We start from the raw sequence: 447,134 nt of genomic DNA, 5'->3' as shown, positions 1-447,134 counted from the left end.
ACGTCACCGGGGAGTGGTGGCTGCCGGTGCTGCTGTGGGTGCTGTGGCTCGGGCACGGGCTGTGGTGGCTGGTCCGCAGGATGGCTCCCGGGGAGCCGCGCACTCTGCTCGACGTCCTCGCCAACCTCACGCACAACGCCGCCCTCGTCGTGATCATGGCCGAGGTCTGTCTGATCTACGCCACGGCCGGCTGGTACAAGATCCAGGGATCGCGCTGGCAGGACGGCACGGCCCTGTACTACCCGCTCCACCTGGACTACTTCTCGCCCTGGCCCGCGCTCTCCGAGCTGCTCGGCTCCAGCGGGATCATGGTGATGCTGCTGACCTACGGCACGGTCATCGTGCAGGTCGCCTTCCCGTTCACGCTCTTCCACCGCAAGGTGAAGAACGTCCTGCTGGTCGCGATGATGCTGGAGCACGCCGGGATCGCCCTGCTCCTCGGGCTGCCGGTCTTCTCCCTCGCGATGATCTCCGCCGACGCGGTGTTCCTGCCGACGGCCTTCCTGGTGGCCCTCGGCGCACGGGCGGCGCGGGGCAGGGACCGGCTCCTTGGCCGACGGTCCGCCGGAGGGCTGCCCGAGCAGCGCCGTACGGGTGAGGAGCACGGCCCCCGTACCCTCGTCGGGTGAGCACCACCGAAGAGAATCCCGGAGCCGAGGCGGCGGAAGCGGCGGCAGAGGCGGCCGAGCCGGTTCAGTACGACGAGGGGTTCGGCCCCGAGATCGGCGTCGGGCCGCACCCGGAGCCGTGGCCTGAGGGCGAGCGGTACGACCCCGAACTGCTCGGCGGTGGCGACCGGCGCAATGTCGTGGACCACTACCGGTACTGGACGCGGGAGGCGATCGTCGCCGACCTCGACACCCGGCGTCACGACTTCCACGTGGCCGTGGAGAACTGGGGTCACGACTTCAACATCGGCTCGGTCGTACGGACCGCCAACGCCTTCCTCGCGAAGGAGGTCCACATCGTGGGCCGACGGCGCTGGAACCGGCGGGGCGCCATGGTCACCGACCGGTACCAGCACGTCCGCCACCACCCGGACACCGAGTCGCTGACCGCGTGGGCGGCGGCCGAGGGCCTGCCGATCATCGGGATCGACAACCTCCCGGGCGCGGTGCCGCTGGAGCGGACCGTGCTGCCGCGCCGCTGTGTGCTGCTCTTCGGACAGGAGGGCCCGGGGCTCACGGACGAGGCACGCGCCCGCGTGGAGATGGTCTGCTCGATCGCCCAGTTCGGCTCGACCCGGTCGATCAACGCGGGGGCGGCCGCCGCGATCGCCATGCACGCGTGGGTGCAGCGGTACGCGGAGATCGACACCCCTGTCTGATCCGCTCGCCTGATCCGCTCGCCCGACCGGCCGCGGAGGCCCTGAAGGGCCCCCGCGGTACCGGCTCGGGGGGTCAGGCCTGGCGGCGGACCTCCACCACCCGGAAGCGGTTCGAGACGAAGGCGCCGTCGCACAGCGCCGCGTTCGCCGCGGGGTTGCCGCCGGAGCCGTGGAAGTCGGAGAACGCCGCCGTCTGGTTGACGTACACCCCGCCCGTGAGGTTCAGCGAGAGCTGCGCCGACTCCTCCAGGCAGACCTCCTCGACCGCGCGCTCGGTCTCGGCCGAGGTCGTGTAGGCGCCGACCGTCATCGCGCCCTTCTCGCGGACCGTGCGCCGCAGCAGCTCCAGGGCGTCGGCGGTGGAGTCCACCGAGACGGCGAAGGAGACCGGGCCGAAGCACTCGGAGAAGTACGCGGCCTGGGCGTCCGGCTTGGAGCCGTCCAGCTTCACGATGACCGGGGTACGGACCACGGCGTCCGGGAAGTCGGGGTTGACGACCTCACGGGAGGCGAGCGCCACCTCACCGAGGCCGGCGGCCGCTTCCAGACGCGCCTTCACGTCCGGGTTGACCAGCGCGCCGAGCAGGCCGTTCGCCCGGGCGTCGTCGCCGAGCAGGCCGCCGACCGCCGCAGCGAGGTCGGCGACGACCTCGTCGTACGACTTCGAGCCCTGGTCGGTGGTGATGCCGTCGCGAGGGATCAGCAGGTTCTGCGGGGTCGTGCACATCTGGCCGCTGTACAGCGACAGCGAGAACGCCAGGTTGGCCAGCATGCCCTTGTAGTCGTCGGTCGAGTCGACCACGACCGTGTTGACCCCGGCCTTCTCCGTGTAGACCTGCGCCTGGCGGGCGTTGGCCTCCAGCCACTCGCCGAAGGCGGTCGAGCCGGTGTAGTCGATGATCCGGACCTCGGGCCGCACGGCCAGGGTCTTGGCGATGCCCTCGCCCGGGCGCTCGACGGCGAGCGCGACCAGGTTCGGGTCGAAGCCGGACTCGGCGAGCACCTCGCGGGCGACGCTGACGGTGAGCGCGAGCGGCAGGACGGCGCGCGGGTGCGGCTTGACCAGGACAGGGTTGCCGGTGGCCAGCGAGGCGAACAGGCCCGGGTAGCCGTTCCACGTGGGGAAGGTGTTGCAGCCGATCACCAGGGCGATGCCGCGGCCGACCGGGGTGAACTCCTTGGACAGCTCCAGCGGGTCGCGCTTGCCCTGGGGCTTGGACCAGTCGGCCCGCCCGGCGGGGGTGCGGGTCTGCTCCTCGTACGCGTACGCCACGGCCTCCAGGCCGCGGTCCTGGGCGTGCGGGCCGCCGGCCTGGAACGCCATCATGAACGCCTGTCCGCTGGTGTGCATGACGGCGTGGGCGAACTCGTGGGTGCGGGCCGAGATCCGGGACAGGATCTCCAGGCAGACGAGGGCGCGGGTCTCCGCCCCGGCGTCGCGCCAGGCGGCCGTGCCCGCGCGCATCGCGGGCAGCAGGACGTCGATGTCGGCGTGCGGGTACTCGATGCCGAGCTCCGGGCCGTACGGCGAGACCTCGCCGCCGGTCCAGCCGTCCGTGCCGGGCTGGTCGAGCTCGAAGCGGGTGTTCAGCAGGGCCTTGTGGGCGGTGAGGCCGGCCGCGGCGTCGAGCGAGCCGTCCTCCCCGTAGGCCTTCGGGTGCTCGGGGTACGGCGACCAGTAGGCGCGGGTGCGGATCGTGGCGAGTGCCTGATCGAGCGTGGACCGGTGCTTCTCGGCCAGACGGTCGGTGGTCGGCAGAGCGGTGGCCATGGATGGACCAACTCCTCGTCGAGCTGGGCAGGGAGACGCGTACGGAGTTAGAGTAACCGAACGATCGGTCGGGACAAGGGGGTCCGCCGATCCTGTGGAAAACCCATCGGGGAGGATCACTCCTATGAGCGCCAACGTGACCGTCAGGGGGAGCGACGACGTGACCGCCAGTGAGCCGACCGCCCTCGCACAGGACCGCACCGTCGCCGTCGTCGGCACCGGCACCATGGGCCAGGGGATCGCCCAGGTCGCGCTGGTCGCCGGCCATCCCGTACGGCTCTACGACAGCGCCCCCGGCCGGGCCGGGGAGGCCGTGGCCGCCCTCGCCGCCCGCCTGGACCGGCTCGTGGAGAAGGGCCGCCTGGACGCCGCCGCGCGCGAGGCCGCCGTCGGCCGGCTGCACGCGGCGGAGGACCTCGACGAGCTCGCGGACGCGGCGCTCGTCGTCGAGGCGATCGTCGAGAACCTCGCCGTCAAGCAGCGGCTTTTCGCCGACCTGGAGAAGGTCGTCGGCGACGACACCGTCCTCGCCACCAACACCTCCTCCCTCTCCGTGACCGCGATCGGGGGAGGGCTGCGCCTGCCCGGCCGGTTCGTCGGCCTCCACTTCTTCAACCCGGCGCCGCTGCTCCCGCTCGTCGAGGTCGTCAGCGGCTTCGCCACCGACGCGGACGTCGCCACGCGCGCGTACGCGACGGTGAAGGGCTGGGGCAAGACGCCGGTGCGCTGCGCGGACACCCCCGGCTTCATCGTGAACCGGGTCGCGCGCCCCTTCTACGCGGAGGCCCTGCGGGTCTACGAGGAGGGCGCGGCCGACCCCGCCACCATCGACGCCGCCCTGCGCGAGTGCGGCGGCTTCCGCATGGGGCCCTTCGAGCTCACGGACCTCATCGGCCAGGACGTGAACGAGGCCGTCACCCGCTCGGTCTGGGAGTCCTTCCACCAGGACCCGAAGTTCACGCCCTCGCTCGCGCAGCGGCGGCTCGTGGAGTCGGGTCGGCTCGGCCGTAAGTCGGGGCAGGGCTGGTTCTCGTACGAGGAGGGCGCCGAGCGGCCCGAGCCGCACAACGCGCCGCCCGCCGAAGCACCCGCGAAGATCGTCGTCCGGGGCGACCTGGGCCCCGCCGAGGCTCTGGTGGGCCTCTGCGAGGACGCGGGGATCAAGGTGCGGCGCAAGGGCGGTGACGGGTTCATCGTGCTGCCGGGCGGCGCCCAGCTCGTCCTCGCGGACGGCGAGACCGCCTTCGAGTACTTCGGCGACGAGATCGTCTACTTCGATCTGGCGCTCGACTACGCGCGCGCGACCCGGATCGTGCTCTCCACCGCGGAGCGGACCTCGCCCGAGGTCCTCGCGGAGGCCGTGGGCCTCTTCCAGGCGCTCGGCAAGCAGGTGTCGGTGATCGGTGACGTGCCCGGCATGATCGTCGCCCGTACGGTCGCGATGCTGGCCGATCTGGCGGCCGACGCGGTCGACCGGGGCGTCGCCACCGCCGAGGACGTGGACACGGCGATGCGGCTCGGGGTCAATTACCCCGCCGGCCCGTTGGAGTGGGCCGAGCAGGTGGGGCACATGCGGGTGTGCGACCTGCTGTCGGAGATGAACAAGCGCTACCCGACGGGGCGGTACGCGCCGAGCCTGGCCTCCGCCCGCAAGGGAAGCGCCGATGCGGCCCGGATCGGGAAGGAAGGCCGATGACGACGGCGAAGCGCGACACGTACACCCCGGAGACGCTGCTCTCGGTCGCCGTGCGGGTCTTCAACGAGCGCGGCTACGACGGCACGTCCATGGAGCACCTGTCCAAGGCGGCGGGGATCTCCAAGTCGTCGATCTACCACCACGTGTCCGGCAAGGAGGAGCTGCTGCGGCGTGCGGTCAGCCGGGCGCTCGACGGGCTCTTCACGGTGCTCGACGAGCCGGGAGCGGTACGCGGCCGGGCCGTCGAGCGGGTCGAGTACGTCACGCGCAGGACCGTGGAGGTGCTGATAGCGGAGCTGCCGTACGTGACGCTGCTGCTGCGGGTGCGGGGCAACACCGCGACCGAGCGGTGGGCGATGGAGCGGCGGCGCGAGTTCGACCACCGGGTGGCCGAGCTGCTGAAGGCCGCGGCGGCGGAGGGCGATCTGCGGGCGGACGTGGACATCCGGCTCGCGACCCGGCTGCTCTTCGGCATGATCAACTCGCTGGTGGAGTGGTACCGGCCGCATCCGGACGCGGTGGCGGAGCGGGAGCAGCTCGCCGAGACCGTCGCGCACCTGGCGTTCGACGGGCTGCGGACCGCTCGCTGAGGACGGCCTTCGGGGGCGATGTCAGGACGGCCCCTTCGGGGGCGGTGTGGTGTCAGGACGGCCCCTTCGGGGGCCGTCCTGTTTTTCGTGCTGCTCGTCGTGCTGTCTTTCGTTCTGCCGGCGGTCAGAGGCGGTGGTCGGTGTTGAGGTCCGTCTCCTCGAAGACCAGCAGGGTGCGGGTCGACAGCACCTCGGGGATCGACTGGAGCCGGGTGAGCACCAGCTCGCGCAGCGTCCGGTTGTCCGGGGTGTGCACGAGCAGCAGTACATCGAAATCGCCGCTGACCAGCGCGATGTGCGTGGCGCCCGGCAGCGCCCTGAGCTGTTCGCGGACCGTCCGCCAGGAGTTCTGGACGATCTTGAGCGTGATGTAGGCGGAGGCGCCGTGCCCCGCCCGTTCGTGGTTGACCCGGGCGCTGAAGCCACGGATCACCCCGTCGTCGATGAGCCGATTGATCCGCGCGTAGGCGTTGGCCCGGGAGACGTGCACCCGCTCGGCCACGGAGCGTACCGAGGCGCGGCCGTCCGTTTGCAGCAACCTCAGGATGTCGCGGTCGATCGCGTCCAGTGGGCGTGGCGGCGGGGCGCCCGTCGGCATGCCGATCGGCGCGCTCAGGGCCTCTTCGGGCACCTCGCCCTCGGTCCCGCCGAGCGGCCTGCCGAGTGCCTCGCCCACTGCCCCGCCTCGTGCCTCGCCCGGTGTCCCGCCCGGGGCGTCGGTCGGAGCCCCGCTCCGATCGACGGCCATTTGTTCATCCGCCATGTCCCCCCGCCTCTCTCCGGTGGACGACCTGCTCCTATCCCAGGCTGTGGAGAACCGTTTGTCCACAGGCTGGAGGTGCCTGTAGCCAAAATGCCTCCACGACCGAACAATCGGTAGGTGAGGCGCGCCACACTCGCGCCACCCGCCTTCGGGTCTTATGCCCGCTCCCACGAGGAGGTGGACTCGTTGCAACAGCGCAGTTCGACAGTCCAAGAGCCGCCCGGTGCCGTTCCCGCCTACCGGCCCACCCCGCCGCCGGCGTGGCAGCCGCGTACCGACCCCGCCCCGCTGCTGCCCGACGCCGAGCCGCTGCGCGTGCTCGGCACGGACGCCGTGGCCGACGCCGACCCCGCGCTGCTGCTCCGGCTGTACGCGGAGCTGATCCGCGGCCGCCGGTACAACACGCAGGCCACCGCGCTCACCAAGCAGGGCCGGCTCGCCGTGTACCCGTCCACCACCGGCCAGGAGGCGTGCGAGGTCGCCGCCGCCCTGGCCCTGGAGGAGCGGGACTGGCTCTTCCCCTCGTACCGCGACACCCTCGCGGCGGTCGCCCGCGGCCTCGACCCCGTACAGGCCCTGACGCTGCTGCGCGGCGACTGGCACACCGGGTACGACCCGCGCGAGCACCGCATCGCGCCGCTCTGCACCCCGCTGGCCACCCAGCTCCCGCACGCGGTGGGCCTCGCCCACGCCGCCCGCCTCAAGGGCGACGACGTGGTCGCCCTCGCCATGGTCGGCGACGGCGGCACCAGCGAGGGCGACTTCCACGAGGCGCTGAACTTCGCGGCCGTCTGGAAGGCCCCCGTGGTCTTCTTCGTGCAGAACAACGGCTTCGCGATCTCCGTGCCGCTGGCCAAGCAGACCGCCGCCCCCTCCCTGGCCCACAAGGCCGTCGGATACGGGATGCCGGGCCGGCTCGTCGACGGCAACGACGCGGTGGCCGTCCACCAGGTGCTGACCGAGGCCGTGGCACGCGCGCGGCGCGGCGGCGGCCCCACCCTCGTCGAGGCCATCACCTACCGGATCGACGCCCACACCAACGCCGACGACGCCACCCGCTACCGCCCCGCCGGCGAGGTCGAGACCTGGCGGGCGCACGACCCGATCCTGCTTCTCGAACGGGAACTGACGGAGCGTGGCCTGCTCGACGAGGACGGCAGGCGTGCGGCGGCCGAGGCCGCCGAGACGATGGCGGCGGAGCTGCGCGAGCGGATGAACGCCGAACCGGTCCTCGACCCGATGGACCTGTTCTCCCATGTGTACGCGGAGCAGACCGCGCAGCTGCGCGAGCAGGCGGCGCAGCTGCGCGCCGAGCTCGACGCCGAGGGTGAGGCGTGATGACGACCGCGACGACCGGCCCCGCGGCGGCCAAGGGGGCCAAGACGGCCCAGGCGGCCAAGGCCGCCGGTGCCGCCGGGAAGCCCAAGCCCGCGACGATGGCCCAGGCGCTCCAGCGCGCCATGCGCGACGCGATGGCCGAGGACCCGACCGTCCACGTGATGGGCGAGGACGTCGGCACGCTCGGCGGTGTCTTCCGGGTCACCGACGGGCTCGCCAAGGAGTTCGGCGAGGACCGCTGCACCGACACCCCGCTGGCCGAGGCGGGCATCCTCGGCGCGGCCGTCGGCATGGCCATGTACGGCCTGCGGCCGGTCGTCGAGATGCAGTTCGACGCCTTCGCCTACCCGGCGTTCGAGCAGCTGATCTCCCACGTGGCGAAGATGCGGAACCGTACGCGCGGCGCGATGCCGATGCCGATCGTCATCCGTGTCCCGTACGGCGGCGGGATCGGCGGGGTCGAGCACCACAGCGACTCCTCCGAGGCCTACTACATGGCCACCCCCGGCCTGCACGTCGTCACCCCGGCGACCGTCGAGGACGCCTACGGGCTGCTGCGCGCGGCCATCGCCTCCGACGACCCGGTGGTCTTCCTGGAGCCCAAGCGGCTCTACTGGTCGAAGTCCGACTGGTCGCCCGAGGCGCCCGCGCCCGTCGAGCCGATCGGCAAGGCGGTCGTACGGCGGCGGGGCAACGGCGCCACCCTGATCACCTACGGCCCGTCGGTTCCGGTCTGCCTGGAGGCGGCGGAGGCCGCCCAGGCCGAGGGCTGGGACCTGGAGGTCGTCGATCTGCGCTCGCTCGTGCCGTTCGACGACGAGACCGTCTGCGCCTCGGTACGGCGCACGGGCCGGGCGGTCGTGGTCCACGAGTCGACCGGCTTCGCCGGCCCCGGCGCGGAGATCGCCGCGCGCGTCATGGAGCGCTGCTTCCACCACCTGGAGGCGCCGGTGCTGCGGGTCGCGGGCTTCGACATCCCGTACCCGCCGCCGATGCTGGAGCGGCACCATCTGCCCGGCGTGGACCGGGTCCTGGACGCGGTGGCGCGGCTGCAGTGGGAGGCGCAGAGCTGATGGCCCAGGTGCTCGAATTCAAGCTGCCCGACCTCGGCGAGGGGCTCACCGAGGCCGAGATCGTCCGTTGGCTCGTCGCCGTCGGCGACGTCGTCGCCATCGACCAGCCGGTCGTCGAGGTCGAGACGGCCAAGGCCATGGTCGAGGTGCCCTGCCCGTACGGCGGCGTCGTCACCGCCCGGTACGGCGAGGAGGGCACCGAACTGCCCGTCGGCGCGCCGCTCCTGACGGTCGCGGTGGGCGGTACGGGTGCGCCGGAGGAGCTCGCGGAGGCTGCTCCGGAAGCGGCCCCCACGGTGGGCGAGTCCGCCGTCTCCTCGGAGTACTCGGGCAACGTGCTCGTGGGGTACGGCACGGCGGGGCCCGCCGCCCGGCGCCGACGGGTGCGGCACGCGAGCCCGACGGCCGCCCCGGCTGCGGTCGCCCCGGCTCCGGCCGTCGTCTCCGCGGCCGCACCCGCGGCCGTGGCGGCAGTGGTTCCGGCGTCCACCGAGCCCGCGGGCCCGGTGCCGGTCATCTCGCCGCTCGTACGGAAGCTGGCCCGGGACCGGGGGCTCGACCTGCGGGAGGTACGCGGATCGGGGCCCGAGGGGCTGATCCTGCGGGCGGACGTGGAGCTGGCGCTCGCGGCCCTGGACCGGCCGGTCGACGCCCCGACGGCCGCCCCGGCACCCGCGCCCGCAGCCGTTCGTGCCTCCGTGTCCGCTCCGGCGGGTTCCGCGGCGGTCGGAGAGCGGATTCCGCTGCGCGGGCTCCGTGGCGTGGTGGCGGACAAGCTGTCGCGCAGCCGTACGGAGATCCCGGACGCGACCTGCTGGGTCGACGCCGACGCGACCGAGCTGATGGCGGCCCGGCTCGCGATGAACACGGCGGGCGGGCCGAAGATCTCGCTGCTCGCGCTCCTCGCCCGGATCTGCGCCCACGCCCTGGCTCGGTTCCCCGAGCTCAACTCCACGGTGGACACGGCCGCCCGCGAGATCGTCCGGCTGCCGGCCGTGCACCTCGGCTTCGCCGCCCAGACCCCGCGCGGTCTGGTCGTCCCGGTGGTCAGGGACGCGGGGGCGCGGACGGCGGAGTCGCTCACGGCGGAGTTCGCCCGGCTCACGGAGTCCGCCCGGCAGGGCACGCTCACACCGGCCGATCTGACGGGCGGCACGTTCACCCTGAACAACTACGGGGTGTTCGGGGTCGACGGCTCCACGCCGATCATCAACCACCCCGAGGCCGCGATGCTCGGTGTCGGCCGGATCATCCCCAAGCCCTGGGTCCACCAGGGCGAACTGGCCGTCCGTCAGGTGGTGCAGCTCTCGCTGACCTTCGACCACCGCGTCTGCGACGGCGGCACGGCGGGCGGCTTCCTGCGGTACGTGGCGGACTGCGTCGAACAGCCCGCGGTCCTGCTCCGTACGGTCTGACCCCCCGTCCGGCCGGCCCGGCCCGTCTCTTGTAATGGGACGGGCCGGATGCCCGCGGTGCCCGGCAGCCCATACTGCTGGGGTGACCACCGCATACGACGCCGTCGTGCTCGCCGGGGGAGCCGCCAGGCGCCTCGGCGGCTCCGACAAGCCCGGGGTACGGGTAGGGGGCCGGACGCTCCTCGACAGGGTGCTCGCGGCCTGCCCCGACGCCGGCCGGACCGTGGTCGTCGGGGACCCCCGCCCGACCGCCCGTCCCGTCCGCTGGACCAGGGAGGAGCCGCCCGGCGGGGGCCCGATGCCCGCCGTCGCCGCCGGCGTGCGCGAGACCGAGGCCGACGTCCTCCTCGTCTTCTCCGCCGACCTGCCCTTCCTCGGCCAGGACACTGCCCGGCGCCTCCTGGAGGGGCTCGCCGGGGCACCCGACGCGGAAGCCGCCGTCCTCACCGACGGCGAGGGCCGGGACCAGCCGCTCGTCGCCGCGTACCGGACAGGTCCGCTGGTCCGCGAACTGAATCGGCTCACGCACGACGCCCGCGGACTGGCCCACATGCCGGTGCGGTACCTCATGGACGGGCTTCGCCTCACCCGGGTCGCCGCCGGGCCGCTCGCCTCCTTCGACTGCGACACCTGGGAGGACATCGCCGCGGCCCGGGCCCGCGTCAGGGAGCATGGGACCGTGCTGGACGAATGGATCACCGCAGTCAAGGACGAACTGGGCATCGAGCTGGACGTCGACACCGGCGTGCTGCTCGACCTGGCCCGTGACGCCGCCCATGGAGTGGCCCGCCCCGCCGCGCCCCTGACCACCTTCCTGGTCGGTTACGCGGCGGCGAGCGCGGGCGCCGGGGGCGGCCCCGAGGCGGTCGCCGAGGCGGCCCGCAAGGCGGCGGAGCTCGCCAAGCGCTGGGCCGCCGAACAGGACGAGGCCGGATGACCCTCAAGGAGTCCGCCCTCGTGGCCCCCGACACCGCTCCTCGCCCGCAGGCGGCCGAGGAGCCGCACCGCGCCACCGCCTGGCCCGCGGCGCGGACAGCCGCCGCCGAAGCCGGCGCCGCGGCCCGCGCCGCGCGGACCGGTCACGCCGGTGCCGGTCAATCCCGTCAGGCCGGTCACGGCGTGCGGGAGCCGTTGGCTGTTCCGCTCGGCGCGGCGCTCGGCCGGGTCCTCGCGGGGCCCCTCCTGGCCCTCACCGACCTGCCCTCCTTCGACACCTCCGCCATGGACGGCTGGGCGGTCGCGGGGACGGGCCCCTGGACGGTCCGTGAAGAGGGTGCCGTCCTCGCGGGCCACGCCCCCGCGGCCGTACTGGCCGACGGCGAGGCCGTACGGATCGCCACCGGAGCCCGCGTCCCGGCCGGGACGACCGCGGTCATCCGTAGCGAGCACTCCCGCACCGAGCATCCCCGCACCGAGCTTTCCCGCACCGAGCAGGGCGGTGTGCTGCCCGGCCCGCTCCTGCACGCCCTGCGCGAGGTGCGGCCCCGGCAGGACATCCGTCCCAGGGGCCAGGAGTGCCGCGCCGGAGACCAGCTGCTCCCCACGGGCTCCGCCGTGACCCCCGCCGTCCTCGGTCTCGCCGCGGCCGCCGGCTACGACACGCTGTCCGTCCTCCCCCGCCCCCGGGTGGAGATCCTGGTCCTCGGCGACGAGCTGCTCACGGCGGGACTCCCCCACGACGGGCTCATCCGTGACGCCCTCGGCCCGATGCTCGGACCCTGGCTGGAGGCACTCGGCGCCGAGGTCCTCGCCACCCGCCGGATCGGCGACGACGTCGAGGAGCTGTACGCCGCCGTCACCGGTTCCACCGCCGACCTGCTGATCACCACCGGCGGGACCGCGGCCGGGCCCGTCGACCATCTGCACCGTGTGCTCGACGCGGCGGGCGCCACCCTCGTCGTCGACGGGGTGAAGGTACGGCCCGGCCACCCGATGCTCCTCGCCCGGCTCGCGGGCACGGACCCCCGCCATCTCGTCGGGCTGCCCGGCAACCCGCTCGCGGCGGTCTCCGGGCTCCTCACCCTCGCCGAGCCGCTGCTCGCCGCCCTCGCGGGGTACTCCCGGGCGCCGTACGGCGCACCCGGCGTGGCCGCCGTCCAGGACGAGGTCCAGGGGCATCCCCACGACACCCGGCTCGTCCCGGTCGTCCGCCGCGCCGACCGGGCCGTCCCGCTGCACTACAACGGACCGGCCATGCTCCGTGGCATCGCCGCGGCCGACGGCCTGGCGGTCGTCCCGCCCGGTGGTGCCCGACCTGGGCAGCAACTGGAGATCCTCGGCCTTCCCTGGCCGACACCGGCGGGGGACGCCCCGGCCGAAGGAGTGTGTTTCACGTGAAACTTCCCAGCCGTGACGTGATGGCCCGCCACGCGGACGAGCGGATCGCGGGTCCCCAGATCCGGCTGCCCCGACGGGTCGTCCAGAAGCCGCTGCGCCAGGTCGGCAAGCGGCTGCTCATGGCGCTCGGCGTGCTCGTCCTGACGGTGCTCATCGTCTACGTCGACCGCGACGGCTATCACGACAACGCCAACGAGACGCTCGACTTCCTCGACTGCGTCTACTACGCGACCGTGACGCTCTCCACCACCGGATACGGCGACATCGTCCCGTACAGCGACACGGCGCGGCTCGCCAACATCCTGCTGGTCACGCCGCTGCGCGTGCTGTTCCTGATCATCCTGGTCGGCACCACTCTCGAGGTCCTCACGGAGAGGACCCGGGAGGAGTTCCGACTGAACCGCTGGAGGTCCACCTTGCGCGACCACACCGTCATCGTCGGCTTCGGCACCAAGGGACGGTCCGCGATCCAGACCCTCTGCGCCACCGGCCTCCACAAGGACCAGATCGTCATCGTCGACCCCTCCAACAAGGTGATCGAGACGGCGAACGCGGACGGCTTCGTCGGTGTCGTCGGCGACGCGACGCGCAGCGACGTGCTGCTGCGGGCCGAGGTGCAGCGGGCCCGTCAGATCGTCATCGCCACCCAGCGCGACGACACGGCCGTCCTCGTCACCCTGACCGCCCGCCAGCTCAACCGGGGCGCGAAGATCGTCGCAGCGGTCCGCGAGGAGGAGAACGCGCCGCTGCTGCGCCAGTCCGGCGCGGACGCGGTCATCACCAGCGCCAGCGCCGCCGGCCGGCTGCTCGGCCTCTCCGTGCTGAGTCCCAGTGCCGGCACGGTGATGGAGGACCTCATCCAGCAGGGCTCCGGCCTGGACCTCGTCGAGCGCCCGGTGACCAAGGCCGAGGTGGGCAAGAGCGTGCGGGAGACCGGGGACCTGGTGGTGAGCGTGCTCCGTGGCCACCGCCTGCTCGGCTACGACGACAAGGCCGCCAGTCCCCTCCAGCCCACGGACCGGGTGATCACCATCGTGCGCGCCGCGCCGGTGACCCCGCTCACCACGCCGCCGCAGGACTGAGGGTGCGGGACCGGGCACCGACCGCCGGAGTAGCCTCGCCGCCATGTACGCGATCACGATTCCCGAACCCGGCGGTCCCGAGGCCCTCGTCTGGGCCGAGGTGCCCGATCCCGTGCCCGGCGAGGGCGAGGTCCTCGTCGAGGTGGTGGCGAGCGCCGTCAACCGCGCCGATCTGCTCCAGCGCCAGGGCTTCTACGACCCGCCGCCGGGCAGCTCCCCGTACCCCGGTCTGGAGTGTTCGGGGCGGATCGCCTCGATCGGGCCCGGGGTGTCCGGCTGGTCCGTCGGCGACGAGGTCTGCGCGCTGCTCGTCGGCGGCGGTTACGCCGAGAAGGTCGTCGTCCCGGTCGGCCAGCTCCTGCCGGTGCCGGAGGGCGTCGACCTGATCACGGCCGCGGCGCTCCCCGAGGTCGCCTGCACCGTCTGGTCCAACATCTTCATGATCGCCCACCTGCGTCCCGGCGAGACGGTGCTCGTGCACGGCGGGGCGAGCGGGATCGGCACGATGGCGATCCAGCTCGCGAAGGCGGTCGGCGCGCGGGTCGCGGTCACGGCCGGGAGCCCCGGGAAACTGGCCCGCTGCGCCGAACTGGGCGCGGACATCCTCATCGACTACCGCGAGCAGGACTTCGTCGAGGAGCTCCACAAGGCGACGGACGGGGCCGGTGCGGACGTCATCCTGGACATCGTCGGCGCCAAGTACCTGGAGCGGAACGTGAAGGCACTGGCCGTCAGCGGACGGCTGGTGATCATCGGGCTCCAGGGCGGTGTGAAGGGCGAGCTCAACCTGGGGGCGCTGCTCGCCAAGCGTGCGGCGGTCATGGCGACCACGCTGCGCTCCCGTCCGCCGCACGAGAAGGCGGCGATCGTCGCCGCCGTCCGCGAGCACGTCTGGCCGCTGATCGGCGCGGGCACGGTCCGGCCGGTCGTCGACCGTACGGTGCCGATGCCGGAGGCCGCCGAGGCGCACCGGGTGCTGGAGTCCGGCGGCCACGTCGGCAAGGTGCTGCTGCTGGCGCCGCAGGGCTGATCCGCGTGACACGGAGGAGGGGCCCGGCGCATCGCGTGCACCGGGCCCCTCCTCCGTACCGATCTCGCGGACCTACAGGTACGGCCCCGAGCGGACGGCGTGGCCGTGGCCGCGGTCGTCGTCGTCATCGTCGTGCGAAGCGCCCGGCGGCAGCGCCCGGCGCATCTGCTCCAACTGGGCGCGGGCCGCCATCTGCTGGGCGAACAGCGCCGTCTGGATGCCGTGGAAGAGGCCCTCGAGCCACCCCACCAACTGGGCCTGCGCGATCCGCAGTTCCGCCTCGGAGGGGACCGCCTCGTCCGTGAACGGCAGGGAGAGCCGCTCCAGTTCCTCGACCAGCTCGGGCGCGAGCCCGTCTTCCAGCTCCTTCACGGAGCTGGCGTGGATGTTCTTGAGCCTGACGCGGCTGGCCTCGTCGAGAGGAGCCGCACGTACTTCCTCCAGGAGCTGCTTGATCATGCTGCCGATCCGCATGACCTTCGCAGGTTGCTCGACCATTTCCGTCACCGGGACCTCGCGGGATTCGTCGTCACCCTGAGTGCCGCCGAGCGCCGTTCCGTCCTGTCCCACGATGAGGACCTGGGGGCTCTCCTGCGACCTGTCATTCCTCGGCATCTCCATGCCGCCCATTCTCTCGCACACATGCCTCACCACACGGTGTGCCCCTGTACGAGAGTGATCCACCCTCGTACAGGGGCACAGGAACGCAACGAACCAGCAGGGCCGGGTCTGTCAGGTCGCCTCGCGCCGGGCCACTGCGCCGCGCGAGCGGGTCACCAGGGCGGCGAGGAGCGCGGCGCCGAGCGGTACGGCGACGAGGAGGCCGGCCAGTGTCTCCCAGGGGATGACGATCGGCACGTACGGGGGGCCCGACATGCCGTTGTCCCAGCCCTGAGCGATGGCCTGCTCGTAGAAGCGGGTCGCCTCACGTGCCTCGGTGAGCCGGAGACCGATCGCGGGCAGTACGCCGGCTGCCGACCCGAGGACCACGCCCATCGCCGCGACGACTCCGCACTGGAAGCCGCTGAGCGTACGGCGGACCCGGGGCGGGGCGCCCACGGCGGCGAGCGTCTTCAGGTCCGCCTCGGCGTCGGCCTGCGCGAGGCCGGTGGCGATACCGGCGGCGCCGATGGTGACGAGGCCGGCGAAGACGGCCAGCGCGATCAGGAAGAGGCTGTCCTCGTTGACGAAGCCCTCCTCGACGTGCAGCTCGGCGTTGCTGCCGAGCTTGGCGAGCTCGCCGTCGAGCTTCTGGCGCGCCTCGGTGTCCGGCATCCGCTCGGTGCTGAAGTACACACCGGCCGGCAGGGTGGCGAGTCCGGCGGCCTTCGCGGTGGCCGGGGTCATCAGCAACTGGACGCCGTAGGACTTCTGGCCCTTGGGCACCAGGTAGGCGGGGACGGAGCTGACCTTCCCCGGCGAGGGCAGGCCCTTCTCGGAGGCCCTGTCGGCGGCGGCGATGTCGGTGACCTGCTTGATCCCGACGGTGCCGTTCTTGTCGATATCGGCCCGGGAGAAGCTGACGATCTTTCCTTCGGCGAGGGCCTTCACGGCGCCCGGGTCGTCGACGCCGAGAACCTGGAGGACCTTCGCGTCACCGACGAGCAGACCGCCGTCGACGGACATCCAGCCGCCGCGTGAGGACTGGTCGCACCGCCAGTCCTCGGTCATCATCTTCCGCCGCTGTTCGGGGGTGTACTTCTCGCTGGGGTCGACGCCGCCGGGCAGGGACGTCGCGTACAGCGGGCACTCGTTCGCCTGGGGAAGCACGACCTCGTAGCGACCGCAACCCTCGCCGCCGCCCCAGGGGGCACAGCCGGGCTTGCCGACCGACACCCGCTCGACGTCGGCGCGGACGTCGACGGGGAGGTAGCGCTGGACCGCCTCGCGGACCGCGGGGACGTCCCGGCCGCCCTCCTCCAGGACGAAGGCGGAGACCGCCCCGTACGGCAGCCGGGCCTCGTACGCGGCCCTCTGCTGCGCCTCGCTGCTGGCCATGAAGGTGGAGACGGCGACCGTGCCCGCGACGGCGGCGAGGACGGCGGCGACGGCGGGTGCCGTACGCCCCCGGTTCCGGACGGCGTCCCGCAGTGCGAGCCGCGGGGAGAGCGGCAGCCAGCGCCCGGTGCGGCCGAAGAGCCCCACCAGGGCCGGGGTCAAGGCGACGACGCCCAGCTCGGCGATGGCGGAGCCGCCGCCGACGATGACGACCGACTCGGTGGCGATCGACCCGAAGAGCGCGATGGCGCCGCCCAGCAGGATGGCCGCGAGGCCGATCAGGGGCAGGACACGGCTGCTGCGGCGGACACCGCGCCGGCCCGTGAGCGAGGCGAGGACGGTCTGCCGGGAGGCAGTGATCGCCGGGACGATGGCGGCGAGCAGACCGGTCAGGACGGCGAGCAGCGCGATGCCGAGCAGCTCCAGCGGCCGGACGTCGAAGGCGCCGAACCGCTGGTTCATCATGTCCTCGAGAACCGGCTGCAGCGCCAGCGTGAGGATCACGGCGAGGACCGTGCCGACGACCGCCGCGGCGACGCCGATGACGAGACCACCACTCAGCACGATGGCCCGGATGTGGCTGCGGGCACCGCCGTTGGCCCCGACCAGACCGAGCTGGCGGCGCGAGCGGCGCGCGCCGACCGCGAAGGCGGGTCCGGCCAGGAGACAGATCTCCAGCATCGCCAGGCCGACGACGGTGGCGACGGCGGCGAGAGCGGCGGCGTCGGCCGCCGGGCTGGAGTCGAAGCTGCCCCAGCCCTCCTTCTGGTAGAGCGGCACCTCGGACTCGGCGGGCGGGTCGAGCATGACGGCACGCGAACTGACGACCACGCCCTTGGCGTTGATCTGCTGGACCGTGTTCCACGTGAAACCACCGGACTTCTTCACCAGATACGAGGTGGAGGTGTCGGGGGTGGGCATGCCGGACTTCTCGACAGCCTTCGCGTACGGAGTGAGGAAGGCACCCGGCAGCGCGTTGACCTGGTCGACGGCGAGCGCGTCGGGAAGTTCGTAGGAGCCGACGATCCGATACGTACGGTCGAAGTTGCGGGCGGAAAGGGTCGAGCCGACCGACAGACCGCTGACCTCCAGGAAGTGCGAGGTCGCCATGACCTCGTCGTTCTTCTCCGGGAAACGCCCCGAGAGGAGGGTCGTGATGCCGCGGGTGATCGGGTCGGACATCTTCAGCTCACGCACCTCGGCGGAGAGCAGACCGTGGGACGTCGTCAGCTTGGCACTGCCGGAGCGGTCCGTGACGACCGTGGAACCCGCCGGGATCGCCTTGGCGACGTCGGTGGGGCCGTTCGGCCACGGCTGGTCCTTGTAGTCCTTGACCGGCGTGTGCATCTCGCCCGGCGGGTCCTGGAGGATCGGAACGCCCTCGGCCTGGGCGTCCCGGAATATCGCGTCCGCCGTGCCCATCGATCTGTCCGCCCGCTCCGTGGGGGACAGTTCGGAGCTGCGGTAGGTCAGATCGAGGGCACTGACACCCAGGATGGGCAGGGCGATCATCGCCAGGACGAGGGCGCTGCGGCCCTTGGAGCGCCAGGCGTCGCGGCGGGCGATGCGGATCGCTGCCCGCCAGGAGTGGAACCAGGTCTTCACGCCTCCGCCACCTGGCCCGAGAGGAGGGAGTCGGCCTCGCTGCGCACGGTCTGGTCGACGATCGCGCCGTCCCGCAGGAACACGACCCGGTCGGCCCAGGCGGCGAACCGCGGCTCGTGGGTGACGAGGACGCCGGCGGCGCCCGCGTCGCAGCGGGAGCGGAGCAGGGCGAGCACGGACTCGCCGGTCTCGGAGTCGAGGGCGCCGGTCGGCTCGTCGGCGAGGACGAGGCGGCGGTCGCCGACGAGGGCACGGGCGATGGCCACGCGCTGCTGCTGGCCGCCGGACATCTCGTCGGGGAAGCGGTCGGCGAGGTGGCCGAGCCCCATCTCCTCCAGGGCGGCCAGGGCCTCGACGCGGGCCTTGCGGGCGGAGGTGCCGTCGAGCTCGCGCGGCAGGGCGACGTTCTCGGCGGCGGTGAGCGCCGGGATGAGGTTGTAGTCCTGGAAGACGTAGCCGATGCTGCGGCGGCGCAGGGCGGCGAGCTCCTTGACGCTCGCGGTGGTGATGTCGGTGTCCTCGACGATCACATGACCGGAGGTCGGGGTGTCCAGGCCGCCGGCGATGGTGAGAAGCGTGGACTTGCCCGAGCCGGACGGGCCCATGACGGCGACGAGTTCGCCGGGGTACACGGCGAGGTCGATTCCGCGCAGGGCGTGCACTTCGGTGGCGCCCGAGCCGTGGACACGGGTCAGGTTCTGGAGCTGCAGCACGGGCTGCTGTGTGGACATGGAGGGGTCCCCCTTGGGCGTACGCGGCGTTCGGCCGGTACGGAGCGAGCGGTGGAAGGTGGTGCGACAGCGGTACGGGGTGGGCGCGACCGTGCGGTCAGCGCGCCCCGCCCGTTGCCGATGTCGGGGTGGTCGTGTGCGCGTCGGCCGAAGCCGAAGCCGAAGCCGAAGCCGAAGCCGAAGCCGAAGCCGATGCCGAAGTCGAGGCCGATGCCGAAGCCGGTGTCGGTGCCGTTGTCGGTGTCGATACCGGCGGGGATACGGCCGGCGGTGATACGGAAGCGGACGCCGCTGTCGACGACAGACGGATCAGCCGGGCCTCGCAGTGGTCGAGCCACCGCGCCTCGGCCTCGGTCTGGAAGATCAGCTGTTCCAGGACGAGCAGCCAGGCCACGTCGTCCCGTTCCCGCGCGCCCCCGCGCTCGACGGCGACGAGCGCCTGGGCCTTGAGCCGGGTGTAGTCCTGCATCGCCTTCACGGTGTGCCGGCGCTGGGACTGGATGACGTCGCGGATGTCGACACAGGGCGCGCCCACCGCCATGGCGAGCTTGATGGCCAGCTCGTCACGGGCGGGGCTGGTGCGGTCCACCGGCTTCTCGAACCAGGTCCTGAGCTCGGTGAGACCGGCGTCCGTGATCGTGTAGAGCGCGTGCCCGGCCTCGTCCTGGCCGCCCTGCGCGACCATGCCGTCGCGCTCCAGACGACTCAGCGTCGTGTAGACCTGGCCGACGTTGAGAGGCCAGGTGGAGCCGGTGCGGGACTCGAACTCCGTACGGAGCTGGGAGCCGTAGCGAGGGCCGCGTTCGAGGAGGGCGAGAAGCCCATGGCGGATCGACATACTCAGTATGTATACCGAGTATGCCGTGGCCGACAACCGTCCTGAGACGGAAGACGAGAGTCCGACTCAAGGGGGACCCTGGCGGGCCGAGCGGCTCAGCGGCGGCGCATACGGAGCCCCAGGAAGCCGATCCCGAGCCCCATCAGAGCCATCCCCACACCCAGGGTGAGAACGGGAATCCGCTGGTCGACGAGGGTGGGCGCGGCCTCGGCCGCCATCCGGGGCGCGGCGGCGGGCCGGGTCGCGGGCGCCACCTCGGTCAGCGCCTCGTCCTCCTCGCGTACCGCCTCGACGTCCTCCTCGGCGGCCTCGTAAGGGTCGGAGTCTGTTGCCGTCCTGGTACGAGAGGGGTCGGGTGACGGAGGGTCGGCGCTCGGTGGGGCGGCGGGCGGCGTCTCGGAACGGCCGGGTCGCGGGTGGCCCTCTCCGGCCGGTCGGCCCGCCAGCGAGGCGGAGCCGCTGGGGGCGGGAGCGTCGGTGGGCGTGGAGCTCGGCGCGGCGGGAGAGGACGGCGCGGTGGTGGAGGGCGAGGGCGAGGGCGCCGCGGTGCCCGTCGGCGCGGGCGCCGGCGGGACGGGTGTGCCGGGGCCGACGGTGCGCCCGGGGGATGCGGACCCGGACCCGGACCCGGGTCCCGTTCCGGTCCCAGTTCCGGTCCCAGTTCCCGTTCCGGGCCCCGTCCCCGTTCCCGTCCCGGGGACAGGGGAAGAGGGCAGCGGGAGGCCGGGGGACGTCGCGGAGGTGGGTGTCGCCCCCGTGGCGGTCGGCGCGGCCGGTCGGGGGGACCCGGTCGGCGGCGGCGCGGGGGGCGTGGTCGGCGCGAGCACCCGCGTACCGCCGGGGGCCTCCGCCCCGTACGCGAGGGGCGCGGCACACAGGGCGAACGCGCAGGCGAACGTGCAGGTGAGCGCGGGGCCGAGGGCCCGCGCCCGTGCCCTGCGGAGTGCTGGAGTCACCGGGTGACCCCCTCCCGTACCGAGCCGCCAAGGTGTCGACTCAGCGTCACATGCCGGGACACTTCCGGCATCCGGGACGGGGGCAGCGGAGGTCAGGGGAGGTCAGGGGAAGTAATGAGGACGGCCGTTCCCACCGTCCGTCCCTCCTACTGCGGCGGGTTACCCGTCGAGATCTTGAGGGTGAACTCGGCGTCCTCGGCGGTGATGTCCTCACCGGCCGGCGGGTACTGCTCCAGGACCGTGCCCTCGCCGTACGTCGCCTCGTCCACGGGGGTCTGCGTCATGATCTTCCACCCGGCCGCCCGGGCGCAGTCCTTCACCGACTGGATGTTCTTGTACGTGAAGTTGGGGACCTCGAACTTGGCGGGGTCGTCGCTCGACTCCGAAGGCTGGGTGCACTTCTTCACGTCGATGGTCTTGGTCAGGTCGGGACCCTTGTGGCCGGGGGCAGCCGTCTGGGTCTGCTCCGTGCCGCCGGTGCCGCCGCCCGTGCCGCCCGCTTCCGTGCCCGGGTCGTCCTTCTGGTTGAGCACCATGACCAGGCCGCCGATCGCGAGGAGGGCGACGACGACGGCGCCCACGAGCACCGGGGTGTTCCGGCGGGAGCCGCCGCCCGTCGCCACGGGAGCGGGGGCCGGTGCGTGCATCGGACCCGTGGCGTACGGCGAGGGGGTCGGCGCGGTCTGGTAGACCGGCGCGGGCGTCGGGGCCTGCTGCGGGTACCCGTACGACGGGCCGGGTGCGGGCGTCGCGGGGCCGTACGGTCCGGGCTGCGGCGTCGGCGGCAGGTACGGCTGATGTACGCCGTGCGGGCCGGGCTGCGGGATCGGCGGCGGGGTCTGGCCGACTGGCGGGAAGACCGCCGAGCCGACGCCCGCGCCGCTGCTGACCGGACCGCCCTGGACGATCATCGGGGCGCCGGTCTGACCGGCCGAGAGCACCCGCAGGCACTCGTCGCGCATGGCCGCGGCGCTCGGGAACCGCTCGTTCGGGTTCTTCCGCAGCGCCCGGGCGACGAGCGCGTCCATCGCCGGCGTCACCGCGCGGTTGACGGTGGACGGGGCGACCGGCTCCTCCTGCACGTGCGCGTACGCGATGGCGAGCGGTGAGTCGGCGTCGAAGGGGAGACGGCCCGTCAGCAGCTGGAAGAGCATGATGCCGACCGAATAGAGGTCGGAGCGGGCGTCCACCGCGCGGCCGAGGGCCTGCTCGGGGGAGAGGTACTGAGGAGTGCCGACGACCATGCCGGTCTGCGTCATCGACGTGACGCCGGACTGCATGGCCCGCGCGATGCCGAAGTCCATGACCTTGACCACACCGCGCTTGGTCGACATCACGTTGCCCGGCTTGATGTCCCGGTGGACAAGGCCCATCTCGTGGCTGACCTCCAGGGCGGCCAGCACGTCGGCCGTGACCTTGAGCGCCTTGTCGGCGGGCATCGCGCCGTACTGCCGGACGTCCGAGGCGAGGACGGAGCCGAGCGGCTGCCCCTCCACGTACTCCATGACGATGTACGGCATGACGGCGCCGTCGAGGGTGTCCTCGCCGGTGTCGAAGACCGAGACGATGTTCGTGTGCGACAGCTTCGCGACGGCCTGCGCCTCGCGCCGGAACCGCTCGCGGAACGACGCCTCGCGGCCGAGTTCCGTGTGCAGCGTCTTGATCGCGACCTGTCGGTCGAGGGCGCTGTCGTAGGCCAGGTACACCGACGCCATGCCGCCCTCACCGAGGAGGTCGCGCAGCTGGTACCGGCCGCCCGCGACCGAACCGCCCGCATAGCGGCCCTGTGCGCCGTCCTGGCTCATCTGTGCTTCCCCCATACGCGCGCGTGGCGGCGTCGAATTCCGGAATTTCCTGGCCAAGTCTGCCCCAGGGCACCGACACGTCAAGCCGCGTGCCCGTTCCGTGACCCTCCGCACAGGACGTGTCCTCGAAGCGTTCCGGAAGTGTCCGGGGAAACCCGTCGAATTTGCACAGGTGTACAGGGACGGGGTTGGATGGCCGGTCAATCGCGGACCGTGATGTCGTACGGAGCCTGTAGCGTGACGACTGGACACGGCACGACAGACGACGGCGAGGACTGATGGCACCCGATTCCGGAGCAGGTGGCGGTGTGCCGGACGCGGCAGCGGAATCGTGGGGCGTCGGTGGTGTCGTCGGTGACGGACGGTACCGGCTGACGCACCGTCTCGGCCGCGGCGGCATGGCCGAGGTGTTCGCCGCCGAGGACGTGCGCCTCGGGCGCACGGTGGCGGTGAAGCTCCTCCGCGCCGATCTCGCCGAGGACCCCGTCTCGAAGGCGCGCTTCACCCGTGAGGCGCAGTCGGTCGCGGGGCTCAACCACCACGCGATCGTCGCCGTGTACGACTCCGGCGAGGACCTCGTGGGCGGCCGGCCCGTGCCGTACATCGTGATGGAGCTGGTCGAGGGCCGCACCATCCGCGACCTGCTGATCAGCGCCGACGCGCCGGGGCCCGAGCAGGCGCTCATCATCGTCTCGGGTGTTCTCGAGGCGCTGGCCTACTCGCACCAGCACGGCATCGTGCACCGCGACATCAAGCCGGCGAACGTCATCATCACGCACAGCGGCGCCGTGAAGGTCATGGACTTCGGCATCGCCCGCGCCCTGCACGGCGCGCAGTCGACGATGACGCAGACCGGCATGGTCATGGGCACCCCGCAGTACCTCTCCCCCGAGCAGGCGCTCGGCAAGGCGGTCGACCACCGCTCCGACCTGTACGCGACGGGCTGCCTGCTCTACGAACTGCTCGCGCTGCGGCCCCCCTTCACGGGTGAGACGCCGCTCTCCGTCGTGTACCAGCACGTGCAGGACGCGCCCGTCCCGCCGTCCGAGGTGACTCCCGGCGTGCCGCCGGAGCTCGACGGCCTGGTGATGCGCTCCCTCGCGAAGGACCCGGACGACCGGTTCCAGAGCGCGGAGGAGATGCGCGGGCTCATCCAGTACGGCCTGCAGATGCTCCACCAGCAGGGCGGCCACACCGGCACGTGGAACACCGGTCCCGTCGACATGCACGACGGCGGGCACACGCCCATCGGCGGCATGGCCGCGACGACCGCGATGGGTCACCCGATGCACGGGGAGACCGCGCAGGGCCGGATCCTTCCGCAGATGAACCCGGACGACGGGGGCGTCGGCGGGTACGGCGGCTACGACGGCGGTACGGGCGGCACCGGCGGCTACGGCCAGGACGGGGCGTACGGCGCGAACGGCGGCGGCCGGGGCGGCCGGGGCAAGCTGATCCTCTTCGTGGCGCTCGCGCTGGTCGCGGTCGTCGCGGGTGTCGTGTACGCCATCGACGCGGCGGGCAAGAAGGGCGGCGAGAAGGTGACGCCGATTCCGACGACCGTCAGCAACTCGCCGTCGACACCCTCCGAGGAGCCCACACCCTCCGAGGAGACCTCCACCGAGGAGGAGCAGACGCGGGACCCGGACACGTCGACCGGGGGCGGCGCCACGCAGCCGCCGTGGACGCAGCAGCCGCCGGTCACGCAGCCTTCGACCACGGCTCCGCCGACGACGGAGCCGCAGACGACGGAGCCGCAGACGACCGAGCCGCAGACGACGGATCCGACGACGACGGATCCGACGACGGAGCCCCCGCCGACGGATCCGACGACGGATCCGCCGGTCGACCCGACCGGCGATCCCACCGACGACGGCGGCGATGGCGACACCCCGCCGACGGGCGGCTCCACCGCCACCGGCTGACCCGCCGGACGGCGCCTCCCGCCCGCTCAGCTCAGCCGGCGAAGGCGTCACGCACGGCGTCGTACTCACGGGTCCACCAGACCGCCAGGGCCGACACCGCGGGAAACTGCGGGTCGGCCCTTCGATCGTGCAGCTGGTAGCGCCAGCGCAGCGTCCAGAAGTCGTTGAGCCGCTCCCACCACACCCGGTGCGCCGCCGCGGCCAGCTCGGCACCGTCGGCGCCCGTCGCCCGCCGGTACGCCCGCGCGTACGCCCGCACCTTCTCCAAGGCCAGCTCGCCCCCGGGCCGTACGAAGAAGATGGCGGCCGCCCTGACCGCCTCCTCGGCCCGCGGGCGGACCCCGAGGCGGTCCCAGTCGACGATCGCGGCCGGCTCCGCGCCCCGGTAGAGCAGGTTCAGCGGGTGGAAGTCGCCGTGCACCCAGCCGGACGCGGCGGCCGGCGGCGGCCGGTGGTGGGCGTGCTGGGCGAGCAGCCGGCGGCGCTCCCGCAGCCGGTGCTCGGCGAGCGCGTCGAAACTGTCGTGGGGCCGGTGCGCGCGGGCGAGGCCGATCAGCTCCTCGATGGCGCGGAAGGTGTCCTCGGGGCGGGCGCTCTCGTGGTCGTCCCCCGGTGGCGGCGACTCCATGACCCGCTCCAGACAGGTGTGGACGTGCCCCAGGAGGGCGCCGAGACGCCGGGAGCCGTCGGTGGAGAGCTGGGTGCCGTCGCGGTGCCGGCCGTCGATCCACGGGTGCAGGGCGTAGCAGAGACCGTCGATGACCGCGACCGTACGGCCCCGGCTGTCGGCGAGCGGCGGGGCCACCGGCAGGCCCAGGGCGTGCAGGCGCTGGGTGGCGCGGTGCTGCCGGGTGATGGTGGCGCGGTCGGCGGTGGGGGCGTCCAGGTGCTGCTTGAGGAAGTAGGCGCCGCGCGTGGTGGAGAGGCGGTAGCCGCGGTTGAGCAGGCCCTGGGTGACGGGTTCGCAGGAGAGGGGCTCGCCCGCGGCCGCGTAGCGGCGAAGGAGGGCGCCGACGGGCGGAGCGAGGGTTGCAGATGAGCGCGGCACTCCGCAGATGTTAGATCACGCTACGTGGTGGAGGTGTCGCTCCACGGAATGGTCCATGGGCCGCTCCGTGGGGTGCTCCGTGCCGGAGCGCAGGTCGACGGGGCGGTCGGTCGCCCCGGCGGGGTGCCCGGTCGAGTAGTCGAGCTCGTGCACGGTCACGAACTGCGGTTCGATCCGCATGTAGACCGGCTCGAAGGGCTCGTCGTCCACGGTTCGCGGCTCGGGCCCGAACGCCGCGCGCTGTTCCTCGGTCGGCTCCACGATCTCCGCCGTGCCCGTGAACTGCACGGACCAGATCTTCTCGGCCCCGGAGTTGAAGTTGTCCGCGCCGTACGCGACGACGCTGCCATTGCAGGCCCGGTGGTAGCCGAGCCCCCTGTGCATCCGGATCAGCACACGTCCGTCGGTCACGATGTGCCGGGCGGGGGCGACGAACGGCATCGCCCGCATGCTCGTCGCCACCCGGCCGTACGACACACGGCCGAGCAATTCGATGGCGCGGATCTCCTCGGTGGACATGGCTTCCACTCTCCGCCACCGGCAGCGTGTCGGAAAAGGGGCCCCTGCCCCGCCTTCACGGGGACCTACGTCCCGAATCCGGGCCGTCGGCCCCGGGCTGCTCCGTACGGGTGACGTACGGGCGGGACCGGGGCCGCGCGGGCCTCAGTGGCGCTCGGCCTGGAGCCGTGCCACGTACGCCGCGGCCTGCGAACGCCGCTCCATGCCCAGCTTCGACAGCAGGCTGGAGACGTAGTTCTTGATGGTCTTCTCCGCAAGATGGAGCCGCTCACCGATGACCCGATTGGTCAGGCCCTCGCCGATCAGGTCCAGGATCTTGCGCTCCTGGTCGGTCAGGTTGGCGAGCTTGTCGTCGCCCTTCGGGTTGTTGCCGTCGCGCAGCCGCTCCAGGACGCGGGCGGTCGCCACCGGGTCGAGGAGCGACTTGCCGGCCGCCACGTCCCGCACGGCGTTCAGCAGCTCGTTACCCCGGATGGCCTTGAGGACGTATCCCGAGGCCCCGGCCATGATCGCGTCGAACAGCGCCTCGTCATCGGCGTACGAGGTCAGCATCAGGCATTTGATGCTCTCGTCCTGCGAGCGGATCTCACGGCACACCTCCACCCCGCTGCCGTCCGGCAGCCGGACATCGAGCACGGCGACGTCGGGGCGCGTCGCAGGGATCCTGACCAGCGCGTCTGCCGCCGTCCCGGCCTCGCCGACCACCTCGATGTCGCCTTCCACGGAGAGCAGCTCGTGGACGCCGCGCCGGACGACTTCGTGGTCGTCCAGCAGAAATACCCGGATTTTTCCTTCTTCGCGCACGCAGTCAGTCTCACATATTGGCTCTTCCCGCGCCCGGGGTGCGCGGGATACCGTGCCGCTTGTTCCGACGACGGCGTCGGGCCGTTGTCCATGCGCTGACCAGGGCGGAGTCCCCCTTTTCTCGATTTACTTGGAAATCCAAGCAAAATCGCAGGTCAAGTGGGGTTTCGCGGGAATGGCGCACTATGGGTAACGTGCCTATGGCGGCGCTCACCGGGACACCTGTCACGCCCGACCCCGGCCGCGTCGCACCCACCCCGTGCGAAGGGTACGGAGAAGGCGGAGCCTCCCCCTTGCCTAAGGCAGGGGGAACCCCAGGCCTTGCCCGGCGAACCCGGGGGCCGGACCGACGGAGGAGCACGCACGTGACCGTGGAGAGCACTGCAGCGCGCAAGACGACGCGACGCAGCAGCGGCACCAAGCGCACCGCAAGCGCGAGCACGAGCACCACCAAGAAGACGAGCACGCGCGCCGAGGCGGTAGCGACGGAGCCCGAGCTCGTCCAGCTGCTGACGCCCGAGGGAGAGCGCGTCCAGCACCCCGACTACGACATCGACTTGAGCGCCGAGGAGCTGCGCGGTCTCTACCGCGACATGGTCCTCACCCGTCGCTTCGATGCCGAGGCCACGTCCCTCCAGCGCCAGGGCGAACTGGGTCTGTGGGCCTCCCTGCTCGGCCAGGAGGCCGCGCAGATCGGCTCCGGCCGCGCGCTGCGGGACGACGACTACGTCTTCCCGACCTACCGCGAGCACGGCGTCGCCTGGGTCCGCGGGGTCGACCCCACGAACCTGCTGGGAATGTTCCGCGGTGTGAACCACGGTGGCTGGGATCCCAACACCAACAATTTCCACCTGTACACGATCGTCATCGGTTCGCAGACCCTGCACGCCACCGGTTATGCGATGGGCATCACCAAGGACGGCGCGGATTCCGCCGTGATCGCCTACTTCGGCGACGGCGCCTCCAGCCAGGGTGACGTGAACGAGGCGTTCACGTTCTCCGCGGTCTACAACGCCCCCGTGGTGTTCTTCTGCCAGAACAACCAGTGGGCCATTTCCGAGCCCACCGAGAAGCAGACGCGCGTCCCGCTTTACCAGCGCGCCCGCGGCTTCGGTTTCCCGGGCGTCCGGGTCGACGGCAACGACGTCCTGGCCTGCCTCGCGGTCACCCGCTCCGCCCTGGAGCGCGCCCGCCGCGGCGAGGGCCCGACCCTCGTCGAGGCGTTCACCTACCGCATGGGTGCCCACACCACCTCCGACGACCCGACGAAGTACCGCAGGGACGAGGAGCGCGAGGCCTGGGAGGCGAAGGACCCGATCCTGCGCCTCAAGGCCTACCTGGAGCGGGAGGGTCACGCCGACGCCGCCTTCTTCGAGGAGCTGGAGGCGGAGAGCGAGGCGCTCGGCAAGCGCGTCCGCGAGGGCGTGCGCAACATGCCCGACCCGGACGACATGGCGATCTTCGAGAATGTCTACGCGGACGGGCACGCGCTCGTCGACGAGGAGCGCGCGCAGTTCGCCGCCTACCAGGCGTCCTTCGCGGATGGCGAGGTCAAGTAACCATGGCTGTACAGAAGCTTCCGCTCGGCAAGGCGCTCAACGAGTCGCTCCGCAAGGCGCTGGAGGACGACCCGAAGGTCCTCATCATGGGAGAGGACGTCGGCAAGCTCGGCGGTGTCTTCCGGGTCACCGACGGTCTGCAGAAGGACTTCGGCGAGGACCGGGTCATCGACTCGCCGCTCGCCGAGTCGGGCATCGTCGGCACGGCGATCGGTCTGGCCCTGCGCGGCTACCGGCCGGTCGTGGAGATCCAGTTCGACGGTTTCGTCTTCCCCGCGTACGACCAGATCGTCACGCAGCTCGCGAAGATGCACGCCCGCTCGCTCGGCAAGGTCAAGATGCCGGTCGTCATCCGTATCCCGTACGGCGGCGGCATCGGCGCGGTCGAGCACCACTCCGAGTCCCCCGAGGCGCTCTTCGCGCACGTCGCGGGCCTCAAGGTCGTCTCGCCGTCCAACTCCTCGGACGCCTACTGGATGCTCCAGCAGGCCATCCAGAGCGACGACCCGGTCATCTTCTTCGAGCCCAAGCGCCGCTACTGGGACAAGGGCGAGGTCGACACCGAGGCCATCCCCGGCGAGCTCCACAAGGGACGGGTCGCCCATGCCGGCACCGACCTCACCCTCGCCGCCTACGGCCCGATGGTGAAGGTCTGCCTGGAGGCCGCCAAGGCCGCCGAGGAAGAGGGCAAGTCGATCGAGGTCCTCGACCTCCGCTCGATGTCCCCGATCGACTTCGACGTCATCCAGACCTCGGTCGAGAAGACCCGCCGTCTGGTCGTCGTCCACGAGGCCCCGGTCTTCTACGGTTCGGGCGCGGAGATCGCCGCCCGGATCACGGAGCGCTGCTTCTACCACCTGGAGGCCCCCGTCCTGCGGGTCGGCGGCTACCACGCGCCGTATCCGCCGGCGCGCCTGGAAGAGGAGTACCTGCCGGGTCTCGATCGCGTGCTCGACGCCGTCGACCGCTCGCTGGCGTACTGAGGAGAGCACCGTGACGATCCGCGAATTCAAGATGCCCGATGTGGGCGAGGGCCTCACCGAGGCCGAGATCCTCAAGTGGTACGTCCAGGTCGGCGACACCGTCACCGACGGACAGGTCGTGTGCGAGGTCGAGACGGCCAAGGCCGCCGTCGAGCTGCCGAGCCCCTTCGACGGGACGGTGCACGAGCTGCGCTTCCCCGAGGGGACGACGGTCGACGTCGGCCAGGTCATCATCTCGGTGAACGTGGGCGGCGGGGACGCGCCCGCCGCCGAGGCGCCGGTGGCCCAGGCCGCGCCGGTGGCCCAGGCCGCGCCGGCGGCCGTGGCCGCCGCACCCGCTGCTCCGGCCGAGGAGGAGGACGAGCCCCAGGGCCGTACCCCCGTCCTCGTCGGTTACGGCGTGGCCGCGAGCTCCACCAAGCGCCGCCCGCGCAAGGCGTCCTCGTCGGTGGCGGCTCCGGCCGCCCCCGTGGCCCCGGTCCTCGTCTCCGTACCGGAGCAGCTCAACGGGCACGCCCCCGCCGGGGCCCGCCCGCTGGCCAAGCCGCCGGTCCGCAAGCTCGCCAAGGACCTCGGCGTCGACCTGGCGACGGTCACCCCGACCGGCCCGGACGGCGTCATCACCCGCGAGGACGTCCACGCGGCGGCGGCTCCCGCTCCCGCGCCGGTCGTCGAGGCCCCGGCTCCCGCGGCCACCCCGGCTCCGGCTCAGGCCCCGGCCCAGTCTCCGGCTCCCGTCGCGGCGGCCGAGGTGTCGTCCGAGGCGCGGGAGATCCGTATCCCCATCAAGGGTGTGCGGAAGGCGACGGCGGCCGCGATGGTCGGTTCCGCGTTCACGGCGCCGCACGTCACGGAGTTCGTGACGTTCGACATCACGCGGACGATGAAGCTGGTCGAGGAGCTGAAGTCCGACAAGGACATGGCGGGCCTGCGGGTCAATCCGCTGCTCCTCATCGCGAAGGCCGTGCTGGTCGCGGTGAAGCGGAACCCGGACATCAACGCGGCCTGGGACGAGGCGGCGCAGGAGATCGTGCTCAAGCGGTACGTGAACCTGGGCATCGCCGCGGCCACCCCGCGCGGTCTGATCGTGCCGAACATCAAGGACGCGCACGCCCAGACGCTGCCCGAGCTGTCCACGTCCCTGAGCGAGCTGGTCTCCACGGCCCGTGAGGGCAAGACGACTCCGGCGGCGATGCAGGGCGGCACGTTCACGATTACCAACGTCGGCGTCTTCGGCGTCGACACCGGTACGCCGATCCTGAACCCGGGCGAGGCCGCGATCCTCGCGGTCGGTGCGATCAAGCTCCAGCCGTGGGTCCACAAGGGCAAGGTGAAGCCGCGTCAGGTCACGACGCTCGCGCTCTCCTTCGACCACCGCCTCGTCGACGGCGAGCTCGGCTCGAAGTTCCTCGCGGACATCGCCGCGATCCTGGAACAGCCGAAGCGGCTCATCACCTGGGCCTGACACACAGGTTCACCACCTGGGCCTGACGCACAGGTTCACCACTTGGGCCTGACGCACAGGCTCACCATCTGGGCCTGAGAAGCACCGGGTTCGCCCGTTTCACGTGAAACACCCGGCCGGGGGTCATACCCCCGGCCGGGTGTTTTCCTTTTCGCGTTCGCATCGTGGACGGGTCTCCTCTTGCACCCTTGTTGTATCTAAGCTGTACGCATGGCATCCGCACCCCCCGCAGCCGACCGTGTCTACATGCACGTCAAGCAGGCCGTCCTCGACCGGCGCTACGAGGGAGGCACGTTCCTCACCGAGGGCGAACTCGCCCAGGCCGTCGGGGTGTCCAGGACCCCCGTCCGCGAGGCCCTGCTCAAGCTGGAGATGGAAGGGCTGATCAAGCTCTACCCGAAGAAGGGCGCCCTCGTCCTGGCCGTCTCCGCGCAGGAGATCGCGGACGTCGTCGAGACCCGGCTGCTCGTCGAGGAGTTCGCGGTCCGCCGCGCCGTCCCCGCGTCCGCCGCGCTGATCGAGCGGCTCGAAGAGCTCCTGGAGGAGCAGAAGCAGCGCGCCGAGGCCGGGGACCTCGCCGAGGTCGCGATCACCGACCGCTGCTTCCACGCCGAGATCGTCCGGCACGCCGGCAACCAGATCCTCGCCCGCCTCTACGACCAGCTCCGCGACCGTCAGCTCCGCATGGGCGTCGCCGTGATGCAGTCCCAGCCCGACCGGATCGCCAAGAACATCGCCGAGCACGCCGAGATCCTCGACCGGATCCGCGCGGGCGACGTGGAGGGCGCGGCCCACTGCGTCCGCCAGCACCTCAGCTGGGTCAAGGTCCTCGTCCGGGGTGACGACCGATGAGCCGCCGGAAGGGGTACGGCTCCGCCGTCACCCTCCCCGGCGACCCCCCCGGCGGCCGCCGGGCCGCCCTCGTCTGGGGCGTCGGCGTCGCCGTCTACTTCGTCGCGATCATCTTCCGCACGTCCCTGGGCGTCGCCGGACTCGACGCCGCCGACCGCTTCGACGTCAACGCCTCCGCGCTCTCCACCTTCTCCATACTCCAGCTGCTCGTCTACGCGGGCATGCAGATACCCGTCGGCCTCATGGTCGACCGGCTCGGCACCAAGAAGGTCCTGGCCATCGGTGTCCTGCTCTTCACCCTCGGCCAGCTGGGCTTCGCGCTCTCGCCCACCTACGGCACGGCGCTCGCCTCCCGCGCGCTCCTCGGCTGCGGCGACGCCATGACCTTCATCAGCGTCCTGAGGCTCGGCGGCCGCTGGTTCCCCGCCCGGCGCGGCCCGCTCATCGGCCAGGTCGCCGCCCTCTTCGGCATGGCCGGCAACCTCGTCTCGACCATCTTCATCGCCCGCGCCCTGCACGGCCTCGGCTGGACGACCACCTTCGTCGGCAGCTCGCTCGCGGGCGTCCTCGTCCTCGTCCTGCTGCTGCTCTTCCTCAAGGACCACCCCGAGGGGTACGAGCCCGAGCCGGTCCGTCACGCGGGCGCCGCCTTCGTCCGCCGCCAGATCGCCGCGTCGTGGCGGGAGCCCGGCACCCGGCTCGGCATGTGGGTCCACTTCACGACCCAGTTCCCGGCCATGGTGTTCCTGTTGCTGTGGGGGCTGCCGTACCTCGTCGAGGCGCAGGGGCTGTCCCGTGGCACGGCGGGCGAGCTGCTGACCCTGGTCGTGCTCTCGAACATGGTCGTCGGCCTCGCGTACGGGCAGATCATCGCCCGCCACCACAAGGCCCGTGCCCCGCTCGCCCTCGGCACGGTCGCGGCCACCGCGCTGCTGTGGGCGGCGACCCTCGCGTACCCCGGCGACCACGCCCCGATGTGGCTGCTGATCACCCTCTGCCTGGTCCTCGGGTCCTGCGGACCGGCCTCGATGATCGGCTTCGACTTCGCGCGCCCGGCCAATCCGCCGGAGCGTCAGGGCACCGCCTCGGGCATCGTCAACATGGGTGGTTTCGTCGCCTCGATGACGACGCTGCTCGCCATCGGCGTGCTACTCGACGCGACCGGTGGCGATTACCGGATCGCGTTCTCGTCCGTCTTCGTCCTGGAGGCGTTCGGCGTCGTGCAGATCCTGCGCCTCAAGGCCCGCACCCACCGCAGGGAGCGGGAGCGGCTCGTCGCCAGCCGCGTGGAGGCCGTGCACGTACCGGCGTAGAAGACCGGGGGAACTAGCGGGGCGTCACCGCGAAGTTGTCGAGGATCGCCCGCGCCAGCTCCTCGTCGCCCTCCGTCTTGACCCGGTCGGCGACATCGGCCGGCCGGACACGGCCGCAGGCGAGCCGTACGAACGTCTCCCAGTCCGTCGCGAGCGTCACCGCCGGGCCCAGCGAGGGCGCCCCGTCGACCGTGCCCCGGCCCTCCGCGTCGACCCGCACCGTCCGCAGGAACTCCACCGGACCGGTCACGTCCAGCACCACCGCCGAGGAGGCGGGCGCCCCGGCGTCCTTGGCGACCACCTTCGGGAGCGCCTCCAGGAGCACGTCCCGGGTGACGTGCGCGCCGGCCGAGTCCAGGTTGCCCGGCACGCCGAGCGCGACCCGCAGGTCCTGCTCGTGCACCCACACGTCGAAGGCGCGCATCCGGTAGGCCAGTTCGAGGGACTGCTCGGCGCCGAGAGGGGCGCGGATCAGGTGCTCGGGGGAGCGGTTCTCGTTGCGGAGCTGGCGGGCCCGGCGGATGAGGATGTACTCCAGCTCGGAGGTCATCTCCGGTGCGGTGTGGTGCCGCCGCACATCGACCTGGACTTCCATGTAGCGGGCGAAGTCACTGCGTACGTGGTACAGATCGCGCGGCAGGGAGTGGATCGGGCGGGGGTCGCCGAGCATCTCCGTCTCCATGCCGATGACATGGGAGACGATGTCCCGCACCGACCAGCCGATGCACGGGGTAGGACGGTTCCACTCGCCCTCCACGAGCGGCTGCACCAGCTCGGCTATCGCCTCGATGGAGTGGGTCCAGGCGTCGGCGTAGTTCTGGAGGCTGGGATGGACGGTCACGGGACCCCTCGGCGGTTCTTCGGTGCGCGGGCTGAAAACACGACTGGGTGGGAGGCTCGGACGCTAAGTTACGCTGCCCGAAGGCACCCCGGCAGTGCTTTCGTGTGACGATCGTAGGCCGGTGTTGACGGCTCGAATGCCAGGACGGTGGTAGTGTGCGCGCCTCGCTGATCCAGATCGCGGTAGACCCGGACGAACCGGTCGACGCCCGACGGGCCCGCGTGGCCCGTCTCGTACGGGAGGAATCAGGCCGCGCCGACCTCGTCGTCCTGCCCGAGCTGTGGCCCATGGGGGCCTTCGCGTACGAGTCCTTCGCCGCCGAGGCCGAGCCGCTGAACGGCCCGACGCACCGGGCGATGGCGGAGGCCGCGCGGGACGCCGGGGTCTGGCTGCATGCCGGCTCGTTCGTCGAGGCGGAGGGCGGCGCCCTCTACAACACCTCGCTGGTCCTCTCCCCCGACGGCGAACTCGCCGCCTCCTACCGAAAGATCCACCGCTTCGGCTTCGACAAGGGCGAGGCGGTGATGATGGCCGCCGGAGAGGACCTGGTCACCGTCGACCTGCCGCACCTCACGCTCGGCGTCGGCACCTGCTACGACCTGCGCTTCCCCGAGCTCTTCCGCGGCCTCGTCGACGCGGGCGCCCAGGCGTTCGTCGTCCCCGCCGGCTGGCCGGCCCGCCGGCGCGCGCACTGGACGCTCCTCGCGCGGGCGCGGGCGGTCGAGAACCAGGCGTACGTCCTCGCCTGCGGTACCGCCGGCACCCACGCGGGCGTCGAACAGGCCGGGCACTCGATCGTCGTCGACCCGTGGGGCGAGGTCCTCGCGGAGGCGGGCCCGGACGAGGAGACCCTGCGGGTCGTCCTCGACCCGGCGAAGGTGACGGCGACGCGCGAGCAGTTCCCGGCCCTGAAGGACCGCGTCCTGGGCATCGCGGCGCCGCGCGTCCGCCGCGCCTGAGCGGCGGGGACGCCGGCGGCCGGGAGGGCGTCAGCTGTCGGGCGTGAGCGCGGCGAGGCCCTTGGCCAGGTCCTCCCCGTTCATGACCGGCGTGTAGGAGACCTTGGCGTCGAGCTGGAGGAAGAAGGGCTCCGAGATCTTCGGCATCTGGGACGGGTCGGCCAGGTCGAAGAAGATGAAGGCGGTCCGACAGCCGTCCTGGGTCGTGAAGTAGGCGGCCTCGGGGCGGAGCTCCGCCATGGCCTTCTCCATGATCTTCTGCAGGTTGCCCTGCTTGAAGGCCTCGTTGGAGGCCTGGGTGTCCATCTGAACCTTCAGCAGCATGCGCATGACGCGGCCTTTCCGACCGGGCAGGCGCTCCGTTCGGTACGCACCCTCGACACCCGGACGCGCTCACCTCCAGCCTCCCCCTTCCCGCCTGACGGGACCACTCGGCAGAGGCGCCCAGGCCCTAGGCCTGCGCCTCCGCCCACAGCCGGCCGACCCGGGAGAAGCCCGCGCGGACCGCCCCGCCCCGGGTGAGCGCCGCGCGGTCCACCCCCGCGAAGATCAGCGCCAGGGACAGGTCCGCCGCGCCCGCCCGGCCCGACACCGTGACGTCGAGCCGCCGCCGGCTCCCGCGCCCCGCCCCGCGGACCGACACGGTGACCCCCGGGTCCTCGGCGTCCGCGGCGCGCGCCAGCGTCCAGGAACGCCGGTCCCGCGCCCACAGGCGGTAGTGGTCGCCGCCGTACCGGAGCTGGAGCGCCCGCTGACGGGCCGTCGCGCCGATCCGGTTGCGGGTCATGGAGACGAGGGCGTCGCCGACGCGGAGGGTCGCGCGGTTCAGGGTCGGCAGCCGGATCGTCTCCGTGTGGATGCCCCGCGCCTCGTACGAGGCCGGCGGGAGCAGACCGCCCCGCAGCTCCGAGACCACCACCTCCTGCACGGTCTGCCGCAGCGGCGCCTCCACGGTGATCTCGCCGAACTCGGCGGAGGCGCCCCGCCAGCCGGCCCTCCGCTCGTACCCCTTGCCCTCGCGCCACGGGCGCAGCGTGAACGGCGTGACGGTGGTGTGCATGGCGCCCCCTGATGTGCCTCCGGTCGTCAGACGACGATCGCATGGAGGGAGGCGCGCTCCGGCTCCGGGTCCGGGGCGTATTCCGCCCAGGCCGCCGCAAGGCGCCGTACCGCCTCCGTGAGGACCTCGGGCGGTGCGAGGAAGTGGAGCCGGAGGTGGCGGAGGCTGCCGCCGAGGGCGTCCGTCGTGGCGCCCGGGAGGACGGCGACCCCGTGCCGGAGGGCGAGTTGGGCGAAGGAGACGCCGTCGCCGTGCGGGAGCCGCACCCACAGGGTCTGGCCGCCGGTCGCCGGCGCGCAGGACCAGGAGGGCAGCCGCCGGGCGAGCTCGGTCCTGAGGTGGTCGTGGCCCGCCCGTGCCGCCGCCGTGCGGGCGGCCAGGACCGGGGCGAAGTCGTCGAGGAGGCGGGTCGCGGCGAGCTGGGACGGGAGGTCGCTGCCCAGGTCGTGGAGGGCCTTGAGCCGGGCGAGGCGGGCGATCAGCGGCGCCGGACCCCGTACCCAGCCGATCCGCAGCCCGCCCCACACGACCTTGCTCAGCGAGCCGACCGCGATCACCTCGCCGTAGGAGGAGAGCGACGGCTGCCCTTCGTCAGGGGCGAAGGCGAGGTCGGCGAGGACCTCGTCGTCGACGAGCGGCACGCCCAGCGCGTTCGCCGCCTCGACGAGCCGGCGGCCGGCGAGCGGCGGCAGGACGGTCCCGGTGGGGTTCTGGAAGCGGGGCACGACATAGGCCAGGGCCGGACGGTGACGTTCCATCACCCGTACCGCCTCCGCCACGTCCACGCCGTCGGGGCCCACCGCCACCGGCAGCGGTACGGCCGCCGCCTCCCGGAAGAGGTCGAGCGCCCCCGGATACGTCGGCGCCTCCACCAGCACCCCGTCACCGGGCGCGAGCAGCAGCCGGGTGAGGAGCGAAAGGCCCTGCTGGGCGCCGGTGGTGACGAGGATCCGCTCCGGACCGGTCGGCACGCCCCGCGCCGCGTACCGCGCGGCGACCGCCGCCCGCAGCGCGCCGAGCCCGGCCGGGTGGTAGCCGAGGTCCGCGTCCGGCAGGACGAGCGAGCGGTACGCCTCCGCCAGCTCGGGCGGCGGCTGCGAGGGGGCGGCGCAGCTCAGCAGGATCACGTCGTCCGGCGCCTCCAGGAGGTGCAGGAAGAGCGGGTTCGACGTCTCGGTCACCCGGGGCCGTTCCGGCGCGAGCGCCGCCCGGGCGACCCGGGTGCCGCTGCCCTGCCGCCGTACGAGCCGCCCCTCCTGGCGGAGGGTGTCGTAGGCGGCGACGACCGTCGTACGGCCCACGGCGAGGGCCGTCGCGAGCCGCCGGTCCGGCGGCAGCCGTGTGCCGGGCGGCAGCGCCCCCTCGTCGATCAGCCGGCGCAGCCGGGCCGCGAGCAGGAGGTAGAGCGGGCCGCGTCCGGCGGACCAGCGGCCGAGCCGGGCGACCAGCGCGTCGATCGTGTCGGGGGAGAGACTGATTGGCTCCATTGCCGAACCAATCTGCCGGGATTGGACCTGGGAAGGCAAACGACGAGTCCACAGACTGGGCGCATGAGCCATGCCGACTCCGCAGCCGCCTTCCCCTCTTCCGAGACGATCCGACCGGAGGCGGGGGCCCGTCCCGAGGCGGGGATCCGTCCCGAGGCGGGTGTCCGCGCCGAGGCGGGTGTCCGCGCCGAGACCCTCGCCGTCCACCCGCCCCACGTCGAGATCACCGGCAGCAGGCCGCTCGGCGTGCCCCTCCACCAGGGCCACGTCTTCGCCTTCGACTCGGCCGACGCCCTCGCCGAGGCCTTCACCTCCCCCGACGCGTTCATGTACAGCCGCCACGGCAACCCCACCGTCCGCACCCTGGAGAACGCCGTGGCCCGCCTGGAAGGCGGGGCCGCCGCCCTCTCCTTCGCCTCCGGCATGGGCGCCGTCAACGGCGTCCTCCACGCCCTGCTCGGCAGCGGAGGCCATGTCGTCGCCCAGACCTGCCTGTACGGCGGTACGTACGCGGTGCTCACCGACCTCGCCACGCGCTGGGGCGTCGACGTCACCTACGTCTCCGGTACGGACCCGGAGGAGGTACGGGCGGCCCTGCGCCCCGAGACCCGCCTCCTCTACCTGGAGACCATCGCCAACCCGACGACCCGCGTCTCCGACCTGCCCGCGCTCGCCGCCGTCGCGGGCGAGGCCGGGGTGCCGGTCGTCGTCGACAACACCTTCGCCTCCCCGCTGCTCTGCCGGCCCCTCCACCACGGCGCCGACATCGTCGTCCACTCCGCCACCAAGTACCTCGCGGGCCACGCGGACGTCCTCGGCGGCGTCGCCGTCTTCAAGGACCCCGACCTCCACCGCGACGTCCGCCGCCACACGGTCGAACAGGGCGCGTCCACCGATCCGTTCGCCGCCTGGCTCACCCTGCGCGGCATGCAGACCCTGTCGCTGCGCATCGCGCGCCAGTGCGCGAACGCCGCCGAGCTCGGCGCCCGGCTGGAGGCGCACCCGGCGGTCACCGCCGTCCGTCACCCCGCCCTCGCGAGCCACCCGGACCGGGAGATCGCCGAGCGGCTGCTGCCGGACGGGGGCGGCGGCGTGATCTCGGTCGACCTCGCGGGCGGCCGGGAGGCGGGCCGGACCTTCGTCGAGGCGGTCCGGGTGGCGTCGCTGAGCGTCTCCCTGGGCGACGTGAAGACCCTGGTGATGCACCCGGCCTCCACCTCGCACCACCAGCTCGACGCCGAGGCCCTGGCGGCGGCGGGCATCGGGCCGGGCACGGTCCGGATCTCGGTCGGCATCGAGCACGTCGAGGACCTGTGGACGGACCTGGAGCAGGCGCTGGCCAAGGCCATGTGAGGCCAGGTGGGGAACCGGTCAGTCCTCGCGCTCCCGCTCGGCCATCCGGATCACGCACACGGCCACCGCGACGAGCAGCGCCGCGTCCGCGTCCTCACGGACCACGTTCACCGCGTACGTCTCGCGGACGCGGAACCACTGCCGGGAGATGTGGGCCAGGAGCTCGCCGTCGTACTCGACGGTGAACTCCCGGTCCAGGATCCGCCCGCTGACGTCCAGTTCGGTGCCCTCGACGAGGGTCACCCGGTAGTGGTTGCGCAGGAGCGAGAGCCGTTTGCGGCGGATGCTCGCGAGGGGGCGCTCGTCCCGCTCGATGGTCATCGCGTCCCGGAGGCTGAACATCTTCTGGCGCAGGGTGATCAGGACCTGCCCGTTGGGGGCCTTCAGCTCCAGGGTGTCGCGCAGCCGCATGGCCTTGCCGTCGACGAGGAAGGCGTGGCGGCCCTGCTCGTCCTCGATCCAGTAGTCGTCGCCGATCGCGAAGATCTTGTCCCGTACGAGATATTTCACGCGGATATGCCTGCCCCCGTCGGCCGGGTTTCACGCGAAGTAGCGGACGAAGGCGTCCGGGGTCGTGCCGAGCGTCTCGCCGAAGGGCGAGTCGAGCTGATGGATCAGCAGCACCGTGAACGCGATGAACCCGGAGAGACCCATCACCATCACCACATGGGTCGTACTCCTCTTGATCCCGAAGAGGAACATGAACGCCAGCGTCAGCGCGCCGCCGATGATCAGGCCCGCCCAGAGCACCGGCGAGAGCCGCTCCTGCGCCGCCGCCTCCCGGCCGCGCCGCGCGTCGTCGACGTAACCGAGCTGGGCGAGCACCTCCTGCGCGGCGATGTGCTCGGACACCTTGTCGGAGTCGGACACCTCGCTCGCGCGCCGCAGCTGTTCGAGCATCGTCCAGCCGGAGATGTCGAGGGGCTCGCGGGCGGCCATCGCCGGCCACTCGACGGCGACTACGTGGTTCGCGTACGAGCGGGCGGCGTCGCGCAGCGGCTCACGATGGCCGGCGGGGAGCGCGTCGGCGAGCAGATACGTCTGGTGCAGGGCGCTCGCCTCGGCCTGGACGTGGTCGGCGGCGGAGGAGCGGGTGTCCCAGACGGAGACCAGGCAGAGGCCGAGCACGACGGCGTAGAGGACCGACACCATCATGGCGATGTACTCGGCGACGTCCTCGCGCGGTTCCTCGTCCTCGCCGACCGGGAAGAGCTTGGTCTTGGCGACGACGGCGAGGGCGGCGACGAACGCGACGCCGAGGACGACGACGAGCGTCTCGAACAGGGCCACGGTCAGCCCCGCCGGCTGCCGAGGAGGGCCGCGGCGATCGCCGCGGGGATCAGAAGCAGCAGCAGGGTGATCACGATCCCGAGCTCGTGCGCCTCCTGGCCGCGACGCCGCAGCCGCCCGAGGAAGCCCTCGTCGTCGAGTGCGGCGGCGCGGCGGGCGGAGGGGGCACGGTCGGGCCGCTCACCGGCGGCGACGGCCGCGGCGGCAGCGGCGGCGGGGTCGAGGGCGTCCGGCCCGACGGCGGGCGGGACCGCCGGTGGGGGCGGAGGCGGAGCCGGTACGGGAACGGCCTCGGCGGCAGCCGCCGGGGCGGCTCCCGCAGCCCCCGGAGCCACGACCGCGCCGACGTCGCCGACCGCGCCAGCCGCGCCCGCCGCACCAGCCGTACCCGCCGTACCCGCCGCGCCCGCCGTACCCCCGGGAGCAGCAGGAGCCGCGGCTGCCCCGGCTGCCCCAGGAGCCCCAGCAGTTCCCGCACTCCCGGGAGCCCCCGGAACGGCACGGCCCCCCGGCGCCCCACCGCTCCCCGACGGATCCGGCCCCGGGCCCTGCCCCGGACCCGGATCCGACCTCGGATCCGGCTTCGGCACGGCGCCGCCCGCGCGGCGCGGGAGGGTGAAGACGGCCGAGGAGCGGGCGGTGAGCGTCGGCGCGAGGAGGCGCTCGCCGCCGGGCCCGTAGGTGGTGACCCGGTCGCTGCCGGAGGCGAGCCCGGTGCTCCGGTGGGTGCCGGGCGGCCGCCGCACGACGGCGGTACAGCGGGCCGAGGCCCCGGGCGCGAGCACGGTGACGGTCCCGCCGCCCGCCCCGCAGTCGAGGGACCCGGGCGCCAGCCCCAGACCGGGGTCCCCGATCCGTACGGCGTGGACGGGCCGGTTGCCGCGGTTGGTCACGGTGTACGCGACGCCGACCGCCCCCGACGCCACCCCCAGGCCCCGCCCCGCGCCCCCACCTGCTCCCGGGACCGTGACCCGCTCGGTGAGGCGGAGGCCGCCGGCGACCCCGGCGTACCCGGTACGGGCGGTCGCGGTGAGCCGCCGCCGCAGCGACGGGATGTCGCCCTCGGCGCGGGCGGTGGCCCGGTGCACCCCGCCCACCGCCCGGAACCTGGCGACGCACTCCAGCTCCCCGAGCGCGGCGAGCGGGCGCCCGGGGCAGCGCACGGCCCCGGCGGGCACCGTCGGATCGACGACCCGGACCCCGTACAGATGGGCCTCCCCGCTGTTCACGAGGCGGTACCGCTTCACGACCCGCGCCCCGACCCGTACGGCCGGCGGCCGCAGCCCGCTCTGCCCCCGCCCGTTCACGGTCACCGTCACACTCAGCGCCCCGTCCCCGACCCCGCCGGCCGCCGACGCCCGGGGCAGCCCGGGCAGGGCCAGACAGGGCAGGACGAGCAGCCCCACGAGAAGTCCGCCGCTCACCCGATGGCGGTAACAGTCCGATGATCTGCTCGCATGCTCGGCCATGCCCGCCATGCTGACCAGCCCCACCCCCGCCCCCACCCCCGGACACGCACCCCCGCCCCACCCGGCCCCCACTTTCCACCCGTACGGCACCCTTGGTCCATGAACGACTCTGCGCCCGCGCCCCGACGTGCCCGTGTCCGTGCCCCCGAGCTGATCGGCAAGGGTGGCTGGCTCAACACCGGAGGCAAGGAGCTCACCCTCGCCGACCTACGCGGTAAGTGCGTTGTTGTTGATTTTTGGACCTTTTGCTGTGTGAACTGCCTGCACGTGCTCGACGAGCTCCGTGACCTGGAGGAGAAGCACCGCGACACGCTCGTCATCGTGGGCGTGCACTCGCCGAAGTTCGTGCACGAGGCCGAGCATCAGGCCGTCGTCGACGCCGTCGAGCGGTACGAGGTGCATCACCCCGTCCTCGACGACCCGGAGCTCGCGACCTGGAAGCAGTACGCCGTCCGGGCCTGGCCGACGCTCGTCGTGATCGACCCCGAGGGGTACGTCGTCGCCCAGCACGCCGGCGAGGGGCACGCCAACGCGATCCGGACGCTCGTCGAGGAGCTGGAGGCCGAGCACGAGGCCAAGGGGACGCTGCGGCGCGGGGACGGGCCGTACGTGGCGCCGGAGCCCGTCGCCACCGATCTGCGCTTCCCCGGCAAGGCGGTCCTGCTGCCGTCCGGGAACCTCCTCGTCTCCGACACCACCCGGCACCAGCTCGTCGAGCTCGCGGCGGACGGGGAGACCGTCGTGCGGCGGATCGGGGAAGGGGTGTTCCGGGAGCCGCAGGGTCTCGCGCGGCTGCCCGACGGCAAGGTCGTCGTCGCCGACACCGTGAACCACGCCCTGCGCGTGTTCGACCCGGAGAGCGGGGCGATCGAGCTCGTCGCCGGCACCGGAAAGCAGTGGTGGCAGGGGTCGCCCACGTCCGGGCCCGCCCTGGAGGTCGACCTGTCCTCGCCGTGGGACGTCGCCTGGTGGCAGGGCAAGGTGTGGATCGCCATGGCCGGTGTCCACCAGATCTGGACGTACGACCCCGAGCGCGGGACCGTCGAGGTCGCCGCCGGGACGACGAACGAGGGTCTCGTCGACGGGCCCGCCGCCGAGGCCTGGTTCGCGCAGCCGTCCGGGCTCGCCGCCACCGAGGACCGGCTGTGGATCGCCGACTCCGAGACCAGCGCCGTGCGCTGGATCGAGCCGGAGGGCGACGGGTACGACGTGCACACGGCCGTCGGCACCGGGCTCTTCGACTTCGGGCACCGCGACGGCGCCGCCGACCAGGCGCTCCTCCAGCACCCGCTGGGCGTGACCGCCCTCCCCGACGGCTCGGTCGCGATCAGCGACACGTACAACCACGCCCTGCGCCGCTTCGACCCGGCGACGGGCGAGGTGACGACGCTCGCCACCGATCTGCGCGAGCCGAGCGACGCCGTGCTCGTCGACGGCGACATCGTGGTCGTCGAGTCCGCCCGGCACCGGCTGACGCGGCTCCGGCTGCCCGAGGAGGCCGTCCAGGTCGAGTCGGTCGCCCACCGCACCAAGCGCGAGGCCACCGAGGTCGCCCCCGGCCGCCTCCGCCTCGACGTCGTCTTCCAGGCCCCGACCGGGCAGAAGCTCGACCAGCGGTACGGCCCGTCGACCCGGCTCCTGGTCTCCTCGACCCCGCCGGAGCTGCTGCTCGGCGGTGAGGGCACGGGGACCGATCTCTTCCGGGAGCTCGATCTCAACCCGGAGCTGACCGAGGGCGTCCTGCACGTCTCCGCGATGGCGGCGTCCTGCGACGACGACCCCGCGAACGAGTACCCGGCCTGCCACGTCCACCAGCAGGACTGGGGCGTCCCGGTGAAGGTCACGGAGACGGGCACGGCGCGGCTGCCGTTGATCCTCGCCGGTATGGACGAATCGGTCTAGCGGAGTAGTCCCTGGTTCCTGGACGGGACCCCCGCCGCCCCGTCCAGGCACCCGGCCACCCACGCCGCCGGATCGTGGACGGCCCGTTCGCCGCCCATCCCCTGCCGCTCCATCAGCGCGCACTCCCCGGCGAGCAGCGCCTTCGTGCGCGAGCCGTCGACGTCGTACCCGCGGATGCGGGAGGCCAGGACGAAACCGCCCTCGTACGCGATGTCCGTGCCCCACGGCGGCCGGTCGTCGTACCGGTCGATGACGACGCCCGCCGCCGCCGCGGCGAGCGCGACGGCGGCGGCGAGTCCGGTGGCGAACTTCCCTCGGGACGGGCCCTCGTGACGGTGCATGAGGAGGACGCTGTCAGGCGGGGGCTTTCGCCGATGTTTCGCGGGTGAAGGCGCTCAGCCTTCCAGGAAGGCGACCAGCGCGTTCGCGAGGAGGTACGGGTCGTCGGCGCCGCAGAGTTCGCGGGCGCTGTGCATCGAGAGGATCGCGACGCCGATGTCGACGGTCTTGATGCCGTGGCGGGCGGCGGTGATCGGGCCGATCGTCGTGCCGCAGGGCATGTCGTTGTTGGAGACGAACGACTGCCAGGGCACGCCGGCCTTCTCGCAGGCGGCGGCGAAGACGGCCCGGCCGCTGCCGTCGGTGGCGTACCGCTGGTTGACGTTGACCTTGAGGATCGGGCCGCCGTTGACGCGCGGGTGGTGCGTCGGGTCGTGGCGCTCCGCGTAGTTGGGGTGGACGGCGTGGCCGGTGTCGGAGGAGAGGCAGACCGTGCCGGCGAAGGCGCGGGCGCGGTCCTCGTAGGCGCCTCCGCGGGCGTAGACCGAGCGCTCCAGGACGTTGCCGAGCAGCGGGCCCTGGGCGCCGGTGTCGGCCTCGGAGCCGTTCTCCTCGTGGTCGAAGGCGGCGAGGACCGGGATGTACGGGAGGTCGTCGCGGCCCGCGAGGGAGGCGAGCGCGGCGACGGCGGCGTGGACGGAGAGGAGGTTGTCCATGCGCGGTCCGGCGAGGAGTTCGCGGTCGCGGCCCAGGTAGGCGGGCGCCTCGACGGGGTGGACCATGAGGTCCCAGCCGGTGACGTCCTCGGCGTCGACGCCGGCCTCGGCGGCGACGAAGGAGATCAGGTCGCCCTCGTGGACCTTGCCGATGCCCCAGATGGGCTGCATGTGGCGCTGACGCTCCAGCTTGAGGCCGTCGTTGACGCCGCGGTCGAGGTGGATGGCGAGCTGCGGGACGCGCAGCAGCGGCCGGTCCACGTTGACGAGGTGGTGGCTGCCGTCGCGGAGGGTGAGGCGGCCGGCGAGGCCGAGGTCGCGGTCGAGCCAGGTGTTGAGGAGGGTCCCGCCGTAGATCTCGACGGCGACCTGACGCCAGCCCTGGGCGCCCATGTCGGGGCGGGGCTTGACGCGCAGGTTGGGGGAGTCGGTGTGGGCGCCGACGATCCGGTACGGGGTGTGGGCGGCGGCGCCCTCCGGCACGTACCAGGCGATGATCGCGCCGCCGCGGATCACGTACTTCCCGCCGCTCGTCCCGTCCCACTCGGCGGTCTCCTCGACGCGCCGGAAGCCGGCCTTCTCCAGGCGTGAGGCGGCGCTCGCCACCGCGTGGTACGCCGACGGGGAGGCCGTCAGGAAGGACATGAGGTCATCGGTGTGACCGCGGTCGAAGGGGCCGGCCGTGGGGCGGGAAGCTGCGCTGCTCATGGGCTCCACCTTACGCAGCACGGCTTCTGGGGGGCCGGTGGGTACCGGCGCCCCCGTGGGCCCGGCGAGTGAGCCGAAGGGGCGCGCCGGGGGAACGGTCCCGAGCGCGCGGAGGCCCCGCCGAAGGAGGGGGCGAGCACGGTCGGGGCCGTGGCCCGGCTGGAGCGCCCCGGAGGTGAACCGAGCCTTAAAAGAGAGCAGAACGGCCCGCCCCCCTCCCCGGGGACGGGCCGTTGCTCAGGACGTGGTGGCGTTCCTCAGAACGCGGCCTCGTCCAGGTCCATCACCGAGGAGTCGATGGCCTCGGCGAGCGCGCGCTCGGCGGAGACGCCCGGCAGGACGTTCGCGGCGAAGAACTTCGCGGCCGCGATCTTGCCCTGGTAGAAGGCGACGTCCTTGCCCGTCGCGCCGGCGGCCAGCTTCTCGGCCGCGACGGCCGCGCCCTTGAGGAGCAGGTAGCCGACGACGACGTCGCCGGAGGCGAGCAGCAGGCGGGTGGTGTTGAGGCCGACCTTGTAGATGTTCTTGACGTCCTCGCCGGTGGCGGTGAGGTCGGTGATCATCGTGCCGACGATGCCTTCGAGGTCGACGGCGGCCTTGGCGAGCGCGTCGCGGGCGCCGGCCAGCTCCTCGCCGCCGGTGCCGACCGCGAGGAACTTCTTGATCTCCTCGGAGAGCGTGTTCAGGGCGGCGCCCTGGTCACGGACGATCTTGCGGAAGAAGAAGTCCTGGCCCTGGATGGCCGTGGTGCCCTCGTAGAGGGTGTCGATCTTGGCGTCCCGGATGTACTGCTCGATCGGGTACTCCTGGAGGAAGCCGGAGCCGCCGAAGGTCTGGAGCGACTGCGCGAGCTGCTCGTAGCCCTTCTCGGAGCCGTAGCCCTTGACGATCGGGAGCAGCAGGTCGTTGAGACCGTGCAGCGCCTTGACGTCCTCGCCGGCCGCTTCCTTGATCGCGATCTCGTCCTGCACGGAGGCCGTGTAGAGGACGAGGCTGCGCATGCCCTCCGCGTACGCCTTCTGCGTCATCAGCGAGCGGCGGACGTCGGGGTGGTGCGTGATGGTGACCTTGGGCGCGGCCTTGTCCATGAAGTTGGCCAGGTCGGTGCCCTGGACGCGCTCCTTGGCGTACTCCAGGGCGTTGAGGTAGCCCGTGGAGAGGGTGGAGATCGCCTTCGTGCCGACCATCATGCGGGCGAACTCGATGATGAGGAACATCTGGCGGATGCCCTCGTGCTTGTCGCCGACGAGCCAGCCCTTGGCGGGGTGCTGGTCGCCGAAGGTCATCTCGCACGTGTTGGAGGCCTTGAGGCCCATCTTGTGCTCGACGTTGGTGGCGTAGACGCCGTTGCGGGCGCCGAGCTCGCCGGTCTCCCAGTCGAACTCGTACTTCGGGACGAGGAAGAGGGAGAGGCCCTTGGTGCCGGGTCCCGCACCCTCGGGGCGGGCGAGGACGTAGTGGAGGATGTTCTCCTCCATGTCGTGCTCGCCGGAGGTGATGAAGCGCTTCACGCCCTCGATGTGCCAGGAGCCGTCCTCCTGCTGGACGGCCTTGGTGCGGCCGGCGCCGACGTCGGAGCCGGCGTCGGGCTCGGTGAGGACCATGGTGGAGCCCCAGCGCTTCTCGACCGCGATCTGGGCGATCTTCTTCTGCGCCTCGTTGCCCTCGTTGTAGAGGACGCCGGCGAAGGCCGGGCCGGAGGAGTACATCCAGATGGCGGGGTTCGAGCCGAGGAGGAGCTCCGCGTAGGCCCAGACGAGGGAGCGCGGGGCGGTGGTGCCGCCGATGCCCTCGGGGATGCCGAGGCGCCAGTACTCCGAGTCCATGAAGGCCTTGTAGGACTTCTTGAAGGAGGCCGGGACCGGGGCGGTGTTGGTCTCCGGGTCGAAGACCGGCGGGTTGCGGTCGGCGTCGGCGAAGGACTCCGCGAGCTCGTTCTCGGCGAGGCGGCGGATCTCGTCGAGGATGCTCTTGGAGGTCTCGACGTCCATCTCCTCGAACGGACCGGTGCCGTACACCTTGTCGCGGCCGAGCACCTCGAAGAGGTTGAACTCGATGTCGCGGAGATTCGACTTGTAGTGCCCCATGGCGACGGCTCCGTAAAGGCTCGGGGAGGCAGGTTCCTCGTACACGTACCAGCGAGTAGCAACACGCTCTCTCCGATGATGCTACCCACCGGTAATAAGAAGCAACCCCTATCCGGTCATCTGTGACGTCAATCGCCATCGTCAAGGGTGCCCGGCGGGCCACTGGTGCCCGTGGGCCTCGAAACCGACCCGTGAGGTGACGCCCCGGTAGGGGGCCTGCCCGGGCGGCGCGCTCGATAGGCTGGGGGCCATGTACGGCTACGAGCAGAATCCGGGTGCCCAGCAGCAGTACGCGCCGCCGCCCCAGCAGCAGTACGACCCGCAGGGCGGGGTTCAGGGCGGGTACGCGCAGCAGCAGCCTCCGCTCTATCCGGAGCCCTCGCCTCCGTCTCTCGCCGACGCCGTACGCGCCTTCACGACCGGCACCCTCGCCCCCGAGGACTTCCAGCAGATCTTCGCGACCTCGAAGGTCTACTGCCCGCGCGGCGACAACCCCGGCTTCCTGGCCCTGCACAACACCCAGCAGCCGGTGATCCCGATGTTCACCACGCTCAAGGAGCTGCGGCGGTACGCGGGCAAGGAGTCGAAGTACTTCGTCATCACCGGCGCCGAGGTGATCGACCTGCTGCCGACCGGCTACGGCTTCGTCCTCGACATGGAGGGCGACCACCGCATGGTCTTCGACGCCAAGGCCGTGGAGCAGATGGTCGACTACGCGATGCGCCGGATGTACGGCTGACCGATTCTTGACCCCATGAGGCGCCCGGGAGGAATTCCTCCCGGGCGTTCCGCGTTCCAGGTGGCAGAAAGTTCAGTGTTCAACTAAAGTGGACGTACAAGGTCGCACCTAGGAGGTCCGGTCATGCCCGCTGTGACTATCGAGAACCCGCTCACCCTGCCGCGCGTCGCCGCCCCGGCCGACGCCGGCTCCCGCCCCGTGCTCGCCGTCACCACGGCCCCGTCCGGCTTCGAGGGCGAGGGCTTCCCGGTACGACGCGCGTTCGCCGGGATCAACTACCAGTACCTCGACCCGTTCATCATGATGGACCAGATGGGCGAGGTGGAGTACGCCCCCGGCGAGCCCAAGGGCACGCCCTGGCACCCCCACCGTGGCTTCGAGACCGTCACCTACATCATCGACGGGACCTTCGACCACCAGGACTCCAACGGCGGCGGCGGCACCATCACCGACGGCGATACCCAATGGATGACCGCAGGTCAAGGGCTGCTTCATATCGAGGCCCCGCCGGAGTCCCTCGTCGTCAGCGGCGGACTCTTCCACGGCCTCCAGCTCTGGGTGAACCTCCCCGCGGCCGACAAGATGATGGCTCCGCGCTACCAGGACATCCGCGGCCGCCAGGTCCAGCTGCTCACCTCCCCCGACGGCGGCGCGCTCCTCCGCGTCATCGCGGGCGAGCTCGACGGCCACGAGGGCCCCGGCATCACCCACACCCCGATCACGATGATCCACGCCACCCTGCGGCCGGGCGCCGAGATCAGCCTGCCGTGGCGCGAGGACTTCAACGGCCTCGCGTACGTCCTCGCCGGCCGCGGCACCGTCGGCGCCGAACGCCGGCCCGTCCACATGGGCCAGACCGCCGTCTTCGGCAAGGGCGGCGCGCTCACGGTCCGCGCGGACGAGAAGCAGGACGGCCACACGCCGGACCTGGAGGTCGTCCTCCTCGGCGGGCAGCCGATCCGCGAGCCCATGGCGCACTACGGCCCGTTCGTCATGAACACCCAGGCCGAACTCCGCCAGGCCTTCGAGGACTTCCAGGCGGGCCGGCTCGGCACGATCCCGGCGGTCCACGGGATCGGCGAGTAGCAGTAGGTAGATCAGTAGGTAGATCCAGTAGGTAGATCCAGTAGGTAGAGCAGTACGTAGAGCAGTACGTAGAGCAGTGCGTAGAGCAGTACGTACGTAACGCTGGTGACGTGCCGTCACCCGTACGGCCGTCAACGCGCGACGACACGCCGACGGGCGTGGTCCGGTGGACGGGTGCAGACGACCCGAGCGCTCCTCCCCGAACCCGCCCGTCGTTTCGCCGCCTGGTGCGTGGTCCTGCTGCTCGCCGCCGGGGTCGCCGCCGTCGGCATCTGGCTGTGCGTCGTCTTCCAGACGGCCGTCACCCCCGTGCTGCTCGCGATGCTCGGCACCGCCCTCCTCAGGCCGTTCTACAAGCGGCTCCTCCGCATGAAGGTGCGGAAGTCGCTCGCCGCCGCGCTCACCGTCGTCGCCGTCCTCACGGTCGTCGGCGGCGCCACGTACATCGTCGTCCTCGCGCTCATCGACACCGGCGACCAGATCCTCACCTCGTTGCGGCAGGCCGCCGCCGACATCGCGGAGCACCTCGGCGCCGCCGGGACCTCCCTCGACGACCTCGCCAAGAACGCCGAGGGCCTCCTCAAGCAGTTCGGCGGCACCGCCGCATCCGGGGTGATCAGCGGGCTCAGCGTCGTCGCCCAGATGATGGCGACCGCCGTCCTCGCCCTGCTCCTGATCTTCTTCTTCCTGAAGGACTCCGACCGGGCCGCCGGCGCCCTGCGCTCCCTCGGCCCGCGCGCCACCGGCGACACCGTCGAGGCCATGGCGCGCCGGGCCTTCGGGGCCGTCGAGGGGTACATGCGGGGGACGACCTTCGTCGCCCTCGTCGACGCCGTCATCATCGGCGTCGGACTTCTCGTCCTCGACGTGCCCGGCGCGGTGGGACTCGCCGCGCTCGTCTTCGTCACCGCCTACATTCCGTACCTCGGCGCCTTCCTCTCCGGCGCCGTCGCCGTCCTCGTCGCCCTCGCCGACCGGGGCTTCGTCATCGCGCTGTGGGTGCTCGGCATCGTCCTCGCCGTCCAGGTCCTGGAGGGGAACGTCCTCCAGCCCTTCGTCCAGAGCAAGACCGTGCAGATGCACCCGGCCGCGGTCATGCTGGCGATCACGGCGGGCGCGTCCGTCGCGGGCATCCTGGGCATGCTGCTCGCCGTACCGCTGACCGCGGCGGCGACGGGGGTCCTGGGCGAACTCCGCGCGCGGTACGGCGCGCCCCGCGAGCCCGAGACCGGGACGTCTCAAACCGGGACGTCTCAAGCGGCCTAAGCGGCCTGAGCGGCCTAAGCGGTCGCCATGCCGCCCGGCTCGAAGGAGGCCAGGAGCTGCTCAAGGGCCGCCTGGTCGGGCCCCACGAACGGGTCGGAGTCCGGGGCCAGCGCGAGCGTCTCCAGCATCCGGTCCGTCATCCGCACGGCCGGCGGCAGATGCGTGCACAGCACGATCTCCGGGTTCATCTCCCGCAGCGGCGCGATCGTCGCCCGGTACTTCTCCGGGTCCACGATGTGCACCCACGGGCTGTCGATCGACGCCCACAGCAGCTGCGCCTGCCGCAGGTCCTCCGGCTTCAGATCGCTCGCGTGCCCGCTCTCCGCGATCTCGGCGGTCGGCATCGGGCCGCCGAAGCAGTCGGAGCTGAAGCAGATCCGGGTCCTGTCGTCGTAGAAGCCGACGGTCGCGGGGTTGTCGAAGAGCGGCGGCCGGAAGGCGTGCAGGGTGCGGTCGCCGACGTCGAGGGACTGGCCCGGGTTGAGGAAGTACACCCGGTCCATGGGCAGCGCCCGCTCGGTCATCATGATGCCGAAGCCGATGAAGGTCGTGACCACGCGCGCCCGCGGGGCCGCGTCGAGCAGGTCGAAGATCCCGCCCGTGTGGTCGCGGTCGGGGTGCGTGAGCCAGATCCAGCGCACGTCGGCCGGGTCCATGACCTCGCCGAGCGCCGCGACGAAGTCACGGTCCTCGACGGAGAGGCCGGTGTCGACGACGACCGGTTCCGCGGCGGTCAGGACGAAGGCGTTGGCGGGGATGTGGCCGACCCCGGGGGCTTCGAGGCTGTCGGCCAGCACGGTGGTGTCGCTGCCGACCTTGTGGATGTCCATGGCACGCTCCGTGGTCCCCCCGGCGGCCGTACGACTCCAGTCTGCGCCGTACGAGGGGGCAGCGCGCGCCGGGCGGAAGCGGGCTCGGCGAGCCACGCCCCCTAGTCCCGGCAGCCCTTCCTCGACGATGGCTCGTTCAGCTCGAACCAGATCGACTTGCCCTCGCCCCGCGGGTCGAAGCCCCACGCGTCCGCCAGCATCTCCATCAGGAGCAGGCCCCGGCCGCTCGACGCCATCTCGCCCGGGTGCCGCTTGTGCGGCAGCTCGTCGCTCTGGTCGGAGACCTCGACGCGCAGCCGCCGCGACTCCTCGCCGCAGGCGACCTCGGCGACCAGGAGCGCGTCGCCGTCCGTGTGGACGAGGACGTTGGTGACCATCTCGGAGACCATCAGGACCGCCGAGTCGAGCTGGTCCTCGTCCGTCCAGTCGTGCAGCAGCTGGCGCAGCTGCTCCCGCGCCTCGGCGATCCGCTCCGGCTCCGCCTGGGCGATCGTCATCAGGGTGCGGCGCGGGGCCTCCGGCAGCGCGCCCCCGGGGCGGCGGGAGAGCAGCAGGACCGCGATGTCGTCCTCGCGGCGGTCGGCGAGCGGCCCCGTCGTGTGGTGCGAGCCGGGGCCGTGGACGGCCTCGACGAGGGTGTCGGCGAGCTGCTCCAGGTCCTCGCCGTCGTGGGACTCCAGGAGCTCCTTGACCCGCTCCCAGCCGCTGTCCAGGTCGTGCCCGCCGGTCTCCAGGAGGCCGTCGGTGCAGATCATCAGGGTCTCGCCGGGCTCCAGGGTGAGCCGGGTCGTGGGGTAGTCGGTGTCCGGGTCGATGCCCAGCGGCAGACCGCCGGCCGTGGGCCTGAGGAGAACCGTTCCGTCGTTCATCCGTACCGCCGGGTCCGGATGCCCGGCCCGCGCGATGTCGACCGTGCCCGTCTCCAGGTCGACCTCCAGATAGAGGCAGGTCGCGAAGCGCGGGCCGACGTTCTCCCCGTCGTCGCCGTCCGTGATCCCGTACAGGAAGCGCGAGGCGCGCGAGAGCACCGCGTCCGGCCGGTGGCCCTCGGAGGCGTACGCGCGGAGGGCGATCCGCAGCTGCCCCATCAGGCCCGCCGCCCGCACGTCGTGGCCCTGGACGTCGCCGATGACGAGCGCGATGCGCCCGGCGCGCTGCCCGCCGGCGCGGCCGGTGCCGCCGGGCAGCCGGATCATGTCGTACCAGTCGCCGCCGACCTGGAGCCCGCCGCCGGTCGGCACGTACCGGGCGGCGACCTGGATGCCGGGGATGCCGGGGCCGAGGACCGGCATCATCGTCCGCTGGAGCCCGAGCGACAGCTCGCGCTCCGACTCGGCCACACCGGCGCGCGCGAGGGCCTGCGCGAGCATCCGCGCGACCGTCGTGAGCACCGAGCGCTCGTCGGGGGTGAAGGCGACCGGGTGCTTGAAGGCGGCCATCCAGGCGCCCATCGTGCGCCCGGCGACGACGAGCGGAACGAACGCCCAGGAGCGGCGGCCGAAGCGCTGGGCGAGCGGCCAGGTCATGGGGTAGCGGCGCAGGTACTCGTCGGGTGTCGGCAGGTAGATCGCCCGCCCGGTCCGTACGACCTCCGCCGCCGGGTAGTCGGTGTCGAGGGACATCGACGAGAACGGGCCCTCGTCGCCCTGGCTGTGCCCGTGATGGCCGATGACGGTCAGCCGGTCGCCGGCCACGCCGAAGACGGCGAGCCCGTCCGGCGAGAATCCGGGCATCGACAGCGAGGCCGCCACCCGCAGCACCTCGGCCGTCGACCGGGCTTCGGCGAGGGCCCGTCCCGCGTCGAGGAGGAAGGCCTCGCGGGAGCGGCGCCAGTCGCCGGTGATCGGGGTGTGCGCGGCGGCGCCGGGCTGCTGTTCGGCGACCTCCTGGAGGGTGCCGACGAGCTGGTAGTCGTTGCCCTCGATGAGGGGCTTGGACCTGCTCCGTACGGTACGGATCACCCGGCCGTGCTCGTCCATGATCCGCAGCCGGGCCTCGGCGAGGGTGCCCTCGGCGACGGCCAGATTGACGACGCCGTCGATCTCGTTCCAGTCGACCGGGTGAAATCGCGAGCGTACGGCCGCCTCGGTGAGCCGCACCGATTCGGCGGGCAGCCCGAGCAGCCGGGCCGCCTCGGCGTCGAGCGAGACGATCCCGGACGCGTTGTCCCAGCGCCACAGGCCGGTCGCGATCGCGGCCAGGACGTCCTCGGTGCGCATTGCCCCACTTTATGAATATCGGACAGCAGGTCGCCACTGAGAGTATTCGAAAAGGGATCATGGGGCGGCCGGTACTCTGGGTGCGTCTGTCTGCGTGTCCTGTGACTTGCGTCCCGTGAGTGACGGAGTGCGGTGACGGCGACCCATCCCACGATCCCGAAGACTGGATGAACGACGATGCATCGGTACAGGTCCCACACCTGCGGCGAGCTCCGCGCCTCTGACGTCGGTGCCGACGTCCGGCTGAGCGGCTGGCTGCACAATCGGCGCGACCTGGGCGGCATCCTCTTCATCGATCTGCGCGACCACTACGGCATCACGCAGCTCGTCGCCCGCCCCGGCACCGCCGCGGCCGAGGTCCTCGACAAGCTGACGAAGGAGACCGTCGTCCGCGTCGACGGCAAGGTCGTCTCGCGTGGCGCGGAGAACGTCAACCCGGAGCTCGCCACCGGCGAGATCGAGATCGAGGCCGCGACGGTCGAGGTCCTGGGTGCGGCGAAGCAGATCCCGTTCACCGTCAACGCCGACGACGGCGTGAACGAGGAGCGGCGCCTGGAGTACCGCTTCCTCGACCTGCGCCGCGAGCGCATGCACCGCAACATCATGCTGCGCTCGGCCGTCATCGCCTCCATCCGCTCCAAGATGGTGGCCCTCGGCTTCAACGAGATGGCGACCCCGATCCTCGCCGCGACCTCCCCCGAGGGCGCCCGCGACTTCGTCGTCCCGTCCCGCCTGAACCCGGGCAAGTTCTACGCGCTGCCGCAGGCGCCCCAGCAGTTCAAGCAGCTGCTGATGATCTCCGGCTTCGACCGCTACTTCCAGATCGCGCCCTGCTTCCGCGACGAGGACGCCCGCGCGGACCGCTCGCCGGGCGAGTTCTACCAGCTCGACGTCGAGATGAGCTTCGTCGAGCAGGAGGACGTCTTCCAGCCGATCGAGAAGCTCATGACGGAGATCTTCGAGGAGTTCGGCGGGGGCCGTCACGTCACCTCCCCCTTCCCCCGCATCCCCTTCCGCGAGTCGATGCTCAAGTACGGCAACGACAAGCCCGACCTGCGCACCGCCCTCGAACTCGTCGACATCTCCGACGTCTTCGAGGCGTCGGAGTTCAAGGCCTTCGCCGGCAAGCACGTCCGCGCGCTCGCCGTCCCGAACACGGGCGACCAGCCGCGCAAGTTCTTCGACGCGCTCGGTGACTTCGCGGTCTCCCTCGGCGCGAAGGGCCTGGCCTGGGTCCGCGTCGGCGAGGGCAACGCCCTGACCGGCCCGATCGCCAAGTTCCTCACCGAGGAGAACGTCAAGGTCCTCACCGAGCGCCTCGGCCTGGAGCCGGGCCACGCGATCTTCTTCGGCGCGGGCGAGTTCGACGAGGTCTCCAAGATCATGGGCCCGGTCCGGGTCGAGGCCGCCAAGCGCGCCGGCCAGTTCGAGGAGAACGTCTTCCGCTTCGCGTGGATCGTCGACTTCCCGATGTACGAGCGGGACGAGGAGACCGGCAAGATCGACTTCTCGCACAACCCGTTCTCCATGCCGCAGGGCGGCATCGAGGCCCTGGAGACCCAGGACCCGCTGGACGTCCTCGGCTGGCAGTACGACATCGTCTGCAACGGTATCGAGCTGTCCTCCGGCGCGATCCGGAACCACGAGCCCGAGATCATGTTCAAGGCCTTCGAGATCGCGGGCTACTCGCGCGAGACGGTCGAGCACGAGTTCGCGGGCATGCTCCGCGCCTTCGAGTACGGCGCCCCGCCGCACGGTGGCATCGCCCCCGGCGTCGACCGCATCGTCATGCTCCTCGCCGACGAGCCCAACATCCGCGAGACGATCGCCTTCCCGCTCAACGGCAACGCCCAGGACCTCCTGATGGGCGCCCCGACCGAGCTGGACGAGTCCCGCCTGCGCGAGCTGAACATCCAGCTCCGCAAGCCGGTCGAGAAGCCGGCCGAGAAGCCCTCCGAAGACCGCCCGGTCACGGACGCGGTCCACCCGGACGCGGCGCGGTAGTCACTGACGTTCTGCCACTGGAGGGGCCCGGAACCGTGGATACGGTTCCGGGCCCCTTCGGCATACGCGACGGAGATCAGCCGAGCCGCTCCTGGAGCCCGCGAAGGCGACTCGCGAGGGCGGACACGGCCCCCTTGTCGCACGACAGGACAATCGAGAGCTTGCTGAGCGTTACGCCCTCGGGCCGCTTGACGTAGGACCACCGCTGGCCGGCACGCCAGAGGGAACGGAAGAACTCGTCGCGAGCGTCGTCATCCTCGGAAAGGGCAATCTCGGCGGAGTCGATGATCAGGACGTGGTGATCCGACGAAAGCCATTGGAGGTCACGTAGGCAATCATGGAATGCATTCCAGTTCCAGCCGAAGTAGTCGGGGAATTTCAACAGTTCCCAGAACTGCTGGAACGTGGACATCTCGTCAGGCATGCCTTCGCCGTTCAGGCGCGCCACGTAAACACTGCCCGACGTGGGAAGGATTTCGTCGATGGGTGCGCTGCCGCCTGTGGTGACGATATGCATCCATGGGGCGATATGAATCGCTGGTGTTTGTTCGTCCATCACCTCACCCGTGCGGGACCTGTGTTTACGGTTTCACCGAAAGGTGGGAGAGGTTCACTCTCAGTGGAACGTCGATACTCGATTGAATACCCCGTTTTCATGCAACGGGAGCATCTCAGGGCGCTACGGCGTTTCCTCGCTGATCGAAACCAGTACGGACCCTTCGTCCAGGCCGGCGACCGGGCGGCCAGAAAGGTGCACTCTGGCGTTGTGTGGGGGGTCGAAGAAGTCCACCTGTCGATTGTATCGATCAATTTGATCCAGGGTGAACCAGTGGCCGGAACATTCTGGTCCTTCCCCCTCTACGAGAAACTTCTGGCCGACTCGCGCGATGCCACCGATGCAGCGGACGATGCAGACGCCGCCATCGGTGTTTTCGTGCTCGGTCGAGTAGATCTGTAGCCTAGTTTTGTCCGGCATGTCTGTATGCCTCCTGGATGAATCTGGCCACCTGCTCGGTGGTCAGCTTTGGTATGTCGAACCTGAGCGCGTCAGTGACGTCACCGTAATTGTTGATCTTTGGGACGTGGATGTCCATTCCTGCGAGTATGTCTCTCGCGACACTTGAGGGGATCGTCGCTCCGGCGCGTCTGGCGAGTTCGCCTGCAGGGAGCCCTACGGCGACCTCTGCCTCTGGTGGAATGAATCCGCGTTCCGTGGGAATTCCGTCCAAGGCACTTCGCGGTATGAGGTGCACCACGGCGTCGCCGTACTGCTCCGAGTGTCGAGCGAATGCCGTTGCGACACCGGGGTCGGTCGACGTGGGGGTGAACCCTGATGCCGCCGTACCGTCGCTCGCGCCGAATCCTGAGGTCGTGCCGCGGAAGAGGTGCTCTTCGTCCGGGCACGGCCCCAGCCCGAGCGGGTCGCTCCACGTGTGGGGATTGTGGACATACGTCGCTGGGTTATCCGCCGGAGCCAGGCCCAGAGGGTCCTGGGAAAGGTAGCGGGCCGATTCCGGGTCGTAGTAGCGGAAGTGGTTGTAGTGGAGGCCCGATTCGGGGTCGAAGTACTGGCCCGGGAAGCGGAGGGGGGTGTACGCCGCAGCGTCGCGGGTCCAGGTCGTCGTGCCCCAGAGGGTGGCGCGTGTGCGCCACGCCAAGTCGCCTGATTCGTCGACGAGTTCTGTCGGGGTGCCGATCAGGTCGGTGACGATGGCGAAGAAGCGCTCGTCCGTGGAGTCTGCGTCCGTGCGGCGTTCCGTCTGGGTCAGGGGGCGTAGGCCCGCGTGGTCCCAGGTGAGGGTGATGTCCTCAGTCGTCTGCTCGCACAGAGTGGACCCGTCCCAGGTGAAGTGGACGGTTTCCCTTGGGGATTGCTTGGATATTCGGCGGCCCAGGGGGTCGTACGCGTATCGCCAGACCGTGCCGTCCGGGGTCGTCACCGCCGTGAGGCGGTCTTCCGCGTCCCACTCGTAGCGCCAGGTGTCCGGTTTGCGGGAGAGGCGGGTCTTCTGGCGCAGGACCGTCCGGCCCTGGGCGTCGTGTTCGTAGCGGATGGATCCCGCATGGGAGATGCGGGTGCCCTGGTAGGCGCGTGTGCCCGTCGCGGAGTGGGACGGGTGGGTGGTCGGCCAGGACGCTTCCGTCTGATTGCCGGTCTCGTCGTAGGCGTACCGCTCCGTCCAGTCGTTCGCGTGGACGGCCGTCACCCGGCCCGCCCCGTCCAGGTCGAAGCGGCGCGGCCCGGAAAGTGCGTCGGTCATACCGACGAGTCCGCCGTCCGCGCGGTAGGTGTACGAGCGGTGTTGGAGGCGATGGCCGGCGCCGGCGGTGACCTCTTGAGCTGCTAGGCGACCCATCGCGTCGAACGACGACGTGAGGACGGCGAAATCCGCTATGTGGCGGGTGGTTTCGCGGCCGAGGGCGTCGTGGGTGAAAGCCAGTCTCCGGCCCGAGCTCGTCAGTTCCGTTCGGCGGCCGGCCGCGTCGTACGACCAGCTGCTCACCGAGCCGCCCGGCGTCGTCCGCCCCACCCGGCGGCCCGCCTCATCGTGCGTGAACGAGAGCGTGCGGCCGTTCACGGTCTCGGAGACGAGACGGCCGTAGCGGTCACGGAGTCGCTCCAGCGTCGCGTCCGGGCCCGTCGCCGTCGCCAGTTGGTCGAAGACGTCGAACTCGTAGGCGGTGACCGCCCCTTCGGCGTCCTTGCGGGCGATTCGGCCGAGGCTGTCGCGGTCGAATCGGATCGTCTGGCCGAGTCCGTTCGTACGGGACGTCAGACGGGCCGCCGCGTCGTAGTCGTAGCTCAGCGTCCGGTCGTCGAAGTCCGTCTCCGTGACCAGTCGGCCCGCCGGGTCGTAGGCGTAGTCCCAGGTCAGACCCTGCGGAGCCGTCACCTGCGTCAGCCGCAGGTTCGTGTCGTGGGAGAACTCGTAGCGGACTCCGTCCGGGCCCGTGCGGGACGTCAGCAGGTCGAAGTCGGTGTACGTGTAGCGGGTCGTGGCGCCCATCGCGTCCGTATGGCTGAGGCAGTTGCCCTCGCCGTCGTACGTCCAGGACTCCACCGTGCCGTCGGGCGCGGTCCGCCGGGACGGGCGGCCCTCGACCGTCCACTCCATCCGGGTCACCGCGCCGAGAGGGTCGGTGATCCGGACCGTACGACCGAAGGCGTCGTACGCGTACCGCGTCGTGGCCCCCAGCGGATCCGTGACCTCGACGGGAAGGCCACGGTCGTCCATGACCAGCCGGGTGACTGCGCCGAGCGGGTCCGTCACCGACGTGAGTCGGCCGGCCTCGTCGTACGCGAACCGCGTCCGGACGCCCGTCGGGCCCGTCACCGACGTGCGGTTGCCGCGTTCGTCGAAGGTCTGGTGGGTGACGTTGCCGTCGGTGCCGACGATCCGGATCGGGAAACCGGCCTCGTCGTACTCGGCGCGCGCCTGCCGTCCGTCCGGGCGTTCCACGACGGTCAGATGGCCCTGGTCGTCGTAGGTGGAGCGCGTGACGTTGCCCAGCGGGTCCGTCCGCGACAGCAGCCGGTGGTGGCGGTCGTACGCGAAGCGCGTGACCGCGCCCAGTGCGTCGATCTCGGCGACGACCTGCGCACGGTCATTGATCACATGACGCTCGGTGTTCCCCAGGCCGTCGGTGAGGGTGGTGACGCGGAGCCCGGTCGCTGGGTCGACGTCGTCCCACGTGAAGGTGGTTTCGAGGTGGCCGTTCGTGCCCGACTGATAGGTGCAGCGGTCCTGGTCGTCGTAGACGTAGTCGAAGCGGCTGCCGTTGGTGTCGGTCCATGAGGTGATGCGGCCTTGTTCGTCGCAGCCGAAACGCAGAGGGCGGCCGGAGGAGTTGGTGACCTCGGTCAGGTGGCCGTTCGTGTAGCCGTAGCGCAGGATCTCCTGGTCGGAGCCGTCCGGTGCCGCACCCGCGAGGGCGAGGGCGGTCACCCGTCCTTCGCTCGTCGTCAGCTTCAGGTGGTAGCCGCCGTGGTGGACGATCGCCGTCGGGGCGCCCGACGCGTCGTGTTCGAAGGTGATCCAGCGGCCGTTGCGGTCGTCGATCTGGGCCAGGAGCGCGAGCCCGTCGCCGTGGTCGGTGAAGTGCCAGACCTTGCGGGTGTCGGGGTCGGTGATCGTGTAGCCGTCCTCGACGCGGTCCAGGGGCCACTGTCGACCGTGGTTCGGCATGACCGGGACCCCGGGCGCGGGATGGGGATACGCGAGGAGGCTGCCCTCGTCACAGCTGAAGACCACGCCTTCCGAGTCGATCTCCAGCCGCTGGTCCACCGTGCTCGACCACGTCGGGCCGAACCAGCGTCCCGAGCGGCGCGAGGAGTCGAAGCCGCGCCGGAAGACGAGAGGCAGTGAGCCGGGAAGGGCGATGTCGGTCTGCGGCAGCAGCATTCGGCCCGTGGCGATGTCGATGGGATCCCGCTCGCACCGCGTCTCCTTGCCCGTCTTGCAGGTGCTGGGCGGGTTCTTCTCCTGGTCCCCGCGGCTGCCACCGTCCGGCGCCTTCCCGTCGGGTACGTGCTTCGTGCCGTTCAGCCCGATGCGCACACCACTGCGCGCGAGCCCCGCGCCCTTCGTGCCGAGCAGCTCCGGGAGCAGCCGGCCGATGAACTCCGACGGGTCGCCCTTCGCCGCGTCCCAGGCGTTCTTCAGCGCCCTGTCCGGGTTCGCCGCCGTGGACACCAGGCCGACGAGCGTCATGTTGACGCCCTTGTAGTAGTCCATCGGGTGGGTCAGGTTGTACGGGTCCGTCGGGTTCACCGACCGGACGAAGTTGGCCAGTCCCGCCGCGCCCTTGACGACGCCACCGCCGACATGGGCCAGCTCGATGCTCTGCCCCAGGCTGTAGTCCGCCAGTTCGAGCATGGCTCTCTCGCGGCCCGTCGGCACCTTCGGCGCGTGTGCCAGCGCGGCGCTGACCGCTGCCTTCGCGGTCTCCCCGGCCTCGTTACGGGCCTGCCGCGCCTCGTTCAGGATCTGGCGGGCGCGCTGCCGCTTGGCCTTGCCGGGGTCGGAGAACGTCCCCGGGTCCGGGAGCGGACTGTCCCCGGTACGTGCCGCGTTGTAGGCGTCGACCTTCTTGTTGTACGTGTCGACGGCCGACCTGGAGTCCTGGTCGCCCTCCTTGTACAGCGCTATCGCCTCACGCGCCTTGCCCTGCGCGCTCACGACCGCATGGGAGTACGTCTCCAGCGCCTTGGCCGCGTTCTCCATCGCGTCCGCCGCGCGCAGCCAGTCCGTCGGTACGGTCCGGAACTTCTCCCGGAACGCGTCGGCCGCCTCGCCCTTCCACTGACCGGCGTCCAGCCTCTTCATCCCGCCGCCGACCAGATCGAACGCCTTCTGGAAGTCCCGCAGGTTCTCGACCGCCTCGGCGATCTTCTCCGGCTTGCCGTGGACGAGCTCGTTCGCCTCCTCGGTCTGCCCGAGCTGCTGCTCCCCGACCTCCGCGCCGAGCGAGGAGGCGGCCCCGTCGCCCCAGTCCTCGACCGCGTCCGCCCAGTCGTGCGCGCCTACCTTGTCCAGGCCCTGGCCGACCTTGTCGGTCGCGTGGTCGACGGCCTCGCCGACGATCTCCTTGCCCTTGTCGACGCCTTCGCCGATCTTGTCGATCCCCTTGTCGAGCAGCCCCCCGAAGTCCACCATCAGCGGCTCTCCCCCCACCGTGGCTGCTCGGCCTGTTCGACAGTCGCCCGATCAGGGTCGAGGTCCTCCCTGAGCCGCTCGTCCATGAGGTCGCGCGCCCCCGGCTCGATCACTCCGGAACGCTCCATCGAGTCCAGCCCCGAGTCCATGACGTCGTAGCCGGTGTTCTGCCAGAGTTGATCGACTTCGTGCTTGGTCTTGATGACCGACTCCGGACTCCAGTCCGCGTTGTCCCATGTGTGCTGGTCACGGATCGTGTCCCAGCGCATCTCCTTGACGTCGTCCTCGGAAAGGTGCGGATTTCCGTTGAGGGAGTTCACGCCGATCTTGATCGAGTCCTTGATGTACTGCTCCTGCTCCGCGAACGAGCCCGCCGACAGGCCGACCGCCTGCGCGAACCCGTTTCCGCGCAGGGTCAGCGCACGGATGCCCCACTCCCACCGTTCGCAGAACGACCCGAACTCCGACGTCAGCCCGCCGTGCCCCAACTCCAGTCCGGACAAGGCGAGATCGGAGAACCCCCGTCCCGTCGACGCCTCGCCGATCATGCCGAGCTCCTTCAGCTCGGCATGGGCCAGGTCGATGCCTTTCGCTATCGCCGCCAGCGCCGCCGCCGGCGCCGCGAGATCAGGATCGGTTCCGCTCATCGTGCCCCCGTTCCCCGTTCGCCGAGATCCACCGCCACCTCGTCCGGGACGATCCCCGCCACCGGCGGAAACAGCGCTCCTTCCGTACTGCCCGCGTCCAGCGCGATCCCGCCGGGCCCGGGCAGCATCGGCACCATCACGTCAAGCAGCCGCGCGCCCAGCACCGTCCGGTACGCCCACTCGCGCCCCGCTTCGCCCCGCGCGACGGCGAACCGTGCCAGCGCCCCCTCGTCCGAGAACGCACAGATCCACCGGACCCCGTTGAAGTCCGCGGTCCACATGCTGTCGGAGTCATCGAATGGCACCAGCACGGCAGTACGCCGGAATTCGCCGAGCAAGCGAGCAAACTCCCGCCGTGCCACGGCCACCTCGTCGCTGACCTCAGACTCGGCCCCGGGCTCCGGCACGGCCCGCGCGGCCGGGGTCACGAGAGCCAACTCCGGTTCCGGCGCGGTCACCGGGACCGGTCCGCCCGCCAAATCCGCCAGTCTCGAAACCCGTCGAGGCCCCGGTATCCCGTCCCCGTGCTCAGTCACTCACGCATGCTGCCACGCGCCCATTCACACGAGCAACGAACAAAGACCCGAGCCCGTCAAGTCGGGCGGTGACGCGCTCGCGGACGTCGTCGGGAACGTCGAGGCCGCGCTGCTCAAGGACCAGCAGATGGCGGCGGCGCCGGGCACAGCCGTCGGTGCCGCCTTCGGCCCTGAGTTCTTCGGAGAGCCACGACTTGTAGAAGGAGAGGTCCACAGCCACAGACTCCTTATCCGATCAGCCTTCAGGGGCATCCTTGTAGCGCGGTAGGCCATCGGTCGAGATCGTCCATTCGGCGATGGTGACGTCCTCGCCGTACACGAAGTCCTTGCGGGTGGCGTAGCGAGGGCCGTCGGGCGTGGGGTGGATGTCGGTGAGGACGGCCCCGGTGCCGGTGCGGGGGTCGAAGACCGCGTAGGAAGGGACGCCGATCAGGGGATAGTCGCGCACCTTGGTCACCCAGTCGTCGTCAGGGTTGGAGCGAGAGACGACCTCGATCGCGGCGAAGAGCGTGCGGGGGGGCGAAGGAGCCAGGGACGTCCATGTCCGCGAGGCCGCTCACCATCACATCGGGCCGACGCATGATGCCTTCGGACACACCCTCGACGTCGGGTTCGCCCGTGTGGGCCACGATCTCCTCCGGCATCACCTTCTCAAGGCGTCTGCGGAGGTGCACCGTGGTCAGTTCGTGCGGGCCGACGGGCGCCCTCATGTCGCGAACGATCCCTTCCTTGGTGACCTCGAATTTGCCGGGCACGGTGTCGTCCATGGACTGGACGAAGTCCCGCATGGCCCGGTACCGGAGAGCGGCGGCCTGCCCTGCGTCGTCCGGGGCGATGGTCATGGCGCTCGCTCCTCGTCGTCTGCGCCCAGGGCAAGGATCGTCACGTCCATGCTAGGCGGATCCCGCTTGATCGGATCGGCACGCGCCGCAGGTGCCCGGTTCGGGGGCGCGGTAGGCGCGGTCGCAGGTGTCGCAGTTCTGGAGGGGGTGCCGGGTGGCCGGGTTCTCGGGACTGCGGAACGGGGGCAGGGGTGGCAGTTGGGCGCTCAGGCGGTGGGCCAGGAGGGCGGCCGGGCGGTGGAGCGGTTCCGGTGGCAGGCCGGTGGTCAGGGCGCGGTGGACGGCCTCCGGGGTGAGGTCGCGTTCCAGCCAGGCGGCGACGCCCGGGACCAGGTGTTCGGCGTCCGTGGCCGAGATCAGGAGTCGGGGGTCGGTGCGGCGGAGGCCTGAGAGGACTCCCAGGGCGGTCTGCAGGAGGTCGGGGGCGGGGTACGCCGGCTGCGGTACGGCGGGCAGCGCGCGGCGTGGCGGCGGCTTGTCCTCCCTGCGGGTCGGGCGCGGCGGCTTCGGTTCCTGCGTGGCGCCGGTCCGGCCCGGCTGGTTGCAGGAGACCGTACGGGTGACCATGCGCCCGTCCTGCGTGCGCTCGCGCGTACGGCGCAGATAGCCGTGGGTCTCCAGCTCGCGCAAGGCGGCGGCGATCCGCGTCGTCCCCTCCGGGAAGCGGGCCGCGAGGCTCCTGATCCCGACGGATGCGCCACTGGGCAGCGACTGGATGTGCACGGCCAGCCCGATGGCCAGCAGCGACAGCTGCGCGTGCTGGGCGAGGTGGTTGCCGACCACCGTGAAGCGGGTGGTGTGGCGGGCGTTGTCGTGGGTGACGCCGCCGCCGCAGGGGGTGGCCGTCGTCCCGGTTCGCCGGGAGGGGTGGTTTTTCCCGTCGTTACGGGACTGGGCGGACGGGCGCACGTTAGTGTGCTGGGTATCCATCGGGAAGCTCTACTTCCTTGATGGTCAGGCCCTCGCCTTGGGATTGCCGTCCCGGCGGGGGCCGACGCATGTCGGCCTGGCGGTCATATGCCAGCTGGGCAGAGCGTAGATCAACCAACCCACCCCAAAGCCAGCTGTGTTGGTGTTTTTCACCCGAGTGAGTGAGTGCTGCCTCAGCGGGGGGAGGGGTGGGGCTTGGTGGGTTTCTTTCTCTCTCGTGGTTGTCCTTGGGAAGACCGTCCGCCTCGCCGAAGTCCACGTTCCCGGAATCCGGTGCCGGAGTCGTTTCCGCAGGTCAGGGGTGCGGGAGGTCGAGTTCGGCCCATACCGTCTTCCTGGGTACGGGGCCGAGCCCGACGCCCCATCGGTCGGTCAGTGCCTCCACCAGGAGCAGTCCTCGGCCGGAGTCGCCCTCGGGGCCGGTCAGTTGGACGCGAGGGAGGTTCTCGGCCCGGGTGTCCGTCACCTCGATACGGAGCACTCCGTCGAGACCGAGCAGCGCGAGCCGGAAACTCCGGCCGGCGACCCGGCCGTGCGTGGCGGCGTTCGTCGCCAGCTCGGCGACGACTTGGGTGGCCGCCTCCGTCACGCCGTACGGCACCTCGTGATCCCGCATCCACTCGGCGGCGAGCAGCCGGGCGAGCCGGGCCCCGCGTGGCGTGGGGGACAGGAGGACGCTGAAGTGACTTGTGGGGCCATGGACTTGGGCGATCTTCTGCTGATTCACGTCACCGAGCGTGGCCGCCCCGGGCTACCGTGAACAGTGACGGCGCCGATGCGTAGAGTCACTGTCCGGAGCTTGTCCACTGCTGTCCGGGCTGTCCGGACCTTCCTCACGGGTAGGGGCATCGCGCCACGAGGGGCGAGGGAAGGGTGCGGGTATGTCGGTGGACGGTGGGGCTCAGCGGCTCAAGACCGAGGCGGACGAGCCGGGGTGGGAGGTCGATCCCGACGATGACTGGGGTGTGGCCGTTGTCGCCACCGTGGGGCGGCAGTTGAGGCTGCGGAGGGAGGCGGTGGGCATGAGGGCCGCCGAGCTCGGGGCGGCCACCGGCTACGGCGAGGACCTCATCTACAAGATCGAGAGCGGCAAGCGGATCCCGCGACCCGAGTTCCTGGACAAGGCGGACGAGGTACTGGGGGCGGGCGGGTTGCTCTCGGCCATGAAAGAGGACGTCGCGAAGGTCCGCTACCCGAAAAAGGTGCGGGCCTTGGCGAAGATGGAGGAGCGGGCGGTCGAGATCGGGGTGTACGAGTGCAGCAACATCGCTGGACTGCTCCAGACGCCAGAGCACACGCGGGCTCTCCTGGAGTCGTGGCTGCCGGCTTACTCGCCCGAGGACTTGGAGCGCCGGGTGGCTGCCCGTGTGTCCCGGCAATCGGTCTTCGACAGGTCACCCGCTCCCGCCCTCGGCTTCGTGCTGGAGGAAGCGACGCTGTGCCGCAACGTTGGAGGCACAATGGTTCGGAGACGGCAGCTTGAACGCCTTCTGGAGGTGGGACGTTTGAACACCGTCACGCTCCAGGTCATGCCGACGACGAGCGAGGCTCACCCCGGTATGAGCGGCAGGATCGAGTTGCTCAAGTTCGAGGACGGAACGGCTGTGGGGCGTTCCGACGGCGCGTTCAACGGTCGTCCGGTGTCGGACCTGAAGCAGTTGCGCATCCTTGAGCTGCGGTATGGCACCATCCGGGCTCAGGCCCTCCCGCCAGGAGAATCCCTGACCCTCATTGAGCAACTGTTGGGAGAAACATGATCCACAACTCCTGCGCTGGGGACACCTCCGAACTGGCGTGGTTCAAGAGCAGCTACAGCAGTGGGCCCGACGGGGACACTTGCGTCGAGGTCGCCTGGCGAAAGAGCAGCTACAGCGGTGGCACCGACGGTGAGTCCTGCATCGAGGTCGCCGCCGCCCCCGGCACGGTCCACGTCCGGGACTCCAAGTGCGTCGACGGTCCACAGCTCGCCTTCATGCCCGGCGCCTGGGCGGGCTTCGTCTCGTACGCGACGACCGGCTGACCCCGCCGCTCACCTCCGTAACCAGGAGGAGTCTGAGCGTTCTGACTCAGGAGGGGTTCGAGGAGCTCGCCCGTCTTGGCGAACGGGTGGACGAATCCCTGCGCCTCGAATTCCTCAACGGGAAGATCGAGGAGAAGGCGCTGCCCGACGGGAACCACGGGCGGATCATCGAGTGGCTCACGCGCCTGTGCCTTCAGGTCGACGCCGGCCGGTGGCTCTATCCCGGCCAAGGGCTCCGTGTCGAGAAGTACCGCAAGGGCAACGCCCGTCCTGATGGTTGCCTCGTGCCGCTCGACGCCTTCGTGGGGCAGGGGGAGTGGGCCGACCCCGACGGGGTGCTGATGACGGTCGAGGTCACCTCCGGCGACTCGGACGCCGGGCGGCGGGATCGGGTCGAGAAGCCGCGCGCCTACGCCGAGACCGGGATTCCCGTCTACCTCCTGATCGACAGGACCGCCGGCGAGGTCAAGGTCCACTCCCAGCCTGACGGCGAGCGGTACGAGGTGGTCGTTACCGTGCCCTTCGGGAAGAGCGTCACCCTGCCGGAGCCCGTGGGGATGGAGCTCGACACCGAGCCCCTGAAGAACTGGGTCCACTGAAGTTTTTCGCGCGGGCTGTCACACATCCGCTCCGGGCTCCGTCAGTGCTGTGTCCGGCTCGGTCGAGGCGGACACGGGAAACGCTGAAGGAGCCGTCGCGATGTTCACCGAGATGTCCACCACCGCAGTCGTCGTCACCGCCGTCGCCGCCTTCATGGCAGGGTTCTCCGCCGGGGCGATCTTCTTCAAGGCCGCGTTCGTCGTCGAGCCCCTCGCCGCGTACGGCGTGCCGCAGGCGTGGTGGAACTGGCTCGGGGCCGCCAAGGCCGCCGGGGCCGCCGGGCTCGTCGTCGGGTTCTTCGTGCCGGTGATCGGGACCCTGGCCGCGATCGGGCTGATCCTGTACTTCGCCGGCGCCGTGATCACCATCCTCCGCGCCCGCTCGTACGCCCACGTGCCCTTCCCGCTGGTCTACATGGCCCCCGCCGTCGCCGCCCTGGCCCTGACCTGGTGACGGGTGGTGGGAGCAAGAAGGCCGCCGCCCCCTGTGAACAGGGGACGGCGGCCTTCTTCGTACGCGTACGCCGGGGCGTCAGTCCTTCTTCGGCTCCTCCAGGCGCGGGAACAGCACCGCGCCCTTCGTCACCGTCGCGCCCGCCGGGAGCTGCCCCCACGTGGCGGCGTCCTGGACCGGCTGGGCCGCCAGGGCACCCAGGGACTCCTCCGCGCCCAGCGACTCCCACAGGGCCTGCGAGGTCTCCGGCATGATCGAGTTGAGCAGGACCGCGACCGCGCGGAGCGACTCGGCCGCCGTGTAGAGGATCGTCGCCAGGCGGGCCTGGCCCTCCGGCGACTCGTCCTTGGCCACCTTCCACGGCTCCTGCTCCGTGATGTAGCCGTTGACCTGCTTCACGAAGTCGAAGATCGCCAGGATGCCGCCCTGGAAGTCCAGGTCCTCGCCGATCTTCTGGTCCGCCGTCGCGACGGCCTTGGCCAGGCCCTCGTGGATCGCCGTCTCCGCCGCGCCGTCGGCCGCCGAGGCCGGCAGCTTCCCGCCGAAGTACTTGCCGACCATCGCCGCCACGCGCGACGCCAGGTTGCCGTAGTCGTTCGCCAGCTCGCTCGTGTAGCGGGCGGAGAAGTCCTCCCACGAGAACGAACCGTCCTGGCCGAACGCGATCGCCCGCAGGAAGTACCAGCGGTACGCGTCCACGCCGAAGTGCGAGGTCAGGTCCTGCGGCTTGATGCCCGTCAGGTTCGACTTCGACATCTTCTCGCCGCCCACCATCAGCCAGCCGTTCGCGGCCACGCGGCCCGGGACCGGCAGGCCCTGCGCCATCAGCATCGCCGGCCAGATCACCGCGTGGAAGCGGAGGATGTCCTTGCCGATGAGGTGCACGTTCGCCGGGAACGTCTCGTCGAACTTCGCCGGGTTCTCGTTGTAGCCGACGGCCGTCGCGTAGTTCAGGAGCGCGTCGATCCACACGTAGATGACGTGCTTCTCGTCCCACGGCACCGGGACGCCCCAGTCGAACGTCGAGCGCGAGATGGAGAGGTCCTCCAGGCCCTGCTTGACGAAGTTCACGACCTCGTTGCGGGCCGACTCCGGCTGGATGAAGCCCGGGTTCGCCTCGTAGAACTCCAGGAGCTTCGGGCCGTACTCGCTCAGCTTGAAGAAGTAGTTCTCCTCCTTGAGGATCTCCACCGGCTTCTTGTGGACGGCGCACAGCTTCGTGCCGTCCTCGGCCTCGATGAGGTCGCCGGGGAGCTTGTACTCCTCACAGCCCACGCAGTAGGGACCTTCGTACCCGCCCTTGTAGATCTCGTCCTTGTCGTACAGGTCCTGTACGAACTCCTGGACGCGGTCCGTGTGACGCTTCTGCGTGGTGCGGATGAAGTCGTCGTTCGCGATGTTCAGGTGCTCCCAGAGGGGCTTCCACGCCTCCTCGACGAGCTTGTCGCACCAGGCCTGGGGCGTGACGTCGTTCGCCTCGGCCGTGCGCATGATCTTCTGACCGTGCTCGTCCGTGCCGGTGAGGTACCACACCTTCTCGCCGCGCTGACGGTGCCAGCGCGTGAGCACGTCGCCTGCGACGGTCGTGTAGGCGTGGCCCAGGTGAGGAGCGTCGTTGACGTAGTAAATGGGGGTCGTGACGTAGAACGCCTTCGCCCCCTGCTTCTCGGATCCAGTGGCCGCCATGGTCGAAATCCTAACGGTCGTACGAAGATCCACTCACATCGTTAAACCCCGGCCGCCGCCGACGCGGCGGGGGTGGGGAGGATGGGGGCATGCGTGTACTCGTAGCCGAGGACGAGCGGGACCTCGCCCGGCTCGTCGCCGTGGGCCTGCGGCGGGCCGGCTTCGCCGTCGACACCGTCCACGACGGCGACGGCGCCCTGGAGCGGCTCGGCCTGGACTCGTACGGCGTCAGTCCGTACGACGGCAGTTCGTGCGGCGTCAGTCCGTACGACGGCAGTTCGTGCGGCGTCAGTCCGTACGAGGTCAGTCCGTACGGCGTCAGTCCGTACGAGGTCAGTCCGTACGGCGTCAGTCCGTACGACGTCCTCGTCCTCGACCGCGATCTGCCCCGCGTCCACGGCGACGAGGTGGCCCGGCGGCTCGTCGCCGCCGGTTCCCCCACCCGGATCCTCATGCTGACCGCCGCCACGGCCGTCGAGGACCGCGTCGAAGGCCTCGACCTCGGCGCCGACGACTACCTGGGCAAGCCCTTCGAGTTCCCCGAGCTCGTCTCCCGCGTACGCGCCCTGCGACGGCGCTCCGCGCGCCCGCCGATCCCGCCGCTCCTGGAACGCGACGGGCTGCGCGTCGACACCGCCCGGCGGACCGCCACCCGCGATGGGCGGGACCTCGACCTCTCCCCGAAGGAGTTCTCCGTCCTCCAGATCCTCCTGGAGGCGGACGGGGCCACCGTCTCCGCCGAGGAGCTCCTCGAACGCGCCTGGGACGCCCACGCCGACCCCTTCACCGGGGCCGTACGGGTCTGCATGAGCAAGCTGCGGGCGAAGGTCGGGGAGCCGGCGCTCATCCGGACCGTTCAGGGCGTCGGGTACGTGGTGTGAGCGAGCCCCTTCTCGGTGCCGGGTCCACCATCCGGACCCGGATCGCGCTCGTCTACGGGGGCGTCTTCCTGGTCCTCGGCGCCGTGCTGCTCCTCGTGGTGAACCTGCTGGTCAGAGCCGGTACGGACGGGGAGACGGAGGCGATCGTCGCGCGGGCGGACGAGGTCGCCGTCGTCGAGGCGTACCGGCTCGGCGACGACATCAGCGAGGCCGCCGGCGACCAGATGCTCATGTGGTCCGTCCTCGCCCTGCTCGTCATGGCCTGCGGCGCCGTCGTCGTCGGGTGGTGGACCGCCGGGCGGGTCCTGCGGCCCGTGCACGAGATGACCGCCCGGGCGCGGCGGCTCTCCGAGCGGAACCTGCACGAGAGGATCGCGGCGAGCGGGCCCGACGACGAGCTGAAGGAGCTCGGCGACACGATCGACGCGCTCCTCGGACGTCTGGAGACGGCCTTCGACAGCCAGCGCCGGTTCATCGCCAACGCCTCCCACGAGCTGCGGACCCCGCTCGCCACGCAGCGCGCCGCGATCCAGGTGGGGCTCGACGACGACTGCGAGGTGCGGCAGGTGCTGCTCGACAGCAACCGCCGCAGCGAACGGCTCATCGACGGGCTGCTCCTCCTCGCCCGGAGCGAGCGCGGGCTCGCGGAGCGGGAGGACGTGTCGCTGGGGGAGGTCGTCGCGGAGGAGTACGAGGACGCGGACGTGGTCCTCGACGGGGGTGTCGTACGGGGGAGCCGGGTGCTGCTCTCGCAGCTCGTCCGGAACCTCGTCGCGAACGCGGTCGCCTACAACGTGCCGGGGGGAGTCGTCGACGTACGGGTCGAGGGCGGGGTCCTGACCGTGGTCAACACCGGGCCCGTCGTCCCGCCGGACCAGGTCGCCGGGCTCTTCGAACCCTTCAGGAGGGGCGAGGGGCGGGACCGCATGGGGCCGGGCGCGGGGCTCGGGCTCTCCATCGTGCGGTCGATCGCCGTCGCGCACGGAGGTGCCGTGACGGCCGTGGCGCGGGGTGCGGAGGAGGGTGGCGGGCTGGTGGTGGCGGTGACCCTGCCGGTCACCGCCACCCCCTCCCGTTCCTTTTCCTAGAACTCCAGGTCGGCGAGCAGACCGGCGTAGAACGCCGAGTGCGCCGTCTCGACCGGGGTCGCGCCGGGGAAGTACGCGGCGGTACGGGGCGTGCCGTCGAGCTTCCGGAGGTAGTCGAAGGCCTTGTTGTCCTCCTCGCCCCAGGCCACGAACCGCCAGTGCAGCGGGCGGTCCGCCGCCTCGGCCAGCGCCGCCGTGGCCGCCGTCTTCGACTCGGGCGCGCCGTCGGTCTGGAAGACGACCAGGGCGGGTCGCGCCGGGTCGGCCTTCTCGTGGTGGGCGAGGACCTCCTCCACCGCGCGGTGGTAGTTGGTGCGGCCCAGGCGGCCGAGCGTGCCGTTGATCTCCTCGACGCGGGTGGGCGTGAGGTCGGCGGGGGTGAGCTCGACGGTGCCGTCGATGTCCGTGGAGAAGAACACGGTCGTGACGGTGGCGTCCTCGTCCAGGTGCGCGGCGAGGGCGACGGTCTGCTCGGCGAGGCGCTGTACGGAGCCGTCCTTGAAGTACCCGCGCATCGAACCGGACCGGTCCACCACGAGGTACACGGCGGCCCGCGCCCCGGTGAGCCCCTGCTTCTTGAGCACGGCGCCGGCGGCCTTGTAGGCGTCGGCGAGGTGCGGGGCGACGGCCTTCACCTTGGTGAGGGGGAGGGCGGCGTCGGTGTCGGTGGCGGGGGTGGTGGCCTCCGTGCCGGTGTCCGTGCCGGTGTCCGTGTCGGCTTCGCCGACGTGCGCCTCGGCGGCGACGGCCTCGACCTCGACCTCGGCGGCGACCTCGGCCTCGGCCTCGGCCTCGGCCGGGCTCGCGTCGTCGGCCGCGACGACCGCGTCGGGCTCGGCCTCGGCCGCGACGACCGGCTCCGGCTCCGCCGGCGTGGCGGACGCGTCCGCCTGCGGCGTCGCCTCGGCGGTCGCGGGCTCCGCCGCGCCTTCCTGCTCCTTCGGAGCGTTGGCCGCAGCGGCGGCCGGGGCTGTGTCGTCGGCGCCCGTCTCCACCGGCTCCGGCTCGGTCTCAGCAGCAGCCTCGACGGCAGCCACCGGCTCCGGCTCCGCGAGGGTGTCGATCGCCTCGGCGGTCGCGGGCTCCGCCGCGCTCTCCTGCTCCTCCGGAGCGTCGACGGCGACGGCCGCCTCCGGCTCCTGCGGGGCGGTTTCGGACGCGGCAGCGTCCTCCGCGACAGTGGCCGCTTCCGGCTCCGCCGTGGCCGGCGCCGCTTCCGGCTCGGCGGTCTCGGTGGCGGGTGCCTCGGCGTTCACTGCCTCCGGCTCCACCTCGGCCTCGGGCGCGGCCGGTTCGGCGGTCTCGGCCGTCTCGGCGGTCTCGGTCTCGGCCGTCTCGGCCGTGGCGGCGGGCGCCTCGGCGGTCTCGGTCTCGGCCGTCTCGACCGTGGAGGCAGGCGCCTCGGCGGTCACTGCCTCCGGCTCCGTCTGCTCCTCGGCCTCGGCCGTCGCGGTGGACGCCTCCGCCTCCGGCGCCTCGGCCGTCGCCTCGACCGCGGTCGCCTCCGACGCCTCCGACGCCTCCGACGTCTCCGCCGTCGACTCGGCCGCCGCGGCCGACGTGCTCGCCGTCTCCGACGTCTCAGCCGTCGACTCGGCCGCCGTCTCCGACGTGCTCGCCGTCTCCCCGCTCCGTGCCTTCGGCACCTGCGGGTTGTCGAACGACGCGGCCACCAGGTCGTCCGCCGCGCGGCGGGCCGCGGCTTCCTCGGTGTCCGTGGTCGTGTCCGTGGACGTGTCCGTCGACGCCGACGTGTCCGTGTCCGTGTCCCTGGACGTGGCCGTAGATGCCGACGAGGCCTCACGCGTCTGGGGCGGGACGGAGGTCGCCGGGGTGTCCTCGTGGTCCCGGCCGAATACCTTGCGCAGCATGCTCCGAATACCCATGGGCGAACCCTTTCGCATGAGTGGGTGCAGTGTGAATGTCCGTACTGGGCGTTTCGGGACGTTCATCCCTGGCCAGGGCGGACACGTAAGGTTAGCGGCCACCCCCTCCCTCCTCCGTGACCCGGTCGCCTCCGGATGCCGTGCATTCATTCGGCGTTCACTCCGGCGCCGCCCCTGTGCAGATGTGCGCACATAGCGTCGCCGCCGAAGGATCCCCGACACCATGTCGGCGCAGTGTGCGCCGGAGGAGGACGAAGTGCGCAAACTGCTGCCGCTCCTGAGCACGAACCCCCACGGAGGCGGCCGTTCCGCTCTCACCTGCCGGTTCCGGTGTGGTGACGCCTGCTTCCACGAGGTGCCGAACACCAGCGACAACGAGTACGTCGGCGACGTCATAGCGGGTGTCCTCTCCCGCCGTTCCGCCCTGCGCGCCGCCGCCGTCGTGACCGTCGCCTCCGCCGCCGGCGGCGCCGTCGTCCTCGGTGGCGCCCCGGAGGCCGTCGCCCGTCCGCAGAAGCCGGGCAGCGGCACCTCGGGCAAGGTCGACGGCGCCCGCGGCCTCCGCTTCGCCGCCGTCGCGCCCAACACCGCCGACCAGGTCACCGTGCCCGCCGGCTACGCCCAGAACGTGGTCATTCGCTGGGGCGAGCCGATCCTCCGCGGCGCGCCCGCCTTCGACTCCGAGAAGCAGACGGCGAAGGCCCAGGCCGGCCAGTTCGGTTACAACAACGACTTCCTCTCCCTGCTGCCGCTCCGCGGGGAGCACCACCGCCAGGTCCTCGTCGCCAACCACGAGTACACCGACGAAGTCCTGATGTTCCGCGGATACGACTCCGAGAACCCGACCCGCGAGCAGGTCGAGATCGCCTGGGCCGCGCACGGCCTGTCGGTCGTCGTCGTCCAGGAGGAGCACCGCTCCGGCAAGCTGACGCCCGTGACCCGCCACCACCTCAACCGGCGGCTGCACACCACCAGCGAGTTCGAGCTGACCGGCCCCGCCGCCGGCGGCGCCCTGCTGCGGACGAGCGCCGACCCCGAAGGCCGTACCGTCCTCGGCACGCTCAACAACTGCGCCGGCGGCACCACCCCGTGGGGCACCACCCTCCACGGCGAGGAGAACTTCAACCAGTACTTCGCCTACGGAAGCTCCGCCACCGACAAGCGGTACGGGGTCGGGACCGGCGCCTCCGAGCGCAAGTGGGAGCGGTTCGACACGCGCTTCGACCTCCGCCAGGAGCCCAACGAGGTGCACCGCCAGGGCTGGGTCGTCGAGCTCGACCCGTACGACCCGGAGTCCACGCCCCGCAAGCGCACCGCGCTCGGCCGCTTCAAGCACGAGGCCGCGCAGCCCCGTCTCACCGAGGACGGCCGCCCGGTCGTCTACATGGGCGACGACGAGCGTTTCGACTACTTCTACAAGTTCGTCTCGTCGAAGCGGATGAAGAAGGGCAACTCGCGGAGCGCCCGCGAGCACAACCTCACGCTCCTCGACGAGGGCACGCTGTACGTCGCCAAGCTGACCGGCGACTCCCCGGCCGCCGAGATCGACGGCACGGGCAAGCTGCCCAACGACGGCGAGTTCGACGGCTCCGGCCAGTGGATCCCGCTCGCCACCGGCGACGTCTCGCACGTCCCCGGCATGACCGCCGAAGAGGTGTACGTCTTCACCCGCCTCGCCGGTGACAAGGTCGGGGCGACGAAGATGGACCGCCCCGAGGACGTCGAGCCGTCCCCGCGCAGCGGCCGCGTCTACGTCGCGCTCACCAACAACACCAACCGGGGCAAGGGCACCAACCCGGGCGCCGACGAGGCCAACCCGCGCAACCTCAACAAGCACGGGCAGATCCTGGAGCTCGCCGAGCACTGGGACGACCCGGCCGCCGACGGCTTCGCCTGGCGTCTCTTCCTCGTCGCGGGCGACCCGAACGACCCGGCGACCTACTTCGCCGGCTTCCCGAAGGAGAAGGTCTCCCCGATCTCCTGCCCGGACAACGTGGCCTTCGACCCGCACGGCAACCTGTGGATCTCCACGGACGGCAACCAGCTCGGCTCCCACGACGGCCTGTTCGGTGTCGCCACCCGCGGCGAGCGGCGCGGTGAGCTCAAGCAGTTCCTGACCGTTCCCAAGGGTGCCGAGACCTGCGGCCCGATCATCCAGGACCGCCGCGTCGTCGTCGCCGTGCAGCACCCGGGCGAGCTCGACGGCGCCTCCGTCGAGAACCCGAAGTCGGACTGGCCCGACGGACCCGGCAAGATCGTCCGCCCGTCGGTCGTCTCCGTCTGGCGTAAGGACGGCCGCGACATCGGCGTCTGATGCCCCTGGGCGGGCCTGGGGGTGTTCTACTCCACCCCCAGGCCCTCCCTGAATCTCGTGAACTGTTCCTCCGGGTCCCCCGTGTACGCCCACGGCACCCATGCCGCCCGCACCCCGAGCATCCCGAGCAGCTTCCGGGCGATCTCCACCTGGCCCGCGTAACACGCCGCGTGCGTCAGGAAGTTGAGGTCCCCCACCTCCTCCGGCGCCACCGGGCGCCCCGGGTCCCTGCCCTCGATCCAGCGCGCGTACGTGCGCCGCAGCTCCGTCACCGCGAGCTCGTGCTTCCAGTGCTGGTCGAAGCCCCGCACCGGGCCCCGGCCGAGCGCCCCGTCCGCGATGTAGCGGTACTCCTCGACCCGGGCGACCTGCACGAGCACCGGCAGCGGGGAGCCGGGCGGCGCCACCCCCGCCGCGTCGCGCGCGAAGTCGTACATGCTGCCGTGCGTGCCGTGCCACCGCGCGGACCAGTAGCGCAGCACCTGGATGTGACCCTCGGTGTTGTACGGGTCGCGGCGCCGCAACTCGTCGAACCAGTGCCGCAGTTCGCGGCGCGCCACCCCGCCTTCGTACAGGCGGGCGACCGAGAGCAGTGACACCCAGGGCATGGGGTCGGCCGGGGCCGCCTCCGCCGCGCCCCGGCAGGCGTCGACGGCGGCGTCGATCCGGCCCCGGTCGACGGTGGCGCCCCGGCCGGCCGCGATGGCCGCGTCGAAGACCCGGACGACCTCGGTCGCCGCCCGCAGCACGGCGGCGTCGGGGTTGCGGGGCTCGGCCGCCCGCCACGTCTCCACGGTGGAGCTGCCGGCGGCGGCGTGCGAGAGGAGCCGCACCCGGTGGGTGCGGCGAGCCCAGTCGTCACCGGTGGCGGCGAGCAGGTCGCGGACCCCCTGCCAGCGGCCGATGACGATGTCGTGCCGCGCCTCGGTGAGTGCGCGGTCGCCGAAGTCCGGGTCGAAGTCGGGCGCGAAGCGCTCCGCTCGCGCCGAGCGCGCGGAGCGGCGGCGTACGGCCATGGGGCCTCCTTCGGTTCGGCTTCCGGCAGATGGGTGGGTGTCGCCGCGTCTCGTACGGACTCGGAGACGGAGACTCAGAAGTCGGTGGCGTAGCTCTTGTCGTGGGCGCCCGTGCGGGCGTGCGGGGTGGCCGGGCCGGAGTCCTCGGTGGCGGCGAGCGCGCGGACGGCGTCCAGGCGGGCGGGGCGGTAGTAGTCGCTGCCCTTGCGCCAGTACACGAGGAGCGGGACGACGCCGACGAGGAGTCCGCCGAGGCCGATGGTGAGGGCGGTCGTGGAGAGTTCGCCGAGGGACTCGACGAAGCACCAGAGCATGAAGCCGGAGCCGAGCAGCGGCCACAGGCCGCCGAGGACGAAGTTCCGTACGGAGCGCAGGAGGAGCGACTTGTACGCGACGACGGCGGCGATGCCCGCGAGGCCGTAGTAGAAGGCGATCTGGAGGCCGATCGCGGCGACGGCGTCGCTGAGGATCCGCTGGACGGACTGGGCGGCCGCGGCGGCGCCGAACATGACGAGCGCGGCTCCGCCGACGGCGGCGATGGCGACCCAGGGGGTGTTCCAGCGGTGGTGCACGGTGCCGAGCGCGGCGGGCAGGGTCCGGTCGCGGCCCATCGCGAAGAGCGAGCGGGTGACCTGGAGGAGGGTCGTCTCCAGGGTGGCGACGGTCGACAGGACGACGGCCACGACGAGGAGTTTGCCGCCGACGCCCGGCCAGATCTCCTGGCCGAGGACGGCGAGGACGTTGGGCCCCGCGGTGCGGATCTCCTCGGCGGTCAGCAGGACGTTCACGGCGACGGTGAAGGCCTCGAAGAGGACGAAGACGAAGCCGACGCCGACGAGCGCGGCGAGTCCTGCCGTACGACGGCTGTTCCGGGTCTCCTCGCTGAGGTTGCTGGTGACGTCCCAGCCCCAGTAGTAGAAGGCGGCGATGAGGGCGCCGGCGGCGAAGCCCTGGGGGCCGTCGAACTGGCCGAGGCCGAACCAGGACCAGTCGAAGGCCGCGGCCCGTCCCCGGTGCAGGACGGCGGCGACGACGAAGCCGATGAGGATCAGCATCTCGACGCCCGACATGACGAGTTGGGCCCGCACGGTCAGCCGGGCGCCGCCCAGGACGACGAGCAGCATCATCAGGAACCAGCCGGCTCCGACGGCCGCGGCGAGCGGGGCGTCGTTCGCGAGGTCCGGGTCGATCAGGGAGAGCGTGAGGGAGCCGGCGGGCAGCGAGCCCGCCACCATGAAGACGGTGGCGGCGAAGACGAGCGCCCAGCCGGCGAGGAAGCCGAGGAAGGGGTGGAGGGTGCGGCCCACCCAGGAGTAGCCGGCGCCGGCGTTGACGTCGATCCGGCCGAGGCGGGCGTAGGCGAGGACGATGCCGAGCATCGGTATCGCGCAGTAGAGCAGGGCGGCGGGTCCGGCGAAGCCGACCGCGCCGAAGAGGACGGCGGTGGTCGCGGCGAGCGAGTAGGCGGGTGCGCTGCCCGCCACGGCCATCACGATCGTGTCGAACGTGCCGAGGACATTGGGCTGGAGCCCTCTGCTGTGGGTGGTGCGCATGGCGGAGTCCTCGGGGCGCGGGGGGTGAGGCGGGCGGTGGTGGTGCGGTGGTGGTGCGGTGGCAGAGCGAAGTGGCCCGCCCGCCGGGCCGGTTGCGCGACGGCGGCGGGCGCGGAGCAGGGTGAATCGCTGTGGATCTCGGGGAATCTCGGTGAATCGAGCGCATCGTAGTCGCCCGGATGGCGTTCGGTAACGGCGGTGGGGAGGGTTCCGTTCCGTGACCGCCGGTAAGTCCTCCCGTACGCCCCTCGGGAGGGGTTTACCGCAGGTCGGGACCGGCGATGGCGCGGGCCGCGCGGACCTCCTGGCGGAGGGGTGCGAGGACTCCGTTCTCGTCGCCGGGGAGCTCCGCGCGGACCTCCACGAGCGTGACGGTGGAGCGCAGTCCGTCGGAGAGCTCGCGCAACTCCCTCTCCACGGCGGCGACCTCGGCCGCGTCGGGTGCGGGGGCGCCGTGGGCGACGCGGATCCGGGCGGCGGTCGTCGCGTCGACGATCCGCTCGACGGCGACGACGAGCGGCCACCAGGCGGCGGCGCGGGTGCCGGTGGGCGGCGGTTCGGTCAGGGCGCGTTGGAACTCGGAGCGGACGGTCGACAGGTCCCGGTAGAGCTTGCGCCGGGCCCGGTGACGGGCGGTCCGGTCATCTGCCGTGAACGCGCCGCTGACGTAGGCGGCGGTGTCGGCGACGGCGTCCGCGAGCCGGTCCCCGACACGGGTGTGCCAGGACTCGGGCCAGAGGAGGTAGCCGGCGATCAGGGTGATCGCGCAGCCGATGAGCGAGTCGTAGAGGCGGGGCAGGACGAGGTCGAAGCCCTGGTGGTTGAGCATGTCGGAGAGCAGCAGGATGACCGGGGTGATGGCCGCGGTCTGGAAGGCGTACCCCTTCGCCGAGAAGGCCGGGATCAGGGCCGCGAGCGCCACCATCACGGGCACGTCCCACCAGCCTCTCGGGACCTCGGCGAGGACGAGGGCGGCGAGGACGAGGCCGGCGGCGGTGCCGAGGGCGCGGAGCACGGCCCGGGAGAAGACCGAGCCGAAGTCGGGCTTCATGACGAAGGTGACGGTGAGCGCGACCCAGTACGAGCGGGGGACGGCGATCAGCGAGACGAAGACCTGGGCGAGGCCGACGCAGAGCGCGAGCCGCAGCCCGTACCGCCAGGACGCCTCGGAGAACAGGACGGCGCGGGTGGCGCGGCGGGCCCGGACGCGGAGGGCGGCGGGGCGGCCGAGCCGGTCGTCGATGGGGGCGTCCCCCCTGGTCGAAGACCTTGGGAGAGGGGCGGGCTCGGCCTGGTGGACGACGGTCGCCGCGTAACGCAGGGCGTGGTCGACGGCCTTCTCGGCGGGCCGCTCGGGCGCGGGCAGGTCGAGGACGGGGGTGCCGGTGCGCCCTTCCTCGACGGCGTCGGCGAGCTCCCGGACGGCCGCGGGGATCGCGGCGGGCAGCGGGCCGAGGAACCGGACGCGGAGGCGGGCGGCGGGGGCGGCTTCGAGGAGCGGGACGAGGGCGTTGAGCTGGGAGAGGAGCCGGACCAGGTGGGGCGCGCGGCCGTGTTGGCGGGCGCGGCGGGCGAGGACCAGGTCGTAGGACTGGTTGAGGGAGGCGGTGACGGCGTGCCGCTGTTCGTCGTAGGCGGCGGCGGTGGTGCCGGTGGCGTCGTAGAGGTCGGCGACGGCCCGGTAGGTGGCGGCGACGGCGGCGCGTTCGGGGGCGGTGCGGCGCAGGGGCCAGCCGAGGAGGGTGAGGAGGAGGACGAAGAGCCCGCCGAGGGTGAGGAGCAGAGGCGCCTTCCACCACGGTCCCGGCATGGGGAGGCCGGCGCCGACCACGCAGTTCAGGAGCAGCAGGAGGCCCGATACGGAGGCGACGGCGCCGATCGACGAGATCATCCCGGAGACGAGCGCGACGAGGGTGAGGGCGGCGACGGCGAGCCAGCCCTGGCCGAAGACGAGGGTGCCGAGGGTGACGCCGAGGGCGCCGAAGAGCTGCGGCACGGCGATGTTGAAGATCCGCATCCGGTAGGCGTCGGCGGTGTCGCCGATGACGCCGGAGAGGGCGCCCATGGAGACGAGGGCGCCGTAGACGGGCTGCCCGACGGCGAGTCCGACGGCGATCGGCGCGGAGAGCGCGACGGACGCGCGGACGACGGCGGCCCAGGGGATGGGGGTGGGGGCGGGCCTGAGCCCGGCCGTGAGCCAGGTGGGCGGGGAGAGCCGTACGGGCCGAGCGGGGCGTGCCATGCCCCCCAACCTACGTCGGGGCCGGAGCGTCGACGGCGCACGCGTCGGGGCTCGGCGCGCTCAGGCGGCGCGGCAGAGTTCGGTGCGGTTGGGGTGGTTGACCGGGGTCGGGGTTGAGGTCGGGGTCGGGGTTGGGGTGCGGGCCACGGTCGTGTGCACGGGGCGGGCGGTGGCCGTGGCCCGCGAGCGCTTCCGGGCGAAGACGACGAGGCGCAGCACCGCGAACCGCGCGGCACCGGCGAGCGCGGAGGCGGTCAGGTAGACGACCTGTTCGAGCATCGCACCGGGCGCCGCCACCAGTTGCTGGAGGAGCAGCATCGCGCCGCAGGTCACCGCGTACGCGGCCGCGGCGGAGCCGGCCGACTGCGTGTGCTGGCGCCAGGTGGCGCGCCCGCCCGCGCCGAAGGTGAAGCGGGCGTGCAGCTCGGTGGAGAGGAGCGTGGAGACCACGGCTGTCAGGGCGTTGGCCAGGAACCAGGGGATCCAGGAGGCGAGGCCCGTCACGGCGAAGCTGGAGGCGATCCCGACTCCGCCGCCGCAGAGCACGAAGCGGGCGAAGGCGTGGAAGGCGCCGGGTGTCGTCCGTGGTCGGCTCTGCCCCGCTGTCTCCATGATCCGACCCCTCCGCTGGCTCGCTCCGCCGCCCGACGCGCACCTCTCGGCCTGTGAGGCCAGGGGCGTGCATCCCTCGTGGCGCCATCATGGCACATGGATGGTGCCATTACGAGCCATTCATGGCGCCAGTGGTGTCATCGATGGCGCCAAGGGGGGTGGTGGAGGTGCCTCATCCTGGGGTCGGCGGCTGGAGCGGCGCATGGGGCGTCCTCGACGGCGCCACGCGCGGGAGCGCATGCCAGGGGGTCAGTTGCGGTAGGACTCGACCTCCGCGGCCGGGCGGAGGGTGGCCGTGTCCGGATCCTCGCCGAATTCGCTCTTCGCACGGCGCTGGCGCAGCAGGTCCCAGCACTGGTCGAGCCTGACCTCAAGGTCGGCGAGACGGGCGCGTTCCTCCGGGGGGAGGCCTCCCGTGCCCGCGCGCTGCCGCAGCGCGCGTTCCTCCTCGACGAGGGCGCCGATGTCGCCCAGGATCTCCTCGTTGTCCATGCTTTCAGCGTGGCCGATCAGCGCTCTCCGCGCAGGTCGAGATCTCAGCCTCTCTCCCCGCGCAGGTCGAGATCGGTGAGCACTGCCCGGTGGTCGGAGCCCGCGAGGTCGAGGAAGCGGATGCTCCGGACGCTGAAGTCCTCGCTCACCAGGACGTGGTCGATCTGGACGAAGGGCGGCAGGGGGCCTTCCATGGGCCAGGTGGGGGTGCGGCTCGCGTCCCCGAGCCGGGCGGCGTCCTGGAGGCGGCCGGCGGCGAGGATCGCGCGGAAGGCCGCGTGGTCCTGGGAGGCGTTGAAGTCCCCGGCGAACAGCCGCGGCCCGGTGTCGCGCCGGGCGGCGGCGTCGTCCTCGATCCGGCCGAGCTCCCGCTCCCACCCGTCGACCTGGCGCGGCACCGGCGGCATCGGGTGGGCGAGTTGGAGGCGTACGGGCCGGCCGGCGATCTCGACGGTGGCGCCCGGCATGCCCATCACCCCCGGGATGACCCGCTCGTCGGTGAGCGGGTAGGCGCTCAGCAGGACGGAGCCGGAGGCGCCGCCGGCGTCGACCGCGGTGTGGTGGGGGAGTTCGGCGGCGAAGGCCGTGGTCAGGGCGTGTCCGCACGCGAGGTCGCACTCGGTGACGAACACGAGCTGGGGGCGCTCGCGCCGGATCGTGTCGATCAGCGCTCCGGTGGCCTGGCCGTATTCGACGTTGGAGGCGAGCACCTTGACCCGGGCGAGGGGCAGTCCGTACGAGAGGACGAGCTGCGGCATGTAGGGCAGGGAACTCCAGCCGACCGCGGCGAGGACGACGACGGCGAGGAGGGTGAGCGCGCGGCGCCGGGCGACGGCGGCCAGGAGCACCCCGAGCCCGGCGGGCACGGCGAGCCAGGGCAGCAGGGAGAGCAGCTGCGGTACGGGGGTGACCCCGTCCGTGTCGAGGAAGCGGCAGGCGCTGATCAGGGCGGGGACGGGCAGGAGCAGCCCGGCGGCCCAGGCGATGAGGCGGTGCCTGGGCCGGAGGGGCTGGGGTTCGGGTGCCGCCGGTGCGGCGCTCGTCACGGGTGCGGTCAAGGCGGCAGGGGCTCGGTCCACGCCTTTCAGTGTCGCAGGGCCTGTGCGATCTCCGCGGTCGTGGCCCCCGAGAGCGTCCGATTACTGCGGGCCGTACCCGACTTGGAGGCGCCGGGCTCGACGCCGTTGATGCTCAGGACGACCGTGTCGAGGAGGTTTCCGCCGTCGTCACGGAAGTTGACCATGATCGTGTAGTCGGCGTTCTTGTCCTGGGGGTTGGTCGCCGTGACCTCGGCGACCGTGCGGTCCCCGTCGCTGCTCGCCGCCCCGGCCTTCACGTCGCCGGTGGCGTTGGCCCCGTCCTTGACCTCGTTCATCTTCTCCTCGGCCGCCGAGGCGACGGCGGCCGTGGCGGAGGAGACGACCTCGCCCGCCTTCTCCGAGACGGCGTCGCAGCCGGTGAGGGTGACGGTGAGGAGTGCGGAGGCGGCGAGGACGACTCCCGTGGCGCGGCGGCGGGGTCGCGGTCGCGGGTGCGGGTGCGGCTTCGGCGGTGTCACCGGTGGTGTCATCGGCGGCGTCATGGGCGGCGGCCTCAGAACTTCTCGTCCGCGCCGTAGGCCTCGTCCGTGGCCAGCGCCCAGATCACGAAGATCGAGATGGCCATGGAGAAGAGTGCCCACCACGGCTGGTAGGGCAGGAAGAGGAACTGCAAGAGGACGTTGAGGGAGGCCAGCGCGATACCGGCGACCCGGCCCCACTCGGCGCCCTTGAGGATCCCGGAGCCGGCGACGACGAGGATGACGCCGAGGATCAGGTGGATCCAGCCCCAGGTGGTGAGGTCGAACTTGAAGACGTAGTCGCCGACCCGGGTGTAGACGTCGTCCTCGGCGATGCCTGCGATGCCCTGGAAGACGTCCATGAATCCGGTGACCAGCATGAGGACGCCGGCGAAGAGGGTGCCGCCGGTGGCCCAGGCGTCGGCTGTGCTCGGCTTGCGGGGTGCGGTGTTCTGGCTCATGACCCCATCGTCGGAGCGTTCGTACGATTCCGAACTTTCAACTGAGCCGAACGAGTGAGCGAAGGTAGGAGTCGAGTACGGAGTCGAACTCCTCGGGCCGTTCCAGGTTGGGCAGGTGCGCGGCCCGGTCGATCACGGCGAGCGTGGAGTGCGGCAGCAGCGCGTGCATCTCCTCCGCGTCCGCGACCGGTGTGTACGTGTCGTCCCGGCCGACCACGACGAGCGCGGGCACGGCGACGGTGGTGAGCGACTCGCGGTAGTCGGGCCGCTCGGCCCGGCCGCGCAGCGCGGCGGCGGCGCCGACCGGGGAGGTCGCGCACATCATGCGGTGGACGTGCGGCGCGGCATGCGTGTTGTACGGGGCGACCATCCGGTCCAGCACCTCGCCGGCGTACCCCCGCATGCCCTCGTCGAGGAGCCGGTCGGCCATGGCGTTCCGCGCGGCCTTGCCCTCCTCGGTCTCGGCGGCGGGGAAGGTGTCGGCGAGGACGAGGCCCCGGACGCGCTCCGGGTGGCGGCGGTGGAGCTCCATGGCGATCTGGCCGCCCATGGAGAGGCCGACGACGACGCACTCCTCGATCTCCAGGTGGTCGAGGAGGTCGACGAGGTCCTCCGCGAAGACACCGAGGTCGGTGGAGTGAGGGTCCGCGGCGAGCGGGGTGAGGCCGTAGCCGCGCAGGTCAGGGGCGATCACCCGGTGGGTGCGGGAGAAGCGGTCGAGCTGCGGCAGCCACATGGTGTGGTCGAAGGGGTGGCCGTGGACGAGGAGGAGCGCCGGGCCGGAGCCCCGGTCCTCGTAGGCGATCGGGATGTCGTTGACCTGTACGAAGTCCATGGTCAGAGGCTAGGTACGGCCAACTGCTCGGTGCAATGAGATCTTTGCTCTCGGTGCAATGAAAGGGAGGGGCGTCGTGGAGGAGTACCGGAGGATCGCGGACCGGGTCGAGGCGGCCGTACGGGACGGGCGGCTGCGTCCCGGCGACCGGCTGCCGCCGCAGCGGGTGTTCGCCCGCCGCCACCGGATCGCGAACTCGACGGCCATCCGCGTCTACGGGGAGCTGGCCCGTCGCGGCCTGGTCGTCGGCGAGGTCGGGCGCGGCACCTTCGTCCGGGCCGCGCCGCCGCTGCCGGGGTCCGCGCTCGCCGAGGCGACCGGGGCGGCGCCCGTCGACCTCCAGCTCAACTACCCGGTTGCAGAAGGGCAGTCGGAGCTGATGGCCCGCGCGCTCGCGGCGCTCGCCCGGCCCGACGTCCTGACCGAGGCCGTCTCGGGTCCGGCCGCCGCGACCGGCACCCCGCAGGCCCGGGAGGCGGCGGTGTCCGTCCTCGCCCGGCCCGGCTGGGCGCCGGACCCCGAGAACGTCCTCTTCGCGGGGAACGGCCGCCAGGCCATCGCCGCCGCGCTCTCCGCGCTCGTCCCGCCCGGCGGCCGGCTGGGCGTCGAGGCGCTCACGTATCCGCTGGTCAAGGCGGTGGCGGAACGGCTCGGCATCCGGCTGGTGCCGCTCGCCCTCGACGAGGACGGGATACGGCCGGAGGCGCTCGCGGCGGTCCACCGGGCGACCCCGCTGGCCGCGCTCTACCTCCAGCCGACCCTGCACAACCCGCTCTCCACGACCATGGGCGGGACGCGGCGGGCCGAACTGGCCGAGCTGCTGCGCCGCCTGGACCTGACGGCGGTCGAGGACACGACCTGGGCCTTCCTCGTACCGGGCGCCGCGTCGGGCGCCGCGCTCGCGTCCCCGGCCGCGCCCCCGCCGCTCGCCGCCTTCGCGCCGAACACCGCGCCGGACACCGCGCCGGGCGTGCCGGACACCGCGCCGGACACCGCGCCGGGCGTGCCGGACACCGCGCCGGGCGCCGCGCTCGCGCCCCCGGCCGCGCCCCCGCCGCTCGCCGCCTCCGCGCCGGACACCGCGCCGGACACCGCGCTCGCGCCCCCGCCGCTCGCCGCCTTCGCGCCCGAGCGCGTCCTCCTCGTGGACAGCCTCTCCAAGCGGCTCGCCCCCGGTCTGACCGTCGGCTACCTCGCCGTGCCCGGGCGGCTGCGGGCCGCGGTGGCGGAGGCGCTGCGGTCCGGTGCCTGGACGGCGGGCGGGCTCGCGCTCGCGGCGGCCACCCGCTGGGCCGGGGACGGCACGGTCGCCGAGGTCGTCGCCGCCAAGCGCGCGGACACGGAGGCCCGGCACGCCCTGGTCCGGCGCCACCTCGGCGGTCACGCCGTACGGACCTCCCCGCACGCCTACTACTGCTGGTGGGAGCTGCCCGCGCCCTGGCGGGCGGAGACCTTCGCGGCGGCGGCGGCCGAGCGCGCGGGTGTGGCGATCACCCCGGGGAGCGCCTTCGCGGTCGGCCCGGGCTCGGCCCCGGACGCGATCCGGGTGGGCCTCGCGTCGCCGCCCCGCGCGGTACTGGACGCGGCGCTCGCCCGCCTCGCGGCACTGGCCGCCGAAGGGCCCTGAGGCGCCGAAGCGCCCTGGCGGGCCGAAGCCGCCCTCGGCGCCCTCCGCGGCGGGCTGCTGACCGGCGCGTACGACCTCACCGCGGTGCTCCTGACGGGCGCCGCGCTCACCCCGGCCGCCGTCCCGGTGGCCGCCCTCTCCGGAAGGAACGATCCCTCATGAACGACGTCACGCCCGGCGACGACCAGCGCGTCATCACCAACCCCGGCACGCTCCACGACCCCACCCCCTTCGGCTACAGCCACGCCGTCTCCGCGCCCGGCGAACTCGTCTTCATCGGCGGCCAGTACGCCTCCGACGCCACCGGCGCCCCCGTCCCCGGGGACTTCGCCGCCCAGGTCGAGCTCTCCCTCACCCACCTGCGGCTCGCCCTGGAGGGCGTCGGCCTCGGTCTCGCCCACGTCGTCCGCCTCGGCTCGTACATCGTCGAGCACGACCTCGCCAAGCTGGAGGTCCTCGGCAAGGCCCTGCACGCGCACTTCGGCGAGCGGCTGCCCGCGCAGACCCTCAGCGGGGTCGCGGCGCTCGCCCTGCCGGGCATGCTCTTCGAGATCGACGCCGTCGCCGTACGGCCCACGGGGTCCCACGGGGCCTGATCCACTTGCGGGGCGCCGGGCGCGGGTGTGCCCTGGAGGGTGCGGGAGAACCAGGGGGGCGAGAGACGAAGGAGCTCCAGCCATGGCCGCACACGCAGCGCTACCGGCCCGACGCCGGGCGACCGGCACCCACGGCCGTACCCACGGCTGGGCCTTCCCGGCCACGCTCGGGGTGATCTACGGCTTCTACGCGGCGTTCATCCAGAAGTCCGGCGCCCCGGTCACCTGGGGACTGTTCTGGCTCGGACTGGTCTCGGCGATCGTGCTCGCCGGGGCCGTGTACGGGCTCCGCAGCGTCGGCCGCGCCCTGCCGCGCGAGCTCCACGCGGCCGCCTGGGGCGGCCTCGCGGGCATCGCGGTCGGCTTCCTCTACAGCCTGTCCGACGTGAGCATCCTGTCGGCGACCGTCCTCGGCCTGATCGTCGGCGGGGGCGTCACCGCCGGCGCCTACTACCTCTACTACACCCACGAGGACGCCGCGGGCCGCCCGGCGCCGTACTGACGCCCCGCGCCCCCGGTCCGGGTCCTGCGCCGGTAGTACGAGGCCGCCACGGCGGCGACGAGCACCGGCCAGGCCAGCAGGGGCGCGTAGCAGGCGATCAGCAGGGCGTTCTGCGCCGGGGAGGCGGGGATGCCGGGTCCGAGGTCCGCGTACGAGGCGTACACGCCCCACCCGGCGATCGCGCACAGCCCCGCCACCCCGGCGAAGGCCACGCCCGTCGCGGCGGCCGTGTTCACCCGGCGCCCGCCGAGGAAGGGCATCCACCGGGGGAAGACCTCGCCCCAGGAGCGGACGAGGCCCAGCGTGAGGAAGGCGAGCAGCTCGGAGACGACGCTGAGCGAGACGACGTACGCGGACGTCCAGAAGCCCATCGCGCCGAGCTCGGCGTCCTGCGTGACCGGGAGCCCCGCGACGAGCGCGAGGCGCCACAGCCCGGACGGGAGGGTGACGAGCGGTACGGCGTGGGCGGCGAGGACGGCCCAGCGGGGCACGTCGGGCAGGGCCTTGATCTTCATCATGCGTCCAGCGTCCCGCCGGACCCAGGGCCCGGTCGTCGCCCCGGGGACGGGTCCGCCTCCGCCGCGCGGGGGAGCGGCGCTCGTCCGCGCGGACTCTTCCGCCGTGGCGAGAAGCGGTGGGCCGACGGAGACTGGGAGAAGCGCTCTCTTTCCGATAGTCCCGGAGGAACGGCATGACCGACCTCGCCATCGAGACCGAGGGCCTGATCAAGGTCTTCGGCAAGAACCGCGCAGTCGACGGCATCGACCTGCGCGTCCCCGCCGGCACCGTCTACGGCGTCCTCGGACCCAACGGCGCCGGCAAGACCACCGCCGTCAAGATGCTCGCCACGCTCCTGCGCCCCGACGGCGGCCGGGCGCGCGTCTTCGGCAAGGACGTCGTCAAGGACGCCGACACGGTGCGCGGCCGGGTCAGCCTCACCGGCCAGTACGCCTCCGTCGACGAGGACCTGACCGGCACCGAGAACCTGGTCCTGCTCGGCAGACTCCTCGGTCACACGCGTCCCGACGCCCGCGAGCGCTCCGGGCAACTGCTCGCCGCGTTCGGGCTGGCGGAGGCGGCGGACAAGCAGATCAAGAACTACTCGGGCGGCATGCGGCGCCGTATCGACATCGCCGCGTCCATCCTCAACACCCCCGACCTGCTCTTCCTCGACGAACCGACGACCGGCCTCGACCCGCGCAGCCGCAATCAGGTCTGGGACATCATCCGCGCGGTCGTCGCCCAGGGCACCACGGTCATGCTGACCACCCAGTACCTGGACGAGGCCGACCAGCTGGCGTCCCGGATCGCCGTCATCGACCACGGCAAGGTGATCGCCGAGGGCACCAAGGGCGAGCTGAAGGCCTCCGTCGGCTCGGGATCGGTGCACGTACGGCTCCGGGACCCCGAGCAGCGCGCGGAGGCCGAGCAGGTCCTGCGGAGCGCCCTGAACGCCACCGTCCAGCTCGACCAGGACCCGGTCGCGCTCACCGCCACCGTCAACGGGCACGGGACGGACCTGGGCGCCGCCGAGCAGGCCGCCCGCGCCCTGGCCGAGCTGTCCAGGGCCGGGATCACGGTCGACAACTTCGCCCTCGGGCAGCCCAGCCTCGACGAGGTCTTCCTCGCCCTCACCGACCGGAAGGGAACGACGGCATGACCACCGTCACCACCGGCAAGGACACGCAGACGGCCGACACCCTCGACTTCGTCGCCCCGAAGGCGGACGAACTCGCGGCGCTGTTCACGGGACGGTCCCGGCCGCCGCGCCCCAGCGCCGTCTCCGCGTCGCTGACGTTCGGCTGGCGGGCCATGCTCAAGATCAAGCACGTGCCGGAGCAGCTGTTCGACGTGACGGCCTTCCCGATCATGATGGTGCTGATGTACACGTACCTCTTCGGGGGTGCGCTGGCCGGCTCGGTCGACGAGTACATCCAGTTCCTGCTGCCGGGCATCCTCGTCATGAGCGTCGTGATGATCACGATGTACACGGGCCTCTCGGTCAACACCGACATCGAGAAGGGCGTCTTCGACCGCTTCCGGACCCTGCCGATCTGGCGGCCCGCGCCGATGGTCGGCTACCTCCTCGGCGACGTCGTCCGCTATCTGATCGCCTCGGCGGTCATGCTCACGGTCGGCGTGATCATCGGCTACCGGCCGGACGGCGGCGTCGTCGGCGTCCTGCTCGGCGTCGCGCTGCTGCTGGTCTTCTCGTTCGCGTTCTCGTGGATCTGGACGATGTTCGGCCTGCTGCTGCGCAGCGAGAAGTCCGTCATGGGCGTCTCGATGATGGTGATCTTCCCGCTCACCTTCCTCTCGAACGTCTTCGTCGACCCGAAGACGATGCCGGGCTGGCTCCAGGCGTTCGTGAACAACAACCCGGTGACCCATCTCGCGACCGCGGTCCGCGAGCTGATGGCGGGCCGCTGGCCGGGCGCCGACATCGCCTGGACGCTGGGCTGGTCGGCGCTGTTCGTCCTGGTCTTCGGCTGGTTCACGATGAGGCTGTACAACCGGAAGTAGTGTCGGCCGGGGCCTGTCGGGCGGGGCGGCCCGGACGGCGTGTCGTGCGGGGTGGCGGACGTGGTGCCGTAGGAGCGCTATCCCGCCGTGCGCGGGGTCGTCTGCTGGACCGACCAGCGGTTGCCGTCGGGGTCGGCGAAGTAGACGAAGGAGCCCCAGGGCTGGTCGTCGATCCCGCTGACCTCGATCCCGCGCGCGGTGAGGTCGGCGTGGGCTTCCTCGATGTCGGTGACGACCACCTGCATGTTGTCGAGGGAGCCCGGCGCCATCTCCGTGATGCCCTTGCCGAAGGCGATCGAGCAGGCCGAGCCGGGCGGGGTCATCTGGACGAAGCGGATGCCGTCGCTGACCGGGATGTCGTGGTCGGGGTGGAAGCCGACCCGCTCGTAGAAGGCCTTGGCCCGGTCGATGTCGGTGACGGGGACGCCGATCAGTTCCAGCTTGATGTCCATGGTGGCATCATGCGCCGGACGTCGTCCGGGCGCACGCCGTGCGCCCGGAGGTGTCACCCGCGTCGCCTCTGCCCCCGCGAGGGCCTTCCCCGCGCGTCGCCTCTGCCCCGGCCCGAGGGCTTCCCCGCGCGTTGCCTCCGCCCGCCCGAGGGCTTTCCCGCGCGGCCACGGGATCAATCCAGGCGCAGGTCGGCCAGTTGGCGCTCGAAGGGGACGATCTCGTCCTCGTCGGCCCGCCGGGACGGCCGGGCGGCGACCGCGTCCGCCAGTTCGTGGCCCGCCCTGGTGATCCGGGACGGCAGCCCGTCCGTCCACTCGTCGCCGCCCGAGCCCCAGTCCTCCGAGGCCGCGTAGACGGCGGTGGGGACGACGAGGGCCCGCAGGTAGGCGAAGAGCGGCCGCAGGGCGTGGTCCAGGACGAGCGAGTGGCGGGCGGTGCCGCCGGTCGCCCCGATGAGGACGGGGGTGCCGGTCAGCGCGGCCGGGTCGATCAGGTCGAAGAACGACTTGAAGAGACCGCTGTACGAGGCGGTGAAGACCGGGGTCACCGCGATGACCCCGTCCGCGCCGGTCACCGCGTCGATCGCCTCCTGGAGCTTCTCCGAGGGGAAGCCGGTGACGAGGTTCTTCGCGATGTCGAGGGCCAGGTCGCGCACTTCGACGACCTGGACGTCGACGGCGTACTCCTGCTCGGCCAGCCGGTACCGGGTCGCCTGGAGCAGCCGGTCGGCGAGCAGCCGGGTGGAGGAGGGTGTGGCGAGTCCGGCGGAGACGGCGACGAGCTTCAGGGTCCGCATGGTCGTCAGGCTTCCTTCTTCGTCCGGACGGCGGGGTGCAGCGGGGCGGTCTCCGGTACGCCGGCCGGGCGCAGGTTCGCGAACTCCTTGCGCAGGACCGGGACGACCTCCTCGCCGAGGATGTCGAGCTGTTCCAGGACCGTCTTGAGGGGCAGTCCCGCGTGGTCGACGAGGAACAGCTGGCGCTGGTAGTCGCCCACGTAGTCGCGGAAGGACAGGGTGCGCTCGATGACCTCCTGCGGCGAGCCGACGGTCAGCGGGGTCTCCCGGGAGAACTCCTCCAGGGACGGGCCGTGGCCGTAGACGGGCGCGTTGTCGAAGTACGGGCGGAACTCCCGTACCGCGTCCTGGGAGTTCTTGCGCATGAAGATCTGGCCGCCGAGGCCGACGATGGCCTGCTCGGGGGTGCCGTGGCCGTAGTGCGCGTACCGCTGCCGGTAGAGCCGGACCATCTTCTCGGTGTGCTGCTTGGGCCAGAAGATGTGGTTCGCGAAGAAGCCGTCGCCGTAGTAGGCGGCCTGCTCGGCGATCTCGGGGGAGCGGATGGAGCCGTGCCAGACGAACGGCGGGACGCCGTCGAGGGGGCGCGGGGTGGACGTGAAGCCCTGGAGGGCCGTGCGGAACTTGCCCTCCCAGTCGACCACGTCCTCCCTCCACAGCCTGTGGAGGAGCGCGTAGTTCTCGATGGCGAGCGGGATGCCCTGGCGGATGTCCTGCCCGAACCACGGGTAGACCGGCCCGGTGTTGCCGCGGCCCATCATCAGGTCCACCCGGCCCTCGGCGAGGTGCTGGAGGGTCGCGTAGTCCTCGGCGATCTTCACCGGGTCGTTGGTGGTGATCAGCGTCGTGGACGTGGACAGGATCAGGTTCTCGGTGCGGGCGGCGATGTGCCCGAGGAGGGTGGTGGGGGAGGAGGGCACGAACGGCGGGTTGTGGTGCTCGCCGGTGGCGAAGACGTCGAGCCCGACCTCCTCGGCCTTGAGCGCGATGGCGACGGTGTCCTTGATCCGCTCGTGCTCGGTGGGGGTGCGGCCGGTGGTGGGGTCGGCCGTCACGTCGCCGACGGTGAAGATCCCGAACTGCATCGTGCTCACCTCTCGCTGTCTGGCTTGTTGGTTGAACCTTAAACCAACACGTCCAACGGCGCACCCCCGCGAGGTATTCCCGGCCCGTACCCTGGACGGCATGACCGAGAGCACGCACGACGACGAGCGCTGGAAAGAGCGCGGCGTCATGCTCCGCGTCTTCGTGTACGTCTTCGCGACGCACGCCTTCGCGGGCTTCGTCTGGCTCCTCTTCCACGTCGGGCAGAACGCCGGGAAGTGACCCAGCGGTAGCCGCCCCGGGGCCTCACGTAGAGTCCCCGACGTGAACGCTGCGATATCGGTCGTCGGAATCGGCGCGGACGGGTGGGACGGACTCCCCGAGAACTCCCGCCGCCCCCTGCGCGCCGCCGAGGTGCTGATCGGCGCCCCGCGCCAGCTCGACCTCCTCCCCGCCGGCGAGTGCCCCGGCGAGCGGATCGCCTGGCCCTCCCCGCTCCGGCCCGCCGTCCCCGGACTGCTCGCCGCCCACGAGGGACGCGCCGTCGCCGTCCTCGCCAGCGGTGACCCCTCCTACTACGGCATCGCCCGCACGCTCGCCGAGATCGTCGGCGCCGCCGCTCTCCAGGTCCACCCGCACCCGTCCTCCGTCTCGTACGCCTGCGCCCGCCTCGGCTGGCCCCTGGAGGACGTCGAGACCGTCTCCCTCGTCGCCCGGCCGCTCGCCGCGCTCTCCGCGGCCCTCCACCCCGGCCGCCGGCTCCTCGTCCTCGGCGAGGGCCCCGGCACTCCCGCCGAGGTCGCCGCGCTGCTGCGCCGCACCGGCTGGGGCGGCACCCGCGTCCGCGTCCTCGAACAGCTCGGCGGGCCCGCCGAGCGGCTCCTCGACGCCACTGCCGCCGACTGGCCGTACGAGCGGACCGACGCCCTCCACGTCCTCGCGCTCGACTGCGTACGCGACCCCGGCACGCGCCGGCTCGGCGCCGCGCCCGGCCTGCCGGACGAGGCGTACGAGCACGACGGGCAGCTCACCAAGCGGTACGTCCGCGCCGCCACGCTCGCCGCGCTCGCCCCCGCCCCCGGCGAACTCCTCTGGGACGTCGGCGGCGGCTCCGGCTCCATCGGCGTCGAATGGATGCGGACCCACCGCTCCTGCCGGGCGATCGCGGTCGAGAAGTCCCCGGAGCGCGCCGAGCGCATCACCCGCAACGCGGACACCCTCGGCGTCCCCGCCCTCCGCGTCGTCACGGGACCGGCCCCCGCGGCGCTGACCGGCCTCCCCGCCCCCGACGCCGTCTTCATCGGCGGCGGCCTCACCGTCCCCGGGCTCGTCGACGCCTGCTGGGACGCGCTCCCGCCCGGCGGCCGGCTCGTCGCCAACACCGTGACCCTCGAATCCGAGGCACTGCTCGCCGACCGCTACCGCCGCCACGGCGGCGAACTGGTCCGGCTCGCCGTCGCGGCGGCCGTGCCGGTGGGCGGATTCACGGGCTGGCGCCAGGCGATGCCCGTCACGCAGTGGTCCGTCACCAAGTCAGGAGAACGAGCATGACCGTCTACTTCATCGGCGCGGGCCCGGGCGCGGCCGACCTGATCACCGTGCGCGGCGCGCGGACCCTCGCGACGTGCGGGGTCTGCCTCTACGCCGGCTCCCTCGTCCCCACGGAGCTGCTCGCCGAGTGCCCGCCGGACGCGCGGCTCGTCGACACGGCCCAGCTCGACCTGGACCGGATCATCGCCGAGATCGTCCGCGCCCACGAGGACGGCCACGACGTGGCGCGGCTGCACTCCGGCGACCCGTCCGTCTTCAGCGCGGTCGCGGAGCAGATGCGCCGGCTGGACGCGCTGGACATCCCGTACGAGGTCGTGCCGGGCGTCCCGGCGTTCGCCGCGGCCGCGGCCGCGCTCAAGCGGGAGCTCACCGTGCCCACCGTCGGGCAGACCGTGATCCTCACCCGGATCGCCCAGCAGGCCACCCCGATGCCCGAGGGCGAGGACCTCGCGACGCTCGGCCGCAGCGGCGCCCTGCTCGTCCTCCACCTCGCCGCGCGGTACGTCGACCGGGTCGTCGGCGAACTCGTCCCGCACTACGGCGCGGACTGCCCGGCCGCGGTCGTGGCGATGGCGAGCCGCCCCGACGAGCTGGTCCTGCGGGGCACCCTCGACGACATCGCGGAGCAGACGAAGGCGGCCGGCATCACGAAGACGGCGGTCATCCTGGTGGGCCGCACCCTCGCGGCCTCGGAGTTCCGCGACAGCCACCTCTACGACCCGGCGCGGGACCGGCACGTCTGCTGAGAACCGGCGGACGGTGCCCGGGCCCCGCGCCCGGGGCGTTCACGTCAGGCGTTGGGACGCTTGCCGTGGTTCGCGTTCTTCTTCTTACGGGCGCGGCGCTTGTTGCCTCGCTTCGCCATGGGACTCCCTCTCGCTCGTGGGGGTATGTCCCGGTAAGCCTAGATTCGGGTCGAGGGGGTCGCACGTCGGCCGCCGGCGCCGTGCTGTCTCATGGACGGGTGACTGTCTACGACGTCGCCCGGGCGCTGCCGGGCATCGAGGAACTGCGCGACCACTCCCGGGGGCTCGCGATGCTGGACGCCGTCCTGAGCCCGGAGTGGGAGGGCAGGTACTACTCCTTCGACGCGCACTGGTCGGAGACCGAACAGCTGGCGTCCATGAAGGACGGTCAGGGCGGGGAGTACACGATCGTCCTCTCGCCCGCGGGGGCGTACGCGCGCGTCTTCGACCACGAGTCGCCGCTGAGCCCGTTCGGGCCCCTCGCTGACGGGCAGACCTGGCCCGGGGTGCTCGACGGCGTCCCGGAGGCGTTCGAGGAGTACCTGACGGAGCCCGCGTTCACCGACGAGGACGGCGTGCACGTCACCACCGCCTGCCTGTGGCGCGAGACCGCGGACACGGCCTGGCGGACGGGGCCGGTCACCTTCCCGGACCTGGGCGGCCACGAGGACCCGGACGGCTCCGGCCGCCTCCTCCACCTGCTCACGGACCGCTCGGCCGAGGCGTACGCGGAGTGGGCCTCGGACTACTACGCACGGCCCGTCGACCTCGGAGCCGTACGGCACGTCCTCGCCCTGCGCCCGCTGACCCCGGAGATCGTGGCGGCCCTCAACCCGGAGACGGACCTCGCCGGCCTCGCGGAGGACGTACGGGAGATCGGCTACCCGGCCGCCTGAACGCCGATACGGTGCGGAGGCGCCGCACCCGAGGCACGACCGCGACCGGCTCAGGGAGCCGGTCGACCGGCGGCCCGGGCCGCCGCCCACTCCGGCGCCAGCACCGACATCACCGTCGCGTCCACCCGCTCGCCCTCCCACAGCAGCGCCCCGCGCAGGACGCCCTCGGCCGTGAAGCCGGCCTTCTCGTAGGCGCGGCGGGCGCGGGGGTTGAAGGCGTAGACCTCCAGATGGATGCGGTACAGGCCGAGCGCCTCGAAGCCGTGGCCGACGATCAGGCGCGTCGCCTCCGTGCCGAGGCCCCGGCCGACCGCGTCCGGGACGAAGCCGATGCGGAAGGAGCAGCTCTCGTTGTCCTCGTCCCACTCGTTGAGCACGGCCTCGCCGACGACCCGGCCCGTCGCCCGCTCCACGACGGCGAGGTCGAGCCGGTCGTCCCGCGCGCCCCGGGACCCGTACCACTTCCGCAGCGCCGGCTCGTCGAAACGCGTGTGGCCGCCGGTCAGCCGCCTGATCTCCTCGTCCTCGAAGAGCGGCAGCAGCGCGGGCACGTCGTCCTCCGTGACGGGACGGAGGACCACCAGATCACCGGTGAGGGTGGGCTTGTACGAGAAGTCGGTCATCCCCGGATTCTCGACGGCCGCCCGGCGTGCTGTCGCGGCGATTTACGCGCCGGGGCCCCGTACCGACGAGCGGCCCACGACCGTGCCCGCGCGGTCGATGCAGATCACGTCCACCGCGACCGGCGCGCCCCGCAGGACCGCGAGGGACTCGTCGCGGGCGCGGGCGGCGACGAGGTCGCCGAGAGGCACGCCGGCGGCCTCGCAGAGGCGGAGCGCGGCGAGGCCCGTGTTGGCCTCGGCGATCTCGGATGCGAGGGCTTCGGAGGCGCCGCCGGTGCGGGCCAGGTCGGCGAGGAAGCCCTTGTCGACCTGGGAGCGGGCCGAGTGGAGGTCGAGATGGCCCGCGGCCAGCTTGGAGAGCTTGGCGAAGCCGCCGCAGACCGTGAGCCGGCCCACGGGGTGGCGGCGGATGTACTTGAGGACCGCGCCCGCGAAGTCGCCCATGTCGAGGAGGGCGATCTCCGGCAGCTCGTACATCCCGGCGACCGTGCGCTCGGAGGTCGAGCCGGTGCAGCCGGCGACGTGCGTGAGGCCGCCCGCGCGGGCCACGTCCACGCCCCGGCGGATGGAGTCGATCCACGCCGAGCAGGAGTAGGGGACGACGACACCGGTCGTGCCGAGGATCGACAGGCCGCCGAGGATGCCGATCCGCGGGTTCCAGGTGGAGCGGGCGATCTCGGCGCCGTCGTCGACGGAGACGGTGATCTCGACGTCCCCGGGCGCCCCGTGCCGCGCCGCGACCCCGGCGACGTGCTCGCGCATCAGCTGCCGGGGCACGGGGTTGATCGCGGGCTCGCCGACCTCCAGGGGGAGGCCGGGCAGGGTGACCGTGCCGACGCCCTCGCCCGCCCGGAAGACGACGCCAGAGCCGGGCGGCAGGAGCCGTACGGTCGAGCGGATCACCGCGCCGTGCGTGACGTCGGGGTCGTCGCCCGCGTCCTTCACGACGGCCGCCATGGCCGTACCGCCGGCCAGGGATTCGGCGGTGAGCGCGAACGCGGGCGTCTGCCCCTTCGGCAGCGTGATCGTCACCGGGTCGGGGAACTCGCCGGTCAGGAGCGCGGTGTACGCGGCGGTCGTCGCCGCCGTCGCACAGGCACCGGTCGTCCACCCCGGGCGCAGACCGGTGTGCTTGAGTTGGGCCTCGCGCCCGCCGCCCGACGTCATGAAGAGGCTCCTGTGCACATACTCATTCTCGGCGGGACCACCGAGGCCCGCGCGCTCGCGGGTCTGCTGGACGCCGAGACCGGCGTACGGGTCACCAGCTCCCTCGCGGGCCGGGTGGCGAACCCCCGGCTGCCGGCCGGGGAGGTCCGGATCGGCGGGTTCGGCGGCGCGGACGGTCTCGCGGCCTGGCTGCGCGAGCACGCCGTGGACGCGGTCATCGACGCCACCCATCCCTTCGCCGAGCGGATCAGCTTCAACGCGGCCCGGGCGGCCGCCACCGCCCATGTTCCCCTGCTGGCGCTGCGCCGTCCCGGCTGGGTCCCGGTGGCGGGCGACGACTGGCACTCCGCGGCCTCCCTGGAGGAGGCGGCCGGGGCCCTGGACGGTCTCGGCGACCGGGTCTTCCTGACCACGGGCCGCCTGGGCCTCGCGGCCTTCGCGGACCGCCCCGAGTGGTTCCTGGTCCGCTCGGTCGACGCCCCGGACGCCCCGATGCCGGCCCGCACCGAGATCCTCCTCGACCGGGGCCCCTTCACCCTGGACGGCGAGCGGGAGCTCCTCGCCCGCCACCGGGTCGACGTCCTGGTGACGAAGGACAGCGGCGGCGCGGCGACGGCCCCGAAACTGACCGCGGCCCGCGAGGCGGACATCCCGGTCGTCGTGGTCCGCCGCCCCCCGGTCCCGGAGGGCGTACGCACGGCGGCGACCCCCGAGGAGGCCGCCGCCTGGGCGCTGCGGGGCTGAGACCTACGGGGCCTCGGGCGTGCCGAGTTCGGTGACCTCGACCCATTTCATGGCCGGGTCCATCGGGTCGATCGAGTTGTTCCAGGTGTCGATCGCGATCACGCCGTAGAGCACGGTCTCGCCGTCGGCCGCGCTCTCGTGGAGGAACGACGTCGCGTCCTTCGTGAGGAGCGTGACGTTGTGCGCGAGCCAGCCCGTGGTGCCCTCGCCGTCGTCGTACCACTCGGCCTTGTAGACCGAGTAGAGCTTGATGTCGGGCTCGGGGTTCGGCGTCCACTCCACGAGCACGCCGTCCTCGCGCGGGGTCGCCTTGAGCCCGGTGACCGGCGCGGGGGCGACGAGGTCGCCGCTGCGGGTGAACGAGGCCGTGGCGGCGGCGGAGACGTTCCCGGTCCGGTCCACGGCCCGGACCGTGTACGTGTACCTCGTGCCGGGCGTCAACCACTCATCGCTGTACGCGGGTTCGGTGACCGTGTCGACGAGCGTGCCGTCGCTGTACACGCGGTACGCGGCCACGTCCGCGGCCGTGGGGGCGGTCCACCGCAGATCGACGCCCCGGCGGGCGTTCTCCACCGCCGTCAGGCGGGTCGGCGCGCCCGGAGCCGTACGGTCCACGGAGGTGATGGGGAGGTCGACGGTGCCGGTGGACTCGTTGCCCGCCCTGTCCACGGCACGGATCTCGTACGCGTACGCCTGGCCGGTGGGCGGGGGGCTGTTGGTGAAGGTGGTGGTGGTGAGCGGTGAGGTGGTGCCGCCGACGCGGGACCAGGCGGTGGTGCCGGTGAGACGCCGGTAGACGCGGTAACCGGCGAGGTCCATCTCCTTGTTCGCCGTCCAGCGCGTGGTGACCTTGTTGAGGGTCTTGTCGTAGGCGATCGTGAAGCCGGCCGGCGCGAGCGGGCGGACCTTGTCGGTCGTCGCCGAAGTGATCGGCGCGTAGCCGAACTTGACGTTCGCGGCGCCCGTCCAGGTCGCGTAGTGGACCGTGAGGGTGTGGCGGCCCGCCGGGATCGTGACGTTGACGGTCTTCTTCTGGGTCGTGGAGACGTTCTTCCAGAGGTCGATCTTGCGGACGCCGTCGAGGCTGACGCGGATGCCGTCCTGCGCCTCCGCCGTGAACGTGAAGGGGCCGCCGGAGCCGAAGTCGCGGGTGAGGGTCCAGCGGACGCCGAAGTTGTCCTTGGGCAGCGTGGTGACGGCCGGGTCGCCGAGGCCGTAGTTCTCGGCGATGACGCTGTCGCAGGTGACCAGCTTGGGCGTGCCCGTGAGCGTGGTGTTGGCGTAGTAGTCCGCCTTCCACAGCGGGGAGGCACAGGTGACGGCCGCTGCGGCCGGGGTGGCGGTCAGCAGACCGCCGGATGCGACGAGGGCGGCCGTGGTGGCCAGCGCGCTCAGCCGGGTACGAGTGATCACGAAGAGTGGGGCCCTTTCCGGACCTGCGGGGGAGACCTGCGGGGAACAGACGACGCGTGGGGGAAGGGGCGGTGCGGGTGGGGCCGGTGTTCCGCCGGAGGGGGACTTTACCGGCCCGTTCCTTCCGCGCGACAGGGGATTCGGCTCGGCGTTCAATGGAGGGGTGGGTACCGTCCGCTGGCTGGTCACGGCGGGGCTCGTGGCGCTGCTGGGCGCCGCGCCGAGCCCCTCGCCCACTCCCGATCCGCCGCCTCCGCAGCCGCCTCCCGTGCTCGACCGGGCGGACGTGGACCGGGCGGTCGGCCGGCTCGACGCCACGGTCACGGAGCTGATGAAGCGCACCGGGGTGCCCGGCGTCTCCGTCGCCGTCGTGTACGAGGACCGGGTCGTCGTCGTGAAGGGGTACGGGGTCCGCGAGGTCGGCAAGGACGCCCGGGTCGACGCCGACACGGTCTTCCAGCTGGCCTCGGTGTCGAAGCCGATCGCGTCGACGGTCGTCTCCGGTGCCGTCGGCGTCGAGGGCTGGCAGCGTCCCGTCGCGTCCGACCTGAAGGAGTTCCGGCTGAAGGACCCGTGGGTGAGTTCCCACGCGACGGTCGCCGACCTGTTCTCGCACCGCAGCGGCCTGCCCGACCACGCGGGCGACCTCCTGGAGGACCTCGGCTACGACCAGGAGTACATCCTGTCCCACCTGCGGTACGAGCCCCTCGCGCCCTTCCGCGCGAGCTACGCGTACACCAACTTCGGTCTGACGGCGGCCGCCGAGGCCGTGGCCGCGCGGGAGGGCGTGCCGTGGGAGAAGCTCGCCGAGGACACGCTCTACAAGCCCGCCGGGATGAACGACACCAGCTCCCGCTTCGAGGACTTCGCCGACAACGCCGACCGCGCCGTCGGCCACGTACAAGAGCCGGACGGCAGCTGGAAGGCGCGGTACGTCCGCGACCCGGACGCCCAGTCACCGGCGGGCGGCGTCAGCTCCTCGGCCAACGACATGGCGACCTGGCTCCGACTCCAGCTGGCGAACGGCGAGCTCGACGGGCGCCGGATCGTCGACGAGGACGCCCTGCTCGTCACCCACCACCCCCAGACCGTGTCCTCGCCGCCCCACGCACCGGCGGGCCGGACCGGTTTCTACGGCCTCGGCTGGAACGTGTCGTACGACGACGAGGGCCGGCTGCGCCTCTCGCACACCGGGGCGTTCGCGCTCGGCGCGCACACCAACGTCACGATGCTGCCGGGCGAGCAGCTCGGGATCGTCGTCCTCACCAACGGCGCTCCGGCCGGTGTCGCGGACACCGTCGCGCTCGACTTCTTCGACACCGCGCAGGACGGCGAGCCGAGCCGGGACTGGCTGCCGCTGGTCGACGGCATCTACCAGCAGCAGGAGGAGGCGGGCCGTTCGGAGACGGACTTCGCGAAGCCGCCCGCCGACGCCACCGCCGCGAAGGCCGCCGACGCCTACACCGGGACGTACGCCAACGACTACTACGGCAAACTGACGGTGGCCGAGGAGGACGGCGGCCTGGTGCTGAAGCTGGGGCCGGAACCCCAGTCGTACCGGCTCACGCACTACGACGGGAACACGTTCAGCTTCCCGACGCGCGGCGAGAACGCCGTCGGTCCGACCGGCGTCACGTTCTCCCCGGACGGGAAGACCGTCCGCGTCGAGTACCTGGACCAGGAGGGTCTGGGCACCTTCACCCGCGACTGACCGCGGATCGCCAAGAGGCGGCGGCTCGGGTGCAGTTGCGAACGGCGCCACCGCGCCGACCCATGCGGTGAGCGGGGAGATCACAGTTTCGGCTTTGCTCTTGATCACGACTGGGTGGGGTCGGCTAGTCTCGCCCGGGTATCGGAAGCATGGCGTGCGTATCGGGGGACACACGTGGGTTGGGATCTCAACGTCTCGGCGGGGGAACTGCGGGCTTCGGCCGGCGCCGCCGACGCTCTGGCGGCGGACTTGCAGGAGCCGCTGCGCAAGGCGGGCGCCGATCTGGCGTCGGCCGCCGCGGCCTTCGGGCCGTGGACCGTGGGCCCGCGGATGTCGCAGACCGGCGAGGGCTGGGGCTCGGGCCTGGAGACCCTACGGGGCCGGCTCACCGAGCACGCGAACGGGCTCCGCCATCTCGCCGACGGGCGCGACGTCATGGAGCAGGACGTCATCTCCTGCTTCCAGGGCTGGTGACGGCGCCGTGACGGAGCACTTCGCCCAGTTGATGAAGCAGGACTTCGCGGACCTGGACAGTGCCGTGGGCTCCTGGAAGAAGCTCGCCGACGCCCTGTCGCAGACGCAGACGGGCAGCGGCAGGCGGGTGACCGGACCGCTGCACAAGGCGGGCTGGACCGGCGTCAGTGCCACGTACGGCCTCGAAGCGATGGAGGCCACGGAGAGCAAGCTCGGGACGGGCCGCACCAACGCCCAGCTGATCGCCACCACCCTGGACACCCTCAACACGAAGATGCAGGCGGCCCAGCGCAAGCTGCGCGCCGCCGTCGCCGACGCGGAGGCCGCGGGCCACACCGTCCGCGACGACGGCTGGGTCGAGCCCAAGCAGGCCGTGGACCCGAAGTACCACAACGACCCGGACTACGCGGACGTCCAGCGCGACGCCAACTCCGGGCTCGGCGGCTTCCGCGCCCGGATCGACGCGGCCGTGGCGGAGGCGGAGGCGGCGAGCAACGAGGGCGCCGAAGTCCTGCGCCAGATCGACCCCTTCGACCTCGACAAGCGCTACGGCGGCGCCCATGCCCAGGAGGACGCGGCCCGGGTCGCCGCCTTCGCGGGCATCGACAAGAAGGACATCCCCGACGGCACGGACCCGCAGCGCTCGGCGGACTGGTGGAAGGGTCTGGACGAGGAGGAGAAGCGCCTGTACCTGGCGGCGTACCCGGAGCAGGTCGGCGGCCTCGACGGCCTGCCCGCGACCACCCGCGACCAGGCCAACCGGACCGTGCTCGACATGCGCCTCAACGACTACGCGCTGCGCGAGGGCGATCTCGGCTACCACGACCGCTCCAGTTACCAGGGCCTGCAGAAGCTGAAGGACCGGATGGACAAGTCGGACACGGCCCCGGAACACAAGCAGCTCCACCTGTTGGGCTTCAGCACGGAGGGGGACGGCAGGGCGATCGTCTCGGTCGGCAACCCGGACAAGGCGGCGCACACGGCGGTGTCGGTGCCGGGGACGGACAACCAGCTCGACAACTTCACCGACTCGATCGACCGGGCCGAGAAGCTGCAGGACGCGGCCGGTGAGCGCACCCCGGGCCAGGGCAAGGATGTCGCCGTCATCGCCTGGCTCGACTACGACGCCCCCGAGCTGGACCTCGGCGTCACCACGCCGGGCCGGGCCGAGGACGACGCCGAGACCCTCCGCGACTTCACTCACGGACTGCGCGCCTCGCACGAGGGTGAGCGGACCCACATGACCGTCGTCGGGCACAGCTACGGCTCCACCATGGTGGGCACGGCCGATTCCGGCGGCCGGGGACTGGACACCGATGACATGATCGTCGTCGGCAGCCCGGGCCTCAACGTGGACCGGGCCGACCAGCTCCACGTCTCGCCCTCCCGGCTCTGGGTCGGCGCGGCGCCGGACGACGGCGTCGTGAACTGGACCGCGGACAAGACCCTCGGGGAGAACCCGGCCGACCCCGCCTTCGGCGGCCGGCAGATGTACGTCGACACCAGCGGCCACAGTGGCTACTGGAACGACGACAGCCAGAGCCTGGCGAACCAGGGGCGCATCATCGCCGGGAAGCAGCCGGAGAGCGGTCCCGCCTCATGACGCCCGCGACCCGGAGGAGTCCCGTGACCCGACCCGTGATCCGGAGGGCCTCGCTCGCCCTCGTACCCGTACTCGTACTGCTCCTGGGGGGCTGTGTGTCCGACGAAGCGAAGAACGATCCGCTGCCCCGCATGAGCAAGGAGAAGGCGGAGGAGTGGGCCGAGCACTGGACGAGTTCCATGGCGCGCACGGCCGAGGCGGAGATCGTCGCGTCGACCCGGCAGGCGAACTTCTCCAACTGCCTCGGCAAGGGCGGGGAGTCGGCGAGCGACGGCCGCTTCACCCTGCGGTACAACCTCCGCGCGAAGCTGCCCAGGGACCGGCAGGCGGCGGGCATCCGCGCGATCAAGGACGAGCTGGAGAAGCAGGGCTTCGAGATCCAGGGCTACCGGTCAGACCCGGCCAAGGATCCCGTGAACCTGGTCGACGCCAGGCAGCCGGACCAGCGCTTCGCCGTCTCCGCGGAGGACCTGGACGACCAGCTGATCGTGCTCGTCGTGAGCACCCCCTGCCTCCTGCCGCCCGACGCCGAGCAGCAGGAGTTCTGACCTCCGTCGGTCGTCGGGGCCGTCAGCCGTAGCGGCGCGGGGTCCAGGCGATCGTGCGGCCGTCGGCCCGCTCGACCGCCCGCGTCTGCGAGGAGCCGACGAGGAGCAGGGTGCGCATGTCGACTTCGGACGGCTCCAGGGTCTTCAGGGTCACCACCCGGACCGACTGCTCGGGGCCGCCGACGTCGCGGGCGACGACCACCGGCGTCTCCGGGGAGCGGAGCTCCAGGAGGAGCTCGCGGGCCGCGGCCACCTGGTGCGTACGGGACTTGGAGCCCGGGTTGTAGAGGGCGATGACCAGGTCGGCGCCGGCGGCGGCGCGCAGCCGGGCCTCGATGACGTCCCACGGCTTGAGCCGGTCGGAGAGCGAGATGGTGGCGTAGTCGTGGCCGAGCGGGGCGCCCGCCGCCGCGGCGGCCGCGTTGGCGGCGGTCACGCCCGGCAGGACCCGTACGGGAACGTCCGCGTACGCGGGCTCGCAGGCGACCTCCAGGACGGCGGTGGCCATCGCGAAGACGCCCGGGTCGCCGCCGGAGACGACCGCGACCCTGTGGCCGCGCTTGGCCAGGTCGAGCGCGAACTCGGCCCGCTCCGACTCGACCTTGTTGTCGGAGCCGTGCCGGATCTGCCCGGGGCGCAGCACGGGCACCCGGTCCAGGTAGGTGGTGTAGCCGACGAGGACGTCGGCGTTGACGAGCGCGCCGCGCGACTCGGGCGTCAGCCAGGGCGCGCCGGCCGGGCCGGTGCCGACGACGACGACCTCGCCCCGCTCCCGTACCGGAAGCTCCTGGTCGACGCGGGAGGGGAGGACCGCGACGGAGAAGTACGGGACGGAGTCCGGGTCCACCTCCGCCAGCTTCTCCGTCCGCTCGCCCGCCATGAACGCCCGCTCCACGTACCGCGCGTCCTCAAGCCGGCCCGCCCGCTCCAGGGCGCGCTTCACGGTGGGGAAGGTGCGGCCGAGCTTCATCACGACCGCCGAGTCGGTGCCCGCGAGGCGGGCCGTCAGCTCGTCCTCCGGCAGGGTGCCGGGGATGATCGTGAGGACCTCCTCCGCCTCGCACAGCGGCTCGCCGAGCCGGGCGGCGGCGGCGCTCACCGAGGTGACGCCGGGGATGACGGTCGTGTCGTAGCGGTCCGCGAGCCGCTTGTGCATGTGCTGGTACGAGCCGTAGAAGAGCGGGTCGCCCTCGGCGAGGACGGCGACCGTGCGGCCGGCGTCGAGGTGGGCGGCGAGGCGGGCCGCGGCCTCCTCGTAGAAGTCGTTCAGGGCGCCCCGGTAGCCGCCGGGGTGGTCCGTGGTCTCCACGGTGAGCGGGTACATGAGCCGCTCCTCGACGTGGTCCTCGCGGATGTGCTCGGCGGCGATGGAGCGGGCTATCGAGCGGCCGTGGCGGGCCGAGTGGTACGCGACGACGTCGGCGGCGGCGATGGCCTTCACCGCGGCGACGGTCATCAGGTTCGGGTCGCCGGGGCCGAGCCCGACCCCGTACAGCTTCCCGGTGTTCGTAGCCGTGCTCATGCCTGGATCTCCGCTTCGTGGGCGAGGGCGTTGATCGCGGCGGCGGTCATCGCGCTGCCGCCGCGCCGGCCCCGTACGACGAGGTAGTCGAGGTCCAGGGCGTTGGCGGCGAGCGCGTCCTTGGACTCGGCGGCGCCGATGAAGCCGACCGGTATGCCGAGGACGGCGGCGGGCCTTCCGGCGCCCTTCGCGATCATCTCCAGGAGGTGGAAGAGGGCGGTGGGGGCGTTGCCGATGGCGACGACGGAGCCTTCGAGGCGGTCCCGCCACAGTTCGAGCGCGGCGGCGGAGCGGGTGGTGCCGAGGTCGGCGGCGAGGCCCGGCACGGCCGGGTCGGAGAGCGTGCAGACCACCTCGTTGTCGGCGGGCAGCCGTTTGCGGGTGACGCCGCTGGCGACCATCTGCGCGTCGCAGAGGATCGGGGCGCCGGCGCGCAGGGCCTCGCGGGCGGTCGCGACGACCTGGGGGGAGTACGCGATGTCCTGGACGAGGTCGGTCATGCCGCAGGCGTGGATCATCCGGACCGCCACCTGGGCGACGTCGGCGGGCAGGCCCGCGAGCTCCGCCTCGGCGCGGATCGTGGCAAAGGACCGGCGGTAGATCTCCGCCCCGTCCTTCTCGTAGTCGAACATCCTGGTGCTCTCGCTCATCTCGTCGTCGTGCCGGTGGTGGTCCGGGCCGTGGTCACTGCTTCGGGCAGGGCGGTACGGGGGGTGGGGGCGCCGTCCACCAGGTAGGCGCCGTCGGCGGTGGCGACGACGTCGACCCAGGTGCCGTGCGGATGCCCGCAGCGGCGCTCGCACCCGGAGAAGTGGACGGGGAGGCCGAGGGCGGACCCCGGGGCCGCGTCCTCGCGGACGTCCGCGAGGGACTTGGCGCACCCGGGCCGCCCGGTGCAGGCGCTGACGCCCGCCCAGGGGGAGTCGGGCCGGGTGATCAGCCCGGAGGCGGCGAGGGCGGCGAGCCGGTCGGTCCCGGGTCCCGTCGACCCGGGTTCCGCCGCCCCGACGACGACCGCGCCGCGCCACGGCGTCAGCCGTACCTCCTCGGCGGGCAGCAGCGCGCGCAGTTGGGCGGCGGTGAGGCGGCCGAGGGGCGCCAGGACGTACAGGGCGGTGGCGCCGAGGCGCCCGGGCGCGAGGGGCGCGCCCTCAAGGAGGTGGGGCGTGGGTACGGGCTCCGCCGCGATCCCCGCGCGGTCGAGCGCGCCCGCCACGTCAGGGGCGCACCCCTCGGGCAGCTCCCGCACCCGCCAGGCCCCGTTCCCGGCCGCGCGGGCGGCGTCCAGGAAGGCTCGGGCGGCGGCGAGCGCGGCCCGGGGAGCGTCGGCTCCGGCGACCCGGAAGGCCCGCCCGCCGACGCACAGCCGCACCGCGTCCGGCTCCACTGCGACCAAGGTCACATCGCCGCCGAGTCCCGCCACGTCACCGCGCCCGTCGTCGAGGACGAACAGGAAACGGCCGGAAAGCGCCGCCGCCCAGGGCTCGGCGCACAGCAGGGTGTCCAGCTCACGGGCCCACAACTGGACCTCGGGGCCGCCGAGTCCGTCGAGGCCGGCGGCCGGCGAGGCCACGATGTTGCGGACGCGTTCGTGGGTGGGGGAGGGCAGCAGGCCCGCTTCCGCGAGCAGCGCGGCGAGTTCCGCCCCGCAGTCGTCCGCGAGGCGGCGCAGCTCCGCGTTCCCCCGGGAGGTGACGCTGATCCGCCCGTCGCCGAGGGACTCCGCCGCAGCGGCGAGCGCCTCGACCTGACGTGCCGTCAAGCGTCCTGCGGGCAGCCGCAGTCGGGCCAGCCGGCCGTCGTCGGCGGCGTGCAGGCGCAGCGCCCCGGGGCAGGCGTCGCCACGGTCCCGTATGCGAGCTTCGTCCCGTTCGGGCGTCGGGGGTGGGGTGGGCGGCATGGCGGCGAGCATACCCACGGGGAACCGGGCCACCACCGAGTGTGATCCGGCCGACTCCACGGCCCGCCCCGCCGCGCCGACGTCACGATCTAGGATGCAGATCGGCATGGGGTCCCTGGACCCCGGGGAGGAAGCCCGGTGAGAATCCGGCGCGGTCCCGCCACTGTGAGCCTGCCCGGGCTGTGCGTCAGCACGATCCAGGGGCCGGTGAGTCAGGAACTCCCGCCGTCCACACGACCACCCGGGGCGCGGACAACCCCGAGGAAGGGCCTGCGCACGCCATGCTTCTGCTGCTGTCGCACTCCGACACCGACCTGCTCAGTGCCCGCGCGGCGAACGCCGCCTCGGCCGAGGGAGCCGGCGGCCCGGTGGAGTACCGCTTCGCCAACCCCTCCCGGCTGCCCCTCGCCGAACTCCCCGGCCTCCTCGACGGCGTCGAGCTCGTCGTCGTCCGCCTCCTGGGCGGCATCCGCTCCTGGGAGGAGGGGATCGACGCGATCCGCGCCACCGGAAAGCCGGTCGTCGTGCTCAGCGGCGAACAGGCCCCCGACGCCCAGCTGATGGAGACCTCGACCGTCCCCGTCGGCGTCGCCACCGAGGCGCACGCCTACCTCGCGCACGGCGGCCCCGGGAACCTGGAACAGCTGGCCCGCTTCCTCTCCGACACCGTCCTCCTCACCGGCCACGGCTTCGAGGCCCCGGCGGCGGCCCCCACCTGGGGCCCGCTGGAGCGCGAAGCCCGTCACACGGACGGCCCGACGATCGCGGTGCTCTACTACCGCGCCCACCACATGAGCGGGAACACCGCCTTCGTGGACACCCTCTGCGCGGCGATCGAGGACACCGGCGCGCAGGCGCTCCCGCTGTACGTGGCGTCCCTGCGCGCCCCCGAGGCGGAGCTGCTCGACCGGCTCCGCACGGCCGACGCGATCGTCACCACCGTCCTCGCGGCGGGCGGCACCAAGCCGGCCGAGGCGCAGGCCGGCGGCGACGAGGAGGCCTGGGACGCGGGCGCGCTCGCCGCGCTCGACGTACCGATCCTCCAGGCGCTGTGCCTGACCGGTTCGCGCGAGAACTGGGAGGAGAACGACGAGGGCCTGTCGCCGCTGGACGCGGCCAGCCAGGTCGCCGTGCCCGAGTTCGACGGCCGCCTCATCACCGTCCCGTTCTCCTTCAAGGAGATCGACGCGGACGGCCTGCCCGCGTACGTCGCGGACGCCGAGCGCGCCGCCCGGGTCGCCGGGATCGCGGTCCGCCACGCCCGGCTCCGCCACATCCCGAACGCCGAGAAGAAGCTGGCGCTCGTCCTCTCCGCGTACCCGACGAAGCACTCCCGCATCGGCAACGCGGTCGGTCTGGACACCCCGGCCTCCGCCGTCTCCCTCCTGCGGCGGCTGATCGCGGAGGGATACGACTTCGGCCCCGCCGAGGAGCTCCCCGGCCTGGTCTCCGGCGACGGCGACGAGCTGATCTACGCGCTCATCGACGCCGGCGGCCACGACCAGGACTGGCTGACGGAGGAGCAGCTCGCGCGCAACCCCGTCCGCATCCCGGCGGCCGACTACAAGCGCTGGTACGCGACTTTGCCCGAGGAGCTCCGCACGCACGTCGAGGAGCACTGGGGCCCGGCGCCCGGCGAGATGTTCCTCGACCGTTCCCGCAACCCGGAGGGCGACATCGTGCTCGCCGCCCTGCGCCGCGGGAACCTGCTGATCCTCATCCAGCCGCCGCGCGGCTTCGGCGAGAACCCGATCGCGATCTACCACGACCCCGATCTCCCGCCGTCCCACCACTACCTGGCCGCCTACCGCTGGATCGCCGCCCGCGCCGAGGACGGCGGCTTCGGCGCCGACGCCATGGTCCACCTGGGCAAGCACGGCAATCTGGAGTGGCTGCCCGGCAAGAACGCCGGCCTGTCCGCCGCCTGCGGCCCCGACGCGGCACTCGGCGACATCCCCCTGATCTACCCCTTCCTCGTCAACGACCCGGGCGAGGGCACGCAGGCCAAGCGGCGCGTGCACGCGACCCTCGTCGACCACCTGGTGCCGCCGATGGCGCGCGCCGAGTCGTACGGCGACATCGCGCGCCTGGAGCAGCTGCTCGACGAGTACGCGCAGATCTCCTCGATGGACCCGTCGAAGCTGCCCGCGATCCGCGCCCAGATCTGGACGCTGATCCAGGCGGCCAAGCTCGACCACGACCTGGGGCTCCAGGACCGCCCGGAGGACGACGGCTTCGACGACTTCCTGCTGCACGTCGACGGCTGGCTGTGCGAGGTCAAGGACGCCCAGATCCGCGACGGTCTGCACGTCCTGGGCGGCGCGCCGGAGGGCGAGGCCCGCGTCAACCTGGTCCTCTCGATCCTCCGCGCCCGCCAGATCTGGGGCGGCACGCAGGCGCTGCCGGGCCTGCGCGAGGCGCTGGGCCTGGACGAGTCGGCCATGGACCGGGCCCGGACCGACGACATCGAGGAGCGCGCCCGCCGGGTGGTCGAGGTGATGGAGGCCGCCGACTGGTCCGTGGACGCGATCACGGACGCCGCCATACAGGGCCTGGGCGCCCCGCCGATGGGCGGCACCGCGTACGGCATGCAGCTGGACTCCGTGAAGACGGTCCTCCGCTTCGCCTGCGAGCAGGTCGTGCCGCGCCTCGCCGGCACCACCGACGAGCTCACCCACGCGGTCCACGCCCTGAACGGCGGCTTCGTCCCGGCCGGCCCGTCCGGCTCCCCGCTCCGTGGCCTGGTCAACGTCCTGCCGACGGGCCGCAACTTCTACTCGGTGGACCCGAAGGCCGTCCCCTCCCGCCTGGCGTGGGAGACGGGCCAGGCACTCGCCGACTCGCTCCTGGAGCGCTACCGCACGGACAATGGCGAGTGGCCGACCTCCGTCGGTCTCTCCCTCTGGGGTACGAGCGCGATGCGGACCGCCGGCGACGACGTGGCCGAGGCGCTCGCCCTGCTCGGCGTCCGCCCGCTCTGGGACGACGCCTCGCGCCGGGTGAACGGCCTGGAGGCCATCCCCCTCGCTGAACTGAACCGCCCCCGGGTGGACGTGACGCTCCGCATCTCGGGCTTCTTCCGGGACGCGTTCCCCCACGTCATCGCCCTCCTGGACGACGCGGTACGCCTCGTCGCGGCCCTCGACGAACCGGCCGCGGACAACTACGTCCGGGCGCACGCACAGGCCGACCTGGCCGAGCACGGCGACGAGCGGCGCGCGACGACCCGCATCTTCGGCTCCCGGCCGGGGACGTACGGCGCGGGCATCCTCCAGCTGATCGACAGCCGCGACTGGCGCACGGACGCCGACCTCGCGGAGGTCTACACGGTGTGGGGCGGCTACGCCTACGGCCGAGGCCTCGAAGGCCGTCCGGCGCGCGCCGAGATGGAGACGGCGTACAAGCGGATCGCGGTCGCGGCCAAGAACACGGACACCCGTGAGCACGACATCGCCGACTCGGACGACTACTTCCAGTACCACGGCGGCATGGTGGCGACCGTCCGCGCGCTGAAGGGCACGGCCCCCGAGGCGTACATCGGCGACTCCACCCGCCCGGAGACGGTCCGCACGCGCACGCTGGTCGAGGAGACCTCCCGGGTCTTCCGCGCCCGCGTGGTGAACCCGCGCTGGATCGAGGCGATGCGCCGCCACGGCTACAAGGGCGCGTTCGAGCTGGCGGCGACGGTCGACTACCTCTTCGGCTACGACGCCACGACGGGCGTGGTCGCCGACTGGATGTACGACAAGCTCACCCAGGAGTACGTCCTCGACGCGGACAACCAGGCCTTCCTGAAGGAGGCCAACCCCTGGGCCCTGCACGGCATCGCGGAGCGCCTCCTCGAAGCCGAGTCCCGCGGCATGTGGGAGAAGCCGGACCCGGAGACCCTGGCCGCCCTGCGCCAGGTCTTCCTGGAGACGGAGGGCGACCTCGAAGGCGCCGGAGGTACCGACGAGGAGGAGTAACCCTCCTTCTCGTCCGCAAGGTCTCCGAAGGCCTCGCTCACCGCACGGGGGTCGGTGGACGGGGCCTTCGGCATGCCTGCTCCGAGGGCCGTGTGATGTGGCTGAAGCCGAGGGAGGCCAGCCCTTCGGCCTGGCACAGCCTGTCGGACGCGCCGCCGACCTCGGTCTGGAGGAGCTGGTAAACGGCGCCGTGAGACTGCCCCCAGTGCATCGCGGCCCGCCACAGGACCCGTCCCAGTCCCTGCCCTCGGACCTCGGGCAGGACGGCGAAGTACTGGGGGAGGAGCTGGCGGCACCCGATCGCGTCGGGGCGTACTTCCATGGGCCCGATCGCACCCACGACGCGACCCTCGACGACGGCGGCGAGAACTGGTCCGCACCGGCCGGCCTGCATCCGGGCGTGGAGGAAGGCCAGCCCATCGCCCGCCATGGCCTGGGCGAACGGGGTGAAGGTCTCGCGCACTGCGGCCGGCCAGTCGGTGACGGGACGCACAGGGCCATCAGGATCGGGACAGGTCCGGGTGGTGAAGTCCTGGAGCTGGATGCGGTTGCCGCGCGGGGAGCCGGTCTCGGGACCGAGCGGCCGAACGACCCGGGCGCTTATCGCGTCGTGCGCGGCAGCGAGCGTGGCGCCCAGTTCGGCGGCCTCGTCCACGATGCTGCTGCGGTTCCCGTAGGCGAAGACCTTCACGGTGCCGCGTCCGCGTCCGGTCAGGGTGGGGATGAGCGTGTAGTCGGGCTGGTGCACGATGCCGTCGCGGAGAACCGTCTCGTCCTTCTCGCCACCCCAGCGCAGGTCCTTGTCGTAGGGCAGGAAGTCCCCGGTGCCGGCCGCCAGCAGGACGTCCTCGAAGATGCCGACGGACAGGGCATCGGGATGGACAGGACCGAGAGTCGGCACGATCGGCGCGGTCAGTACGGGCCGGAGCCAGTCCCAGCGGAACAACATGAGCGGCACCCTAACGGCCAGACGGTCAGGGCTCAGGCCCCGACGCGAACGCGTCAGGGCCTGAACGGAACCGACTGGATCTGCGGCGGCAGCGGCGCCGACTCCCCGCAGCTCTCGTCGCGAGGAGGGCGAAGACGAGGGCGAGGCGGTCGAGCGTCGTGCGGGCTCGCGATCAACTGGCGCACGAGGCCTCCTCCATCGTGTCTTCCCAGGTGTGCTGCTCGGCGTGGCCGGCGAACAGACAGCAGCCCTCACCGTCGGGCCCCGGCGCGACCACCGGGCAGTCCGGCAGCACGACCAGGTCCACCTCGGTCCGCTCCTGCCAGCGGAGCCACAGCGCGGTCCCGTACTCGCCGAAGTCGGCGAGGAGACCGTGGTGCTCATCGTCGTCGTGCGTGGACAACTGGCACTGCACGGCCCTGTCCACGCACTCCGCGGCCGACTTCTCCCGAGCTACCCGCGCCAGGTCCAACGGCACCCAGCGCCAGTGCGTGCACCGCATCACGACACCAGCCCAGGGGAAGCTGCGGAGTGCGGAGAGCGGCCCGTGCAGCGCGGGCACATGCATGGCGGAAAGCCCATGGGGTTGTTGAGGATCACCGGATTCTCAACCTCCCGTACCTCCGTCGACTGGCTCCAAGTCCGGCCTGAGTCACGGGAAACCCTGAGCGTCATGAGGACTCGCTGTTCAGAGTCCAGCCCCTGCGTCCGCGACTCGCCATCTGGCTCGGGCGCCAGAGCCTCGACTCTCGTGCTCATGACCGAACTCCTCTGTGAATCCCGCTGCCCGTCCGGGGCAACATCCAGGAAAGCGCGAGGAGTCGGCGGTCTCCACGGCATCAATGCGGCAGTCTTGACGCTGGTCCGTGCACGGGCACCAAAGCGGCTGAGGCTGCGGAAAGGGGGGCGCCATGGGACCGGCGGAACGGCGCAGGGCCCTGGGTTACAGTCAGGAGAAATTGGCCGAGTTACTCGGTGTGGACCGCACAACGGTCGGACGCTGGGAAAGCGGCAGGGTCGCTCCTCAGCCGCCCCAGCGACGGGCCCTGGCCGCCGCGCTCGAAGTCAGCCTCCAAGAGCTGGACATCCTCCTGAGGCCGACACGAGCCGCCGGCCAGACGACTGCCTGGCATCAGTCCATTGCCACCCCGGACACGGGAGACCCAGACGAAATGATCCGCCGTGAGTTCCTCCGCATGCTGACTGTCAGCGGGGCCTTGACCGCCCTGCCGGTCGAGGAGGCCGAAGCTCTCACCGAGGGGATCCGTCGGGGAGGGACTGCCGACTTCGCGCGCATGAACAGACACCTCTGGCAGGTTTACCAACTCGTCCGTTCCAAAGGCTCCGTCTATCCCGTCGTCCGGGACCAACTGACCATGCTGAACGAGGCGCTGGCGAGCAACCGGGGGCGCGCGCAGCCCTTGCTGAGCGCGGCGGCCGACCTCTTTCAGTTGGCCGGCGAGGTGGCGTTCGACGCCAACCGGTACTCCGACGCAGCTGCTTCCTACTCGCTCGCGGCGTCGGCCAGCAAGGACGCCGAGGCGTACGACCTGTGGGCATGTGCGCTCGTCCGCCACGCCTATCTGGACATCTCCGAACAACGCTACCGCCAGGCGGCGCAGATGCTCGGCGCGGCCGAGCGACTGGCCGGCCGTGGGGACAACAACCTCTCGACTCGGCATTGGGTGGCTTCCGTCCAAGCCGAGGCATATGCCGGCCTCGGCGACCTGGATGCCTGCGAGCGCGCGATGGATCAGGCGGAGACCGTCCGCGACCTCACCCCGAACGGCGCCAACGGTGGGTGGCTTCGATTCGACGGCGCGCGTCTGGCCGAGGAACGGGGATCGCGCTATGTACAGCTCGGCCGTCTCGACCTGGCGGAGAACGCCTTGCGGGAGGCTCTGGAGCGGACAACCCTGGCGTTCGGGCAGTCGTACCGGCGACGCGGAGCAGTCCTCACAGACCTGGCCGTTATCGGCGCGAAGCGGCGGGACGCCGAACAGGTCGTGGAGTTTGGCAGGGAAGCCGTCGAACTGGCGCGATCCTCCGGGTCCGGGTACGTCGCCCGTAGACTCCAAGCCCTGTGCGACGAGTTCGGTCCCTTGAGCCGCGACCACCGCGTGGCGGAGCTGGGTGAAGAGATCGCCGCTCTGAGCACGCCGTGACGAGAGGGGAAGCCATGTCGCAGACTGAGGGTGCACGACTGTTCCGGGAAGCCTGGATTACGGGAGTGCACCAGCACTTCCCCGGCGAGCCCAAGGCCGGTTACGTGACTCCATGGGCGGACACGCCGGAGTGGGAGCGCGAAGCTGCGGGCTCCGTGTTCGAGCAGGTCCGCCAGTTCGTCGAGATCAGCGGCGGCGCCACGGCCCGGCTGACCCGCGAGCAGAAGAGCCGATTCGTCTCGACCTGCTGGACTGCCCAGATGTTCAAGCACTTCGAGGACCCCAAGCCCGGCTACGTGGCGGACTGGCCGGAACTGCCGCTGTGGCAGCAAGCGACCGACGCTGACATCTTTGAGGCCATCGAAAAGTTCCTGATCGACCGGCCCTGACGGGCACTCCGGCCGGTGCTTGACCTCAAGCTTGGTTGACGTACGAGAGTCGTGTCATCGAACGGCGAGACGAGGAGACTCCGATGACACAGCCCAGGATCCTGGTGACCGGCGCGACGGGAAATGTCGGCGGCGCGGTGGTGACCCAGCTGCACGCGGCGGGCGTGCCCGTGCGGGCGTTGGTGCGAGGGGAGGCCGACTTCCCGGAGGGTGTGCAGGCGGTACGCGGCGATCTCGGTGATCCCGCGTCGTTGGGCCCTGCTCTGGAGGGCGTCGATTCGGTCTTCCTGGTGTGGCCCTTCCTGAGCGCCGAGGGCGCGTCGGACGTGATCGACGCGATCGGGAAGAGTGCTCGACGGGTGGTGTACCTGTCATCCGCCGGGGTCGGGAGCGAGGAGGAGGAGCCCGGCGAGGCCATCACCATGTTCCACACGGAACTGGAGCGGCTGGTCGAGGCCTCGGGCCTGGAGTGGACGGCGCTGCGGCCCACCGGGTTCGCGAGCAACACGCTGGGCTGGGCGGAGGAGGTCCGCACCACCGGAGCGGTACGGGCGCCGCTGGCAAGGCTGGCCCGCCCGCTGATCCACGAGGCGGACATGGCCGCGGTCGCCGTTCAGGCGCTGACGACCGACACCCTGCTCGGCGCCCGCCCCCTGATCACCGGCCCCGAACTGGTCACCCAGGAACGGCAGGTGGCGCTGATCGGCGAGGCGATCGGGCGACCGGTGAGGTTCGAGGAGATCGCGCTGGACGAGGCCGTCGAGCAGATGAAGGCCGCAGGCTACCCGGCAGAGCTGGTGGAGGCCGTGGTGCCGGCCCAGGCGGCGATGCTCGAACATCCGGAACCGGTCAACGGCGAAGTGGAGCGCATCACCGGCACGCCGGCCCGATCCTTCCAGGAGTGGGCGATGGACCACGCGGCGGACTTCCGCTGAGAGTCGTGCCGTCCGGCCGGGTGGTGGTGGCCGCGGACGAAGACGGCGACCTGGAGGTCAGGCGGAGGCTATGCGCAGGACCAGGGCGGCCGTCGCGATCAGGGTGAGGACCACCGCCGGGGCCATCTCGTAGTCCTTCGCGCGTACGTGGGTGACGATGGCGCCCGCGAAGTAGAGGGTCACGCCGGTGGCCGCCGCCACGCCGAGCGGGGCCACGGCGAGGCCCGCGAGGAGGCCGATCGCGCCTGCCGCCTTCGCCGTCGCCAGCCAGGGCAGCCAGGAATCCGGGACGCCCAGCTTGGTCATGTTGCCGGTGATCTGCGGGTTTCGGGTGAAGGTGAGGACGGCGGAGGCGGAGAGCGCGAAGGCGAGCAGCGCGGCGACTACGGCGTAGCCGAAGAACATGGGAGAGCTCCGATGGTGTGAGCGACTTAATCGTTGAACTGTATCAACGATTTATCTCGCTCCACAATAGGGTCGCTGTTACCGTGGACGGCATGGCAGCTCTCCCGACCGATCGCCTCGGCTTCCTCCTCTCCTTCCGGGGAGAGCTCACCGGTGCGCGCCTCCGTGCCGCTCTGGGCGTCGTGGGATTGCACCCGCGGAACGCGATGACGTTGATGCAGCTCGCCCCGGGGGCCATGAGTCAGCGGGAGCTGGCCGCCGTGATGGAGATCGATCCCAGCCAACTCGTGGCGATTCTCAATGAGTTGGAGGCGGAAGGGCTGGCCGAGCGGCGGCGCGATCCGGCCGACCGGCGGCGTCATATCGTAGAGATCACGCCGGCGGGAGCCGCGGCTCTCGAGCGGGTCGACTCGGCCGTGAGCGCGGCGGAGCGTGAGCTGTTCGGGGATCTGACCGAGGCCGAACAGGTTCTGCTGCGAGGGTTGTTGGACCGGGTCGTCGTCGATCCGGCCGACCATGAGTGTGGTTAAGGGCTGTCCCGTAACTGATCTTTGGCACGAGAGTGCCGTCCTCCCGGCAACGTGTGGATCCACCCGCCCGGGGAGATGAGCAGGACCCCTGTTATCGTGCGCCGATGTCAACGATCAAGCAGTTCCAAGTGACCTTCGACTGCGCGGAACCTGCGCGCCTCGCCGCCTTCTGGTGCGAGGTGCTGGGGTACGTCGTACCGACAGTCCCGGAGGGCTTTGCCACGTGGGAGGAGTACCACCACTCGCTGCCGCCTGAGGACGAGGTCTACTTCGCGTGCGCTGATCCCTCGGGTGTGGGCCCGCGCGTGCTCTTCCAGCGAGTTCCCGAAGGCAAGGTCGTCAAGAACCGGGTGCATCTCGATGTGCGGGTCGGCACAGGGCTCGTGGGTGACGAGCGCCTGGCCACACTCGAGGCCGAATGCGCACGGCTGATGGCGCTCGGCGCGAAACACGTGCTGACGCAGCGCGCCGATGGCGTCAACGAGTCGTGCATCACGATGCAGGACATCGAGGGCAACGAGTTCTGCCTCGGCTGATTCTCCTCCGAGACTGCGAGGGGGGAGCCGTCTCCCGGGGAGCTCCCTGAGGGCGCTTCTTTCGGGAGTCCCCTCAGTAAGTACCGCGCCAGATCGTCAGCTTGAGCCGGACGTAGTCAGCGTCGCGGCCGCCGGCCGTCAGCTCGGCCACGGCGATGAGTCCCGTCGGTGCGATGACGCAGAAGCGGGTGCCCACGTCCATCCAGACGCTGACCGCGTTCGTGAATCGGGTGACCGTGCTGCACGTCTCGTAGCTGCCCGATTCCTTTCGGTCGAGGAGGACGAACTGTGCCGACTCGGTTTCGAGGTGGCTCGAGTACCAGAAGATCTCCCGCTGATCGTCGCGGCTGACGGGGCGCAGCTTGTCGAGGGCGAAGCCGTAGTCCTCGGTGAGGTCCACGGTGTGGATCCCGTGGACATCGGACGGCTTTCCCGTCGGCGGCGCCGGGGTGGTGCTGGGTGACGGAGGGGGAGTCGTCGTCGGTGTGGGCGACTCACTCGCTGTCGTCGTCTCCACGGCGGACGGGGGCGCGGTCACCGTCGGGGCCGTCCTGGGGGTGGCCGTGGGCGAGTGCACGAACACCGGCAGGCCGAGGAAGCCCAGCAGCAGCCCGGTCACGCCCGTCGCGGCCGAGATCCACGCGGGTGCGTCGGAGAAGCGCCTGCGCCGGGGCGGATCGTCGGCGGGCACCGGTCGCGGCGCCGGAGGCTGCGTAGGTGGTTCGGGCGTGGTCGTCATGGCTCTCCCCCCAGAGTCCCGTGTGAACGTGCCGCATTCTGCGCCGGTCGAATCCTCCCCGCGGCGCGAAAGTGCGAGGTTGGCCGAAACTCAGGGGGTGGGCTGGGCGCTGCCCAGGACGCGTACCGCCTCGACGATCAGGTCCCAGAAGGCGGCCGCGTCGACTTCCATGCCGACGTCCGCGTTGGGGGGCAGGCCCGTCACGCCGTCCAGGTCGACGACCGTCGCGCCGCGCGTCCACGTGCCCGCCAGCTCCACCCGTACCGCCGCCCGGACCAGGCTGACCAGGGACGGGTCGATGAGGTGGGCCACGGTCAGCGGGTCGTGCAGCGGGGGTGTGTCGAAGCCGTACACCTCGCGGTAGGTCTGTGCGAAGTAGGTGAGCAGCTCGACGCAGAGCCGGCTCAGCGGGGTGCCGAGCGCCGCGAGCCGTGCGACGACCTCGGGGGTGGCCCGTACCTGGTGGGTGGCGTTGAGGCCGAACATCGTCACCGGTACTCCGCAGCCGAAGACGATGTCCGCCGCCTCCGGGTCGCAGAGGATGTTGAACTCGGCGGCGGGCGTGCTGTTCCCGCGCTCCACCGAGCCGCCCATGAGGACGATCCGTTCGATGCTGGCCGTCAGCCGCGGGTACGCGAGGAGCAGCGTCGCGATGTTCGTCAGCGGGCCCGTCGGGACGAGCGTGACGGGGGCCGGGTGGGCGGTGAGGGTGTCCCGGAGGAGCGTGAGCGCGTCGCGCGGGTCCTGTGGCACGGTCGGTTCGCCGTGGCCGAAGGTGGGTTCCCAGCTCGGGCCGTCGAGCCCGGAGCCGCCGTGGATGTTCTCGGCGATGAGCGGCCCGCCCTGTGGCGGGGCGTGCAGGGGGCCCGCCGCGCCCGCCGCGATCGGCACGTCCCGGATCGCGGCGGCCTCGCACACCCGGCGCGCGTTGAGGGTGGTCTTCTCCAGCGACTGGTTGCCCGCGACGGTGGTGATCGCGAGCAGGTCGACGGAGGGGTGCGCGGCGGCCAGCAGGATGTTGAAGGCGTCGTCATGACCGGGATCGCAGTCGAGGATCACGGGTACGGGCATGTCTCCACCGTCCCACAGGGAGTGGGCCGCCGTCACGAACCCCGGCGCCGCGTCCGGGTGCCTAGTCGTTCTTGGCGGCCTGCACCGCCGCCGCCGCGTCGACGTTCCCGAGGCCCAGTTTGGCGAGCTTCTGCGGGTTGGCCGCCGTGTCGCGGATGGTCTGCATGATCGCGGCCGGTTCCAGGCCCTGGTGGTGCAGGAGCGCGGCCACGGCGGAGACGTACGGCGAGGCCATCGACGTACCGGAGAGCTTCCCGTACCCCGAGAGGTTCTTCAGGGTCTCCTTCGTCGTGTACGTCGGGAGCGTGGAGAGGATGTCGACACCGGGGGCCGTCACGGCGTTCTGCGCGCCGAAGTTGGTGAAGGAGGCGGGGAGTCCGGTCCGGTCGGCGGCGTTGACGACGAGGACCGGGGTGTCGAGCTTGTACGGCTGGAGCGCGGTGGAGTCGTTGCCCGCTGCGGCGACGACGACCGCGCCCTTGGCGTTGGCGTGGGTGATGGCCTGGTTGAGGACGCCGCCCTTGAGGAGGCGGGCCGCCAGGCCGGACTCGCCCAGGGAGAGGTTGATGACGTCGGCGCCGTGGTCGGCCGCCCAGACGATGCCCTTGGTGATGTCGGCGTCGGTGCCGCTGCCGTCGACGCCGAGCACCCGCACCGGCATGATCTTGGCGCCGGGCGCGCCGCCCGCTACCCCGATGCCGTCGTCGGTGCGGGCGGCGGCGATACCGGAGACATGGGTGCCGTGGCCGTTGAGGTCCTTGGGCTCCGCGTCGTCGTCGACGAAGTCGTAGCCGTCGACGAGCCGCCCCTTGAGGTCCGGGTGGTCGAGGTCGACGCCGGTGTCGACGACCGCGATGACCGTGTCGTCGCCCCTCGACGTGGTCCAGGCGTCCGGCATCCTCAGCGCGTCCAGCCCCCACTGCTGGTCCCGCAGCGGGTCGGGCTTGTCGTCGTCGCTGCCGCAGCCGGTGGCGAACGCGGCGGTGAGCGCGGCGAGGGCGGTGAGGGCGGCGAGGGTGGCGGTGGCGGGCCGGCGGCGCATGCGGTTCTCCCCATTTGTCAGCGTTCGGCCTAGTCAACAACCGGTCCGGAGCGCTCGCATCTCGAAGATCCCTCGAAGGTCGTTCGGGGGATCTTAGGGGGGGCTTCGACGACAATCCTCATTGTTCTAGTAGAGTACGAACAATGGAGGTCTTCATGAACCGTGCCACACCTCGTCTCCGCGCGCTCGCCGCGCTCCCCTTCGCCCTCGCCCTCGCCGTCCACCTGCTGCTCTTCGCCCGCTGGCGCGACGAACTGCCCGCCGAACTCGCCACCCACTTCTCCGTCGGGGGAGAGGTCGACGGGTGGACCGGCGCGACCGCCTACGTCCTCGTCAGTACGGGCCTGCTCCTCGGCCTCGCCGCCTGCTGGACCGCCCTCGTCCGGCGCCGCCACCTGTGGGCGGCCTGGGCCACCGCGGGCTTCACCGGCGGACTGTTCGGCCGGCTCCTCCGCGCCAACCGCGTCGACGACGTCGAAGCGGTGGCCTTCTCCCCCGGCCTGGACCTCGGGGTGGCCCTCGCGGTGGCCGCCGTGGCCGGCGCCGCCGGGTGGGCGCTCACCTCGCTCGTGCCCGCGGAGCCCGGGGAGCTCGTGGATCCCCGGAACCCCGGGAAGCTCGTGGCGTCCGAGAATGCCGAGAACCCCGGGACCCCCGGGACCCCCGGTAGGGAGCCGGCCCCCGGCCCCCGGCTCCCGCTCGCCCCGGGCGAGGCCGCCGGCTGGTCCAAGGACACCGGCTCCCGGGCGCTCACCGTCCTCTCGGTGCTCGCCCTCGCCGCCGCCCCCGTCACGCTGCTCGTCGCCACCTGGCCCGACGCCCTGCTCGGTCTGCTCGGCCTCGTCGTCGGCGTACCGGGGCTCGCCCTCGCCCGGGTCAGGGTCACCGTCGACCGGCACGGCCTCACCGTCCGCTCCGCCCTCCTGCCCCGCCCCCGCGTCCGGGTCCCGCTCGACGCGGTCGAGGGCGCGAGCGTCCGCGAGATCGACGCCGCCGCCGACTTCGGCGGCTGGGGCTACCGCGTCCGCGCCCACCGGACGGGCGTCGTGCTGCGCTCCGGCGAGGCCCTCGTCGTACAGAAGGAGAACGGCCGCGAGTTCGCGGTGACCGTGCCCGACGCGCGGACCGCCGCCGCCCTCCTGAACACGCTGGCCGAGCGGCATGGGAAGGTCTGACCGTGCTCTTCCGCGTCGACCCGGCCTCCCCCGTCCCCCTCGGCGACCAGATCGCCGCCTGTGTCCGCGGGGCGCTCGCCGACGGCTCCGCCGAGCCCGGCGAACGCCTCCCGGCCGCCCGGGAGCTCGCCGACTCCCTGGGGGTCAACGTCCACACCGTCCTCCGCGGCTACCAGCGGCTCCGCGAGGAGGGCCTCATCGAACTCCGCCGGGGCCGCGGCGCCGTCATCGTCCCCGGCGCCGCCGCCCCCGACCGCGCCCGCCTCGTCTCCCACCTCCGCGAGGCGGCGGCGGAGGCCCGCGAACTGGGCCTGACGGAAGCGGAGTTCCTGGAGCTGGCCCGTACCAGTCTCAGCTGAGTACGGAGCCGGTCCCGACGTTCCAGCGGCCCCCGCGGCCGGTGAGTTCGACGGACGGCAAGGGGCGTACGTCCAGCCGCCAGAAGGCCGCCCCCGGCGCGCCGAGGGCGTGCGCGACGGCCGGGCCGGATCCCGTCCGGCCCGGCGACGGCCCGGCGACGGCCCGGAGGGCGCCCGGCTCCAGGGCGTCCATCCAGGTGGTGACCCGCACCCACAGGGACCGGAGGGACGCGCCGCCGCACGGGACGGCGTCGGCGTCGGCTTCGGGGTCGGAGAGCCAGGCCGCCACCGACTCCGCTTCCCCGGCGGCGAGTTCGTCCCGGCGGCCCCCCGCCACCGGCCCAGGGCGCGGCCCGTGAGGGCCGTCAGCTCAGCTCGCGCAACGGGGCGCCCGCCAGGAACGCCTCGATGTCCTCGACCGCCTGCCCGAAGTAGCGGGCGTAGTTGCCCTCCGTCACGTAGCCCAGGTGGGGGAGGGCCAGCACGTTCGGCAGGGTCCGCAGCGGGTCGCCGGCCGGCAGCGGCTCCGTGTCGAAGACGTCGAGGCCGGCCCCCGCGATCCACCCCTCGCGGAGCGCCCGCAGCAGCGCCCCGCCGTCGACGAGCCCCGCCCGTGAGGTGTTGACGAGGTACGCGGACGGGCGCATCGCCCGCAGCTCCCGCTCCCCGATCAGGCCCCGGGTGCGGTCGGACAGCACCAGGTGCAGGGAGACGAAGTCACTGCTCCCGAGCAGCTCCCGCTTGTCCTTCGCGCGCCGTACGCCGTGCTCGGCGGCCCGCTCCTCCGTCAGGTTCGGGCTCCAGGCGAGGACGTCCATGCCGAAGGCGAGGCCGATCCGGGCGACCCGGCCGCCGATCTTGCCGAGACCGGCGAGGCCGAGGGTCCGGCCGGCCAGGTCGGCGCCGACGGTGGACTGCCAGGGCCCGCCCTCGCGCAGCGCCTGCGCCTCCGTCCGTACGTGCCGGGCGAGGCCGAGGAGCAGGGCCCAGGTCAGCTCGGTGGGCGGCTCGGAGCTGCTGGCGGTGCCGCAGACGGTGATCCCGCGGGCGCGGGCGGCGGCGACGTCGACCGAGGCGTTCCGCAGCCCGGACGTGACAAGGAGCCGGAGCCGGGGGAGCCGGGCGAGGAGCGCGGCGTCGACCGGGGTCCGCTCCCGCATGACGACGAGGATCTCGCAGTCCTCGACGGCGGCGACGAGCGCGTCGCGGTCGGTGAGGTGCTCGCGCAGCACCCGGACGTCGACCCGGCCCGCGAGCGGGCTCCAGTCGGCGGAGGAGAGGGCGACACCCTGGTAGTCGTCGAGTACGGCGCAGCGCGGCAGCTTCATGACCGCATGATCGCCCTCCGCGCGACAAAGCCGCTCCCCCCACGGAGAATTGCCCTGACTTGTCTCTCTATGAGCCATCGCTGTGAGGAGTGGGTGCCGTGGACGCCAGGGACGCAGGTACCGACGATGACGATCCGGCGGCGCTCCGGGCCCGGATCGCCGCCCTGGAGGCGCGTACGGCGGGTGGGGGGACGGCCCGGCCGCCCCGCCACCGCCTCCGCTCGTTCTGCGCCGCCCTGCTCATCGTCATCGGCTGCGTCCTGACACCCCTGGGCATCATCGCCTCCTGGACGGCGGACATCGTCGGAGACACCGACCGGTACGTGCAGACGGTCGAGCCGCTCGCCTCCGACCCGGCCGTCCAGGCCGCCGTCGCGACCAGGGTGACCAATGTCGTCATGGAGCACATCGACCTGAACTCGCTCCTGGAGGGAGTGGCGCCGGAGCAACGGCCGCTCCTGGAGAAGGCCCTGGGCAAGCTGGGGGACTCCCTGGAGAGCGCGGTCGGCAGCTTCGTCCATGACCGGGCCCAGGACGTGGTGGCGTCCTCGGCCTTCGCGACGATCTGGACCGACGCCAACCGGGCGATCCACACCTCCCTCGACCGGGCCCTGACCGGCAGCGACGAAGGCGCGGTGAAGATCGACACGGACAAGGTCACGATCGACCTGGCGCCCGTCATCGACCGGGTGAAGGAGCGGCTCGTCGACTCGGGCCTGACGGTCGCGGGCAAGATCCCCGAGATCCACACCGACTTCACGGTGCTCCAGGCCGACGACATCGGCAAGGTGAAGACGGGCTTCTCCCTGCTCCAGGCGATGGGCGTGTGGCTGCCGGTGATCTCGGTGCTGCTGGTCGCCGGCGGGATCCTGCTCGCCGCGCGCAGGCGCCGCGCCCTGGTGGCGGGGGCCCTGGGCATCGCGGTGGCGGCCCTGGTCCTCGGCATCGCCCTCACCGTCTTCCGTACGGTCTATCTGAACGCCCTGCCGTCCGGGGTCTCCCCGGCCGCCGCCGGAGCCGTCTACGACACCCTGGTCCGCTATCTCCGCACGTCGGTACGGGTGTTCGCGACGTTGGGCGTGCTGGTCGCGGTCGCCGCCTGGATCTCGGGACCGAGCCGCCCGGCGACCCTCGCCCGGGGCCTGTGGGACTCGGGCATCTCCGCGACCCGCGCGACCGCCGACCACGCGGGCCTGCGGACGGGCCCGGTGGGGCCCTTCGTCCGCCGGTACCGCACCTGGATCACCTGGATCCTCGTCGCGGCGGCGGCCGCGGCGTGCGTCTTCTGGCCCCACCCCACGGGATGGGTCGTGCTGGGTCTCGCGCTGGGTCTGCTCTTCGCGCTGGCGGTGGTGGCGTTCCTGGCGGAGGAGTCCGGCAGCCGCTCGAACGTGCCGGTGTCGGGCGGCGCGGAGTAGCCGGCCTCCAGCAGTTCGTCCTTGACCTCAGACGGTGGGCGTACGGGTGAAGGACCGGCGGTACGAGCGGGGCGGGACGCCCCGGCGGCGGACGAACTGGGCGCGGAGCACGGCCGCGCTGCCGAAGCCGACTGCGTGGGCGATCTCCTCGACCGGCAGGTCCGTGGTCTCCAGGAGCTCCTCGGCACGGCTGAGGCGCAGCCCGAGCAGCCAGGCGTGTGGCGTGGTGCCCGTGGAGGCGGCGAAACGGCGGGCGAAGGAGCGGCGGCTCATCAGGGCCCGGCGGGCCAGCTCGGCGACGGGGAGCGGTTCGTGGAGATGCTCGCGGGCCCAGGCGAGGACGCCGGAGAGCCGCTCGTCCTGACTGTCCTCGGGTACGGGGGTGGTCAGGTACTGGGCCTGGCCGCCGTCCCGGTGGGAGGGGAGCACCAGGTCCCGGGCGATGGCGTTGGCCGTGGTGGCACCGTACTCGCGCCGCAGGAGGTGCAGGCACAGGTCGAAGCCGGCGGCGGCGCCCGCGCCCGTGGCGACGCTGCCCTCGTCCACGTACAGGGCGTCGGGGTCGACGGTGACGTCCGGGTGTCGTTCGGCGAGGAGGCCGGCGAACCGCCAGTGGGTGGTGGCCCGCCGCCCGTCGAGGAGCCCGGCGGCGGCGAGCGCGAAGGCGCCGACGCAGTGGGCCGCGACGAGCGCGCCGCGCCCGTGGGCGGCGGTCAGCGCGTCGAGTACGGCGGGGGCCGGGGGCGTACGGAAGTCGGCCCAGGGCAGGGCGATGACGAGGTCGGCCGAGGCGAGCCGGTCCAGACCGTGCTCGACGACGAGCGGCAGTCCGACATCGGTGCGGACCCGGCCGGGCCGGTCGGTGCACAGGGCGAAGTCGAAGCGCGGCAGGCCCTGTCCGCGGAAGTCGAACACCTCGGACACGATCCCGGCGCCGAGCATGCCTACGCCCGGCGGGGCGTAGGCGGCGACGGTCACGAAGGGCGGCACCCCAGGAGTGTGGCACGGCCCGCTCGGACCGACTGGCACGATTCACGCGATCAGTGGCAGTACGGCCACTCGTGAAGGACCCGCCGAACGCGAAGACTTGAGCCCATGAACACCAACGACGAAGCACTGCGCGGCCGCACCGCCCGCTACACGGTCCTGACCACCGGCTACACCCTCTCCACCGGCCCCGGGGTCGCCGCCACCGTCTCCTACGTGCACGACGGCGACCGGCACGTGATCGTCGACCCCGGCATGGTGGCCGGCCGCGACCGGATCCTCGGCCCGCTCGCCGAACTCGGCCTCGGCCCCGACGACATCACCGACGTCGTGCTCAGCCACCACCACCCGGACAACACCATGAACGTCGGCCTCTTCGGCCAGGCGCGCGTCCACGACCACAAGGCGATCTACGAGAACGACCAGTGGACCGACCGGGACGCCGAGGGCTACGAACTCACCCCGTCGCTCCGGCTGATCCGCACCCCCGGCCACAGCCGCGAGGACATCACGCTCCTCGCCGGCACCGACACCGAGGTCGTCGCTTTCGTGGGCGACCTCTGGTGGCGGCCGAACGGCCCGGTGGAAGACCCGGTCGCCCCGGACCACACGGTCCTGCGCGACTCCCGGCTCCGGGTGCTCGCCGCCGCGGACGTCATCGTCCCCGGCCACGGCCCGGCCTTCCCGGCGGACGACACGGCGCCGCGCTAGAACAGAAGGCGGACACGGAACCACCGAGGCCCCGGGGGAATACCCCCGGGGCCTCGTCGGTCGTTCGGGCGGAGGGCCGCTCCTGAGAGGGCTACTGCCCCTGGGCCGGTGGCTGCGGCGGCTGCTGCTGCCTACCCAGCTGTTCGTTGGCCTTCTGCTGGGCCGTATCGACGTGGCTCTGGTACTTGTTGCCCGTCTTGGCGTCGATGGTGTCGCCCGCCTTCTCGACACCCTGACGTGCGGTGTCCTCATGGCCCTTGAGCATGCCCTTGAGCTTGTCGAGCATGGACATTGCTTGTCCTCCTCACGAAAAGCCGACGCACCCAGCATCCCGACGATCCGGAACTTCCGCATCCGGAAGCTCCGTGGTGAGGCCCTGGCCGAGGAGGCGGAGGGCCTCCGCCTCCTGGGGGAGAGGCCGCGTCCGTCCTTGCCGATCTTCGTGGCGTACATCGATCGGAGTAGTCGTGTACTCCGCTGACGCAGGCGCGGATGACGCGGTGGGGACGATGTCTCCGGGCGGGGCCGGGCCTACTGTCCGGCCCATGACCAAGACATTCCCTCTGGCCGGCTTCGCCGTCGCCGTCGCCGTCCTCGCCTTCGCCCTGTCGGACGCGGTCAACAAGGGGTACGACCCGGTGGCCGAGACGGTCAGCAGGTACGTCAATCTGCCGCACGGCTGGCTGGTGACCGTCGGTCTGCTCGCGGTCGCGGCCGGGTCGGCGGCCGTGGCCTTCCGGGTCGGCGGCAGGGGCTGGGGTGGGTGGCTGCTGCGGGTCTGGGCCGGATGCGTACTGGTCGCCGCTGTCTTCCCGGCCGACCCGCCGGGCAACGGCCATGACCGACCTGAAGGCGTTCGTGGGCGAGCTCCGCGACGTGCCGCGACACGGCCTGGAGTCCGTCGCCGGCCTGGTGTCGCAGGCCGAGGCGGCCGGGCTGGACGTGCGCTACGACGCGGAGGGCGACCCCGACGCCGTACCGGCAGCCCAGGCGCTCACCGCCTACCGCGTCGTCCAGGAAGCCGTGGTCAACACCCTGCGCCACTCCGACGCCGGGCGCCTCGCCATCCGGGTGCGGGCACGACCGCGGGCACTGGAGGTGACGGTCTCCGACGACGGCCGCCCCGCCGGGGGCTTCACGGAGGGGCACGGCCTGACCGGGATGCGCGAGCGCGTCACGGCCCTCGGGGGAACGCTGCGCGTCGACGCCGGCAAGGGATTCGCCGTCCAGGCCGTGCTGCCCCTGACGGACGACGTGACAGGCTGGACGCCGTGACCATCAGCGTGCTGCTCGCCGACGACCAGGCGCTCGTACGGGCGGGGTTCCGCAGTCTGCTCGCCCGCGCCATATTCCTGGCCGTCGTCGGCGAGGCCGCCTCGGGCGAGGAGGCGGTGCGTGTCAGGCCACCCTGCTGCGGCCGGACGTCGTCCTGATGGACATCAGGATGCCGGGCATGGACGGCATCGAGGCCACGCGCCGCATCCTGACCGGGCTGCCGGCGACCAGGGTGATCATCCTGACCACGTTCGACACCGACGAGCACGTCTTCGAGGCGCTCCAGGCAGGAGCGAGCGGCTTCCTCACCAAGGAGGTCGAACCGGCCGAACTGCGCCGTGCGGTCGAGGTGGTGGCGGCCGGCGACTCCCTGCTGTCCCCGGGTGTCACGCGCCGCGTCATCGAACGCTTCGCGCACCGCCCCCGTCCCGCCGCCACGCTGCACGCACTGACGGCACGGGAGAACGAGGTGGTCAGGCTGGTGGCGGAAGGCCTGTCCAATGACGAGATCGCCACCGCATTGGTGATCAGCCCGCTGACCGCGAAGACCCACATCTCCCGGGCCATCACCAAGCTGGGCCTGCGCGACCGCGTGCAACTGGTCATCACCGCCTACGAGCACGGTCTCGTCGGCACCACACACGCCGACGGCCGGTCTCCTCGTACGTGGCGGTGACCGATCGAACCCGCACCCCTGGTCTCCCGGGTGGCGGAGCGCCTGCCGGAACCGCCCACCCGACTCAGGCCGCGGTCGGCGGGTCCGTCGATTCGGCGGCGCGGCGGTATTCGGCGTTGATGCGCTGGGCTTCTTCGAGCTGGTCTTCGAGGATGATGATGCGGCAGGCGGCCTCGATGGGGGTGCCCTGGTCGACGAGTTCCCGGGCGCGGGCGGCGATGCGCAGTTGGTAGCGGGAGTAGCGGCGGTGGCCGCCGCCGGAGCGGAGCGGGGTGATGAGGCGGGCTTCGCCCAGGGCGCGCAGGAAGCCCTGGGTGGTGCCGATCATCTCGGCGGCCCGGCCCATGGTGTAGGCGGGGTAGTCGTCGTCGTCGAGACGGCCGAAGGAGTCGTCTGCTGTCACTGGCACCTCTCTGGTGAACGCGTTGAGGGGCCCTGGTGCCGTACTGGCACCAGGGCCCCGAAGGAACTACTACACCATCTGCCGGTCCTGATACTGCACCGGCCTTCTGTTTCCGCCGACCCGACCGAGAAGCTGTCGGGCACGCGGGGATCGCGGTTGCTTGACCGGAGACCACCTCACTATCGATGTCCTGCGGTACCCGGGCTCAAGGCTTCCGCCCGGGCGATCCTGATGGCGCCTGGCTCCTCCGTTCTTCCCTCGGTGATCAACTTCTTACTGCTGGTACTGCGTACTGCTGGTACTGCGTACTGCTGGTACTGCGTACTGCACCTACGGGTACCGCGACTGCCATGACAGCGGTCCCGTTCGCGGCGGCCCCTGATCACTGCGGGCCACCCGGTCCGGTCGTCAGTCCCGTCGCCGTCCTGCGAAAACCCTGGCTTCGAAACTCCACCACCGCACCGTCCTGCCAACTGCACCTGCGGGTACTGCTGCCCGGCAGTTCATCTCTGCCGAGCCCTCTTGTCTTGCTGGGTTACGAGAGAAACCATAACCACGTCACCATCCAATGTCTACTCTGGCCAAGAGAGATTTTCGTGCGCCCGGAGGAGAGCTAGTCCTTCACGGCCGGTCCAGGACGTGCAGAGCCGCATGCACCGCAGGGTCCGGACCACGGGCGACTTCAGGTACTCCGGCCACTGACACAGCGCCGCCGGTACGCGAGAGGGCCCGACCAGCGTGCGCTGGTCGGGCCCTCCTGGCTGTTCCGGTGGCGGCTCGCGCCCGTCCCGTCGGTCAGACGGCGACCGCGGTGCCGAGCAGCGCGGACGCCCGCTGGACCGGGGTGACGTCGTGTGCGGGGGCGCCGGTGCCGGGAAGCCCGCGGCAGGTGAAGCCGAGCCGGGTCATGGCCCGCACGACTTCACCGGCGCTGAAGTCGCGGCGGTCCTGGCGGGTGATGATCTGGCCGACCTGCTTGACGGGGTAGGTCCGGCGGCCGACGATCACGGATTCGCCGGTGACAGGCTCGGGCTTGACGCCCTTCATGGATTCCAGGACGCCGTTCCTGGTCAGGTCGAACGGGAACCGGGCGATGACACAACGCATGGTGCCTCACAGGGAGAAGGGAAGAAGGGACCGGCCGCGGTGAATCGGTTCAGGCGAGGGTGAGGACGTCCGGAGCGCTGCCGTGTCCGGCCGCGACGGGCAGGGCGCTGAGCCGGCGGCGGCTCAGCGGGTGTCCGGCCGGGTCCATGGGAGTGCGGGGTGAGGTGAACGGCCCGTGGTCGCCGGGGACGTCGCGCAGCCGGACGCGGTCCGTGTACGCGTTGCTGTCACGGACGGCGACGAGCTGGGCCCGGGTGACCAGGCGGGTACACAGGCCGTCGTCGTCACAGATGAGCAGATGCCCCGCGCGGGCACTGATCACGACGGAGAGGGCCACTTCCACGGTCATGTCGTCACCGACCCGGGGTGCGGCCGTGTCCATGGCGTCGGCCACCGTCCTGTTCACGGGGGTGGCGTTCGCCGAGCGGGGCTGCGTCTGGACCAGCGTCAAAAGTGCCTCCTACGGAGATGGGTCGGTTCCCTGTTCACGTGACGTGCGGGCCGCCGGGCCGACGGCGGACCGGCACGCGCTCATGCGCCGGACCGCCGCGCGCTCATGCGCCGGGCTGACGCGCGCTCGCGCGCCGGGCCGCCGAAGCGGGGCTGCGTCGGCCACGGGACACCGGGCCGCGCTTACGCTGCTCGGTCGCCGGCGCGGTGATGGTGACCGGGACACCGGAGGGGGTCCGGGCGCCGGTGATCCGGTGGAGTGCTTCCTCGCCGGAGCGGACCTGGGTGCTCTGCGGGACGATGCCGGCGGTGGCCATGAGGCGGGTCAGGCCGCGGCGCTGGCTGGAGGTGACCAGGGTGACGACGCTGCCGGACTCGCCCGCGCGGGCGGTGCGGCCGCCGCGGTGGAGGTAGTCCTTGTGGTCGGTCGGCGGGTCCACGTTGACGACGAGGTCGAGGTTGTCGACGTGGATGCCGCGCGCCGCCACGTTCGTGGCGACCAGGACGGTGACGTGTCCGGTCTTGAACCGGGCGAGGGTACGGGTGCGCTGGGGCTGGGTCTTGCCGCCGTGGAGCGCCGCCGCGCGGACTCCGCTGTCGAGGAGGTCCTGGGTGAGCCGGTCCACGGCGTGCTTGGTGTCCAGGAACATGATCACCCGGCCCTCGCGCGCCGCGATCTCCGTCGTCACCCGCTGCTTGTCGGCGCCGTGCACGTGCAGGAGGTGGTGCTCCATCGTGGTGACCGCGCCCTGGGAGGGGTCGACGGAGTGGACCACGGGGTCGGTGAGGTAGCGGCGGACCAGCAGGTCGACATTGCGGTCGAGGGTGGCGGAGAACAGCATCCGCTGGCCTTCGGGGCGGACCTGGTCCAGGAGGGCGGTGACCTGGGGCATGAACCCCATGTCGGCCATCTGGTCGGCCTCGTCCAGGACGGAGATCGCGACCTGGTTCAGCCCGCAGTCACCTCGGTCGATGAGGTCCTTGAGGCGGCCAGGGGTGGCGACGACGACTTCGGCACCCGCGCGCAGGGCGCTCGCCTGGCGTCCGATGGGCATGCCGCCGACCACGGTCGCGAGGCGCAGCCTGACGGCGCGTGCGTAGGGCGTGAGGGCGTCGGTCACCTGCTGCGCCAGCTCGCGGGTGGGGACGAGGACGAGGGCGAGCGGCCGGCGGGGCTCGGCGCGCTGTCCGGCGGTGCGGGCCAGGAGGGCCAGGCCGAAGGCGAGCGTCTTGCCGGAGCCGGTCCGGCCGCGGCCCAGCACGTCACGGCCCACGAGGGAGTTCGGCAGGGTCGCGCCCTGGATCGGGAACGCCACGGACATGCCCTGCGCGGTGAGCGCGGCCAGGAGCTCCTTGGGCATGTCGAGTTCGCCGAACGTCTCGACGGCGGGCAGTGAGGGCGTGATCGTCTTCGGGAGGGCGAACTCTCCCTGGACCGCGGCGGGTCGGCGGCCGTGGCCGCCCGAGCGGCTCGGGCCGCCTCCCGTACGGCTGGGGGCGGAGGAGCCGAAGCGACCGGCCCGAACCGGAGCGGCGGTGGAGCCGAAACCGGAGCCGCCGGCGCGGCGGCGGTTGCCGGAGGAGCGGTTGTTCGTACGTGTGGGGTTCATTCGGAACCTTCCTTGATGCGGCACGTCATCAAGGAATTCCCGCAACGGTGGAGCTGCGCGGGGAACCACAAGAACGGGCCTGAGGGAATGCGAAAGCGAATCTCGCCCGCTGGAATTCGTGTCGACGCAGGCGCTGAAATCTGAAATGAAGTGACGTAAAACGAACGTCGAAATCCAGGACAACGGCGGACACAGGTTCGAAGCGGCAGGCGTCCCTGGAGGGTCCGTGGGCGGCAGTCATCGACGGTCATCGGCGGTCGTCCTGCACGATGAAACCGCTGCCGGAAAATGCGTGTAGCCGGGGCCCGCACCCCGAGGGATGCGGGCCCCAGCTACGAACTACGCGTCAGCTTCAGGCGGGAACGATGTTCTCGGCCGTCGGGCCCTTCTGGCCCTGCGCGATGTCGAAGGTGACCTTCTGGCCTTCCTGCAGCTCGCGGAAGCCCTGGGCGGCGATGTTCGAGTAGTGGGCGAACACGTCAGGGCCGCCACCGTCCTGCTCGATGAAGCCGAAACCCTTTTCCGCGTTGAACCACTTCACGGTGCCAGCAGCCATGTCATATCTCCTTTGGGGCAGTACACCGGAATCCGCACTTTACGGACGCCGTGTCGCCGCGATGATGCCCTGACCGGAAATGACCGGAAATAAAAAGCGCTCCCGTGTGGCGGAAAGCCACCTGGAGGCGCTGAAGTCTTTGGGTACCAAAACTGCAACTGATATCGACAGTAGCATGCTGCGATGGCTTCTGCGTGGAGATCGATCCCTCTCCGTGCGTTGCGGTAAAAACTCTCCCTGCGGGGCCCGGTAAAGTCTGAGCCCGCGGTCGTAGATATTTATTCGCCCCGAGTGCAGCGTTTTTGGAAGCTGCCGGCACGTCGTGGCACGGCCGCGCGTGGCGGGTGCGCCCCCTCACCGGTTCCGTGCGTGCCGGCGGCCCGAGCAGCACCAGCGGCGCTCGGCTTTCGGGCGGTTCCTAGCATGTGCACATGGTTGCCAGAGAAACTCAGCACTCCGGTTCGGGACGGGAAGCAGCGTCCCGGGACGGCGCCGAAGCCACCTGTCCTGCTTCCGAGGCGACGGGAGAAGGACGAGAGTCCACCAGCCCTTCTTCCGGATCGCACCGTGACAAGCCCGCCGAGGAATCCCGCCCGGTCGCCGACCTGGTCGAGCGGGCGGCCGATCTGGTGGAACCGATCAAGCCGAAACTACGGGGCTGGCTCCACGCGGGCATGGTCCCCGCGTCGCTCGCCGCGGGAATCGTCCTCATCTGCCTGGCGGGGAAGCCGCAGGCCGTGCTGGCCTGCACCGTGTACTCCGTCACGGCCTGGCTGCTGTTCGGGACCAGCGCCGTCTACCACCTCGGCACCTGGGGACCACTCGGCGAGGCCGTTCTGCGCCGCCTCGACCACGCCAACATCTTCCTGATCATCGCCGGCACGTGCACCCCGCTCGCCGTGCTCCTGCTCGCCCCGGACCAGTGGTCCGTCCTGCTGTGGATCGTGTGGACGGGCGCCCTGGTCGGCATCGCCTTCCGTGTCCTGTGGGTCGGAGCGCCCCGCTGGCTGTACACCCCCTGCTACCTGGCCCTGGGCTGGGCACCCGTGCGGTACCTGCCCGACTTCCTCCACAACGGCGGGGTCGCGGTGGTCTCCCTGATCGTGACGGGCGGGCTTCTCTACAGCGCGGGCGCGATCGTCTACGCCCTCCAGCGCCCCAACCCCTCGCCCCGCTGGTTCGGCTTCCACGAGGTCTTCCACGCCCTGACCGTGGCAGCCTTCACCGCGCACTACATCGCCATCTTCCTCGCCGCCTCCTGACCACGATGCTCTTCTCCCGCCCGCCCGCCCCGCCGTACGCCCTGAAACCAGGGCGCTACGCGGGCGAGCGGGCGCATGTCCGGCCGGAGCAGTACTCAGGACCTGGGGGATCGGCCCCGGGCTTCGCGGGCAAGGACGAGCGGGGCGTCATGGTGGAGCGGGCGTCATGGTCGAGTGATCCGAGGTCCTCGCGGCATGAACACCACCGTCTGTCGGCGGCCGGAAAATCGGTGGCAGGTCCGGTCCGCCCCCGGTGACGATCGGGGCATGCCCCACTTCCTGGAGACCGACCGGCTCGTCCTGCGCGCGTTCACGGCGGCCGACGTCGACCATCTGCTCGCCCTGGACAACGACCCCGAGGTCATGCGCTTCATCAACGGCGGCCGCCCCACGAGCCGAGAGGTGATCGAGACGAGGACCCTCCCGCGGCTCCTGCACGACTACCCGTGCTGGAGGACCCGCGGTTACTGGGCCGCACAGGAGAAGCCCACCGGCACCTTCCTGGGCTGGTTCGAGTTCCGGCCGCTGGAGGAGGACAGCCCTGCCGTGGTCGAACTCGGCTACCGGTTGAACCAGGCGGCATGGGGACGCGGTTACGCCACCGAGGGGTGCCAGGCCCTGGTCCACAAGGGGTTCACGGACCTGGAGGTCGAGCGGGTCACCGCCAACACCATGGCCGTCAACACCCGCTCCCGTCGCGTCATGGAAAAGGCGGGCCTGTCCTTCATCCGCCACTTCACCGGGGACTGGCCGGAGCAGATCGAGGGCTCTGAGCACGGTGAAGTCGAGTACGAACTCTCCCGGACCGAGTGGGAGCGGTCTCGATAGACGTCAGCGGCGGGCACGACTCCGGACGTGAACCAGGGCTCCGCGAGATGTCGGTGCGCGGGCCTCATGGCGGCGGTCGTCACAACGGCCCCAGCGCATTCACTCCGCCGAGGCCGCCCTTCCGGATCGTCACACGTGAGCGTGCTCGATCCACCTTCGATTTTACGACCGTGCGCCAGGGCGGGCGAGCGGGCAGGCGGAGTGGTCTAGGGCCAGGTGCCCGTGCGCCGGCGGCGGGAGGCTTGCGCTGTCGGCGTGTGGGGGCTGTGGCCGGGCGGCCGCATGATGGCCGGGTAGGGGTCGCTGAAATGGTGGGCCGCGATGCGTGCGTCGTGCTGGGCGTTGAGCCGGTGGATCAGGCGCACGCCGAGGGCGATCAGCAGGGCGACCGCGGCGAGCGCGATCAGGGGCTCCATGACGTCACCTCCGCGGGGTTCGCGGTAGCGCGATCATCCGAGCTCCGACGATCGCGTGCCGGAGCGGCGGCAGGGCGGGCCCGCCGTCGGTCTCCCAGGCGTCCTCGCTGCCGCGGGCGTCCCGCGTACGGCGGCCGGTCGCGGTTTCGTCGGACATCAGGACGCCGGCGGGCAGGACGCTGCCGGGGGTGGCCGCGGCGGTCATGAGCCGGGCGGCTGCGGCGGGTTCGGTCTCTGGCGGGATCACCAGCAGGTCGCAGCGGCCGACGGCGTAGGAGAGCAGGATCATCTTGTCGGGGTCCTGTTCGGTGAACCAGCCGACGTGCACGGTGTGCCCGGTGGCGGGAACCTTGTGCGGGACGACGGGCCAGCGGGTGGGGTTCACCGTGACGCGGGTGATGCGTCCGTACCGCTCCTCCAGCGTGTCGACCAACGGCGGGAGCTCGGTGGCGAGGTCACGCGAACGAGGCCACCAGGCGCCGTCCAAGAGGCCGGTGAGGGTGGTCTTCGGTGTCAGTGACAGGCGTGCCGATAGCGGGGGCGCGAGCGCGGCGGTCATGATCGCGGACCTGTCTCCGGGCCGCCCTGCAGGGCGGCCCAGTGTCTTGATCGCCGGAAACGACGTCCGCGTGGGAGCGGGTGCTCGACTTACTCCCGGTACCTTCAGCGTACTCCGTCCCGTGGCCGGACGAGTGGTCTCTGACCAGGCGATTTCGGTCCGGGAACACTGCCCGGGGGCATGGCGGAACACGGATCCGCTGCGGTCAACGGGTGCGGCGGGAGCGGGTCAGAGCGCGCCCGCCCAGGGCAGTTCCGGTCAGTCCGAGCAGCAGGGCCACGTAGGCGCCGCCCAGCCCGTTGCCGGTGCCGAGTCCACCGGCGGCGGTGGCCGCGACCAGCCCCCCGAGAGTCATGGCGATCAGCCCCGCGCCCACGGCCGCCATGGCGCCGAGCGACCCGTTGGCGATGCCGAGACGACCGGCGGGTCGGGTCAGCGCCAGCACGGCGACGACCACGGCGGCCAGCCCCAACAGCCCGCCGGTGGTGGCTCCGAGCCTCCCGAGGCTGAAGTCGGTGACGGCGGCGGCGACAGGCGGGACCGAGGCGTGCGCCGCCGCCGGTGTGGCAAGACCGAGCCCGCCGAGCAGGGCGGTCGCGGAGGCGGTGAACAGGCGACGAGCGGACATCAGGGTGCTCCTTCTCTTCCCGGGACTGGATGGGGTTCGAGCATGTCGGCCGGGCCCCTGGCAGGTCGTCCAGCAGGCGCAGGCACTTCGCGCTACCACGGACGCGGCAGCTGCCGCCGGGCTACCGCGGGCGTGGTAGTCGGCCGCTCGTCCGCGAGTGGGATCCGCCCGCGGCGGCCTCGGGCTACGGTGCGCGCATGAGCAGAGGACGGTTCCGCGTCAGGGCCGATGTCAGGGACTGGCTGATCGCCGTGGGAGTGGCGGCGGCGCTGCTGGTCACCGGTCTGTCGGGGCAGCACTCCGCCACGGGCCTCGGCCTGCTCGGCTACGTGCTGTTGGCGGTCGGCGGCCTGGCGCTGGCCGCGGGCCGCCGGGCTCCGGTCGCGGTCCTCGCCGTCACCGGGCTGTGCGCGGTGGGGTACCAGGCGGCAGGGTTCGACGTGGCCGCCGTCGCGTTCCTCTTCGCGGTGTACGCGGCCATGCGGGCGGGACACCGCGTCGTCACGGTGGCGGTGAGCGTGGCTGTGCTGGCCTCCCTCCCCGTCGCTGCCCTCGCCTCGGGCCTGCACGACACGGGCGAGGCGTTCGCGCAGGCCCGGGGGGCCCTCGAAATCGCCTGGCTCATCGCCGCCGGCGCCGCCGGTGAAGCTCTCCGGCAGGCCGAGCAGCGGGCCGACGAAGCCGAACGCACCCGGGAGGAGACCGCGCGGCGCCGCGCCGACGAGGAGCGGCTGCACATCGCGCGGGAGCTGCACGATTCGCTCACCCATCAGATCTCGGTGATCAAGGTGCAGTCCGAAGCGGCCGTCCATGTGGCCCGCAAGCGTGGCGAACCGGTCCCGGAGGCCCTGCTGGCCATCCGAGAGGCCGGCCGGGAGGCGTCCCGGGAGCTCCGCGCCACCCTGGAGGCCCTGCGCGACGACGACACCACCCCACCGCACGGCCTCGACCACATCCCCGAACTGGTGGAACGGGCCGGCAAGACCGGTGTGCGGGCGACACTGTCGATCCAGGGCCGGCAGCACGACGTACCGGCCGCGGTGGGCCGCACGCTCTACCGGATCGTCCAGGAGTCCCTCACCAACATCGCCCGTCACGCGGACGCCACCACGGCATCGGTCCGCATCGACTACCGCCCGGACGCCGTCGCCCTGCAGGTCGACGACGACGGCAAGGCCACGCCGGACACCGCCCCCGCGCCAGGCATCGGACTGCTCGGGATGCGCGAACGCGTCACCGCCCTCGGAGGCCGACTCCGAGCAGCACCGCGCGACGAGGGCGGCTTCACCGTCCAGGCCGAACTGCCCGTGGAGCGTGCCTCGTGATCCGTGTCCTGCTGGTCGACGACCAGCCGCTCATCCGCAGCGGATTCCGCGCGTTCCTCGACCTCGAAGACGACATAGAGGTCGTGGCCGAAGCCGCCAACGGGCAGGAGGGCCTGGAGCTCGCCAGAGAGCATCTACCCGACATCGCACTCATCGACATCCAGATGCCGGTCCTCGACGGCATCGAGACGACCCGGCGCATCGCGGCCGACCCGGCGCTGACCGGGGTCCACGTCGTCATCCTCACCAACTACGGCCTGGACGAGTACGTCTTCGACGCCCTGTCCGCGGGGGCCGCCGGATTCCTCGTCAAGGACATCGTCCCGGAGGACTTCCTCCACGCCGTACGCGTGGCCGCGCGCGGCGACGCCCTCCTCGCGCCCTCGATCACCCGCAAGCTGATCAACCGGTACGTCGCCGAGCCGCTCCCCACCGACACGGGCGCGGTGCTGGATGGCTTGACCAGCCGAGAACGGGAGGCCGTCGCCCTGGTTGCGCACGGCCTGTCCAACGACGAGATCGCGGCGCGCATGGTGATCAGCCCGCTGACCGCGAAGACCCACGTCAACCGGGCCATGACCAAGCTCCATGCCCGCGACCGCGCCCAGCTCGTGATCCTCGCCTACGAATCCGGCCTGGTAACCCCGCGCAGCTCGCCACCCCACGTCCGGTAGACGCGCCGCAAGGCTCGTACCGCGCCGCAAGGCTCGTACCGCGCCGCAAGGCTCGTATCGTGCCGCGGTCCACGAGGTCAGGGCCTGGGATGGATCGCGGATCTCGTCCCTGTGACCTGGTGCGATCGTCCACTGGGTACGGCCTTTCGGGTCCGTCAGACTGCCCACATGACTGACACCGAACCTGCGGTTGCCGCCCTGGCGCGCGGAGGGCGGGCATGGGCGATGTGACGTCGGACAGGAGCCTCGTGGCATCCGCACGGCTGCGATCGGCACCGCTGGTCTTCGGCGCCGGCGCTCTGGTGGGTGTGCTGGGCGGGATGATCGGACTGGGCGGCGCGGAGTTCCGGCTCCCGCTCCTGATCGGCATGTTCGGCTTCGCGGCGCTGTCGGCCGTCATCCTGAACAAGGCGATGAGCCTGGTCGTCGTGGTCACCGCTCTGCCCGCCCGCCTGGCAGCGGTCTCCTTCGGTGAGCTGGGCGCCCACTGGTCGATCGCGGTCAACCTGCTGGCAGGGAGCCTGCTCGGCGCATGGGCGGGAGCCTCGTGGGCCGTGCGGATGCGGTCTGCCACCCTCTACAAGGTCCTGGCGATCCTCATGGTCGGCATGGCTGCCGCGCTGGTCGTCACGCACACCACCGCCGTGGGATCGCTCGCCCTGCCGACCGTCGTGCAGGTGGTGGCCGGAGTGGCCGCCGGCTTCGGCATCGGTGTGGTCGCCGCGCTCATGGGCGTCGCGGGCGGAGAGCTGCTGATCCCCACGATCGTGCTGCTGTACGGGGCAGACATCAAGGTGGCGGGAAGCCTGTCCCTGCTGGTGTCCCTCCCCACGATGCTCGTCGCGTTCGCTCGCTACAGCCGCGACGGCGGCTTCGCCGTCCTCGGCGCCCAAGTGCGCTTCGCCGGACTCATGGCCACGGGTTCGATCGTCGGGGCGCTCCTTGGCGGGCTCCTGCTCGGGGTGGTCCCCGACGTGGTCGTCATGCCCGCACTCGCGGTCATCCTGCTGATCTCAGCCGTCAAGGTCGCCCGCCACGACTGACCGGGAGGAGCGGGTGCCATTCGTTTCATGAGCCGCCCGGCGGGGCCGCAGGCCGTTGTGCCTGCGGCCCCGCTCGGGCGTCGGGGTCAGGACGGGTCGCCGTACTGGAGGCCGCGTCCGTTGGTGCCGACATAGACACGGCCGTAGGTGTCGGGGTCGCCGGCGATGACGCCGACACCGCCGATGCTGCCCCACTGGTGGGCGTCGTCGTTGACACGGAGCCAGGTGGCGCCCTTGTCGGTGGAGCGGAAGACGCCGGTGACGTCCTTGACGGTACCGATCAGGTACAGCGCCTGGTAGGAGGCGCCCGGCGCGGCCTTGCCGAAGCCGAGGGCGGAGGCGGACCGCACGGTGGTGAGCGTGGTGAAGGTGCGGCCGCCGTCGGTGGAGTGCAGCACCCCCTTGGCGCCGCCGGCGATCCACAGGTCCCCGGCGATGCCGGGGACGGCCGTGAGCCGGCCGGCGGGCAGGCCGGTGGCGCGGGCGGTGAAGGTCGCGCCGCCGTCGGTGCTGGCGTGGAGCGTGCCGCCGGCCAGTGAGTAGAAGGTCCTGCCCGAGGAGCGGTCGGCGATGACCACGGCGCCGGTGCCGAGGCCGCTGACCTTCGACCAGCTCGCCCCCTTGTCGGTCGAGCGGTACGGGACCTGACCGGCCTCGGTCCAGACGATGGCGGAGCCGTCCGCCGAGAGCGCCACATGGCCGCTGTCGGAGCTGCCCACCGGCTCCGACGCGAAGCCCTTCCAGCTGCGGCCGCCGTCGGTGGAGTAGGCGCCGTCCTTCGCGCCGCCACGGCCGACGCGGACCATCGCCGAGGGGTCGGACTGGGCGAAATCGATGTCGGTGCTGGTGATCATCATCGGGTCGTCCAGCCGGCCGGCGGGCACCCTGGTCAGCGAGTCGTGGCGGAAACCCCCCAGGTCACCCATGGCGGTGATGGCGGTGGCGCCGCCGGGCGGGGCGATCACGTCCATCAGCGCGGTCTCCTCCAGGCCTCGGGCCCCCACGGTCCAGTGGCTGGTGCCGCCGCTGTCGGTGGCGTCGGCGTCCTTGCTGCGCCAGATGCCGCTGCCGGTGCCGTACAGCACGTGCCCGGAATGGAAGGGATCGATGGCCAGGGCGGTCATCCAGTGCCCGGTGCCGGTACCGACGTAAGGAGCGGCGGAGGCGTCCCGCACCGACTTGTCGGCCAGCGCCTTCCAGGTCGTGCCGCCGTCGGTGGTCCGGTAGATCTCGTCCTCGGGCCACCAGCGGTCGAGGGTGGTCACCATCACCGTGGACGGCTTCTGCGGGTCGACGGCCAGACCGGAGAACCCGTAACCGCCCTTGGAGGGCGAGACGTTCTTCCACGCCCCGCCCGCCGGCGTGTACTTCCACACCGAGCCCGCGGTCACGCCGTTGGGCCCGACGACGTCGGTGTACGTCAGGTACAGCGAGCCGTCACCGGAGAGCACGCCGCGCTGCGGCATCTGGCCGGTGGGCTGCCCGGAGACGGCCTGCCAGGTGCTGCCGCCGTCGGTGGAGCGATACAGGGAGGTGGACTTGTCGGCGACGCCGACATAGACCGTCCTGCTTCCGGCCGGGCCGTACGTCACGAAGGAGACGCCCGCGCCGCTGCTCGCCCCGTCCTTGACGGGGAACGAGGAGACCTGACTCCACGTCACGCCGTGGTCGGTGCTGCGCCACAGGCCGTTCTTACGGGTGCCGAGGAGCAGCGTGCCGTTGTTCGCGGGGTCGATCACCAGCCGCTCGCCGGCCCCGCGGCCGTCCTCGTTGGCACCCAGCTTGAAGGGCAGATCGGTGCGCTTGAAGGTGCGGCCGCGGTCGGTGGAGCGCAGGATCGCGCCGTTGCCCGCCCAGCTGTTGGTGTAGGTACCCGCCGCGAGGTAGAGCCGGTCGGGGTCGACGGGGTCGGTGGCCAGCGCGTCGATGCCCAGCAGGTTCCAGTCCTTCTCGCCGACCCAGTCGGTCAGCGGGATCCACTGCTCGGCCGCGGCGTCCCAGCGGTAGGCGCCGCCCATGTCGGTGCGCGCGTACAGCAGGCCTTTCGCGCGCGGGTTGAACACCAGCCCGGTGACGTAACCGCCGCCCACCACCTGGGCGTTGTTCCACACATAAGGTCCGGTTCCGGCCGCCTGCGACTCGGCCGCCTTCACCAGCTTCCACTGCTGGTTGGTGCTGCCCTTGCCGGGATACTGGATGACCGCCGCGCCGTCGGCCGTGGAGGCTCCGGAGACGTCCAGGACCTGGCCGCTCCTGCGGGAGGTGAACGTGACCGCGTCGGAACCGCTCACCTCGCCGATCCGCCACTCCTGGGACGTGGAGGAGCTGTCGGTCTGCTGCTCGGCGGCGGCCGCCTGGGCGGACGAACCGCCCGCTATGCCGAGCACTTTGCCGCTGTTGCGGTTCACCAGCTCGTAGTAGCCGTTCCCGGTGGGTCGCAGCTTCCACTGCTGGTTTGCGGTGTTCTGGTCGGTCCACTGCTGGACGCGGGTGCCGTCGGCGGTGGAGAAGGCGTTGACGTCCAGGGCCTTGCCACTGCGTACGGAGACCAACCGGTAGTAGGCATTGCCGTCGACCGTCGCGGCCTGCGAGTCGTCCTGCACGAACAGGAGGTACGGCACGACGAGAGCGGGCGCTCCGAGCAGCAGTCCTGTCGCGGTCCAGCGACGGCGGTGACGCCCGCGGCGTCCACCGTTCGTGGGGTTCTTCATGGGGGGTTGTTTCTCCTTGCGTGTCACCGTGGATCGGGCAGTCAGCGCTGCAGGGTGAGGAGACCCGGCCGGTACGGCAGTCGGTCGTAGGGGCCGCCCGCGGTGGGGGACTTGCCCTGGTAGAGGAACTGCAGGTCGCAGGGGTCGATCGTCATGGTCTGGTCGGGATCGGTGCGGACCAGGTCACCGTGGCTGATGTCGTTGGTCCAGGCGGCACCGCTGTTCGCCTTGCCCGCAAAGGGGTTGCTCTCGGTGGCTGCCTGCGGGGTCCACGAACCGCTCAGGCTGGAGGCCGTGAAAGAGCGGAAGTAGCGCCCGTTCGCGCCCTTCGCCTCGACGATCATGAGGTACTGCTGCCGGCCCTGGACCTTGTAGACCTGGGGGGCCTCGAACAGGTTGGCCTCCGTATCGCTCATGACCGTCGTGTACGACGAGCCGAAGCTGCCCGGGAAGTTCCCGATCGGCATGCTCGACCGGTAGATCTTGCCGTTGTCACCGGCGAAGAACAGGTGCATGTTCTGGTCGTCGGCGATCAGGGTCTGGTCGATCGGGCCGGTGGGGGAGTCGGTGCGGGGGATGCTGCCGGTGAACAGCGGCTGCGGCGCGGACCAGCCGTTGGGGTCGGTGGGGTCGCTCGACGTGCGGTAGATGAAGGGCCACTGACCCCACTGGTACGCGAGGACCCAGATCTTCTTGGGCGCGAAGTAGAACAGCGTGGGCGCGACCGCGGGCTGGTTCATCGCCTTCTGTCCGGCGGACGCCATGTCCGACCAGTGGGTGAAGGGGCTGAACGTCATCGAGCCGTACTTCGATCCGTTGAAGTTCGACCCGTAGACCACGTGCTTGCCGTTGTGCACCACGCTGGTGAAGTCCTTCAGCGAGGCCCACCCGTTCGCCGGCTGCGCCAGGGCACCCGTCGAACTCCACGTGTACGTCGACGGAAGCGCGCACGTGCCGCCGCCCGACCCGGACGGGGCGGTCCACTTCTGATTGCTGCCGGACCAGCAGGAGTGCAACTGGATCTTGGTGCCGTCGGCGGTGGCCGCGCCGACGGCGTCGAGACACAGCCCTGACTGGACACCGACGATCGTGCCGTTCGTGTTGATGTTCCACTGCTGGTTGGTGCCGCCGTTGCAGTCCCAGATGACCACCGCGGTGCCGTTGGCGGTGCCCTTGCTCTTGGCGTCCAGGCACTTGTTGCCGTGGATCTTCAGCTGCTTGCCGTCGGTGTAGGTCCAACGCTGGTTGCCCTGTCCGCCACAGGTCCACAGCTGCGCCTGGGTGCCGTTGGCGGTGGTGGAGGCGGGGATGTCGATACAGCGGCCGGAGGCCGCGCCCTTGATCTCCCCCGTCCCCGTACCCGTACCGGTACCGGCACCGTCGGACGGCTTGCTCGGGGTGGGCCCCGAGCCGGCGTTGAGGGCGTTCATGACGGCGGTGTACGCGGGCTTGGGCTTGCCGTTGTTGTCGAACAGCAGCGGGTTTTCGCCGCTGCGCCAGGAGTCGCTGTCACGGACGCCCCACACCGTGATGCCGGTGCACCGGGCTACGGACAGGCAGGCTTTGACCGCGTCGGCGTAGTGGGTGGGTGATGCCTGGGCGATGTCCAGCTCGGTGATCTGGACGTCGACGCCCAGGGCGGCGAAGTTGGCCAGGGTGGTCTTGAAGCTCGCCGGCGGGCCGTCCGCCCCGAAGTGGCTCTGGAGTCCGACGCAGTCGATGGGCACGCCGCGGGACGTGAAGTCCTTGACCATCCGGTAGACGCCCTGGGTCTTGGCGTCCGACCAGTTCTCGATGTTGTAGTCGTTGTAACAGAGCTTGGCCGAGGAGTCGGCCGCACGGGCGGTGCGGAACGCTTCCTCGATGAAGCCGTTGCCCAGGACCTTCTGGAACACCGAGCTGCGGAGCCGGCCGCTGGGGCCGTCAGCGAACGCCTCGTTGACCACGTCCCAGGCGTAGATCCTGCCCTTGAAGTGGGTCATCGTGGTGGTGATGTGGCCGTTCATCACGCTGCGCAGCGTGTTCGCGTCGCCGATCGAGCCGACCCATGCGGGGAGCTGCGAGTGCCAGACCGTGGTGTGGCCGCGCACGCGCTGGCCGTTCGCCTTCGCACGGTCGACGATGCGGTCGGCGGGGCCGAACTTGAAGGTGCCGCGGGACGGCTGGACGGCGTCCCACTTCATCTCGTTCTCCGGGGTGATCATGTTGAACTCCCGGTCGGCGATCGCGGTGTACGCCGAGTCGCCGAGCCTGCCGGCGGCCACAGCGGTGCCGAAGTACCTGCCCGAGGGGGCCGCCTGCGTACCCAGGTTCGCGGCTCCGGCGGAGCTGGGGAGGAGCGTCACGACACCGGCCACCACCGCCGCGGCCGACAGTCCTACCGTCACTGTTCGGCGACGCCGGCTGAGCCGGTGCAGGCCCTTCATGATTCTCCTCGGGGGTCGCGGGTCACCCTGGGTGCCGTGATCATGCGAACGTGTCGCGTCATGTGGAGGGGCTTTCTTCCGGAGATGCGTCAACGGGGAAGTCGGGGAACCTGCCACGCCGGCACGCCATGGTGAGCGGCGGGAAGGGCACCCCATGCAAGGGAGGCCTCCGCACTCGGGGCCTCGTAACAAAAAAGTCGCCCCGTCCGGACGATTGCTCAGTGAGGCATCTCGCGGGCGGAAAGCGTTATGCCGAGCCCCGCGGTCTGGTCGTCCCGCTGGAAAGGGGGACCGTGCACGCACGAGGTGCGGTGCTCAGGCCCAGGCCCTGCGCATGATGAAGGAAGCCTGGCCGGCGAAGGCCCGAGTGCCGTCGGAGCCGTCGAGCCAGACGCCACCGTCGCGGTGGCGGAGGACCGATCCGGGATAGTTGTGCGCGTGCAGGGTCACCGACCCGGCGACCGCCCCGGGACGCGGACAGAAGGTGGCGTCTTCACGGAACAGTTCGCTGCCGTCGTTGCTGCTCAGCCGTAGCCGCAGGTCACGATGGCGCAGATAGCGACCGTCGGCGGCGCGGAAGGTGACGCACCGTGTGTCGGCCAGCCCCCCGATGACCGTGAAGGTGACCCGCTGCCGGGTCCGCGTGCTGCTGGACGCGGAGACCCGGCCGAGCGTCGCGAAGTCGCCGGCATACGTGAGGTACAGGGCGGGGCGGTCCACGGACTCCAGCGACTGTGCGCCCAGCGGAACAGTGCCTGCGACGGCGGACGGACTCACCGGGGACGGTTCGGCCGGCGTGGTGGTGCGCGACGGGATCGGCGTGGTGGTGCGCGACGGGATCGGCGTGGGAGCGCCGACCGTGGGCGCGGCGATGACACCGGGCTCCCGATGCGCCGGTTCGGGCCAGGTCGCGTAGGTGGCGGTCCCGGCGATGAGCACCGCGCCGGTGGCGAGGCTCACCAGCGGATGAGCGGTCACCACCTGGAGTTTGCCGATCAGCGCGCTGTGCAGACCGCCTCCCCACGTCGCCGTGCCGACGGCGACGTGTGCCGTGGCCAGCCCGGCGGTGCTCGCGGCCGTACTCGACAGCAGGCCCTTGGCGGCCAGCGCGGCGATGAGGCCGGCCGGGACGGCCAGCGTCGCGAGGCTGAGGAGCAGGCGTTCGGCCGGAACCCGACCTGTCGTCGTCGCCATGCAGACCGGGCAGTCACGGGTGTGCCGCGCGATCCGCTTGCGCCACACCGATGTACGGAGCCCGTCCCAGCCGACGACGGTCTCGTCCAACTGCGGACAGCGCGGATCGGTTTCCAGCGCGGCGACGATCGTCCGGCTCAGTTCCAGCTGCTCGCGCATGCGTTGCAGGCGTACTCCGACGTGGGCGACAGAGAGCCCCATCGACGCGGCGACGTCGTCACGGCTCAGCGAGCCGGCGCATTCCTGCAACCACAGCGACAGCAGCACCCGATGGTCCGGGTCGAGCCACCGGCCGGCCTCGACGATCTGACGGCGCTCGTCCGACACATGCATGCGCAGGATCGTCACGCCCTCGGGCTCGGCGCCGACGGCCGGGATCTGGCGTGCCTCGTCGATGACCGTGGTCCGGCCGGCGAAGGCGCGTTGCCGGTGCCAGTAGGTATTGATCTGGCGGAGCGTGATCGACACCAGCCAGGACCGGAAGCTCTCGGGGGCACGCAGGGCAGGCAGGTCGCGCACCACGCGCAGCAGGGTCTCCTGGACGACGTCGTCGACGTCGGCATGTCCGCTCAGCGACCGCCCGACGATGTTGTAGACCAACGGCAGGTAGGCGGCGACCAGCTCCTCGCGCGCCCGATCGTCACCGGCCTGCGCCGCGACGACCAACCCCGCGTGGTCCGCGTCCATGAGCCCCCTTCCCACCTCCCTCAGGGAGCGATCCGCCGAGTACGGCGCCTCACCCTAGCGTCGGCGCGGTACGCGGCCAAAGCCTGCGCCCTGGATCAACGGACCGGCCCGTGCCGACGTGGAGGGCCCGGTACCGCGGGTGCGTTCGGGTGGCCGGCGGCCCACTCGTGGACGGCACAGCGGCCCCGTCGGGGCTGCCGTTTGCGGACCCGTTCCGACCGCTGTTCACCGCCCGTCGGGGCACGGCGAGGGCACGCCCGACCGCCCCCGCATCGCGTGCGCGCCATGCCGGTGGCCGGGCGGCGTACCCGAGTAGGGCCGATGCCTGCTGTTCGGGTGAACCCGTCAGGCAGCGCCGCCTGCACGGGCGGCAACAGCTCCCTGGCGTGCGGGTCCTCGGGCAGGGTTGAGGACGGTCGCCCCAGCGGGGTTCGCGGACTGGCCTGCCGTGGGCACAGGCTGCGACCGCACGGGGGGACGCCTTCTACGAGGCGGTGGGGGCCGACCGAAAGGCCTCGGGCGATCGGAAAGAGCGTCAGGGAGCAGTTCTCGTGGAGGGGCCGGTCCCGCGGTGTCGGAGGAGGAGAGGAGCGGTCATGCCCCCAACCGGGGAGCGAGATCCAGGCGCCCATCAGGGGCGCGCCGACGGTGAGCGGTTGGTGGCAATGGACCTCGCGGGCACGCTCGCGGCAGCGGAATCCGCCTCTCCCGTCGAGTCACTGGACGTCGTCGCACGGATGCTCAGGGACCGCCTGAACGCTGCTGCGGTCTCGTTCCTGATCGTCGACTTCACCGGGTCGTCAGTGGTGCGGCTCGGGGCAGCCGACAACGTCGAGTCCGACGAGCCCCCTGAGCGCGTCGCGCTGCCCGGCACCCTCTACGCGGACGTGTTGCGCACACAGCGGCCGGCCCTCCAGCGAGAGGGCAACGGTTTGGTCAGGGTCGTGGCGCCCGTCACCAACCGCGGCGACGCCATCGGCCTGCTCGAACTCTCTCTGCCGGATGGCCCCGACGAAGGCGCGATGAGGCAGATCGGTGAGACCGCGCATGCCTTGGCCTACATCGTCATCGCGAACCGGTCCTTCACCGATGTCTACCAGTGGGGCCGTCGTACGCGGCCCCTGAACCTGGCGGCCGAGATCCAGCACCGGCTCCTCCCCGCCTCACTGGCCTGTGAGGCGGCCCAGTTCACGGTCGCCGGAGCACTGGAACCGGCGACGCACGTCGGCGGCGACACCTTCGACTACGTCGTCGACCGCGACACCATGCAGCTCTCCGTCACCGATGCCATGGGCCACGACGTGGAAGCCGCGCTGCTCGCCACCCTCGCAGTGGGCGCCCTTCGCAGGGCAAGGCGTGCCGGCGCCGAGCTCGAAGTACAGGCCACGGAGGCCAACCGGGCCGTCATCGACCACGGCAGGCGGGCCTTCGTCACCGGGCAGCTGCTGCGCGTCAGCCTGCTCGACGGGACCACCCAGTTCGTCAACGCGGGGCATCCGTGGCCGCTGCTCCTGAGACAGGAGAGGGTTGAGGAGGTGGTTCCCGAGGTGGATCTCCCCTTCGGCGTCCAGCTGCGCAGCGCCTACCGGGTGCAGCGGCTGGACTTGCGAGCGGGCGACCGCCTCGTGATGCTCACCGACGGCATGCTCGAGCGCCGCGCCGTGGAGGTCGACCTGCCCTCCCTGATCGTGCGCACGGGCGATCTCCACCCCCGCGAGGCCTCCCGCGCTCTGGTCGCGGAGATCCTCCACGCCCACGGCGGCCGTCTCCAGGACGACGCGACGGTCATGTGCCTGGACTGGCACGGTACCCACCAGGTCACACGCAGCGCTGACGCCGGGGCGGACCTGGCGGAGGCGTCCGCGCCCGAATAGCACTCATTCGACGACCGAGACCCGCCGATCCCGACGGGCGCACTCGGTTCAGGCCGCGGTCGGCGGGTCCGTCGATTCGGCGGCGCGGCGGTATTCGGCGTTGATGCGCTGGGCTTCTTCGAGCTGGTCTTCGAGGATGATGATGCGGCAGGCGGCCTCGATGGGGGTGCCCTGGTCGACGAGTTCCCGGGCGCGGGCGGCGATGCGCAGCTGGTAGCGGGAGTAGCGGCGGTGGCCGCCCTCGGAGCGGAGCGGGGTGATCAGGCGGGCCTCTCCGAGGGCGCGGAGGAAGCCCTGGGTGGCGCCGAGCATGTCTGCCGCCCGGCCCATGGTGTAGGCGGGGTAGTCGTCGTCGTCGAGACGGCCGAAGGAGTCGTCTGCTGTCACTGGCACCTCTCTGGTGAACGCGTTGAGGGGCCCTGGTGCCGTACTGGCACCAGGGCCCCGAAGGAACTACTACACCATCTGTCGGCCCTGATACCGCGCCGACCCTGTGATTCCGCCGACCCGACCGACAAGCTGGGAAGTCGACCACGACCACACCCCGGCCGGCTGGCCCATGGCCGAACGCTTCGCCCCGCGCGCAGCCGGCTCCGGTCAGGCGGCGGCGCGCTGAGGCCGGCGCAGTTGTGCCTGTCCGAAGAGGAGCGCGTAGTCGTCGGGGAGTCGCTGGAGGACGCGGGCGAGGAGGTCGGGTCCGGCGAGCGCGGTGACGGTGGCGAGTACGGAGCCGGTGTCCCAGCGGGCGATGGCCGGGCTCACGCCGGTTCGTGCGGCCAGGTCCTTGACGAAGCCCCAGCCGGTGAGCTGCTCGGTATCGGGGATCTGGGCGGTCAGGGTGAGGGCGGCTTCGACGGGCAGGCACTGGGCGAGGTCGACGCGCTCGTCACCGGTGACCTGCCGGCCGAGCGCGGCGAGAACGGCGCGGACGGCTTCTTCCGCGCGTTCGCGGGTGGGGTAGGCGCCCTCGTAGCGGACGCGTTCCAGCATCTGGTCGAACGTCATCGCGGGGGTGGGCCGGTCCGGTCGAGGCTGGTCGTACATGGTGCTGCGGTTGCCTTTCTCTTCGAAGGTTCGAGTTCCGGCCGTCGGCGCCGGTCAGGTGGGCTGGTGGTGGCCGAAGAGGAGGTCGTAGCCGGGCGGGAGCTGGAGCAGGACCTCGCGCATGAGGACGTCACCCGCCGCGGCGGCCACGGTGGAGAGGACCGCGCCGATGTCCCACAGGGCTGTCTTCTCGGTGGCGCCTTCGATCCAGGCCGCGGTCGCGCGGACGAAGCGTTCGGGTGAGAGCGGTTCGGCGGCCTGCAGGGGATTGAGGAGGATCAGGGCGTACGTCTCGGGGAGCCGGGCGGCGAGCTCGGCCCGCACGGTGCCGACCAGGTGCGCGCCCAGTAGGGCGAGGACGACGTGGGCCGCCCGTTCCGCTTCGGGCAGGGTCGTGTACTCGCCGCGTTCCTGGACGTGGGCCAGGAACGCCTCCCTGCGTATCGACATCACGTCACCTCCGGGGAGGGGTGAAGGGGCGAGGGGCGCGGAGGACGGGGTGCCCGGAGGGGGATCGGTTTCCCGTCCTCCGCCGCTGTGGGACCGGTCAGCCGGAGATCTGCTTGCGGCCGGATTCGCCGCCGATGCTGATCTTCCGCGGCTTGGCGCGCTCGGCGATCGGGATCCGCAGGGTCAGGACGCCCGCGTCGTAGTCGGCTTCGATGTGCTCGGTGTCGAGGGTGTCGGCGAGCATGATCTGGCGGGAGAAGGCGCCCAGGGGTCGCTCGGAGAGTTCCATCTGCACGCCGTCGGACTTCCCCGCGGGCCTGCGCTCGGCCTTCACCGTCAGCATGTTCCGCTCGACGTCGATGTCGATCGCCTCGGTGCTCACGCCGGGGAGGTCGAAGGCGATCACGTACACGTCGCCCTGCCGGTAGGCGTCCATCGGCATCACGGCCGGCTTCGACCACGTGCCCGACGCACCCGACAGCTGCTGGACGATCCGGTCCATCTCGCGGAACGGGTCAGTGCGCATCAACATCGCGAAACACCTCCAGTTGGTTCAGGCAGGAACTGCCAATGCGCTTCAACGTGCTTCCGTTGTAACATGTCATCGAAACGACGACAAGCAAGGAGTCATCTGGAGGATGACAAGCAGCGAGAGGGTCATGAACGAAGCCGGCCAGCCGGCCGCGCCGGTCCCCTTCCCCGCCGCGGCGACGGCCTTGCGGGCCATCGACCAGGCCGTGAGGCACGCGCAGCGTTCCTCTGCCGGGACGCCCCCGACCGAGCCGACAGACGCGGGCCCGCACCCGGCGCTGGCCGCGCTGCTGATGCTGCGCGAGGTCCGTGAACAGCTCGCCGGCTGGGAGAGCGGCCTGATCGAAACAGCCCGGGGCCAGGGCGCGAGCTGGGCCGACCTCGCCGGACCCCTAGGGGTCGCGAGCCGCCAGGCCGCCGAACGCCGCTACCTGCGCTTGCGCCCCGGCACGGCCGGAAGCACCGGCGAAGAACGCGTCCAGGCCACCCGCGACACACGTGCCGCAGACCGCGCCGTCACCGCTTGGGCCCGTGACAATGCGGCCGACCTGCGCCGGCTCGCCGGCCAGATCACCGCCCTCACCGACCTTCCCGACGCCGCCGCGGCAGCCGTCGGCGAACTGAACCGGGCCCTGGCCGACAACGACGCAGCGCGCCTCCTCCGGCCCCTGACCGACACCCGGCCGCACCTGCGCTCCGAAGACTCGGCCCTCGTCGATCACCTCGACGCCGTGACCCGACACACCGACCACCTCCGCCAGGACAGCCACGACCGGCGCGGCACCTGACCCGGAAGACGAACCGCACCGTGCCGACGCCGCGCAGCCGTTCGAGCGTGCGGGGCACCTGGTCGGGCCCCGGCCTGGACACGGATCAGGGCCGCGCAGCAACAGCTGCGCGGCCCTGATCCGGTACGCGTCGGATCCCGCCGACATCGCGGGCGTCCGCTGCTTCGGGTCGAGCGGTACGGGCCGCAGGGGCGGCCTTACGTGCCGGTCTCGGTGCCCGCGGGTGGTGAAGGTCAGGCCGGGGTGATGTTCTCGGCCTGGGGGCCCTTCTGGCCCTGGGTGACGTCGAACGTCACGGTCTGGCCCTCCTGGAGCTCACGGAAGCCCGAGGAGTTGATCGCGGAGTAGTGGGCGAAGACGTCCGGGCCGCCGCCGTCCTGGGCGATGAAGCCGAAGCCCTTCTCCGCGTTGAACCACTTCACAGTTCCCGTAGCCATGTCTCATGCCTTCCAGTCGATGAACGCCTCCCGCTCCATGCGGAAGGCGGAGCTGATCGCCCTGGTTCCTGCGGCACAGCACAGCAAAAAGCCCACGCCGAACGCGTGGGCACAGGGGAACTTCCGAACCACGACAGCTGACGCAGACGCTACACGCCGACAACGGGCTGTCACCAGAGGGAAACGAGCACGCGTGACGACCCCCGACAGGCACGGGTGGGGTGTGCCCGCCGAGACCGGCGGGCACACCCCACCTCAGGCCGCTGTCCGTGGATGTATCTCGGCCGCTGCGCGACGGTATTCGGCGTTGACGCGCTGCGCTTCTTCGAGCCGGACTTCGAGCATGACGATGCGGCAGGCCGCCTCCACGGGAGTGCCGTGGTCGACGAGTTCCCGGGCGCGGGCGGCGATGCGCAGTTGGTAGCGGGAGTAGCGGCGGTGTCCGCCGGCGGAGCGGAGCGGGGTGATGAGGCGGGCTTCGCCGATGGCGCGGAGGAAGCCCTGGGTGGTGCCGAGTATCTCGGCGGCCCGGCCCATCGTGTAGGCGGGGTAGCCGTCGTCGTCGAGACGGCCGAACGAATCGTCTGCTGTCATCGCACCTCACTGCGAAACAGGTAGGGAAAGGGGTCGGAACGCGGGGAGGGGCCCTGGCGCGTACGACACCAGGGCCCCGAAGGAACTGCTACACCATCTGTCGGCCCTGAGACTGCGCCGACCCTGTGTTTCCGCCGACCCGGCCGAGATGCTGCCGGGAGTGCGGGGATCGCGGTTGCTTGACCGGAGACCACCTCACTATCGATGTCCTGCGGTACCCGGGCTCAAGGCTTCCGCCCGGGCGATCCTGATGGCGCCTCAACTCCTCCGTTCTTCCCTCGGTGATCAACTGCTTACCAAACGGGAGACACCGCGAACTGCGGGTTACTGCTGTACCGCTGATACCGCGAACTGCTGGTGGCCTGACCCAGCGCCACTCTCCGGCAGCCAGCCCCGTTGCCCGTCCTGCGTCTGCTCTGGCTTAGAACCCCACTGCCGAACTTCCCGGTGCGCGCGCCCGCAGCCGACGCCTTCACCGAGGTGCTGCTCACTACTTCACTGCTGGGTACTGCGACTGCTGGGTACTGCGAACTGCACTTACGGGTACTGCCACTGCGTTGACTGCGTACTGCTGACGGCGGCCCCTGATCACTGCGGGCCACCCGGTCCGGTCGTCAGCCCCGTCGCCGTCCTGCAACAACCCTGGCTTCGAAACTCCACCACCGCACCGTCCTGCGCACTGCAACTGCGGGTACTGCTGCCCGGCAGTTCGTCTCTGCCGGGCCCTGCGGTCTCTCTGGGCTACGAGAGAAACCATAACCACGCCATCGCGCAATGTCTACTCCGGCCGTCATAGATTTTCGTGCCCGCCGAGGAGAGCTAGACCTTCACGGTCGACCCAGGATGCGCAGAGCAGCCTGCACAGCAGGTCAGGGCTCAGGAGACGCATTGCCCGCGCGACCGCTGTCACCCGTCGGGCCTCCGACGGGAAGACGGTGAGTGCTCTTCTCGACCGGTAGCCCTCCCGATGGAGAGAACGGGCCGACCGGTGCATAAAATCGGCTCCCATGTCGAAGCCTGACGAGCTGCTCGTTGACGTTGCCACCCTGGTGGAGTCCGGGCAGAGCAATCAGATGTCCCTGACCGTTGTCACCGGTGGCGCTGTCATCACCGGTCGGCTGGCACCCGAAGCCGTGTGGAGGCAGCGGGTGTCGGAGGTCCTGACGGACTCCGCCCGCCTGGGCGAGTTCGCCGCCATCTTCACCACCACGACACCCCAAGAGGGGCCGCCCACCCATCTGCACTTCCATGTGGCCCGCATCCTTCAGGGCACGGTGGGGATCCCGGAGACGGGTGGGATGTATCGCGTCTCGATCGCGGATGTCAGCGCCTGGACCATGGGCGACTTCAGCTACTCCGACCACTGACCCGACCTTCGCGTAAGAACCCCCGGTATGCGGGAGGGCCCGACCGGCACGTGCCGGTCGGGCCCTCCTCGCTGTTCGGGTGTCGGCTCGCGCCGGTCCTGTCCGTCAGACGGCCACCGGGACGCCGAGCATCGCGGAAGCCCGCTGGAGCGGGCTGAGGCCGTGCGTGGGCACGGCGGCCCGGGGAAGGTCGCGGCAGGTGAACCCGAGCTGGTTCATGGCCCGGATGACTTCACCGGTGCTGAAGTCACGGCGGTCCTGCCGAGTGATGACCTGGCCGACCTGCTTAGCGGGGTAGGTACGGCGCCCGATGATCACTGACTCGCCGACGACCTGCTCGGGCTTGATGCCCTTCATCGACTCCAGGACACCGCTCTTGGTCAGGTCGAACGGGAAACGGGCGATGACACAGCGCATGTTGCCTCACAGGAAGAAGAAAGGGGGACGGTCGTGCCGTGGTGAGGCGGTTCAGCGGGCAAGGGCGAGGCTGCCCAGAGCACTGCCCTGATCACGTGCTTCTCAGGCCGCCGCGTCGAAGGCCGACTGCCGCACGCTCACGCGCCGGACGGTCGAAGCGGGCCGACGCCTCCCCCGGGAGGCCGCGCCGCGCTTGGCGCGTTCGACGACCGGTGCGGTGATGACGACGGGGATGCCGGAGGGGGCCTGGGCGCCGGTGATCCGGTTCAGGGCCTCTTCGCCCGAGCGGACCTGGGTGGTCTGCGGGGTGATGCCGGCGGCCTGCATGAGGCGGGTCATGTCGCGGCGCTGGTTCGGGGTGACGAGGGTGACGACGCTGCCGGACTCGCCGGCGCGGGCGGTGCGGCCGCCGCGGTGGAGGTAGTCCTTGGGGTCGGTGGGCGGGTCGACGTTGACGACGAGGTCGAGGTTGTCGACGTGGATGCCGCGCGCCGCCACGTTCGTCGCGACCAGCACGGTCACGTGTCCGGTCTTGAACTGGGCGAGGGTGCGGGTGCGCTGCGGCTGCGACTTCCCGCCGTGCAGGGCGGCGGCCCGGACACCGCTGTTCAGCAGGTCCTGGGTCAGCCGGTCCACGGCGTGCTTGGTGTCCAGGAACATCATCACCCGGCCCTCGCGCGCCGCGATCTCCGTCGTCGTCCGCTGCTTGTCGGCGCCGTGGACATGCAGCACGTGGTGCTCCATCGTCGTCACCGCACCGGCCGAGGGGTCCACCGAGTGCACGACGGGGTCGGTCAGGTAGCGGCGTACCAGCAGGTCGACATTGCGGTCCAGGGTGGCCGAGAACAGCATCCGCTGCCCCTCGGGACGCACCTGGTCCAGGAGGGCGGTGACCTGCGGCATGAAGCCCATGTCGGCCATCTGGTCGGCCTCGTCGAGGACGGTGATCGCGACCTGGTTCAGCCCGCAGTCGCCCCGGTCGATGAGGTCCTTCAACCGGCCGGGCGTGGCCACGACGACTTCCGCGCCGCCGCGCAGTGCTCCGGCCTGCTTGCCGATCGACATGCCGCCGACGACCGTGGTCAGGCGCAGCTTCACGGCGCGGGCGTACGGGGTGAGGGCGTCGGTCACCTGCTGGGCCAGCTCGCGGGTGGGGACGAGGACCAGCGCCAGCGGCCGGCGCGGCTCGGCGCGCAGTCCGGCGGTACGGGCCAGCAGCGCGAGGCCGAAGGCCAGGGTCTTGCCGGAGCCGGTGCGCCCGCGGCCGAGGACGTCACGGCCCGCGAGGGTGTTGGGCAGGGTGGCGCCCTGGATGGGGAAGGGCACGGTCACGCCCTGCGCGCGGAGGGCCGCCAACAGCTCGACCGGCATGGCGAGATCGGCGAAGGCCTCGACGGCGGGCAGAGCGGGAGTGATCGTCTTCGGCAGGGCGAACTCGCCTTGGATCGAGGCGGGCCGGCGGCCGTAGCCGCCCGAGCGGCTCGGACCTCCGGAACGCCTCGGGGCCGACGAGCCGAAGCGGCTGCCCCGCTCCGAACCGGCGGCAGCGCCGAAAGCGGGACCGCCGGTGCGGCCACGGGTGTGAGAGGAACGGTTGTTCGTACGTGTGCGGTTCATTCAGAACCTTCCTTGATACGGCGCGTATCAAGGAATTCCCGCAGCGGAAACGCGGCGCGGGGAATCACGAGAACGGTGCCGAATGGAATGCGAAAGCGACTCTGGCCTACAGGGATTCTGTACGGTCGCAGGCGCTGAGATGGGGTGGCGTCATGTGGACGCGAAACCAAGAAAAGTCGAGCGGGGGTAGAGCGCCGAGCAGGCTGTAACCCTGAATACTTCGTCCCGCAGGTGACACCACTACGGGAAATACGTGCAGCTGGGGCCCGCACCCCGAGGGATGCGGGCCCCAGCTACGAAATGCGCGTCAGCGTCAGGCGAGAACGATGTTCTCGGCCGTCGGGCCCTTCTGGCCCTGAGCGATGTCGAAGGTGACCTTCTGGCCTTCCAGCAGCTCGCGGAAACCCTGGGCGGCGATGTTCGAGAAGTGGGCGAAGACGTCGTCGCCGCCACCGTCCTGCTCGATGAAGCCGAAACCCTTTGCCGCGTTGAACCACTTCACGGTGCCAGATGCCATGTCATATCTCCTTTGGGGCAGTACACCGGCATCCGCACTGTACGGACACCGTGTCGCCGCGATGATGCCCCGCCGGAAAATGACCCGGAAATATGAAGCGCTCGAATGTGGCGCGGAGGCCGTGGAGCGCTTGAAGTTTTTGGGTACCAAAACTGCAACCGAGATCGACAGTAGCACGCTGCAGCGGTTTGCGTGCGTTAAATAACTCCCTCGTGTGCGGTGCGGAAAAACTCTCCCTGCGGGGTCCATTAAACTCTCCGACCGCGGGGATAGATATTGATTCCCCCCGACTGCAGCGTTTCGGGAGCAAGCTCGCAGGTGCTCCATGGAGGACCAGGCGGTCCCGTCGAGGGCCGAGAAGTCTGGACAACGACGAAGCCCCAGGTCGCTGACCTGGGGCTTCGTAGAAGAGCGGATGACGGGAATCGAACCCGCGCTATAAGCTTGGGAAGCTCATGTTCTACCATTAAACTACATCCGCACAGCGGACGGGTGATCCGTGCCGCATCGTTGCACACTGTACCCCATGCGCCACTTGAGGCGAAGCTCACGCCTGGGCGTGTGCGGAGCGCCGCCTGGAGGGTGTCCTGTTGATCCCCTAATGTGGCTGTCTCGTCCACCGCATGTGTAGGGGAAGGGACTTGATGGGTTCCATGGAGCGCACCGTCGTCCGTTGTGCCGAGGGGCACGTGTTCAGTACCGCCTCGTTCCCGCTGCAGCAGCTCGGGGCCGGGCGGATCGGGCCCGGGCGGCTCATTCGGTGTCCGCGGTGTGCGCGGCTGCGGCACGCGGTGCCCGTGGTGCTCGGGCAGCGCTGAGCCGAGGGGTCGGGCGCGGGGCCCTGCCGATTGGGGCAGGTCCGCGCCCTCTGCGTATCGTGGGGGCGTGCTTCTCTCAGACAAGGACATCCGGGCCGAGATCGACGCCGGACGGGTGCGCATCGACCCGTACGACGAATCCATGGTGCAGCCCTCGAGCATCGACGTGAGGCTTGACCGCTTCTTCCGGGTGTTCGAGAACCACCGCCACCCCCACATCGACCCCGCCGTCGAGCAGCTCGACCTGACGCGTGAGGTCGAGCCGGAGGGCGACGAGGCGTTCATCCTCCACCCGGGCGAGTTCGTGCTCGCCTCGACCTACGAGGTCATCTCCCTGCCGGACGACATCGCGTCGCGGCTGGAGGGGAAGAGCTCTCTCGGGCGGCTCGGGCTGGTCACGCACTCGACCGCCGGGTTCATCGACCCCGGTTTCTCCGGGCACGTGACCCTGGAGCTGTCGAACCTCGCCACCCTGCCGATCAAGCTGTGGCCGGGCATGAAGATCGGCCAGCTGTGCATGTTCCGGCTGAGCTCGCCCGCCGAGTTCCCGTACGGGAGCGAGCGGTACGGCTCGCGGTACCAGGGACAGCGGGGGCCGACGGCCTCCCGCTCGTTCATGAACTTCCATCGGACCCAGGTGTGAGGCGGTAGCCGGCATGAGTGCAGTACGCGAGAACCTGACGTACGAGGGCTTCGGCACCGCCGTCCGCGAGCTGGCGCAGACCATCGCCGACGACGGTTACGAGCCCGACATCGTGCTCTCGATCGCCCGCGGCGGCGTCTTCGTCGCCGGCGGTCTGGCCTACGCGCTCGACTGCAAGAACATCCACCTCGTGAACGTGGAGTTCTACACCGGCGTCGGGACCACCCTGGAGATGCCGGTCATGCTGGCGCCCGTGCCCGACGCGATCGACTTCTCCGACAAGAAGGTCCTGATCACGGACGACGTCGCCGACACCGGCAAGACGCTCAAGCTCGTCCACGACTTCTGCGTCGACCACGTCGCCGAGGTCCGCTCGGCCGTCATCTACGAGAAGTCGCACTCGCTCGTGAAGTGCGAGTACGTGTGGAAGAAGACCGACGAGTGGATCAACTTCCCCTGGTCGGTCGAGCCGCCCGTCGTGCGGCGCGAAGGCCAGGTTCTCGACGCCTGAGGCGACGGGGCCTGCCGCTGTCGTCCGTGTCGAGGATCTGAACTCCACGCTCCCGCACCTGGTCACCTGGTCACCTGAGTCGGCTTAGGTGACCAGGTTGCTCAGTGACCCGCCGCCGCCGCTGAGCGGGCGTACGGAGAAGCCCCCCACCGCCGTGCGATGGGGGGCTTCTCCGTGTCCGTACGTACGCGGTACGCGGCTACAGCATGCCCAGCTTGGTCAGGCTCAGCAGCGCCACCAGCTGGATCGCCGACGCGCCCAGGGCCTTCGGCCACGGCAGGTCGTGCGAGCGGCTCACCATCACGGTGAGCAGGGCGCCGAGCGCCAGCCAGGTCAGCCAGCCGACGACCTGGACGAAGCCGTTCTCGCCGCCGAGGAAGAGCGCGAAGACGAGCCGGGGCGTGTCCGTGATCGACATGATCAGCATCGACAGGCCCACGGTCGGCTGCCAGGAGCCGTCGCCGCCGAGCTGGCGCGCGAGCGTGTGCGTGACCGCGCCGAGGATTAGGCCGCCGACGACGAAGCCGAGGGCGGTCATCAGGACGTACGGGATCGCCGTCGACAGGGTCGCGTTGATCGCCTCGTCGCGCGCCTTGTCGAAGCCGAAGATCGCGAGCAGGCCGTAGAGGAAGGTGACGATCAGCGCCGGGCCCCAGACGGCGTGGTCCCGCATCCGGAGGAACGTGTCCGCCGGGCGCAGCACGATGCCGCTCAGGAGCGCCTTCCAGGGGAGGCGGGGGCCGGTGGGGACGGGCGCGGCCTGGTAGCCGCCGCCGTCGCCGTACGGGTCGTCGACGCTGAACATCTGCGTGTGGCCCGGGTTGTTCGCCGTACCGGCGTACGCCTGCTGCGCGGGCTGCTGCTGCCCGTACGGGTCCCCGAAGTACTCCGGCTCTCCGTAAGGCTGCTGCGGCTGCCCCTGGGGACCGCCGTACTGGCCGCCGCCCCGCGGGCCCTGCTGACCGCCGTACTGGCCGCTCTGCGGGGGCCACTGCTGCTGCGGGTACGGCGGCGGGGCCGCGTTGTACCCGTAGGGCGCCTGCTGCGGTTGCTGCTGCTGCGGGGGGCGGTTGTCCCGGCCGCGTCCGTTCCTGAATCCAGCCACGCCCTTGAACGTACCCGCTCGGGCTGTGGGGACGCTCGTCCGGCCGGTCCTTGCCACTGAGCTGTGACATCCCCTAAGGGATGCCCAGGGGGCGGCGGGGCCGTGACGTGGCCGATGGCCAGGCGCGCGGCCGCTGTGACAAATCCGACGTATCACCTCAATGTCGGCCTCGTAGCTTCGGAGATGTCAGCGACCCGAGGACCCGAGCAAGGAGCCCTTCCGATGCGTGTCACCCGCCGTTCCGCCCGTACCGCCGCAGTCGCCACCGGGGCCGTCGCCGCCCTCCTCCTGCCGGCCGCGGGGGCCTTCGCCGCCGACGTGCCGGACCAGGACGCGGCCCGGACCGCGAGCGACCGGACCGCGAGCGACCAGAGCGCGAGTGACCAGACCGCGAGCGACCAGTCGGTCCTGTGGCGGAACGTCGACCTCGCCGACGGCTCGCTCGCCAAGGTCTACCAGGACGGCCCGGGCCGCTTCTCCGCCGAGATCTACGCGGGCGGGTCCCTGATCGACACCCTCACCACCACCGGGCAGCCGGCCTACGGGCAGAACAACGGCCTCCACGTCACGCTCCAGCCGGACGGCACGGTCACCTCCTGGCTGGAGACCGCCCCGAAGCCGACGCCCAAGCCGACGCCCAAGCCGACGCCGACCCCCAAGCCGACCCCCAAGCCCACCCCGCACCAGAAGACCGTCCAGCAGGCGTACGCCAAGATCACGCTCCCCGACGGCAACACCGCCAAGTTCTTCAAGAGCAAGGGCCAGAACACCTGGCCCCGCGTCGAGATCGACCGGACCGACGGGCACGCCGTCGGCACCCTCGACCTGAAGCACCCCACGGCCGCCCACCACGGCTGGACGTACAAGCTCGTCGACGCAGGTCAGCACCGCTACAAGCTCGCCGCGATCGACACCCCGAAGCAGGGCGCCGGCAGCTGGGTCTACGACTTCCAGGGCAAGCTGATCGAGAAGTACACCGCGCAGAAGGCCGCCTGACGCGAGCGTTCAGGCATGCGAAGAGGGCCGCCCCGCGATCTCGCGGGACGGCCCTCTCTCACGTACGGGTCCTTACGCGGCCGGCTCCGGCTCCGGCGCGGACTCCGGCTCCGGCTCCGCCGGGGTCTTCACCGAGTCGAGGAGCAGCTGTGCCACGTCCACGACCTGGAGGTTCTCCTTCGCCTTGCCCTCGTTCTTCTTGCCGTTGACGGAGTCCGTCAGCATGACGAGGCAGAACGGGCAGGCGGTGGAGACGATGTCCGGGTTCAGCGACAGGGCCTCGTCGACGCGCTCGGTGTTGATGCGCTTGCCGATCCGCTCCTCCATCCACATCCGGGCACCACCGGCGCCGCAGCAGAAGCCGCGCTCCTTGTGGCGGTGCATCTCCTGCTGGCGCAGGCCGGGGACGGCGGACATGATCTCGCGCGGCGGCGTGTAGACCTTGTTGTGACGGCCCAGGTAGCAGGGGTCGTGGTACGTGATGAGGCCCTCGACCGGGGTCACCGGGACCAGCTTGCCCTCGTCGATGAGGTGCTGGAGCAGCTGGGTGTGGTGGATGACCTCGTACTCGCCGCCGAGCTGCGGGTACTCGTTGGCGATGGTGTTGAAGCAGTGCGGGCAGGTCGAGACGATCCGCTTCGCCGACTTCGGCTTCTTGGTCGACTCGTCCTCGTCGTCCTCGCCGAACGCCATGTTCAGCATCGCGACGTTCTCCTGGGCGAGCTGCTGGAACAGCGGCTCGTTGCCCAGACGGCGGGGGGAGTCACCGGTGCACTTCTCGTCGCCGCCCATGATCGCGAACTTGACGCCCGCGATGTTCAGCAGCTCGGCGAAGGCCTTGGTGGTCTTCTTGGCCCGGTCCTCCAGGGCGCCCGCGCAGCCGACCCAGTACAGGTAGTCGTACTCCGAGAGGTCCTCGACGTCCTTCCCGACGATCGGGACCTCGAAGTCGACCTCCTTGGTCCACTCGACGCGCGCCTTCTTGGCGAGACCCCAGGGGTTGCCCTTCTTCTCCAGGTTCTTGAGCATCGTGCCCGCCTCGGACGGGAACGCGGACTCGATCATCACCTGGTAGCGACGCATGTCGACGATGTGGTCGATGTGCTCGATGTCGACCGGGCACTGCTCGACGCAGGCGCCGCAGGTGGTGCAGGACCACAGGACGTCCGGGTCGATGACGCCGTTCTCCTCGGCGGTGCCGATGAGGGGGCGCTCGGCCTCGGCGATCGCGGAGGCGGGGACGTCCTTGAGCTGCTCCGGCGTCGCCTTCTCGTTGCCCTCCATGTCCTTGCCGCCGCCGGCGAGCAGGTACGGGGCCTTGGCGTGCGCGTGGTCGCGCAGCGACATGATGAGGAGCTTCGGGGAGAGCGGCTTGCCGGTGTTCCAGGCGGGGCACTGCGACTGGCAGCGGCCGCACTCGGTGCAGGTGGAGAAGTCGAGGATGCCCTTCCAAGAGAACTGCTCGACCTGGGAGACACCGAAGACGGCGTCCTCGGCCGGGTCCTCCCAGTCGATCTCCTTGCCGGCGGTCGTCATCGGCTGGAGCGCGCCGAGGGCCGTGGAGCCGTCGGAGTTCCGCTTGAACCAGATGTTCGGGAAGCCGAGGAAGCGGTGCCAGGCGACACCCATGTTCGTGTTGAGCGAGACCGTGATCATCCAGGTGAAGGACGTGACGATCTTGAGCGCCGCGAAGAAGTAGGTGAGGTACTGGATCGTGCTCAGGCTCAGGCCGTCGAGCAGCGCGATCAGCGGGTACGAGGCGAAGAAGCCGGGCTCCCAGCTCGTCACGTGGTGCTGGACGCCTTCGAGGGCGCGCAGCGTCATGATGCAGACGCCGACGATCAGGATGACGGCCTCGACGAAGTAGGCCTGGCCCGTCTTGGAGCCGGTGAAGCGGGACTTGCGGCCCGCCCTGGTCGGCTTGCTGAGCTGGCGGATCACGATGAGGGTCACGATGCCGAGGACCGTCATCAGGCCGAGGAACTCGGTGAAGACCTCGTACGGCAGCCAGTCACCGATGATCGGGATCAGCCAGTCGGCCTGGAACAGCTGGCCGAAGGCGTTGACGATCGTCAGGAGCAGCGAGAAGAAGCCCACCGCGACGAACCAGTGCGCCACGCCGACGATGCCCCAGCGGTTCATCCGGGTGTGGCCGAGGAATTCCTTGACCAGCGTGATGGTGCGCTGTGTGGGGTCGCCGGTGCGCGTGCCCGCGGGGACCGGCTGGCCGAGGCGTACGAAGCGGTAGATCTGCACGGTGGCGCGGCCGAACAGCGCGACGGCCACCACCGTGATGACGATCGACACGACGATCGCGGCGAGTTGCATGAGGGGCTCCTCGGGCGGGCCTCGCGTGCCTACTACTCGCGGGCCTACTAAGCGGTAACTTATTGAGTCCGTGCTGAGATTACCGGGTCACGGCCCCGCGCTGTAGCGGCACTCACGGTGATCTGTGTCGCTCAGGCAAACCTTGCCGCGCGACGCCTGCGGACTGCTGGAAGCGTACGCGCCAGGATCGTCAGGTCCATCCCCAGCCAATGGTGGTCCACATAGTGGAGGTCGAGCAGCTCGCGCTCCTCCCACGGCAGCTCCGAGCGCCCGCTGATCTGCCACGGCCCGGTGAGTCCGGGGCGTACGGAGAGCCGGCGCCGGCCCTCGCCCGCGCACTCGCGGTGGGACGGGGTCAGCGGACACGGCCCGACCAGCGACATCTGGCCCGCGACGACGTGCAGGAGCAGGGGCAGCGCGGCCAGCGGGCTCTTCGTGCGGAAGGTCAGCATCGTGAAGGCGCGGCCGTCCAGACCGGCCACCGTCCGGCGGCGCAGGATCCCACCGCGCACCGTCCCGCCGCGCACCGTCCCGCCGCGCGCTGTCCCGCCGGGCGCCGTCCCGCCGAGCGCGACCGAGAGGGCGACGGCGGCGAGGACCGGGGAGAGCACGACCAGGAGGGCGAGCCCGCCCAGGATGTCGAAGGCACGCTTGGCCGTCATTCCCCACACCCTTCCGAGGGACCGAGTGAGAATCATGGGATATTCGTGGGATATGCCTGCTTTGCCCGGCAAGGGGCAACCCGGACTCTCTCACGCGCCACCCCGTCCGGTCCGGGATCGACGCGCGCCATGGCCCGTATGAGCGAGATAAAGGGTGAAGAATTGAGCCCCCTCCACTCAGGTCTGTTGACGCACCGCGGGGTCTCGTGCATCCTTGAGTCAGATCCACTCAAGTCAGTCAGCTGGAGGAATTGAAATGGCACGTGCGGTCGGCATCGACCTGGGCACGACTAACTCCGTCGTCAGCGTTCTGGAAGGCGGCGAGCCCACCGTCATCACCAACGCCGAGGGCGCCAGGACCACGCCGTCCGTCGTCGCCTTCGCGAAGAACGGCGAGGTGCTCGTCGGCGAGGTGGCCAAGCGTCAGGCCGTCACCAACGTCGACAGGACCATCCGGTCGGTCAAGCGCCACATGGGCACCGACTGGAAGATCGAGATCGACGGCAAGAACTTCAACCCGCAGCAGATGAGCGCCTTCATCCTGCAGAAGCTCAAGCGTGACGCCGAGGCGTACCTGGGCGAGAAGGTCGTCGACGCGGTCATCACCGTCCCGGCGTACTTCAACGACTCCGAGCGCCAGGCCACCAAGGAGGCCGGTGAGATCGCGGGCCTCAACGTCCTGCGCATCGTCAACGAGCCGACCGCGGCCGCCCTGGCCTACGGCCTCGACAAGGACGACCAGACGATCCTCGTCTTCGACCTCGGTGGCGGCACCTTCGACGTGTCCCTCCTGGAGATCGGCGACGGCGTCGTCGAGGTGAAGGCCACCAACGGTGACAACCACCTCGGTGGTGACGACTGGGACCAGCGCGTCGTCGACTACCTGGTGACGCAGTTCCAGAACGGCCACGGCGTGGACCTCGCCAAGGACAAGATGGCGCTCCAGCGTCTGCGCGAGGCCGCCGAGAAGGCGAAGATCGAGCTCTCGTCCTCGACGGAGACCTCGATCAACCTGCCCTACATCACGGCTTCCGCCGAGGGCCCGCTGCACCTGGACGAGAAGCTCACGCGCGCCCAGTTCCAGCAGCTCACCTCGGACCTGCTCGACCGCTGCAAGGTGCCGTTCCACAACGTCATCAAGGACGCGGGCATCGAGCTCCGCGAGATCGACCACGTCGTTCTCGTCGGTGGCTCCACCCGCATGCCGGCCGTCGCCGAGCTCGTCAAGGAGCTGACCGGCGGTCAGGACGCCAACAAGGGCGTCAACCCGGACGAGGTCGTCGCCATCGGCGCCGCGCTCCAGGCCGGTGTCCTCAAGGGTGAGGTCAAGGACGTCCTGCTCCTCGACGTGACCCCGCTGTCCCTCGGTATCGAGACCAAGGGCGGCATCATGACCAAGCTCATCGAGCGCAACACCACGATCCCGACCAAGCGGTCCGAGATCTTCACGACGGCCGAGGACAACCAGCCGTCCGTGCAGATCCAGGTCTACCAGGGCGAGCGCGAGATCGCGGCGTACAACAAGAAGCTCGGCATGTTCGAGCTGACCGGTCTGCCGCCGGCGCCGCGTGGCGTCCCGCAGATCGAGGTCGCCTTCGACATCGACGCCAACGGCATCATGCACGTGACCGCGAAGGACCTGGGCACGGGCAAGGAGCAGAAGATGACCGTCACCGGCGGCTCCTCGCTGCCGAAGGACGAGGTCGACCGGATGCGCCAGGAGGCCGAGCAGTACGCGGACGAGGACCACCGTCGCCGCGAGGCCGCCGAGTCCCGCAACCAGGGCGAGCAGCTCGTCTACCAGACGGAGAAGTTCCTCAAGGACAACGAGGACAAGGTCCCCGGTGACGTCAAGGCCGAGGTCGAGGCCGCGCTCGTCGAGCTGAAGGAGAAGCTCAAGGGCGAGGACACCGCCGAGATCCGCACCGCCACCGAGAAGGTCGCGGCCGTCTCCCAGAAGCTCGGCCAGGCCCTCTACGCCGACGCGCAGGGCGCGCAGGCCGCGGGCGGCGACGCCGGTGCCGGTCAGGCGCAGGCGGACGACGACGTCGTCGACGCCGAGATCATCGACGACGAGCCCAAGAAGGGTGGTCAGGCGTGACCGAGGAGACCCCGGGCTTCGAGGAGAAGCCCGACGTCCCCTCCGGCGCCACCCCTGACGACGCCGCCGAGGCCGCCGACTCCTCCAAGGAGGAGAAGGCGGCCCCGGCCGGGGACGCAAGCGACCAGAAGTCGGCCGGTACCGCGGGCCTCACGGCCCAGCTGGACCAGGTGCGCTCCGCGCTCGACGAGCGCACCGCGGACCTCCAGCGGCTCCAGGCCGAATACCAGAACTACCGCCGCCGCGTGGAGCGGGACCGGGTCACGGTCAAGGAGATCGCCGTCGCGACGCTCCTGTCCGAGCTCCTGCCCGTCCTCGACGACGTCGGCCGGGCCCGGGACCACGGCGAGCTCACGGGCGGGTTCAAGTCGGTGGCCGAATCGCTGGAGACCGTCGTCGCCAAGATGGGTTTGCAGCAGTTCGGCAAGGAGGGCGAGCCCTTCGACCCGACGATCCACGAGGCCCTGATGCACTCGTACGCGCCGGACGTCACCGAGACGACCTGCGTGGCGATCCTGCAGCCGGGGTACCGGATCGGCGAGCGGACCATCAGGCCCGCCCGGGTCGCGGTGGCCGAGCCCCAGCCGGGCGCCACGCCCGGCACCAAGGAAGAGAAGGCCGACGAGGAGAGCGGTGCCCCCGACGAGGGGTGACGCAACGATCGTCCGGAAGGAGGGACGTCGATGAGCACGAAGGACTTCGTCGAGAAGGACTACTACAAGGTTCTCGGCGTCCCCAAGGACGCCACCGAGGCCGAGATCAAGAAGGCGTACCGGAAGCTCGCCCGCGAGAACCACCCGGACGCCAACAAGGGCGACACCAAGGCCGAGGAGCGCTTCAAGGAGATCTCCGAGGCCAACGACATCCTCGGTGACGCCAAGAAGCGCAAGGAGTACGACGAGGCGCGCGCCCTCTTCGGGAACGGCGGCTTCCGGGCCGGCGGCCCGGGCGGCGGCTCGTTCAACTTCGACCTGGGCGACCTCTTCGGAGGCGCCCAGGGCGGCCCCGGCGGAGCCGGCGGCTTCGGCGGCGGTGGCGGCATCGGGGACGTCTTCGGCGGCCTGTTCAACCGCGGGGCGGGGGCGGGTACGCGTACCCAGCCGCGCCGCGGCCAGGACATCGAGTCCGAGGTGACGCTCAGCTTCATCGAGGCCGTCGAGGGCGCGACCGTACCGCTGCGGATGTCCAGCCAGCAGCCGTGCACGGCGTGTTCGGGCACCGGCGACAAGAACGGCACGCCCCGGGTGTGCCCGACCTGCGTCGGCACCGGGCAGGTCTCGCGCGGCAGCGGCGGCGGTTTCTCGCTCACCGACCCGTGCGTGGACTGCAAGGGCCGCGGCCTCATCGCCGAGAACCCCTGCGAGGTCTGCAAGGGCAGCGGGCGGGCCAAGTCCTCCCGCACCATGCAGGTCCGCATCCCGGCGGGTGTCTCCGACGGGCAGCGGATCCGGCTGCGCGGCAAGGGTGCCCCGGGCGAGCGCGGTGGGCAGCACGGCGACCTGTACGTGGTCGTGCACGTCGACGACCACGCGGTCTTCGGCCGCAAGGACGACAACCTCACCGTCACGGTGCCGGTCTCCTTCACGGAGGCGGCGCTCGGCGGCGAGATCAAGGTGCCGACGCTCGGCGGCCCCGCGGTCACGCTCAAGCTGCCCGCGGGCACTCCGAACGGCAGGACCATGCGCGCCCGTGGCAAGGGCGCGGTCCGCAAGGACGGCACCCGCGGCGACCTGCTCGTCACGGTGGAGGTCGCGGTGCCGAAGGAGCTGGACGACAAGGCACGTGAGGCCCTGGAGACCTTCCGCGAGGCCACGGCCTCCGAGGACCCCCGGGCGGAGCTGTTCCAGGCCGCGAAGGGAGCGTGACCCCGTGGACGGGCGCCGACGCAATCCGTACGAACTGACCGACGAGTCGCCGGTGTACGTCATCTCGGTGGCGGCCCAGCTCTCCGGTCTCCACCCGCAGACCCTGCGGCAGTACGACCGTCTCGGCCTGGTCTCCCCGGACCGCACGGCGGGCCGCGGGCGGCGCTACTCGGCCCGGGACATCGAGCTGCTCCGTCAGGTGCAGCAGCTGTCGCAGGACGAGGGCATCAACCTCGCCGGCATCAAGCGCATCATCGAACTGGAGAACCAGGTCGCGGCGCTGCAGAGCCGGATCGCCGAGCTGTCGGCCGCGGTCGACGGCGCGGCGGCGGCGATGCGGCAGCGCGAGGCCCAGGTGCACGCCTCGTACCGGCGCGACCTGGTGCCGTACCAGGACGTGCAGCAGGCGAGCGCGCTGGTGGTCTGGCGCCCCAAGCGCGGCGAATAGCTCCGCACAGCACGTACGACGAGGCCCCCTCCACCGCGGTGGAGGGGGCCTCGTCGCGTGTCCGGCGGATTCCTACGGGATCAGCTCGCCCACGATGTCGCCGAGGGTCTCCCACCAGGGCGAGGCGCCGGTGCCGAACGCGGCGGCGAGGGCGATGCCCAGGGCGAGGTCGTGAGGGGTGGGGTCGCCGTCCCACTCGTCGATGACCTTGCCGTCGCCCGAGGAGGTGAGGATGCCGATCCGGCGCCCGTCGCGGGTGAACCGGCTGTCCACGTACCCGCAGGGCACGAGCCGGTAGCGGACGCCGCCGGTCCGGACGTCCACGCGGTAGGAGCGCCGCAGGAGCCGCCCGCGCGCGGGCCGGACGACGGCCGGTTCCCCGTCGACGGTCAGCGCGAGCAGGGCGCGTTTGCGGGTCCCGATGGGGGTGTGGGCGTCGGGGTCGGCGCCGGGGGCCCGTACGAGCTCCACGGTGGGCAGCCCGTGGCCGGAGACCCGGAGTGTCCCCGCGGGTCCGTCGAGGTCGATCTGTACGTACACGCTGGTCAGTTGTCCCGTTCGAGGATGCCGGACTGGGCGATGAGGTAGCCGAGCTGCGCCCGGCTACCGCTGCCGAGGGCGGTGGCGAGTTTGGCGATGTGGGCGCGGCAGGTGCGGACGTTCATGCCGAGGCGCCGGGCGATGGCCTCGTCGACGTGCCCCTCGACGAGGAGCTTCGCGATGGACCGCTGGACGCCGCCGATGCCGTCGGTCTTGATGTCGTACGGGATCTCCTCCCGGATCGGCACCGCGAGATGCCAGAACTGGTCGAAGACGCCGCCGAGATAGGCGACCAGGCCGGGGTGGCGCAGCTCCAGGGCGACCTGGCGGTCGCTGCGGGCCGGGACGAAGGCGACCTCGCGGTCGACGATGATCAGCCGGTCGATGATCTCTTCCAGCGTGCGCACCTGGACCTCGGGGCCGACGTGCTCCAGGTAGGTCAGGGTGAGCTCGGTGTGGCGGGCCGTGTGCTGGTAGAGCGTGCGCATGCTGATGCCGCGCCCGAGCAGGGGCGAGACGCGGTCGAGGGCTTCGCTGAGGGCCTGCGCGGGACGGCCGCCGCCGGGCTGGACGGTGAGCAGTTCGTGGCGGCAGTTGGCGACGACGCGGTCGAGGGTCGAGTTGATGCGGTCGATGCCCTCGAGCACGGTGATGGCGTGCGTGGTGGGGGAGTCGTGGGCGCTGATGGCCATGAACGGCTCGAAAGCGTCCGAAAGGGCGACGGTGCGCCGGCGGCGGTCGAGTATTTCCCGCTCGATCGGCTGGAGCAGCTGGGCGAGAGCGGCCGACGGGGGAACCGGACGGAGCCAGCGGGCGTCGTCCGGGTCGGGGTGGAGCAGGGAGAGATCGAGGAGGCAGGGGGCCTCAAGGGTCTCTGACCGGGGTATTCGCCCGGTCCGCAGGGCGGCCGCGTACAGCTCGGAGCCGGCTTTGCAGAGCTCGGCATACGAATGCGGGTGACCGGTTTCGTCCGCTTGTTTCCGCATATGTACACCCCCAGGCTCCTGCATCTCAGGAACATGATGCCTGGGTTTGGTGGTGCAGGTGCAGAGAGTAAGCCATCGTCTTACTCGCGGGGGTTGGAAAAGAGACGTTGCCTTCAAGTGAGGTTGCTCGGTGATGATGAAGAAGCTCATACGCACGGTGGCCGGAGTCGCCTTCATCGCGGGGGTCGCATTGGGCGCCGTGGGAGTGACCCACGACCCCGGCTGGCACACGGCGCCGGCCGAGGTGCGGGCCGCACCGCTCGACCCGGGCTGGCACGCGGCCTCCGCGCTCCTCGGTGACCCGGGCTGGAGCGTGGCCCCCGCACAGGATCCCGGCTGGAGCTAGACGGGCGCATGAACGTTCCCGATGACCCCAGGTTCCGCCGGGAGATGGCCTCGGCCTATCGCTCCGGCTGGCACTTCGTCGACCTCGCCACGGCCATCCCCCACCGTGGCGACGCGCTGAAGGTCACCCTCTTCGGAGAACCGATCGTCGTGGCACGCGAGCAGGACGAGGACGTCCGTGCTTACCGCTGTCTCCGCCGCCCGCGGGGTGCCCCGCAGCCCATCCGCTGTGCCATCCGGTACGGCATGATCTTCGTCAACCTCGACCAGCGGGACCACCAGCTGATCGAACCAGAGACCATCACCGCCACCCCCCGCAGTGCCTGAGCGATTCCCCCGTCGTTGTAGATCGCTCCGGCACTTCCCCCACACAGCGGCGCCATCGCGGACCTGAAACGCGATGGCGCCGCTGTGCTGTGCCCGTGTCTCCTCCGGGCTCGCTTCCGCGTCCTTCTCGCTTCTCAGGCGCGGCCCATCGCCCGCGTGAGGGCGATCTCGATGACGACCCGGTCCGGGTTCGGGGCCGGCGTGCGGCCGTACCGCTCGGCGTACCGGTCGACGGCGTCCGCGACGACCTCGGGCTCCGTGCGGATGCGCCCGACGCCCTCCAGGGTGGCCCAGCGCCCCTTGTCGACCTGGCAGACCGCCACGCGCGCGCCGTCCGCGCCCGCCGCCAGGACGTTGGCGACCTTCCGGCTGTGCTTGTTGGTGATCACCCGGGCGTATCCGCCCTCGGGGTCGTACGTGACGCCGACCGCCACGACGTGCGGGGTGCCGTCCGCGCGCGGGGTCGTCAGGGTGCACATGTGGTACTCGCGCCAGAAGCTGAGGTACGAGTCGGAAGGGTTCCTCGGGTCTGTGGCCATGCCCCGGAAACTACCCGGGGGAGAACTCCCTCCGAAAGCTTGAGTGGAATGCACTCAACTTTGTGTACGCTGGAAGGGTCATAGAAGAGGTGTAGCCGTATACCTGTAGCCGTATACCGAGGAGGAACACCGCACGTGGACGTCGAACTGACCAACCGGAGCCGGGACGCGATCAACGCGGCCACGAGCCGCGCCGTGTCCGAGGGGAACCCGGATCTCACCCCCGCGCACCTGCTGCTGGCCCTCTTGGCGGGTCAGGGACGACAGGAATCCGCGAACATCACCGACCTGCTCGCCGCCGTCGAGGCCGACCAGGCGGTCGTGCGCGCCGGTGCGGAGCGGCTGATCGCCGCCCAGCCGAGCATCACCGGGTCCACGGTCGCGCCCCCGCAGCCCAACCGCGAGTTCCTCGCGGTCATCGCCGACGCCGACCGGCAGGCCAAGGAGCTCGGCGACGACTTCCTCTCCACCGAGCACCTGCTCATCGGGATCGCCGCCAGGGGCGGCCGGGCCGGTGAGATCCTCGACCGGCAGGGCGCGAGCGCATCGAAGCTGCTCGACGCCTTCGAGAAGAGCAGGGGAGGACGCCGGGTGACCACACCCGACCCGGAAGGGCAGTACAAGGCGCTGGAGAAGTTCGGCACGGACTTCACGGCCGCCGCGCGCGAGGGCAAGCTGGACCCGGTCATCGGCCGGGACCACGAGATCCGGCGCGTGGTGCAGGTGCTGTCCCGCCGCACCAAGAACAACCCGGTCCTCATCGGTGAGCCCGGCGTCGGCAAGACCGCCGTCGTCGAGGGCCTCGCCCAGCGGATCGTGAAGGGCGACGTACCCGAGTCGCTGAAGAACAAGCGGCTCGTCTCGCTCGACCTCGGCGCGATGGTCGCCGGGGCCAAGTACCGCGGCGAGTTCGAGGAGCGACTGAAGACCGTCCTCTCCGAGATCAAGGCGAGCGACGGCCAGATCATCACCTTCATCGACGAGCTGCACACGGTCGTCGGCGCGGGCGCCGGCGGCGACTCCGCCATGGACGCGGGCAACATGCTCAAGCCCATGCTGGCCCGCGGCGAGCTGCGGATGGTCGGCGCGACCACCCTCGACGAGTACCGCGAGCGCATCGAGAAGGACCCCGCCCTGGAGCGGCGCTTCCAGCAGGTCCTGGTCGCCGAGCCGACGGTCGAGGACACCATCGCGATCCTCCGCGGCCTCAAGGGCCGGTACGAGGCGCACCACAAGGTGCAGATCAACGACTCCGCGCTGGTCGCCGCCGCGACCCTCTCCGACCGGTACATCACCTCGCGCTTCCTCCCCGACAAGGCCATCGACCTCGTCGACGAGGCCGCCTCCCGGCTCCGCATGGAGATCGACTCCTCGCCCGTCGAGATCGACGAGCTCCAGCGGTCCGTGGACCGGCTCCGCATGGAGGAGCTGGCCCTCAAGAACGAGACGGACGCGGCGAGCAGGCAGCGCCTGGAGAAGCTGCGGCGCGACCTCGCCGACCGCGAGGAGGAGCTGCGCGGCCTCACCGCCCGCTGGGAGAAGGAGAAGCAGTCCCTCAACCGGGTCGGCGAGCTCAAGGAGCGCCTCGACGAGGCCCGTGGACGGGCCGAGCGCGCCCAGCGCGACGGAGACTTCGACGCCGCCTCCAAGCTGCTGTACGGGGAGATCCCGGCCCTGGAGCGGGAGCTGGCGGAGGCGAGCGAGGCCGAGGCCCAGCAGGAGTCCTCGAAGGACACGATGGTCAAGGAGGAGGTCGGCCCCGACGACATCGCGGACGTCGTCGGCGCCTGGACCGGCATCCCCGCCGGCCGCCTCCTGGAGGGCGAGACGCAGAAGCTGCTCCGGATGGAGGACGAGCTCGGCCGGCGCCTGATCGGCCAGTCCGAGGCCGTGCAGGCCGTCTCCGACGCCGTGCGCCGCACGCGCGCCGGGATCGCCGACCCCGACCGGCCCACTGGTTCCTTCCTCTTCCTCGGCCCGACCGGCGTCGGCAAGACCGAGCTGGCGAAGGCGCTCGCCGACTTCCTCTTCGACGACGAGCGGGCCATGATCCGCATCGACATGTCGGAGTACGGCGAGAAGCACTCCGTCGCCCGGCTGGTCGGCGCGCCTCCCGGCTACGTCGGCTACGAGGAGGGCGGCCAGCTCACGGAGGCGGTCCGCCGCCGCCCGTACAGCGTGGTCCTGCTCGACGAGGTGGAGAAGGCGCACCCGGAGGTCTTCGACGTCCTGCTCCAGGTCCTCGACGACGGTCGCCTCACCGACGGCCAGGGCCGGACGGTCGACTTCCGCAACACCATCCTGATCCTCACCTCGAACCTGGGCAGCCAGTACCTGGTCGACCCGCTGACCTCGGAGGACGTGAAGAAGCAGCAGGTCATGGACGTGGTCCGGGCGAGCTTCAAGCCGGAGTTCCTCAACCGCCTCGACGACCTCGTCGTCTTCTCCGCGCTCGACCGGGCCGAGCTGAGCCGGATCGCGCGGCTCCAGATCGACCGGCTCGCGAAGCGGCTCGCCGACCGGCGGCTCACCCTGGAGGTCACCCCGGAGGCCCTGGAGTGGCTCGCCGAGGAGGGCAACGACCCGGCGTACGGCGCGAGGCCGCTGCGCCGCCTGATCCAGACGGCGATCGGCGACCGGCTCGCGAAGGAGATCCTCGCGGGCGAGGTCGTGGACGGCGACACGGTCAGGGTGGACTGCTTCGAGGGCGGTCTGATCGTCGGCCCGGCACGGTAAGGGGCGAGGTTCTTTGTCAGCCCGCAGCGGATCGCGGCTGGTGGGGCTCCCCTGAACCGGCCGACATGGGGGAGGATGGCGAGCATCCGTACGAAGGGAAATTCACGGTGAGCATCGACCCGTCCTCGATTCCGAATTTCGGGGGCCAGCCCCAGCCTCAGGCCGCAGGACCGGCGGGCCCCGTCGTCCCCGACCAGGACCTCGTCAAGCAGCTCCTCGAGCAGATGGAGCTGAAGTACGTCGTCGACGACGAGGGTGACCTCGCGGCGCCGTGGGAGGAATTCCGCACGTACTTCATGTTCCGCGGCGAGGACGAGCAGCAGGTCTTCTCGGTGCGGACGTTCTACGACCGCCCGCACTCGGCCGACGACCGCGCCAGGGTCCTCGACGCGATCGACGACTGGAACCGCCGCACCCTGTGGCCCAAGGTCTACACCCACCTGCACGAGGAGGAGGACGGCTCCGCCACCCTCCGCCTCATCGGTGAGGCCCAGATGCTGATCGGCACCGGCGTCGCCCTGGAGCACTTCGTGTCCTCCACGGTCAGCTGGGTCCGCGCCTCCATCGAGTTCGACAAGTGGGTCGTGGAGCAGTTCGGTCTGGAGACCCCCGAGCAGAAGGCGGGCGACGAGGAGGCCTGAGCCTCCCGCCCCTCGCCACCCGCCGAAGCCCGGCCGGCGCCGTGCCCCTCGTGGCCACGGCCCCGCGCCGGGCTTTCGCACGCCCGGAGTCGCGGGCCGGCAGTCACGCGCCCGGAGTCGCCCGCCCGGGGTCGCGGGCCGGCAGTCGCGCGCCCGGAGTCGCACGCCCGGAGTCGCGGGCCGGCAGTCGGGGGCCCGGAGTCGCGGGCGGCGGAACGCTCGCCGCCTCGTGTGATCGTTCACCCGTTTGCCGCACGTCCCGCTCGGGGGCCGCGACGGCGTGACGAGGGATGACGGGACGAGAAGGAGGCCAGCCCCTGGAGCGCGGCCTGGCCCGCAGAGGCCGGCACGTCACGGTGATCAGTACGGACCCGCTCTCGGCCCGCCTGATCGTCGCGGATCCGGCCCTCGGGAGGAGGGCTTCGCGTGCGTCTCGTGGCCGAGGTCCTTCAGCCGCCAGGAGGCGCTGGCCTCAGGCGAGGCGCTTGAGGCGGGTGACGGCCTCTTCCAGGACCTCTGTCTTCTTGCAGAAGGCGAAGCGGACGAAGGGGGCGCCGGCCTCGCGGTGGTCGTAGAAGACGGCGTTCGGGATGGCGACGACGCCCGCGCGCTCGGGGAGGGAGCGGCAGAAGGCGAAGCCGTCGTCGGCGCCGAGCGGGCGGATGTCGGTGGTGACGAAGTAGGTGCCCGCCGGGCGGTAGACCTCGAAGCCCGCCTGCGCCAGGCCCTCGCTCAGCAGGTCCCGCTTGGCCCGGAGGTCGGCGCGGAGACCGTCGAAGTACGTGGCGGGGAGGCGGAGCGCCTCGGCGATCGCGTACTGGAACGGGCCGGCGGAGACGTACGTGAGGAACTGCTTGGCCGAGCGGACGGCCGACGTCAGCTCGGGGCTCGCGGTGATCCAGCCGACCTTCCAGCCGGTGAAGGAGAACGTCTTCCCGCTCGAACCGATGGTGACCGTGCGGTCCCGCATGCCGGGGAGGCTCGCGAGCGGGATGTGCTCGGCGTCGTCGAAGACCAGGTGCTCGTACACCTCGTCGGTGACGACGAGCAGGTCCCGCTCGATCGCCAGCTCGGCGACGGCGGTCAGCTCGTCGCGGGTGAGGACGGTGCCGGTGGGGTTGTGCGGGGTGTTCAGGAGGATGAGCCGGGTGCGGTCGGTGACGGCGGCGCGGAGTTCGTCCAGGTCGAGGACGTAGGCGCCCTCGTGCGGGCGGAGCGTGACGGGGACGCGGGTGCCGCCGGCCATCGCGACACAGGCCGCGTACGAGTCGTAGTACGGCTCCAGGGCGATCACCTCGTCGCCCGGTTCCACGAGGGCGAGCAGGGTGGCCGCGATCGCCTCGGTGGCGCCGGCGGTGACCAGTACCTCCGTGTCGGGGTCGTACGCGAGGCCGTACCACTCGCGCTGGTGGTCGGCGACGGCCTGCCGCAGCTCGGGGACGCCGGGGCCGGGCGGGTACTGGTTGCCGCGGCCGTCCCGCAGCGCGCGGACGGCGGCCTCGCGGATCTCCTCCGGGCCGTCGGTGTCGGGGAAGCCCTGACCGAGGTTGATCGCCCCGGTCCTGGCCGCCAGCGCGGACATCTCGGCGAAGATCGTCGTCCCGAATTCGGCGAGCCGGCGGTTGAGCAGCGGTCGTGTCATGACCGCCATCCTGGGGGGAAGCTCTGGACTTCCTCAAGTGCGCTTTGGCGAGGGAGCGCCGGGGGGATCGCCCTGGCATGAACATCGCATTCTTCATCCTCGGGATCGCGCTCGTGATCGCGATCGTGGTGTGGGTCGTCGCGCTGTCGATGCGCGGCACGGTGCGTTCCGGTGGCGGTTCCGGTGGCGGTTCCGGTGGCACCGCGAGTGGTGCCGACAGCTGGTGGGCCGGATCGTCGACTTCGTCGTCCTCGTCCTCGTCCTCGTTCTCGTGTTCGTCGTCATCGTCGTCGTCCTCTTCTTCCTGTTCCAGCTCCAGCTCGTCGTGTTCCTCGTCCTCCTGCTCCAGCTCCTCGTCCTCGTGCAGCTGAAGCTCTGGAATCGCTCAAGTCGTCTTTGAGGGGGCGCCACAGAGGGCATCTCCCTCGCACAGAAGAACGGGGGTAGTACTGATGGAACTCTTCATCGTCTGCATGGGGGCGGTCATCCTCATCGGCCTGATCTCCACCGTCCGCCGCGTCACCGGCGCGGCCGGGCGGCGCGGCGGCCGGAAGAACGGGCGCAGCTGGGCCGACGGCGGCGGCGGCGGCACGGCGGGCTGCGGAGGGGGCGGAAGCTCCTGCAGCTCCGGCTCCAGCTGTGGAGGGGGCGGCTGCGGCGGCAGCTGAGGCGCGCGGGCCGCGGCGCAACGGACCCGGAGGCACGTGACGTTGGCATTTCGGCGGATCTTGTCGATCGATTCTGATTGAACAATTGAACTGTGGGGTCCCCGAAGGGGTTGGAAAACACGGCAAGTTGGGTAAAAACGCTGCGAGTCGCCCGGCGTCCGTGGTTCTCTCGCTCCTGACAAAGACAGCCCTCGGATCGTGTGTGGAACCGAGCCGGCGATCCCCCACTCCCGTTGGACCCTCTCCGGGGCGCCCCCGGCCCACCCGTCAAACCGTGTTTGCGGAGCCGACCCATGCTCACCACCCTGAAAACGTCCTACACCGATACCCGCGCGGCCGATCTGGCCTGGGCCCTCGGGCGTGAGCCGCTGCCCGCCCTGGCCGTGCTCGACCTCGAACTCTCCGGCGCCAGACTCCAGTTGAGACTGCTCGGCGCCTCCCACCAGGTACTCCTGGAGGAGGAGGGGCGCAGCTGCTCGGAGACCGTCGCGTGTATGCCCGGCAGCAGCACTCCCCTCCCGCTCGGCGTCTCCAAGCGCGTCGGCGAATGGGAGTACGAATTCGCGGCGCGCGTCGAGACGCTCTCGCGCGGCTCCTTCGCGGGCCGTGCGCAGGAGTTGCTCGCACTCGTCGCCGACCACCCCAACGGCCTCGCGGGGACCTTCCCCGGCTCCCCGCACGCCTTCACGGCGATGCTGGCGCAGCGCCACGAGGGCCAGGTGCGCTGGCGCACCTGGCACGCCTACCCGCAGGAAGGGCAGCTGGTGGTGACCAGGACCCGGATCGGCGCACGTATGCCTGCAACACTCTGATACGCCCCTCCAGAGCTCCAGATGCACTCGTGTGGGTGACAAGGGGTGTGTAATTCGTGACGTAGCGTTACGTTCATGATCGAGCCGACCGTGACCATGCCACCCACCAGGGTGCGACAACCGCCCGTGCGGCGGCGCGAGCGGCCGCCCAGACCGCCCAGGTCGCCCAGGCCTCCCAGGTCACGACGGCCGCCGCGGTCGGCCGAGGCGGTGCGGTTCCCGGTCCTCGCCGTGGTCTTCGTCTGCGCCGCCTGCGGCCTGGTCTACGAACTCGAACTGGTCGCGCTCGCCTCCTACTTGATCGGCGACTCGGTCACCCAGGCCTCCGTCGTGCTCTCCGTGATGGTCTTCGCGATGGGAGTGGGCTCGCTCCTCGCCAAGCGGCTGCGCTGCCGCGCCGCCGTCGGCTTCGGCCTGGTCGAGGCCGGGCTCGCCCTCATCGGCGGCTGCTCGGCCCTCGCGCTGTACGCGGCCTTCGCCTGGCTCGGCGAGTCGCGGTACGTCGTCGTGGCGTTCTCGCTCGCCATCGGCGTGCTCATCGGCGCGGAGATCCCCCTCCTCATGTCCCTCATACAGCGGGCCGCCGGGACCGGCCCGCGACGGCAGGCCCCGGCCGGCGAGCAGGACGACGCCGCGGGGACGGTCGCCGACCTCTTCGCCGCCGACTACGTCGGCGCGCTCGTCGGCGGCCTCGCCTTCCCCTTCCTCCTGCTGCCCTGGCTCGGCCAGCTCACCGGCGCGCTCGTCACCGGCGCGGTCAACGCGATCGCGGGCGGCGGGCTCGTGCTGTGGGTCTTCCGCCGCGACCTGACCGCCCGCTCCCGCGCCCTGCTGATCGGGGTGAACGTGTCGGTCCTGGCCGTCCTGGCGACGGCGACCGTGCTCGTCGACGACTTCGAGGAGGCCGCGCGCCGGGCCGTGTACGGGGACGAGGTGCGGGTCGCCGTCCACACGGACCTCCAGGAGGTGGTGGTGACGGGAGGCCGCGAGGGGCCGCCCGGCCTGTTCCTCGACGGCCGGCTGCGGGTGGCGGGACAGGACGAGTACCGCTACCACGAGGCGCTCGTCCACCCCGCGATGAAGGGCCCGCACGCGCGCGTACTGATCGTCGGCGGCGGGGACGGCCTCGCCGCCCGCGAGGCGCTGCGCTACCCCGGCGTCACCTCCGTCACCGTCGTCGAGCTCGACCCCGGGGTCGTCCGCCTCGCCCGCACCGATCCGGCGCTCGCCACGCTCAACGCCCAGGCGTTCCGGGACCCGCGCGTCCGGGTGGTCTACGCGGACGCCTTCCACTGGCTCCGGGGCGCCGCCGATCGTGTGCAGGAACGGTACGACGTGGTGATCTCCGACCTCCCGGACCCGGGCATCACCCCCAGCACCAAGCTCTACTCGGAGGAGTTCTACGGTCTCGTGGCCCGCGTCCTCACCGGTTCGGGGCGGTTCGCCGTCCACGCCGGATCGGTCACCGACCGGCCGCACACCTACTGGACCGTGGACGCCACCCTGCGTGCCGCCGGGTTCGCGACCCGCCCGTACAGCGCGAGCGGCCGCACCCCCGGCTTCGCGGCGGGCCCCGACCGTGCCGACCGCACCGGCGGTACGGAGCAGGGGCCGGGGGACTGGGGCTTCCTCCTCGCGGTCCCGGGCGACCGGCCGCCCGCCCTCGGCCTCGCACCCGACGCGCCCCGGCTGCGCTCCCTCGGCGCGGGCACCCTGGAGGCCGCGGCCCGCCGCGCCGAGCGGGCCAGGGGCGCCGAGCTGCCGCCCTCGACCCTGGTGCACCCGAGGTACGGCAGCTGACAGCGGGGCCAGGGCGCTGCCCGGGCCGGGGCGAGGGCGGCAGGAGGTCCGTGGCAGGGGCGCGCGGGCCCCGGCGCAAAGAGGCGACGCCGCGCCCCGGCCTGAGTAGGCTCGGCTTCCATGGAGCATGAGGTGTTCGTTCCGGTACCGGCCGAGGCCCTGCGCGCGACGCTCACGGACCCGGCCCGGGTGGTGCGCTGCGTGCCCGGCCTCCAGCGGGACGCCGACGCGGAGGCGGGCCCCCTCGCGGGCCGGCTCAAGGTCCGGGTCGGCGGCCACACCATCACCTACCGCGGCGCCCTGCGGGTCGTCGAGCGGGACGGCGCCATCACGTACGAGGGCCAGGGCACCGAGGCCCGGGGCAAGGGCTCGGCCGAGCTCACCCTGACCGTCGTCCTCACCCCCGTGGACGAGGGCACGAGCATCGGCTTCAGCGGCGCCCTGACGGTGGCCGGCCGACTCGCCGAGGCGACGGACGAGGCACGGGCCACGGCCGGCGCCAAGCTGCTCGACAAGTTCGCGGAGGCGCTGACGGCGCTCGCGGAGGAGCCGGGGGAGCCGGGGGAGACGGGGGAGAGGGAGGGACTGGGGGAGGGACCTGAGGACAGCGATTCCGACTCCGATTCCGACTCCGACTCCGATCACGACGGTGTGGACGACGGGGTCGAGGAGCCCGCGCGCTCCCCCGTCTTCGACGCGCCCGTCCCGCCCCCCTCCCTCGACCCCCTCCTCGACGAGGACTTCGGCACCACTCCGATCGATTTCCCCGCCCCGCAGCCCGCCGTCGAGGCCGCCCACGCGCGGCGGACCATGATCGGGCGCAGCGCCGAGGAGGTCGACCACGCCCCGCCTCGCGGCCGGTACGCCCCCGTCCCCGCCCCCGAGGCCTCCGGCGCGACCGCCACCCTGCGCTGGATCGCCCCCGCCGCCGCGCTCGCCATCGCCTCCGCCGTCGTCGTCGGCCGGGCTCTGCGCCGACGCCGCTGAATCGGCCCGGCAGGATTAGGGTCGGGGCGTGAGCATGCAGACGCGACTGACGGCGGGCGACGCCGAGTTGACCATCAGCCCCGAACACGGCTGCCGGATCGGGGGCCTGCGCATCGGCGGCACCGAGGTGCTGCGCCAGGGCGAGCGGTTCGGGAGCTTCCCGATGGTGCCCTGGTGCGGGCGGACCGAGAACGGCCGCTTCCTCGACGGGGCGACCACGCACCAGCTGCCGGTCAACGCGCCCCCGCACGCCATCCACGGCACCGTCCGCGACCTCGCCTGGAAGACCGCCCGGGTCTCCGAGACGGAGGCGGTCTTCACCTGCGAGCTCGGGGACCCGTGGCCGTACAAGGGCAGGGTGACCCAGGTCTTCGAGCTGGCCGAGGACTCCCTCACCCTCCGCTTCGGGGTCGAGACCTACGACGACTCCTTCCCGGCGCAGGCCGGCTGGCACCCCTGGTTCCTTCGCAACCTCGGCAACGGCGGCCAGGACGTGCGGCTCGACTTCGCCCCCGGCTGGCAGGAGGAGCGCGGCGAGAACCACCTCCCCACCGGCCGCCGGATCGACCCCCTCCCCGGCCCCTGGGACGACTGCTTCGGGATGCCCGACGGAGTCGACGTCACCCTCACCTGGCCGGAGGAACTGGAGCTGAAGGTCAGCAGCCGCGCCGAGTGGGTCGTGATCTACGACGAGCCGGCGGAGGCGGTCTGCGTCGAGCCGCAGTCCGGCCCGCCGAACGGTCTCAACACCCACCCGCGTCTCGTCACCCCGATCGACCCCCTGGAGGTCGAGAGCGTCTGGAGCTGGCGGCGGCTGTAGTCGACGAGGGGCGACCGTGCGGGGACGCCCCTTAAGCTGCTGACCATGACTGACGTACGTGCTGAGCTGCTCCAGCAGATCAAGGACAAGGCCGTGGTGCACGGCAAGGTGACCCTCTCCTCGGGTCTGGAAGCCGACTACTACATCGACCTGCGCCGCATCACGCTGGACGGCGAGGCCGCGCCGATGGTCGGTCAGGTCATGCTCGACCTCACCGCCGACCTGGACTTCGACTGCGTCGGTGGCCTGACCCTGGGCGCCGACCCGGTCGCCACCTCGATGCTGCACGCCTCCGCCGCGCGCGGACAGCGCCTCGACGCCTTCGTCGTACGGAAGGCCCAGAAGGCGCACGGCATGCAGCGCCGTATCGAGGGCACGGACGTGAAGGGCCGCCGCTGCCTGGTGGTCGAGGACACCTCGACCACCGGCGGCTCCCCGCTGACGGCCGTCGAGGCCGTCCGCGAGGCGGGCGGCGAGGTCGTCGCCGTGGCCACGATCGTGGACCGGGGCGCGGCCGGCGCGATCGCCGACGCGGGCCTGCCGTACCTCACCGGCTACCAGCTGGGCGACCTTGAGCTGGCGTAACCGCCGCGAAGTCGTGACTTAGGTCCCGGGCCCCGGCGAAGGCGGTCCTGACCTGCATTTTCACCAAGGGGCGGGGTGTTTCACGTGAAACACCCCGCCCCTTGTCGTGCCGCGCCCGTGGGAGCCCGGACAAGAGTCTGGAAGGATGGGGGCGACGATGACGTCGCCCCCAGGTCAGGGACAGCAACGCACACACCCCGCACATCACAAGGAGCGGACGAATGCCCATCGCAACCCCCGAGGTCTACAACGAGATGCTCGACCGGGCGAAGGCAGGCAAGTTCGCCTACCCGGCCATCAATGTGACCTCGACCCAGACTCTGCACGCTGCGCTGCGCGGCTTCGCTGAGGCCGAGAGCGACGGCATCATCCAGATCTCGACCGGCGGAGCCGAGTTCCTGGGCGGCCAGTACAACAAGGACATGGTCACGGGCGCCGTTGCCCTGGCCGAGTTCGCGCACATCGTCGCCGCGAAGTACGACATCACGGTCGCTCTGCACACCGACCACTGCCCGAAGGACAAGCTGGACGGCTACGTCCGTCCGCTGCTCGACATCTCCGCCGAGCGCGTCAAGGCCGGTCAGAACCCGCTGTTCCAGTCGCACATGTGGGACGGCTCCGCCGAGACCCTCGCCGACAACCTGGCCATCGGCCAGGAGCTGCTCGCGAAGGCCGCCGCCGCCAAGATCATCCTTGAGGTCGAGATCACCCCGACCGGTGGCGAGGAGGACGGCGTCACCCACGAGATCAACGACGAGCTGTACACCACCGTCGACGACGCCATCCGCACCGCCGAGGCCCTCGGCCTGGGCGAGAAGGGCCGCTACCTGCTGGCCGCGTCCTTCGGCAACGTGCACGGCGTCTACAAGCCGGGCAACGTCGTGCTCCGCCCCGAGCTCCTCAAGGACCTCCAGGCGGGCGTCGCCGAGAAGTTCGGCAAGGTCAACCCGTTCGACTTCGTCTTCCACGGCGGCTCGGGCTCGACGGCCGAGGAGATCGCCACCGCGCTGGAGAACGGCGTCGTGAAGATGAACCTCGACACCGACACCCAGTACGCCTTCACCCGTCCGGTCGTGGACCACATGTTCCGCAACTACGACGGTGTCCTGAAGGTCGACGGCGAGGTCGGCAAGAAGTCCACCTACGACCCGCGCACCTGGGGCAAGCTGGCCGAGGCCGGCATGGCCGTCCGCGTGACCGAGGCGTGTGCCGCGCTGCGCTCGACCGGCACGAAGCTGAAGTAAGTCCACGAAGCTGACGCAAGTCATCGTGTGAACGACGGGCCCGGTACCTCGCGAGGTGCCGGGCCCTCGTGCGTCGACGAGAGGGGCAGGGCCTGATGTACGACTTCGACCGTGAGACGGACCGGCACGGGACCTGGTCGGTCCAGTGGGACGGGATAGCGGACCGCTTCGGCGTCGCCGACCTGCTCCCCTTCACCATCTCCGACATGGACTTCGCCTCGCCGCCGGAGGTCCTCGCCGCCCTGCGCGACCGCGTCGACCACGGGGTCTTCGGCTACACGGACTGGCGGCTCGGCGACTTCCGGGACGCGATCCGGCACTGGTACGCGAGCCGGTACGCGACCGAGATCGACCCGGGGGCGCTGGTGTACGCGCCGTCCGTGCTCAACCAGCTCTCGCAGCTCCTGCGGATGTGGACGGAGCCCGGCGACGGCGTCGTCGTGCACACCCCCACCTACGACGGCTTCCGCAAGGCCGTCACCGGGCTCGGGCGCGAGCTGCGGGGCGTGCCGCTCGGGGACCTCGACGCCCTGGAGCGGGAGCTGGCCCGCCCCGACAGCCGGATGCTGCTGCTCTGCTCCCCGCACAACCCGACCGGCCGGGTGTGGACGGAGGAGGAGCTCGCCGTCTTCGCCGAGCTGGCGGAGCGCCACGGCGCGGCCGTCGTCAGCGACGAGATCCACGCCGACCTCACCACCGACGGCCACCGCCACGTCCCGTGGACGCGGGTGGCGGAGCCGGGCCGGGGGCGCCGCTGGGCGCTCGTCACCTCCGGCACGAAGGCCTTCAACTTCCCCGCGCTCTCCGGTTCGTACGGGATCGTCGGCGACCCCGACGCCCGCGAGGCCTTCGTCCGGCGCATGGAGACCGGCGAGGGCCTCGCCTCGCCCGCCGTCCTCTCGCTGACCGCCCACATCGCCGCCTACCGCCAGGGCGCGCCCTGGCTGGACGAGCTGCGCGGCTATGTCGCGGGCACGATGGAGCTGCTCCGGGAGCGACTGGCCACGGGCCTGCCCGGCGTCGTCTGGGAGCCCCCGCAGGCCGGCTACCTGGCCTGGATCGACCTGCGGCCGCTCGGGATCGAGGAGGCCCGGCTCCAGGAGGAGCTGGTGTCCGTGGAGAAGGTCGCGATCATGCCGGGCGGGGTGTACGGGACGCCCGGCTTCGTCCGGCTGAACGTGGGCTGCCCGAGGAAGAAGGCCGAGCGGGGCGTGGACGCGCTCGTTCGCGCGGCGAACCGGTTGCGCACGGCCTGACACGGGGAGCCGGTCTCGTGTGCGCCAGAGGCATGGGGCGGACGTGCCGTCGGGGCGCCCCGGTGTACTCGCCCGTCCTGTGCCCGTCGGGGCGCCGCCCCGGTGTGCCCACCCGGCCTGACCGGGGCCGGGGGCCCCTCCGGACGAGGTCGGGGACAGGGACGGATGCCACATCGGGGTGCACATGGCCGCCCCCGCGAGGACCATGGCAGGCATGGGTGAGCGGGACGTGCGGATGGCCTCGAGGACCGGCCGGTGGATCGTGTTCACTACCGTCCTCGGCTCCGGGATGGTGCTGCTGGACTCCACCGTCGTCAACGTCGCCCTGCCGCACATCGGCGAGGACCTGGACGCCGACCTCGGCGCGCTCCAGTGGACCGTCAACGCCTACATGCTGGCCCTCGCCGGGCTGATCCTGCTCGGCGGGGCGCTCGGCGACCGGTACGGCCGGCGCCGGGTCTTCGTGATCGGGGTGGTGTGGTTCGCGCTGGCCTCGCTGCTGTGCGGGCTCGCGCCGAACGCCGAGATCCTGATCGCGGCCCGCGCGCTCCAGGGCGTGGGCGGGGCGCTGCTCACGCCCGGCTCGCTCGCGCTGATCCAGGCCAGTTTCCACGAGGACGACCGGGCCAAGGCGGTCGGTCTGTGGTCCGGCTTCGGCGGGGTGGGCGCGGCGGTCGGGCCGTTCGTCGGCGGCTGGCTGGTGGACGGTCCTGGCTGGCGGTGGGTGTTCCTGCTGAACGTGCCGCTCGCCGCACTCTGTGTGCCCGTCGCCCTGCGCCATGTGCCGGAGTCACGGGACGAGACCGCGCACGGCCGCTTCGACGTGCTCGGCGCGGTCCTGGGCGCGGCGGCGCTCGGGCTCGTGACGTACGCGCTGATCGGCGAGGCCTGGTGGGCGGGGGCGGCCGGGGTGGTGCTCGGGGCGGGGTTCGTGGTGGTGGAGCGGCGGCGCGGCGAGCGCGCGATGGCGCCCTCGTCGATCTTCGCGTCCCGGCTGTTCACGGCGGTCAACCTGGTCACCCTGTGCGTGTACGCGGCGTTCGGCGGGTTCTTCTTCCTGGCCGCGCTCCAGCTCCAGGTGGTCTCGGGCTACTCGGCGCTCGGCGCCGGTACGGCGTTGCTGCCGACGACCGTGCTCATGCTGCTGCTCTCGGCGAAGTCCGGGGAGCTGGGGGAGCGGATCGGGCCCCGGATCCCGCTCACCGTGGGGCCGCTGCTGTGCGCGGCGGGGATGCTGCTGATGCTGCGGGTCGGGGAGGACGCCTCGTACGTCCAGGACGTGCTGCCGGCCGTGACGGTGCTCGGTCTCGGCATGACGGCCCTGGTGGCGCCGCTGACCGCGACCGTCCTGGCCTCCGTGGACGTGGCCAGGGCGGGCCTGGCGAGCGGGATCAACAACGCGGCGGCGCGGGCGGCCGGGCTGCTCGCGGTGGCCGCGCTGCCGCTGCTCGCCGGGATGGGCCCGGAGGCGTACCTCTCGGCGGAGGAGTTCGACGAGACCTTCCGGCGAGCGATGCCGATGTGCGCGGGGATCCTGGTGGTGGGGGCGGTGCTCGCCTGGACCACGATGCGCACCCCGCCCGCGGGAGCCACGTGCCACCCGGAGTGCCGGGTCCACTGCGGGGTGACGTCACCGCCGCTCGACCCGGGCCGGCGGGACGCCCAGGCCTGATCGACAGGACACCCCCTAGGGTGTCCCCATGGCCATCCACGAGAACCTTCTGGGGGGACCGGCCCCCACCCACCTGCCCGACGACCCGGGGCCGCGCGAACTGCTCGCGAACGGTACGGCGCCGGCGGAGGTCGCCGCGCAGTACCCGACCTCCTCGCTCGCCTGGGCGCAGCTCGCCGACGACGCCTTCGAGGGCGGCCGGGTCGTCGAGTCGTACGCCTACGCCCGTACGGGCTACCACCGCGGCCTGGACTCGCTGCGCCGCAGCGGCTGGAAGGGCCACGGCCCGGTGCCGTGGGAGCACGAGCCGAACCGCGGCTTCCTGCGCGCGCTGCACGCCCTCGCCCGGGCGGCCGGCGCGATCGGCGAGAAGGAGGAGTTCGAGCGCTGCACGACCTTCCTGCGGGACTCCTCGGAGACCGCGGCGGAGACGCTCGGCTGACCTTCCGGCCGACCTTCTGGCTCACCTGTCGGCTGACCTTCCGGGCGCTCCGGACGACCTTCCGGACAACCTCCGGATGATCTTCCTGACGACCTTCCGGAGGCCCTCCGGATGACCTTCCGGGCAGCCCTTCGAACGACCTGATCCGTCCCGATTTTCCCCCGTCCCGCCAGGTGGGGGGAAATCGGGACAGACCTCTCCGCGCGTCCGAGCGCGTTCGAGGATGTTCGAAGAGGGCCGGTACGATCCCGGGGACCGCAGCACCGAGAACGCCGGTTTCCGAGGCCCCACTTCCTCCTCCCCCACACCGGCCGACGCAGGGGAGAAGACTGTCGTGGGCAAGCGTGCCGCACCCGCAGGACGGCGAGGGACACAGAGCCGCCGGCGGGGCAGAGGCAGACGCGGCCCCGTGCGCCGGCTCGCGCTGCCGGTCCTGGTTCTGATGACCGTCGCGCTCGGCGGCGGCGCGGCCCTCGCGCACTTCAACGGCCAGGCGGTCGACGACTCGGCCGCCCCCGCGCCGCGGGCGACGACCGCGACCGCCACCGCGGATCCGACGACGGACGCGCCCACCCCCCGGCCGACCACGGCCAAGCCGAAGCCGAAGGCCACGACGGCGAAGCCGAAACCCAAGCCGACGCCCACGCCGAAGAAGACGACCGTGCCGCAGTCCGGCGCCGGGACCTTCACCACCGCACAGGCCTCCGGCGACGCGGTCGGCACCGGCGGCTCGCTGCGCCGCTACCGCGTCCAGGTCGAGGACGGCATCGAGCTCTCGGCGCACTCGGCGGCCGCCGAGATCCAGCGGATCCTGGCCCATCCGCGCAGCTGGGCCGCGCACGGCCGGGGCCGCTTCCAGCTGGTCTCGCAGAACGCCGACTTCGTCATCCGGATCGCCACCCCGGACACGGCGGACTCCCTCTGCGCACGGCAGGGCCTGAACACCCGCGGCGAGCTGAACTGCGAGACCACCGACGGCGTCGTGGTGAACCTCAAGCGGTGGATGCTCGGCTCGCCGACCTTCGCGGGGGAGGCGGCCGAGTACCGGCACCTGATCATCAACCACGAGGTGGGGCACGAGATCGGCATCCGGCAGCACATGGGCTGCCCGGGTCCGGGCAAGCTCGCGCCCGCGATGATGCAGCAGATCAAGGGCTTGAACGGCTGCCGTTCGAACGCGTTTCCGTATGACGAAGACGGGAGCTACATCACGGGCCCGATCGTGTCATGATGCGGTTGGGACGGCGCGCGACGAAGCCCGCCTCCCGAGGGGACCGGGGCTCCCGTGCCGCAGGGAAGAACGCGCGCGCGGTGGAGCAGACCGCTACCCGGTAGTTCGTATCGAGGAGACAGAAATGTCACCCATCCCGGGTTCCCCCGATTCCGGAGCCGATTCGGTCGCCGTCGACCCGAACCTCGACTTCGCGGGTACCACGCCGTACGAGGACTACGTCCAGGCGGACGTCCTCACCCACCTCCAGCACCTCCGCTCGGACGACCCGGGCGAGATGGTCTTCCTGGTCACCACCCAGGTCATGGAGCTGTGGTTCACGGTCATCGTCCACGAGTGGGAGACCGCGAGCCGCGCCCTGCGCGAGGACCGCGTCCCCGTCGCCATGGACGCGCTCAAGCGCTCGGTGCGCGAGCTGGAGGCGCTCAACCACTCGTGGCGGCCGCTCGCCCAGCTCACCCCCGGCCAGTTCAACGCCTACCGGGCCGCGCTCGGCGAGGGCTCCGGCTTCCAGTCGGCGATGTACCGCCGCATGGAGTTCCTGCTCGGCGAGAAGTCCGCGTCGATGCTCGTCCCGCACCGGGGCGCGCCCCGCGTCCACGCCGAGCTGGAGAAGGCGCTCCACGAGCCGAGCCTGTACGACGAGGTCCTCGGCCTGCTGGCCCGGCGCGGTCTGCCCGTGCCGCAGTCGGTCCTCGGCCGTGACCTCGCGCAGCGGTACGAGCCCTCCCCGGCGGTCGAGGCCGTCTGGGCCGGTATCTACGCGGACACCGACCAGAACACCGAGCTGGTCCGGCTCGGCGAGGCCCTGAGCGACGTCGCCGAGCTGGTGTGGCGATGGCGCAACGACCACCTGGTGGCGACCCGGCGCGCGATGGGCGCGAAGACCGGCACCGGCGGTTCTGCGGGCGTGGCCTGGCTGGAGAAGCGGGCCCAGAAGAACGTGTTCCCGGAGCTCTGGACGGCGCGCAGCCATGTCTGATCCGCGACAGAAGGCCCTGGAACTCGACGCCGCCGACGGCCTCGCCCAGCACCGCGAGAAGTTCGCCCTCGACGCCGGGACCGTCTACCTCGACGGCAACTCGCTCGGCGCGCTGCCCGCGCACGTCCCGGCCCGCATGGCCGACGTGATCACCCGTGAGTGGGGCGAGCTGCGCATCCGCTCCTGGGACGAGTCGGGCTGGTGGACCGCGCCCGAGCGGATCGGCGACCGGATCGCCCCGATCGTCGGCGCCGCCCCCGGGCAGATCGTGGTCGGCGACTCCACGAGCGTGAACGTCTTCAAGGCGGTCGTCGCCGCGGCCCGGATCAACGGCGACGAGCGGGACGAGATCCTCGTCGACGCGACGACCTTTCCCACGGACGGGTACATCGCGGAGTCCGCAGCGCGCATGACGGGTCACGAGATCGTGGCGTGCGACCCGGCCGACATGGCGGACGCGGTGAGCGAGCGCACGGCCCTCGCGCTCGTCAACCACGTCGACTACCGCACGGGCCGGCTCCAGGACCTGCCGGGCCTCACCGCCGCGCTCCACGCGGCGGGCGCGCTCGCCGTCTGGGACCTGTGCCACAGCGCGGGCGCCCTGCCCGTCGGCCTGGACGCCCACGGGGTCGACCTGGCCGTCGGCTGCACCTACAAGTACCTGAACGGCGGCCCCGGTTCGCCCGCGTACCTGTACGTCGCCGAGCGCCACCAGGCGGCCTTCGACTCCCCGCTGCCCGGCTGGAACTCGCACACGGACCCGTTCGCGATGACGCCCGGGTACGAGGCTGCCGCGGGCGCCCTGCGCGGCCGCGTCGGGACGCCCGACATCCTCTCCATGCTGGCGTTGGAATCGGCGCTCGACGTGTGGGCCGGGGTCGCGATCGAGGACGTGCGCGCCAAGTCCCTCGCGTTGACGGACTTCTTCCTGGAGTGTGTCGCCGCCTACGCGCCCGAGGGCCGGGTCGTCCCGGTGACGCCCGGAGCGCGCGCCGAGCGCGGCAGCCAGGTCGCGCTGAGCTGCGAGAACGCGCCCGCCGTGATGGCGGAGCTGATCAAGCGCGGAGTCGTCGGCGACCTGCGCCGCCCGGACGTGCTGCGGTTCGGCTTCACGCCGCTGTACGTGGGCTTCGCGGACGCGGAGCGGGCGGCCCGCGTCCTCGGGGAGGTCCTGGCCGACCTCCCCGCCTGAGGGGCGACGGTCCGATGATCGCCTGATCTGCGGGGGCTCCGGTGCTGGTACCGTCCCCGCAGGTCAGGCCAATTCGGCCGCGTCACCGAGAGGTTGGAACAGCATGCCGGACCCCGCCGCGCGCGATGCTGCCGAAGAAGCGTCGGCCTTCTCGCACCCGGCCGTCGCCCCGGACGCCTCCGCCGCGTACGGCGACCACCCGGACCAGGTGGTCGACTTCTACGCCCCGCGCGACGGCCGCACCCGGGCCCCGCTCGTCGTCGCCCTGCACGGCGGCGCGTGGCGGGCGCCGTACGACCGGCAGCACCTGACCCCGTTCGTGGACTTCCTGGCCCGCCGCGGCTTCGCCGTCGCCAGCGTCGAGTACCGGCGCGGCAGCGACATCCCCCGCCAGGGCGGTACGGCCCCGGTCGCCGGGCGCTGGCCGGAGACCTTCGACGACGTGGCCGCCGCGCTCGACGCCGTACCGGCGCTCGCCGCCGTCCACCTGCCGCAGGCCGACACCGCCCGGATCGTCCTCACCGGCCACTCCGCCGGCGGGCACCTCGCCCTCTGGGCTGCGGCCCGCCACGTCCTCCCCGCCGGTTCCCCGTGGCGGCTGCCCGCCCCGCCCGCGCTGCGAGGGGTCGTCGCCCTCGCCCCGATCGCCCACTTCGGGCGGGCGGTGGAGCTCGGCGTGTGCGGCGGCGCGGTCACCGAACTCCTCGGCGGCGAGGCGGAGTACGCGCACCGGGCGGCCTTCGCGGACCCGGCCGTCCTCCTCCCGACGGGCATCGCGACCACGATCGTCCAGGGCCGTGAGGACGTCGTCGTCCCGCACACGGTCGCCGAGGCGTACGCGGAGGCGGCGGCGAAGGCCGGCGAGGAAGCCGGCTTCACCCTGCTCGAAGGCGTCGGCCACTTCCCCCTGATCGACCCGGCGGCGGACGCCTGCGCGGTGGTCTCGGAGGAGATCGCCCAGCTCGCCTGGTGAGGCCTTGACGGACCTGCGGGGCCGCACGTAGTCCTCAGGGGGGACGCCGGAGGATCCGTAACGAGCGGGACGACCGGGGTCACCCGCCCCCGTACCGTGGTTCGCGTGACCCAGACACAGACCTCCGAGACGAGCCGCAGCCCCGAGTTCCGCCTGGTGCAGGTGGCCCTCGGCGGACTGCGGCAGGAACTCTTCCACGACGCCTTCGCCTACCGCCCGCTGTCGCGCATGGACGTGAACAGCGGGCCCGCACGCCGCCTGCCGAAGCGGATACGCCCCTACATGGGCCTGCTGCCTCACGCGACCGTCGCCTTCCTCGCCCTGATCGTCTTCCTGATCGGGTACGACCGGATCAACGACGGCTTCGGACTGGCGGGGCTCGTGTTCGCCTGGGTGTCGCCCGCCATCGTGCTGGTCACGCTGATCAGGCCGGTCTTCGCCTTCTGGGCCTCGCTCGCCTCGACGCCCTTCCTGGCGTTCCTCGGCGGCTACTGGGGCGGGTGGCCCTGGACGGAGAACGCGTTCGCCGCCCATCTGGTGGTCCTCACCGTGGTCGCCGCCCGCACCGGGCCCCGAGCCGCGTGGTGGATGTGGCTCGGGACGGCGGGCTACGCCTTCTTCGCCGAGATGTTCCTCGGGGTGGGGCACGGCTCCGACTCGATGCCGATGCTCTTCGTCGCCGCCCTCGCCCTGCTCACCGTCTCCATGATCCAGACCCGCAGCCGGGCCAACCGCGAGGTCACCGCCCAGCAGACCGTCACCGCCCAGGAGATCTCCAAGCGGACCGTCCTCGAAGAGCGCACCACCATCGCCCGTGAGCTCCACGACGTCGTCGCCCACCACATGTCGGTGGTCGCCATCCAGGCGGAGGCCGCGCCCTACCGGGTCGAGAACCCGCCGCCGGAGCTGGAGCAGGCCTTCCTCACCATCCGCGAGAACGCCGTCGCCGCGCTGACCGAGCTGCGCCGCATCCTCGGGGTCGTCCGCGCCGAGGACTACGAGGCCCCCGACGCCCCGCAGCCGACGCTCGGCGACCTGGACTCCCTCGTCCGCAACGTCACCGAGGCCGGGCTCGTCGTCGAGAAGACGGTGACCGGCGCGGTGCGCGAGCTGCCCCAGGGCGTGGAGCTCTCCGCGTACCGGATCGTCCAGGAGGCCCTGTCGAACGTGCTGCGGCACGCGCCCGGCGCGGCGGCCAAGGTCGAGGTGTCGTACGTCCTCGGCGGCCTCGGCCTGCGCGTCGCCAACGGTCCGGCACGCGGTCTCGTGAAGCCGTCGCCGGGGGCCGGGCACGGCATCACCGGCATGCGGGAGCGTGTGACGATGCTGGGCGGGGAGATGACCGCCGAGGTGACGGCGGACGGCGGCTACGAGGTGGCCGCCTTCATCCCCGTGAGCCGTGAAGAGGCCCGTGAAGAGACCCGTGAGGAGACCGACCAGTGATCCGTGTGCTGATCGTCGACGACCAGATGATGGTCCGCGAGGGCTTCTCCGTCCTGCTCGGCGCGATGCCCGACATCGAGGTCGTCGGCGAGGCCGTCAACGGCCGGGAGGCGATCTCCCAGGTCGCCGCCCTCCGCCCGGACGTCGTCCTCATGGACATCCGCATGCCCGAGCTGAACGGCATCGACGCCACCCGGGAGATCGTCGCCGCCGACGAGGACGCGAAGGTCCTCGTCCTGACCACCTTCGACCTCGACGAGTACGTGTACCAGGCGCTGCGCGCCGGGGCGTCCGGCTTCCTGCTCAAGGACGCCTCGGCCCGGCAGCTCGCGGAGGGCGTGCGGGTGGTCGCGGCCGGCGAGGCGCTGCTCGCGCCGACCGTCACGAAGCGGCTGATCACCGAGTTCGCCAAGGCACCCGGCAGCTCGCCGCGCCCGCCGGCGATGGCGCAGATCGGGGAGCTGACGGAGCGGGAGACGGAGGTGCTCGTGCTCATCGCGCAGGGCCTGTCGAACGTCGAGATCGCCGAGCACCTCGTCGTCGCCGAGTCCACGATCAAGACGCACGTGAGCCGGGTCCTGGTGAAGCTGGGGCTGCGCGACCGGACGCAGGCGGCGGTCTTCGCGTACGAGGCGGGCCTGGTGCGGGTCGGCGGTTAGCGGTGTCCTGGGGGTAGCGTCCGGTCATGGACGCCATGGACGCTGTCGATGTCGACGCCGTGTACGACCCCTGGTCCCCCGGGTTCGTCGCCGATCCGTACCCCGCCTACGCCCGGCTGCGCGCCGCCGGCCGCGCGCACTGGCACGGCCCCACCCGGCAGTGGTTGATCCCGCACTACGAGGACGTGTCGGCGCTCCTCCGGGACCGGCGGCTGGGCCGGACGTACACGCACCGGTTCACCCACGAGGAGTTCGGGCGGGGGGCGCCGGCCGCCGCGTACGAGCCCTTCCACACGCTCAACGACCACGGGCTGCTCGATCTGGAGGCGGCCGACCACAGCCGGATCCGGCGGCTCGTGTCGAAGGCGTTCACGCCGAGGACGGTGGAGAACCTGGCGCCGACGGTACGGCGGCTCGCCGCCGGGCTCGTCGGCGACCTGGTCGCGCGGGGCGGCGGCGACCTGCTCGCCTCGGTCGCCGAACCCCTCCCCGTCGCGGTGATCGCCGAGATGCTGGGCATCCCGGAGGACGACGAGGAGCGGGGGCGGCTGCGGCCCTGGTCGGCGGCGATCTGCGGGATGTTCGAGCTGAGCCCCTCGGAGGAGACGGCCCGGCGGGCGGTGACGGCCTCGATCGAGTTCTCGGACTACCTGCGGGAGCTGATCGCGCGGCGCCGGAAGAGCCCGGGGGACGACCTGATCTCGGGCCTCGTCGCGGTGGAGGGGCTGACGGAGCAGGAGATGATCTCCACCTGCGTACTGCTCCTGAACGCGGGCCACGAGGCCACCGTGAACACCACGGTCAACGGCTGGTGGACGCTCTTCCGGAAGGGCGTCCGTCCGGATCCCGAAAAGTTGTCCACAGCTGTGGAAGAACTTCTGCGGTACGACACCCCGCTCCAGATGTTCGAGCGCTGGGTCCTCGACGACATCGAGGTCGGCGGCCAGGTCATCCCGCGCGGCTCCGAGGTCGCCCTCCTCTTCGGCTCCGCCAACCGCGACCCGGCCCGCTTCGGCCCGACGGCCGACGAGCTCGACCTCACCCGCGCCGACAACCCGCACATCACCTTCGGCGCGGGCATCCACTACTGCCTCGGCGCCCCGCTCGCCCGCCTCGAACTGGAGGCGGTCTTCGGCGAGTTGCTGCGCCAGGCACCGGGGCTGCGGCTCGCGGCGGAGCCCGTGTGGAAGCCGGGGTACGTGATCCGGGGCTTCGAGGAGCTGCTCGTGGAGGTGTGAGCCGATCCCCTCGTACGGGCTCGTCGTCAGCGCCAGGAGCAGCACCCATCAGCACCCACCCGCGCCCGCCGGCGAAGGCGCGGACGTTCCCATGCTGACGGCGGCGACCAGGACGCCCCACCGCCGGACGCCCCACCGCCGGACGCCCCACCGCCGCTGGCGGCGTTCCGCCCCCGGGAGGCTAGAGCCCCGCGATGTCCCGGGGAAGCGTCAGCCCCCACGCTCCCGCGCGGGCCGTCCACGTGCGGCGGCGGACCGGGCCCGTGATGCGGCCGTCCGCGCGGTAGCGGAAGTCCGGGCCCGAGACCGTGAGGGTGCGGGCCAGGGAAGGGTGGCCCGGCGAGTGGTCGTCCGGCGACGCGTGGGCCGGGTGGACCGTGACCTCCGCCGTGCCCGCGACCGAGCGGACCGAGACGCCCTCCACCGGCGTGTCCACGTCCGCGAGGAGCACCCCGTCCGCCTCCACCCGCAGCCGGTGGGTGCGGACCGCGAAGGCCGTCGGGGCCGGGCGGACCAGCGTGCGGACCAGGGAGCGGCAGGTGCCCCAGACGGACGAGGTCGGCACGGCCAGGGTGCGGACGGTCGATACGCCGGGGATGCAGAGGTCGCCGAGGACGACCCCGTCGCTGTCGTCGACCAGCAGGTCGAGGCGGCGCACCGCCCCGTCGAGGACCGCCCGCGCCGCCGCCGGGGTGGAGCGCGGCACGCCGAGCGCGTGCGCGAGTTCCAAAGCGTCCGGCGGGCCGATCGGGACGAGGGAGAGCGCCCCCTCGGCGAGCCCCCGCTCCCGGTGCAGCAGCGTCACCGTCCGGAGCAGCGCGCGGTCGTCGCCGAGCACCACGGGGTGCCGGGAGCCGCGCCGGGCCAGGGCTCGGGTGAATTCCTCCGGGCTGTCCGGCAGGCAGATCTTCGCTTCCGCGCGCGCTGACAGGACATCCTTCGCGATCCGTACGGACTCGCCGTCACTTCGGCGGGCGACCGGGTCGACGATGACCAGCAGCTGGTCGTGATCCGACACCTCGGTCCTTCCTCGGGTAGCATCTTTGTGCAAGAGCCCCTTGCGCTATTGCGCCAGGGGCTTCGTCTATTCCGGGGCACACCGGTGAGGCGGCCTCGGCCCCTGACCTTGGACATGCCCCACCCGGAAGGGGTGTACGCCTGTGCCCGCACTTGTGCTGCTCGGTGCTCAGTGGGGTGACGAGGGCAAGGGAAAGGCCACCGATCTCCTCGGTGGATCCGTTGACTATGTAGTGCGTTACCAGGGCGGCAACAACGCCGGCCACACCGTCGTCGTCGGCGACCAGAAGTACGCGCTGCATCTTCTCCCTTCCGGAATCCTCTCGCCGGGGTGTACCCCGGTGATCGGAAACGGTGTCGTCGTCGACCCGGCGGTCCTGCTCTCCGAGCTGAGCGGACTGAACGAGCGCGGCGTCGACACGTCGAAGCTCCTGATCAGCGGTAACGCTCACCTGATCACTCCGTACAACGTCACCCTCGACAAGGTGACGGAACGGTTCCTCGGCAAGCGCAAGATCGGTACCACCGGTCGCGGCATCGGTCCGACCTACGCCGACAAGATCAACCGCGTCGGCATCCGGGTCCAGGACCTGTACGACGAGTCGATCCTGGTCCAGAAGGTCGAGGCGGCGCTGGAGGGCAAGAACCAGCTCCTCGCCAAGCTGTACAACCGTCGCGCGATCGACGCCGCCCAGATCGTCGAGGAGATGCTCCAGTACGCGGAGCAGATCAAGCCGTTCGTCGCGGACACCACGCTGATCCTCAACAAGGCGCTCGACGACGACAAGGTCGTGCTCTTCGAGGGCGGCCAGGGCACCCTGCTCGACGTCGACCACGGCACGTACCCCTTCGTCACCTCCTCGAACCCGACCGCGGGCGGCGCCTGCACCGGTGCCGGCGTGGGCCCGACGAAGATCAGCCGGGTCATCGGCATCCTCAAGGCGTACACGACCCGTGTCGGCGCCGGTCCGTTCCCGACGGAGCTCTTCGACGCGGACGGCGAGGCGCTGCGCCGCATCGGTGGCGAGCGCGGTGTCACCACCGGCCGTGACCGTCGCTGCGGCTGGTTCGACGCGGTCATCGCCCGGTACGCGACCCGCGTCAACGGCCTGACCGACTTCTTCCTCACCAAGCTCGACGTGCTGACGGGCTGGGAGCAGATCCCGGTCTGCGTCGCGTACGAGATCGACGGCAAGCGCGTCGAGGAGCTGCCCTACTCGCAGACCGACTTCCACCACGCGAAGCCGATCTACGAAATGCTCCCGGGCTGGTCCGAGGACATCACCAAGGCCAAGACCTTCGCCGATCTGCCGAAGAACGCGCAGGCGTACGTGAAGGCCCTGGAGGAGATGTCGGGCGCCCCGATCTCCGCGATCGGCGTCGGCCCCGGCCGCACCGAGACCATCGAGATCAACTCCTTCCTGTAGGAGTACGCACGAGGAAGGGCCCGCACTCCGGCGACGAACCGGTGTGCGGGCCCTTCCTCGTGTCGGTCAGGCGTCCAGCTTCGTGTCCCGGCCGACCTTCTCCCAGGCCGTGAGGTCGCCCCGCACCTGCTCCAGGTGGCCCAGGATCGCGTCGATGGAGTCGTCGCCGAGGGCGAGCCGCAACGGGGTCTCGTCGGCGTCCAGGGCCTTGAGCACCGCCGCCGCGGCCTTCGCCGGGTCGCCCGCCTGCGTACCGCCCCCGGTCTCCACGAACGCCCGCGTCGCGCCCACCGTGTCCGCGTAGTCGGCGATGCCGTCACCGCTCAGGCTGTGGTTGCCGAACAGGCTCGTACGGAAGGCGCCCGGCTCCACGATCAGCACCCGGATGCCGAGCGGGCCGACCTCGGCGGCGAGCGCCTCCGACAGGCCCTCCAGGGCGAACTTGGTCGCGCTGTACGCGCCGAAGCCCGCCATGGACGCCTGCCCGCCGACGCTGCTGAGCTGCACGATCGCGCCCGAGCGGCGGGCCCGCATGTGCGGCAGGACGGCCCGCGTGAGGGCGGCCGGACCGAAGACGTGCAGGTCGAAGAGGGAGCGCAGCTCGGCGTCGGCGGTCTCCTCGACCGAACCGACGTGCGTGCGGCCCGCGTTGTTGACGAGGACGTCGATGCGCCCGTGCCGCTCGGCGGCGTCCGCGACGACCCGGTCGACCGCCGCCGTGTCGGTGACGTCCAGGGCGACCGCGTCCACCTGGTCGGGGTGGGCGGCGACCAGCTCGTCCAGGGTCCCGGGGCGGCGGGCGGCGGCGACCACGACGTCGCCGGCGGCGATCGCCGCCTCGGCGAAGGCCCGCCCGAATCCGCTGTTGGCGCCCGTGATCAACCAGACCTTGCTCATGTCCGTACTCCCTCGCGGCTGTTCCGTACTGGCACGACAAGGCTGCGCCGCCCGGCCCCTGGCCGTCCAAGACCTGCCGTGATAACCCATGGGCATGACGACCAGTGACGTCCACGGCCGCGACCTGAGGTACTTCCTCGCGGTCGCCGAGGAGCTCCACTTCACCCGCGCCGCCGAGAAGCTGTACGTGTCCCAGCCCGCGCTCAGCAAGCAGATACGGGCCCTGGAGCGGCAGCTCGGCGCCCCCCTCTTCGACCGCGACCGGCGGGGCGTCTCCCTCACCCCCGTCGGTACGGCCCTGCTGCCGCACGCCCGTGCCGCGCTCGCCGCCTGGGAGGAGGGCCGGCAGGCGGTGCGGCGGGCGCGGGAGGCCGCGGACGGCACCCTCGTCGTCGGCATGAGCACCAGCCCCGGGCGGGGCGGCCTGCTGCCCGCGATCCGCTCCCGCTTCACCGAGGCCCATCCCGGGGCCCGGCTGAAGCTGCGCCAGGTGGCCTGGGACGACCCGACGGCCGGGCTTGCCGACAGCGGCACCGACGTCGCCTTCGTCTGGCTGCCGCTGGCGGGCGCGGACCGGTTCCGCTGGGTCGTCGTGGCCGCCGAGCCCCGGCTCGTCGCGCTCCCCGCGGCCCACCCGCTGGCCGCGCGAGAGAGCCTGGACTTCGCCGACCTCCTCGACGAGCCCTTCCTCGCGCTGCCGGACAGCGGGCCCGAACTGCGCGACTACTGGCTGGCGTTGGATGCGCGAGGCGGGCGGCCGCCGGTGATCGGTGCCGAGATCGGCGGGGTGGACGAGACGTACGAGGCGCTCGCCGGCGGCCTCGGCGTCTGCCTGGTCGCCGCCGGGAACGTGCCGCTGCTCGCCCGCGAAGGTGTCGTGATCCGGCCTGTCCGCGGCGTCACCCCGAGCCGTCTCGTCCTCGCCTGGCGGGCCGACGACACCCGCCCCCTGGTGCACGGCTACGCCCGCGCGGCGGCCGAACTCTGCCCCCGTGAGTCCTGAACTGCCCTTGTCAGCTACAGGTGTTGGGCGCTTAATAGGGCTCCACTCACGTGCGGTTCCGTCTCAGGGGGAAGCATGGACACGCCCACACCTCCCGCCTCACCTCCGCCACCGCCCGGTCCTCCCGCCCCACCCACGCCGGCCACCCCGCCCACGCCACCCACCCCTCCCGTCCCTCCCAAAAGCGTCGGCACCGTCGACGTGAGCGTCAGCAAGCGCCTGTTATGGGTGGACAGGGCGTGCTATCCGCTGGAGAACATCGCCCGCGTCCACACCTTCGTCGTCGCGCCCGACCGTGGCGCGGCGCTGATGACGTTCCTGAAGAGACTCGCCCCGACGCTGCTGGTGCTGGCCTTCGTCGGCGCCTACGAGCAGGAAAACGGCGAGGACCTGGGCGTCATCCGGTTCCTCTGCCTCGCGTTCCTCGTCTACTCCCTCGTGGACCTGCTGATCATCCTCTTCGGGGCGCCGCACACGGTCCTCGCCATCGAGACCACGGGGACGGCGTTCGCCCTGCTCACCAACCGTGACCCGGGCGTGCTGACGGAACTCGTCCGCCGGATCGCGCGCGCGATCGAGAACCCGGACACGGAGTTCCACGTACAGGTCCAGAAGGTGACGGTCAACATGAAGAACTACACCGGGGACACCGTCAACATCTTCGGCGGCCACGGACACAAGGGGATCCTGAAGTGACGGGCGACGGAAACCGCGGCGGCGACAGCCACGGCGGCGGCGGTCGTGACACGGTCAACATCTTCGGCGGCGAAGGCCACACGGGCATCGTCCACAACCACCACGCCCCGTCCCAGCAGCCCACCCTGGAGGAGGCGCTGCGGACCGTCGTCACGCTCATGCGGGAGCTGCGCGCGGAGGTGGCGCCCGAGGACCGGCGGTCCTTCGACGAGGCGCTGCCCGTCCTCGCCGCCGACGCGACCGGCGCGGCCGTCGAGACGCCCGTACGGCGCCGGGCCCTGGTGACGGTCGCGGGCATCGCCGCGCTGCTCGGGACGCTCGGCGCGCCGCTCCTCGACTCGGCCCGCGCCGCCCTGGAACTACTCGGCGTAGGCGGCTAGGGCCCCTCCAGGGGTGGTGCTCACAGAGCGTGTTCGGGTGCCGTGGCCCCGAGTTGCCGACTCGGGGCCACGGGAGAAGAGTGGTTCCTGTGATTCCTGTGCACCGTTGAGTCGTGGAACTCCGGTCACCTTGGGCCGCCTTCGCGGGTCGGCCCCCGCGGACGAAGCAGCACACCGACAGCCACCTGGATGCACCATGACCACATCCGCCCAGCGACGAGTCGTCCGGGCTGCGAGCGCGTCCCTCCTGGCGGCCGGCTTGGCCTTGTCGTCAGGCATGGGCGCCATGGCGGTCCCGGCAGCCCCGGCGCAGGTTCAGGCCGTTGAAACCGGAAGGGCTCAGCCGACGCCGCCACCACCACCTGCGGAGGAGGAGGTGCCGCCGCCTGTCGAGGAGGAGGTGCCACCGCCCGCCGAGGAGGAAGTGCCACCGCCTGCCGAGGAGGAAGTGCCGCCGCCCGCCGAGGAGGAGGTGCCGCCGCCCGCCGAGGAGGAAGTGCCACCGCCCGCCGAGGAGGAAGTGCCTCCCGGCGAGGAGGAAGAACCGAACCCGGCGGAAGAGGAAGCGGACCCGGCCGCGCAGCCCGGAGAGCTGCCTGCTGAGGGCGACGAAGCGCCTCCTGCCCAGAACATCGCGATCCAGACCCTGACCGCCGGCGAGCTCAAGCAGGCGCAGGCCGACCTCGCGGCTTCCAACCTCTCCGCCGCGGAGAAGGCGAAGGTCAAGAAGCAGCTGGACGACCTCCAAGCCATCGTCAACGGGAACGGGACGCAGCAGGAGAAGGACGACGCCAAGGCCCTCGCCAAGGGGCTGGCCGAAGCGCTGAGGCTCAGCAAGGACGCGGACACCCCGAAGGAGGACCGGGAGAGGTACGCCAAGCTCGTCCTCGGCGTGACCACAGCGCTGGAGAAGTTCAACGGGAAGGGTTCCGTCGCCGAGCGGCTCGTCTACTTCAAGGTCCTCCAGGACCTGAACACCGTCCTCACGAAACTCACGGACCCGAACCTGACCGTGCAGGAAAAGGTGCTCTACTCCAAGTACGCGGACGTGCTCCTCGGCGGTGTGCTGGCTGCCCAGCAGCCCGGCACCGCGCCGACGGAGCCGGAGGACAAGAAGAAGGTCCAGGAGAAGCTGCAGCAGAACGCCGCGGCGCTCAAGGTCTACCAGAGCGCGGACTCCTCCGAGTCGGAGCGGTCCGCCGCCAAGGCGACGCTCGACGAGCAGGCCCGGGCGGTGACCGACGCCAAGTACCTGGACCTCGTGGAGGAGCTCAAGCGTCTGAAGGCACCGCAGGCCTGCCTCGACGCCGTGCAGACCCGGACGCAGCAGGCCGGCTGGCCGGACGGGTCCCTCTGGGGTCTGACCGACAAGTCCTGCGAGGACACCGTGAAGGCGGGCGCCGCGGACACCAGCAGCGACTGGGCCGAGCTCTTCGACTGCGTCGCGAACGAGCCGTTCAGCACCTGCGCGGCCCGTATCCCCGAATAGCCCTACAACCGCAGGAACTCACCCGGCTCCGCGTCGATCATCGGATAGACGAGGAGCCGGTCCTTGCCCTCCCACTTGTCCACGACCAGATAGCTGGAGCCGGCCTCGGGGCATTCGGCGTCCGTACTGCCCGCGTCCTTGGCCTGCGGGCCGACGACGAGGAGGTCGCCGACGCCCGCGAGGACGGCGGTGGAGGAGCAGCTGACGACGTCGGTGGTGATCTCGCCGGCGTCGTTCATGCGCGGGAAGACGTCGGTGAAGCGGACGAGCTGGGTGCCGATCGGGCCCTGGGTGACCGTGACTTCCGTGGTGAAGCGGTCGTCGTTGTCGCCGTAGATCTCCGGCATGGGCTTGCTGCGCCAGCGGCCGAGGAAGCGGGCGGGGACGACGGCGGTGCCGGTGGGTGCCTTGCGGAAGGTGGCCTTCGCGGCGCCCGAGGTCCACTCCAGGACGTCGGGGGAGCGCAGGGTGAGGGTCTGGTGGGCGGCGGGGGTGCAGCGCTGCGCGGGCACGCTGCTCGTGACGTCGGACTCGCCGTAGACGACCTTGTCCTCGTCGGCCGAGACGAGCCGGGAGCGGCCCATGCAGAGCCGCCCCTCGGCAACCTGGACGTAGACGGCGTTCTTGGCGCCGGCCGCGCCCTGGGTGATCTCGATGCGGGCGGTCTCCCGGGGGTGGTCGGCGGTCCCCTGGATGACGCCTTCCCAGGCGCCGAGGAAGCCGCCCGGGACGATCCCGGCGGGCCGGGCGGAGACGCCGTCGGTCTCGCCCCTGCCGCGGTTCTTCTGCTCGTCGCCGCCGGTGTTCGGGTCGGGCCAGAAGGTGTACGTGGCGGTGGCCGCGGCCGCCACGACGAGCGTCGCCAGGGCGGCGATCAGGGCCGTACGACGGCGGGGACGGGGTGTGGTGCGGACGGTGGGCGGCAGGGGCGTGGCGGGCGTCGGGTCACCGGCGGCGGCAGCCACCGAGGCTCCTCCGGCCACCGGACCGGCCACCGGAGCGACCACCGGACCGACCACCGGACCGACCACCGCACCGACCCCCGTCCCCGCCTCCGCCTCCAGGAGCCGGGCCGCGTGGCGGCCGAGCCGGGCGAGGACGTCCGCCGGGAGCCAGGGATCGGCGACCGGCAGGGTCTCGACGATCTCGGTCGCCGAGGGGCGTGCCTCCGGGTCCTTGGCGAGGCAGGCCCGGATGAGGCCGGAGAGCTCGGGCGCGAGGTCCGTCAGGTCGGGCTCGTCGTGGGCGATGCGGAACATCGTGGCGTGGACGCCGCTGTCGGCCGTCCCGAAGGGGGAGCGGCCGGTCGCCGCGTAGGCGAGGACGGAGCCGAGGCAGAAGACGTCCGACGCGGGCGTGACGCGGTCGCCGCGGACCTGCTCGGGCGACATGAAGCCGGGGGAGCCGACGACCGCGCCGGTGGTGGTCAGTCCGCCGCCGTCGGCGACCGTGTCGACGGCGCGGGCGATGCCGAAGTCGATGAGCCGGGGCCCGTCGACGGTCAGCAGCACGTTGGACGGCTTGAGGTCGCGGTGGACGAGCCCGGCGTCGTGGATGTGGACGAGGGCGCGGGCGAGCCCGGAGGCCAGCGTCCGTACGGTCGCGGGCGGCAGCGGACCGTACTCGTCGCCGACCACGGTCCGCAGCGAAGGGCCCGGTACGTACCCGATGGCCACCCACGGGGGGTCGGCGGACGTGTCGGAGCCGAGCACGGGCGCGGTGCCCGTCCCGCCGACCCGCTCCAGGGCGGCGACCTCGCGGGCGAACCGCCGCCGGAACTCCTCCTGGGCGGCCAGCTCGGCGTGCACCACCTTCACCGCGACCGTCCGGCCGCCGGCCGAGCGCGCGAGGAACACCCGGCCCATCCCCCCGACCCCGAGACGGCCGATCAGACGGAACGGACCGATGGTGACCGGGTCTTCCGCGTTCAATGGCTCCACGGCGACGAGCATGCCAGACCGCGCGTCAGCCGTCCCCACGGACGTCGGCCGTCCCCGCGATCCGACGTCAGCCGCCTCCGCAGATCCGCAGCCCCTTCGGGGTGGAGCAGGGCAGATGGCCGTGGGTGAGGACGACGTCCTGGCCGCTGCCCCGGATCAGGTAGTTGAGGAAGCTGGACGTCAGGGAGTCGGCAGGCGGCCGGCCCCAGGTGTAGGCGTACTCGATCTCCCGGTACGGGTAGCTGGACTCGCCGATCTCCTCGACGACGGGTCTGCGCCCGTCGATGGCCACCCGGTGCAGCCCCTTCAGGCCGCTGCCGCTGCGGAGTTCGGTGTAGCCGATGGCGCCGGGGAGCTTGGCGACGGTCGAGAGGACCTGTTCGGTGGAGTCGAGTTCGCAGCGGACCACCTTCGACGCGGGGTCGTCGATGCTCTCGCAGTTCAGGGAGGAGTTGGCGAGCTCGTTGCGGCCGAGGACCCGGCGCTGGAACACCTCCCTGGTACCGGAGCTTGCGTCCCTGCTGATCAGCCGGACCGGCTGGTCGAGGCTGGGGACGAGCTCCTTCCAGTTGGTGATCTCGCCCCGGTAGAGGCGGCGGATCTCGTCCAGGGTGAGGCTCTCCACCGGTATCCCGTCGTTGAGGACGAGGGTGAAGAGGGAGACCGCGACCATGCTCTCCCGCAGCTGCGGATAGCCGCCCGGCTTGCGCCCGTCGGAGAGGGCGACGACGGCGGGGGAGCCCTTGGCGGACTTCGCCCCGGACGCTTCCAGCTCCCGTATCCCGGCGGTCGAGCCGTGCGCGGTCACGTTCACCGTCGAGCCCGCGCAGTCCTTCTCGTACTTCTTCGCCAGCTCCCGTACGACCGGCGCGAAGGCCGTCGAGCCGGTGATGGTGAGGGTTCCCCTGGCGCAGCCGATCGGCGGCGGGGTCTGCTCGCGGACGATGATCGCGGCGAGCGCGACGACGCAGACGGTGAGGACGACGGTGACCGTGCGGGCGGCCCGGCTGAAGACGGGCGGCTTGTCGTCGGGGGTCGTGCTGTGGTTGACGTGGACGTGCCCCTCGGCGACGTTGCCGTCGACCGAGACCGGGTCGCCGATCGGGCCGCCGGTGAGCAGGACGAGCAGCTTGTAGTGGGCGCCGCGGTTGAGCGGGACCTTGGGCAGCTGGATGGTGGCGTCGCCCTCCGCCGGGCCCACCCAGCTGTCGGAGAAGTGGCTGAGCAGCCGGGGGTGGTCGGGAGCGGTCACGACGACCGCCTGCACCCGGCGGCGCTCGAACTCGACCGTGAGTCCGTGGTCGTCACCGTCCGTGTAGTGGTCGGCGCCGATCGACAGGGCCCCGTCGTTCTCGATCCGGAGCAGGACGAGGGTGGCGTCCCTGAGGGCCGGGGTCGCGTTGAAGAACCCGCGCCGCACGGCCGCGCCGGGGCCGGTCACCGCCCCGTTCGCGGCGGCGTTCCCGATGGTCGTGTCGAGCTGGACGCGGTAGCCGATCCGCCGCTGGTGCGGCACCCGCCGCTCGTACCAGACGGCGCCGGTGGAGACGAGGACACCGAGGAGGGCGGTGACCAGGGCGATGAGGTTCTCAGCGGTGAGCCAGTCCACCCGCGCGACGGTACGCACGTGTGTGCGGTTCCGTGCGAGGCGTAGTCCCCCGTCACCCGGAGTTCTCCCTTCCTTCAGCGGGTCCTTCGGACGGCTCCTTCGGCCGGGGGCTCGCGGGCGGGTCAACAGGGGTTGCTGGGGGGTGTCGGGCGTGGGTGTAATGGCCACGAGGGGGCCTTCCGTCTGAGGAGTACCCCATGCGTGTCGTCGAAGTGACCGCCTACGGCGGACCCGAGGTCCTCAGAATGGCCCGCCGGCCCGAGCCGGAGGCCGGGGACGTCCCGGGAAGGGTGCGCGTGCGGCTCAAGGCCGCCGGTGTGAACCAGGCGGACCTGCGGATCCGGGCAGGCAGGTACGCGGACGCGGTCGGCGCGCTCAAGCCCCCGTTCGTCCTGGGGACGGACTTCGCGGGGAAGCTGCTCGATCCCGTGCCCGGCATGGCCCCCGGGACCCGTGTGGCCGGTTTCGTGCCCTGGTACGAGGAGCTGACCGGCGAGGGCACGTACGCGGAGGTCGTACGGGTCGCCCCGGAGTGGCTGGCCCCGATCCCGGACGACGTGGACTTCACCGTGGCCGCGTCCGTCCCGCTGGCCTCGGCCACGGCCCAGCAGGGCCTGGACCGGCTCGGGCTCCAGCCGGGCGCGGCGCTGCTCGTGACGGGTGCGAGCGCGGTGGTGGGCCGGCTGGCGGTGCAGTACGCCTCGGCGGCCGGCCTGCGGGTGGTGGCGGTGGCCTACGAGGGCGACGAGAGCGAACTGAGGGTCCTCGGCGCGGACCACGTCGTCACGCGCGGTGCGGCGGAGGACGTGGTCGCCCGGGTCATCGAGGGCGACCCGTACCGGGTGGACGCGGTCTTCGACGGGGCGCTCGTCGGCGAGGGCCTGCTCCCGGTCCTGAAGGACGGCGGCGTCTTCCTCGCGCTCGCCCCCGACCGTGTCCCGACCCCGGAGCGGAACATCCGCGTCGAGACCGTCCGGGCCAGGCCGGACGCCGCCCGCCTGAAGGAGACGCTGGAGAAGGTGGCGGCCCGCGAGGTGATCACCCGGGTGGCCGACGTCCTCCCCCTGGAGGAGGCCGCCGAGGCCCACCGCCGCGCGGAGTCGGGCCACCGCCCGGGCCGCATCGTCCTGATGATCTGACCGGTTCCGGCCGGTTCCCATCGGTCAACCTCGTCCGCCCCGGGTGCCCCCGCCCGGGGTGGATGTCGGATGCACCGGTACCTGGCGCGCGGGGAATCGTTAGCCGGGACATGAACTCTTCCCAGCGTGTCCTCACCGCCCTCGCCCTCGCCGCCTCCGCCATCGGTCTCGGGGCGGGCGCCGCCGCCGCGGTCGACCCCCTGGCGGGCGCGACCGGCCTGCTCGGTCCGGTCACCGGCGCCAGCCAGTCCGACTCCCCCCTGGGCGCCGTCACGGACGCCGCGAACCCCGCCGCGCTCGGCAACGTCACCTCGGCCCTGCCCCTCTAGGGCGCCCGCTTCTCTCTCCCCCCGACGGCTCCGGGGCGGCAAGCCGCCGCCCCGGGGCTGTTTTATGTGGCGCAAAGCTATCGAACAGCTGTGGCAGGATTCGAAAATCAGCGGCGTGTGAAGTGCGCCGCCGAAGAGTCCCAGGGGGGATTTTCGATGAACATCATTCGTCGTCGTGCGCTCAAGGGCGCGCTCGTCGCCACCGCCGTCGCGGTCGCCACGGCGACCGTGGCCGGTACGGCCTCCGCGGCGGAGCTGCCGGTGCAGCCCACGTTCGAGATGTACGGCGTCCACAAGACGACCCAGGAACTCCACGTGTGGTACCCCGTGGGGAACGGCGGCTTCGAGAAGGTCGGTCCTCTGGCCGAGGGCGGCGACATCGCCGACATCGTCGTCGCCGACAACGACAACGACGGACACGGCGAGAGCGAGTGGACCGTCTACAAGAACGGGCGCCTGGACTTCTGGGGCCCCAACTCGGGCCCCGAGGACACGAGCGTCGTCGGCAAGGGCTGGAACATCTACAAGACGGTCCTCTCGCCCGGCAACATCGGCGGTGCCAAGGAGGCCGACCTCATCGGCGTCGACGCCAACGGCGTGCTGTGGAGCTACCTCACGTACCCGAACGGCACCACCACCACCCGCGTGCGGGTCGGCGGCGGCTGGAACGCGTACAACCAGATCGCCGGCCAGGGCGACCTGACCGGTGACGGCAAGCCCGACGTCGTCGCCAAGGAGAAGTCCACCGGCTACCTGTACCTCTACAAGGGCACGGGCAACTGGAAGGCCCCCTTCAGCGGCCGTACGAAGATCGGCCAGGGCTGGAACGCGTACGACCGCCTGGTGTCGACCGGTGACATCAACCTCGACGGCAAGGCGGACCTGCTCGCCCGCAAGCCCGGCGGTCAGCTGATGCGCTACTACGGCACGGGCATCGCCGCGACCCCGTTCAAGGCGCCCACCCAGATCGGCACCGGCTACCAGTCGTACAACCTGCTGTAGCAGTACGGGCGTTACGCGCCTCACGTCGGCCCCGGGCCTCGGATCTCCGAGCCCCGGGGCCGCTTTGTATGCAACCGGAACCCCAACTGTCACAAGTTCTGGTCTAGACCTTGACAGGTCCAGACCAATCGCGCTTCGCTGGGCCTTCCCCACCCGGACCCCACCCGGAAGGACAGCTCATGCTGCGAAGGCTGATCACTCTGATCGCCGCTCTCTGTACGGCCGTCGGACTCGCCGTACTCCTCCCCTCCGCGACCGCCGGCGCGGCCCCCGCCTGCGTCGGTGCCTGGAACTCGGGCAGCGTCTACACCGGCGGCATGACCGCCTCGTACAACGGCCACAACTGGTACGCGAAGTGGTGGACGCAGAACGAGCGTCCCGGCTCCTCCGACGTCTGGCGCGACGAGGGCACCTGCGGCACCGGCGGCGGCACGGACCCGGACCCCTCCGGATTCGTCGTCTCCGAGGCCCAGTTCAACCAGATGTTCCCGAACAGGAACCCCTTCTACACGTACGCGGGTCTCACCGCCGCCCTCAAGTCGTACCCCGGCTTCGCCAAGACCGGCAGCGACACGGTGAAGAAGCAGGAGGCCGCGGCCTTCCTCGCGAACGTCTCCCACGAGACGGCGGGCCTCTTCTACATCGTCGAGCAGAACACCGCGAACTACCCGCACTACTGCGACGCGGGCAAGCCCTACGGCTGCCCGGCCGGCCAGGCCGCGTACTACGGCCGCGGCCCGATCCAGCTCTCCTGGAACTTCAACTACAAGGCGGCCGGTGACGCCCTCGGCATCGACCTGCTCAACAACCCCTGGCGGGTCGAGCAGGATCCGGCCGTCGCCATGCAGACGGGCCTCTGGTACTGGAACACCCAGAACGGCCCCGGCACGATGACCGCCCACAACGCCATGGTCAACGGCGCCGGATTCGGCCAGACCATCTGGGCGATCAACGGCAGCCTGGAGTGCAACGGCGGCAACCCGGCCCAGGTGCAGAGCCGGGTCACCAAGTACCAGCAGTTCACCCAGATCCTGGGCGTCCCCACCGGCGCGAACCTGTACTGCTAGTCAGTCCTGCCAGGCGAGAAACTCGGTCCAGGCGGCGGGCTCCACGACGAACGTGGGCCCGTCGCTGACCTTCGAGTCCCGGAGGTGGACGGCGTGGGCGCAGGTGGCTACCTCTACGCAGTTGCCGCCGCCGCCGTCGCTGTAGGAGGACTTGTGCCAGTCGAAGGCGACCTCGACGCACTCGCCGCCACCGCCGTCGCTGTAGCTGGACTTGAACCAGTGCAGGGTGTTGTCGTTCATCTCCGTACTCCCGCCAACTCCTCGATGAGCCCCAGCGACGTGCGCGGATCCAGGGCCTGTGCCCGGATCTTCGCATACCGCTGCAGGTGCGTACTCAGCTTCGCCCGGTCGGTGATCAGCAGGCTCTCCCCCTGGATCTCCAGGTAGGTCACGCGGTCGTGGGCCGGGGTTTCGATGACGGTCAGGTTGCCTCGGTCGCCCGAGTACTCACCTCCCAACCCCGCGTCCAGCGGCAGCACCTGAAGGTTCACGTTCCTCCTCCGCGCGCACTCCGCCAGGTACACCAGCTGCTCCCGCATCACCTCCTTGCCCCCGATCGGCCGCCGCAGCACCGACTCATCGAGGACCAGCTCGATCTGGCACACCGGATTCCGGTCGAACAGCGCCTTCCGTGCCATCCGGCCGACGACCAGTTCCTCAGCCCGCTCCGGTGTGGGCTCCGGGTAGCTGCCCATGATCAGCGCCCGCGCGTACGCCTCCGTCTGGAACAGACCGTGCACGACGTGGTTCGCGTACAGCCACAGCGCCAGCGCCTTCTGCTCGATCGGCGCGTACCCACGGAACTGTTCCGGGAGTTTCTCCAGTCGTACGAGCTCCCGCATCTCCTCGAAGATGCCCGTCCCGCCGCCCAGGGAGCCTTCGAGATGTGCCAGCATCTCGTCGCTCACCGCGTGCAGGAGCCGTTCCATCGCGCTGATCGCCGCTCCGCTGTAGCCCATCTGCGCGCCCAACTGCTCCTGCGTCAGGCCCTTCTTCACCCGCATTCTCTTCGCCACCGCCGCCGCCATCCTCGCCGCGGGTCCCACCGTTTCCTTGTTCTCTTCTCGCGCCATCGCGATCCCCATCCGAACTCAACCGGTCTCAACCGGTCTCAACTGCTCCCCGCCGAATTCGACTGCCCACAAGGTGCGTTGGTGCAGGTCAAGGGGTTACCGACGCGCCCACCGCAGTCGTGGAAAACGCTAGCGTCGGCGCGGGAACATGTCCCTGTGAATGAAGAGAATCGGGAAGTAAACGTGGATTGGATTCCTGTTTCCGGATTCCAACTCCGCAAGGCCGGAGTGCAATTCGACGCGGTCCGCGTCGACGGCGACGAGGGGCGGCGGCTCGCGGACTGGATAGAGGTGCTCACCGGGGGCGACCCCGGGCCCGTCGTCATCGAGGCGAACGGCCGGCGCGGGGTGTACTTCCTCGTGCCGCCGGGGTCGACGGCGCACCGGTCGTGGCCGCGCGGAGTGACCCGGTTCAACGCCGGACCCGCCCAGGTGAGTTACGTCCCGGTGCCCGCGTTGGCGGGGCGGACCTGGCCACTGTCGTGGCGGTTCCCGCCGACCGCGCCGGGCCGGTTCGTGCACACGCTGCTCCTGCGGAGCGCCGTGACGGAGCTCTTCGCCGACCCGTACGCGTACGCGGACACGAGCGCTCCGGACGGGTGAGCGGCCTGTTCGGTCCTCGCGACCTGGATCGAGCGCGGGGTGATCGACAGGCCCCGGAAGCTCGCGCTCGGTGACGAGATGGCCGCCCGTTCACGGGCGAGACGGGCCCGTAGCGGTTCGGGCGATTGCGTGCATGCAGATGTGCATGCAACCATGGTGTGCATGGTTGCACTGCAGATTCGTGACGTGCCCGAGGACATGCGTGACCGGCTGGCGGCCATAGCGGGTGAGCGAGGCCAGTCGTTGCAGGCGTACCTCTTCGACGTGCTGAGCGACGAAGTGCGGCGCCGGGACAATCTGGCCGTCCTTGAGGGGTTCTCCGCCGGGCGGTACGGGGCGCGGCTCGACACCGCCGATGTGCTGGACGCCCTGCGGGGCGGGCGTACGGAGCGCGACATCGTCCTCGGTGTGCCGGAGGGCGACGAGTGATCGTCGTCGATGCTTCGGTTTTCGCGTTCTCGCTGCTCGACGAAGGCGCCATCGGCGGCCGCTGCAGGGCGGTCCTCGCCGCCGACAGCAGGTGGATCGCGCCGGAGCACTGGACGATCGAGGTGCTGTCGGTCATCCGGGGCAATCTGCTCGGCGGGAAGATCTCGAAGGAGCACGCGGAGGACGCCGTCGCCGCCCTCGCGAAGCTGGAGCCCGTCGTTCCGCTGTCGCGCGTCCTCCTGCCCCGCATGTGGGAGCTACGAGGGAACCTCACCGCCTACGACGCCGCCTATGTCGCCGCCGCGGAAGCGTACGGCTGTGCGCTGGTCACCGCGGACGGACGCCTGGCCCGCGCCTCCGGCATCCGCTGCCCGGTGGACGTGATCGGCCGCTGAACGGCCGCCCCGTGGTTCGGGTCGGCCGTCCGTCAGCGCGGTCGCGACGATCGCCAGCCCCGCCCTGTCCTGCCGCCGGAGCAGGGCTTCCGCGGTCACCCGGGTGACGAACGTGTCGTCCGGGTCGAGTACGAGCTCCACCCGCGGCCCGACGGCCTCCCGCGTCCCGGCGAAGGCTGCCAGACCGTGACCGGCGTCCGCCCGGTCGCGGTAGTCGTGGCTCCGCCCGAGCGCTCCGAGCGCCGCGACGGCCGCCTGCCGCAGGTCACTGTCCATGTGCTGCTCGCCCATCCCTAGTCGGCTGCCTCAGGAGCCGAGTACGTTGCGCTGACCGCGTCCAGCGCCGCTGACAGCCGTTCCAGCACCCGTACCGTCTCGTCGAAGGCCTCCTGGCCGCCCAGTTCCCGCGCGAGCAGGGCCGCCAGCTCCGCGTGGCCCGGCTCGATGCGGTCGATCGCCGCCCGGCCCGCCTCCGTGGGCGCGAGGAGCTTGGCGCGCCGGTGGGCGGGGTTCGTCTCGTACGCCGCCAGGCCCTCCCGTACGAGCAGGTCCGCGATCCGCTGGACGCTCTGCCGCGTGATGCCCATGACGCGGGCGATCCCGGCGACCGGCAGCGGTTCGGGGAGGACGGCGCCGAGGACCTGCCACCAGGCGGCGGTCAGGCCGGCCGGTTCGGCCAGCTTCTCCGAGACGGCGAGGAACTGGCCGTTCAGGCGGAAGACGCCCAGGGCCGTACGGGACAGGGCGTCCTGCTCCAGGCGGCTCACGAGTTCAGCTCGACGAAGGCCGCCGGGTCACTGTCGTGGAAGAGGCGGTACCAGGCGTCCCGCTTGCCCTCGTACGCGCCGAGCCGGGCGAAGATCTCGCGGGCGAACGCGACCGGCTCCGTCGGGCCCGCCGTGATCAGGTCCCCGTCGGTGACCGCGTCCGCGTCGACGTAGTGGTCACCGCCCTTGTAGCCGGTGGCGGCCAGGTAGAACGAGACGGCGCTCGTGTGCGGGCGGTCGTCGAGGAGGCCCTCCTTCGCCAGGCCCGCCGTGGCGCCGCAGATCGCGGCGACCGGCACACCGGCGTCGAGGAAGGCGCGGGCCTTGGCCGTGAAGGGGGCGAGCTCGTCGCCCTCGTCGTACTTCTCGGCGCCCGGAAGGATCAGCAGGGCGCTGTCCTCGGGGTCGAGGTCGGCGAGCGCGAGGTCGGGGACGACCCGGATCCCGGCGATCGTCGTGACGGGCTCTCCGGCGACCGGGCCGACGGTCCGGATCGTGTAGCCCGCGCGGGCGAGCCAGGCCGTGGCGTGGCCCGTCTCCCAGTCGGCGAGGGTGTCGTAGACGGCGAGATGAACGGTCTTGGTGTCAGTCTCGGTTCCCATGACAGAAGACTGTCATGATGACAGCTTGCTGTCAATGGGGATGTGGGTTCCTCCGAGGCTCCGGCCCGGCGCGAAACGTTACGGAGCAAGGTGTCGCGTCCGGCCCGGTCTCGGTGGACAAGATGGCCATGGCCCACCTCATCAGCGATTACTTACCCTCGACCGCATGACCCCTCATGTCGCCGCACCCGATCCCCAGGCCGGCGCGGCCGTCAAGGCCGCCGACCGCGCGCACGTCTTCCACTCCTGGTCCGCCCAGGGTCTGATCGACCCGCTCGCCGTCGCCGGCGCCGAGGGTTCGTACTTCTGGGACTACGACGGAAACCGCTACCTCGACTTCACCAGCGGTCTCGTCTACACGAACATCGGCTACCAGCACCCCAAGGTCGTCGCCGCGATCCAGGAGCAGGCCGGGAAGCTCTCCACCTTCGCGCCCGCCTTCGCCATCGACGTCCGCTCCGAGGCCGCACGCCTCATCGCCGAGCGCACCCCGGGCGACCTGGACAAGATCTTCTTCACCAACGGCGGTGCCGAGGCCGTCGAGAACGCCGTCCGCATGGCCCGGCTGCACACCGGCCGCACGAAGGTGCTCTCCGCCTACCGCTCGTACCACGGCGCCACCTCCACCGCGATCAACCTGACCGGTGACCCGCGCCGCTGGGCCTCCGACAACGGCTCGGCCGGTGTCGTGCGCTTCTGGGCGCCGTTCCTCTACCGCTCGCCCTTCTACGCCACCACCGAGGCGGAGGAGTGCGCGCGGGCCCTCCAGCACCTGGAGGACACGATCGCCTTCGAGGGTCCGGCGACGATCGCCGCGATCATCCTGGAGACCGTGCCCGGCACCGCCGGCATCATGACCCCGCCGCCCGGCTACCTCGCCGGCGTCCGCGAGATCTGCGACAAGTACGGCATCGTCTTCATCCTCGACGAGGTCATGGCCGGCTTCGGCCGCACGGGCAAGTGGTTCGCCGCCGACCACTACGACGTCGTGCCCGACCTGATGACCTTCGCCAAGGGAGTGAACTCCGGCTACGTGCCGCTCGGCGGCGTCGCCATCAGCGCCGAGATCGCCGCGACCTTCGACAAGCGGCCCTTCCCGGGCGGTCTGACCTACTCCGGTCACCCGCTGGCCTGCGCAGCCGCCGTCGCCACCATCCACGTGATGGAGGACGAGAAGGTCGTCGAGAACGCCGCCCACATCGGCGAGAACGTCCTCGGCCCCGGCCTGCGCGAGCTCGCCGAGCGCCACCCGTCGGTCGGCGAGGTGCGCGGCATGGGCGTCTTCTGGGCGCTGGAGCTGGTCAGGAACCGCGAGACGCGCGAGCCGCTCGTCCCGTACAACGCGGCCGGCGAGGCCGCCGCGCCGATGGCCGCCCTGGGCGCCGCGGCGAAGAAGAACGGCCTGTGGCCCTTCGTCAACATGAACCGCACGCACGCCGTCCCCGCCTGCAACGTCTCCGAGGCGGAGGTCAAGGAGGGCCTGGCGGCCCTGGACGCGGCGCTCTCGGTGGCCGACGAGTACACCGCGTAAGCGCCGTACGGCGAGTAACCGAGTATCCGAGTAACCGGATAACCGTGTAATCGAGTAACCGGATCGTCACGTCAAGGCGATACGGGGAGGTTCCCTCCGTTTGGACTAGGGTGTCCGAAGCCGGACGGAGGGGACCGACCACATGCCCGCGAGCGGAGCTGTCACCCGCAACACCTTGCGACAGCAGATCGCGGACGCGCTGCGTGACGAGGTGCTCGCGGGGCGTCTCCAGCCGGGCGAGGAATTCACGGTCAAGCAGATCGCCGAGCAGTACGGGGTGTCCGCGACGCCCGTACGGGAAGCCCTCGTCGACCTCTGCGCGCAAGGGCTCCTCGACTCCGACCAGCACCGCGGCTTCCGCGTCCACCAGTACTCGGTCGACGACTACCGGCGGATGGTCGAGGCCCGGATGCTCGTCGTCGACGGCATCTTCCGCCGCGACGCCGCCATGGTGCCGCCCCGCACGGCGGCCACCGAACCCGACCTCGGGATCGGCGTCGCACTCGTCTCCGTGCGGCGCAGGGGCGAGGCCGCGGCCCGCGCCGCCCGCGCCGGGGACCTGGACGTCCTCATCGGGTACGACATCCGCTACTGGCGCGAACTGGCCCGCCTCGTCGCCTCGAACGACTACATCGCCGACTTCCTGCACCGGCTCCGCGTCCAGGCCTGGGTGTTCTCCGTGCCCTACCTGCGCTCCGAGCGGGAGATGCACGGCTGGCTGTGGAGCGGACACGTCGACCTGGTGGACGCGGTCACGCGCGGCGACGCGGAAGCGGCCGTCGCGGTCGTACGGGACTACAACACGCACTCGCTGGACTGGGCGGGGTATCTGGAGGCTCGGGCCCGCTGAGGCCGGGGTGGGCTGGGGTGTGCCAGCGGCGGGGTGTCTGGAGGCTCGGGCCCGCTGAGGCCGGGGTGGGCTGGCGTGTACCAGCGGCGGGGCGCGTTGGGCCGGGGTCGGAGTTCGGGTTGAGGCGGGGCGTCCGGGGGCAGTTCCTGAGCGGGTGGGCGTCGTCGGCCGTGCCGACTACCCTGGCCGTCCCTGCACCTGACGGAGAGCGAGCCTCCCTTGGCCTGTGACCTGTGGCTGGTCCCCCTTGTCGACCTGCTGTGCCACAGCCCCGACAACCCCTTCGCCGAAGAGATAGCGGCCTACGACGCCGTGCTGAGCGCGTCCGGCCTGCCGACCGTGCCCGTCTACGCGTACATGCCGGGGCTCTCCGGCGACGTCGCCCCGATCGCGGGCTTCGACTACGAGGCCCTGCACTTCCTGCGCCGCGCGTACCTCCTCCGGGTGTGCGGGCTGCCGGTCGAGCCGGTCGGCGCGCTCGGCGGGGACTACGAACAGCTCCTGGAGATGTTCGAGTCGACCGCCCAGCAGTCGCACCTGGTCTGGCACTACGACCACGCGGGTTCGTACGTGCCCGTCGACTTCCCCGCGCCGCTCTCCAGCGACGAGCTCCTGGAGCGGGGCGGCCCGCTCGGCTCCTCGTACGGGCTGCTGCGCGAGCTCGAGTTCGTGGCGCCCTCGATCGGCATCGACCCGATGAACCCGCCGGCGACCCCGGTACCGCCGGAGCGGCCGACCTCCCTGGAGGAGCCGGCCGGACCGATTCCGTACGACGACAGTCCCTTCGCGCGGGAGCGTCACGTGTGGCTGGGACTGCACGCGGCGGCGACCAGGAGCCTCGCCCAGGGCTCGATGATCATCCTGAGCTAGGACCGGACAGGTCCTGGCCCCCGCGCCGCCCCGGGCGGCCCCTCCGGAGGCTCAGCGAGCCTCCGGGGGCCGCTGGCGCGGCATGTTCGGCCGGGTGCCGGGCGGCAGCGGGAAGCGGCCCGACGGGTGGGAGCTCTCCGCGCGCGCGGGCACCACGCCCACCGACTGGAGCATGAGCGGCGCCGGGCCCGAGCGGAACTCGACCATCCAGTCCGCGGTCTCCGCCCGTACGAGCTCGGTCACGTCCTCCGAGAAGCGGCGCAGCACGCCGAGACATCGCTCGGCCGCCTCGCTCGCCGTGCCCTCCGTGGGCCCCAGGACCTCCCGGACGCTCTCCGAGGCCCAGTCGAACTGCAGGGCCTGGAGACGGCGCTGCACGGCCTGTGCCGTCGCCACGTCCCGTATCCAGCCGGACGTCAGCCCGAAGTACCGGTCGCAGGCCAGGCAGGCCGCGCCGATCAGCAGCGACAGATAGCCCCAGCCGACCGCGCCCTCGGCCGCCCCGGTCAGGTCGAGCAGCGGCAGCGCGGCGCCCGCGATCACGCCGGCGGCGGTGCCCACCCGCAGGATCCGGGCGCAGCGGCGCTTCCAGACGCGGTCGGAGAGGTACCACTCCGCCGTGCGCAGGGCATTCGACTCGACCCAGCGGTACAGCTCGTCGAGCCGCTCGGCGGGCTCGCCCCAGTCGCCCAGGGGGAACGGCGTACCGGTGAGGTCGCGGTCCGGCCGCTCGGTGTCTTCCCCGTTCTCCCCGGCGTGACCCGGCTTCTCCCCGGACTGACCCGGCGGCTGCATGTCCGGCTGCTGGCTCACCGGGGGACTCCTCTGTTCAGCTCAGCGCGCGTGTCCTTCTGTGACGTGCGGTGCACGTGGTGCCTGCCCTTCCTACCGCCGAATGGTGGGCGGCGGGCCCGGAATCCCGGGATTTCCGCCCGCAAGAGGGTGTTGATCAGGTAGAGAAGCCCGAAGTTTCTCACTCGAAAGAGTGATGGAGGCAGGGCGGGCGGCGACCACGTAGGCTCGGGCGTACCCGACATACGGACGTACCGAACCTCAGGAGTGACCGTGATTCCCGGTGGTGGCCAGCCCGACATGCAGCAGCTTCTCCTCCAGGCCCAGAAGATGCAGCAGGACCTCGCCCGCGCCCAGGACGAACTGGCCAAGACCGAGGTCGAGGGCCAGGCGGGCGGCGGCCTGGTCAAGGCCACCATCACCGGCTCCGGCGAGCTGCGCGGCCTGGTGATCGACCCCAAGGCGGTCGACCCGGAGGACACGGAGACGCTGGCCGACCTGATCGTGGCCGCCGTGCACGCGGCCAACGAGAACGCGCAGCAGCTCCAGCAGGCGAAGCTGGGCCCGCTGGCACAGGGCCTGGGCGGCATGCCGGGCCTCGGCTTCTGACCCCCGCCCATCAGGGCCGGGCCCTTTGTGGCCTTCTGCGGGCTTCTAAGGCTCGCTTTCAGCCACTACCGTAAGAATCAAGCACCCCCGAGAAGGGCGTTCCGTTGTACGAAGGCGTGGTTCAGGACCTCATCGACGAACTGGGCAGGCTGCCCGGCGTCGGTCCCAAGAGCGCGCAGCGGATCGCCTTCCACATCCTCCAGGCCGAGCCCACCGACGTACGGCGGCTCGCGCACGCGCTCCTGGAGGTCAAGGAGAAGGTCAGGTTCTGCGCGGTCTGCGGCAACGTGGCACAGCAGGAGCAGTGCAACATCTGCCGGGATCCGCGGCGCGACCTGACCGTCATCTGCGTGGTCGAGGAGCCGAAGGACGTCGTGGCGATCGAGCGGACGCGCGAGTTCCGGGGTCGGTACCACGTCCTCGGCGGCGCGATCAGCCCGATCGAGGGCGTCGGCCCGGACGACCTGCGCATCCGGGAGCTCCTCGCGCGCCTCGCGGACGGCACGGTCACCGAGCTGATCCTCGCGACCGACCCGAACCTGGAGGGCGAGGCCACCGCGACGTACCTGGCGCGGATGCTCAAGCCCATGGGCCTGAGGGTGACCCGGCTCGCGAGCGGGCTCCCGGTCGGCGGCGACCTGGAGTACGCCGACGAGGTGACCCTCGGCCGCGCCTTCGAGGGGCGGCGACTGCTAGATGTATGACGAGGACCGAGCCCACGCTGGTGCGCCCCGAGGAAGGCTGCTCGATGTCTGACGCCACGCTTCACTCCGTCACGCAGGACCCCGACGACTTCGCGGTCCAGATCGCCGACTCGATCGAGAGCTTCATCGTCGCGACCACCGAGGTCGCCAAGGGCGACGAGCCCGACAGCGCGGTGCCGTTCATGCTCCTGGAGATCTCGCAGCTGCTGCTCGCGGGCGGGCGGCTCGGCGCGCACGAGGACATCGTCCCGGACGAGCGGTACGAGCCGGACACCGGTCCGGAGCCGGACGTCGACGACCTGCGCGAGCGGTTCGCCGTGATGCTGGACCCGGTCGACGTCTTCTCCGAGGTCTTCGACCCGTACGAGCCGCGCAAGGCCCCGGTCCCGGCGCGGATCTCCGACAACCTCGCCGACATCGTCACCGACCTCCGGCACGGCCTCGCGCACTACCGCGCGGGCCGCGTCAGCGAGGCGCTGTGGTGGTGGCAGTTCTCGTACTTCTCCAACTGGGGCCCCACCGCCTCGGCCACCCTCCGCGCCCTCCAGTCCCTCGTCGCCCACGTCCGCCTCGACCAGCCCCTGGCCGAGCTGGACGGCCTCGACACGGACGAGGACCTGGCGGAGGAGCAGCTCGCGGAGGAGGCGGGGCGCGTGATGCTGGAGGAGATCGCGGCGCCGCTGGGCCTGCGGTCGGTCAGGAAGTAGCGGACCTCTCGTGCCACTCCCTGCCATCATGGGCTGATGGCAGGGACGGTGGACGCGTCGGGTGACCGGTCGGTCGCGGCGGGCCGGGACATCAAGTCGGTGCACACCGGCGACCGCGTGACCGTGCTGCCGTCGGAAGCGCTCACCGTCTCCGCGTCCGGGCTGGTCCATCTCCCCGAGCGCACACGGCTGTTCGTGGGCCGCGCCCGTGAACTGGCCCTGCTGGACGAGGGTTCGGACCTCCAGGTCATCTGCGGACTCGGCGGCATCGGGAAGTCGACGCTCGCGGCGCGCTGGGCGGCGGACCGGGTGGCCGACCACACCGTCGTCTGGTGGATCACGGCCGAGACGCCCGCCGAACTCGACGCGGGACTCGCCGACCTGGCCCGGGCCATGCAGCCGGGCGTCGTGGGTGCCCTGCCCGAAGACGCCCTGCGCGAGCGGGCGTTGCAGTGGCTGGCCACGCACGACGACTGGCTCCTCGTCCTCGACAACGTCTCCGCCCCGGCCGACCTGCGCCCCCTCCTCGCACGGGTGGGGCGCGGCCGGATCGTGGTCACCTCGCGGCGGTCGAGCGGCTGGCAGGACGTCGCGCGGACGGTGGTCCTGGACGTCCTGGGGCCGGAGGAGGCGGCGGAGCTCTTCACCGGGGTGTGCGAGGCGGCCGACGACGGACTGGGGCCGCTCTGCGCGGAGTTGGGGTACCTGCCCCTCGCGCTCAAGCAGGCCGCCGCCTACTGTGCGGAGGCCGGCATCACGCCACGCACGTACCTGGGACTGCTCGCCGAGTACCCGGGCGAGATGTTCGCGGCGACGGCGGAGGGCGGCGAGGCGGCGCGGACGCTGGCCCGTGTCTGGCAGGTGACGCTGGACCGGCTCAAGGACACGCCACGGGCCGTCACCGTGCTCCACGTCATCTCCTGGTGGGCGCCTGAGGGGATTCCGCGCTGGCTCCTGGACCCGCTGGGGACGCCGCTGGAGGTCACGGAAGCCGTACGGCGGCTGGCCGCCCACAGCATGATCACGCTCCGGGGCGGGGAACTGTCCGTTCACCGGCTGGTGCAGGCGGTGGTCAGGGCGGACCCGAGGAAGGTGACGGGGATCGTGCGCGAGCTCGCCGCGAACCTGCTTCAGGCGGGCATCGTCAGCTCGGAGGTCGGCGCCGACCGGCGCGTCATGATCCACGTGGAGGCGCTGGCCGGGCACGCGGATCCGAAGCAGGACATCGCGGTGGAGGCCAAGCTGTTCCAGGTGGCCGGCACGTTCTTCGGCATGGACACGGCCGTCAGCCGAGCCCTGCCTCTCTGCGCGCGTGCGGTGGAATCCCTCCGCCGGATCCACGGCCCGGACCACCCGGAAACCCTGGACGCGGTGCAGAGCCTCGCCCTGACCCTGAACATCGAGGAGCTCGGGGGCCGGGCGGCCACGGAAATGCTGACGGAGGGCTTGGCCAACTGGCTGAGTGTCCTCGGACCCGACGATCCGCGCACGCTGTCGGCCCGTGGGCACCTGGCCCGCGTGCTGCGGATGGGCGAACCGAAGCGGGCGGATGCACTGCTCCGGGAGAACGCCGGGGAGTGCCACCGTGTCCTGGGCCCGAGGCATCCGCAGACCATCCAGGCCCGCTACGAACTGCTCCTGGCCGAGTCCGGTGAGGACGTCGAGGTGACGGCGCTGGAGGAGCTCGTCGCCGACGCCGAGCGCGCGGATCCCCGGCAACCCACCCTGTGCGACGTCATCAAGCGTGCCCTGATGGCCCGCCTCTCCATCGCCGGGGACATGGAGCGCGCACTCGTCCTCGCGGCGGAGGCCATCGAGGACTCCCGCCGTCGCTACGGCGCCGAGGACTCGCGTAGTTTCCTGCCGCGTCTGGCCGAGGTCGACGTCCTCGTCGAGGGCGGGCAGGTGGAGCGTGCCCGCCTGCTGAGGGACGCGCTGCTGGAGGACTGCCTTCGGACCATCGGGGAGTGCGAACTGACGCGGTTGGTGCGGGAGACGATCCCCTAAGCCCCCACGGCGCATCCTCTGTGCTGCCATCATGAACGCATGGCAGCGCAGATGCGGGGACGGTCAAAGGCAGTGCTGTGGACGGGCGTTGGCGTCGGCGTCGTCGGGATCGGCGCGCTGGTCGCCGTCGCGGTCGTCGACCTGGGGAAGGCGGACCAGCTCGCGAGCGTCCTCGGCGCCGTCCTGGCGGCCGTCGGTCTCGGGCTCTCCCTCTGGGGGCAGTTCGGGGGCGGTGGTGCGACCGCACCGGCTCCGGCCGCCGCCCCGGTCGTGACCGCCTCGGGCGCGGGCGCCGTCGCCGCCGGCGGCGGCATCGGGTCCGCGGCGACGGGCAGCGGTACGAGCCCGGCACCCGTCCCCGCGACGCCCGCCCCGACTCCCACGGCCCCCGCCGTTCCTCCCGCCCCCGCCCCCGCCCCCGGCTCTGTCACCGCATCCGGTGACCGGTCCGTCGCGGCGGGCGGTGACATCGGGAGCGTGTCCACCGGCGACGCGTGAGCGGGGGCGTCTCCGCCTCCGGGGACCGGGCCGTCGCGGCCGGTGGGGACATCGGGTGGGTGCACACCGGCGACCGGGTGACCACGCTGCCTCCGGAGGCCCTCGGGCCGGTGGTCTGCCCGCCCGGGCTCGTCAGCGTGCCCCGCAAGGCCGCCCACTTCGTGGGACGCGGCGAGGAGGGCGACCTGCTCGACCGGGAGGCGGAGACCGTCGTGATCTGCGGCCTCGGCGGCGTCGGCAAGTCGTCGCTCGCCGCCCGCTGGGCCCTCCGGCAGGCGGCGCACCGTAACCCCGTCTGGTGGATCACCGCCGAGAGCCGGGCCGACGTGGACGCCGGACTCGCGGACCTCGCCGGCGCGATGCAGCCCGCGCTGATCGGCGTACTCCCGCAGGAGGCCCTGCGCGAGCGGGCGTTGCAGTGGCTGTCGGCCCACGACGGCTGGCTGCTCGTCCTCGACAACGTCACCGACCCCGGGGACGTCGCGGGCCTGCTGGCCCGGACCGGCCGGGGGAGGATCGTCGTCACGAGCCGGACGACGGACGCCTGGTACGGGATCGGGCAGGTCCTCACGCTGCCCGTCCTGCCGGCCGCCGAAGCCGTCGAGCTGTTCACCCGCGTCGCCACCCACGCCGGCCCCCGCGACACCACCGGCGCCGAGCGGCTCTGCGAGACCCTCGGGCAGCTGCCGCTGGCCGTCGAGATCGCCGCCGCGTACTGCGGGCGCACGGCCACGCCCCCGCTCGACTACCTGGCGGAGCTGGGCCGGAGCGGCGGACTCGGCAACGCGGAGGAGGCCGTCGCCCGGACCCTGCGCGTCACGTTGAACCGGCTCTCCGCCACGGTCCCGTACGCGGCGGGGATCCTCCGCCTGCTCGGCTGGTTCGCCCCCGACCGCATTCCCGCGCTGCTCCTGCCGCCGTTCCCCGGCGTCCGAGAGGCGCTCGGGGAGCTGGCCGGGCACAGCATGATCACCCTGCACGAGGACGGCTCGGTGTCCGTCCACCGGCTCGTGCAGGCCGTCGCCCGCCGTCCGCCCCCCGGGGACGAGCATGAGCAGCGGGAGGCGATCGAGCGGGCCCGCAGGCTCGCGGAGACGGCATTCGGGGTCGCCGCACCGCTGGACGACGTGGACCCGGCCCACTGGGAGACGTGGCGGGTGCTGTTCCCGCACGTCGAGGCGTACCTGAGGTGCACCGACCCCGCGGGGGACGGCGAGACCCTGCTTCCCGTGCTGGCCGCCACGAGCGGGTACCTGAGTCTGAACGGGCTGTACGAGGAGGCGGTCGCCGTGGCCGAGCGCACACTGGTCGGCTGTGAGCGGCTGTTCGGCCCGGACGATCCGACCGTTCTCGGGCTGCGCGGCGCGCTGGCCGAGACCCTCGCCTCGGCGGGACGCGCGGACGAGGCGATCGAGGCGGCGGCCGCGGTGGTGCGGCGCACGACCGCGGTGCTGGGAGCCGACGACACGAACACGTTCAAGGCGCGGTGCTCCCTCGCGAAGGCCCATGTGCAGGCCGGGCTGCTCCACAGGGCGGTCGCCCTTCAGGAGAGCGTGCTCCAGGACATGGTCCGTGTCCTGGGCGCGAAGGACCGGGAGACGCTGATGGCCTGCGCCGAGCTCGCCGGGATCTACCGGGCCTTGAACCGGACCCGCGACGCCGTCTCGCTGGGCGCGTACACGGCGGCCGAGATGAGGGTGGTCCTCGGCGAGGAGGACGTGGACACCCTGGTCACCCGGATCAACCTGGCCGGCCTGTACGCCGGTGCCGGCGTGACCGACCGGGCCCGCGCCGACTACGCGGAGCTGCTGACCGTCTGCGTACGCCTCCTCGGCGACGACCACCCGTACACCGTCCACGTACGCGAGGCCCTCGACGCGCCATGGCTGGACGACGCGCGGGGGCCGAGTCACGCGGAGGGGCCAAGCGGCGCGGAGGGGCCAAGCGGCGCGCAGGGGCCAAGCGGCGCGCAGGGCCCCGAATGATCACCCAGTGAGCGCATCGTCTCACCATCCGATATCACGTAGGCGTTCTCGGGCCGCTCGTTAGACTGAGCCGATCGCAGCGCCGGCTGCGGCACACACTGAGCGAGGAGCGCACGTGGGCCTTGTCGTGCAGAAGTACGGAGGCTCCTCCGTTGCCGATGCCGAAGGCATCAAGCGCGTCGCCAAGCGGATCGTGGATGCCAAGAAGAACGGCCACCAGGTGGTCGTCGTGGTTTCCGCGATGGGCGACACGACGGACGAGCTGATCGATCTCGCCGAGCAGGTATCCCCGATCCCTGCCGGGCGCGAGTTCGACATGCTGCTGACCGCCGGAGAGCGGATCTCCATGGCCCTGCTGGCCATGGCGATCAAAAACCTGGGCCACGAGGCCCAGTCGTTCACGGGCAGCCAGGCAGGTGTCATCACCGACTCGGTCCACAACAAAGCGCGCATCATCGATGTCACGCCGGGCCGGATCCGCACCGCCCTCGACGAGGGAAACATCGCCATCGTCGCCGGCTTCCAGGGTGTGTCCCAGGACAAGAAGGACATCACCACGCTGGGCCGTGGCGGTTCCGACACGACGGCCGTGGCGCTCGCCGCCGCGCTCGACGCCGAGGTCTGCGAGATCTACACCGACGTCGACGGTGTGTTCACGGCCGACCCGCGCGTCGTGAAGAAGGCGAAGAAGATCGACTGGATCTCCTTCGAGGACATGCTGGAGCTCGCCGCCAGCGGCTCCAAGGTGCTGCTGCACCGGTGCGTCGAGTACGCGCGTCGCTACAACATCCCGATCCACGTCCGCTCGTCCTTCTCGGGGCTGCAGGGCACGTGGGTCAGCAACGAGCCGCAAGGGGACCGCAAGGTGGAGCAGGCCATCATCTCGGGCGTCGCCCACGACACCTCCGAGGCGAAGATCACCGTCGTCGGCGTGCCGGACAAGCCGGGCGAGGCCGCGGCCATCTTCCGCGCCGTCGCGGACGCCGAGATCAACATCGACATGATCGTGCAGAACGTGTCCGCCGCCTCCACCGGCCTGACGGACATCTCCTTCACCCTCCCCAAGGCCGAGGGCCGCAAGGCCATCGACGCCCTGGAGAAGGCGAAGGGCGCGATCGGCTTCGACTCGCTCCGCTACGACGACCAGATCGGCAAGATCTCCCTGGTCGGCGCCGGTATGAAGACCAACCCGGGCGTCACCGCGGACTTCTTCAAGGCGCTCTCCGACGCGGGCGTGAACATCGAGCTCATCTCGACCTCCGAGATCCGCATCTCGGTCGTCACCCGCGCCGACGACGTCAACGAGGCCGTGCGCGCCGTCCACTCCGCCTTCGGACTGGACAGCGACTCGGACGAGGCCGTCGTCTATGGAGGCTCCGGCCGATGACGCCGAAGCCGACGCTCGCGGTCGTCGGTGCGACCGGAGCCGTCGGCTCGGTGATGCTCCAGATGCTCACGCACCACGCGGACGTCTGGGGCGAGATACGCCTGCTCGACATCCCGGGCCCGGGGACGGCGGTCGGCTCCAAGGCCGCCGTCCGCGGGGTCGAGTGCGAGATCCTCGCGCTCGACGAGGAGTCCGAGGAGTCCTTGGACGGCGTCGATCTGGCGCTCTTCCTCGTGCCCGAGGCGGTGGCGGCGCGGTGGGCGCCCGTCGCCGTCGCCAAGGGCGCCGTCGTCGTGGACACCTCCGCGGCGTTCCGGGGCGACCCGGACGTGCCGCTCGTCGTCCCCGAGGTCAACGCGCACGCCGCGCGCGTACGCCCCCGGGGCATCGTCGCGAGCCCCGGCTGCACCACCCTCGCGCTGATCGCCGCCGTGGGCGCCCTGCACGCCGAGTTCGGGGTCGCCGAACTCGTCGTCACCGCCCAGCAGGCGGCGAGCGGTGCCGGCGCCGGGCAGGCGGGCGTCGACGCGCTCCGCACACAGCTCGGCCTGGTGGTAGGCGGCGGCGAGCTCGGCACCCAGCCCGGCGACGTACGCCGGGCCGTCGGCGAGCACAACGGGCCGTTCCCCGGGCCCCTCGCGCTCAACGTCCTGCCCTGGTCGGGCACGGCCGGCGAGGACGGCGGCTCCTCCGAGGAGGAGCGCGTCCGGGACGAGACCCGCAGGGTCCTCGGGCTGCCCGCGCTGCGGATCGCCGCGACCTGTCTGCGCGTGCCCGTCGTGAGCGGCCACTCCGTCTCCGTCCACGCGCGTTTCGAACACCCCGTCACCGTCGGGCGCGCGCACGAGGTCCTGGCGACCTCGCCGGGCGTCGTGCTGTACGACGATCCCGCGGCGGGCGACTTCCCCACCCCGGCCGACGTCGTCGGCACCGATCCCGCGTGGGTCGGACGGGTGCGGCGCTCGATGGACGACGAGCGCGCGCTGGACTTCTTCGTCTGCGCCGACAACCTCCGCAAGGGCGCGGCGCTCAACGCGCTGCAGATCGCGGAATCGGTTGTCACAGATTTGTAGGATCTGTGAAGGCGCTGTGAGCAAAAAGGCGTCAGATACCTCTTGAACTGCGGTGATTCCGTGTTCGACGATGCTCTTCCCCCGTGTTGCAACCACGAGTTGGCTGGGGCGCGTCTCTGCGTTCACTCACCATCGTGTGGCGCGGAACACGCTGCGAAAGCGGGGTATCGGGGGAGAACGGGTACGCATGAGGACATACGGGTCACCGTCGATTTCGGTGGCGTACGCGTACAACCCTGGCGGGGGGAGGCGTGTCCAACAGGCGTGGCAGAGGTACTCGACATCGCGACCATCGCTCCGCTGCGCGGCGTGGGCACAGCGGTGCTCCCCGTGCGGAGCGCCGCCGTCATCCCCGTACGCGGCTCCGCGGTCCGTCCGTTCGGACGTCCGCGCGGACTCGGCGGGATGCCGGTGATCGCCCCCGTGCCCGCCGGATCCCGCACGATAGCGGTGGAAGGCATCCCGTCTCCCCGTACGAGCGCTGAAGGGGCCATGGCCGCCGGCACCACCGTCGACCACCTGACCGAGACCTACCGCGCCCACTACCGGTCGCTGCTGGGCCTCGCGGCCCTCCTCCTGGACGACACGGCCTCCTGCGAGGACGTGGTCCAGGAGGCGTTCATCCGCGTCCACTCCGCCCGCAAGCGCGTCCGCGAGCCCGAGAAGACGCTCGCCTACCTGCGCCAGACCGTCGTGAACCTCTCCCGGTCCGCGCTGCGCCGGCGCATCCTCGGCCTCAAGCTGCTGTCCAAGCCGATGCCGGACATGGCCAGCGCGGAGGAGGGGGCGTACGACCAGCTGGAGCGGGACGACCTCATCAAGGCGATGAAGGGGCTTCAGCGGCGGCAGCGCGAGGTGCTCGTGCTGCGGTACTTCGCGGACATGACGGAGGCCCAGGTCGCCGAGACGCTCGGGATATCGCTGGGTTCGGTGAAGGCGTACGGTTCGCGGGGCATCGCGGCGCTGCGCGTCGCGATGGAGGCGAACGCATGAGCCACGAGAAGGACGAGCCCCGTGCCGAGGGCGACGCCGGTGATGAACGTGACGACCTGAGTGGACGACGGATGCCGAACATCGAGCCCGATTCCGAGCCCGATTCCGAGCCGGACTCAGCGCCGGCTTCCGAGCCGGACGCGGAGCACGACTCCGGGGCCGAGTCGCGCGCGGATGCCGTGGGTGCCGTGAGCGGTCCGGGTTCCGTGCGCGACCTGGGCGATGTGAGCCATGTGAGCGACCTCGGTGACGAGCTCGCGCTGCGGCGGTTGCTCCACGGCGCCGTCGCGGGCCTGGAGCCCACCACCGGCTCGCTGGACCACCTGCGCCGTGCCGTGCCCGCGCGGCGCGCCCGCAAGCGGCAGGCCGTCGTCGGCGCCGCCGCTGCCGCCGTCCTCATCGGGACGGCCGTGCCCGCCTTCGTGCACGTCGCGAACTCGGGCGGGATCACCGCCGCCAACCCCGTGAACGCGGGCCACGGCGAGGACGCCCAGGGCGGCACCGGAGCCGAGACGGGCGTCGAGGGAGGCCAGTCCTCCCAGTCCCCGGCGACCCACGTCTCCCCCAGCCAGGGCACGGCCGACGGGGCCACGGGCAAGCCGGAGCGGACGGAGAGCGGCACGAGCACCACCGGACCGCGCGCCTCCGAGATCCCGGTGATCGGCGACTCGCCGCGGTGCGAGCCCGACCAGCTCGGCGTCAGCGCGACCCAGACGAGCGGCCCCGACGGCTCGGGGAGCGTGTACGGCACGTTCCGCGTCGCCAACGTCTCCGGGCAGAACTGCGTCGTGGACGGCAGCGGCATCGTCAGCTTCGAGGCCAGGGGCGCCGCCGACCCGGGCCGCATCTCGGTCGTCCGGCACACCGCGGGGGACGGCAGCGGGCTGCCCGATCCCGCGCAGGAGGCGTCCGTGCTCCTCCTGAAGCCCAACGGCTCCTACGAGGTCCGGTTCGCCTGGTTGCCGAGCTCGACCTGTCCGACGGCCGGGGGGACCCCGACGACCGAGCCGACTCCGACGGAGCCGACGACCGTGCCGCCGACCACGACGCCCCCGACGGAGCCGACGCCGACGGAGCCGCCCACCACGACGCCCGCGACGACGGAACCGGCCACCCAGGACCCCGGTACGGGGACGGGCACCGGCGGGGACACCGGAACCGGCACGGACGCGGAGGCCGGGGTGGAGCCGCAGCTGCTCCGGGAGGACGGCGGGCCGGCGGACGGTAGCGTCTCGGTCAGCCACACCGCGGAGCCGGGCGGCCCCGTCGCCGTGGCGACCGTCCCGAACGCCTGCGCGGGCACGATCTACCGGACCGGCATCCTCGCGGGCCCCTGAGGCGGCGCGCCGGTCCTACAGGCCCAGCGCCTCGTCCCGGGAAGCCTCCGCCTCGCGGCGCACGAGGCGGAACCACATGAAGAGGACGAAGCCGGCGAAGACGAACCACTCCGCCGTGTAGCCGAGGTTCTGGAAGGCCTTCACGTCCAGACTCGTCCCCGCGGCGGCCGCCGCCGGGACCGGCGTGAGCCCGGCGGGGGAGTCCGTGAGGGTGATCCAGGCGTCGTAGACGTCGTCGGTGACCACGTTCACCAGAGCCGCCGCGCTGATCATGCCGAGCTGGTCCTCGGGCAGGCCGCCCGCGGTGTGGACGCCCTTCGTGCCCGGGTTCTCCGAGGCCTGGAGCGCGCCCACCACCGTGACCTCGCCGGCCGGCGGGGCCGGGGCCTTCGCGCCCGTGGGGAGCCAGCCCCGCACCACCGGCAGGGACAGACCGCCGTCCGTCTTCAGCAGCGTCAGGACGTACGAACCGGTCCGGCCGTCCAGGTCGCGCTCCGGGACGAGGAACTGCTCCCCGAACCGGCCGCGCGCCTCGGCGGGCCGCCCCGACGTCTTCTGGTCCACCGGCAGGAGCGTGTCCAGCGGCGCCGCCTCCAGCGAGCTCGCGGCGGGCCGCTGCTCGGCCTCCTGATGGGAGTCGACGCGATCCTCGAACTTGCCCAGCTGCCAGGTCCCCATGAACACGCAGAACGGGATCGCCAGCAGGACGAAGACGTTGATCCCCCACCAGCGGGGCGTTGCCAGGAACCGGTACACACCCCCACGGTACGCAAGCGCGCCCCGCTCCCCGACGGCCGGGTCCCCGGGGGGCCCTAAGGCCTGTCGTTTGGATCATGCCGGGCTCGCGGCGCCTGGCACCGCGCCTCGCCGCGTTGTCGTCACTCGCCGACGTCCCCCGTAGCCCTTCGGGCACGGGAGGTACCCCCACCACGTCGACTCCCTCCTCCGCCTTGCGATGCACGCCACCAGACGCCGCTCCCTGATCCGGCCTGATCCAAACGACAGACCCTAGACGGTCCCCAGGTGCTTCGCGGCGAAGGCCAGGTCCAGGGCGACCTGCTTGATCCGCTCCTCCACCACGAGCGAGCCGTGGCCCGCGTCGTACCGGTACACCTCGTGGACGGCGCCCCGGGCGGCGAGCCGGTCCACGTAGTTGTCGATCTGCCGGATCGGGCAGCGCGGGTCGTTGACGCCGGCCGAGATGTGCACCGGGGCCTTCACCGCGTCCACGTACGTCAGCGGCGACGAGGCCGCGTACCGCTCGGGCACCTCCTCGGGCGAGCCGCCGAGCAGCGTCCGGTCCAGCGCCTTGAGGGCCTCCATCTCGTCCTCGTACGCCGTGACGTAGTCCGCGACCGGGACCGCGGCGAGACCGACCGCCCAGGCGTCCGGCCGCGTGCCGAGACCGAGGAGCGTGAGGTAGCCGCCCCACGAGCCGCCGGAGAGGACCAGCCGCGCCGGGTCGGCGAGCCCGCTCGCCACCGCCCACTCGCGGACCGCGTCGACGTCCTCCAGCTCGATCAGGCCGACCCGGTGCTTGAGCGCGTCCGTCCACTCCCGGCCGTAGCCCGTCGAACCCCGGTAGTTGACCCGCACCACCGCGTACCCGTGGTCCACCCAGGCCGCCGGGCCCGAGGCGAAGGCGTCGCTGTCGTGCCAGGCCGGGCCGCCGTGCACCTCGAAGACCGTGGGGAACGGCCCCTCGCCCTCGACGGGGCGCTGTACGAGGGCGTGGACCCGGCCGCCGGGCCCGTCCACCCACACGTCCTCCACGGGCACCGACGGCGGCGCCTTGGGGCCGGGAGGGTCGAGGACGATCCCGCCGTCCGTGGAGCGCACGACCGGCGGCTCGGCCGCCGAGGACCACAGGTACTCGACGCTGCCGTCGGGCCGGGCCGTCGCGCTCGACACCGAACCGGCCGGGGTGTCCACCCGGACCAGGGCGCGCGTGGCGATCTCGTACCGGAAGAGCTCGCTGCGGGCCTCGAAGCTGTGCACGATCAGCAGGCCGGAGCCGTCCGGATACCACTCGGCCGACACGTCGCCCGGCAGGTCGAGCCGCAGGTCGGTCTCGGTGCCCGCCGCCACGTCCCAGAGCATCGGCTCCCAGCGCCCGCGCCGCTGGTGCGCGACGAGCAGCCGGGAGTCGCCCGCCAGCGGAGCGAAGCCGAGGACGGCGAGCCCGAGCTCCTCCGTGCCGCCCTTGGTGTCGTCGAGGTCGGCCAGCACGCTCGCGTCGGCGGCGCGCAGGACGCGCAGCGCCGAGTGCATCGCGTCCCCGTGCTCCGTGTGCTCGATCGCGATCAGCGACCCGTCGTGCGAGAGGTCGCCGACCCCGGCCGACTCGCGGTGCCGGTAGATCTCGACCGGGGCGCCGGCCCCCGGGCGTACGAGATGGACCGTCGAGCCGTCCTCGTCCGTGGAACGGCCGATCACCAGCGTCCCCTCCCGGCCGATGGCGAGACCGCCCGGATAGGAGGCGTCCAGGCCGGGTACGGCGGGCTCGTCCGCGCCGCCCCCGAACGGCTGGCGCATCCACACCCCGAACTCGTCCCCGTCGGTGTCCGCGAACCACCAGATCCACGCGCCGTCCGGGGAGAGCGTGCCGTCCGTCGTGCCGTTCGGCCGGTCCGTGACCTGCCGCTGCTCACCGCTCGCCCGGTCCCAGGCGTACAGCTCGTACGTCCCCGTGGCGTTGGAGACGAACAGCGAACGGTCCGGGGCCTCCTCGGCCCACTCGGGCAGGGAGACGCGCGGTGCGCGGAACCGCTGCTCCCACACAGGGGTCTGCTCCCACGCCGGGGTCCGGGTGAAGTCGTTGCTCTCAGTCATGACACCCATCATGCTCCGCCCGGCCGACAATCCGGTCGCGTCGTCCGCAACCTGTGGATAACCTCGCGGACATGTACTCCCCGACCCCTGAGGACTGGCGCGAGGCCAATCGCGCACGCTGGGACGAGCGCGTCCCGATCCACGCCTCCGGCTCCTTCTACGACCTCGACTCCTTCCGGGCGGGCAAGGACGCCCTGCGGGATTTCGAGCTCGCGGAGGTCGGTGACGTCACCGGACGCTCCCTGCTCCACCTCCAGTGCCACATCGGCCTGGACACGCTCTCCTGGGCCCGGCACGGCGCCGCGCACGTCGTCGGCCTGGACTTCTCCGAGCCGGCCGTCGAGACCGCCCGTTCGCTCGCCGCCGACCTGGGGTTCTCGCAGGACCGCGCGGCCTTCGTCGCCGCCGACGTGTACGACGCCGCAGAGGCCGTCCCGGACAGCTCGTACGACATCGTCTACACGGGCACCGGGGCGCTCAACTGGCTGCCCGACATCGAGCGCTGGGCGGAGACCGCCGCCTCCCTCGTCGCCCCGGGCGGCTTCCTCTACGTGGCCGAGTTCCATCCGCTCACCGACTCGCTCGACGACGAGACCGGCAGCCGGATCGTGAACGACTACTTCGTCCGCGAGCCGTGGGTGGACACCACCCCGGGCACGTACGCGGACCTCGACGCCGACACCGTCCACAACCGCAGCGTGGAGTGGGTGCACCCGGTCGGCGAGGTCGTCACGGCGCTCGCTCGGGCGGGCCTGCGCATCGAGTCGCTGCGCGAGCACGACGCCTCGCTGTACCCGCGCTACGGCGCGCTCCAGCGGCACGAGGACGGCTACTACCGCTTCCCGGCCGACCGTCCCCGGATCCCCCTGATGTACTCGATCAAGGCGACCCGCCCCGCCTAGAGCGCGACCCCTACGACCCGCCTCGCCTAGAGCGCGACCCCTACGACCCGCCTCGCCTAGAGCGCGACCCCTACGACCGGCCGAGCCTGATGACGGCGCGCCCGCCCGTCAGATCCACCGTCGAGTGGTGCGGCGGGGCGCCGTCCTGCTCGTCGTCGCGCATCACGAGGGAGCTCTGCCGCTCCTTGAGCTCGTTCTGCTTGCCCTGCGAGAACGTCGCGTGCAGCTGCTCGAAGCCCGTGGAGGAGACCTGGCCCGTGCGCTTGCCGCGCCCGGTCGCCCGCAGCAGCTGGTCGGCGAAGGCCACCACGGTCAGCAGGATGACGAGGCCGGGCAGCGTCACGAACACGGCGAATCCCATGGCCCCATGAGACCACGCGGGGCGGTACGGAGGAACGGGCGGACCGACCGGCCTCAGATCGTCACGTCGGGCCGTATGTGGTGCGTGCGCCGTCCGTCCGGGCCGAGGACCTGCGCCCCGATCTTGTGGGTGCGCAGGGACACCTGGGTGCCCGTGATCCGCAGCGTGGGGGCGGCCCGTACGAGCGTCGCCGTCACCTCGTGCAGTTCCTCGACCGTACGGAGCCACATCGCGAGCGCCAGGTTGTGCGGTCCCGTCACCGAGGTGATCACACGGGTGTGGCGCAGCCGAATCAGCGCCGCCACCGTCGCCGCCACCTCAAGGGGCGGGACGTCGGCCGTGACCAGCGCCCACACCGGGCGCCCGGAGAACCTCGGGGCGGGCAGGCAGTGGTGGTGCATCGCGCCGGCCGCCATGAGGGCGTCGAGCCTGCGCCGTACCGTCGACTCGCTCGTGTCGCACTGCCGGGCCAGCTCGGCGGCGCTGCGGCGGGCGTCCCCGGCCAGTTCCGCGACCAGCTTGCGGTCGAGGTCCGTGAGGGGAGTCTGCGAGCGGGCGGGCGAACGCACCCGCCGGTCCCCGCCCGTGGCCTCCGCGAGGTGCTGGACCTGTCCCGGGGCGAGCTGCTCGATCCGTGACCGGTACGGGCGGTTGTGCAGCCGCGTCACGACCTGCGTACGGGAGCGCAGCACGCCGGGCAGCGGGCGCACCCGGCCCGCGAGGTAGGCGTCGAGAGCGTAGAGATCCGGGCAGACCACGAGCAGCACGAGGTCGGCGTCGCCGGTCACCTGGTGGACGCCGAGGGTGTACGGATCGTCCGTGAGCTCGATCGCGGTGGCCTCGGCGGCGCCCGCGGCGCATTCCAGCTCGACCCAGGCGTGCAACGTGGTGTCCGCGCCGCGGGCGGCGATCAGTGAACTCCAGGCCCAGCCGCCCGTGGTGAGGTGGTCCCAGCGCCGGGCGAGCGTGTCGGGGCTCGACCCCAGGACGGCCGACAGCTGGGTCCAGCTGGCGCGCGGCGCGATCTGCAATGCGTGGATCAATGACAGATCCGCCTCTCCCAGGACGGATTCCCGGGTACGCATATGCCTCCTTGGCCGATCCCTGGGAAACCGTGGGTGTGGGCGACAGGGCGCCCCAGGATGTGGACTGGGGCATATGCATTCAAGCCGTAGTGGCGATTGTTCGCCATTAAGGTCGGCATAAGTCCCGGAAACGGACAGGAAAAGACAGGACAGAACGGGACAGGGTGGTACGGGGGATGGAATCCATGGGGCACATGGGGAATCCGAAGAGCCCGCGGAGTACGAGGAGTGCGAGAAGTACCAGGAGTACCAGAGGGAGCGGAGGCACGGGTAGTACGAGGCTCCCCGCGAGCACACGCATGGCGGGGAGCACGAGGATCACCGCGTGCGCGGCGGCGGAGGAGTCGCCGGATGCGGAGCTGCTGTGGGGCGAACCGGTCAGCCCCGACCAACTGACCGCCGCCGAGCAGGGCTACGAGCGCTGTGGCGCCGCCGAACGCCTCCTGTGGGAACGGCTCTCCGTCTTCGAGGGCGCCTTCGGCCGCGAGGCCGTCCGCGAGGTCTGCGCCTCCGGCCTGCTGCCCGCGGCGGAGATCCAGGCGGTCCTCGACCGGCTCGCCCCCCTCGCGCTCCTCCCCGTCGACGACCTGTTCGACGGCGAGGACGGCGCGCCCCGCTACTGGATGCCGCACCCGATGCGGGCCGTCGGCGCCCGCCGCCTCACCGAACGAGGCGACCGCTGGGCCGTCGTCACGCCGCACCGGAGGTGGTGCGTGAAGCTGGCCCGGCAGGCCGCCGACTGGTGGCAGAGCGGTCGCCAGATCGACGCCAGGAACCTCGCCCTGCGGGAACTCCCGGACCTGGCCGCCGCGATGGACCCGACGACCGCCCCGCTCTCGCCGAGTGCCGAGGCCGACACGTCCATCGAGATCGCCGTCTCCCTGTGGTTCCTGTGGGTGGCCTGCGGGCGGGTCGCCGAGGGCCGGACCCGGCTGCGGCACGCCCTCTCCCTGCACTCCGGACCGCCGCCCGCCCGCGCGCTGTGGCTCGCCGCCTACCTGGAGCTGGAGTCGGGCCGCCCCGAGGACGCCGACCCGCTCCTCGTCCAGGCCTGGGCGGCGGCCGTACGGGACGGGGACGACCGGTGCCTCGGGATGCTGGCCCATCTGCGCGGCGCGACCGCCCTCTTCCAGGGGCGTACGCGCGCGGCGGCGACGGAGTTCCGGGAGGCCCTCACGCTCATGGAGGAGCACCCGGAGTTCGGGCCGAGCCGGGAGCTGTGCTGGGTCGCCCTCGCCCTCACCCTCAGCCGGACCGATCCGGAGGCCGCGCAGGAGGCCCTGGACCAGGCCGTCCTCGACACGGCGGCCCGGCGGGCCTGGACGGGCCGCGATCTGTGGGCCGACGCCTGGGCGCACCACGCCCGGGCCGAACTCCTCGCCTGGGACGGGGAGCGCGAGCGGGCCGCCGAGCACGCCCGGCGCGCGCTCCGCGCCCATCTGTCCCTCGGCACGGCGGTGGGGGCGGCCTGCGCGGCCGAACTCCTCGCCCAGATGAGGGTCATGGTCGGCCGGATGACCTCGGCCGCCCATCTCCTGGGCGCGGCGGACCTGTTGCGGTCCTCGGTCTTCGAGGAGTCGTACCGCCCGGCGGAGTACTGCGCGACCTCCCGCGACCGCAGTGAAACGCTTCTGCGGCGGCTGCTCGACGACCGGGAGCTGCGCCGCGCCTACGAAGAGGGCGCGCGGCTGGGCCTGTTCGCCCTGGCGGGCGAGGAGTAGACGAAGAGCAGGCGAGGTCCGTCCGTACCGGCTCCGTCGACAGTCGGATTGTCAGTCGCGCTGTCTACGATGGCGGAATGTTCGCCTTCGTCGTCGCCGCCGTCTTCCTGCTGCTCTTCGGGGCCGGTGTGCTGCGCGACCGGCGCCGCTTCGGCAATGCCGTGTACCTGGGCCTGGCCGTCACGTTCCTCGGGCTCGGTCTCCTCGCGGCGATCGACGCCGCCCCGCCCGGCGTCTCCGAGACCGTGATGATCCTGGTGCTGCTCGTGCTCGGCCTCGGCCCGGTCGTGCTCGCCGGCCTGCTCTGCGCGAACGGCGTGAAGATGGTCCGCAAGGAGGGCAGACGCCCGGCGAACCTGCTCTCGCTCCTCGCGGGCCTCGGCATGTTCGGGGTGATGGGCCTGATGGCGGCGGCGGTCGTCACGCACTCGTGGGCCCTGGGCCTGATCGCCGTCACCACCCTCCTCGTGCTCGGGTACGTCTCGTTCCTGTTCCTCTGCTTCGTCGGGTACGCGTTCCTGTACGGACGGATGCGGCTCCGCCGCGACGCCGACTACGTCGTGGTCCTCGGCTCCGGACTGATCGGCGGCCGCCGGGTGCCGCCGCTCCTCGCGAGCCGTCTGGACCGGGGTCGGCAGGTGTACGAGACGCTGGCCGCGCGCGGCGGGGACGCGCCCGTCCTGATCACCTCGGGCGGCCAGGGCCCCGACGAGGAAGTCCCCGAGTCCCACGCGATGGCCGACTACCTCGTCGAGCGCGGCTTTCCGGCGGGGGCGGTCGTGCGCGAGGACCGCTCGCGCACGACCGAGGAGAACATGCTCTTCAGCAAGGAACTGATGGAGCGGGACAGACCCGGCTCCTCCTGCGTGATCGTCACCAACAACTTCCACGCCTTCCGGGCCGCGCTGATGGCCCGGCGGGCGGGGGTGGACGGCCAGGTCGTCGGCTCGCCCACCGCCGCCTACTTCTGGCCGTCGGCGATCATGCGCGAGTTCGTCGCGGTCTTCCTCCAGTACAAGGTGGTGAACCTCGGGATCTGCGCGGCGCTGATCCTGCTCGGCGTCGTGGCGTGGTTCGCCCGCTGACCCACACCACTGACGTGGCTCGTGTGGCTCACAGGGCCCATGCGGCTCACGGGGTGACGATCGGGAACTGCGGGTCGGGCGTCGTCACGTACGAGAAGAGCCGCCCGAGCAGTGCCGGGTCGCCCTCCACGCCGATTCCGAGCTCCTGGACGCTCTGGCCCGCCAGCAGGCCGAGGAGCTGGGCCTTGGCCAGGGTGAGCGTGAGCCCGGCGGGGGTCAGGGGGTCGGAGATCTCCCGGTGGGTGAGAGCGCCGTTGTGCAGGGTGAGCCGGCGGCGGGTGCCCGCGCCCGTGGGGCCGTCCGTCAGGACCAGGTCGACGGTCAGCTCCTCGTGCCAGGCGCGCGGCCCGTCGATCCGTACGGCGATCGAGTCGATGAGCATGGGGACGGTGAGGGCCATCGCCATCTCGGGGTTGCTCGTGTCGAGATCCGTCTTGACGATGCCCTCGCGGAGCTCCAGCGCCGAGGTGAGGTAGAAGTTGCGCCAGGTGCCGTTCTCGGAGCCGTACCCCAGCCGGTCGTAGACCGAGGCCAGGGCCTCCCTCGCCTCGACGTTCCCGGGTTCGGCGAAGACCAGGTGGTTGAGCAGGGTCGCCGCGAACCGCAGGTCGTCCGCGTCGACGTACTCGCGGGCCTTGACGAGCATCTCGGCGGGGCCGCCGGCCAGCGCCACGTACCGCTTCGCGGTCTCGACCGGCGGGTGCTCCCAGAGGTGGGCGACGTTGCCGTCGAACCAGCCCAGGTAGCGCTGGTAGATCGCCTTGGTGTTGTGGCTCAGCGAGCCGTAGTAGCCGCGCGCGTGCCAGGACGTGGCGAGGGCGGGCGGCAGCTCGATCCGCTCGGCGATCTCCGGGCCGGTGAGGCCCTCGTTGAGCAGCCGCAGCGTCTGGTCGTGCATGTACGCGTAGAGGTCCCGCTGCTCGGTCAGGAACCGCACCACGTTGTCGTGGCCCCAGGTCGGCCAGTGGTGGGAGGCGAAGCCGACGTCGTACATCCCGTGGAAGTACTCGATCGCCTCGTCGAGGTACGCGGACCAGATGCGGGAGTCGCGGACGACCGCCCCGCGCAGGGTCAGGATGTTGTGCATGTTGTGCGTGGCGTTCTCGGCCAGGCACAGGGCACGGAGGTCGGGGAAGAGGAAGTTCATCTCGGCCGGGGCCTCGGTGCCCGGCGTCAGCTGGAAGACGATCCGTACGCCGTCGACCGTCACCTCCTGGCCGGTGTCCGTGATGTCCACGGTCGGCGGGATGAGGCTGATGGTGCCGAGCGAGGTGGTCTGGCCGAGGCCGGCGCTGATCTGGGCGTCCGGGGCCTTGGGGAGGTTCGCCCCGTACATGTAGGCCGCGCGGCGGGTCATCGCGTTGCCCGCGTACACGTTCTCGCTGACCGCGTGCTCCAGGAAACCGACCGGGGCGATGATCGGCACCCCGCCCTCGGTGCCGTGCGGCAGGATGCCGCGCGCGCCGCCGAAGTGGTCGCCGTGCGAGTGGGTGTAGATCATGCCGGTGACGGGCCGCTCCCCGCGGTGCTCCTTGTAGAGCGCGAGCGCGGCGGCGGCGGTCTCCGTGGAGATGAGCGGGTCGATGACGATGATCCCTCGGTCGCCCTCGACGATCGTCATGCTCGACAGGTCCAGGCCCCGCACCTGGTAAATGCCCTCGGTGACCTCGTACAGACCCTGCCGGGAGCAGAGCTGGGCCTGACGCCACAGGCTCGGATGCGCGGTGTCGGGGCAGTCCGCCTTCAGGAAGTCGTACGCGTCGCCGTCCCAGACGGTCCTGCCGTCCGAGGCCGTGACCGTGCCGGGTACCAGGGCGCCGATGAAGCCCCGGTCCGCGTTCTCGAAGTCGGTGGTGTCCTCGAAGGAGGGCAGGGTGTCGCTCATGTACGGGGTGCTCCGTTCCGCGAGGGCGGTGATCGGCTTTCCGATCCATCTGAACACCGGCGCACTACGACCGCACTTCGGAGAAGATCCGCACGACCCGCGGGAGCGGCGGGAGCGGCGCCCCGTACCTACTCTGGAGGTACGGAGGTGACCCATGAGGCGACGCCACCACTTCCACATCGACTACCTCGGGCACTCGGTCTCCGCGACCGTCCAGACCGGGCACACTGCCGTCGTCGAGGTGCTCGTCGACGGCAAGGAGACGGGGCACGCCACGGCGAAGGACGACCGGCCGGTGACCGTCCCGATCGAGCTGCCGACCGACCCGCCGACGGCCGTGTCCGTACGGGCGACCCTGGGGCCCGGCGTACCGCGCTGCCTGCTGCTCGCGACGGCGGACGGGGAGCCGCACGTGATGGCGCCGAGGCTGTACTGACGCTCAGGAGAGCCAGGCCATGCCGATGATCAGGAAGACGACGAAGGCGATGGCACCGGCGACGGCGGCGGTCTTGCGGGGGCGGCGCCGGGACAGCTCGGCGAGGCCGCCGGTGCTGGTGCCGACGCCCGCCGCGGGGCGCTCCCGCCGCCGCGAGGAGGTCGCGGCGGGGGGCACGTGATGACGGGGGGTGGGCTGGTGCGCGGGCGCGTGCAGCTGAGGGGCGTGCGGTGCAGTCACGTGCTGCTGAGGGTGAGGGTGATGCGGCTGAGGCGGCTGATTCGACTGCTGAGGCTGATGCGACGTATGCGGCTGCTGAGGCTGAGGCAGCTGATACGACTGCTGAGGGTGATGCGACGAATGCGGTTGTTGTGACTGATGGGACTGCTGGGACTGGTGCGGCTGATGGGTGGCCGGCTGGGCATAGCCGCGCCAGGCGCCGGAGGAGAACCAGTCCGCGATCGCCTGCGCCGAGGGCCGCTGCTCGGGCTGCTTGGCGAGGAGGCTCAGCAGGTACGTCTCGAAGGCGGGCGGCAGCGCCACTCCCAGCCGGCCGGGCGGCATCGGCGCGGTGTCGATGTGCTGGTACAGCAGGGCCGTGGCGGTGTCCGCGCGGAACGGCGGCCGTCCGGTGAGGAGTTGGTAGAGCACGCAGCCCAGCGAGTACACGTCGGAGGCGGACGACGCGGACTGTCCGAGGGCCCGCTCGGGCGCCAGGTAGAGCCCGGTGCCGACGATCTGGCCCGTCGTGGTGAGCGCCCCGGAAGGGTCGTCGACGAACCGTGCGATGCCGAAGTCGGCCAGCTTCACGGTGCCCTCGGCGTCGACCAGCAGGTTCCCCGGCTTGATGTCGCGGTGCACGACCCCCTGCCGGTGGGCGGCCGCGAGCCCGGCGGCGGCGTGGGCGGCGACCACGGCGACCCGCTCGGCCGGCAGGACCAGCGGATCGGACGGGCTGCCCGCGAGGCTGTCGCCCTCGACCAACTCCATGACGAGGTACAGCTTTCCGTCCCACGTACCGAAGTCGAAGACGCCCACGACGTGCGGGTGGCTCAGCCGGGCGGCGGTCTGCGCCTCCAGCCGGAAGCGGTCGCTCGCGGACGGGTCGGAGCCGTGGCCCAGCATCAGCTTCACGGCCACGGACCGGCCGAGGACCTCGTCGGTGGCCTGCCACACCTCGCCCATGCCGCCCCGGCCGATACACACATGAAGCCGATATCGGTCCGCGACCAGCACCTGGAGACCACCCTTTCGACGATCGATCAACTTGACGGAAGGGAACCAGCGTAGAGCCGCGCGGAGGCACCCTTCGCCGCGCGTCCCCTCCGGACCGCCTCCCACCCCTCTCCCTCCCCGCGCGAGATGATGAAGGGATGCTGATCGAACACGACGGCCACGCGCCGACCGTCCACCCGACCGCGTATGTCGCGCCGACGGCGACCCTCTCCGGCGACGTGCGCGTCGGCCCGGGCTGCCGGATCCTCTTCGGAGCCGTACTGACCGCCGAGGGCGGCCCGGTGGAGCTCGGCGAGGGCTGCATCGTCATGGAGAACGCGGTCCTGCGCGGCACCCGCCGCGACCCCCTGACCCTGGGCCGGCACGTACTGATCGGACCGACCTCCTCCCTCGCGGGCTGCACGGTGGAGGACGAGGTCTTCCTCGCCACGGGCAGCCGGGTGTTCAACGGAGCACGGATCGGCACGCGTTCGGAGGTCCGTATCAACGGGATCGTGCACCTGCGGACGGTGCTCCCCGCCGACTCGACCGTCCCGATCGGCTGGGTCGCGGTCGGCGACCCGGCACGGATCCTCCCGCCGAACGACCACGGCGAGATCTGGGAGACGCAGAAGGACCTGGACTTCCCCGGCTACGTCTTCGGCCTGGACCGTCCGGCGGAGGGGGAGAGCCTCATGCCGGCCGTCTCCGAACGCTACGGCCGCGCACTGGGCCACCACCGCAACGACCGCCTGCTCTGACGACTGCTCCGCCCGGTGTATGGCGCCCATGACGCGGGTGAACGGAAGGTGTCCTTCGACCGTTAGCATCACGGCGTTGTCTCTGAGCGTGGGACGGAGTGGGTCGTGACACGACCGCGTATGGGTGTGGCGGTACTGACGATGGGCACGCGCCCCGACGAGCTGCGGGCCCTGCTCGACGCCGTGGCACGGCAGGACGAACCGGCCGCCCGGATCGTCGTGGTCGGCAACGGCACCGGCTCGCTCCCGGAGCTCCCCGAGGGCGTCACCGGAGTCGAACTCCCCGAGAACAGGGGAGTGTCGGGCGGCCGGAACGTCGCCATCGACACGCTGCGCGCGTGCGGCGACGTCGACGTGGTGGTGGACCTCGACGACGACGGCCTGCTCGTCGACACGGACGTCCTGCGCCGCCTCGCCGACCTGTACGAGGCCGACCCGGCCCTCGGGATCGTCTCGTTCCGCATCGCCGACGAGACCGGCGAGACGCAGCGCCGCCACGTCCCGCGCCTCGGGGCGAAGGACCCGCTGCTCGGCGGCGAGGTGACGACGTTCCTCGGCGGCGGCCACGGACTGTCGATGCCGATGCTCGACCGGATCGGCGACTGGCCGGAGGACTTCTTCTTCACCCACGAGGAGACCGACCTCGCGTGGCGGGCCCTCGACGCGGACTGGAAGGTCCTGTACGCGCCGGAGCTCCTGCTCCAGCACCCCAAGACCAGCCCCGCCCGGCACGCCGTCTACCACCGGATGACCGCCCGTAACCGCGTCTGGCTGGCCAAGCGCAACCTGCCCCTCCCGCTGGTCCCCGTCTACCTCGGCGTCTGGACCCTCCTGACCCTGGCCCGCACCCGCTCCCTCCCGGGCCTCGCGGCCTGGTTCGCCGGCTTCGCGGAAGGCATCCGCCGCCCCTGCGGCCCCCGCCGCCCCATGCGCTGGTCCACGGTAGTCCGCATGACCCGCCTGGGCCGCCCCCCGATCATCTAGCGCCGCCACCGGCGACGTACCCCGGGCTCCGTTCCGCGAACATGCGAAGCGTTCCGGCCAATGCTGGAATGGACGGAGGGCTCTGTCCGACCACGCCTTGCGCGGGCCACAGCAGCGGGATGAGGCCGGATTCGGCCGGCTCCTCCGAGCGGCGTGTGTGGAAGGGAGTGGTCATGAGCGACCTCATCGAAGACATGGGACCGGTCGACTTCCTGGTCGTCGAGTTCCCGGGCAACCGCATGACGGGGGAAGGCTTCCCCCTGCTTCTCGACCTGGTGGACCGTGGCGTCATCCGCATCCTCGACCTCCTGTTCGTACGGAAGGACGACGACGGGAGTGTCGTCGGTCTCGAGCTGGCGGATCTGGACGGTGACGGCGGGCTCGACCTGTCCGTGTTCGAGGGCGTGTCGTCCGGACTCCTGGGCCAGGACGACATCGAAGAGGCCGGGATGGCGCTCGAACCGGGCAACGCGGCCGGAATCCTGGTCTACGAGAACCTCTGGGCCGCTCCCCTCGCGCGAGCCCTGCGGCGCGGCGGTGCGCAGCTCGTGGCGGGCGGACGGATCCCCGTGCAAGCCCTCCTGGCCTCGCTCGACGCCGCGGACGCGACAGAGGGCGACAGGCCCGCTGCCTGACGGATTCAGCCGACGGAAGCGAGGAGGAGCGACATGCCAGGACTGCTTCGAGGGGTGGCACGCACCGCCGTGGTGGCCGGGACGGCGACCGCGGTCTCCAACCGGGTCTCACGGCGCCAGGCGGGCCGCTGGGCCGGTCAGGAAGCGGCGGCAGCCGAAGAGCGTGCCCCGGCGCCTCCCCCGGCACCGGCGCCCGCCGCACCGGCCGACGACATGAGCAGCAAGATCGCTCAGCTCAAGGAACTCGGACAGCTGAAGGAACAAGGCGTACTGACCGAGGAGGAATTCGCGGCCCAGAAGAGCCGGATCCTCGCCTCATGACCGCCGCGCCTCCGCGGAGCTGACCGGAAAACCGCTCAGGGGCCCGATTCGATTTCTCGAATCGGGCCCCTGAACCGGTCTTACGGCTGTCGGGGTGGCGGGATGTGAACCCACGACCTACCGCGACGCCGCCGAGCCGACTACCAGTAATGCCGGCGTCCGCCGACCGCGTGACCGACCGCGCCGAGGATCCACAGGATGACCCCGATCACGACCAGGACGATCCCGATCGTCCACAAGATGGAAATGCTGGCCACGAACCCGATGACAAGCAGGATGATCCCGAGAATGATCATGGTGACCTCCGGCCTCGCAGGTACCTCGATTCCAGAGTAGGCGCATCCCGCTGAGGTGGCCTGTCAGGCTGTCACTCTCCTGCCCTTCCAGTGGGCAGGAACAGAAGCCGCCTGATCGGCAAGCCGATCAGGCGCGAGGTGACGGCCGCGGCGACCGCGAGCCGGCGGGTGAGGTTCCGTCCCTGGACGCGGCGGAGGATTCTCAGTCGACCCGATGGGCGCGGTGGCGGACTTCCCGGAGGCTGACCTCCGCCGGGAGACGGTCCAGGCCTGCCGAGTCCCGTGCATGTGTGAGCGTGTCCCGGTTGAGCCGGTCCAGGATCCGTTCCGGCGCCGCGTGAGGCTCCAGCCACAGCCGCACTCGCGCGACCGGGGCGGTACGTCGGCCCCTCAGGCGCACCCGTGCCCGCGCGACTCCGTCCAAGGATTGCGCGTCTTCCTCGATCACGTCCTCCAGGGCGCGGCCGTCGAGGCGGGCCGTCGTACCGTCCTGGCTGTCGACAAGGACCTGGTGCAGCCGGTCTTTGCGCAGCAGTGTCCAGAGCCACCACAGCAGCAGCGCCAGCAACGCGGCGAGCACCGTGATGACGGTCGGCCACCACCAGTCCTCTGCCCGCCACCGAAGGCGTCCCTCGTTGCCCAGGACGACATCGGCCGGGTGGCGAAAGGGCCACCAGCCCGGCACGTCGAAACCCCATCGGCGCTGCAGATCCAGCCCGCCCAGTAGCACGCCGCCGCCCAGAGCGAACAGCCCGAGGCCGAGCAGCCCCAACAGCACCCGGTTCACTGTCTTGATCATCGGGATCAGCGTCAGCCTTTCTTCGGGCGTCGGACGTGGACGGCCAGCGTGGGCGGCCGGTCGAGACCCAGGCTCGCCACGGCTTCGCCCAGCGCGGCATCGAGGTCGGCGCGGACCTCGTCGAGATCGCGGAAATGCACCTGCGCCCGGGCTTTGATCTTCCGACGACCGACATCGACCCGAGCCGACGCGACACCGGACACCCGTACGGCCCGGTCACGCAGGATCAGGGCGATCGCCCGACGGTCGAGACCGGCCCTGACCTCGCCTGTTCCTCCAGCGCTGGTGGGCTGCCGCATGGGAAGCAGGCTGCGCAGTCCCGGTGTCACCGCCAGCACGACGAGACACAGGCCGAGGGCCATCGCCACCGCCGCCCCGACGATCATCCAGACGTCGTCCAGCGGCCGTGTGGCCAGTTCACCCGCGAGCCGGCGTCGCCAGCCCATCCCGGGCCCGCCTGCCCGCACGGAGACCACGTCGTACAGGAGCAGCCCGACGGCTGCGAGGGACAGCAGAGCCACGATGACCGCAGGGACCCGCCGCGCGGACCAGAAACGACGCGGCGATGCACGGGCTGTCGATATCGCGCCGGTGTCCGGGTGCCCTGCGGAGGAATCCGTCTTCGCCGGCTCCGAGGGAAGGTCGCTGTCACCGGGCAGTCGCCGCCCCGTGTGCGCGCTCATCTCACCCTCTCCCGTCCTGTCCGCCGCGAGTGGGCCGAGTGCAGCCTCTCGACGGCCACCACGAGGTCGGACACCTCCACGCCGGCCCATGCCGTGACGCGTTCGGTGACCTCTCGGCGCACCGCCGCGCACTGCGCCCCGATGTCCGACGGATAGCCCAGTTCCACGGCGATGCGCATCCGCACCTGCCCGAGCACCGGTCGGCTCTCGGCAGGACCGCCTGCCCTCTCCGAACCGTTCCTCTCGGGCGCCCCCCGCACCTCCGCCGTCACGTGCGGTGTGCGGTGGCCAGGGGGCACATGACGGGTCGGCTCGCTGAAACGACTCAGCGCCTCGCGCGCCACCTGGGCGGCGATCTTCGCAACGACCCGGTCGGCGACCGAGGTCGCACCCCGCTCCCGGCGGGGCACGGCCGGGCGCCTACCGGCTTCCCTGTTCACTGCCGCCAGTCTCTCCGGGCCCGGCGCTGGTCGTCACGAATACGTTGCTGATCGTCCCGGCGGCGGACGAAGTCGCCGGGTTCGAGATCGCCTTCCATCAAACGCCCGACTAGGAGTCCGACGACACCCAGCCCCAGCACCAGCAAGAAGGCCCAGAAGTCACCGAAGTACGCGGCGAAACCCAGCGCCATTCCGGCGGCCAAACCCACCACGGATCTGCTCATGACACGCTCCTTCACCAGGTAGCCGAATCCGTCCGGCTACCGGAGCCGCTGCCGCTCCGTCCCGTCGTCGTCCTCCTCCTCGTCCTCCTCGTCGGGCAGCTTCACATCACCGACCATGATGTTGACTTCCACGACTTCCCGACCCGCCATCCGCTCCACCGCGGAGATCACGTTCTCCCGCACTGCCCCGGCCACGTCCGTGATCGAGACGCCGTAGTCGACGACGAGCTCCAGATCGATGGCCGTCTGCACCTCTCCGACCTCGACACTGACCCCGCGGGTGACGGACTTGCCACTACCGGCGCCAGGCATCCGCTCCCGCATGGATCCCATCGAGCGCGCGAACCCGCTGCCCAGGGCATGGACGCCGCGCACGTCCCGTGCCGCCATCCCGGCGATCTTCTCCACCACCACATCGGCGATGGACGTCCGGCCACGAGAACCGGGCGCGCCGCCATACTTTGCGCCGGTGTGCTCAGTCATCAGGCACTCCTCCCTCGAGAAGTCAGCCGTGCACCTTTATTCGAATTATATTCGCTATAGGCCGTTTTATACGGCTCTCATGAGTCGAGGGAGAGGGCGGAGAGGTGAAGACCGAGGCGTTGATGCAGTCAGTACGTGGTCGGCTCGGCCTGGGGCGACTGCTGCCTCTCGGAGGGCCGGACGACGGCACGTGGATCACCGAACAGGCGGCCGTCCGGGCTCTCTGGCGCAAGGCCGCCGGGGTTCCCGGCGTTCGACCGGAGAGCATGCGCATCGGGCCGGTCCCGCACGAACCCGTGCTCGAATCGGCCGTTCGCCCGCCTGCCGGCGCGCTCCCGCCCGGCCCGCTCAGGATCGAGGCGGCCTTCACCGGGTCCGTGACACTGCCCGTACCTCAAGCCGCCGAACAGTTGAGGACGACTCTGCTCAAGGCGGCCGACGAAGAACTCGGCCTGAGCGCTGTGACGGTCGATCTGCGCGTCACGGATCTCCACGAGGGCACGGAGGCAGGCGGAGGATCGCAGACCGCCGAGGACGTCATGGCGCCCCCGGCCCGAAAGGCGACCACGCGAAGCTCGGCCCCCGTGACCGAAACAGAACCCCTGAAGGGGCCGATCGGAGAGCTGGCCGACGTCGTGTCGGCCGTGCCGGGCGTTGCCCGCCTCACCGCCCCACTGGGCGGCCACCCCGTCAGGGTGACGCACCAGGACGATCCGCCCGCCCGACACATTCAGGTCCAGCTCGCGGTCGTACCCGGCTGCCATCCCCTGGAAGTCGCCCGGGCCGTCCGGAACGCCGTGACCGTAGCGGCCACGAGTGACGTCCGGGTCCCGACGACCGCTGCCATCCTCATCACCGAAACCACGGCGTAGCGGCGTCGACAGTGGAGGTCGGCTCCTCCAGGTGGGAGCGGGCCCGCCGAGGTACGGCGGGGCGCGCACCGTCTCAGGCCGCGGCCGGCGGGTCCGTCGATTCGGCGGCGCGGCGGTATTCGGCGTTGATGCGCTGGGCTTCTTCGAGTTGGTCTTCGAGGATGATGATGCGGCAGGCGGCCTCGATGGGGGTGCCCTGGTCGACGAGTTCCCGGGCGCGGGCGGCGATGCGCAGCTGGTAGCGGGAGTAGCGGCGGTGGCCGCCCTCGGAGCGCAGGGGTGTGATGAGGCGGGCTTCTCCGATGGCGCGGAGGAAGCTCTGCGTGGTACCGAGCATTTCGGCGGCCCGGCCCATGGTGTAGGCGGGGTAGTCGTCGTCGTCGAGACGGCCGTACGAGTCGTCTGCTGTCACTGGCACCTCTCTGGTGAACGCGTGGAGGGGCCCTGGTGCCGTACGGCACCAGGGCCCCGAAGGAACTTCTACACCACGTGCCGACCCTGATACCGCGCCGGCCTTCTGTGTCCGCCTACCCGACCCAGTCGCTGTCGGGAGTGCGGGGATCGCGGTTGCTTGACCGGAGACCACCTCACTATCGATGTCCTGCGGTACCCGGACTCGAGACTTCTGTCCGGGCGATCCCTATGGTGCTTCGTTCCTCCGTTCTTCCCTCGGTGATCAACTTCCTACCTTCGGGGTACTGCCTACTGCTGGTACTGCGAACTGCCGGTACTGCGTACTACTGGTACTGCGCACTGCTGAGCGACCTGTGACAGCGTCACTCTTCGGCAGCCAGCCCCGTTGCCCGTCCTGCGTCTGCTCTGGCTTAGAACCCCACTGCCGAACTTCCCGGTGCGCGCGTCCGCAGCCGACGCCTTCACCAGGGGTACCGCTCACTGACTGCACTGCGGGGTACTGCGAACTGCACTCGCGGGTACCGCATCTGTCATGACCGCGGTCCCGCTCACGGCGGCCCCTGATCACTGCGGGCCACCCGGTCCGGCCGTCAGTCCCGTCGCCGTCCTGCAACAACCCTGGCTTCGAAACTCCACCGCCGCACCGCCCTGCGTACTGCAACTACCTGTACTGCTGGTACCGCTTGCCGGCAGTTCGTCTCTGCCAGGCCCTGCTGTCTTTCTGGGCTACGAGAGAAACCATAACCACGCCACTGTCCAATGTCTACCCCGGCCGACATAGATTTTTGCGTGTCCGGCAGTGAGGTAATCGACCTCGAACAGTGACGCCCTTGGGGGCACAGCGCGGTCGCGCCGGGTCAACCGCCGCTTGTCGGGGCAGATGCCGGCCTGCGCCACGGGGGCGGCACCGGAGGCTGCGCCCTCCTCCCTCGGCACCAAGGCGCCGGCCCCGACCGGGTGTACCGGCCCGGCCGTCCCCGGAGCGCTCTCGCCATCACCGTTGTCGACGCGGCCGAACTCGCTTGTCGTTGTGGCCAGGAGCTGTGCTCGCCGCCCGGTGCATAGAGCAGCGTCAGTACGGCGCAGCGGGTGGGCGGTGAAGGTGTGGGGGGCCTGACACCGGCCCCCCACACCTTCACCCTGCCTACGCCGCGGCCCCCGGAAGCGGGAGCGCCAGGCGGCAGTGGATCAACGTCCTGCGAGGTGCCGGCCGGGGAGGGCATGCCGGACGGCTGTGGGGCGGCTCGCTGGGCTCCCACTGGACAAGGAGAACCGCCGCGAGTATCGGAACGCACGTCAGGAGCATGAACGTCATGACGTGGCCGCTGCCGTCGGCGAGCCGGCCTGGGCCGTCCGCTGACCCGCGGCGGCGGCCGCGTCCAGGAGGCGCTGAACGGCCCGGGAGCGGTTCGCGAGTCTGAGGCGGCGCCCGTGCCTGGGCCACCAGTCGAGGACAGCGAGGAAGCCGGAGTCGCAGAAGGCGACCCGGGCGGTGTCCAACACGACGTCGGTGCAGCCGCCGTCGGCGGCCGAAGCCAGCAGTGCCCGTAGCGGGGCGGCGCTGTAGCGGTCGATCTCCCCGGCGAGGTCGATGACCAGGGCGCTGCCGAGGGTGGTGCAGGACTCGACGACTATGACGCCGGGCGCGGCGTCCGCGCCCGAGTCGTGCACGGAAGTGGGGGCAGGGGCGGCGTGGGGAGCGGGCAGTATCGGGGCGGTGCTTGAGGTACTCACATCCCCATCAACGCCTCCCACCTGGGGACGGGAAACGAGCCACGCGGCGCTTTCACCCCATGTGGCCAGCATCGATCCCCGTTAAGAGGGAAAGATTCCACCCGGTTGAGGCAGACAGGCGCCTGCGGTGCGGCGACCAGGAACGTGTTCTCCACGGCGATGTCCGGTCCGACGGCCCGGCGTACGGCGTTGATGAGAGCTGGGGAGCGGGCGGTGGCCCGAGTAGCCCCTACGAACGCGCTACCGGCATGCGGATGCCAACAGGCCATCGCGGACCTCGGCTTCGTACGCGGCGGCACGGTCTCCGAACACGCGGCCCACTGGCGCCGAAACGGCTTTGCTACCTCGCTGTTCACCCCGGCGGTCTCCGGCTGGTACCCGAAGAGGGCACCCCAGGAGGCACGGCCCGTGCCAGTCCATGCTGAGCAGAGGGTCTCCGTCACTCGGGAGAGGGCTCCCCAATGGCTCTCAAACTGACCCCGGAAACCACTCAGGGGCCCGACCCGCTTTCGCGGATCAGGCCCCTGACCTGGTGTTTCAGCTGTCGGGGTGGCGGGATTTGAACCCACGACCTCTTCGTCCCGAACGAAGCGCGCTGCCAAGCTGCGCTACACCCCGATGTCGCTGCTCTGTTCTTCACGTCGCGGCGACATCGCTTACTTTAGCCCACGCGCGCGCTCAGGCGAAATCCGGTTTTCGGAGAGCCGCACCGCAGGTCGGACGCGGTCGAGGCCGACGATCGCGAGGCCCAGGACGTAGAAGACCGCGCCCAGCACCACCGCGTTGGTGAGGACGCCGGCGTAGCCGTGGACGGTGACGTCGAGGAACGGATACGTGTAGCGGGTGGGGGCGTCCGGGGAGATCAGTTCGCCGCGGATCAGGGCGAAGGCGAAGTAGACGGCCGGGGCCGCGAGCCACTGGGCGGCGTGGCGCGGGCGGAGGGCGCCGGGGAGGGTGAGGAGGAGGAAGTCGAGCACCGCGCCGATCGGGGTGACGGTGTGGAGCAGCTGGTTGGCGACGGCCTTCGCGCCCGTGAGGCGGGCGATCTCGGCGGCCTGGTTGAACTCGCTCGCCTCGTTGTCGAGGACCAGGTGGAAGACGAGGCCGACCACCGAGATGCAGAGCAGGACGCCGCCGGTCCAGAGGGCGGGGAGCGGCGGGCGGCGGTTCCAGGCGCGGAGGGCGCCCCAGCCGAAGACCACGGCGACCAGGATGTTCGACCAGATCGTGAAGAAGCTCAGGACGACGAGTACGTTTCCGTGGACGCACTCGATGACGAGTCCCGTCGCCGCGCACAGGGCGATCAGGCCCCGGAACGCCGCCACGAAGGGGCGGCGCTGGGCGGGGGGCATGACGGCGGAGGCCGGTATGGCCGACGAGCCGGCGGAGCGTGCGGAGCGGGGCGTGAGCATTCCCCCACCGTAGGTGGTTACGCGCGCGCCGTGAGAGTGAGCAGGGTGACCTCGGGCGGGCAGGCGAAGCGGACCGGGGTGAAGCGGTTGGTGCCGCAGCCCGCCGAGACGTGCAGGTAGGAGGTGCGGTCGGCGACCGTGTGGGTGGAGAGCCCCTTCACGCGGTCCGTGTCCAGGTCGCAGTTGGTGACGAGCGCCCCGTAGAAGGGGATGCACAGCTGGCCGCCGTGGGTGTGCCCGGCGAGGATCAGCTCGTACCCGTCCGCCGTGAACGCGTCGAGCGAGCGCAGGTACGGGGCGTGGACGACGCCCACGGTGAAGTCGGCCGAGGCGTCGGGGCCGCCGGCCACCCGCTCGTACCGGTCGCGCTTGATGTGCGGGTCGTCGAGGCCGGTGAAGGCCAGTTCGGCCGCGGGCAGCTTGAGCGTGCCGCGGGTGTTGGTGAGGTTCACCCAGCCCGCCGCGTCGAACGCGTCCCGCATGCCCTCCCACGGGTTGTGGACGGCGCCGACCACGGGCTTGTTGCCGTTGAGGCCGTGGCGGCCCTGGGCCTTCTCCATCAGGTAGCGGGCGGGGTTGCGCAGTTTCGGGCCGTAGTAGTCGTTGGAGCCGAAGACGTACACGCCCGGGAACTCCATCAGCGGGCCGAGCGCGTCCAGGACCTCGGGCACGGCGTCGGGGTCGGAGAGGTTGTCGCCGGTGTTGACGACGAAGTCCGGGCGGAGCCCCGCGAGCGACTGGAGCCAGGCGCGCTTCTTGCGCTGGCCGCTGACCATGTGGATGTCGGAGACCTGAAGGACCCGCAGGTCGCGCATGCCGCGCGGGAGTACGGGCACGGTCACGCGGCGGAGCCGGAACGAGCGGGCCTCGAAGCCGGCCGCGTAGACGATTCCGGCCGCGGCCGTAGCCGTGAGACCTGCCGTGACCTTCAGGGGGATCCCGTACCGTGCGCGCATCGCACCATCGTCGCAGACCCGGCGGGCGGAAATGTGCGGGCGGGTGGGGTGGGGCACCTGCCACACTTGACCCCATGACCACGCTCAAGGAGAAGCTCAAGGCCGACCTCAACGTCGCGATCAGGGAGCGCGACGAACTGCGCTCCTCGACCCTGCGGCTGACCATCACCGCGATCACCAAGGAGGAGGTCGCGGGCAAGACCAAGCGCGAACTCTCCGACGACGAGGTGCAGAAGGTGATCGCCAAGGAGGCGAAGAAGCGCCGCGAGGCCGCGGAGGCCTTCGCCCAGGGCGGCCGTGCCGAGTCCGCCGAACGGGAGCGCGCGGAGGGCGTCCTCCTCGACGCGTACCTGCCGAAGCAGCTCAGCGACGAGGAGCTCGACGGGATCGTCGCGGCGGCCGTCGAGGAGGCGAAGGCGGCGGGCGCCGAGGGGCCGCGTGCCATGGGCGCCGTCATGAAGATCGTGAACCCGAAGGTGGCCGGCCAGGCCGACGGCGGCCGTGTCGCCGCCTCCGTGAAGAAGCTGCTCGCGGGCTGATCCGCCGCCGCGGAGCACGTACGAGGAAGGGCGCCCCACCGAAAGTGGGGCGCCCTTCCTCGTGTCTACGGCTGGGTCAGCGGTTTCCGCCGCGGCGGTTGCCGTTGCCGTTGCCGTCACCGAACATGTCCGGCGGGATCGTGATCCCCGGGAACGGGTTCGTCGGCGGCTTCGTGTCGCCCGGCTTGCTGTCGCCCGGCTTCTTCGGCTTGTTCGGGGCTTCGTCGCCCTCCTTCTCCTTGTCCTTGGGCTTCTCGGCCCGCGGTACGGAGATGGGGTTGAAGCGCGGCTTCTCGTCGTCCAGGGCGCCCGTCATCGCGATCCGCCAGATGGGGCCGGGGAGGCAGCCACCGCAGACCTTGTCGTAGTAGACGCCGCCGATGGTGAGGTCGAACATCTCGTCGCGCTTGCCGACGTCGTCGCCGACCCAGACGGCGGTGGACAGGTTCGGCGTGTAGCCCACGAACCAGGCGTCCTTGCGGCCCTCGGTGGTACCGGTCTTGCCCGCGTTGTCCCGGTCGCTCAGACCGGCCCGCGTACCGGTGCCGTCCTCGACCACGCCCTTCAGCATCTGGTTGATGGTGTCGGCGGTGCGGTCGGACATCGCGCGCGTGCACTTGGTCTGCGGCACGTTCAGCTTGCCGCCGTCGGCGCCCCTGATGGACTCGATGGCGACCGGAAGGCAGTAGATGCCGCGGTTGGCGAAGGTGGCGTAGACGGAGGCCATGTCGAGCGGGGTGCTCTCCAGGCTGCCGAGCGTGGCCGACGGGCTCTGCATGATGGGCTTGCCCAGCTCGCGCTCGTAGCCGACCTTCTTCGCCATCGTCAGCGTCTCGCACAGGCCGGCCATCTGCTCCAGCTTGGCGAAGTAGGTGTTGATGGACTTGCCGAGGGCGCTCGTCATGTCGTACGCCCCCTTCTCCGACTTGAGCTCGTTCTGGACGGGCCAGTCGGCGTAGCCCGCCGGCTTGCCGTCGCAGCGCGTGAAGTCGCGCTCCTTCATGGTGATCTTCCACGGCGTGTCGAAGCTCTGCGCCGGGCTCAGACCCTTCTCCAGCGCGGCGGCGGCCGTGATCGGCTTGAAGGTCGAGCCGACCGGGAAGCCGAACGTGGTGCCGCCCATCTTGCTGCCGACGGCGAGATTGAGCGTCGTCTGGTGCTGCTTCTGGTCCAGGCCGTACGGGCGGGACTGGCCCATCGACAGGATCTTGCCGGTACCGGGCTGGACCTGGACGACGGCGGTCGCGACCCCGTCGTCCTTGTTGACCTTGGCCACCGCGGCCTCGTTGGCCGCTGCCTGAGCCTTCGGGGAGAGCGTGGTCCTGACGGTGAGACCGCCGAGGTTCCACAGCTTCTGCCGCTCCTCGGCCGTCTTCCCGAAGACCGGGTCGCTCAGGATCGTCTTGCGGACGTAGTCGCAGAAGAAGCCGGCGCCGTCGACGGCGGTGATGCAGCCGTTCTTCGGCGTCTTGACCTTCAGCTTCAGCGGAGCGGCCTTCGCCTTGTCCGCCTCCGCCTGGCTGATGTCCTTCACGTCGGCCATCCGCTGGAGGACCACGTTGCGGCGCTTGGTGGCTTCCTGGATGTCGTTGATCGGGTCGTAGCGGCTCGGCGACTGGACGAGACCGGCCATCATCGCCGCCTCGCCCAGGGACAGATCGGCCGCAGCCTTGGAGAAGTACCGCTGGGAGGCGGCCTCGATGCCGTACGCCTGCTGCCCGAAGAACGTGATGTTGAGGTAGTTCTCCAGGATCTTGTTCTTGCCCAGCTCCTCCTCGACCTGGATCGCGAACTTCAGCTCGCGGACCTTGCGGCCGATGGTCTGCTGGGTGGCCTGCGCGACCTTCTCGGGGTCGTCGCCCGCCTCCTCGACGAAGACGTTCTTCACGTACTGCTGGGTCAGCGTGGACGCGCCCTGCGCGACCCCGCCCGACTGCGCGTTGCGGTTGATCGCGCGCAGCACGCCCTTGAGGTCGATCGCCCCGTGCTCGTAGAAGCGGCCGTCCTCGATCGCGACGATCGCCTTCTGCATGTACGGGGAGATCTTGTCCAGCGGGACGACCTTCCGGTCCCGCGAGTACACCGTGGCGAGGAGTCCGCCCTCGGCGTCGAGAATGGTGGTGCGCTGACTCAGCGGCGGGGTCTTCAGGTTGGAGGGGATCTCGTCGAATCCCTCGACCGTGCCCTTCGCGGCCAAGCCGAGTGCTCCGGCCGCGGGCAGGGCGATGCCCGCCAGCACGGCTCCGGAGAGCACACTGACACCGAGGAACTTGGCGGCCTGCTGGGTCCCGGTCAGACCACCGCCCGAGCGCTTCTTTGCCATGGGGGCAGCCTACGTTCTCATTCGCCGGACACGCGTATATGCCTTGGCCTAAGCTGCTCACAACTGTCACAGCAGTGCGGTCTCGCATCAAGACCCGTGCGTGACATCGGCATGAATTCCCGTGACCCGAAACACGGGAAGCTCGTGTCCGTTTCCGGATCATGCGTCACCCGGTGCCCGAAGTGGCGCCGGTGAGGAAGGGCGTATCCATGGGGATATGTCCGCTATCACACGCATGTCCTTCGGTCACTCCCCTGGGTGATCTGACGCGTACGCATAGTCCGTTCGGGCCATTCAAGATTGGGCCCGAAGGGGGTGTTGCGCTGTGCCCACCTTCCGTAACGTCCCAACTGGCAGCGGTGAATATGCCGCTGCCGCCGTGGGGGAGCCTCGATTCGGGAGAGGACGGCGCCGGTATGGGCTGGGTAGCTGACTGGAGTGCGCAGGCGGCCTGCCGCACTACCGATCCGGATGAACTTTTCGTTCAGGGAGCGGCACAGAACAGGGCAAAGGCGGTGTGCACCGGATGTCCGGTGCGGACCGAGTGCCTCGCCGACGCTCTCGACAACCGCGTGGAGTTCGGTGTGTGGGGGGGCATGACGGAGCGCGAGCGCCGTGCCCTGTTGCGTCGACGACCGACCGTCACCTCGTGGCGCCGGCTCCTGGAGACCGCGCGGACGGAGTACGAGCGTGGCGCGGGCCTGCTGCCCGTGGCGATCGAGGACGACGCGACATACGAGGCGTACGCCGCGGTCGGCTAGTCCCCGACCGGCAGGTACGGGGACGGTGGCTCAGCTCAGGCCGAGGGCATCCGCCCGGTCGAGAGCCGGTCACCGATGGCCCGCAGCCCGGCGAGGTCGTGCACATCGCCGGGCAGGGCGGCCACTTCGGCCACCGCCACCTCCGGGTGGAGCGCGGTGAAGCGGTCTCGCGTGCGCTGCTCACGCGCGAGCACCCGCATGCGCTCGGCATGCAGGCGCAGAAGTCCCGCGGTGAGATGTCGTACGTCTACGTCGTCGTGCACGTCTACGGCGTCATGGACGTCTGAGTCTGTGTCTACGTCGTCTGTGTCTACGTCTGGGTGCTGTGCGGCCGGTTCGGCTGTGGGGGCAGCCTCGGGTACGGAAGATACGGCGGCGGCGGTGGCGAGGTCAGACAGCTCGGGCGACGTGGCCGGGGAGCCACTCCGTCCAGTCTTCCCGTCCCCCCGATCCGTCATGCGCCCCTCGTCAAGATTTTCCGCGGCGGCCCGCGCCCGCTCGGCCGAGAGGCCGGCCGCGCCGCTGCCGTGGACACGGTTGAGGACGAGACCCGCCAGCGGCATCTCCTCGGCCGCCAGCCGCTCCACGAAGTACGCGGCCTCGCGCAGCGCGTCCCGCTCCGGCGTGGCGACGACGAGGAAGGCCGTGCCCGGGGCCTGGAGCAGTCGGTACGTGGCGTCGGCGCGGGTCCGGAAGCCGCCGAACATCGTGTCCATCGCCGCGACGAACGTCTGCACGTCCTTGAGGAACTGACCCCCGAGCAGCTTTCCGAGCGTCCCCGTCATCATCGACATGCCGACGTTGAGGAACTTCATGCCGGCCCGGCCGCCCACCTTCGCCGGGGCCATGAGCAGCTTGATGAACTTCCCGTCGAGGAAGGACCCGAGCCGCTTCGGCGCGTCCAGGAAGTCCAGGGCGGAACGGGACGGCGGAGTGTCGACCACGATGAGGTCCCACTCGTCGCGCGCCCGGAGCTGGCCCAGCTTCTCCATCGCCATGTACTCCTGCGTACCGGCGAAACCGGCCGACAGGGACTGGTAGAAGGGGTTCTCCAGGATCGCCCGGGCCCGCTCGGGGTCCGCGTGCGCCTCGACGATCTCGTCGAAGGTCCGCTTCATGTCGAGCATCATGGCGTGCAGTTCGCCGCCGTCGGACCCCTTGATCCCGTCCACCTTGCGGGGCGTGTTGTCGAGGGAGTCGATGCCCATGGACTGGGCGAGGCGGCGCGCCGGGTCGATGGTGAGCACGACCACGCGTCGGCCGCGCTCCGCCGCCCGTACGCCGAGGGCCGCCGCCGTGGTCGTCTTGCCGACCCCGCCCGCGCCGCAGCAGACGATGATGCGGGTGCCCCGGTCGTCGATGAGCGGATCGAGCTCCAGGACGGGGACCGCGTCGAGCCCGGCCGTGTCGAGCCCGTCCGCCCCGGTCCCGTCCGCCCCGGTCCCGTCCGCCCCGAGCCCAGCCGTGTCGAGCGCGTCCGCCCCGGTCCCGTCCGCCCCGAGCCCAGCCGTGTCGAGCCCGTCCGCCCCGGTTCCGGCCGCCCCGAGCCCGGCCGCCCCGGTCCCGTCCGCGTCGAGCCCTGCCGTGTCCGTGTTCGGCCCGGCCGTGTCGCGGGCGGGTGTTTTCGGACCGGTCGCCTTCTCCGTCACGCGCCCACCCCTTGCTTCCGCAGTTCCTTCGCCAGCCGGTAGAGCCCTGCGATGTCCCCGCCGTCCCCGAGGAAGGGGAGCTCGTACGAGGGCACGTCGATGCCGTCCAGGACCGCGCGCTGTTCCCGCTCCAGCTCCACCCGCCGGGCGTGCTCGGCCGCCTGGTCGAGGAGCGGTTCGACGAGCCGCGTGCCGCCCGCGACGCCGGCGGAGGCCAGGCTCCGCGCGATCGCGTCCCGGTGGTCGCCGGAGGCGGCCCGTACCGCCGCCTCGTCGAGGACGTGCGGGCGGACCATGTTCACCACGACCCGCCCCACCGGCAGTTCGGCATCGCGGAGCTCCGCGATGCCGTCCGCCGTCTCCTGGACCGGCATCTCCTCCAGGAGCGTCACCAGATGCACCGCCGTCTCGGGCGACTTGAGGACCCGCATGACGGCCTGCGCCTGGTTGTATATCGGGCCGATCCTGGCCAGGCCCGCCACCTCGTCGTTGACGTTGAGGAAGCGGGTGATGCGGCCGGTGGGCGGCGCGTCCATGACCACGTGGTCGTAGGTGTGGCCGCCGTGCTTCTCGCGCCGCCTGACCGCCTCGCACGCCTTGCCGGTCAGCAGGACGTCCCGTACCCCCGGGGCTATCGTCGTCGCGAAGTCGATCGCGCCGAGCTTCTTCAGGGCCCGCCCCGCGCTGCCCAGTTTGTAGAACATCTGGAGGTAGTCGAGGAGCGCGCGCTCGGCGTCGATCGCCAGCGCGTACACCTCGCCGCCGCCCGGCGCGACGGCGATCTTGCGCTCCTCGTACGGAAGCGCTTCCGTCTCGAAGAGCTGCGCGATGCCCTGTCTGCCTTCGACCTCGACGAGGAGGGTGCGTTTGCCCTCCGTCGCGAGGGCGAGCGCGAGGGCGGCGGCGACCGTCGTCTTACCGGTACCGCCCTTTCCGCTGACGACCTGGAGCCTGCTCACGCTGTCGAGCCTAACCACTGGCGGCGGCGCCCAATCAGGAGGCCGCCCCACTGCAGCGGATACAGTCGCCTCCATGACCAAGTGGGAGTACGTCACCGTGCCGCTTCTGGTGCACGCGACGAAGCAGATTCTGGACACCTGGGGCGAGGACGGCTGGGAGCTCGTCCAGGTCGTGCCCGGGCCGAACAACCCCGAGCAGCTCGTGGCCTACCTGAAGCGGGCCAAATCGTGAGCGGGGCCGTGGAGGCGAAGCTCGCCGAGCTCGGCCTGACACTGCCGGAGGTCGTGCCCCCGTTGGCCGCGTACCAGCCGGCCGTGCAGTCGGGCGTGTACGTCTACACCTCGGGCCAGCTCCCGATGGTCGGGGGCAAGCTCTCGGTGACCGGCAAGGTCGGCGACGAGGTCACCGCCGAGGAGGCCAAGCAGCTCGCGGCCACCTGCGCGCTGAACGCCCTCGCGGCCGTGAAGTCGGTCGCCGGTGACCTGGACCGGATCAAGCGGGTCGTGAAGGTCGTGGGCTTCGTCGCCTCCGCCTCCGACTTCACCGGGCAGCCGGCCGTCATCAACGGCGCCAGCGAGCTGCTCGGCGCGGTCCTCGGCGACAAGGGCGTGCACGCGCGCAGCGCCGTCGGCGTGGCCGTCCTGCCGCTCGACGCGCCGGTCGAGGTCGAGGTCCAGGTGGAGCTCGTCGAGGCCTGACCTCCCGTCGCTCCGTACGGTTCGTGAAGAGCCGGTTCCTTCGTGCGAGGGAACCGGCTCTCGTGCGTTCCCGCCGCTCCCCACCGGCCGGGGAGCGGCCCTTCCGGCCCTCGTGCATTTCGGTGCTTGCGCATAGCATCCGCCCATGCCGCCCATGTCGAATGCTCAGCCGAACGGTCAGTGGTACCCGCCGGAATGGCCCGACCGCATCCGCGCCCTCGCCGCGGGCGAGCTCACCCCGGTGAGTCCCCGGCGCGCCGCCACCGTGCTCCTCCTGCGGGACGGAGCCGGGGGGCCCGATGTGCACATGCTGCGCCGTCGCGCCTCGATGGCCTTCGCGGGCGGCGCGTACGCCTACCCCGGCGGCGGGGTCGACCCGCGCGACGAGCATCCGGTGCGCTGGGCGGGGCCCTCGCTCGCCGAGTGGGCGGGGCGCCTCGGCCTCGACGACCCCGCGCAGGCCCAGGCCGTGGTCTGCGCCGCCGTACGCGAGACGTACGAGGAGGCGGGCGTCCTGCTCGCCGGGGAGACCGCGGACCGCGTGGTCGGCGACACCACCGGCGAGGACTGGGAGCGGGACCGGGAGGCGCTCGTCGCCCGGGAGCTGTCCTTCGCCGACTTCCTCGACCGGCGCGGGCTCGTCCTGCGCTCGGACCTGCTCGGCGCGTGGGCCCGCTGGATCACCCCGGAGTTCGAGCAGCGGCGGTACGACACGTGGTTCTTCGTGGCCGCGCTGCCGGCCGGGCAGCGCACCCGGAACGCCTCCACGGAGGCGGACCGCACGGTCTGGATCCGCCCGGCGGAGGCAGCCGCCGGCTATGACAGCGGCGAGCTGACGATGATGCCGCCGACGATCTCGACCCTGCGCACCCTGGAGCCGTACGGCACGGCCGCCGAGGCGCTGGGGGCGGCCCGGGTCCAGGACATGACCCCCGTGCTCGCACAGGCGCGCCTGGAGGGCGACGAGCTGGTCCTGAGCTGGCCGGGGCACGAGGAGTTCACCAAGATCATCCCGGCCGGGGGTACGCGATGAGCGACGCCGCCGCCCTGCCCGGGCAGCCGCGCGGGCTCGTCGTCTCCGGGCCCGCGACCGCCCGCGCCGTGAACGTCCTCGCGCCGAACCCGTCCGCGATGACCCTGGACGGCACGAACACCTGGCTCCTCTCCGAGCCCGGCTCCGACCTCGCCGTCGTCGTCGATCCGGGGCCGCTCGACGAGGGCCATCTGCGCCATGTCGTCGAGACCGCCGAGAAGCTCGGCAAGCGGGTCGCGCTCACCCTGCTCACCCACGGCCACCCGGACCACGCGGAGGGCGCGGGCCGCTTCGCCGAGCTGACCGGGGCCGCCGTACGGGCTCTCGACCCGGCGCTGCGGCTCGGCGACGAGGGGCTCGGCGAGGGGGACGTGGTGACGGTCGGCGGCCTGGAGCTGCGGGTCGTCCCGACGCCCGGTCACACCTCGGACTCGCTCTCCTTCCATCTGCCCGCCGACCGGGCGGTTCTGACGGGGGACACGATCCTGGGGCGCGGCACGACGATGGTCGCGCATCCGGACGGGCGGCTCGGCGACTACCTGGACTCGCTGCGGCGGCTGCGTTCGCTCACCGTCGACGACGGCGTGCACACGGTCCTGCCGGGACACGGTCCGGTCCTGGAGGACGCGCAGGGCGCCGTGGAGTTCTATCTGGCCCACCGGGCGAACCGGCTCGCCCAGGTCGAGACGGCGGTCGAGAGCGGCCACCGGACGGCGGCCGAGGTCGTCGCGCACGTGTACGCGGACGTGGACCGCTCGCTGTGGCCGGCGGCGGAGCTGTCCGTGCGGGCGCAGTTGGAGTACCTGCGGGCGCGCGGCCTGGTGTAGGCGCTCCGTCTGTAGGCGCCCGTCTGCCGTCGCTCGCCCGCCGTCGCTCGCCCGCAGTCGCTCGCCCGCAGGCGATCGCCTGGAGGCGCTCGTCTGCGGGCGCTCGTCACGATCCTGTCCCGAGGCGGACCCCGACCCTTCGGTGCTCTTGACCCGTGCTTTACGCTCCGCTTACTTCTGGCCGTAGCTTTCGGGGGGAACGCCCGTGTTCGTCATCGCCATTCTGCTGCTCATCGCCGCAGTGGTGCTCTTCTTCGTCGCCCGCTCGCAGGACTCGAAGGGGCTGAAGCTCGGCGCCGTCGGCGCGGTCGTCGCCGGCCTCTTCTCGCTCGTCGTCAGCATGACGTACGTGATCAGCGCGTACGAAGTCGGTGTGCCGGTCGCCTTCGGCAAGGTGGGCTCGCCCATGACCTCGGGCATGCACGTGAAGTCGCCGTTCACCGACGTCACGACCTTCTCCACCCGCCCCGTCGACCTCAACCTCTCCGACAAGGACGTGGTCGAGGTCCGCTCCTCGCAGGGCGGCGTGATGTACGCCGAGGTGACGGTGAAGTGGGCGGTCGTCCCGTCCAAGTCCGTCGAGCTGTACAAGCTCGCGGGCAGCGAGGACGCCATCCAGCAGCGGCTCGTCTACCCGGACAGCCGGGAGATCGTCCGTAACGTCTTCGCCCGCTACACCAGCGAGCAGGGGTACGCCTCCGACCGCGAGAAGATCAATGCCGAGATCGGCTCCCTGATCAAGGAGCGCCTTGTCCCGCGAGGCATCGACGTGACCACGGTCAACCTGCGCAACGTGAAGCCCTCGGACTCGCTCCAGGGCCAGATCGACCGCAAGATCCAGCAGCAGCAGGCGACCGAGCGCGCCCTGGAGGCCGCCCGTACCGCGCAGGCGGAGTCCGACCGGCGCCGGATCGAGGCGGAGGGCATCGCCCGAGCCAACAAGATCCTCAACGACTCGCTGACGGACCGGGTCCTCATGAACCAGTGCATCGACGCCTTCAAGGAGGCGGCGGCGAAGAACCCGATCTACACCGTGCCCTGCGCGAACGGCGGCTCCGCCCCGGTGATCGTGGACGGCTCGAAGCGCTGACCCACCACCGCGTACGCGAAAGGCCGCCCCGGTCGTCGGACCGGGGCGGCCTTTGCGTACGTACGGGATGCGTACGGGATGCGTACGGGATGCGTACGGAGGTGCCTACCGCGAGCGCTTCGCGAGGCGCTCCACGTCCAGCAGGATCACGGCGCGGGCCTCCAGGCGCAGCCAGCCGCGCTGGGCGAAGTCGGCGAGCGCCTTGTTGACCGTCTCGCGGGAGGCGCCGACCAGCTGGGCCAGCTCCTCCTGGGTGAGGTCGTGGACGACGTGGATGCCCTCCTCCGACTGCACGCCGAAGCGGCGCGACAGGTCGAGGAGCGCGCGGGCGACCCGGCCCGGCACGTCGGAGAAGACCAGGTCGGACATCTGGTCGTTGGTCTTGCGCAGCCGGCGGGCGACCGCGCGGAGCAGCGCGGTGGCCACCTCGGGGCGGGCGTTCAGCCAGGGCTGGAGGTCGCCGTGGCCGAGGCCGAGCAGCTTGACCTCGGTCAGCGCCGTCGCGGTCGCGGTGCGCGGGCCCGGGTCGAAGAGGGACAGCTCACCGATGAGCTCGCCGGGGCCGAGGACCGCCAGCATGTTCTCGCGGCCGTCGGGGGAGGTGCGGTGCAGCTTCACCTTGCCCTCGGTGACCACGTACAGGCGGTCACCGGGGTCGCCTTCGTGGAACAGCGCGTCGCCACGGGCGAGCGTCGCCTCACTCATCGAGGCGCGCAGCTCGGCGGCCTGCTCGTCATCGAGCGCCGCGAAGAGCGGGGCGCGCCGCAGAACGTCGTCCACGAGTTCTCTCCATACTGTCGACCTGCTCAAAGGACCTGGGTCCCATGATGCCGGACGCACAAAACAGTGCGATCAATCACAACAAGTCTGACGCACTTGGCTACCCGTGCGTACGGCAGGGGCCCGATTGGGGTGCGATCGGCCGTGCCCGGGGCGGATGTCGGTGGTGGCCCCTAGGCTGGCCGGGTGTCCAACTCGCCGGTGAGAGCGCAGGCCAAGGGGGCTGAAAGAGTGTCGGCCGAAGGTAATTCCGCCGTGGGCGAACACGGCGTGTCGAAACAGGTGAAAGCCTCGAATCGGAAGATTACGGGCGCCCCGAAGAGGGTGTCCGCCAAGCCCGAGTCACGGCTCGCGATGGTCCGGCGGGCGCGGAAGATCAACCGCGAGCTGGCCGAGGTCTTCCCGTACGCCCATCCGGAGCTCGACTTCCGGAACCCCTTCGAGCTCCTCGTCGCCACGGTCCTCTCCGCGCAGACCACCGACCTGCGGGTCAACCAGACCACCCCCGCCCTCTTCGCGAAGTACCCCACGCCCGAGGACCTCGCCGCCGCCGTGCCGGAGGAGGTCGAGGAGCTGATCCGCCCGACCGGCTTCTTCCGGGCCAAGACCAAGTCGATCATGGGCCTGGCCGCCGCCCTCAGGGACGACTTCGGCGGAGAGGTCCCCGGCCGCCTCAAGGACCTCGTCAAGCTCCCCGGCGTCGGCCGCAAGACCGCCTTCGTCGTCCTTGGCAACGCTTTCGGGGTTCCTGGGATCACTGTCGACACCCACTTCATGCGCCTCGTGCGGCGCTGGAAGTGGACCGAGCAGGAGGACCCGGTCAAGATCGAGGCGGAGATCGCCGAGATCTTCCCGAAGAGCGAGTGGACCATGCTCTCGCACCGGGTGATCTTCCACGGCCGCCGGATCTGCCACGCCCGCAAGCCCGCGTGCGGGGCCTGCCCGATCGCCCCCCTCTGCCCCTCGTACGGCGAGGGCGAGACGGACCCGGAGAAGGCCAGGAAGCTGCTCAAGTACGAGATGGGCGGCTTCCCGGGCCAGCGGCTCGACCCGCCGCCCGGCTACCCGGGCCGCCCCGCGCCGCCGCTGGGCGCGGGCGGCTGAGACCACACCCGCCCAGCGGGGGAACGAACCCGTCCATCGATCGCGTTGTGAAACACGGGGTGCCTATGACGCGCACTGACGAAGACATCCACGGCGAGCACGTCCACGACGAGCACGTCCATGGCGAGCACGTCCATGGCGAGCACGTCCACGGCGAACGGGGCCACGGCCCCGGCACCGGGGGCCTGCTCGACAGGGACGGCCTGCCGGGCTGGCTCGGCCCCGTCGACCGGGCCGCCCGCACGGTCGCGCCCGAGCAGCTGAGCCGCTTCCTGCCGCCCGCGAGCGGCGCCGGCCGCCAGTCCGCCGTCCTCGTCCTCTTCGGCGAGGGCGAGCGCGGCCCCGAGCTGCTCCTCATGGAGCGCGCCGGCAGCCTCCGCTCGCACGCCGGCCAGCCCTCCTTCCCCGGCGGCGCCCTCGACCCCGATGACGGCGACCCGGCGGACGGCGGGCTGCTGCGCGCAGCCCTGCGGGAGGCCCAGGAAGAGACCGGGCTCGACCCGGCGGGCGTCCAGATCTTCGGCGTGCTGCCGCAGCTCTACATCCCGGTCAGCGGCTTCGTCGTCACCCCCGTCCTCGGCTGGTGGCGCGTCCCCAGCCCGGTCGGGGTCGTCGACCCCGGCGAGACCGCCCGCGTCTTCACCGTGCCCGTGGCGGATCTCACGGATCCCGCGAACCGTGCGACGGCCGTCCACCCGAGCGGCCACCAGGGCCCGGCGTTCCTGGTCGAGTCCGCTCTGGTCTGGGGTTTTACGGCCGGAGTGATCGACCGGCTACTGCACTACGCAGGCTGGGAGCGCCCCTGGGACCGGGCCAAGCAGGTCCCGCTCGACTGGCGCTCATGACAGGCTGACCCCGGCGACCGAAACGAATTTGCGAGGCTAACGACGGTGAACGTGCTGGACATCTTGTTGCTGCTCGCCGCCGTGTGGTTCGCCGTCATCGGATATCGCCAGGGATTCGTGGTCGGCATCCTGTCGGTGGTCGGGTTCCTCGGCGGCGGTCTCGTCGCGGTTCTGCTGCTCCCGATCCTCTGGGACCAGCTGACGGACAACAGCGAGGTCTCGACCACGGCGACGATCGTCTTCGTGATGGTGGTCATCGTCTGCGCATCGGTCGGCCAGGCGTTCACCACCCACCTCGGCAACAAGCTGCGCCGGTACATCACCTGGTCACCGGTACGCGCCCTGGACGCCACCGGAGGCGCGCTGGTCAACGTCGTCGCGATGCTGCTCGTGGCCTGGCTGATCGGCTCGGCCCTGGCCCGGACCTCGCTGCCCACCGTGGGCAAGGAGGTGCGCAACTCCAAGGTCCTGCTCGGCGTGGAACAGGTGATGCCCGATCAGGCTTCCGGCTGGTTCGACGACTTCAGCAGAACCCTGGCCCGCAGTGGCCTCCCCCCGGTCTTCAGCCCCTTCGCCAACGAGCCGATCACCCAGGTCACACCGCCCGACCCGGCCCTCGCCGACAGTCCGGTCGCCGCCCGCGCCCAGCGCTCCATCGTGAAGGTCGTCGGCACGGCGCAGAGCTGCGGCAAGGTCTTCGAGGGCACCGGATTCGTCTTCTCCGACCGCCGCGTCATGACCAATGCCCATGTCGTCGGCGGCGTCGACGAGCCCACCGTCCAGATAGGCGGCGAGGGCAAGCTCTACGACGCCAAGGTCGTCCTCTACGACTGGCAGCGCGACATCGCCGTCCTGGACGTGCCGGACCTCAAGGCGGAGCCGCTGAACTTCACCGAGGAGGACGCCCGCAGCGGCGACGGCGCGATCGTCGCCGGCTTCCCGGAGAACGGCTCGTACGACGTGCGATCGGCGCGCGTGCGGGGCCGTATCAGCGCCCAGGGCCCCGACATCTACCAGCGGGACGAGGTGCGCAGGGACGTGTACTCGCTGTACGCGACGGTGCGCCAGGGCAACTCCGGCGGCCCGCTCCTCACCGAGGACGGTGAGGTGTACGGCGTGATCTTCGCCCGCTCCCTCGACGACGTGAACACGGGCTACGCCCTGACGGTCGACGAGATCCGCGAGGACATCGAGCGCGGCCTGACCGCCGGCCAGCAGGTCGACACCCAGGGCTGCGCCCTCTAGTCCCCTCGGATCTCCTCGGATCTCCTTGGACCCCCCGGCCCCCCGGACCCCTAGGGGGTGTCGCGTGGATGCCGGAGCCGCGCCGAGACCCAGCGGGCCCGGCGGCGCAGAATGCGCGAGATCCCTACCTCTTGCACGGCGTGCGCGTGGCCCTGGTCCTGCGGGCCACCCCTCTCTCGGGAGCCCGGCCCAGCGGCCGAGCGGCGGTTGCGTGCTGTGTCACCGTAGTCGTGCGTCCAGCCCATACCCCGACGTCTGCCCGTGCCCCAAGGTCGGTAACCGCCCGGGGGCCCGCCAATCGGAGTATGCGCCGGGCACATGGCCGTTCGACGGATGTCCGTGCGTCAGAAGGGGGGCCGGGCACCGGTGCAGACGGAGCGTCAGCGATCGGGCTCGGGGTCCTTCAGCCAGTTGACGAGCTCCGTCGAGAAGGCCACCGGGTCCTCCTCGTGGGGGAAGTGACCGAGGCCGTCGAAGAGCCGCCAGCGGTACGGCGCCTCCACGTACTCGCCCGAGCCGGCCGCGCTGCGGGTCCGCATCACCGGGTCCATCGAGCCGTGCAGGTGCAGCGTCGGCACCCGTACGGGCCGCTTCATGCGCCGGTTGAACTGGATGCCGTCGGGGCGGGCCAGGGACCGCACCATCCAGCGGTACGGCTCGATCGAGCAGTGCGCCGTCGACGGAACCAGCATCGCCCGCCGGTAGACCTCCACGGCCTCCTCGTCGGCGGGGCGCGGCCCCGACCAGTCCCGGATGAGTTCCCCGACGAGCGCCGCGTCGTCCGCGACGAGCCGGCGCTCCGGCAGCCACGGCCGCTGGAAGCCCCAGATGTGCGAACCGGCCCGCGACTGCGCGAAGTCGGCGAGCATCGCCGAGCGCCAGCGGCGCGGGTGCGGCATCGAGGAGACGGCCAGGCGGCGCACCAGCTTGGGCCGCATCACGGCCGCCGTCCAGGCGAGGTAGCCGCCCAGGTCGTGCCCGACGAGCGCCGCGTCCGGCTCCCCGAGGGAGCGGATCACGCCGGTGATGTCGAGAGCCAGGTTGGCGGGGTCGTAACCCCGGGGTGTGCGGTCGCTGCCGCCCACCCCGCGCAGGTCCATCGCGACGGCCCGGAACCCCGCGTCGGCGAGGGCCGGCAGCTGGTGGCGCCAGGTCCACCAGAACTGCGGGAAGCCGTGCAGGAGCAGCACCAGCGGGCCGTCACCCATCTCGGCGATGTGGAAGCGGGCGCCGTTGGCGGCCACGTCGCGATGGGTCCACGGCCCGTCGAGCCGGACGGGCCCGCCGTTGCCGTTGCTGCTCTCGGGGAGGGTCATACGGACGAGCGTGCCACAGCGGGGGCCTTGTCCAGCGCCGGGCGCTGCTCCGGACGGGGGTGCGGCTTCGCGTTCTGCATGATCGCGGCCGTCTGCTTGGCGGAGGCGATGGACTTCTCCGGCGGCTTGACCTTCTTGAACTTGGCGTACGCCAGGAGGCCGAGGAGCCCCGCGATCAGCACGTTCGCCGCGAAGGAGAGCAGGAAGCACCAGACGAGGTTCCACCCCCCGCTACCGTTGTGCCCGCCGGTCCAGGTGTTGATGGCGTACGCGAGCGCGAAGCTCAGCATCGGCAGCGAGAACAGCAGCACGACGCCGGCGGCGATGCCCGCGACGCTGCCGATCACGCCGCGCTTGACGTCCTGCTTGACTTCGGCCTTGGCCAGGGCGATCTCGTCGTGCACCAGCGCGGACATCTCGGCGGTCGCCGAGGCGACCAGCTGGCCGAGGCTGCGCTCGGTTCCGTCGAACGGGTCGCTCATCGCTGCTCCCTCTTCTCTTCTGCGGTCAGAGGTTCTCTTCTACGGTGCGAGTCCTCTTCTACTTCTACGGTCCGAGTCAGATCATGCCGGACGGTCGGCCTCGTCGCGCGATGCCCCCGCCGCTTGGGCGCGCTCGCGATGCTCGGCGGCCTTCCGCTCGTAGATCTCCGCCATGCGCGCGTGGTACGCCGGGTCGTCCTGCTCGTAGATGTCGGGGATGCCGTCGTGGTCGTCGTCGCGCTCCTCGTCGGCGATGAGTGCCTGGTACCTGCGGACCCGGAGCTTCAGCAGGACGGAGGCGAGGACGGCCGCGATGAGGGAGCCGATGAGGACGGCGGCCTTCACCTCGTCGGTGAGGGCGGCGTCTTCGGCGAAGGCGAGTTCGCCGATGAGCAGCGAGACGGTGAAGCCGATGCCGGCGAGGGAGGCGACGGCGAAGACGTCCGGCCAGGTCAGGTCGGGGTTGAGTTCGGCCTTGGTGAAGCGGGCGGCGAGCCAGGTGCCGCCGAAGATGCCGAGGGCTTTGCCGACGACGAGACCGAGGACGACGCCGAGGGTGACCGGCTGGGTGAAGACGTCGCCGATCGCCCCGCCGGAGACGCTGACACCGGCGGAGAAGAGCGCGAACAGCGGTACGGCGAGGCCGGCGGAGAGCGGTCGTACGAGGTGCTCGATGTGCTCGCCGGGGGACTGCTTCTCACCCTCGCGGGTGGTGCAGCGCAGCATCAGGCCCATGGCGACGCCGGCGATGGTGGCGTGGACGCCGCTGTTGTACATCAGGGCCCAGATGACGAGGGCCAGCGGGACGTACACGTACCAGCCGCGGACGTTCTTGCGGAGCAGGACCCAGAAGAGGACGAGTCCGGCGAGGGCGCCGCCGAGCGCGGCGAAGTTCAGGTCGCTGGTGAAGAAGACCGCGATGATCAGGATCGCGAAGAGGTCGTCGACGACGGCGAGGGTGAGCAGGAAGGCGCGGAGCGCGGACGGCAGCGAGGTGCCGATGACGGCGAGGACGGCGAGCGCGAAGGCGATGTCGGTCGCGGTGGGCACGGCCCAGCCGTCCATCGAGCCGTTGCCCAGGGCGTTGACCAGGGCGTAGACGAGGGCGGGCGCGGCCATGCCGCAGATCGCGGCGATGACGGGGAGCGCGGCGGCCTTGGGGTCGCGCAGCTCGCCCGCGACGAGCTCGCGCTTGAGCTCGATGCCGGCGACGAAGAAGAAGATCGCGAGGAGGCCGTCGGCCGCCCAGTGCTGGATCGACAGGTCGAGGCCGAGGGCGGCGGGGCCTATGTGGAAGTCCTGTACGGACTTGTAGCTCTCGGCCGCGGGGGTGTTGGCCCAGATGAGGGCGGCGACGGCGGCGAGGAGGAGCAGCACGCCGCCCACGGTCTCGGTGCGCAGGGCGTCGGTGAGGTACCGCCGCTCGGGCAGGGAGAGCCGGCCGAGGAACTTGCGGTCGGTGGGTGTGGGCGTGGGTGCGGACACGTGGGAAACCTCCGTCGGGCGGGCAGGGCGAAGCACATGCCGACCAGACTTCCCGGCGCACCTGGGTATTTCTCTCGCGTTCCTGACGCGATCCTTACTTTACCTAACGAGCGCGGGTGGTGTCCGGCGGGATTCATTTTATGGATATCCGCGCCTTTCGTCCCCTCGGGGCCCGACACGCGAAGCCGCCCGCCCCGAACGGATCGGGGCGGGCGGTCTCGCGTCGTACGGCTGCTGCTGCGGCTCAGTCCTCGCTGGACGTCGTCGGCAGCTGGGTCTGGATGAGCGACATGACCGAGGAGTCGGTGAGCGTCGTGACGTCGCCCAGCTCCCGGTTCTCCGCCACGTCGCGCAGCAGACGGCGCATGATCTTGCCCGAGCGGGTCTTCGGCAGCTCCGCGACCGGCAGGACCCGCTTCGGCTTCGCGATCGGGCCGAGGGTCGCGCCGACGTGGTTGCGCAGGTCGGCGACGAGGTTTTCCACCGCGTCAGCGGATGAAGTCAGCGTCTCGCTGGCCGAGCCGCGCAGGATGACGAAGGCGACGATGGCCTGGCCGGTCGTCTCGTCGGCGGCGCCGACGACGGCCGCCTCGGCCACCGACGGGTGGGAGACGAGCGCCGACTCGACCTCGGTGGTCGAGATGTTGTGGCCCGAGACGAGCATGACGTCGTCGACCCGGCCGAGCAGCCAGATGTCGCCGTCCTCGTCCTTCTTGGCGCCGTCACCGGCGAAGTACTTGCCCTCGAAGCGGGACCAGTACGTGTCGATGTAGCGCTGGTCGTCGCCCCAGATCGTGCGGAGCATCGACGGCCACGGCTCGGTGAGGACCAGGTAGCCGCCGCCGCCGTTCGGCACCTCGTTCGCCTCGTCGTCGACGACGGTCGCGGCGATGCCGGGCAGCGGGCGCTGGGCGGAGCCCGGCTTGGTCTCGGTGACTCCGGGCAGCGGCGAGATCATCATCGCGCCGGTCTCGGTCTGCCACCAGGTGTCCACGATCGGGCACTTGTTGGCGCCGATGTGCTCGCGGTACCAGACCCAGGCCTCGGGGTTGATCGGCTCGCCGACCGAGCCCAGCACGCGGAGGCTGGACAGGTCGAACTTCGCGGGGATGTCGTCGCCCCACTTCATGAACGTGCGGATCAGCGTCGGCGCCGTGTAGAGGATCGTGACGCCGTACTTCTGCACGATCTCGAAGACCCGGCCCTGGTGCGGGGTGTCCGGGGTGCCCTCGTACATGACCTGCGTCGCGCCGTTGGCCAGCGGGCCGTAGACGATGTACGAGTGCCCGGTGACCCAGCCGATGTCGGCGGTGCACCAGTAGACGTCCGTCTCCGGCTTCAGGTCGAAGACGGCGTGGTGCGTGTACGCGGCCTGGGTGAGGTAGCCGCCGGAGGTGTGCAGGATGCCCTTCGGCTTCCCCGTGGTGCCGGAGGTGTAGAGGATGAAGAGCGGGTGCTCCGCCTCGAAGGCCTCCGGGGTGTGCTCGGCGGACTGGCGGGCGACGATGTCGTCCCACCACACGTCGCGGCCCTCGGTGAAGGCGGTCTCCTGGCCCGTACGGCGGACCACGAGGACGTGCTCGACCTGCGGGCACTTGGCGACGGCCTCGTCGATGGCCGGCTTGAGGGCGCTCGGCTTGCCGCGGCGGTAGCCGCCGTCGGCCGTGACGACCAGCTTGGCGTCGGCGTCCTGGATGCGGGAGGCCACGGCGTCGGCCGAGAAGCCGCCGAAGACCACCGAGTGGGCGGCGCCGACGCGGGCGCAGGCCAGCATCGTGATGGCCGCCTCGGGGATCATCGGCAGGTAGACGGCGACCCGGTCGCCCTTGCGGACGCCCAGCTCGGTCAGGGCGTTGGCGGCCCGCGAGACCTCGTCCTTGAGCTCGGCGTAGGTGATGGCGCGGCTGTCGCCCGGCTCGCCTTCGAAGTGGATGGCGACCCGGTCGCCGTGACCGGCCTCGACATGGCGGTCGACGCAGTTGTACGCCACGTTCAGCTCGCCGTCCGCGAACCACTTGGCGAACGGCGCGTTCGACCAGTCGAGCGTCTCGGTCGGCTCGGTGGCCCAGGTCAGGCGCTTGGCCTGCTCGGCCCAGAAGCCCAGCCTGTCCGCCTTGGCCTGCTCGTACGCCTCCGCCGTCACATTGGCGTCCGCGGCCAGCTCGGCAGGCGGCGCGAACCGCCGCTCTTCCTTGAGCAGGTTGGCCAAGGATTCGTTGCTCACGACATCTCCCTTTCCCAGGGCGTCCTCTGTGCGTATGTGTCCCGCGTCATACCTCACCAGTCAGATGCCCGGGTGACAAGAGCATCCAGGTAATTGGTTTAGACCTGTGAGCTGTACGACGTGCGGTGGCCCCTCCTTCCCGGGCGGTGGGAGAAGGGGCCACACAGTCTCACGGACGGCCGGAGCCGATGGTTCAGAACGCGCGGGGACGGGATCGCGCCGAAGGTTTCAGGACGCGCGGGCGGTCTCCAGGGGGACCGCCTCCGCCTGCCCGGCGTCCCCGTGGGCCGTCTCCCCGTGGGCCGTCTCCGTGTGGTCGGTCTCCGCGTGGGCCGTCTCCGTGCGGTCGGTCTCCGCGAGGGCCGTCGGCATGACCCGGGTGAAGACGTCGTCGTAGCTGTGCACCTCGTCCGCGCCTGCGAGCAGGTACGCCTGCGCCTCGCCCACGTGGAAGTACATGCCGTGCAGCGTGAGACTGCCGTCGGCCAGTCGGCGCGCCACCGACTCGTACGCCCTGAGGTGCTCCAGCTGCTGCACCACGTTGGTCAGGCAGAGCTGCTCGACCGCGTCGGCCGGCAGCCGTCCGGAGATACGGGCCCAGGCGTGCCGCCGGCTCGCCATCCGCTCCAGGCTCGGCCGGCCGTGTCGCAGCCAGCGCCGCAGCGGGGTCGTCGGTGTCGCCGGATCGTCCGGGCCCTTGCCCAGCAGGGCCTGCATCGCGCCGCAGCCGGAGTGGCCGCACACGGTGATCGACTGGACCCGGAGCACGTCCACCGCGTACTCGATCGCCGCGGCCACCGAGTCGTCCCCGCTCTCCTCGCCGGGGAGGGGGACGAGGTTGCCGACGTTGCGCACGGTGAAGAGGTCACCCGGGCCGCTGGAGGTGATCATGCTCGTGACCAGGCGGGAGTCCGCGCAGGTCAGGAAGAGCTGTGAGGGGCGCTGGCCCTCGCGGGCGAGCCGGGCCAGTTCGTCCCGTACGAGCGGGGCGGTGTTCCGCTGGAACTTGCCGATGCCACTGGCCAAGTGCAGCCCGGAGGTCCTCCGGGCCCCGGCGGGCTCAGCGGCCGCGTCCGGCCCGTCGGTCTCGGCGTGCCCGTCGGCCGGCCGTTCTCCGCACTGGTGGTTGTGCCACGCGGTCCAGGGGCGGGAGCAGGCGGGCGCGGCGGGGTCGGAGGCCGTATCGGGGGCGGGTTCGGCGATCCGGGCGCCGGACGGACCGGTCGTCTCGACCGTGCCGCCGCGGGCGAGGTGCCCGGACCTCCACTCGCTCAGCGTCTCGTAGGCCGCGTGGTCCATGAAGGATCCGTCCAGCTCGACCACGACATGGGACCCCTGGGGCAGTTGGTGCAGGGCGCGGCTCAGCCGGGGGACGGCGAGGAAGGTCAGCTGGCCCCGTACGTGCAGCAGCTGGCTTCCGTCCCGCTCCTCGCGGCTGATCCGGGTGTGGGCCAGCCGGTGCAGGGCGACGGCGATGGCGACGGCGATGCCGAGGGCGACGCCTTCCAGGATGCCGACGAGGACGACACCGGCCAGCGTCACGGCGTAGACGACGACTTCGCGGTGCCGGGTGACCGTACGGATGTGGGTGATGCTGACCATCTGGATGCCGACCACCATGACGAGCGCCGCGAGCGCGGCCAGCGGGATCAGGTCGAGCGCGGGGACGAGCAGCAGGGCCGCCAGCACGATCCACAGGCCGTGGAGCATGGTGGAGGCGCGGCTCACCGCGCCCGCCGAGACGTTGGCGACGCTGCGGACCGCGACCCCGGCGACCGGCAGTCCGCCGAGCGCGCCGGAGACCATGTTGGCCGCGCCCTGTCCGGCGAGCTCACGGTCGAGGTGGGAGCGGGGGACGCTCCGGCCGCGGTCCGGGCGGGCGGCGACCAGCTTGTCCACCGCGACGGCGGAGAGCAGCGACTGCACGCTCGTCACCAGCGTGATCGTGAGCACCCCGGCGGCGATGCCGAGGACCGGCCCCTCGGGCAGGCCGGGCAGCGCGTGGCTGCTCCAGGAGGGCAGGTCGACGCGCGGCACGGAGAGCCCGGCGACGACGGCCACCGCCGTCGCCCCGGCCACCGCGACGAGTGCGGCGGGCACCCTCTGTACGAGCCGGCCGGCCCGCCCCGGAAGCTTCGGCCAGGACAGCAGCACGGTCACGGTGAGAGCGCTGATGGCGAGCGCGGACGGGTGGATGTCCGTCAACTGGGCGGGCAGGCCGAGGACGTTGTCCACGGCGGAGCTCTGCGGGGTGCCGCCGAGCACGATGTGGAGCTGGGCGAGGGCGATGGTGACGCCGATGCCGGCCAGCATGCCGTGCACGATCGCGGGCGAGACGGCGAGGGCGGAGCGGGCCACGCGCAGAACGGACAGGCCGAGTTGGGCGAGTCCGGCGAGGACGGTGATGGCGCAGGTGGTGCGCCAGCCGTACCGCTGGATGAGCTCGGCGGTCACCACGGTGAGGCCGGCGGCGGGCCCGCTCACCTGGAGGGGGGAGCCGCCGAACCGGCCGGCGACGATGCCGCCGACGGCTGCGGCGACCAGGCCGGACTGGAGCGGCGCTCCGGTGGCGAGCGCGATGCCGAGCGAGAGCGGCAGGGCGATCAGGAAGACGGCGACCGAGGCGGACAGGTCCGCGCCGGCGACGCGGAAGCGGTGCGGGCCGTCCGGCGGGCTGTGGGGCCGCTGGACGTGGGGCCGGCTGGTTTTCCGGCGGTTGGTCTTGCGTGTGGTCTTGCGGGCAGGGGTGCAGAGGGTCATGTTCCCGTCTCCTCCGGGGCAGCGCGGTCGCGGCTCGTGCGGGACGAACGTGGGGGTCGCGGCCGTGGGTCACGGCGTGCAGCGGCGGGATTCCGGCGGGATCCCCGGGATGGGGAGGATCAACGCTCGGTAAATGGATCGTAATGGAGAGTAAAGTCTCCGGCATTATTTTCGGGGCAAACAGGGCAATGATTCACCGGTTCCGGTGATAAGTGAGCGGAATGCCGCTTGTCGTTTCATCTCCCCGGCGGGTGTGGTGCGACGTTGACGCCGCCCGTACGGGACGCCGCTCGTACGGAACGTGCTCTGAGGAGAGGTGGGCGGATGCCAGCCGCCGGGAGAAGGACCGCAATCCACAAGGCAGTCCACAAGAAGGCGCTCGCCGCCGGTGCCCTCGCCGTCGCCCTGATCACCGGCCTCGCCGGCTGCTCGGGCTCCGACGGCGCTGCCACGAAGGGCACGCCGGGTGGCTCGGGTGCCAAGAAGGGCCCGGCCGCGGCTCCGCCGAACGCGGTCCGCCTGATCGGTGACGGCTCCACGGCCTTCACCGGCGCCCAGCCCCACCAGCCGGTCTGGCAGCGGCTCAAGCCGGGGGAGACGCCGCCGCAGTTCGTGGTCTTCTCGTGGGACGGCGCGGGCGAGGACAGCCAGAAGCTGTTCTCCCACTTCCGCTCGGTCGGCAGGAAGTACGGCGCGTCCATGACGTACTTCCTGAGCGGCGTGTACCTGCTGCCCGAGGAGAAGCGGAAGCTCTACGACCCGCCGCGGCACAATGCGGGCCGCTCCGACATCGGCTTCAACGACGTCGAAGGGATCCGTGCCACCGTCCGCGAACTGCGGGCGGCGTGGCAGGAGGGCAACGAGATCGGCACCCACTTCAACGGGCACTTCTGCGGGACGGACACCAGCGTCGGCAAGTGGTCGCCCGAGGAGTGGAAGAGCGAGATCAACCAGGCCAAGTCGTTCGTCAAGAACTGGAAGACGAACGCCGGCCTACGCGCGGAGCAGCCGCTGCCCTTCGACTACGACAAGGAACTCGTCGGGGCTCGCACCCCCTGCCTGGAGGGACGGAAGAACTTCGTCCAGGCGGCGAGCGAGATGGGCTTCCGTTACGACACGAGCGGCGTCAACGACCAGATCTGGCCCAAGAAGGACCTGGGCCTGTGGGACCTGTCGATGCAGCTGGTACCGGTCCCCGGCCGCGCCTTCCAGACGCTCTCCATGGACTACAACTTCCTGGTCAACCAGTCCCCTGGCACGACCCAGGGTGACCCGTCCCAGCACGGGTACTGGGGCGACCAGATGCGGGACGGCCTGGTCCAGGCCTTCGAACGCTCCTACAAGGGCAACCGCGCGCCGCTGATCATCGGCAACCACTTCGAGTCCTGGAACGGCGGCACGTACATGCGCGCCATCGAGGAGACCATCGCGACGGTCTGCGTGCAGAAGGACGTCAAGTGCGTGTCCTTCCGTCAGCTCGCCGACTGGCTCGACGCCCAGGACCCCGAGGTCATCGCCAAGATGCGCACCCTGAAGGTCGGCGAGGCCCCGCAGGGCGGCTGGCAGACCTTCCTGGCCGCCCAGCCGCCCGCCCCGGCGGGCGCCCCGGCGACCGGCGTCAAGCAGGCTGAACGGCACTGAGCCCTTCGCACCACACGAACCCGGGGTCGACCTGCGCTGCCAGGTCGGCCGCGGGCCGCTTGTCTTTGCGCCGCTCGCGCCGGGGGCGCTGGGGGCGCCTCGCGGGCTTCGGGGCGCCGCGCCGGACTCCGTCCGGCGGCGTCCGGTCCGAGGCGTCGTCGGCCGGGCTACGGGACGGCCAGCGGTTCGCCGAGGACGAACCCGGGATCGACCTGCGCCGCCAGGTCGGCCCCCGTCTTGGCGTTGCCCCAGCTCTCCGCGTTGCGCAGGTGGAAATGGACCATCTGGCGCGTGTAGCGGTCCCAGTCGCGGTGGGCGTACGAGTCGTCGGCCGCGTCCTGGAGGGCCTGGAGCGACATGCGGTTCTTCGCCTCCAGGAGCTCGAAGCGGGGCGGGCGGCCCTTCTCCATCGCGCGGACCCAGTCCGAGTGGCCCACCGTCACCAGCAGGTCGTCGCCGACCTCCGCGCGCAGGAAGTCGAGGTCGTCCTGACCCTGCACCTTGTTCCCGACGACCTTGAGCGCGACGCCGAAGTCCCGCGCGTACTCCTTGTACTGGCGGTAGACCGAGACGCCCTTGCGGGTCGGCTCGGCCACCAGGAAGGTCATGTCGAAGCGGGTGAAGAGGCCCGACGCGAAGGAGTCCGAGCCCGCCGTCATGTCGACGACCACGTACTCGTCGGCCCCGTCCACCAGGTGGTTGAGGCAGAGCTCCACCGCGCCGACCTTCGAGTGGTAGCAGGACACCCCGAGGTCCGACTCCGTGAAGGGTCCGGTCGCCATCAGCCGGATGTCGCCGTCGTCGAGCCCGACCGTGCGCGCGCAGGCCTCGTACACCGGGTTGTCCTCGCGGACCCGCAACAGCCGCGAACCCTCCCCGGGCGGCGTCGTCTTGATCATCGTGTCGGCCGAGACGATCCGCGGGTTCGAGCCCCGCAGGTACTCCTTGATGAGCGGCAGGTGCGCGCCCATCGCGGGCATCGCGGCGGCCTCGGACTCGGGCAGGCCGAGCGCGGCGCCCAGGTGCTGGTTGATGTCGGCGTCGACGGCGACGACCGGGGACTCGGTGGCGGCGAGGTGGCGGATGAAGAGCGAGGACAGCGTGGTCTTGCCGCTGCCGCCCTTCCCCACGAAAGCGATCTTCATGTTCACCTAGCGTAGTGGCATGCGTGCGCGGTGTGGTCGAGGTGCGTGAAGAAGACCACTCCATCGTGGGGCGGGCCGCCGGGGCGCGTAGCCTCCCTACTTATGAGTACGCACGCCTCTGACCCCTTGGCCGCCCTCGGCTCCCTGCCGGGCGTCGCCGACGCGGTGGACTCCGTACGCAAGGCCGTCGACCGGGTCTACGGCCACCGTGTGATGCGGCGCCGCAGCAACGAGATCTCCTCCGAGGCGGCGCTGCGCGGGGCGCGCGGCTCGGCCGCCCTCTCCGGTGCCGACTGGGCCCTGGAAGAGGTTCGCCGGCGCACCGACTTCAGTGCCGACGCCGAGGCTCGCACGGTCGGCGCCGCCCTGCGCCTGGGCGCGGAGGCCGGGCAGCTCCTCTCCATCTGGCGCCAGTCGCCGATGCGGGTACTGGCCCGGCTCCACCTGGTCGCCGCGGGCGACGCGGGGGTCTCGGGCAGCGCGGGTGGTGCGGGTGGTGCCGGAGTCGTGGGCGACTCGGTCGGGCGGCCCCGGCTGGACGGCGAGACCGTCGACGAGCCGCTGATCGAGGCCCCGCTGCCGATGCCCTCCGAGGTGGCCGGCCGCCTCGACGGGCTCGCGGAGCTGATCGTCGCGGGTGGAGACGCCCCGGCGCTCGTGACGGCCGCGGTCGTGCACGGCGAACTTCTCGCGCTGCGCCCCTTCACCTCGTACAACGGCCTCGTCGCGCGGGCGGCGGAGCGGATCGTGCTGGTGGGCAGCGGCCTCGACCCCAAGGCGGTCTGCCCGGCGGAAGTCGGCCACGCCGAGCAGGGGCGGGCGGCGTACCTCGCCGCGTTCGAGGGGTACCTGTCGGGCACCCCGGAGGGTGTGGGTGCCTGGATCGCGCACTGCGGGCGCTCGGTCGAGCTGGGGGTCCGGGAGTCGACGGCCGTCTGCGAGGCGCTCCAGCGCGGCGCGGCCTGAGGCGGATCCGTCCTCGGTTGCCGGGCCGTTTCCGGCACCGGCTTCGGTTGCGATCCGGAGCCGGGCCGGAAACGGGTTGCGGCGGCACCAGGTCTGGTACCGCCGCTGGCACGTCTACCCAGTTACCATGCGTCCTCGATAAGTGCCCATCAGGCCGGGAACTTTGCCCTTGGCCTGGTGCGGCTGGCCCGTAATCGACGGGTCGACGTCGCGTGGGTGCTCGGTTTCTGTGCTAGGTCCGTGGGGCCTTCATGCTCAACAGGTGATCCTCTCGGATGTCCTCGGTCTCGCGGGCCTGATTCCTTTCTACTCCTGTCGGCGGGGAAGCGAAAGTGCTGACTCCGCTTCTTTGCTCATTGCTCAAATTCGGGCAAAGTCACCGGCAAGGCGATGGGTGAGCGCCTGGCGGCGCCGGGAGGCGTACCAGACGAGCCCGGCCGCAGCCGCCGCGCCGACGGCCGCGGCGGCGACGAGTGCGGGGCGGGGCGGCATTCGGAATGCCGGCAGTCGCTGCTTGAGGCGTACCGGCTTGTCGAAGGAGAGCACCGGCCATTCGCGGGCGACGGCCTCGCGGCGCAGTGTCCGGTCGGGGTTGACGGCGAACGGGTGGCCGACGGCCTCCAGCATGGGGATGTCGGTCGCCGAATCGCTGTAGGCGTAGCAGCGGGAAAGGTCGTAGCCCTCCGACTCCGCGAGTTCCCGGACGGCCTCGGCCTTGGTCGGCCCGTAGGCGTAGTACTCCACCTCACCGGTGAAGCAGCCGTCCTCGCCGACCACCATCCGGGTGGCGACGACGCGGTCGGCTCCGAGCATCTCGCCGATCGGCTCGACGACCTCGGCGCCGGACGTGGAGACGATCACGACGTCGCGGCCGGCGGCGTGGTGTTCCTCGATGAGGGAGGCGGCCTCGTCGTAGATGATCGGGTCGATCAGGTCGTGCAGGGTCTCGGCGACGAGCTCCTTGACCTGGGCGACGTTCCAGCCTTTGCAGAGCGCGGAAAGATATTCACGCATCCGCTCCATCTGGTCGTGATCGGCTCCGCCCACCAGGAACACGAACTGGATGTAGGCCGTCCGCAGGGCGGCGCGGCGGCTGATCAGTCCGCCCCGGTAGAAGGACTTGCTGAAGGTCAGCGTCGAGGACTTCGCAATGACCGTCTTGTCCAGGTCAAAGAAGGCGGCTGTGCGCGGCAAGGAGTGGTTTTCCACAAGCCTGAGCATAGGTGCCCGCCATTCGGCGTACGCTGGGGCGCGTGGGTTTGCCTGAGAAGGCTCTCGGGTACACCATGGAAGTCACGGATCGTTCGCGACCGTGCTAACCCGGTCCGGCTCCTCCCCCCCCGAGTCGGCCGGAAAGACGACCCCCGCTCTCCCCCCCGGCGGGGGTCGTCGCATGTCCGGAGCCGTTTTGGCCCTCCGTGTCATCGTCAGCCCCTCTCTCCCCGTGTCTCGGCCGCGATCCGGCCGGTCTGTCGTCGAGCACTCGATTCGTCACTCAGAGTAACCGACAGACTGCGTTCCGGGGAGTCCCCGGAGGGGTGGCGCGGATATTCACAGGGCGGCGGTTATCCACAGTTTTTCGGTGAGATCTCCGAGATTCCCGTTGCGGCCCCACGGTGATTCCTGACGCGAAGTTCGCGGACGACAGGAATCACGAGAGGGGTGCGCGCGGTGGAGGGAACAAGGACTTCCGGGGCCAGGAGCGCGGCGAGGACTGCGGCGAGGGCTGCGGGGAGGACCGGGGAGAGGACGCCCGCGAGCGCCGAGGCCCCGGGTGGGGCGGCCGACGAGCCGCGCCGCGCGGGGCCGCTGATCGTCACCGAGGACCTCGCGCTCCTCGACGACCTCCTTCGGCTGTGCGCGGCGGCCGGAGTCGAGCCCGAGGTGCATCACCGGGTGCCGGAGCGGCGGGCGAGTTGGACCGACCCGCCGCTCGTCCTGGTCGGTGACGACGCGGCGGTCCGCTGCCGAGGGGCGGTTCGTCGTCCGGGGGTCGTCCTCGTCGGCCGCGCGCAGGACGATCCGGGGGTCTGGCGGCTGGCCGTCGAGGTCGGCGCGGAGTGCGTGTTGCGGCTGCCGGAAGCCGAGAGCGTCCTCGTCGACCGCATCGCCGACGCGGCCGAGGGCGTGGGGCGGCAGGCGTTGACCGTCGGGGTCGTCGGCGGCCGGGGCGGCGCGGGCGCCTCCACCCTGGCCTGCGGTCTCGCGCTGGCCGCCGCACGGATCGGCCGGCGCACCCTGCTCGTCGACGGCGACCCGCTGGGCGGGGGGCTCGACGTCTTGCTCGGCGGCGAGCGCGAGGACGGCAGGCGCTGGCCCGACTTCGCCGCCTCGAAGGGACGGCTGGCCGGCGGCGCCCTGGAGGAGTCGCTGCCCGCCGTACGCGGCGTGCGGGTGCTCAGCTGGGGCAGGGAGCCCGCGGCGCCGGTGCCGCCCGAGGCCGTGCGGTCCGTGCTCGCCGCCGCGCGCCGTCGCGGCGGGGTCGTCGTGGTCGACCTGCCGCGCGGGACCGACGAGGCGGCCGCCGAGGCCCTGGCCCAGCTCGACCTCGGACTGCTCGTCGTCCCGGGAGAGCTGAGGGCCGTCGCGGCGGCCCACCGGGTGGCCTCGGTCCTCGGCATGGTCGTGCGCGACCTCCGGGCCGTGGTCCGCGGGCCGTACGCGGCGGGGCTCGACGAGCGCTGGATCGCCGACGCGCTGCGGCTGCCGCTCGCCGGTGAACTGCCCTACGACCCGGGAATCGTCGCCGACCAGGACGCCGGCGTGCCGCCGGGCGCGGAGCCCCGTGGGGCGCTCGGCCGGTTCTGCGCCGCCTTCTGGGAGCGCGCCCTCGTCCCCGGCGGTGCGGCATGACCGGGACCGTCGTCGCGGGCGGCGACGGAATCGGACCCGGCGGCGGGCTCGGGGGCGGCGGTGCGGGGCTGCTCGACGCCGTGCGGCAGCGGCTCGCGGCGAGCGGCGCCGAGCCCACTCCGGCGCGGGTGGCGGCGGCGTTGCGGGCCCAGGGGCGACTCCTCGGCGACGTGGAGGTGCTCGGCGCGGCCGAGGAGCTCAGGTCCGAGCTGATCGGGACCGGGCCGCTGGAGCCGCTGCTCGCCGATCCGGCGGTCACCGACGTCCTGGTCTCGGCGCCCGACCGGGTGTGGGTGGACCGCGGCGCCGGTCTCGAACGGGCCCCGGTGTCCTTCCCCGACGCCACCGCCGTCCGCAGGCTCGCGCAGCGGCTCGCGGCCGTGGCGGGACGCCGGCTCGACGACGCCAGGCCCTGGGTGGACGCGCGGCTGCCCGACGGCACCCGCATGCACGCGGTGCTGCCCCCGGTGGCGGTCGGCTCGACCTGCCTGTCGCTGCGGGTCGTGCGCCCGCGTGCCTACTCCCTGGACGAGCTGGCCGACGCGGGCACCGTGCCGCCGGGCGGGGCCCGCGTCCTGCGGGCGCTGATCGACGCCCGTGTGTCGTACCTCGTCAGCGGCGGCACGGGGACGGGGAAGACCACTCTGCTCGCCTCCTTGCTGGGGCTCGTGGGGAAGCGGGAGCGGATCGTGCTCGCCGAGGACTCGGCGGAGCTGCGACCTGACCACCCGCACGTGGTGCGGCTCGAAGCGCGGCCCGCCAACCAGGAGGGCGCCGGTCTCGTGACCCTGCGGGACCTGGTCCGCCAGGCGCTGCGGATGCGCCCCGACCGGCTGGTGGTCGGCGAGGTCAGAGGCGGCGAGGCGGTGGACCTGCTCGCCGCCCTCAATACCGGCCACGAAGGCGGCTGCGGCACTGTTCACGCCAATACGGCGGCGGACGTACCGGCCCGTCTTGAGGCGCTCGGGACCGCCGCCGGGCTCGACAGGGCCGCCCTGCACAGCCAGTTGGGCGCCGGGCTGTCCGTGGTGCTCCACCTCGTACGGGACCGGGACGGGCGGCGGCGGATCGCCGAGATCCACGTCCTGGAGCGGGATCGGGACGGACTCGTACGGACGGTTCCGGCACTGCGGTGGGGCGCGGCCGGGTTCGAGCGGGAGCGGGGCTGGGAGCGGCTGCGGTCGCTGATCGGAGGCGGGACGTGGTGATCGCGGAGCTGGTGTCGGTGCGGGCGGTGGCGGAGGGGGCGGCGCTGTTCTGCGCGGGGCTCGGCCTGTGGCGGCTGGTCGAGTGGCGGCGCGGGACGGCCCGGGCCCGGGCGGTGCTCGCGGGTGTCGTGCCGGACGGGTCCGGAGAGCGGGTCGAACGCCGTGTGTGGCGGGCGGCGGCCGTGCGGTGGTGGGCCGTGGCGCGCGGGCGGCGGGCATGGCTGTGCCTGCCGGTGGCGGGGGTGGTCGCGCTGCTGGGCGGGTCGCCGCTGCCGCTGGGGGCCGGGGTGGTCGCGGTGCCGCTGGTGGCACGGCGGCTGCGGGCGGCTGAGCGGCGGAAGGCGCGGGAGGCGCGCGCCGAGCGTGTGGCGGCCCTGTGCGGTGCCGCCTCCGGGGAGTTGAGGGCCGGTTGGCAGCCCGCGCAGGCGCTGTCCTTCGCGGCCCGGGAGACGGGCGGGCTGGGCGACGAGGAGGCGGTGGTGCTCGCGGCGGCCCGGTTCGGCGGGGACGTGCCGGAGACGCTGCGGCGGGCGGCCCGGCAGGACGGCGCCGACGGGCTCGCCGGCCTGGCGGCCTGCTGGCAGGTGGCCGTGGACGGTGGTGCGGGCCTGGCGGCCGGGCTCGACCGGCTGGAGGCGGCCCTGCGGGACCACCACGAGCAGCGGGAGCGGCTGCGGGCCGAACTGGCCGGGGCCTGGGCGACGGTGACGGTCCTCGCGGTGCTGCCGGCGGCCGGACTCGCCCTCGGCGCGGCGCTGGGCGCCGATCCGCTGCGGGTGCTGCTGCACACGCCGGCGGGTCTGGGGTGCCTGGTGGTGGGCGGTGCGCTGGAGGCGGCCGGCCTGTGGTGGGCCGCGCGGATCGTCCGGGGAGGGGAGCGGGCATGAGGGGGGTCGTTCAGATCGCGGCGCTGCTGACACCGGCGATGGTGCTGTGTGGGCAGGCCGTCCGCGCGGTGGTGCGTGAGCGGCGGGCGCGGAGGATGCGGAGGCGGGTGGGGAGCCTGCTGGCGACGCCCGTGCGAGGGCCCGGGACGCAGGTGGCCCGGAGAGCCGGGGGCGGGTGGTCGACCGGAGCGAAGTGGTGGGCGGTGCCGCTCGCGGTGGCGCTTGTCGGCTGGGTGCTGCTCGGTGCGTTCGGAGGCCTGTGTGCGGGGGTTCTTGCGGCCTGCGGGGCGCGGTGGCGGCGGGCCCGGAAGCCGCCGGCCGCGTCGTCCGACGGTGACGAGGTGGCGGCACGTCACCTTCCGCTCGCGGCCGATCTGTTGGCGTCCTGTGCCTCCGCGGGGGCTGGGCCGGGAGAGGCGGCGGAGGCCGTGGGCCGCTCGCTCGGCGGTCCGCTGGGCGAGCGCCTGATCCGCACGGCGGCCGAACTGCGGCTCGGCGGTGAACCGGCCGAGGTGTGGCGGAGGTTCGGCGCGATACCGGGCGCCGAAGGGCTGGCCCGCTGCATGGAACGGGCCGGTTCCTCGGGCGCGCCCGCGGCGGACGCCGTCGCCCGGCACGCGGCCGGCCTGCGGGCCGCCCGGGCCCGGACGGCCGCGGCGAGGGCACGCCGGGCGCAGGTGCTGATCAGCGCGCCCGTGGGGCTCTGCTTCCTGCCCGCGTTCCTGGCGGTGGGGGTGGCGCCCGTGGTGATCGGGCTGGCGACGGGACTGATGGACCGATGAACGCAACGGCAAAGCGAGACAGGGAGATCGATATGGCGAGCACGGCGAGCATGGAGAGCAAGGCAAGCATGGACAGCAAGGCGGGTAAGGCGGGCAAGGCGGCGTCTGTGCGGGGGTGGTGGCGTGCTCGGCGGCGTGCCTCGCGGTCCGACGCGGGGATGACGACGTCCGAGTACGCGGTGGGCACGATCGCCGCGGCGGCCTTCGCCGCGGTGCTCTACAAGATCGTGACGAGCGGGACCGTCTCGGGAGCGCTCGAGTCGATGATCGGCCGGGCCCTCGATGCGCCGTTCTGACCGGGGGTTCGTGACCGTGGAGGCGGCGATGGTCCTGCCCGTCCTCGCACTGTTCACGGTGACCCTGCTCTGGGCGCTGGCCGCGGCCGCCGCGCAGATCCGGTGCGTGGACGCGGCGCGGGCGGGGGCCAGGGCGGCGGCCCGCTCCGAACCGGTCGCCGCCGCCGAGGGGGCCGCCCGGGCCGCCGCGCCCGAGGGCGCCCGGGTGTCGGTGACGCGCTCGGGGGAGCTGTGGCGGGTGACGGTGGAGGTGGCGGCCCCGGGCCCCCGCGGCATGGGACTGACCTTGCGCGCGGGCGCGGCGGCCCTCGCGGAGGACACGGTGGGCGAGGGTCTGTCGTCCGGGAGCCCGCCATGACGGCGGGGCGCCGGGTCGGTCAGGTCGAGCGGGTCGGTCAGGTCGAGCGGGCCGGTCAGGTCGAGCGGGCCGGTCGGGTCGGGCGGGCCGAGTGGGTCGGGCGGGTCGTCTGGGACTGGCAGGCCTCGCTGGCCTGGCGAGCTCGGAAGGGCGGGCGGGGCGGCTGGGGTGGTCGGTTTGGTCGGGGTGATCGGGGTGATCGGGGGGCGGCGACTGTGTGGGCGGCGTTCGCGGCCTGTGCGTTGTGTGTGGTGTTCGGGGTGGTGCTCGCGCTCGGGCAGGCGGTGGCGGCCCGGCACCGGGCCGGCGGCGCCGCCGATCTGGCCGCGCTCGCGGCGGCCGACCGGGCCCTGTGGGGCGAGGCCGAGGCGTGTGCCGCCGCTTCCCGGGTGGCCGCCGCGCAGGGCACCGAGCTGCTGCGGTGCGCCGTCCGCGGCGAACTCGCCGAGGTGACCGCCACGGTGGTGCGTGGGCCGTACCGGCCGGAGGTCAGCTCTCGGGCGGGGCCTCCGGGGCCTCCCGCAGCAGTTCCGTGAGGAGTCGGACCGCGCCGCGCTTGTGCAGCGGGTCGTTGCCGTTGCCGCACTTCGGGGACTGGACGCAGGAGGGGCAGCCCGCCTCGCACTCGCAGGAGGCGATGGCCTCGCGGGTGGCGGTCAGCCAGGCCCTGGCCGTGTGGAAGGCGCGCTCGGCGAAGCCCGCGCCGCCCGGGTGGCCGTCGTACACGAAGACGGTCGGCAGCAGCGTGTCGGGATGGAGGGGGACGGAGACGCCGCCGATGTCCCAGCGGTCGCAGGTGGCGAAGAGCGGCAGCATGCCGATGGAGGCGTGTTCGGCGGCGTGCAGGGCGCCCCCGAGGATCTCAGGGTTGATCCGGGCGGCGTCGAGCTGGTCCTCGGTGACCGTCCACCACACGGCCCGGGTGCGCAGGGTGCGGGGCGGCAGGTCGAGCTTGGTCTCGCCGAGCACCTCGCCGGTGATCAGGCGGCGGCGCAGGAAGGAGACGACCTGGTTGGTGACCTCGACGGAGCCGTAGCAGAGGCGGCCGGCTCCCCAGGGGATCTCGGTGTCGGTTTCGAGGACGGAGACGGAGGTGGTGTCGCGGGCGGTGGTGGAGTACGGGGGGACGGCCTCCTCAACGAGGGCCACGGAGTCCTTCAGGTCGAGCTCCCGCACCAGATAGGTGCGGCCCTGGTGGAGGTGGACTGCGCCCTCGTGGACGGCGGTGTGCGAGGCGGCCTCGTCGACCGTGCCGAGCAGGCGGCCGGTGCCGGCCTCCACGATCCGGACGGGGCTGCCGCCGCCGCCCCGGATGTCGGTGAGGTCGGCCGCCCGCTCGCGGCGGGTCCAGTACCAGCCGGTGGAGCGGCGGCGCAGCAGTCCGGCACCCTCCAGCTGGGGCATCAGGCCGGGCGCGGCCGGGCCGAAGAGCGTCAGGTCCGGGTCGGTCAGCGGGAGCTCCGCGGCGGCGGCGCACAGATGGGGGGCGAGGACGTAGGGGTTGTCGGGGTCGAGGACGGTCGACTCGACCGGCTGTTCGAAGATCGCCTCCGGGTGGTGGACCAGGAAGGTGTCCAGCGGGTCGTCCCGGGCGACGAGGATCGCGAGGGCGCCCTCGCCCGAGCGGCCGGCGCGGCCCGCCTGCTGCCACAGGGAGGCCCGGGTGCCCGGATAGCCGGCGATCACGACGGCGTCCAGGCCGGAGACGTCCACGCCCAGCTCCAGGGCGGTCGTGGCGGCCAGGCCGAGGAGCTCGCCCGAGTGCAGGGCCCGTTCCAGGGCGCGGCGCTCCTCGGGCAGGTAGCCGCCCCGGTAGGCGGCGACCCGGCGGGCCAGGGCGCGGTCGGTCTCGGCGAGCCGTTCCTGGGCGATCACCGCGATCAGTTCGGCGCCGCGCCGGGAGCGGACGAAGGCGACCGACCGCACGCCCTGGCGGGTCAGGTCGGTCAGCAGGTCGGCGGTCTCGGCGGTGGCGGTGCGGCGCACGGGCGCGCCGCGCTCGCCGTGGAGCTCGGTGAGCGGCGGCTCCCACAGGGCGAAGACCAGTTCGCCACGCGGGGAGGCGTCGTCGGAGATCTCGGTGACCGGCAGTCCGGTGAGGCGGCCGGCGGCCAGGGCCGGTTCGGCGGAGGTGGCCGAGGCGAGGAGGAAGACGGGATCGGAGCCGTACCGGGCGCAGATCCGGCGCAGGCGGCGCACCACCTGGGCGACGTGGGAGCCGAAGACGCCCCGGTAGGTGTGGCACTCGTCGATCACGACGTAGCGCAGGGCGCGCAGGAAGGAGGACCACCTGGGGTGGGAGGGGAGTATGCCCCGGTGCAGCATGTCGGGGTTGGTCAGCACGTAGTTCGCGTACTGGCGGACCCACTCGCGCTCCTCGACCGGCGTGTCGCCGTCGTAGACGGCGGGGCGGATCCGGGTGCCGAGCGGGCCGGCCAGTTCCCGTACGGCGCGGCGCTGGTCGGCGGCGAGGGCCTTGGTGGGCGAGAGGTAGAGGGCGGTGGCCCCGCGTCCGTTGGGGGCCTCCGCGCCGTCCAGGAGGGTCGTCAGGACCGGGGCGAGGTAGGCGAGCGACTTGCCCGAGGCGGTTCCTGTGGCGATCACCACTGAATCGCCGTTCAGGGCGCGCTCGGCGGCCTCCGCCTGGTGCGCCCACGGGTGCTCGATCCCGGCCGCTTGGATGGCGCTGATCACCTCGGGACGGATGAGGTGCGGCCAGACGGCATGACGGCCCTCCCGGGCGGGCATGTGCTCCGTATGAGTGATGCGCGCGGCCCGACTCTCGCCTGCGGAGAGCCGGTCGAGGACCATGCCGGGGGAGGGGCGACTGCCCGTGTCCCCGGCTGGACGACGGGGGCGTTGATTCTTGGCCATCGGCACCGAGTGTGTCACTGCCAGGACGGACAATGCTTCCAAGGCGTCGTGCATGGCTGCCGGTAAGTGATTGAATGCCATTGCGGCTGGCGATCAGTTCCCTGGCTCCGCCTGGGAGGCCCGAGGGGGCGATCGCCCGATAGCAAGGTGCTGGAGGATCCGTGGACCTGTCCCTGTCGACTCGCAATGTGTCCGGCGCTGGTGGCGACCGTACGGTCGTCGAGGTCGGTGGCGAGATTGATGTGTATACCGCGCCCAAGCTGCGCGAGCAGTTGGTCGAGTTGGTGAACGACGGCAGCTACCACCTGGTTGTCGACATGGAGGGCGTGGACTTCCTCGACTCCACCGGCCTGGGTGTGCTCGTCGGTGGGCTCAAGCGCGTCCGCGCGCATGAGGGCTCGCTGCGTCTGGTCTGCAACCAGGAGCGCATTCTGAAGATCTTCCGGATCACGGGGCTCACCAAGGTGTTCCCGATCCACACGTCGGTCGACGAGGCCGTCAACGCGGTCGACTGACCGAGGGGGATCGCATGGCCACCGTTGAACTCCGATTCAGCGCTCAGCCCGAGCACGTCCGTACGGCTCGCCTGGTGGCGGCCGCGGTCGCCCGCAGGGCCGGAGTGGACGAGGCGGTCCTCGACGAGGTGCGTCTCGCCGTCGGTGAGGCCTGTTCCCGTGCGGTCGGGCTGCATCGCAGCAACGGCGTCACGACCCCCATCAGGGTCGTGCTGACCGAAGAGGAAAAGGCGTTCTCCATCGAGGTCGGCGACGAGGTGCCGGGCGCGGGCGTGGCGGCGGCGGATGCCGCCGGAGTGCCCGGTGCGCGGTCCTCGGCTCCGGCCGATGACTTCGATGACGCCGACGGCGAGGACGAGATGGGTCTCGCGGTGATCCGCGGGCTCGTCGACGACGTCGAGGTGAGCGCCGGCGAGGACGGCGGCACCATCCGCATGAGCTGGCCGACCAGCCCGGCGGACGTCCTGTCCTGACATCGCCCGACCGGTACAAGCGCGACGAGAAGAGGCCCTGCCCTGAGCAGGGCCTCTTCTCGTTTCCCTCGCCGCCTCGGCGGCCGCCTGGATTGGTGCATCCGCGCGGTGGCTCCGCAGGGTCCCCGTTTGCACGGGTTCGTCTCCTTATGATCCGTCTCCATGGACCCCACTTCTTCGCTCGCCGCGGCGGTGCTCACGAGCGGGAACCGGACGATCGTGGTCGTCGTCGCGGCCGTCGCCCTCGGCGCGCTGGTCGTCGCCCAGATCCTCGTCCGCCAGGTGCTCGCGGCCGGCGAGGGCACCGAGAAGATGAAGGAGATCGCCGCCGCCGTGCAGGAGGGCGCCAACGCCTATCTCGCGCGGCAGCTGCGCACCCTCGCCGTCTTCGCGGTCGCCGTGTTCTTCCTGCTGATGCTGCTGCCCGCCGACGACTGGTCGCAGCGCGCGGGACGGTCCCTGTTCTTCCTGGTCGGGGCGCTCTTCTCGGCGTCCACCGGATACGTCGGCATGCGCCTCGCCGTCCGGGCGAACGTGCGGGTCGCCGCGGCGGCCAGGGAGGCCACCCCGGCGCCGGGCGAACCCGAGAAGAACCTCACCGAGGTCGCGCACCGGGCCATGCGGATCGCCTTCCGTACGGGCGGGGTCGTCGGCATGTTCACCGTCGGCCTCGGACTGCTCGGAGCCTCCTGCGTCGTCCTCGTCTACGCCGCCGACGCGCCGAAGGTCCTGGAGGGTTTCGGACTCGGTGCCGCGCTCATCGCGATGTTCATGAGGGTGGGCGGCGGCATCTTCACCAAGGCCGCCGACGTCGGCGCCGACCTGGTCGGCAAGGTCGAGCAGGGCATTCCCGAGGACGACGCGCGCAACGCCGCCACCATCGCCGACAACGTGGGCGACAACGTCGGCGACTGCGCCGGCATGGCCGCCGACCTCTTCGAGTCGTACGCGGTGACGCTGGTCGCGGCGCTCATCCTCGGCATGGCCGCCTTCGGCGACCACGGCCTCGCGTTCCCGCTGATCGTGCCGGCGATCGGCGTGGTCACGGCGGTGATCGGCATCTTCGCGGTCGCTCCGCGGCGCGCCGACCGCAGCGGGATGAACGCCATCAACCGGGGCTTCTTCCTCTCGGCGACGATCTCGCTCCTGCTGGTCGCCGTCGCCGCCTTCACGTACCTGCCGTCCTCGTACGCCGAGCTGGAAGGCGTCACCGAGCCCGGCATCAACGACCACGCCGGCGACCCGCGGGTCCTCGCCCTCGTCGCGGTCGCCATCGGCATCGTGCTCGCCGCGCTCATCCAGCAGCTCACCGGCTACTTCACCGAGACCGGCCGGCGGCCCGTCCGGGACATCGGCAAGTCCTCGCTCACCGGACCCGCCACCGTCGTCCTCGCGGGCGTCGCCCTCGGCCTGGAGTCCGCCGTCTACACGGCCCTGCTGATCGGGCTGGCGGTGTACGGGGCGTTCCTGCTCGGCGGCGCCTCGATCATGCTGGCGCTGTTCGCGGTCGCCCTCGCCGGGACGGGTCTGCTCACCACCGTCGGCGTGATCGTCGCCATGGACACCTTCGGCCCGGTCTCCGACAACGCGCAGGGCATCGCGGAGATGTCCGGGGACGTCCGGGGCGCGGGCGCGCAGGTCCTCACCGACCTCGACGCCGTGGGCAACACGACCAAGGCCATCACCAAGGGCATCGCCATCGCCACTGCCGTCCTGGCGGCCGCGGCGCTCTTCGGCTCGTACCGGGACGCCATCGAGACAGCGGTCGCCGAGGCCGGCGGGGTCCGCGCGATCGGCGGGGCGGCGGACGTCCTGACGCTCTCGATGGACATCTCGCAGCCCAACAACCTCTTCGGGCTGATCCTCGGCGCGTCGGTCGTCTTCCTCTTCTCGGGGCTCGCGATCAACGCGGTGTCCCGGTCGGCCGGTTCGGTGGTCCACGAGGTGCGGCGGCAGTTCCGCGAGCACCCCGGGATCATGACGTACACCGAGAAGCCGGAGTACGGGCGGGTCGTCGACATCTGCACCAGGGACGCGCTGCGCGAACTCGCCACGCCCGGGCTGCTCGCCGTGACGGCCCCGATCGCGGTCGGCTTCGCGCTCGGTGTCGGACCGCTCGGCTCGTACCTCGCCGGAGCGATCGGCACGGGCGCCCTGATGGCGGTCTTCCTCGCCAACTCCGGTGGTGCGTGGGACAACGCGAAGAAGCTGGTCGAGGACGGAAACCACGGCGGCAAGGGCAGCGAGGCGCACGCGGCGACCGTCATCGGGGACACGGTCGGCGACCCCTTCAAGGACACGGCGGGACCGGCGATCAACCCGCTCCTGAAGGTGATGAACCTGGTCGCGCTGCTGATCGCCCCCGCGGTCGTGAAGTTCGGTTACGGGGACGACGCCAGCGACTGGGTGAGGGCGGCGGTCGCGGGGCTCGCGGTCCTCGTCGTGGTCGTCGCGGTCCGGGTCTCCAAGCGGCGTTCGGTGACCGTCTCCTGACGTGTCGTCCGTCTCATTTCCCGGGCACAGGAGATGTCCGAGGGACCCTCTCCCTTGGTTCAAACGACTGCAATGTGGGATGAATCCCTCCCACGAAAGGTGGAAGTAGCCCGTTCGGCGTGTATGTTCCGGGGCCGAGAGCCTTGGAAGGGACCGATCCGGTGAACAAGAAGCTTGCGGCCGCGCTGTCCGGCGGCGCGGTACTGGTGCTCGCGCTGTCCGGTTGCAGCGATGACGAGGGCGACAAGGTGGGGGACTGGGCGAAGACGTTCTGCGACCAGGCGAAGCCCCAGATCCAGAAGCGGGCCAACGCCCACCAGATCATCATCTCGACGGCTGCCGACAGTAAGCCGGCCGAGATCCAGGCCGCCGACTCGAAGGCGTTCCAGGACATCGCCGACGCCGACCGCGCGCTCGCCAAGGCCGTCGAGGCCGCCGGGGTCCCGCCCGTCGAGAACGGCCAGAAGGTCCAGCAGGACGCGATCAAGGAGCTCAACGCCACCGCGGTGGCCTACGAGGGGCTCAAGAAGGAAGTCGACGCGCTGGACCCGAGCAACCAGCAGAAGTTCGCGGACGGCCTTCAGGACGTCGCCGACGGACTGACCAAGATCGAGAAGATGGACCAGGCGGCGCTGGCCAAGCTGGAGGAGGGCGAGCTCGGCCAGGCGATGGCCAAGCAGCCCGGCTGCCAGAAGCCCACGGCCTCGGTCCCGCCGAAGACCTCCGGTTCGGCCACGGCCTCGCCGAAGCCCGGCTCGACCTCGTCGGACAAGGGCTCGGACGCGGCCGCGGGCTCGGACAAGGGCTCGGGCTCGGACGCGGGCTCGGACGCCGATGCGGGCTCCTCGACGCCGAGCAAGAAGGCCTCCGCCAAGCCCACCAAGAAGTCCACGGAGTAGGTCCACGGTTCTCCGGCGGCAGCGACCGTTCGTCTGCCGCCGGGTCGGCCGCCCGGATGTCGGTGGCGGCCGTCACAATGGGATCCGTGAGTACGACCAGCCTGCCTCCCCGCCTCCCGGTGCCCGCGCACGCCGCCCGTCTGCGCGAGGCACTGCTCGCCGCCGACTACACCGCCGACGGTCTGCTCGACCTGCTCGGCGCCCCCGCCTACGCGGCGCTCGCCCGCAGCGAGACCGTGCCCGCCCTGCGCGCCACCCGCGGCGACTCGCCGCTGGAGACCCTCGTCCGGCTCTTCCTGCTCCAGCGGGCCGTCGACCACGACCGGGCCGCCGCGGCGCTCCCGCTGGACGAGGCCCTCGCCGACGGCTGGGTGGTCCGCGAGGACGACGCCGTGCTCGCCACGGTCGACGTCCGGCCCTACGGCGGCGAGGACGGTGGGAACTGGTTCATCGTCTCCGACCTCGGCTGCGCCGTCGGCGGAGCCGGGGGCATCGGGAAGAAGGCCGAGGGCGTCGTCCTCGGCGTCGGCGGCGCCTCCACCACGCTCGCCGGGATCACCGTCCGTACGCCGGTGTCCTCCGCGCTCGACCTCGGCACCGGTTCCGGCATCCAGGCGCTGCACGCCGCCCAGCACGCCACGCTGGTCACCGCCACCGACCTCAACCCGCGCGCCCTGGACTTCACCCGGCTCACGCTCGCCCTCTCCGGGGCCCGGGAGGCCGAGCTGCTCGAAGGCTCGCTCTTCGAGCCCGTCGACGGCGACACGTACGACCTGATCGTCTCCAACCCGCCGTTCGTGATCTCCCCCGGCGCCACGCTCACCTACCGGGACGGCGGGATGGGCGGCGACGACCTGTGCCGCACGCTCGTGCAGCAGGCGGGCGAGCGGCTCAACGACGGCGGATACGCCCAGTTCCTCGCCAACTGGCAGCACGTGGACGGCGAGGAGTGGCAGGACCGGCTGCGGTCCTGGGTGCCGCGCGGCTGCGACGCCTGGATCGTGCAGCGCGAGGTCCAGGACGTCACCCAGTACACGGAGCTCTGGCTGCGGGACAGCGGGGACCACCGCGGCGACCCGGACGCGTACCGGCTGGCGTACGGGCGCTGGCTCGACGAGTTCGAGGCCCGCAAGACCAGGGCGATCGGCTTCGGCTGGATCACGATCCGGCGGAACGCGGCGGTGGAGTCGGGCGAGGCCGAGCCCTCGATCCTGATCGAGGAGTGGCCGCACCCGGTCGAGCAGCCCCTCGGCGACACCATCCGCGCCCACTTCGCGCGCCAGGACTACCTGCGGAGCCACGACGACGCCGCGCTGCTCGCCGACCGCTTCACGCTCGCGCCCGAGGTGATGCAGGAGCAGGTCGGGCTGCCGGGCGCCGAGGACCCCGAGCACGTCGTGCTCCGGCAGAACCGCGGGATGCGCCGCGCCACCAAGGTCGACCACGTCGGCGCCGGGTTCGCCGGCGTGTGCGACGGCACCCTCAGCGCCGGCCGCATCCTCGACGCGATCGGGCAGCTGATGGGGGAGGACCCGGTCATACTGCGGGACCGCACCCCGCAGGCGATCCGGCTGCTCGTCGAGGAGGGCTTCCTGCTGCCCGCCGGCGAGGAGGGGGACGCCTCCTTCGGCGAGGAGAGCCGCGCTTGATACGGATCGAGCTGGACGAGGCCTCGCTCGGGGCGACCCGGATCGCGATCAGCCCGCTCCGGGACGCGTTCTGCTCGATGCACCTCGCGCTGCCGCACCGCCACCCGTCCTGGCCGTACCAGGAGTGGGTCGGGCAGGCGCGCGAGGTGTGGCGGGAGGACGACCGGCTCCGCCCGCTGTGGGACCTGTTCGCCGAGGGGCGGGGCGAGGTCTCCGACTTCCTGCTGCCCCGGCCGTTCGGCACGGTCAGCGTCCACGAGGAGCTGGCCGCGCTGCGGGCCACCGACCCGGAGTTCGTCCGCGCCCAGGTGGACGTCTGCTATCCCGGCATGGCCGACGAGCCCTTCGCGAAGCCCTACCTGAAGGACCCGGAGGCGGCCTGCGCGGCGCTCGCCGACGCGTACGCGGCCTACTGGGAGGGCGCGATCGAGCCGTACTGGCCGACGATGCGGCGGCTCGTCGAGGACGAAGTGCTCGTCCGGGCCAGGACGTTCGCGACGGAGGGCGTCGACGCGCTGTTCGCGGGCCTGGAGACGCGGGGGCGGTGGCAGCCCCCCGTACTCGAACTGACCAAGCACATCGACGCGGAGTACGCGCCCGGGGAGCGGCGTCTCGTGCTCGTGCCGCTGGTCTTCGCCGAGGGCTGCCGGCAGTACTCGACGGACGACCCCGAGGTGTTCGCGCTCAGCTTCCAGGCCCGGGGCGCCGCCGCCCTGCGCGAACCGCCCGAGCCCGTCGCCGAGGACCGGCTCGGCCTGATGCTCGGCCGGGGCCGCGCGGCGGTCCTGCGCGAGCTGGGCGGGCCGCTCACCACGGCGGGGCTCGCCGACCGGCTCGGCCTCGCGCCGAGCACCGTCTCCGAGCACCTGTCGGTGCTCTCGGAGGCCGGGATCGTCACGCGGCACCGCGTCGGACGCTCGGTGTACTACCAGCTCACGGACACCGGCCGTTCGCTGCTCGCGCTGCTCGCCGGGGAGGGCGTGCTGCACGCGGTCGCCTGAGGGACGGACGCGAGGCCGGAACGACGATTCGGGGGCTCCCGAATCGATGGCCCGGCCCCGCCGCGGGCTTCTACCGTCCGCCGCATGCTCGCAATCGAGGCGGACGCGCTGCGCCGCACCTACACCAGCAGGACCGGGTGGCTGAAGCCCCGGCGGACCGAGACCGAGGCCGTGCGCGGGGTCACCTTCGAGGTGGCGCCGGGGGAGCTGTTCGGCCTGCTCGGCCCCAACGGCGCCGGGAAGACCACCACCATCAAGATGCTCAACACCCTGCTCCTGCCCACCTCCGGCACGGCCCGGGTGTTCGGCCACGACGTGGCCCGCGACCCCGTCGCCGTACGCCGCAGGATCGGGTACGTCTTCGGCGGCGACCGCGGCCTGTACGACCGGCTCTCCGCGCTCGACAACCTCCGCTACTTCGCCGAGCTGTACGGCGTCGAGGCCCGCGACCAGAAGCGGCGCATCGCCGAACTCCTCGACCTGGTCGGCCTCGTGGGCCGGGAGAAGGAGCGCGTCGAGGGGTACTCGCGCGGCATGCGGCAGCGCCTCCACATCGCCCGGGGCCTCCTCCACCGCCCCGACGTGCTCTTCCTCGACGAGCCGTCCATCGGCGTCGACCCCGTCGCCGCCCGCGACCTGCGCCGCACGGTCGCCGACCTGTCCGCGGCCGGCACCACCGTCCTGCTCACCACCCACTACATGGCCGAGGCCGACGAGCTCTGTGGCCGGATCGCCGTGATCGCGGGTGGCCGGATCTGCGCTCTCGGCACGCCCGAGAGCCTCAAGTCCCGCGTGCGGGGCAGGGACGTGCTGGAGATCGAGGCGTACGGGGTGGACGAGGAGCGGCTCGACCGGGTGCGCCGCCTCGCCGGGGTGCGGGGCACGTCGGTCGAGGACCGGGGCGCACGGCAGATCGTCACCGTGCAGACCGGCCGGTCCTCCGCCGAGCTGCACGGGCCCGTGCTGAACGCCCTCGACGGCGTACGGATCGGCCGGGTCACGAGCCGCGAACCGTCCCTGGAGGACGCCTACATCGCGATCGTGGAGGAGGCGTCCTCGAAGGACGGTTCGGGCGCCGCTGAGGCTGCCCACGGCGTGCCCGAGGAGCTGACCGTATGAGGCGCGTCCCGCGGCTGATCCTCGTCGGCGTCCGCACCCATGTCTCGTACATGTCGCGCTCCCCGATCGAGATCACCTTCGCCGTCCTCGTCCCGCTCGTCTACGCGACCCTCGCCGTCTACCTGTTCCGGGCCGCGGGCGACCCCGACCGGCTGCTCACCGCCTCCGTCGGCGCCGGACTGATGGGCATCTGGGGCTCGGTGCTCTTCGGTTCGGGCGGCGCCGTGCAGAACCAGCGCTGGCTCGGCACGCTGGAGACCCTGGTCGTGGCGCCCGCGCCGCTCGCGCTCGTCCTGCTCCCGATCACCCTCGCGACCGCCGTCATCGGCACGTACGCGATGGGTGCGACGGTCCTGTGGGGCGTGGTCCTCTTCGGCGTCCCGCTCGACTTCGCGCACCCGCTGCTCTTCCTGCTCGCCGTGCCCGTGTGCGTCCTCGCGCTCGGCATGATGGGGCTCCTCCTCGCCGCCACCTTCGTCCTGCTGCGCAACGCCAACGCCCTGGCCAACCCGCTGGACACGCCCGTCTGGCTGCTGTCCGGGCTCCTCGTGCCGGTCACCGTGCTGCCCGCCTGGACGCACCCGCTGTCCTGGGCGCTGCCCACCACGTGGGGCGCGCGGGCCGTGCACGCGGCGACCTCCGGCGGGGACGTGGTCACGCCGCTGCTCGCCGCCGTCGCGCTCGGGGCCGGTTACGCCCTGGCCGCCGTCCTCGTCCTCGGGCGGGTGGAGCGCCGGGCGCGCGCCGCCGCCACCCTCGCCCTCACCTGAAAGGCCAGACAGAGATGTTCCGTTTCCCCGGCACCGCCCGGCTCGTCGTCGTCGGCGGGGCGATCTCCTACCGGGCGCTCTTCAACTGGACGACCCCGCCGATGTTCATCGGAACCCTGCTGGTGGGGCCGCTTCTCCAGGTTTTCTTCTTCGTCTTCCTCGGCCGGGAACTGGGCGTCGCCGACGACCGTTTCCATCTCGTAGGCAACGCCGTTCTCGCAGCTTCCGCCTCCTGCGTGTACGGCGGCACGATGGCCGTCGCCAACGAGCGCCGGTACGGCACGCTCGGCGCCGTCCTGCTCTCGCCCCGGCACCGGGTCCCGCTCTGGATCGGGCGCGCCCTCCCGTACGTCCTCAACGGGCTGTTCGTCAGCGGTTTCGTGCTGACCGCCGCCGCGCTCGTCCTCGGGCTGCCCGTGCCCGCCGGGGCGCTGCCCGGGCTCGCTCTGGTGCTGCTCGCCGCGGCCGGTGCCTGCTCGGCCTTCGGGCTCGCGCTGGGCGCGCTCGGGCTCCGCTTCCGCGACGTCTTCCTGGTGTCCAACGTGGCGAGTTCGGGGCTGCTCCTCCTGACGGGCGCCGCCGTGCCCCGGGAGTCGCTGCCGGAGTGGATGCGGTTCGCCGGTGAGCTGCTGCCGCTGACGCACGCGGCGGACGCGGCGCGGCGGCTGACCGCGGGTGGCGGCCTGGACGGGGCCCTGCTCGGGACCGAGCTCGCGGTGGGCGCCGGCTGGGGGTTGCTCGCCGTCGTCCTGCTCGCCGTCTTCGAGCGCGGCAGCCGACGCCGGGCCACGCTCGACACGATGTGACGGAAGAGAGGGAGTGAGGAGTGGGTCACTACCGGCCATCTTCGTGAAACCGTACGGGACGGTCCGCGTCGTTCACCCGGAATTCGCGCCCACGATGCCCGGAGGTGTCAGCCTCGGCTGCGGGAGACGATCACCGCACGTGGACGGAACGGGGTACGGGCATGGAGAGCGGGCCGGCGATCTTCGCGGGAGCGGCGTTCACGCTGTTCGGGGCCGCGCTGCTGCTGTGGACGACGGTGCGGACGCTGCACCGTGAGCCGGTGGCGTACGGGGTCGCCCCGCGGACGGCCCTGGCGTTCACGAGCCTCTTCGGCACCGCCTTCCTCCTCCTCGGCGTCTGGTGCTTCGGCAGGCTCTGAATCTCGCTCCGCATCCCGCTCCGCATCTCGCTCCGGGTCCCTCTCCCGTCCCTCTCGGGTCCCGCTCCGGGGTCCCGAGCCGGGTCTCTTCGGGGTCTCTCTCGGTCCCGCTCCGACGCTCCGGCGCGTCCATCCGCCCCGCCCGACCGGGAGTCCGGGCGGCAGGAAGGCCAGGACTCGGGTTACCGTTCGAGTGGCCGTTGCGGGCTTTCGCCGTTTGACACGGGGGCGGGTTGTACCGTCACACTCCGCAGCGACGGGAGCGTCACCGTCCGTGCCGCTGCCGTGCGTGCCGCTGCCGTACGTGCCAGAGAGTGTCGATCCGGAGAGAAGAGCGAAGTTGTCCCCGACCAGCGAGACCGCACACGGCGGCCGCCGACTCGTCATCGTCGAGTCGCCCGCCAAGGCGAAGACGATCAAGGGCTACCTCGGCCCTGGCTACGTCGTCGAGGCGAGCGTCGGGCACATCCGCGACCTGCCCAGCGGCGCGGCCGAGGTGCCGGAGAAGTACACCGGCGAGGTGCGCCGCCTCGGAGTCGACGTCGAGCATGACTTCCAGCCCATCTATGTCGTCAACGCCGACAAGAAGGCGCAGGTCAGGAAGCTCAAGGAGCTGCTCGCCGAGTCCGACGAGCTCTTCCTCGCCACCGATGAGGACCGCGAGGGCGAAGCCATCGCGTGGCACCTCCAGGAAGTCCTGAAGCCCAAGGTCCCCGTCCACCGGATGGTCTTCCACGAGATCACCAAGGACGCCATCCGCGAGGCCGTCGCCAACCCGCGTGAGCTCAACCAGCGCATGGTCGACGCCCAGGAGACCCGCCGCATCCTCGACCGGCTGTACGGCTACGAGGTCTCGCCGGTCCTGTGGAAGAAGGTCATGCCGAAGCTGTCGGCAGGCCGCGTGCAGTCCGTCGCCACCCGGCTCGTCGTCGAGCGGGAGCGCGAGCGCATCGCCTTCCGCTCCGCCGAGTACTGGGACCTCACCGGCACCTTCGGCACCGGCCGCTCCGGCGACGCGTCCGACCCGTCCTCGCTGGTCGCCCGGCTGAACACGGTCGACGGCAAGCGCGTCGCCCAGGGCCGTGACTTCGGCGCCGACGGGCGGATGAAGTCCGACAGCGTGCTCCACCTGGACGAGGCGAACGCGCGCGCCCTGGCCGCCGCTCTCGCCGACACCGCGTTCTCCGTGCGGTCGGTCGAGTCGAAGCCGTACCGCCGCTCCCCGTACGCCCCCTTCCGCACCACGACCCTCCAGCAGGAGGCGAGCCGCAAGCTGGGCTTCGGTGCGAAGGCGACCATGCAGGTGGCGCAGAAGCTGTACGAGAACGGCTTCATCACCTATATGCGTACGGACTCCACGACCCTGTCCGACACCGCCGTCGTGGCGGCCCGGGCGCAGGTCACGCAGTTGTACGGCGCCGACTACCTGCCGGAGAAGCCCCGCGTCTACGCGGGCAAGGTCAAGAACGCGCAGGAGGCGCACGAGGCGATTCGCCCTTCGGGTGATCGTTTCCGCACCCCCGCGGAGACCGGCCTGACCGGCGACCAGTTCCGGCTCTACGAGCTGATCTGGAAGCGGACCGTCGCCTCCCAGATGAAGGACGCCACCGGTAACTCGGTCACCGTCAAGATCGGCGGCCGGGCCTCCGACGGCCGGGACGCCGAGTTCAGCGCCTCCGGCAAGACGATCACCTTCCACGGCTTCATGAAGGCGTACGTCGAAGGCGCCGACGACCCGAACGCGGAGCTCGACGACCGCGAGCGGCGCCTGCCGCAGGTCGCCCAGGGCGACGCGCTGACCGCCGAGGAGATCACGGCGGACGGTCACGCGACGAAGCCGCCGGCCCGCTACACCGAGGCCTCGCTGGTCAAGGAGCTCGAAGAGCGCGAGATCGGCCGCCCGTCGACGTACGCGTCGATCATCGGCACCATCCTCGACCGCGGCTACGTCTTCAAGAAGGGCACGGCGCTCGTGCCGTCCTTCCTGAGCTTCGCCGTCGTCAACCTTCTGGAGACGCACTTCGGGCGGCTCGTCGACTACGACTTCACCGCGCGGATGGAGGACGACCTCGACCGCATCGCGCGGGGCGAGGCCAAGTCCGTGCCGTGGCTGAAGCGCTTCTACTTCGGTCAGGGCGGAGGCACGGGCGAGGGTGGCGCGGCGGACGCCGGGAACGGCGACGGCGACCACCTCGGCGGCCTCAAGGAGCTCGTCACCGACCTCGGCGCGATCGACGCCCGGGAGATCTCCTCCTTCCCCGTCGGCAACGACATCGTGCTGCGCGTCGGCCGCTACGGCCCGTACGTCGAGCGCGGCGAGAAGGACGCGGAGGGCCACCAGCGCGCCGACGTCCCCGAGGACCTCGCGCCCGACGAGCTCACCGTCGAGCACGCCGAGGAGCTGCTCGCCAAGCCGAGCGGCGACTTCGAGCTGGGCGCCGACCCGGTCAGCGGCAACCAGATCGTGGCGAAGGACGGCCGCTACGGCCCGTACGTCACGGAGATCCTGCCCGAGGGCACCCCGAAGACCGGCAAGAACGCGGTGAAGCCGCGCACGGCCTCCCTCTTCAAGTCGATGGCGCTCGACACCGTCACCCTGGAGGACGCGCTCCGGCTGATGTCCCTGCCGCGGGTCGTCGGCGCGGACGCCGAGGGCGTCGAGATCACCGCGCAGAACGGCCGCTACGGCCCGTACCTGAAGAAGGGCACGGACTCGCGGTCGCTCACCGACGAGGAGCAGCTCTTCTCGATCACGCTCGAAGAGGCGCTCGCGATCTACGCGCAGCCGAAGCAGCGCGGCCGGGCGGCGGCCAAGCCGCCGCTGAAGGAGCTGGGCACCGACCCGGTCAGCGAGAAGCCCGTGGTCGTCAAGGACGGGCGCTTCGGCCCGTACGTGACGGACGGCGAGACCAACGCCACCCTGCGGACCGACGACAGCGTGGAGACGATCACGCCGGAGCGCGGTTACGAGCTCCTCGCGGAGAAGCGGGCCAAGGGACCGGCGAAGAAGGTCGCCAAGAAGGCGCCGGCGAAGAAGGCCACGACGGCGAAGAAGACGGCCACGAAGACGGCCACGAAGACGGCGGCGAAGAAGACCACCGCCGCCAAGACGACGGCCGCGAAGAAGACCGCCGCGAAGAAGACCACGGCGGCGAAGAAGACGACCGCGGCCAAGAAGACGGCGGCCGCGCAGCCGGAGTAGGCGCGGCCGGCGCGGTCTGTGACGAAGGCGGGGCGGGGGCCGGTGGCCCCCGCCCCGCCTTCGTCACAGGCTCGTCCGGATGTTCGGTCGGAGGCCGCGGGGAGCGAGGGCGTCCGGATAGGGTGGACGGATGACGCGAGCAGAGCAGCCAGACCGCCTCGGCGATTCCGACGCCGCACTCGTCGCGGATTCCCAGGAGCGTGCCGTACGGGCCCTCCTGCGCCATCAGCCCTTGCGCCGGCTGTGGGGCGCCCAGGTGGCCGGCGGCGTCGGTGACGCCCTCGCCCTCCTCGTCCTCGTCCTCCTGGGCCTCCAGGCGGCCGTCGCCGAGGGCGCGCTCGGGGGCGGATACCGCGGCGCCGCGTTCGCCGTGGCCGCCGTCGTCGGTACGCGCCTGCTCGCCTCGGTCCTCTTCGGGGCCGTCCTCCTCGGCCCGCTCACCGCGCTGACGGGCCCCGGCGGCGCGCTCGACCGCCGCTGGACCATGATCGGCGCCGACGGACTGCGGATCGCGCTCCTCGTCATCGCGCCCCTGTGGATCGACTGGACCCCCGACAGCGCGCTCTGGTTCCTGCTCGGCACCGTCTTCGTCACCGGTGCGGCCGAGCGGCTCTGGACCATCTGCCGCGAGGGTGCCGCGCCCGCGCTGCTGCCCGCCCCGCCGCTGGAGGGCGACGCCGTACGGCCGCTCCCCGACCACCTTGGCGCGCTCCGCCGGCTGTCCCAGCGCACCGGCTTCCTCGCCGTGCCGGCCGCGGCCGCGGTGCTGCTCGTCGCCACGCTCGTCGGCGAGCTGCTCGGCGCCGGACTCGACTGGTTCTCGCTGCACCAGGCCGCCCTCGGTTCGTACGTGGCGGCCGGCCTGTTCGCCGCCTCCGTCACCGGCCTGTACGCGATGGCGCTGCCCGGCGGGCAGACGCCGAGGCCCCGCTCGCCCCTGGAGGGGCTGCGCCGCCCCGCGGCCGGGAAGGGCGGCGCCGACGGCGCGGAGGGCAAGGGCCGCACCGGCGTCCTGCCCCTGCTGGTCCTGACCTGCGCCACCGTCGCCGGGGCGATCGCCGCGGCCGCGTCCCTCACCGTCCTCCACGCGTACGACCTGGGCGGCGGCCCCGTCACGTACGCGCTCCTGATCCTCGCGCTCAGCGGCGCCACCGCCGTCGGCATCCGCACCGCGCGCAAGGTCCTGCCCGTCCTGTCCCGGCGCCGGCTGCTCGCCCTCGCGACCGCCGTCACCGGTGTCGCGCTGATCGCCATGGGCCTGGTCCCGGACACCGCGACCGTGCTGTTCCTCGCCGTCCTCGCCGGGTACGCCGCCGGTGTCGCCGCCCACACCGGCCACACCCTCGTCGACCAGGAGACCGAGGAGCCGCGCCGGGCCCGGACCACCGAGCACCTCCAGGCCAACGCCCGCGTCGGCATGGCCGTCGGCGCGCTCGCCGCCCCGCTGCTCGCCGCCGCCATCGGGCCGTACCGGCTGGCCTCGGAGAGCGCCGACTTCGCGCACGCCGGCGCGGCCCTGACGCTCGCCCTGGTGGGCGCCCTGCTGCTGCCGGTCGCCGCGCTCGTCCTCGCCAAGACCGACGACCGTGCCGGTGTCCCGCTCCGCCGCGACCTGCGCGACGCGCTGCGCGGCTCCGACCCGGCCCAGGCGCCCTCCCCGACCGGCTTCTTCATCGCCCTGGAGGGCGGCGACGGCGCCGGGAAGTCCACCCAGGTCCAGGCGCTCGCCGAGTGGATCCGGGCGAAGGGCCACGAGGTCGTCGTCACCCGCGAGCCCGGTGCCACCCCGATCGGCAAGCGGCTCCGCTCGATCCTCCTCGACGTGTCGTCGGCGGGGCTTTCGAACCGGGCCGAGGCCCTGCTGTACGCGGCCGACCGCGCCGAGCACGTCGACTCCCTGGTCCGGCCCGCCCTGGAGCGGGGCGCGATCGTCCTCTCCGACCGGTACATCGACTCGTCCGTGGCCTACCAGGGCGCGGGCCGCGACCTGTCCCCGACCGAGATCTCCCGCATCTCGCGCTGGGCGACGGACGGGCTCGTCCCGCACCTCACCGTCGTCCTCGACGTCTCCCCGGAGACGGCCCGGGAGCGCTTCACCGAGGCGCCCGACCGGCTGGAGTCCGAGCCGCCGGAGTTCCACGCGCGCGTGCGGGCCGGTTTCCTCGCCCTCGCGGCCGCCGACCCGAGCCGCTACCTCGTCGTCGACGCCGGGCAGGAGCCCGAGGCCGTCACCACCGTCGTACGCCACCGGCTCGACCGGATGCTGCCGCTCTCCGAGGCCGAGGTGAAGGCCGCCGAGGAGGCCCGCCGGAAGGCCGAGGAAGAAGCGCGGCGCCTCGCGGAGGAAGAGGCCGCCCGCAAGGCCGAGGAAGAGCGCCTGGAGCGCGAGCGGCAGGAGCAGCTCGCCAAGCTCCGCGCCGAGGAGGAGGAGCGCAAGCGGCGCGAGGAGGAAGAGGCGCGCCGCCTGGAGGCCGAGCGGCAGGCTGAGGAGGCCCGCCGGAAGGCCGAGGAGGCCCGGGTCGCAGCCGAGCTCGCCGCCGAGGAGGAGCGGAAGCGGCTCGCCGACGAGGAGAAGGCCCGCCTGGAGGAGCAGGAGCGGATCCGCAGGGAGGCCGAGGAGGAGGCGCGGCTCCGGGCCGAGGCGGAGGAACGCCGCCTGGAGAAGCAGCGCAAGGCCGAGGAGGCCCTGCTCCGGGCCGAGGAGGCCCGCCGGATGGCCGAGGCCGCGGCCGCCGCGAAGGCGGCGGAGGAGGCCGCGGTGAAGGCCGCGGCGGAGAAGGTCGCCGCCGAGGCGGCAGCGAAGGCCGCAGCCGAGAAGGCCGCGACGGAGCGCGCGGCGGCGGAGAAGGCGGCGGCACAGCGTGCGGCGGCCGTGGCCGCCGCCGAGGCCGAGAGGAAGGCGGCGGCCGAGCGCGCCGCCGCGGAGAAGGCGGCCGCGGAGAAGGCCGCTGCTGAGCGTGCGGCCGCGGAGAAGACTGCGGCTGAGCGCGCGGCGGCCGAGAAGGCGGCGGCTGAACGGGCGGCGGCCGAGCGGGCCGCTCGGGCCACCGAGGTGTCGGCGAACGAGGTCACCGTGGAGACGCCGGTCGTGAAGCCGGACGCCGGTCCGGCCGCCGACTCCGAGGCACCCACCGTTTCGCCCGACGAGGTCACCGTGGCCACGCCGATCGTGCGGCCGGAGGCCGAGACGGCCGTCATGCCGAAGATCCGGGACCCGCGGGCCGTCGACGAGACCGCCGTCCTGCCTCCCGTACGGGATCCCCGGGCGTCCGACCCCGCCGACCGGGTGCCGCAGGGCATCTTCCGCGACGAGCGGAGGCAGCGGCGGACGCAGGCGCAGTCGCAGGAACAGGCGCAGGACCACGGTGCGAACGACCGGACCCGTGAGCTGCCCCAGCTCGACGAGAACGGGCAGCCGCGCCGCCGCTCGGACTGGGCCGAGGAGACCCCGCTCGACGATCTGCCGACGCTCGCGGACGAGCTGTTCGGCCCGCACGACGACGAGAACGACGGCCGCCGGCGCCGCTGAGTCTGCCTCTGTTTCCGGGTGGAGGGTGTAGCCAGCCCAGCCCCACCCTCCACCCGGAAGCCGGCTCCATACCGCTGTGACCTCGGCAGCACGGTGGTGCAGGCTCCACCATCGGTCCGGGGGTGGGCACCGCTGTGCGGGGACGGGGACGCGACGAAGATCGAATCAGCACTTCCCGCGACCCCCACACCCCTGGAGATTCCCATGCGGTTCCTGCTCTGGCTGCTGTTCACGGCGGGCGTCCTCGCCAACGCCTGCGTCAACACGTTCGCCGGCTGGACCGGCGCCGCGCACGCCACGGCGAGCGTCGGCTCGGGCGCGCTCGTGCTCGGCTCCGCGGTCGGCCTGTGGCTGACCCGCGCCCGAGCCCGAGCCCACGTCCGCGCTCGGGCCCGCGGCGTGGCCTGACGCCCGGTCGGCGGGGGTTGTCAGAGCGCTGCCCCACAATGGAGGGCGTACCTGAGGAGGGGCAGACATGGCCGTATGGGACGACCTGGTCGGACAGACGCGGGTCGAGGAGCAGCTCAGCGCCGCCGCGCGCGACGCCGACGCGCTCGTGACCGCCCATACCGCCGGAGAGCCCGCCCCCGAGGCGTCGAAGATGACCCACGCCTGGCTGTTCACCGGCCCGCCGGGGTCCGGGCGGGCGACCGCGGCGCGGGCGTTCGCCGCCGCGCTCCAGTGCGTGAGCCCCGACCGGGCGATGGGCGGGGTCCCGGGCTGCGGATTCTGCGACGGCTGCCACACGACGCTCGTCGGCACCCACGCGGACGTGGAGATCGTCCGTACGGACCTGCTGTCCATCGGTGTGAAGGAGACCCGCGAGCTCGTCCGGCGCGCCCAGCTGTCGCCCGCCGGCGGGCGGTGGCAGGTCATCGTCCTGGAGGACGCCGACCGGCTCACCGAGGGCGCGGGGAACGTCCTGCTGAAGGCCATCGAGGAGCCCGCGCCGCGCACGGTCTGGCTGCTCTGCGCGCCCTCCGTCGAGGACGTGCTGCCGACGATCCGTTCCCGCTGCCGTCACCTGACCCTGCGGACGCCGCCGGTGGAGGCGGTGGCCGATGTGCTCGTGCGGCGCGACGGCATCGAGCCGGCGGCGGCGCACGCCGCGGCCCGCGCGACCCAGGGGCACATCGACCGGGCCCGGCGGCTCGCCACGGACGAGCGGGCCCGGGCGCGCAGGGCCGTCGTCCTCAAGCTGCCGCTGCGGGTCGGGGACGTCGGCGGCTGCCTCAAGGCCGCCCAGGAGCTGGTCGACGCGGCGGCGGAGGACGCGAAGCAGGTCGCGGAGGAAGTCGACGTCAAGGAGACCGAGGAGATGAAGGCGGCGCTCGGCGCCGCGCAGGGCGGGCGGATGCCCCGCGGCACGGCCGGTGTGATGAAGGACCTGGAGGAGCGGCAGAAGCGGCGCAAAACGCGCACCCAGCGCGACAGCCTGGACCTCGCGCTCACCGACCTGACCGGCTTCTACCGCGACGTGCTGGCGCTCCAGCTCCGCTCGCGCTCGGACATCGCCAACGTGGACGTGCGGGACGCCCTGGAGCGGATCGCCGCGGACACCACCCCGGAGCGGACCCTGCGCCGCATCGAGGCGATCCTGGCCTGCCGGGACGCCCTCGACCGGAACGTGGCTCCGCTGCTCGCGGTGGAGGCGATGACGATGTCGCTCCGCGACTGAGGGCACCCGCACGATTGGACACGGTCCGTACTCGTCCGGATACGCTCCGGGAATGGACTCCAGGGGTTTGCTCCGTACGTCCGCCACGGCCCTCGCGGCCGCCGGACTGATCCTCTCCGGCTGCACGGGCGGAAGCGACGCCGCCGCGTCCCGTACGACGACGACATCGGCCGCCCGCGCCTCCGCCTCGGCCTCGGCCGAGAGCGAAGCGCTAAAGAGGTACTACGGGCAGAAACCGACGTGGCGCGACTGTGGTGTCACGGGCTTCCAGTGCGCGACGCTGCTGGCCCCGCTCGACTACGCGAAGCCGGACGGCGGTGACGTCGAGCTGGCGGTCTCGCGGATCCGGGCCACGGGCCCGGGGAAGCGGCTCGGTTCGCTCCTGGTCAACCCGGGCGGGCCCGGCGGATCGGCCGTCGGCTACCTCCAGGGGTACGCGGGCATCGGCTACCCCGCCCCCGTCCGCGCCCGCTACGACATGGTGGCCGTCGACCCGCGCGGGGTCGCCCGCAGCGAGCCGGTCGAGTGCCTGACGGGCCCGCGGATGGACGCGTACACGCAGGTGGACCAGACCCCCGACGACGCGGCGGAGACCAACAGGCTGAGCGCGGCCTTCAAGGAGTTCGCGGCGGCCTGCCAGAAGCACTCCGGGGAGGTCCTGCCGCACGTCTCCACCGTCGAGACGGCCCGTGACATGGACATCCTGCGGGCGGTGCTCGGCGACGAGAAGCTCAGCTACGTGGGGGCCTCGTACGGCACGTTCCTCGGCGCCACGTACGCCGAGCTGTTCCCCGGCCGGGTCGGCCGGCTGGTCCTCGACGGGGCGATGGACCCGTCCCTGTCCGCGCTCGACCTCAACCGCGACCAGACCGCCGGCTTCGAGACCGCCTTCCGCGCCTTCGCCGCCGACTGCGTCCGCAAGCCGGACTGCCCGCTCGGCACCGAGTCGGCCGCGGCGGCCGGCGAGGCGCTGCGGGCCTTCTTCCGCGACGTGGACGCGAAGCCGGTGCCGACGGGCGAGAGCCGCGAGCTCGGCGAGTCGCTCGCGACGACGGGCGTGATCGCGGCGATGTACGACGAGGGCGCCTGGCCCCAGCTGCGCGAGGCCCTCACCCGGGCGATCGGCGGCGAGGGCTCGGGCCTGCTCGCCCTGGCCGACAGCTACTACGAGCGGGAGGCGGACGGCACGTACGCCAACCTGATGTACGCCAACGCCGCCGTGAACTGCCTCGACCTGCCGGCCGCCTACGCCGGCCCCGCCGACGCCGAGAAGGCGGTCCCGTCCTTCGAGAAGGCCTCCCCGGTCTTCGGTGAGGGCCTCGCCTGGGCGGCCCTCAACTGCACCTACTGGCCCATGCGCCCCACCGGCAGCCCCCACCGCATCACCGCCGACGGCGCCGCCCCGATCCTCGTCGTCGGCACCACCCGCGACCCGGCCACCCCGTACAAGTGGGCCCGCTCCCTGGCCGCCCAGCTCTCCTCGGGCATCCTCCTGACCTACGACGGCGACGGCCACACCGCGTACGGCCGGGGCAGCGACTGTGTCGACTCGGCCATCAACGCCTACCTCCTGGAAGGCACGCCTCCGCAGGACGGAAAGCGCTGCTCATCGGCATGATCCGGGGGTGGTCGGAGCACCCCCGGAAACTGTGTAGACTTGGCGGCGCTGCTGCACCCAACATGGGTCTGCACGGCAAGCCGCCTTAGCTCAGCTGGCCAGAGCAACGCACTCGTAATGCGTAGGTCTCGGGTTCGAATCCCGAAGGCGGCTCGGAATTACCCCAGGACTCACTCGCCGTGACCTGGGGTTTTTTCATGCCCAGGGCATGCCGAGCCGCACGACGGGGATGCCGTGGGAGTGCTTGCGTGAGCGATGCGTGAGCGGAGCGGCTATCAGCCCTTGCGTGCGGTCTTCTTGGCCTTGCCCTTCTTCTTCCCCTTGGCTTTCGCCTTCTCGGCCTTCTTCGCCTCTTTGGCGGCCTTCCGGGCCTGTTCCTCCTGGTCGGCCTTGCGTTGGAGGGGGACCAGCTTGGCGGTGGCCTCGGCGGCGCTCTTGCCGACGTGGGGGAGCACGCTCTGGTAGATGTCGCGCGTGATCCGGGTGTCGCTGTGCCCGAGCGTGTCCGACACGATCTTGATGTCGATGTCGGCCGCCAGCATGAGCGTGGCCGCGCCGTGCCGGAGATCGTGCAGCCGGATCGGCGGGAGGCCGGAGGCGGCGACGAGGCGCTCGAAGAGGTCGGTGACCTTGCCTGGGTGGAGCCAGGAGCCGTCCTCCTGGGTGAAGACGAGTCCGGTGTTCACCCAGGCCGCGCCCCACTCGGCACGGTCGGCCTCCTGCTGCTCGCGGTGCCGCTTCAGGACGTGGGCGGTGTCGTCGTCCAGGGCCACGACGCGGAAGCCGCTGTCCGTCTTCGGTTCGGACGCCTCGACCTCCCAGCCGTCCTGGACGAGCTGGCCGGTGACCGTGAGGGAGTGCCGGTCGAGGTTGGTCTCTGACCACGGCTGCCCGCACGCCTCACCTCGCCGCAGGCCGCGGAAGGCGATCAGGTGCCACATCGCGTACAGCCGGTCCTCGGCGACGAAGTCGAGGAAGGCGCCGGTCTGCTCCGGCGTCCAGACCATCACGGGCGAGGGCTTCTCGCCTGTCTGCTCCCACTTGGAGACCCGCTCGTCCGTCCACACGAGCGCCTTCGGCTTGCGCACCGGGTCGATCTCGACGTGGGCCGCCGGGTTGAACGTGATGATCTGCTGCCCGATCGCGTCGTTCATGGCCGCGCGGAGCGTCGCCTTGATGTGCTGGCGTGTGGCGGGGCCGGTGACGCGGCGGAAGGGCGGCATCGCGTCGATCGCGGCCTTCATGGCCTTGCGGCGGGCGCGGTTCGCCGCACCCTTCCACGGGACGGTCGCCAACTCCTCGACCGCCGCACGCCGCTGGGCGTTCTGCTCCAGGATCTCGGCGTTGGCGTCGGTGATGGCGGTGAACATGTCGCTCAGGTGGCTGACGCGCAGCCGGTCGAGACGCCGGTGGCCGATGTGCGGCTTGAGGTGCACGCGGCCGTCGGTTTCGTACCGGCTGATGCCCGACTTCCGGATGCGCTTGCCGGCGAGCCACCGGTCCAGCCACTCGGCCACGGTCAGGCTGCCGATGAGATCCTGGCCGGCCCTGAGCCGGCGCCGGGTCTCCTCCACGTCCGGCAGGGGCAGCTTCTCGCCGCTGACCTCGGCCAGCATCGCGGCGACCAGCTGTATGCCCTCGGGGTCGTCGACCTCGGCGAGCCCCAGGAGAGCCCGCACGTGGTCGAGATCGGCCTGGGCGGCCTTGAGACTGTCGTACCCGCCCCGCGCGAAGGACCGCCGGCCGCCGTCCTCGCGGGGCGGCAGCTCCTGGCGTATGGAGTAGGTGCAGTGATTCCTGCTGTTGCGCTTCGGGCAGGCGGAGCCGAGTTCCTTGCCGGACTTCGGGTCACGGCAGGAGCAGCGGCGGTAGGTGGAGCCCTTCAAAGGCTTTCCTCCATGGTGGTGTTGGGGTCGGTTTCGGGCGGATCGACATCGCCCAGTGCGGGTGGCAGGTCGGGTGGGGTGGCTCCCTCGTCGCGGATGTCCCGGCGGAGGTGGCGGAGGTTGTACTTGGCGGAGATGGCCTGGTCGGCGTATTCGGTCCGCCTGCGTTCGGCTTCTTCCTGCTGGGCGCGGCTGGTGGCCGTTTTGGCGGCGAACCGTGCCCGTTCTTCCTCTTCGAGCGCGGCGAGCGCGGTGCGCGTGAGTCTGGCGTGAAGCTCGAAGTCGGGGACCATGCCCGCGTCGCGTTCGGGCACCTCCTGTTCGCCGGTGAAGCGCCGTAGGGCGTCCCAGGTGGGGACGAGGCTCTGGAACGGGAGTTCCTGGGTCTGATCGACGTACCCGACCGGGAAGATCAGGCAGACCGGGTACGTCTCCAGGGCGGCGGCCAGCACGATGACGTCCACCAGCGGCAGGGTGGCCCGGCGTCCGGACTCCATGTTGGCGATCACATTGCGCGGGATCGGGTGCCCGAGCCGCTCGCACTGGTCGGCCAGGTCCTGTGCGCTCCATCCCATCTCCTTTCTCCGTCGCCAGACCTCGCCGGCCACGTTGGCCTTGATCCGGTCCACCCACTCCGGGAAGTCGTCGTCCTCTTCATCATCGAAACCGTGTTGTGTCATGCAGACACAGTAGCTCGCTCATGATGGTTCCTAGCCGCCTGGAGCCGGACGTGTTGGGCATGTTCGCCGAGGGCTGTGACGAAAGGAGCGCTACGTGCGCGATGAGGCGATGGCCGAGCAGGCGAAGAGCATGAGCCGTGAGGAACTGCTGGCCCTTCCAGTTGCCGTTGACCTGGACACGGGCAACCGTGCGCTGGGTCTCGGTCGGAGCAAGGGCTATGAGCTGGCCAAGCGGGGCGAGTACCCGTGCAAGGTTCTGCGCCTGGGCAAGGCGTACCGCGTGGTGACCGCGGACCTGTTGAATCTGCTGGGGCTGGCCGCTTGAGGGTGAAGCAACATAGGAGGCAGTTCTGCGCTGAGCTGACACAGAAGCGCTGGACTGTGGCCAGGTGTGGACGTACTGTCCGTGTTCCCTCGCGGTGGCCTGCTGCCCGCGAGAAGGGGATGGGCCCCCGGCGGTGCGACGCCGGAGGCCCGAGCAACCCCGAACGGCCCTGGAAGAACCAACCCGGCGGCAAGGGCGTGCGAGCCCGCCACCGCCAGACGAGGAGCTGCCCTGTGGAACACCCCGAACCCCAGCCCTATTCCAACCCCGACAAGCCCGTGTGGCCGCCGGTGGTCGCTCCCGGCAAGCCCGGCGAGTACATCGGCCAGGCTTCTACCGCTGACGGCGTCGAGGGCGCCGTGGCGGACGAGTCTGCCGAGGAGACGGAACCGGACCCCGAGCCGACCGCAGGATCGGTCCTGCTGGACGAACTGCGTCGGCGGATAGCGAAGTTCGTGATCCTGCCCTCCGAGCAGGCTCTCGACGCCGTCACGTTGTGGGTGGCGGCGACGCATCTCCAGCCCTCGTGGCAGCACGCCCCGCGCCTGGCGGTGGTGGGGCCGGCGAAGCGGTGCGGCAAGTCGCGGCTGCTTGACGTGCTGACCGAGACGGTCCACGAGCCGATGCTCACGATCAACACCACGCCGGCGGCGGTCTTCCGCTCCATCACCGAGGAGCCGCCCACGCTCCTGGTGGACGAGGCGGACACGATCTTCGGCACTCCGAAGCAGGCGGAGAAGAACGAGGAGATGCGTGGCCTGCTGAACGCCGGCCACCAGCGCAACCGCTACGTGACCCGGGTGGTCGGCAACGACCACACGCCCCACCGGTTCGCCACCTTCGCCATGGCGGCCATCGCCGGGATCGGCGACCTGCCCGACACGATCATGGACCGGTCGGTGGTCATCCGCATGCGCCGACGGGCGGAAGGCGAGAGCGTCCGGCCCTTCCGGTCGCGGCGGGACATCCCGTCCCTCCATGACCTGCGCGACCGCATCGCCGCCTGGGCGGCGCCCCTGGTGGACGAGGCCGCAGATCTGGAACCGATGATGCCGGTCGAGGACCGGGCCGCCGACACCTGGGAGCCCCTGGTCATCGTCGCCGACCTCGCGGCCGGCACCTGGCCGCGCCGTGCCCGTACCGCGTGCGAGCGAATGGTCGCCGCCGAGGCGGCGGCCGAGGAGGACCACCCCAGCGGGGCCCGCATCCTGGCCGACATCCGGCGCGTCTTCGTCGCCCAGCGCGAGGTCGACAGCCTCTCCACGGAGGAGCTGATCCACCACCTGCGCCAGGACCCGGAGAACCCGTGGGCCGAGTGGGGGCGCAGCGGGCTCAGCCCCCGCGACCTCGGCTCGATGCTCCGGCAGTTCGGCATCAAGCCCGGCAACGTCCGCATCGCCGACGGAACCCAGCGCAAGGGCTACATGCGCAACAAGTTCCTCGACCCCTGGCGCCGCTACTGCCCGACCGTCCACCCGGTCGACGCCACACCCACCCTCCCCCAGGGCTGACCCCGCCCCGCCCCCGCTCGTTGCCGTCCTCGCCGTCCCTGCCGTGATCGCGCAGGTCACAGGGCATACGCGCAAGACGGCAACCGGGCCCAAGACGGCAAAACGATCACCGTCGCCCGTGTAGACCGCCGGGACGTCGCCCGCATCCGTCTCGTGCCGTCCCACGCGTACGTGCCGTATCGCCGCAGGTCACCGGCTACGAGGCCAAGACGGAGGTCAGACCCGTGCCGTCCCCGCCGGGACATGGCCAGGACGGACGCCGACCGGGCCTGCCGTACCGGCCCTGACCTGCGCTTGCAACGGCCAAGACGCCCAAGACGCATCACGCCACCACCACAGGAGCACCCCGCTTGACCACCCCTGCCATACCCGCCCACCACCGCACAGCCCACCAGGCGACCGGCTGGGACCGCGCCGCGATCCTCGCCCTCGGCGCCGCCGCGTGTGCCCTCTCGTACGACGCACTGCAGCAGATGGCCGTCGCCATCCACGTCCGTGGCTTCCTCACCTACCTCTTCCCGCTCGTGATCGACGGGTTCATCGCCTACGGGGTACGAGCCCTCCTCGTCCTGCGCACCGCCCCGTTCCGAGCCCGCCTCTACATATGGACCCTGTTCGGAAGCGACCACGGCGAGCATCTGGGCGAACGCCCTGCACGCCCTCCGCCTCAACCAACAGGTCACATCCGACGGCCTGTACCTGGGCGACGCCACAGTGGGCGTCCTCTCGACCATCGCGCCGCTCGCCCTGGCCGGAGCGGTCCACCTCCACATCCTGATCACCCGCGAGACCACGATCGCGGCTCCGGAACAGCCGGCCGGGGATACGGAGGCCAAGCGGCGAGGCGGACGTCCACCGGACGCCTCGCTGGAGGACCTGGTCGAAATAGGCCGAGCCGCTGCCGCCGAGCAGGGCGAGCTGTCCCGAGCGGTTGTACGCACGGCCGTGCAAGCCCAGGGGCTCGGCATGGCCGGCAAGCGACTGACCGAGGTCATGAACATCCTCCGGGCCGAGGCGAAGGCCGCTTCCGAAACCTCCTGACCTTCCGAACCCCGAGCCCGGGTGGGGTGGTCGGAACCCTTCCGACCACCCCGACCGCGGTCGTGTCCACACCCTGGGGGCCGCTCCTGTGGATACGCACACATGCCCTCCCCGTGCCCCTGCGCCCGCCTCCCGTCCCGCGTATTGGAGAACGCCTGTGCTCCGTGACTCCCACGACGACGCCACTATCAGTACCGACACGGCGTCCCTCCAGCCGAAGTCGTTTACGTTCATGGACCGTTTGCGGCAGGCGTTCGGACGGACAGCCCCTGGCGGAGCCAGTAGTACCCCGAGTCCGACTCAAGGCCGGTCTTCGGGGAGCTCCGCCCCAGGGGTGGCGGAGACGGCCCAGCGCCAGGGGGCGCCGGGCCGGGAGGTCGGGACCGAGGGCGGCCCCGACCCGGACGAGCTCCACGCCGTCCAGCAGCAGATCCTCCGCCCCGCACCCGCCACCGAACCGACAGCCGGCGAGCGAGCGGTGCAGAGCGTGCAGCCGGCGATCCGCCGTTTCACCGGCACCAAGCGGACCGTCCGCGTCGGCCCGCTGCGGTTCACCGGCGACGAGCACGCCGGCCTCCAGGAGGCTGCCGCCGAGCACGGCTACAAGGGGGAATCCGGCTTCGCCGCCGACATCGTCCTCGCGTTCGTATCCGGCCGGTTCACCGCGAACTTGCCGCTGTCCGAGGACCGCCGCCGTATCCACATGTTCCGCGCCCAGGTTCTGCGCGAGCTCAACCGGATCGGCGTCAACGTCAACCAGATCGCCCGCGCGCTGAACAGCGACCTCACCCCACCCGACGTCCGCCACCGTCTCGACGAGCTCCACCGCCTGCTGGAGCTGATCGCCGAGGCCCTGCGCGAACCCGCCGAATTCAGGAAGGACCTGGCCGCGTGATCGCCGCCATCAAACCGGCCGGGTCCAACACCCGCGGCCTGCTCGCTTACCTCTACGGCCCCGGCCGCCACGACGAGCACGCCGACCCGCACATCGTCGCCGGCTTCGCCATGCTCGGCATGCCCGACCCCGGCCGCGACCCCGAGGCCACCCTCACCCAGCTCGCCCGCCACCTCGACGAGCCCGTCCATCTTCGGAACAGCGAGTTCGGCAAGAAGGTCACCGACCAGGTCTGGCACTGCCCCGTCCGCACCGCCCCCGAAGACCGCCGCCTCTCCGACACGGATTGGGCCGACATCGCCCAGCGGATCGTCGAAGCCGCCGGCATCGCCCCGGCCGGGGACGATCTTGGCTGCCGGTGGATCGCCGTACGCCACGCGGACGACCACATCCACATCCTCGCCACCACAGTCCGCGAAGACGGCCGCCGCCCCAGGCTCCACGACAGCGGCATCCGCGTCGGCGACGCCTGCCGCCAGATCGAGACCGACTACGGCCTGCGCCAGCTGACGAAGGGTGACCGCACCGCCGGGCGCCGGCCCACCCAGGCCGAGATGCACAAGGCCGAACGCCTCGGCTGGGAGCAGACCAGCCGCGACTGGCTCCAGGACCGCATCCGCGCCGCCATCCCCCACGCCAGCAACACCGAGGAACTCCTCGCCTACCTCGAAGCCATGGACATCGCGGTCAAACCCCGCCGCGGACCTTCCGGCGACCTCCTCGGCTACGCCGTCGGCCGCCCCGGCGACCTCAACAAGGACGGCGCACAGATCTTCCACCCCGGAGGAAAGATCGCCCCCGATCTCACCCTCCCCAAGCTCAAGGCCCGCCTGGAGACGGCCGCGCCAGAGGAGCACCCCACCGCCCGCCGCGACCATCCCGCCACCCCCTGGCACCAAGCCACCGACGCCCTCGACACCCTCCATCAGGGGATGGCCGACGACACCCACGCCCAGGCCCACATCACCGCGCTCGGCGACCTCATCGAAGCCACCGCCCAGAAAGCCCCCAAGTACCTCCACGCCGAACTACGAGCAGCCTCACGGGCATTCGCACGCGCTCAGCGCTCCCACATCCGAGCCGAGAACCAGGCCGCCCACACCCTGCGCAAGGCCGTCCGCGACCTCGCCCACACCGCCACCGGCCCCGACGACAGCGCCCTGACGACCCTGCTGGCCACCCTCGTCTGGGCAACGATCCTCGCCGCCCGCTGGCACGAGGCGAAGAACCACGCCCACCAGACCGAAGCCGCCCGCCAGACCCTCCACCACCTCCAGAACGCCGCCGACCGCGCCCTTACACCCGTCGTCGACAGCCTCGCCACCCGCCGACCGAGCGATCAGGCCCGCCAGACCCTCGCCCACGACGTCCGGGCCGCTGTCCCCGACCACGCCGACCGCATCCTCACCGACCCCACCTGGCCGGCCCTCGCCACCGTCCTCGCCGACGCCGAAGCCGGCGGCCACAAACCCCACCAGCTCCTCAAGGAAGCCGCCGCCCAACGCGAACTCACCACCGCCCGCCAACCCGCCCGCGTCCTGATCACCCGCATCCAGCACACCAGCCGCAACCCCGCCCCCAACCCCCGCGCCGAAGCCGCCCGCCGCCGCTCCACCATGGCGCCCGCGCCCAGCGGGCATCTGGTCCGAACTCCCCTCCATGCCACGGCAGCCACAGCCTCCGCCGATCAACACCGTCGGCACCGTTGACAGTCCCGGAAGGTGCCCAGGCCGCCGCCCAACAACCAAGTCCCCGCCTGTAGCACGCACTACGGCAGCCGACCTGCGGGGTACCGGTCCCGCAAGTCGGGAGCGAGGAATCCCCCTGACGGATCTCCCACCCAATCGTGTGACTGGGCCGCGCGGTGCGCGGTTTGTCGCTAGAGTCCTAGCTGCTGGGCGGCAGCCCGGTGGCAGTGGGCACCCGGAAGGGTGCTAGAGGTGGGGCCCACAGTTGGGCCCACTCTGGGTTGTCCGGTGGCGACCCAGGAGTTTTGCCGCGCCTCTCCTGCGGAGAGCAACCGCAGGTCTGTCCCGACCCGAAGCGAAGGAAGACCCGGTCCGCAACCGGGAGCAGTACCTGAGTCGCTACACCGGCGCGATCTCAGTTCGTCACCTATTGGTGGCCGGACTGAGCGTGCGCGTGTTTGGTCCGGCCTTGTTAGAAGGGCTGGACATTGGACCAGGTCACCCTCGGAGCTTTCACGGTATTTGGGCTGCTCAGCTTGACCCTCGGCCTCGGAGCGAAGCTCGGCCGCGAGGTAGACGAGTTCTTCGATGCGTGGCGCAGGCCGGCCGCTCGTCTTCGTCGCTGGTGGCGTGATCGACGGAGCCCATCCTGAGGTGACTTCCGCGTATAAGGCGTATTGGGAGAAGAACTTGGCATGCACTTTGCCCGCCTCGGACACAGGGCGTTGGCGTGGGGGAGCGGCGTAACTCTTCTGTGTCCGGGGCGGGGGTCTAACGGCGGCGCAGGAGCCGGCCTCGGCCACGGTGTTTGCCTGTTCGCCGCGGGGTGGGTGGTTCGGCGGCTGAGGGCTCGTCCTGCGACGGGGCGCCAGCCGGCGCGTCGCCGAGGAGGAGGGACTCCCAGACCAGCTCGTGGAGCGTGCTGATGCACGGACCGCAGGCGTACATCGGTGCCTGGGCGCCGGCGACGGTTGCCGGGCCGATCCAGAGAACGCGCGTCCACCTCCGCCCGCAGTAGAGCCAGCAGAAACCGTCGACCCACGTGTTGGCATCGTCCGTGGTCGCCGGGGCCGGACGACCGCCGCGGGCGAAGTTGGCGATGCCGGGGATCACCCGGTGTCCTAAGGCGAGTTCCGTGAGCACGTCGGGCTGCCTACTTGGTCGCGATGACGTAGACACTCGCCCACTGCCGCTTCGGGTTGGCCACGCTCGGATCGAAGGTCCAGGGCTCGACAGCGGCGAAGCCAGCCTCGGTGAACAGCTGGCTGAGCTTCTCGAAGTCGTACGCCCAGTAGTGAGGGTTGTACGTGGGGTCGTCGTCCTGGTCGCGGAAGACGTAGTTGATCAGGTCGAGGTAGGTGTTGATGTCTTTGCGGCAGTCCCGCTTGGCGTACCAGCGGGCGATCATCTCCTCGGCCTGCTCCGGGCCGGCCGGGTACTGGCCGAGCACGAAGGCCGCGTCCGGCACCCCGGTGATGAGGCGGCCGCCGGGCGTGAGCACGCGGAACGCCTCGCGGGCGTAGGTCTTGGCGGAGCGGGGGTAGTCGACGTGCTCCAGGAAGTGCTCCGAGAAGATCTCCTGGGCACTCTCGTCGGCGAGCGGCAGGCTCTCACGTACGTCCCACAGAAGGTCGGCCGGCGGGACGATGTCGATGTTGAAGAAGCCGTCGATGCGGTGCCCGCCGCCACCGATCTGGACCTTGGCGGGGCTGGGCTGGAGGACACCGTCAGGCAGGCCGGCGAGGCTGGCTCGGTGGTGGCGGTGCAGTTCGGCCTCCTTGGCGGCCGCCCTGAGCGTGCGGGCGAGGCCGTGCGTGGTCGCCGGGGAGGCGAGGGCGCGGTCGAGCTGGTCGAGGAGGGACGCTATCTGGGCGTCGTGCGTGGCCATCGTGTCTCGCTTCTTGGGTCGCCGTTGGTGGGTGTGATTCACGTGGTTCGGGTGCCGAGCTGCTCGATCCGCCATAGCCCCAGACCGTTGCCCGGGTGGTGTCGCCCGTTGTCGGTGAAGTCGGTGTCGAAGTGCTCGATGGGCGACGGGAGATGGAATGGGGCCGCCTGGAGGTTGAGCGGGCGCCAGTGGCCGTCCGTGGTGTCGCGGTTCTCCGCCAGGTCGGCGTACGTGGTGGCGAGGAGGTAGGTGGAGCCGCTGGCGGCGATTCGGGCGAGGAATGCCAGGACCTCGTGGTGGGTGAGGTGGACCATGCAGTCGCGGGTGAGGACGAGATCCGCGGCCGGGACCTCGTCGCGGCTGAGGTCGGCCTGTTGGAAGGACATCCGCTCGCTGCCGTACCGCTTCTGGTTCAGCTTGACGAGTTCAGGAACGACGTCCAGGCCGACGTACGCGTCCAGCCGGTCGAAGCCGTCGACGTGGCGGATCCAATTGACGTCTCCGCAGCCGGCGTCCGTGACCGTACGGATCGGATACCGCGCCAGGACGGATGCGAGGGCGCCGCGGACCGCTTCGGTCTGTCGGAGCTCGGATCCGGGCCCGGAGACCGACTCCGGAGATCCCCAGTGGTTGGAGCGAAAGACCTCGGTGAAGATCGTCTCGGCGTTCTGGGCAGGCGCGGGCCAGGTGCGGGTGGGACGTGCGTGCTCGTGGGTCGACATGCGTCTCCACTTCGGCGGGTTGAGGGGACAGGGGGGGCGACGATCTGTCGTGTGGGCCGGCCCTGATCAGCGGCTGTTGTTGCGCATGAGCGTGTACTTGATGTCCACCAGACGCGGGGCGATGGTCAGCGCGAGTTCCTCGGCGGGGTGGAGCTGGCCGTGGTCGTCCCGCTCGGCCCGCCAGACGCGGTAGTCGAGATCGGGGTACGCGGGGTTGATGCCGATCTCCCCCTTGGGGATCGTGCCGTTGAAGGGCGCGATGATGTCCATGTGGTTCCAGTAGTTCCACGCCTGGAGCGCCTTGTGCTGGTCGTAGTAGAAGTAGAAGTCCGGGTACCGGCCGAAGGTACGGAGCTCGCGGTGGATGAGGTGGCCGAGGAGCGGTCCGAGCTGGGTGGAGAGGCCGTCGAACTCCCAGCGGGTGCGGTGCCAGGCTTCGGGGATCTGGCCGGGTGTGAAGAGGCGGGCCGCGACGAGGTGGCTGATCCGCTCGGTCAGGTAGGAGCGGGCGTGGCGCGTGTCGAGGCTCGGGTCGATGCGGGCCAGGAGCGTGGCCAGGCCGGTGGGCGAGGGCCGGAACTTCGCGAGGTCGAACTTGCCGGCCATGTCGGGGAAGGACGCGAAGAGCATGTCCTTGTAGAGCCAGTTGTTGAACTCGCCGTACTCGGCCCGCTCGCGGGTGTCGTCCGTGGTGGAGTGCAGCATCAGGTACTCGGCCAGGGCCTCGAAGTAGACGTAGCCGAGGATCGGTAAGCGGGGGATGGTCTCGTCCAGGAGCCGGAGGAAGTTCTCCGGCGAGACCGTGGCGCCCTGGTGGGCGACGGCAGCCGCCAGAGCGAGGAAGGACGCGGAGTTCTTGATCCGGCTGACGACGGTCTCTCGCAACTGGTGGCGTTCGGTCTTGGAGAGCAGGTACTCCAGGCGGCTGTAGATCTGCAGGTGGATCGAGCCGAGACGGAGGTAGTCCACGCCAGCCAGGCCCCGGTACACCTGCGGCGGGAGCGAGACCTCGAAGATCAGCGGGGTCGGTTCCCGCTTGGGGACTCCGGCCTTCGCCACGAAGGCCGGAGCCTCCTTGGTCAGGATGTACTCGCCGAGGTTGTGCATGCGGAAGCCGCGCTCGGAGGCCGTGAGCGGCGCGCAGTAGACGCTGCCGACCAAGCAGCCCCCGGAGGGGTACAGCGCGCCGTGCTCGCTGATCTGCTCCAGGGCGTGCGTGACGTGGAGCAGGTGGAGCTTGTTGCCCGTCCCCAAGGCCCGGAACATCGCGTTGTCCCGCAGGAGCCGGCCGTTGGGCGTGTCGGCCAAGCGCTGATCCCAGGCCGCGGTCTGCGCGGCGAGCGGGTCCTGGCTGTCGGTGGGGCTGGGGATGAGGGTGGTGTCGAAGAAGGAGTGGGCGTCGGCCCACTGCTCGTAGGCGTCGAGGAAGTCCATCAGCTGATCAGCTCCATGCTTGCCAGGCTGCTGAGGACGGCTTCCGCGCTGTCGGCTCCGGCCAGCCACTCGGACTCGGATCGGACGACGAGTTCGAAGGCGGTGGTGCGCAGGCCGGCGAACGCCTCGGAGCGGACGCGGGCGGGGTCGGGCCACCAGGTGAGCTTGGGCAGGCGGTAGCGGTCCAGGGCGTCGGCGGCCTTGAGGAGGTCGGTGATCGTCCTCGCACGGGCGTGGTCGGCGTGGTCGTCCGGCGAGAAGTTCTCGTACGGCAGGTCGTGGAGGCGGACCGCCGTGCCGGCTGCGGTGACGCGGCTGAGCGTCGGGGTGAGGCCGAAGTGGTCCCAGACGACGCCGGCGTTGTCCGTGAGCCAAATGGCGGCGCGGGCGCCGTGGCCGGTGTCGTCCTTGTCGTGGAGCCGACGGCAGTCATGGACCGCGGCGGCCAGGACGAGGGTGGCGGTGTCCTCCTCGCCGAGGCCACCGGCCTCGGCGAGGAGGGCGGCCATGGCGGCGGTCCGTACGGCGTGCCGGATGCCGTGGAGGGAGTCGTGGCACCTGGCCTCGGCCAGCCAGCTGGCGGGCAGGGCCGCGCGGGTCACGAGCTGTCGCGAGCTCGGTCGCAGGGTGGGAGGAGGCGGGCCGTCGGGGAGGTCCGGCCGGTTGGCGGCGATCCAGCGGACGGTGGCGAGATCGGTGTACTGGTGGTGCGGGAGCTGCTTGCGCGCAGCCAGCTCGACCAGACTGTCGGCCGGCAGGGTCGTGCTCATCGGGCCCACCTCCTCATGGTGGTCTGCGACAGCGGATGCCTAGCTGGCGGTGGCGGCGGTCGCCGCCTCCTTCTCCTTGCGCTCCTGCTCGGCGGCCTCGAAGGCGGCCGTGAAGTCGGCGAGCTCCTGCTCGGTCATCAGGTGGATGCCGAGCTCGTCGGTGACGCCGCGGATGCGGGCGGTGGCCTCCTCCTGGGCGGTGGCACCGGCACCTTCGTCGAGGAGGACCTCGAACTCGGCGTGGTGCCCCCACGCCTCGCTCCACTTCACGGCGATCTCGACCCCGCGGAAGCGGAAGTTGTGCCGCTGGTTGAACGCCTGGTGCATGGCGCCCTCGAAGCCGAGGGCGTTGAAGATCCGCACGGCGGCGGGCACGTCGTCCCGGCCGATGGCGAACTCCGTCTCGGGGAACGCGGCTCCCTGGCCGATCTTGCTGGCCTTGAGCGTGATCTTCGCCGAGCCGGCGGCCGTGTTGTCGGTGACCTTCAGCAGCTGGTCGGGCAGCACGTAGAAGTAGATGTTCTTGTCGTCGCAGCCGAGGTCCTCGGCCTCCGCCGCGAGGCGGACGAGGAGCTTCTCGTACGTCTCCTCGTCGAACCGGGCGCGCATCTCGATCTCGATGGCCACAGGGGCTCCCTTCCGGAATCAGGCATGGGTGGTCCGCCCGAGCCATCCCGCGCATGGGGGCTGGCTCGGCTGGACGTGATGTGTGGTTGGTCAGCGGCCGGCGGGGTGCGGTCCGTCGCCGGGTGCCGCACCCCGCCGCCGGGGTCGTACGTCAGTCGAAGTCGCCGAAGCGGTCGCGCAGGACGCCCTCGTGCAGGTAGTTCGGCAGGAGGACGCCGCCGACGGCCACCCTCTTGGTGGCGACGTCGCCCTCGGTGTCGCTGGGGAAGCCGACGAGCAGGCTCAGGCACTGCCTCGCCCACTCGCGGGACTTGTCCCAGTCGCCGGCGTCGCGGCTCTGGATGGCGAGGGCGAAGGCGGTCTCCGCCGCGGCCCAGCGATCGGTGGCCAGCTCCTGCTGGAAGATGCTCTCCAGCTCGGCTGTGGAGGCGACGCGGGTCGGGTTGGTCATGGGTCTTCTCTCCTTCGTTGGTGCTAGGTGGTGTTCAACGCGTCGACTTCCGAGAGGTGACCTCGGTGCGGGGTCAGTACGTGAAGATCTCCGCGAGGGTGCGGTAGTCGTGCAGCTCGTCCTTGTCGAACCAGAGCGCCACCTCTTGGTCGGCCTCCTCCTTGTTGCCGGAGGCGTGCACGAGGTTCGCCACCGCCTTCCCGGAGGCGGCGCTGGCGCCACGGCTGTAGTGCGAGAAGTCGCCCCGGATGGTGCCGGCGGGGGCCTCGTTCGGGTACGTGCTGCCGACGATCTTCCGCACGGTCGCGACCGCGTCGAAGCCCTCCAGGACGAGCGCGATGACGGGGCCCTGCTGCATGAAGGTCGCGGTGAGGTTGTAGACCTCCGGGCCGAGCCGCTCCTCCAGGTCGAAGTAGTGGCGCCGCGTGAACTCGGCGTCCATCTGCTTCATCTTCACGCCGACGATCTTCAGTGCCGCGTCCTCGAATCGGGAGATGATCCTCCCGCCGAAACCACGGACCAGAGCGTCGGGCTTGAGAAGGACGAGCGTGCGCTCCGCGGTGTTTTCCAGATCCTGGGCCATCGATTCCCTTTCAGCTTTCAGGCAGGCCAAATAGCAGGCGCTCAGCGCCTCGCCCGCCCGAGGTTACCGGCGCCGTAACCCCGTTCTGCGCAAGGCAGTTGAGCGATAGAAGGCTTATCGGCCAAGTGGCTGAGGCCATCGCGGCGGTCGGCCGGCGGCGAGCCCGGCTGCTGCCCCTCGTACCAGGTCACGTCGCACGGGCATGGGCGGTATCGGCGAAGAGAAGGGTGGGCTCGGCAAGCACGTTGCGCTTGGTCGCGCTCAGGTAGATCTGCTCGACGCTCTCGACCTGGGCATTGCCGAAGTCGAACCCGATCAATGCCGAAGCCTGCCGGACGGACGCCTCGTCGGGGCCGGCGACCGCGACGAGCACGGGGAGGTCGGGCCACGCCTCGATCGAGAACGCGGCTTCGCCCAGCCGCCACTCCTCGCGGAAGTGCTCCTGATAGCGGGTCTCGCGCAGGCCCAGCTTGCGAAGGATCTCCACCGCGGCCGCGCGGTCGGACACCAAGGTCTCGACGGCCGCGCTGCCCCGGAGCACCGAGGAGGCACAGGACGACCCCAGCGCGAGGCTGACGCGGGCGCCCTGACCACAGAGGCGGAGGCAGAGACCCGGATCCAGCACCTCCCCCTCGAAGATCCAGCACGTACGCAGCGCCCAGGGGATCCTCTGGACGGCCCTCACCCGGTCGAGCCTGGTGCGGATGTCGGCGGCGTCGACATCCAGGAACCGGACTTCGTATTCGCGCTTCATGGCCCCCTTCTCCCATCGTGAGGCGAGCGACCGCCCGTTCGAGCGATCGCAGGTTTGCGATCCGTGCTGAGACCGATGATGGGGAAGGAGAGGGGGACACCGTCACCGCGTCTGCGGACGCCAGGCAGGACGTCCTGGGACGTTTCACCGTTGGCCGGCGCGCTCCAGCAGATCCAGCACCCGAGAGGTCTCCGACAGGTCCCTCAGGACCACGGAGGCCCCCGCCGCCCGCAGTTCCGCTTCGCCGTGGATGCCGGACGCGACCGCGATGACCTGCGAGCCGGTCGTGAGCGCGGCTTCGACGTCCCGAGGCGTGTCGCCGACGAGCACCACAGGAACGTCCTCGCTAACCCCTCGCAGTCGGCGGGCGCGCTCACGAGCCACTTCCACGAGGTCCGGTCGCAGATCCGCGTCGGCGCCGTACGCGCCCACGGACAGGTCGAGGAGCGTGTCGAGCCCGAAGGCGGAGAGCTTCACAACGGCGTTGGCCGCGATGTTCCCCGTCAGAACGGACGAGATCCAGCCATGTCGGCCAGCCGCTGCCGCGAGTGCCTCGCGCACCCCAGGCAGGGCGCTCCCGCGACGCCGCAGATCCTCCTCGCGCCCTTCCCCGGCCTTGGTGAGAGCCGCTTCCACGACGGTCCAGTCCGGTACGGGGACGCCATGCCGAACGAGCAGCTCCCGCATGATTAGGCGATCTGTGCGGCCCTCCGTCCGCGCCGGCCCGTCCGGATCTCTTCCCGCGAGGAGGGAGAACGCGGTCGCGTAGATCTCCTTGCTCACCCCAGCGTTCTCGATGAGCGTGTGGTCGATGTCCCACAGAACAATGAGCTGCATGGCGCCAGCGTAGGGAGATGGCTGGGAGCGGTCCGGTGAAGACGTCCCAATACGTCCTTGTCCACCCTCACCAGCCCGCGCTTGCATGACCGGTGTGAACGAGCGACTGCATTCTGTACTCGCCCAGAGGGGCGTCTCGATCGAGTCGCTCGCCGAGATCTGCGAAGTGGACCCCAAGACCATCGGCCGCTGGCTCGGCGGGCGCGTCCCCCACCGGCGCCACCGATTTGCCGCTGCCCAGCACCTGCGGGTTGAGGAGTCCTTCCTCTGGCCCCCACAGCGGTCCCGCACGACGCAGGCAGCGCCGGCCTCCGACGGCGAACTCGTCGGCACCTACCCGAACCGGGCCAGCGTGCCCCGAGAGACGTGGATCTCGCTGCTTCGAGGAGCACAGAAGGAGATCGGCGTCCTCGTTTTCTCGGGCACCTTCTTCGCCCAATCCAACCCCGACGTGGCCAGGATGCTCGCTGAGCGCGCGTCCGCCGGCGTCCGAGTCCGCCTGTGCTTCGGCGACCCCACCGGCGGGTCGGTGGCTGTCCGAGGCCGGGAGGAAGGCATCGGCGACACTCTCGCGGCCAAGATCCGCGCCTCACTCACGTACTACCGCTCGCTCCTGGGCAAGCCGGGATGCGAAGTACGACTGCACGACACGACCCTCTATACGTCGCTGTTCCTCTACGACGAGAACCTGTTGGTCAACCCTCACGTGTGGGGGCGTCCAGCCAGCGCCAACCCGCTGTTCCACCTCAGGCAGGGAACCGAAGGCGGCTGGTTCGACAACTACGCTCAGAGCTTCGACGCCGTCTGGGCCGGCGCACGGCCGTGGACACCCGACCAGGAGGGGACCGCCGCACATGGGCAGGACTGAGTACTACAACGACCCCGACGCCCCCAAGGCCAACACCCTCATCCCCGCCAGCAACCTGCTGGTCGTCGACGACAGCGGCGCCATTCTGCTCCAGCGCCGCCGCGACACCGGCCAGTGGGCACTGCCGGGCGGGGCCCAGGACATCGGCGAGACGGCGGCCGAGTGCGCGGTACGCGAATGCCTGGAGGAGACGGGGATCGTCGCCGAGATCACCGGCTTCCTCGGCGTCTACACCAACCCGAACCACATCGTGGCGTACACCGACGGCGAGATCCGCCAGCAGTACGAGAACACCTACATCGGCCGCCCCGTCGGTGGCGAGCCCACGATCAACGATGAGGCCGACGGCGTCCGCTTCGTCCAGCTGGGCGACCTCGACCAGTACGACATCCACGCCAGCATGCGCCAGCAGATCGGCGATTACCTCGCCGGCACTTACCCCTACCTCGGCTGAGCCGCCAGCGCAGCCTCCACCCGCCCCACGGCGGCGAAGATCTCAGACGCCGCCCGACGGATGAACCGCCCGACCACGCTGTCGTCCCCATAGCGACCAAGGATCTCCGCGACACGCTCCTCGGCGGTCGTCCGGCCACCGTCGGGCGTGGTCGTCATGTCGCAGTACACGAGCGCATCCACCAGCAGCGGCTCCTCCAGCAAGGGGAACTCGCTGGTGAGCTCCTCCCGCAGCCCCCGTTCCTCGGCTTCCAGGAGCGCAAACGAGTGGTTCGCGACCAGCCGTACCAGCCGCTCGTCGGCGCCGTGCTCGTCGCGAAGGAACCGGGCCCCGTCCAGCGGATGGAACCCCGTCACGGCCAACCGGGGCGCGTACCCGACGTCGTGCAGTGTGGCGGCGGCGACGAGTAGGGCGGCGTCCTTACCCATAGCGGACTCAACTTCGACCGCACGACTAGCCACACCTCGTGTATGCGCCCACCGCCGGGGAAGTGGGCTCCGGAGCTCTGCCTCCGCCACCTGTGCTGCCCACTCAGCGATCGAATCGTTCATGCCATGCCTCATGCCTCAATGGTGGCGGCAAGCACGTAGCCGCGAACGCCCTTCCCGGACACTGGCGTTAACCGGTCGCGTCCCTTGACGCCTGTCGCACTATGCCCTCGATCCGAGCGCAGGCATCCACAGGATCTTCGTGCTCCCAGACGCGGACGACGGTCCACCCCGCTTCACCCAGCAGGCGGTCGGTCTCAGCATCGCGAGCGCGATTGCCCTCGATCTTGCTGCGCCAGAACTCGGCGTTCTTCTGTGATTCCCGAAGATGCTCGGGGCATCCATGCCAGTAGCAGCCGTCGACGAAGACCGCGACCTTGGGCTTGGGGAACAACACATCAGCGGTTCGTCGCAGTTCGGGCAGTGGTCGTGCTCCGACGCGGTAGCGAAGCCCCTGCTTGTGCAGCAAGGACCGGAGTCGCAGTTCAGGACGGGTGTCCTTGTTCTTGTTGCCCCTCATCACCGCACGCACTGACGGCGAGGAAGCCCAGGAGCCCTCGGCCGGCGGTTCCTCGGTGAGAAGGCCCATTTCCCAGGCCATCTTCCAGCCCTCGGTGAGATTCGCGGCCCGGGTCTCGTGCTCGACCTGCCCGAGGTAGCGGGCCGGGGACTTGCCGCCGTCGGACCAGCGCAGGTACGCGCGAATGCGTCGTGTGTCGGGAAGCACCTTCAGCTCCACAGAGGCCCGGGCGAAGCGCCCCTCGCCGAGGTCCACAGATCGTCTGTGACGACCGCCGGCCGCCCGGTCCTGCTCAGCGGCGATGGCGGAGCGTGCCCTGCCGGGCCGCCCCTTCCACGCCCGGTCCGGCGGCGGGTCGTGCTTCCAGCCGCTCTGTGCTCTGCTGGTGGGCGCCGTCACTTCTGGCGATCTTCCGCCTCGTCCAGGACGGCGGCGACCGCCTTGGCGAAGACCTCGCCAAGGGCAACGGGTACGGCGTTGCCGAGCTGGCGCATCTTCTCCCCCCGCGGGCCCTTGAGCTCCCACGTGTCGGGGAAGGTCATGACGCGAGCGGTTTCGCGAACCGTCATGTACCGGTACTTGTACCGGACGCCGCCCTGAGCGGCCTTGTCGGCCACCAGCTCGTCCAGGAGCATGACCGACTCGCCGCCGGGCACGCCGTGCACGCCGGCCTTGACGGTCTTCGCCGGGCGGTCGAGTTCGTTGGGGGTGTGCCCGTCGTAGATGCGGGCACCGGGCCAGCCGATGTGTTCCGTGAACCCGCCGAGGAAGTGCTCGGTGCGGTCCAGCCACTCGTCCGGTACCTCTGGCAGTGGCTTATTGTCGCCGATGCCGACGATCGCGTCACGCAGGGTGTGCCAGGGGAGCAGGCCGTCGTCCATGGGCATGGTCTTCGGGAGGCGGGCCATGACCCATTCGCGCACGTGGTCGGGCACATTCGCGTGCCGCTCCCAGTAGCTCCCGTCCTCCATCGATCGGAAGAGGGCAGTCTCGGAGTGTGTCGGCCTCACGAGGTCCTTGAAGAGCTCAAGGTCGACGTTCAGGTCGCGACGAAACGCGACGATGATCACGCGATTGCGAATCTGCGGGACCCCGTAGTCGGCTGCGTTCACCGGCATCATGACGGTGTCGTACCGCTTCCTGGGGTCGTCCAGCTCCTTCTCGCGGCGCTCCAGCAGGTACTCGTAGTGCTGCTCCCAGTCGGTGCCGTCGACTCGCTCCTCGAAAGGCAGCTCCAGCTCGCGCTGGATGTAGTCGAAGTAGCGACGGAATGAGGGCCTGAGCAGACCGCGGACGTTCTCGCAGATCACGGCCTTCGGCTGGATCTGCCGGACGGCCTTGAACATCTGCGGGAACATGTTCCGCTTGTCCTCGTCGCCCTTGGCGACGCCACCGAGGCTGAACGGCTGGCAGGGAGGGCCGCCGGCGAGGACGTCCACTTCGCCGGCCAGGTAGTCCATCTCGAGTTCCTGGACATCGCCCGCGACGAGGGGCACCTTCTCGCCGGGTTCGGGAGCCCGGGTCGGCTTCTGGCCGTCGGGTAGCCGCTGGGCCCCGTTGGCCTCCAGGGTCTCGCACGCCCGCTTGGCGAACTCATTGAAGAGCAGGGGTCGGAATCCGGCACGGTGGACGGCCATGGCCAGACCGCCGGCGCCAGCGAAGAGCTCGACACCCGTGCGGTCCTTCTTTGATCCTTCTTGCAGTTCAGCCATTTCAAAAGCATACCGCGGAGTTGTAGATCTTCAAGCCGATTCGAGCTGAAGGTTCGTCAGTGTGTACAGGTCGCCGATAGGCTGCCCGCGATCATGCCGACAAGGGAGTGGGACCGATGACGCCGGTGGTGGGCTCCGACGACGGGACGCAGTACCACAAGGACTTCACCCTCAGCATCACCAGGGCACTGGGTGACCAGCTGGCCAAGGCCCTGAAGGGGCTGGCGCGGGCACCTCTCACCGAGGAGAACCTCGCGCGACTCAAAGAGAAGCCCGGGGTCTACCAGCTCTACTTGAACGGCAAGTTCGTCTACGTCGGCAAGGCCGACAAGTCGCTGCCGACTCGCCTCCGCAACCACCTGCGCAAGATCTCGGGGCGACGCAACATCTCCTTGGACGAGATGGCCTTCTCGTGCCTGTACGTGGCGGAGGACTTCTCCGCCCTCGCCCCGGAACAGTTGCTGATCACCCACTACAAGGACAACGGCGAAATCCCCTGGAACAACAACGGCTTCGGCAACAAGGACCCCGGCCGCCAGCGGGACAGCACGGTCCTCAAGCAGAACCACTTTGACGTCCTCTTTCCCATCGACCTGGACCGGCCGATCGAGGGCCTGCGGTCTGGCGGGATGACGCTGCAGGAACTGCTGGACGCGACCAAGGCCGGGCTCCCGTACAACTTCCGATACGGGAAGTCGGCGGAATTCAAGACGCGGCGTGTCGACGTTCCAGCGGCTGGGCTGACAGCCGACGAGGTCTTTCAGCTTGTCTCGGCGGAGATACCAGCCAAGTGGCAGGTCACCGCCCTCATGGGCTACGTGATCATGTACGACGACAGCCCCGGCGAGTACAAGAGCGCCTGGCGGTACTACCGTGCCGGTGAGTCGCTCAACGCGGTGCCGGAGGCCGAGCCGGCGGGAGATATCGAAGTGGATCAGCCGGTATTCGGCGACTGACCGGGCGCGACGCCTCGCACTGCATTCAGACGGACGCTGGCTACCAGCGTGGCGCGAGGTGACACACTAGCGACGTGATCAGGGAACCCGCTGAGGCCGTTGTGACGGACGTTGGCACCGTCGAGATCCCCCTGGGGCTGCTCGCGGAGGCTGGCTTGTCTCCAGGCGCCGCTGTCCTCATCTACAGCGACGGGGACGGGCGAATCATCGTTCGCCGCAAGGCTGACGCGATTCGAGACCTTGTGGAGAACGGCACGCTGTGAGATCCCCGGGTGTCACCTGAGGATGCGTCCTTCTCTCAAGGGTGACGACCGTAAGGTGGAACCTCTGCTGGCCGGTGGCCGTGCGGCAAGGGGACAGATGGGGGCTGTGTGGACGTGAACGTAGAACTCAGGCTGCAGTCGTCGAAGACCGTCGACGACCTCATCGGGCTGTCTGAATGGCTTCGGGGTGAGCGTCGCCTGCAGGGCCGAGTGCAGCAGGTGCGGAGCAGCCCCGAACCTGGACAGCTGGGCGGTGCGTTCGAAGTGGTTTCCGTGGCGCTGGGGTCTGGTGGGATCGCCACCGTGCTTGCTAGCACTGTGGCGACTTGGCTGCAGAGTCGTCGCAGCGATCCGAAGCTGCGGATCACGATTACGCGAGCCGACCGAACACTGGAGATTGAATCCAGTAGTGCGGATGAGGCAGAGGACCTGATTAAGCGCTTCATGGATGGCCCCAGTGGAGACTGAGGGTATCAGTCATGGTGAATCGCATGCGGTACTCATAGGCGTCTCGACTTATCAAGACACCTCATTTCCTGCGGTGCCGGCCGCGCTCAATAGCGTGCGCGGCATGCTTGACGCGCTGACCGACCCTGAACTTTGCGGGTGGCCAGAGGATCGCGTAACCATCATCGAGAACCCTGAAAATGCCGCCGCGCTTGCGCAGCAGCTCCGGCGGATCGCAGAGCAGACCAGCGATACGCTATTGGTTTACTTTGTGGGGCACGGCGTAATCTCGGACTTGGGTGACGTGTGCCTTGCGGTCCACGGTACGGATTTGCGCGATCCAGATCTGACGGGACTGGAATACCCCAAGGTTCGGCGCATTGTGATGGGGAGTCCGGCGCAGGTAAAAATTGTCATCCTGGACTGTTGCTATTCTGGGCGTGCCATCCAGGGGCTGTCGGCAGGCGGTGACGGACACTTCGCGGATGCCACCGCCGTGAGTGGCGCTTATACGTTGACTGCTGCAGACGGTACGGCACACGTCGCGCCGCTGGCTGAGCAGATGACCGTACCTACCTCCTTCACCCGCGCGTTTCTGGATATTGTGCGCCAAGGTATTCAAGACGGCCCTTCGGCGCTTACGCTAGGGGACATCTACCGTGAACTTCGCCCATTGGTTATGGCTCGGGGTCTTCCAGCGCCTAACCGGCGTGGTACAGACACCGCCGACCTCTACACCTTCGCTCGAAATGTAGCGTTCCGCCCACCCGGTCGAAGGGTCGAGCGTGCTGGCGATCTCACGGTCAGGCTGATCACCCCGGAGGCCGAGGAGCTGTTTATTCAGCTCATGGAAAAGCAAGATCCAGTCGCTCTCACGCATGAGAATCTGGCCACGCTCGACGATTCACCGGGGGTCTACCAACTGTATCGCAGTCTGGGAGGTCCTGGTAGTGCGATTGTCTATGTAGGGCAATCCGACAGGTCGCTGCAGCAGCGGCTTCAAGGGCAGATGGTGAAAATTAGCGGACGCCTTAACATAGATGTAAGCGAGATGTCCTTCACGCGGTTGTACGTAGAAGACGACCTGTCTGTAGTTTATCCCGCGCGCTTGCTCATTAATCGCTTGCTCGATCAAGGGGAAGATGCCCCTTGGCATATGAATGGCTTCGGAAACTCGGATCCCGGACGGAATCGCGACCGTACGGTACTGAAGTCTCGACACTTCGACGCACTGTATCCCATCAATCTCGCCTGGGCGATTCGAAATGATGGACAGCGCGGGCGGGTGACGGCGCTTGAGTTCGCTACCCTGCTCAAGGGGAAGCTCCCCTATCTTTTCAGATTCGCCTATCAGGGGAGCGAAATTGAAACCGTCTCGGTGGAAATTCCCGAGGGTGCAATTTCCGCAGATGAGGCATTCCGTCTCCTGGCGGCAGCGCTGGGAACGGAATGGCAGATCAGCGCTTTGTCGGGATACGTTGTGATGTATCGGGAGCGGGATGTTGAATACCCGAGCGCAACCCGGTACTACTGCGGCACGAGAGTGTGGGACAGCACCCCCGAGCTCTACGGCGCGTAGTTTTCGGGCTGGCTCGCTGTCCGAGTGGACGAGTGCTCGTGCTGGTCTTGCCCAAGGCGCGAGGCCAGAACGAGCATGGCTGGGGCGGCCTTGCTCTTGGGCCGCTGACCTTTCCTCAGCGGGCTCCCCATCCACGGTGCGCTTCGGGGCCGTGTGGGCTCCAGCCATTCAGGTAAGGCGCCAGCTCCTCGGGCTTCGGTTCGCGAGCGGTGGGCTTGGCGGGTAGACGGGTCAGTGGGTCGAGGCTCTGAACGTAACGGCGTGCCCAGGCCAACCACCCGTGCGCCGATGTCACCGCCGCCTCATCTTCCCCGGCCGCCTCTTCCAGCCGATGCTCCAGGGCGTTGCAGTAGGCGCTCAGGCTCGCTGCTTCCTGCCACTGGCCGGCTTGCGCACGGAGTACCTCGGCGTACTGTTCCTGCGCGGCCAGCTCCTTCGCCTTCTCCATGGCCGCCCGCCATTGGACCTCGCGATCGGCCTTGGTCCGCTCCTCGTCCGCCTTCCGCTGCGCGTCCTCTACGGCGCGGGTCTCTACCTCCCGGAGTACGGCTCCCAGGATGTCCTCCAGCACCCAGCGCTTGCGATCGGCCCAGCGGGACTGCCGGCTGGCTTGGCTGTAGCCGAGTTCGATCACGAGGCTCTTCGAGCGCTCTGGGTCGGTGGACTGGGGAGACTCCTGCTGGATCGTGACGGTGTAGGTGAAGCCGTTCACGACCAAGTCCACTTCGCCCTCGCGGAGGGAGTAGCTGGAGGGGTAGTGGCGCCCGTTGTACGTGTAGGCATGGCTGAGCCGCCGGGAGGGGATTTCATGATCCTTCACGTTGTGCCCTCGACGTACTGCCTCGGCGGCGAGGCCCTGGAGAAGCAGCAATGATCGGCGGCGCAGTGGCGCGGGCATGACGAGTCGGCCCTCGTCGTCTCTCAGTGCGGCCACGACCGGATGCGGAGAGCGCAACTGAGTGGGTACGTGGACGGGCGGCGCCTCGTCCGGTCGCTGTCGCAGCGAGTTGGGGTGTGGCCCCTCGACTAGAGAGATCTGCAGGTCGCGATTCCACATGCGGAGACTCTCGACGCGCTTGCCCTCAGGGATGAGGCTGTGGCGCTTCGCGTAGTCGAGCACGCGTCGCCACTCCGTCACCGTGGCGTCGTCGGGCTTGGTGAAGGTGACTCGCCTGTCTGTAACGAGTCGTTCGATGAGCTCCTTCGCCTTGGTCCGACGGGCGAGTGCCACTGGCCTGTCGGCGTAGGACGCGGAGCGGGGGCCACCTGCTGCCTTCCCCCTGGCGGCCTTCTTCTCCTCGGCATGCGCGGGGTCGTCCGGGTGGTGGCCGTGCTGGATGTAGAAGGTGCCGGCCTCGGTGACCTTGGCATCCACCTCATTCCCGCTGCGCTTGATCGTCACCAGCCCTCGGTCGCGCAGCGCGTAGGCCGTGCGGAACTCACCAGGGTCCCAGGGCTCCTCGGACTCCTTGCCGCTTGCGAGCCGGCCGAGCAGGGCGAGCTGTCGTTCGTTCAGGGGAGACCAGCGATGCATGGAAACAGCTCACCCCGGAGCCGGGCCTGGGGCAATGACTCGTACGGGTGGTCGCTTCCGGCAGCACCGGAGACCTACGGGTTTGCGCTCGCTGGACGGCCTGCTTGCGTGAGCGCTGCGTGAGCGGACTGGGTGGCACTAGGGAGGACCAGCCGTCACGCCGATCAAGGTCGCAAGCCTCTGATCAGCGAAAACAGGACTCGGCGGTACCGTCCGGCACCACCCGGGATGATCTTGTGGGGCCTCGTAATGCGTAGGTCTCGGGTTCGAATCCCGAAGGCGGCTCGGAATTACCCCAGGACTCACTCGCCGTGACCTGGGGTTTTTTCATGCCCGGGTGCGGCTGCGGCCCCCGGAGCGGGTTCGGGACCCCTTGCTTGGCTCATTGGTCTAGTCCAAACTGATCGATTGACGAAGCCTCCGCGGAGTCGGCCACGCACAGCCCGCAATGCCACCGCCGGTCATGATCCACAGGTCGCGGTCATCGGATGAGGGGGATGCCATGTCAGAGAGGACGGCGGCCACGGGGCTTCCCCGGGGAGGTCCGGCAGGCGAGGCCGGCTCGTTCGGGCCACGGCTCCAGGCGTTCCGCAGGCGGGCCGGGCTGAGCCAGGAGGTGGCGGCTTCGCGCGCCGGGATCAGTACCAGGGCGCTGCGCGACATCGAGCGCGGCCGGGTGCGGCGGCCCCAGTCCCGCACCCTCCAGCGCCTGGCCGAGGCGCTGGGGCTGACCGGCGGTGAGCTGGCGGACCTGCTGACCGCCGCCCGCACCGGGCCGCCGCGCGACACCGTACGGCCGCGCCTGCTGATCCTCGGCCCGCTCTCCCTCCAGCGCGGCCGGACCCCCGTCCCCGTCACCAGCCCCATGCTGCGCCGCCTGCTCGGACTCCTCGCGCTCAAGCACCCCGAGCCCGCCACGCAGCAGGAGATCACCGACACCCTCTGGCCGTCCGGGCCGCCCAGCTCCTACCAGAGCCTGATCCACACCTACGTCAGTCAGGTCCGCCGGCTGCTCGAGCAGGGCGGCCTGCGGACCGTTCCGCCGCCCACCGTCGTCCGGACGCCCACCGGCTACCTGCTGGAGGCCGCCCGGAACCAGATCGACCTCGGCCACTTCGACGAGCTGGTGGCCCAGGCGGAAAGCCTCCATCGCGCGCAGGACCCGCGCGCCGTGTACGAGTCGCTGACGCAGGCCCTCCAGTGGTGGCGGGGCCCCGTGCTCGCCGACGCGGACCCGGTGCTGCGTCAGCATCCGGCCGCCGTGGTGGCCAACGAGCGGCGGGTCAAGGCCGTACTGCTGCACGCCGACACGGCGCTGCTCCTCGGCCGGCCCGAGGAGACCGTCCCGGTGCTGTGGGACATGGTGAACACCGAGCCGCTGCACGAGGGCCTGCACGCCCGGCTGATCCTCGCCCTCGCCAGCTGCGGGGAACAGGCCGCCGCCCTCAACGTGTTCAACCGCCTGCGCGACCGGCTCGACGACGAGCTGGGCATCGCCCCCAGCGCGGAGGTACGCGACGCACAACTGCGGGTGCTGCGCCAGCAACTGCCCCTCGCGCAGCGCCGCCCCGACCGCCCCGCGCCGCCCCCCGACCGCACGGTGCCCGCCGGTCGCACGGTGCCCGCCGGCCCGCTCCCGGCCCAGCTGCCCGCCATGGCCGGCTCGTACGTCGGACGGCGACGGCAGATGCGGGAGCTGGACGCCCTCGTCTCGCCCGACCCGGCGCGCCGCTCGCACATGGTGGCGGTGGTCGGCGCGCCCGGCGTCGGCAAGACCGCCCTCGCCAAGCACTGGGCGCACGCGCGGCGCGAACACTTCGAGGACGGGCAGCTGTTCATCGACCTGCGCGGCCACTCCCCGCTGCCGACGCTGAGACCCGGCGACGTCCTGGCACAGTTCCTCCGCGCTCTCGGCGCTCCGCCCGACCAGCTGCCCGCGGACGAGGACGAGGCCGCGGCGCTGTACCGCACGCTGCTCGCCGACAAGCAGATGCTGATCGTCCTGGACAACGCGCGCGACGCCGAACAGGTCAGGCCGCTCATCCCGGGCGCCCAGGGCTGCGCCGTGGTGATCACCAGTCGCAGCCGGCTCGCGGGTCTCGTCGCGAGCGACGGCGCCCGCCAGCTCGTCCTGGACGTGCTCGATCCGGAGGAGGCCCGCCAGCTCCTCGGCAGCACCATCGGCGAGAGCAGGGTCGCCGCCGAGGAAGAGGCGGCCCGCAGGCTCGTGCAGGTGTGCGGCGGTCTGCCGCTGGCCATCCGGATCGCCGGTGCCAACCTGCTCGCCCGTGATGCCGGCATCGCCGACTACTGCGCCGAATTAGCGGGTGACGACATGCTCAGCCGGCTGCGCATCGAAGGGGACCGGCGCTCGACGGTACGAGCCGCCTTCGACCTCTCCTACCGCGCGCTCCCGGCCGCGGCCCAGCGGATGTTCCGGCTCCTCAGCCTGATACCCGGCCCGGACGTCACCGTCGCCGGCGCGGCGGCGCTCGCGGACTCGGCTCCGGCCGAAGCGGCCGGCCTCCTCGTGAGCCTGACGAACGCCCATCTCGTACGGGAACGGGCGGCCGGCCGCTTCGGGAAGCACGACCTGCTGCGCTCGTACGGGCGCGAACTGGTCAGCAGGGAGGAGGCGCACGCCGCCCGGCAGCGGCTCTTCGACTGGTACCTCCACCACACCGACGCGGCGGCCCGGCTGCTCTATCCGGCGGAGGAGGTCGTGGATCCAGCCGCGTCGCCGGTCTTCTCCGACCCGGGCGAGGCCTCGGAGTGGCTCGACAGCGAGCGGGAGAACCTCGCCGGCGCCGTCCTCCAGGCCTCCGGCGCGGGCTTCACCGCCCTCGCCTGGCGGCTGGCCGAGAGCCTGCACGACTACCTCTCGGTGGGGATGTACACCGGCGACTGCCTCAAGGTCGCGACCGCCAGCCTGTTCGCCGCCGTCGCCGACGGCGAGCTGCGGGCCCAGGCCGCCGCCCAGTTGAGGCGCGCCGAATGCCACTGGGTGCTGGCGAACAACGCGCAGGCCCTGGAACTGTTCGGCCGCGCTCTGGAGCTCGCGCGGCTGGCCGGCTGGAACGAGGGGCAGGACCTGGCGCTGCGCCGCATCCGCGCCGCGCGCCAGGAGGACGGCGCCATGCGGCCGGCCTGCGACCACCTCCCCCAGGCGCGTGGACTCACCCCCCGCGGCCGCGGGGCGGAGACCGCCGACGACGTCGCCGGCGTCGGGCTGACCTGCTGAGGGCCCGTACCTCCGGCGGCAGGTCAACCACTCCGGCAGGCGTCCCGGTTCTGCCGGTTCCCGCAGGCCGCTCGGCGGCGCCCGGCAGAACGGTAGGTCAGCGCCGGTGCGGTCGGACTTCCGGGGGCTTCCGGGCCTCTGGTCCGGCTGTAGGAGCCCGCCCAGGCCGGAATCGTACGGTGGCCGCACCGGAAGGCCGTTCCCCGTGCCGATTCATGAGGTGACACGTTGCCACAGCTCACGTTGGCCTATGCCACCGCCCCGTGCCGAGCGCGTTCCCGGACCCTTCCCTTCGGCCATGCCCACAGGCCGCACCACACCCGCGCGATCAGAAAGGCGACGATGGAATCCCCGGCACAGACCCCACGTCAGGAAGCCCGGCGCGCAGCCGAGGTGAACGAGTTCGTGGTCGCGTTCTACGAACGCGCCATCGGACGTGGCGACTTCAGCCCGTCCGGGATCGCCGAGGAGCTGGGCGTCCCGCAGCAGCGTGCCGAGCAGGCGGTCGGCGTGCTGCGTGAGTTGCGTCTGGTCAAGCCGGCGGAGGGCGGCGCGGACCGGCTGGTCGCGGTCAGCCCGGACGCCGCCCAGATGGAGCTGCTGGTCCCCCTGGAGCGGGAGATCCTCGACAGCCGCCACCGACTCGAAGGATTCAAAGGGCAGTTGAGCTCCTTCGTGGCCGCGTTCGAGAAGCAGGCCAGCACCCGCGCCGAACCGGTGGTGATCACCGACGACCGGGAGGAGATCGAGCTGCGCCTCCTGGAGGCCGCACAGGGCTGCACCACCGAGGTCCTCGTGATGCAGCCCTGCGTGGCCCGCGAGACCCCCGAGCTGCGGCTGGCCCGTCCGCTCGTCCTGGAGGCGGTGCGGCGCGGTGCGCAGGGCCGGATCCTCTACCCCCACACCGCCCGCGGCGACTCCGACACCCGTGCGCACCTCGGTGAACTCCTGCCCGCGGGTGGGCAGGTGCGCACCACCAACGAGGTACGCGACCGCTTCCTGGTCTTCGACCGGAAGACGGCCTTCATCCCGGCCGGCGAGGGCGACGCGATCGCCGTCGTCTACGACGGCGCGGTCGCGGCCTTCCTGGCCGGACTGCACGCCCGGGTCTGGGAGTCCGCGTTCGACTTCGACTCCGGCGCGGCCGGCTACGCGGGGACGATGGGCGACCTGAAGGCGACCCTGCTCGACCTGCTGGCCTCCGGTGCCAAGGACGAGGTGATCGCGCGCAGGGTCGGCATGTCCGAGCGGACCCTCCGCCGCCACGTGGCCACGATCATGCAGGAACTGGCGGCGTCCAGCCGCTTCCAGGCCGGTGTGCTGGCCGCGCGGACCGGCCTGGTCGACCTGGCCCTGAGGGGTGCCGCATGAGCCGGTACGACCGACTCGCGTACACCTCGTCGGTGCGCCGGGTCCAGGAGGAGATGGGCAGCGCCACGGCGACCGACCGGCGGCTGCGGGAGCCGGCCGAGGAGGCCGAGCCGCTCACCGGCGCCGAGACCGGCTTCATCCGGAGCCTCGACGGCTTCCTGTTCGCCAGCGTGGGCGAGACCGGCTGGCCGTACATCCAGTTCCGGGGCGGCCCGCCGGGCTTCGTCCACGTCCTGGACGCGCACACCCTCGGCTATCTGGACGTCCGCGGCAACCGGCAGTACATCACCACCGGCAACGTGCGCGGCAATGACCGGGTCGCGCTGTTCTTCATCGACCACGCCCGGCAGACCCGCCTCAAGCTGTTCGGTCACGCCACCGCCGTGCCGGTCGGCGAGGCCCCCGAGCTCGTCGAGCGCCTGGACTCGCCGCGTACTGACGGAACGGTCGAGCAGCTGGTCACCATCCGGGTCGAGGCGTACGCCTGGAACTGCCCCAACCACATCACCCCGCGCTTCAGCCAGGACGAGGTCTCCGAGGCCCTGGCGCCGGTCCGCGACCGCATCGCCCGCCTTGAGCAGGAGAACGCCGCACTGCGCGCGGAACTGGCGGACCGGCCGGACCGCTGAACGCCCGCTGGCCCTGCCTTCCCGCCGCACGCCCGCTGACCGAATTCGGCAGCCGGTTTCGGTCCTTGAGGGAACCTCCACCGGAATCCCATTCTGGATTCAGCAAAGAGCCCTCGAAGCGAACGGAGACATCGCGCGATGGTCAGCGACGTGATCGACCGAAACGACCGGTTCCGGGGAATCCTGGACCGGCTCGCCACGAAGTCGATCGACGACTACTACAACCCGTACCGGCTGTTCGAGTGGCCGGACCGACTGCCCGAGGACATGTGGTGGATGAGCCCCGAGCTCACCACCACGTACGGGACGGAATGGGCCGAGAAGCTCACTCCGCAGCAGCTCCACACGCTTTCCAAGCACGAGAGCATCAACTTTTACAGCCTCAACGTGCACGGCATCCGGGAACTGCTCATCGAAGTGGTCGCCCGGATTCACACCGCCGGTTTCGAAACGCCTTCGGAGTTCTTCCACCATTTCATCGGTGAGGAGAACGAGCACATGTGGTTCTTTGCCGAATTCTGCCTCCGCTACGGCGGGAAGATCTACAAGCAGCCGGCGGGCGGGGCCGAGGTGGCCGGCTCCTCGGCCAAGATCCAGAGCCTGCTGGTGTTCACCCGCATCCTGATCTTCGAAGAGCTGGTCGACCACTTCAACTCGGCGATGGCCGAGGACCAGCGGCTGCACGAGACGATCCGCGGCATCAACCGGATCCACCACCAGGACGAGTCCCGGCACATCGCCTTCGGCCGCGAGCTGGTCAGCCTGCTCCACCAGGACCTGAAGGAGACCGCCACCGAGCAGGAACTCGACGACGTCTCCACCTACTTGCGCCGCTACCTGAAGCACAGCTTCGACTCGCTCTACCACCCGCAGGTCTACCGCGACGCCGGCCTGGAGAACCCGCACGAGCTGCGCCGGTCCCTCATGGAGTCGCCGGCCCGCGCCGAGGCCGAGCTGCGCACCTTCCGCAAGACCGCCAAGTACCTCGAGAAGACGGGACTCATCCGATGAACCGCCTGACCGGGAGCGACGGCGCACCCGCGGTCGCCATCCTCGGGCCGCAGGCCACCCGGCTCCTCAAGGAGCTGGACGGGGTCTTCGCCGGCTGGGGCACCGCGGCCGGCGCCGAGGAGATCAGCGCTCCGCCGCTCTTCCCGGTGACCGACCTGGAGAAGTTCGACGTCTACACCAACTTCCCCCAGCTCGCCTGGGTGGCCGGCTCCCTCGACCTGGCGGACGATCAGCACAAGCCGGTGGACGGGAAGTTCGGACCCGGCGCGGTGACCGAGGCGCGGTACGGGCTGCCGCACGCCACCTGCTACGGCGCGTACCTCTTCCACGAGGGCGACCAGGTCGCCGACGACACCCTGGTGACCCTGGTCAACCGCTGCTTCCGCAACGAGGACCACTACGGCGGGCTGCGCCGCCTCGCCACCTTCCAGATGCGCGAGATCGTCGCACTCGGCAGCTTCGAGCACACCCAGCAGGTGCTGGCCGGCTTCACCGAGCGGATCCAGGCCTTCGCCGGCGCACTCGGGGTCGACCTGGGCAAGGTGCCGGCCGGCGACCCGTTCTTCCGCAACGACGACGGCCGCGCCCTGATGCAGAAGCTCAGCCCGGTCAAGTACGAGTTCCAGTACGGCGACCTGGCGATCGCCTCGGTCAACACCCACCGCAACTTCTTCGGCGAGCGGTGCGGCATCCGGCTGGAGTCCGGCGAGCACGCCTACACCTCCTGCGTGGCCTTCGGTCTCGAGCGCTGGATCGCGGTCCTGACCGAGCACTTCGAGGAAGACCTCGACGCCGCGCTGGCCGCCGTACGCGCCGCCGCGGCGACCGACGCCCCGTCGTGACCCAGCCCCTGATCGGCGTCGACCTCGTCCCGCTCTCCCGGGTCGGCGAGCTCCTCGACCCCGATGCCGGGCCGCCGGTTCTCGGCATCGGGCCGCTGCTCGGGAAGTACCTGTCCGCCGAGGAACTCACCGTCTCCCGGACCCCGGACGGCGCACCCGACCAGGCCAGGATCGCCGGACGGCTGGCCGCCAAGGAGGCCGTCTTCAAGCTCCTCGGCGCCGTCGGACGGCCGGTGCCCTGGCAGGGCATCGAGGTCCTGCGCGGTCCCGGCGGCCGGCCGGGGATCCGGCTCTCCGGCAGGGCGGCCGAGCTGGCCCGGGCCGCCGGGCTCGGCCCGATCGACGTCAGCATCAGCCACGACGCCGGCTTCGCGATCGCCGTCGCGGCCTCCTCCACCTCTCTCGCTCACCATCCCGCCCGCTCACCCCATCTCGCAGCATCAGCGACTCCGAAGGGAATGCCATGAGTTCCGCAGGTATCGACAAGGTCCGGGACTGGATCCTCGGCCGTCACCCCGAGCGCACCGAGCTCGCCGCCGACGTCGACCTCATCGAGAGCCGTCTCGTCGACTCGCTCGCCTTCGTCGAGCTCGTCTACACGATCGAGGACGCCGCGGGCGTCGAGATCGACTTCGACAACATCGACATCGAGGACTTCCAGACCCTCGCGACCATCGAGAAGGCGTTCTTCGCCTGATCCCGAGGAGGGATCTTCACCATGGATGCAGTCTCGTACACCGCACAGTGGATGGCCGCGGCCCGCGCACAGGAGTCCGAGCGGGAGGACGCGCTGTTCGTCGACCCGCTGGCCAAGGACCTTGCCGCGCCCAGGGGCTTCGAGCTGATCGAGCGCTACGCCGGCGGCGGCCTCCTGCCGTTCATCTCCATCCGGACCCGGTTCCTGGACGACGCCATCCGGGACATCCTCGCCGAGGGCGGGATCCAGCAGGTCGTCCTGATCGCGGCGGGCATGGACACTCGCGCCTTCCGGCTCGACTGGCCGGAAGGCGCCCAGGTCTACGAAGTCGACCACGCGCTGCTCATCGCCGAGAAGCGCCGCCGGCTCGACGCCCTCGGGGCCGAGCCGCGCACCGACCGGCGCGAGGTCTCCGCCGACCTCACCCAGGAGTGGCTGCCCGCCCTGGAGGCCGCCAGCTTCGACCGCACCCGCCCGACCCTGTGGGTCGCCGAGGCGCTGACCTTCTTCCTCACCGAGGAGCAGGCGGCCGGGCTGCTCCAGCTGCTCGCCTCCGCCTCCGCCCCCGGCAGCCACCTGGCCTTCGACATCCTCGGACGCGCGCTGCTGCGCAGCCCGTTCTCGAAGCGCTGGCTGGACACCCTCGCCGCCGACGGCACACCGTGGATCTTCGGCACCGACGAGCCCGAGGAGTTCCTCACCGCGAACGGCTGGAAGACCACCGACCTGCGGCAGCCGGGCGAGCCCGGCGCGGGCGAGGGCCGCTGGCCGTACGACGTCCAGCCGAGGGACCGCCGGGGCGCCAACCGGCTGTGGCTGATCCGCGCCGAGATAGCGACGGCCTGATGGGTCAGCCGACCACGGACCTCCCGGTCTCGGACCTGCCGGTCTCGGACCTGCCGGTCTCGGACCGTCGGATCACCCTGGAGCGGATCGAGTCGTACCTGCCCGAGCGCAGCGTACGGATCGAGGAGCTGGGTGAGCGGCTGGGGCTGCGCCGGGCCGAGCTCGGGGTGTTCCGCAAGTTCTACGGCCTGGACACGCTCCGCTTCGACCCCGAGCTGCCGCTGCTCGACCTGCTGCGGCCGGCCGCGCGCGGCGCCCTGGCCGCCCTGCCGGAGGGCGGCCGGGTGGAGTACCTGGCCTACGCCCACGTCACCCAGGCGGTGGCCCCGGCCGACGTGGACATCGCCCAGGCGGTCGGCGAGGACCTCGGTCTCGACGGCACGGAGGCCTTCGGTCTCAGCCACCAGGCCTGCGTCAGCAGCCTGGGCGCCATCGAGGTGCTCGGCGAACTGCTGCGCGCGGAGGGCGCCGAGGGCGCGTACGCCCTGATGGTCACCGGTGAGCAGGCGTACTCGCCGATGGTCCAGCTCGTCCCCAACACCTCGATCATGGCCGACGCCGCCGCCTCCTGCCTGATCACCCTGGACGGCGAGGGCGATGTCGTCCGCTCCTTCGCCACCCGGACCCTGGGCGAGTACGCGCAGTGGCTGGAGCTGACCGCCGAGCAGAACACCGAGTTCGGGGAGCAGTACGGCAAGCGGATCTCCGAGGTCATCCACCAGGCCCTGACGGAGGCGGGACTGACGCTCGACGACGTCGACCTGGTGATCCCGCACAACGTCAACAAGCTGGCCTGGCGGCAGACCATCAAGGAGCTGAAGGTGGCGCCGGAGAAGGTCTTCCTGGACAACGTCCCGCGCTACAGCCACACCTTCGCCTCGGACGTCTTCGTCAACTACACCACCCTGCGGGACGAGGGCCGCCTCGTGGACGGCGCGCACTACCTGCTGGTCTCCGTCGGCCTGGGCGCGACCTTCGGCGCGATGGTGATCACCCACCGTGCGGGGGGCGCGACGTGATGGAGCGTCAGGAGATCCTGCTCGTCATCGAGAAGGCGCTCAGCGAGGTCCTGGAGCGGCCGGTCAGCGGGCTCACCGAGGAGACCGCGCTCTTCGACGAGCTCCAGCTCGAATCCATCGCCGTCCTGGGGCTCCTCATGACCGTCGAGGAGTCGACCGGGATCGCGGTCGACCCGGACGAGCTCGACATCGACCACCTGCGGACCATGCGGTCCTTCGCCGACTACGTCGAGGCCGCACTCCGCGAAGCAGAGGGGACGTCATGAGCGGACTCGCCGTCCGGGCCGCCGCGGCGGTGCGCTCGCCGCGGGGCCGGGCACCGGAGGACCGTCCGGCCGCGCTCGACTACTACCGCGACCTGCTCACCCCCTTCGGGGAGAAGCCGGACGAGGAGCTGCTGGGTCGCGGCGCGCACGTCCATCACCGGGACCTCGCGGACCTGCTCGTCGCCGACGAGGGCGTCGGCCGGAGCCGGCCGGAGCTGCTGATCGTCACCCACGCCCTGCCGGACGTGGTGCCGTTCACCGCCGTCGCGCCGCACCTGACGGGTCGCCTCGGCGGCCGGGCGGCCAATTTCGCGATCGTCCAGCAGGGCCTGGCCGCGCCCTTCACCGCGCTGCGGATCGCCTCGGCGTACCACCGCGCGGGGCGGGCCGCGGAGGTGGTGCTCGCGGTGCTCGAACAGACCACCCTGCCGACGCCCTTCCCGCTGGTCCAGGACACCCCGCTGATCGACTCGGCCGCGGCGGTCGTCCTCGGGACCTCCCCCGAAGGCGAGGGCGGCCTGGCGTTCGTCCGGGCGTACTCGGCCGCTTCGGCGGCGGCCGCCCTCGACCGCCCGGATCTCGGGGAGGACGGCACGCTCCTCGTGCTCGGGCCCTGGGTCACCGAGGACGTCCCGGAGCGCACCGCGGTGCACCGGGTGGCCCCGGGCAGCTACTGCACCAGCCTCTGGCTGGAGCTGGCCGATCACTGGCAGGAGTGGCGGGAGACGTACCGGCGGGTCGTCCTGTGCGACACCGACCCGCGCTCCGGCCGCAGCCACGTGGCGCTCTTCGCCCGCGGCGAGGGGTAACTCCCGCGCGGTCCGGGGTCAGCCCGTCCACCACGCCCCCGCCGTGGTGGACGGGCTCGCCCCCGGTTGGCCGTACGGGGCGGAACACCGGACCAGACGCTTCGCCGGGCCCGGCCCGGACTCGACAGACATCGGACAAGGCAACCGAAGGGAAGGTCGGAACACGATGACCACGGCTGAGACGCGGACCATCAGGCTGGACTCGGCGAGAGCCGGCACCGGCCCGGCGACCTGGGGGCAGCGGGCGATCTGGGGCGTCGTCACCCGGCTCGGCGACGACGCCCCCCGCTACAACGTGCCGGTTGACCTCCCCGTCAGCCCGCCCCGCCCCGTGTCCCGCGTCCTCGCGGACGTGACGGAGCTCCTCCTGCTCCACGACAGCCTGCACACCAGGTTCCTGTCCGACGGCGAGGACGGCCTGGAGCAGGTCGTGGACGGCAGCGGCGAGCTTCCGGTGGAGATCCGTACGTGCCCGGCGGCACGGGCCGCGGACGTCGGTGCCGCCCTGCTCAAGGAGCTCGCAGGGCGCTCCTTCGACCACACCCGGGAGTGGCCCCTGCGCGTCGGCCTCGTGGAGTCCGAGGGCCTGGTCCACCGGCTGGTGCTGGTCGGGGCGCACACCGGGATGGACTACTGGGGTCTCGGCATCCTGCTCCGCGACCTGGAGTCGGTCGTATCGGGGGAGACCGCCGCGTCGCTGCGCCTGGCGCGCCCCTCCCTCCAGCCCCTGGACGCCGCGGAGGTCCAGGCGTCGCCGCTCGGCCGTCGCCGGGACGAGGCGGCCCGCCGCTACTGGTGCGAGCAGTTGACCGCCGGGCCACGGCGGATCTTCCAGGACCCGGCGGCGCCGGAACTCGCGGACGACCCGGGCCGGATGTTCCCCAACGCGCTGCTGCGCTCGCCCGCCCTGGCGGTCGCCGTCGGGCGGGTGGCGGCCGAGCTGGAGGTGAGCGACGCCGCGGTGCTGCTCGGCGCGGCCTCCCACCAGCTGGCCAGGATGTCCGGGAGCAGCGACGTGCTGTTCCAGGTGGTCGTGGGCAACCGCTTCCAGCCCGCCGCCGCCGCGGCGGTCAGCACGGTGGCGCAGGAGGCACTGTTCCGGCTCACGGACGCGGACCGGGACTTCGAGGACGCGGTGCGGCGGACGCGGTCCGTCGCGTTCAGCGCGTTCCGCCACGCCTCGTACGACAAGTGGGCGCTGGACCGGGAGGTGGCGCTGCTCGTCGAGAAGGGCGAGGCGGCCGACCACTCGTACTGGTGGAACGACACCCGCGACCCGGCCGTCGGGCCGTTCGAGACCGTCGAGAGGCCGCGGGCCGCGCTGAGCGAGCTGATCGGCCGGACCGAGCTGAGCTGGCCGACGGAGTTCCTGCCCCGCAAGAACGTCTCGATGGCCGTGGACGTGCTGACCGCGCCGGGCGCCCTGGACCTCGCCATGACCGCCGACCCGGCCGTCCTCGGCCGCGACGGGATGGAGCGGTTCCTTCGCGGGGTCGAGCGGCTGATCGTCGCCGAGGCGATCGCGCTGGGGGACTGATGAGCGCCCTGACGACCGCGCGGTACGCGGGAATCGCCTGGACGGGCGAGGGGTACGAGGTCGAGGTCCTGGACGGCGCCGGGCGCCGGGTGGTGGAGCCGAGCGGCTGGAGCGGCGCCCAGACCGCCGAACTCATCGCCTGGCTGCGGGACTTCGACGGCGGGCGGGCGCCCGCCGTGGTCCTGGACAGCACCAACGGCCTGCTCGACGGCCCGATGACGGCGGCCGGCCTGGAGGTCTACCGCGCGGATCCCTGGCTGCTGCCGCCGCGGCCGGGCTTCGGCTCCGTCCCGGCCGCACGGCTGGCGGAGCGGGCCAGGACCGCGCCCGGCGAGCTGGCCCGGGTCACCGCCGAGGGCGGCACGCTGACCGGCCGCGCCGAGGAGTACTTCGACGGGGTGAGGCGCGGCGAGCCGATGGTCGCGGAGCTGACGGCGGCCGGGCGCTGCTTCGAGCACGGCCGCCGGGACACCCCGCGGGTCGCGCTCACCTTCGACGACGGCCCCGATCCGGTGTTCACCCGACAGGTGCTGGACATCCTGGAGCGTTACGGAGCCCGGGCGACCTTCTTCTGCGTCGGGCACCACGTCGCGGCGCTGCCCGACCTCGTACGCCGGACCGCCGCCGCCGGCCACGAGCTGGGGAACCACTCCTGGTCGCACCCCTACCTGCCCGACCTCACGCCGGAGCAACTGCGCGAGCAGCTCGACCGGACGGCGGAGGCCGTGGCCAAGGTGACCGGCGAGGAGGCCCCGACCCGGTTCCGGCCGCCGTACGGCGCGCTGAGCCCCGAGGTGCTGGCCGCCCTGGAGGGGTATCCGACCACGCTGACGATGTGGGACGTGGACACCCGCGACTGGGCGCGGCCGGGTGCGGAGCGGATCGCCGCGACCGTCCTGGAGTCCGCGGGCCCGGGCTCGGTGGTGCTGATGCACGAGGGCGCCGGCGATCGCGCCCAGACCGTGGAGGCCCTTCCGTCGATCGTCGAGGGCCTGCTCGAACGCGGCCTGGAGCTGGTCACCGTGGCGGAACTGGCCACGCCCACCGCCCGATGAAGACCACGATCAACGACCGAAGGGTTTGAACAGTCATGGAAGAACGCTTGGCGGACCACACCGCGGCGGACGCACCGCCGCCGACGAAGGACGGGCCCGACGGGCCGCCGCCGTCGGGGGCGTCGTCCCCCGGGGTGCCGCCCTCGGGAGAGCCGGCGATCTGGTCCCGTAATTTCCAGTTCTACTTCACGGCCCGCAGCGCGGGTCTGCTCAGCTGGGCCATGCTGCCGGTCGCGGTCTCGGCCGGTCTGCTCAGCGGCGGGTACGGGCTGGACACCGCCGGGTACTCGATGGCCTTCCTGGTCGCCCCGTTCGCCGGTCTTGTGCTGTTCGGCGGGGTGCTCGCCGACCGGTTCACCGCCCGCCGGATGATGATCATCGCGGACATCGCCAACCTCACCGCCCACATCCTGCTCGCCCTCCTGTTCATCCACGGCATCGACCATCTCTGGCAGCTGTACGGGCTGTTGGTGGTGGCCGGTACGGCGAACGCGCTGTTCCAGCCGGGCGCCTCCTCGACCGTCCCGTTGGTCTCCCGGGACGTGCAGGGCGCGAACGGCGTGCTGCGCACCTCCGAGGCGATCACCGGCCTCGGCGGCCCGGCGCTGGCCGGCGCCCTGGTCGGGTTCGGGTCCACCGGCTGGGTGATGGTGATCTCCGCCGTCGCCTACGGGACCAGCGCGATCTGCCTGTTCGTGCTCCGGCTCGGTGTGGTGCCCGCGCCGCCGCCCGGCCAGAGCCTGTGGCGCAATCTGGCGGTCGGCTGGCAGGAGTTCACGTCCCGTAGCTGGCTCTGGGGCGTGATCCTGGTCTGGATGTTCTACGCGGTGCTCTCCTGGGGGCCGCAGCTGTCGGTGGCCGCCGGCGTCATCGTGCCCGAGCACGGCGCGTCCGCCTTCGGTCTGATCAACGCCGCGCTGGGCGCCGGCACCGTCGCCGGTGGCCTCCTCGCGATCCGTTACAAGCCCCAGCGGCCGCTCGCCGCCGGGGCCGTGGCGATGATGGCCTACCCGATCTACCCGCTCGGCATCGTGCTCGGCTGGCCGGTCTGGATGCTCGCCGTCGCCCAGGTCCTGGTCGGCGCCGGGATCGGCGTCTGGGGCGTCATGTGGGCCACCAGCGTGCAGACCCAGGTGCCGGGCGAGGTGCTGAACCGCGTCCACGCCTACGAGGTCGCGGGCTCCGTCGGCATGTACCCGATCGGCAGCGCGCTGGCAGGACCCGCCGTCGGCGCGTTCGGCACCGACGCGGTGCTCCTCGTGGGCGTCGTGGTCTCCTTCCTCACCGCCGCCGCGCTCCTGGCCGCCCGACCGATACGGACCCTCCAACGTGTCCCGGACCGCGTCTGATCAGGTTCTGAGCAGGTGAGGACGCCCGCCGAGGGCGTGCACTACCTGGTCCGCCGGAGCGCGGAGGTCCTCGACGCGCTGCCCGTCGCCGCCGCGGACCGGGCGGCCGCCTCGGAACTGCCGCCGTGGCGCGCCGTGGAGCACGCCGCTTCGCGGACCCTGCTGCGGGCCCTGCTGCGGGAGATCGGCGAGGACCTCCGGGGCGGGCCGGTCGCCGCCCTCCCGAGCGGCCGGCCGTACCTGCCCGACCGGCCCGACCTGGGTGTGAGCCTCTCGCACTCCTCGGGCTGGGTCGCCGCGGCCGTCGGCAGGAACCGTGACGTCGGCGTCGACGTGCAGACCCCGTACCCCGTCGGCGACCGCATGCTGCGGCTGTGCTGCGCGCCCGGCGACGCCGAGGCGCTGTCCGGCATGCCCGAGGCCCGGCGCAGACGGGAGTTCGCCTGGATCTTCACCGTCCAGGAGGCGTGCGTGAAGGCCGTCGGCGCGGGTTTCTCCGGCCGCCCGTGGAGCGTCCCGGTGGCGCTCGGACAGCGGAACGGCGACTGGGAGCGGGTCGGCTGGTGCGCTCCCCGCGGCCGGCAGCCGGTGCCGGCCGGCTGCGCCTGGACCGAGCGGGAGGCGTTCCGACCCGAGCGGGAGGCGTTCCGACAGGCGGGCGCCGGTGGCGGTGACGGGTTGTGAGCCCGTAGAACACCACCTGCGACCGGTACGCGGAACGAGAGGGCATCATGAGCGCCACCACAGCACCCACCGCCGACCCGACGGGCGACGGCGACGGCCTGGTCGTCACCGAGCGGACCCGGCTGCGGCGGATGCGCGAGCAGGGCAGCCACCGGCGGGCCGATCTGGACGCCGTGCTCGCGGCGGGCTTCCTCTGCCACCTCGGGGTCCCCGTCGACGGGACGACGATGGTCGTGCCCACCGCGTACGGCGTGGACGGCGACCGGCTCTACCTCCACGGTTCGGTCGCGAGCCGCAGTCTGGTCCAGGCCCCCGACACCACCGTCTGCGTCACGGTCACCCACGTCGACGGTCTCGTCCTCGCCCGCTCCGTCTTCGAGCACGGGGTGAACTACCGCTGCGCGACGGTCTACGGCATACCGCGGATCGTGACCGACCCGGAGGAGAAGCTGCGCGGGCTGCGGGCGCTCACCGAGCAGAGCGCGCCGGGTCAGTGGGAGTACGTGCGGCAGCCCAGCCGCAAGGAGCTCGCCGCGACCGCCGTCCTCGCGCTCGACCTCACCGAGGCCTCGGTGAAGACCCGCAGCGGCCCGCCGGACGACGGCGACTCCGAGGACGCGGAGCTCGGCCTCTGGGCGGGTGTCCTGCCCGTCGTGACCACCTTCGGCGAGCCGGTCACCGACCCCGTCCTGCCCGAGGACCTCGCCCCGCCCGCGCACGTCGCCGAGCGCGCCGGGCGCGTGCTGGGGGAGTGAGGGCGTTCAGGCCGGGGCGGTGTTCCCCGCCAGGGCCTGGACGGTCAGGCGGCTGAGGTGGCCCTCGTCCGCCAGGACGTCCACCGAGGTGATCCGGCCGTCGAGCACGGTGAAGGAGAAGACCGTGTCGGGCCGTCCGCCGCGGTCGCGGACCAGGCCCGCCGCCCCGTCCACCAGGGCCGGGCGGGCCTCCCGGGTCCGCCCGGCGAGGGCCAGGGCCACCGGCCCCGCCCCGTGCGCGGGCGCCACCCCGGCGCGTACGGCGGTGGGGTCGGCCCGCAGCGCCACATCCGGGTCGAGGAGCGCGCGCAGCGCCTCGGAGTCCTCGGCCCGCGCGGCCGCCAGGCAGGCGGCGACGGTCTCCCGCTGACGGGCCGGGTCGGGTTCCGGCATCTCCTCGGTGCCCTCCACCCGGTGCCGGGCATGGGCGGCCAGCTGCCGGGCCGCGGCCGGGGTGCGTTCCAGGCTCCGGGCGATCTTCTCGTACGGGACGTCGAACAGGTCGTGGAGGACGAAGGCGAGCCGCTCGGGCGGGGTGAGCGTGTCCAGGGCCGTCAGGAGGGCGGGGTCGGGGCCCGCCGGGTCAGGGCGGACGGGGGCCCAGGGATCCCACGGGGCGGTGCGGTGGGCCTCGCGTGCGCGGAGCCGTTCGAGGCAGGTCCGGGCCAGGGCGTCGAGCACCCGTCCGCCGGCGGTGGGGCGGCGGGCCGTCTCCGGTGCCGACCCGGGTACCGACCCCGGTATCGACTCGTGGACCGCTTCCCGCACCGACTCCCGGACCGCGTCCCGTACCGCCTCCTCGGCCTCGTCGAACGAGCCGAGCATCCGGTACGCCACGGCCTTCAGTTGCGGCTCGCGCTCCTCGGCGCGGCCGGCGGGGACGTCGTCGTCATCCACGGGTCGTGACCTCCGTGAGGCAAGGCGGGGCGAGGCGGAAGCGGGGCCGTGAGCGGGGGCCGGGAGCGGGGTCGGGGCCGGGAGCGGGTGCAGGGTGCGGCCGTCGTCGGGGCGCCCTGAGGGACGCCCCGACGCGACCGGGGTGCGCCCGGCGTCAGTCGCCGTGGCCGGTGCCCCCACTGCCGAAGCCGCCGCTGGAGATCCCGCCCCACTTGCGCTTCTCCTCGCTCGGCGGGTCCGGCGAGGTCTCGGTGCCCGACGTACCGGAGTCCTTGAGCTGGTAGGGCATGAGGCGGTGTGCGCCGTCGGTCTGCGGCATCTCCGCGGGCCTGCGGTACTCGGACATCTCGCCGGGCAGCCGGTCGGTGTCCGGCCGGTGTGGCTGCTCCTCCGGTGTGGGCGTCGCGGACTCGCGGCGGCGGATCCGGTAGCCGAACCAGAAGGCGCCGATGAGTATCGCGACGAGGACGAGCCCGCCGAGGACCTGTCCGAGACCCGACTGCCAGACTCCAGCGGCCAGGACCTCTGCTGCGCTGAGAGTGTTCATACCTCAGGATTACCCGATTCCGCTTCCTCGACCCGTCGGGTGGACCCACCTCGGCGATTTCCCCGACGATTTTTCCGGAGATCCCTGAAACATTTCCGCATCCCCGTCGCGTCAATGAGGTGTACGGCGACCACACCATGTGACCGCGAGGGAAAGGAGGGGCATGAGAAAGTCCCGCGCGGACGAGTTCCTGGAGTTCGCCTCCGCACGCACGGGGCACCTGTTCCGTTCCGCATGCCTGCTGACCAGCGGTGACACCCACCTCGCCGAGGATCTCACGCAGGAGACGCTCGGTCGGATGTACGCCCTGTGGGGCCGGATGGCGCGGATCGGCAACCCCGCCGCGTACGCCCAGACCGTGCTCGTCCGCACGTTCCTCAGCCACCAGCGGCGTCGCTCCGCCACCGAGCGGCCCCTCGGCGAGCTGCCCGACCGCGCACCCGAGAACGGCGAGGACCCGGCACTCCGGATCGCGCTGCTCGACGCGCTGGCCGGACTGGCGCCCAAGGACCGGGCGGTCGTGGTGCTGCGGTACTGGGAGGACCGCAGCATCGAGGAGACCGCCGACGCCCTGCACGTCAGCTCGGCGGCTGTCCGCACCCGCTCCGTACGGGCGCTGGCCAAGCTGCGCGAACGGCTCGGCGGCAACATCGCCGAGTTCGCCGCCCGCTGACCCGCTGACCCGCTGACGCGCAGACCCGTAGACCCGTAGACCCTCTCCCCTCCATCAGACTTCACATCCACGAACCGGAAACGGTGGTTTCGGCATGCCTCAGAACGAAGGTTCCCCGCACGAGGGCTTCGAGGAAGAGCTCGGCGCGATCCTGCGCAGCACCGGCGAAGGCTTCTCCGTCGACGGCCGGCGTGAGCTCGTCGCGGGCGGACTCACCCGCGGCCGGCGCCGCCTGGTGCGCCGCCGCCTCGCGGTGACCGGCGGCGCCCTCGCGCTCGCCGCCGTCGGCATCGGCGGCGTGTACGGCGGGTCGCTCCTCGGCCCCGGCGGCAAGGCGACGGCCGCCGGCGTGGCCGCGGCTCCCAAGCCGACCAGCGATACCGCCTTGCCCACGGAGCCGAGCCAGGCGGAGAAGCGGCGCCAGGCGCAGATCCCGGTCAAGGACATCGCGGCCGTGATCCAGGCCAACACCCCTGCGGGGAACTGGCAGTTCGACAACCTGGACGGCGCGGGCCACGCGGCCCTCGGGATCTACGACGACGGCAACGGCAAGGCCGCCGTCTCCGTCGGCCTCTACCGGTCCGGCGGCGACGGCGAGGCCGGCGCGGGGCAGGTCGAGTGCCCGAGCAAGGTCCACGTCGACTTCGACACGTGCACCACCGACCGGCTGCCGGGCGGCGACCGGCTGATGGTCATCCAGGGGTACGAGTACCCCGACAGGCGCGAGGAGACCAAGAACTGGCGGGCGGTCCTGCTCACCAAGGACGGCTTCCTGGTCGACGCGAGCGAGTACAACGCCGCCGCCCAGAAGGGCGCTGCGATCAGCCGTGAGAACCCGCCCTTCACCGCCGCCCAGCTGAAGGCCCTCGTCACGTCCGAGGACTGGCGCCCGCTGCTCCGACAGCTGCCCACGCGCGAGCAGGTGGAGGTCTCCCCGGGTGAGGCCCAGCGGCCCGCCGAGCCCCGCGGCGAAGCCGTCCAGGCCACCCTGCGCTCCCTGCTTCCCAAGGGGCTGAAGGTCACGGACAAGGGCGGCGAGGGCGAGTACGGCTTCCTGGTCGTCGACGACGGCAACGGCAAGAGCTTCGTCCAGATCAACGTCCAGCCGAACATGAAGGGCGCGGCCGACTCCATCTTCGGCAGCGGGGACGTCACCGTCCTGCCCGACGGCCGCAAGGTCAAGCTCACCCAGCAGCCCGGCGAGAAGGGCGGCTCCGGTGTCGTCATGTGGACCGCCGACACCATCACGCACACGGGCTTCCGGGTCGTCGTCTCCGGCTTCAACACCGGTGCGCAGCACGAGCCCGCCACACGCGCCGAGCCCGCGCTGTCGATAGAGCAGCTGAAGGCCATCGCACTGAGCCCGAAGTGGCAGAAGCTCCCCATGAAGTAACTCCTGAGTCGACGGGGGAGCAGGGGAGGGGTGGCGGGCTCGGCCCACCACCCCTCCCCGCACGTCTACTTGGCGTCCGCGTACCGCTCGACCGTCGCCGTCGTGAACGGGAACCGCACCGGCGTCTCTCCGAACGCGATCCGTCCCGCCTCGTCCCCGGCCGCCCTGATCGCGGCCGTCACCGCCTCCGCCTCCTCCGCGGGGCAGTGCACGATCACCTCGTCGTGCTGGAAGAAGACCAGCTCCGCCCGCATCCCCCCGAGGGCGCGCCGCAGCGACGCCAGCATCAGCAGCGCCCAGTCGGCGGCGCTTCCCTGCACGACGAAGTTACGGGTGAAGCGGCCGCGCGCCCGGGCGTTCCCCGAGGCGTATCCCGGGACGAACCCGTCCTCCGCCGCCGCCGGTTCGCCGCTCTCCTGGGGCAGCCCGGCCTCGTCGTCGTCGCCCGCGCCGACCGCCCGCGGGCTGGTCCTGCCGAGCCAGGTCCGCACGAGCCGGCCGTCCTCGCCGGCCTTCGCCGCGTCGTCGACATAGGCCACGGCCAGCGGGAAGCGGCGCCGCAGCGCCGCCAGGTTCTTCAGGCCGTCGCCGCTGGTCTGCCCGTAGATCGCGCCGAGCAGCGCGATCTTGGCGTGGTCGCGGTCGCCGGAGAAGGCCCGGTCCGACAGGCGCGTGTACAGGTCGTCGGGGTGGCCCGCGACCTCCATCAGGCCCGGGTCCCGGGAGATCGCGGCGAGGACGCGCGGCTCCATCTGGTCGGCGTCCGCGACCACGAGGCGCCAGCCCTCGTCGGCGACCACCGCCCGCCGGATCACCTTCGGGATCTGGAGCGCCCCGCCGCCGTTGGTCGTCCAGCGTCCGCTGACCGTGCCGCCCGGCAGGTACTCGGGCCGGAAGCGGCCGTCCCTGACCCAGTCGGCCAGCCACGACCAGCCGTGCGCCGTCCAGATCCGGTACAGCTTCTTGTACGCGATGAGCGGCTCCACCGCCGGGTGGTCGACCTCCTCCAGCTCCCAGCGGCGGGTGGACTTCAGCCGGATGCCGGCCTGCTGGAACGCCTTCACCACGTCGGCGGGCAGGTCCGGCCGGACCCGCCGCCCGAAGGCCGCGGACACCTCGTCCGCGAGCTCGGCGAGGCGGCGCGGCTCGCCCCCGCCCGCGTACCGCTCGCCGAGCAGCTCGTGCAGCAGGTCCCGGTGCACGTCCGCCCGCCACGGCAGCCCCGCCCGGTGCATCTCGGCGGCGACCAGCATCCCCGCCGACTCGGCGGCCGTGAGCAGCCGCATCCTGCCCGGGTGCTCGGCCCGGTCGTGCCGGGCGAGCTGCTCCGCGTAGACCGCGAGGAGCCCCTCGAAGGGCACGGAGGCGACGGGCCGCGGCTCGAAGAGCGAGTCCTGCGAACCCGGCTCGGCGGCGCGCTGCGGCGGATCGGGCGGTACGGGGGCGTTCCGCAGGCGCGCCCAGGCCGCCGCCGCCGAGCGGGGCTCCCCGAGCCGTCCCTCGTGCCCGAGGAGGAGCTGCTCGGCGTCCTCCACGTCGTAGCACCGCTCGACCCGTACCCCGGCGGCGAGCAGCCGGGGATACACCTCGGCCGTCGACCGCCACACCCAGCGGGCCACCTCGGGGCGGGCGCGCACGGCGGCCACCAGGTCCGGCTCGCGCCGCACCTCCCCGGTGGGCAGCCCGTCCTGGCCGAGGGGCACGAGCAGCGCCCCGTCCCCCTCGGCTTCGGCGGCCAGCGCCCACCTCTCGCTCATGGGTGCGAGTCTGGCACCCGCCACTGACAGCGCCCGGGAGGCGGGCCGGACCCGGAAGGGCTACGCCGCCGCGTGGAAGAGCGCGGCGGCCTCGCCGCGCGAGTCGACGCCCAGCTTGTTCAGGATGTTCGCGACGTGGAACTTCACCGTCGACTCGCTGATGTGCAGCTCCTCCGCGATCCGCCGGTTCCGGTGCCCGAGCGCCAGGTGCCGCAGCACCTCCACCTCCCGCTCGCCGAGCCCGGTCAGCGGGTGCGCCGCCTCGACCGGCGCCTCCGGGGTCGCCAGCGGGACGACCGCCGTGATCGTCGTGCCCCAGCCCGGCACCGCGTCCATGTCGAGCCGTCCGCCGAGCACGTCGAGCCGGTCCCGGATGCTGCCCGCCCCCAGGTCGCACGGGGCCAGGGCGCCCGCCCCGTCGTCCCGCACCGAGGCCCTCAGCTCGTGCTCGGTCAGCTGCCAGCCGACGTGGACCCGGCGCACCGAGTCCTGCTCCAGGACGATCAGGAGCAGCGCCCGGACGATCGCCCGCGCGCTGTGCGCGACGTCCGCCGCGAGCGAGCGGTCGGAGTCCGGCGCACCCAGGTCGAGCCGGACCGCGCTGTGCCGCAGCATCGGCCGCAGCTCGCCGGCGAGCCGCTCGAAGGCGTCCCGCGCGGGCTCCTCGGCGAGCGCGCGGTCCCGTCGCTGCTCGGCCCGCATCTCGATCAGCGCCGTCGCGGCCAGGTCGGTCGCGGTCGTCCGGGCCGTCGTGTCGTCGAGGGCCCGGCTGCGCAGCACCCCGAGGACCCCGGAGAGCGCGGCAGCGTGCGCCGTCGACAGCTCCGCGATGACCCGGGCCCGGGTGTCGGCCGCCGCGCGCGAACGGGCCAGGGCCCCCGGCATGGCCTCCGTCGCGAACCGGTCGAAGTGGCTGGTCACCAGGTTCCACAGAGCCTGCGCCACGGTCAGCTCGGCCGCGCCCGCCGGGGCGGCGCCGTCCTCCCGTACGAGCACGAGGACCGCTCCGCGCCGGGTCGCGTCGCTCTTCACGGCGACGACCTCGCGCGCCCGGCCGCCGATCGTCGCGACGCCCTGCCAGGGGCTCCCGGGGACGCCCGCCAGGAGCAGCGGCGTCAGTTCGGCGGCGGTCAGCAGTTCCGTACCGCCGAGGGACTTGAAGGGGGAGTGGGCGCAGTGGGTGGAGAGTTCGGCGGCGTCCACGTGCGGGATCAGCGGCGCGAGGGCGGCGGAGACCTGGGGGAGGATCCCGCCGAGCGGCTGCCGGAGGATCTCGTACGCGGAGGTCAGGGTGAGCGCGTCCATGCGGTTCAGCGTACGGGGGCGAGAGGTGATCCCGGCCGGTCTTTCGGACAGGTGGGACTGGCCGTTCGGAGGGCGGGGAGCGGAGGGGGCGGGGCGCAGGCTGGAGCACGTCGAGGAACGAGAGACACCCGAACGGGCAGCGCTGGAGGCTGAGATGGAAGCGATCGTCTACGAGGAGTTCGGCGGCCCCGAGGTGCTGCGCCACGCGACCGGCGTCGCCGTGCCGCAGCCCGGCCCCGGCGAGGTCCGGGTCAGGGTGGCGGCGGTGGGCGTCAACCCGTTGGACTGGAAGCGGCGTTACGGCTGGGTCGAGGAGTTCTACCCGACGACCTTCCCCGCCGTCCCCGGCCTGGAGTTCGCCGGCACCGTCGACGCGCTCGGCGAGGGCGTCACCGATCTCGCCGTCGGCGACGAGGTCCTCGGCTGGACGAAGACCGGCGCCTACGCCGCGTACGCCATCGCCGGCATCGTCGCGCCCAAGCCCGCCGAGCTCTCCTGGGAGGCCGCCGCGAGCCTGCCGGTGGCGGGGGAGACGGCCCAGCGGGTCCTGGACCTGATCGGCGTGCGGGAGGGCGAGACGCTCTTCCTGCACGGGGCGGCGGGCGTCGTCGGCTCGGTGGCCGTCCAGCTCGCCGTCGCGGCCGGCATCACGGTCGTCGGCAGCGCCTCGGAGTCCAACCACGCGTACCTGCGGGAGCTCGGCGCGATTCCGGTGGCGTACGGGGAGGGCCTGGCCGAGCGGGTGCGGGCCGCCGCGCCGGGCGGCGTCGACGCGGTCTTCGACGCGGCGGGGCACGGCGTGCTGCCGGTCGCGATCGAGCTCCTGGGCGGGGAGGGCACGGCGCGGAAGGAGCGGATCGCGACGATCGCGGCGACGGACGCGGCGGAGTACGGGATCGCCTTCTCGGGCGTCACGGGCGCCCCGGACGTCGTCCGCGCCGCGCTCACGGCCCAGGCCCGGCAGGCGGTGGAGGGCACCCTCGCGGTCCGGCTCGCCGACACGCTCCCCCTGAAGGAGGCGGCCCGCGCCCAGGAGCTGAGCGAATCGGGCCACGTACGGGGCAAGTTGGTGCTGGTCCCGTAGGGCGCCGCCCGGCCCGAATGTCGGTGGAGGCCGTCGGCGGACGGTGAGAGGATCCCTCCGCTGTGAGGCCCGGATCCGACCGCGGAAGGCGACGACGACGATGATGTACGCGATACCCCTGGGGGACGACGGCGCGGAGCTGCGCCCGCTCGAACCGTGGCAGGCCGAGGAGTTCCTGGCGCACATGGACCGGGGGCGGGAGTTCATCGGCGCCCGCAACGGCCTGCCCGACGTCGTGACCGACCTGGAGTCGAGCCGGGCCTTCCTCCGGCTGTACGCGGAGAAGGTGGCGGCCGACACGGGCCGGATCTGCGGCATCTGGTCGGCGGAAGGGACGCTCGTCGGCGCGGTCATCCTCCGGACGCTGAACACCGCGAGCGGCAGGGCCGAGGCGGGCTGCTGGCTGGAACCGGCCGGGGTCGGCAAGGGCCTGGTGACCCGGGCCGCGCGGGCGCTCATCGACTGGGCGATCGAGGTGCGGGGCATCCGCCGCGTGGAGTGGGTGGTCTCCTCCGGCAACGAGCCGAGCATCGCCGTGGCCCGGCGCCTTGGCATGACGCGCGACGGTGTCCTGCGCGAGAGCTACGCCTACCGGGGCGAGGTGCACGACGAGGAGGTCTGGTCGGTCCTCGCGCCGGAGTGGCGCGCGGCGAAGCCGGCGGACTCCGCTTCGTAGCCGTCCGCGCGAGGGGCAGGGCTCCACGCGCGCGTGGAGCCGGCCTTTCCCGTCCCCGCGCGCGGATGGAGGGGCGGTGACCCGGCTCCGACCCTTGTCACCGCCCCGTGTCCCACCATCGCCGCTCAGCGCGTGAGGCGCCACGCGGGGAGGGCCGACGCGGCGACCGCGACCGCCGCGCAGACCGCCGCCGCGGCGCCGACCGTGGCCCAGGGGAGGACCAGCGCCACCGGGGCCGAGAGGGCCGCCAGGCCCGCGCCCAGGGTGCCGAGGACGGCCGCCGTCACCGCGAGGCCGAGCAGCGCCCCGATCGCGGTGGCGAGCGCGGCCTCGCCCGTGACCACGCGCAGGATCTGGGCCCGGGTGGCGCCGGCCAGCCGGAGGGAGGCCAGTTCCCCGCCGCGTACGGAGGTCGCCATGAGGAGCGTGTTGGCGAGGCCGATCACCGTGTAGACGAGGGCGATGCCGAGGACCAGGATCATGCCGAGCCGGGTCTGCGGACTGCTCGGCGGATGGTCGGCGGCGGCCCACGCGTCGGCGGTCCTGACGGTCCCGCCGCTCGCCTCCAGGGCCCGCACGGTGGCCGCGCCGCCACCGCGTGCCTCGATCCGGTCGAGGGCGGCGCCGGGCGCGTTCGCCCGGGTCACGTACGGTCCGTTGTCGCCGGTCCCGCGCGCGAGGACGGCCACGACCCGGAGCCCTACGGGACCGCTCCCGTCCGCGCGCCAGATCCCGACGGTCTCGCCGACCCGGTGCCGCTCGAACTCCTCGTTGACGACGATCGACCGGTCGTCGAGGTCCCTCAGGTCCCCCGCGACCAGGGGCAGCCGCGCGAGCTCCGCGAAGGCCGCCGGGTCGGCGACCGCCCGCGCCCCGTACTTGACGACGGCCTCGGCCCCGTCCCGTACGAAGAGGGAGGTCGACGCGGTGGGGGAGACGACGGCCCCGTCCGGAGCTCTGGTCACCGCCCTCAACTCCTCGCCGCTCACCACGTACTGAGCGGTCGTCTGCTCCCGCGCCTCGACGCCCCGCGTCCGTGTGACGCTCGCCGCCGACCCGAAGAGCGTCCCGGCGAGCGCCACGGTCACGAGCACGGGCGCGGCGACGGCGGCGGTACGGCGTACGGAGGCGGCGCTGTTCTCCCGTACGAGCGTCCCCACGGCCCCGCGCAGCCGCAGCAGGCGTGCCACGGGCCGGACCAGGAGCGGGGAGAGCAGGGCGACGCCGCCGATCAGGAGCATCGGGAGGGTCGTGTACGTCTTCCGCTTGAGCAGCTCCGACGGTTCGGTGACGCACGTCCAGACGAGCAGCCCGAGCCCCGTGAGCAGCAGCCCCGTGCCGAGCAGGGCCCGGCCGAGGGGTAGGACGTCGGCGTCGACGTCCGCCTCGCGGAGCGCGGCCGTCGGGCCGACCTTCCCGGCCCGGCGGGACGCGGCGACGGCCCCGGCGAGGGCGACGGTCAGGCCCGTCCAGAAGGCGAGGTGGAAGGGCCAGGTCGCGTCGCCGACCGCGAACCACTCGGGCGCCAGGCCGCCGTCGACGAGCGTCCGGGCGAGCAGGGGCGCGCCGAGGGCGCCGAGCGCGCACCCGGTGGCGGAGGCGAGCACGCCGAGCGCCGTCGCCTCGGCGAGGAGCATGCGGCGGACCTGCCCGGGGGTGGCTCCGGCGGTCCGGAGCAGGCCGAACTCGCGTCGCCGCAGGGCGACGGCGAAGGCGAACGTGGAGGCGACGACGAAGACGGAGACGAAGGCGGTGACGCCGCCGGTGGTGCCGAGGAGGGCGTTGAGGCCGACGAGGGCCTGGGCGTCCCGCTCGGGGTCGGGATCGGCGTCGCGCCGTTCGTCGCCCGTGAGGACCCGGGCGCGGTCGCCGACCAGGGCCCGGACCTCGGCGGCGGGGGCGTCGACGCCGACGGCGTCGGGACCGCCGGAGGTGGTGAGCGTCCAGCGGGTGCGGAGCTCGCGCAGCAGTTCTTTGTCCACAGGCTGTGGACGGTCGAGCCGCTGCGCTACGGAGACGGTGTCCGGACCGCGCCGCACGTCGAGCGTCAGCCGGTCCTGGCCCTGGACGACGACGGGCGAGGAGGCGAACCGCTGGGGAGAACGCTCGGGCGCGTGAAAGGTGGCGGAGAGGCCGAGGCCCATGGTGGCGAGCAGCCCGACGCCGAGGGCGAGGGCGAGGAAACCACCGAGGAAGGAGGCCCAGCGGGCGCGCAGCCCGGAGAGGACGACGATCAGCATGCCGGACTCCTCACGGGGTCGCCGGAACGGGCCAGGGAGGCCCTGGTGGCCTGGGAGGTCCCGGAAGCCTCGGTGGCCCCGGAGGCCCTGGTGACCCCGGAAGCCTCGGTGGCCCGGGTGGCCCCGGAAGCCCCGGAAGCCCCGGAAGCCCCGGAGGCCCTGGTGGCCCCGGAAGTCCCCGTGGCCCCGGTTACCTCGGAGGCCTCAAGCCCCGCCATCCGGGCCGCGACCGACTCCACCGTCGGCGCCGCCAGTTCGCCCGCGAGGCGTCCGTCGACCAGGAAGACCACCCGGTCCGCGCGTGCCGCCGCCACCGGGTCGTGGGTGACCATGACGATCGTCTGGCCGTCCTCGTCGACGAGCCGGCGCAGCATGGCCAGGACCTCGCGGCTCGTCGTCGAGTCCAGCGCGCCCGTCGGCTCGTCCCCGAAGAGGACGGCGGGCGCGGTGATCAACGCCCGGGCGATCGCGACCCGTTGCTGCTGCCCGCCGGAGAGTTCCCCGGGCCGGTGCCGTTCCCGCCCGGCGAGCCCGACGCGCGCGAGGGCTTCCCGCACCTCCGTACGGGAGGGCCGGCGGCCGGCGAGGCGGAGCGGCAGGGCCACGTTCTGCGCGGCCGTCAGGCTGGGCAGCAGGTTGAAGGACTGGAAGACGAAGCCGATCCGGTCCCGCCGCAGCAGGGTCAGACGCCGCTCGCTCAGCCCCTCCAGGGCGGTGCCGCCGACCTCGACGCTCCCGGACGTGGGCCGGTCGAGCCCGGCCGCGCACTGGAGCAGCGTGGACTTGCCGGATCCCGAGGGGCCCATGACGGCGGTGAAGGTCCCGGCGGCGAAGTCGAGGTCGACGCCGTCGAGGGCGCGGACGTCACGGTGGTGGCGGGTGAGCCCCCGGAGCCGTACGGCGGCGGCGGTGGTGGTCGTGGTCTTCGTCATGGCTCAAGCGAACCGTTTCCGCCCCTGCCGATCACGACCACTGCCGGGCGTCCGGGGGGTAGGGCCAGGCCTACCGTTCCCGTACGGCCTTCACGAACACGTCCAGCGCGTCGAGGGGTTCGCGCCCGCCGAGCAGCGCGCGCAGGTCGCTCTCGACGCCCGTCCCGTCCAGGAAGCCGTGCGCGATCGCCGAGTACGTGCTCGCCAGCATCGGCACCTGGAAGGGCACGGCCCCGGAGGCGGCGACGGCGGCGCGGGCGTCGGCGAGCGTGCCCGGGGCGTACGTGGCTCCCAGGGCCTCCGCGAGGTCGGCGCCGCCGAGGGGGCGCTCGCCGACGAGCTCGTAGACGCGGTCGCGGTGGGCGGCGGGGTCCGTGGCGACGGCGACGGCGACGTCGGCGAGGTCCGCGCGGGCGACGGCGGCGAGCCGGCCCTCGCCGAGGGGCCCGGTGATGCGGTTCTCGGCGTCCGGGGCGGCGATCCAGGTGAGGAACTCCGCGTAGAGGCCGTTGCGGAGGATCGTCCAGTCGAGCGTGGCGGACCGCCGGAGCCGCCGCTCGGTCCAGCGGTGGGCGAGCGCGTACGTCAGGTGGTCGCCGTCGCCGGAGAGGCTCGTGTAGACGACGTGCCGGACGCCGGCCCGCTCGGCGGCGGAGATCGCGGCCTCGTGGCGGGCGACGACCGTGTCGTCCTCCCCGTATCCGGCGGAGACCAGGAGCAGGGTGTCGACCCCGGCGAAGGCCTCCGGCAGGGTCCCGGGCGCGTCGAAGTCGACGCGGCGGGTGCCGGGCAGTCCCGCCCGGGTGCCGAGGACGACGTCGTCGCGGCCGGCGAGGCGGGCGGCGACGAGAGAGCCGAGGGCGCCGGAGACGCCGGTGACGAGCAGCATGGTTTCCCCCTGGGGTGGTGACGGCTGAGACCGCTGAGACCATCGTGGGGGGACGGCGAAGATCGCGGAAGGAGGCACTTTGATGTCCGAAGGGCACACGGAGGTAACCACAGGGCCGGTCGCCGGACCGGTGGTGAGCTGTGCGGAGGAGTGCGGGGTACGGGACGTGCAGGACCGTCTCGGCGACAAGTGGACGGTGCACGTGGTCGTCGAACTCGTGCCGGGCCCGCGGCGGTTCCGCGAGCTCCAGCGGCTGGTCCCGGGGATATCGCAGCGGATGCTGACCCTGACGCTGCGCCGTCTGGAGCGCGACGGTCTCGTCTCGCGTACCGTCCACCCGACGACCCCGCCGCAGGTGGAGTACGCGCTGACCGCGACCGGTCACAGCATGACCCACCTGATCAAGCAGCTGGTCGACTGGTCGCTCGACCACCGTGCGGTGATCGCCCGGTCGCGCGAGGAATGGGACACGAGGACGGCGTGAGCGGCACCACCATCATCGACAAGGCCTTCGAGGCGCTGTACGCGAGCGACGACGCCTCGCTCGACACGGCGGCCTCGCTCCTCGCCGCCGCCGACCGGGCGGCCGACGCGGAACTGACCCGGCGCGGCGAGGAGTTCGTACGGACGCTGTGGGGGCGGGGCTGGCAGCCGGCGGACCTGGCCCGCACGGTCCGCCGCGAACTCTCCGACGACCACGTCCGCCTCCTCGCGGCCCTGATCAGGACGGAGACGGCCGCCTACGAGCGACTGCCCCACCGCTGGCAGGCACAGCTGGACGAACTGGCCGACTTCACGGTCCGCCCGACGGACCGCTTCTCGTACGCGACGACCGTCCTGGAGCTGTACCGGATCCTGGTCCGGCTGCCGAGGCTCGACGCGGTCGGCCCGGTCCCGGGCGGGACGCTGCCGCCGGCCACGGCCGGGGAGCCCCGCATGCTCACCCGGATCCGGGCGCTGCTCGCGAAGGCGGAGGCGACGGGGTACCCGGAGGAGGCGGAGGCGCTCACGGCCAAGGCCCAGGAGCTGATGGCGCGGCACAGCCTGGACGAGGCGACGCTCGCGGCGGGCGCGCCGTCGCCGGAGACGCCGGGCGCGATCCGGATCGGGGTCGAGCCGCCGTACGAACAGGCGAAGGCGATCCTGCTGGACGCGGTGGCGACGGCGAACCACTGCCGGGCGGTGTGGAACGAGGCGTACGGCTTCTCGACGGTGGTCGGCTTCGAGGCGGACCTCGATCCGGTGGAGCTGCTGTACACGTCGCTGCTCGTGCAGGGAACGGCGGCGATGACCCGGGCGGAGGCGGAGCAGCGGGCGGGCGGCCGCAAGCGTACGAAGTCGTTCCGCCAGTCCTTCCTCCTCGCCTACGCCAACCGCCTGGGCAGCCGGCTGTCGGCGACGTCCCGCCGGGTCGCAGCCGAGGCCCCGACGCTCCTCCCGGCCCTCGCGTCCCGCGACCTCGCGGTCACGAACCGCACGGACGAACTCTTCCCGGAGACCCGGACGACCAGGGTCCGAGCGGCCTGGGACGAGGAGGGCTGGACCCACGGCGCCACGGCGGCCGACCAAGCAGGCCTCCACCCCAACCGCCGCCCCCTCCCGTAGACCCACCGGTCCCCGACGCGGGCCCCCGCCCGTAGGCCCGCCGGTCGCCGACCCGCCGGTCCCTGACCCGTGCCCCAGGGCCCCGTCCCTGCCACCCGCCCCCCCCGCCTTGCTCCGCCACCGCCACCCGGCCCCCCGCCTTGCCCCGGCCCGCGTCCCGGGGCCCCGCCTCCGCCGTGCCACGCCCCCGGGCCCTCCGCCATGGCCCGTCCCCCCCACCCGCCCCCGGCAGGGTTTCGGGAAGGGGCGGGGCAGGGGGGAAATGCCTGGTTCGTGCGGTTTCGCGGATACGCTCAGGGCCATGAGTTGGCTCCGGGCCCTGAAGGAGACCGCCCGCTCGGGGCTCACCGTCGAGCGGCCGCGGCTCGAACCCGCCATCGCCGCCCGCGGCGCCCTCGGACTCGCCCTCGTCGTCGGGATCTCGCTCGCACTCTTCGGCCCCGCCGTCGCCGTCTCCTCCGCCTTCGGCGCCTTCCAGGCGGCCATCGCCACCTTCCAGCGTTCCTGGCGCCCCCGCCCCACCCTCGCCCTCGCCTCCGGCGCCAGCCTCGCCGTGTCGACGTTCCTCGGCTATGTCACCGGCGCCGGCGCGCACCCGGTCCTCTTCCTCGGCCTGCTCCTCCTCTGGACGTTCCTGTCGGGGCTCGCCTGGGCCGCCGGCCCCACCGCCGGCATCATCGCCTCCTCCAACGTGGCGATGATGCTCGTGACGGTCACCCTCCCCACCTCCGTCGCCACCGCCGCCGGCCACGCCGCCATGATCTTCGCCGGCGGGGTCGTCCAGGCCGCCCTCGTCGTCCTCCTCCCCGTCCGCCGCTGGGGCGCCCAGCGCGACGCCCTCGCCGACGCGCTCGCCGCCGAGGCGGACTACGCCCGCCGCCTCCGCCACGACCCGGTCGCCCCCTTCGACCCCGTACCGCTCATGACGGCCCGCAGCGCCGCCGCCGTGACCCCCCGCCAGGCCCGCAGCCGCCCCGCGGAGCTGCACGGCGCGCGCGGCCTCGCCGAGCGGATCCGACCGGTCCTCGCCTCGCTCGCGGACCCCGCAGTCGGCGTGCCCGAGGAGGGGCCGCAGCGGGACCGCGTACGGGAACTGCTGGCCGCCGCCGGCGCCCTCCTCGACGCCGCCGCGCACGCGATCCGGCACGGCGAGCCGGTCGCCCTCCCCCCGGCCGCCCTCGCCGCCCTCCGTACCCCCGACACGGGCGCGATCCTCTCCGGCCCTCCCCGCCGCGCCGCCCTCCGCCTCGCCGCCCTGCTCGGCGACGTCGTCGAGACGGCGGAACCCCGCACCGAGACGACGCCCGCGGAGGGCGCCGCGCGCACCCGCCCGACCATGGTCCGGCTCGCGCCGGTCGTCCTCGCGAAGATGCGTGCCGAGCTGCGCCCCGACTCCCCGATCCTGCGCCACGCCGTCCGCGTCTCGGTGGTCACGGCCGCCGGCTACCTCCTCGGCGCCGCGCTCCCCTTCGGCCACGGCTACTGGGCGCCGATGGCCTCCGTCATGGTGATGCGGCCGGACTTCACGCAGACGTACGCCCGCTCCGTGGCCCGCTTCGGCGGCACGCTCGTCGGCGTGGCGCTCGCGACGGCGGTCGTCCGCACGGCCCACCCGGGCCTCTACCTGTCCGCCGCGCTCGCGGTGCTGTGCGCCTTCGGCATGTACCTGTTGATGCGCACGGGGTACGCGGTCGCCCAGGTCTGCGTCGCCGCGTACGTCGTCTTCCTGCTCGGCATGGACGGCGCCGGCCTCACCCAGACGGTCCGCGAGCGCGTGCTGCTGACCCTTCTCGGCGGGCTGCTCGCCATGCTCTCCTACGCCGTCTACCCGGCCTGGGAGACGCCTCGGCTGCGCGGCCGGCTCGCGGACTGGCTGACGGCGTCGGGCCGGTACGCCGCCGCCGTCGCCGCCCGGTACGCCGAACCCGCCGGCCAGTCCTGCCCCGACGTCCGCGAGGCGCTCCTCGCCGCCCGCGCCGCCCGAGTGGCCTGGCAGGATGCGGTCGCCCGGGCGACCCACGAGCCGGTACGCCACCGGGGGCTCTCGCACACCACGGCGGAGGAGGCCGGGCAGGCCCTGGCGGAGTTCGGCCGGGCGGCGATGCTCCTGGAGGCGCACCTCCCGGACCGCGGCGCGGCGCCGCTGGCCGCCGCCGCGACCCTCGCGGAGGCCCTGCGCCGGTCGGCGGAGCGGGGCGCGAAGGACGTACGGGAACGCAGGGAGCCGCACTGGGACGACCTCAGGGAGACCGTCGCCGCCTGGTCGGCCGACCCGCCGGACCACTTCCTCCTCGACAAGGGCGCACGGCTGCTCCTCGACGCCCTGGACGAGCTCACGGAGGCGCTGGCGCCCGCCACTCCGGCGCGCTAGAACGAATTCCGGGATCGTGTCATCCGCCGGAGGCCCGAACGGAGTTGGAAGGAGTGAGGACCCCAGAGGACGGTCGCGGGCGAGCGACCGAGACGATCCAGGAGCCACCGGATGAAGAAGTACCTGTCGGCCGTCGTCGCCATGGTGGCCGCGGCCACCGTCGCCGCACCGGCGTCGGCGACCGCCGTGACCGAGACCGTGACCGCCGAGACCGCCACCACGGCGGTGAAGACCCTCACGACCCTCACGACCCCCGCCCCCACCCCCACCACCACGACCTCCACCCCCATCCGTACCGTCCGCCCCGGTGAGCGCGTCGACGCCGGGCAGGGCTGGACCGTGTGGCTGACGAGGCAGGGCAAGTACTGGTCGGGCCCGGACGGTTACGAGAACTTCCGCAGCGTGGTCGACGGCAACATCGACCGGAGCCGGCCGGGTGTGAGCCACCAGAGCGAGGGCGGCGAGAACGGCGTCTTCCGCTCCGGCCTCTACTACGGGACCCGTGACGCGGGCCGCGTCGAACTGACCGACGCGGACGGCCGCAAGACCGTCGCCACCCTCGTCGCCCTGCCCGGCCGCTCCGACTGGGGCGTCTGGTACGTCCACACCGGACCGACCCAGGGCAGCCCGGCCGTCGCGCTGTACGACCGGGCCGGCAAGCTCCTCGCCGACCTTCCGGCCTGGGACTTCTGACCGGCCGGATCCACCCGGCGCCACCCATGAATGTGGCGGGGCCCGGCACGGGGCTGGCCCCGCCCCTCTCCTCCACCGAACGATCGCGAGGTCCGACACCGTGCCGCAGCACGAGCCCGCCGCCGAGGACGACGGCTTCGACGGGGACGACGGCTTCGCCGACTTCGCCGTCGCCGCCTGGCCCCGGCTGGTACGCACGGCCCAGCTGCTGACCGGCGACTTCCACGAGGCGGAGGACCTGGTCCAGACGACACTGGCCAAGGTGTACGGACGGTGGCGGCGCGTCCCCCGGAGCGAGATCGACCTCTACGTGCGCCGGGCCCTCGTCAACAACAACCTCAGCCGCATCCGCCGCAGGCGGGTCGCCCTGCTCCTCACACCGGTGCTCCCCGAGTCGCTCCGGCACACGTACGCGGGACACGCCGAGGCCGTCGAACAGCGCACCGCGCTCCAGGAGGCGTTAGCCGACCTGACCGCCCGCCAGCGCGCGGTGATGGTGCTCCGCTACTGGGAGGACCTGACCGAGCAGGAGATCGCGAGTGTGCTCAACTGCTCGCTCGGCACGGTCAAGACGCACGCGAGGCGCGGCCTGGCCGCGCTGCGCACCCACCCCCGGCTCGCCGCCGCCCCCGTCCCGTACGCCCCCGCCCCGCCCGGAGCCCGCCGATGAGCACCCCCGAATCCGTACCCGATCGGGACACCGGACCCGCCGCCGGCCATGAGAGCGACGCCAAAGCCACAGCCAACACCAACACCAACACCAACACCAACGCCAACGCCGACAGCGCCACCGACAGCGCCACCGACGGCGAAGTCGACTGGATCCGCGAGGCGTTCGCGCGAGAGGCCTTCGGCGTCACCCCGAGCCCGGTGCCGCTGGAGGCCGTCCGGCGCGCGGGCCGGTCGCGCCGGAGCCGCCGTACGGCGACCTTCTCGGCGCTGTCGGTCGTCGCCGCGGCGACGGGCGTGGCGGCGGTCGTCGGCGTGACGTACACGAGGCCGTCCCCGCCGGCCCCGGCCCAGGTGGCCGCTTCACCGGCCACGGTCACCCCTCGGGTCCCGCCACCCACGTCCCGGCCCACGCCCACGCGGACGGCGGCGCGGACGCCGACGCCGGTCCGGGTCGTGACCTCCGGCGAGCGCGTCGACGCCGGGAAGGGCTGGAAGGTCTGGCTGACGGCCGAGGGCAAGCACTGGACGGGCCCGGACGGGTACGAGAACACCCGCAGCGTGACCGACGGCAACGTCGACACGGCCGTGCCCGGCGTGAGCCACCAGACGGAGTCGTCCGCGGCGGGCGCCTTCCACTCGGGCCTCTACTACGGGACCCGCGCGGTGGGCAGGGTCGAGCTCACGGGCTCCGGGGGCACCCGGATCGCCGCGACCCTGCTCGAACTGCCGGCCCGGCCCGGCTGGGGCGTCTGGTACGCGCACACCGGGCCGACGGGCGCGGAGGCGTCCGTGGCGATGTACGACCGCGCGGGCAGACTCCTCACGAACCTCCCGGGCTGACCGCCGGGCGCGCCGTCACCACGACGCCTTCCGCACCCCCGGCAGGAAGCCCGCGTGCGCCTGCTCCCTCATCCGGACCCGGGACAGCCCGAACTTCCGCAGGTGGCCCCGGGGCCTGCCGTCCACCGCGTCCCGGTTCCGCACCCGGGTCGCGCTCGCGTCCCGGGGCCGGCGGCCGAGCTCCCGTACCGCCGCCGCACGGTCCGCGGCGGGGGTGGAGGGGTGGCGGACGATCTCCTTCAGCTCGGCCCGCCGCTCGGCGTACCGCGCCACGACCGACTTCCGCCGCTCGTTGCGTGCGATCTTGCTGCGCTTGGCCATCAGACCGTCACCCCGCGCGCCCGGATGCGGGCCACGGCGGCCTCCACGCCGATGGCGTCGACGGTCTTGATCGCGCGGGCGCTGAGCGTGAGCCGGACGTACCGGCCCTCGCCGGCGAGCCAGTACCGCTTGCGCTGGATGTTGGGGTCGAAGCGGCGCGAGGTGCGCCGGTGGGAGTGCGAGATCCGGTTGCCGAATCCGGGCCGCGCGCCGGTCAGCTGGCAGTGGGCGGACAAAGGTGACCTACCTCTCCGTAGTGCTCTTCAAGAAAGTGGAAATGGGAACCATTTTCATTTACTCTACACACCATGGCCCGCAACGAACTCCGCCCCGTCGTCAAACTCCGGTCCACCGCCGGCACCGGATTCACCTACGTCACCCGCAAGAACCGCCGCAACGACCCCGACCGCCTCACCCTGCGCAAGTTCGACCCGGTCGTCCGCCGTCACGTCGACTTCCGAGAGGAGCGCTGAGCCCGATGAAGCCCGGCATCCACCCCCCGTACGAGCCCGTCGTCTTCCGCGACAAGGCCGGCGGCCTCTCCTTCCTCACCCGCTCCACCCTCACCAGCGACAAGACAGTGGAATGGGAGGACGGGCGCACCTACCCCGTCGTCGACGTCGAGATCTCCTCGGCGAGCCACCCCTTCTACACCGGCACCGCGCGCGTGCTCGACACCGCCGGCCGCGTCGAGCGCTTCGAGAAGCGGTACGGACGGCGCGAGGCCCGCTGATGCTCTCGCGCGGCCCTCGTCGGAGGACTCCACTCCGACGAGGGCCGCGCCGCCGTGGACCGGCTCCCGGCCGACGCCCCCGGCAGCGTGGCGCTTCACCACGACCTAGGGCCTGTCGTTTGGATCATGCCGGGCTCGCGGCGCCTGGCACCGCGCCTCGCCGCGTTGTCGTCACTCGCCGACGTCCCCCGTAGCCCTTCGGGCACGGGAGGTACCCCCACCGCGTCGACTCCCTCCTCCGCCTTGCGATGCACGGCACCAGACGCCGCTCCCTGATCCGGCCTGATCCAAACGACAGACCCTAGCCCCCGTAGCCCTCCGCGCAAGCCGGTGCGCACGCGACCCAACCCCTTGGGCCGCGATGACGTCCTCTCTGTCGACTGCGAGGACACGGACCTGCTGCGGGCGTTCGTCTCCGACCGGGGGGAGATCAGGAGCCGTAGGGTGACCCGGGTGAGCGCGCGGCAGCGGCGGCAATCGCGAGGGCCGTGCGGAACGCCCGCGAGATGACCCTTCTGCCGTACCCGTCGGTAGCACGCTCCGTCGCGTAGCCGCTACGCCACCCCGCGTGCACGTGCATCTGCTCATGCAGCGGCATATGAACACAGCTATGATCCGAGGAAGTTGACACCTGCACCAAGCAATTCGGGGAGCTACCAGTGCATCATGCGCATCACGCGTACAACGGCATGGCGGCCACGGAGCTGCGAGGCGTCGTGTGGCAGAAGAGCAGGCACAGCAACTCCCAGGGATCCTGCGTGGAGTTCGCGAAACTTCCGGGGGGAAACGTTGCCGTACGCAATTCGCGCCACCCCGACGGTCCCGCGCTCGTCTACACGCCGGCGGAGATAGAAGCGCTCCTGCTCGGCGTCAAGGACGGGGAGTTCGACCACCTGGTGTGAGCCCGGTGTCACGACGGACACGGACGAAGGGCCCCGGCGGCGACCGCCGGGGCCCTTCGTCCATGCCTGTGTACGCGTACCGCCTACTGCTCCGGGCCGACCCGGAACAGCGCCCACACGACCTTGCCCTGGAGCGTCCCGGCGAGCGGGTGCCAGCCCCAGCTGTCGCTGAACGCCTCCACCAGGAAGAGTCCGCGCCCCGACTCGGCGGCGAAGTCCTCCTCGCCGCCGCGTGCCTCCGGGCTCGCCCCGCTCGGGTCGCGCACGGCGCACACGAGGCGCGAGGCCCAGCGCATGAGGTGCAGCCTCACGGGCGGGTTCTGGCCGTCTTCCTGGGGCGCGTCGGCGGGCACCGCGTGCCGCAGCGCGTTGGTGACGAGCTCGGAGACGACCAGGGCCACATCGTCGAAGCGGTCGTTCATGTCCCAACGGCCGAGCGTCGCGCTGGTGAACTTCCTGGCTCCGCGCACCGCTTCGAACCGGGCGGGCAGGGCACAGGAGGCGGAGGTGGAGACGGCGCCGGGATCGATCGGCGGAAGGCCCTGCCGTAACGGCTCGAGCACGGTCGATCCATTCGTCCCCATGCGAGGCACTCCCGGGAATCGCGACAGTGGTGCGACAACACGAACGAGTACGCGGCTGCGCGGGGTCCATGGTTCCGAATGCGACCACTGGATGCAAGGGCAGATGCACGTGCACGCGCCGGACCTGTCCGTCCCTGTGGTGAATCTGCGCATATCTTCTGCGGGTTGACGGGGGAATCCGCGTCTCCCCACCCTGGATGCGCCCCCCGGTGCGCCCCGTTCCGTCGAGCAGGTGCCCGGAAGTCGCCCTCTTTCCGTAATCGAATGTGTACGCGCTGAAGCGTTTGGTGGCAGAATCCGGGGCTCGACGGGGGCTCGACACCGTAAAGGGGAGGCTGAGAGCCGTGACCGCAGGCGAATCTGGCGGAGCGAGCGGAAGCGTGGTCCGGCGCATCCTGCTGGGCTCCCAGCTGAGGAGGTTGCGCGAGTCACGCGGAATCACCCGCGAGGCTGCCGGTTACTCGATCCGTGCGTCCGAATCCAAGATCAGCCGTATGGAGTTGGGACGGGTGAGCTTCAAGGCCAGGGACATCGAGGACCTGCTCACGCTCTACGGAGTCGGCGACGAGACCGAGCGCGGCGCGCTCCTCGGGCTCGCCCGCGAGGCCAACGTCACCGGCTGGTGGCACAGCTTCGGCGACGTCCTGCCCGGCTGGTTCCCCACCTACATCGGCCTCGAAGGCGCTGCCTCCCTCATCCGCGTCTACGAAGTCCAGTTCGTCCACGGCCTGTTGCAGACCGAGGCGTACGCCCAGGCCGTCGTCACCCGGGGCATGCCCGAGGCCCCGCGCGCCGAGATCGACCGCCGCGTCGCCCTGCGCCTGGAGCGCCAGAAGGTCCTCGTCTCCGAGCGGGCCCCGCAGTTCCACGCCGTCCTCGACGAGGCCGCGCTACGCCGTCCCTACGGCGACCGCTCCGTCATGCAGGGACAGTTGAGGCATCTCATCGAGATCTCCGAGCACCCCGGAGTCACGCTCCAGGTCATGCCCTTCAGCTTCGGCGGTCACGCCGGCGAGAGCGGCGCCTTCACGATGCTGAGCTTCCCCGAATCCGACCTCTCCGACATCGTCTACCTGGAGCAGCTCACCAGTGCCCTCTACGTCGACAAGCGCGAGGAGGTCGCCCAGTACCAGCGCGTGATGGAGCGCCTCCAGAAGGACAGTCCGGATCCGGCCGAAAGCCGGGACCTTCTCCGGGGGCTCCTCCAACTCTCCTGACACATCAGTACGATGACGCCACATCAGTCTGATCGCGGGTAGCGGGTAGAGGGGTCTCCACCATGTCGCACTTCACCGACCTGGCCCACCAGTACATCGACGGCGAGTGGAAGCCGGGCAGCGGCTCGTGGGACATCATCGACTTCAACCCGTACACCGGGGAGAAGCTCGCGTCGATCACCATCGCGACCGTCGACGAGGTCGACCGCGCCTACCGGGCCGCCGAGCGCGCGCAGGCCGAGTGGGCCGCGACCAACCCGTACACCCGCCGGCTCGTCTTCGAGCGCGCGCTGCGGATCGTGGAGGACCGCGAGGCGGAGATCGCCGAGACGATCGTCGCCGAGCTCGGCGGCACCCGTCTCAAGGCCGCCTTCGAGCTGCACCTCGCCAAGGAGTTCCTGCGCGAGGCGGTCCAGCTGGCGCTGCGACCCGAGGGCCGCATCCTGCCCTCGCCGGTCGACGGCAAGGAGAACCGCGTCTACCGCCTTCCGGTCGGTGTCGTCGGCGTCATCTCCCCCTTCAACTTCCCTTTCCTCCTCTCGATCAAGTCGGTGGCGCCCGCGCTCGCCCTCGGCAACGCGGTCGTCCTCAAGCCCCACCAGAACACCCCGATCTGCGGCGGCACGCTCGTCGCCAAGGTCCTGGAGGAGGCCGGCCTCCCGGCCGGCCTGCTGAACGTCGTCGTCACCGACATCGCCGAGATCGGCGACGCGCTCATCACCCACCCCGTCCCGAAGGTCATCTCCTTCACCGGCTCCGACAAGGTCGGCCGCCACGTCGCCACGGTCTGCGCGCAGAACTTCAAGCACGCCGTCCTCGAACTCGGCGGCAACAGCGCCCTGATCGTCCTCGACGACGCCGACGTCGACTACGCGGTGGACGCGGCCGTCTTCAGCCGCTTCGTACACCAGGGCCAGGTCTGCATGGCCGCCAACCGCATCCTGGTGGACCGCCGCCTGGAGGCGGAGTTCACCGAGAAGTTCGTGGCGAAGGTGAAGACGCTGCGGGTCGGCGACCCCGCCGACCCCGCCACCCACATCGGCCCGCTGATCAACTCCCAGCAGGCGGAGGCCGTCTCCTCGGTCGTCGACCAGGCGGTCGCGGCCGGCGCGACGGCACTGCTGCACGGCTCGGTCGACGGGAACGTCGTCTCCCCGTCCGTCCTGAGCGGCATCCCGGCCGACTCGCCCGTGCTGAGCCAGGAGATCTTCGGCCCGGTCGCGCTCATCGTCCCCTTCGACGGCGAGGAGGAGGCCGTACGGATCGCCAACGACACCCCGTACGGGCTGAGCGGCGCCGTCCACACCGGAGACGTCGAGCGGGGCGTACGGGTCGCCCAGCGCATCCACACCGGCATGATCCACATCAACGACGGCACCGTGCACGACGAGCCGATCGTGCCCTTCGGCGGCGAGAAGCACTCGGGCATCGGGCGGCTCAACGGCGACGCGATGGTGGACGCCTTCACCACCCAGAAGTGGATCTCCATCCAGCACGGCCGGAGTCGTTTCCCCTTCTAGGACAGAACTTGTCCGCAAGGGTCCGTAGCGTGGTCGGTGTCGAGAAGGTCCACACGATTCACGTCACGCTACGGAAGGCGGATCCCTCATGGTCGCTCTCGTTCCCACCGAGGCCCACGGCGACGAGCGCGGCGCGCTCCTCAACTTCATCGAGGCCCAGCGCGCCGCGATCCGCCGCTCGCTCCTCGGCCTCACCGAGGAGCAGGCGGCGAGCCGCCCCAGCGTCAGCGAGCTGAGCCTGTCCGGCCTGCTCAAGCACGTCGCCGAGGTGGAGCTGAACTGGCTCCGCCTCGCGCAGCAGCGGCCGAACGAGAAGCAGCGCACCCAGGAGACGTGGGGCGAGGGCTTCCGGCTCGTCGGGGACGAGACGATCCAGGAGATCGTGGAGTTCTGGGCGGGCGTGGCCAAGGAGACCGAGGACTTCGCGCGCGCGGTGCCGAGCCTGGACGACACCTTCCCGCTGCCGGAGGCGCCCTGGTTCCCGAAGGACGGCCGCGTGTCGGTCCGCTGGATGCTGCTCCACCTCGTCCAGGAGGCCGGGCGGCACGCCGGGCACGCGGACGTCATCCGCGAGTCCCTGGACGGCAAGGGCTCCTTCGATCTGATCGCGCAGGAGCAGGGCCGGGGCTGACACCCCGCGTACCCTGGTCAAAATTGACTAGGGAGGTACGTGGGATGTCGGCGATCCGGCTGCTCGTCCTGGGCGCGGTGAAGATGCACGGCCGCGCCCACGGCTACCAGGTGCGCAACGACCTCGAGTTCTGGGGCGCGCACGAATGGTCCAACGCCAAGCCCGGCTCGATCTATCACGCGCTCAAGCAGATGGCGAAGCAGGGGATGCTGCACGCCCACGAGATCGCGCCGAGCGCGGTCGGCGGGCCGCCGCGCGTCGAGTACGAGCTGACGGAGCGGGGCACGGAGGAGTACTTCGCGCTGCTCCGCGAGGCCCTGACCACGTACGACCAGAAGATGGACGTCCTGTCGGCCGGCATCGGCTTCATCGTGGACCTTCCCCGGGAGGAGGCGGCGGAGCTGCTGCGGCGACGGGTGCGGGCGCTCGACGAGTGGCGGGACGCGGTCACTGAGTACTACACCCCGGAGGGCGGCCCGGGGCAGCTCGGGCACATCGGCGAGATCATGCACCTCTGGGTGCACTCGGCCGACGCGGGCAAGGAGTGGACGCTCGGTCTGATCGAGCGGATCGAGGGCGGGGCGTACGTGTTCGCGGGTGAGGGCGATCCCTTCGTGGGCGTGCTCGCCGAGGGCGAGGAGAACCCGTTCGCGACGGGATCCGCCGACTGATCAGGATCGAGCCGACTAATCAAGGTTGACTAGTTGCCCTGCGAGGGCATAACTTCCTCCATCGGCGGCAGCTGGTCAAATTTGACTAAGGCGTTTGCGGGAGGAATCGGAATGAACAAGGAAGCGATCCTCGTGGAGGGCGCACGGAAGCGGTACGGGGAGAAGGACGCCCTGGCCGGGCTCGACCTGGCCGTCGGCCGCGGCACCGTCCACGGCCTGCTGGGCCCCAACGGCGCGGGAAAGACCACGACCGTACGGATCCTGGCCACCCTGCTGCGCCACGACGAGGGCCTGGTGCGGGTCGCGGGCCACGACGTGCGGACCGAGGCCCGGGAGGTCCGTCGCCGGATCGGGCTGCTCGGACAGCACGCCGCCCTCGACGAGGAGCTGGGCGGCCGGCAGAACCTGGAGATGTTCGGCAGGCTCCACCACCTGGGCGCGCGGGGCGCCGGGGTACGGGCCGACGAGCTCCTGGAGCGCTTCGGCCTCACGGACACCGGCCGCAAGCCGGTCAAGCAGTTCAGCGGCGGCATGCGGCGGAGGCTCGACCTGGCGGCCTCCCTGATCACCGAACCCGAGGTGCTCTTCCTCGACGAGCCGACGACCGGGCTCGACCCGCGCGGCCGCGGCGAGGTGTGGGAGTCGGTGCGCTCCCTGGTCGGCGGGGGGACGACGGTCCTGCTCACGACGCAGTACCTGGAGGAGGCCGATCGGCTCGCCGACCGGATCTCGGTGGTGGACCAGGGGCGGGTCGTCGCCGACGGCACGGCCGACGAGCTCAAGGCGAGGGTCGGCGCCGACCGCATCGACGTGGTCGTCCGGGACGCGGCACGGCTCGACGAGGCGGCCGGGCTGCTGCCGGCCGCGCGGGCGGAGGTGAGCGTGGACGCCGACCGGCGGCTTCTCAGCGCGCCGGTGGCGGACCGGATGGCCTCGCTCACCGAGACCGTCCGGGCCCTCGGGGAGGCGGGGATCGAGGCGGAGGACATCGCGCTGCGGCGTCCGACGCTGGACGAGGCCTTCCTGCGCCTGACGGGCCAGGACGCCGATCGAGAGACGCGAGAGACGCGAGAGAAGCGAGAGAAGCGAGCCAAGGAGGTGGCGGCATGAGCGTCGCGTACGTGGTGAGTGACTGCTGGACGATGACCCGCCGGGAACTCGCCCACTGGGCGCGGCAGCCCGTGCAGGTCCTGGTCGGGCTCGTGTTCCCGGTGATGATGCTGCTGATGTTCGGCTACCTCGTCGGCGGCGGACGGGCCGTCGACGGCGACTACGTCGACTACCTCGTGCCCGGCATGCTCGCCCTGACGATGGTCTTCGGGCTCGAAGGCACCATGACGGCGGTGACGCAGGACCTGAACAAGGGCGTGATCGACCGGTTCCGGGCGATGCCGATGACCGACGGGGCCGTCCTGGTCGGGCGGGCGGCCGCCGACATGCTCCAGTCGGCTGTCGGGCTCCTCGTGATGGTGGGCGTGGCGTACGCGATCGGCTGGCAGGCGACCGGTGGGGCCGGGAGCTTCCTGGGGGCGCTGGGGCTGCTGCTCCTGCTGCGCTTCGCGATGCTCTGGATCGGGATCTTCCTCGCCCTGGTCGCGGGGCGGGCGGAGCTGGTGCAGGCGGTGCAGATCCTGGTCTGGCCCGTCGGCTTCCTCTCCAACGCCTTCGCCTCGCCGGACTCGATGCCGGGCTGGCTCGGCACGGTCGTGGAGTGGAACCCGATGTCGGCGACCGCGACGGCGGTACGCGAACTCTTCGGCAATCCGGGCGGCGAACCGGGGCACCTCATGGCGGCGGTGGTGTGGCCGCTGGTGCTCCTCGCGGTCTTCTTCCCGCTGGCGGTACGGAGGTTCGGGCGGCTCGGAAAGTAGCGGCGCGGAGGTGGGAACCCGAAGGCGGTGAGCGGTGTATTGAAAGCAGCGGTTCACCGCGAACCGCCCGAGGGGCAAGGGGGATCGTGCGATGCGCAGGCTCGTGGGAGAGGCCGGCGCCGTCGTGGCGCTGGTGTTGGTGGTTCTGACGGGGTGTACGGGGACGGGCGGGGGTGGTGGTTCGCCGGGGGTGCCGGGGGCGCCAGGGGGCTCGGTATCGGCCTCCCCGCACCCGAGGGGGGCGTTCGGGGCGCCGCCCCGGCTGCCGTCCTCGCCGGGGCTGCCCGGGTGGGCGCACAGCCTGGGCTTCGCGCACGACGGCAGCGGGTTCGCGCTGCTCGCCGAGTGCGAGGGTGACCCGGCGTCGCCCTCGGCGGCCTCGTCAGCCTCGTTGCCGGGGAGTGGCGTCTGCCGGCAGCACGTGGCCGTGCGGGACGCGGGGGCGAAGGAGTGGGTGCGGCGGCGGTCGCCGCTGCCCGACGTCCCGATGCCGGAGGGCATCTCGGCGAATCTGCTGGCCCTCGGGCCGGGCAGGGCGCTCGTCGAGGACGGCGGCTCCGGGCCGGACGCCCGGACCTGGTTCACCCGGGACGGCGGCCGGAGCTGGCGGGCGGGTGACCGGCGTACGGTCGGCACGACCCCGGACATACCGGCCGGTGCGGTGCTCACCGCCGACTGCGCGGCGCCCGCCGGGGCCCTGCCCGACGACTGCGACAGGAGGCGTCTCGTCGTGGTCTCGCCGCAGGACGGGCGGCGCAGGGCGCTGGCCCGGGTGCCGCTCCTCGGGGCGCACCCCCGGCCGGCGGAGCAGCCGGAGCCCGACGGGTCCTGGTGGGTCTCGGGGACGGACCCGCTGTCCGGGCGGGCGGCGGTCGCCGTCTCCCGGGACGCGGGCCGGAGCTGGACGCTGAGCCGGCTGCCGAGCCCCGCCACCGGCCCCGGGTGGTACACGGCGGTGGCGGTCGGTCAGGACGCGGTGTACGCGGCGGAGATGGGGGAGTTGACGGGCGGCGAGCCCGTCAAGAACCCGATGCGGGCGCTGCACCGCTCCGTGGACGGGGGCCGGACGTGGCAGCGGATGTGGACGACGGGGCCGGAGCGGGAGCCCCGGACGCTGCTGGGGCTGCCGGTCCCGGGCCCCGGCGGCCGGGTGGAGATCGGCGGGGAGCTGTCGGGGTACGGGAGCGTGGACGGCGGGCGCACCTTCGTCCGGCTCGGTGACGGCTCGCACTTCACCCGCCGCACCCCGCTGGGACTGCTGCGGGAGCAGTCCTCCTGTCGGTACGCGCTGACCGCCGACGGGGTGCGGTGGTCGGAGTTCCTGCTGGCCTGCGAGGGCGAGGAGCCCTGAGGGCCCTCGTCGGGCTCAGTGGTGGAAGGAGGTCGCCGCGTCCTTGTCGTGGGTGAACGGCTGGGACTGCCGCCGTAGTTCGGGCAGCAGTCGGCTCAGGTCCTCGACGAACAGTTCGGCGAGGTCGGCCGAGAAGCCGTTGCGGCAGACCACGCGCAGGACGGACAGGTCCTCGCGGTGGGCGGGGAAGGTGTAGGCGGGGACCAGCCAGCCCCGTTCGCGCATCCGCCGGGAGACGTCGAAGACGTCGAAGGAGGTGACGTCGGCCGCGGTGGTGAAGGCGAAGACGGGCAGTTGGTCGCCGCGGGTGAGGAGCCGGAAGTCGCCCATGGCCTCGATGCGTTCGGCGAGGCCCCGGGCGACGTCACGGGAGGTCTGCTGCACCGCCCGGTAGCCCTCCCGGCCGAGCCTCAGGAAGGTGTAGTACTGCGCGACGACCTGGGCGCCCGGGCGAGAGAAGTTGAGGGCGAAGGTGGGCATGTCGCCGCCCAGGTAGTTGACCCGGAAGACGAGGTCCTCGGGGAGTTCGGCGGGCGAGCGCCACAGCGCCCAGCCGACGCCCGGGTAGACCAGGCCGTACTTGTGACCGGAGGTGTTGATCGAGGAGACGCGGGGGAGGCGGAAGTCCCACACCACGTCCTCGTCGAGGAAGGGGGCGACCATGGCGCCGGAGGCTCCGTCGACGTGGACGGGGATGTCGAGGCCGGTGCGTTCCTGGAGGGCGTCCAGGGCGGCGCAGATCTCGGCGACCGGTTCGTAGGAGCCGTCGAAGGTGGAGCCGAGCACGGCGACGACGCCGATGGTGTTCTCGTCGCAGAGCGCCGCGGCGGACTCGGCGTCGAGGTGGAAGCGGTCGCCCTCCATGGGGACGAGCCGCGGCTCGACCTCCCAGAAGTTGCAGAACTTGTCCCAGCAGACCTGGACGTTGACGCCCATCACCAGGTTGGGGCGGGCGCCGCCCGCGTATCGGTCGGCGTTCCGCTTGGCCCAGCGGCGCTTGAGGGCCATACCGGCGAGCATGCAGGCCTCGCTGGAGCCGGTGGTGGAGCAGCCGACGGCCGTGGCCGGGTCGGGGGCGTTCCACAGGTCGGCGAGCATGGCGACGCAGCGGCGCTCCAGTTCGGCGGTGCGCGGGTACTCGTCCTTGTCGATCATGTTCTTGTCGCGGCACTCGCTCATCAGGACACCGGCCTGGGGCTCCATCCAGGTGGTGACGAAGGTGGCGAGGTTGAGCCGGGAGTTGCCGTCGAGCATCAGCTCGTCGTGGACGAGCTGATAGGCGCTCATCGGGGGCAGCGGCCCGTCCGGGAGCTGGTGGCGCGGCGGGGCCTCGGTCATGCCGCCGATGGGATCGGCTTCCCCGAAGAAGGGGTTGAGCGCGAGCCGGCGTTCGTGCTGGGGCGCGGAGGCGTCGGGACCCTGGTGCAGCGGCATGGGGGGATTCCTTCTGTCCGGGTGGCGGGAGGGGTCAGTGCAGGGAGGCGCCGTGTTCGTCGAGTTCGAGCTGGGGGCGTCCGGTGACGATCAGCCAGGCCGGGAGGGTGGCCAGGCAGAGCACGGCGAGCATCGCGGGGGAGGGGGCGAGGACGGCCCCGGTGAAGAGGCTGATCCAGCCCTGCCGGGTGGTGGCGAGCAGGACGCCGAGGACGGCGGAGGAGACGGCGACGGCGGGATGGATCTCGGGGACGAGCGCCTGGGCGAGCAGCCCGAAGGCGGCCCCGATGAAGACGGCGGGGAAGATCCGGCCACCCCGGAAGCCGCAGGAGGCGGCGACGAGGAGGGCGAGGAGTTTGACCACGGCGAACTTGGTCAGTTCGCCGGAGGACCAGCCGCCGATGGAGGAGGTGAGCTCCTTGACCTCCTCCAGGCCCTTGAAGAGGGTCAGCTGCCCGCCGAGGGCGCCCAGGAGGCCGAGGAGGAGACCGCCGAGGGGCAGCATCAGCATCGGGTGGCGCAGGCGCTTGAAGGCGGCGTGGACGTAGGGGAAGAGGTAGCAGGAGGCGAGGCCGAAGACGGCCGCGGCCGAGGCGACGACCAGGGCGGCGAGGAGATCGCCCCAGCCGGGGTCGGTCAGCGGCGGCAGCCCCATGTCGAAGGTCGGCTCGGCGAGCAGCTGCGTGGTCATCGATCCCGCGCCCGCGGCGACGAGCGGTGCGAAGAGCCGGTCCCAGAGGGAGCCGCGGCCCGGCTGTGCCGTCAGGGCCTCGGAGATGACGAGGGCGGCGGCCACCGGCGTACCGAAGAGGGCGCCGACGGTGGCGGCCGAGGCGAGGGCGACCCAGGCGGCGCCGGGCACCGAGGGCTGGGCCTTGCGGCCGAGCCAGTAGGCGAGGGCGACGTTGGCCGCGATGATCGGGTTCTCGGGGCCGAGGCTGACCCCGCCGGCCAGCGCGAGCGCGCCCGCGAGCAGCAGGCCCGGCACCACGCCGGGGGCGAGCGGGGCCCCGCCGAGACCTACGGAGGCCGGGTCGGGGCCGGCGTGTCCCGGCACCTTCCACACGACGAGACCCACGGCGATACCGGTCGCCGTGAGCATGACGATGATCCAGAGGGAGGAGTAGCCGCCGATTCCGAGGGCGTCCGGCAGGTCGTTCCAGAGCACGCCCTGGAACTCCTCCGCGAGGGCACTGACCCCCAGGAGCACCAGGCTCGCCCCGATGCCGATCGCGAGCGCGGGCGGGATCTGCCGCAGCTGGACCGGGTGGGGGGCCTCCGAGGGGGAGGGGGACGGCGCGGGTGGAACATGATCAGTGGCCACCGCCCCACCATAAGTGAGCAAAAGCCCCATAACATCCCAAGATTGGGCCGAAGTGGGCCCGTGAGGACGTGCACCTCACGTCCCGTCAGGCCCGAGGCGCCACACGGTCGCCCGGCGGTCCGACCCGCGGAGGCCGTGCCTGAGTCCGCGGGCCGGTCCACCGGCTCAGGCGCGTGGCGCGATCACCACGGCCGTGCCGTAGGCGCAGACCTCCGTGCCCACGTCCGCCGCCTCCGTCACGTCGAAGCGGAACATCAGCACGGCGTTCGCGCCGCGCGCCTGGGCCTGTTCCACCAGCCGCTCCATCGCCTGGTTGCGGGTCTGGACCAGCGTCTTCGTCAGACCCTTCAGTTCGCCGCCGATCATCGACTTCAGTCCCGCGCCGATCTGGCTGCCCAGATGGCGCGAGCGCACGGTGAGCCCGAAGACCTCACCGATGACCTGCCGGACCTCGAAGCCCGGCACGTCGTTCGTCGTCACGACCAGCACGTCAGGGTGCGGACCCTGGCCGCCTCCGTACTCCTCGATGCCCATCGGCATACACCTCCTGGCCTCCCACCCTCGGGCCCGGGGACCCGCTCCGCATCCCGTGGGAGCCGGGTGGAACCGGTCGGGTCCCGTCCGCGTTGATAGCTTGGGGCGAGCCCTCCCCCATGCCCCCACCGACCGCAGGAGCCCGGAACCCGTGAACACGCTTGCCCTCGGACCGAGCTGGCTGGACCCCGACTTTCTGATCGACACCTTTGGTCCGATCGGTGTCCTGGCCATCGTCTTCGCCGAGTCCGGCCTCCTCATCGGGTTCTTCCTGCCCGGCGACTCGCTGCTCTTCACCACCGGCCTGCTGATCACGACCGGCAAGCTGGACATGCCGCTGTGGCTGATGTGCACGCTGATCGTGGCCGCGGCGGTCATCGGCGACCAGGTCGGATACCTCTTCGGACGCAAGGTCGGCCCGGCTCTCTTCAAGCGCCCCGACTCGAAGCTCTTCAAGCAGGAGAACGTCGAGAAGGCGCACGAGTTCTTCGAGAAGCACGGCCCGAAGTCGCTGATCCTGGCCCGCTTCGTCCCCATCGTGCGGACGTTCACGCCGATCATCGCCGGCGTCAGCAAGATGAACTACCGCCTGTTCATCACGTTCAACGTCATCGGCGGTGTGCTGTGGGGCGCGGGCGTGACCCTGCTCGGCGCCTCCCTCGGCAAGGTCGAATTCGTGCACCGGCACATCGAGATGATTCTCGTCGGGATCGTCCTCCTCTCGGTGGTCCCGATCGTGATCGAGTACCTCCGGGCCCGCTCCCAGTCCAAGAAGGCCAAGGTCAACGGCGACCACGGCGACCACGGCGACCAGGACAGCCACGGAGGCCAGGACGGCCACGGGGGCCACAGCGGGCACGACGCCCCCGGCACCCCCAACCCCCCGGCCTCCCGCGGCCGCCACGCCAAGCGCTAGTACGAGCCCGGAGCAGACCCTAGAAGCCCCTGGTGCGCTTCGCGGCCCGACGGGCCGACGCCGCACCGGGGGCCTGCATGAAGAGGCGCGCCAGCTCGCCTCCCAGGTTCACGCCGATCGCGATCGCCAGCGCCAGGGCCGCCGCCTTCGCCAACGAGGCGAAGCCCTGGTCCAGGTTGTTCTGGGCGATCGCGAGCACCCCGAAGTACGTCGCCGAACCAGGCAGCAGCGGGCCGATCGCCGCCGTCACGTAAGGCAGCGACGACGTGTGGTGATACCGCGCGATCAGCTGCCCGAAAAGCCCCACCAGGCCCGCCGCCACGGCCGTCGCCATCACCGTCGACCCCTCCGCCGTCACCGCGATCGACGCGTAGATCACCCACGCCACCCCGCCGTTCAGCGTCGCGAAGAGCACCGTCGCCCGCGACTGCTGCAACAGGATCGCGAAGGTCGCGCACAGCACCATCGACGCCAGGATCTGCGTCACCGGCCGCTCCACCGCCCGCAGCGCCCCCTCGGGGTTCAGCTGCGCGTCGAACTGCACGGCGACGTACAGCACGGACAGCACGCCCACCACGATCGCGACGAAGAAGTACGCGACCTCCAGGAGCCGGGCCGAGGCCGTGATGTAGAAACCGGTCAGGCCGTCCTGCACGGCCGCCACCAGCGCCCGCCCCGGAATCAGCGCGAACAGGCCACCGGTGATCACCGCCGAAGGCCGCAGCTCCGCGTGGAGCATCGTCAGGAGCACCCCCATCGCCGCCGGCGGCATCGCCGCCACCAGGAACTGGTAGAACTCCGGCAGCCCGCGCCCCGCGCACAGCCACGCCAGCCGGTCGCCGAGCACCGCGCCCAGCGCCGCCACGAAGAAGACCGTCGGGCCGCCGCCGAGCAGCACCGAGGCCGCACCCGCCAGCACCCCCGCCGCCGCCGTGAGGACCCACCCCGGATACGGATGCCGGTTCCGCCGGATCTCCGCGAGCCTCCGGTACGCCTCCTCGGGCGTCACCTCGTGCGCCTGCGCGTTGATGTCGGCGAGCAGCGTGTACACCGCCGCCAGCCGCGTGTAGTCCGTGCCCCGCCGCCGTACCGTCCGGTTCGCCGTGACCGGATCGTCCACCAGCGACGGCTGGTACGTGACGGAGAGCAGGGTGAAGGTCACCGTCGGCTCGACCCGGTCCAGACCGTACGAGCGGCAGATCACGAACATCGCCGCCTCGACGTCCTCCGCGCCCTCCCCGCCCGCGAGCAGCAGCTCGCCGATGCGCAGGGTCAGGTCGAGGACGCGCGGCACCGAAGGACCCGCCTCGTCCTCCTTGCGCGGCGCCTCCGGCACCGGCCGCTCACCCACCGGCAGCCGGAGCATGGTCCGCATCTGGTCCTGCCACGGAGCGTTGCGCGGCAGCCGCACCAGAGGCACCCCGTACGCCGGGGTGAACGCGGGCGGAGAGTCCTTCGCCGTGTACGTGGCCGGCGTCGCGAACGCCGAACCCTCCGGCTCGGCCGGCGGCTCCGCCGTCAGCCCCGGCGGCAGCGCGAACTCGGAGGTCGGATGCTCCTCCTCCGGCGGCGCGGGCTGCTCCACCCCCGCCGGCGGCACGAACGCGCTCCGCGCCTCGTCCGACTGCGGCTTGCGGTCCTCCGGAGCATCGTCCGGAGCACCCTTCGAGCCGTCCGGCTCCGCCACCACTCTGTCCGCCTCACTGCCTCGGGAACCGTGGCTTCCAGTATGAGTGTGCGACAGATGCGATCGGTGTGCGACGGGTGTACGAAAGGCGGCGCACCTCCGAAGAGGTGCGCCGCCCGTCACACGATCAGAAGATCAGTCCCGCCGAGCCGTGGGCTCAGTGGCCGCCCTGCTCCTTGGCGCGCGCGTAGGACTTCTCGATCTCTTCCTCGGCCTCGGCGCGGCCGACCCAGTCAGCGCCCTCGACCGACTTGCCCGGCTCCAGGTCCTTGTAGACCTCGAAGAAGTGCTGGATCTCCAGACGGTCGAACTCCGACACGTGGTGGATGTCCCGCAGGTGCTCCATCCGCGGGTCGGTGGCCGGGACGCACAGCAGCTTGTCGTCGCCGCCCGCCTCGTCCGTCATGCGGAACATGCCGATGGCGCGGCACTTGATCAGGCAGCCCGGGAAGGTGGGCTCGTCGAGGATGACGAGCGCGTCCAGCGGGTCGCCGTCCTCGCCGAGGGTGTTCTCGACGTAGCCGTAGTCGGTCGGGTAGGCCGTCGACGTGAAGAGACGACGGTCCAGGCGGATGCGACCCGTCTCGTGGTCGACCTCGTACTTGTTCCGCGATCCCTTGGGGATCTCGATGAGAACGTCGAACTCCACGGGTGGCTCCTCCTGAATCAACACAAGTGAATGCTCGCGACGACGCGCGGTGATTAAGTGTCCCTCACGGACGACCGTGATCGCGAAAGGGGCTGGTCATCTCATGCCGGAGCCGGGGAAATGGCAGCTCACGGCGGGCTCCGCCGCCCTCGGTCTCGCGCTGGCCGCCGTGGCGGTGACCGCGGCGGGCCCATGGGACTCGGGTCAGCGTACGGCCGAGCGGGCCCGCGCCGCCGCCCCCGCGACGGGTGGCGCACGTCACGCCCCGCCCCCGGCCCCCGCCGCGCCCCACCGCCCCGCGCCCGCCCCCAGCGCCCCCGGCGTCCTCCCCGCACTCCACGCCCCGGCCGCCACCGAGCGGCCCGCCGGGCGCCCCGCGAACCTCGCCGCCACCCTCGTACCGCTCCTCGCCGACCCCGGCCTCGGCCCCCTCCGCACGGCCTCCGTCGTCGACACCGCCACCGGCACCCAGCTGTACGGCGAAGGCGCCGGCACCCCCATGACCCCCGCCTCCACCGTCAAGATCGCCACCGTCGCCGCCGCGCTCTCCGCCCTCGGCCCCGACCACCGCATCCCCACCACCGTCACCGCCTCCGCCGACGGCCGCACCGTCACCCTCACGGGCGGCGGCGACCCCACCCTCGACCCGGCCCGCCTGGAGCGCCTCGCCGCCGACACCGCCCGCGCCCTCACGGCCCGCGGCCACACCGCCCCCGTACGGCTCACCTACGACACGAGCCTCTACCAGGGCCCCGCGCTCCACCCCATCGGTCCCAACGAGAACCTCGCCCCCGTCACGGCCCTCATGACCCGCGAGGGACGCCTCGACAAGAGCGGCAGCGGCCCCGCGCCCCGCACCGCCGACCCGGCCGGCGACACCGCCGCCGCCTTCGCCGCCTTCCTCGCCGGCTCCGGCGTCAAGGTCACCGGCGCGCCCACGCCCGCGCCGGACACCGACCGAGCCCCGAAGGCCGCAGCCCCGAAGACCCCAGCCGCCGACCCGAAGACCGCCCCCCTCGCGCTCACGCACTCCGCACCCCTCGCCGACCTCGCCGAACGCACCCTCACCCACAGCGACAACGACCTCGCCGAGGCCCTCGCCCGGCAGACCGCGATCGCCCACGGGCAGCCCGCGAGCTTCGAGGGCGCCGGGAAGGCCGTACGGGACGAACTCGCCGAACTCGGCCTCCCCCTCGCCGGCGCCCGCTTCGCCGACGGCAGCGGACTCGACCGCCGCGACCGCGTCTCCGCCACCCTCCTCACCGCCCTCCTCACCCGCGCGGCCGACCCCGCGCGCCCCGCCCTCCGCCCGGTCCTCACCGGCCTGCCCATCGGCGGCTTCACCGGCACCCTCGCCGGCCGCTTCGACACCGCCCCCGCCACCGCGGGCGCCGGACTCGTCCGCGCCAAGACCGGCACCCTCACGGGCGTCAACACCCTCGCCGGCACGGTCGTCACCGCCGACGGACGACTCCTCGCCTTCGCGTTCCTCGCCGGCAGCACCCTCTCCCCGTACGAGGCCCAGCCCGCCCTCGACCGGCTCTCCGCGGCCCTCGCGGGACACGGCTGACCGCCGGCCGACCCGCACCGAACCCGAACCGAACCCGCACCGATCGGGCGCCGAGACCGTACGGTTGACGCATGACGAGCATCGGTGGCGCAGGCACATCCGGGATGGTCGACTGGAACCTCGCGGTCGCGACCGCGACCCGCCTCGTGCGGCCCGGACCCGAAGTCAGCCGCGACGAGGCCCGCGAGGTCGTCGCCGAACTGCGCAAGCACGCCAAAGTCTCCGAGGAACACGTCCGCGCCTACACCCGGATGCTTCCCGAGGGCGCCGACGTCCACGACACCCCCGTCCTCGTCGTCGACCGCACCGGCTGGATCAAGGCCAACGTCGCCGGCTTCCGCGAACTCCTCACCCCCCTCCTCGGCAAGATGCAGGAACGCCGCTCGGCCACCCCCGGAAACGCCGTCCTCGGCGCCGTCGGCGGCAAGGTGACCGGCGTCGAACTCGGGATGCTCCTGTCCTTCCTCGCCTCCCGCATCCTCGGCCAGTACGAGACCTTCGCCCCCGCCACCCGCGAACTCCCCGCGGGCGCCAACGGCGGCGGACGCCTCCTCCTCGTCGCCCCCAACATCGTCCACGTCGAACGCGAACTCGACGTCTCGCCGCACGACTTCCGGCTCTGGGTCTGCCTCCACGAGGAGACCCACCGCACCCAGTTCACCGCCGTCCCCTGGCTCCGCGACCACCTCCAGGGCGAGATCCAGTCCTTCCTCGCCGCCACCGAGGTCGACCCCGGCACCGTCGTGGAACGCCTCCGCGAGGCCGCGCAGGCCCTCGTCGGCGGCCGCCCCGAGGGCGAGCAGGGCGAACCCGCCCCCTCCCTCGTCGAAATCGTCCAGACCCCCGAGCAGCGCGAGATCCTCGGCCGCCTCACCGCCGTCATGTCCCTGCTCGAAGGCCACGCCGACTACGTCATGGACGGTGTCGGCCCCGAGGTCGTCCCCTCCGTCGCCGAGATCCGAGAGAAGTTCCAGCAGCGCCGCGCCCGCGGCGCCTCCCGCCTCGACCTCGCCCTGCGCAAGCTCCTCGGCCTCGACGCCAAACTCCGCCAGTACCGCGACGGCGAGCGCTTCGTCCGCGCCGTCGTCGACCAGGTCGGCATGGACGGCTTCAACCGCGTGTGGACCTCCCCCAACACGCTCCCCACCAAGTCCGAGATCGCCGCCCCCGCCGACTGGATCGCGAGGGTGCACCGTAGGGCAGACTCGTGAGGCGGGTGTGCCGCACGGCGTAGGGACACGGGAGAACAACCCGCCAATCACCCATCCGAGGGACCCTGACCCTGGGGTGAGGCGTGCAATGCTCGGGTAACGGCCGGGTTTCTGTCACCATCGACGCACTCTGAGTGACCGAAACCCCCTTTCCGACCGTTAAGACTCCGACCGAGGCACCCCACCCCCATCACGAAGGGCACCGGACATGGGTCCCCATCCTGCGGTCGCGGCGATACGCCTGGCGGTCCGCCGCGTACTCCACGACGTCCTCACCGAGCACCAGACCGACCCCACCACCGCGCACGACGGACACGAACCCCTCGTGCTCGTCGCCTGCTCCGGAGGCGCCGACTCGATGGCGCTCGCCTCCGCACTCGCCTTCGAGACCCGCAAACTCCCCGTACGCGCCGGCGGCATCACCGTCGACCACGGCCTCCAGGACGGCTCCGACACCCGGGCCACCGAGGTCGCCGGACGCATGACCGCCCTCGGCCTCACCCCCGTCGAGGCCGTCACCGTCACCGTCGGCCGCGAAGGCGGGCCCGAGGCCGCCGCGCGCGACGCGCGCTACACGGCCCTCGACGCCGCCGCCGAGCGCCACGGAGCCGCCGCGATCCTCCTCGGCCACACCCGCGACGACCAGGCGGAGACCGTCCTCCTCGGCCTCGCCCGCGGCTCCGGCATCCGCTCGCTCTCCGGCATGGCCGCCGTCTCCGGCGCCGCCGGCCGCTACCGGCGCCCGTTCCTCCAGCTCGACCGCCACACGATCCGCAAGGCCTGCATCGCGCAGGAACTCGCCGTCTGGGACGACCCCCACAACAGCGACCCCGCGTACACCCGCTCCCGACTCCGCCACGAGGGCCTCCCCGCCCTGGAGAAGGCCCTCGGCAAGGGCGTCGTCGAAGCCCTCGCCCGTACGGCCCAGCTCTCCCGGGACGACGCCGACGCCCTCGACACCTGGGCCGCCGACGCCGAGACCGCCGTACGCGACGAGGCGGGCTCCCTGGAGTGCGCCAAGCTCTTCGGCCTGCCCCCCGCCGTACGCCGCCGCGTCCTGCGCCGCGCCGTCATCGCCGAGGGCGCCCCCGCCGGCTCCCTCTTCGCCCGCCACATCGAGGAAGTCGACCGGCTCATCACCGGCTGGCGCGGCCAAGGGGCCATCAACCTGCCCGGACGCGTCGAAGCCCGCCGCCAGGGTGGCAGACTGGTCATCCGGCAAGGCTGACGCACGCTGCAACGAAAGTGACCCGGGTGAACGAGAAGGACATGGGCACCGACCTCCAGTCGGTGCTCATCACCAAGGAAGAGATCGACGCCAAGCTGGCAGAGCTGGCCGCGAAGATCGACGCGGAATACGCGGGCAAGGACCTGCTCATCGTCGGCGTCCTCAAGGGCGCGGTGATGGTGATGGCGGACCTGGCTCGCGCCCTGTCCACCCCCGTCACCATGGACTGGATGGCCGTCTCCTCCTACGGCGCCGGCACCCAGTCCTCCGGCGTCGTCAGGATCCTCAAGGACCTCGACACCGACATCAAGGGCAAGCACGTCCTGATCGTCGAGGACATCATCGACTCCGGCCTGACCCTGTCCTGGCTGCTGTCGAACCTCGGCTCCCGCGAGCCCGCCTCCCTGGAGGTCTGCACCCTCCTGCGGAAGCCCGAGGCCGCCAAGGTCGCGATCGACGTCAAGTGGATCGGCTTCGACATTCCCAACGAGTTCGTCGTCGGCTACGGCCTCGACTACGCGGAGAAGTACCGGAACCTTCCGTTCGTCGGCACGCTCGCCCCGCACGTCTACGGCGGCTGATCACCCGCTGATCACCCGGCTGAACTCCCGGCCGTACGGGGAACCCGCACCGCCTTCCCTCCGTTGAACCACGGGAAGGCGGTCGCGGGCGACGATGCTGAGGTACCGTCCGAAGAACAGCTTTTTCACATAGCAGCACTCATGCAGCTCTCACAGCAGCATTTTCCTACGGGCAGGAGGGACGGGGCGTTCTCGCTCCGTATGGATGGACGTGAAGCGATACTTCCGTGGGCCGGTCATGTGGATCGTGCTGGCCGTCCTCGCCGTGGTCGTGCTGATGCAGGTCGTCGGCTCGTCCGAGGGCTACAAGACGGTGGACACCGGCAAGGTCGTCCAGGCGATCGACAAGAACCAGGTCAAGCAGGCAAAGGTCACCACCGGTGACGAGCAGATCATCAAGATCGAGCTCGTCGACGGTCAGAAGATCGACAACAGCAGCAAGGTCCAGGCCAGCTACATCGGCTCCCAGGGCGTCGACGTCGCCGACAAGCTGCAGGAGAAGTTCGAGGCCGGGCAGATCGAGAAGGGCTACACCGTCTCCCCGACGAAGCAGTCGCCCTTCGTCTCGATCCTGCTCTCCCTCCTCCCCTTCGTCCTCATCGTGGTCGTCTTCCTCTTCCTGATGAACCAGATGCAGGGCGGCGGCTCCCGCGTCATGCAGTTCGGCAAGTCCAAGGCCAAGCTCATCACCAAGGACACGCCCAAGACCACCTTCGCCGACGTCGCCGGCGCGGACGAGGCCGTCGAGGAACTCCACGAGATCAAGGAATTCCTCCAGGAACCCGCGAAGTTCCAGGCCGTCGGCGCCAAGATCCCGAAGGGCGTCCTGCTCTACGGCCCGCCCGGAACCGGCAAGACGCTCCTCGCGCGCGCCGTCGCCGGCGAGGCCGGGGTGCCGTTCTACTCGATCTCCGGCTCCGACTTCGTCGAGATGTTCGTCGGTGTCGGCGCCTCCCGCGTCCGCGACCTCTTCGAGCAGGCCAAGGCCAACGCGCCCGCCATCGTCTTCGTCGACGAGATCGACGCCGTCGGACGCCACCGCGGCGCCGGCCTCGGCGGCGGTCACGACGAGCGCGAGCAGACCCTCAACCAGCTGCTCGTCGAGATGGACGGCTTCGACGTCAAGGGCGGCGTCATCCTGATCGCCGCCACGAACCGTCCCGACATCCTCGACCCCGCCCTCCTGCGCCCCGGCCGCTTCGACCGGCAGATCGCCGTCGACCGTCCGGACATGCTGGGCCGTCTGGAGATCCTCAAGGTCCACCAGAAGGGCAAGCCGGTCGCGCCGGACGTCGACCTCGGCGCCGTCGCCCGACGCACCCCCGGCTTCACCGGCGCGGACCTCTCCAACGTGCTCAACGAGGCGGCGCTCCTCACCGCCCGTGGCGATCAGAAGCTGATCGACAACAACGCGCTGGACGAGGCGATCGACCGCGTGGTCGCGGGCCCGCAGAAGCGGACCCGGATCATGTCGGACAAGGAGAAGAAGATCACCGCGTACCACGAGGGCGGTCACGCCCTGGTCGCGGCGGCTTCGCCGAACTCCGACCCGGTCCACAAGATCACCATCCTGTCCCGCGGCCGTGCCCTGGGCTACACGATGGTGCTCCCGGAAGAGGACAAGTACTCGACCACGCGCAACGAGATGCTCGACCAGCTGGCCTACATGCTGGGCGGGCGCGCGGCCGAGGAGCTCGTCTTCCACGACCCGACCACGGGCGCGGCGAACGACATCGAGAAGGCCACGGCCACGGCGCGAGCCATGGTCACGCAATACGGCATGACCGAGCGTCTCGGCGCGATCAAGTTCGGCGGCGACAACACCGAGCCGTTCCTGGGCCGCGAGATGTCGCACCCGCGGGACTACTCGGAAGAGGTCGCGGCGCTGGTCGACGAAGAGGTCAAGAAGCTCATCGAGACCGCGCACAACGAGGCCTGGGAGATCCTCGTCGAGAACCGTGACCTTCTCGACAACCTGGTCCTCGCGCTGCTGGAGAAGGAGACGCTGGGCAAGGAGGAGATCGCCGAGATCTTCGCCCCCATCGTCAAGCGCCCGGCCCGCCCGGCCTGGACCGGCTCCTCCCGCCGCACGCCCTCCACGCGTCCGCCGGTGCTCTCCCCCAAGGAGCTCGCACTGACGAACAGCGCGAACGGCACGGCGACCCCGGCGGTCGACACCACGAAGGGCATCGAGATCGCCCCCGTGGACACCCCCGAGGACTGACGTCCCGGAGGCCCCGGAATGGATGCCGCGCCCCCACAGGTTCTAGCCTGTGGGGGCGCGGCTATTTCGTGCGCACACAGTCAGACGGAACGAGGCACAGGATGACCGACCCGGTGACGCTGGACGGCGAGGGCACGATCGGCGAGTTCGACGAGAAGCGCGCCGAGAACGCCGTACGAGAGCTCCTCATCGCGGTCGGCGAGGACCCGGACCGCGAGGGCCTGCGGGAGACGCCGGCGCGGGTGGCGCGGGCGTACAGGGAGATATTCGCGGGCCTGTGGCAGCAGCCCGAGGACGTCCTGACGACCACGTTCGACCTCGGTCACGACGAGATGGTGCTGGTCAAGGACATTGAGGTGTACTCGACATGTGAGCATCACCTCGTCCCGTTCCGCGGGGTGGCCCACGTGGGGTACATCCCGTCTACGACGGGGAAGATCACCGGCCTGTCGAAGCTGGCCCGGCTCGTCGACGTCTACGCCCGCCGCCCCCAGGTGCAGGAGCGGCTCACCACTCAGGTGGCGGACTCTCTGATGGACATGCTGGAGCCGCGCGGGGTCATCGTGGTCTTCGAGTGCGAGCACATGTGCATGTCGATGCGCGGCATCCGCAAGCCGGGCGCCAAGACCATCACCTCGGCCGTCCGCGGCCAGCTGCGGGACCCGGCGACCCGCGCCGAGGCGATGAGCCTCATCATGGCGCGCTGACGCGCCACGACGGAGCGGAGCCTCAGGCCCGGGCCTTGCCCGGGCCTTCGCCGTTGTTCTCCGGGTCCTCCGGGAGTCTGCAGACGCGTTCCAGGAAGAGGGCCGCGGCGATGACGCCGATGCCCGCGGCCACCGCGAGGGCCGCGTAGAGGGCCTGGTCGCGGCGGGCCGGGACGTCCAGGGAGCCGAGGAGGTAGACGCCCGTGCCGCCGTACATGCCGGCGACGAGGGCGGCCACCAGTGCGCTCGCCTGGCCGAAGACCACCGCGCGGGCCGCCATCAGGGGCTCGACGCCCTTGGCGCCGGGGCGGCGCTCGCGCTGGGCCTTGAGGCGGGTGCGGATCGAGAGGGCGGTCGCGGTGAGGACGACCGCGATCACGGCGAGGACGATCGGCGCGGCGATCGGCACGCTGGGGAGGGTGCCGACGGAGTCCCACAGGCGGGCGCCGCCCCAGGAGAGGATGCCCGCCACGAGGAACAGTCCGGTGAGCACCTTCAGCCGCAGTTGTTTCACCGGGTGTCCTTCACGTGGTCGTCGGTCGTGGTCGTGGGCGGTCTGCCACGAAGCGTAACGACTACTCGGGCAGACGGAGTTCCAGGTCGACACGGGGAGTGACGCCCGCGCCGCCGAGGGCGGCGAGGAGCGCGGCGACCGGGCCGCGGCCGGGGAGCTGGGCTTCGGGGTCCACATCGTGCCAGGGGGCGAGGACGAAGGCGCGCTCGTGGGCGCGGGGGTGCGGCAGGGTGAGGACGGGGTCGTCGGAGACGACGTCCGCGTACGCGATGATGTCGACGTCGATGGTGCGGGCGCCCCAGCGCTCCTCGCGGACGCGGTGGAAGGCCTCCTCGACGGCGTGGGCCCGCTCCAGGAGCGAGGACGGCGGCAGGGTCGTCTTCACGAGCGTGACGGCGTTGAAGTACGAGGGCTGGCTGCCGGGCTCGACGCCCCACGGCTCCGTCTCGTACACGGGGGAGACGGCCTTGACCCGGAGGCCGGGGGTGTCCGCGAGGGCGTCGACGGCCCCCTGGAGGGTCTCCAGGCGGTTGCCGAGGTTGGCGCCGAGGGCGAGGACGGCCCAGCGGGGGTTGGACAGCGTGGTGTCCGCCGCGTCGACGGTGGCGACGACGGAGGCCGGTACGGGCTGGACGGTGGGGTCGGTCTGCGTCGGCTTCATCGTCGGCTCCGGGTGATCGTGATGGTCACGTCGTCGAAGGGCACGGTGATGGGGGCGTCCGGCTTGTGGACGACGACTTCCACCTCTTGTACCCCGGCGTGGCTGAGGCATTGCTGGGCGATGCGCTCGGCCAGGGTCTCGATGAGGTCGACGGGCTCGCCCTGGACGACGTCGACGACTTCCTCGGCGACGATGCCGTAGTGCACGGTCTTCGCCAGGTCGTCGTCGGCCGCCGCGGGGCGGGTGTCCAGGCCGAGGACCAGGTCCACGATGAAGGTCTGACCCTCCTCGCGCTCCTTGGGGAAGACGCCGTGGTGGCCTCGGGCCTTGAGGCCGCGCAGCGCGACACGATCCACGCGAATCACTCCTGCTGTCGTAGTTCGGGTGGCCACGCAGCCGGGTGCGGACGGCCGGGTGTCCACTTCGAATCTACCTGCGGGGACCGACAGCGCTTGCCCTCGGGGGCCGTGGGTGGGTCGGGAGGGGGCTTCGGGGCGGGTCAGGCGGGGGGTTCCGTGCCGTCGATGCCGGGGCCCTCGGTGCCTGTCTCGTCGGTGTCGGTGAGGACCGGGGACGCGTGGTGGGACCAGATCCGCCAGCCGTCCGGTGTGTCGCGGAACACGTTGGTGGCGACGACGAGCTGGCCGACGAGGGGGCCGAGCTCGGCGCCGTCCTCGGCGGGTCCGCCGCTGAGGATGTTCTCGGTGCAGGTGACGACGGCGGTCCCGCCGGCCAGGGAGATCCTGAGGTCGGTGAGGAAGAACTGGATGTACTCCGTGTTGGCCATGATCAGGGCGTACGAGCGGAGCACTTCGCCGCGGCCGGTGAGGACGGGCCAGCCGGGGTGGACGCAGGTGATGGGGGTGGCCCCGTCGTCGAGCCAGAGGGCGGAGACGCCTTCGAAGTCGCCGGTCTCCATCGCCTCGTAGAAGGCGGTGTTGGCGGCTTCGACGGCCGCCTCGTCGGCGGCGCGGCCCGTGGCTCTCCTGTCGCCGGGCCGGCTCACGCGGCTCCCTCGACGGCCCTGGCGACGCGGACGGCGTCGGCGGTGGCCCTGACCTCGTGGACGCGGACGGCCCAGGCGCCTTCGTGGGCGGCGATGGCGGAGACGGCGGCGGTGGCGGCGTCGCGCTCGCGGGCGGGGGGCGGGGTGGCGCCGTCGCGGGTGAGGACGTGACCGAGGAAGCGCTTGCGGGAGGCCGCGACGAGGAGGGGCCGGCCGAGGGCGCGGAGCTCGGGGAGGTGGGCGACGAGGGCCAGGTCGTGGGGGGCGAGCTTGGCGAAGCCGAGGCCGGGGTCGACGACGATGCGCTCGGGGGCGATGCCGCCGTCGACGACGGCCTCCAGGCGGGTGCGGAGTTCGGCGACGACCTCGGCGACGACGTCGTCGTACACGGCGAGGCTGTTCATTTCCTGGCTGAAGCCGCGCCAGTGCATGACGACGAAGGGGACTTCCGCGGCGGCGACGGCGGGGACCATGCCGGGGTCGGCGAGTCCGCCGCTGACGTCGTTGACGAGGACGGCGCCGGCTTCGACGGCGCGGGCGGCGACGGCGGCGCGCATGGTGTCGACGGAGACGGTGACGCCTTCGGCGGCGAGGCCTCGGACGACGGGGACGACGCGGCGGAGCTCTTCCTCCTCGTCGACGCGGCTGGCGCCGGGGCGGGTGGACTCGCCGCCGACGTCGACGAGGTCGGCGCCCTGGGCGACGAGGTCGAGGCCGTGTTTGACGGCGGCCGTGGTGTCGAACCAGCGGCCGCCGTCGGAGAAGGAGTCGGGGGTCACGTTGACCACGCCCATGACCGCGCAGCGGTCCCACTCCGGCAGGCCCTGGGCTGTGCCCCGGTCGATCGTCGTACTCATGTGTCCAGCGTAGGGCCCAGGGCCTGCCGGGGTGGGATCAGGCGGCGTGAACCCGGCGCTCGGCGACGGCGGAGGCGGGGGCCGAGGCGGGGGCCTGGGTGGTGACGATGTGGGCGCAGGGGCGCGGGGCCCGGGTGGGGCGCCGGCGGGGGAAGAGGCGGGGGAGGGAGAGGGTGACGAATCCTTCGGCGCGCATGGCGGCGAGGCTGATGCGGGGCAGGTCGCGGCTGTTGCGGTAGACGACGAAGCGGGGTTCCCAGCGGGGCCGGAACTTGGCGTTGAACTTGTAGAGCGACTCGATCTGGAACCAGCGCGAGAGGAAGACGAGGAGTCCGCGCCAGACGCGGAGGACGGGTCCCGCGCCGATCTTCTCGCCGCGTGCGAGGGCGGAGCGGAACATGGCGAAGTTGAGGGAGACGCGGTCGATGCCGAGGGCGGGGGAGGCCTGGAGGGCGGCGACGATGAGGAGTTCGTTCATGCCGGGGTCGGCGGAGCGGTCGCGCCGCATGAGTTCGAGTGACATCCCGTCGGGGCCCCACGGTACGAAGTGGATGATCGCCTTCAGATCTCCGTAGGGGGACTGGGGCGAGCCGGGGGCTCCGGGGCGGTCCGGGTCGTCGGGATCGTCTTTGTGGGCGGTCGCTATGACGGCGTCTCCGTCGCCGGGGGCGCCGATGCGGCCGAGGGCCATGGAGAAGCCGCGTTCGGTGTCGGTGCCGCGCCAGTCGGCGGCGGCGCGGCGGACTCGTTCCAGTTCCGCGTCGTCGAGGTCGCGTACGCGGCGGACCTGGGTGGTGTAGCCGTTGCGTTCGATGCGCTTGACCATCTGGCGGACGTTGCGCATGGCGCGTCCGGAGAGGGAGAAGTCGGCGACGTCGACGATCGCCTCGTCGCCGAGTTCGAGGGCGTCGAGGCCGGTCTCGCGGGTCCAGACCTGGCCGCCGGTCTCGGAGCAGCCCATGACGGCGGGGGTCCAGGAGTGGGCCTTGGCCTCGTCCATGAAGCGTTCGATGGCGCCGGGCCAGGCTTCGACGTCGCCGATGGGGTCGCCGCTGGCGAGCATCACGCCGGAGACGACGCGGTAGCAGACGGCGGCCTTGCCGCTGGGGGAGAAGACGACGCCCTTGTCGTGGCGGAGGGCGAAGTGGCCGAGGGAGTCGCGGCCGCCGTGCTGGTCGAGGAGGGCGCGCAGCCGGGTCTCGTCGTCGTCGGTGAGGCGGGCGGCGGGGTGCTCGGGGCGGAAGGCGAGGTAGATGGTGGTGAGGGCGGTGAGCATGCCGAGGGCGCCGAGGGAGTAGCCGACGGTCCAGTCGACGCCGCGGGTGTAGGCGACGGGGCCTTCGAAGCCGAAGAGTCCGTACAGGACGTGTTCGAGGCGGTCGGTGAGGCTGGGGTCGCCGACGACGCGGCGGGGGTGGGCGCTGACGATGACGAGGCCGAGGGCGATGGAGCCGGCGCCCATGACCACGAAGTTGGCGAGTGCCCGCCAGCGGCTGCGCGGGTCGGGGAGGGCGGCGAACTCGTCGCGGTGGCGCAGCAGGAGGGCGAGGAGTGCGAGGGAGAAGAGGGCGCCGATGACGGAGTGGCGCCAGACGAACTGGGCCGCGGCGCCGACGGGGAGGAGGACGACGGCGGCGCGCCAGGCGCGGCGCTTGTGCCGCTTGAGGCCGTGGGCGAGGAGCAGGAGGAGGACGCCGGCGCTGAGGGAGAGGGCGGCGGAGAGGTGGCCGAGGGTGCCGGGGAGGACTTCGGCGACGGCGTGCATGCGGCTCGCGCGGAAGCGGGGGAAGACTCCGGCGGCGATGTCGATGAGGCCGCCGATGGTGCAGGCGGTGCCGACGAGGGCGGGGACCTTCTCGGGTCGGGGGCCGCGGAGAATCCGGCGTACTCGAACCGGAACCAATCGCGATTTGTCCCCATCTACCGTGACAGACATGGCTTCCCGTGCTTCCCGTGGTCCTGCGAGGGGTCTCTGACTCCGGCCGGGCCCTGCGGCGCGTTCGGCGGGCCGTACCGGCTGGTGCGCTCTCTAGGACGGAGTCGCGTGGAGCCGGGTTCATCGGTTCACAGGAAATTCTTGGAAAGAAGGCTCGGTCGTCTCATGGGGCTCATCAGTAACAAGGTCCTCGTGCTGGCCGTGGTGCTGGCCGTGGTGCTGTTCCTCGCCACGGTCTGGCTCTGGCCGCGGCTCGCGCGGCGCGGGTGGCGTGCGGTCGTGGGGAGGGTGGGGCTGCTGCTTGTGACGCAGGTGGCGCTGTTCGCGGCGGTGGGTCTCGCGGCGAACCGTTCCTTCCTCTTCTACGGCTCCTGGGCGGACCTGTTCGGGCAGGAGCAGGACATGGGCGTGGTCGTCGACCACGCGGCCGGTTCGAAGGACGTGCGGGTGGTGGGGAAGCAGGGGCTGACCGTGCCCGGCGGGTCCCGGCCGGAGGTCGGCGGCCAGATACAGAAGGTGGTCATAGCGGGCGAGCGGTCGGGGATCACCTCGCCGGCCTACGTCTACCTGCCGCCGGAGTACTTCCAGGAGCGGTACGCGAGGAAGACGTTCCCGGCGTCGGTGGTGCTCACGGGGTACCCGGGGACGGCGGAGAACCTGATCAAGGGGCTGAAGTACCCGAGGACGGCGTACACCCAGGCGAAGGCCGGGAAGATGCAGCCGATGATCCTGGTGATGCTGCGTCCGACGGTGGCGCCGCCGAGGGACACCGAGTGCGTGGACATCCCGGGCGGTCCGCAGACGGAGACCTTCTTCGCCGAGGATGTGCCGAAGGCGGTCTCGGAGACGTACCGGGTGGGGACGAAGCCCCGGAACTGGGGCTTCATGGGGAACTCGACGGGGGGCTACTGCGCGCTGAAGATCGCGCTGCACCACCCGGACCGGTACGCGGCGGGGGCGGGTTTCTCGGCGTACTACCGGGCGGCGGAGGACGTGACGACGGGTGACCTCTTCCACGGCGACGACCGGCTGCGCAAGCGGGGGGACCTGCTGTGGAGTCTGGACCACCGGCCGCAGGGGAAGTCGTCGTTCCTGGTGACGACGTCGAAGCAGGGCGAGGGCAACCTGAAGGGGACGCTCGACTTCGTCAAGAAGGTGAAGAGCCCGGCGCGGGTCTCGTCGATCACGCTGGAGAGCGGTGGCCACAACTTCAACACGTGGAACCGGGAGATCCCGCCGGGGATGGTGTGGATGGCCGGGCGGCTCAGCGCGGCCTGACGCTCATTCGACGGTGGCCCGGCGCAGGGCGCTGTGGACTCCCGCCGGAGTGAGGACGCCGAGGGGGCGGCCGTCGGCGCCGGTCACCGTGAGGTGGCCGGTGTCGTGCTGGAGGAGTACGGCGAGCGCGTCCTTGAGGGAGGTCCCGAGGGGTACGGGGGCGGGGGCGCCGTCCTCCCGCACGGCGGTGCTGTCCTCCCGCACCGCGGTGCCGTCCTCCCGCGCGGCGGCGCCGTCCTCCCGCGCGGCGATGTCCTTGGGGAGCGGGTCGAGGTCGGCCTCGGTGACGGGCGTGACGGCGAGGCGCTTGAGCCCGCGGTCGCTGCCGACGAAGTCCGCGACGTACGGGGTGGCGGGGGAGCCGAGCACGGTGGCGGGGGTGTCGAACTGCTCGATGCGGCCCTGCCCGTAGACGGCCATGCGGTCGCCCATGCGGACGGCCTCCTCGATGTCGTGGGTGACGAGGAGGACGGTCTTGCGGACGGTGGCCTGGAGCGCGAGGAACTCGTTCTGGAGGCGCTCGCGGACGACGGGGTCGACCGCGCCGAAGGGCTCGTCCATGAGGAGGACGGGCGGGTCGGCGGCGAGCGCGCGGGCGACGCCGACGCGCTGGCGCTGTCCGCCGGAGAGCTGGGCGGGGTAGCGGGAGCCGTAGACGGCCGGGTCGAGGCCGACGAGGTCGAGGAGTTCGGCGGCGCGGGCGCGGGCGGCGGCCTTCTTCCAGCCGAGGAGCGCGGGGACGGTCGCGGTGTTGTCGAGGACCGTGCGGTGGGGGAAGAGGCCGACCTGCTGGATGACGTAGCCGATCTTGCGGCGCAGGGCGACCGGGTCGACGCCGGCGATGTCGCGGCCGTCGACGAGGACGCGGCCGGACGTCGGTTCGACGAGCCGGTTCACCATCATCATCGTGGTCGTCTTGCCGCAGCCGGACGGCCCGACCAGCGTGACGAGTTCGCCCTCGGCGACCTCGAAGGAGAGGTCGTCGACGGCGGTGGTGCCGTCCTCGTACCGCTTGGTCACGTTCTCGAACCGGATCATGGTTCCCCATTCTTACCCCTGGACACCGGGGGTGTGTGAAGGGCGTGTTGCCGCATTGTGGCGGATCCCGGTGATTGTCGGTGGCGGGGGTTAGGGTCGTCAGACATACGTTCGGAGCGAGCGGACGACCCGGGGGGAGGGGCGGATGAGCACGCCGAACTGTCTGGTCACCAACGACTGGATATGCGGGGAGTACCTGCGCACGCGCAGCGAGGAACTGACGGAGGCGACCCTCCAGCATGTGGGAATCACGGTCGTGTCCGTGCTCCTCGCGCTCCTCGTCGCGGTGCCGCTGGCCCTGCTCGTGCGGGCCAGACCGCGGTTCGCGGGGCCGGTCCTCGGGCTGACGACCCTGCTCTACACGGTGCCGTCGCTCGCGATGTTCTCGCTGCTCCTGCCCGTCTTCGGGCTCTCCGCGGCGCTCGTCGTGACCGGTCTCGTGCTGTACGCGCTGACGATCCTCGTGCGGAACACGCTGGCCGGGCTCGACGCCGTGCCGGCCGAGACGCGCGAGGCCGCCCGGGGCATGGGGTACGGCTCGTGGCGCCTCCTTTGGCAGGTCGAACTCCCGCTGGCGCTGCCGGTGCTGATGGCCGGTATACGGATGGCGACGGTCTCCACGATCGCGCTGACGACGGTCGGCTCGGTCGTCGGCCGCGGTGGGCTCGGCAATCTCATCGAGGACGCGCTGCCGACCTTCTTCAAGGCGCAGGTGCTCGCCGCCTCCGTGCTGTGCGTGCTGCTCGCGCTCACCGCCGACCTGCTGCTCCTGGGCCTCCAGCGGCTCCTCACGCCGTGGGCCCGGATACGGACCGCGCCGGGGGGTGCGTGAGGTGGGGATCGTGACGGACGCCTGGGCCTGGCTCACCACCGGCGCGCACTGGACCGGCGAGGAGGGCATCGGGCAGCGGCTCGCGGAGCACGTGTACGTGAGCGGGGCGGCCCTGCTGATCGCCGCGGCGATCGCGCTGCCGCTCGGGCTGTGGCTCGGCCACCTCGGCCGGGGCGGGGCGCTCGCGGTGAACGTGTCCAACGTGGGGCGGGCGGTCCCCGTCTTCGCGGTCCTCGCGCTGTTCATGGTCTCGCCCCTGCGGAACGCCGGCTATGTGCCGACCGTCGTCGCCCTCGTGCTGTTCGCGATACCGCCGCTCCTCACCAACGCGTACGTGGGGATGCGGGAGGTGGACCGGGCCGCGGTGCGGGCCGCGCGGGGCATGGGGATGACGGGCGGCCAGCTCTTCCGGCGCGTCGAACTGCCGCTGGCACGGCCGGTGGTGATGACCGGGGTGCGTTCGGCGGCGGTGCAGGTGGTCGCCACGGCGACGGTCGCGGCGATGGTCGGCCAGGGCGGGCTGGGCCGGATCATCACGGCCGGCTTCGCCCTCTATGACACCGCGCAAGTGGTCGCGGGCGCCGTGCTCGTGGCCCTGCTCGCCCTCCTGGTGGAGGCGGTGCTCGCGGGAACCGACCGGCTCCTGGCGGGGCCGTCGCGTGCGCGCGCATCGAACGACTGAACGACCTGATGAAGTTGATGACGCTGATGACGGAGATGGGTGGTCTTGTGAACAGGGTCTCGCGTATCGCGGGTGCGGTGCTGGGGACGACGGCGCTGGCCGTCGCGCTCGCCGCGTGCGGTGGTGAAAGCCTGGAGGGGGGCAAGGGGAAGTCCGGCAGCGCCGGCGACGCGTCCGCGGGCGCGTCGAAGGGCTCGCTGGTCGTGGGCGCGGCGGCCTTCACCGAGTCGAAGGTGCTGGCCGAGCTCTACGCCCAGTCGCTGCGGGCCGCCGGATACTCCGTATCCGTCACCACCGTGAAGAATCGTGAACTGTACGAGCCGTCCCTGGAGAACGGTGAGATCGACGTCGTACCGGAATACGCGGCGACGATCGCGGAATTCCTCAACGCGAAGGTGAACGGCCCGAAGGCGCCCGAGGAGAAGCCGGTCGCTTCCGGTGACGCGGCCGCCACGGTCGAGGCACTGCGGAAGCTCGCCGAACCGCGCGGCCTCAAGGTGCTCGCGGTCGGTGAGGCGGTCGATCAGAACGCCTTCGCGGTGACCAAGGAATTCGCCGCGAAGAACAAGCTGACGACCCTTTCCGATCTCGGCCGCGCGAAGCTCAAGGTGAAGATCGCGGCCGGTGACGAATGCGCGGTGCGGCCGTTCTGCGCGCCCGGTCTGAAGAAGGCGTACGGGATCGACGTGGCCGGCATCGACCCCAAGGGGGTCGGGACCCCGCAGGCCAAGCAGGCCGTCAAGGACGGGGTGGACCAGCTGGTCCTGACGACCACCACGGACGCCACGATCGACAGCTTCGGGCTCGTCTTCCTGGAGGACGACAAGAAGCTGCAGAACGCCGACAACGTCCTGCCCGTGGTCAACGCCAAGGACGCCGGCGCCCCCGAGATAGCGGCCGCCCTCGACAAGATCACCAAGGTGCTGACCACAGCTGATCTCGCCGAACTCAACCGCAAGGTGGACGCCGAGCGGGCCAAGCCGGAAGACGTCGCCAAGGAGTATCTGACGACGAAGGGGCTGCTCGACAAGTAGATCCCGGGTGAGGGGAGTCGGCCCGAAACGGAACCGGAAGGGTTCATCTCCACTTCTTGTGGCGAGAAGTGGCCAAGAGATTGCCGGGCCGACACCCCACATGACGCCTACGCACGGTAAATTTCAGGCCATGCCACGTGGACGCCACCGCCATTCCCCGCCTCTGCACAAGTTGCTGCCGCCCTCAGCGGTCGCAGGCGCCGCGGTCGTGTGCGCCGCGGTCGTCTGGCTGCCCGGAGATCTGCTCGTCGTGCGGCTCCTCACGGTCGCCGCCGCGGCGGCCGCCGTCACCGGTGCCGTCCTCATGCGCAGTTGGGACCGGAGCGCCGGCGCCCGGGTCGCCGAGCTGAACCGCGCCCGTACCGCCGACCAGTGGAAGGCCGAGGAGCGGGTCGCCGAGCTGGAGTCCGACCTGGAGGAGTCCCGCGGCCTGCGGACCCGGCTCGACGCCAAGCTCCGCGCCAAGCGCGTCGAGCTCGCCGGGCTGCGCGGCGAGCACGCCGACCTCCTTCGCCGGTACGCCACGGCGGAGACCGAGCGGGCCAGCGCCCTGGAGGGCCGCCGCGTCCTCGCCCTGGAGGCGACCACCAGCGCCGGCACGACCGGCGGCACCGAGGCGAAGGCGCTGCCCGCCGCCGGATCCACGCCCACCCCGGAGGCGTACCGCCGCGCCGCGCAGGCCCTGAAGGACCTCCCGCGCAACGCCGCGGCCCAGCACGCCCGGCGCACCGCCGAGGCGGCCCGCGCGCAGGACCTCGCCGAGCGGGCCCGTGAGACGGAGGAGCCGCAGGGGAAGCACGCGGCGGCCGCCGGGACCGAGCAGCACAGCCGTACGGCCGCCCCCGCCCTCGGGCCCGCCCCCGCGCCGGCGGCACTGCCCGCCGCGCCCTCGGCGGACTCGTCGCCCTCATCACCCTCGTCGCCCTCGGCGGACACGGCGGCGGAGTCCGAGGCCCCCGTCCCCGCGCCCGTGCCCGTGCCGGTCGCGCCCACCGGGATCGCGCCCCGGCCCGCCGTCCAGGCCGCCGCGGCGATCGTCCCGTACGCGGCCCGCAGGCCCGTCCCGCGCCCCGAGGGCGGTTTCGACTTCTTCGGTACGCAGAAGGTGGCGGCGGCCATCGAGGCCGTGCAGAACACGGACCTGGCCGACGTCGTGGGCGAGGAGGTCCTCGAAGAGGCCCTGGCCGCCGAGACCCCGTTCCTCGTCCCGCTCGCCCCGCTCGCGGCGCCGGTGCCGCCCCGGGCGATCGGCGAGGTCATCGACCTGACCGCGCACGACGAGACCGAGCAGATCGACGTGGCCGAACTGCGGGGCGCGGTCAGCTCGTGACGTACCGGCTCGCCCTGCTCACGGCGGCCGAGGCGGCCCGGCGCCGCGAGGAACTGATCGCCCTGTGCGCCCAGGCCTTCGGCGGATCCCCCTGGCACGAGCCCCCGCTCGGCGCCGTACGGACCGTGGACCGGCTGCTCGACAGCGCCGCGCGGCGGGACGACTTCCGCGCGGCCGCCGCGTACGCCGACGACGGCACCGCCGACGCCGACGCCGCCCTGCTCGGCTTCGCGGCCGGATGGACGGACACAGCCCTGTCCGGCGACGCGCCCTTCTTCGAACTGGCCGAGCTGGTCGTCGCCCCCGGCCGACAGGGCCAGGGCATCGGCCGGTCCCTCCACGACGGGCTGCTCGTGGTCGGCTCGCCGCGGCCGGCCCTGCTCATGACCCTGGACGTACCGGAACTGACGGACCGGTACGCGCGCTGGGGCTGGACGGTCGTGGACCGCCGGCGCCCCGGCAAGGAGCAGCGCGACTACGTCGTGATGCGCCACGCCTGACCCGAAGGGGGGCGAGCCGCCTACTTGTCGATGTCGCCGACGACGAAGAACAGCGAGCCGAGGATCGCGACCATGTCGGCGACGAGCGTCCCCGGCAGCAGCTCGACCAGCGCCTGGATGTTGTTGAACGAGGCCGAGCGGAGCTTCAGCCGGTACGGCGTCTTCTCTCCCTTGGAGACCAGGTAGTAGCCGTTGACGCCGAGCGGGTTCTCGGTCCAGGCGTACGTGTGGCCCTCCGGCGCCTTCAGCACCTTCGGCAGCCGCTGGTTGATCGGGCCCTGCGGCAGCTCGGCCATCCGGTCCAGGCAGGCGTCCGCCAGGTCCAGGGAGTTGTGCGTCTGGTCGAGCAGGCACTCGAAGCGGGCCAGGCAGTCGCCCTCCTCGCGCACGGCGACCCGCAGCGTGTCCTGGAGCTCCCCGTAGGCGAGGTACGGCTCGTCGCGGCGCAGGTCGAAGTCGACGCCCGAGGCGCGGGCGATCGGCCCGGACACCCCGTACGCGTGGACCGCCGCCTGCGACAGGACGCCGACCCCGCGCGTACGGCCCCGGAAGATCTCGTTGCCGAGGACCAGCCGGTCGTACACGTCCATCCGCGAGCGGACGTCCGCGACGGCCTGCCGCGCCCGTCCGAGCCAGCCGGCGGGCAGGTCCTCCTTGAGGCCGCCGACCCGGTTGAACATGTAGTGCATCCGGCCGCCGGAGACCTCCTCCATCACGGCCTGGAGCTCCTCGCGCTCCCGGAAGGCGTGGAAGACCGGGGTGATCCCGCCCAGTTCGAGGGGGTACGAGCCGAGGAACATGAGGTGGTTGAGGACCCGGTTCAGCTCGGCGAGGAGCGTACGGGTCCACACGGCGCGCTCCGGGACCTCCATGCCCAGCATCCGCTCGACGGCCATCACGACCCCGAGCTCGTTGGAGAAGGCGGAGAGCCAGTCGTGACGGTTGGCCAGCATGACGATCTGCCGGTAGTCACGCGCCTCGAAGAGCTTCTCGGCGCCGCGGTGCATGTAGCCGATCACCGGCTCGGCCTGCCGGACCACCTCGCCGTCGAGCACGAGGCGGAGGCGGAGCACGCCATGGGTCGAGGGATGCTGGGGCCCGATGTTCAGCACCATGTCGGTGCTCTCCGCCGCGCCGCCGATTCCGACCGTCGTCTCCGTCATGCGGGACAGTATCCCCTGCCCCACGCATCAGGCGGTGGCGGGCGGGACCCGCTGCGTCAGCCACAGGAAATCGCCGAGGCCGCCGCGGGCGGTGAGCTCGGCGGCCTCGCCGGCGGAGGCGAGCGCGCGGACGTAGCCGACGGGATCGGTCGTGGCGAGCGAGAGCGGCGGACGGCCCCCGGACACCCCGAGCCGGTGCAGGGCCTCGCGCTGGGTGACCAGCTCCGGGGCGACGCCCCTGCCGGCCTCCGCGCCCGCTCCCCCGCCTGCCTCCGCGCACGCGTCCGCGGCCACGTGGGCCGTCACGTCGCAGCTGCCGTCCGGGACCGGCGGTACCTCGCGGCCGGCCCGGAAGCCGGTCAGCGTGCCGAAGGGCGGCCGGGACTCCCGTACGTGCGCGTAGTCGACGGCCACCGCGCGGCCCGCCGCGAGCGAACCCACCGCCGCCGCCCACGCCTCGTCACGGGGCCGGCCGATCTCGGCCCGCGCGCCGGGCTCCCGCAGCGGCCACCAGCGGGCCAGCCATTCCGCGTCGGCGCCCGAGACGGGCGCGGCGAGCCGCTCCGTACCGTCCGCGCGGACCTCCACGCACCGGGCGACGCCCGCCGCGTCCACCTCGGCCACGTCCACCGGCACGTTGTCGAGCCACTCGTTCGCGAAGAGGAGGCCGCGCACGCTCGCCGGCTCCGGCAGCCGGTCCGTCCAGGTGATCCGCGGGTCGAGCCCCGCCGGTCGGGCGGCGCGCTCGACCGCGTACGCCCGGACGGCGAGGTCCGTCCCCGCGGTCGCCGCGAGGACCGCCGTGAGCAGCTCGCCCCGCCCCGCGCCCACGTCCACCAGCGCGACCTCGGCCGTTCCCAGCTCCTCCGCGACCTCGCCGAGCAGCCTGGCCACGGCCCCCGCGAAGAGCGGCCCCGCGTGGACCGAGGTGCGGAAGTGCCCCGCGGGTCCTTCGGGGCGCCGGTAGAAGCCTCCCGGGCCGTACAGCGCCCGTTCCGTGGCCTCGCGCCACCCCTGCCACTGACACGTCTCACCCGTCACGTCATCCGTCACGGGCCCCAGTCTCCACCTCGGGGAGTACGGGCCCCTCACCAAGGATCGGCCCCACGGTTGATCCCTGCACCTATCGGCCTTCCCTACTCTGGGTGACGTGCAGCGCCTCTACGACTTCATCCGCAGACACCCGACGGGCGTCGACTCCTTCTGGGCCGTCGTCCTCCTCGGGTTCTCCCTGCTGTGGGTGGCGACGACCTACCCGGCGGTCGATCAGCCCTTCGCGTACGGGGTCGTCGCCGTGCTCTTCTCCCTGGTCGTGGCCCTGCGCCGACGCGCCCCGGAGAAGATGCTGCTGCTGACGGTCGCCCTCGGCCTCGTCCAGCTCGGCTTCGGTCTGATGCCGTTCACGGCCAACTTCGCCATGCTCATGATCATCTTCACGGTCGCGGCGCACGACGGTCCCCGCTGGGCCTCCCGCCTCGCCCTCGTCGGCGGACTCTGCGCCTCCACGCTCTCGCAGCTGAGATGGTCCATGGAGGACATCTCCGTCGCGGCCCAGGTCTTCTTCACGGTCATCATGACCGTGCCGTTCGCGCTCGCCTGGGTCCTCGGCGACTCGCTCCGCACCCGCCGCGCCTACTTCGCGCAGCTGGAGGAGCGGGCCTCCCGCCTGGAGCGGGAGCGCGAGGCGCAGGCGAAGGTCGCCGTCGCCGCCGAGCGGGCCCGGATCGCCCGCGAGCTGCACGACGTCGTCGCCCACAACGTGTCGGTGATGGTCGTCCAGGCCGACGGCGCCGCCTACGTCATGGACTCCTCCCCGGAGACCGCCAAGCAGGCCCTGGAGACGATCTCCACCACGGGCCGGCAGGCCCTCGCCGAGATGCGCCGCCTCCTCGGCATCCTGCGCACCGGGGAGCACCAGGAGGCCGGCGAGTACGTGCCGCAGCCCGACGTGGGCCAGATCGAGGACCTCGTCGAGCAGGTCCGGGGCGCCGGCCTCACCGTCGACTTCGCGATCGAGGGGAGCCCCCGCCCGCTGCCCAGCGGCGTCGAGCTCACCGCGTACCGGATCGTGCAGGAGGCCCTCACCAACACGCGCAAGCACGGCGGTCCCGACGTCGGCGCGAGCGTCCGGCTCGTCTACTTCGACGACGGTCTCGGGCTGCTCGTCGAGGACGACGGCCGCGGCGCTCCGCAGGAGATGTACGAGGACGGCGGCGCCGACGGGCGCGGCCATGGTCTGATCGGCATGCGCGAGCGGGTCGGCATGGTCGGCGGCACGCTGGACGCGGGGCCGCGCCCCGGCGGCGGCTTCCGCATCAGCGCACTGCTGCCCCTCAAGCCCGCCCACTGACGAAGCCCGCTCACAGCGAAGCCCGCCCACAGCGAAGCCCGCTCACAGACGACCTGTAAGGAACTGACCTCATGTCCATCCGCGTGATGCTCGTCGACGACCAGGTGCTCCTGCGCACCGGTTTCCGCATGGTGCTCGCCGCCCAGCCGGACATGGAGGTCGTGGCGGAGGCGGGCGACGGCGTGGAGGCGCTGGAGGTCCTGCGGTCCACGGCGGTCGACGTCGTCCTGATGGACGTGCGCATGCCGAAGCTGGACGGGGTGGAGGCGACCCGGCGGATCTGCGCCCAGCCGGACGCGCCGAAGGTGCTGATCCTGACCACCTTCGACCTCGACGAGTACGCGTTCTCCGGGCTGAAGGCGGGCGCGAGCGGCTTCATGCTGAAGGACGTGCCGCCGGCGGAGCTGCTGGGCGCGATCCGTTCGGTGCACAGCGGCGACGCGGTCGTGGCGCCCTCCACGACCCGCCGGCTCCTCGACCGCTTCTCGCCGATGCTGCCGTCGACGGGCAGGGAGACGCGGGCCGTCGACACCGCGCTCGCGCGGCTCACGGACCGGGAGCGCGAGGTGATGATGCTGGTCGCGCAGGGCCTGTCGAACGGCGAGATCGCCGCCCGGCTCGTCCTCTCCGAGGCGACGGTGAAGACCCACGTGGGCCGGATCCTGACCAAGCTGGGCCTGCGCGACCGGGTCCAGGTCGTGGTCCTCGCGTACGAGTCGGGCCTGGTCCGCGCGGGCGGCGGCGCCGCGTAGCGGCCGGGCGGCCTAACGCAGCACGCTCTCCAGGAAGTCGCTGCCGAGCCGGGCGACGACCGTCACGTCGAGCTGGTGCAGGACGTACCGGCCGCGGCGCTGCGTGATGACCAGGCCGGCCTTCTTCAGGACGGCGACGTGGCGGGAGACCTCGGGGGCGGTGATGCCGTACGCGTCGGCCAGCTCGCCCGTCGAGTACGCGCCCCGGGCGAGGCTGCGGCACAGCCGCATCCGCATCGGGTGGGCGATCGCCTCCAGACGCAGCTTGACCGCCTCGGTCGCGGCGGCGCCGCCGAGGTCGCGGGTCGGCACGGGGTACTGGACGACCGGCTGCCAGCCGGGTGTGTGCAGGGCGAAGAGGTGCGGCCAGCCGAAGGCGGTCGGCAGGAACGTCACGCCCGAGCCCTCGGCGGTCGTCCGCCCCTGGACCAGCTTGTCGACGACGATCCGACGGCCCTTCTCGTCCTCCTCCAGGACCATCGCGGCCGAGGCGGCGCTGACGGCCTCGGCGAGGCCCTTGTGGCGCATCAGCTCGCTCTTGTGACGGGCGTCGGCGGCGAGCTGCACGCCGACGCGGCGCCAGGTGTCGGCGAAGAAGGCCTCGTCGCAGTCCTCCAGGAGCCGCCGGATCCACGCGCGCGTGCCGGGCGGGTCGGCGAGCATCCGCTCCACGAAGGCGACCTGCCGGGGGCCGCGCGCGGCGGCCAGGTCGAGGGCGCGGCGGCGCATCCGCTCGTCGACGAGCGGGGACGGCGCGCCGTGCGTGTGGTGGCTGGCGCAGGAGATCTCCAGGGCCGAGGCCACGTACTTCTCGTCGTCCATGCGGTCGAGGTCGTCCAGCTCCTCCGCGAGGGTCCCCCGGGGCCGCGGCGGCAGCAGGATGTCCGAGCGCGTGGAGCGCCACATGAAGTCGGCCTCGTGGAGCCGGTCCGCGAGCTCGGGCTTGAGCGCGGCGGCGGTCGTGGTCGTCCAGGCGTGCAGCCGGGGGTGGTGCGCGGGCTCGGCCAGGGCGTGCAGGGCGGCGCCCAGTTCGGCCAGGGGCGAGGGGCAGAAGCCGATGCGCTCCTGCGGCAGTCCGGTGATGTCGATCGTCACGCTCACGCCCCTATGGTGCGGGGTGCGGCGGGGGTGGTGTCGTGCCGTTTGACGAGTGCCGTCAATCGGCGCGCCGGGCCGCCGGGGCGCGGCGCACGGTGAGGTCATGAACGCCCTGCATCAGTACCTCTTCGACACGTACCGCGCCGCTCGGCTGGGCGATCCGCCGCCCCCGGCGCCCGGCACCCACGACGTCGCCGTCCTGAGGGCGGCACGGCACTCCCTGAAGGGCCGTCCGGCGGCCGGCGGCCTCCGCACGGCCCTGCGCGGGTGGTGGCGCCCGAGTGCCCGCTGAGCCCCAGGTGGGTCAGACGGCGATCCGGGACAGGAAGTCCCGTACCGCCGTCCGTACGTCCGCGGGCGTCCACTCCAGGCCCGGTGCCGTCACCGTCAGCTCCGTCAGGGCGACCCCCGGCGGGCCGCCCGCTCCCGGGGCGAACCAGCGGCGGAAGAGGGCGGTCCCGGTGGCCTCGGTCTGCGCGACCGCCGCGTCCGTCAGGGCCTCGGGGGCGTACGGGAGCCAGACCTGGAACTGGTGGGTGTGCGGGACCTCCGGGTGGACCCGGAACCAGCCCACGCCCGCGTCCGCGAGCTCCTCCCGCACCGCCTCGGCCACCACGCGCGCGTGGCGCACGTACGAGGGCAGCAGGGGCAGCTCGACGGCGAGGCCCCGGAGCGCGGAGAGCGCCGCCGGGTACTGCTGGGCGACCAGCCCCCCGTACCGGTGCCGCCAGACCCGCGCCTCCTCCATGACGTCCTCGGGACCCGCGAGCGCGGCGCCCGACAGGCCGCCGAGGGACTTGTAGAACGAGACGTACACGCTGTCGGCGAGCCCCGCGATCTCCGCGAGGCCGCGGCCGAAAGCCGTCGTGCACTCCCACAGGCGCGCGCCGTCGAAGTGGACCACCGCGTCCCGCTCCCGGGCCGCCTCGACCACCTCGGTCAGCTCCTCCCAGGACGGCAGGACGAAACCGGCGTCGCGCAGCGGCAGCTCCAGCATCAGCGTCCCGAAGGGTTCCGGGTGGTCGCGCACCTCCTCGGCCGTGGGCAGCCGCGGCGCGTCGGTCGGGTGGACCGTACGGAGCCCGGAGACGGCCCCCAGTGCCCCGCCCTCGTGGACCTCGGGGTGGGCGAGCGGGTGGAGGGCGACGACGGGGCTGCCGGTGCGCCCGGCCCAGCAGCGCAGCGCGACCTGCTGGGCCATCGTGCCGGTCGGGAAGAACACGGCGGCGGGCAGGCCGAGCTCCTCGGCCGCGCGCCGTTCGACCTCCTCCACGAGCCCGGTGCCGTACATGTCGAGGGGGGCGTCCCCGTGGCCCGCGAGCTCCGCCCAGTCGGCGAGCTCGCGCAGCCGCCGTCCGACCGTCCCGTCGACGGAGGTGTGCCACAGCCGCCGCTCGGCGCCGCTCCAGAGCTTCGCCCGGTACAGCCGGGCGGCTTCCTCATCCACGAGATCCATACCCGTGTCCCTGCCCGTGTCCACGCCTGTGTCCCTGCCCGTGTCCACGTCCGCGTTCCTGTCCATGGGGCGATCATCACACCGCCGCCCACACCCTGTGGACAGCCACGGGAGCAGCGCGAAACGCTGGCGTAGCATGACCAGAAATCGTCCGGTACCCACCGAGGACTGGAACGGAAGGCCCGTACCCACCGTGAACGCACCAGCAGCGCCAGAGCCCCGAGCCTCGGAGCCCCGCCCCGAGGACCGGCCCGCCCGGCTCACCGTCGGAGTCGTCGGCGCCGGCCGCGTGGGCCCCGCCCTCGCCGCCTCGCTCCGGCTCGCGGGCCACCGCCCCGTCGCCGTCTCGGCGGTCTCCGACCGCTCCCGGCGCCGCGCCGCCGAGCTCCTGCCCGACGTCCCGGTCGTCGAGCCCGCCCGCGTCCTCGCGCTCGCCGACCTCGTCCTCCTGACCGTCCCGGACGACGCCCTGCCGGGTCTGGTCGAGGGCCTCGCCGACACCGGAGCCGTACGGCCGGGGCAGCTGCTCGTCCACACCTCCGGGCGGTACGGCGTACGGGTCCTCGACCCCGCCCGCCGGGCCGGCGCCCTGCCGCTCGCCCTGCACCCCGCCATGACCTTCACCGGCACGCCCGTGGACGTCCAGCGGCTGGCCGGCTGCTCCTTCGGGGTGACCGCGCCCGAGGAGCTGCGGCTCGCGGCCGAGGCCCTGGTCATCGAGATGGGCGGCGAGCCCGAGTGGATCGCCGAGGACGCCCGCCCGCTCTACCACGCGGCCCTGGCGCTCGGCGCGAACCACCTGGTCACCCTGGTGGCCCAGTCGATGGAGCTGCTCCGCAAGGCCGGCGTCGCCGCGCCCGACCGCATGCTGGGCCCCCTCCTCGGCGCCGCTCTGGACAACGCCCTGCGGTCCGGGGACGCGGCCCTGACCGGTCCCGTCGCGCGCGGTGACGCCGGCACGGTCGCCGCCCACGTCGCCGAGCTGCGCAAGCACGCGCCCGGCACCGTCGCCGGCTACCTGGCGATGGCCCGCACGACCGCCGACCGGGCGCTCGCGCACGGCCTGCTCAAGCCGGAGCTGGCCGAGGACCTGCTGGGCGTGCTCGCCGCCGACACCACCGCCGCCGACGGGCCGCAAGGAGACGACCGATGACCCTGTCCGCCCACAGCAGCGCCGAGCACGCCGGCACCGTCGGGACCGCTGAGCGCGCCGGGACCGCCGGTACCGCTGAGCGCGCCGGGACCGCCGGTACCGCTGAGCGCGCCGGGACCGCCGAGACCGCCGAGCGCCCCGGTACCGCCGGTACCGCCGAGCGCGCCGGGACCGCCGGTACCGCCGAGCGCGCCGGGACCGCCGGTACCGCCGAGCGCGCCGGGACCGCCGGTACCGCCGCGTCCACCCACGCCGCCGACGGCCGCCGCCCCGTCCGCCACCAGCCCGCCGCGCTGATGCCGACGGTCGCGGACCTCCAGGACGCCGCCGCCCGCCACGGTCTGCCCGGCCGCAACGCCGTCGTCATGACCATGGGCGCCCTCCACGAGGGCCACGCCACCCTGATCCGTACCGCCCGCGAGCGCGTCGGCGCCCAGGGCTTCGTCGTCGTCACCGTCTTCGTCAATCCGCTCCAGTTCGGCGCGGGCGAGGACCTCGACCGCTACCCCCGCACCCTCGAAGCCGACCTGGAGCTGGCCTTCGACGCCGGTGCGAGCGTCGTCTTCGCGCCCTCCGTCGACGAGGTCTACCCCGGCGGCGAGCCCCAGGTCCGGATCACCGCGGGCCCCATGGGCGAGCGCCTCGAAGGCGCCTCCCGGCCCGGCCACTTCGACGGCATGCTGACCGTCGTCGCCAAGCTCCTCCACCTCACCGCGCCCGACCTGGCCTTCTTCGGCCAGAAGGACGCCCAGCAGCTGGCCCTGATCCGCCGCATGGCCCGCGACCTGAACTTCCCGGTCGAGATCGTCGGCGTGGAGACCGTCCGCGAGACCGACGGCCTCGCCCTGTCCAGCCGCAACCGCTACCTGTCGGCCGAGGAGCGGCGTACGGCCCTCGCGCTGTCCGGCGCGCTGTTCGCCGCCCGCGAGCGGCTCGCCGCCCAGGAGGCGCTGCGCGCGCGTGCCGTCTCCCTGCCGGGTGCCCAGGGCCGGGCCGAGAACCGCGCCGAGGCGCTCTCGCGGCTCGGCGAGGCCCGGGCCGCCGCCGACGCCCACGCGGTCGCGCAGGCGGCCGAGGGCGGCGCCGCCGCAGCCGTCCGGGCCGCGGCCCGGACCGTCCTCGACGACGCGGCGAAGGCCGAGCCGCCGCTCACCCTCGACTACCTGGCCCTCGTCGACCCGGCCGACTTCACCGACGTCGCCGACGACCACGACGGCGAGGCGGTCCTCGCCGTCGCCGCGCGGGTGGGGACCACGCGGCTCATCGACAACATCCCCCTGACCTTCGGAGCCACCAAGTGACCGGAATACGGCTGCACGCGCCCGCACCCGGCTGGGCCATCGACGCCGATGTCGTCGTGGTCGGCTCCGGCGTCGCGGGCCTCACCGCCGCCCTGCGCTGCACCGCCGCCGGGCTCCGTACCGTCGTCGTCACCAAGGCCCGGCTCGACGACGGCTCCACCCGCTGGGCCCAGGGCGGCATCGCCGCCGCGCTCGGCGAGGGCGACACCCCCGAGCAGCACCTAGACGACACGCTCGTCGCCGGAGCGGGCCTCTGCGACGAGGAGGCCGTACGGCTCCTCGTCACCGAGGGCCCCGCCGCCGTCCGCCGCCTCATCGCGACCGGCGCCGACTTCGACAAGACCGCCGACGGCGAGATCGCGCTGACCCGCGAGGGCGGCCACCACCGCCGCCGGATCGCCCACGCCGGCGGCGACGCGACCGGCGCCGAGATCTCCCGCGCCCTCGTCGAGGCGATACGGGACCGGGGCGTGCGCACCATCGAGCACGCCCTCGTCCTGGACCTCCTGACGGACGCCGAGGGCCGTACGGCGGGCGTGACCCTGCACGTCATGGGCGAGGGCCAGCACGACGGCGTCGGAGCCGTCCACGCCCCCGCCGTGGTCCTCGCCACCGGCGGCATGGGCCAGGTCTTCTCCGCCACCACCAACCCGGCGGTCTCCACCGGCGACGGCGTCGCGCTCGCGCTGCGCGCCGGGGCCGAGGTCTCCGACCTGGAGTTCGTCCAGTTCCATCCGACGGTGCTCTTCCTCGGCGCCGACTCCGAGGGGCAGCAGCCGCTGGTCTCCGAGGCGGTCCGGGGCGAGGGCGCGCACCTGGTCGACGCCGACGGCGTCCGCTTCATGCTCGGGCAGCACGAGCTGGCCGAGCTCGCGCCCCGCGACATCGTCGCCAAGGCGATCATGCGCCGGATGCAGGAGCAGGGCGCCGAGCACATGTACCTCGACGCCCGCCACTTCGGCGCCGAGATGTGGGCGGAGCGCTTCCCCACGATCCTGGCCGCCTGCCGCTCCCACGGCATCGACCCGGTGACCGAGCCGATCCCGGTCGCTCCCGCCGCGCACTACGCCTCCGGCGGCGTCCGCACGGACCTGCGCGGCCGGACCACCGTCCCGGGCCTGTACGCGTGCGGCGAGGTCGCCTGTACGGGCGTCCACGGCGCCAACCGGCTCGCCTCGAACTCGCTCCTGGAGGGCCTGGTCTTCGCCGAGCGGATCGCCGAGGAGATCATCGAGGACCTCGGAGGGGGTCTCGGAGGGGACCTCGCCGGGGAGACCAGAAAGCCCGGGGAGACCGGAGAGCCCGGGGAGACCGGAGTGACCGGGGAGACCACGGCCGCCGCGCCGCGCGTGCCCGGCGCGCCCGTGCCGCACCCGGCCCCGGTGACCCTGCCGCTGCCGGTGGCCGGAGCCCGGACCCGTATCCAGCGGGTCATGACGGCCGGCGCCGGAGTGCTCCGCTCCGAGCGCAGTCTGCGGGAGGCGGCCGAGGCCCTCGACGCCCTGCACAGCGACGCCGTGGCGGGCGGCACCGACGACACCAAGTCGGCCGAGCCCGGCGTGGAGTCCTGGGAGACCACCAACCTGCTGTGCGTCGGCCGGGTCCTGGTCGCCGCCGCCCGCCGCCGCGAGGAGACCCGCGGCTGCCACTGGCGCGAGGACCACCCGGACCGGGACGACGCGGCCTGGCACCGGCACCTCGTCGTCCGCCTCACCCCGGAGCGGACCCTCGACGTCCGCACCACCGACACCCCCGACTTTCCCCCCACCCTCGACGCCCCCAGGGAGCCGTAAGTGACCACGCCCGAGGAAGCCCGTCCCGAGCCCGTGGACGTCCCTCTGATCCAGATCAGTGCCGCCCCCGCCGAAGCGGCCGGCGGCTGCGGCGACGGCTGCGGCTGCGGTGGCACCGAGGAGTTCGAGTGCGGGCTCGATCCCGCGCTCGCCGAGCTCCTCGCGGACGCCGGCCTCGACCCCGTACAGGTCGAGGACATCGCCCACCTCGCGATCGCCGAGGACCTCGACGGCGGCGTGGACGTGACGACCGTCGCGACCGTCCCCGAGGAGGCCGTCGCCACCGCCGACTTCGCCGCCCGCGAGGCCGGTGTCGTGGCGGGCCTGCGGGTCGCCGAGGCCGTCCTCTCGATCGTCTGCACGGACGAGTTCGAGGTCGAGCGGCACGTCGAGGACGGCGCGCGCGTCGAGGCCGGGGAGACGCTCCTCAGCGTCACCGCCCGCACCCGCGACCTGCTCACCGGCGAGCGCAGCGCGCTCAACATCCTCTGCCGCCTCTCCGGCATCGCCACCGCCACGCGCGCGTGGGCGGACGCACTGGAGGGCACGAAGGCCAAGGTCCGCGACACCCGCAAGACGACCCCGGGCCTGCGCGCCCTGGAGAAGTACGCGGTGCGCTGCGGCGGCGGCGTCAACCACCGCATGTCGCTCTCCGACGCGGCCCTCGTGAAGGACAACCACGTGGTGGCGGCCGGCGGCGTGGCCCAGGCCTTCAAGGCCGTACGGGAGCTGTTCCCGGAGGTCCCGATCGAGGTCGAGGTCGACACGCTGCACCAGGTCCGCGAGGTCCTGGACGCGGGCGCCGACCTGATCCTGCTCGACAACTTCACCCCGGCGGAGACCGAGGAGGCCGTCGCCCTCGTCGCCGGCCGCGCGGTCCTGGAGTCCTCGGGCCGGCTGACCCTGGAGAACGCGGCGGCGTACGCGGCGACCGGCGTCGACTACCTGGCGGTCGGCGGCCTCACCCACTCCTCCCCGATCCTCGACATCGGCCTCGACCTGCGCGAGGTGCGGGCCTGATGCTGCTCACCATCGACGTCGGCAACACGCACACGGTCCTCGGCCTCTTCGACGGCGAGGAGATCGTCGAGCACTGGCGGATCTCCACGGACCCGCGCCGGACCGCCGACGAGATGGCGGTCCTGCTCCAGGGCCTCATGGGCATGCACCCGCTGCTCGGCGTCGAGCTGAGCGACGGCATCGAGGGGATCGCCATCTGCGCGACGGTCCCCTCGGTGCTGCACGAGCTGCGCGAGGTGACCCGCCGGTACTACGGGGACGTCCCGGCGGTCCTGGTGGAGCCGGGCGTCAAGACGGGCGTCCCGGTCATCACCGACAACCCGAAGGAGGTCGGCGCGGACCGCGTGATCAACGCGGCCGCGGCGGTCGAGCTGTACGGCGGTCCGGCGATCGTCGTCGACTTCGGCACGGCGACGACGTACGACGCGGTCACCGCGCGCGGCGAGTACGCGGGCGGGGCGATCGCGCCGGGCATCGAGATCTCGGTCGAGGCGCTGGGCGTGAAGGGGGCCATGCTCCGCAAGATCGAGCTGGCCCGCCCGCGGAACGTGATCGGCAAGAACACGGTCGAGGCGATGCAGTCGGGCATCATCTACGGCTACGCGGGCCAGGTCGACGGCGTGGTCGCCCGGATGAAGCGCGAGCTCGTCGGCCCGCAGGGCGACCCCTCCGACGTGACGGTGATCGCGACGGGCGGTCTGGCCCCGATGGTCCTCGGCGAGTCGACGGAGATCGACGAGCACGAGCCCTGGCTGACCCTGATCGGCCTGCGGCTCGTGTACGAGCGGAACGTCTCCCGGATGTGAGAGCGACCGCCCGGCGATCGTTCCGACGGCGATCATTCCGGCGCGCCGGAATGATCGCTAAGAGAAAATTGTCCGATTAGCGCGTATCGTCGGCCCATGCCCACGCCATACGGATCTCGCGGCGGCATGGCATTCAGTGCGGACGAGCTGCGTGTGCTCCGACGCGCCCTTGCCATCGCCCTCCACCCTGCCCCCCTCCAGGACGAGGACGTCCAGGACTGCCTGCGCCTGGCCGAATCCGTGGACGAGGCGGTACGCGAGGCCGGCCGGCTGCGCGCCTTCCTCCTCGACGACCTGGCCCGCTACCGCGAGGCCCTCCCCGGCTCGCTCACCGGCTACCTGGGCCTCCTCCGGGACGCGCTGAACGCCGGGTACGACCCCGGGGTCGACGACCTCGCCGCCCTGCGCGCCCTGCGCGGCGACCAGGCCGCCGCCGAGCTGCTCGCCCGCTGCCGGATCCTCGCCGAGCGCTCCGTACGGGCCAGGCTCGCCCGGGTCTCCCAGGCGACCGGCTCCCTCGCCCCCGCGGCCGTGCCCGTCGGCGCGGCGATCGCGCCCCGGGCGCGGCTGCTCGCCCTCCCCGGCGGGCGCGCGGCGGCCGGGGAGCCGAAGCCGAACCCGCCGTCCGGCCCCACCCCCGGTGAGCGGCCGGTGCCCAAGCCCTCCGAGGTGTTCCCGCCGCGCCGGCGGCCCGTACCCCCGCCCCCGCCCGAGGAACGGGTCGCCGGATAGCTACTCTGGTCGGCATGGACTACGTATCCGCGCTCCTGCCCCCCGTCGTGATGGCCGCGTTCTTCATCGGCCTCGTCGTCACGATCGTCAAGAGCCAGGGCGGCCCGAACAAGGCCAAGGAGGACGCGGTCGTCGACGCCGCCTTCGCCCGCGCCGAGGCCACCCGCCAGGCGGACGGCACCACCGTCTCCTAGGTTCCGCGGCCAGGCCCCGAGCAACCCCGCACCACCGGGACGTGCGACCTCTCGAGGTCGTGCGTCCTTTTTGTTGCGTTTCTCCATGGAAATAGCCGCTTATCAACTCTTTGCGAACTATGGTGGCACTGTGCCCCGTCCATTGGGAGAGCTTGAGGACGCCGTCATGACGCGCGTCTGGCAATGGAACCGCCCGGTGACCGTCCGGGAAGTTCTGGAAGACCTCCAGCAGGAACGGTCCATCGCCTACACCACCGTCATGACCGTCATGGACAATCTCCATCAGAAGGGCTGGGTGCGCAGGGAAGTCGACGGCCGCGCCTATCGATATACGGCGGTCTCCACCCGGGCTGCTTACTCGGCCGCGCTGATGAACGAGGCATGGGCGCAGAGCGACAACCCCGCCTCCGCCCTCGTCGCCTTCTTCGGCATGATGTCGCAGGATCAGCGCGAGGCGCTGAACGACGCCATCCGTATCGTCCAGCGCGACGACAACCCGCTCCCCGCCCCGCCCGAAGAGGCCGGGGGCGACAAGGGCGCCGACGGATCCGGGGCGCAGGAGCGATAGCGTCCCCCCATGTCGCCGTCTGCTTCCCCGGCCGCTTCCGCGGCCTCCGCCAAAGCCGTCACCGTACGCAGGGCCCGCACCAGTGATGTCGCAGCGGTCCGCCGTCTCGTCGATCCTTTCGTCCGGCGCGGCATCCTTCTCGACAAGGCGACCGTGACCCTTTACGAGGCCATCCAGGAGTTCTGGGTCGCGGAACGCGACGAGGACGCCAAGGTCGTCGGTTGCGGCGCTCTGCACGTCATGTGGGAAGACCTCGCCGAAGTCCGCACACTCGCCGTCGATCCCGAGTTCAAGGGAGCCGGCGTCGGACATCAGGTGCTGGACAAGTTGTTGCACACCGCCCGATGGCTCGGGGTGCGGCGGGTATTCTGCCTGACCTTCGAAGTCGACTTCTTCGCGAAGCACGGCTTCGTCGAGATCGGCGAGACCCCGGTCGACGGAGATGTCTACAGCGAGCTCCTCCGTTCCTATGACGAGGGAGTCGCCGAGTTCCTCGGTCTCGAACGAGTGAAGCCGAACACCTTGGGCAACAGCCGCATGCTTCTGCACCTGTGAGCCGGAACCCCGGCGGCGGCTATGTCCGAATCGCGCATGTTTCCCGTGCCGTCGGGGTTCTGAACCTCTCCCAGGGGTTTGTGTTTTTCCGGGAAAAGCGGTTTCCTTTCCGCGTACTGCATTTTCGATGAAAGGAAATCCGGTGGCACAGAAGGTTCAGGTCCTTCTTGTCGACGACCTCGACGGCATCGAGGCGGACGAGACGGTGACGTTCGCGCTGGACGGCAAGACCTACGAGATCGACCTCACCACCGCAAACGCGGAAAAGCTCCGCGGCCTGCTCGAGCCGTACACCACGGGCGGCCGTCGGACCGGTGGCCGCACCACGGGCGGGCGCGGCAAGGGCCGTGTCGCGGCCGGCAGCCCCGACACCGCGAAGATCCGCGCGTGGGCCAAGGAGAACGGTTACGACGTGAACGACCGCGGTCGTGTGCCCGCGACCGTCAAGGCCGCTTACGAGGACGCGAACCGCTGAGGCGGCAGCTGCTGAGGCGCCGGGCCACCGGTCCGGGCACTCAGCAGCCGCACCCGGTGGCACTCCGCCGCGGCGGCGGCCACGAGGCGCACCAGGCAGGGGGCGTCCGCACCGCCCCAGGGTGCGGACCGGAGGGCCGGAAGCGAGGACTCGACCTCGCGCCCCGGCACGGGCGGCCGCAGCCAGACCGCGGCACCCGGCGCGCCGGAACCGCCCCGCCCCGGGGGAAGGGGCGCGGTCATCCGGCCGTCGGTGCCCAGGATCGCGAGATCCAGTGAGATCCCGCCCCACTCGAGCCAGTCGAGCAGCCCCGGGAGCTCCTCCGCGCTCCCCGCGGCCACGAGCAGCCGCATCCGGCGCCCCAGCACGGCCACCGGACCCGTCGCCGCGCCCATCCGGCGCAGGACGCCACGGCCGGCCGTGGCGGGCAGCTCCAGGACGTCGAAGCGCAGCCCCGTGACCAGCTGCACCGGGGGGCCCGGCACCGCCGCCCAGCCGAGCTCGTGCTCGTACCACCGCACCAGACCGTCGGCGCCGACGCCATCGCCGTCGAGCGGCGAGCGGGGAAACGGGACGGTGAAGGCCATGCCCTGCGCAACTCCCGCGAACCCCTCTTGGTTACGCCCATGACCCGTCCACGGTGACGTAGGGTCCCGCTCCGGATGCGCAAGGTGTCCGTGATGGGGCGTACGGGCGCATTCGGCAGCGCAAGGTTGTTCGCTGGTAGCGGAGGGAACCAGGGTGCGCCGCATGGAGTGTCAGTGCTTACGGGTAAGACATTCCTAGTGGGGAGGGGCGACTCGCGGGCTTCGGCGTCTCACGTTCGCCATCGGCGTACTCAAGGCGCGGGTAACTACTTGGCCTGCGGGAACATCGTCTCGCACCATCGGGTTGGAGCATTTGTCGGTTGTTCGGCGGCAGGTCTCCCCGCGGAAGAGGGGTGATCCGGACGGATGTCGGCAGTTGGAATGAGCGGTCCCCGCTTGCGGGACTAAGCTGCGGAAGGACAGGGAGGGGATCGACCCCTAACTGACTGACCGCTCTGAGGAGCGATTAACGATGTTCGAGAGGTTCACCGACCGCGCGCGGCGGGTTGTCGTCCTGGCTCAGGAAGAAGCCCGGATGCTCAACCACAACTACATCGGCACCGAGCACATCCTTCTGGGCCTTATCCACGAGGGTGAGGGTGTCGCCGCTAAGGCCCTGGAGAGCCTCGGGATTTCGCTCGAGGCGGTCCGCCAGCAGGTGGAGGAGATCATCGGACAGGGGCAGCAGGCCCCGTCCGGGCACATCCCCTTCACTCCTCGTGCCAAGAAGGTCCTGGAGCTCTCGCTCCGCGAGGCACTCCAGCTCGGCCACAACTACATCGGCACCGAGCACATCCTGCTCGGCCTGATCCGCGAGGGCGAGGGCGTCGCCGCCCAGGTCCTCGTGAAGCTGGGCGCCGACCTCAACCGGGTGCGGCAGCAGGTCATCCAGCTGCTCTCCGGCTACCAGGGCAAGGAAGCCGCCACGGCCGGCGGCCCTGCCGAGGGCACCCCCTCGACGTCCCTGGTCCTCGACCAGTTCGGCCGGAACCTCACCCAGGCGGCCCGCGAATCCAAGCTCGACCCGGTCATCGGGCGCGAGAAGGAGATCGAGCGGGTCATGCAGGTGCTGTCCCGCCGCACCAAGAACAACCCGGTCCTCATCGGCGAGCCCGGCGTCGGCAAGACCGCCGTCGTCGAGGGCCTGGCGCAGGCCATCGTCAAGGGCGAGGTGCCCGAGACCCTCAAGGACAAGCACCTCTACACCCTGGACCTCGGCGCGCTGGTCGCCGGCTCCCGCTACCGCGGTGACTTCGAGGAGCGCCTGAAGAAGGTCCTCAAGGAGATCCGCACCCGCGGCGACATCATCCTGTTCATCGACGAGCTCCACACCCTCGTGGGTGCGGGTGCCGCCGAGGGCGCGATCGACGCCGCCAGCATCCTCAAGCCGATGCTGGCCCGCGGTGAGCTCCAGACGATCGGTGCCACGACGCTCGACGAGTACCGCAAGTACCTGGAGAAGGACGCGGCCCTCGAGCGCCGCTTCCAGCCCATCCAGGTCGCCGAGCCGTCGCTGCCGCACACCATCGAGATCCTCAAGGGTCTGCGCGACCGGTACGAGGCCCACCACCGGGTCTCCATCACCGACGAGGCCCTCGTCCAGGCCGCGACCCTGGCCGACCGGTACATCTCGGACCGCTTCCTCCCGGACAAGGCGATCGACCTGATCGACGAGGCCGGCTCCCGGATGCGCATCCGCCGGATGACCGCGCCGCCGGACCTCCGCGAGTTCGACGAGAAGATCGCCGGCGTCCGCCGGGACAAGGAGTCCGCGATCGACTCGCAGGACTTCGAGAAGGCCGCCTCTCTCCGTGACAAGGAGAAGCAGCTCCTCGCCGCGAAGGCCAAGCGGGAGAAGGAGTGGAAGGCCGGCGACATGGACGTCGTCGCCGAGGTCGACGGCGAGCTCATCGCCGAGGTCCTCGCGACCGCCACCGGCATCCCGGTCTTCAAGCTGACCGAGGAGGAGTCCAGCCGCCTGCTCCGCATGGAGGACGAGCTCCACAAGCGCGTCATCGGGCAGAAGGACGCCGTCATCGGCCTCTCGCGGGCGATCCGCCGTACGCGAGCCGGTCTGAAGGACCCGAAGCGCCCCGGTGGCTCGTTCATCTTCGCCGGTCCGTCCGGTGTCGGTAAGACCGAGCTTTCGAAGGCTCTCGCCGAATTCCTCTTCGGCGACGAGGACGCGATGATCTCCCTCGACATGTCGGAGTTCAGCGAGAAGCACACGGTTTCCCGTCTCTTCGGTTCGCCGCCCGGATACGTCGGCTACGAAGAGGGCGGCCAGCTCACCGAGAAGGTGCGCCGCAAGCCGTTCTCCGTCGTCCTCTTCGACGAGGTCGAGAAGGCCCACCCCGATATCTTCAATTCCCTTCTCCAGATCCTGGAGGACGGTCGCCTGACCGACTCCCAGGGCCGGGTCGTGGACTTCAAGAACACGGTCATCATCATGACCACCAACCTCGGGACCAGGGACATCTCGAAGGGCTTCAACCTCGGCTTCGCGGCCCAGGGCGACACGAAGTCCAACTACGAGCGGATGAAGGCGAAGGTCAGCGACGAGCTGAAGCAGCACTTCCGCCCCGAGTTCCTCAACCGTGTGGACGACATCATCGTCTTCCCGCAGCTGACGCAGGACGACATCCTCCAGATCGTCGACCTGATGATCGGCCGCGTGGACGAGCGCCTGAAGGACCGGGACATGGGCCTCGAGCTCTCCCAGTCCGCGAAGGAGCTCCTCGCCAAGAAGGGCTACGACCCCGTGATGGGCGCCCGGCCGCTGCGCCGGACGATCCAGCGCGAGATCGAGGACACGCTGTCGGAGAAGATCCTCTTCGGCGAGCTGCGCCCCGGTCACATCGTGGTCGTGGACACGGAGGGCGAGGGCGCCGAGCGTACGTTCACGTTCCGCGGCGAGGAGAAGTCGGCTCTGCCGGACGCCCCGCCGATCGAGGCCACGGGCGGCACCGGCCCGAATCTCTCGAAGGACGCGTAACGCGCAGTCGGACAAAGGGGCGGCCCCGGAACCTGATGGTTCCGGGGCCGCCCCTTTTGCCTACTTGAGGATGCGGACGCCGGGTGGGAGGTGCTCGACGCCGATGAGTTCCGCCCTGTCGGGGACGTACAGCCGACCCAGCTGGTGAAGGGGCGCGAGGGGGGTCACGTCCCATCGGACGCCGGGCCCCGCGTGGAGAACGAGACTGTGGAGGTGGGGGAAGGCATCGGTGATCAGCCAGAAGGGGGGATCGGCGAAGTCGACGTCCAGTTCGAGCATGGTCAGCCGCGGCAGCCGGAGCGCTGCCAGGGCACCGAGCACCGAGTGGCCCTTGTCGTCGCCGAGCAGTCTGAGCCTTTGCGCGCCGGGCAGCAGAGGGTGGAGGAGGGCGAAGCCGCGCTCGGTGACACCCTCCCTGATGTCCAGGTACTCGGGCCGAAGACCGAGCCGCACCAGTGCGGCAGCCTGCTCGTCGGTCGCGACGGTGTAGGCGAGGCCGTCCGGGGCGAGGCCCGCGATGATCTCCTCGGCGTACTGCTCCGGGTCGAAGCGGGACCACCCCCAGACGAGCTGGGAGCGGACCAGGATGTTCGGGTGGCCGGCGAACCGGGCCAGATAGGGAATCGCCGCGTCGGCGGCGACATGGGTCGCCGCCGTCACCACCATCTGGGCCTCCCCATCGTGCAGCCCCTCCGGGCCCGGCAGGAGGTCGAGGACGAGGCGACCCACCCTGGCCAGCTCGCGTGCCTCGTCAAACCCGCGCGGCGGGATCACCTCCGCCGTGCGGGCCAGCAGCTCCTGCCGCACTTCCGGGGCCACCTCCGTCGCGTGCTCCAGGGCCGTCGCCGCCAGGATCACCAGCCGCAGCCGGATCCGGCGGTCCTCCGTCGCGTCCGCCGCGGTCAGCAGTTCGCGGAGGATCTCCGCGCACTCGCGTGGGCGCGCGTGGCCCACCGCCATGCGGAGGACGTCCTCCCACTGGTCGTCCGCCGCGTGCCGCACCAGGACGCCGATGTCCCAGCGGTCCACCAGGGCCTTGGCCGCCAGGTAGTCCTGGAACGTGCGGTGGACGAACTCGACCGTGTCGGCCGTCGGCTCGCGGAGCAGCCCGCTGCGGTGGAGGAGATGGGTGAAGACCGCGCCCGGGGGGTGGGCCGCCGCCTCCTGGACCGCCGGGACGGCCTCCGCGACGAGCGTCTCCGCGTGGGCGCGGTCCAGCGTCGTCCGGCCGTTGAGCGTGAGCCAGTACGCGAGCCGCTGGATCAGCTGGATCTGCGGGGCCTCGTCGAGCACGAGCCCGGACGGGGCGCCCATGTCCCGCTCGCGGTCGCGGCGGGTGAGGAGCATGGCGAGAGCGGCTTCGTAGAGCGCCTTGCGGCCACGGGGCAGGAAGCCGCGCCGGTCGCGGTGGAGCGCGCAGATCAGACCGCACATCAGGGGGTTGGTGGCGAGCTGGGCGACGTGCTCGGTGGTGCGGAGCGCGTCGAGGAGCGGCTGCTCGTACGGGGCGGCCTCCGGCCCGGCGGCCTGGTGCCAGCGGCGTACGAAGGTCGCGACCTCCGCCCGGGCCATGGGGGAGAGGGCCAGCTCGGTGAAGCCCTCGGGGGCCAGCCAGTCGTCCCGTACGGCCGTGGGCCGCGACGTCACGAGCCAGCGGTTGCCCTCGTACGCGTCGAGGAGCCCGCGGAGCCAGTCCCGGGCCCGGCCGCGCTCGGCCTCGGGGATCTCGTCGATGCCGTCCACGAGGACCAGACCCCGTCCGGCCGCCAGGACACGGTCGGCCCAGCCCTCGGGCGGCGTGAGCGGGCAGCCGGCGGCGGCGAGGAAGCGGTCGGGGGAGGGGAGCCGCTCGCCGTGGCGGGTGAGGGTGCGCAGGGGGAGGACGAACGGGACGCGGCCGTAGAGGTAGCCCATGCCGTCCGTCGGCTCCTTCGCCGTCGCGGAGGTCGTCAGCCACTGGACGAGCGTCGTCTTGCCCGCGCCGGCGAGTCCCCGCAGGAGGACCTTGTCGTGCCGGGCGAGGGCGAGGTCCGCGCGGAGAGGGACGGGTGCGTGCGGCGGGGGCAGCAGACCGTCCGCCGCGCCGTCCGCCGTGCCGCCATCGCCCGTCGCCTCCAGCGACAGGTACGCCACGTCCAGCGGCCACCGGTCCGGTGAGTCGTGCAGGTCGATCCCGTAGATGGTGAGGCGGCCGTGCTTCTTCGCCAGGTGGGCCAGGTACCGGCGCTCGAACTCCGCGTCCCGGCCGCCGACGTGCGGCGTGCGGGTGAGGACGGCGTCGACCTTGGCGATGAGCTCCGCCTGGCCGCGGGTCTGCTCCACCAGGCTGCGCGCGATGAACGTGGACCGCCGGGTGAAGAACTCCAGGATGTGGAGGCAGGCCCACTCGGTCATCGACTCCAGATAGAGGACCGAGTCGGTGGAGAGGCCGTCGGGGGCCGGGGCCGCCGCCCGCAGGCGGCGGGCGAGGGCGCGGTGGCCGAGGCGGACGGCCTGGACGTCGTCCATGTCGAGCTCGCCGAGGGCGAGGAGGGTCGTCCCCAGGGTGTGGGCCACGGCCTCGGTCTCGTCCGCGGGGAACGGGGCCTCCCCGAACGGGGCCTCTCCGCGCTCGCCCCGGGAGCGCTCGACCAGCGTCGCCGCGAGCCCGCGGACGTCCTTCTCCGTGAGCGTGCGCTTCTCGCCGCGGAAGGAGAGGAGGCCGGAGAGCCGCACCGTGGGCGCGTTCCCGGTGAGCCCGGCGCCTGGACCGTCGCTGACCAGCAGTTTCTTGAGGAGTGGGCCGATCGCCGCCGAGGCGAGGCGGGTGCCGATGAGTGCCGGTTCCATGTGTGTCCCCCCGTGGGTCCCCGAAGCGGTCAGCGTAGTGCGGGACGGTCTTCCGGACGGCTCGGTTGCGTGACCCAGGTCCCATTCACGGTCGGCGCCGGGTGACAAGGCGCACAGGCGTTTCGAGGGGTACTAGCCGGAATAGTGGCGACCTTTGGTGGTGATTCGGGACGTTCAGGGATCAACCGTCGGGACTTTAGGCCTGAAGGGTCCCGAACCGGGCGCTGAGTGGCCTTTCGGGCAGTTCCGGCCCCCTTCGACGTGCGGATAAACGGGTTTCCTTGTGGCGGTATGTCCGGTTTCAGGAGTTGAAGCCAAAGCCGTCAAGGGTCGATCTCCCCCGGAGATCGCTACGACGCTATGTCGTAGATGGGGTGTTTTGGCCGAGGTGGGGGTCCGGGTTACCAAGGATGAGCAAGCCCGGCGCCACGCACCGTTCGCGTCGGGTCCCGTACTTCCCCGGAGGTTTTCCCCCGTATGTCGAAGCGCGTTATGAACCCCGCCGCCCGTGTCACCGCCGTCGCTCTCACCGTCGCCGGTCTGGGAGCGTCGCTGGTGGCCGGAGCAGGGTCCGCCTTCGCCGCCGAGGGCAAGGCCGTCGCCCCGGTCGCCGCGACCGCGTCCGCCGCCGTCGCGGCCCAGGCCGAGACCCAGGCCCACGTCGCCGCCCAGGTGAAGGCCGCCGCCGCGAAGGCCGCTGCCCAGCAGGCCGCCACCGCGAAGGCCGCCACCGCGAAGGCCGTCGCCGTGAAGGCCACCCCCGTGAAGGCCGCGAAGAAGGCGGCCCCGTCCTGGGTCAAGCCGGTCGCCTCGTACACCCTCTCCGCCAGCTACAACCAGGGCGGCGCCATGTGGGCCCACAAGCACTCCGGCCAGGACTTCGCCGTCCCGACCGGCACCCCGGTCAAGGCCGCGGGCGCGGGCACCGTCGTGAAGGCCGGCCCGAACGGCGGCGGCGACGGCCCGGCGTACGGAAACGCGATCGTCGTCAAGCACGCCAACGGCACGTACTCGCAGTACGCCCACCTGTCGAAGATCAAGGTCCACGTCGGCCAGAAGGTCGCCGCCGGTCACCAGATCGCCCTCTCGGGCAACACCGGCAACTCCTCCGGCCCGCACCTGCACTTCGAGATCCGCACCACCCCGAACTACGGCTCCTCCGTGAACCCGGCCGCCTTCCTGCGGTCGCACGGCGTGAGCATCTAAGCTCCGCTACCCGGCCCCGTGGGCCTGGTTCAGCAGATCGAGGGCGACCTCGAGGACGGCTTCGCGCTTCTCCTCGGAGTCGCCCTCGACGTTGTCCATGAAGAACATCCCCGCGTGGAGCGTGAAGATCGCGCTCACGCAGCGCACCCGGTCGCGCACGGTGAAGTCGGGCTCCTGGATCAGGCCGCTCAGCTCGAGCATCCGCTCCTTGAAGGTCAGGCCGATGCTCAGCTCGCGGACGGCCGCCTGGTTCTCCTGCATGAAGCGGAACAGCGGGTACGCGCTGATCAGGGACGCCTGGTAGCGGCGGAGGATCTCCTCCCTGACCTCCAGCGTGCGCGGCTGCTCCCGCGCCCATGCGATCAGCTCGTCCACGGGCCTGGTGAGGTCCTGGAAGATGCCGATGATGATGTCTTCCTTGGTCTTGAAGTGGTAGTAGAGCGCGGCCTTGGTGACGTCGAGGTGCTCGGCGATCTCGCGCAGCGAGGTCTTCTCGTAGCCCTGCTCGGCGAAGAGCGCGAGGGCCACGTCCTGGATGCGCTGGCGGGTGTTGCCTCGTGCCTGGGCCATGACTGGTCTCGCTCTCCGACTTTTACTTACTTGACGACCGGCAAGTTACGGGTCTACCGTCCCCATCCTAGTAACTAGCCGGGCGGCAAGTAAGGGGATGGCGATGGCGACCAGCGGGACAACGCAAGCGGCCGAGGAGAAGGTGCCGCCGGCGCGCAGCGTCCGCGTCGTCCTCCTCGCCCTGATGATCGCGATGCTGCTCGCGATGCTGGACAACATGATCATCGGCACCGCGATGCCGACGATTGTCGGCGAGCTCGGCGGCCTGGAGCACCTCTCCTGGGTCGTCACCGCCTACACCCTGGCCACCGCCGCCTCCACCCCGCTCTGGGGCAAGCTCGGCGACATGTTCGGCCGCAAGGGCGTCTTCCTCATTTCGATCGTGATCTTCCTGATCGGCTCGGCGCTCAGCGGCATGGCCCAGGACATGGGCCAGCTCATCGGCTTCCGTACGATCCAGGGCCTCGGCGCCGGCGGCCTCATGGTCGGCGTCATGGCCATCATCGGCGACCTGATCCCGCCCCGCGAGCGCGGCAAGTACCAGGGCATGATGGCCGGCGTCATGGCCCTCGCCATGATCGGCGGACCGCTCGTCGGCGGCACCATCACCGACCACTGGGGCTGGCGCTGGTCCTTCTACATCAACCTGCCGCTCGGCGCCGTCGCCCTCGCCATGGTCACCACCGTCCTGCACCTGCCGAAGAAGCAGCGCGTCGCGGGCACCCGGATCGACTTCCTCGGCGCCGCACTGCTGACCGTCGGCATCACCGCGATCGTCCTCGTCACCACCTGGGGCGGCACGGAGTACGCCTGGGGCTCGGCCACCATCGTCGGCCTCACGGTCGCCGGGCTCGCCTCCCTCGCCGCGTTCCTCTGGGTGGAGACCAAGGCCGAGGACCCGATCGTGCCGCTCCACATCTTCCGCAGCCGCAACTTCACCCTGATGTCCCTGATCGGCTTCATCACCGGCTTCGTGATGTTCGGCGCGGTCCTCTACCTGCCGATCTTCCAGCAGTCCGTCCAGGGCGCCTCGGCGACCAACTCCGGTCTCCTGCTCCTGCCGATGCTGATGGCGATGATGGTCGTCTCGCTGCTCGTCGGCCGGTTCACCACCAGCACCGGCAAGTACAAGATCTTCCCGATCGTCGGCGGCGTCCTCATGACCGCCGGCCTCTTCCTCCTCGCCACCATGGACACCGGCACCTCGCGGCCGGCGTCCGGCGTCTACATGGCGCTCCTCGGCGCCGGCATGGGCTTCCTCATGCAGATCACCATGCTCGTCGCGCAGAACAGCGTCGAGATGAAGGACATGGGCGTCGCCTCCTCCTCCACCACCCTCTTCCGGACCCTCGGCTCATCCTTCGGCGTCGCGATCATGGGCGCGCTCTTCACGAGCCGGGTCCAGGACGAGATGGCGGCGCGCGGCGGGTCCGGGCTCACCGAGCGGACCGCGCAGCTCGACGCGGCGAGCCTGGCCAAGCTTCCGGAGCCGCTGCGCGAGGCCTACCAGCACGCGGTCTCCGCCGGTACGCACTCCGCCTTCCTGGTCGCCGCGGCGGTCTCCGTCCTCGCCTTCGCCTTCGCCCTCTTCGTCAAGGAGGTGGCGCTGCGCGGCGCCGGACCGGCGGAGCCGAAGGCGACGGCGGGCGACGACGCCCCGAAGGTCGCCGAGACGGTCTGACGCCCGGGTGTACGCCGATGGTGGGGCTGGTCCCGAAAGGGGTCCGGCCCCACCGCCGTACACACGAGCGTCACGGACCGTGTCAGTCCGGCAGCTGCCCCAGCATCGGGAAACTGCCCGTGTTCGTCGGCGCGTGGTCCGGCAGCCACAGCACCGCGATCGCGCCGCCCACACCCTCCGGGGCCGTCGCGGAGGCCACGTTCCGGAAGGTCAGCCGGGCGCCGAGCACCCGCGCCTGGCCCGCCGCGATCGTCAGCCCCAGGCCGTGGCCCTGGCCCGCGCGGTCGCTCGTCCCCGTACGGAAGCGGCTCGGGCCCTCCTTGAGGAGCGCCTCCGGGAAGCCCGGACCGTGATCGCGGACCCGTACCACCCGGCCCTCGACCGTGACCTCCACCGGCGGCTTGCCGTGCTTGGCGGCGTTGGCGAGGAGATTGCCCAGGATGCGCTCCAGGCGGCGCGGGTCGGTGTTCACCCAGGACTCGTGGACGACCCGGACGACCACCTCCGGACCGAGCGCCCGCACCCGCCGCTCCACGAACTCGCCGAGCGCGATCTCCTGGAGCTCGGCCCGCTCCGACGCGCTGTCGAGCCGGGCCACCTCCAGGACGTCCTCGACCAGGGTCCGCATTGCCTGCGCCCGGTCCCGTACGAGCTCGGTCGGACGCCCCGGCGGCAGCAGCTCGGCCGCCGTGAGCAGCCCGGTCACGGGGGTGCGCAGCTCGTGCGCGATGTCCGCGGTGACCCGGCGCTCGGCCTCGATCCGCTCGTTCAGGGCGTCGGTCAGGGCGTCGACCGCCCGGGCCAGCTCGTCGGTCTCGTCCCGGACGACCCCGCCGATCGCGTCCCGTACTCGTACGTCCGTGTTGCCCTGGGCGACCCGCCCGGCCGCGGCGGCGGCCTTCCGCAGCCGCCGCGAGAGCTGGCCGCCGATGAGCACGCCGAGGGCGCAGCCGCCGAACACCACCGAGACCGAGCCGATGACGAGCGCCCGGTCCAGATCGCTCATGATCGCCGTGCTGCGGTCGGCGAAGGGTATGTGCAGCGACAGGACGTCGCCGTTGGCGAGCGGCACCGCGGCCCACACGTCGGGCGGCCCGCCGTGCCGGTGCTCCTGCACGAACGTGCCGCGCCGCCGGTCCCGCATCAGCTGGTCGAGCTGGGGCGGCAGCGCCGGGTCGTTGATCTTCGTGCCGAAGCGGGGCTCCTTCGGCTTCGACGTCTCGTACATCCGCTGGGCGAAGAGCAGCCGCTCCATCTGCACCTCGCGCGCGTTGTCGAGCATCGAGATGCGGGCGGCGTTGTGCACGACCACGCTCAGCGTGACCGCGATGAGCGCGCCGACCGCCGCGATGGCGACGGCGATCTTCCAGCGGACCCCGGTACGGAGGGCGAGCGGCTTCACGGGCCGGAAGGACACCGTTCCCTAGCCCTTGAGCTTGTAGCCGAAGCCCCGGACCGTCTCGATCCGGTCCTGGCCGATCTTGGCGCGCAGCCGCTGCACGTGGACGTCCACGACCCGGGTGTCACCGCCCCAGCCGTAGTCCCAGACCCGCTCCAGGAGCTTGTCCCGGGACAGCACGGTGCCCGGCGCGGACGAGAACTCCAGGAGCAGCCGCATCTCGGTCGGGGTCAGCGCCACCGGCGCCCCGTCCTTGCGGACCTCCATGCCCTCGGTGTCGACCTCCAGGTCGCCGAAGGCGAGCAGCCCGCCGCCGTCCGCCGACTCGTCCCCGTGCTCGTCGGCGCCGCCCGCGTGCCCGAAGCGCCGCAGGACGGCCCGGATGCGGGCCATGAGGACCGAGCCGTCGAAGGGCTTCGTGACGTAGTCGTCGGCCCCGGCCTCCAGGCCGAGGACGACGTCGATCGAGTCGGCGCGCGCCGACAGCATGATCACCGGCACGGTCGACTCGTCGCGGATGCGGCGGCAGAGGCTGACGCCGTCCATGCCCGGCAGCATCACGTCGAGGAGGGCGATGTCCGGCCGCTGCGCCCGGAAGGCGTCCAGGCCGGAGAGCCCGTCGGGCATCGCCGTGACCCGGAAGCCGTCCCGCTCCAGGGCGAGCTGGGTGGCCTCACGGATGACGTCGTCGTCCTCGACGAACAGGACATGGGTTTCGGCCATCGTGCGTGCCCTTCGGGGGTCTGTGCTGCTCTGTGCTGCTCTGTCGTGCGGGTGGTGCGGGTGGTGCGGGTGGTGCGGGTGGTGCGGGTGGTGCGGGTGGTGCGGGTAATGCGGGTGGTGCGGGTGTGGTGAGGATCAGCTCGGGGTGGGTTCGCTCGGCGCCGGCTCCACCGCGGCCTCGCCGTCCCCTACGGCGCGGCTGTAGTCGTTGTGCACCCAGTCGTGCTGGGTGAACTTGTTCCCCGACCAGCGGTACGTGATCACGTCCTCGCCCGAGGGATACGCGACCGGGTCGCCCTTCGCGTACACCTGTTTGGTGACGACGAGATCGCCGCGGTCGATCGTCGCGTAGACCGCCGCGTCCTCCGCCATGAACACGTTCTCGTAGCGGTCGCTCTGCTTCCGATAGACGTACGTGCCGATGCCGACGGCATCGCCGCAGGTCATCACGTTGACGACGACATCGGGGGCGGCGCTGCCCGTGAGGCTGCCGTAGGAGGCGTCCACCGGGTAGGCGTCCGCGACGCACGGCTTCAGATCCTCCTTGAGCCGCTCGCCGATCTTCGGGTCGGCCTTGAGCAGCGCGATCGGATCCACCCGCTCGGCGGACTGCGGACCGCTGGGCGCGGCGGGGGAGGAGGGGCTGGGCGCCGCCGCCGCGGTCTCGTCGACGCGGGCCGCGCCCTCGTCGCGGGAGCCCGTACCGCCGGTGGAGCAGGCGGCCATGGACAGCCCGACGGCGACGAGCCCGGCCGCCGCCGTGACGCTCGCCGCCTTGACGGTACGGCGAGGGCGGCGCCGCCCGATGCCGTACCGGTCGTCGCCGCCGTTCCCGCCGTTGCTCCAGCCGCGGCCCCTGCCGCTGCCGTCGTGTTCTCCGCCGTCGTGTTCTCTGCCGTCGTCGGAATCGGCGTCTAGGCCGCGCACCGCCCCCGCCCCCCTTCGTCACCTCGTACGTCCGCCCGCTCTCCCGTCCGTCCCAGGGCGCGGGCGTCGAGGTCGCGGCTCTCCAGCTCCTGGCGGAGCCGGGCCAGCGCGCGGTGGAGCGTCGACTTCACCGTACCCGTCGACATCCCGAGCGCGGCCGCCGTCTCCTCGGTGCTCATCTGCTCCCAGTGGCGGAGGACGACGACGCTGCGCTGCTTCGGCGCGAGCACCTTCAGGATGTCCATGAGGAGGGCCCGGTCGGCGTGCTGCTCGGTCGGGTCGTCGACGCTCGCGTCGGGCAGCTGCTCGGTGGGCACCTCTTCGAGCTTGCGGGAGCGCCACCACTCGGTCCGGGTGTTGATCATGACCCGGCGCAGGTAGGCGTCGGCGAGGGACTTGTCGGCGATGCCGTCCCAGCGGCCGTACGTCCGGGCCAGCGCGGTCTGGAGAAGGTCCTGGGCGTCGACCGGGTCGGGGACGAGACGACGGGCACTGCGCAGCAGCGCGTCCTGCCGCGTGCGTACGTACTCCTCGAAGTCGAGCACCTCTCCGTGCCTCATCCGAACCGCCTCCATCCCCGTGACCAGCCATTTCCTCGTGTCGTGGACGACGCTACGGAGGCTGTGTCACGGGGCTGTGCGGGGCAGCCGTCGGTGGACGCACGGCTACCCATCGGTTGTGTAACAGCGGGTACGGAGGGGGTTTCACGGCGGCTGCCGCTGGAGAGGGCGTGCCTCAGGGGAGCGGCTGCCTCAGGAGAGCGGCAGACGGTAGAGCCCGCCCTCCAGCGGTTCGACGAGACCGTCCGCGACCAGGCCGTCCAGGGCGCGGGCCCGCTGCACCGGCTCCTCCCAGACCGCGTCCAGGGCCTCCTGCCCGACCGGGTCCGTCGCCTCCCGCAGCACCGCGAGGAGCCGGCCCCGTACCTGCCGGTCCGTGCCCGCGTACGTCTGGCCGCGCCGCGGCGGGCCGTCGTGCGCCGGCTTCCCCGCCAGCTGCCACGCGCAGTGTTCGGCGATCGGGCAGCGCCCGCAGTCCTCGTTCCTCGCCGTGCACACCAGCGCACCCAGCTCCATCGACGCCGCGGCCCAGCGGGAGGCCGTCGCCTCGTCCGCCGGGAGCAGCGCCCTGGCGAGCCGGCGCTCGGCGGCCGTGGTCGCGTTCGGCGGGTACTGGACGCCGGTCGCCGCCCGCGCGAAGACCCGGCGCACATTGGTGTCCAGGACCGCGTGCCGCTGCCCGTACGCGAAGGAGGCCACCGCGGCCGCCGTGTACTCGCCGATGCCGGGCAGCGCGAGCAGCTGCCCGTGCTCGCGGGGGACGTCGCCGCGGTGGCGTTCCGTTATGGCCGTGGCCGCCGCGTGCAGGCGCAGGGCCCGGCGCGGATAGCCGAGCCGGCCCCAGGCGCGTACGGCCTCGCCGGGAGCCTCGGCGGCCAGGTCGGCCGGGCGCGGCCAGCGCGCGAGCCACTGCTCGTACACCGGAAGGACCCGGACGACGGGGGTCTGCTGGAGCATGAACTCGCTGACCATCACCCCCCAGGCTCCGGCTTCGGGGCGGCGCCAGGGCAGGTCACGGGCGTGCCGGTCGAACCAGGCGAGGACGGGCCCGTGCAGCTCCGGGGGGAGCGAGGGAGCTACGGGGGCCGTGGGACCGGGGGGAGTGTCGATGGAAGTCATGGCACTCCGATCCTGGCACGTCCGAGGCGTGATCAGTGCGCGCCGTGGCGCGAGCGCTCGGGCCGGTCGGCGCGCGCGGAGGCGTGCGCCGGGAGCCCGCCGTGGGCGTGCGCCCGTGGTCCGCGCCCCGCGCACCACACGACGGCCGAGCTCCGGCTCGACCTGGCCGTGTCCACCAGGGAGCGCACCGGCCGCTCCGCCGCCCGCATGACGAGGACGGCGACCAGAGCACCGAGCAGCAGGCCGGCGGTCACGTCGTGCGGGTAGTGGACGCCGACGAAGACCCGGGAGAACGCCATGAGCAGCGCCATCGGCGCGGTCAGCCAGGCCATCCCGCGCCAGGACAGGGCGAGTGCGATCGCGGCGGCGCCGGCGATGGCCGAGTGGTTGCTCGGGAAGGACCAGTCGCCGTACGGCGGGCACTCCACGAGTGCGGTGGGCGCCCCGAGGACCGCGCGGCACGGCCGCTCCTCGTCGATCAGCGACTTCAGCCCCTCGCTCACCACGTAACCGAAGGCGGTGGCGAGCGGGGCGAGCAGCGCGAGCGCCATCATCCGGCTCGATCCGTCACGGGAGCGCCACCAGCCGGCCAGGAACAGTACGCCGAAGAGCAGCAGTCCTGCCTCGGTCCACACCTCCGCGAGCCACTGGAACCAGTGCGGGGTGGAGTGGGCGAGGTCGGCGACGTCGAGGTAGAGCCGATCGGAGAGGTCGAGGAGGGAGTCCATGGTGGACGACGCTAACCGGAATTCGGAGCCCGCCGCCCCGGGCCAACGTCCAGAGCGACCCCCGACGAAAGTGGGGGGCCCGCCGGATCCCGGTGATTCCCCGCCGCTTCAGGCCTGTTCCGGAAAAGTTCCCGGCACGGAAGGATGTGATCATCGGCAAAACTTGATGCCTCGGGCGGCGGGTGGGGCGGGAGTTGGGCCGGATCTCTCGTAAGGTTCGGGTCGTGGGATCTTTGCGCAATCCGGTCGGGCCGCTTCCCTCCACCATCTATTGGCGACGGAGGGCGGTGGCGCTGTGCCTGGTGGCGGTTCTCGCCCTGCTCGCCGTATGGGCCGTCGCCTCGGGTGACGGCGGGGGGAAGAAGGCGAACGACGCCGCCAACGGCTCGTCGCCCACACCCCCTTCGATCACTCCAGGCCCCTCCGGCACCGGCCCGGCGATCAGCCAACAGCCCGGCGGCCGGGACGAGTCGGGCGACTCCGGCGATACGTCGGGCGACTCCGGCGACACGTCGGGCGGCGACGGCGACGGCGGTGGCTCCGCAGGCTCCGGTACGGACGCGGGCTCGGGCTCCGGTACGGGCGCCGGCGCCGGTACGGACTCGGGCTCCGGCGGCACCGGGAAGAACGGCGACACCGACGGCGCGGGCGGCGACGGCGGCGCGGGCACCGGCGCGGGGCAGCAGGTTCCGGCCAATTCCCCGCTCCCGAACTGCCCTTCCGGAGCACTCCAGTTGACGCTGCGCAGCGCCAAGCTCTCCTACGAGGCGGGCGAGAAGCCCCGTTTCCACCTGGTCGCCAAGAACACCTCGAACACCGCCTGCAAGGCCGACTTCGGGCCGCGCAGCGCGATTCTGACGATCAGTGACAAGCAGGCCGACGCGGTCTGGGCGTCCGACGACTGCCCGCGCCCCGGCAACCCGCTCCTGCTGAGCCTCCCCGCACAGGCCACGGTCACCCACACCGTGGAGTGGGATCGCGGGCGCAGCGCGCCGCAGTGCGCCACGGCCCCGGCGGGCCAGGCCGGCCCCGGGACCTACCTGGTGGAGGCGACGATGGCGGGCGCGAAGGTCGCCCCGGCCTCGTTCACGCTGGCCAAGGACTAGGGCCTGTCCGACGACTAGGGCCCGTCCGACCCTGATCCGCCGGACAGGACCTTAAGCCGGGCCCGGCCTCGCAGCCGGGCCTCGCGACGCGGACACGGGCACGTGCACGGGCACGGCACCGACCTCGGGATCAGACGTACCGCTCCAGGATCGAGGACTCCGCGAGCCGCGAGAGGCCCTCGCGCACGCTGCGGGCGCGGGCCTCGCCGACCCCGTCGACGGTCTGGAGGTCGTCGACACTCGCCGCGAGGAGCTTCTGCAGCCCGCCGAAGTGCTCCACGAGCCGCTCGATGATCGCGCCCGGCAGCCGCGGCACCTTCGCGAGGAGCCGGTAGCCGCGCGGCGAGACGGCCGAGTCGAGAGTCTCGGGCGAGCCGCTGTAGCCCAGCGCCCTCGCCACGACGGGAAGCTCGAGCAGTTCGGTGTGGGTGAGCGCGTCCAGCTCGGTGAGCGCCTCGGCGACCGTCCGCGAACGCTTGGCGGTGGGCTCGGGCACGTAGTCCCGGACCACCAGCTCGCGCTCCGGCTCCACACCCGCGATCAGCTCGTCGAGCTGGAGCGACAGGAGCCGTCCGTCGGTGCCGAGCTCGACCACGTACTCGGCGATCTCGGTGGCGATCCGGCGCACCATCTCCAGGCGCTGGGCGACGGCGGTGACGTCCCGGACCGTGACCAGGTCCTCGATCTCCAGCGCGGAGAGCGTGCCGGCGACCTCGTCGAGCCGGAGCTTGTACCGCTCCAGGGTCGCGAGCGCCTGGTTGGCGCGGGAGAGGATCGCGGCCGACTCCTCCAGGACCCGGCGCTCACCGTTCACGTACAGCGCGATCAGACGCATCGACTGCGAGACGGAGACGACCGGGTAATTGCACTGCTTGGAGACCCGGTCGGCGGTGCGGTGCCGGGTGCCGGTCTCGTCGGTGGGGATGGAGGCGTCCGGGACCAGCTGCACACCGGCGCGGTGGATCTTGGTGATGTCCTTGTCGAGGACGAGCGCGCCGTCGAGCTTGCACAGCTCACGCAGGCGCGTCGCGGCGAACTCGACGTCCAGCACGAAGCCGCCGGTGCACATCGAGTCGACCGTCTTGTCCAGGCCGAGCACGAGGAGACCGCCCGTGTTTCCCCGGAGGATCCGCTCCAGGCCGTCGCGCAGCGCGGTGCCAGGGGCGACCGCGCTGAGGGCGGCCCGCATCAGCGCTTCATTGCCGGAGCCCGCGCCGGACTTCCCGGGAGCTGTTGCCCCGTCCTTCGCTGCCACTGCACTCCTCCGGCTCGTACGGATGGGCGAGACCAGGGCAAAGTCTAGCGACACCGCCCCGCCCCCCTCCGCCGCGCGCCGGTCAAGGGTGCGGCGCGAGGGGCCGGAGGACCCCTGTCATGCCCCCTCGCCTACCCCTCGGGGTCCCTCGTCTACCCCTCCGACGCCCCCGCTCACCCCTCCGACGACCTCGGCCCACGCCCGCGAGGGGACTTCCTCCGCCACCCCTCCGTCGGCCCCGCCCGACGCTGCGAAGGCCCTGCCCAGGCCTCCGACGCCCCGGTCCTATCCCTCCGCGCTCTCCGCGCGCGGCGCGCGGCGGCTGCGTGGCAGGACGCGCAGCGCCTCCCCCATGTCCGCGACCTCTGTCACCTTCATGCCCGCCGGCACCCTGCCCGGGTCCGGCGGCACCAGCGCGTGCGTGAAGCCCAGCCGGTGCGCCTCGGCCAGCCGGCGCTGGACGCCCGTCACCCGGCGGACCTCGCCCGCGAGCCCGACCTCACCGATCGCCACCAGGTTCTTCGGCAGCGGGGTGTCGCTCGCCGCGGAGGCGAGGGCGAGCGCGATCGCCAGGTCGGCGGCGGGCTCGGAGAGCTTCACGCCGCCCACGGTCGCGCTGTAGATGTCCCGCTTGCCCAGCGCACTGATCCGGCCCCGCTGCTCCAGGACCGCCAGCATCATCGAGACCCGGGAGGTCTCCAGACCGGAGACGGTCCGGCGTGGCGAGGGGATCTGGGAGTCCACCGTCAGCGACTGGACCTCGGCGACGAGCGGACGGCGGCCCTCCAGGGTCACCGTCAGGCAGGTGCCCGGCACGGCCACGTCACGCCGGGTCAGGAAGAGCCCGGACGGGTCGGTCAGGCCCGTGATGCCCTCGTCGTGCAGCTCGAAGCAGCCGACCTCGTCGGTCGCCCCGTAGCGGTTCTTCACGCCCCGGACCAGGCGCAGGCGCGCGTGCCGGTCGCCCTCGAAGCTCAGGACGACGTCGACCAGGTGCTCCAGGAGCCGGGGCCCGGCGATGGCGCCGTCCTTGGTGACGTGGCCGACGAGCAGCGTGGACATGCCCCGCTCCTTGGAGACCCGGATGAGGGCTCCGGCGACCTCGCGGACCTGCGCCATGCCGCCGGGCGCGCCGTCGATCTCGGGGGAGGCGACCGTCTGCACCGAGTCCATGATCAGCAGCGAGGGCTTCACGGCGTCGAGGTGGCCGAGGACGGCCGACAGATCGGTCTCGGCCGCCAGGTACAGGTGGTCGCTGAGCGCGCCGATCCGGTCGGCGCGCAGCCGGACCTGGCTCGCGGACTCCTCGCCCGTGACGTACAGCGTGCGGTGCTCGTCGCTCGCCGCCTTCGCCGCCACGTCGAGCAGCAGCGTGGACTTGCCGACGCCGGGCTCGCCCGCGAGCAGCACGACGGCGCCGGGCACCAGGCCCCCGCCGAGGACCCGGTCCAGCTCGTCGACGCCGGTCGAGCGGGCGGTCGCCTGCCGGCCGTCGACCTGCGCGATGGGGACGGCGGCGGTGGAGACCCGGCCGGCCGCGGTCGTCCGGACCGCGGGCGCGCCGTACTCCTCCACCGTCCCCCAGGCCTGGCACTCGGGGCAGCGGCCGAGCCACTTGGCCGTCTGCCAGCCGCACTCGGTGCAGCGGTAGGACGGCCGGTCCTTGGCGGTTTTCGTACGGGCAGCCATGGGCCACACCGTAGCGGCCCCCACTGACAACGACGGCCAGGGCCTGTCAGGCCCTCAGGGGCGTCCTCGATCGAGTGACGGAACATGAGGTTCCTGTCCCCCTTCGAGCGATAGCTTCACCCGTAAGAATGAGAAGTGCCCAAGCGGTACGAAGAGCGCCCTCCGTCCTGCCTACGGTCGCCCCGTGACGAGCAGCAGGCTGGATTCCTCCACACGCACCACCGGCGCACACCGGGCGCTCCGCGGCGCCGCGGAGCAGGGGCGCGCGCTCGGCCGCCGGCCACCCGCCCGCTACGAGGCCGCCCTCGACGGCCTCTACACGTACTGCCTCTCCGTGCTCTGCGAGCACGACACCGCCACCGCCGTCCTCGGCGACGTCCTCGCCGTCGCCGAGCGCCACCACGGCCGCTGCCCCTCCGACGAGGAGGGCCGTGCGGCCTGGCTGTACGCACTCGCCCGCTGGGCCTGTCTGCGCAGCCTCGGCGAGCAGCGCCGCAAGCGCCAGGGCGCCCACACCGGCCGCCCCGCCGTCACCGCGCCCGAGCCGCCCCCGGTCTCCGAGGAGACCGCCGAGCGCCGCCGCGCCGAACTCGCCAGGCTCGCCTGGCCCGAGGCCGCCGGCACCACCCCCGACCAGCGCGAGGCCCTGGAGCTGGCCGCCCGGCACGGCCTGAGCCACCGCCAGATCGCCGCCGTCCTCTCCCTCGACCCGCTCGCCGCCCGCGAGCTCCTCGCCACGGCCGCCTGCGAGGTCGAGCGGACCCGCGCCGCCCTCGCCGTCGTCGAGACCGGCAGCTGCCCCACCGTCGCGCGGCTCACCAGCGACCACCGGGTGCTCCTCTCCGCCGCCCTGCGCGCCGAACTCGTCCGGCACGTCGACGACTGCCCCCGCTGCCGCCGGGCCGCCGAGCGGGTCGGCGCCACCGGCCCCTGGCCAGGCGCCGCGCCCCGCCCGCCGGACCGGCTGCCGCTCGTCGAGGCGCCCCGGGCCGCCGCCTACATGGCGATGCTGCACGTCCCGCGCGCGCGTGCCGGTGCCCCGCGCTTCACCCCGACCGGCTTCCCCATGGACCCCAAGGACCACACGGCCCGGCGCGACCGGATGCGGGCCCGCGCGGTGACCACCACCGTCGTCGCGGCCGTCGTGGCCGCGCCGGTCCTCGCCCTGTGGACCTCGTACCGCGGCACCTCCGCCGCCGACGAGGGCGTCCAGGGCGGCACCAGGATCAGCGCGCGCGAGGCGGACGAACGGGTGGACGAGGACGGCCTCCCGTACGACCACTACGAGAACGCGGGCAACGCCCGCACCACCCCCGAGCCCCGCTTCACCCGCGGCAGCCGCTTCCTGGGGGTCTCCCCGCCGGAGGCAGGGGGAGTCTCGGTCGAGGTCGTCAGCCCCGGCGGCCCCACGGGCCCCGCAGGACCCTCCCGGCCCGGCGAGCCCGCCCCCGGCTGGCTCACGGTCGGCGCGCGCGGCTCCGGCGACCTGACGATGCTCACGCTCACCGCCGACGGCGGCTCGCCCGTCGTCTGGTCGCTGTGGACGGACGCCCCTTGGCTGTACGTGAGCCGGGCCTCCGGCACGCTCCGCCCCGGCGAGACGGTCACGATCGTCGTCCGCGTCGACCACGGGCGCGAGCCCGCGGGCGCGTGGAGCGCCCGCGTCGGCGTGAACCCCTCGGGCGCGGTCGTCAGGATCGACGGTCAGGGGCAGACCGCCCCGCCACAGGTCACCCGCCCGGTCACCCCGCCGCCCACGACGACCGACCCGACCACACCGCCGACGATCCCGCCGACATCGCCGCCGACGACCCCGCCGACCACGACCCCGCCGACGACGGAACCGACCACACCCCCGCCGACGACCGACCCGGGCACGACACCGCCCACCTCACCACCGACCACGGAGCCGACCACCCCGCCGCCGACGACGGAGCCGAGCACGCCCCCGCCGACGACCGACCCGGGCACGACGGACCCGGGCACGCCCCCGCCGACGACGGACGACCCGCCGCCGTCCGGCCCCTGAGGCGCCTGAGACGCCTGAGAGGCCTGAGACGCCTTACGAGGCCGGGTCGACCGGGTCGGCCGGATGCGGGGCCACCAGCGGCAGCTGCGAGGCCAGCCGGGCCTCGCACAGGCCGACCAGGACCTCGTACGCCTCCTTGCCCATCATCTCCGTCAGCTCCGGCCGGTACGTGACGTAGACGGGCTCCCCGGCCCCGTGCGCCGAGGTGGCCGAGGTGCACCACCAGTGCAGGTCGTGGCCGCCCGGACCCCAGCCCCGGCGGTCGTACTCGCCGATCGACACCTGGAGGACCTTGGTGTCGTCGGGCCGGTCGATCCAGTCGTACGTCCGGCGCACCGGCAGCTGCCAGCACACGTCCGGCTTGGTCTCCAGCGGCTCCTTGCCCTCCTTCAGGGCCAGGATGTGCAGCGAGCAGCCCGCGCCGCCCGCGAAACCGGGCCGGTTCTGGAAGATGCAGGACCCCTCCCAGCGGCGGGTCTGCCGGTCGCCGTCCTCGTCGAGCTGCACCCAGCCCGAATCCGTACCGACGTCGTGGAACTGCCACAGCTCCGGCGTGAGCCGGGCCACGTGCGACGCGACCCGCTTCTCGTCGTCGTCATCGGAGAAGTGCGCGCCCAGCGTGCAGCAGCCGTCGTCGGCCCGGCCCGCCTGGATGCCCTGGCAGCCGCTGCCGAAGATGCAGGTCCAGCGCGAGGTCAGCCAGGTCAGGTCGCAGCGGAACACCTGTTCGGCGTCGGCCGGATCGGGAAACTCGACCCACGCCCGCGCGAAGTCCAGCCCCTTCTCGTCCGGCTCCACGCCCTTGCCGCGCTTCTTGGCGCCCTTCACGGCCCCGCTCTTCACGGCCTTCTCCGCTTTACCGGCCTTATCGGCCTTGGCGGCCTTCACACCCGTCTCGCCGCTGCTGTCCTTGCCAGGCTTCGCCTGCTTCGTCTTTGGCACAACACCAAGCGTATGCGGGCCGGAGCAGTAGCGTTCCGCCCATGAGACTCGGAGTCCTCGACGTCGGTTCGAACACGGTGCACCTGCTGGTGGTGGACGCCCACCCCGGCGCCCGCCCGCTGCCCGCCCACTCCCACAAGGCGGAGCTGCGGCTCGCCGAGCTCCTCGACGAGCGGGGCGCGATCGCGCCCGACGGCGTCGAGCGGCTCATCGCGACCGTCCGGGACGCGCTCCTGGCGGCCGAGGACAAGGGCTGCGAGGAGGTGCTGCCCTTCGCCACCTCGGCGGTGCGCGAAGCCACCAACGCCGACGCCGTCCTCGCCCGGGTCAAGGACGAGACCGGGGTCGACCTCCAGGTCCTCACCGGCGAGGAGGAGGCCCGGCTCACCTTCCTCGCCGCCCGCCGCTGGTTCGGCTGGTCCGCGGGCAAGCTCCTCCTCCTCGACATCGGCGGCGGCTCCCTCGAAGTCGCGTACGGCATCGACGAGGACCCGGACACGGCGGTCTCCCTGCCGCTCGGCGCGGGCCGGCTCACCTCGGGCTGGCTGCCCGGTGAGCGGGCCGACGCCGACGCCGTGAAGGCGCTGCGCAGGCACGTCCGTGCCCAGATCGCCCGTACGGTCGGCGAGTTCCGCCGCTTCGGCCGCCCCGACCACGTCGTGGCCACCTCCAAGACCTTCAAGCAGCTCGCCCGGATCGCCGGCGCGCCCGGTTCGGGGGACGGCCTGTACGTCCAGCGCGTCCTGACGCGCAAGTCCCTGGCGGAGTGGGTCCCGCGCCTCGCCTCGATGACCGTCCCCGAGCGCGCGGCCCTGCCGGGCGTCTCCGAGGGCCGCGCCGGCCAGCTCCTCGCGGGCGCGCTCGTCGCCGAGGGCGCGATGGACCTGCTCGGGGTGGAGGAGCTGGAGATCTGCCCGTGGGCGCTGCGCGAGGGCGTGATCCTGCGCCGCCTGGACCACCTGCCGGAGGAGTGACCGACGCGGGACCGTCCCGCCGGATGCGTGGGTGGCGCATCCGGCGTGACCGGAACCACCTCCCGGGCCCCCGGCCCGCCCCGTACCCTGTCGGGGTGGCAGAACCAGTGGTGCGCGTCCCGGATGCGAAGGTCGCCCTGTCGACGGCCTCGGTCTATCCGGAGTCGACGGCGACGGCCTTCGAGATCGCCGCGCGCCTCGGGTACGACGGCGTCGAGGTCATGGTGTGGACCGACCCCGTCAGCCAGGACATCGAGGCGCTGCGCCGCCTCTCCGACTACCACCAGGTCCCGATCCTGGCCGTCCACGCCCCCTGCCTCCTCATCACCCAGCGCGTCTGGTCCACCGACCCGTGGGTCAAGCTCCAGCGCGCCCGGGCGGCGGCCGAGAAGCTCGGCGCGTCGGCGGTCGTCGTCCACCCGCCGTTCCGCTGGCAGCGCCAGTACGCGAAGGACTTCGTCACCGGCATCTGGCGGATGGCGGACGAGACCGACGTCCGGTTCGCCGTCGAGAACATGTACCCGTGGCGGTACAAGGACCGCGAGATGCTCGCGTACGCCCCCGAGTGGGACGTCACGAAGGACGACTACCGGCACTTCACCGTCGACCTCTCGCACACCGCGACCGCCCGCACCGACGCCCTCGCGATGATCGACCGCATGGGCGACCGCCTCGGCCACGTCCACCTCGCCGACGGCAAGGGCTCCGCCAAGGACGAGCACCTGGTCCCGGGCCGGGGCACACAGCCCTGCGCCGAACTCCTGGAGCGGCTCGCGCTCACCGGCTTCGACGGCCACGTCGTCATCGAGGTCAACACCCGCCGCGCGATGTCAGCCGCCGAACGAGAGGCTGACCTCGCCGAGGCCCTGGCCTTCACCCGCCTCCACCTCGCGTCCGCCGCCGGCCGCCCCACCCGGGTCCCGCGCCCGTGACCGACCCGGCCCCGCGCCGGCGCGGCCGCCCGTCCCGTACCGATGAGGACAGCGGACCGGGCGCGCGCGAACGCATCCTGGAGGCGGCCCGCACGCAGTTCGCGGAGCGCGGGTACGACAAGGCCTCCGTCCGCGGCATCGCCAAGGCCGCCGGCGTGGACCCGGCACTCGTGCACCATTACTTCGGGACGAAGGACGAGGTCTTCGCCGCCGCGATCGAGGTCTCGTTCGAGCCGGCGCTCGTCGTCCCGGCGATCCTCGGCGGCCCGCGCGAGGCCATCGGCGAACGGCTCGCGCGCTTCTTCATCGGCGTCTGGGAGAACCCGGTCAGCCGCGCCCCGCTCCTCGCGATCGTCCGCTCCGCGCTGACCCACGAGGCCGCGGCCAAGGTGCTGCGGACCTTCGTGCTCCGCCGGCTCCTGGAGCGGATCGCGGCCGAACTCGACGTACCGGAGCCGAGCTTCCGGGCGGAGCTGGCGGCGTCCCACATGATCGGGATCGTGATCCTGCGGTACGTGATCCAGGTCGAGCCGCTGGCCTCGGCCGACCCGGAGGAGATCGTGGCCCAGGTGGCCCCGACGCTCCAGCGGTACCTGACCGAGAGCTGAGAAGGTCCCCGGAACCTGACCGAAAGCTGAACACCCCGTCCGTCATACGGACAGGCTGTCCAGATCTTGGAGCGTCGGCGTACGCTCGAAGGCAAGCACACCCATCACGAGGAGCGAGCGACGATGCCCGAGCTGAGGTCCCGCACAGTCACCCACGGACGCAACATGGCGGGCGCACGCGCCCTTATGCGCGCCTCCGGTGTACCGGGCGCGGACATCGGCCGTAAGCCGATCATCGCCGTCGCCAACTCCTTCACGGAGTTCGTCCCCGGCCACACCCACCTCCAGCCGGTCGGCCGGATCGTCTCCGAGGCCATCACGGCCGCCGGTGGCATCGCCCGCGAGTTCAACACGATCGCCGTCGACGACGGCATCGCGATGGGCCACGGCGGCATGCTCTACAGCCTGCCGTCCCGCGACCTGATCGCGGACAGCGTGGAGTACATGGTCGAGGCGCACTGCGCCGACGCCCTGATCTGCATCTCCAACTGCGACAAGATCACCCCCGGCATGCTGATGGCCGCTCTGCGCCTCAACATCCCGACGGTCTTCGTCTCCGGCGGCCCGATGGAGTCCGGCCGCGCGGTCCTCGTCGACGGCACGGTCCGCACGCTCGACCTGGTCGACGCGATGTCCGACGCCGTGAACCCGAACATCTCGGACGAGGACATGCTCCGGATCGAGGAGAACGCCTGTCCGACCTGCGGGTCCTGTTCCGGCATGTTCACCGCCAACTCGATGAACTGCCTGACCGAGGCGATCGGCCTCTCCCTCCCCGGCAACGGCTCGCTCCTCGCGACCCACACCGGCCGCAAGGCGCTGTACGAGAACGCGGCCCGCACGGTCGTCGACATCACCCGCCGGTACTACGACGAGGACGACGCCTCCGTCCTGCCGCGCGCGGTCGCGACCCGCGCCGCCTTCGAGAACGCCATGGCCCTCGACATCGCCATGGGCGGCTCGACCAACACGATCCTGCACCTGCTCGCCGCCGCCCAGGAGGCCGAGCTCGACTACGGCCTCAGCGACATGGACGAGGTCTCGCGCCGGGTGCCCTGCCTGGCCAAGGTCGCCCCGAACGTCGCCAAGGACCGCACGTACTACATGGAGGACGTGCACCGGGCGGGCGGCATCCCGGCCATCCTCGGCGAGCTGTACCGCGCCGGTCTGCTCAACGAGGACGTCCACTCCGTCCACTCCCGCTCCATCAAGGAGTGGCTGGACGCCTGGGACGTGCGCGGCGGCTCCCCGACGGACGAGGCCGTCGAGCTGTTCCACGCGGCCCCCGGCTGCGTCCGCTCGGCGACCGCCTTCTCGCAGTCCGAGCGCTGGGAGGCGCTGGACGTGGACGCGGCCGGCGGCTGCATCCGCGACGCGGCCCACGCGTACTCGAAGGACGGCGGCCTCGCGGTCCTGCGCGGCAACCTGGCCGTGGACGGCTGCGTGGTGAAGACGGCCGGCGTCGACGAGTCGATCTGGACCTTCGAGGGCCCGGCCGTCGTCTGCGAGTCCCAGGACGAGGCCGTCGAGAAGATCCTCAACAAGCAGGTCACCGACGGCGACGTCGTCGTCATCCGCTACGAGGGCCCGCGCGGCGGCCCCGGCATGCAGGAGATGCTCTACCCGACGTCCTTCCTCAAGGGCCGGGGCCTGGGCAAGACCTGCGCGCTGGTGACGGACGGCCGTTTCTCCGGCGGCACGTCGGGCCTGTCCATCGGCCACGCCTCCCCGGAGGCGGCCTCGGGCGGCACGATCGCCCTCGTCGAGGACGGCGACCGGATCCGTATCGACATCCCGAGCCGCTCGATCGAGCTCCTCGTCGACGAGGCCACCCTGGCGGCCCGCCGCGAGGCGCTGAACGGCGTGTACGCGCCGAAGAACCGCGAGCGCAAGGTGTCGGCGGCCCTGAAGGCGTACGCGGCGATGGCGACGAGCGCGGACAAGGGCGCGGTCCGGGACGTGTCGAAGCTGGGCTGAGCCCGGGAGACGGACGTACGACGGCGGGGAGCGGGTGACGACCCACTCCCCGCTTTCGCGTCCGAACTACCGCCTCACCAGGACTCGGGCTCGCGCGCGTCGACCGCGAAGACGGAGCCGTCGGGCGCCGTCCCGAACACCCGGTCCCCGGCGACCAGCGGCTCGGGAACCATGGGCGCGTAGCCGAGCCGCCCGTTCCGCAGCCGCGGCCGGGTCTGGCCGATCAGCGCCCCGCGCTGGGTGTTGACGGCGAGCAGCCGTCCGTCCTGGACGGAGAAGTAGAGGCGGTCGTCGCCGCCGAGGACCGGCACGGAGACGTTCCCGGCGCCCGTCTCCAGCTCCCACAGCACCCGCCCCTTCTCCGCGGCGGTGTCGAAGGCGGTGAGGTGGCCGTTCGCGTCGAGGATGTGGACGACCGCGCCGCGCACGGCGACGCCCCGGACGTCGATCCGGTGGGGCAGGGCCAGTCGCCGCACCGAGTCCGCCGAGCCGTCGGGGCCCACCAGGACCAGGCCGTCGATCAGCGGGTCCTGGTAGTGGTCGGCGAGGACGAGGGCTCCGTCGCCGGTGCGGCCGAGTGCGGCGAGATCGCCGTCCAGGCTCCGCTGCCAGACCACCTCGCCGGTCCGGGGCCGGACCGTACCGACCCGTGTGCTCGTCGCGTCGGCCGAGGTCTCGGTGACGGACAGCAGCCCGGAAGGAGCGTCGTACGCGCCGAGCCGCGGGACCGCGAAACCGGTCAGACCGTGCCGCCAGAGCTCCTTCCCGCTGCGGCTGTCGAGGGCCCGGAGCCCGCCCCGCCCGTCGGACAGGACGACAGCGCTGCCGGCCGCCCGGTACAGCTCGGGGGCACCCTCGGTCTCGCTGGCGCTCCACCCCGGGGCGCCGCCCCCGGTCGCGTACGCCCGCAGCGGGTCCGTGGGCGCGGCGGCGCCGACCAGGCCGTCGGCCAGGAGGACGGGAGCGGTCGGGGTCTCCGAGTCGATGGGGGTGGTCCGCGACCAGAGGACCCGTCCGGTGACGGGGTCGAGCCGGGCGATGCCGACGCCCCGGGCCACGCAGTACAGCGCGCCGCCGCCGTGGGCGCAGGCCGGGGCCGCCGTGGGGCCCCGCTCCTGGAGCGGCGTACGCCAGCCCGCGAACGCCGTGGCCACCTCGTCCGGCCGGGCGGGGGTCTCGGGCCCGCCGTCCGCGGGCGTGCTCAGCGCCCCGTAGAGCCCGGCGCCGGTCAGCGCGAGCACGGCGACGAGGGCGGCGGTCAGCCGCGGCCGGATCCGCGGGCGCCGGCGGCGCGGGGGAGGCACGGTGGTCTCCCGGACGCGCGTGTCCGCGTCCCAGGCGGGGGAGGCGCCGGGCTCGCCCTCGGGCAGGGTGGGCCGCCGCCGCTGGGCCGGTATGAACGCCTCCGCCTTGTACGAGGGCGGCAGCAGCGCCGACATGATCTCGGCGGGGGTCGGCCGCTCGGCGGGCTCCTTGGCGAGGCAGCGCGCCACGAGCGGCGCCAGCTCCTCCGGCACGTCCGTCAGATCCGGCTCGTCGTGCACGACCTGGTAGGCCACGATGTACGGGCTGTCGGAGTCGAACGGGCCGTGTCCGGTCGCCGCGTGCACGAGGACCGAGCCCAGTGCGAAGACGTCCGCCGCGGGCCCGACCTCGCGCGGTCGCTGGAACTGCTCCGGGGCCATGAAGGGCGGCGAGCCGATGAGCTTGCCCGTCTCGGTGTGCAGGTCGCTGTCGACGGGCCGGGAGATGCCGAAGTCGATGACCTTGGGGCCGGTGTCGGTGAGCAGGACGTTGCTGGGCTTGAGGTCCCGGTGGACGACCCCGGCGCGGTGGATGTCGCGCAGCGCCTCCGCGAGCCCGGCGGTGAGCCGGCGCAGTTCGGCGGGGGACAGGGGGCCGTTCCGCCTCACCTGGTCGGCGAGGGTCGGCCCGGGCACGTAGAGCGTGGCCATCCAGGGGCGTACGGCATCGGGGTCGGCGTCGACGACGGGCGCCGTGAAGGCCCCGCTCACCCGCCGGGCGGCCGCGACCTCCTGGCGGAAACGGGCCCGGAACTCCGGGTCCTCCGCATACCGAGCGTGTACGACCTTGACCGCGAGCCGCAGGCCGGAGGCCGAGGCGGCGAGGTGGACGATCCCCATGCCGCCGGACCCCAGACACGCCTGGAGCCGGTAGTCGCCCGCGTACTCGGGCCCCTCCGCATCCCGGTCGGCGCCGGTGCTGCGCAACGGTGGCATCTCCCACCCCCGTGTGAATCCCCGTCACATCACGCGCGTGCGCGACCCGACGGAGCCTAGTCCATGGCACCCGCGATGTCGGAGGAGCTTGCTAGCCTGCGCGTCGCAGAGAGTGAAACTCGGCGTAGCGCTTTTGCGCCACAGGGGGAGGTCACCATGGGAACAGACGGCAAGCAGTCCACGGCGGGCGTGACGGCGGACGTTTCGACGACGGCGACGAGCGCGGTGAAGCGCTACGCGATCGCCCCGGGCCACCGGGTCAACGTCCGCTCGGGCCCGAGCACCCAGTACTCGATCGTCCGGTCGCTGGCCGCCGGCTCCACGGTGCCGATCCACTGCCAGAAGCCCGGTGAGTGGGTCAGCGGCCCGTACGGCACCACCAACCTCTGGGACAACATAGCCCCGGGCGAGTACGTCTCCGACGCGTACGTGAAGACGGGCAGCGACGGCTACGTCGCACCGCGCTGCGCCTGAGGCCCCCCCTCCGCCGCTCCGGGGATAATCGACCTCGTGAGCGACGACGAGCAGACCCCCGGCACGGAGCAGAACCCCGGCACGACGGCAGGCGGCCCGCAGCCCGAGGAGATCCGTTTCTTCGGTACGACCTGGGTCGACCACACCGGCAACTACGCGCTGCGCCGCGTCGGCCTGGCCGCCGGCTCGCTGGCCGCCGCCGTCGCGGCCTGCTTCGTGCTGCGCTTCGCGTACCAGGGCCTGGAGATCGCGGACATCGGCGGCCTCGTGAACATGCTGGTCGTCGTCATGTTCGCCGTCTGCAGCGCCATCGCCTTCCGCAAGACCTGGGAGGGGTTCGGCCGACGGCCCGCCGACCCCGGCCGCGAGGAGTCGCTGCGCAGCCTGAAGGCGATCGGCTTCATCGGCTCGCTCCTCGCCTACTTCGTCCGCTGCTTCACCGAGGCCCCCGGCGAGAAGCTGCGCCGCGCGGAGTACGAGACGTCCCGCGCCCAGTACGAGAAGCGCCGCGGCGCCCGCACGGGCAACCCGGCCGCCCGCAAGAAGCCCAAGCGCAAGTAACCCACCCCGCTGACCCACCCCGCTCCGTCCTCCCCGGATGGTTGACGGCCGGCACCCCCAGGAGCACTATTCATCGCATGATGAATTACCCGACGGGTGTGACGGGCTCGACGGAACAGGCCCACACAGCCGACAACACGACCGACACCGCGGCGGCCATCACCGCCCACGCCCTCACCACCGTCCGCGGCGAGCGCACCGTCCTCCGCGACCTCGACTTCACCGTCCCGTCCGGCCGCATCACCGGCCTCCTCGGCCCCTCCGGCTGCGGCAAGACCACCCTCATGCGCGCGATCGTCGGCACCCAGGCCAAGGTCGGCGGCACCCTCCAGGTCCTCGGCCGCCCCGCCGGCGACCCCGCCCTCCGCTCCCGCATCGGCTACGTCACCCAGGACCCCTCGGTCTACGACGACCTCACCGTCCGCCAGAACCTCGACTACTTCGCCGCCGTCCTCTTCCCCGGCCGCGCCCGCCGCCACGACCGCCGCACCGCCGTCGACCGGGCCCTCACCGACGTCGACCTCACCTCGCACGCCGACGCCCTCGCCGGCCGGCTCTCCGGCGGCCAGCGCAGCCGCGTCTCCCTCGCCGTCGCCCTCCTCGGCACCCCCGAACTCCTCGTCCTCGACGAGCCCACCGTCGGCCTCGACCCCGTCCTCCGCCGCGACCTCTGGAACCTCTTCCACCAGATCGCCGCCGACCGGGGGACGACACTCCTCGTCTCCTCCCACGTCATGGACGAAGCCGAGCGCTGCCACCGCCTCCTCCTCATGCGCGAGGGCGAGATCCTCGCCGAGGACACCCCCGAAGCCCTCCGCCGCCGCAACGACACGACCACCGTCGAAGAGGCCTTCCTCCACCTCGTCGACGCGGCAGCCGCCCGAGCCGGCCACCCCGGAACCGCACCCGCCCACGAGGAGCCCCGCTCATGAACAGCGCCCGCACCCTCGCCACCGCCGCCCGCGTCCTGCGTCAGCTCCGGCACGACCCCCGCTCGATCGCCCTGCTGCTCCTCGTCCCCTGCGTGATGCTCTTCCTGCTCCGGTACGTGTTCGACGGAAGCCCGGGCACCTTCGACAACATCGGCGCCTCGCTCCTCGGCATCTTCCCGCTCATCACGATGTTCCTGGTGACCTCCATCGCCACCCTCAGGGAACGCACCTCCGGCACCCTGGAACGCCTCCTCGCCATGCCCCTCGGCAAGGCCGACCTCATCGCCGGCTACGCCCTCGCCTTCGGCCTCCTCGCCGTCGTCCAGTCCACCCTGGCCACCGGCCTCGCCGTCTGGTTCCTCGGCCTCGACGTCGTCGGCTCCCCCTGGCTCCTCCTCCTGGTAGCCCTCCTCGACGCCCTCCTCGGCACCGCCCTCGGCCTCTTCGTCTCCGCCTTCGCCGCCTCGGAGTTCCAGGCCGTCCAGTTCATGCCGGCCGTGATCTTCCCCCAGCTCCTGCTCTGCGGACTCTTCACCCCGCGCGACCGGATGGCCCCCGCCCTCGAAGCGATCTCCGACGTCCTGCCCATGTCGTACGCCGTCGACGGCATGAACCAGGTCCTCCGCCACCCCGAGATCACCGGCGACTTCGTCCGCGACGCCCTCGTCGTCGCCGGCTGCGCCGTCCTCGTCCTCGCCCTCGGCGCGGCCACCCTCCGCCGCCGTACGGCATGACCGCCCCTCGGACACCCGCACACCACCCGGCCCGCCGGTGCGAGGATGACGACACGTACCCCCCTCCGGCGAGGTGAACAGAGCCATGACCCAGACCGTCGCAGTCCTCGGCACCGGCAAGATCGGTGAAGCGCTCCTCAGCGGCATGATCCGCGCCGGCTGGCGCCCCGCGAACCTCCTCGTCACCGCCCGCCGCACCGAACGCGCCGACGAGCTCCACGCCCGCTACGGCGTCGAGGCCGTCACCAACGCCGAGGCCGCCAAGCGCGCCGACACCCTCATCCTGGCCGTCAAGCCCCAGGACATGGGCCGCCTCCTCGAAGAGCTCGCCCCCCACGTCGCCGCCGACCGCCTCGTCATCAGCGCCGCCGCCGGCATCCCCACCTCCTTCATCGAGGAGCGCCTCACCGCCGGCACCCCCGTCGTCCGCGTCATGCCCAACACCCCCGTCCTCGTCGACGAAGGCATGTCCGTCATCTCCGGCGGCAGCCACGCCACCCCCGCGCACCTCGTCCACACCGAGGAGATCTTCGGCGGCGTCGGCAAGACCCTCCGCGTCCCCGAGTCCCAGCAGGACGCGGCCACCGCCCTCTCCGGCTCCGGCCCGGCCTACTTCTACTTCCTCGTCGAGGCCATGACCGACGCCGGCATCCTCCTCGGCCTCCCCCGCGCCCAGGCCCACGACCTCATCGTCCAGGCCGCGATCGGCGCCGCCGTGATGCTCCGCGACAGCGGCGAGCACCCCGTCAAGCTCCGCGAGGCCGTCACCTCCCCGGCCGGCACCACCATCAGCGCCATCCGCGAGCTGGAGAACCACGGCGTACGGGCCGCCCTCATCGCCGCCCTCGAAGCCGCCCGCGACCGCAGCCGCGAACTCGCCTCCGGCAACAGCTGACCCCCGCCCGCCGGGGGCCACCGACCCCCGGCGGAACCACCGCAACGCCTCCCGTCACCCCGCGGGCAGCAACCCGATCGCCCCATAGGCCCGGTCCACCAACGGCCGCGCCATGCCCCGGGCCCGCTCGGCCCCGTCCCGTAGCACCTGATCCACATGGCCCTGATCCGCCGCGAGCTCGGCATGCCGCTCCCGCAGCGGCCTCAGCAGCTCGACGACGGCGTCCGCCGTGTCCTTCTTCAACGCTCCGTACGATTCATATACACCGGCCAGCTCCTCCGGGTTCCCATCCGTCGCGGCCGCCAGCAGATCGAGCAGATTCGCGATCCCCGGTTTGACGTCCCGGTCGTACTCCACGTCCCGCCCGCTGTCGGTCACGGCCCGCATGATCTTCCGCCGCACGGTCTCCGCGTCGTCCAGCAGATAGACGATCCCGGCCCCGTTCGCGTGCGACTTCCCCATCTTCGACGTGGGGTCCTGAAGGTCCATGACCCGCGCGGCCACCCTGGGCCGCGTCGCCCTCGGCACGCTGAAGGTGTGCCCGTACCGCTGGTTGAACCGCACCGCCAGGTCCCGTGTCAGCTCCACGTGCTGCGTCTGGTCCTCACCCACCGGCACCTCGTCGGCCCCGTACGCCAGGATGTCCGCCGCCATCAGCACCGGATACGTCAGCAACGACAGCCGCACACCCTCCCCGGCGGCCCGCGCCGTCCCGCTCTTCTCCCTGTACTGGATCATCCGTCGCAGCTCGCCGTCCGTGGCCGTGCACTCCAGCAGATACGAGAGCCTGGCGTGCTCGTCCACATGGCTCTGCACGAACAGCGTGCACAGCTCCGGGTCCAGCCCGGCGGCCAGCAGCAGCGTCGCCGCCTGCCGGCTGAGCCGCCGCACCCGCCCCGGATCGTGTTCCACGGTCAGCGCGTGCAGGTCCACGACGCTGAACAGCGCCTCCGCCCGATGCTGATCGACCTCGACCCACCGCCGTACGGCCCCGAGGTAGTTGCCCAGCGTCAGGTGCCCGGTGGGCTTGATCCCGCTGAAGATCCTCGTCATCGCGTTCCTTCTCCCTCGGCTACGGGCCGCCGGCCCGACGGCCCGGCTCCCGGAGGGGGATACGCGAACGGCCGCCGAGACGGCGGCCGCTTGGTACATGCGCGAGTGCGGGCCGCCGGTCAGGCGGCCCACCACTGGGTGGTGTGCGCATGCGTACTCATACGGAGAGGCTACGCCCGAGGCCCGGGGTTGACACGGGATTACCCGGTCCGTAGTGTTCTCCGAGTTGTCCGACGTGAGCACCGACCCCGGTCGGCCCCGGACAGCCATTCCGCAAGACCCACAGAAGCTGACGACGCTTTGCCGCGCCGTCTGACTTTCCGTGTGTTTTTGCGAAATGAGGAATCCGCGTTCGAAGGTCTGAGCGCAAGCCGCCCGATTAGCGTCGGAGGCAGGAATTCGCTAAAGTCTCACTCGTCGGAACGGCCCAACAGCCGGAAAGACGAATCCCGCTGACTGGGAATCAGACGCCGAAAGGATCTGATAGAGTCGGAGACACAAGAACGAAGGAAGCCCGGAGGAAAGCCCGAGAGGGTGAGTACAAAGGAAGCGTCCGTTCCTTGAGAACTCAACAGCGTGCCAAAAATCAACGCCAGATTAGTT

The 447,134-nt window shown here is 71.8% G+C and carries 431 protein-coding genes, 3 tRNA genes, 6 pseudogenes and 1 riboswitch (1 of these 441 running past the window's edge); of the genes and pseudogenes, 254 read left to right on the top strand and 186 right to left on the bottom strand.

The genetic code is table 11. From position 1 onward, the window contains the following. Positions 1–629, top strand: partial view of an HTTM domain-containing protein gene (locus ACFWWU_RS02200; RefSeq protein ID WP_384137893.1) — the 3' portion only. It extends 598 nt beyond the left edge of the window; the window shows 629 of its 1,227 coding nt (coding positions 599–1,227); the start codon falls outside the window, past its left edge; the stop codon is at positions 627–629. Then, the gene (locus tag ACFWWU_RS02195; RefSeq protein WP_384137892.1) at positions 626–1,327 is read left to right on the top strand and encodes a TrmH family RNA methyltransferase; all 702 of its coding nucleotides are present in this window, start codon (positions 626–628) and stop codon (positions 1,325–1,327) included. Before ACFWWU_RS02200 ends, ACFWWU_RS02195 begins: the two co-directional genes overlap by 4 nt. 73 nt (positions 1,328–1,400) lie before the next feature. Here the strand turns inward: ACFWWU_RS02195 and paaN are convergent, their stop codons facing one another. Beyond that, positions 1,401–3,098, bottom strand: a complete 1,698-nt coding sequence (paaN, locus tag ACFWWU_RS02190) for a phenylacetic acid degradation protein PaaN (protein WP_384137890.1) — start codon at positions 3,096–3,098, stop codon at positions 1,401–1,403. Between the two features lie 124 nt (positions 3,099–3,222). Between paaN and ACFWWU_RS02185 the strand changes: the two genes are divergently transcribed. Together ACFWWU_RS02185 and ACFWWU_RS02180 are read left to right on the top strand one after the other, a co-directional pair. Beyond that, on the top strand, positions 3,223–4,794 hold the full coding sequence (locus ACFWWU_RS02185) for a 3-hydroxyacyl-CoA dehydrogenase (RefSeq protein WP_384137888.1): 1,572 nt from the start codon (positions 3,223–3,225) through the stop codon (positions 4,792–4,794). Beyond that, on the top strand, positions 4,791–5,384 hold the full coding sequence (locus ACFWWU_RS02180; RefSeq protein ID WP_384137886.1) for a TetR/AcrR family transcriptional regulator: 594 nt from the start codon (positions 4,791–4,793) through the stop codon (positions 5,382–5,384). The genes ACFWWU_RS02185 and ACFWWU_RS02180 overlap by 4 nt, the downstream gene beginning before the upstream one ends. A 124-nt stretch (positions 5,385–5,508) precedes the next feature. On the opposite strand, the gene ACFWWU_RS02175 is transcribed toward ACFWWU_RS02180, so the two are convergent. Then, positions 5,509–5,982: an Lrp/AsnC family transcriptional regulator gene (locus ACFWWU_RS02175; protein ID WP_359677011.1), complete on the bottom strand. Its 474-nt coding sequence runs from the start codon at positions 5,980–5,982 to the stop codon at positions 5,509–5,511. A gap of 342 nt (positions 5,983–6,324) precedes the next feature. Here ACFWWU_RS02175 and pdhA (ACFWWU_RS02170) point away from each other — a divergent pair, with 342 nt between their 5' ends. From pdhA (ACFWWU_RS02170) to ACFWWU_RS02140, 7 genes are all read left to right on the top strand, one after another. Beyond that, the gene (gene pdhA / locus ACFWWU_RS02170; RefSeq protein WP_384138421.1) at positions 6,325–7,485 is read left to right on the top strand and encodes a pyruvate dehydrogenase (acetyl-transferring) E1 component subunit alpha; all 1,161 of its coding nucleotides are present in this window, start codon (positions 6,325–6,327) and stop codon (positions 7,483–7,485) included. A gap of 98 nt (positions 7,486–7,583) precedes the next feature. Next, positions 7,584–8,558 (top strand): alpha-ketoacid dehydrogenase subunit beta, encoded by a 975-nt coding sequence (locus ACFWWU_RS02165; protein ID WP_384138419.1) that lies wholly within the window; start codon positions 7,584–7,586, stop codon positions 8,556–8,558. Continuing rightward, positions 8,558–9,973 carry a dihydrolipoamide acetyltransferase family protein gene (locus ACFWWU_RS02160; RefSeq protein ID WP_384137884.1) on the top strand — a complete coding sequence of 472 codons (1,416 nt, stop codon included), beginning with the start codon at positions 8,558–8,560 and terminating at the stop codon, positions 9,971–9,973. Before ACFWWU_RS02165 ends, ACFWWU_RS02160 begins: the two co-directional genes overlap by 1 nt. 34 nt (positions 9,974–10,007) lie before the next feature. Continuing rightward, positions 10,008–10,910 (top strand): NTP transferase domain-containing protein, encoded by a 903-nt coding sequence (locus ACFWWU_RS02155; protein WP_384137882.1) that lies wholly within the window; start codon positions 10,008–10,010, stop codon positions 10,908–10,910. Next, positions 10,907–12,310 carry a molybdopterin molybdotransferase MoeA gene (locus ACFWWU_RS02150; RefSeq protein ID WP_384137880.1) on the top strand — a complete coding sequence of 468 codons (1,404 nt, stop codon included), beginning with the start codon at positions 10,907–10,909 and terminating at the stop codon, positions 12,308–12,310. The genes ACFWWU_RS02155 and ACFWWU_RS02150 overlap by 4 nt, the downstream gene beginning before the upstream one ends. A gap of 20 nt (positions 12,311–12,330) precedes the next feature. Then, entirely contained in the window at positions 12,331–13,392 is a 1,062-nt protein-coding gene (locus ACFWWU_RS02145) for a potassium channel family protein (RefSeq protein WP_384138416.1), read from the top strand. Positions 13,393–13,435: 43 nt separating this feature from the next. Continuing rightward, positions 13,436–14,422, top strand: a complete 987-nt coding sequence (locus ACFWWU_RS02140; RefSeq protein ID WP_384137878.1) for an NAD(P)H-quinone oxidoreductase — start codon at positions 13,436–13,438, stop codon at positions 14,420–14,422. Between the two features lie 72 nt (positions 14,423–14,494). On the opposite strand, the gene ACFWWU_RS02135 is transcribed toward ACFWWU_RS02140, so the two are convergent. The 6 genes from ACFWWU_RS02135 to ACFWWU_RS02110 all read right to left on the bottom strand — a co-directional run bounded on the left by ACFWWU_RS02135 (position 14,495) and on the right by ACFWWU_RS02110 (position 22,355). After that, on the bottom strand, positions 14,495–15,043 hold the full coding sequence (locus tag ACFWWU_RS02135) for a bacterial proteasome activator family protein (protein ID WP_024760339.1): 549 nt from the start codon (positions 15,041–15,043) through the stop codon (positions 14,495–14,497). Positions 15,044–15,154: 111 nt separating this feature from the next. Beyond that, on the bottom strand, positions 15,155–18,025 hold the full coding sequence (locus ACFWWU_RS02130; RefSeq protein WP_384137877.1) for an FtsX-like permease family protein: 2,871 nt from the start codon (positions 18,023–18,025) through the stop codon (positions 15,155–15,157). Then, complete coding sequence (locus ACFWWU_RS02125) at positions 18,022–18,756, bottom strand: ABC transporter ATP-binding protein (RefSeq protein ID WP_024760337.1); 735 nt, start codon at positions 18,754–18,756, stop codon at positions 18,022–18,024. The genes ACFWWU_RS02130 and ACFWWU_RS02125 overlap by 4 nt, the downstream gene beginning before the upstream one ends. A gap of 97 nt (positions 18,757–18,853) precedes the next feature. Next, positions 18,854–19,594, bottom strand: a complete 741-nt coding sequence (locus ACFWWU_RS02120; RefSeq protein ID WP_384137875.1) for a PadR family transcriptional regulator — start codon at positions 19,592–19,594, stop codon at positions 18,854–18,856. Between the two features lie 95 nt (positions 19,595–19,689). Continuing rightward, on the bottom strand, positions 19,690–20,550 hold the full coding sequence (locus ACFWWU_RS02115) for a hypothetical protein (protein ID WP_384137873.1): 861 nt from the start codon (positions 20,548–20,550) through the stop codon (positions 19,690–19,692). Between the two features lie 146 nt (positions 20,551–20,696). Continuing rightward, positions 20,697–22,355 (bottom strand): protein kinase, encoded by a 1,659-nt coding sequence (locus ACFWWU_RS02110; protein ID WP_384137872.1) that lies wholly within the window; start codon positions 22,353–22,355, stop codon positions 20,697–20,699. A gap of 278 nt (positions 22,356–22,633) precedes the next feature. Here ACFWWU_RS02110 and ACFWWU_RS02105 point away from each other — a divergent pair, with 278 nt between their 5' ends. Next, positions 22,634–24,280 (top strand): protein kinase, encoded by a 1,647-nt coding sequence (locus tag ACFWWU_RS02105; protein WP_384137870.1) that lies wholly within the window; start codon positions 22,634–22,636, stop codon positions 24,278–24,280. A gap of 31 nt (positions 24,281–24,311) precedes the next feature. Here the strand turns inward: ACFWWU_RS02105 and ACFWWU_RS02100 are convergent, their stop codons facing one another. The 3 genes from ACFWWU_RS02100 to ACFWWU_RS02090 form a co-directional block, all read right to left on the bottom strand. After that, on the bottom strand, positions 24,312–25,328 hold the full coding sequence (locus tag ACFWWU_RS02100) for a phosphotransferase (protein ID WP_384137868.1): 1,017 nt from the start codon (positions 25,326–25,328) through the stop codon (positions 24,312–24,314). Between the two features lie 15 nt (positions 25,329–25,343). Then, a complete protein-coding gene (locus ACFWWU_RS02095) occupies positions 25,344–25,847 on the bottom strand; it encodes a pyridoxamine 5'-phosphate oxidase family protein (RefSeq protein WP_384137866.1) in 504 nt (167 codons plus the stop codon). Positions 25,848–25,991: 144 nt separating this feature from the next. Continuing rightward, the gene (locus tag ACFWWU_RS02090; RefSeq protein WP_384137864.1) at positions 25,992–26,651 is read right to left on the bottom strand and encodes a response regulator; all 660 of its coding nucleotides are present in this window, start codon (positions 26,649–26,651) and stop codon (positions 25,992–25,994) included. A gap of 365 nt (positions 26,652–27,016) precedes the next feature. On the opposite strand from ACFWWU_RS02090, the gene pdhA (ACFWWU_RS02085) reads away from it, so the two are divergent. The 5 genes from pdhA (ACFWWU_RS02085) to ACFWWU_RS02065 all read left to right on the top strand — a co-directional run bounded on the left by pdhA (ACFWWU_RS02085) (position 27,017) and on the right by ACFWWU_RS02065 (position 32,823). Next, positions 27,017–28,210 carry a pyruvate dehydrogenase (acetyl-transferring) E1 component subunit alpha gene (gene pdhA, locus ACFWWU_RS02085; protein WP_384137862.1) on the top strand — a complete coding sequence of 398 codons (1,194 nt, stop codon included), beginning with the start codon at positions 27,017–27,019 and terminating at the stop codon, positions 28,208–28,210. A 2-nt stretch (positions 28,211–28,212) separates the two neighbouring features. After that, positions 28,213–29,193: an alpha-ketoacid dehydrogenase subunit beta gene (locus ACFWWU_RS02080; RefSeq protein WP_384137860.1), complete on the top strand. Its 981-nt coding sequence runs from the start codon at positions 28,213–28,215 to the stop codon at positions 29,191–29,193. 31 nt (positions 29,194–29,224) lie between these two features. Next, the gene (locus tag ACFWWU_RS02075; RefSeq protein ID WP_384138414.1) at positions 29,225–30,658 is read left to right on the top strand and encodes a dihydrolipoamide acetyltransferase family protein; all 1,434 of its coding nucleotides are present in this window, start codon (positions 29,225–29,227) and stop codon (positions 30,656–30,658) included. A gap of 210 nt (positions 30,659–30,868) precedes the next feature. Next, positions 30,869–31,510: a GntR family transcriptional regulator gene (locus ACFWWU_RS02070; RefSeq protein WP_384137858.1), complete on the top strand. Its 642-nt coding sequence runs from the start codon at positions 30,869–30,871 to the stop codon at positions 31,508–31,510. Next, on the top strand, positions 31,507–32,823 hold the full coding sequence (locus tag ACFWWU_RS02065; protein WP_384137857.1) for a nitrate/nitrite transporter: 1,317 nt from the start codon (positions 31,507–31,509) through the stop codon (positions 32,821–32,823). The genes ACFWWU_RS02070 and ACFWWU_RS02065 overlap by 4 nt, the downstream gene beginning before the upstream one ends. Before the next feature lie 13 nt (positions 32,824–32,836). Here the strand turns inward: ACFWWU_RS02065 and ACFWWU_RS02060 are convergent, their stop codons facing one another. After that, positions 32,837–33,664: a maleylpyruvate isomerase family mycothiol-dependent enzyme gene (locus ACFWWU_RS02060; protein ID WP_384137855.1), complete on the bottom strand. Its 828-nt coding sequence runs from the start codon at positions 33,662–33,664 to the stop codon at positions 32,837–32,839. A gap of 155 nt (positions 33,665–33,819) precedes the next feature. Between ACFWWU_RS02060 and ACFWWU_RS02055 the strand changes: the two genes are divergently transcribed. Further along, a complete protein-coding gene (locus ACFWWU_RS02055) occupies positions 33,820–34,623 on the top strand; it encodes a carbon-nitrogen family hydrolase (RefSeq protein WP_384137853.1) in 804 nt (267 codons plus the stop codon). A 30-nt stretch (positions 34,624–34,653) separates the two neighbouring features. Here the strand turns inward: ACFWWU_RS02055 and ACFWWU_RS02050 are convergent, their stop codons facing one another. From ACFWWU_RS02050 to ACFWWU_RS02040, 3 genes are all read right to left on the bottom strand, one after another. After that, a complete protein-coding gene (locus ACFWWU_RS02050; protein ID WP_384137852.1) occupies positions 34,654–34,953 on the bottom strand; it encodes a hypothetical protein in 300 nt (99 codons plus the stop codon). Between the two features lie 121 nt (positions 34,954–35,074). Further along, positions 35,075–35,683 carry a hypothetical protein gene (locus ACFWWU_RS02045; RefSeq protein WP_384137850.1) on the bottom strand — a complete coding sequence of 203 codons (609 nt, stop codon included), beginning with the start codon at positions 35,681–35,683 and terminating at the stop codon, positions 35,075–35,077. Between the two features lie 26 nt (positions 35,684–35,709). Beyond that, positions 35,710–37,170 carry a PLP-dependent aminotransferase family protein gene (locus ACFWWU_RS02040; RefSeq protein ID WP_384137848.1) on the bottom strand — a complete coding sequence of 487 codons (1,461 nt, stop codon included), beginning with the start codon at positions 37,168–37,170 and terminating at the stop codon, positions 35,710–35,712. Between the two features lie 63 nt (positions 37,171–37,233). Here ACFWWU_RS02040 and ACFWWU_RS02035 point away from each other — a divergent pair, with 63 nt between their 5' ends. Beyond that, positions 37,234–38,523: a trans-sulfuration enzyme family protein gene (locus tag ACFWWU_RS02035; RefSeq protein WP_384137846.1), complete on the top strand. Its 1,290-nt coding sequence runs from the start codon at positions 37,234–37,236 to the stop codon at positions 38,521–38,523. An 18-nt stretch (positions 38,524–38,541) separates the two neighbouring features. Here ACFWWU_RS02035 and ACFWWU_RS02030 read toward each other — a convergent pair whose 3' ends face one another. The 3 genes from ACFWWU_RS02030 to ACFWWU_RS02020 are packed head-to-tail and all read right to left on the bottom strand — an operon-like array spanning position 38,542 to position 41,237. Further along, entirely contained in the window at positions 38,542–39,033 is a 492-nt protein-coding gene (locus tag ACFWWU_RS02030; protein WP_384137844.1) for an LURP-one-related/scramblase family protein, read from the bottom strand. A 30-nt stretch (positions 39,034–39,063) separates the two neighbouring features. Next, positions 39,064–39,813 carry a hypothetical protein gene (locus tag ACFWWU_RS02025; RefSeq protein ID WP_384137842.1) on the bottom strand — a complete coding sequence of 250 codons (750 nt, stop codon included), beginning with the start codon at positions 39,811–39,813 and terminating at the stop codon, positions 39,064–39,066. 2 nt (positions 39,814–39,815) lie between these two features. Beyond that, positions 39,816–41,237: a hypothetical protein gene (locus ACFWWU_RS02020; protein ID WP_384137840.1), complete on the bottom strand. Its 1,422-nt coding sequence runs from the start codon at positions 41,235–41,237 to the stop codon at positions 39,816–39,818. 144 nt (positions 41,238–41,381) lie between these two features. Here ACFWWU_RS02020 and ACFWWU_RS02015 point away from each other — a divergent pair, with 144 nt between their 5' ends. Continuing rightward, complete coding sequence (locus ACFWWU_RS02015; RefSeq protein ID WP_384137839.1) at positions 41,382–43,184, top strand: NHL domain-containing thioredoxin family protein; 1,803 nt, start codon at positions 41,382–41,384, stop codon at positions 43,182–43,184. On the opposite strand, the gene ACFWWU_RS02010 is transcribed toward ACFWWU_RS02015, so the two are convergent. From ACFWWU_RS02010 to ACFWWU_RS02000, 3 genes are all read right to left on the bottom strand, one after another. After that, a complete protein-coding gene (locus ACFWWU_RS02010; RefSeq protein ID WP_384137837.1) occupies positions 43,181–43,525 on the bottom strand; it encodes a hypothetical protein in 345 nt (114 codons plus the stop codon). The genes ACFWWU_RS02015 and ACFWWU_RS02010 overlap by 4 nt on opposite strands. A gap of 54 nt (positions 43,526–43,579) precedes the next feature. Continuing rightward, on the bottom strand, positions 43,580–44,887 hold the full coding sequence (locus ACFWWU_RS02005) for a M18 family aminopeptidase (protein WP_384137836.1): 1,308 nt from the start codon (positions 44,885–44,887) through the stop codon (positions 43,580–43,582). Positions 44,888–45,144: 257 nt separating this feature from the next. Further along, positions 45,145–46,974, bottom strand: coding sequence for an acyl-CoA dehydrogenase (locus tag ACFWWU_RS02000; protein ID WP_384137834.1), 1,830 nt, complete (start codon positions 46,972–46,974; stop codon positions 45,145–45,147). 250 nt (positions 46,975–47,224) lie between these two features. Here ACFWWU_RS02000 and ACFWWU_RS01995 point away from each other — a divergent pair, with 250 nt between their 5' ends. The 3 genes from ACFWWU_RS01995 (at position 47,225) to ACFWWU_RS01985 (ending at position 50,065) form a co-directional block, all read left to right on the top strand. Then, the gene (locus tag ACFWWU_RS01995) at positions 47,225–47,713 is read left to right on the top strand and encodes an SseB family protein (RefSeq protein WP_384137832.1); all 489 of its coding nucleotides are present in this window, start codon (positions 47,225–47,227) and stop codon (positions 47,711–47,713) included. Positions 47,714–47,836: 123 nt separating this feature from the next. Then, a complete protein-coding gene (locus ACFWWU_RS01990) occupies positions 47,837–48,799 on the top strand; it encodes a pirin family protein (protein WP_384137830.1) in 963 nt (320 codons plus the stop codon). Between the two features lie 174 nt (positions 48,800–48,973). Then, positions 48,974–50,065, top strand: a complete 1,092-nt coding sequence (locus ACFWWU_RS01985; RefSeq protein WP_384137828.1) for an AI-2E family transporter — start codon at positions 48,974–48,976, stop codon at positions 50,063–50,065. Positions 50,066–50,079: 14 nt separating this feature from the next. Here the strand turns inward: ACFWWU_RS01985 and ACFWWU_RS01980 are convergent, their stop codons facing one another. Together ACFWWU_RS01980 and ACFWWU_RS01975 are read right to left on the bottom strand one after the other, a co-directional pair. Continuing rightward, on the bottom strand, positions 50,080–50,895 hold the full coding sequence (locus ACFWWU_RS01980; RefSeq protein WP_384137826.1) for an MBL fold metallo-hydrolase: 816 nt from the start codon (positions 50,893–50,895) through the stop codon (positions 50,080–50,082). 101 nt (positions 50,896–50,996) lie between these two features. After that, positions 50,997–53,114 carry a SpoIIE family protein phosphatase gene (locus ACFWWU_RS01975; RefSeq protein ID WP_384137824.1) on the bottom strand — a complete coding sequence of 706 codons (2,118 nt, stop codon included), beginning with the start codon at positions 53,112–53,114 and terminating at the stop codon, positions 50,997–50,999. Positions 53,115–53,291: 177 nt separating this feature from the next. Between ACFWWU_RS01975 and aspS the strand changes: the two genes are divergently transcribed. Continuing rightward, positions 53,292–55,118 (top strand): aspartate--tRNA ligase, encoded by a 1,827-nt coding sequence (gene aspS / locus ACFWWU_RS01970; protein WP_384137822.1) that lies wholly within the window; start codon positions 53,292–53,294, stop codon positions 55,116–55,118. 76 nt (positions 55,119–55,194) lie between these two features. Here aspS and ACFWWU_RS01965 read toward each other — a convergent pair whose 3' ends face one another. Then, the gene (locus ACFWWU_RS01965) at positions 55,195–55,635 is read right to left on the bottom strand and encodes a barstar family protein (protein WP_384137820.1); all 441 of its coding nucleotides are present in this window, start codon (positions 55,633–55,635) and stop codon (positions 55,195–55,197) included. A gap of 102 nt (positions 55,636–55,737) precedes the next feature. Here ACFWWU_RS01965 and ACFWWU_RS01960 point away from each other — a divergent pair, with 102 nt between their 5' ends. Continuing rightward, entirely contained in the window at positions 55,738–56,076 is a 339-nt protein-coding gene (locus ACFWWU_RS01960) for a hypothetical protein (RefSeq protein WP_384137818.1), read from the top strand. Position 56,077: 1 nt separating this feature from the next. Here the strand turns inward: ACFWWU_RS01960 and ACFWWU_RS01955 are convergent, their stop codons facing one another. The 7 genes and pseudogenes from ACFWWU_RS01955 to ACFWWU_RS01925 form a co-directional block, all read right to left on the bottom strand. Further along, positions 56,078–60,775, bottom strand: a complete 4,698-nt coding sequence (locus ACFWWU_RS01955) for a putative T7SS-secreted protein (RefSeq protein ID WP_384137816.1) — start codon at positions 60,773–60,775, stop codon at positions 56,078–56,080. Beyond that, positions 60,775–61,422, bottom strand: a complete 648-nt coding sequence (locus ACFWWU_RS01950) for a hypothetical protein (RefSeq protein ID WP_384137815.1) — start codon at positions 61,420–61,422, stop codon at positions 60,775–60,777. Before ACFWWU_RS01950 ends, ACFWWU_RS01955 begins: the two co-directional genes overlap by 1 nt. Continuing rightward, a complete protein-coding gene (locus ACFWWU_RS01945; RefSeq protein WP_384137813.1) occupies positions 61,419–61,958 on the bottom strand; it encodes an SseB family protein in 540 nt (179 codons plus the stop codon). Before ACFWWU_RS01945 ends, ACFWWU_RS01950 begins: the two co-directional genes overlap by 4 nt. Continuing rightward, positions 61,951–62,172, bottom strand: a complete 222-nt coding sequence (locus tag ACFWWU_RS01940) for a hypothetical protein (protein ID WP_384137811.1) — start codon at positions 62,170–62,172, stop codon at positions 61,951–61,953. The genes ACFWWU_RS01945 and ACFWWU_RS01940 overlap by 8 nt, the downstream gene beginning before the upstream one ends. A gap of 21 nt (positions 62,173–62,193) precedes the next feature. Further along, positions 62,194–62,800, bottom strand: a pseudogene (locus ACFWWU_RS01935) (Uma2 family endonuclease). Positions 62,801–62,851: 51 nt separating this feature from the next. Then, entirely contained in the window at positions 62,852–63,730 is an 879-nt protein-coding gene (locus ACFWWU_RS01930; protein ID WP_384137809.1) for a helix-turn-helix domain-containing protein, read from the bottom strand. A 295-nt stretch (positions 63,731–64,025) separates the two neighbouring features. After that, positions 64,026–64,457, bottom strand: coding sequence for an ATP-binding protein (locus ACFWWU_RS01925; protein WP_384137807.1), 432 nt, complete (start codon positions 64,455–64,457; stop codon positions 64,026–64,028). Positions 64,458–64,611: 154 nt separating this feature from the next. On the opposite strand from ACFWWU_RS01925, the gene ACFWWU_RS01920 reads away from it, so the two are divergent. The 4 genes from ACFWWU_RS01920 (at position 64,612) to ACFWWU_RS01905 (ending at position 66,803) form a co-directional block, all read left to right on the top strand. Further along, entirely contained in the window at positions 64,612–65,487 is an 876-nt protein-coding gene (locus ACFWWU_RS01920) for a helix-turn-helix domain-containing protein (protein ID WP_384137805.1), read from the top strand. Beyond that, positions 65,484–65,750: a DUF397 domain-containing protein gene (locus ACFWWU_RS01915; RefSeq protein WP_384137803.1), complete on the top strand. Its 267-nt coding sequence runs from the start codon at positions 65,484–65,486 to the stop codon at positions 65,748–65,750. Before ACFWWU_RS01920 ends, ACFWWU_RS01915 begins: the two co-directional genes overlap by 4 nt. After that, positions 65,747–66,349 carry a Uma2 family endonuclease gene (locus ACFWWU_RS01910; RefSeq protein WP_384138411.1) on the top strand — a complete coding sequence of 201 codons (603 nt, stop codon included), beginning with the start codon at positions 65,747–65,749 and terminating at the stop codon, positions 66,347–66,349. The genes ACFWWU_RS01915 and ACFWWU_RS01910 overlap by 4 nt, the downstream gene beginning before the upstream one ends. Before the next feature lie 100 nt (positions 66,350–66,449). Next, positions 66,450–66,803: a DoxX family protein gene (locus tag ACFWWU_RS01905; protein WP_384137801.1), complete on the top strand. Its 354-nt coding sequence runs from the start codon at positions 66,450–66,452 to the stop codon at positions 66,801–66,803. A 78-nt stretch (positions 66,804–66,881) separates the two neighbouring features. Here ACFWWU_RS01905 and metG read toward each other — a convergent pair whose 3' ends face one another. After that, the gene (gene metG / locus ACFWWU_RS01900) at positions 66,882–68,489 is read right to left on the bottom strand and encodes a methionine--tRNA ligase (RefSeq protein ID WP_384137799.1); all 1,608 of its coding nucleotides are present in this window, start codon (positions 68,487–68,489) and stop codon (positions 66,882–66,884) included. An 89-nt stretch (positions 68,490–68,578) separates the two neighbouring features. Here metG and ACFWWU_RS01895 point away from each other — a divergent pair, with 89 nt between their 5' ends. Together ACFWWU_RS01895 and ACFWWU_RS01890 are read left to right on the top strand one after the other, a co-directional pair. Then, positions 68,579–69,370 carry a response regulator transcription factor gene (locus ACFWWU_RS01895; RefSeq protein WP_384137797.1) on the top strand — a complete coding sequence of 264 codons (792 nt, stop codon included), beginning with the start codon at positions 68,579–68,581 and terminating at the stop codon, positions 69,368–69,370. Next, positions 69,367–70,458 (top strand): ATP-binding protein, encoded by a 1,092-nt coding sequence (locus tag ACFWWU_RS01890; RefSeq protein WP_384137795.1) that lies wholly within the window; start codon positions 69,367–69,369, stop codon positions 70,456–70,458. The genes ACFWWU_RS01895 and ACFWWU_RS01890 overlap by 4 nt, the downstream gene beginning before the upstream one ends. Here ACFWWU_RS01890 and ACFWWU_RS01885 read toward each other — a convergent pair. After that, complete coding sequence (locus ACFWWU_RS01885) at positions 70,455–72,329, bottom strand: VWA domain-containing protein (RefSeq protein ID WP_384137794.1); 1,875 nt, start codon at positions 72,327–72,329, stop codon at positions 70,455–70,457. The two genes, ACFWWU_RS01890 and ACFWWU_RS01885, sit on opposite strands and share 4 nt — an antisense overlap. A gap of 271 nt (positions 72,330–72,600) precedes the next feature. On the opposite strand from ACFWWU_RS01885, the gene ACFWWU_RS01880 reads away from it, so the two are divergent. After that, positions 72,601–74,658, top strand: a complete 2,058-nt coding sequence (locus ACFWWU_RS01880) for a PhoX family protein (RefSeq protein ID WP_384138408.1) — start codon at positions 72,601–72,603, stop codon at positions 74,656–74,658. 26 nt (positions 74,659–74,684) lie between these two features. On the opposite strand, the gene ACFWWU_RS01875 is transcribed toward ACFWWU_RS01880, so the two are convergent. From ACFWWU_RS01875 to ACFWWU_RS01835, 9 genes are all read right to left on the bottom strand, one after another. Continuing rightward, the gene (locus ACFWWU_RS01875; RefSeq protein ID WP_384137793.1) at positions 74,685–75,674 is read right to left on the bottom strand and encodes a hypothetical protein; all 990 of its coding nucleotides are present in this window, start codon (positions 75,672–75,674) and stop codon (positions 74,685–74,687) included. Positions 75,675–75,748: 74 nt separating this feature from the next. Beyond that, positions 75,749–77,227 carry an APC family permease gene (locus ACFWWU_RS01870; protein ID WP_384137791.1) on the bottom strand — a complete coding sequence of 493 codons (1,479 nt, stop codon included), beginning with the start codon at positions 77,225–77,227 and terminating at the stop codon, positions 75,749–75,751. 259 nt (positions 77,228–77,486) lie between these two features. Continuing rightward, complete coding sequence (locus ACFWWU_RS01865; RefSeq protein WP_384137789.1) at positions 77,487–79,469, bottom strand: FUSC family protein; 1,983 nt, start codon at positions 79,467–79,469, stop codon at positions 77,487–77,489. Positions 79,470–79,529: 60 nt separating this feature from the next. Beyond that, on the bottom strand, positions 79,530–80,081 hold the full coding sequence (locus ACFWWU_RS01860; protein WP_384137787.1) for a hypothetical protein: 552 nt from the start codon (positions 80,079–80,081) through the stop codon (positions 79,530–79,532). A 249-nt stretch (positions 80,082–80,330) separates the two neighbouring features. Then, entirely contained in the window at positions 80,331–80,573 is a 243-nt protein-coding gene (locus tag ACFWWU_RS01855) for a DUF2630 family protein (protein WP_384137785.1), read from the bottom strand. A gap of 44 nt (positions 80,574–80,617) precedes the next feature. After that, positions 80,618–81,652, bottom strand: coding sequence for an endonuclease/exonuclease/phosphatase family protein (locus ACFWWU_RS01850; protein ID WP_384137783.1), 1,035 nt, complete (start codon positions 81,650–81,652; stop codon positions 80,618–80,620). 5 nt (positions 81,653–81,657) lie between these two features. Beyond that, positions 81,658–82,143: a hypothetical protein gene (locus ACFWWU_RS01845; protein WP_384137781.1), complete on the bottom strand. Its 486-nt coding sequence runs from the start codon at positions 82,141–82,143 to the stop codon at positions 81,658–81,660. 23 nt (positions 82,144–82,166) lie between these two features. Continuing rightward, the gene (locus ACFWWU_RS01840; protein WP_384137779.1) at positions 82,167–82,592 is read right to left on the bottom strand and encodes a hypothetical protein; all 426 of its coding nucleotides are present in this window, start codon (positions 82,590–82,592) and stop codon (positions 82,167–82,169) included. 37 nt (positions 82,593–82,629) lie between these two features. Further along, positions 82,630–83,427 carry an alpha/beta fold hydrolase gene (locus ACFWWU_RS01835; protein ID WP_384137778.1) on the bottom strand — a complete coding sequence of 266 codons (798 nt, stop codon included), beginning with the start codon at positions 83,425–83,427 and terminating at the stop codon, positions 82,630–82,632. 58 nt (positions 83,428–83,485) lie between these two features. Here ACFWWU_RS01835 and ACFWWU_RS01830 point away from each other — a divergent pair, with 58 nt between their 5' ends. From ACFWWU_RS01830 to ACFWWU_RS01820, 3 genes are all read left to right on the top strand, one after another. Then, a complete protein-coding gene (locus ACFWWU_RS01830) occupies positions 83,486–85,054 on the top strand; it encodes a PLP-dependent aminotransferase family protein (protein ID WP_384137776.1) in 1,569 nt (522 codons plus the stop codon). Positions 85,055–85,212: 158 nt separating this feature from the next. Continuing rightward, complete coding sequence (locus ACFWWU_RS01825; protein WP_384137774.1) at positions 85,213–85,650, top strand: RidA family protein; 438 nt, start codon at positions 85,213–85,215, stop codon at positions 85,648–85,650. An 82-nt stretch (positions 85,651–85,732) separates the two neighbouring features. Next, the gene (locus tag ACFWWU_RS01820) at positions 85,733–86,152 is read left to right on the top strand and encodes a hypothetical protein (RefSeq protein ID WP_384137773.1); all 420 of its coding nucleotides are present in this window, start codon (positions 85,733–85,735) and stop codon (positions 86,150–86,152) included. Here ACFWWU_RS01820 and ACFWWU_RS01815 read toward each other — a convergent pair. After that, a complete protein-coding gene (locus tag ACFWWU_RS01815; protein WP_384137771.1) occupies positions 86,110–86,670 on the bottom strand; it encodes a hypothetical protein in 561 nt (186 codons plus the stop codon). The genes ACFWWU_RS01820 and ACFWWU_RS01815 overlap by 43 nt on opposite strands. Before the next feature lie 173 nt (positions 86,671–86,843). Here ACFWWU_RS01815 and ACFWWU_RS01810 point away from each other — a divergent pair, with 173 nt between their 5' ends. Together ACFWWU_RS01810 and ACFWWU_RS01805 are read left to right on the top strand one after the other, a co-directional pair. Continuing rightward, positions 86,844–87,812: an ATP-binding cassette domain-containing protein gene (locus ACFWWU_RS01810; protein WP_384137769.1), complete on the top strand. Its 969-nt coding sequence runs from the start codon at positions 86,844–86,846 to the stop codon at positions 87,810–87,812. Then, positions 87,809–88,675: an ABC transporter permease gene (locus ACFWWU_RS01805; protein ID WP_384137768.1), complete on the top strand. Its 867-nt coding sequence runs from the start codon at positions 87,809–87,811 to the stop codon at positions 88,673–88,675. The genes ACFWWU_RS01810 and ACFWWU_RS01805 overlap by 4 nt, the downstream gene beginning before the upstream one ends. A 77-nt stretch (positions 88,676–88,752) precedes the next feature. On the opposite strand, the gene ACFWWU_RS01800 is transcribed toward ACFWWU_RS01805, so the two are convergent. The 3 genes from ACFWWU_RS01800 to ACFWWU_RS01790 form a co-directional block, all read right to left on the bottom strand. Continuing rightward, complete coding sequence (locus ACFWWU_RS01800; protein WP_384137766.1) at positions 88,753–89,127, bottom strand: VOC family protein; 375 nt, start codon at positions 89,125–89,127, stop codon at positions 88,753–88,755. Between the two features lie 173 nt (positions 89,128–89,300). Beyond that, positions 89,301–89,924 carry an FMN reductase gene (locus tag ACFWWU_RS01795; protein WP_384137764.1) on the bottom strand — a complete coding sequence of 208 codons (624 nt, stop codon included), beginning with the start codon at positions 89,922–89,924 and terminating at the stop codon, positions 89,301–89,303. Between the two features lie 5 nt (positions 89,925–89,929). Further along, entirely contained in the window at positions 89,930–91,009 is a 1,080-nt protein-coding gene (locus ACFWWU_RS01790; RefSeq protein ID WP_384137763.1) for an LLM class flavin-dependent oxidoreductase, read from the bottom strand. A gap of 100 nt (positions 91,010–91,109) precedes the next feature. On the opposite strand from ACFWWU_RS01790, the gene ACFWWU_RS01785 reads away from it, so the two are divergent. From ACFWWU_RS01785 to cobM, 3 genes are read left to right on the top strand one after another with little or no spacing between them, the layout of a single operon-like run. Then, a complete protein-coding gene (locus ACFWWU_RS01785) occupies positions 91,110–91,250 on the top strand; it encodes a DUF6126 family protein (RefSeq protein WP_384137761.1) in 141 nt (46 codons plus the stop codon). A gap of 42 nt (positions 91,251–91,292) precedes the next feature. Then, entirely contained in the window at positions 91,293–92,519 is a 1,227-nt protein-coding gene (gene cbiE, locus ACFWWU_RS01780; RefSeq protein WP_384137759.1) for a precorrin-6y C5,15-methyltransferase (decarboxylating) subunit CbiE, read from the top strand. Further along, positions 92,516–93,265, top strand: coding sequence for a precorrin-4 C(11)-methyltransferase (gene cobM, locus ACFWWU_RS01775; protein WP_384137757.1), 750 nt, complete (start codon positions 92,516–92,518; stop codon positions 93,263–93,265). Before cbiE ends, cobM begins: the two co-directional genes overlap by 4 nt. 44 nt (positions 93,266–93,309) lie before the next feature. On the opposite strand, the gene ACFWWU_RS01770 is transcribed toward cobM, so the two are convergent. Beyond that, a complete protein-coding gene (locus ACFWWU_RS01770) occupies positions 93,310–93,384 on the bottom strand; it encodes a 50S ribosomal protein bL37 (RefSeq protein WP_015034725.1) in 75 nt (24 codons plus the stop codon). Between the two features lie 99 nt (positions 93,385–93,483). On the opposite strand from ACFWWU_RS01770, the gene ACFWWU_RS01765 reads away from it, so the two are divergent. Beyond that, entirely contained in the window at positions 93,484–94,161 is a 678-nt protein-coding gene (locus tag ACFWWU_RS01765) for a hypothetical protein (protein WP_384137755.1), read from the top strand. A gap of 50 nt (positions 94,162–94,211) precedes the next feature. On the opposite strand, the gene ACFWWU_RS01760 is transcribed toward ACFWWU_RS01765, so the two are convergent. Both ACFWWU_RS01760 and ACFWWU_RS01755 read right to left on the bottom strand, forming a co-directional pair. Further along, positions 94,212–94,784 carry a GNAT family N-acetyltransferase gene (locus tag ACFWWU_RS01760; RefSeq protein WP_384137753.1) on the bottom strand — a complete coding sequence of 191 codons (573 nt, stop codon included), beginning with the start codon at positions 94,782–94,784 and terminating at the stop codon, positions 94,212–94,214. Positions 94,785–94,826: 42 nt separating this feature from the next. Then, positions 94,827–95,951: a cobalt-precorrin-5B (C(1))-methyltransferase gene (locus tag ACFWWU_RS01755; RefSeq protein WP_384137751.1), complete on the bottom strand. Its 1,125-nt coding sequence runs from the start codon at positions 95,949–95,951 to the stop codon at positions 94,827–94,829. A 12-nt stretch (positions 95,952–95,963) separates the two neighbouring features. Between ACFWWU_RS01755 and ACFWWU_RS01750 the strand changes: the two genes are divergently transcribed. Then, entirely contained in the window at positions 95,964–96,695 is a 732-nt protein-coding gene (locus ACFWWU_RS01750; RefSeq protein WP_384137749.1) for a cobalt-precorrin-6A reductase, read from the top strand. A 3-nt stretch (positions 96,696–96,698) separates the two neighbouring features. Here the strand turns inward: ACFWWU_RS01750 and ACFWWU_RS01745 are convergent, their stop codons facing one another. After that, positions 96,699–98,108 (bottom strand): fibronectin type III domain-containing protein, encoded by a 1,410-nt coding sequence (locus ACFWWU_RS01745; protein ID WP_384137747.1) that lies wholly within the window; start codon positions 98,106–98,108, stop codon positions 96,699–96,701. A 163-nt stretch (positions 98,109–98,271) separates the two neighbouring features. On the opposite strand from ACFWWU_RS01745, the gene ACFWWU_RS01740 reads away from it, so the two are divergent. From ACFWWU_RS01740 to ACFWWU_RS01725, 4 genes are all read left to right on the top strand, one after another. Beyond that, positions 98,272–99,819, top strand: coding sequence for a serine hydrolase (locus ACFWWU_RS01740; RefSeq protein WP_384137745.1), 1,548 nt, complete (start codon positions 98,272–98,274; stop codon positions 99,817–99,819). Positions 99,820–99,993: 174 nt separating this feature from the next. Next, positions 99,994–100,293 (top strand): hypothetical protein, encoded by a 300-nt coding sequence (locus ACFWWU_RS01735; protein ID WP_384137743.1) that lies wholly within the window; start codon positions 99,994–99,996, stop codon positions 100,291–100,293. Positions 100,294–100,300: 7 nt separating this feature from the next. Next, the gene (locus ACFWWU_RS01730; protein WP_384137741.1) at positions 100,301–101,896 is read left to right on the top strand and encodes an alpha/beta hydrolase; all 1,596 of its coding nucleotides are present in this window, start codon (positions 100,301–100,303) and stop codon (positions 101,894–101,896) included. 23 nt (positions 101,897–101,919) lie between these two features. Continuing rightward, positions 101,920–102,444 carry a hypothetical protein gene (locus ACFWWU_RS01725; RefSeq protein WP_384137740.1) on the top strand — a complete coding sequence of 175 codons (525 nt, stop codon included), beginning with the start codon at positions 101,920–101,922 and terminating at the stop codon, positions 102,442–102,444. 22 nt (positions 102,445–102,466) lie between these two features. On the opposite strand, the gene ACFWWU_RS01720 is transcribed toward ACFWWU_RS01725, so the two are convergent. Genes ACFWWU_RS01720 through ACFWWU_RS01710 form a run of 3 tightly spaced genes read right to left on the bottom strand, consistent with a single transcriptional unit; the run spans position 102,467 to position 105,878 of the window. Continuing rightward, complete coding sequence (locus ACFWWU_RS01720; RefSeq protein WP_384137738.1) at positions 102,467–103,966, bottom strand: precorrin-2 C(20)-methyltransferase; 1,500 nt, start codon at positions 103,964–103,966, stop codon at positions 102,467–102,469. Then, entirely contained in the window at positions 103,963–104,616 is a 654-nt protein-coding gene (locus tag ACFWWU_RS01715) for a precorrin-8X methylmutase (protein ID WP_384137736.1), read from the bottom strand. Before ACFWWU_RS01715 ends, ACFWWU_RS01720 begins: the two co-directional genes overlap by 4 nt. Further along, the gene (locus ACFWWU_RS01710) at positions 104,613–105,878 is read right to left on the bottom strand and encodes a cobalamin biosynthesis protein CobG (protein ID WP_384138406.1); all 1,266 of its coding nucleotides are present in this window, start codon (positions 105,876–105,878) and stop codon (positions 104,613–104,615) included. Before ACFWWU_RS01710 ends, ACFWWU_RS01715 begins: the two co-directional genes overlap by 4 nt. Before the next feature lie 79 nt (positions 105,879–105,957). After that, positions 105,958–106,107: riboswitch (cobalamin riboswitch) on the top strand. 40 nt (positions 106,108–106,147) lie between these two features. On the opposite strand from ACFWWU_RS01710, the gene cobN reads away from it, so the two are divergent. After that, on the top strand, positions 106,148–109,831 hold the full coding sequence (gene cobN, locus ACFWWU_RS01705; RefSeq protein ID WP_384137734.1) for a cobaltochelatase subunit CobN: 3,684 nt from the start codon (positions 106,148–106,150) through the stop codon (positions 109,829–109,831). A 37-nt stretch (positions 109,832–109,868) separates the two neighbouring features. Here cobN and ACFWWU_RS01700 read toward each other — a convergent pair whose 3' ends face one another. Together ACFWWU_RS01700 and ACFWWU_RS01695 are read right to left on the bottom strand one after the other, a co-directional pair. After that, positions 109,869–110,780 (bottom strand): GNAT family N-acetyltransferase, encoded by a 912-nt coding sequence (locus ACFWWU_RS01700; protein ID WP_384137732.1) that lies wholly within the window; start codon positions 110,778–110,780, stop codon positions 109,869–109,871. A gap of 172 nt (positions 110,781–110,952) precedes the next feature. Beyond that, entirely contained in the window at positions 110,953–111,348 is a 396-nt protein-coding gene (locus ACFWWU_RS01695) for a hypothetical protein (RefSeq protein WP_384137731.1), read from the bottom strand. A gap of 343 nt (positions 111,349–111,691) precedes the next feature. Here ACFWWU_RS01695 and ACFWWU_RS01690 point away from each other — a divergent pair, with 343 nt between their 5' ends. The 3 genes from ACFWWU_RS01690 to ACFWWU_RS01680 all read left to right on the top strand — a co-directional run bounded on the left by ACFWWU_RS01690 (position 111,692) and on the right by ACFWWU_RS01680 (position 114,269). Beyond that, positions 111,692–112,945, top strand: a complete 1,254-nt coding sequence (locus tag ACFWWU_RS01690) for a helix-turn-helix domain-containing protein (RefSeq protein ID WP_384137729.1) — start codon at positions 111,692–111,694, stop codon at positions 112,943–112,945. A 14-nt stretch (positions 112,946–112,959) separates the two neighbouring features. Beyond that, positions 112,960–113,334 carry a hypothetical protein gene (locus ACFWWU_RS01685; RefSeq protein ID WP_384137728.1) on the top strand — a complete coding sequence of 125 codons (375 nt, stop codon included), beginning with the start codon at positions 112,960–112,962 and terminating at the stop codon, positions 113,332–113,334. An 83-nt stretch (positions 113,335–113,417) separates the two neighbouring features. After that, positions 113,418–114,269: an NAD(P)H-binding protein gene (locus ACFWWU_RS01680; RefSeq protein WP_384137726.1), complete on the top strand. Its 852-nt coding sequence runs from the start codon at positions 113,418–113,420 to the stop codon at positions 114,267–114,269. A 57-nt stretch (positions 114,270–114,326) separates the two neighbouring features. On the opposite strand, the gene ACFWWU_RS01675 is transcribed toward ACFWWU_RS01680, so the two are convergent. Further along, positions 114,327–114,674, bottom strand: a complete 348-nt coding sequence (locus ACFWWU_RS01675) for a DoxX family protein (protein ID WP_384137724.1) — start codon at positions 114,672–114,674, stop codon at positions 114,327–114,329. Between the two features lie 92 nt (positions 114,675–114,766). Between ACFWWU_RS01675 and ACFWWU_RS01670 the strand changes: the two genes are divergently transcribed. Beyond that, the gene (locus ACFWWU_RS01670; protein WP_384137723.1) at positions 114,767–115,204 is read left to right on the top strand and encodes a MarR family winged helix-turn-helix transcriptional regulator; all 438 of its coding nucleotides are present in this window, start codon (positions 114,767–114,769) and stop codon (positions 115,202–115,204) included. A gap of 104 nt (positions 115,205–115,308) precedes the next feature. Beyond that, positions 115,309–115,740, top strand: a complete 432-nt coding sequence (locus ACFWWU_RS01665; RefSeq protein WP_384137722.1) for a VOC family protein — start codon at positions 115,309–115,311, stop codon at positions 115,738–115,740. 73 nt (positions 115,741–115,813) lie between these two features. Here the strand turns inward: ACFWWU_RS01665 and ACFWWU_RS01660 are convergent, their stop codons facing one another. From ACFWWU_RS01660 to ACFWWU_RS01650, 3 genes are all read right to left on the bottom strand, one after another. After that, positions 115,814–116,479, bottom strand: coding sequence for a hypothetical protein (locus tag ACFWWU_RS01660; RefSeq protein WP_384137720.1), 666 nt, complete (start codon positions 116,477–116,479; stop codon positions 115,814–115,816). Positions 116,480–116,569: 90 nt separating this feature from the next. Beyond that, the gene (locus tag ACFWWU_RS01655; protein ID WP_384137718.1) at positions 116,570–117,550 is read right to left on the bottom strand and encodes a nucleoside hydrolase; all 981 of its coding nucleotides are present in this window, start codon (positions 117,548–117,550) and stop codon (positions 116,570–116,572) included. 61 nt (positions 117,551–117,611) lie between these two features. Further along, a complete protein-coding gene (locus ACFWWU_RS01650; RefSeq protein ID WP_384137717.1) occupies positions 117,612–118,592 on the bottom strand; it encodes a S8 family serine peptidase in 981 nt (326 codons plus the stop codon). A 155-nt stretch (positions 118,593–118,747) separates the two neighbouring features. On the opposite strand from ACFWWU_RS01650, the gene ACFWWU_RS01645 reads away from it, so the two are divergent. Together ACFWWU_RS01645 and ACFWWU_RS01640 are read left to right on the top strand one after the other, a co-directional pair. Beyond that, positions 118,748–119,767 carry a hypothetical protein gene (locus ACFWWU_RS01645; RefSeq protein ID WP_384137715.1) on the top strand — a complete coding sequence of 340 codons (1,020 nt, stop codon included), beginning with the start codon at positions 118,748–118,750 and terminating at the stop codon, positions 119,765–119,767. Positions 119,768–119,769: 2 nt separating this feature from the next. Further along, positions 119,770–120,126 (top strand): GntR family transcriptional regulator, encoded by a 357-nt coding sequence (locus ACFWWU_RS01640; protein ID WP_384137714.1) that lies wholly within the window; start codon positions 119,770–119,772, stop codon positions 120,124–120,126. Here ACFWWU_RS01640 and ACFWWU_RS01635 read toward each other — a convergent pair. Beyond that, entirely contained in the window at positions 120,119–120,463 is a 345-nt protein-coding gene (locus tag ACFWWU_RS01635) for a hypothetical protein (protein WP_384137712.1), read from the bottom strand. The two genes, ACFWWU_RS01640 and ACFWWU_RS01635, sit on opposite strands and share 8 nt — an antisense overlap. 28 nt (positions 120,464–120,491) lie before the next feature. Then, positions 120,492–121,454: a D-2-hydroxyacid dehydrogenase family protein gene (locus ACFWWU_RS01630; protein WP_384137711.1), complete on the bottom strand. Its 963-nt coding sequence runs from the start codon at positions 121,452–121,454 to the stop codon at positions 120,492–120,494. A gap of 98 nt (positions 121,455–121,552) precedes the next feature. On the opposite strand from ACFWWU_RS01630, the gene ACFWWU_RS01625 reads away from it, so the two are divergent. Then, positions 121,553–122,872, top strand: coding sequence for a hypothetical protein (locus ACFWWU_RS01625; protein ID WP_384137709.1), 1,320 nt, complete (start codon positions 121,553–121,555; stop codon positions 122,870–122,872). A 27-nt stretch (positions 122,873–122,899) separates the two neighbouring features. Here the strand turns inward: ACFWWU_RS01625 and ACFWWU_RS01620 are convergent, their stop codons facing one another. Continuing rightward, positions 122,900–123,814 carry a helix-turn-helix domain-containing protein gene (locus ACFWWU_RS01620; protein WP_384138403.1) on the bottom strand — a complete coding sequence of 305 codons (915 nt, stop codon included), beginning with the start codon at positions 123,812–123,814 and terminating at the stop codon, positions 122,900–122,902. Between the two features lie 153 nt (positions 123,815–123,967). Between ACFWWU_RS01620 and ACFWWU_RS01615 the strand changes: the two genes are divergently transcribed. Continuing rightward, positions 123,968–124,570 (top strand): MBL fold metallo-hydrolase, encoded by a 603-nt coding sequence (locus ACFWWU_RS01615; protein WP_384137707.1) that lies wholly within the window; start codon positions 123,968–123,970, stop codon positions 124,568–124,570. 91 nt (positions 124,571–124,661) lie between these two features. Here the strand turns inward: ACFWWU_RS01615 and ACFWWU_RS01610 are convergent, their stop codons facing one another. Next, positions 124,662–124,862 carry an antitoxin gene (locus ACFWWU_RS01610; protein ID WP_384137705.1) on the bottom strand — a complete coding sequence of 67 codons (201 nt, stop codon included), beginning with the start codon at positions 124,860–124,862 and terminating at the stop codon, positions 124,662–124,664. On the opposite strand from ACFWWU_RS01610, the pseudogene ACFWWU_RS01605 reads away from it, so the two are divergent. The 3 genes and pseudogenes from ACFWWU_RS01605 to ACFWWU_RS01595 form a co-directional block, all read left to right on the top strand. Further along, positions 124,834–125,391, top strand: a pseudogene (locus ACFWWU_RS01605) (DUF998 domain-containing protein); the annotation flags it as partial. The gene ACFWWU_RS01610 and the pseudogene ACFWWU_RS01605 sit on opposite strands and share 29 nt — an antisense overlap. A gap of 16 nt (positions 125,392–125,407) precedes the next feature. Next, positions 125,408–125,845 (top strand): sensor histidine kinase, encoded by a 438-nt coding sequence (locus ACFWWU_RS01600; protein WP_384137704.1) that lies wholly within the window; start codon positions 125,408–125,410, stop codon positions 125,843–125,845. Further along, a pseudogene (locus tag ACFWWU_RS01595) lies at positions 125,842–126,521 on the top strand (response regulator). The gene ACFWWU_RS01600 and the pseudogene ACFWWU_RS01595 overlap by 4 nt, the downstream one beginning before the upstream one ends. 64 nt (positions 126,522–126,585) lie before the next feature. On the opposite strand, the gene ACFWWU_RS01590 reads toward ACFWWU_RS01595, so the two are convergent. The 5 genes from ACFWWU_RS01590 to ACFWWU_RS01570 all read right to left on the bottom strand — a co-directional run bounded on the left by ACFWWU_RS01590 (position 126,586) and on the right by ACFWWU_RS01570 (position 130,647). After that, positions 126,586–126,924: a MerR family transcriptional regulator gene (locus ACFWWU_RS01590; RefSeq protein WP_384137702.1), complete on the bottom strand. Its 339-nt coding sequence runs from the start codon at positions 126,922–126,924 to the stop codon at positions 126,586–126,588. A 795-nt stretch (positions 126,925–127,719) separates the two neighbouring features. Continuing rightward, entirely contained in the window at positions 127,720–128,031 is a 312-nt protein-coding gene (locus ACFWWU_RS01585) for an SCO5918 family protein (RefSeq protein WP_384137700.1), read from the bottom strand. Positions 128,032–128,080: 49 nt separating this feature from the next. Beyond that, positions 128,081–128,482 carry a hypothetical protein gene (locus tag ACFWWU_RS01580; protein ID WP_384137698.1) on the bottom strand — a complete coding sequence of 134 codons (402 nt, stop codon included), beginning with the start codon at positions 128,480–128,482 and terminating at the stop codon, positions 128,081–128,083. A gap of 103 nt (positions 128,483–128,585) precedes the next feature. Next, positions 128,586–130,091, bottom strand: a complete 1,506-nt coding sequence (locus ACFWWU_RS01575) for a DEAD/DEAH box helicase (protein WP_384137697.1) — start codon at positions 130,089–130,091, stop codon at positions 128,586–128,588. A gap of 352 nt (positions 130,092–130,443) precedes the next feature. Continuing rightward, positions 130,444–130,647: a cold-shock protein gene (locus ACFWWU_RS01570; RefSeq protein ID WP_020133169.1), complete on the bottom strand. Its 204-nt coding sequence runs from the start codon at positions 130,645–130,647 to the stop codon at positions 130,444–130,446. A 431-nt stretch (positions 130,648–131,078) separates the two neighbouring features. Here ACFWWU_RS01570 and ACFWWU_RS01565 point away from each other — a divergent pair, with 431 nt between their 5' ends. Both ACFWWU_RS01565 and ACFWWU_RS01560 read left to right on the top strand, forming a co-directional pair. Then, positions 131,079–131,909, top strand: coding sequence for a hemolysin III family protein (locus ACFWWU_RS01565; protein WP_384137694.1), 831 nt, complete (start codon positions 131,079–131,081; stop codon positions 131,907–131,909). A 267-nt stretch (positions 131,910–132,176) separates the two neighbouring features. Beyond that, complete coding sequence (locus ACFWWU_RS01560) at positions 132,177–132,737, top strand: GNAT family N-acetyltransferase (RefSeq protein WP_384137692.1); 561 nt, start codon at positions 132,177–132,179, stop codon at positions 132,735–132,737. 206 nt (positions 132,738–132,943) lie between these two features. On the opposite strand, the gene ACFWWU_RS01555 is transcribed toward ACFWWU_RS01560, so the two are convergent. The 3 genes from ACFWWU_RS01555 to ACFWWU_RS01545 all read right to left on the bottom strand — a co-directional run bounded on the left by ACFWWU_RS01555 (position 132,944) and on the right by ACFWWU_RS01545 (position 134,340). Further along, the gene (locus ACFWWU_RS01555; protein ID WP_384137691.1) at positions 132,944–133,153 is read right to left on the bottom strand and encodes a hypothetical protein; all 210 of its coding nucleotides are present in this window, start codon (positions 133,151–133,153) and stop codon (positions 132,944–132,946) included. 4 nt (positions 133,154–133,157) lie between these two features. After that, positions 133,158–133,712: a DUF5994 family protein gene (locus ACFWWU_RS01550; protein ID WP_384137689.1), complete on the bottom strand. Its 555-nt coding sequence runs from the start codon at positions 133,710–133,712 to the stop codon at positions 133,158–133,160. A 205-nt stretch (positions 133,713–133,917) separates the two neighbouring features. After that, positions 133,918–134,340 (bottom strand): DUF6223 family protein, encoded by a 423-nt coding sequence (locus ACFWWU_RS01545; RefSeq protein WP_384137688.1) that lies wholly within the window; start codon positions 134,338–134,340, stop codon positions 133,918–133,920. A 197-nt stretch (positions 134,341–134,537) separates the two neighbouring features. Between ACFWWU_RS01545 and ACFWWU_RS01540 the strand changes: the two genes are divergently transcribed. The 3 genes from ACFWWU_RS01540 to ACFWWU_RS01530 all read left to right on the top strand — a co-directional run bounded on the left by ACFWWU_RS01540 (position 134,538) and on the right by ACFWWU_RS01530 (position 137,382). Continuing rightward, the gene (locus tag ACFWWU_RS01540) at positions 134,538–135,665 is read left to right on the top strand and encodes a sensor histidine kinase (protein ID WP_384137686.1); all 1,128 of its coding nucleotides are present in this window, start codon (positions 134,538–134,540) and stop codon (positions 135,663–135,665) included. Then, a complete protein-coding gene (locus tag ACFWWU_RS01535; RefSeq protein WP_384137684.1) occupies positions 135,662–136,339 on the top strand; it encodes a response regulator in 678 nt (225 codons plus the stop codon). The genes ACFWWU_RS01540 and ACFWWU_RS01535 overlap by 4 nt, the downstream gene beginning before the upstream one ends. Positions 136,340–136,587: 248 nt before the next feature. Then, positions 136,588–137,382, top strand: a complete 795-nt coding sequence (locus tag ACFWWU_RS01530) for a sulfite exporter TauE/SafE family protein (protein ID WP_384137682.1) — start codon at positions 136,588–136,590, stop codon at positions 137,380–137,382. 86 nt (positions 137,383–137,468) lie between these two features. On the opposite strand, the gene ACFWWU_RS01525 is transcribed toward ACFWWU_RS01530, so the two are convergent. From ACFWWU_RS01525 to ACFWWU_RS01515, 3 genes are all read right to left on the bottom strand, one after another. Continuing rightward, positions 137,469–140,093, bottom strand: coding sequence for an RICIN domain-containing protein (locus ACFWWU_RS01525; RefSeq protein WP_384137680.1), 2,625 nt, complete (start codon positions 140,091–140,093; stop codon positions 137,469–137,471). 41 nt (positions 140,094–140,134) lie between these two features. Next, positions 140,135–142,519 (bottom strand): non-reducing end alpha-L-arabinofuranosidase family hydrolase, encoded by a 2,385-nt coding sequence (locus ACFWWU_RS01520; RefSeq protein ID WP_384137678.1) that lies wholly within the window; start codon positions 142,517–142,519, stop codon positions 140,135–140,137. A gap of 315 nt (positions 142,520–142,834) precedes the next feature. Further along, positions 142,835–144,400 carry a sigma-70 family RNA polymerase sigma factor gene (locus ACFWWU_RS01515; protein ID WP_384137676.1) on the bottom strand — a complete coding sequence of 522 codons (1,566 nt, stop codon included), beginning with the start codon at positions 144,398–144,400 and terminating at the stop codon, positions 142,835–142,837. A gap of 665 nt (positions 144,401–145,065) precedes the next feature. On the opposite strand from ACFWWU_RS01515, the gene ACFWWU_RS01510 reads away from it, so the two are divergent. Next, the gene (locus ACFWWU_RS01510; RefSeq protein WP_384138400.1) at positions 145,066–146,274 is read left to right on the top strand and encodes a PP2C family protein-serine/threonine phosphatase; all 1,209 of its coding nucleotides are present in this window, start codon (positions 145,066–145,068) and stop codon (positions 146,272–146,274) included. A gap of 48 nt (positions 146,275–146,322) precedes the next feature. On the opposite strand, the gene ACFWWU_RS01505 is transcribed toward ACFWWU_RS01510, so the two are convergent. The 4 genes from ACFWWU_RS01505 to ACFWWU_RS01490 all read right to left on the bottom strand — a co-directional run bounded on the left by ACFWWU_RS01505 (position 146,323) and on the right by ACFWWU_RS01490 (position 148,300). Next, positions 146,323–146,661, bottom strand: a complete 339-nt coding sequence (locus tag ACFWWU_RS01505) for a MerR family transcriptional regulator (protein ID WP_384137675.1) — start codon at positions 146,659–146,661, stop codon at positions 146,323–146,325. 210 nt (positions 146,662–146,871) lie between these two features. Further along, positions 146,872–147,318 carry a DUF2267 domain-containing protein gene (locus tag ACFWWU_RS01500; RefSeq protein ID WP_384137673.1) on the bottom strand — a complete coding sequence of 149 codons (447 nt, stop codon included), beginning with the start codon at positions 147,316–147,318 and terminating at the stop codon, positions 146,872–146,874. Positions 147,319–147,372: 54 nt separating this feature from the next. Next, positions 147,373–147,768: a DUF2267 domain-containing protein gene (locus ACFWWU_RS01495; RefSeq protein WP_384137672.1), complete on the bottom strand. Its 396-nt coding sequence runs from the start codon at positions 147,766–147,768 to the stop codon at positions 147,373–147,375. A 97-nt stretch (positions 147,769–147,865) separates the two neighbouring features. Continuing rightward, a complete protein-coding gene (locus tag ACFWWU_RS01490; protein WP_384137670.1) occupies positions 147,866–148,300 on the bottom strand; it encodes an Hsp20/alpha crystallin family protein in 435 nt (144 codons plus the stop codon). Positions 148,301–148,427: 127 nt separating this feature from the next. Between ACFWWU_RS01490 and ACFWWU_RS01485 the strand changes: the two genes are divergently transcribed. Continuing rightward, a complete protein-coding gene (locus ACFWWU_RS01485) occupies positions 148,428–149,087 on the top strand; it encodes an HSP18 transcriptional regulator (protein WP_384138398.1) in 660 nt (219 codons plus the stop codon). A 233-nt stretch (positions 149,088–149,320) separates the two neighbouring features. Here ACFWWU_RS01485 and ACFWWU_RS01480 read toward each other — a convergent pair whose 3' ends face one another. Both ACFWWU_RS01480 and ACFWWU_RS01475 read right to left on the bottom strand, forming a co-directional pair. Next, on the bottom strand, positions 149,321–149,524 hold the full coding sequence (locus ACFWWU_RS01480; protein ID WP_048475199.1) for a cold-shock protein: 204 nt from the start codon (positions 149,522–149,524) through the stop codon (positions 149,321–149,323). A 255-nt stretch (positions 149,525–149,779) separates the two neighbouring features. Continuing rightward, positions 149,780–150,118 (bottom strand): MerR family transcriptional regulator, encoded by a 339-nt coding sequence (locus tag ACFWWU_RS01475; RefSeq protein ID WP_384137668.1) that lies wholly within the window; start codon positions 150,116–150,118, stop codon positions 149,780–149,782. Positions 150,119–151,125: 1,007 nt separating this feature from the next. On the opposite strand from ACFWWU_RS01475, the gene ACFWWU_RS01470 reads away from it, so the two are divergent. Beyond that, positions 151,126–151,485, top strand: a complete 360-nt coding sequence (locus ACFWWU_RS01470) for a hypothetical protein (RefSeq protein WP_031143209.1) — start codon at positions 151,126–151,128, stop codon at positions 151,483–151,485. 105 nt (positions 151,486–151,590) lie between these two features. Here ACFWWU_RS01470 and ACFWWU_RS01465 read toward each other — a convergent pair whose 3' ends face one another. From ACFWWU_RS01465 to ACFWWU_RS01450, 4 genes are all read right to left on the bottom strand, one after another. Beyond that, positions 151,591–151,902 (bottom strand): SCO5918 family protein, encoded by a 312-nt coding sequence (locus tag ACFWWU_RS01465; protein WP_384137667.1) that lies wholly within the window; start codon positions 151,900–151,902, stop codon positions 151,591–151,593. A gap of 102 nt (positions 151,903–152,004) precedes the next feature. Then, the gene (locus tag ACFWWU_RS01460) at positions 152,005–153,519 is read right to left on the bottom strand and encodes a DEAD/DEAH box helicase (protein ID WP_384137665.1); all 1,515 of its coding nucleotides are present in this window, start codon (positions 153,517–153,519) and stop codon (positions 152,005–152,007) included. Positions 153,520–153,832: 313 nt separating this feature from the next. After that, a complete protein-coding gene (locus tag ACFWWU_RS01455; RefSeq protein WP_384137663.1) occupies positions 153,833–154,036 on the bottom strand; it encodes a cold-shock protein in 204 nt (67 codons plus the stop codon). Positions 154,037–154,446: 410 nt separating this feature from the next. Further along, positions 154,447–154,517, bottom strand: a tRNA-Gly gene (locus ACFWWU_RS01450). Positions 154,518–154,921: 404 nt separating this feature from the next. Here ACFWWU_RS01450 and dcd point away from each other — a divergent pair. Together dcd and ACFWWU_RS01440 are read left to right on the top strand one after the other, a co-directional pair. Further along, positions 154,922–155,497, top strand: coding sequence for a dCTP deaminase (gene dcd, locus ACFWWU_RS01445; RefSeq protein WP_384137662.1), 576 nt, complete (start codon positions 154,922–154,924; stop codon positions 155,495–155,497). Positions 155,498–155,510: 13 nt separating this feature from the next. After that, positions 155,511–156,008: a phosphoribosyltransferase gene (locus ACFWWU_RS01440; RefSeq protein ID WP_384137661.1), complete on the top strand. Its 498-nt coding sequence runs from the start codon at positions 155,511–155,513 to the stop codon at positions 156,006–156,008. A gap of 199 nt (positions 156,009–156,207) precedes the next feature. Here the strand turns inward: ACFWWU_RS01440 and ACFWWU_RS01435 are convergent, their stop codons facing one another. Beyond that, positions 156,208–157,113 carry a Yip1 family protein gene (locus ACFWWU_RS01435; RefSeq protein WP_384137659.1) on the bottom strand — a complete coding sequence of 302 codons (906 nt, stop codon included), beginning with the start codon at positions 157,111–157,113 and terminating at the stop codon, positions 156,208–156,210. A gap of 222 nt (positions 157,114–157,335) precedes the next feature. Here ACFWWU_RS01435 and ACFWWU_RS01430 point away from each other — a divergent pair, with 222 nt between their 5' ends. Further along, positions 157,336–158,109: a hypothetical protein gene (locus tag ACFWWU_RS01430; protein ID WP_384137657.1), complete on the top strand. Its 774-nt coding sequence runs from the start codon at positions 157,336–157,338 to the stop codon at positions 158,107–158,109. A 72-nt stretch (positions 158,110–158,181) separates the two neighbouring features. Here the strand turns inward: ACFWWU_RS01430 and ACFWWU_RS01425 are convergent, their stop codons facing one another. Next, a complete protein-coding gene (locus ACFWWU_RS01425; RefSeq protein WP_384137656.1) occupies positions 158,182–160,437 on the bottom strand; it encodes a (Fe-S)-binding protein in 2,256 nt (751 codons plus the stop codon). A gap of 131 nt (positions 160,438–160,568) precedes the next feature. After that, on the bottom strand, positions 160,569–161,099 hold the full coding sequence (locus ACFWWU_RS01420; protein ID WP_384137654.1) for a sugar transferase: 531 nt from the start codon (positions 161,097–161,099) through the stop codon (positions 160,569–160,571). 256 nt (positions 161,100–161,355) lie between these two features. Between ACFWWU_RS01420 and dnaK the strand changes: the two genes are divergently transcribed. The 4 genes from dnaK to ACFWWU_RS01400 are packed head-to-tail and all read left to right on the top strand — an operon-like array spanning position 161,356 to position 165,513. Next, on the top strand, positions 161,356–163,200 hold the full coding sequence (dnaK, locus tag ACFWWU_RS01415; RefSeq protein ID WP_317596862.1) for a molecular chaperone DnaK: 1,845 nt from the start codon (positions 161,356–161,358) through the stop codon (positions 163,198–163,200). Next, entirely contained in the window at positions 163,197–163,853 is a 657-nt protein-coding gene (gene grpE, locus ACFWWU_RS01410) for a nucleotide exchange factor GrpE (RefSeq protein WP_384137652.1), read from the top strand. Before dnaK ends, grpE begins: the two co-directional genes overlap by 4 nt. A 30-nt stretch (positions 163,854–163,883) precedes the next feature. Then, positions 163,884–165,065: a molecular chaperone DnaJ gene (dnaJ, locus tag ACFWWU_RS01405; protein WP_384137650.1), complete on the top strand. Its 1,182-nt coding sequence runs from the start codon at positions 163,884–163,886 to the stop codon at positions 165,063–165,065. Between the two features lie 4 nt (positions 165,066–165,069). Beyond that, positions 165,070–165,513 carry a heat shock protein transcriptional repressor HspR gene (locus ACFWWU_RS01400; RefSeq protein ID WP_015034631.1) on the top strand — a complete coding sequence of 148 codons (444 nt, stop codon included), beginning with the start codon at positions 165,070–165,072 and terminating at the stop codon, positions 165,511–165,513. Positions 165,514–165,585: 72 nt separating this feature from the next. Here the strand turns inward: ACFWWU_RS01400 and ACFWWU_RS01395 are convergent, their stop codons facing one another. Both ACFWWU_RS01395 and ACFWWU_RS01390 read right to left on the bottom strand, forming a co-directional pair. Continuing rightward, the gene (locus tag ACFWWU_RS01395) at positions 165,586–166,053 is read right to left on the bottom strand and encodes a hypothetical protein (protein ID WP_384137648.1); all 468 of its coding nucleotides are present in this window, start codon (positions 166,051–166,053) and stop codon (positions 165,586–165,588) included. A gap of 5 nt (positions 166,054–166,058) precedes the next feature. Beyond that, the gene (locus tag ACFWWU_RS01390; RefSeq protein WP_384137646.1) at positions 166,059–167,039 is read right to left on the bottom strand and encodes a helix-turn-helix transcriptional regulator; all 981 of its coding nucleotides are present in this window, start codon (positions 167,037–167,039) and stop codon (positions 166,059–166,061) included. Positions 167,040–167,172: 133 nt separating this feature from the next. On the opposite strand from ACFWWU_RS01390, the gene ACFWWU_RS01385 reads away from it, so the two are divergent. Next, positions 167,173–167,385: a hypothetical protein gene (locus ACFWWU_RS01385; protein WP_384137644.1), complete on the top strand. Its 213-nt coding sequence runs from the start codon at positions 167,173–167,175 to the stop codon at positions 167,383–167,385. An 8-nt stretch (positions 167,386–167,393) separates the two neighbouring features. Continuing rightward, positions 167,394–167,711 carry a hypothetical protein gene (locus ACFWWU_RS01380; RefSeq protein WP_056653193.1) on the top strand — a complete coding sequence of 106 codons (318 nt, stop codon included), beginning with the start codon at positions 167,394–167,396 and terminating at the stop codon, positions 167,709–167,711. A gap of 134 nt (positions 167,712–167,845) precedes the next feature. Here ACFWWU_RS01380 and ACFWWU_RS01375 read toward each other — a convergent pair whose 3' ends face one another. Beyond that, positions 167,846–168,250, bottom strand: coding sequence for a pyridoxamine 5'-phosphate oxidase family protein (locus tag ACFWWU_RS01375; RefSeq protein WP_384137642.1), 405 nt, complete (start codon positions 168,248–168,250; stop codon positions 167,846–167,848). Between the two features lie 135 nt (positions 168,251–168,385). Here ACFWWU_RS01375 and clpB point away from each other — a divergent pair, with 135 nt between their 5' ends. Both clpB and ACFWWU_RS01365 read left to right on the top strand, forming a co-directional pair. Continuing rightward, positions 168,386–170,986: an ATP-dependent chaperone ClpB gene (gene clpB / locus ACFWWU_RS01370; protein WP_384137641.1), complete on the top strand. Its 2,601-nt coding sequence runs from the start codon at positions 168,386–168,388 to the stop codon at positions 170,984–170,986. 107 nt (positions 170,987–171,093) lie between these two features. Beyond that, positions 171,094–171,627, top strand: coding sequence for a YbjN domain-containing protein (locus ACFWWU_RS01365; protein ID WP_317596843.1), 534 nt, complete (start codon positions 171,094–171,096; stop codon positions 171,625–171,627). A gap of 472 nt (positions 171,628–172,099) precedes the next feature. On the opposite strand, the gene ACFWWU_RS01360 is transcribed toward ACFWWU_RS01365, so the two are convergent. Further along, entirely contained in the window at positions 172,100–173,278 is a 1,179-nt protein-coding gene (locus tag ACFWWU_RS01360; protein ID WP_384137639.1) for a pyridoxal phosphate-dependent aminotransferase, read from the bottom strand. A 214-nt stretch (positions 173,279–173,492) separates the two neighbouring features. Here ACFWWU_RS01360 and ACFWWU_RS01355 point away from each other — a divergent pair, with 214 nt between their 5' ends. The 18 genes from ACFWWU_RS01355 (at position 173,493) to ACFWWU_RS01270 (ending at position 191,273) form a co-directional block, all read left to right on the top strand. Then, complete coding sequence (locus tag ACFWWU_RS01355; protein ID WP_384137638.1) at positions 173,493–173,669, top strand: hypothetical protein; 177 nt, start codon at positions 173,493–173,495, stop codon at positions 173,667–173,669. Between the two features lie 52 nt (positions 173,670–173,721). Next, positions 173,722–173,937: a hypothetical protein gene (locus ACFWWU_RS01350; protein ID WP_384137636.1), complete on the top strand. Its 216-nt coding sequence runs from the start codon at positions 173,722–173,724 to the stop codon at positions 173,935–173,937. A 293-nt stretch (positions 173,938–174,230) separates the two neighbouring features. After that, positions 174,231–174,749, top strand: a complete 519-nt coding sequence (locus ACFWWU_RS01345; protein WP_384137635.1) for a DUF2617 family protein — start codon at positions 174,231–174,233, stop codon at positions 174,747–174,749. A gap of 75 nt (positions 174,750–174,824) precedes the next feature. Beyond that, complete coding sequence (locus tag ACFWWU_RS01340) at positions 174,825–176,549, top strand: polyamine aminopropyltransferase (RefSeq protein WP_384137633.1); 1,725 nt, start codon at positions 174,825–174,827, stop codon at positions 176,547–176,549. A 120-nt stretch (positions 176,550–176,669) separates the two neighbouring features. Next, the gene (locus tag ACFWWU_RS01335) at positions 176,670–177,536 is read left to right on the top strand and encodes an SRPBCC family protein (protein ID WP_384137632.1); all 867 of its coding nucleotides are present in this window, start codon (positions 176,670–176,672) and stop codon (positions 177,534–177,536) included. 34 nt (positions 177,537–177,570) lie between these two features. Continuing rightward, positions 177,571–178,356, top strand: coding sequence for an aldose 1-epimerase (locus ACFWWU_RS01330; protein WP_384138395.1), 786 nt, complete (start codon positions 177,571–177,573; stop codon positions 178,354–178,356). Between the two features lie 45 nt (positions 178,357–178,401). Continuing rightward, on the top strand, positions 178,402–178,941 hold the full coding sequence (gene pyrE, locus ACFWWU_RS01325; RefSeq protein WP_384137630.1) for an orotate phosphoribosyltransferase: 540 nt from the start codon (positions 178,402–178,404) through the stop codon (positions 178,939–178,941). A 221-nt stretch (positions 178,942–179,162) separates the two neighbouring features. Continuing rightward, complete coding sequence (fbaA, locus tag ACFWWU_RS01320; RefSeq protein WP_384137628.1) at positions 179,163–180,185, top strand: class II fructose-bisphosphate aldolase; 1,023 nt, start codon at positions 179,163–179,165, stop codon at positions 180,183–180,185. A 95-nt stretch (positions 180,186–180,280) separates the two neighbouring features. Then, positions 180,281–181,441, top strand: a complete 1,161-nt coding sequence (locus ACFWWU_RS01315; RefSeq protein WP_384138392.1) for a MalY/PatB family protein — start codon at positions 180,281–180,283, stop codon at positions 181,439–181,441. Between the two features lie 214 nt (positions 181,442–181,655). Further along, the gene (locus tag ACFWWU_RS01310; RefSeq protein ID WP_384137626.1) at positions 181,656–183,113 is read left to right on the top strand and encodes an MFS transporter; all 1,458 of its coding nucleotides are present in this window, start codon (positions 181,656–181,658) and stop codon (positions 183,111–183,113) included. Between the two features lie 28 nt (positions 183,114–183,141). Beyond that, positions 183,142–183,555 carry a DUF3151 domain-containing protein gene (locus tag ACFWWU_RS01305; protein WP_317596825.1) on the top strand — a complete coding sequence of 138 codons (414 nt, stop codon included), beginning with the start codon at positions 183,142–183,144 and terminating at the stop codon, positions 183,553–183,555. Between the two features lie 334 nt (positions 183,556–183,889). Continuing rightward, positions 183,890–184,786, top strand: a complete 897-nt coding sequence (locus ACFWWU_RS01300) for a DUF3152 domain-containing protein (RefSeq protein WP_384137624.1) — start codon at positions 183,890–183,892, stop codon at positions 184,784–184,786. 124 nt (positions 184,787–184,910) lie between these two features. Next, the gene (locus ACFWWU_RS01295) at positions 184,911–185,768 is read left to right on the top strand and encodes a tryptophan 2,3-dioxygenase family protein (protein ID WP_384137622.1); all 858 of its coding nucleotides are present in this window, start codon (positions 184,911–184,913) and stop codon (positions 185,766–185,768) included. Continuing rightward, on the top strand, positions 185,761–186,960 hold the full coding sequence (kynU, locus tag ACFWWU_RS01290) for a kynureninase (RefSeq protein WP_384137620.1): 1,200 nt from the start codon (positions 185,761–185,763) through the stop codon (positions 186,958–186,960). Before ACFWWU_RS01295 ends, kynU begins: the two co-directional genes overlap by 8 nt. 103 nt (positions 186,961–187,063) lie before the next feature. Beyond that, complete coding sequence (locus ACFWWU_RS01285; RefSeq protein WP_384137618.1) at positions 187,064–187,933, top strand: alpha/beta hydrolase; 870 nt, start codon at positions 187,064–187,066, stop codon at positions 187,931–187,933. A gap of 96 nt (positions 187,934–188,029) precedes the next feature. After that, the gene (locus ACFWWU_RS01280; RefSeq protein ID WP_384137616.1) at positions 188,030–189,376 is read left to right on the top strand and encodes a sensor histidine kinase; all 1,347 of its coding nucleotides are present in this window, start codon (positions 188,030–188,032) and stop codon (positions 189,374–189,376) included. After that, positions 189,373–190,035 carry a response regulator gene (locus tag ACFWWU_RS01275; RefSeq protein ID WP_384137614.1) on the top strand — a complete coding sequence of 221 codons (663 nt, stop codon included), beginning with the start codon at positions 189,373–189,375 and terminating at the stop codon, positions 190,033–190,035. The genes ACFWWU_RS01280 and ACFWWU_RS01275 overlap by 4 nt, the downstream gene beginning before the upstream one ends. Positions 190,036–190,070: 35 nt before the next feature. Then, positions 190,071–191,273: a cytochrome P450 gene (locus tag ACFWWU_RS01270; protein ID WP_384138389.1), complete on the top strand. Its 1,203-nt coding sequence runs from the start codon at positions 190,071–190,073 to the stop codon at positions 191,271–191,273. A gap of 181 nt (positions 191,274–191,454) precedes the next feature. Here ACFWWU_RS01270 and ACFWWU_RS01265 read toward each other — a convergent pair whose 3' ends face one another. After that, entirely contained in the window at positions 191,455–192,291 is an 837-nt protein-coding gene (locus tag ACFWWU_RS01265) for a diacylglycerol kinase (protein ID WP_384137612.1), read from the bottom strand. Between the two features lie 142 nt (positions 192,292–192,433). On the opposite strand from ACFWWU_RS01265, the gene ACFWWU_RS01260 reads away from it, so the two are divergent. Then, the gene (locus ACFWWU_RS01260; RefSeq protein ID WP_384137611.1) at positions 192,434–193,717 is read left to right on the top strand and encodes an adenylosuccinate synthase; all 1,284 of its coding nucleotides are present in this window, start codon (positions 192,434–192,436) and stop codon (positions 193,715–193,717) included. Positions 193,718–193,783: 66 nt separating this feature from the next. Here the strand turns inward: ACFWWU_RS01260 and ACFWWU_RS01255 are convergent, their stop codons facing one another. Then, positions 193,784–194,614, bottom strand: a complete 831-nt coding sequence (locus ACFWWU_RS01255) for an oxidoreductase (protein ID WP_384137609.1) — start codon at positions 194,612–194,614, stop codon at positions 193,784–193,786. An 88-nt stretch (positions 194,615–194,702) separates the two neighbouring features. Between ACFWWU_RS01255 and ACFWWU_RS01250 the strand changes: the two genes are divergently transcribed. The 4 genes from ACFWWU_RS01250 (at position 194,703) to ACFWWU_RS01235 (ending at position 198,182) form a co-directional block, all read left to right on the top strand. Further along, positions 194,703–195,617 (top strand): LysR family transcriptional regulator, encoded by a 915-nt coding sequence (locus tag ACFWWU_RS01250; protein ID WP_384137607.1) that lies wholly within the window; start codon positions 194,703–194,705, stop codon positions 195,615–195,617. Positions 195,618–195,818: 201 nt separating this feature from the next. Continuing rightward, positions 195,819–196,313: a DUF6232 family protein gene (locus ACFWWU_RS01245; protein WP_384137605.1), complete on the top strand. Its 495-nt coding sequence runs from the start codon at positions 195,819–195,821 to the stop codon at positions 196,311–196,313. Continuing rightward, positions 196,310–196,693, top strand: coding sequence for a hypothetical protein (locus ACFWWU_RS01240; protein WP_384137604.1), 384 nt, complete (start codon positions 196,310–196,312; stop codon positions 196,691–196,693). The genes ACFWWU_RS01245 and ACFWWU_RS01240 overlap by 4 nt, the downstream gene beginning before the upstream one ends. Before the next feature lie 376 nt (positions 196,694–197,069). Then, on the top strand, positions 197,070–198,182 hold the full coding sequence (locus ACFWWU_RS01235) for a hypothetical protein (RefSeq protein ID WP_384137602.1): 1,113 nt from the start codon (positions 197,070–197,072) through the stop codon (positions 198,180–198,182). A 2-nt stretch (positions 198,183–198,184) separates the two neighbouring features. On the opposite strand, the gene ACFWWU_RS01230 is transcribed toward ACFWWU_RS01235, so the two are convergent. Both ACFWWU_RS01230 and ACFWWU_RS01225 read right to left on the bottom strand, forming a co-directional pair. Then, entirely contained in the window at positions 198,185–200,122 is a 1,938-nt protein-coding gene (locus ACFWWU_RS01230) for a serine/threonine-protein kinase (RefSeq protein WP_384137600.1), read from the bottom strand. Positions 200,123–200,189: 67 nt separating this feature from the next. Continuing rightward, on the bottom strand, positions 200,190–201,731 hold the full coding sequence (locus ACFWWU_RS01225; protein ID WP_384137598.1) for a substrate-binding domain-containing protein: 1,542 nt from the start codon (positions 201,729–201,731) through the stop codon (positions 200,190–200,192). A 197-nt stretch (positions 201,732–201,928) separates the two neighbouring features. Here ACFWWU_RS01225 and ACFWWU_RS01220 point away from each other — a divergent pair, with 197 nt between their 5' ends. The 4 genes from ACFWWU_RS01220 to ACFWWU_RS01205 all read left to right on the top strand — a co-directional run bounded on the left by ACFWWU_RS01220 (position 201,929) and on the right by ACFWWU_RS01205 (position 205,268). Next, positions 201,929–202,870: an NADP-dependent oxidoreductase gene (locus ACFWWU_RS01220; protein WP_384137596.1), complete on the top strand. Its 942-nt coding sequence runs from the start codon at positions 201,929–201,931 to the stop codon at positions 202,868–202,870. A gap of 110 nt (positions 202,871–202,980) precedes the next feature. Beyond that, complete coding sequence (locus tag ACFWWU_RS01215; protein WP_384137594.1) at positions 202,981–203,199, top strand: hypothetical protein; 219 nt, start codon at positions 202,981–202,983, stop codon at positions 203,197–203,199. A 156-nt stretch (positions 203,200–203,355) separates the two neighbouring features. Then, entirely contained in the window at positions 203,356–204,201 is an 846-nt protein-coding gene (locus ACFWWU_RS01210) for an FG-GAP repeat domain-containing protein (protein ID WP_384137593.1), read from the top strand. Between the two features lie 179 nt (positions 204,202–204,380). After that, a complete protein-coding gene (locus ACFWWU_RS01205) occupies positions 204,381–205,268 on the top strand; it encodes a glycoside hydrolase family 19 protein (protein ID WP_384137591.1) in 888 nt (295 codons plus the stop codon). Here the strand turns inward: ACFWWU_RS01205 and ACFWWU_RS01200 are convergent, their stop codons facing one another. Then, a complete protein-coding gene (locus ACFWWU_RS01200) occupies positions 205,269–205,508 on the bottom strand; it encodes a DUF397 domain-containing protein (protein WP_384137589.1) in 240 nt (79 codons plus the stop codon). Further along, positions 205,505–206,341, bottom strand: coding sequence for a Scr1 family TA system antitoxin-like transcriptional regulator (locus ACFWWU_RS01195; protein WP_384137587.1), 837 nt, complete (start codon positions 206,339–206,341; stop codon positions 205,505–205,507). The genes ACFWWU_RS01200 and ACFWWU_RS01195 overlap by 4 nt, the downstream gene beginning before the upstream one ends. Positions 206,342–206,524: 183 nt before the next feature. On the opposite strand from ACFWWU_RS01195, the gene ACFWWU_RS01190 reads away from it, so the two are divergent. The 3 genes from ACFWWU_RS01190 (at position 206,525) to ACFWWU_RS01180 (ending at position 207,768) form a co-directional block, all read left to right on the top strand. Then, on the top strand, positions 206,525–206,944 hold the full coding sequence (locus ACFWWU_RS01190) for a hypothetical protein (protein ID WP_384137585.1): 420 nt from the start codon (positions 206,525–206,527) through the stop codon (positions 206,942–206,944). Between the two features lie 162 nt (positions 206,945–207,106). After that, positions 207,107–207,373 (top strand): hypothetical protein, encoded by a 267-nt coding sequence (locus tag ACFWWU_RS01185; RefSeq protein ID WP_384137584.1) that lies wholly within the window; start codon positions 207,107–207,109, stop codon positions 207,371–207,373. Further along, on the top strand, positions 207,370–207,768 hold the full coding sequence (locus ACFWWU_RS01180; protein ID WP_384137582.1) for a type II toxin-antitoxin system VapC family toxin: 399 nt from the start codon (positions 207,370–207,372) through the stop codon (positions 207,766–207,768). Before ACFWWU_RS01185 ends, ACFWWU_RS01180 begins: the two co-directional genes overlap by 4 nt. A 293-nt stretch (positions 207,769–208,061) precedes the next feature. On the opposite strand, the gene ACFWWU_RS01175 is transcribed toward ACFWWU_RS01180, so the two are convergent. Both ACFWWU_RS01175 and ACFWWU_RS01170 read right to left on the bottom strand, forming a co-directional pair. Continuing rightward, complete coding sequence (locus ACFWWU_RS01175; protein WP_384137580.1) at positions 208,062–208,535, bottom strand: MarR family winged helix-turn-helix transcriptional regulator; 474 nt, start codon at positions 208,533–208,535, stop codon at positions 208,062–208,064. Continuing rightward, positions 208,532–209,137 carry a DJ-1/PfpI family protein gene (locus tag ACFWWU_RS01170; protein ID WP_384137578.1) on the bottom strand — a complete coding sequence of 202 codons (606 nt, stop codon included), beginning with the start codon at positions 209,135–209,137 and terminating at the stop codon, positions 208,532–208,534. Before ACFWWU_RS01170 ends, ACFWWU_RS01175 begins: the two co-directional genes overlap by 4 nt. Positions 209,138–209,303: 166 nt before the next feature. On the opposite strand from ACFWWU_RS01170, the gene ACFWWU_RS01165 reads away from it, so the two are divergent. The 3 genes from ACFWWU_RS01165 to ACFWWU_RS01155 all read left to right on the top strand — a co-directional run bounded on the left by ACFWWU_RS01165 (position 209,304) and on the right by ACFWWU_RS01155 (position 212,388). Further along, the gene (locus ACFWWU_RS01165) at positions 209,304–210,668 is read left to right on the top strand and encodes an aspartate aminotransferase family protein (protein WP_384137576.1); all 1,365 of its coding nucleotides are present in this window, start codon (positions 209,304–209,306) and stop codon (positions 210,666–210,668) included. A 142-nt stretch (positions 210,669–210,810) separates the two neighbouring features. Next, positions 210,811–211,518: a GntR family transcriptional regulator gene (locus ACFWWU_RS01160; RefSeq protein ID WP_384137574.1), complete on the top strand. Its 708-nt coding sequence runs from the start codon at positions 210,811–210,813 to the stop codon at positions 211,516–211,518. Between the two features lie 219 nt (positions 211,519–211,737). Beyond that, on the top strand, positions 211,738–212,388 hold the full coding sequence (locus tag ACFWWU_RS01155) for a hypothetical protein (RefSeq protein WP_384137572.1): 651 nt from the start codon (positions 211,738–211,740) through the stop codon (positions 212,386–212,388). Between the two features lie 51 nt (positions 212,389–212,439). Here ACFWWU_RS01155 and ACFWWU_RS01150 read toward each other — a convergent pair whose 3' ends face one another. Next, positions 212,440–213,183 (bottom strand): SLATT domain-containing protein, encoded by a 744-nt coding sequence (locus tag ACFWWU_RS01150; protein ID WP_384138386.1) that lies wholly within the window; start codon positions 213,181–213,183, stop codon positions 212,440–212,442. Positions 213,184–213,453: 270 nt separating this feature from the next. Between ACFWWU_RS01150 and ACFWWU_RS01145 the strand changes: the two genes are divergently transcribed. From ACFWWU_RS01145 to ACFWWU_RS01100, 10 genes are all read left to right on the top strand, one after another. Next, a complete protein-coding gene (locus tag ACFWWU_RS01145; RefSeq protein ID WP_384137570.1) occupies positions 213,454–213,789 on the top strand; it encodes a YbaB/EbfC family nucleoid-associated protein in 336 nt (111 codons plus the stop codon). Between the two features lie 104 nt (positions 213,790–213,893). Then, complete coding sequence (recR, locus tag ACFWWU_RS01140; RefSeq protein WP_384137568.1) at positions 213,894–214,493, top strand: recombination mediator RecR; 600 nt, start codon at positions 213,894–213,896, stop codon at positions 214,491–214,493. Between the two features lie 44 nt (positions 214,494–214,537). Beyond that, on the top strand, positions 214,538–215,200 hold the full coding sequence (locus tag ACFWWU_RS01135; protein WP_384137566.1) for a DUF5063 domain-containing protein: 663 nt from the start codon (positions 214,538–214,540) through the stop codon (positions 215,198–215,200). Positions 215,201–215,236: 36 nt separating this feature from the next. After that, positions 215,237–217,207, top strand: a complete 1,971-nt coding sequence (locus ACFWWU_RS01130) for a tetratricopeptide repeat protein (RefSeq protein ID WP_384137565.1) — start codon at positions 215,237–215,239, stop codon at positions 217,205–217,207. 39 nt (positions 217,208–217,246) lie between these two features. Next, positions 217,247–217,705, top strand: a complete 459-nt coding sequence (locus ACFWWU_RS01125) for a hypothetical protein (RefSeq protein ID WP_384137563.1) — start codon at positions 217,247–217,249, stop codon at positions 217,703–217,705. Further along, on the top strand, positions 217,702–219,690 hold the full coding sequence (locus ACFWWU_RS01120; protein ID WP_384137562.1) for a tetratricopeptide repeat protein: 1,989 nt from the start codon (positions 217,702–217,704) through the stop codon (positions 219,688–219,690). Before ACFWWU_RS01125 ends, ACFWWU_RS01120 begins: the two co-directional genes overlap by 4 nt. Before the next feature lie 115 nt (positions 219,691–219,805). Beyond that, positions 219,806–221,077 carry an aspartate kinase gene (locus tag ACFWWU_RS01115; protein ID WP_317596756.1) on the top strand — a complete coding sequence of 424 codons (1,272 nt, stop codon included), beginning with the start codon at positions 219,806–219,808 and terminating at the stop codon, positions 221,075–221,077. Next, a complete protein-coding gene (locus tag ACFWWU_RS01110) occupies positions 221,074–222,150 on the top strand; it encodes an aspartate-semialdehyde dehydrogenase (RefSeq protein ID WP_384137560.1) in 1,077 nt (358 codons plus the stop codon). Before ACFWWU_RS01115 ends, ACFWWU_RS01110 begins: the two co-directional genes overlap by 4 nt. 264 nt (positions 222,151–222,414) lie before the next feature. Then, complete coding sequence (locus tag ACFWWU_RS01105; RefSeq protein WP_384137558.1) at positions 222,415–223,143, top strand: SigE family RNA polymerase sigma factor; 729 nt, start codon at positions 222,415–222,417, stop codon at positions 223,141–223,143. Next, positions 223,140–224,480, top strand: coding sequence for a hypothetical protein (locus ACFWWU_RS01100; protein WP_384137556.1), 1,341 nt, complete (start codon positions 223,140–223,142; stop codon positions 224,478–224,480). Before ACFWWU_RS01105 ends, ACFWWU_RS01100 begins: the two co-directional genes overlap by 4 nt. Positions 224,481–224,495: 15 nt before the next feature. On the opposite strand, the gene ACFWWU_RS01095 is transcribed toward ACFWWU_RS01100, so the two are convergent. Both ACFWWU_RS01095 and ACFWWU_RS01090 read right to left on the bottom strand, forming a co-directional pair. Continuing rightward, positions 224,496–225,236 carry an SURF1 family protein gene (locus ACFWWU_RS01095; protein WP_384137554.1) on the bottom strand — a complete coding sequence of 247 codons (741 nt, stop codon included), beginning with the start codon at positions 225,234–225,236 and terminating at the stop codon, positions 224,496–224,498. Between the two features lie 252 nt (positions 225,237–225,488). Next, positions 225,489–227,321, bottom strand: coding sequence for a prolyl oligopeptidase family serine peptidase (locus tag ACFWWU_RS01090; RefSeq protein WP_384137552.1), 1,833 nt, complete (start codon positions 227,319–227,321; stop codon positions 225,489–225,491). Between the two features lie 62 nt (positions 227,322–227,383). On the opposite strand from ACFWWU_RS01090, the gene ACFWWU_RS01085 reads away from it, so the two are divergent. Then, entirely contained in the window at positions 227,384–228,214 is an 831-nt protein-coding gene (locus ACFWWU_RS01085; protein ID WP_384137550.1) for a class I SAM-dependent methyltransferase, read from the top strand. A 70-nt stretch (positions 228,215–228,284) separates the two neighbouring features. Here the strand turns inward: ACFWWU_RS01085 and ACFWWU_RS01080 are convergent, their stop codons facing one another. Together ACFWWU_RS01080 and ACFWWU_RS01075 are read right to left on the bottom strand one after the other, a co-directional pair. Continuing rightward, entirely contained in the window at positions 228,285–228,575 is a 291-nt protein-coding gene (locus ACFWWU_RS01080) for a DUF6191 domain-containing protein (RefSeq protein ID WP_384137549.1), read from the bottom strand. A gap of 53 nt (positions 228,576–228,628) precedes the next feature. Then, entirely contained in the window at positions 228,629–229,660 is a 1,032-nt protein-coding gene (locus ACFWWU_RS01075; RefSeq protein ID WP_384137547.1) for an Lrp/AsnC family transcriptional regulator, read from the bottom strand. 299 nt (positions 229,661–229,959) lie between these two features. Between ACFWWU_RS01075 and ACFWWU_RS01070 the strand changes: the two genes are divergently transcribed. Both ACFWWU_RS01070 and ACFWWU_RS01065 read left to right on the top strand, forming a co-directional pair. Further along, positions 229,960–231,381: a tetratricopeptide repeat protein gene (locus tag ACFWWU_RS01070; protein WP_384137545.1), complete on the top strand. Its 1,422-nt coding sequence runs from the start codon at positions 229,960–229,962 to the stop codon at positions 231,379–231,381. 77 nt (positions 231,382–231,458) lie between these two features. Next, positions 231,459–232,466 (top strand): YdcF family protein, encoded by a 1,008-nt coding sequence (locus tag ACFWWU_RS01065; protein ID WP_384137543.1) that lies wholly within the window; start codon positions 231,459–231,461, stop codon positions 232,464–232,466. Between the two features lie 46 nt (positions 232,467–232,512). On the opposite strand, the gene ACFWWU_RS01060 is transcribed toward ACFWWU_RS01065, so the two are convergent. Continuing rightward, positions 232,513–234,351: an alkyl/aryl-sulfatase gene (locus tag ACFWWU_RS01060; RefSeq protein ID WP_384137541.1), complete on the bottom strand. Its 1,839-nt coding sequence runs from the start codon at positions 234,349–234,351 to the stop codon at positions 232,513–232,515. Between the two features lie 154 nt (positions 234,352–234,505). On the opposite strand from ACFWWU_RS01060, the gene ACFWWU_RS01055 reads away from it, so the two are divergent. Further along, a complete protein-coding gene (locus ACFWWU_RS01055; RefSeq protein WP_384137540.1) occupies positions 234,506–234,787 on the top strand; it encodes a hypothetical protein in 282 nt (93 codons plus the stop codon). Positions 234,788–234,790: 3 nt separating this feature from the next. Here the strand turns inward: ACFWWU_RS01055 and ACFWWU_RS01050 are convergent, their stop codons facing one another. Continuing rightward, entirely contained in the window at positions 234,791–235,993 is a 1,203-nt protein-coding gene (locus tag ACFWWU_RS01050; RefSeq protein WP_384137539.1) for a serine/threonine-protein kinase, read from the bottom strand. A gap of 167 nt (positions 235,994–236,160) precedes the next feature. On the opposite strand from ACFWWU_RS01050, the gene ACFWWU_RS01045 reads away from it, so the two are divergent. The 4 genes from ACFWWU_RS01045 to ACFWWU_RS01030 all read left to right on the top strand — a co-directional run bounded on the left by ACFWWU_RS01045 (position 236,161) and on the right by ACFWWU_RS01030 (position 238,703). Further along, positions 236,161–236,763, top strand: a complete 603-nt coding sequence (locus ACFWWU_RS01045) for a gamma carbonic anhydrase family protein (RefSeq protein WP_384137537.1) — start codon at positions 236,161–236,163, stop codon at positions 236,761–236,763. A 105-nt stretch (positions 236,764–236,868) separates the two neighbouring features. Next, on the top strand, positions 236,869–237,747 hold the full coding sequence (locus tag ACFWWU_RS01040) for a glycosyltransferase family 2 protein (protein WP_384137535.1): 879 nt from the start codon (positions 236,869–236,871) through the stop codon (positions 237,745–237,747). Positions 237,748–237,920: 173 nt separating this feature from the next. Next, positions 237,921–238,382, top strand: a complete 462-nt coding sequence (locus ACFWWU_RS01035; RefSeq protein ID WP_384137533.1) for a DUF6325 family protein — start codon at positions 237,921–237,923, stop codon at positions 238,380–238,382. A 33-nt stretch (positions 238,383–238,415) separates the two neighbouring features. Continuing rightward, complete coding sequence (locus ACFWWU_RS01030; protein WP_384137532.1) at positions 238,416–238,703, top strand: SHOCT domain-containing protein; 288 nt, start codon at positions 238,416–238,418, stop codon at positions 238,701–238,703. A gap of 140 nt (positions 238,704–238,843) precedes the next feature. Here ACFWWU_RS01030 and ACFWWU_RS01025 read toward each other — a convergent pair whose 3' ends face one another. From ACFWWU_RS01025 to ACFWWU_RS01000, 6 genes are all read right to left on the bottom strand, one after another. Continuing rightward, positions 238,844–238,999, bottom strand: coding sequence for a DUF6131 family protein (locus ACFWWU_RS01025; RefSeq protein WP_327159851.1), 156 nt, complete (start codon positions 238,997–238,999; stop codon positions 238,844–238,846). 202 nt (positions 239,000–239,201) lie between these two features. Further along, entirely contained in the window at positions 239,202–239,798 is a 597-nt protein-coding gene (gene amaP / locus ACFWWU_RS01020) for an alkaline shock response membrane anchor protein AmaP (RefSeq protein ID WP_384137530.1), read from the bottom strand. 11 nt (positions 239,799–239,809) lie between these two features. Beyond that, the gene (locus tag ACFWWU_RS01015; RefSeq protein ID WP_384137528.1) at positions 239,810–240,481 is read right to left on the bottom strand and encodes a DUF6286 domain-containing protein; all 672 of its coding nucleotides are present in this window, start codon (positions 240,479–240,481) and stop codon (positions 239,810–239,812) included. Further along, complete coding sequence (locus ACFWWU_RS01010; protein WP_384137526.1) at positions 240,478–240,921, bottom strand: Asp23/Gls24 family envelope stress response protein; 444 nt, start codon at positions 240,919–240,921, stop codon at positions 240,478–240,480. The genes ACFWWU_RS01015 and ACFWWU_RS01010 overlap by 4 nt, the downstream gene beginning before the upstream one ends. Then, positions 240,918–241,145, bottom strand: a complete 228-nt coding sequence (locus ACFWWU_RS01005) for a hypothetical protein (RefSeq protein ID WP_384137524.1) — start codon at positions 241,143–241,145, stop codon at positions 240,918–240,920. The genes ACFWWU_RS01010 and ACFWWU_RS01005 overlap by 4 nt, the downstream gene beginning before the upstream one ends. A 36-nt stretch (positions 241,146–241,181) precedes the next feature. Beyond that, a complete protein-coding gene (locus ACFWWU_RS01000; RefSeq protein ID WP_384137522.1) occupies positions 241,182–241,628 on the bottom strand; it encodes an Asp23/Gls24 family envelope stress response protein in 447 nt (148 codons plus the stop codon). Positions 241,629–241,732: 104 nt separating this feature from the next. Between ACFWWU_RS01000 and ACFWWU_RS00995 the strand changes: the two genes are divergently transcribed. Next, positions 241,733–242,500 (top strand): hypothetical protein, encoded by a 768-nt coding sequence (locus ACFWWU_RS00995; RefSeq protein ID WP_384137520.1) that lies wholly within the window; start codon positions 241,733–241,735, stop codon positions 242,498–242,500. Between the two features lie 73 nt (positions 242,501–242,573). On the opposite strand, the gene ACFWWU_RS00990 is transcribed toward ACFWWU_RS00995, so the two are convergent. Then, entirely contained in the window at positions 242,574–242,912 is a 339-nt protein-coding gene (locus tag ACFWWU_RS00990; RefSeq protein WP_384137518.1) for a MerR family transcriptional regulator, read from the bottom strand. A 1,313-nt stretch (positions 242,913–244,225) separates the two neighbouring features. After that, positions 244,226–244,648: an STAS domain-containing protein gene (locus ACFWWU_RS00985; protein ID WP_384137517.1), complete on the bottom strand. Its 423-nt coding sequence runs from the start codon at positions 244,646–244,648 to the stop codon at positions 244,226–244,228. A 258-nt stretch (positions 244,649–244,906) separates the two neighbouring features. Between ACFWWU_RS00985 and ACFWWU_RS00980 the strand changes: the two are divergent. Then, positions 244,907–245,074 (top strand): annotated as a pseudogene (locus tag ACFWWU_RS00980) (LacI family transcriptional regulator); the annotation flags it as partial. 118 nt (positions 245,075–245,192) lie between these two features. On the opposite strand, the gene ACFWWU_RS00975 reads toward ACFWWU_RS00980, so the two are convergent. The 3 genes from ACFWWU_RS00975 to ACFWWU_RS00965 form a co-directional block, all read right to left on the bottom strand. Continuing rightward, a tRNA-Pro gene (locus ACFWWU_RS00975) sits at positions 245,193–245,266 on the bottom strand. A 38-nt stretch (positions 245,267–245,304) separates the two neighbouring features. Continuing rightward, positions 245,305–246,060, bottom strand: a complete 756-nt coding sequence (locus ACFWWU_RS00970; RefSeq protein ID WP_384137515.1) for a Pr6Pr family membrane protein — start codon at positions 246,058–246,060, stop codon at positions 245,305–245,307. A gap of 17 nt (positions 246,061–246,077) precedes the next feature. Then, a complete protein-coding gene (locus tag ACFWWU_RS00965; RefSeq protein ID WP_384137513.1) occupies positions 246,078–247,016 on the bottom strand; it encodes a metallophosphoesterase in 939 nt (312 codons plus the stop codon). Positions 247,017–247,090: 74 nt separating this feature from the next. Here ACFWWU_RS00965 and ACFWWU_RS00960 point away from each other — a divergent pair, with 74 nt between their 5' ends. Then, positions 247,091–247,555, top strand: coding sequence for a GatB/YqeY domain-containing protein (locus tag ACFWWU_RS00960; protein WP_384137511.1), 465 nt, complete (start codon positions 247,091–247,093; stop codon positions 247,553–247,555). Between the two features lie 76 nt (positions 247,556–247,631). On the opposite strand, the gene ACFWWU_RS00955 is transcribed toward ACFWWU_RS00960, so the two are convergent. Continuing rightward, positions 247,632–249,878: a transglycosylase domain-containing protein gene (locus ACFWWU_RS00955; protein WP_384137509.1), complete on the bottom strand. Its 2,247-nt coding sequence runs from the start codon at positions 249,876–249,878 to the stop codon at positions 247,632–247,634. 416 nt (positions 249,879–250,294) lie between these two features. Between ACFWWU_RS00955 and ACFWWU_RS00950 the strand changes: the two genes are divergently transcribed. Further along, entirely contained in the window at positions 250,295–250,639 is a 345-nt protein-coding gene (locus tag ACFWWU_RS00950; RefSeq protein WP_015034550.1) for a WhiB family transcriptional regulator, read from the top strand. Between the two features lie 35 nt (positions 250,640–250,674). Here the strand turns inward: ACFWWU_RS00950 and ACFWWU_RS00945 are convergent, their stop codons facing one another. Together ACFWWU_RS00945 and ACFWWU_RS00940 are read right to left on the bottom strand one after the other, a co-directional pair. Further along, positions 250,675–252,018 (bottom strand): ArsA family ATPase, encoded by a 1,344-nt coding sequence (locus ACFWWU_RS00945; protein WP_384138382.1) that lies wholly within the window; start codon positions 252,016–252,018, stop codon positions 250,675–250,677. Between the two features lie 266 nt (positions 252,019–252,284). Beyond that, positions 252,285–253,247: an ArsA family ATPase gene (locus tag ACFWWU_RS00940; protein WP_384137507.1), complete on the bottom strand. Its 963-nt coding sequence runs from the start codon at positions 253,245–253,247 to the stop codon at positions 252,285–252,287. A gap of 73 nt (positions 253,248–253,320) precedes the next feature. Between ACFWWU_RS00940 and ACFWWU_RS00935 the strand changes: the two genes are divergently transcribed. The 5 genes from ACFWWU_RS00935 to ACFWWU_RS00915 all read left to right on the top strand — a co-directional run bounded on the left by ACFWWU_RS00935 (position 253,321) and on the right by ACFWWU_RS00915 (position 256,896). Further along, on the top strand, positions 253,321–253,479 hold the full coding sequence (locus ACFWWU_RS00935) for a DUF4177 domain-containing protein (protein ID WP_015034547.1): 159 nt from the start codon (positions 253,321–253,323) through the stop codon (positions 253,477–253,479). Continuing rightward, a complete protein-coding gene (locus ACFWWU_RS00930; protein ID WP_329622620.1) occupies positions 253,476–253,946 on the top strand; it encodes a RidA family protein in 471 nt (156 codons plus the stop codon). The genes ACFWWU_RS00935 and ACFWWU_RS00930 overlap by 4 nt, the downstream gene beginning before the upstream one ends. Before the next feature lie 154 nt (positions 253,947–254,100). Further along, a complete protein-coding gene (locus tag ACFWWU_RS00925) occupies positions 254,101–254,979 on the top strand; it encodes an NUDIX hydrolase (protein WP_384137505.1) in 879 nt (292 codons plus the stop codon). Continuing rightward, positions 254,976–255,806 (top strand): MBL fold metallo-hydrolase, encoded by an 831-nt coding sequence (locus ACFWWU_RS00920; RefSeq protein WP_384137504.1) that lies wholly within the window; start codon positions 254,976–254,978, stop codon positions 255,804–255,806. Before ACFWWU_RS00925 ends, ACFWWU_RS00920 begins: the two co-directional genes overlap by 4 nt. Positions 255,807–256,011: 205 nt before the next feature. After that, entirely contained in the window at positions 256,012–256,896 is an 885-nt protein-coding gene (locus tag ACFWWU_RS00915; protein WP_384137502.1) for a prohibitin family protein, read from the top strand. Between the two features lie 105 nt (positions 256,897–257,001). Here ACFWWU_RS00915 and ACFWWU_RS00910 read toward each other — a convergent pair whose 3' ends face one another. Then, positions 257,002–257,676 carry a Crp/Fnr family transcriptional regulator gene (locus ACFWWU_RS00910; protein WP_015034542.1) on the bottom strand — a complete coding sequence of 225 codons (675 nt, stop codon included), beginning with the start codon at positions 257,674–257,676 and terminating at the stop codon, positions 257,002–257,004. Positions 257,677–257,958: 282 nt separating this feature from the next. On the opposite strand from ACFWWU_RS00910, the gene nth reads away from it, so the two are divergent. From nth to ACFWWU_RS00895, 3 genes are all read left to right on the top strand, one after another. Then, positions 257,959–258,780, top strand: a complete 822-nt coding sequence (gene nth, locus ACFWWU_RS00905; RefSeq protein WP_384137500.1) for an endonuclease III — start codon at positions 257,959–257,961, stop codon at positions 258,778–258,780. Positions 258,781–258,845: 65 nt separating this feature from the next. Continuing rightward, positions 258,846–259,625 carry an NUDIX hydrolase gene (locus ACFWWU_RS00900; protein ID WP_384137498.1) on the top strand — a complete coding sequence of 260 codons (780 nt, stop codon included), beginning with the start codon at positions 258,846–258,848 and terminating at the stop codon, positions 259,623–259,625. A gap of 45 nt (positions 259,626–259,670) precedes the next feature. Next, on the top strand, positions 259,671–260,870 hold the full coding sequence (locus ACFWWU_RS00895; protein ID WP_384137496.1) for a MarP family serine protease: 1,200 nt from the start codon (positions 259,671–259,673) through the stop codon (positions 260,868–260,870). A gap of 50 nt (positions 260,871–260,920) precedes the next feature. Here the strand turns inward: ACFWWU_RS00895 and ACFWWU_RS00890 are convergent, their stop codons facing one another. The 6 genes from ACFWWU_RS00890 to ACFWWU_RS00865 form a co-directional block, all read right to left on the bottom strand. Beyond that, complete coding sequence (locus ACFWWU_RS00890) at positions 260,921–261,115, bottom strand: hypothetical protein (protein ID WP_384137494.1); 195 nt, start codon at positions 261,113–261,115, stop codon at positions 260,921–260,923. A 135-nt stretch (positions 261,116–261,250) separates the two neighbouring features. Further along, the gene (locus tag ACFWWU_RS00885) at positions 261,251–262,186 is read right to left on the bottom strand and encodes an alpha/beta fold hydrolase (protein ID WP_384137492.1); all 936 of its coding nucleotides are present in this window, start codon (positions 262,184–262,186) and stop codon (positions 261,251–261,253) included. Then, on the bottom strand, positions 262,183–262,668 hold the full coding sequence (locus ACFWWU_RS00880) for a phage holin family protein (RefSeq protein WP_384137490.1): 486 nt from the start codon (positions 262,666–262,668) through the stop codon (positions 262,183–262,185). Before ACFWWU_RS00880 ends, ACFWWU_RS00885 begins: the two co-directional genes overlap by 4 nt. An 81-nt stretch (positions 262,669–262,749) precedes the next feature. Beyond that, positions 262,750–264,153, bottom strand: coding sequence for a Na+/H+ antiporter NhaA (gene nhaA / locus ACFWWU_RS00875; protein WP_384137489.1), 1,404 nt, complete (start codon positions 264,151–264,153; stop codon positions 262,750–262,752). A gap of 244 nt (positions 264,154–264,397) precedes the next feature. Beyond that, entirely contained in the window at positions 264,398–266,377 is a 1,980-nt protein-coding gene (acs, locus tag ACFWWU_RS00870; protein WP_384137487.1) for an acetate--CoA ligase, read from the bottom strand. A gap of 228 nt (positions 266,378–266,605) precedes the next feature. After that, positions 266,606–269,137, bottom strand: a complete 2,532-nt coding sequence (locus ACFWWU_RS00865; RefSeq protein WP_384137486.1) for a bifunctional SulP family inorganic anion transporter/carbonic anhydrase — start codon at positions 269,135–269,137, stop codon at positions 266,606–266,608. Between the two features lie 324 nt (positions 269,138–269,461). Here ACFWWU_RS00865 and ACFWWU_RS00860 point away from each other — a divergent pair, with 324 nt between their 5' ends. Continuing rightward, complete coding sequence (locus ACFWWU_RS00860; RefSeq protein ID WP_384137484.1) at positions 269,462–270,778, top strand: hypothetical protein; 1,317 nt, start codon at positions 269,462–269,464, stop codon at positions 270,776–270,778. A gap of 167 nt (positions 270,779–270,945) precedes the next feature. On the opposite strand, the gene ACFWWU_RS00855 is transcribed toward ACFWWU_RS00860, so the two are convergent. Further along, on the bottom strand, positions 270,946–271,923 hold the full coding sequence (locus ACFWWU_RS00855) for an ATP-binding protein (RefSeq protein WP_384137482.1): 978 nt from the start codon (positions 271,921–271,923) through the stop codon (positions 270,946–270,948). A 102-nt stretch (positions 271,924–272,025) separates the two neighbouring features. Here ACFWWU_RS00855 and ACFWWU_RS00850 point away from each other — a divergent pair, with 102 nt between their 5' ends. Then, positions 272,026–272,889, top strand: coding sequence for an oxidoreductase (locus tag ACFWWU_RS00850; protein WP_384137480.1), 864 nt, complete (start codon positions 272,026–272,028; stop codon positions 272,887–272,889). Positions 272,890–273,249: 360 nt separating this feature from the next. On the opposite strand, the gene ACFWWU_RS00845 is transcribed toward ACFWWU_RS00850, so the two are convergent. Further along, entirely contained in the window at positions 273,250–274,110 is an 861-nt protein-coding gene (locus tag ACFWWU_RS00845; RefSeq protein WP_384137479.1) for an HAD family hydrolase, read from the bottom strand. Between the two features lie 588 nt (positions 274,111–274,698). On the opposite strand from ACFWWU_RS00845, the gene ssd reads away from it, so the two are divergent. The 7 genes from ssd (at position 274,699) to ACFWWU_RS00810 (ending at position 279,809) form a co-directional block, all read left to right on the top strand. Next, on the top strand, positions 274,699–275,742 hold the full coding sequence (ssd, locus tag ACFWWU_RS00840; protein ID WP_384138380.1) for a septum site-determining protein Ssd: 1,044 nt from the start codon (positions 274,699–274,701) through the stop codon (positions 275,740–275,742). After that, positions 275,739–276,950, top strand: coding sequence for a TadA family conjugal transfer-associated ATPase (locus tag ACFWWU_RS00835; protein WP_384137477.1), 1,212 nt, complete (start codon positions 275,739–275,741; stop codon positions 276,948–276,950). The genes ssd and ACFWWU_RS00835 overlap by 4 nt, the downstream gene beginning before the upstream one ends. Further along, positions 276,944–277,837, top strand: coding sequence for a type II secretion system F family protein (locus ACFWWU_RS00830; RefSeq protein WP_384137475.1), 894 nt, complete (start codon positions 276,944–276,946; stop codon positions 277,835–277,837). The genes ACFWWU_RS00835 and ACFWWU_RS00830 overlap by 7 nt, the downstream gene beginning before the upstream one ends. A 341-nt stretch (positions 277,838–278,178) precedes the next feature. After that, a complete protein-coding gene (locus ACFWWU_RS00825) occupies positions 278,179–278,619 on the top strand; it encodes a type II secretion system F family protein (protein ID WP_384137473.1) in 441 nt (146 codons plus the stop codon). A gap of 68 nt (positions 278,620–278,687) precedes the next feature. After that, positions 278,688–278,915 (top strand): DUF4244 domain-containing protein, encoded by a 228-nt coding sequence (locus ACFWWU_RS00820; RefSeq protein ID WP_384138377.1) that lies wholly within the window; start codon positions 278,688–278,690, stop codon positions 278,913–278,915. After that, entirely contained in the window at positions 278,902–279,273 is a 372-nt protein-coding gene (locus ACFWWU_RS00815) for a TadE family type IV pilus minor pilin (RefSeq protein WP_384137471.1), read from the top strand. The genes ACFWWU_RS00820 and ACFWWU_RS00815 overlap by 14 nt, the downstream gene beginning before the upstream one ends. A gap of 215 nt (positions 279,274–279,488) precedes the next feature. Continuing rightward, complete coding sequence (locus ACFWWU_RS00810) at positions 279,489–279,809, top strand: Rv3654c family TadE-like protein (protein ID WP_384138374.1); 321 nt, start codon at positions 279,489–279,491, stop codon at positions 279,807–279,809. Here ACFWWU_RS00810 and ACFWWU_RS00805 read toward each other — a convergent pair. Then, complete coding sequence (locus tag ACFWWU_RS00805) at positions 279,763–282,228, bottom strand: DEAD/DEAH box helicase (RefSeq protein WP_384137469.1); 2,466 nt, start codon at positions 282,226–282,228, stop codon at positions 279,763–279,765. The two genes, ACFWWU_RS00810 and ACFWWU_RS00805, sit on opposite strands and share 47 nt — an antisense overlap. An 80-nt stretch (positions 282,229–282,308) precedes the next feature. Here ACFWWU_RS00805 and ACFWWU_RS00800 point away from each other — a divergent pair, with 80 nt between their 5' ends. The 16 genes from ACFWWU_RS00800 to ACFWWU_RS00725 all read left to right on the top strand — a co-directional run bounded on the left by ACFWWU_RS00800 (position 282,309) and on the right by ACFWWU_RS00725 (position 302,411). Continuing rightward, a complete protein-coding gene (locus ACFWWU_RS00800) occupies positions 282,309–282,662 on the top strand; it encodes an STAS domain-containing protein (RefSeq protein ID WP_015034520.1) in 354 nt (117 codons plus the stop codon). 14 nt (positions 282,663–282,676) lie between these two features. Continuing rightward, positions 282,677–283,135: an ATP-binding protein gene (locus tag ACFWWU_RS00795; RefSeq protein ID WP_358471494.1), complete on the top strand. Its 459-nt coding sequence runs from the start codon at positions 282,677–282,679 to the stop codon at positions 283,133–283,135. Positions 283,136–283,297: 162 nt separating this feature from the next. Then, positions 283,298–285,628, top strand: a complete 2,331-nt coding sequence (locus ACFWWU_RS00790) for a sodium-translocating pyrophosphatase (protein ID WP_384137466.1) — start codon at positions 283,298–283,300, stop codon at positions 285,626–285,628. Positions 285,629–285,789: 161 nt separating this feature from the next. Then, the gene (locus ACFWWU_RS00785; RefSeq protein ID WP_384137464.1) at positions 285,790–286,527 is read left to right on the top strand and encodes a small secreted protein; all 738 of its coding nucleotides are present in this window, start codon (positions 285,790–285,792) and stop codon (positions 286,525–286,527) included. Positions 286,528–286,604: 77 nt separating this feature from the next. After that, positions 286,605–288,176 (top strand): methyltransferase, encoded by a 1,572-nt coding sequence (locus ACFWWU_RS00780; protein ID WP_384137463.1) that lies wholly within the window; start codon positions 286,605–286,607, stop codon positions 288,174–288,176. Beyond that, positions 288,173–289,177 (top strand): ArsR/SmtB family transcription factor, encoded by a 1,005-nt coding sequence (locus ACFWWU_RS00775; protein ID WP_384137461.1) that lies wholly within the window; start codon positions 288,173–288,175, stop codon positions 289,175–289,177. Before ACFWWU_RS00780 ends, ACFWWU_RS00775 begins: the two co-directional genes overlap by 4 nt. Positions 289,178–289,261: 84 nt before the next feature. Beyond that, complete coding sequence (locus ACFWWU_RS00770; protein ID WP_384137459.1) at positions 289,262–290,296, top strand: ATP-binding cassette domain-containing protein; 1,035 nt, start codon at positions 289,262–289,264, stop codon at positions 290,294–290,296. Further along, a complete protein-coding gene (locus tag ACFWWU_RS00765; RefSeq protein ID WP_317596673.1) occupies positions 290,293–291,066 on the top strand; it encodes an ABC transporter permease in 774 nt (257 codons plus the stop codon). Before ACFWWU_RS00770 ends, ACFWWU_RS00765 begins: the two co-directional genes overlap by 4 nt. A 14-nt stretch (positions 291,067–291,080) precedes the next feature. After that, complete coding sequence (locus ACFWWU_RS00760) at positions 291,081–291,872, top strand: ABC transporter permease (protein ID WP_384137457.1); 792 nt, start codon at positions 291,081–291,083, stop codon at positions 291,870–291,872. A 161-nt stretch (positions 291,873–292,033) separates the two neighbouring features. Then, on the top strand, positions 292,034–292,231 hold the full coding sequence (locus ACFWWU_RS00755; RefSeq protein WP_384137455.1) for a hypothetical protein: 198 nt from the start codon (positions 292,034–292,036) through the stop codon (positions 292,229–292,231). A 340-nt stretch (positions 292,232–292,571) separates the two neighbouring features. Next, the gene (topA, locus tag ACFWWU_RS00750) at positions 292,572–295,433 is read left to right on the top strand and encodes a type I DNA topoisomerase (protein WP_384137453.1); all 2,862 of its coding nucleotides are present in this window, start codon (positions 292,572–292,574) and stop codon (positions 295,431–295,433) included. A gap of 130 nt (positions 295,434–295,563) precedes the next feature. Beyond that, on the top strand, positions 295,564–298,962 hold the full coding sequence (tmk, locus tag ACFWWU_RS00745) for a dTMP kinase (RefSeq protein WP_384137451.1): 3,399 nt from the start codon (positions 295,564–295,566) through the stop codon (positions 298,960–298,962). Between the two features lie 204 nt (positions 298,963–299,166). After that, positions 299,167–299,370 carry a hypothetical protein gene (locus tag ACFWWU_RS00740; RefSeq protein ID WP_384137449.1) on the top strand — a complete coding sequence of 68 codons (204 nt, stop codon included), beginning with the start codon at positions 299,167–299,169 and terminating at the stop codon, positions 299,368–299,370. Between the two features lie 67 nt (positions 299,371–299,437). Next, entirely contained in the window at positions 299,438–300,640 is a 1,203-nt protein-coding gene (locus ACFWWU_RS00735; protein ID WP_384137447.1) for a DNA polymerase III subunit delta', read from the top strand. A gap of 52 nt (positions 300,641–300,692) precedes the next feature. Further along, entirely contained in the window at positions 300,693–302,258 is a 1,566-nt protein-coding gene (locus ACFWWU_RS00730) for an alpha/beta hydrolase (protein WP_384137445.1), read from the top strand. A 79-nt stretch (positions 302,259–302,337) separates the two neighbouring features. Then, positions 302,338–302,411, top strand: a tRNA-Thr gene (locus tag ACFWWU_RS00725). Between the two features lie 122 nt (positions 302,412–302,533). Here the strand turns inward: ACFWWU_RS00725 and ACFWWU_RS00720 are convergent. Both ACFWWU_RS00720 and ACFWWU_RS00715 read right to left on the bottom strand, forming a co-directional pair. Then, on the bottom strand, positions 302,534–304,144 hold the full coding sequence (locus tag ACFWWU_RS00720) for a tyrosine-type recombinase/integrase (protein WP_384137443.1): 1,611 nt from the start codon (positions 304,142–304,144) through the stop codon (positions 302,534–302,536). Continuing rightward, entirely contained in the window at positions 304,141–304,824 is a 684-nt protein-coding gene (locus ACFWWU_RS00715; protein WP_384137442.1) for a helix-turn-helix domain-containing protein, read from the bottom strand. The genes ACFWWU_RS00720 and ACFWWU_RS00715 overlap by 4 nt, the downstream gene beginning before the upstream one ends. Before the next feature lie 109 nt (positions 304,825–304,933). On the opposite strand from ACFWWU_RS00715, the gene ACFWWU_RS00710 reads away from it, so the two are divergent. The 5 genes from ACFWWU_RS00710 (at position 304,934) to ACFWWU_RS00690 (ending at position 310,305) form a co-directional block, all read left to right on the top strand. Continuing rightward, a complete protein-coding gene (locus tag ACFWWU_RS00710; protein ID WP_362250743.1) occupies positions 304,934–305,149 on the top strand; it encodes a hypothetical protein in 216 nt (71 codons plus the stop codon). Positions 305,150–305,382: 233 nt separating this feature from the next. Beyond that, positions 305,383–306,660 carry a DUF3631 domain-containing protein gene (locus tag ACFWWU_RS00705; RefSeq protein ID WP_384137440.1) on the top strand — a complete coding sequence of 426 codons (1,278 nt, stop codon included), beginning with the start codon at positions 305,383–305,385 and terminating at the stop codon, positions 306,658–306,660. Positions 306,661–307,374: 714 nt separating this feature from the next. Continuing rightward, entirely contained in the window at positions 307,375–307,701 is a 327-nt protein-coding gene (locus ACFWWU_RS00700) for a hypothetical protein (RefSeq protein WP_384137438.1), read from the top strand. 334 nt (positions 307,702–308,035) lie between these two features. After that, on the top strand, positions 308,036–308,596 hold the full coding sequence (locus tag ACFWWU_RS00695; protein WP_384137436.1) for a MobC family plasmid mobilization relaxosome protein: 561 nt from the start codon (positions 308,036–308,038) through the stop codon (positions 308,594–308,596). Beyond that, positions 308,593–310,305, top strand: a complete 1,713-nt coding sequence (locus ACFWWU_RS00690) for a relaxase/mobilization nuclease domain-containing protein (RefSeq protein ID WP_384137434.1) — start codon at positions 308,593–308,595, stop codon at positions 310,303–310,305. Before ACFWWU_RS00695 ends, ACFWWU_RS00690 begins: the two co-directional genes overlap by 4 nt. Positions 310,306–311,055: 750 nt before the next feature. Here ACFWWU_RS00690 and ACFWWU_RS00685 read toward each other — a convergent pair. From ACFWWU_RS00685 to ACFWWU_RS00640, 10 genes are all read right to left on the bottom strand, one after another. Further along, on the bottom strand, positions 311,056–311,427 hold the full coding sequence (locus ACFWWU_RS00685) for a hypothetical protein (RefSeq protein ID WP_384137433.1): 372 nt from the start codon (positions 311,425–311,427) through the stop codon (positions 311,056–311,058). A 10-nt stretch (positions 311,428–311,437) separates the two neighbouring features. Then, positions 311,438–312,172, bottom strand: coding sequence for a class I SAM-dependent methyltransferase (locus ACFWWU_RS00680; protein ID WP_384137431.1), 735 nt, complete (start codon positions 312,170–312,172; stop codon positions 311,438–311,440). Between the two features lie 38 nt (positions 312,173–312,210). Continuing rightward, the gene (locus ACFWWU_RS00675; protein ID WP_384137430.1) at positions 312,211–312,894 is read right to left on the bottom strand and encodes a class I SAM-dependent methyltransferase; all 684 of its coding nucleotides are present in this window, start codon (positions 312,892–312,894) and stop codon (positions 312,211–312,213) included. Positions 312,895–312,960: 66 nt separating this feature from the next. Continuing rightward, positions 312,961–314,328 carry a hypothetical protein gene (locus ACFWWU_RS00670; protein WP_384137428.1) on the bottom strand — a complete coding sequence of 456 codons (1,368 nt, stop codon included), beginning with the start codon at positions 314,326–314,328 and terminating at the stop codon, positions 312,961–312,963. Then, a complete protein-coding gene (locus tag ACFWWU_RS00665) occupies positions 314,328–315,098 on the bottom strand; it encodes a hypothetical protein (protein ID WP_384137426.1) in 771 nt (256 codons plus the stop codon). The genes ACFWWU_RS00670 and ACFWWU_RS00665 overlap by 1 nt, the downstream gene beginning before the upstream one ends. Before the next feature lie 39 nt (positions 315,099–315,137). Continuing rightward, complete coding sequence (locus tag ACFWWU_RS00660) at positions 315,138–315,725, bottom strand: CYTH domain-containing protein (RefSeq protein ID WP_384137424.1); 588 nt, start codon at positions 315,723–315,725, stop codon at positions 315,138–315,140. 151 nt (positions 315,726–315,876) lie between these two features. Beyond that, positions 315,877–316,176, bottom strand: coding sequence for a hypothetical protein (locus ACFWWU_RS00655; RefSeq protein ID WP_384137422.1), 300 nt, complete (start codon positions 316,174–316,176; stop codon positions 315,877–315,879). 73 nt (positions 316,177–316,249) lie between these two features. Then, positions 316,250–316,759 carry a nucleoside-diphosphate kinase gene (locus tag ACFWWU_RS00650; protein ID WP_384137420.1) on the bottom strand — a complete coding sequence of 170 codons (510 nt, stop codon included), beginning with the start codon at positions 316,757–316,759 and terminating at the stop codon, positions 316,250–316,252. A 187-nt stretch (positions 316,760–316,946) separates the two neighbouring features. After that, a complete protein-coding gene (locus tag ACFWWU_RS00645; RefSeq protein WP_384137419.1) occupies positions 316,947–317,513 on the bottom strand; it encodes an adenylyl cyclase in 567 nt (188 codons plus the stop codon). A 144-nt stretch (positions 317,514–317,657) separates the two neighbouring features. Further along, positions 317,658–318,350: an HAD family hydrolase gene (locus ACFWWU_RS00640; RefSeq protein WP_384137417.1), complete on the bottom strand. Its 693-nt coding sequence runs from the start codon at positions 318,348–318,350 to the stop codon at positions 317,658–317,660. A gap of 94 nt (positions 318,351–318,444) precedes the next feature. Here ACFWWU_RS00640 and ACFWWU_RS00635 point away from each other — a divergent pair, with 94 nt between their 5' ends. Next, on the top strand, positions 318,445–319,218 hold the full coding sequence (locus ACFWWU_RS00635) for an XRE family transcriptional regulator (RefSeq protein ID WP_384137415.1): 774 nt from the start codon (positions 318,445–318,447) through the stop codon (positions 319,216–319,218). Then, the gene (locus ACFWWU_RS00630; protein ID WP_384137413.1) at positions 319,205–319,672 is read left to right on the top strand and encodes an NUDIX hydrolase; all 468 of its coding nucleotides are present in this window, start codon (positions 319,205–319,207) and stop codon (positions 319,670–319,672) included. Before ACFWWU_RS00635 ends, ACFWWU_RS00630 begins: the two co-directional genes overlap by 14 nt. Here ACFWWU_RS00630 and ACFWWU_RS00625 read toward each other — a convergent pair. From ACFWWU_RS00625 to ACFWWU_RS00615, 3 genes are all read right to left on the bottom strand, one after another. After that, entirely contained in the window at positions 319,660–320,223 is a 564-nt protein-coding gene (locus tag ACFWWU_RS00625) for an HD domain-containing protein (RefSeq protein WP_384137411.1), read from the bottom strand. The two genes, ACFWWU_RS00630 and ACFWWU_RS00625, sit on opposite strands and share 13 nt — an antisense overlap. A gap of 67 nt (positions 320,224–320,290) precedes the next feature. Continuing rightward, positions 320,291–320,935 (bottom strand): very short patch repair endonuclease, encoded by a 645-nt coding sequence (locus tag ACFWWU_RS00620; protein ID WP_384137409.1) that lies wholly within the window; start codon positions 320,933–320,935, stop codon positions 320,291–320,293. Between the two features lie 140 nt (positions 320,936–321,075). Next, complete coding sequence (locus ACFWWU_RS00615) at positions 321,076–322,392, bottom strand: DNA cytosine methyltransferase (protein WP_384137407.1); 1,317 nt, start codon at positions 322,390–322,392, stop codon at positions 321,076–321,078. Positions 322,393–322,508: 116 nt separating this feature from the next. On the opposite strand from ACFWWU_RS00615, the gene ACFWWU_RS00610 reads away from it, so the two are divergent. From ACFWWU_RS00610 to ACFWWU_RS00595, 4 genes are all read left to right on the top strand, one after another. Next, positions 322,509–323,348 (top strand): GIY-YIG nuclease family protein, encoded by an 840-nt coding sequence (locus tag ACFWWU_RS00610; RefSeq protein WP_384137405.1) that lies wholly within the window; start codon positions 322,509–322,511, stop codon positions 323,346–323,348. Positions 323,349–323,422: 74 nt separating this feature from the next. Next, on the top strand, positions 323,423–323,611 hold the full coding sequence (locus ACFWWU_RS00605; RefSeq protein WP_384137403.1) for a hypothetical protein: 189 nt from the start codon (positions 323,423–323,425) through the stop codon (positions 323,609–323,611). 108 nt (positions 323,612–323,719) lie between these two features. Beyond that, positions 323,720–324,079 carry a hypothetical protein gene (locus ACFWWU_RS00600; RefSeq protein ID WP_384137401.1) on the top strand — a complete coding sequence of 120 codons (360 nt, stop codon included), beginning with the start codon at positions 323,720–323,722 and terminating at the stop codon, positions 324,077–324,079. Next, positions 324,060–325,637 carry a caspase domain-containing protein gene (locus tag ACFWWU_RS00595; protein ID WP_384137399.1) on the top strand — a complete coding sequence of 526 codons (1,578 nt, stop codon included), beginning with the start codon at positions 324,060–324,062 and terminating at the stop codon, positions 325,635–325,637. Before ACFWWU_RS00600 ends, ACFWWU_RS00595 begins: the two co-directional genes overlap by 20 nt. A 115-nt stretch (positions 325,638–325,752) precedes the next feature. Here the strand turns inward: ACFWWU_RS00595 and ACFWWU_RS00590 are convergent, their stop codons facing one another. Continuing rightward, positions 325,753–327,171 (bottom strand): hypothetical protein, encoded by a 1,419-nt coding sequence (locus ACFWWU_RS00590; RefSeq protein WP_384137397.1) that lies wholly within the window; start codon positions 327,169–327,171, stop codon positions 325,753–325,755. Between the two features lie 502 nt (positions 327,172–327,673). Between ACFWWU_RS00590 and ACFWWU_RS00585 the strand changes: the two genes are divergently transcribed. From ACFWWU_RS00585 to ACFWWU_RS00510, 16 genes are all read left to right on the top strand, one after another. Then, positions 327,674–330,412, top strand: a complete 2,739-nt coding sequence (locus tag ACFWWU_RS00585; RefSeq protein ID WP_384137395.1) for a BTAD domain-containing putative transcriptional regulator — start codon at positions 327,674–327,676, stop codon at positions 330,410–330,412. 342 nt (positions 330,413–330,754) lie between these two features. Next, the gene (locus ACFWWU_RS00580; protein ID WP_384137393.1) at positions 330,755–331,783 is read left to right on the top strand and encodes a LuxR C-terminal-related transcriptional regulator; all 1,029 of its coding nucleotides are present in this window, start codon (positions 330,755–330,757) and stop codon (positions 331,781–331,783) included. Next, positions 331,780–332,412, top strand: coding sequence for a pyridoxamine 5'-phosphate oxidase family protein (locus ACFWWU_RS00575; RefSeq protein WP_384137391.1), 633 nt, complete (start codon positions 331,780–331,782; stop codon positions 332,410–332,412). Before ACFWWU_RS00580 ends, ACFWWU_RS00575 begins: the two co-directional genes overlap by 4 nt. Before the next feature lie 138 nt (positions 332,413–332,550). Then, positions 332,551–333,423 (top strand): diiron oxygenase, encoded by an 873-nt coding sequence (locus tag ACFWWU_RS00570; RefSeq protein WP_384137389.1) that lies wholly within the window; start codon positions 332,551–332,553, stop codon positions 333,421–333,423. After that, on the top strand, positions 333,420–334,265 hold the full coding sequence (locus ACFWWU_RS00565) for a hypothetical protein (protein ID WP_384137387.1): 846 nt from the start codon (positions 333,420–333,422) through the stop codon (positions 334,263–334,265). Before ACFWWU_RS00570 ends, ACFWWU_RS00565 begins: the two co-directional genes overlap by 4 nt. After that, positions 334,262–334,732 carry a holo-ACP synthase gene (locus tag ACFWWU_RS00560; protein ID WP_384137385.1) on the top strand — a complete coding sequence of 157 codons (471 nt, stop codon included), beginning with the start codon at positions 334,262–334,264 and terminating at the stop codon, positions 334,730–334,732. The genes ACFWWU_RS00565 and ACFWWU_RS00560 overlap by 4 nt, the downstream gene beginning before the upstream one ends. Then, positions 334,729–334,962 carry a phosphopantetheine-binding protein gene (locus ACFWWU_RS00555; protein ID WP_024755837.1) on the top strand — a complete coding sequence of 78 codons (234 nt, stop codon included), beginning with the start codon at positions 334,729–334,731 and terminating at the stop codon, positions 334,960–334,962. The genes ACFWWU_RS00560 and ACFWWU_RS00555 overlap by 4 nt, the downstream gene beginning before the upstream one ends. Positions 334,963–334,983: 21 nt before the next feature. After that, positions 334,984–335,808, top strand: coding sequence for a class I SAM-dependent methyltransferase (locus ACFWWU_RS00550; protein WP_384137383.1), 825 nt, complete (start codon positions 334,984–334,986; stop codon positions 335,806–335,808). Beyond that, the gene (locus ACFWWU_RS00545; RefSeq protein WP_384137381.1) at positions 335,808–336,827 is read left to right on the top strand and encodes a 3-oxoacyl-[acyl-carrier-protein] synthase III C-terminal domain-containing protein; all 1,020 of its coding nucleotides are present in this window, start codon (positions 335,808–335,810) and stop codon (positions 336,825–336,827) included. The genes ACFWWU_RS00550 and ACFWWU_RS00545 overlap by 1 nt, the downstream gene beginning before the upstream one ends. Next, positions 336,827–337,093, top strand: a complete 267-nt coding sequence (locus tag ACFWWU_RS00540; protein ID WP_384138371.1) for an acyl carrier protein — start codon at positions 336,827–336,829, stop codon at positions 337,091–337,093. The genes ACFWWU_RS00545 and ACFWWU_RS00540 overlap by 1 nt, the downstream gene beginning before the upstream one ends. After that, a complete protein-coding gene (locus ACFWWU_RS00535) occupies positions 337,090–337,902 on the top strand; it encodes a hypothetical protein (protein WP_384137379.1) in 813 nt (270 codons plus the stop codon). Before ACFWWU_RS00540 ends, ACFWWU_RS00535 begins: the two co-directional genes overlap by 4 nt. Before the next feature lie 166 nt (positions 337,903–338,068). Beyond that, entirely contained in the window at positions 338,069–339,439 is a 1,371-nt protein-coding gene (locus tag ACFWWU_RS00530; RefSeq protein ID WP_384137377.1) for a condensation domain-containing protein, read from the top strand. Continuing rightward, on the top strand, positions 339,439–340,494 hold the full coding sequence (locus ACFWWU_RS00525) for a polysaccharide deacetylase family protein (protein ID WP_384137375.1): 1,056 nt from the start codon (positions 339,439–339,441) through the stop codon (positions 340,492–340,494). Before ACFWWU_RS00530 ends, ACFWWU_RS00525 begins: the two co-directional genes overlap by 1 nt. A 35-nt stretch (positions 340,495–340,529) precedes the next feature. After that, complete coding sequence (locus ACFWWU_RS00520) at positions 340,530–341,843, top strand: MFS transporter (protein WP_384137373.1); 1,314 nt, start codon at positions 340,530–340,532, stop codon at positions 341,841–341,843. Positions 341,844–341,858: 15 nt separating this feature from the next. Further along, positions 341,859–342,527 carry a 4'-phosphopantetheinyl transferase family protein gene (locus ACFWWU_RS00515; protein WP_384137371.1) on the top strand — a complete coding sequence of 223 codons (669 nt, stop codon included), beginning with the start codon at positions 341,859–341,861 and terminating at the stop codon, positions 342,525–342,527. A 47-nt stretch (positions 342,528–342,574) separates the two neighbouring features. Continuing rightward, positions 342,575–343,282 carry a pyridoxamine 5'-phosphate oxidase family protein gene (locus ACFWWU_RS00510; protein WP_384137369.1) on the top strand — a complete coding sequence of 236 codons (708 nt, stop codon included), beginning with the start codon at positions 342,575–342,577 and terminating at the stop codon, positions 343,280–343,282. 6 nt (positions 343,283–343,288) lie between these two features. On the opposite strand, the gene ACFWWU_RS00505 is transcribed toward ACFWWU_RS00510, so the two are convergent. Both ACFWWU_RS00505 and ACFWWU_RS00500 read right to left on the bottom strand, forming a co-directional pair. Next, a complete protein-coding gene (locus tag ACFWWU_RS00505; protein ID WP_384137367.1) occupies positions 343,289–344,179 on the bottom strand; it encodes a sigma factor-like helix-turn-helix DNA-binding protein in 891 nt (296 codons plus the stop codon). A 154-nt stretch (positions 344,180–344,333) separates the two neighbouring features. Then, positions 344,334–344,726: a DUF6479 family protein gene (locus ACFWWU_RS00500; RefSeq protein ID WP_384137365.1), complete on the bottom strand. Its 393-nt coding sequence runs from the start codon at positions 344,724–344,726 to the stop codon at positions 344,334–344,336. 163 nt (positions 344,727–344,889) lie between these two features. On the opposite strand from ACFWWU_RS00500, the gene ACFWWU_RS00495 reads away from it, so the two are divergent. Together ACFWWU_RS00495 and ACFWWU_RS00490 are read left to right on the top strand one after the other, a co-directional pair. Further along, positions 344,890–345,399, top strand: a complete 510-nt coding sequence (locus ACFWWU_RS00495) for a SigE family RNA polymerase sigma factor (RefSeq protein ID WP_384137363.1) — start codon at positions 344,890–344,892, stop codon at positions 345,397–345,399. Positions 345,400–345,493: 94 nt separating this feature from the next. After that, positions 345,494–346,792, top strand: coding sequence for a hypothetical protein (locus ACFWWU_RS00490; RefSeq protein WP_384137361.1), 1,299 nt, complete (start codon positions 345,494–345,496; stop codon positions 346,790–346,792). A gap of 65 nt (positions 346,793–346,857) precedes the next feature. Here the strand turns inward: ACFWWU_RS00490 and ACFWWU_RS00485 are convergent, their stop codons facing one another. Both ACFWWU_RS00485 and ACFWWU_RS00480 read right to left on the bottom strand, forming a co-directional pair. After that, complete coding sequence (locus ACFWWU_RS00485) at positions 346,858–348,549, bottom strand: bifunctional 3'-5' exonuclease/DNA polymerase (RefSeq protein WP_384137359.1); 1,692 nt, start codon at positions 348,547–348,549, stop codon at positions 346,858–346,860. Between the two features lie 60 nt (positions 348,550–348,609). Beyond that, complete coding sequence (locus tag ACFWWU_RS00480; RefSeq protein ID WP_384137357.1) at positions 348,610–349,854, bottom strand: LuxR C-terminal-related transcriptional regulator; 1,245 nt, start codon at positions 349,852–349,854, stop codon at positions 348,610–348,612. Positions 349,855–350,008: 154 nt separating this feature from the next. Between ACFWWU_RS00480 and ACFWWU_RS00475 the strand changes: the two genes are divergently transcribed. Together ACFWWU_RS00475 and ACFWWU_RS00470 are read left to right on the top strand one after the other, a co-directional pair. Next, positions 350,009–350,938 carry an NADP-dependent oxidoreductase gene (locus tag ACFWWU_RS00475; protein ID WP_384137355.1) on the top strand — a complete coding sequence of 310 codons (930 nt, stop codon included), beginning with the start codon at positions 350,009–350,011 and terminating at the stop codon, positions 350,936–350,938. Between the two features lie 103 nt (positions 350,939–351,041). Next, positions 351,042–351,614, top strand: coding sequence for a GNAT family N-acetyltransferase (locus tag ACFWWU_RS00470; protein WP_384138368.1), 573 nt, complete (start codon positions 351,042–351,044; stop codon positions 351,612–351,614). 125 nt (positions 351,615–351,739) lie between these two features. Here the strand turns inward: ACFWWU_RS00470 and ACFWWU_RS00465 are convergent, their stop codons facing one another. The 3 genes and pseudogenes from ACFWWU_RS00465 to ACFWWU_RS00455 all read right to left on the bottom strand — a co-directional run bounded on the left by ACFWWU_RS00465 (position 351,740) and on the right by ACFWWU_RS00455 (position 355,675). After that, entirely contained in the window at positions 351,740–353,854 is a 2,115-nt protein-coding gene (locus tag ACFWWU_RS00465; protein ID WP_384137353.1) for an FtsX-like permease family protein, read from the bottom strand. A 200-nt stretch (positions 353,855–354,054) separates the two neighbouring features. Further along, positions 354,055–354,786: pseudogene (locus ACFWWU_RS00460) on the bottom strand (ABC transporter ATP-binding protein); the annotation flags it as partial. Between the two features lie 70 nt (positions 354,787–354,856). Then, a complete protein-coding gene (locus ACFWWU_RS00455; RefSeq protein ID WP_384137352.1) occupies positions 354,857–355,675 on the bottom strand; it encodes an NAD(P)H-binding protein in 819 nt (272 codons plus the stop codon). An 82-nt stretch (positions 355,676–355,757) separates the two neighbouring features. Between ACFWWU_RS00455 and ACFWWU_RS00450 the strand changes: the two genes are divergently transcribed. The 6 genes from ACFWWU_RS00450 to ACFWWU_RS00425 all read left to right on the top strand — a co-directional run bounded on the left by ACFWWU_RS00450 (position 355,758) and on the right by ACFWWU_RS00425 (position 361,856). After that, on the top strand, positions 355,758–356,159 hold the full coding sequence (locus tag ACFWWU_RS00450; RefSeq protein ID WP_384137350.1) for a winged helix-turn-helix transcriptional regulator: 402 nt from the start codon (positions 355,758–355,760) through the stop codon (positions 356,157–356,159). Continuing rightward, positions 356,138–357,280: a DUF2786 domain-containing protein gene (locus ACFWWU_RS00445; protein WP_384137348.1), complete on the top strand. Its 1,143-nt coding sequence runs from the start codon at positions 356,138–356,140 to the stop codon at positions 357,278–357,280. The genes ACFWWU_RS00450 and ACFWWU_RS00445 overlap by 22 nt, the downstream gene beginning before the upstream one ends. 301 nt (positions 357,281–357,581) lie before the next feature. Then, positions 357,582–359,651 (top strand): FUSC family protein, encoded by a 2,070-nt coding sequence (locus ACFWWU_RS00440; protein ID WP_384137346.1) that lies wholly within the window; start codon positions 357,582–357,584, stop codon positions 359,649–359,651. 111 nt (positions 359,652–359,762) lie between these two features. Continuing rightward, positions 359,763–360,344 (top strand): hypothetical protein, encoded by a 582-nt coding sequence (locus tag ACFWWU_RS00435; RefSeq protein WP_384137344.1) that lies wholly within the window; start codon positions 359,763–359,765, stop codon positions 360,342–360,344. A 100-nt stretch (positions 360,345–360,444) separates the two neighbouring features. Next, the gene (locus tag ACFWWU_RS00430; protein WP_384137342.1) at positions 360,445–361,014 is read left to right on the top strand and encodes a SigE family RNA polymerase sigma factor; all 570 of its coding nucleotides are present in this window, start codon (positions 360,445–360,447) and stop codon (positions 361,012–361,014) included. Beyond that, positions 361,011–361,856: a hypothetical protein gene (locus tag ACFWWU_RS00425; RefSeq protein ID WP_384137340.1), complete on the top strand. Its 846-nt coding sequence runs from the start codon at positions 361,011–361,013 to the stop codon at positions 361,854–361,856. The genes ACFWWU_RS00430 and ACFWWU_RS00425 overlap by 4 nt, the downstream gene beginning before the upstream one ends. A gap of 15 nt (positions 361,857–361,871) precedes the next feature. Here ACFWWU_RS00425 and rpsN read toward each other — a convergent pair whose 3' ends face one another. Both rpsN and rpmB read right to left on the bottom strand, forming a co-directional pair. Continuing rightward, positions 361,872–362,177, bottom strand: a complete 306-nt coding sequence (gene rpsN, locus ACFWWU_RS00420; RefSeq protein ID WP_384137339.1) for a 30S ribosomal protein S14 — start codon at positions 362,175–362,177, stop codon at positions 361,872–361,874. Beyond that, positions 362,177–362,413, bottom strand: coding sequence for a 50S ribosomal protein L28 (gene rpmB, locus ACFWWU_RS00415; RefSeq protein WP_329622681.1), 237 nt, complete (start codon positions 362,411–362,413; stop codon positions 362,177–362,179). The genes rpsN and rpmB overlap by 1 nt, the downstream gene beginning before the upstream one ends. 72 nt (positions 362,414–362,485) lie before the next feature. On the opposite strand from rpmB, the gene rpmG reads away from it, so the two are divergent. From rpmG to ACFWWU_RS00395, 4 genes and pseudogenes are all read left to right on the top strand, one after another. Next, on the top strand, positions 362,486–362,650 hold the full coding sequence (gene rpmG / locus ACFWWU_RS00410) for a 50S ribosomal protein L33 (RefSeq protein WP_384137337.1): 165 nt from the start codon (positions 362,486–362,488) through the stop codon (positions 362,648–362,650). A gap of 5 nt (positions 362,651–362,655) precedes the next feature. Then, a complete protein-coding gene (locus ACFWWU_RS00405) occupies positions 362,656–362,910 on the top strand; it encodes a type B 50S ribosomal protein L31 (RefSeq protein WP_384137335.1) in 255 nt (84 codons plus the stop codon). Between the two features lie 285 nt (positions 362,911–363,195). Beyond that, positions 363,196–363,461 (top strand): annotated as a pseudogene (rpsR, locus tag ACFWWU_RS00400) (30S ribosomal protein S18). A gap of 138 nt (positions 363,462–363,599) precedes the next feature. Continuing rightward, a complete protein-coding gene (locus ACFWWU_RS00395) occupies positions 363,600–363,812 on the top strand; it encodes a DUF397 domain-containing protein (RefSeq protein WP_030219358.1) in 213 nt (70 codons plus the stop codon). Positions 363,813–363,895: 83 nt separating this feature from the next. Here ACFWWU_RS00395 and ACFWWU_RS00390 read toward each other — a convergent pair whose 3' ends face one another. Next, complete coding sequence (locus ACFWWU_RS00390) at positions 363,896–364,396, bottom strand: ATP-binding protein (protein WP_384137333.1); 501 nt, start codon at positions 364,394–364,396, stop codon at positions 363,896–363,898. A gap of 344 nt (positions 364,397–364,740) precedes the next feature. On the opposite strand from ACFWWU_RS00390, the gene ACFWWU_RS00385 reads away from it, so the two are divergent. The 7 genes from ACFWWU_RS00385 to ACFWWU_RS00355 all read left to right on the top strand — a co-directional run bounded on the left by ACFWWU_RS00385 (position 364,741) and on the right by ACFWWU_RS00355 (position 371,657). Beyond that, positions 364,741–365,613 (top strand): helix-turn-helix domain-containing protein, encoded by an 873-nt coding sequence (locus ACFWWU_RS00385; protein ID WP_384137331.1) that lies wholly within the window; start codon positions 364,741–364,743, stop codon positions 365,611–365,613. A gap of 62 nt (positions 365,614–365,675) precedes the next feature. Beyond that, a complete protein-coding gene (locus ACFWWU_RS00380; protein WP_384137329.1) occupies positions 365,676–367,133 on the top strand; it encodes an aldehyde dehydrogenase family protein in 1,458 nt (485 codons plus the stop codon). An 88-nt stretch (positions 367,134–367,221) separates the two neighbouring features. Then, positions 367,222–367,764 carry a DinB family protein gene (locus ACFWWU_RS00375; RefSeq protein ID WP_384137328.1) on the top strand — a complete coding sequence of 181 codons (543 nt, stop codon included), beginning with the start codon at positions 367,222–367,224 and terminating at the stop codon, positions 367,762–367,764. Positions 367,765–367,808: 44 nt separating this feature from the next. Further along, positions 367,809–368,435 carry a PadR family transcriptional regulator gene (locus ACFWWU_RS00370; RefSeq protein ID WP_384137327.1) on the top strand — a complete coding sequence of 209 codons (627 nt, stop codon included), beginning with the start codon at positions 367,809–367,811 and terminating at the stop codon, positions 368,433–368,435. Between the two features lie 111 nt (positions 368,436–368,546). Next, positions 368,547–369,545, top strand: a complete 999-nt coding sequence (locus ACFWWU_RS00365; RefSeq protein ID WP_384137325.1) for an ATP-binding cassette domain-containing protein — start codon at positions 368,547–368,549, stop codon at positions 369,543–369,545. After that, on the top strand, positions 369,542–370,306 hold the full coding sequence (locus ACFWWU_RS00360; RefSeq protein ID WP_384137323.1) for an ABC transporter permease: 765 nt from the start codon (positions 369,542–369,544) through the stop codon (positions 370,304–370,306). The genes ACFWWU_RS00365 and ACFWWU_RS00360 overlap by 4 nt, the downstream gene beginning before the upstream one ends. Positions 370,307–370,397: 91 nt before the next feature. After that, positions 370,398–371,657 carry a WD40/YVTN/BNR-like repeat-containing protein gene (locus ACFWWU_RS00355; protein WP_384137321.1) on the top strand — a complete coding sequence of 420 codons (1,260 nt, stop codon included), beginning with the start codon at positions 370,398–370,400 and terminating at the stop codon, positions 371,655–371,657. A 15-nt stretch (positions 371,658–371,672) separates the two neighbouring features. Here the strand turns inward: ACFWWU_RS00355 and ACFWWU_RS00350 are convergent, their stop codons facing one another. The 3 genes from ACFWWU_RS00350 to ACFWWU_RS00340 all read right to left on the bottom strand — a co-directional run bounded on the left by ACFWWU_RS00350 (position 371,673) and on the right by ACFWWU_RS00340 (position 374,949). Next, on the bottom strand, positions 371,673–373,091 hold the full coding sequence (locus tag ACFWWU_RS00350) for a glutamate decarboxylase (RefSeq protein ID WP_384137319.1): 1,419 nt from the start codon (positions 373,089–373,091) through the stop codon (positions 371,673–371,675). A gap of 34 nt (positions 373,092–373,125) precedes the next feature. Further along, complete coding sequence (locus ACFWWU_RS00345; protein WP_384137317.1) at positions 373,126–374,415, bottom strand: ion channel protein; 1,290 nt, start codon at positions 374,413–374,415, stop codon at positions 373,126–373,128. Between the two features lie 165 nt (positions 374,416–374,580). Next, positions 374,581–374,949, bottom strand: a complete 369-nt coding sequence (locus tag ACFWWU_RS00340) for a YbjQ family protein (protein ID WP_317596576.1) — start codon at positions 374,947–374,949, stop codon at positions 374,581–374,583. 151 nt (positions 374,950–375,100) lie between these two features. Here ACFWWU_RS00340 and ACFWWU_RS00335 point away from each other — a divergent pair, with 151 nt between their 5' ends. Further along, positions 375,101–375,865 (top strand): DedA family protein, encoded by a 765-nt coding sequence (locus ACFWWU_RS00335; RefSeq protein WP_384137315.1) that lies wholly within the window; start codon positions 375,101–375,103, stop codon positions 375,863–375,865. A gap of 19 nt (positions 375,866–375,884) precedes the next feature. Here the strand turns inward: ACFWWU_RS00335 and ACFWWU_RS00330 are convergent, their stop codons facing one another. Together ACFWWU_RS00330 and ACFWWU_RS00325 are read right to left on the bottom strand one after the other, a co-directional pair. Further along, positions 375,885–377,555, bottom strand: a complete 1,671-nt coding sequence (locus tag ACFWWU_RS00330; RefSeq protein WP_384137313.1) for a threonine/serine exporter family protein — start codon at positions 377,553–377,555, stop codon at positions 375,885–375,887. 154 nt (positions 377,556–377,709) lie between these two features. Further along, positions 377,710–378,201, bottom strand: coding sequence for an inorganic diphosphatase (locus ACFWWU_RS00325; RefSeq protein WP_056652730.1), 492 nt, complete (start codon positions 378,199–378,201; stop codon positions 377,710–377,712). A gap of 103 nt (positions 378,202–378,304) precedes the next feature. Here ACFWWU_RS00325 and dacB point away from each other — a divergent pair, with 103 nt between their 5' ends. From dacB to folE, 6 genes are all read left to right on the top strand, one after another. Further along, positions 378,305–379,771, top strand: a complete 1,467-nt coding sequence (gene dacB, locus ACFWWU_RS00320) for a D-alanyl-D-alanine carboxypeptidase/D-alanyl-D-alanine-endopeptidase (protein ID WP_384137311.1) — start codon at positions 378,305–378,307, stop codon at positions 379,769–379,771. Positions 379,772–379,842: 71 nt separating this feature from the next. Further along, positions 379,843–380,982: a zinc-dependent metalloprotease gene (locus ACFWWU_RS00315; RefSeq protein WP_384137309.1), complete on the top strand. Its 1,140-nt coding sequence runs from the start codon at positions 379,843–379,845 to the stop codon at positions 380,980–380,982. Positions 380,983–381,190: 208 nt separating this feature from the next. After that, positions 381,191–382,210, top strand: coding sequence for a tRNA lysidine(34) synthetase TilS (gene tilS, locus ACFWWU_RS00310; RefSeq protein WP_384137307.1), 1,020 nt, complete (start codon positions 381,191–381,193; stop codon positions 382,208–382,210). Between the two features lie 41 nt (positions 382,211–382,251). Then, a complete protein-coding gene (gene hpt / locus ACFWWU_RS00305) occupies positions 382,252–382,791 on the top strand; it encodes a hypoxanthine phosphoribosyltransferase (protein ID WP_030219931.1) in 540 nt (179 codons plus the stop codon). A 205-nt stretch (positions 382,792–382,996) separates the two neighbouring features. Continuing rightward, positions 382,997–385,015 carry an ATP-dependent zinc metalloprotease FtsH gene (gene ftsH, locus ACFWWU_RS00300; protein WP_384137305.1) on the top strand — a complete coding sequence of 673 codons (2,019 nt, stop codon included), beginning with the start codon at positions 382,997–382,999 and terminating at the stop codon, positions 385,013–385,015. Between the two features lie 101 nt (positions 385,016–385,116). Next, positions 385,117–385,722: a GTP cyclohydrolase I FolE gene (gene folE, locus ACFWWU_RS00295; RefSeq protein WP_384137303.1), complete on the top strand. Its 606-nt coding sequence runs from the start codon at positions 385,117–385,119 to the stop codon at positions 385,720–385,722. A 22-nt stretch (positions 385,723–385,744) separates the two neighbouring features. Here folE and ACFWWU_RS00290 read toward each other — a convergent pair whose 3' ends face one another. The 6 genes from ACFWWU_RS00290 to ACFWWU_RS00265 all read right to left on the bottom strand — a co-directional run bounded on the left by ACFWWU_RS00290 (position 385,745) and on the right by ACFWWU_RS00265 (position 390,696). Then, positions 385,745–386,236 (bottom strand): DUF3180 domain-containing protein, encoded by a 492-nt coding sequence (locus ACFWWU_RS00290; protein WP_384137302.1) that lies wholly within the window; start codon positions 386,234–386,236, stop codon positions 385,745–385,747. Between the two features lie 61 nt (positions 386,237–386,297). Further along, a complete protein-coding gene (gene folK, locus ACFWWU_RS00285) occupies positions 386,298–386,897 on the bottom strand; it encodes a 2-amino-4-hydroxy-6-hydroxymethyldihydropteridine diphosphokinase (RefSeq protein WP_384137300.1) in 600 nt (199 codons plus the stop codon). Continuing rightward, positions 386,894–387,253: a dihydroneopterin aldolase gene (folB, locus tag ACFWWU_RS00280; RefSeq protein ID WP_017240053.1), complete on the bottom strand. Its 360-nt coding sequence runs from the start codon at positions 387,251–387,253 to the stop codon at positions 386,894–386,896. The genes folK and folB overlap by 4 nt, the downstream gene beginning before the upstream one ends. Positions 387,254–387,396: 143 nt before the next feature. Then, the gene (locus tag ACFWWU_RS00275) at positions 387,397–387,903 is read right to left on the bottom strand and encodes a nuclear transport factor 2 family protein (protein WP_384137298.1); all 507 of its coding nucleotides are present in this window, start codon (positions 387,901–387,903) and stop codon (positions 387,397–387,399) included. Further along, complete coding sequence (gene folP, locus ACFWWU_RS00270) at positions 387,900–388,760, bottom strand: dihydropteroate synthase (RefSeq protein WP_384137296.1); 861 nt, start codon at positions 388,758–388,760, stop codon at positions 387,900–387,902. The genes ACFWWU_RS00275 and folP overlap by 4 nt, the downstream gene beginning before the upstream one ends. 37 nt (positions 388,761–388,797) lie before the next feature. Beyond that, complete coding sequence (locus tag ACFWWU_RS00265) at positions 388,798–390,696, bottom strand: phosphatidylglycerol lysyltransferase domain-containing protein (protein WP_384137294.1); 1,899 nt, start codon at positions 390,694–390,696, stop codon at positions 388,798–388,800. Between the two features lie 165 nt (positions 390,697–390,861). Between ACFWWU_RS00265 and ACFWWU_RS00260 the strand changes: the two genes are divergently transcribed. Continuing rightward, a complete protein-coding gene (locus tag ACFWWU_RS00260; protein ID WP_384137292.1) occupies positions 390,862–391,974 on the top strand; it encodes an alpha/beta hydrolase in 1,113 nt (370 codons plus the stop codon). A gap of 3 nt (positions 391,975–391,977) precedes the next feature. Here the strand turns inward: ACFWWU_RS00260 and ACFWWU_RS00255 are convergent, their stop codons facing one another. Beyond that, positions 391,978–393,012, bottom strand: a complete 1,035-nt coding sequence (locus ACFWWU_RS00255; protein WP_384137290.1) for an ABC transporter ATP-binding protein — start codon at positions 393,010–393,012, stop codon at positions 391,978–391,980. 145 nt (positions 393,013–393,157) lie between these two features. Here ACFWWU_RS00255 and ACFWWU_RS00250 point away from each other — a divergent pair, with 145 nt between their 5' ends. The 5 genes from ACFWWU_RS00250 (at position 393,158) to ACFWWU_RS00230 (ending at position 397,390) form a co-directional block, all read left to right on the top strand. Then, a complete protein-coding gene (locus ACFWWU_RS00250) occupies positions 393,158–393,844 on the top strand; it encodes an ABC transporter permease (protein ID WP_329622710.1) in 687 nt (228 codons plus the stop codon). Between the two features lies 1 nt (position 393,845). Further along, positions 393,846–394,526, top strand: coding sequence for an ABC transporter permease (locus tag ACFWWU_RS00245; protein ID WP_384137288.1), 681 nt, complete (start codon positions 393,846–393,848; stop codon positions 394,524–394,526). Positions 394,527–394,561: 35 nt separating this feature from the next. Then, entirely contained in the window at positions 394,562–395,560 is a 999-nt protein-coding gene (locus ACFWWU_RS00240; protein WP_384138364.1) for an ABC transporter substrate-binding protein, read from the top strand. Between the two features lie 130 nt (positions 395,561–395,690). Further along, a complete protein-coding gene (locus tag ACFWWU_RS00235; protein WP_384137286.1) occupies positions 395,691–396,890 on the top strand; it encodes a hypothetical protein in 1,200 nt (399 codons plus the stop codon). Further along, positions 396,887–397,390: a GNAT family N-acetyltransferase gene (locus tag ACFWWU_RS00230; protein ID WP_384137284.1), complete on the top strand. Its 504-nt coding sequence runs from the start codon at positions 396,887–396,889 to the stop codon at positions 397,388–397,390. Before ACFWWU_RS00235 ends, ACFWWU_RS00230 begins: the two co-directional genes overlap by 4 nt. Positions 397,391–397,410: 20 nt before the next feature. On the opposite strand, the gene ACFWWU_RS00225 is transcribed toward ACFWWU_RS00230, so the two are convergent. Both ACFWWU_RS00225 and ACFWWU_RS00220 read right to left on the bottom strand, forming a co-directional pair. Next, positions 397,411–398,553, bottom strand: coding sequence for an NADH-quinone oxidoreductase subunit D (locus ACFWWU_RS00225; protein ID WP_384137282.1), 1,143 nt, complete (start codon positions 398,551–398,553; stop codon positions 397,411–397,413). A gap of 27 nt (positions 398,554–398,580) precedes the next feature. Next, positions 398,581–399,606: an SAM-dependent methyltransferase gene (locus tag ACFWWU_RS00220; RefSeq protein ID WP_384137280.1), complete on the bottom strand. Its 1,026-nt coding sequence runs from the start codon at positions 399,604–399,606 to the stop codon at positions 398,581–398,583. 97 nt (positions 399,607–399,703) lie between these two features. Here ACFWWU_RS00220 and ACFWWU_RS00215 point away from each other — a divergent pair, with 97 nt between their 5' ends. Both ACFWWU_RS00215 and ACFWWU_RS00210 read left to right on the top strand, forming a co-directional pair. Next, positions 399,704–400,903 carry a sensor histidine kinase gene (locus ACFWWU_RS00215; protein WP_384137279.1) on the top strand — a complete coding sequence of 400 codons (1,200 nt, stop codon included), beginning with the start codon at positions 399,704–399,706 and terminating at the stop codon, positions 400,901–400,903. 71 nt (positions 400,904–400,974) lie between these two features. Next, positions 400,975–401,655 carry a response regulator gene (locus ACFWWU_RS00210; RefSeq protein ID WP_384137277.1) on the top strand — a complete coding sequence of 227 codons (681 nt, stop codon included), beginning with the start codon at positions 400,975–400,977 and terminating at the stop codon, positions 401,653–401,655. 12 nt (positions 401,656–401,667) lie between these two features. On the opposite strand, the gene ACFWWU_RS00205 is transcribed toward ACFWWU_RS00210, so the two are convergent. After that, a complete protein-coding gene (locus ACFWWU_RS00205; protein ID WP_384138361.1) occupies positions 401,668–402,750 on the bottom strand; it encodes a DUF5937 family protein in 1,083 nt (360 codons plus the stop codon). A gap of 106 nt (positions 402,751–402,856) precedes the next feature. On the opposite strand from ACFWWU_RS00205, the gene ACFWWU_RS00200 reads away from it, so the two are divergent. Further along, positions 402,857–403,045 carry a hypothetical protein gene (locus tag ACFWWU_RS00200; RefSeq protein ID WP_384137275.1) on the top strand — a complete coding sequence of 63 codons (189 nt, stop codon included), beginning with the start codon at positions 402,857–402,859 and terminating at the stop codon, positions 403,043–403,045. A 12-nt stretch (positions 403,046–403,057) separates the two neighbouring features. On the opposite strand, the gene ACFWWU_RS00195 is transcribed toward ACFWWU_RS00200, so the two are convergent. Then, positions 403,058–404,209, bottom strand: a complete 1,152-nt coding sequence (locus ACFWWU_RS00195; protein WP_384137274.1) for a threonine aldolase family protein — start codon at positions 404,207–404,209, stop codon at positions 403,058–403,060. A gap of 136 nt (positions 404,210–404,345) precedes the next feature. Here ACFWWU_RS00195 and ACFWWU_RS00190 point away from each other — a divergent pair, with 136 nt between their 5' ends. The 10 genes from ACFWWU_RS00190 (at position 404,346) to ACFWWU_RS00145 (ending at position 412,806) form a co-directional block, all read left to right on the top strand. After that, entirely contained in the window at positions 404,346–405,362 is a 1,017-nt protein-coding gene (locus ACFWWU_RS00190) for a Rossmann-like and DUF2520 domain-containing protein (RefSeq protein WP_384137273.1), read from the top strand. A gap of 296 nt (positions 405,363–405,658) precedes the next feature. Continuing rightward, positions 405,659–406,663, top strand: a complete 1,005-nt coding sequence (gene panC, locus ACFWWU_RS00185; protein WP_384138359.1) for a pantoate--beta-alanine ligase — start codon at positions 405,659–405,661, stop codon at positions 406,661–406,663. After that, positions 406,660–408,456 (top strand): L-aspartate oxidase, encoded by a 1,797-nt coding sequence (locus tag ACFWWU_RS00180; protein WP_384137271.1) that lies wholly within the window; start codon positions 406,660–406,662, stop codon positions 408,454–408,456. The genes panC and ACFWWU_RS00180 overlap by 4 nt, the downstream gene beginning before the upstream one ends. Next, positions 408,457–409,476, top strand: a complete 1,020-nt coding sequence (nadC, locus tag ACFWWU_RS00175; RefSeq protein ID WP_384137269.1) for a carboxylating nicotinate-nucleotide diphosphorylase — start codon at positions 408,457–408,459, stop codon at positions 409,474–409,476. Further along, complete coding sequence (locus ACFWWU_RS00170) at positions 409,476–410,282, top strand: type III pantothenate kinase (protein WP_024757554.1); 807 nt, start codon at positions 409,476–409,478, stop codon at positions 410,280–410,282. The genes nadC and ACFWWU_RS00170 overlap by 1 nt, the downstream gene beginning before the upstream one ends. Before the next feature lie 126 nt (positions 410,283–410,408). Continuing rightward, the gene (locus tag ACFWWU_RS00165; RefSeq protein WP_384137268.1) at positions 410,409–411,014 is read left to right on the top strand and encodes a hypothetical protein; all 606 of its coding nucleotides are present in this window, start codon (positions 410,409–410,411) and stop codon (positions 411,012–411,014) included. Positions 411,015–411,028: 14 nt separating this feature from the next. Next, a complete protein-coding gene (locus ACFWWU_RS00160) occupies positions 411,029–411,208 on the top strand; it encodes a hypothetical protein (protein ID WP_384137266.1) in 180 nt (59 codons plus the stop codon). A 130-nt stretch (positions 411,209–411,338) separates the two neighbouring features. Then, on the top strand, positions 411,339–411,776 hold the full coding sequence (locus ACFWWU_RS00155) for a BlaI/MecI/CopY family transcriptional regulator (RefSeq protein ID WP_384137264.1): 438 nt from the start codon (positions 411,339–411,341) through the stop codon (positions 411,774–411,776). A 9-nt stretch (positions 411,777–411,785) separates the two neighbouring features. Beyond that, positions 411,786–412,331 carry an amino-acid N-acetyltransferase gene (locus tag ACFWWU_RS00150; RefSeq protein WP_384137262.1) on the top strand — a complete coding sequence of 182 codons (546 nt, stop codon included), beginning with the start codon at positions 411,786–411,788 and terminating at the stop codon, positions 412,329–412,331. 142 nt (positions 412,332–412,473) lie between these two features. Further along, on the top strand, positions 412,474–412,806 hold the full coding sequence (locus tag ACFWWU_RS00145) for an Lsr2 family protein (RefSeq protein ID WP_384137260.1): 333 nt from the start codon (positions 412,474–412,476) through the stop codon (positions 412,804–412,806). Here ACFWWU_RS00145 and ACFWWU_RS00140 read toward each other — a convergent pair. Then, the gene (locus ACFWWU_RS00140; RefSeq protein WP_384137258.1) at positions 412,785–413,393 is read right to left on the bottom strand and encodes an SCO3374 family protein; all 609 of its coding nucleotides are present in this window, start codon (positions 413,391–413,393) and stop codon (positions 412,785–412,787) included. The two genes, ACFWWU_RS00145 and ACFWWU_RS00140, sit on opposite strands and share 22 nt — an antisense overlap. A gap of 472 nt (positions 413,394–413,865) precedes the next feature. Here ACFWWU_RS00140 and ACFWWU_RS00135 point away from each other — a divergent pair, with 472 nt between their 5' ends. Then, positions 413,866–416,388, top strand: coding sequence for an ATP-dependent Clp protease ATP-binding subunit (locus tag ACFWWU_RS00135; protein ID WP_384137257.1), 2,523 nt, complete (start codon positions 413,866–413,868; stop codon positions 416,386–416,388). Positions 416,389–416,448: 60 nt separating this feature from the next. Here ACFWWU_RS00135 and ACFWWU_RS00130 read toward each other — a convergent pair whose 3' ends face one another. Continuing rightward, positions 416,449–419,217 carry an NACHT domain-containing protein gene (locus ACFWWU_RS00130; protein WP_384137255.1) on the bottom strand — a complete coding sequence of 923 codons (2,769 nt, stop codon included), beginning with the start codon at positions 419,215–419,217 and terminating at the stop codon, positions 416,449–416,451. Positions 419,218–419,694: 477 nt separating this feature from the next. Here ACFWWU_RS00130 and ACFWWU_RS00125 point away from each other — a divergent pair, with 477 nt between their 5' ends. After that, complete coding sequence (locus ACFWWU_RS00125; protein WP_384137253.1) at positions 419,695–420,423, top strand: M23 family metallopeptidase; 729 nt, start codon at positions 419,695–419,697, stop codon at positions 420,421–420,423. Between the two features lie 6 nt (positions 420,424–420,429). Here the strand turns inward: ACFWWU_RS00125 and ACFWWU_RS00120 are convergent, their stop codons facing one another. Further along, positions 420,430–420,993 (bottom strand): TetR/AcrR family transcriptional regulator, encoded by a 564-nt coding sequence (locus ACFWWU_RS00120; RefSeq protein WP_384137251.1) that lies wholly within the window; start codon positions 420,991–420,993, stop codon positions 420,430–420,432. Between the two features lie 103 nt (positions 420,994–421,096). On the opposite strand from ACFWWU_RS00120, the gene ACFWWU_RS00115 reads away from it, so the two are divergent. Beyond that, positions 421,097–422,674: an MDR family MFS transporter gene (locus ACFWWU_RS00115; protein ID WP_384137250.1), complete on the top strand. Its 1,578-nt coding sequence runs from the start codon at positions 421,097–421,099 to the stop codon at positions 422,672–422,674. 82 nt (positions 422,675–422,756) lie between these two features. On the opposite strand, the gene cseC is transcribed toward ACFWWU_RS00115, so the two are convergent. The 6 genes from cseC to ACFWWU_RS00085 all read right to left on the bottom strand — a co-directional run bounded on the left by cseC (position 422,757) and on the right by ACFWWU_RS00085 (position 428,130). Next, positions 422,757–424,076 carry a two-component system sensor histidine kinase CseC gene (gene cseC, locus ACFWWU_RS00110; protein WP_384138357.1) on the bottom strand — a complete coding sequence of 440 codons (1,320 nt, stop codon included), beginning with the start codon at positions 424,074–424,076 and terminating at the stop codon, positions 422,757–422,759. Positions 424,077–424,097: 21 nt separating this feature from the next. Next, complete coding sequence (gene cseB / locus ACFWWU_RS00105; protein ID WP_384137248.1) at positions 424,098–424,796, bottom strand: two-component system response regulator CseB; 699 nt, start codon at positions 424,794–424,796, stop codon at positions 424,098–424,100. A gap of 135 nt (positions 424,797–424,931) precedes the next feature. After that, positions 424,932–425,723, bottom strand: coding sequence for a hypothetical protein (locus ACFWWU_RS00100; RefSeq protein ID WP_384137246.1), 792 nt, complete (start codon positions 425,721–425,723; stop codon positions 424,932–424,934). Then, the gene (locus tag ACFWWU_RS00095) at positions 425,711–426,283 is read right to left on the bottom strand and encodes a SigE family RNA polymerase sigma factor (protein ID WP_376413499.1); all 573 of its coding nucleotides are present in this window, start codon (positions 426,281–426,283) and stop codon (positions 425,711–425,713) included. Before ACFWWU_RS00095 ends, ACFWWU_RS00100 begins: the two co-directional genes overlap by 13 nt. Positions 426,284–426,475: 192 nt before the next feature. After that, the gene (locus ACFWWU_RS00090) at positions 426,476–427,402 is read right to left on the bottom strand and encodes an A/G-specific adenine glycosylase (protein ID WP_384137244.1); all 927 of its coding nucleotides are present in this window, start codon (positions 427,400–427,402) and stop codon (positions 426,476–426,478) included. 32 nt (positions 427,403–427,434) lie between these two features. Beyond that, the gene (locus ACFWWU_RS00085) at positions 427,435–428,130 is read right to left on the bottom strand and encodes a phosphatase PAP2 family protein (RefSeq protein ID WP_384137242.1); all 696 of its coding nucleotides are present in this window, start codon (positions 428,128–428,130) and stop codon (positions 427,435–427,437) included. A gap of 224 nt (positions 428,131–428,354) precedes the next feature. Here ACFWWU_RS00085 and ACFWWU_RS00080 point away from each other — a divergent pair, with 224 nt between their 5' ends. Then, positions 428,355–429,236: a hypothetical protein gene (locus ACFWWU_RS00080; RefSeq protein WP_384137241.1), complete on the top strand. Its 882-nt coding sequence runs from the start codon at positions 428,355–428,357 to the stop codon at positions 429,234–429,236. 130 nt (positions 429,237–429,366) lie between these two features. Here the strand turns inward: ACFWWU_RS00080 and disA are convergent, their stop codons facing one another. Together disA and radA are read right to left on the bottom strand one after the other, a co-directional pair. Beyond that, entirely contained in the window at positions 429,367–430,491 is a 1,125-nt protein-coding gene (disA, locus tag ACFWWU_RS00075) for a DNA integrity scanning diadenylate cyclase DisA (RefSeq protein ID WP_384137240.1), read from the bottom strand. 285 nt (positions 430,492–430,776) lie between these two features. After that, positions 430,777–432,180 (bottom strand): DNA repair protein RadA, encoded by a 1,404-nt coding sequence (gene radA / locus ACFWWU_RS00070; RefSeq protein WP_384137238.1) that lies wholly within the window; start codon positions 432,178–432,180, stop codon positions 430,777–430,779. Positions 432,181–432,364: 184 nt separating this feature from the next. On the opposite strand from radA, the gene ACFWWU_RS00065 reads away from it, so the two are divergent. After that, positions 432,365–434,209, top strand: a complete 1,845-nt coding sequence (locus ACFWWU_RS00065; RefSeq protein ID WP_384137236.1) for a hypothetical protein — start codon at positions 432,365–432,367, stop codon at positions 434,207–434,209. A 33-nt stretch (positions 434,210–434,242) separates the two neighbouring features. Here the strand turns inward: ACFWWU_RS00065 and ACFWWU_RS00060 are convergent, their stop codons facing one another. Then, positions 434,243–435,151, bottom strand: coding sequence for a hypothetical protein (locus ACFWWU_RS00060; protein WP_384137234.1), 909 nt, complete (start codon positions 435,149–435,151; stop codon positions 434,243–434,245). Positions 435,152–435,192: 41 nt separating this feature from the next. Here ACFWWU_RS00060 and ACFWWU_RS00055 point away from each other — a divergent pair, with 41 nt between their 5' ends. From ACFWWU_RS00055 to ilvD, 4 genes are all read left to right on the top strand, one after another. After that, complete coding sequence (locus tag ACFWWU_RS00055; protein ID WP_384137233.1) at positions 435,193–436,125, top strand: Ppx/GppA family phosphatase; 933 nt, start codon at positions 435,193–435,195, stop codon at positions 436,123–436,125. Positions 436,126–436,220: 95 nt separating this feature from the next. Next, positions 436,221–437,057, top strand: coding sequence for a sugar phosphate isomerase/epimerase family protein (locus ACFWWU_RS00050; RefSeq protein WP_384137232.1), 837 nt, complete (start codon positions 436,221–436,223; stop codon positions 437,055–437,057). Continuing rightward, positions 437,054–437,665 (top strand): TetR family transcriptional regulator, encoded by a 612-nt coding sequence (locus ACFWWU_RS00045; RefSeq protein ID WP_384137231.1) that lies wholly within the window; start codon positions 437,054–437,056, stop codon positions 437,663–437,665. The genes ACFWWU_RS00050 and ACFWWU_RS00045 overlap by 4 nt, the downstream gene beginning before the upstream one ends. A gap of 123 nt (positions 437,666–437,788) precedes the next feature. Continuing rightward, positions 437,789–439,642 (top strand): dihydroxy-acid dehydratase, encoded by a 1,854-nt coding sequence (gene ilvD, locus ACFWWU_RS00040; protein ID WP_384137229.1) that lies wholly within the window; start codon positions 437,789–437,791, stop codon positions 439,640–439,642. A 74-nt stretch (positions 439,643–439,716) separates the two neighbouring features. Here the strand turns inward: ilvD and ACFWWU_RS00035 are convergent, their stop codons facing one another. Then, the gene (locus ACFWWU_RS00035) at positions 439,717–441,882 is read right to left on the bottom strand and encodes a PQQ-binding-like beta-propeller repeat protein (protein WP_384137227.1); all 2,166 of its coding nucleotides are present in this window, start codon (positions 441,880–441,882) and stop codon (positions 439,717–439,719) included. 156 nt (positions 441,883–442,038) lie between these two features. Here ACFWWU_RS00035 and ACFWWU_RS00030 point away from each other — a divergent pair, with 156 nt between their 5' ends. The 5 genes from ACFWWU_RS00030 (at position 442,039) to proC (ending at position 445,478) form a co-directional block, all read left to right on the top strand. Beyond that, positions 442,039–442,356 (top strand): SH3 domain-containing protein, encoded by a 318-nt coding sequence (locus ACFWWU_RS00030; RefSeq protein WP_384137225.1) that lies wholly within the window; start codon positions 442,039–442,041, stop codon positions 442,354–442,356. Positions 442,357–442,392: 36 nt separating this feature from the next. Further along, complete coding sequence (locus tag ACFWWU_RS00025; protein ID WP_384137223.1) at positions 442,393–442,917, top strand: hypothetical protein; 525 nt, start codon at positions 442,393–442,395, stop codon at positions 442,915–442,917. Between the two features lie 77 nt (positions 442,918–442,994). Continuing rightward, positions 442,995–443,849 carry an ABC transporter ATP-binding protein gene (locus tag ACFWWU_RS00020; protein WP_384137221.1) on the top strand — a complete coding sequence of 285 codons (855 nt, stop codon included), beginning with the start codon at positions 442,995–442,997 and terminating at the stop codon, positions 443,847–443,849. Further along, complete coding sequence (locus ACFWWU_RS00015) at positions 443,846–444,583, top strand: ABC transporter permease (protein WP_384137219.1); 738 nt, start codon at positions 443,846–443,848, stop codon at positions 444,581–444,583. The genes ACFWWU_RS00020 and ACFWWU_RS00015 overlap by 4 nt, the downstream gene beginning before the upstream one ends. 85 nt (positions 444,584–444,668) lie before the next feature. Continuing rightward, positions 444,669–445,478, top strand: coding sequence for a pyrroline-5-carboxylate reductase (gene proC, locus ACFWWU_RS00010; protein ID WP_329622750.1), 810 nt, complete (start codon positions 444,669–444,671; stop codon positions 445,476–445,478). 54 nt (positions 445,479–445,532) lie between these two features. Here the strand turns inward: proC and trpS are convergent, their stop codons facing one another. Next, entirely contained in the window at positions 445,533–446,531 is a 999-nt protein-coding gene (trpS, locus tag ACFWWU_RS00005; protein WP_384137217.1) for a tryptophan--tRNA ligase, read from the bottom strand. Positions 446,532–447,134: the final 603 nt, after the last annotated feature.

The organism is Streptomyces sp. NPDC058650 (assembly GCF_042717315.1).
Classification (GTDB): Bacteria; Actinomycetota; Actinomycetes; order Streptomycetales; family Streptomycetaceae; genus Streptomyces.
Note: the sequence above shows the minus strand (reverse complement) of the source record. Positions and strands in the feature narration are given on the sequence as shown.

Coding starts and splice junctions, on each gene's coding strand:
- paaN (WP_384137890.1), bottom strand. CDS start 3,098: ATGGCCACCGCTCTGCCGACCACCGACCGTCTGGCCGAGAAGCACCGG.
- ACFWWU_RS02185 (WP_384137888.1), top strand. CDS start 3,223: ATGAGCGCCAACGTGACCGTCAGGGGGAGCGACGACGTGACCGCCAGT.
- ACFWWU_RS02180 (WP_384137886.1), top strand. CDS start 4,791: ATGACGACGGCGAAGCGCGACACGTACACCCCGGAGACGCTGCTCTCG.
- ACFWWU_RS02175 (WP_359677011.1), bottom strand. CDS start 5,982: ATGCCGACGGGCGCCCCGCCGCCACGCCCACTGGACGCGATCGACCGC.
- ACFWWU_RS02165 (WP_384138419.1), top strand. CDS start 7,584: ATGGCCCAGGCGCTCCAGCGCGCCATGCGCGACGCGATGGCCGAGGAC.
- ACFWWU_RS02160 (WP_384137884.1), top strand. CDS start 8,558: ATGGCCCAGGTGCTCGAATTCAAGCTGCCCGACCTCGGCGAGGGGCTC.
- ACFWWU_RS02155 (WP_384137882.1), top strand. CDS start 10,008: ATGGGACGGGCCGGATGCCCGCGGTGCCCGGCAGCCCATACTGCTGGG.
- ACFWWU_RS02150 (WP_384137880.1), top strand. CDS start 10,907: ATGACCCTCAAGGAGTCCGCCCTCGTGGCCCCCGACACCGCTCCTCGC.
- ACFWWU_RS02145 (WP_384138416.1), top strand. CDS start 12,331: ATGGCCCGCCACGCGGACGAGCGGATCGCGGGTCCCCAGATCCGGCTG.
- ACFWWU_RS02140 (WP_384137878.1), top strand. CDS start 13,436: ATGTACGCGATCACGATTCCCGAACCCGGCGGTCCCGAGGCCCTCGTC.
- ACFWWU_RS02135 (WP_024760339.1), bottom strand. CDS start 15,043: ATGGAGATGCCGAGGAATGACAGGTCGCAGGAGAGCCCCCAGGTCCTC.
- ACFWWU_RS02125 (WP_024760337.1), bottom strand. CDS start 18,756: ATGTCCACACAGCAGCCCGTGCTGCAGCTCCAGAACCTGACCCGTGTC.
- ACFWWU_RS02120 (WP_384137875.1), bottom strand. CDS start 19,594: ATGTCGATCCGCCATGGGCTTCTCGCCCTCCTCGAACGCGGCCCTCGC.
- ACFWWU_RS02110 (WP_384137872.1), bottom strand. CDS start 22,355: ATGAGCCAGGACGGCGCACAGGGCCGCTATGCGGGCGGTTCGGTCGCG.
- ACFWWU_RS02105 (WP_384137870.1), top strand. CDS start 22,634: ATGGCACCCGATTCCGGAGCAGGTGGCGGTGTGCCGGACGCGGCAGCG.
- ACFWWU_RS02095 (WP_384137866.1), bottom strand. CDS start 25,847: ATGTCCACCGAGGAGATCCGCGCCATCGAATTGCTCGGCCGTGTGTCG.
- ACFWWU_RS02080 (WP_384137860.1), top strand. CDS start 28,213: ATGGCTGTACAGAAGCTTCCGCTCGGCAAGGCGCTCAACGAGTCGCTC.
- ACFWWU_RS02075 (WP_384138414.1), top strand. CDS start 29,225: ATGCCCGATGTGGGCGAGGGCCTCACCGAGGCCGAGATCCTCAAGTGG.
- ACFWWU_RS02070 (WP_384137858.1), top strand. CDS start 30,869: ATGGCATCCGCACCCCCCGCAGCCGACCGTGTCTACATGCACGTCAAG.
- ACFWWU_RS02065 (WP_384137857.1), top strand. CDS start 31,507: ATGAGCCGCCGGAAGGGGTACGGCTCCGCCGTCACCCTCCCCGGCGAC.
- ACFWWU_RS02050 (WP_384137852.1), bottom strand. CDS start 34,953: ATGCGCATGCTGCTGAAGGTTCAGATGGACACCCAGGCCTCCAACGAG.
- ACFWWU_RS02045 (WP_384137850.1), bottom strand. CDS start 35,683: ATGCACACCACCGTCACGCCGTTCACGCTGCGCCCGTGGCGCGAGGGC.
- ACFWWU_RS02040 (WP_384137848.1), bottom strand. CDS start 37,170: ATGGAGCCAATCAGTCTCTCCCCCGACACGATCGACGCGCTGGTCGCC.
- ACFWWU_RS02035 (WP_384137846.1), top strand. CDS start 37,234: ATGAGCCATGCCGACTCCGCAGCCGCCTTCCCCTCTTCCGAGACGATC.
- ACFWWU_RS02015 (WP_384137839.1), top strand. CDS start 41,382: ATGAACGACTCTGCGCCCGCGCCCCGACGTGCCCGTGTCCGTGCCCCC.
- ACFWWU_RS02010 (WP_384137837.1), bottom strand. CDS start 43,525: ATGCACCGTCACGAGGGCCCGTCCCGAGGGAAGTTCGCCACCGGACTC.
- ACFWWU_RS02005 (WP_384137836.1), bottom strand. CDS start 44,887: ATGAGCAGCGCAGCTTCCCGCCCCACGGCCGGCCCCTTCGACCGCGGT.
- ACFWWU_RS02000 (WP_384137834.1), bottom strand. CDS start 46,974: ATGGGGCACTACAAGTCGAATCTCCGCGACATCGAGTTCAACCTCTTC.
- ACFWWU_RS01995 (WP_384137832.1), top strand. CDS start 47,225: ATGTACGGCTACGAGCAGAATCCGGGTGCCCAGCAGCAGTACGCGCCG.
- ACFWWU_RS01990 (WP_384137830.1), top strand. CDS start 47,837: ATGCCCGCTGTGACTATCGAGAACCCGCTCACCCTGCCGCGCGTCGCC.
- ACFWWU_RS01980 (WP_384137826.1), bottom strand. CDS start 50,895: ATGGACATCCACAAGGTCGGCAGCGACACCACCGTGCTGGCCGACAGC.
- ACFWWU_RS01975 (WP_384137824.1), bottom strand. CDS start 53,114: ATGCGCACCGAGGACGTCCTGGCCGCGATCGCGACCGGCCTGTGGCGC.
- aspS (WP_384137822.1), top strand. CDS start 53,292: ATGCATCGGTACAGGTCCCACACCTGCGGCGAGCTCCGCGCCTCTGAC.
- ACFWWU_RS01965 (WP_384137820.1), bottom strand. CDS start 55,635: ATGCATATCGTCACCACAGGCGGCAGCGCACCCATCGACGAAATCCTT.
- ACFWWU_RS01955 (WP_384137816.1), bottom strand. CDS start 60,775: ATGGTGGACTTCGGGGGGCTGCTCGACAAGGGGATCGACAAGATCGGC.
- ACFWWU_RS01950 (WP_384137815.1), bottom strand. CDS start 61,422: ATGAGCGGAACCGATCCTGATCTCGCGGCGCCGGCGGCGGCGCTGGCG.
- ACFWWU_RS01930 (WP_384137809.1), bottom strand. CDS start 63,730: ATGGATACCCAGCACACTAACGTGCGCCCGTCCGCCCAGTCCCGTAAC.
- ACFWWU_RS01920 (WP_384137805.1), top strand. CDS start 64,612: ATGTCGGTGGACGGTGGGGCTCAGCGGCTCAAGACCGAGGCGGACGAG.
- ACFWWU_RS01915 (WP_384137803.1), top strand. CDS start 65,484: ATGATCCACAACTCCTGCGCTGGGGACACCTCCGAACTGGCGTGGTTC.
- ACFWWU_RS01905 (WP_384137801.1), top strand. CDS start 66,450: ATGTTCACCGAGATGTCCACCACCGCAGTCGTCGTCACCGCCGTCGCC.
- metG (WP_384137799.1), bottom strand. CDS start 68,489: ATGGCGGCCACTGGATCCGAGAAGCAGGGGGCGAAGGCGTTCTACGTC.
- ACFWWU_RS01895 (WP_384137797.1), top strand. CDS start 68,579: ATGCGTGTACTCGTAGCCGAGGACGAGCGGGACCTCGCCCGGCTCGTC.
- ACFWWU_RS01885 (WP_384137794.1), bottom strand. CDS start 72,329: ATGCTGCGCAAGGTATTCGGCCGGGACCACGAGGACACCCCGGCGACC.
- ACFWWU_RS01875 (WP_384137793.1), bottom strand. CDS start 75,674: ATGGCCGTACGCCGCCGCTCCGCGCGCTCGGCGCGAGCGGAGCGCTTC.
- ACFWWU_RS01870 (WP_384137791.1), bottom strand. CDS start 77,227: ATGCGCACCACCCACAGCAGAGGGCTCCAGCCCAATGTCCTCGGCACG.
- ACFWWU_RS01865 (WP_384137789.1), bottom strand. CDS start 79,469: ATGGCACGCCCCGCTCGGCCCGTACGGCTCTCCCCGCCCACCTGGCTC.
- ACFWWU_RS01860 (WP_384137787.1), bottom strand. CDS start 80,081: ATGGAGACAGCGGGGCAGAGCCGACCACGGACGACACCCGGCGCCTTC.
- ACFWWU_RS01855 (WP_384137785.1), bottom strand. CDS start 80,573: ATGGACAACGAGGAGATCCTGGGCGACATCGGCGCCCTCGTCGAGGAG.
- ACFWWU_RS01845 (WP_384137781.1), bottom strand. CDS start 82,143: ATGACACCACCGGTGACACCGCCGAAGCCGCACCCGCACCCGCGACCG.
- ACFWWU_RS01840 (WP_384137779.1), bottom strand. CDS start 82,592: ATGAGCCAGAACACCGCACCCCGCAAGCCGAGCACAGCCGACGCCTGG.
- ACFWWU_RS01835 (WP_384137778.1), bottom strand. CDS start 83,427: ATGGACTTCGTACAGGTCAACGACATCCCGATCGCCTACGAGGACCGG.
- ACFWWU_RS01830 (WP_384137776.1), top strand. CDS start 83,486: ATGAAAGGGAGGGGCGTCGTGGAGGAGTACCGGAGGATCGCGGACCGG.
- ACFWWU_RS01825 (WP_384137774.1), top strand. CDS start 85,213: ATGAACGACGTCACGCCCGGCGACGACCAGCGCGTCATCACCAACCCC.
- ACFWWU_RS01820 (WP_384137773.1), top strand. CDS start 85,733: ATGGCCGCACACGCAGCGCTACCGGCCCGACGCCGGGCGACCGGCACC.
- ACFWWU_RS01815 (WP_384137771.1), bottom strand. CDS start 86,670: ATGATGAAGATCAAGGCCCTGCCCGACGTGCCCCGCTGGGCCGTCCTC.
- ACFWWU_RS01810 (WP_384137769.1), top strand. CDS start 86,844: ATGACCGACCTCGCCATCGAGACCGAGGGCCTGATCAAGGTCTTCGGC.
- ACFWWU_RS01805 (WP_384137768.1), top strand. CDS start 87,809: ATGACCACCGTCACCACCGGCAAGGACACGCAGACGGCCGACACCCTC.
- ACFWWU_RS01800 (WP_384137766.1), bottom strand. CDS start 89,127: ATGGACATCAAGCTGGAACTGATCGGCGTCCCCGTCACCGACATCGAC.
- ACFWWU_RS01795 (WP_384137764.1), bottom strand. CDS start 89,924: ATGCGGACCCTGAAGCTCGTCGCCGTCTCCGCCGGACTCGCCACACCC.
- ACFWWU_RS01790 (WP_384137763.1), bottom strand. CDS start 91,009: ATGCAGTTCGGGATCTTCACCGTCGGCGACGTGACGGCCGACCCCACC.
- ACFWWU_RS01785 (WP_384137761.1), top strand. CDS start 91,110: ATGACCGAGAGCACGCACGACGACGAGCGCTGGAAAGAGCGCGGCGTC.
- cobM (WP_384137757.1), top strand. CDS start 92,516: ATGACCGTCTACTTCATCGGCGCGGGCCCGGGCGCGGCCGACCTGATC.
- ACFWWU_RS01760 (WP_384137753.1), bottom strand. CDS start 94,784: ATGACCGACTTCTCGTACAAGCCCACCCTCACCGGTGATCTGGTGGTC.
- ACFWWU_RS01755 (WP_384137751.1), bottom strand. CDS start 95,951: ATGACGTCGGGCGGCGGGCGCGAGGCCCAACTCAAGCACACCGGTCTG.
- ACFWWU_RS01720 (WP_384137738.1), bottom strand. CDS start 103,966: ATGAGCACGGCTACGAACACCGGGAAGCTGTACGGGGTCGGGCTCGGC.
- ACFWWU_RS01715 (WP_384137736.1), bottom strand. CDS start 104,616: ATGAGCGAGAGCACCAGGATGTTCGACTACGAGAAGGACGGGGCGGAG.
- ACFWWU_RS01710 (WP_384138406.1), bottom strand. CDS start 105,878: ATGCTCGCCGCCATGCCGCCCACCCCACCCCCGACGCCCGAACGGGAC.
- cobN (WP_384137734.1), top strand. CDS start 106,148: ATGCTTCTGCTGCTGTCGCACTCCGACACCGACCTGCTCAGTGCCCGC.
- ACFWWU_RS01700 (WP_384137732.1), bottom strand. CDS start 110,780: ATGTTGTTCCGCTGGGACTGGCTCCGGCCCGTACTGACCGCGCCGATC.
- ACFWWU_RS01695 (WP_384137731.1), bottom strand. CDS start 111,348: ATGCATGTGCCCGCGCTGCACGGGCCGCTCTCCGCACTCCGCAGCTTC.
- ACFWWU_RS01690 (WP_384137729.1), top strand. CDS start 111,692: ATGGGACCGGCGGAACGGCGCAGGGCCCTGGGTTACAGTCAGGAGAAA.
- ACFWWU_RS01685 (WP_384137728.1), top strand. CDS start 112,960: ATGTCGCAGACTGAGGGTGCACGACTGTTCCGGGAAGCCTGGATTACG.
- ACFWWU_RS01680 (WP_384137726.1), top strand. CDS start 113,418: ATGACACAGCCCAGGATCCTGGTGACCGGCGCGACGGGAAATGTCGGC.
- ACFWWU_RS01675 (WP_384137724.1), bottom strand. CDS start 114,674: ATGTTCTTCGGCTACGCCGTAGTCGCCGCGCTGCTCGCCTTCGCGCTC.
- ACFWWU_RS01670 (WP_384137723.1), top strand. CDS start 114,767: ATGGCAGCTCTCCCGACCGATCGCCTCGGCTTCCTCCTCTCCTTCCGG.
- ACFWWU_RS01665 (WP_384137722.1), top strand. CDS start 115,309: ATGTCAACGATCAAGCAGTTCCAAGTGACCTTCGACTGCGCGGAACCT.
- ACFWWU_RS01660 (WP_384137720.1), bottom strand. CDS start 116,479: ATGACGACCACGCCCGAACCACCTACGCAGCCTCCGGCGCCGCGACCG.
- ACFWWU_RS01655 (WP_384137718.1), bottom strand. CDS start 117,550: ATGCCCGTACCCGTGATCCTCGACTGCGATCCCGGTCATGACGACGCC.
- ACFWWU_RS01650 (WP_384137717.1), bottom strand. CDS start 118,592: ATGCGCCGCCGGCCCGCCACCGCCACCCTCGCCGCCCTCACCGCCCTC.
- ACFWWU_RS01645 (WP_384137715.1), top strand. CDS start 118,748: ATGAACCGTGCCACACCTCGTCTCCGCGCGCTCGCCGCGCTCCCCTTC.
- ACFWWU_RS01630 (WP_384137711.1), bottom strand. CDS start 121,454: ATGAAGCTGCCGCGCTGCGCCGTACTCGACGACTACCAGGGTGTCGCC.
- ACFWWU_RS01620 (WP_384138403.1), bottom strand. CDS start 123,814: ATGCTCGGCGCCGGGATCGTGTCCGAGGTGTTCGACTTCCGCGGACAG.
- ACFWWU_RS01615 (WP_384137707.1), top strand. CDS start 123,968: ATGAACACCAACGACGAAGCACTGCGCGGCCGCACCGCCCGCTACACG.
- ACFWWU_RS01610 (WP_384137705.1), bottom strand. CDS start 124,862: ATGTCCATGCTCGACAAGCTCAAGGGCATGCTCAAGGGCCATGAGGAC.
- ACFWWU_RS01600 (WP_384137704.1), top strand. CDS start 125,408: ATGACCGACCTGAAGGCGTTCGTGGGCGAGCTCCGCGACGTGCCGCGA.
- ACFWWU_RS01585 (WP_384137700.1), bottom strand. CDS start 128,031: ATGCGTTGTGTCATCGCCCGGTTCCCGTTCGACCTGACCAGGAACGGC.
- ACFWWU_RS01575 (WP_384137697.1), bottom strand. CDS start 130,091: ATGAACCCCACACGTACGAACAACCGCTCCTCCGGCAACCGCCGCCGC.
- ACFWWU_RS01570 (WP_020133169.1), bottom strand. CDS start 130,647: ATGGCTGCTGGCACCGTGAAGTGGTTCAACGCGGAAAAGGGTTTCGGC.
- ACFWWU_RS01565 (WP_384137694.1), top strand. CDS start 131,079: ATGGTTGCCAGAGAAACTCAGCACTCCGGTTCGGGACGGGAAGCAGCG.
- ACFWWU_RS01560 (WP_384137692.1), top strand. CDS start 132,177: ATGCCCCACTTCCTGGAGACCGACCGGCTCGTCCTGCGCGCGTTCACG.
- ACFWWU_RS01555 (WP_384137691.1), bottom strand. CDS start 133,153: ATGGAGCCCCTGATCGCGCTCGCCGCGGTCGCCCTGCTGATCGCCCTC.
- ACFWWU_RS01550 (WP_384137689.1), bottom strand. CDS start 133,712: ATGACCGCCGCGCTCGCGCCCCCGCTATCGGCACGCCTGTCACTGACA.
- ACFWWU_RS01545 (WP_384137688.1), bottom strand. CDS start 134,340: ATGTCCGCTCGTCGCCTGTTCACCGCCTCCGCGACCGCCCTGCTCGGC.
- ACFWWU_RS01540 (WP_384137686.1), top strand. CDS start 134,538: ATGAGCAGAGGACGGTTCCGCGTCAGGGCCGATGTCAGGGACTGGCTG.
- ACFWWU_RS01525 (WP_384137680.1), bottom strand. CDS start 140,093: ATGAAGAACCCCACGAACGGTGGACGCCGCGGGCGTCACCGCCGTCGC.
- ACFWWU_RS01520 (WP_384137678.1), bottom strand. CDS start 142,519: ATGAAGGGCCTGCACCGGCTCAGCCGGCGTCGCCGAACAGTGACGGTA.
- ACFWWU_RS01515 (WP_384137676.1), bottom strand. CDS start 144,400: ATGGACGCGGACCACGCGGGGTTGGTCGTCGCGGCGCAGGCCGGTGAC.
- ACFWWU_RS01510 (WP_384138400.1), top strand. CDS start 145,066: ATGGACCTCGCGGGCACGCTCGCGGCAGCGGAATCCGCCTCTCCCGTC.
- ACFWWU_RS01500 (WP_384137673.1), bottom strand. CDS start 147,318: ATGTACGACCAGCCTCGACCGGACCGGCCCACCCCCGCGATGACGTTC.
- ACFWWU_RS01495 (WP_384137672.1), bottom strand. CDS start 147,768: ATGTCGATACGCAGGGAGGCGTTCCTGGCCCACGTCCAGGAACGCGGC.
- ACFWWU_RS01490 (WP_384137670.1), bottom strand. CDS start 148,300: ATGTTGATGCGCACTGACCCGTTCCGCGAGATGGACCGGATCGTCCAG.
- ACFWWU_RS01485 (WP_384138398.1), top strand. CDS start 148,428: ATGAACGAAGCCGGCCAGCCGGCCGCGCCGGTCCCCTTCCCCGCCGCG.
- ACFWWU_RS01480 (WP_048475199.1), bottom strand. CDS start 149,524: ATGGCTACGGGAACTGTGAAGTGGTTCAACGCGGAGAAGGGCTTCGGC.
- ACFWWU_RS01475 (WP_384137668.1), bottom strand. CDS start 150,118: ATGACAGCAGACGATTCGTTCGGCCGTCTCGACGACGACGGCTACCCC.
- ACFWWU_RS01470 (WP_031143209.1), top strand. CDS start 151,126: ATGTCGAAGCCTGACGAGCTGCTCGTTGACGTTGCCACCCTGGTGGAG.
- ACFWWU_RS01465 (WP_384137667.1), bottom strand. CDS start 151,902: ATGCGCTGTGTCATCGCCCGTTTCCCGTTCGACCTGACCAAGAGCGGT.
- ACFWWU_RS01460 (WP_384137665.1), bottom strand. CDS start 153,519: ATGAACCGCACACGTACGAACAACCGTTCCTCTCACACCCGTGGCCGC.
- ACFWWU_RS01455 (WP_384137663.1), bottom strand. CDS start 154,036: ATGGCATCTGGCACCGTGAAGTGGTTCAACGCGGCAAAGGGTTTCGGC.
- ACFWWU_RS01440 (WP_384137661.1), top strand. CDS start 155,511: ATGAGTGCAGTACGCGAGAACCTGACGTACGAGGGCTTCGGCACCGCC.
- ACFWWU_RS01430 (WP_384137657.1), top strand. CDS start 157,336: ATGCGTGTCACCCGCCGTTCCGCCCGTACCGCCGCAGTCGCCACCGGG.
- ACFWWU_RS01425 (WP_384137656.1), bottom strand. CDS start 160,437: ATGCAACTCGCCGCGATCGTCGTGTCGATCGTCATCACGGTGGTGGCC.
- ACFWWU_RS01420 (WP_384137654.1), bottom strand. CDS start 161,099: ATGACGGCCAAGCGTGCCTTCGACATCCTGGGCGGGCTCGCCCTCCTG.
- dnaK (WP_317596862.1), top strand. CDS start 161,356: ATGGCACGTGCGGTCGGCATCGACCTGGGCACGACTAACTCCGTCGTC.
- dnaJ (WP_384137650.1), top strand. CDS start 163,884: ATGAGCACGAAGGACTTCGTCGAGAAGGACTACTACAAGGTTCTCGGC.
- ACFWWU_RS01390 (WP_384137646.1), bottom strand. CDS start 167,039: ATGCGGAAACAAGCGGACGAAACCGGTCACCCGCATTCGTATGCCGAG.
- ACFWWU_RS01385 (WP_384137644.1), top strand. CDS start 167,173: ATGATGAAGAAGCTCATACGCACGGTGGCCGGAGTCGCCTTCATCGCG.
- ACFWWU_RS01380 (WP_056653193.1), top strand. CDS start 167,394: ATGAACGTTCCCGATGACCCCAGGTTCCGCCGGGAGATGGCCTCGGCC.
- ACFWWU_RS01375 (WP_384137642.1), bottom strand. CDS start 168,250: ATGGCCACAGACCCGAGGAACCCTTCCGACTCGTACCTCAGCTTCTGG.
- ACFWWU_RS01360 (WP_384137639.1), bottom strand. CDS start 173,278: ATGGCGGTCATGACACGACCGCTGCTCAACCGCCGGCTCGCCGAATTC.
- ACFWWU_RS01350 (WP_384137636.1), top strand. CDS start 173,722: ATGGAACTCTTCATCGTCTGCATGGGGGCGGTCATCCTCATCGGCCTG.
- ACFWWU_RS01345 (WP_384137635.1), top strand. CDS start 174,231: ATGCTCACCACCCTGAAAACGTCCTACACCGATACCCGCGCGGCCGAT.
- ACFWWU_RS01340 (WP_384137633.1), top strand. CDS start 174,825: ATGATCGAGCCGACCGTGACCATGCCACCCACCAGGGTGCGACAACCG.
- ACFWWU_RS01335 (WP_384137632.1), top strand. CDS start 176,670: ATGGAGCATGAGGTGTTCGTTCCGGTACCGGCCGAGGCCCTGCGCGCG.
- ACFWWU_RS01330 (WP_384138395.1), top strand. CDS start 177,571: ATGCAGACGCGACTGACGGCGGGCGACGCCGAGTTGACCATCAGCCCC.
- pyrE (WP_384137630.1), top strand. CDS start 178,402: ATGACTGACGTACGTGCTGAGCTGCTCCAGCAGATCAAGGACAAGGCC.
- fbaA (WP_384137628.1), top strand. CDS start 179,163: ATGCCCATCGCAACCCCCGAGGTCTACAACGAGATGCTCGACCGGGCG.
- ACFWWU_RS01315 (WP_384138392.1), top strand. CDS start 180,281: ATGTACGACTTCGACCGTGAGACGGACCGGCACGGGACCTGGTCGGTC.
- ACFWWU_RS01310 (WP_384137626.1), top strand. CDS start 181,656: ATGGGTGAGCGGGACGTGCGGATGGCCTCGAGGACCGGCCGGTGGATC.
- ACFWWU_RS01305 (WP_317596825.1), top strand. CDS start 183,142: ATGGCCATCCACGAGAACCTTCTGGGGGGACCGGCCCCCACCCACCTG.
- ACFWWU_RS01295 (WP_384137622.1), top strand. CDS start 184,911: ATGTCACCCATCCCGGGTTCCCCCGATTCCGGAGCCGATTCGGTCGCC.
- kynU (WP_384137620.1), top strand. CDS start 185,761: ATGTCTGATCCGCGACAGAAGGCCCTGGAACTCGACGCCGCCGACGGC.
- ACFWWU_RS01285 (WP_384137618.1), top strand. CDS start 187,064: ATGCCGGACCCCGCCGCGCGCGATGCTGCCGAAGAAGCGTCGGCCTTC.
- ACFWWU_RS01270 (WP_384138389.1), top strand. CDS start 190,071: ATGGACGCTGTCGATGTCGACGCCGTGTACGACCCCTGGTCCCCCGGG.
- ACFWWU_RS01255 (WP_384137609.1), bottom strand. CDS start 194,614: ATGAGCAAGGTCTGGTTGATCACGGGCGCCAACAGCGGATTCGGGCGG.
- ACFWWU_RS01250 (WP_384137607.1), top strand. CDS start 194,703: ATGGGCATGACGACCAGTGACGTCCACGGCCGCGACCTGAGGTACTTC.
- ACFWWU_RS01220 (WP_384137596.1), top strand. CDS start 201,929: ATGCGTGTCGTCGAAGTGACCGCCTACGGCGGACCCGAGGTCCTCAGA.
- ACFWWU_RS01215 (WP_384137594.1), top strand. CDS start 202,981: ATGAACTCTTCCCAGCGTGTCCTCACCGCCCTCGCCCTCGCCGCCTCC.
- ACFWWU_RS01210 (WP_384137593.1), top strand. CDS start 203,356: ATGAACATCATTCGTCGTCGTGCGCTCAAGGGCGCGCTCGTCGCCACC.
- ACFWWU_RS01205 (WP_384137591.1), top strand. CDS start 204,381: ATGCTGCGAAGGCTGATCACTCTGATCGCCGCTCTCTGTACGGCCGTC.
- ACFWWU_RS01200 (WP_384137589.1), bottom strand. CDS start 205,508: ATGAACGACAACACCCTGCACTGGTTCAAGTCCAGCTACAGCGACGGC.
- ACFWWU_RS01195 (WP_384137587.1), bottom strand. CDS start 206,341: ATGGCGCGAGAAGAGAACAAGGAAACGGTGGGACCCGCGGCGAGGATG.
- ACFWWU_RS01185 (WP_384137584.1), top strand. CDS start 207,107: ATGGTTGCACTGCAGATTCGTGACGTGCCCGAGGACATGCGTGACCGG.
- ACFWWU_RS01170 (WP_384137578.1), bottom strand. CDS start 209,137: ATGGGAACCGAGACTGACACCAAGACCGTTCATCTCGCCGTCTACGAC.
- ACFWWU_RS01165 (WP_384137576.1), top strand. CDS start 209,304: ATGACCCCTCATGTCGCCGCACCCGATCCCCAGGCCGGCGCGGCCGTC.
- ACFWWU_RS01160 (WP_384137574.1), top strand. CDS start 210,811: ATGCCCGCGAGCGGAGCTGTCACCCGCAACACCTTGCGACAGCAGATC.
- ACFWWU_RS01150 (WP_384138386.1), bottom strand. CDS start 213,183: ATGCAGCCGCCGGGTCAGTCCGGGGAGAAGCCGGGTCACGCCGGGGAG.
- ACFWWU_RS01135 (WP_384137566.1), top strand. CDS start 214,538: ATGTCTGACGCCACGCTTCACTCCGTCACGCAGGACCCCGACGACTTC.
- ACFWWU_RS01130 (WP_384137565.1), top strand. CDS start 215,237: ATGGCAGGGACGGTGGACGCGTCGGGTGACCGGTCGGTCGCGGCGGGC.
- ACFWWU_RS01125 (WP_384137563.1), top strand. CDS start 217,247: ATGGCAGCGCAGATGCGGGGACGGTCAAAGGCAGTGCTGTGGACGGGC.
- ACFWWU_RS01110 (WP_384137560.1), top strand. CDS start 221,074: ATGACGCCGAAGCCGACGCTCGCGGTCGTCGGTGCGACCGGAGCCGTC.
- ACFWWU_RS01100 (WP_384137556.1), top strand. CDS start 223,140: ATGAGCCACGAGAAGGACGAGCCCCGTGCCGAGGGCGACGCCGGTGAT.
- ACFWWU_RS01090 (WP_384137552.1), bottom strand. CDS start 227,321: ATGGGTGTCATGACTGAGAGCAACGACTTCACCCGGACCCCGGCGTGG.
- ACFWWU_RS01085 (WP_384137550.1), top strand. CDS start 227,384: ATGTACTCCCCGACCCCTGAGGACTGGCGCGAGGCCAATCGCGCACGC.
- ACFWWU_RS01080 (WP_384137549.1), bottom strand. CDS start 228,575: ATGGGATTCGCCGTGTTCGTGACGCTGCCCGGCCTCGTCATCCTGCTG.
- ACFWWU_RS01075 (WP_384137547.1), bottom strand. CDS start 229,660: ATGCGTACCCGGGAATCCGTCCTGGGAGAGGCGGATCTGTCATTGATC.
- ACFWWU_RS01070 (WP_384137545.1), top strand. CDS start 229,960: ATGGCGGGGAGCACGAGGATCACCGCGTGCGCGGCGGCGGAGGAGTCG.
- ACFWWU_RS01065 (WP_384137543.1), top strand. CDS start 231,459: ATGTTCGCCTTCGTCGTCGCCGCCGTCTTCCTGCTGCTCTTCGGGGCC.
- ACFWWU_RS01060 (WP_384137541.1), bottom strand. CDS start 234,351: ATGAGCGACACCCTGCCCTCCTTCGAGGACACCACCGACTTCGAGAAC.
- ACFWWU_RS01055 (WP_384137540.1), top strand. CDS start 234,506: ATGAGGCGACGCCACCACTTCCACATCGACTACCTCGGGCACTCGGTC.
- ACFWWU_RS01045 (WP_384137537.1), top strand. CDS start 236,161: ATGCTGATCGAACACGACGGCCACGCGCCGACCGTCCACCCGACCGCG.
- ACFWWU_RS01035 (WP_384137533.1), top strand. CDS start 237,921: ATGAGCGACCTCATCGAAGACATGGGACCGGTCGACTTCCTGGTCGTC.
- ACFWWU_RS01030 (WP_384137532.1), top strand. CDS start 238,416: ATGCCAGGACTGCTTCGAGGGGTGGCACGCACCGCCGTGGTGGCCGGG.
- ACFWWU_RS01025 (WP_327159851.1), bottom strand. CDS start 238,999: ATGATCATTCTCGGGATCATCCTGCTTGTCATCGGGTTCGTGGCCAGC.
- amaP (WP_384137530.1), bottom strand. CDS start 239,798: ATGATCAAGACAGTGAACCGGGTGCTGTTGGGGCTGCTCGGCCTCGGG.
- ACFWWU_RS01015 (WP_384137528.1), bottom strand. CDS start 240,481: ATGAGCGCGCACACGGGGCGGCGACTGCCCGGTGACAGCGACCTTCCC.
- ACFWWU_RS01005 (WP_384137524.1), bottom strand. CDS start 241,145: ATGAGCAGATCCGTGGTGGGTTTGGCCGCCGGAATGGCGCTGGGTTTC.
- ACFWWU_RS01000 (WP_384137522.1), bottom strand. CDS start 241,628: ATGACTGAGCACACCGGCGCAAAGTATGGCGGCGCGCCCGGTTCTCGT.
- ACFWWU_RS00970 (WP_384137515.1), bottom strand. CDS start 246,060: ATGCTCACGCCCCGCTCCGCACGCTCCGCCGGCTCGTCGGCCATACCG.
- ACFWWU_RS00965 (WP_384137513.1), bottom strand. CDS start 247,016: ATGCGCGCACGGTACGGGATCCCCCTGAAGGTCACGGCAGGTCTCACG.
- ACFWWU_RS00960 (WP_384137511.1), top strand. CDS start 247,091: ATGACCACGCTCAAGGAGAAGCTCAAGGCCGACCTCAACGTCGCGATC.
- ACFWWU_RS00955 (WP_384137509.1), bottom strand. CDS start 249,878: ATGGCAAAGAAGCGCTCGGGCGGTGGTCTGACCGGGACCCAGCAGGCC.
- ACFWWU_RS00950 (WP_015034550.1), top strand. CDS start 250,295: ATGGGCTGGGTAGCTGACTGGAGTGCGCAGGCGGCCTGCCGCACTACC.
- ACFWWU_RS00935 (WP_015034547.1), top strand. CDS start 253,321: ATGACCAAGTGGGAGTACGTCACCGTGCCGCTTCTGGTGCACGCGACG.
- ACFWWU_RS00925 (WP_384137505.1), top strand. CDS start 254,101: ATGTCGAATGCTCAGCCGAACGGTCAGTGGTACCCGCCGGAATGGCCC.
- ACFWWU_RS00920 (WP_384137504.1), top strand. CDS start 254,976: ATGAGCGACGCCGCCGCCCTGCCCGGGCAGCCGCGCGGGCTCGTCGTC.
- ACFWWU_RS00900 (WP_384137498.1), top strand. CDS start 258,846: ATGACGCGCACTGACGAAGACATCCACGGCGAGCACGTCCACGACGAG.
- ACFWWU_RS00890 (WP_384137494.1), bottom strand. CDS start 261,115: ATGGGCTGGACGCACGACTACGGTGACACAGCACGCAACCGCCGCTCG.
- ACFWWU_RS00885 (WP_384137492.1), bottom strand. CDS start 262,186: ATGACCCTCCCCGAGAGCAGCAACGGCAACGGCGGGCCCGTCCGGCTC.
- ACFWWU_RS00880 (WP_384137490.1), bottom strand. CDS start 262,668: ATGAGCGACCCGTTCGACGGAACCGAGCGCAGCCTCGGCCAGCTGGTC.
- ACFWWU_RS00865 (WP_384137486.1), bottom strand. CDS start 269,137: ATGACCCTCTGCACCCCTGCCCGCAAGACCACACGCAAGACCAACCGC.
- ACFWWU_RS00860 (WP_384137484.1), top strand. CDS start 269,462: ATGCCAGCCGCCGGGAGAAGGACCGCAATCCACAAGGCAGTCCACAAG.
- ACFWWU_RS00855 (WP_384137482.1), bottom strand. CDS start 271,923: ATGAAGATCGCTTTCGTGGGGAAGGGCGGCAGCGGCAAGACCACGCTG.
- ACFWWU_RS00850 (WP_384137480.1), top strand. CDS start 272,026: ATGAGTACGCACGCCTCTGACCCCTTGGCCGCCCTCGGCTCCCTGCCG.
- ACFWWU_RS00845 (WP_384137479.1), bottom strand. CDS start 274,110: ATGCTCAGGCTTGTGGAAAACCACTCCTTGCCGCGCACAGCCGCCTTC.
- ACFWWU_RS00835 (WP_384137477.1), top strand. CDS start 275,739: ATGACCGGGACCGTCGTCGCGGGCGGCGACGGAATCGGACCCGGCGGC.
- ACFWWU_RS00820 (WP_384138377.1), top strand. CDS start 278,688: ATGGACAGCAAGGCGGGTAAGGCGGGCAAGGCGGCGTCTGTGCGGGGG.
- ACFWWU_RS00815 (WP_384137471.1), top strand. CDS start 278,902: ATGCGCCGTTCTGACCGGGGGTTCGTGACCGTGGAGGCGGCGATGGTC.
- ACFWWU_RS00805 (WP_384137469.1), bottom strand. CDS start 282,228: ATGGCATTCAATCACTTACCGGCAGCCATGCACGACGCCTTGGAAGCA.
- ACFWWU_RS00795 (WP_358471494.1), top strand. CDS start 282,677: ATGGCCACCGTTGAACTCCGATTCAGCGCTCAGCCCGAGCACGTCCGT.
- ACFWWU_RS00790 (WP_384137466.1), top strand. CDS start 283,298: ATGGACCCCACTTCTTCGCTCGCCGCGGCGGTGCTCACGAGCGGGAAC.
- ACFWWU_RS00780 (WP_384137463.1), top strand. CDS start 286,605: ATGGGATCCGTGAGTACGACCAGCCTGCCTCCCCGCCTCCCGGTGCCC.
- ACFWWU_RS00770 (WP_384137459.1), top strand. CDS start 289,262: ATGCTCGCAATCGAGGCGGACGCGCTGCGCCGCACCTACACCAGCAGG.
- ACFWWU_RS00765 (WP_317596673.1), top strand. CDS start 290,293: ATGAGGCGCGTCCCGCGGCTGATCCTCGTCGGCGTCCGCACCCATGTC.
- ACFWWU_RS00760 (WP_384137457.1), top strand. CDS start 291,081: ATGTTCCGTTTCCCCGGCACCGCCCGGCTCGTCGTCGTCGGCGGGGCG.
- ACFWWU_RS00755 (WP_384137455.1), top strand. CDS start 292,034: ATGGAGAGCGGGCCGGCGATCTTCGCGGGAGCGGCGTTCACGCTGTTC.
- tmk (WP_384137451.1), top strand. CDS start 295,564: ATGACGCGAGCAGAGCAGCCAGACCGCCTCGGCGATTCCGACGCCGCA.
- ACFWWU_RS00740 (WP_384137449.1), top strand. CDS start 299,167: ATGCGGTTCCTGCTCTGGCTGCTGTTCACGGCGGGCGTCCTCGCCAAC.
- ACFWWU_RS00735 (WP_384137447.1), top strand. CDS start 299,438: ATGGCCGTATGGGACGACCTGGTCGGACAGACGCGGGTCGAGGAGCAG.
- ACFWWU_RS00730 (WP_384137445.1), top strand. CDS start 300,693: ATGGACTCCAGGGGTTTGCTCCGTACGTCCGCCACGGCCCTCGCGGCC.
- ACFWWU_RS00715 (WP_384137442.1), bottom strand. CDS start 304,824: ATGACACAACACGGTTTCGATGATGAAGAGGACGACGACTTCCCGGAG.
- ACFWWU_RS00710 (WP_362250743.1), top strand. CDS start 304,934: ATGGCCGAGCAGGCGAAGAGCATGAGCCGTGAGGAACTGCTGGCCCTT.
- ACFWWU_RS00680 (WP_384137431.1), bottom strand. CDS start 312,172: ATGGCCACGCACGACGCCCAGATAGCGTCCCTCCTCGACCAGCTCGAC.
- ACFWWU_RS00675 (WP_384137430.1), bottom strand. CDS start 312,894: ATGTCGACCCACGAGCACGCACGTCCCACCCGCACCTGGCCCGCGCCT.
- ACFWWU_RS00670 (WP_384137428.1), bottom strand. CDS start 314,328: ATGGACTTCCTCGACGCCTACGAGCAGTGGGCCGACGCCCACTCCTTC.
- ACFWWU_RS00665 (WP_384137426.1), bottom strand. CDS start 315,098: ATGAGCACGACCCTGCCGGCCGACAGTCTGGTCGAGCTGGCTGCGCGC.
- ACFWWU_RS00655 (WP_384137422.1), bottom strand. CDS start 316,176: ATGACCAACCCGACCCGCGTCGCCTCCACAGCCGAGCTGGAGAGCATC.
- ACFWWU_RS00650 (WP_384137420.1), bottom strand. CDS start 316,759: ATGGCCCAGGATCTGGAAAACACCGCGGAGCGCACGCTCGTCCTTCTC.
- ACFWWU_RS00645 (WP_384137419.1), bottom strand. CDS start 317,513: ATGAAGCGCGAATACGAAGTCCGGTTCCTGGATGTCGACGCCGCCGAC.
- ACFWWU_RS00640 (WP_384137417.1), bottom strand. CDS start 318,350: ATGCAGCTCATTGTTCTGTGGGACATCGACCACACGCTCATCGAGAAC.
- ACFWWU_RS00630 (WP_384137413.1), top strand. CDS start 319,205: ATGGGCAGGACTGAGTACTACAACGACCCCGACGCCCCCAAGGCCAAC.
- ACFWWU_RS00625 (WP_384137411.1), bottom strand. CDS start 320,223: ATGAACGATTCGATCGCTGAGTGGGCAGCACAGGTGGCGGAGGCAGAG.
- ACFWWU_RS00615 (WP_384137407.1), bottom strand. CDS start 322,392: ATGGCTGAACTGCAAGAAGGATCAAAGAAGGACCGCACGGGTGTCGAG.
- ACFWWU_RS00610 (WP_384137405.1), top strand. CDS start 322,509: ATGACGCCGGTGGTGGGCTCCGACGACGGGACGCAGTACCACAAGGAC.
- ACFWWU_RS00595 (WP_384137399.1), top strand. CDS start 324,060: ATGGCCCCAGTGGAGACTGAGGGTATCAGTCATGGTGAATCGCATGCG.
- ACFWWU_RS00590 (WP_384137397.1), bottom strand. CDS start 327,171: ATGCATCGCTGGTCTCCCCTGAACGAACGACAGCTCGCCCTGCTCGGC.
- ACFWWU_RS00585 (WP_384137395.1), top strand. CDS start 327,674: ATGTCAGAGAGGACGGCGGCCACGGGGCTTCCCCGGGGAGGTCCGGCA.
- ACFWWU_RS00580 (WP_384137393.1), top strand. CDS start 330,755: ATGGAATCCCCGGCACAGACCCCACGTCAGGAAGCCCGGCGCGCAGCC.
- ACFWWU_RS00575 (WP_384137391.1), top strand. CDS start 331,780: ATGAGCCGGTACGACCGACTCGCGTACACCTCGTCGGTGCGCCGGGTC.
- ACFWWU_RS00570 (WP_384137389.1), top strand. CDS start 332,551: ATGGTCAGCGACGTGATCGACCGAAACGACCGGTTCCGGGGAATCCTG.
- ACFWWU_RS00565 (WP_384137387.1), top strand. CDS start 333,420: ATGAACCGCCTGACCGGGAGCGACGGCGCACCCGCGGTCGCCATCCTC.
- ACFWWU_RS00555 (WP_024755837.1), top strand. CDS start 334,729: ATGAGTTCCGCAGGTATCGACAAGGTCCGGGACTGGATCCTCGGCCGT.
- ACFWWU_RS00550 (WP_384137383.1), top strand. CDS start 334,984: ATGGATGCAGTCTCGTACACCGCACAGTGGATGGCCGCGGCCCGCGCA.
- ACFWWU_RS00545 (WP_384137381.1), top strand. CDS start 335,808: ATGGGTCAGCCGACCACGGACCTCCCGGTCTCGGACCTGCCGGTCTCG.
- ACFWWU_RS00540 (WP_384138371.1), top strand. CDS start 336,827: ATGGAGCGTCAGGAGATCCTGCTCGTCATCGAGAAGGCGCTCAGCGAG.
- ACFWWU_RS00535 (WP_384137379.1), top strand. CDS start 337,090: ATGAGCGGACTCGCCGTCCGGGCCGCCGCGGCGGTGCGCTCGCCGCGG.
- ACFWWU_RS00530 (WP_384137377.1), top strand. CDS start 338,069: ATGACCACGGCTGAGACGCGGACCATCAGGCTGGACTCGGCGAGAGCC.
- ACFWWU_RS00525 (WP_384137375.1), top strand. CDS start 339,439: ATGAGCGCCCTGACGACCGCGCGGTACGCGGGAATCGCCTGGACGGGC.
- ACFWWU_RS00520 (WP_384137373.1), top strand. CDS start 340,530: ATGGAAGAACGCTTGGCGGACCACACCGCGGCGGACGCACCGCCGCCG.
- ACFWWU_RS00510 (WP_384137369.1), top strand. CDS start 342,575: ATGAGCGCCACCACAGCACCCACCGCCGACCCGACGGGCGACGGCGAC.
- ACFWWU_RS00500 (WP_384137365.1), bottom strand. CDS start 344,726: ATGAACACTCTCAGCGCAGCAGAGGTCCTGGCCGCTGGAGTCTGGCAG.
- ACFWWU_RS00495 (WP_384137363.1), top strand. CDS start 344,890: ATGAGAAAGTCCCGCGCGGACGAGTTCCTGGAGTTCGCCTCCGCACGC.
- ACFWWU_RS00490 (WP_384137361.1), top strand. CDS start 345,494: ATGCCTCAGAACGAAGGTTCCCCGCACGAGGGCTTCGAGGAAGAGCTC.
- ACFWWU_RS00485 (WP_384137359.1), bottom strand. CDS start 348,549: ATGAGCGAGAGGTGGGCGCTGGCCGCCGAAGCCGAGGGGGACGGGGCG.
- ACFWWU_RS00480 (WP_384137357.1), bottom strand. CDS start 349,854: ATGGACGCGCTCACCCTGACCTCCGCGTACGAGATCCTCCGGCAGCCG.
- ACFWWU_RS00475 (WP_384137355.1), top strand. CDS start 350,009: ATGGAAGCGATCGTCTACGAGGAGTTCGGCGGCCCCGAGGTGCTGCGC.
- ACFWWU_RS00470 (WP_384138368.1), top strand. CDS start 351,042: ATGTACGCGATACCCCTGGGGGACGACGGCGCGGAGCTGCGCCCGCTC.
- ACFWWU_RS00465 (WP_384137353.1), bottom strand. CDS start 353,854: ATGCTGATCGTCGTCCTCTCCGGGCTGCGCGCCCGCTGGGCCTCCTTC.
- ACFWWU_RS00455 (WP_384137352.1), bottom strand. CDS start 355,675: ATGCTGCTCGTCACCGGCGTCTCCGGCGCCCTCGGCTCTCTCGTCGCC.
- ACFWWU_RS00450 (WP_384137350.1), top strand. CDS start 355,758: ATGTCCGAAGGGCACACGGAGGTAACCACAGGGCCGGTCGCCGGACCG.
- ACFWWU_RS00445 (WP_384137348.1), top strand. CDS start 356,138: ATGGGACACGAGGACGGCGTGAGCGGCACCACCATCATCGACAAGGCC.
- ACFWWU_RS00440 (WP_384137346.1), top strand. CDS start 357,582: ATGAGTTGGCTCCGGGCCCTGAAGGAGACCGCCCGCTCGGGGCTCACC.
- ACFWWU_RS00435 (WP_384137344.1), top strand. CDS start 359,763: ATGAAGAAGTACCTGTCGGCCGTCGTCGCCATGGTGGCCGCGGCCACC.
- ACFWWU_RS00425 (WP_384137340.1), top strand. CDS start 361,011: ATGAGCACCCCCGAATCCGTACCCGATCGGGACACCGGACCCGCCGCC.
- rpsN (WP_384137339.1), bottom strand. CDS start 362,177: ATGGCCAAGCGCAGCAAGATCGCACGCAACGAGCGGCGGAAGTCGGTC.
- rpmG (WP_384137337.1), top strand. CDS start 362,486: ATGGCCCGCAACGAACTCCGCCCCGTCGTCAAACTCCGGTCCACCGCC.
- ACFWWU_RS00405 (WP_384137335.1), top strand. CDS start 362,656: ATGAAGCCCGGCATCCACCCCCCGTACGAGCCCGTCGTCTTCCGCGAC.
- ACFWWU_RS00395 (WP_030219358.1), top strand. CDS start 363,600: ATGGCGGCCACGGAGCTGCGAGGCGTCGTGTGGCAGAAGAGCAGGCAC.
- ACFWWU_RS00390 (WP_384137333.1), bottom strand. CDS start 364,396: ATGGGGACGAATGGATCGACCGTGCTCGAGCCGTTACGGCAGGGCCTT.
- ACFWWU_RS00380 (WP_384137329.1), top strand. CDS start 365,676: ATGTCGCACTTCACCGACCTGGCCCACCAGTACATCGACGGCGAGTGG.
- ACFWWU_RS00375 (WP_384137328.1), top strand. CDS start 367,222: ATGGTCGCTCTCGTTCCCACCGAGGCCCACGGCGACGAGCGCGGCGCG.
- ACFWWU_RS00370 (WP_384137327.1), top strand. CDS start 367,809: ATGTCGGCGATCCGGCTGCTCGTCCTGGGCGCGGTGAAGATGCACGGC.
- ACFWWU_RS00365 (WP_384137325.1), top strand. CDS start 368,547: ATGAACAAGGAAGCGATCCTCGTGGAGGGCGCACGGAAGCGGTACGGG.
- ACFWWU_RS00360 (WP_384137323.1), top strand. CDS start 369,542: ATGAGCGTCGCGTACGTGGTGAGTGACTGCTGGACGATGACCCGCCGG.
- ACFWWU_RS00355 (WP_384137321.1), top strand. CDS start 370,398: ATGCGCAGGCTCGTGGGAGAGGCCGGCGCCGTCGTGGCGCTGGTGTTG.
- ACFWWU_RS00350 (WP_384137319.1), bottom strand. CDS start 373,091: ATGCCGCTGCACCAGGGTCCCGACGCCTCCGCGCCCCAGCACGAACGC.
- ACFWWU_RS00340 (WP_317596576.1), bottom strand. CDS start 374,949: ATGGGCATCGAGGAGTACGGAGGCGGCCAGGGTCCGCACCCTGACGTG.
- dacB (WP_384137311.1), top strand. CDS start 378,305: ATGCCGGAGCCGGGGAAATGGCAGCTCACGGCGGGCTCCGCCGCCCTC.
- ACFWWU_RS00315 (WP_384137309.1), top strand. CDS start 379,843: ATGACGAGCATCGGTGGCGCAGGCACATCCGGGATGGTCGACTGGAAC.
- tilS (WP_384137307.1), top strand. CDS start 381,191: ATGGGTCCCCATCCTGCGGTCGCGGCGATACGCCTGGCGGTCCGCCGC.
- hpt (WP_030219931.1), top strand. CDS start 382,252: ATGGGCACCGACCTCCAGTCGGTGCTCATCACCAAGGAAGAGATCGAC.
- ftsH (WP_384137305.1), top strand. CDS start 382,997: ATGGACGTGAAGCGATACTTCCGTGGGCCGGTCATGTGGATCGTGCTG.
- folE (WP_384137303.1), top strand. CDS start 385,117: ATGACCGACCCGGTGACGCTGGACGGCGAGGGCACGATCGGCGAGTTC.
- folK (WP_384137300.1), bottom strand. CDS start 386,897: ATGAAGCCGACGCAGACCGACCCCACCGTCCAGCCCGTACCGGCCTCC.
- folP (WP_384137296.1), bottom strand. CDS start 388,760: ATGAGTACGACGATCGACCGGGGCACAGCCCAGGGCCTGCCGGAGTGG.
- ACFWWU_RS00265 (WP_384137294.1), bottom strand. CDS start 390,696: ATGTCTGTCACGGTAGATGGGGACAAATCGCGATTGGTTCCGGTTCGA.
- ACFWWU_RS00260 (WP_384137292.1), top strand. CDS start 390,862: ATGGGGCTCATCAGTAACAAGGTCCTCGTGCTGGCCGTGGTGCTGGCC.
- ACFWWU_RS00255 (WP_384137290.1), bottom strand. CDS start 393,012: ATGATCCGGTTCGAGAACGTGACCAAGCGGTACGAGGACGGCACCACC.
- ACFWWU_RS00250 (WP_329622710.1), top strand. CDS start 393,158: ATGAGCACGCCGAACTGTCTGGTCACCAACGACTGGATATGCGGGGAG.
- ACFWWU_RS00240 (WP_384138364.1), top strand. CDS start 394,562: ATGGGTGGTCTTGTGAACAGGGTCTCGCGTATCGCGGGTGCGGTGCTG.
- ACFWWU_RS00235 (WP_384137286.1), top strand. CDS start 395,691: ATGCCACGTGGACGCCACCGCCATTCCCCGCCTCTGCACAAGTTGCTG.
- ACFWWU_RS00225 (WP_384137282.1), bottom strand. CDS start 398,553: ATGACGGAGACGACGGTCGGAATCGGCGGCGCGGCGGAGAGCACCGAC.
- ACFWWU_RS00210 (WP_384137277.1), top strand. CDS start 400,975: ATGTCCATCCGCGTGATGCTCGTCGACGACCAGGTGCTCCTGCGCACC.
- ACFWWU_RS00200 (WP_384137275.1), top strand. CDS start 402,857: ATGAACGCCCTGCATCAGTACCTCTTCGACACGTACCGCGCCGCTCGG.
- ACFWWU_RS00195 (WP_384137274.1), bottom strand. CDS start 404,209: ATGGATCTCGTGGATGAGGAAGCCGCCCGGCTGTACCGGGCGAAGCTC.
- ACFWWU_RS00190 (WP_384137273.1), top strand. CDS start 404,346: ATGACCAGAAATCGTCCGGTACCCACCGAGGACTGGAACGGAAGGCCC.
- panC (WP_384138359.1), top strand. CDS start 405,659: ATGCCGACGGTCGCGGACCTCCAGGACGCCGCCGCCCGCCACGGTCTG.
- ACFWWU_RS00170 (WP_024757554.1), top strand. CDS start 409,476: ATGCTGCTCACCATCGACGTCGGCAACACGCACACGGTCCTCGGCCTC.
- ACFWWU_RS00165 (WP_384137268.1), top strand. CDS start 410,409: ATGGCATTCAGTGCGGACGAGCTGCGTGTGCTCCGACGCGCCCTTGCC.
- ACFWWU_RS00160 (WP_384137266.1), top strand. CDS start 411,029: ATGGACTACGTATCCGCGCTCCTGCCCCCCGTCGTGATGGCCGCGTTC.
- ACFWWU_RS00150 (WP_384137262.1), top strand. CDS start 411,786: ATGTCGCCGTCTGCTTCCCCGGCCGCTTCCGCGGCCTCCGCCAAAGCC.
- ACFWWU_RS00140 (WP_384137258.1), bottom strand. CDS start 413,393: ATGGCCTTCACCGTCCCGTTTCCCCGCTCGCCGCTCGACGGCGATGGC.
- ACFWWU_RS00135 (WP_384137257.1), top strand. CDS start 413,866: ATGTTCGAGAGGTTCACCGACCGCGCGCGGCGGGTTGTCGTCCTGGCT.
- ACFWWU_RS00130 (WP_384137255.1), bottom strand. CDS start 419,217: ATGGAACCGGCACTCATCGGCACCCGCCTCGCCTCGGCGGCGATCGGC.
- ACFWWU_RS00125 (WP_384137253.1), top strand. CDS start 419,695: ATGTCGAAGCGCGTTATGAACCCCGCCGCCCGTGTCACCGCCGTCGCT.
- ACFWWU_RS00120 (WP_384137251.1), bottom strand. CDS start 420,993: ATGGCCCAGGCACGAGGCAACACCCGCCAGCGCATCCAGGACGTGGCC.
- ACFWWU_RS00115 (WP_384137250.1), top strand. CDS start 421,097: ATGGCGACCAGCGGGACAACGCAAGCGGCCGAGGAGAAGGTGCCGCCG.
- cseB (WP_384137248.1), bottom strand. CDS start 424,796: ATGGCCGAAACCCATGTCCTGTTCGTCGAGGACGACGACGTCATCCGT.
- ACFWWU_RS00095 (WP_376413499.1), bottom strand. CDS start 426,283: ATGAGGCACGGAGAGGTGCTCGACTTCGAGGAGTACGTACGCACGCGG.
- ACFWWU_RS00090 (WP_384137244.1), bottom strand. CDS start 427,402: ATGACTTCCATCGACACTCCCCCCGGTCCCACGGCCCCCGTAGCTCCC.
- ACFWWU_RS00085 (WP_384137242.1), bottom strand. CDS start 428,130: ATGGACTCCCTCCTCGACCTCTCCGATCGGCTCTACCTCGACGTCGCC.
- radA (WP_384137238.1), bottom strand. CDS start 432,180: ATGGCTGCCCGTACGAAAACCGCCAAGGACCGGCCGTCCTACCGCTGC.
- ACFWWU_RS00055 (WP_384137233.1), top strand. CDS start 435,193: ATGAGACTCGGAGTCCTCGACGTCGGTTCGAACACGGTGCACCTGCTG.
- ilvD (WP_384137229.1), top strand. CDS start 437,789: ATGCCCGAGCTGAGGTCCCGCACAGTCACCCACGGACGCAACATGGCG.
- ACFWWU_RS00035 (WP_384137227.1), bottom strand. CDS start 441,882: ATGCCACCGTTGCGCAGCACCGGCGCCGACCGGGATGCGGAGGGGCCC.
- ACFWWU_RS00030 (WP_384137225.1), top strand. CDS start 442,039: ATGGGAACAGACGGCAAGCAGTCCACGGCGGGCGTGACGGCGGACGTT.
- ACFWWU_RS00020 (WP_384137221.1), top strand. CDS start 442,995: ATGATGAATTACCCGACGGGTGTGACGGGCTCGACGGAACAGGCCCAC.
- ACFWWU_RS00015 (WP_384137219.1), top strand. CDS start 443,846: ATGAACAGCGCCCGCACCCTCGCCACCGCCGCCCGCGTCCTGCGTCAG.
- proC (WP_329622750.1), top strand. CDS start 444,669: ATGACCCAGACCGTCGCAGTCCTCGGCACCGGCAAGATCGGTGAAGCG.
- trpS (WP_384137217.1), bottom strand. CDS start 446,531: ATGACGAGGATCTTCAGCGGGATCAAGCCCACCGGGCACCTGACGCTG.